Raw genomic sequence first — 448,821 nt, forward strand, 5'->3', positions numbered from 1 at the left:
AAGGATTCACCCGGTGGCCGCGCCTACGTTGGAGGCACGCGCTCACTCAGGACGTCGTACACCACTCTGCTGGACTCCACTGCTCGGCGTCCCCGGTGGAATGCTGTGGCGGAGAAAGCGCGCGACGTCCTTGAAAGCGTCCACGGTCTGCTTGACCAGGGACGTGCCAGGCGCGGCAGTTGCCACGGATGCCGCGAAGCCGCCCCAGCCTGCTCGCGGGACATAGGAGGGGCTACGGCACCAGGGCGCCAGCCTGGACGGGAAGTTCTCATAGGTCAGCCCGTCGCGCGGGATGGGGAAGATGGTGGTGTTCAGGACCACGAGCCGCGTGACACGGTCCAGGCAGTCCAGGAATGCGCCGACGCCGATCGGACCGCCCCAGTCGTGGATGACCAGGGTCACGTCCCGCAGGTCCAACGCCTCGATCAGCTGGGCGAGGTTGGCCGCATGGTGCATGTCGACCATCTCGAACGTGGCCTGGTCGGACAGCCCGAAGCCGATGTTGTCCGCTGCCACGAGCCGAACGGGAATGCCTGCGTCGACGAGTGCGTCGCGGACGTGGCGGTACGCGTAGGAGCACTCAGGATTCCCGTGGACGAAGAGAACAGTCGCCTCGGCGGGACCCGTGCCGACTCGCGTGTCGAAGCAGAACATCTTCTTGCCGGCGTCGAGCCCTGAGGTGAGGGTGAACCAGCGCTCACTGCCTGCCGGGGCGTAGTCATCAGGTGGCCGACGAAGCGGGCTGTTCGACTCGACATCGATCGTCATGTCTCGAAGGTAGTGGGCGTCACGCCGAGCCGGGCCGGATCGGGCTCGCAACAGGTCAGGGCAACCGCCGGGCGGCGCTGCGCGTCGTACGGGCATGACCAGGATCCCTGCCCTCGTGATCGCCGTCCTCGCGGCATCCGGCGCGGCCTTCGTGCCCGTCGTCACCTCTTCCGCCGGCGCGACCACCGTGCCCGCCTGCCACAACGCCGACGTCGCCGTCCGTTACCGCGCGACCGACTCCGGAGCGGGTCACCGCTACGGCCGGATCGTGATGATCAACGTCTCCACGCACGCCTGCCACTCAGGAGGCTTCGGTGGCCTGTCGTACGTCGGGGACGGCAACGGCACGCAGATCGGCGCCGCGGCCGACCGCGTCGGCACGTGGTCCGGCTTCACGCTGCGGCCCGGCCAGCGGGCGTTCAGCCCGGTCGACGAGGTCGTCGCCGGCAACTACCCGGCGGCGACGTGCCGGCCCGCGCACGTCGACGGCTTCCGGGTCTACATCCCCAACGCCACGCGCTCGAAGTACGTCCCGCACCCGACGACGGGCTGCCGCAACACCGCGGTGCACCTGCTCTCGCACAGGGCGTTCCGGCTGGCCTGAGCCGCGCGGGGGAGCCTCGCCGACGGCGAACCTCAGGAGGCGTGCAGCGCCGCCCGGAGGTCCGTCGGCTGGCCGGCGGCGGCGTAGGCGCGCTCGAGGCGCTGGACCTGGCGGTCGTTGGGAAGGACGTGCCAGAGCATCAGCACGACGGCGCCCACCGCGCCGAGCGCGACGACGGCGAAGCCGCCCTGCGCGAGGACGAACGAGAGTGCCAGCGTGACGATGAACGGTGCCTCGGCGAAGACGAAGCGCAGCATCATCAGCGCCTGGAAGCGTGCCGCCGGGTCGCCGGCGGTCTCGCTGGTGACCTGGTAGCCGATCGTGTTGATGACCGCGGCGCCGCCGGCGAGCAGCACCAGCGGGACGGCCAGGGCCCACAGCGGAGGCGCGAACGCGTCTTCCTGGCCGCCGAGGACGAACCACAGCGCGAGCAGGATGACGACGGGTGCGCTGACGAGCGTCGTGCCGAGGAGGCGCAGCGACTGCCACGTGGGGGTGGCCGGAGCAGGAGTGGTCATGGTGGACAGTCTCGCCGGTGACCCCCGGTGGCGGCGTACGACGGGCCGGGTAGCGGGGGTGTCGGGCCGGCTGCCGGCAGGTCTCGCTGCAGCATGGGTCGGATACGGTCGATCGCGTGACTCGGGATCCATGGCTCGACAACCTGAAGATGACCCTGGTGACCCTCGTGGTCGTCGGGCACTCCTTGACGCTGCTGCCGGAGGAGGCGATCACCCAGCGCGTCTACGACTTCGTCTACTACTGGCACATGCCGGCGTTCGTGCTGGTCTCGGGCTACCTGTCGCGCAGCTTCACGTGGTCGCGCAAGAACCTCAGCAACCTGGTCACCGGCATCGCGCTGCCCTACGTCATCTTCGAGGGGCTGCTGGCGTGGTTCCGCATCGACGTCGGCCACGAGGACAACATCACCAACATCTGGCTCAACCCGCACTGGCCGATGTGGTACCTCGCGGCGCTCTTCCAGTGGCGCCTGATCACGCCGATCCTCAAGCTGCACTGGATCGCGCTGCCGCTCAGCGTCGTGGCCTCGCTGTGGTGGGGGACCGAGGGGTCGGTCTTCTTCGACCTCAACCGGACGATCGGCATGCTGCCGTTCTTCACCATCGGCCTCTACCTCCACGACGCCAACCCGAAGTTCCTCACCTTCCTGCGCCGCAGTCACGGCCGTGAGGTCGGCGCGGGCCTGCTCGTCGGCATCTTCGTGCTCGCCGCCTGGACCGACGACTGGACCTCCACCACGTGGCTCTACTACTCCGACGCATACGCCGACTTCGGTGTCTCCACGACCGAGGGCCTCTGGATCCGGGCCGCGCTGCTGCTGATCGCGACGGCCGGTGCCTTCGGCATCCTGATGATCGTCCCGCGCCAGGACTCCTGGTACGCCCGGCTGGGCTCCGCCTCCCTCGTCGTCTACCTCTTCCACGGCTTCTTCGTCCGCGGCGCGATGTACGCCGGCTACGACACCTGGGCCTCGAAGGCGGGGGGCTGGGCGATCTGGCCGACCGTCCTCGGCTCGATCGCGCTCGCCTTCCTCCTGGCCTGGCGTCCGGTCTCGAGCCGGCTGCTGTGGCTGGCCGACCCGGTCGGGTCCTGGCGGCGGCACCGGAAACTGCGGCTCGCCGCGACGGACACCGCGGCGGCCGCCTAGGTGGCGCACGGCTAGGCTCGGGACATGGGACGACTGCCGCAGCGCCAGCGCGTCGCGGCGTACGCCGTGATCATCCGCGACGGCGAGATCCTGCTGTCGCGGCTGGCCGCGCGCGTGACGAGCGGTGAGCTCTGGACGCTGCCGGGAGGCGGCATTGAGCACGGCGAGGACCCGCGTGACGCGGTGGTCCGCGAGGTCGCCGAGGAGACCGGGCTCGACGTGACGGTGTCGCGCGAGGCGAGGGTCTACTCGATGCACAACCGCAGGGCCCGCTTCGGCAAGGGCAAAGCCGACTACCACGCGGTCCGCATCGTCTTCGAGGGCTGGGTGGCGCCCGACGCTCCGCAGCCGCACGTCGTCGAGGTCGACGGCTCGACCGCCGACGCCGCCTGGCAGCCGCTCGCCGACGTCCTCGACGGCACGCTTCCCGTGTCGCCCCTCGTCATCGAGGCGCTGCGCGACCACGAGCACCACCGTCACCAGCGCGTGGCGGCGTACGCCGTCGTACGCCGGGGCGACGAGGTCCTGCTGACCCGCCTGTCGAACCGGGCCCACCTGCCCGGCGTGTGGACCTTGCCCGGTGGCGGGGTCGAGCACGGCGAGCGGCCCGCGGCCGGGCTGGCGCGCGAGGTCGCCGAGGAGTGCGGGGTGGCCTGCGAGGTGGGCGCGCTGCTCGACGTGCACGACGTCCACCTGGTCGGCACCGCGCCCGACGGGCGCACGCAGGACTACCACGGCGTCCACCTGCTCTACGAGGCCTCGGTGCCCGCGGGGGCGACGCCGCGGGTGGTCGAGGTCGACGGCACGACCGACGCGGTCGAGTGGGTCCGGGTCGCCGACGTGCTCGAGGGCCGGCGCGAGGTCCTCGAGGTCGTGCGCCACGCCCTCCAGCTGACCGCGGATGTCTGAGGCGCCCGACCTCCGCGAGGCCCTGCAGCGGGCCGGGGTGCCCGTGTCGGCTTCGACGCTTGACCGGGCGCTCTACTCCTCCGACGCGTCGCTCTACCGGGTCGTGCCTGCGGCCGTCGCTCATCCGCGTTCACGTGAGTCGCTGGTCGCGGCGGTGTCGGTCGCGCGCTCGCTGGGCGTGCCGGTCACGGTGCGCGGGGCCGGCACGTCGATCGCCGGCAACGCGGTCGGGCCGGGGCTGGTGGTCGACGTGTCGCGCCTGTCGCGCGTGCTGTCGGTCTCGCCCGAGGAGCGCCTGGCGGTCGTGGAGCCCGGGGTCGTGCAGGCCTCGCTGCAGGCGGCTGCGGCCCCGCACGGGCTCCGCTTCGGGCCCGACCCGTCGACCCACACCCGCTGCACCCTCGGCGGCATGATCGGCAACAACGCGTGCGGCTCGCGCGCCCTCGGCTTCGGCCGCACGTCGGACAACGTGCTGGGCATGGAGGTGCTCTGGGGCAACGGGTCGGTGGAGACACTGGGTGGCCCGCTCGCGGGTGAGCCCGGTCCCACGACCGCGGCGCTGGCCGCCCTCGGGGAGGCGCACCTGGCGCCGATCCGCGAGGGCTTCGGGCACTTCGCGCGCCAGGGCAGCGGCTACGCGCTCGAGTACCTGCTGCCCGAGCGGTTCGCGCCGCACCGGCTGGTCGTCGGGTCGGAGGGCACGCTCGGCGTGGCGCTCTCGGCCACCGTGGCGCTCGTGGAGGAGCCGGCCGCGCGGGTGATGCTGCTGCTCGGCTACCCGTCGATGGCGGAGGCGGCTGACGCGGTGCCCGGGGTGGTGGCCGCGGTGCCGGCGGCCGCCTCGGGCCGTGCCGGGCTGCTCGCACTCGAGGGGCTCGACGCGCGGATCGTCGACGTCGTCCGGGCGCGCGGGGGAGCGGTGCCGGAGCTGCCGCGCGGCGGTGGCTGGCTCTTCGCCGAGCTGGCGGCGGGCTCCGTCGGCGAGGCGTCCGCGCTGGCGGCGCAGGTCGCGGGTGCTGCCGGGGCGCTCGGTGACCGGCTGGTCACCGACCACGCCGAGCAGGCGGTGCTCTGGCGGATCCGGGAGGACGGGGCCGGCCTGGCGGGGCGCTCGCTCGGCCGCCCGGCGTACTCGGGCTGGGAGGACGCCGCCGTACCGCCCGCCCGGCTGGGGACCTGGCTGCGGCGCTTCGACGAGCTCCTGCGTGAGCACGGGCTCGACGGCGTGCCCTACGGGCACTTCGGCGACGGCTGCGTGCATGCGCGCATCGACTTCACCTTCGACGACGGCGGCGCGCGGTTCCGGGCGTTCCTGACCGATGCGGCGCGCGCGGTCACGGCGCTGGGCGGGTCGCTCTCCGGCGAGCACGGCGACGGGCGGGCGCGGTCCGAGCTCCTCCCGCTGATGTACGACGAGCGGTCGCTCGCGCTCTTCGCCGCGGTCAAGCAGGTCTGCGACCCCGACAACCTGCTCAACCCCGGTGTGCTCGTCGACCCGGCTCCGCTCGACGCGGACCTGCGCCCGGCACGGCCGGTGGCGCGCCTGCCGCTCGTGCTCGGCGGCGACGCGTCGCTGGGCGAGGCGGTCCACCGCTGCACGGGTGTGGGGAAGTGCGTGGCGCCCGCGGGTGGCGGCGTGATGTGCCCGTCGTGGAAGGCGACCCGCGACGAGAAGGACTCGACCCGCGGCCGCGCGCGGGTGCTGCAGGAGGCGCTCGACGGGTCGCTGGTGCGGGGACTCGGCGACCCGGCCGTGCACGAGGCGCTCGACCTCTGCCTGGCCTGCAAGGGCTGTGCGCGCGACTGCCCCGCCGGCGTCGACATGGCGGCGTACAAGGCGGAGGTGCTGGCCCAGAAGTGGAAGGGGCGCCTGCGGCCGCGGGAGCACTACACGCTCGGGCGGCTGCCGACCTGGCTGCGGCTGATGCCGGCGGGTCCTGCCTCGCGGGCACTCGCCCGGCCCTGGCTGGCGCGCGTGGCGGGCCGGATCGCGGGTGTCGACCTGCGGCGCTCGCTGCCGGAGCTGCCCGCCCGCTCGCTGCGTGACGAGCTGCGTCATCGCACACCGCGGGCTGCGCCGTCGCGCAGGTGGCAGGTGGTCGCCCCGCGGCCCGACGTGTGGATCTGGGCCGACTCGTTCACCGACCACCTGGCGCCGCCGGCCGGTCTCGCGGCCATCAGCCTGCTCGAGGCAGCCGGGCTCAGCGTCGCGGTGATCCCGGCGGACGCCTGTTGCGGCCTGACCCGGATCAGCACCGGCCAGCTCGACGCCGCGCGCCGGATCGCCGGCCGGGCCGTCGAGCGTCTCCACCCCTACGTGGCGTCGGGCGTGCCCGTGGTCGGCCTCGAGCCGTCCTGCCTGGCGACGCTCCGAGATGACGTGCCGCGGCTGGTGGCGGGGGAGCAGGCGCGCGAGGTCGCGGTCGGCGTGCGCACCCTGGCCGAGCTGCTGCTCAGCCTGGACTGGGAGCCGCCCGACCTGACGGGCGTGAGGATCGTCGCCCAGCCGCACTGCCACCACGCCTCGGTCCTCGGGTGGGAGGCCGACGAGGCGCTGCTGCGCCGCGCGGGCGCGACGGTCACCCGCGTGGACGGGTGCTGCGGCCTCGCCGGCGACTTCGGCATGACGCCGGAGCACTACGACGTCAGCGTGGCGATCGCGGAGACGGCGCTGCTGCCCACTGTGCGCGAGGCCGCGCGCGCGGCCGCGGGTGGCGGCGCCGGCGTCGTCGTGCTGGCCGACGGCTTCTCGTGCCGCTACCAGCTGGCCGACCTGGCCGGCGTACGGGCGGTGCACCTGGCAGAGCTGCTCGCCGACGCGGGCAATGCCCCCTCCGCACCCTAGAATTCGCGCCATGCATCCCCGTTACCGCCGTCTGGTCATCCCCTCGCTCCTCGTCGGGCTGATCCTGATCGCGGTCGTCGCCAAGTTCGTCAACTGATGGCCGAGCCACTCCTCCGTGCGCTGATGCGGGTGCGGGCGCTGCTCCTCGACGAGCAGCAGCTGGTCCGCGCCGTCGCGTCGGGCCGTCAGCGCGGCACCGAGCCTCCGTGGCGCCGGGCCGAGCTGCGCTACGTCGACCTCAAGGCGGGCCGCCACCTCCAGGTCGTGACGTACGACGCCACGCAGGCGCACACCGCCAACCACGCGGTCGGTGAGGCGGCCCGCGAGGCGGTCGACGCCCTGCTCGACCTGCCCTTCGGCAACTGGCACGTCGAGACCCTGACCGAGCAGCACCAGCTCCGGGTGACGAAGAAGAACGAGGCGCTGCTCCACACGACCGCGCGCGCGACGCCGGTCGACGCGAGCACGCTGGTGCGGGGGCACGACAAGCCCAAGGAGCGGCTGCTCGCCGAGGACCACCCGGTCCTCAAGGAACTCGGCATCTCCGACGCGCAGGGCCGGATCAAGCCGAGCCGCCAGGCGAAGTACCGCCAGGTCGAGGAGTTCCTCCGCCTGCTCGACTCCTCCGTCGAGGACGCGATCAAGGCCTGCCACCTCCGCCGGCCCACCGCCGAGGACCCGCTGCGCATCGTCGACCTCGGCTGCGGCAACGCCTACCTGACCTTCGCGGCACAGGCCCACCTCGGCGCGAAGCTGCCGGTCCACCTCACCGGTGTCGACGTGAAGCAGCAGTCGCGCGACCACAACACGGCGGTCGCGCAGCGGCTCGGCCTCGACATGGACTTCGTCGTCGGCACGATCGCCGATGCGCAGCTCGACCAGGCGCCCGACGTCGTCCTCGCGCTCCACGCCTGCGACACCGCCACCGACGAGGCGCTCGCCCGGGCCCACGAGTGGCAGGCGGCCCTCGTCCTGGCGGCGCCCTGCTGCCACCACGACATCGCGGCGCAGCTGCGCAAGGCGCCAACCCCGTCGCCGTACGCCATGCTCACGCGGCACGGCATCCTGCGCGAGCGGTTCGCCGACACCCTGACCGACGCCGTACGCGCGGCGATCCTGCGGCTGCTGGGCTACCGCGTCGACGTCGTGGAGTTCGTCGAGTCGGAGCACACCCCGCGCAACACCCTGCTCCGCGCCGTCCGGACCGGCGGTGTGGTCAAGGGCGGCTCCGTCCGCAAGGAGTACGACGACCTCGTCGCGACCTGGGCGATCAACCCGCACCTCGCCGTCCTGACCGGCATCGCGCCGACCGCCGCACGCGAGGACGCTGCCGCCGATGCGTAGCCTCCTCGTCGGCGTCGTCGTGGCCGCGCCGTTCGTCGTGGGAGCCGCCTCGGCTGCCCCCTTCGACGACATCGCGCGCGGCCACGAGGTCACACGCTTCGCCGACCCCGAGATCGTGGAGTCGTCGGGCCTGGTCGTCGGCGGTGGCCTCGCGGTCACCATGAACGACTCCGGTGACACCGCCCGGGTCTTCACCGTCGACCTCAAGACCGGACAGACCGTCGGCGTCACCCACTTCGACGGCAAGGCCTCCGACCTCGAGTCGCTCGCGCCCGCCGGCAACGGCCAGATCTGGGTCGGCGACACCGGCGACAACAACCACGATCGCTCCGACATCGAGGTGACCCGGGTGCCGGTCGGGCGCGGCGAGCGCCACGTCACGGGCGAGACGTTCCACCTGCAGTACCCCGGCGACCCCGAGGACGCCGAGGCGCTGCTCGCCGACCCCCGCACCGGCCGGCTGTACGTCGTCACCAAGGGCCCGTTCCGCGGCCACGTGTACGCCGCCCCCGAGCGTCTCGACCCGGCCGGTGAGAACCAGCTGCAGCAGGTCGCCGAGGCGCCCGCGATGGTCACCGACGGAGCCTTCTACCCCGACGGCAAGCACGTGCTGCTGCGCAACTACCGCCGGGCGTTCCTCTTCTCGTTCCCCGGCTTCCGCCCGCTCGCGGACTTCACGCTCCCCTCGCAGAAGCAGGGGGAGGGGCTGGCGATCGACGGCTCGGACACCGTCTACCTCTCGTCGGAGGGCGCCGGCCAGCCGGTCCTCCGGGTCGACCTGCCCGCGGCTGCGGAGGCTGCGCTGCGCGGGCTGCCCGCGCCCCGGCCGACCCCGGCGCAGGGCTCCGCGAGCGGCCAGGACGGTGGCGGTCGTGGCGGCCGGTGGGTGCCGGTGCTCTTCGGCGCGCTCGGCGTGGTCATGCTCGGCGGCATCGTGAAGGTCATGCGCGGGTAAACAGAGGTGTGCCCCGCCTGCGTCGCAGCTCACCCTCGGAGGCCGGCTGGACACGCCGGCGGGCCGGGCGCGGCTTCGTCTACCTCGATGCCGACGGCCAGCGGCTCAGCGACGAGGAGGTCGCGCGCTGCAAGGCGCTGGTCATCCCGCCCGCCTGGACCGACGTGTGGATCTGCGTCCACGCCCACGGCCACCTGCAGGCGGTGGGCACCGACGACGCCGGACGCCGGCAGTACCTCTACCACCCCGACTGGCGGGTCCGGCGCGACGCGGAGAAGTTCGACCGGGTGCGTGGCCTCGGCCAGCGGCTGATCCGGGTCCGCCCGCGCGTGGCGGAGCACCTCGCGCTCGACGGCCTGCCCCTCGAGCGGGCCTGCGCCTGCGCCTTCCGCCTCATCGACCTGGGCTACTTCCGCATCGGCAACGACGTCTACGCCGACGAGCACGGCAGCTTCGGCCTCACCACGCTGGAGGTCGACCACGTACGCCGCCGCAACGGCGGCCTGCTCTTCGAGTTCACCGGCAAGTCCGGCGTCGAGCACGCCATCTCGATCGAGGACGAGGCGGTCGTGGAGGCGGTCGTCGCGATGCGTCGCCGGCGCGGTGCCCGCCAGCTGCTCGCCTGGCGCGACGGCAGCCGGTGGCGCACCCTCGACCCCGCCACCGTCAACGCCTACGTCCGCGAGGTCACCGGCCTCGACGTGACCGCGAAGGACCTCCGCACGTGGCACGCGACGGTGCTCGCGGCCGTGGCGCTCGCCGAGGCCGGGCCCGCGGAGACGGCCTCGGCCCGCCGGCGTACGGCTGCGGCGGCGATGCGCGAGGTCGCCGACTACCTCGGCAACACCCCGGCGGTCGCCCGCTCGTCGTACGTCGACCCGCGCGTCGTCGACGCCTGGGAGGAGGGCCGCACGATCGCCGCCACCACCCGCCGGTCGTACGCCGATCCCGACGCCCGGCAGGCGGCCGTGGAGCGCGCGGTGGTCCGGCTCCTCACGTGAGTCCGGGGTGATCGTCCGGACCGCGCGCCCGCGCTGCGGGAACGGGTACCACGGGTGCCCTGTCGGGGGTAGGTTGCGGGCGTGAGCACGCCCGCCCTCTTCGACCCCAAGCGCCCCTTCGCCCAGCGGCGCCAGGCCGTCGTCAACCTCTGGGACTTCCTGGTCCGCCGCGGCATCGCCGACCTGACCCGGACCCCGAGCGAGATCATCGACACGGGCCGGGCGCGCCGCCTGTCGCGCTACACGCCGAAGCCGGGCATCCCGCCGGTCGACGGGCCGATCCTCTTCGTGCCGCCGCTCGGCGCGCAGTCGCTCTGCTTCGACCTGCGGCAGGGCTGCTCGCTCGCCGAGCACTTCCTGCTCGGCGGCCGCTCGACGTACCTCGTCGACTACGACGAGGTGAAGACGGCCGACAAGGACCTCGGCATCGAGTTCTGGATCAACGACGTCATCCCCGCCGCGATCAGGCGCGTCTCCGAGGAGCACGGCGGCGCGAAGGTGCACCTGGTCAGCTGGTCGCTCGGCGGGCTGATGTCCGTCGGCGTCGCCGCCGTCCACCCCGAGCTCCCGATCGCCAGCGTCACCGCGGTGGGCAGCCCGTTCGACATGTCGAAGGTGCCGCTCATGCGGCCGCTGCGCTTCATCGGCAAGGCCACGGGTGGTCGGGTCCTCGGCACGGGCATCCGGGCGATCGGCTCGATCCCGTCGCCGGTGGTCAGCCTGGGCTTCAAGGCGACCGCGATCCCGACGTACCTCCGCAAGCCGATGAAGATCTGGAGCAAGCGCGACGACCGCGACTTCCTCGCCCAGATCCAGGCCGTCGACGCCCTGATGAACAACATGCTCGCCTACCCGGGCCGCGCGACCCTGCAGGTCTACCTGCAGATGGCGATGCGCAACGAGGTGGCGACCGGCAAGGTCCAGGGCCCCAACCGGCTCGTCGACTTCGCCGACGTGCGGGTGCCGGTCATGGTCATCGGCGGCTCCGCCGACGTGCTGGCGCCCGTGCCCGCGGTGCACCACGCCGCCGACATCCTGCCCAACAGCGCGGAGGTGCGGCTCGAGGTCGCGCCCGGCGGCCACCTCGGGGTCCTCACCGGCGCGATGGCCCACGCGACGAGCTGGAAGCACATGGACCAGTTCCTCGCCGACCACGACGAGGCCTGATCGCTCGCGCCCTCCTTCGGGGCCCGGCGTAGCGTCGGGCGCATGAGGGTCACGGTCGTCCGGGGAGACATCACCGCCGAGCAGGTCGACGCGGTCGTCAACGCCGCCAACAACGCCATGCGCGGCGGTGGGGGAGTCGACGGCGCGATCCACCGGGTGGGCGGTCCGGCCGTCCTCGCCGACTGCAGGGCGCGCTTCCCGCGCGGGCTGGCCACCGGCGACGCCGGCTGGACGACCGGCGGTGACCTCCCGGCGCGCTGGATCATCCACACCGTCGGCCCCAACCGCCACGCCGGCGAGACCGACCGCGCGCTGCTGGTCTCCTGCTACCGCCGCTGCCTCGAGGTCGCCGACGAGCTCGGCGCCCGCACGGTTGCGTTCCCCCTGGTGGGTGCCGGCGTCTACGGCTGGTCGGTCGAGGAGTCTGCCGGGGCAGCACGCGAGGCCTTCGACGCGGCCTCGACCGCCGTGGAGGAGGCGCGGTTCGTGGCCTTCAGCGACGCGGCGTACGAGGCCGCTTCTGCTGCCCTGGAGTGAGCCGGTCCGGCGCGGTGCAACGACAAAGGGGCCCCGCCGCAGCGGAGCCCCTTCGTCAGATGCAGCAGGTCAGAGCGCGTCGACGACGAAGTCGATCGACTTCGTCAGCAGCTCGATGTCGCTCGGGTCGATCGCGGGGTACATCGCGATGCGGAGCTGGTTGCGGCCGAGCTTGCGGTACGGCTCGGTGTCGACGATGCCGTTGGCGCGCAGCGTCTTCGCCACGAGCGCGGCGTCGATGTCGTCGTTGAAGTCGATCGTGCCGATGACGAGCGAGCGCTCGTCGGCGTTGGCGACGTACGGCGTGGTGTAGGCAGTGCGCTCGGCCCAGCCGTAGAGGGCGTTGGAGGAGGCGGTGGTGCGCTCGACCATGCCGTTGAGGCCGCCGTTGGCGTTCATCCAGTCGAGCTGCTCGGCCATCAGGAAGAAGGTCGCGACCGACGGGGTGTTGTAGGTCTGGTTGAGGCGCGACTGCTCGACGCAGGTGCCGAGGTCGAAGAACGCCGGGATGAAGCGGCCCGACGCCTTGATCTCCTCGACGCGGGCCAGGGCGCGCGGCGACATGATCGCGAACCAGGTGCCGCCGTCGGAGGCGAAGCACTTCTGGGGAGCGAAGTAGTAGACGTCGACCTGGTTGAGGTCGACCGGCAGGCCGCCGGCGCCGGAGGTGGCGTCGATCGCGACGAGCGCGTCGTCGGCGGCACCGGCCGGGCGGATGACCGGCGCCATGACGGCGGTCGAGGTCTCGTTGTGGGCCCAGCCGTAGAGGTCGATGCCCTCCTCGGCGACCGCGACGGGGCGGGTGCCCGGCTCGGACTTGATGACCGACGGGTCGGCGATCCACGGAGCAGCCTTGGCCGCGGCCGCGAACTTCGAGGAGAACTCACCGAACGAGAGGTGCTGCGACTTCTCGCGGATCAGGCCGAACGTCGCGATGTCCCAGAACGCCGTGGCGCCGCCGTTGCCGAAGACGACCTCGTAGCCCTCGGGCAGGTCGAAGAAGCTGCCCAGGCCCTCACGGACGCGACCGACGGTGTTCTTCACCGCGGCCTGGCGGTGGGAGGTGCCCATCAGGGAGGTGCCGGTCGCGGCCAGCGCGTCGAGCGCACCGGGGGCGATCTTCGAGGGGCCGGCGCCGAAGCGGCCGTCCTTGGGGAGCAGGTCAGCGGGGATCTGGATCTCGGTCACGGGGTCACCTTTTCACGGCAGCATGGATCGTGGAACCTGACCCCGTTGTCAGGGTCCTATTGTGACAGCGTGCTGGAGATCGCGCGGGTGCCGTATGACCATCCGGACGCCCTCACCCTCATGGAGCGCGTGCAGGCGATCTATGTCGACCGCTACGGCGGCCCCGACTCCTCGCCGATGGACGCCGAGGAGTTCACCCCGCCCACGGGTGCGTTCTTCGTCGGCTACCTCGAGGGCGTGCCGGTCGCCTCCGGTGCGTGGCGCCACGTCGGCCTCGAGGCCCTCGGCTCGACCGCGACCGCCGAGCTCAAGCGCATGTACGTCGTGGAGGAGGCGCAGCGCCGCGGCTTCGCGCGCCGGATGCTGGCGCACCTCGAGGGCGCGGCACGGGCGGCGGGCCACGACGTACTCGTGCTGACCACGGGCGACCGCCAGCCGGAGGCGATCACCCTCTACGGCTCGTCGGGCTACGAGCGGTTGAACCTGGGGTGGGGGCCGTACGCCTGCCACCCGGGCGCCCTCTTCTTCGCCAAGCGGCTCACGCCGTGAGCGGGGCCGTCGGCAGTCTGGCGGACTGGCTCCTGCACCTCGACCCGGCCCTGATCCTGCTCGTGGTCGCCCTGCTGGTCTTTGCGGAGGATGCCTTCTTCCTGGGCTTCGCGATCCCGGGGGAGACGGCCGCCGTCATCGCCGGCGTCGCCACCGCGCTCGACCACGTGAGCCTGCCGGTCGCGATCGTCGTCGTGGTGGTGGCTGCGATCGTGGGCGACTCGGTCGGCTACGAGGTGGGCCGCCACTTCCTCGGGCCGAAGGTGCTCGCCCGGCCCCTCCTCGACCGGCACCGCCACCACATCGAGCGGGCGCAGCGCCTGATCCGCCGCCGCGGGGGCCTCGCCGTCTTCATCGGCCGGTGGACGGCGCTGCTCCGCGCGCTGATGCCGGCGCTGGCGGGCGCCTCGCACATGCGCTACCGGACCTTCCTGCTCTGGAACGGGGTCGGCGGCATCGCATGGGGCGTGACCTTCGTGCTGCTCGGCCACGTCGCGGGGGCGTCGTACCACCAGCTGGAGAAGCGTGCGGGCCACTGGGCCGCGCTCGGCTTCGGCGTCATCGTCGTCGTGGGCGCGCTCGTCTGGCACGTACGCCGCCGGGCGGCCGAGCGGGCCGAGGAGCGTGCTGCCGCGGCCGCCGAGGCCGCGGGCTGGACCGAGCTGTAGGACGCCGGTGCATGCAGCGAGGGCCGGTCCCGCAGTGCGGAACCGGCCCTCGTCAGGCAGTGCAGGGGCTCACTTGGCCCAGTCGGCGTTCCAGCCCTTGATGTCGGAGGCGGGGCGCGTCGACGGACCGGTGTAGACGGCCGAGGGACGGATCAGGCGACCGGTCTTCTTCTGCTCGAGGATGTGCGCGGACCAGCCACCGGTGCGGGCACAGGTGAACATCGAGGTGAACATGTTGGCCGGCACCTCGGCGAAGTCGAGGACGATCGCGGCCCAGAACTCCACGTTGGTCTCGAGCACACGGTCGGGACGACGCTCGCGGAGCTCCTGCAGGGCGGCCTGCTCCAGCGCCTCGGCGACCTCGTAGCGCTCGGCACCGAGCTCCTTCGCCGTACGACGCAGCACGCGGGCGCGCGGGTCCTCGGCACGGTAGACGCGGTGGCCGAAGCCCATCAGGCGCTCGCCGGAGTCGAGGAGGCCCTTGACGTACTTGCGGGCGTCGCCCTGCTTCTCGACCTCCTCGATCATGCCGAGGACGCGGGAGGGGGCGCCGCCGTGGAGCGGGCCGGACATCGCGCCGATGGCGCCCGAGAGGGCGGCCGCGACGTCGGCGCCGGTGGAGGTGATCACGCGGGCGGTGAACGTCGAGGCGTTCATGCCGTGCTCGGCCGCCGACGACCAGTAGGCGTCGATCGCCTTGGCGTGGCGCGGGTCGGCCTCGCCGCGCCAGCGGATCAGGAACTTCTCCGCGAGGGTCTTGCCCTCGTCGACGAGGCGCTGCGAGACGACCGGGTGGCCGATGCCGCGGGCGGACTGGCCGGCCCAGGCAAGCACCATCACGGCCGCGCGGCCGAGGTCCTCGCGGACCTTCTCCGGCGACGAGTCGTAGGTGTAGGTGATGCCGAACGCCGGCGCGAGCTGCGCGATGGCGGACTGCAGGTCGACGCGGACATCGCCGGTGTGGACCGGCAGCGAGTACGCCTCGGCCGGGTGCAGGCCCGGGTCGAACTCGCCGTCGACGAGGAGGCCCCAGACCTTCTCGAACGGGATCCGGCCCGCGATCTCCTCGATGTCGACGCCGCGGTAACGCAGCGCGGAGCCTTCCTTGTCGGGCTCGGCGATCTCGGTAGAGAACGCGACGACGCCCTCGAGGCCCTCGTGGACGACGGGGCCAGTGCTCTCCGCGGCAGTCATGGGTGCTCCTTGCTCAACGCGGTCTGGATTGTGTGGCCGATGCTCTCTCCAGCTGACGGCCTCTCGCATTCAAGCACCCTGACCTGCGCAGGAGACAACTGACCACCCTCCGGTCCGTCGTACAGCGGCCCCGGCGGGGAGCCGGGGCCGCTGCGGGCGGTGGGTGGGGGAGTGCCGACGCGTGACGTGGATCTCAGGCCGCGCGGGCGACGGTCCGGCCGACGCAGCGCCAGGCGCCGCGCGATGATGGGGGCATGGACGAGCACCTGCCCACCCTCCGCTCCGAGTACGGCGTGGGCCCCGCCGCGCGTCCGCTGCGCGAGGAGGGCCTGCCTGCCGACCCGCTCGACCTCTTCCGTGACTGGTTCGCCGATGCGCGCGAGCTCGCCGAGCCCAACGCGATGGTGGTGGCGACCGTCTCGCCCGAGGGGCAGCCGTCGTCCCGCATCGTGCTGCTCAAGGGGCTGGACCAGCAGGGCTTCCACTTCTTCACCAACCTGCGCTCGCGCAAGGGGGAGGAGCTGGCGGCCAACGCGCGCTGCGCCCTCCTCTTCCCCTGGCACGGCATGCAGCGCCAGGTCCGGGTCGAGGGGGTCGCGACGCCGCTGTCGCGCGCGGAGGTCGAGGCCTACTTCCACGCGCGGCCCCGGGGCGCGCAGCTCGGGGCGATCGCCTCGCCGCAGTCGCGGCCGATCTCGCGCGAGGAGCTCGAGGAGCGGTTCGAGGCGGCCGGCCGCGATTACCCGGACGACGTGCCGGTGCCGGAGGGGTGGGGCGGCTATGCCGTTGCGCCGCACGCGTTCGAGTTCTGGCAGGGCGGCACCAACCGGCTCCACGACCGGATCCGCTACGAGCTGACCGGCGCCGGCACGTGGGCCGTGGAGCGCCTCGCTCCCTGATGAATGCCGACTTTGGTCGGGGCTCTATCCACTTGTGAGTGAGCGCTCACTCACTTAATCTGGTGGCATGTCCAGACGAGCCGCACGCATGACCACCGATGATCGGCGCAGCCAGCTGATCGAGGTGACGCTCCCGCTGCTCCGCGAGCACGGCCGCGCCACGACGACGAAGCAGATCGCCGAGGCCGCGGGCATCGCGGAGGGCACGATCTTCCGCGCGTTCGAGACCAAGGACGAGCTCTTCCTCTGCGCGCTGGAGAAGGCGTTCGACCCGAGCGACCTGATCGAGCGCACGGAGGCGATCGACCTGTCACTGCCGCTGCGCGAGCGCATGGTGACCGCGGTGACGATGCTCTCCGAGCGGTTCACCAGCATGTTCACGCTGATGGCGCGGATGGGCATGCTCCAGCCGCCGCGCGCCCGCAAGCACACCGAGGAGCTGCGCGCCCGCGGCGCCGCGGCCATCGAGGCGCTGCTCGCACCCGACGCGGAGAGCTTCCGCGTCGACGTGCCCCAGGTGGCGCACACGCTCCGCCTGCTCACCTTCTCGGGCAGCCACCCACACATCACCGAGGGCCGGCTGCTCACGCCCGACCAGATCGTCGACATCGTGCTCCACGGCACGCTCAAGGGGGACCACTGATGCTTCTCACCCTGCTGCGCACGCAGCTCCGTCCATACCGACCGTGGCTGGCCCTGGTGGTCCTGCTGCAGTTCCTGAGCACGCTCGCGATGCTCTTCCTGCCCCACATCAACGCCAACATCATCGACCAGGGCGTGGCCAAGGGCGACGTCGGCTACATCTGGCGCTCCGGCGGCCTGATGCTGGCCGTCAGCCTCGGCCAGATCGTCTGCTCGATCATCGCCGTCTGGTTCTCCTCGCGCACCGCGATGGGCTTCGGTCGCGACGTACGCCGGCAGGTCTTCCACCGCGTCGGCTCCTTCTCGAGCCGTGAGGTCGCGCAGTTCGGCGCGCCGTCGCTGATCACCCGCGGCACCAACGACGTCCAGCAGGTCCAGATGCTCGTGCTGATGGGCCTGACCATGCTGGTGAGCGCGCCGATCATGATGGCCGGCGGCATCATCATGGCGATGCGCGAGGAGCTCGGCCTCTCGTGGCTGCTCGCGGTCACCGTGCCCGCGCTGCTGGTCACGGTCGGCTTCATCATCAGCCGGATGGTCCCGGGCTTCAAGGTCATGCAGGGCCGCATCGACGTGGTCAACCGGATCCTGCGCGAGCAGATCACCGGCATCCGGGTCGTCCGCGCGTTCGTCCGTGAGCCCGAGGAGAAGGCCCGGTTCGCCGTGGCCAACAAGGACCTGACCGACGTCGCCCGCAGCACCGGCCGCTGGATGGGCACGATGTTCCCGACGGTCATGCTGATCATGAACGTCTCGATCGTCGGCGTGTACTGGTTCGGCGCCCACCGCATCGACGACGGCCAGATGTACATCGGCTCGCTGACGGCGTTCATGAGCTACCTGATGCAGATCCTGATGAGCGTCATGATGGCGACGTTCATGCTGGTCCAGGTGCCGCGTGCGGCGGTGTGCGCCGAGCGCATCGCCGAGGTCCTCGACACCGACGCCTCCGTGCGTCCGCCGGTCGCCCCGATCGCGCTGGAGGCACCGCGCGGCGAGGTCTCCTTCGAGCGGGTCGGCTTCGCCTACCCGGGCGCCGGCGACCCGGTGCTCACCGACATCACCTTCACCGCGCGTCCCGGCCAGACCACGGCCATCGTCGGCTCGACGGGTGCGGGCAAGTCGACGCTCGTCGACCTCGTCCCTCGCCTGTACGACGCCACGGCCGGCGTGGTCCGCGTCGACGGCATCGACGTCCGCGACCTCGAGCTCGAGACGCTGTGGGCGTTGACCGGCATCGTCCCGCAGAAGGCGTTCCTCTTCGGCGGCACGATCCGCAGCAACCTGCAGGTCGGCAAGGCGGACGCGACCGACGAGGAGATGTGGGCGGCGCTCCGCGTCGCACAGGGCGAGGACTTCGTCCGCGCGCTCGCCGAGGGGCTCGACGCCCCGGTCGCCCAGGGCGGCACCAACTTCTCGGGCGGCCAGCGCCAGCGGCTCGCGATCGCGCGGGCCCTGGTGCGGCGTCCGAAGATCCTGATCCTCGACGACTCGTTCTCGGCGCTCGACGTCGCGACCGACGCGCGGCTGCGCCGGGCGCTGCCCGAGGTGACGGCGCAGTCGACGGTGATCGTCGTCGCCCAGCGGGTCAGCTCGATCCGCGACGCCGACCAGATCGTCGTCCTCGACGACGGCCGCGTCGTCGGCCTCGGCACCCACGAGTCGCTGCTCGTGGACTGCCCGACCTACCAGGAGATCGTCCGGTCCCAGCTGACCGAGGAGGAGGTGGCCTGATGAGCACCACTGCCAAGCCCGGCCAGATGAAGCAGACCGAGCGCATCGTGATGGGCGGCGGCCCCGGCCGCGGCGGCCCGTTCGGTGGCGGCCAGGTCGGCCAGAAGGCGAGCGACTTCAAGCCGTCGCTCAAGAGGCTGCTCCGGCGCATGGCGCCCGATCGCGCCCGCATCGCCGGCGTCGTACTGCTGGGCGTGCTGTCGGTCGCCTTCTCGGTCGTCGCGCCCAAGATCCTCGGCCACGCGACCGACCTGATCTTCAACGGCCTCTTCGGCCGCATGCTCGGCGCCGAGCACGCCACCAAGGCGCAGGCCGTCGAGGCGGCCCGCGCGCACGGCGACTCGACGTTCGCGGACATGCTCTCGCGCCTCGACGTCGTCCCGGGCGTGGGCGTCGACTTCGGCGCCGTCGGCACCGTGCTGCTGATCGTCCTCGGCGTGTACGTCGTGTCGACGCTCGCCGGCTGGCTCCAGGGCTGGTTCGTGACCGACGTCGTGCAGCGCACGGTGTCGGAGCTCCGCTCGGACGTGGAGCAGAAGATCCACCGCCTGCCGCTGGGCTACTTCGACCGTCAGCCGCGGGGCGAGCTGCTCAGCCGCGTCACCAACGACATCGACAACCTCGCGCAGTCGCTCCAGCAGACGCTCGCGCAGCTGCTGACGTCGATCCTGACGGTGGTCGGCGTGCTCGGGATGATGTTCTGGATCTCGCCGCTGCTGGCGGTGATCTCGCTGGTCGCGGTGCCGCTGACGCTGATCATCAGCAAGCAGGTGATGGGGCGCTCGCAGGGACTCTTCGTCGAGCAGTGGCGCCGCACCGGCGTGCTCAACGGCCAGATCGAGGAGACCTTCGCCGGCCATGCGCTGGTGCGCGTCTACGGCAAGCTCCCCGAGTCGGAGGCGCGGTTCGCCGAGCAGAACGAAGCGCTCTACAAGGCGTCGTTCGGCGCGCAGTTCGCGAGTGGCCTGATCATGCCGCTGATGATGTTCGTCGGAAACCTCAACTACGTCATCGTGGCCGTCGTCGGCGGCCTCAAGGTGGCCAACGGGTCGATGAGCCTCGGTGACGTGCAGGCGTTCATCCAGTACTCCCGCCAGTTCAGCCAGCCGCTGACCCAGGTCGCGTCGATGGCGAACCTGCTGCAGTCCGGTGTCGCCTCCGCCGAGCGGGTCTTCGAGCTGCTCGACGCCGAGGAGGAGTCGGTGGAGCCGGCAGCCACGGGCGCCTCCGGCGTGACGCGCGGTGCGGTGGCGTTCGAGGACGTCGCGTTCTCCTACGAGCCCGACATCCCGCTCATCGAGGGCCTCTCGCTCGACGTCGCGCCGGGCCAGACGGTCGCGATCGTCGGCCCCACGGGTGCCGGCAAGACCACGCTGGTCAACCTGATCCTGCGGTTCTACGAGCTCGACGGGGGCCGGATCACGCTCGACGGCGTGGACATCGCCGGCATGCAGCGCCGCGAGCTCCGGGACCGGATCGGCATGGTCCTGCAGGACACCTGGCTCTTCGAGGGGACGATCCGCGACAACATCGCCTACGGCCGCCCCGACGCCACCGAGGAGCAGATCCTCGAGGCGGCGAAGGCGACGTTCGTGGACCGCTTCGTGCACTCGCTGCCCGAGGGCTACGACACGGTGATCTCCGGCGAGGGTGGCTCGGTCTCGGCGGGGGAGCGGCAGCTGATCACGATCGCGCGGGCCTTCCTGAGCGACCCGGCGCTGCTGATCCTCGACGAGGCCACCTCGTCGGTCGACACACGCACCGAGCTGCTTCTGCAGCACGCCATGGCGGCACTGCGCTCGGACCGCACGTCGTTCGTGATCGCGCACCGGCTCTCCACGATCCGCGACGCCGACCTGATCCTCGTGATGGAGGCGGGCCGGATCGTCGAGCAGGGCTCGCACGAGCAGCTGCTCGAGGCCGACGGTGCCTACGCCGCGCTCTACCGCTCGCAGTTCGAGGCGCCGGTCGACGCCGCCTGAGCCCGCGAAAAAAGCCCTCGACGGTACGCCGGCCCCGGCGTACCGTCGAAGGCCACGGGAAAGGAGGTGGTCCGACAGATGATTTCTTCGAGGACGCGTGAGGTGACTGCGCGCTAGCGCACCCACACGGTGGCGTCGCTGCTGGCGAATCCACCGCGGTCACCGCGACCCGCAGGCCCCGCCCCGTCCTGGGCGGCTGGACATGGCCTGCGGGTCGTTCCATTTCCCGGGGCCTGCCGTGCTGTCTGGCGGATCACGTTGCATTCGACAACGAAATACCGGATAGTTGTTTTCGACAACGACCATCCGGGAGAACCATGTCCGACAGCACGACCCAGCAGACCGCCCCCGTGGCGCCGATGACCCACCGTGAGGTGCTCGAAGCACTCTCCGGCCTGATCCTCGCGATGTTCGTCGCGATGCTCGCCTCGACGGTGGTCTCCAACGCCCTTCCCGTCATCGTCCACGACCTCAAGGGCACCGAGTCCGGCTACACGTGGGTCATGGTCTCGACGCTCCTGGCGCTCACGGCCACCACGCCGATCTGGGGCAAGCTGGCCGACCTCTTCGACAAGAAGGTCCTCGTCCAGTCCGCCCTCGTCGTGTACGTCGCCGGCTCGCTGCTCGCCGCGTGCGCCCAGAGCATGGAGATGCTGATCGGCGCCCGGGTCATCCAGGGCCTCGGCGTCGGCGGCCTGACCGCCCTCGTGCAGATCGTGATCGCCAGCATCGTGGCCCCGATCGACCGCGGTCGCTACAGCGGCTACATCGGTGCGGCGTTCGCGGTGGCGACCGTCTCCGGCCCGCTCATCGGTGGCGTCGTGGTCGACACGCTCGGCTGGCGCTGGTGCTTCCTCGTGGCGCTGCCCTTCGCGGTGCTCGCCTTCGTCGTCCTGCAGCGCACCCTGCACCTGCCCGACGTCGTCCGCCGCAAGGTCAAGATCGACTACGCCGGCGCGACGCTGATCGCCGGTGGCCTCTCGCTCCTGCTCGCCTGGGTCTCGCTGGCCGGCTCGAGCTTCGCCTGGGCCTCGACCCAGACCGCGCTGCTGGTCACCGGGGGTGTGCTCGCCCTCGTCCTCGCCGTGGTCGTCGAGTCGAAGGTCGCCGAGCCGATGATCCCGCTCCACCTCTTCCGCAACCGCACGATCACGCTCGCGGTCATCGCCAGCCTCGCGGTCGGCGTCGCGATGTTCGGCTCCACGGTCTTCCTCGCGCAGTACTTCCAGCTCTCCCACGGCCTCACCCCGACCGAGGCCGGCCTGATGTCGCTGCCGCTCGTGCTCGGCCTGCTCGTCGCCAGCATCGCCAGTGGCCGCCGGATCAGCCGCACCGGCCTGTGGAAGAACGTCCTCGTCCTCGGCGCCTCGGTCATGGCGCTCGGCGTCGCGCTGCTCTCCACGATCGACGGCAGCACCCACCTCTGGGTCGTCGGCGCGTGGATGGCGGTCATGGGCCTCGGCATCGGCGCCCTCCAGCAGAACCTCGTGCTGGCCGTGCAGAACTCCGTCCGGCACAGCGACGTCGGTGCGGCCTCGTCGCTGGTGGCGACCTTCCGGACCATGGGTGGCGCCGTCGGCGTCGCGCTCCTGGGCACCGCGCTGAGCCACCGCGTGGCCGACAACGTCGCGGCCGGGATGGCCCGCCTCGGCGTGCACACGTCCGCCAAGGGCCACACCGAGATCCCCGACCTCAGCACGCTCCCGGGCCCGGCCCGCCAGGTCGTGATGGGCGCCTTCGGCGAGGCGACCGGCCACCTCTTCCTGCTCGTCGTCCCGGCGGCGCTGCTGACGGTCCTCGTGGTCGCGCTGGTCCGCGAGGTCCGCCTGCGCACCACGGTCCAGCACGCCGACGAGCTGGCGCCCGACCTCGCGGCGGTCGTCGAGTGACCGCCCTGGAGTCGGTGCTCGCGCTCGAGTCGCAGCTCCGCGTCCTCTCCCGGCGCGTACGCCGGGTGGTCGCGGAGCGCGCCACCTCCCTCGACCCGGCCCTCGGTGAGGTCGGGTTCGCCGTGGCGGACCTCCTCTACCGCTCCGGCGAGCAGCGGCAGCGCGACATCGTGGCCTGCCTCGCCATCGAGAAGGCCGCCGTCAGCCGGGCGATCACCCAGCTCGTCGAGCTCGGCCTCGCGACCCGCGAGGGCGATCCGACCGACGGTCGCGGCCACGTCGTGGCGCTGACCGACGTCGCCCGGGAGCGGCTCGCTGCCCTCCTGGCGGCGCGGCGCTCGGAGCTGATGGAGAAGATCGCCGGCTGGTCGACCGAGGACCTCGACGCGTTCGTCGCCCTCCTGGAGCGTTACAACACCGCCATCGAGGGCTGAGCCGGCGGGTAACCGCCCGCGAACCGAGCAGTACGAACGCTTTCGGGCGCAGATGACGTTCGTACTGCTCGGTTCACGACGGGGTCAGCGGGCGAGGAGCCAGGTGGCGGTGTCGGCGCCGCCGGGCTCGTCGCCGCTGCAGAGGAGGACCTCGTGGCCCGCGAGCAGCTCCTCGCGGCGCTCGCCCGGGACCGGTGACGAGTCCGTGTTGAGGTGGCAGACCAGCGGACCGCGCCGGATCACCAGCTCGGTCGCGGTGCCCTCGACGTGGAGCCCGGGCTCCCCGTCGCGGTCGTCGTCGAAGCCGGCCAGCAGGTCGCGGCGGAGGGCGAGCGCGCGGCGTACGAACTCGAGGGTGGAGCCCTCCACGCCGCTCTGGGCCTCGACCGAGAGGTCGGCCCACTCATCGGGCTGGGGAAGCCAGGGCTGGCCGTCGCCCGGACCGAAGCCGTAGGGCGGCTTGCTGCCCGACCACGGCAGCGGCACCCGGCAGCCGTCGCGCCCGCCGCGGCCCGCGACCCCGGCGCGCGGGTCCTGCTGGAGGTGCTCGGGCACCTCGGCCTGCGGCAGGCCGAGCTCCTCGCCCTGGTGGATGTACGCCGACCCGGGCAGCGCGAGCATCGCCAGCAGCGCGGCCTTCCAGCGGCGCAGGCCGAGCTCGCCGCCGCCGTACCTCGTGACCGGACGGACGACGTCGTGGTTGCCGAGCACCCAGGTCGGCGCGGGCACGACCGCGAGCGTCTGCTCGATGACCCCGCGGAACGCCTCGGCCGACCACGGCGCGTTGAGCCAGTGGAAGTTGAACGCCTGCTGCAGCTCGTCGGGGCGGACGAAGTCGGCGAGGTTCTCCGGGTCCTTCACCCACGCCTCGGCGATCGCCATCCGGTCACCGTCGTACGACGCGAGGAGGTCGTGCCAGCGGCGGTAGAGCTCGTGGGCCTCCGGCTGGTTCCACATGGGGCTGTGGCTGGGGCGCTGGTTGATCAGCGACTCACCGGGGTCGTTGGACTCGCCGGGAGCGAGGCGCTGGTCGGGCAGGCCCTCCTCCTTGAAGAGGCCGTGCGCGACGTCGATCCGGATGCCGTCGGCGCCGCGGTCGAGCCAGTACCGCAGGATCCGGTCGAACTCCTCCGGGACGTTGGGGTGGCGCCAGTTCAGGTCGGGCTGGCTGCTGTCGAAGAGGTGGAGGTACCACTCGCCGGGACCGTCGGCCTGCGCCGGGTCGTCGGGCACGCGCGTCCACGCCGGGCCCTGGAAGCGCGACATCCAGTTGTTCGGCGGGTGCTCGACGCCGTCGGCGTCGACGCGCCCCTTGCGGAAGAGGTAGCGCTCCCGCTCCGGCGAGCCCGGACCGGCGGCGAGCGCCGCCTGGAACCACGGGTGCTCGCTCGAGGTGTGGTTGGGCACCAGGTCGATGATCACCCGGAGCCCGTGCTCGTGGGCCCGGGCCAGCAGCTCGTCGGCGTCCGCGAGCGTGCCGAAGAGCGGGTCGACGTCGTAGTAGTTGCTGACGTCGTAGCCGTGGTCGCGCTGCGGCGAGGTGTAGAACGGCGTGATCCACAGCGCGTCGGCGCCGAGGTCGCGCAGGTAGGGCAGGCGTGAGGTGATGCCGGCCAGGTCGCCGACACCGTCACCGTCGGAGTCGGCGAACGAGCGCACGTAGACCTGGTAGCAGACGGCGTGCAGCCACCACGGGGACGAGCTCATGGGGTCATCCTCTCCCGGCGGGCCAGTGCCTCCCGACGCGCCTCCGCATGATCGACGACCGGCTCCGGGTAGTCGGCGGTGCCGAGCTCGGGGATCCAGCGGCGGACGTAGCGGTCGTCGGGGTCGAACCGGCGCTGCTGGGCGGTCGGGTTGAAGATCCGGAACCACGGTGCCGCATCGGCGCCGCAGCCCGCGACCCACTGCCAGTTGAGCTGGTTCTGCGCGACGTCGGCGTCGAGGAGGTGCTCCAGGAAGAACCGCGCGCCGTGGCTCCAGTGGACGTGGAGGTCCTTGACCAGGAACGACGCGGTCACCATCCGCACCCGGTTGTGCATCCAGCCGGTTGCGACCAGCTGCCGCATGCCCGCGTCGACCAGCGGGAAGCCGGTGCGGCCCGCGCACCAGGCGTCGAACGCCGCCCCCGGCTCGTCGTGCTCCATCCGGGCGTACTCCTCCCGGAGCGGCTCGGTGAGCGCCTCCGGCCGGTGCCAGAGCACGTCGGCGTGGAACTCGCGCCAGGCCAGCTCGGCGCGGAACCGGGCGGCGGCCTCGTCGGGGACGTCGGCGTCGGCGAGGCCGGCCAGGAGCGTGCGCGGGTGGATCTCGCCGCAGGCCAGGGCGATCGACAGGTACGACGTGCCGGCACGGTCCGGGCGGTCGCGGTCGACGGGGTAGTCGGCAAGCGCGCCCTCCCGGAACTCCTCCCAGCGCGCGAGCGCGGCCTGCTCGCCCGCCTCGGGCAGCTCGATCGTGGCGGCGGCCTCGGGGAGGCCCTCGCCCGGCAGCTGCGCCCACCGCGGCTCGACGGAGGGTGCCGGCGGAGCCCAGCCGTGTGCCGCCCAGGCCCGCAGGAACGGCGTGAACACCTGGTACGGCGTGCCCTGGCCGGTCAGCACCCGCCCCGGCCCCACGGCGTACGGGCTGCCGGTGGGGACGAGCGGCACGGGCAGGGCGGCGGCCACCCGCTCGTCGCGGGCGCGGCCGGCGGGCGTGGTGTCGGCGCTGACGTGGACCGACCCGGCGCCGGCCTCGCGGACGACCGCGGGCACGACCTCCTCCGGTGGGCCCGACCGGACGACGAGGCGCCCGCCGAGCTGCTCGTCGAGGGCCCGCAGGCTCGCGGCCAGGTAGGCGCGCCGGTTGGCGCCGTACGACGCGAGCTCGGCGGGGTCGAGGACGTGGAGCGCGACGACCTCCGGGGCCGCATCGGCCGCTGCGACGAGGGCCGGATGATCCTGCAGGCGGAGGTCCCGGCGCAGCCACAGGACCGAACGGGGCTGCTCACTCACGCCGCCCACTCTGCCAGCCCGCGGGTGATGCGCGATGATGGACCGGTGAGCGACCTCATCGACACCACCGAGATGTACCTCCGCACGATCTACGAGCTGATCGAGGAGGGGATCGTGCCGCTGCGCGCCCGCATCGCCGAGCGCCTGCACCAGAGCGGCCCGACCGTGTCGCAGACCGTCGCCCGCCTCGAGCGTGACGGCCTGCTGACCGTCGAGGGCGACCGCCACCTCGAGCTCACCGACCACGGCCGCACCCTGGCCACCCGCGTCATGCGCAAGCACCGCCTCGCCGAGCGGCTGCTCACCGACATCATCGGGCTCGACTGGGAGCTGGTGCACGCCGAGGCCTGTCGCTGGGAGCACGTCATCTCCGAGCAGGTCGAGCGCCGCCTCCTGGAGCTGCTCGGCAACCCCACCGAGTCGCCGTACGGCAACCCGATCCCGGGCCTCGACGAGCTCGGGCAGCCCGGAGACGTCGACGAGTTCATGGAGGGCGTCGAGGCGCTCGCCGCGATCACCGGCCCCGGCGAGGTGCGGGTCCTCGTGCGCCGCATCTCCGAGGAGACGCAGAAGGACGAGTCGCTGATGTCGGCGCTGCGCCGCGTCGGTGCGCTGCCGGGCCAGACCGTGACCGCGGCGCCGACGCGCGAGGGCGTCCTCGTGGGCTCCGGCGGCGAGACCGCCGAGGTCATGCTGGACTCGGCCGACCACATCTTCGTCACGCGCCTCTGATCCGTACGCCGGCGCCGTGGTGCGCCGGGTGCCGACGCCGGGCCTGCGCGAGGGACCTGCCCGGCTTCGGGCTCGCTCGCTGCGCTCGCTAGCACCCTCAAGTGGCGGCCCGGCACCGGCCTGCGCCCGGAAGCCGGCCGGGCGTGCGCCGATGGGCGGCGCTCAGCTGCCGTAGCGGAGCTGTGCGCGGGCGCGGGCCTTGGCGGCCTCGGCCTCGCGGTCCTTCGGCGGCGCGGTGGTGACGAGGCGGTCGAGCAGGTGCTGGGTGATGTGCGCGATCTCGTGCACGGCCTCGTCGAAGGCGGCCTGGTTGGCCTGCGACGGCTTCACCGTGCCCGACACCTTGCGGACGAACTGCAGCGCCGCCGCGGTCACCTCGTCGGAGGTCGCCGGCGGCTCGAAGTTGTTGAGGGGGCGGATGTTGCGGCACATGCCTCCACGGTAGCCGGACGTCTGGCTGGCGTGGAGGCTCAGAGGAAGCGCGCAGACTCCTCCGTCACCAGCACCACGCGGCCGTCGGGGAGGGGGACGGTGCGCAGCGCGGCGACGTCGTCGTACCCGTCGGCGCCGCGGACGTTGTGACGGGTGAGGGAGCCGCCGGCACCGACCTTCAGCTCGGAGACCCAGGCACTCACGCCACCCGACATCCCGTAGCGGGCGACCACGGCGTACGCCGTCTGGCGGGACGGGACCCACGTGAACTGGCGGGGGTCCTGGCCGGCCATGACCTGCAGGTTCCGGGCGTACTTCACGACGCCCTGGCGCACGGGGTGGCGCGGGTCGCGCAGGTCGAAGACGGCGACCTGGCCACCGCGGGTCCTGCCCTTGTCGTCGGCGTCGACACCGAGGCCGAGGATCCGGCCCTTGCCGATCGGGTGGAGGTAGTCGGAGTAGCCCGGCACCTTCAGCGAGCCCAGTGTCCTCGGGTGGGCGGGGTCGGAGAGGTCGACGGCGTAGAGCGGGTCGACCTGGCGGAAGGTCACCAGGACCGCGAGGTCGTCGAACCAGCGCACCGACTGCAGCTGCTCGCCGACGCCCAGGCGGTCCACGCGCCCCAGCGGCTCGAGCGCGCCGTCCTTCTCCTGCAGCGTCACGACGGAGTTCCAGTCGCCGGTCTGCTCCGACGGACCGACGGCGACGCGCAGCGTGTCGTCGACCGCGTCCATCGCCCAGCGGTCCGCGACGAAGCCGTCGACCTCCCCGCTCCCGACGTACGCCGCGTGGTCGCCGTCCAGGGCGAAGGCGTGGAGCTGCGTCGTGCCGGAGCCGCGACCGGGCCAGGGGCCGACGCCCTTGGTGAGCGGCATGGGGCCGCCGCAGACCATCGCCCGGCACTCGCCGCCCCACCCGCCGGGCGTGGCCAGGTAGAGCCGGTCGGCGGAGGAGTAGACGGTCTGGCCGTCGGTCGCCACCCCCGTGGACGACCGATGGTCGGGCGCATCCGCCGACCAGCCCACGACCGAGACGGTGCCCGCGCCGCCGAAGTCCTCGGGGCGGGCCATGTCACCGCAGGCGACGACCTGCTGCGTCCGGCCGTGCGACGTGAGCGAAGGAAGCCAGTCGGAGATCGTCGAGTGCGCGGCGATCTCGCGGTTCTTCCGCAGTGCCTCCCGCTCGGTCAGCGAGCCGTGCGGCATCACGAAGTCGAGCATGGGAAGGCCGCTGGCCAGGACCAGTCGCACCGTGTCCCCGTACTGGCGGGCGGCGAGCAGGTTCGCGGCGTACGTCGTGGTGTCGACGACCTCGGGCGCGGCCGGGTCCGCGAGCGAGACCGTCGTGACGCGCGTGGACGGGCCGTCGGCGCTCCAGCTCTGACCGAGCACGATGACCCGGTCGTCGGCGAGGAGGAGCTCGGGCTGCTGCTGCTCCTTCGCGCCCTCGAGGAGGTCGAGGCGGCCCACCCGCCGGGGCGTCTTGCCGGTCACGTCGTAGACGACGAGGTCGTCGCCGACGGCCCGGACCAGCACGCCGTCGTCGGCCTTGACCACGTCGGGCTCGTCGACCCCGGCCTCCTGGACGTTGGTGCCGGTGGCGCTGCTGGACGCCTCGGCGACGGACTTCGTCGCCAGCGGGGCCCGCGCCTCCACCGCGACGGGCGTGTCGTCGAGGACGCCGCGCGCGCCGCCGTACAGGACGCCGCCGCCCCAGCCCCAGGCGGTGACCAGGTCGCGGGTGTTGTCGACGTACCAGTCGAGGAGGGACTCGCAGTCGCCGGCCGAGACGAGTGAGAGGTCGCCGGCGGTGAGCGGTGTGCCGGCGGCGAGCCGCTGCCCTGCCGAGGGCCGTCCGTCGTCACCGCGGGGGAGCGTGGTGTGGTCGCCGACCTGGACGCCGGCCACGAAGGCGCCGCCGAGGGCGAGGGCCGCGACGCCGGCGGTGACGGGGAGCGAGATCTTCATGCCGGTGGGACGCGCCGGCCGACGAGGTGGTTCCCGCCCGGGTCACGGGGGATGGTTCCGCGCTGTCGGTGACCTGCGGCAGAGTGTCCGGCATGACCGACCGCGATCTCGACATCGTCCTCTTCGGCGCCACCGGCTTCACCGGTGGCCTCACGGCGGAGTACCTCGCCCGCCACGCTCCGGCCAACCTGCGCTGGGCCCTGGCCGGGCGCAACAAGGCGAAGCTCGAGCAGGTGCGCGACCGCCTCGCCGGCATCGACCCGCGGCTCGAGGTCATGGAGCTGGTCGTCGTCGACGCCGGTGACCAGGCCGCCCTCGAGCTGGTCGTGGCCCGGGCGCATGCCGTGATCACCACCGTCGGCCCCTACCTCCAGCTGGGTGAGCCGCTCGTCGCCGCGTGCGCCGCGCAGGGCACCGACTACGTCGACCTGACCGGCGAGCCCGAGTTCGTCGACACGATGTACGTGAAGCACCACGCGACCGCCGAGGCGACCGGTGCGCGCATCGTCCACTCCTGCGGCTTCGACTCCATCCCGCACGACCTCGGCGCGCTCTACACGGTGAAGCAGCTCGACGCCTCGAAGCCGATCACCGTGCGCGGCGTCGTCCGCTCCAACGGCACCTTCTCCGGTGGCACCTTCCACTCCGCGCTCGGCGCCTTCGCGCGCGCCAGGCAGATGCGCGACGCGATGGTCGCGCGCCGCAAGGCCGAGCCGAAGCCCGAGGGCCGCCGGAGCCGCGCCGTCGCCGGCAAGCCCGGGCGCGACCGGCTCCTCGGCTACTGGCTGGTGCCGCTGCCGACGATCGACCCGTTCGTCGTCGCCCGCAGCGGCGCGGCCCTGCCGGCGTACGGCCCGGACTTCCGCTACTCCCACTTCGCCGGCACCAAGACCCTGCGGTACGCCGCGGGCGGCTCGCTCGGCGCTGCCGGCCTCGCGGTCGCCGCACAGGTCAAGCCGGTGCGCGAGCTCCTGGGCCGGAAGGTCCCGCAGGGCGAGGGGCCGAGCGAGCAGCGCCGGCGGAAGTCGTGGTTCACCGTCGACTTCGTGGGCGAGTCGGGCAGCCGCACGGTCCACACGCGGGTGTCGGGCGGCGACCCGGGCTACACCGAGACGTCGAAGATGCTCGCCGAGTCGGCGCTCTGCCTGGTCTTCGACGACAACCCCTCGACGGCCGGCATGGTCACCCCCGCGCAGGCGATGGGTGACCGGCTGATCCACCGCCTCGAGGCCGCGGGCATCCGGTTCCAGACGATCAGCTGACCGCTTCGACGACGCGCACGATCCGGGCCCCCGCGCGCAGCTCCGGGGAGAGCCCGAAGCGCGCGTCGTCGGGGCGGTGCAGCGCCGCCGCGGAGAAGCCGGCGGCCCGCAGTGCCTCGGTCGCGGCGGCGGCGTCGGCGAAGTGGAAGTGGATCCTGCCGCGCACGAAGACACCGAGCAGCGTCGAGAAGCTGCTGAGCAGCGGGCTGTGGTTCTCGCCGGCGAGGTGCAGGTCGGAGAGGTAGACGCCCGCCGGGAAGCGGCGCAGTCCCGTCGCGATCCGCGCCCACAGGCCGGTGACCGCGTCGGCGGGGAGGTAGTTGAGCAGGCCCTCGGTGATCACGGCCGTGCCGACGGTCGGGTCGAGCTGGGCGAAGAGCGCCTCCAGCGAGAGCGGGCCGTCGGTGGCGAGCGCGTCGATGTCGACGACCCGGTGGCCGGCCGGCAGGGGAGTGCCCAGGCGCGCGAGCGCGTCACGCTTCTGCCGGGCCATCGCCGGCAGGTCGGCCTCGACGTAGGTCAGCCGCCCGGCGTACGTCGAGGCGTAGCTCAGGCCGCGGGGCGAGAGGCCGGCCGCGATCTCGACGACCTGGCCGACCCGGCCGCTCTCGATCGCCTCGGTGAGCAGGGTGTCCATCGCGCGGTGCCGGCCGAGGAGGAGCCCCTCGAGGGTGGGCCCGCCACCTCGTGCGGAGGCGCCCATCACGGGCCGCAGCGCGTTGTAGAGGACCGCGCCGGTGCGCGTGGCGAGGGCAGCAGGACCGAGCCGTGACGCGCCCAGACGTAGCCGGTGTAGTGGGCGGTGGGGCTGATCGCCGCGGAGCTGCGTCGCAGGAGCATCGGGCTTCCCTTCCCGCGCGCCGGCTGGGGCGGAGGTCGCCGTGGCTCCGTCGTGCGTGGCGCCCCAGGCAGGATTCGAACCTGCGACACCCGCTTTAGGAGAGCGGTGCTCTATCCCCTGAGCTACTAGGGCGGGGTTGTCGCGACGCGCGACCGCGACACGACGGCGTACATCCTCGCACGGGGTCCGCTCAGGGTGCTGGGGGGATGCTTTTGTCCGATCGCGCCGCGCACGTCACAATGCAGGGACGTGTCGTCCTTCACTCGGGGAGGGCAGCGCGCCTGCCCGCGTCCAGAAGGAAGTCTGTTGAGCCAGCACAGCGCCGCTGCCCGGCACCGCGCCGCGGCGCCGCGTCACCACCACGTGCTGCGGTCCTTCGGCTACTGCCTGCTGGCGCTGACGGTCGGGGCGATGCTCTTCGTCTCCTACTCCGTGCGCACCCTGACGGCCAACGTCGACGTCGTCGGCACCGGCTACCTGACCCACCGTGCCGTCAAGGAGCTGGTGGCGGGTCCGCGCCAGCCGCTCAACGTGCTGGTCATGGGGTCCGACGCCCGCGACGGCAAGGGCAACAACATCGACGGCCTGACCGGCGACGGCCAGCGCTCCGACACCACGATCCTGCTCCACCTCTCGGCCGACCGGAAGCACGCGTACGGCGTGAGCCTGCCGCGCGACGGCATGGTCCAGCGCCCCGACTGCCAGATGCCCAACGGCAAGACGATCCCCGGCGGCTTCGCGATGTGGAACGTCGCCTTCTCGCTCGGCGGCCCGCTCTGCACGATGCAGCAGGTCGAGAAGCTGACCGGCATCCACGTCGACCACTTCGTCGTCGTCGACTTCGGTGGCTTCAAGGGCATGGTCGACGCCGTCAAGGGCGTCGAGATCTGTGTGCCGAAGGAGGTCAACGACACCCACGGCCACATCCACCTCGACGCCGGCCGTCGTGTCGTCAGGGGCAAGGAGGCGCTCGACTACGTGCGCGTCCGCAGCGACATCTCCGCCAACGGCGACATCGGCCGGATGAAGCGCCAGCAGGTCTTCATCGCCTCGCTGATCGACCGGGTGATGAGCAAGGGCGTGGTGCTCTCGCCGACGAAGCTGCTCAGCTTCCTCAAGGCCGCGACCAAGTCGCTGACCGTCGACTCCGGGCTGAAGGACATCCGCAAGATGGCCGGCCTCGCCCTGGAGTTCAAGGACATCGACATGGCGAACATCAAGTTCATCACCGTGCCGTTCCAGTCCTACGCGCCCGACCCCAACCGCCTCGAGTGGAAGACCGACGAGGCCAACGTGCTGTGGCGCAAGATCCGCAAGGACCTTCCGCTGACCAAGAAGCTCAGCTCCGAGGCGGTCACCGCCGGCGAGAGTGACAACAGCAAGCCCTCGTCCTCGTCCTCGTCCTCGCCCAGCTCCTCCCCGTCCTCGTCGCCCTCGGCCGACGAGAAGACCCGCGAGGAGATCGCGCAGGAGAACGGCCTCTGCGCGTGACCGGCGCGCCTGACGAGTCCACCTCCGCGCACACGCCGAAGGAGGTCGAGCCGGTGGACGTCGAGCCGGTGGAGGTCGAGCCGGCCTGGAAGCGCAAGGCGCGCCTCGCCGCGATCTTCGGCGACGTGGTACCCGAGAGCACCTCCGACGACCGCGATGAGCAGGGCTCCGGTGGCACGTCGGAGGAGTGGCTCAAGCGGCAGGTCCCGCCGCACCACGGCTGACGCACCGACCACGGCGAGGGCGGCGGACGGTGCCTGTGGAGAGCGCCGGCACGGGTCGGCGTACGCGCTCTAGCGTCGGGCCATGGACGTCTCGGGTGTACGCCGTCGGCTGGCCGCCGCGGCAGGTGAGGTGCGGCGGGCGCTGCTGGTGCGGCGCCGGCTGCTGAGCGCGGTGTGTGCCGCGGTGGCGGTGCTGGCGACCCTGCGGGCGCTCGCGCCGCCGCCGGAGCCGACGGCGCAGACCCTCGTCGCCGTGCGCCACCTGGCGGCCGGCAGCGTGGTCGCGCCCGGTGACGTCGCCAGTGAGGCCCTGCCTGCCGCGGCGGTGCCCGACGACGCGGCCGAGGCTCCCGTGGGGCGCACGCTGGCGGCGGCGGTGGGCGCGGGGGAGGTGCTCACCGATGCCCGGCTGGTCGGGCCGTCACTCCTCGAGGGGCGTCCGGGTGCGGTCGCGCTGCCGGTCCGGATCCCCGACGCCGACGTCGTGGCGCTGCTCCGGGTCGGCGACCGGGTCGACCTCTACGCCGCCGACCCGGCAGCGGCCGATCCGCTGGGCACGCGCTTGCTTGATGCAGCGCTCGTCCTCGCGCTGCCCGCGCCGGTCAGCCGTGACGGGCGGCAGGGCCGGCTGGTCGTGCTCCAGGTGACGCCAGAACAGGGAGCAGAGATCTCCGGCCACGCGGCGCGCTGTCTCCTGACGGTCGCGTTGGCCCGCTAGTCTGCGGGCAAGATCGCCATGCTCGGCGCATGGCGCACCGGTAACTTGAAGGAGAGATCAGATGTCCGGTTTCAAGAACTTCCTGCTCCGTGGCAACCTCATCGAGCTCGCTGTCGCGTTCATCATGGCGACGGCCTTCGCCAAGGTCGTCACCGAGTTCACCAACGTCGTGATGGGCTTCATCGGCAAGGCCGGCGGCCAGCCGGACTTCGGCAAGGTCAAGGTCGCTGAGGTCAACGTCGGCCTCTTCCTCAACGCGCTCGTCGCGTTCGTGATCATCGCTGCGGTCGTCTACTTCTTCATCGTGGTGCCCTACACCCACGCGAAGGAGAAGTTCTTCCCGGCCGAGGCTGCGGGCCCGTCCGAGGTCGAGCTCCTGACCGACATCCGCAACGCCCTGGTCGAGCGCGCCTGAGTCGCCACCGCTCCACCGCGAGGCCCGTCTCCCCAGGGAGGCGGGCCTCGCGCCATTTCCCCGTCGAGTGGTGGGGTTGCGTACACTGGCAGTCGGCTGGCGCGAGTGCCAGCCACCTCCCTGCCGCAGGGCTGATGAGGAGATGAGAGGAGCACCCGATGCCGACCTACCAGTACGCCTGCACCGCGTGTGGCCACGCCTTCGAGCAGTACCAGAGCTTCAGCGAGGATGCGCTGACGGTCTGCCCCGAGTGCGACGGCAAGCTCCGCAAGGTCTTCTCCGCCGCGGCCGTGACCTTCAACGGCTCGGGCTTCTACCGCACCGACTCGCGCTCGTCCTCCAGTAGCAGCTCCTCCGGTGGGAGCTCGAAGCCGTCGAGCACCGCCAGCGCCAGCTGACGCTCAGAAGCGGGTGACGCCCGACGGCGTCGCCGCCGCGTGGACCGGCACGTCGTGCGGCTCGGCCGGCACGGCGTCGAGCAGCTCGCCGTCGTGCAGGAGCACGCAGACGAAGGCGTCGGGAGCGGCGCGGTTGAGCGCCCGGTCGTAGGAGCCGCCGCCCTTGCCCATGCGCACGCCGTCGGCACCGGCGGCCATGCCCGGCACGAGCAGCACCTCGGCGGTCGCTATGCCCTCCGGGCCGACGCGGGGCCCGGCGGGCTCCAGCAGGCCCCGTCGCGCGGGCACGAGGTCGTCCTCGGTGCGCAGGACGGCCCAGTCGAGGTCGTTGTCGGGGAGCAGCACCGGCAGCAGGACCCGCTTGCCGGCGGCGAGCAGCCCGGAGAGCAGCGCACCCGTGCCGGGCTCCGAGCCGACCGCGACGTACGCCGCCACGGTGGCCGCCCGGCGTACCTCGGGGAGGGCGAGCACGACGTCGGCCAGGGCCTGTGCGCTGGCCCCCAGGGTGGCGACGTCGAGCGAGCGTCGGGCAGCGAGAAGTTGGTCACGCAGGCCGGTCTTCGCGAGCGTGACGTCGGGCTCGGGCATGCCGGTCAGCCTACGGTCGATTGGAAACCTGCGGCATGCACCGGCCTACGATGCCCCGCATGGCAACCGACGCGCTCGCCGCTGCCCGCGACAAGATGGCTGAGGCCGGGGTGGACCCGGTCGCCATCGAGGTCTTCACCCACTACTTCCACCAGCTGGAGGAGGGGGCGACGGGGATGATCCCCGAGGACACGATCGAGCCGCACGACATGGACGCGCTGGCCGACGTGACCGTCGCCGACGAGGTCGCGGCCGAGGCGATCCGCCACACCGCCGTCATCAAGCTCAACGGCGGCCTCGGCACCTCGATGGGCATGGAGCGCGCGAAGTCGCTGCTCTGTGTGCGCAAGGGGCTCAGCTTCCTCGACGTCATCGCGCGCCAGGTGCTCCACCTCCGCAAGGAGTACGACGCGCCCCTGCCGCTGCTCTTCATGAACAGCTTCCGCACCAGCGCCGACACCATGGACGCCCTGGCGCGCTACGCCGACCTTCCGGTTGCCGGCCTGCCGCTGGAGTTCCTGCAGAACAAGGAGCCCAAGCTCCTCGTCGACTCGCTGCAGCCGGTCACGTGGGAGAGGGACCCGTCGCTCGAGTGGTGCCCTCCCGGCCACGGCGACATCTACACGGCCCTCCTCGGCACCGGCATCCTCGACGCGCTGATCGCCGCCGGCTACCGCCACGTCTTCGTCTCCAACTCCGACAACCTCGGTGCCGTGCCCGACGCCCGCGTCGCCGGCTGGTTCGCACAGTCGGGCGCGCCGTTCGCCATCGAGGCCGTACGCCGCACCCCCAGCGACCGCAAGGGTGGCCACTTCGCACGCCGCAAGGCCGATGGCCGGATCGTGCTCCGGGAGTCCGCGCAGACCCTCGACTCCGACCGGGGCGCGCTCGCCGACCTCGACCGGCACCGCTACACGTCGACCAACAACCTCTGGTTCGACCTGGTCGCGATGAAGGCGACGCTGACCGAGCGCGACGGCGTGCTCGGGCTGCCGCTGATCCGCAACGAGAAGACCGTCGACCCGGGCGACCCGCGCTCGCCGCGCGTGATCCAGGCCGAGAGCGCGATGGGCGCCGCGATCGAGGTCTTCGAGGGTGCGACCACGATCGAGGTCGGCCGCGACCGCTTCGTCCCGGTGAAGACCACCGACGACCTGCTCGTCCTGCGCTCCGACGTCTACGACCTGCGCGAGGACTACGTGCTCGACCAGGCTGCCGAGGAGGTGCCCTTCGTGGCGCTCGACGGCGACGTCTACAAGCTGGTGGGCGACTTCGACCAGCGGTTCCCCGACGGAGCTCCCTCGCTCCGCGCGGCGCAGAGCTTCACCGTCGAGGGTGACTGGACCTTCGAGCGGGGTGTCGAGGTCAAGGGCACGGTGGTGCTCGAGAAGAAGTCTGCGGCCCAGCGGGTCCCTGCCGGCACGGTCCTCGCGGAGGACTGAGCGATGGCGGACCACGGCAGGCCGACCACGCCGGTCGACGACCACCTCGCCCGCATCCTCGCGGCGGTCGAGCCGCTGCCGCCTGCGACCGTCCCGCTGAGCGACGCCCTCGGCCTCGTCGTCGCGTCCGACGTCGTGGCTGCCCTGCCGCTGCCCGCCTTCGACAACTCCGCGATGGACGGCTACGCCGTGCACCAGCGCGATGTCGTCGGCGCGACTCCGGAGTCGCCGGTGCACCTGCCGGTCGTCGGCGGGATCGGCGCGGGTGCGGCGACGATCGACGATCTCGCGCCAGGCACCGCCGTCAAGATCATGACCGGGGCACCCGTCCCGCCCGGCGCCACCGCGGTGGTGCCCTACGAGTGGACCGACCGCGGCTCGCACGAGGTGCTGATCGAGCACCCCGCCGTCGTCGGGCAGAACATCCGTCGCAGTGGCGAGGACGTCGATGCCGGCGACCTGCTGGTCAGTGCCGGCACCGTGCTCGGACCGCGCCACCTCGGCCTGCTGGCCGGTGCGGGGGAGGGCCGGGTCGAGGTCCGCCCGCGGCCGCGCGTCGTCATCGTCTCCACCGGCAGCGAGCTCCGCGAGCCCGGACAGCCCCTCGGCCCGGGCCAGATCCACGACGCCAACTCCACGCTGCTCGCCTCCGCCGCCCGCGCGGCGGGCGCGTCCGCCTACCGCGTGGGGTCGGTGGCCGACGAGCCCGGCGCCTTCCTGGAGACCCTCCAGGACCAGATCTCGCGCGCCGACCTGATCGTCACCAGCGGTGGCGTCAGCCAGGGCGACTTCGACGTGGTGAAGGCGGCGCTGCGCGACCGGCTCTGGTTCGGCGACGTCGCCATGCAGCCCGGCAAGCCCCAGGGTTTCGGCACGGTCGACGGCGTCCCGGTCTTCACGCTGCCGGGCAACCCGGTCTCGGCGTACATCTCCTTCCAGCTCTTCGTGCTCCCTGCCCTGCGCACGCTGCAGGGCCGCCACCGCGTCGTCCACCCGCTGCGGGCCGCGCGCTGCAGCAAGGGCTTCGGGTCGGCGTACGGCAAGCGGCAGATGGTCCGTGCGGCGTACGACGCGGGGCTGGTCGCGCCGGTGGGCGGGCACGGCTCGCACCTGCTCGGCGACCTCGCCGCCGCCAACGCCCTCATCGTGGTGCCCGAGGAGACGACGGAGGTGCGCGCGGGCGATACGGTGCAGGTCCTGCTGCTGGACGAGGAGTTCTGATGCCTGCCGAGGTGCCTGGCCGCCTGACCCACGTCGACGCCTCCGGGGCTGCCCGGATGGTCGACGTCTCGGAGAAGGACGTCACGACGCGCGTCGCGACCGCCTCCGGCCGGGTCCTCGTCTCCGCCGAGGTCGTCGCGCTGCTGCGCGGTGAGGGCGTGCCGAAGGGCGACGCGCTCGCCGTCGCCCGGATCGCCGGGATCATGGGCGCGAAGAAGACGCCCGACCTGATCCCGCTCTGCCACCCGCTCGCGGTCTCCGGAGTGAAGGTCGACCTCGAGGTCGCCGACGACGCCGTCGAGATCACGGCGCGGGTGAAGACCACCGACCGCACCGGCGTCGAGATGGAGGCGCTCACGGCCGTCTCGGTCGCCGCGCTCACCGTCGTCGACATGGTCAAGGCCGTCGACAAGGCCGCGGTGATCACCGACGTCCGCGTGGAGACCAAGACCGGCGGCAAGTCCGGCGACTGGGCACGGCCCGGGGTCGACGCATGAGCCTCCTGCCCGCGGGGGTGGTCATCGCCTCCAACCGTGCGTCCGCCGGCGTCTACGAGGACGAGACCGGCCCCCTCATCGCTGACTGGCTCCGCGACCACGGCTTCGAGCCCACGGTCGCGGTCGTCCCCGACGGCGAGCCGGTCGGCGAGGCGATCCGCGCCGCCGTCGACGCCGGCGCGCGCGTCGTGCTGACCTCCGGAGGCACCGGTCTCACCCCGACCGACCGCACGCCCGAGGTGACCCGCCCGCTGCTCGACCGCGAGGTGCCCGGCCTGGCCGAGGCGATCCGGCTGCGCGGCCTGCAGGCAGGCATCCCGACGGCCGCGCTCTCGCGCGGGCTGGCCGGGGTCATCGGCTCGTGCCTCGTCGTCAACCTGCCCGGCAGCAAGGGCGGCGTGAAGGATGGCCTGGCCACCCTCGACGGTGTCGTCGTCCACGCGGTCGAGCAGATCGTGGGCAGCGACCACGTGCGGGCGGACTGATGGCCTGGCCGGTCACCCTCCGCCACGGGCCCGTCACGCTGCGGCCGCTCGAGACGGGTGACCACGACGCGTGGCAGGAGCTCCGCGCGCGCAACAACGACTGGCTGCGCCCGTGGGAGGCGACGATGCCGCCCGGCGGCTCGGCCCGGCCCACGTCGTTCCGGGCACTGGCGCGCCGGCTCGCGCGCATGGCCCGCAACGGCCAGGCGATGCCGTTCGCCATCGAGGTCGGCGGCCGCTTCGCCGGCCAGGTCACGGTCAACAACATCGTGCGCGGCTCGGCGAACTTCGCCTCCATCGGCTACTGGATCGGCCAGGAGTACGCCGGTCGCGGGATCATCCCGCTCGCCGTCGCCCTCGCGATCGACCACTGCTTCGACGTCGAGGGGCTGCACCGCATCGAGGTGGCGATCCGCCCGGAGAACACCAACTCGCTGCGCGTGGTCGAGAAGCTCGGCATCCAGCGGTGCGGCTACGCGCCGCGCTACCTCCACATCAACGGCGCGTGGCGTGACCACGTGCTCTTCGGGATTACGGTCGAGGAGTGCCCCGGGGGCCTCGTGGCCCGTCTCGAGGCGGGCAAGACCCAATCGTCACAGGAGTGATTTCCCGACACACCTATGGACTTGCGTCTCATCCTGCGCTATCGCTCCTAACCTCAGAGCGTGGACATCACTTCCCTGATCTTCGTGGCCCTGGCTGTGGCCTGGGCCGTCTATCTCGTGCCCAAGGCGCTCCAGTCGGCCGACGAGGGCGCGGTGAGCCACTCCGTGGAGCGCTTCTCCTCCGCGCTGCGCGTCCTCTCCCGCAACGAGCCTGCCGGGGCGAGCGCCTCCGCTGACGCCGCGACGTCCACCGGCACCCCCGCCGACGCGCCCGTCGGGGCGTCCGTCGCTCCGGCCGCGCGCGTGCGCCGCCCGTCGGCCGCCCAGATCCGCGCTCGTCGCGAGGCCGCCCGCCGCGCGGCGCAGCGCCGTCGCCGCGTGCTCGTCACGCTCCTCGTCCTCAACGTCGCGGTCGCGGTCACCGCGGCGTTCGGTGTGGTCGGCTGGGCCTGGCAGGCCGCGCCCGCCACGCTGCTGGTCGCCTGGCTGGTCACCTGCCGCCTGATGGTCCGCTCCGAGCAGGCCGCCCACACGCAGGCGCCGGTCCGTGTCCGCATCCCGCGCGTGCTCGACGACGCCCCGGTCGCTGCTTCCCCGGCCGACCAGGACGCGTCCGGCGAGGCGCCGGAGTCGGTCACGGTGGACCGCAACGAGCAGGGCTTCGACGAGGTCGGGTCCGACGCCGACACCAGCACGATCGAGGCGGTCCGCGAGGACCTCTGGAGCCCCGTCCCGATCACGCTCCCGACGTACGTCACGAAGGATGCTGCGACCCGTCGCACGGTCCGCACCATCGACCTGTCGGCGCCCGGCGTGACCACCTCGGGCCGCACCGCCGAGGACTCCGCGATCGCCCGTGAGGCCGACGAGGCCGAGCGCCAGTCGAAGCTGGCGGCCCTCGCACGCAGCATCCGCAAGAGCTCCTGAAGCACCCCGTTTCGTGCGCCACCCCGATTTTTGGCGCTCGCCAGCCGGGTGATATCTTTTCGCACGCAGCACGCGCAAGCGTGAAGCGGCTGGGGGTATGGCGCAGCTGGTAGCGCGCCTCGTTCGCATCGAGGAGGCCAGGGGTTCGAGTCCCCTTACCTCCACCAGCAGCTGAAGGGCCCGGTCCACACGGACCGGGCCCTTCTGCCATGTGTCGCCGGTTCGGCACAGCGCCGCTGATCGGTCAGGATGTCCCCGATGCTGCGCCTCTCGTTCCTCGGGTGCCTGGTCGTGACGGTCCTCTCCGTCGTGGCCGGGGTCGCAGTCACGTCCCCGTCCTGGCTCGCCCGGCCGACAGCAGCCGTCGCCCCGCGTACGCCGGTGACGACGGTCGCCACCGGCGTGCGCTTCGCCCCGGTGCGCGTCGTCGCTCCCCGGCCGGGTCGCCCGGGCGCGATCCCGGCGGCTGCCGGCGCGGCGTACCGCACGGCGGCGGGTCTGCTGAGCACCGCCGACGCCGGCTGTCACCTGCGCTGGCCGCTGCTGGCTGCGGCAGGGTGGGTCGGGAGCAGGCACGGCTCCGTCGGGCACGGGCGCGGTCCGTTCGACCTCTCACGCTCCCGCTGGCGGTTCTCCCGCGTGGACGCCGACGGCGACGGCCGGCAGCGGCGGCGCGACCTCGACGACGCCGCGCTGGCGTACGCCGTGCTGCTCTGCGCCGGCGTCGGCGACCTCCGTCGACCCCGCCTGGCCCGCGTCGCGCTGCGGCGGATCGACCCGCGCCCCGGCTACACCGGGGAGATCCTGGCGGTGGCGCGGTACTACCGGACGCACGCCTGAGGGCCGGCGCCGGCCGACAGCGGCTCGCTAGTTGCTGCCGGGCACGTCGGTCAGCTCGTCGAGCGGCTCACCCTCGTAGGTGTCAGGCTGGCCGTTGCGGCCCGTGCGTGACGACGGGACGTCGAAGCGGGTCGCGGTGAGGTCGCGCGGCACCAGGCGGAAGCCCTGCCAGTGGAGCTCCATCGGCGACTGGTCCTCGTCGCGCGGCACGTGGTGGAAGCCGACCGCGATCCAGGAGACCACGTCGGTGAGGGGCGCCGTGTCGCCGGCGACGTAGTCCGGTACGCCGTCGCCGCAGGTCTCGTCGTTGCCGGTCGCGAAGACCTCGCACGCGTCGTAGTTGGTGAACGCGACGTCGTAGCCGTGGTGCGCGCCGTGGAGGCGGTCCTCGGTGAGCTCGAAGGAGTCGGTCGCGCCGAGGTCGATCTCGTAGGAGACCGGATGGCCGTCGGCGTTGTGGTTGCCGGGGTTCACCACGCGCCACCAGCGCCGGCTGGCGCGGTCGGCGGTCGTCGCGTGGCCGAGGCGCTGGAGCCCGCCGTCGACGAGCGGCGACTCCTTGCCGATCTTGCCCGTGGGGGAGGCGTCGTACTGCTCGACGGCCAGGGGGCCCTTGCCGAGCGCCCAGTGGACCCGCCAGACGGCATTGTGGGAGTGGGAGGCGGCGTGCTCGTCGTCGCCGTTGCCGACGGAGGCGCCCTTCGCGGCCGACGCGGTCCAGTCGACGGGGGAGAGGTCGCCCGTCGCGCCGAGGTCGGGGCTGATGGTGCCGTCCGCGCCGAAGGTGTAGCGCGTGACGTACTCGTACCAGCCGACCTTGGAGACCGTCGAGAGCGTCCACTGGTCCTTGCGCGCCGCGAGGACCTTGCCGCTCTCGGAGGAGCGGTAGGAGAGGCCCGCGTCGGTGACCTCGCTGCAGACCACCTTGCGGTGCTGGATCTCGCCGAATTGGGAGCCGTCGCCGATGGTCGGCACCGGCAGGGTGACGAGCTCTCCCGCGCACTCCTTCGTGCCGAGGTCCTGCATCTTGAGGCCGCCGAAGCCGGCGCTGGTGATGTCCTCGGTGAGGCGTGCACCGGTGTCGTAGGGGACCTCGAGCTGGGCCAGCGAGAGGTCGTGGGCGATCGTCGTCACCGCGCCCCCGGGCGGCGTCAGCGCGACCTCGCGCAGCACCATGCCGCGCTTGGCGTCGATCTGGAGGCACATGCGCCAGGTGGCGCCGCTGGAGAGCCGGCGGGCCAGGCCGACCTCGCGCTTGCCGCAGTGGGCACCCGTGGCGACCGCCGAGCCGTTGCCGCGGAGCGAGCCCGCTTCCGCCGTCGCCCCGCTCGTGCTCGTCGTGGTGGCCGCGCCGACCGTCCCGTTGCCGCACGCAGCAGTCACGCCGGCGAGGGCGAGGAGGACGACGGTGGCCGGGAGGAGGCGACGCATGGGCTGACCTTAAGGGGCTGAGGACGTGGGCCGGGGCATGTGCCGGGGGCCGTATCCACCTCGTGGATACGGCCCCCGGGGTCAGGCGCGGGTCAGCCGACCCAGGTGCCGTCGCACTTCGCGCTCGCCTCGGCGTTGCCGAAGTCGAGGCGCGGACCCGCAGCGGCCCGGCGGAAGGCCAGGCTGAGGGCGGAGAGCTGCAGGCCGGAGGTGCGGCGCGTCCCGTCGGGCGCGGTGCAGGTCTGCGGCCGCTGCGCGTTCAGCTGCAGCGAGACGTTCTGCGCGAGCGTCTGGAGGAACGGGTCGATCGCCGCGCGCAGCGGAGCGGTCATCATGCCGGTCTTCAGGTCCTGGATGGCCAGGCCGTAGAGGTTGGCGCCCGCGTCGCTGAGCAGGAAGTCACGCACGGGGACGAGCAGCTTGGTGGCCAGCGGCACGACGGCGGTGTTGACCACGGCGGTCAGCACCGTGCACAGGGCCGGACCGGCGAGGCCGGACGACGTGCAGGTGGCCGGCTTGACCTGGCTGCCCATGAGGTTGACGCTCCACGTCGACACCGCGGTGCTGTTGAGGATGCCCTTGAGGGTGGCGGTGAAGTCGACCGTCACCGAGCCGAGAGCGCCCGCGACGGAGCCGACCGCGATGGTGACGACCTCGTCGATCAGGTCGTGGATGGTCTCGGCGATCATCGGGTAGATCTCGTCATCGATGATCTCGGTGTTCGGCGCCTGGCTGTTGAGGCCGGTCGGGTCGCCGGGGCGCACCGTCTGGCCGGGCAGCAGGGGACCGTCGACGACCTCCTCGCCGTGCAGCAACTGGTCGAGGTGCAGGGTCGCGCGGCCGGTGGAGAAGTCGACCGTCAGCACCTTGTTCTTCGTGGTGATCGGCTGCGCCAGCAGCCGCTTGAAGACCTGGTCCTGCATGTCGGAGTGCACGCGCGCGGTGACCGAGCCTCCCGTCGGCAGGGCCGAGGTGAGCTTGGTGAGGTCGAGGAGGCTGTTGACCTGGGTCTCGGTGACGTCGTCGAGGCGGCCGACGGCGTCGTACATCTGCGCCGCGGCCTCCTTGACCTTCGGCGAGCCGAGCTCGAGGTCGGTCTGGCCCAGCCGGTAGCGACCGAGCCCGCCGACGCCGTCCTGGTCGATGACCTGACCGTTGCGGGTGATCACCTCGGAGCCACCGAGGCCGAGGCGGAGCGTCGCCTCGTCGACGAGCGCGTCGGAGAGGTCCGTGCCGCCCTTCTTCAGGTAGGCCAGCAGGTCGACGCTGGCCGGGGCGAAGCCGCCGTCGGCGCGGTCGAAGGTCACCTGGCCGTCGGAGCCGATGAAGCCGGAGAGGGCGCTCGCGTCGTACGGGCTGGTGGTCGTGGAGACGGACTGCATGCCGCCGCCCTGGCCGAAGTCGACCGTGTCGCTGAGCGGGACGGTCGTGACCGGGCCGCTGGTGTTCGGTCCGGCGTTGTCGGGCCAGGTGGCCTCGGAGTGCCCGGCGCCGTCGGTGCCCTGGCCGATGACGCTCGCGGACGCGTGCGCGGTGAGCCCGTCGCTGTCCGCGGAGGCCGGAAGGCTCGTCGCGGCGACGGCGGTGATGGTGAGCGCGCCGATGGCGAACAATCGGCGCGTGGTCGTGCTGCCCTTCGAACTGCCCCACTCAGTTGGACGGAACATGGCCTTTACCTTCTCTCGACGAATGAATGAGAAAAGGACGCATTCCGGCCTTTGGGTGCCCGAATTCCCCCGACGTCCGGGGAAACTCAAGCGGTGGTCTGGACCACGTGTCAACGGAAAACTGAAGCGACTTTTCCTGCGCTTTTTCGCCCGTCAATCCCGTTCTTCTGCTAGCCGCGAAAAGGTCGGCCCATGCAGGAATTCGAGAAAAGGAAATAGCGTCCTGCTTGTCGGAAATATCCTCAGTCGGAGGGTGGGAACTCGCCGGTGAGCTCGGAGATCAGGTCACTCTGCTGGATCTCCTCCTCGAGCGCGCCGCTGAGGTCGGAGGCGATCAGGCCGGGCTCGGAGCTCGGCGTCGGGGCGAACGCCGTCCACGACGACTCCACCGCGGCAAGCACGTCGATGGTGCGCGAGGCGAGCACCTCGGGCTTGGAGAGCTCGCGCTTGACGTACTTCGCGACGAAGCGCTGCAGCTCCGTGTCGACGCTGACCACGCGGTTGAGCAGCGAGGCGCGCAGTCCCTCAGCGCGCAGCTTGACCCGCACCTGGTTGGGCAGCGGGGGAGCGACGTCGATGAAGATCTTCAGCTCCTCCATCGCCAGCGCAGTGAGGATGAGCGGAACCTCGAGCTCGGCGTGGAAGCGGTGCCGGTCGAGCTGCAGGTGGACCTCGAAGGTGAGCTCCACCGGCAGCGTCACGCGGTAGGCGATCGCGTCGCCCGCGATCGGACGCGCGGTGGCGGCGCCGATGTGGCCCTTGGCCGTCACCTTCGCGAGCTTGCCCGGACCGACGCCCAGCGGGCCGACGTCGATGGGTTGCCCCGCGAGCGTGTTGACCCCCGCGAGGATGCGGTCCTCGGTCACCGCGAGCGCGAAGAACCGGCGGCCGAACTCCTCGTAGGGAAACTGCTCCGCGTGCTCCATGGGCCGACCTTAGGCCAAACGGATCAGATCCAGCGGCTGAACCACATGCGCGCCTGCCACTCCCGGATGGTCAGCAGGTCGCCGGTCCACACCGGCCAGAACCACGCGGCCGCGGCGATCGTCAGCACCACGAAGGTGCCCGCCACCACCGTCCCCGTCGTACGCCGGGTGGACGGGCCGCGGTCGGGCCCCAGGAGGTGGCCCATCACCAGCACGATCGACAGCACCAGGAACGGGGCGAAGGCGGAGGCGTAGAAGCTGAAGATCGGGCGCTTGTCGTTGAGCTCCCACGGCAGCCAGGTGGCGGCGACTCCGACGACGGCGATGCCGTGGCGCCAGTCGCGGCGGGCCACCCAGAGCACCACCGAGGCGATGAGGGCGAGCGCGCCGCCCCACCAGACCACGGGGTTGCCGAGGATCAGCACCTCGCGGATGCAGTGGCTGCCGGCGGCCGCGTCACAGCCGTCGGTGCCCGGCTTGATGTCGTTGGTGACCGAGGCCGAGACCGGACGGCTGAGCAGGATCCACCCGCCCGGGTCGGAGGCATAGGTGTGGGTGCTGCAGTTGAGGAACGTGGTGTGGAAGCGGTACACGTCCTGGTGGTAGAGCCACAGCGAGTGCAACGACTGGGTGATCTCGCCCAGGCCGCTCGCGTCCTTCTCCCCGGCGGTCGACCACACCCGGCTGTCGTCGTACTTCACGTCCTTGAGCTCGGACTTGGTGCCACCCGTGCAGGTGCCGTCCCAGCTGACGTAGCGGTGGTACTGCGTCGCGGAGAGGTTCTCCTCGTAGGCGTGCGCATGGGCCAGCCAGCCGCCCCAGCTCGCGACGTAGACGACGAGGGCGACGCCGACGAGGTGCACGAACGCCGGCAGGCCGTCGAGCACGACCGACTTGAGGAACGCCAGGCGGGTGCCCGCGGCCCGGCGGGCGCCGGCGGACCAGAGCCAGACGACGACGCCGAATGCGGCGAGCGGGTAGATCGCGGTCCACTTCGTGCCGCAGGCCAGGCCGAAGCTGACACCGGCAGCGAGCAGCCACGGCCGGAAGAGGATCCGCTGACGCCCCTGCGTCATCACGCGCAGGCGCATCCACTGCCGGTCGGCGACGATGCAGTGCACGCCGAGCAGGATGAAGAACGCGAGGAAGATGTCGAGCAGCGCGAGGCGGGAGAGCACCAGCTGCATGCCGTCGAAGCAGAGCAGCAGGCCCGCGACGACGCCGAGCATCGTCGAGCCGGTCACGCGGCGGGCCAGGCGGACCATGACGAGGACCATCAGCGCGCCGGTGACCGCGGAGGCCACGCGCCAGCCGAACGGGTCCATGCCGAACGCCTTCTCGCCCAGCGCGATCAGCCACTTGCCGACGTCGGGGTGCACGACCATCTCGGGGCCGCTGGTCCACTGCCCGGTCGTGTGGCCGGCGAGGATGTGCTTGTCGGCGTCCTCCACGTAGTTGCGCGCGTAGCCGAAGTGGAGCATCGACCAGGCGTCCTTGGCGTAGTACGTCTCGTCGAAGGCGAACTCGTGCGGCCGGCCGAGGTGCCACAGCCGCAGGAAGAGCGCGAGGCCGAAGACCGCGAGGCTGGCCAGCCAGCCGACGAGCCGGCCCTCGAAGTACGCCGGGGGGCGGCCGCGCTCGGCGGCGGAGGGCGAGGTCTCGGGCACGGCGCCACCTTACGGACCTGCGCCGACACGCGTCTCGCGGTGCGCCGAACTGCGCCCCGTGGTGCGCCGGACTGCGCGCGGAGGCGCACCCGGCGAGCCGACCTGGCGCGGCTGCGATGATCTCCGCATGACCTCCGGCACCCTCGTCCTCGCCGCCACTCCCATCGGCCGGGTCGAGGACGCGCCGCCGCGACTCGCGACCGAGCTCGTCGCGGCCGACGTGATCGCGGCCGAGGACACCCGCCGGCTGCGCCGCCTCGTCACCGACCTCGGCATCGAGACGACCGCCCGTGTGCTCTCCTACTTCGAGGGCAACGAGTCCGGCCGCACCCCGCAGCTGCTCGAGCTGCTGCTCTCCGGCTCGCGGGTCGTGCTGGTCACCGACGCCGGCATGCCGTCGGTCTCGGACCCCGGCTACCGGCTGGTGGCTGCGGCCGTGGAGCACGGCGTACACGTGACGGCGGTGCCGGGGCCGTCGGCCGTGCTGACGGCGCTGGCGGTGAGCGGGCTGCCGGTCGACCGGTTCTGCTTCGAGGGGTTCCTGCCGCGCAAGGCGGGGGAGCGCTCGCGCCGGCTCGCGTCCCTGGCGAAGGAGGAGCGCACGATGGTCTTCTTCGAGGCGCCGCACCGCACCGGCGCCGCGCTGGCCGCGCTCGCGGAGGCGTTCGGGCCGGACCGGCCGGGTGCCGTCTGCCGCGAGCTCACCAAGACCTACGAAGAGGTGATCCGGGGTCCTCTCGGCGAGCTCGTCACCTGGGCCGAGGGCGAGGTGCGCGGCGAGATCACGCTGGTCGTCCAGGGCATCGCGCCCGGCTCCGAGGTGCCCCACGACCCCGACGCCTGGCGCGCGCTGGTCGCGGAGATCGAGGCGGAGGGGGCGACCCGCAAGGACGCCATCCTCGAGGTCGCCCGCCGGGCCGGTGTGCCCAAACGTGAGGTGTACGACGTCGTGCACCGCAGCTGACCTCGGGCGGCTAGCGTTCCCGGCATGACCCAGCGGCTCCCCCAGTTCACCAACGACGGCCTGACCTTCGACGTCATCGACTCCGGGCCGCTGGACGGCGAGCCGATCGTGCTCCTGCACGGCTTCCCGGAGCGCGGCAACTCCTGGACCGCGGTCGCCCGGATCCTCAACGACGCCGGCTACCGCACCTACGCCCCCGACCAGCGCGGCCTCTCGCGCGGAGCGCGACCTGGGCGCCGCCGCGACTACACGCTGCGCAAGGTCGCCGGCGACGCCCGCGCGCTGATCGACGCGGTCGGCGGCACTGCCCACGTGGTCGGCCACGACTGGGGAGCGGCGGCGGCGTGGGCCACCGCGCAGCGCCATCCGGAGGCCGTCCGCACGCTCACCGCGGTCTCGGTGCCCCACGTCGGCGCGTTCACCCGCGCGGCGTACACGAGCAGCCAGGGGCTCAAGTCCTGGTACATGGGCTTCTTCCAGCTGCCCCGCATCCCCGAGCTGCTGGTCGACTCCGCTCCGTTCGTGCGGTGGATCCGTGGCGGCGGGATGAGCGACGAGCAGTACGCCCGCTTCCGCAGCGAGATCGTCGAGGACGGCGCCCTCCCGACGGCGCTCAACTGGTACCGGCAGCTGCCGTTCAACGACCCGCGGGAGATCGATGTCCCGGTCGGTGCGCCGACGACGTTCGTGTGGTCCGACGGAGACGCGTACGTCGGACGCCGGGCCGCCGAGCTCTGCGAGCGCTACGTGACCGGGTCGTACCACTTCGTCGAGCTGCCGGGTGTCTCCCACTGGATCCCGACCGAGGCGCCGGAAGCGCTGGCCGGCGCGATCCTGGAACGCGTCGCCGGATAACTTGGGTCGCATGAGCGACCAGCCCCTCCGCCAGCGCGCCGCGACCGAGGAGAAGTCGGGCGCGAAGCGCAACCGTGAGCGCCCGCCGGCCCCCGAGCCGCTGCCGCACCCGGTCGTCGACAACCACTGCCACCTCGACATCGGCGACGGCGACGACTGGCTCTCGCCCGACGACGCGCTCGCGAGGGGTGACGAGGTCGGTGTCGGGCGGATCGTGCAGGTCGGCGTCGACCTGGCCAGCTCCCGCTGGTCGGCCGAGCTGGCCGCCACGACCGGCCGGGTCCTGGCTGCGGTTGCCCTCCACCCCAACGAGGCGCCCCGCCTGGCCGAGGCCGGCACGCTCGAGGAGCACCTGGCCGGCATCGAGGCGCTCGCCCGTGACAACGAGCGGGTCCGCTGCATCGGCGAGACCGGCCTCGACTTCTTCCGTACGTCGGAGGACGGCCTCGCCGCCCAGGAGGAGTCGTTCCGCCGGCACATCGACATCGCCAAGCGCCACGGCAAGGCGCTGATGATCCACGACCGCGAGGCGCACGACGCGGTGCTGCGGGTGCTCGACAGCGAGGGCGCGCCGGAGCGCTGGGTCATGCACTGCTTCTCCGGTGACGCCGACTTCGCGAAGGCCTGCCTCGACCGCGGCGCGCACCTCTCCTTCTCCGGCACCGTCACCTTCAAGAACGCCGAGGGCCTGCGCGACGCGCTCCGCGTGACGCCGCGCGACCGGGTCCTGGTCGAGACCGACGCCCCGTTCCTGACCCCGACCCCGTACCGCGGGCGTCCCAACGCGTCGTACCTCGTGCCGCTGACCATGCGGGTGATGGCCGAGGCCCGTGGTGACGACCTGGGCGAGCTCTGCGCGGCCGTCGCGGGCAACACCGAGGCGGTCTACGGCGCCTGGTGAGAGCGGCGGCGAATCTTTTTTCCGGCGTACGACGGGGCTGGTGTGACGTCTGGGACGGATGTCCCCGTATGTCCGTGACCCGTCCCACACCTCCCGTGTGACCCTGCTTGCAAGAGTTAGCAATCGCCGTGGAGAGCGCTTAGGGTCTTTCCAACAGCCGGTATCGGGTCGGGTCCACCAGGCCCACCACCGCGCTCCACGACTCTGACTCGGGTCAGGTGGAGGGCTCCCGAGGACCGGAATCTGCAAAGTCTGGAGACCCGTGCGCCCCCTCGCGCTGATCAGCAACAGCAAGCACCTCCTCATCGCCCTCGTGGCGGCCGCCGTGATCGCCGTTGTCGGCACCACCGTCGGCTACGCCTCCCTCTCGCGTCAGATGACGCTCTCCCTGGACGGCCAGACCGAGTCGATCCACACCATGAGCGGCACCGTGGGCCAGGTCCTCGACGGCGAGGGCATCAAGATCGGTGAGCACGACATCGTCGCTCCCGGCCTCGACGAGAAGGTCGACGACGGCGCCCGCATCACCGTCCGCTTCGGCCGCCCGCTCCAGCTGACCGTCGACGGTCAGAAGCAGACCCGTTGGGTCCACTCCACCAACGTCGCCGACGCGCTCGCCGAGATCGGCAGCCGCTACCTCGGCGCCGACCTGTCCGCCAGCCGTGGTGCCGACATCGCGCGTACCGGCATGGCGCTGACCGTGGTCACCCCCAAGAACCTCACGATCAAGATCGGCAACGACGACAAGGTCAAGAAGGAGGTCGCCGGCGAGACCGTCGCCGACGTCCTCGCCGCGATCGACGCCGGCGCCGACAAGAACGACATCGTCAAGCCCAAGCGCAGCACCCCCGTCAAGGAGGGCATGACGATCACCGTCACGAAGGTGCGCTTCAACGAGAAGAGCATCAAGGGCGAGGTCATGCCGTTCCGCACGGTGAAGCAGCCGGACTCGTCGATGTACACCGACGAGACCAAGACGATCAAGGCCGGCAAGAACGGTCTGCGTGACGTCACCTACCGCCTGGTCTTCCACAACGGCGAGCTCGCCGCGAAGAAGGTCCTGACGCAGAAGGTCATCACCGAGCCCGTGGACGCCGTCGTCAAGGTCGGCACCAAGGAGCGCCCGGTCGCCGCTGTCCCCGCGAACTCGAGCGGCGTCAACTGGGACGCCATCGCGCAGTGCGAGTCGGGCGGCAACTGGCACATCAACACCGGCAACGGCTACTACGGCGGCCTGCAGTTCTCGTCGAGCTCGTGGCTGGCCTGGGGTGGCGGCAAGTACGCCCCCCGCGCCGACCTCGCCAGCCGTGAGCAGCAGATCGCGGTCGCGACGAACTACTACAACTCTGCCGGCCTCGCGCCGTGGGGTTGTGGCTACGCCGGCTGATCGCCGCGCTTCGCCGTGGGTCCCGCAGGCCCACTAGGCTTCACGCATGACTGACACCTCCGCTGGCCCGCGTCTCCTCGGGCCGGCGGAGGTTCGTGCGTTGGCGGCCGAGCTCGACGTACGGCCCACGAAGCAGAAGGGTCAGAACTTCGTCATCGACCCCAACACCGTGCGCCGCATCGTGCGCGAGTCGGGCATCACCGCCGACGACGTGGTGGTCGAGATCGGCCCCGGCCTCGGCTCGCTGACGCTGGCCCTCCTCGAGGTCGCCGGCCACGTCACCGCGATCGAGATCGACGAGCTGCTCGCCTCGCGCCTCGCGCAGACGATCACCGAGTACGCCCCCAACCAGGCGGGCAACTTCGAGCTCGTCGTGCAGGACGCCCTGCGGGTGCGCTCGGTGCCGGGGCCCGCTCCGACCGCGCTCGTGGCGAACCTGCCCTACAACGTCTCCGTGCCGGTCCTCCTGCACATGCTCGCGCTGTTGCCGTCGCTCGAGCGCGGCCTGGTGATGGTGCAGTCGGAGGTCGCGGACCGGCTCGCAGCCCGCCCCGGCTCCAAGACCTACGGCGTCCCCTCCCTCAAGGCCGCCTGGTACGCCGACGTACGCCGCGCGGGCGCGATCGGCCGCAACGTCTTCTGGCCCGCGCCCAACGTCGACTCCGGCCTGGTCGCGTGGACCCGCCGCGAGCCGCCGGCGACCACCGCGAGCCGCGAGCAGGTCTTCGCGGTCATCGACGCGGCGTTCGCCCAGCGCCGCAAGGCGCTCCGCGGTGCCCTCCGCGGCGTCGTCGGCACGGCCGAGGAGATCGATGCCGCGCTCGCCGCTGCCGGCATCGACCCGCTCGCGCGCGGTGAGTCGCTGCTGATCGAGGACTTCATCCGCATCGCCGAGGGCCTGCCCGGCATCGTCGCGACCCGCAACAGCGGTGGCGCCGATGAGTGACCGGATCACCGTCCGGGCGCCGGCCAAGATCAACCTCCACCTCGGCGTCGGCGGGCCGCGTGACGACGGCTTCCACCCGCTCGAGACGGTCTACACCTCCATCGGCCTGTACGACGACGTGGTGGCCACGGCCGCTCCCGCGTGGTCGCTGGGCCTCGACGCGGCGTCGTACGTCGATGCGTCCGCGGTGCCGCTCGACGACTCCAACATCGTGGCGGCTGCCGCGCGGGCGCTGTCGGCGCTCCACGGGGTGCCGGTGGTGGCCGACGTGACGATCACCAAGGGCATCCCCGTCGCGGGCGGCCTGGCGGGCGGCTCGGCCGACGCCGCGGCTGCTCTGGTCGCGCTCGACCGCCTGCTCGCGCTCGAGACCTCCGACGACGACCTGCTCCGGATCGCGGCGGAGCTCGGCAGCGACGTGCCGTTCGCGCTCGTCGGCGGCCACGCCCTCGGCACCGGCCGTGGCGAGGTCGTGACGCCCCTGCCGGTCACCGACACGGTGCTGTGGTGGGTCGTCGTGCCGTCGACCTCGGGCGGCCTCTCGACCCCCGCCGTCTACCGCCACTTCGACGCGCTCAACCCCGGTGCCTCGCCGGAGCCCTCGCCCGCGACCGCGGTCGTCGAGGCGCTCGCCAGCGGTGACGCCCGGGCGCTCGCCGCCGCGCTCCACAACGACCTGCAGGCGGCGGCTGTCGACCTGCGCCCCGACCTCGGGTCGCTGATCTCCCTCGGTGAGGCACACGGTGCACTCCGCGGCATCGTCAGCGGCTCCGGTCCCACCGTTGTCTTCCTCTGTGCCGACGCCGACGCGGCGCGCGGCCTTGCCGGCGTACTCCAGGAGGACGGGCGCACGGCGCTCGTCGCCAACGGGCCCGTCGCCGGCGCCCACCTCGTGAACGGACTCTGAGCACCCCCATGGCCAACCTGATCAGCCTCGAGAAGGTCTCCAAGTCCTACGGCATCCGCCCGCTGCTGACCGAGGTCTCCCTCGGCATCGCGGTGGGGGAGCGCGTGGGCATCGTCGGTCGCAACGGCGGCGGCAAGACCACGCTGCTCGAGGTGATGACCGGGCTCGAGGAGCCCGACACCGGCCGCGTCGCGATGAACCGCGGCCTCCTCATCGGCTACCTCCACCAGGGCGACGCGCTCCACGACGACCACACGGTCCGCGAGGCCGTGCTGCGCGGCAAGGCCGACCACGAGTGGGCCGCTGACTACCGCACGCGCGAGGTCGTCGAGGTGCTGCTGGCCGGGCTCGACCTCGACCGCATCGTCGACGGCCTCTCCGGTGGCGAGCGCCGCCGCTGCTCGCTCGCCGCGCTGCTGCTCGACGAGTGGGACCTGATGGTCCTCGACGAGCCGACCAACCACCTCGACGTCGAGGCGGTCGCCTGGCTCGCGCGCCACATGCGCGAGCGCTCGTCGGCGCTCATCGTCGTCACCCACGACCGCTGGTTCCTCGACGAGGTCGTCGAGACCACGTGGGAGGTCCACGACGGCGTCGTCGACTCCTTCGAGGGCGGCTACGCGGCGTACGTGCTGGCGAAGGCGGAGCGCTCGCGCCAGGCCTCCGCGACTGAGGCGCGCCGGCAGAACCTGATGAAGAAGGAGCTCGCCTGGCTCCGCCGCGGCGCTCCGGCGCGTACGTCGAAGCCGAAGTTCCGCATCGACGCCGCCAACCAGCTGATCGAGGACGTGCCGCCGCCGCGCGACCGCTTCGAGCTGCAGAAGTTCGCCACCCAGCGCCTCGGCAAGGACGTCGTCGACCTCGAGGACGTCTCGCTCGTCCGCGGCACGAAGGAGCTGCTGTCGCACGCGACCTGGCGACTCGGCCCGGGTGACCGCGTCGGCATCGTCGGCGTCAACGGCGCCGGCAAGTCGTCGGTGCTGAAGCTGATCTCCGGCGACCTGGAGCCGTCGACGGGGCGGGTCAAGCGCGGCAAGACGATCGCGCTGCGCGAGCTGCGGCAGTCGGCGCTCGACGACCTGCCGGCCGACGCCCGCGTGCTCGGCACCGTCGAGCGCGTACGCCGTGTGGCCAAGACCGCCGACGGCGAGATCTCCGCGACCTCGATGCTGGAGCGCTTCGGCTTCACCGGTGACCGCCTGACCGCCCGCGTCGCTGACCTGTCGGGTGGCGAGCGCCGCCGCTTCGAGCTGCTCCGCGCGCTGCTCGACGAGCCCAACGTCCTGCTGCTCGACGAGCCGACCAACGACCTCGACATCGAGACCCTCAACGTCCTCGAGGACTACCTCGACGGCTGGCCCGGCACCCTGATCGTGGTCTCGCACGACCGCTACTTCCTCGAGCGGGTCACCGACACCGTCTGGGGCCTGATGGGCGACGGCCAGATCCGTCACCTGCCCCGCGGCGTCGACGAGTACCTCGAACGCCGTGCCGCCGGTGCCGGTGCTGCTCCCTACACCGCGACGTCCGCCGCCAACACCTCGTCCGACCGCGCTGGTGCCGGCAGCGCCCGCGGGGCGGGTGCTGCTGCACCGGTGGCCGCCCAGGCCGCCAAGGCGCGCGCCGGTGGTGCCGAGGAGCGGGAGGCCCGCAAGGCGATCGCCCGCATCGAGCGCCAGCTGGTCAAGCTCGACGCCCAGAAGGCCGACCTCGAGAAGCAGATGGCGGGCGCAGCCGAGGACTACGCGAAGCTCGGATCGCTGGCCGAGCAGGTCGCCGCGCTGCAGGCCGAGGCCGATGGCCTCGAGCTGGAGTGGCTCGAGCTCTCCGACCTCCTCGACTGACCCGCCGAGGCGCGTCGGCGGTCAGGCCAGGCGCTGCATGAGGGCGCGCAGGAGAGCGGCGAGCTGCTTGTGGTCCTTCGGCGGGAGGTCGGACAGGAGCTCCCGCTCGGCCGACAGCAGGGCCTCGAACGCCCCGTCGACAGCCTCGCGCCCCTCAGGGGTGAGCCGGACGAGGACCCCGCGACGGTCGTTGGGGTCGGGCAGCCGCTCGACGAAGCCGCGCGCGGCCAGCCGGTCGACCCGATTGGTCATGGTTCCGCTGGTCACCAGCGTCTCCTTGATCAGCCGGCCGGGGGAGAGCTCGTAGTCGCCGCCCGCACGGCGCAGCGCCGCCAGCACGTCGAACTCCCAGGACTCGATGCCGTGGTCCGCGAACGCCGTACGCCGGGCCAGGTCGAGCCGGCGGGCGAGGCGGCCGATGCGGCTGAAGACCTCGACCGGGGTCAGGTCGAGGTCGGCGCGCTCGCGCCGCCACGCCTCGACCAGCTCGTCGACCTCGTCCTGCATGGTCAGCAGTGTGCCAGACGGCGCGCGTGCTCGAGATTCTTGACGTCGAGACAGATCGTCAGGCGGCGGCGTCGACCGGCTGGTTCCTGACCAGCTTCGACTCGATGCGCGCCTGGACGGGCCAGCGGACGTCCGTGACCCAGCCGAGCTTCTCGAGCACCCAGATGGTGCGGGCGGAGGAGTCGAGCTGCCCGCGGAGCACGCCGTGGCGCGCGCACGTCGGGTCGGCGTGGTGCAGGTTGTGCCACGACTCGCCACCGGACGGGATCGCCAGCCACCAGACGTTGGCCGACTTGTCGCGGGAGACGAACGGGCGGTCGCCGACCGCGTGGCAGATCGAGTTGATCGACCAGGTCAGGTGGTGCAGCACGCCGACGCGCACGACCGTGCCCCAGAAGAACGCCGTCGCGGCGCCCTGCCACGACCACGTGATCAGGCCGCCGAGCACGGGCGGGATCGCGAGCGAGATCGCGGTGAAGACCCAGAAGTTGCGCGAGATCCAGACGATGTCGCGGTCCTTCATCAGGTCGGGGGCGTACTGCCGCTGCGGGGTCTGCTCGGCGTCGAAGAGCCAGCCGATGTGCGCGTGCCACAGGCCCTTGAGCAGGCCGCCGAGGGACTCGCCGTACTTCCAGGGGGAGTGGGGGTCGCCGTCGCGGTCGGAGAACTTGTGGTGCTTGCGGTGGTCGGCGACCCAGCGGACGACCGGGCCCTCGATCGCCATCGAGCCGAGGACGGCGAAGGCGATCTTGACCGCGCGGTTGGGCTTGAACGACTTGTGCGTGAAGAGCCGGTGGTAGCCGACGGTGATGCCGTGGAGCGTCAGGAAGTACATCGGCAGCGCGATGGCGACGTCGAGCCAGCTCAGCCAGCCGCCCCAGGCGACGGGCACGGCGACCGCGATCGCGACCAGGGGAAGCGCGATGAAGAGGGCGAGCGCGATCCGTTCGGCCCAGCCCTGGGTCTCGCCGCCTCGTGTCGCAGAGGCGGGCAGGTCGTCGGTCTCGGTCGCTACGGACACACGTACTCCAGGCGGTGATCGGTGACGTCGTACGACGCCTCGGCTTCCAACGGTAACCCGATCAGGTGTGTCACAGACAACGCGTCCCGCTTGTTACGCCAAAGGTTACTGACGGGTAATACTGAGGACATGAGCGCACTTGTCACCCTTCGGGAGAAGACCCACGGCCTGCCGATGGGCAAGAAGATCTTCTCGACGATCTACAGCCAGAAGGCGCCGTACTTCGCCACGATCCACGCGACCGTGGCCGAGATGCGTCCCAACTACGCCGAGGTCCACCTGCCGAAGCGTCGCTCGGTGCAGAACCACATCGGCACCGTCCACGCGATCGCGCTGTGCAACGGCGCCGAGATGGCGATGGGCGCTCTCGCCGAGGCCACCGTGCCGCGCGACAAGCGCTGGATCCCCAAGGGCATGGACATCCGCTACACTGCGAAGGCCGACAGCGACATCACCGTCGTCGCGGAGACCGAGCCGGAGCAGTGGGAGAAGGACGGCGACCTCGACGTCCGGGTGCAGGCGCTCACCGTCGACGGCGTCGTCTGCTTCGAGGGCGTCATCAAGCTGTGGATCAGCAGCAAGCAGAAGTAATCCGCCTGTCACACGACGGTGCTTCACTGCCGTCGTACGCAGTCCGTCCCCCAGGAGGAACGATGAGCGAGAACACGAACGCCGACAAGGCGAAGGCCGCCGCCGACGAGGCGCTGGCGAAGGCCAAGGCCGCCGCTGACGAGGCGCTGGCGCAGGCGAAGACCCAGGCCGACGCCGCGCTCGCCAAGGCGAAGGTGGCCGCCGAGCAGGCCAAGGCGCAGGCCGAGGAGAGCTTCGCCAAGGCGAAGGTCCAGGCCGAGGAGTCCTTCGCCAAGGCGAAGGCGCTCGCCGAGGAGGCCGCCGGCACCGCCAAGGGTGTCGTCGAGGGCCTGATCGAGAAGGCCAAGGGCTTCACGTCCTGACCTGACGTCGTACGCCGAGGGCCGGCTCCGCATCATGCGGAGCCGGCCCTCGGTGCGTTGCAGCGTGTGGTGGTGCGGTCAGACGCCGCGGCCGGTGTCCATCGTGCCGACCATGGCGACCTGCAGCTTCTTCTCGCCGACGTACTTCTTCTGCGCCCAGGTGGCCAGCCAGAGCAGCAGCAGGTTGACGACGATGTAGAGGAGCGCGACCACGGCCATCGTCGGGACCTGGTTGTGCAGCTCGGTGTAGATCGCCTTGCCGACGCGCATCAGGCCGGGCGCGAGGACGGCGGCGCCGAGCGCGGTGTCCTTCAGGGCGACGATGCACTGGGCGATCATGGCCGGGAACATGATCTTCACCGCCTGCGGGACGAGCACGATCGACATCACTTGCGACTTCCGCATGCCGATCGCGTACGCCGCCTCCGACTGCCCCTTGGGTACCGCGTTGATGCCGGCACGGAGCACCTCCGCGAGTACCGAGCCGTTGTAGAGGGTCAGCGCGAAGACGACGGCCAGGAAGCCAGAGCTGTCCTCCTTGATGCCCAGCGCGTACCAGATGAAGATCATCAGCAGCAGGACCGGCGTCGCGCGGAAGAACTCGACGATCGCCGCAGCGGGCCAGCGGACCCAGCGGTGGTCGGAGAGCTTGCCCAGGCCGAGGACCGTGCCCATCACGAGTGCGCCGGCGATGGCGAGCACAGCCATCAGCAGCGTCTGGAGGAGACCGTCGACCAGGAGGGCCTGGACGTAGGAGGGCGTCGTGAACGCCTCCCACTTGTCGTAGGCGAACTGGCCGTGGTCGTAGAAGCCCTTCACTGCCCACGCCACCGCGACGACGATGAGAACTGCTGCGACCACCGAGTAGGCGCGGTGGCGGGCGACGGTCCGGGGGCCGGGGGAGTCGAAGAGGACGCTGGCGCTCATGCCACCCTCCAGTGCCGCTCGAGGCGGTTGGCCAGGAACGAGAAGACGAAGACGATCAGGATGTAGCCGGCGGCGTACGCGAGGAAGATCGTGGTCCGCTCGGAGGAATGGTTGTTGGTCATGATGCGCATCTGGGCGACTGCCTCGCCGACGCCGAAGATGAAGGCCACCGAGGTGTTCTTGATCAGCGCGATCAACACGCTGGCCAGGGGCGGCACCGAGGCACGGAACGCCTGGGGCAGGATCACCTGGCTCATCGTTCCGCCGAAGGTGAGGCCGATCGCCCGCGCCGCCTCGGCCTGCCCGAGCGGAACGGCGTTGACGCCGGAGCGGAGCGCCTCGCAGACGAAGCAGGACGTGTAGAGGGTCAGCGCGACCACCGCGATCGCGAAGAACGACGTGAAGTCGAAGGCCCCGATGTGCACGTCGACCCACCCGAAGCGGATGCCCAGCATGGGCGCCGCGAACTGGAAGAAGGCGAAGACGACCACGAGCGGTGTGCTCCGCACGAGCGTGACGTACCACCCGCCGGCCCACCGCAGGACCGCCACCGGCCCGACCCGGCAGGCCACGAGGAGAGTGCCGAGGACCAGGGAGAGCAGTCCCGAGATGAGGAAGAGGAACAGCGTGTAGCCGAAACCCTTCAGGAACAGGTCGAAGTTGCTTGTCACGGCGTCCATCGATCACCTCCACGCAAAGACGGTGCCGGGGCGGCTTGACTCGGGTCGCCGCCCCGGCACCGGGTCATCAGGACTGGCAGGGGTCGAGCGTCGGCGGCGTCGGCGTGTCCACGCCCGACGGGCCGAGCGTCTTCTCGAAGGCCTTCGCCCACGTGCCGTCGTCGAACGCCGCCGTCAGCGACTTGTTGATGAAGTCGCACATGCCAGTGGCCTTCTTGCTGTAGCCGACACCGATCCGCTCCTCCGAGAACGGGTCGCCGACGACCTTGAGCTGGCCTTCGTTCTGGGCGGCGAAGCCGGCGAGGATCGTGCCGTCGGTCGACATCGCGGAGACCGTGCCGTCGAGCACCTTCTGGACGCACTCGGAGTAGCTCTCGAAGCCGACGCCCTTGGCGCCCTTCTCGTTGATCTTGTCGATCGAGGTCGAGCCGGTGACGGAGCAGACCTCCTTGCCCTTGAGGTCGGAGATGTCCTTGACCTTGCTGTCCGCGGGGACGAGCAGCTGCTGGCCGGTCACCATGTACGGGCCTGCCTGGCCGACGACCTTCCGCCGGTCCGGCGTGATGGAGTACGACGCCAGGACGAGGTCGACCTTGCCCTGCTGGAGGAACGGCTCACGGTTGTCCGAGATCGTCTCCTCCCACTTGATGTCCTTGCTGTCGATGCCGAGGTCGGAGGCGAGGATCTTCGCCACCTCGACGTCGAAGCCCGTGGGGGTGTCGGACGTGGCGCTCTTGAAGCCGAGGCCGGGCTGGTCGAACTTGACGCCGATCGTGATCTTGCCGGCCTTGCAGATCTCGGCTGCCCGGCCGGTGAAGTCGCTGCACTTGACGTCCTTGCCGGCGACCTCCTTGCCCTTGTCGCCGCTGCCCGCGTTGCCGCACGCTGCCATGGCGAGCGTCAGCCCGCACGCGGCGATGACGGCCTTGGTCTTCCTGAGTCGCATCGTCGTTCTCCTTCGGTGGGGAATCGGTGGGGATCAGTGCTTGAGGATGTGGCCGAGGAAGTCCCTGGCCCGCGCCGACTGCGCGTTGGTGAAGAACTCCTCGGGGGTGCCCTCCTCGAGGACCTGGCCGTCGGCCATGAAGACGATCCGGTTGGCCGCGGTGCGCGCGAAGCCCATCTCGTGGGTGACCACGACCATCGTCATGCCCTGCTTGGCGAGGTCGACCATGACGTCGAGGACCTCCTTGATCATCTCGGGGTCCAGCGCGGAGGTCGGCTCGTCGAAGAGCATCACCTTGGGCTGCATCGCCAGCGCGCGGGCGATCGCGACACGCTGCTGCTGGCCGCCGGAGAGCTGGGCAGGGTACTTCGGCGCCTGGTTGGCCAGGCCGACCCGCTCGAGCAGCTGCATCCCGAGCTTCTCGGCCTCGGCCTTCGCGATCTTGCGGACCTTGATCGGCCCGAGCGTGACGTTCTCGAGGATCGTCTTGTGGGCGAAGAGGTTGAAGCTCTGGAAGACCATGCCGACCTCGGCCCGCAGGTCGGCCAGCTGCTTGCCCTCCTGGGGGAGAGCCTTGCCGTCGAGCGTGATCGACCCCTTGTCGATCGTCTCGAGGCGGTTGATCGTGCGGCACAGCGTCGACTTGCCCGACCCGGAGGGGCCGATCACGACGACGACCTCACCCCGTTTGATCGACAGGTTGATGTCCTGCAGCACGTGCAGGTCGCCGTACCACTTCTCCACATGGTCGAGTACGACGAGCGGCTCGCCAACAGCAGCCGCCGACGCCTCCGAGCTGAGCGCGGTCATGCTTGGAACCTAGACCCCTCGCTGTGCTCCGGGCCACAGTCGCGGCGGTGTTTGTGGAGGACCGCTACCGAAACGTGACCTGTCGGACGCTGCCTGCCGGGCTGCTGTCCGGTGATGTCCGGAACGACGGATTCGGGGCGGCCGCGCGCTGCGCCGTACGCTTGGACGGCTATGACTGAGGCTCCGCGCACGTATGAGGTCCGCACCTACGGGTGCCAGATGAACGTCCACGACTCCGAGCGGCTCGGTGGCCTGCTCGTGGACGCCGGCTACGTGCCCGCGGCGGAGGGGGAGCAGGCCGACGTCGTCGTCTTCAACACCTGCGCCGTGCGCGAGAACGCCGACAACAAGCTCTACGGCAACCTCGGTCACCTCGCGCCGATCAAGGCGAAGAAGCCGGGCATGCAGATCGCCGTCGGCGGCTGCATGGCGCAGAAGGACCGCGACACCGTCGTCAAGAAGGCGCCCTGGGTCGACGTCGTCTTCGGCACCCACAACATCGGCTCGCTGCCGGCGCTGCTCGAGCGCGCGCGGGTGCAGGAGGAGGCGCAGGTCGAGATCCTCGAGAGCCTCGAGGTCTTCCCGTCGACGCTGCCGACCAAGCGCGAGTCGGCCTATGCGGCCTGGGTGTCGATCAGCGTCGGCTGCAACAACACCTGCACGTTCTGCATCGTCCCGTCGCTGCGTGGCAAGGAGAAGGACCGCCGGCCGGGCGAGATCCTGGCCGAGATCGAGGCCCTGGTCGCCGAGGGCGTCTCCGAGGTCACCCTCCTCGGCCAGAACGTCAACGCGTACGGCGTGGAGTTCGGCGACCGCCAGGCCTTCTCGAAGCTGCTCCGTGCGTGCGGCGAGATCTCCGGCCTGGAGCGGGTTCGCTTCACCTCCCCGCACCCGGCGGAGTTCACCGACGACGTCATCTCGGCCATGGCCGAGACGCCGAACGTGATGCCGTCGCTGCACATGCCGCTGCAGTCGGGCTCGTCGCGGCTGCTCAAGGAGATGCGCCGGTCGTACCGCCAGCAGAAGTTCCTCGACATCATCGCGAAGGTGAAGGCGGCGATCCCCGACGCAGCGATCACCACCGACATCATCGTCGGCTTCCCGGGCGAGACCGAGGAGGACTTCCTCGACACGCTCCACGTCGTGCGCGAGTCGCGCTTCTCGGGCGCCTTCACGTTCCAGTACTCCAAGCGCCCCGGCACTCCCGCGGCCGACCTGCCGTCGGTGGACCCCGCGGTGATCGCGGATCGCTACCAGCGCCTGACCGCGCTCCAGACGCAGATCGGGCTCGAGGAGAACGAGAAGCAGGTCGGTCGGGTCGTCGAGGTGCTCGTGGCGCAGGGCGAGGGCCGGCGTGACGGCGACACCGGGCGGCTGTCCGGGCGTGCGCCTGACAACCGGCTCGTGCACTTCAACGGCGTCGTGCCCTCGTCGCTGGAGGACGGGCGCGGCCCGATCCGGCCCGGCGACATGGTCACCGTCGCGATCACGCGTGGTGCCCCGCACTACCTCGAGGCGGACGGGTCGATCCTGGCGCTCCGTCGCACGCGCTCGGGCGACGCCTGGGAGCGGCGTACGTCGGCCCCGGCCGCGCCCGCTGGTGTCGGGCTCGGCATGCCGGCGATCGGCGTCCCCGCGCCGCTTCCGCCGGTGACCGGCTGCAGCTGATCGATCAGGCGGTGGACTTCTCGTCAGCATGTGGCGAGGAATCCACCGCTTGTTCCGGGCAGTCGGGACACCGCTGCAGCTGGCCAGGCGTAGAGCACAGCGCCCCAGGACCGCTGCCGCCACGTCCGTGGGCCGTTGTGGTTGATGTAGACGCCCGGGTGCATCGTGACCCACTCGCCCCTCCGGAGTCGTCGCCGCAGGGTGGCGTCCGACTCGCCGGCGATCTCGAGCACCTGACGACGCGCGATCACGCCGTCCTGCAGGTCGAGCAGGTCCGCGAGTGGGGAGAGCAGCAACATGCCTCGACGATGCGCCGTGAGGCGTGGGCACGCCAGCGCCGCCGCTCGAGGCTGTGGAGAACCGTCACGGCTCGAAGAACCGGTGGGCTTCTCGTCAGCATGTGACGCGAAGTCCACCCGTTGTCGGGCGAGGTCGAGGTGGGGCTACTCGAGGTCCATCATCGGCGCGAGGCCGGGGCCGTGGTCGGCCTGGACGCCGGGCTGGCTCTCCTCGGCCCACTCGAGCTCCGCGTCGTGGTGGACGTCGGGCAGGTGGTCGGAGCCTCCGGGCGTGAGTGCAGTCATGACTGCCTCCTCTCGCCTCCAGTGTCGCGCGCAGGCGTCGTCACGGAAAGGCCCGCGGCCGTGTGACGGGAGGACGTCTCGGCGGGACAGGGGAGCGCCGCCGCGACGTCCCGGCGTACGGGCCCGGCCGCGAAGCGCCGTGTCGGCGGTTACCCGCCGCGCTGGGCCTCGGCCAGGCGCTGGTGGAGGCGGGAGCGCACCTCGTCAGGCGTGTACGCGCGGCGTACGCGCTCCTGGCGGGCGATGACGACGCCGCCGCTCGCGATGCCGAAGATGCCGGCCAGACCGATCCACTTCCAGACCTTCACGCCGTCAGCGTAGGCGCCTCGCGGCGCAGACCGGCGCAGACCGGCGCGCCACCACGCGCATCCGGCACGCGGCGAGGCGCAGGCGGGCAGACTGGCCGCATGCTCGAGATCCACGAGGCCGCAAGCCTCGTCCGCACCGGTGACCTGCTGCTCTTCCGCGGCAGCACACTGGCCGACCGCACGATCCGCACGATCTCGAACGCACCGGTCAACCACGTCGCCGTGGCCCTCGTCGTCGACGACCTGCCCCCGTTGCTGTTCCACGCGGAGATGAGTCGCAAGCAGCTGGACCTGTGGACGGGCGGCTTCCACCGCGGCGTACAGCTCCACGACCTGGCGGAGGCGGTGACGCGCTGGCACGACGGCTACGGCCAGGAGGTCTGGCTGCGGCAGCTCGCGCCCGAGGTCGGGCGCGAGCAGGAGGACGCCGCGCTGCGGTCGGTGGCGCGGCTCGACGGCGTTCCGTACCCGGCGGCGGCCCGCGCGCTCGGGCGCTGGTTCAAGGGGCGCGACGGCTACCTGCCGCAGAAGCGACGAGGGCTGCAGGTGCGGCCCGAGGATGCGTTCTGCTCCGAGGTGGTGGCGATGGTGCTGCAGGACATGGGCGTCCTGCACACCGACCGCAAGGCGCACTGGTACGACCCGGGCACCTTCTGGAGCGGCGCCTACCTGCCGCTGAAGGACGGGTGGAGCTACGGCACCGAGATCGCCGTCGGCGCCCCGCAGGACCCGGACCGCGAGGTGCCGTCGGCGCGCGACCGCTGGCGCTGACTCAGAAGCCGAAGGTCAGGTACTTCTCGGCAGTGCCGAGGTTCGCCAGCGCGTGGGCCTCGTGCGGCACCATCGGCGAGGGCAGCGCATCGAGCGCGAACCAGCCGATCTCCGCGCACTTCTCCGCCTCGACGATCACCGGCTCGCCCTGCCACGCACGCGCGCTGAAGAAGAAGTCGATCCGCTCGTCGATCGCCTCACCACTCGCGGTGCGCTGCATCGCGAACTCGAAGTGCAGGTCGACGTCGGTGATGCCGAGCTCCTCGAGTGCCTCGCGCCGGGCCGCGGCGTACGCCGTCTCGCCCTTCTCGACGTGGCCGGCCGCGGCCGCGGCCCAGTGGCCGGCCATGTAGGGGACGTCGCCGCGCAGCTGCAGCAGCACCTCGGGCCCGGTCGCCCCCTCGCGCAGGAGGTAGACGTAGGAGGCGGGCACGACCACGAATCGCTCGGTCATGCCCGCCACCCTAGAGCGCGTCAGCGACGCGTCAGTACTGCTGGCCGTCCGCCTGCTGCGGGACCCCGGCCTCCTGGCCCTGGTCGTACGTCGAGCCCTGCTCGCCGGCCTGGATCTCCGGGGCCTCCTCGCCGTAGCCGGCCTGCTGCTCCTCGCCGAACGACGACTCGCCGCCCGCCTGCTGCTGGCCGTACTGGGCCTCGCCGGCAGACTGCTGCTCGCCGAAGCTCTCCTGCCCGGACTGCCCGGACTGCCCGGACTGCTCCGACTGCTGGCCGTAGCTGGTCTCGTGGGTCTGCGGGTCGTGACCGAACTCGCCGGGGGTCTGGGCCGGGCTGTCGTCGGCGAGGCCCTGCTCCCCGTAGCCGCCCTGGTCGCTGGTCTGCTCGGCCTGCTCGCCGAAGCTCGACTCCTGCTCGTACTCGTTGCTCTGGATGTCGGACATGTCTGAACCACTCCCGAGATGGAGGTGCGCGACCGGGTGGGTCCCGGCCCGTCCCTGCCATTCAAACAACCGACCAAGCGGGAATGTCAACCACTGGTTCCCAATTTCGCGGCGCGTGCTGTCCTCAGTCGAGGCGGGGAGGGCCGCTGTCGACCAGGGCGTCGAAGAGCGAGTTGTCACGCAAGTGCGCCACCATCTCGGCCCGGCTGGACACGGCGAGCTTCGCGAAGATCCGGCGGAGGTGCGTCGACACCGTCCAGACGCTGATCTCCAGCGCTCCGGCGATCGCCTGGTTCGTGCGGCCGTTGGCGACCATGAGGGCGATCTGCTGCTCGCGGGGGCTGAGGTCGACTGTCACCGACTTCGTCTGCTGCAGCAGCAGGCACCGCACGGAGCCGAGGCAGGCATCGAGGAGCAGGCCGGACGAGGGATCGCTGGTGAAGGCGCCGGAGCGGATGCATGCGGCGAGCTCCTCCACCAGCAGGAGCAGGTCGGTCGGACCCTCCAGCGGCGCGCGCGGCTCGGGCACGACAGGGCGCGCGACCACACCGACTCGGCGGGTCTGTCCTCCGCGGCCGTCAGTCATGCCCGTTCCTCAGTCCTCTGAGATAAGCCCGATCTCGCTCAGCGTCCCCCAGCAACAGATGCCGCGCATCGTGTCTAGTGCCTCCCGTGCCACGCGCACATGACCCATGTGGGCCAGGTGCACACGCGATATTGCCGTAGATCGACACCGCAGTACGTACAGATCGGACGAAATCCTCAAGATCGAGGTATTCGTCGGGGCCGTGTGCGCGGTCGTCGGCGGGGCCGAGGCCCAGCAGGACGGGGGCGTGCCCGAAGGCTTGCTGCAGCATGCCGACCGCCGGGATCGACCCGCCACTCGACACCAGGATCGCCGGCTGCCCGAACCCGGCGAGGCACGCCCGGTGCACGGCGGAGAGCGTGCGCGCGCCGTGTTGCGCCACGAAGCCGCGCGCGAGGTGGCCGCGGCTGACCGAGACGCGCGCGGTCGGTTCCACGCCGGCGCGCAGCGCGCGCACCAGCGCGGGCAGCACGGTCTCCGGTCGCATCGAGGGCGGCAGGCGGACATCGAGGACGGCGGTTGCGGCCCGCGGCACCGCCCCCGGCGCACCGCCCGCGCGCAGCGTCGTCACCGCCAGCGAGGCCCGGGTCGTGGTGAGTGCGTCGAGGTCGCCCTCCCGTACCGCCCGGCTCGCGGCACGGCGGATCGCGGCGCCCTGCCCCGCGGCGTACGCCGGGTCGGCCGGGAGCCGGGCCACGACGCGCTCGGCGCGGGCGAGCGCCCCGGCCAGCAGCAGCGACGGATCGAGCACCGCCCCGCCGAACCGCCCGGCGTGCACGGCCGGCCCGGCGGTGTCGACCGTGACCGACAGGGTGATCACGCCCCGCTGCGAGACGGTCAGGCTGGGTGTGCGGGGCCGCGCCTGGCGGGTGTCGGAGAGGACCACTGCCCCGATCGGCTGGCGGATCCGGCTCAGCGCGCCTGCCAGGCCCGGACTGCCGATCTCCTCGGCGCCATCGATCACCAGGACGACGTCGGTCGGGGGACCGCCGACGGCTGCCCACCCCTCGACGGCGACCAGATGGGCAAGGAGCTGACCCTTGTCATCGCTCGCGCCGCGACCAAAGAGCAGCCGGCCGCGGCGTACGGGATTGAACGGGGGAGTGTGCCAGCCGGTGCCCGCGGGCCGGACGTCGAGGTGGCCGTAGCCGACGACGGCAGGGCGGGAGGGGTCGCGACCGGCCACGCGCGCGAGGACGATCGGCCCCGACGACGTGGGGACCACCTCGACCGCGGCGGCGAACCGACGCAGCCGTGCGACGACGAACCGCGCAGCGCTCTCGACCGCGGCCGCGTGCTGCGGCGACCCGCTGACCGAGGGGATGGCGATCCACCGAGCGAGCCACTCCTCAGCCTCGGGCACCAGGTCCGCCGCGGCACGGGCCGCGGCGGCAGTGCCGGTGGCCACGGCAGCCACGGGTCACCGGAGAGTGACCCGGCGGCCGGGCGCTCCACCCCGGTAGGTCCCCATCCCGTTGCGACGGGGGTACGCCGGCGGGCGGGCGCCCGCGCGCGGCGGCACCGTCAGCGGGCTGCGCTCGGCGACCGGCGAGGCGACGCCGGACTGTCCGAGCTGCTCCCACGGGAGCACGCGGTCCGAGCCGGACCGACGAGCCAGGCTCATCGCCTGCGCGGAGGTCAGCCACTCCTCGGCGGGTTCGGCGATGTTCATCAGCATCGCCTCGAACTCGCCCCGGCCGGTCTCGAGGATGTGCGGCCCGGCCAGCCACCGGAGGACCTCCCGGCCGGTGACCGCCATCCGCTGCCGCGGCGAGCTCTGCAGCCGCTCGTCGAAGTAACGGATCAGCACCTCGTCGACGACGTCCCATGCGTTGTCCGCACCGAAGAGGTCGATCACGTCCTCGGAGCCGAGGATCTTGAAGCACTCGTCGAGCACCTGCATCAGCTCCACGCGCATCACGTTGAGGTGGCCGAACGAGGTGAACTTCAGGTTGTTGCGCAGGTCCAGGCCGGCCCGGCGTACGACGGCGATGGAGCCGAAGCTCGGGTCGATGGCCCGCTCGCGGATGACGTCCGAGATCCGCTTGTCGCGCCAGAAGAGCGTGACCTGGTTGACGAAGTGGCCGAACAGCATGTGGAAGTCGGTGTTCGGGCGGCTCTGCGCCGATCCGAGACCGCGGCCGTAGCCGAGCACGCGCCGGTAGGCCTCGATGCGGTCCTTGCGGGTGTAGCGCAGCACGTCACGGCGGTCGAACTGGTAGAGCGCGTAGGCGCCCGGTCCCGACGAGAGCCGGACCGCGCCGGACTCGAAGAGCTCCTTCAGCTTCTGCACGACGCGGAAGACGCCGATCTGGTCGTGCTGGTACAGGTAGTAGAGGTCGCCGACGGCCACGATCCGCTCGGAGTTGACCTGGTCGTCGTACGGCGCGACTCCGTTGGAGGTGAGGGTCTCGCCAAGGCTCCGGGCGGCATCCGGCCCGAGGCCGACGAGGGCCGCCAGGCCGCGGTCGGGAGGCACGGGCCGGGCCTCGTCGCCGGCGACGGCGGCGGAGACCAGGTCGTCGATCTGGCTGTTCAGCTCCTCGGCCAGCGCGGGGTTCGAGACCAGGCTGCCCGACAGGTTGTCAGCCAGCTTCTCGCGCAGCGCAGCGACCCGGTCGAGACGCTCCTGGTATTCCTTCTCGGTCAGCATTGGATTCTCCGATCACCGTGTGCGCGGGCTCAGTCGTCGTTCTTGGGGTCGTTCTTGGTGGAGGGCTTCTGGTGCACCACGAACTTGTGCGGCGCCAGCAGCGAGTTGAGATGCATCCGGGCGACGAGCGGGTCGCGCTGGAAGGACTCGTCGACGAGCTCCTTGAGCCGGTCACCTCCGCCGTCCGCGGCAGCTCGGGCGTCGCGCACGTCGTCGACGTCCACGAGGGGCCCGGCCGGCGTGGTCTGGAACGCCCGGGTCTGCTTCAGCCACGGCCAGGTGCCACCCGCGTCCTCGTCGGGGACCCCGGCCGCATCGAGCAGCGGGAAGGTCACCACTTCCGGAGCGACCTCCACGACGCCCCGCTCGCCGTCGACGAGGGCCATCGGCAGGGCATCGGCCGCCATGACGACCGCCTGTTCGCCGTCCCAGCGCGCCGGCACGTCGTAGCGGTTGAAGACCGCGAGCAGCTTGCTGGTCCGGAACAGGGCCGACACGCTCTCGTCGTCGGCGGTCGAGCTCCCCTCGAGCGGGAGGAGCAGGCCCTTGGTGCCGGCCGACGCGACCTGGCAGTCGTCGTCCTCCCACGCCTTCCGCACGAACGCCGGGATGTGGGTGAGCCGCAGGTTGAATCCGCGGACCCGGACCTCGGTCACGTCGTCGCGGCCGGCCACCGGCAGGAAGGTCGCGTTGACCAGCACCGGCTGCGCCCAGCGACCGATCCGCTGCGCGGACTTCGCGAGATCGGTGAGCAACCGGGACAGGCTCGCGACCGCGATCTTGGTGCGCGCGGCGAACATGCCGGCCGGCAGGTCGCAGCAGGTCGCCGGGAGGTAGACGACCGGGAGCTCGATGCGGTTGATCTCCTTGAGGCCGCGCGCAGCGACCGGGTCGGCGAGGAACTTGCGGTAGGCCTTCACCAGCGCCACGGCCATCGGGGCGAGGCCCGAGACGATGCCGTCGCGACCGGCGTCCTGGGCGATCCGGCGTCCCTCCTGACTGAGGAAGTCGTGCAGCCAGGTGAGCAGGCCGTCGACGGTGAGGCCGGTGCGGTCATCGAGCACCAGCGTGCGCCGCTCGGACTGGGTGATCAGGACCGAGTCGAGCACGTCCTCGAGCTCCTCGACCTGGTCGGCAGCCGCCTCCATCAGACGCGAGAGGAGGATCAGCTCGGTGCCGAGGAAGCCCTGACCGGTGCCGCCGGAGAACTTCTTCACCTGGCGCCGCCACGATCCCTGCAGGTCGAGGAGCAGGTCGACCAGCGTCCAGTACGCCGTGCGGATCCCTTCCTCCTCGACGGTGTTGACGTTGCCGTCGGTGAGGCCGAACCGGTCGCGCAGGGCGCCGAGCTGGCCGGCCACCGTGTCGGCGGTGACACCCGGGATCGGGTTCTCCTTGCCGGTGAGCCCCGCGAAGTACATGTTCACCATCTGCACCCGCGGTCCGCCCGCGGCGCCGATCTCGTCGACCAGCCGCTCGACGGCATTGCGCACCAGCAGCCGGTAGGAGGCCATGTCATCGTCGTCCGCGTCGGGTCGCAGCGGCACCAGGCCGTCGAGGATCCTCAACGCCTCGGAGCGCACGAGGGTGGCGCGCCGGTAGAGCGACGCCTGGCCGCCGGTCACCGCGCCGAGGTCGGCCTGCACGGCGTACCCGCGCGGCACGAAGTCGGCCTCGGTGTGGCCCTGCACCCGGCGCAGCCGGAACGCCGCGTTGAGGGCGTTGGTGAAGGCCGCGGGGTCGTCGGGCCTCGGCCGCCAGCCGAGGACGTCACGCAGTGCCGTCTCCACCTGGGGGCCCAGGTCGCCGGGGGCCACGGTGCTGCGGCGGCCGGTGGGTCGTTCCACCATCGCCGGGAAGGCGCTGTCCACGTCGACGACGGGAATGGAGTTCTGCTGTCCGTTCACGATGACCTCCTGGTGCTCATCTGCGGCTTCTCGACGGTTGCGGGACGGGGGTGGGGGACGGTCTCGGCCCGTCCGGTGTCCGGTTCGGTGACCGGGACCGGGGGCGGTGCCGCGATCGGCGGCCGCAGGTAGTGGGCGAGCAGCTCGCCGAGCTCCTGCCAGGCCGAGCGGACGGCGGCCTGGGCGCGCAGTACCGGTGCCTCGCACCGCAGCAGGGAGAGCTCGATGCTGCGCTGCCAGGTCCGCCACTCGACACCCCGCGAGGCGGCGGTGCGGCGGAGCTCGTTGATCCGTGCGAAGGAGCGCAGCTCGCACCAGTACGTGCCGGCGCACGCGGCGAGCGCCTGGTCGACGTACGGGAGGCGATCGGCGAGCTGGCGCGGGTCGGTCAGCTGGTGCAGCCGCTGGCCGGCGAGCACGGCGTCGGCCTGCAGCTCCGAGACGACCTCCGCCAGGTGGTCGACGATCGCGACCTGGCTCGCTGCCGGGCGGTCCTCGTGCACGATCATCACCAGCTCGGTGATGGCGTCCTCCAGCGCCGAGACGGTGGTCTCCAGCTCGGCCTGGGCAGAGGTCAGCGACATCTGGCTCACCTCCTGGAGAGCTCGAGGTAGAAGTTGCGCATCAGGCGCTCGGGGTCGGCGAGCTTGCGGTCGACCGCGATCCGCACGGCGCCGATGAGGAACCGCTCGGGGACGACGCCCGGGTCGGTCCCGCGGGCGAGCCGCTGGGCAGCCTCCTCGATCATCAGCTGGTGCCGGGGGCCGAAGGTGATCACCTGACGCAGCGACCGGTCACCGAGGGAGGGGAACCGGGTGAAGGCAACGGCCTCGACGACGGCGGGGATCGCATCCTTCGCCGTGCGGACGAGCGCCGGCGGCAGGTTGCTCCCGGCCGTCGACGGATAGAGGCGACGCCACGCCTTGTCGTACGTCGCCGCCGCCTCGGGGAAGCCCATGCGCCGCAGCAGCTCGGTGGAGATGAAGGTCCGCAGGTACGGCGTGGGGTGGACGCCGTGCGGGTTGAAGCCCATCGCCTGCTCGGGCGAGCGGCCGATGACGTCGAGCAGCGAGGCGACGAAGGCCTCGCCGCCGAGCAGGCATCCCATCACGTCGCCGAAGATCTCGCGGTTCCACTGACCGTAGATCGCAGCGACCCGCTGGTCGATGCCGGCAGCGCGGAAGGTGCGGAGGATCGAGCGTGGCACGGCCTCCTCGAGCCCGAGCTCGTTCTGGAGGTTGTGCGAGACCTCGTGCATGATCGCGCCCATCGTCCAGGGGTTGACCAGGCGGTGGTACGGCAGCTGGACGAGGGGGAACGGGTTGAGCTGGCGGCCCAGCTTCCGCAGCGGGATGTTCCGGCGGTACGTCGCCGGCGAGAAGCCGGTGCGCATGTAGGTGAACGGCGGCGGCGCCGGGATCGACCGGTTCGACCCGAGGTGCATGTAGACGTGCTGGTAGCAGTCGAGGGCGATCCGGTCGCAGGACAGCAGCCACTGGTTGTACGGCTCCTGGGTTCGCTGTCCGAAGACATCGAAGTAGAAGTCCCACACCCGCTCGGTCGCGCGAACCCAGTCGTGTGCCCGGCTCTTGCGTCGCAGCAGCTCGTGGAGCTGCCCGGTCGAGGCGGGGCCGTGCTCGACCTCCCGGGCGACCCGCTCGAGGTCGGAGACCGCGCCCTCGAGCGGTCGGCGCAGCTTGGCGAGGAGGGCGTTGACGGCCTGGATGTGGCCCTCCGAGGGGCGCGCGGCCGACGTACCGAACTCGTCGCGGGTGAAGTCCCGCAGTGCCACCAGGTGCCGGCGGACGTTGACGGCCTGGCCGCCGGCGAAGGCGGGGATGAGCGGGGCCGTCCGGCCCCCTGTCCCCGTCGTGGTGGGGGCAGGGGGGATGACGGCTCGCCGCTCAGTAGCGGCGCGCACCGCGCCCACCCCGCCGAGCGGCGGCGTTCATCCGGCGCGGGCGCGGCACCTGGCGGTAGCCGGCGGGGGCGCGGCGAGTCCGGCGCGGGCCGTACGCCGCGCGGCCGGCCTGCCAGCGACGACGACGGTGGTAGCGACGGTTGAAGACGTCGACGGCCTGGACCGCGCGTCGACGACCGCCACCGCGCAGCACCCGTCCGGTCATGTCGCCGAGGGTGCCGATGACGGTGGTGGCGTCGATCGGGCGGCCGTTCGCCGCCTGGTCGGCAAGGCTCTGCGCGGTGCGCTGGAGGACCACGGGGAGCGCCTTCACCAGCTGGCGCCCCTGCGGACTCCGCCGCATCCGGCGGGCGATCTGGCTCGCGCCGCGGACGAGGGCGGGCCCGTTGGCCTGGATCAGCTTCGCCGCCCGGGGGATCAGCTTCGCGGCGAGCGGGACCAGCGCCCCGATGAACGCCTCTGCCTCCGCCTCGCTCTCGGACTGCGCGGCCTTGGTCGCGAAGTGGGCCATCAGCTCGGCGTCGCGGTAGACGCGCCGTACCGGGTTGACGAAGCCCTCGGCCTCCTCCTCCATCTCGGCCTCGAACTCCGCCTCGAGCTCACCTTCGGCCTCGAGCTCCGCCTCGGCCTCCGCCTCGAACTCGAACTCGTACTCCGACTCGTCCTCGTACTCGCCCTCTCCGAGCAGCGACCCGGCGATCTTCGCGATGCCGCCGAGGAAGGCCTCGTCCTCGTACTCCTCCTCGTACTCGTCCTCGTACTCCTCCTCGCCCTCGCCGAGGAGCGAGCCGGCGATCTTGGCGAGGCCTCCGAAGAAGGCTTCGTCCTCGGCCTCGAACTCGTCTTCGTACTCGCCCTGGATGGCGGGGTAGCGCCCGTTGAGAGTGGTCATCTGCGTCTCCTTCGAAGTGGGAACCGGTGCGGTGCTGGGTGGCCGGTCAGCGCCGGCGGGCGGCGGAGCCGGAAGTGGTGCGGGCGGCGGGACGTCCGGTGGGCACGGAGCCGCGCGGCACCTTCACGTCGGTCACGACCTTGACCACGCGGGCCGGCTTGCCGCCGCGGGGCGGCACCCGAACGGGGGTGACCACCCGGACGAAGCCGGGACGCGGGCGCCCGACGGGGCCGCGCGGACCCACGACACGGGTGTGCTGGGGACGGCGGTGGACCGTCGGCGGGATGCGGCGCGGTCGCAGCGCACCCGTGCCGCTGTACCGGCGGCCGGGGCCGAAGCCACCGCGGTGGTGGTGGCGCACCCGGTGGCGACGCACGTGCGCCAGGCCGCGGGCGTGCCGACGGGAGACGGCGTTGGTCCACTGCGGGTTGGTGAGCACGCGGCGGGTGCTGCCGCCGAGGGCCGCGCCGATCTCGGTCGGCCCGACGGGCTGACCGGTGGCGATCCGGTGGGCGAGGTGGCGCGAGGTGGCGTTGACGATGCCGGGCACGAACCGCACGGCCTGACGCGTGCCGGGGTTGCGACGCAGGATCCGCGTGAGCACGCTGGCGCCCCGGAGCAGCTGCGGCAGGAGCTCCTCGAGCTCGCGCATCTGGCGCTGCGACAGCGTGACGGTGACAGCGGAGCCGATGAACGCCTCGGCCTCGGCCTCGGACTGGGCCGTCGCGGCGCGCGCGGCGAGGTACTCGCCCATCGCCACGGCCGGGCTCACCGGCGCCGTGGCCATCTCCTCGAGCTCGGCCTCCAGCTCTGCCTCGAGCTCGCCCTCTCCCTCGAGCTGGGAGGTGACCGCCTTGGCGAGCATGCCGGCAGCGGGACCGCCGACGGCGGTGGCGACGAGCGGTGCGGCGACCTTGGCGATCTTCTTGAGGAGACCGGAGTTGCGGCGTACGAAGCGGCCGATCTTGCCGAAGAAGTACTCCGCCTCGTCCTCGAGCTCGTACTCCTCCTCGCCCTCGCCGAGCAGGGATCCGGCGATCTTCGCCAGGCCGCCCAGGAAGGCCTCGTCCTCGTCCTCGTACTCGCCTTCGTATTCGTCCTCGTACTCGTCCTCGGCCTCGAACTCCGACTGGAGCCGGCCGCCGAGCTCGTCCTCGAACTCGCCCTCGAGCTCGTCCTCGGCCTCGTACTCCTCCTCGTACTCGTCCTCCGACTCGTATTCGTCCTCGTACTCGAGCTCGTACTCCTCCTCGCCCTCGCCGAGCAGGGATCCGGCGATCTTCGCCAGGCCGCCCAGGAAGGCCTCGTCCTCGAACTCGTCCTCGAGCTCGTACTCGAACTCGGATCGCGCCTGCGTCATGAGCGTTCCCTTTCAGCGACGGAATGTGCGCCTTCAGGAAACGCCCGCGGGACCGGGCCGAACAGTCGCAGGACACGGGTGACGCGGAGAGGGTCGACCGACCGCGGTGGCCCGGATGCAGGCCCCGGCCGGAGGTCGTCGGTTGGTGCTCACGCAGCCGTGCTGGCGCGACCGGGGTAGCTCATCCGTGCGACGCCGCCAGCGCGGGGAAATGCACCGTGGCCGCCGGGTTCCTCGTGATGAGGAACGGCGGCGGCCACGTGAGCCGGCCCCGGAGGCCGGCTTGAGCGCAGGAGGTCAGGCCTGGTCGTCGATGCCGAGGGCGTCCTTGGCCTTGTCAGCGATCATCTCGCCCTTGTCGCCGAGCTTGCCGCCGGTCTTCTCGTCGGCGAACTCGACCGCCTTGTCGATCGCCTCGCCGACCTGGTCACCGTGCTCGGAGAGCGCGTTCTCGGCCTGGCCCTTGATGTCGTCCATGAACCCCATGACTACCTGTCCTTGCAGTTCGCGGCGCCGCCCGAATGCGACGCCTCGGCGTTTGGAACACTAACCGCATGCCGGTCCACGCAACACCCGTCGTCGCGGTCGTCGGCCCCACGGCCGCCGGGAAGACCGCGCTCTCGCTCGACCTCGCCGAGCGGCTCGACGGCGAGGTCGTCAACACCGACGCGATGCAGGTCTACCGCGGCATGGACATCGGCACGGCCAAGCTCCCGCTCGCCGAACGACGCGGGATCCCGCACCACCTGATCGACCTGATGGAGATCGACGAGGTGGCCAGCGTGGCCGACTTCCAGCGGCTCGCACGACACGCCATCGACGACATCAGGAGCCGCGGTCGCGTGCCGATCCTGGTCGGGGGATCGGCGCTGTACACGCGCGCGGTGCTCGACCACTTCGAGTTCCCCGGCACCGACGCGGCGATCCGCGCGCGCCTGGAGGCCGAGCTCGAGGCCGTCGGGTCCGGCGTACTGCACGAGCGGCTGGCGGCCCTCGACCCGGCCGCGGCCGCCGGCATCCTCGCCTCGAACGGGCGCCGGATCGTCCGCGCGCTGGAGGTGATCGAGCTGACCGGCCAGCCGTTCAGCGCCACCCTCCCCACCCTCGAGTACGCCGTGCCCGGCGCGCTGCAGGTCGGCCTGCGGATCGACCGCCCCACCCTCCACGAGCGGATCGCGCTGCGTGTCGAGCTGATGTGGGAGCAGGGGCTGGTCGCCGAGGTGGAGGCGCTGATGGCGCGCGGCCTGGAGGCGACGAGGACGGCGATCAAGGCGATCGGCTACCCGGAGGCCGTCGCGTTCATCAAGGGTGAGCTCACCGAGGCGGAGTCGAAGGAGCGGATCGTCATCGCGACCCGCCGCTTCGCGCGGCGGCAGGAGCAGTGGACCTCGCGTGACCCACGCATCCACTGGTTCGACTGGGACGCCCCCGACCTCTGTGGGCGGGTGGTTGCCGCGCTCGAAGGATCCCCTCCGCCCGGCTGAGATCTTTCCGCTCGTCCCTCGCTCCAAGACTCACGTGCCGGGGGAGGCGACCTCCGATCCCGGCAACCACCCGCGCGGCAGGCGGGCCCCGGTCAGCCGGAGGGCAGCCCGGCCTTCCAGCCGGCGAAGCGCTCGTGGGCGCGGGGCCAGTCGAAGGCGAAGAGCGGGTCGGGGGTCTGCCAGGTCTCGCCGTAGTTGACGGCGAGGAGGGCGGGCGGGTCGGCGGGCAGGGGGACCTTCACGCCGCCGACCTCGCGGGTCGCGAGGGGGAGCAGTGCGTCGCCGGGCACCTCGCCGCGGCACCACGGCCAGACGTGGAGACGGTCGTCGGCGGAGATCCACGCCGGGAAGAGGTCGATCGTGGGGCCGTCGAGGTCGAACTCGGCACCGCGCTGGTGCTCCTGCTTGCGCAGCAGGTCGCCCAGCAGGGCGCGTACGCCGAGCCAGGCGGCCGCGGCCGCGGTGTCGGAGGACGCGTCGAGCAGGACGGCGATGTCGAGGTCGTCGTCGGTGGGCACGAAGCCGTCGTGGCGGACGATGCCCAGCAGCGTGCCGGAGACGACGAACCAGGTCAGGCCGCGGCGTTCGAGCTCTGCTCCGAGCTCGGCGAGGCGCTGCCACTGGTCGACCTCGAGGGTGTCGAGGCGCGGGTTGTAGCCGTGGATCGTGACGGTCTCGCCGGCCAGCAGCGCGTCGAGCCGCTCCTGGACGAGCGCGAAGGACGCCGGGTCGAGGAGCTCACGCACCTGCCGGAGTCGGGCCAGGACAGCGCGGTGCTCGCGGCGTGCGGCGACATCGGCCAGAAGCGCCTCCACCTCGTCGGCGACGAGCTCCTCCACGAGGGCGGGCTCAGCGGCCGGCGGGTCGATCTCCACGGGCAGAAGGCTAGACCGCCTGAGGGTTGGATCGCCTGTCGGTGTTGCGTGGCAGGTTGGAGGCATGGCGACGATCTACTACACCGGCTCCAGCCTCGACGGCTTTCTCGCGACCCCCGACCACGACCTGTCGTGGCTGACGTCGCGGGACATCGACCCCGAGGGGCCGATGCACTACGACGGGTTCGTGCGCGACGTGGGCGCGCTGGTCATGGGCGCCACGACCTACCAGTGGGTGCTCGATCACCTCGACGAGGAGCTGGGCGGGCAGTGGCCCTACGAGCAGCCGACGTGGGTGCTCACGCACCGCGACTTCGGCCGGCCGCCGGGCGACGTCACCTTCACGGACGCCCCCGTCGCCGATGTGCACCGGGCGGCCCGCGAGGCGGCGGGGGAGCGCAACGTCTGGCTGGTCGGTGGCGGCGATCTCGTGGGCCAGTTCTTCGACGCGCAGCTGCTCGACGAGGTCTGGGTCCAGTTCGCGCCCGTGACGCTCGGTGCCGGCGCCCCGCTGCTTCCCCGCAGGGTCGAGCTCGAGCTGCTCGAGGTGGCGCGCAACCGCGACTTCGTCTGCGCTCGCTATGCGGTCGCCACCGATGGCGGCGGCTGAGACCCGCTGGTGCGTGCATGGGACGATGAGGGGGTGAGCGGATACCGGTTCCTCAAGGGCCACGGCACGGAGAACGACTTCGTCCTGCTGCCCGACCATGACGGCACGATCCACGGTGCGCTCGCGCCCGAGCGCGTCGCCGCGCTGTGCGACCGCCGTGCCGGCATCGGTGCCGACGGGGTCGTCCGGGTGATCCGCACGGCCGCGCTGGCGGAGCACGACCCGAGCGTCGCCGGTCCGATCACGGGTGACGAGCCGCCCGAGTGGTTCATGGACTACCGCAACGGCGATGGGTCGGTCGCGGAGATGTGCGGCAACGCCACCCGCGTCTTCGCGCGTCACCTCCTCGACGAGGGCCTCGTCCCGGCCGACCAGCCGGTCCGCATCGCCACGCGCGCGGGGGTCAAGACCGTGACGCGCGACGGCGACACGTTCACCACCGACATGGGCACGCCGACCCTCGGTCCCAGCTCGACCGTCACCGTCGGCCACCAGGGCTGGCCCGCGACCAACGTCGACATGGGCAATCCCCACGCCGTGGCCTTCCTCGACGACCTCGCCGAAGCAGGCCGCCTCCTCGAGGAGCCGGGCTACGACCCTGCCGTCTACCCGCAGGGCGTCAACATCGAGTTCGTGACGCGGGTGGCCGAGCGCCACGTCGCGATGCGGGTCCACGAGCGGGGCGCGGGGGAGACCCGCTCCTGCGGCACGGGTGCCTGCGCGGTGCTCGTCGCGACCGCGATCGCCGACGGTGCTCGGTCGGGGGCACGACCCGCCAGCGAGCCGGTGACCTACCGCGTCGACGTGCCCGGTGGGGAGCTGACGCTGACCTGGACGCCGGACGACCACGTGCTCCTGGCCGGCCCCGCCGCGATCGTCGCCGAGGGCACCACCGACCTCTGATCCCGCGGCGCCGAGCGCCGCGCCCCGGGTGCACCCCCAGTTCGTCCCCGGCATCTGTCGGGAGGGCTGCGTGCGCTCCGGGCCAGCGGTCTCATGGGAGCGGTGCCGCCCGCCGGACGGCTCGATCCCAGGAGGGGTCATGCGTCGTTCCCTGCTCCGCATCCCGCTCGCCCTCACGGCCGCAGCAGGTCTGGTCAGCACCGCGCTGGTCGGCGGTACCGCCGACGCGGGTGCGCCGGACGGCGTCGCCGCGATCCGGGCGGCAACCGCACGGTTCCACGACCCGCAGGTCGCCATCGACGCCGGCTACATCCCGACCGATGTCTGCGTCGAGGCCCCCGGGCTCGGGGTCATGGGCCAGCACTGGATCAACCCGTCGCTCGTCGGCTCCATCGACCTCCGCCACCCGGCGATCCTCCTGTATCAGCCGGGCACGGACGGGCCGGAGCTCGTCGCCGTGGAGTACTTCCAGCCCGACGCCGACCAGGACCTCAGCACCGACGGTGACCGGCCGTCGCTGCTCGGCCACCCGTTCGACGGTCCGATGCTCGGCCACGAGCCGGGGATGCCGATCCACTACGACCTGCACGCGTGGGTCTGGCAGCACAATCCGGCCGGAACCTTCGCCCAGTTCAACCCGAGGGGGAGCTGCTGAGCCGATAAGGGTTCGTGCCCCGAGCCACCAGCGGCCTACGCTGGACGGCGTATGAGCAACGCACACGCCACCGGACCCGAGCCCGTCGACCTCAGCGGAGCCCTCGCTGCCACCGAAGGGTGGGGCGACGACTACGAGTCGGGGTACGCCGACGACGACGCCCCGGCGTACGACCCGGAGACCGACGGGTGGCTGCGCGAGGGTGACCCGGAGGAGACCGTCGGCGAGGTCGACCTCGCCGCGCGTCACGCGCTGCGCCGCGTGGCCGGGCTGCGCACCGAGCTCGAGGACATCACCGAGGTCGAGTACCGCCAGCTCCGGCTCGAGCGGGTCATGCTCGTCGGGGTCTGGACCGAGGGCACCGAGCAGGACGCCGAGAACGCGATGGCCGAGCTCGCGCTGCTCGCCGAGACCGCCGGCGCCGAGGTGCTCGACGCGATCTACCAGCGGCGGCAGAAGCCCGACCCGGCGACGTACATCGGCCGCGGCAAGGTCGACGCGGTGCGCGAGATGGTCGAGGCCAACGGCGCCGACACCGTGATCATGGACGGTGAGCTCGCCCCGTCGCAGCTGCGCAACCTCGAGGACAAGATCAAGGTCAAGGTCGTCGACCGCACCGCGCTGATCCTCGACATCTTCGCCCAGCACGCGAAGTCGAAGGAGGGCCAGGCGCAGGTCGAGCTGGCCCAGCTGCAGTACATGAAGCAGCGCCTCCGTGGCTGGGGTGGCAACCTCTCGCGCCAGGCCGGTGGCCGGGTCGCGGGCGGTGAGGGCATCGGTGGCCGCGGCCCCGGTGAGACCAAGATCGAGTCCGACCGCCGCCGGATCAACGACAAGATCGCCAAGCTCCGCCGCGAGCTCAAGGAGATGAAGGGGACCCGCGAGACCAAGCGGGCCAACCGCAAGCGCCACGCGGTGCCCTCGGTCGTCATCGCGGGCTACACCAACGCCGGCAAGTCCTCGCTGCTCAACAAGCTCACCGACGCGGGCGTCCTCGTCGAGAACGCACTGTTCGCGACGCTCGACCCCACCACCCGGCGTACGACGACGGCCGACGGCCGCGAGTACACGATGTCCGACACCGTCGGCTTCGTCCGCCACCTGCCGCACCAGCTGGTCGAGGCGTTCCGCTCGACGCTGGAGGAGGTCGCCGACGCGGACCTGATCCTGCACGTCGTCGACGGCTCGCACCCCGACCCCGAGGGCCAGATCGCCTCCGTGCGGGAGGTCTTCGCCGAGATCGAGGCGACGGGCGTGCCCGAGCTGATCGTCATCAACAAGGCCGACGCTGCAGACCCGCTGGTGATCGACCGGCTGCTGCGCCGCGAGCCGCACTCCGTTGTCGTCTCCGCGAAGACCGGCCAGGGCATCAGGGAGGCGCTGGCGCAGGTCGAGTCCGAGCTGCCGCGGCCCGGCGTGGAGTTCTCTGTGCTGCTGCCGTACTCCCGCGGTGACCTGGTCGACCGGATCCACCGTGCCGGTGAGATCGCCACGCTCGAGCACACCGCCGACGGCACGCTCGTCACCGGGCGCGCCAACGAGGACCTCGCCGGCGAGCTCGCGGCCTACGCCGTCTGACTTTTCCCGTTCTCCTGCGGGGAAGTGCCCGCTGACCCCACCATGTGCGCGTGGGACTCGTGGGGGCGCTGGGCGTTGGCCGGCAGCGACGTGTGATCGTCGCGCTCGGCGTGCTCCTCCTCGTGGTGGTCGGCGTCCTCGTCGTGACCGGTGCGGCCTGGTCGAGCGGCCGTCTGGAACGCCGCTGCGACCTCCTCGCCGAGGCCCGCATCGCGCGCGCGGACATCGTCACCGGCAGCGGCGACCGCGTGCTCGTCATCGGCGACTCCTGGTCGGCCGGGCGCGGGCTCGCGCACCCCGGCGACTCCTGGCCCTCGCAGCTGGCCGGGCGCGTGCACGTCGACGGCTTCACCGGCTCGGGCTTCTCCGAGCACGCCTCGCCCTGCGCCGGACGGTCGTACGCCGACCGGGTCGACCAGGCCCTCCAGCGCACCGGTGCCCGCCCCGACCTGGTCGTCCTCGAGGGCGGCCTCAACGAGACCGACCGGTCCGCCGACGCGATCCGCTCCGGTGTACGCCGGGTGCTGGAGCGCCTCGAGGACCGCGGCATCCCGGCCCGCGACATCGTGATCGTCGGCCCCGTCGCGGCACCGCGCCGCGCCGCCGGCGTACCGCGGGTGGACGGGATCCTCGCGGACGAGGCGGCGCGCGCCGACGTGCTCTACCTGTCGATGGTCAACCTGCGGCTGCCCTACCTCGACGACCGGCTCCACCCGACCGTCGAGGGACACAGGGAGTTCGGCCAGGCGGTCGCCGCCCTGCTCTAGGCGGTTCGCGGCCTGTGCAGGAAGCCGTTTCCCTGGCGGTCGGCGTGGCTATGCTCGCGGGCATGCGGGGGAAGCAGTGGGGCGATGGCGGAGTCTTCGGACTGACGGTGGCGGCACTCCTCGTGGCGCTCGGCCTCTTGGTCTGGCCTCTCCTCGGTGCCCTGTCCGCCGACGAGGACAGCGGCAATGATCCGGCGAAGGTCACCGACTACCGGGCCGAGACCACGGTGAGTAGCTCCGGGAAGCTGCACACCACCGAGATGATCACGGCCGAGCTGCCTGCGGGACGCCACGGCATCTTCCGCTACTGGGACGTGGCGGATGGCGTCGACCCGCACGGGCGCGCGATGCCGCGCAACGTCAAGATCGAGCAGGACGGCAAGCCTGCTGAGGTCGCATGGCTGTGGAAGCAGGCGCGCCAGTTCCGCGTGGCGCGGATCGGGGACGCGGGGACGATCCTTGATCCGGGCACGCACGTATGGAAGATCGACTACGACGTCGATGGCGTCCTCGCCAAGCCGGGCTCGCGTTACCGCGGTGGCTCCTGGGCGAGCGATGAGGGCAGCGAGTTCGTCTGGGATGTCGTGCCCTGGTCGGAAATGCAAGTGGACCGCGCCCAGGTGACGGTGCACCTCCCGTCCGACCCCACGTCCGAGCCCCAGTGCGCCCGCAGCAGCGGCCACTGCGCCGTCGCGGTCGACGGATCCACCGTGACGGTGACCGCCAGTGACATCGCCGTCCATGAACCCGTGAGCCTGGCGGCCCGACTCGATGGCGATCCCCACCCTGGGGTCCTGCTGCCATGGCCTGCCTGGCTCGATGCCGCTCTCGGACGCAGCGTCCCGGTTGCGCTCGGCCTGGCACTCCTCGCCGTGCTTGCCTTCGCGGTGGGCCGGTTGCTGGAGCGTCGCACACGAGAGCGCGCGCCCGGTTTCCCGGTGCTCTTCGAGCCGCCGGCCGGCATCGGGCCGGTGCAGGCGGCGTACATCGTGCGTGAGCAGCTCCCCAAGAACGCCGTGTCCTCGACGGTGCTCTACCTGGCCGAGCGGGGTTTCGTGAAGCTGGACCACCAGGGCCAGAACCGGTGGTCCGTGACCGGCCTCAAGACCGCCGCGGACTGGCAGGAGCTCGACGAGCTCTCGCAGCACGTTGGGCGCTCGCTCGGGGTCAACACCGAGAGCGGATCCTTCATCGTCGACGGCTCCGTCCATGCCGGCGAGAGGCTCTCCAAGCTGTCGACCTCGCTGCCCGAGCACGCGCGCGACTGGGCGATCGGCCAGGGGCTGCTCGTGAAGAGCCCGATGGTCCCCGGCGGCCGCGTCGCCCTCGTCGTCGCCGCTGCCCTGGCTCTCCTCTGCGCGTGGCAGCAGCCGTTCGGCGTCGGCCTGATCGCACTCGTTCCCGGCCTCTTCGTCGTAGGTGGCATCGGCCTGGTCCAGGTCGCCGCCACCACCCATCGCACGGCCACAGGTCGTGACCTCTGGTCCCGCGCAGGTGGCTTCCGGCGGATGCTGGCCACCGACAGCGCCGAGGCCCGGTTCGACTTCGCCGCACGCAAGGACCTCTACACCGCCTACATCCCGTACGCCGTCGCGTTCGGATGCGCCGACGCGTGGGCGCGCAAGTACACCGCCACCGTGGGGGAGCCGGCCCCGGTCCCGCTCTGGTACGCCGGAGGGATGGTCAACTCGGGCTACGGCGGTGGCTACGGCACCTTGTCGTTCGACAGTTTCGACGCAGCGCTCGGCTCCTCGATCAGCGCGTACTCCGCGACGCAGCGCTCCTCCTCGTCGGGAGCCGGCGGAGGCGGTGGCTTCTCGTTCTCCGGTGGCGGCGGAGGCGGTGGAGGCGGGATGGGCTCCTGGTGAGCCGCCTGCCGACGCAGCTGGCTCACTGGTAGAACAGACGCACATCCATCTCAGGGGGACCTCATGATCTTCGCCATCATCGCGATCGTCGTCGTGCTGGCGCTCGTCGCCTTCTTCGTCGTCGGCTTCAACAAGCTCCGCACGCAGAACGTCGCGGTCGACGAGGCGCTCGGCGGCATCGACGTCCAGCTCACCCGACGGGCCGACCTGATCCCCAACCTGGTCAACACGGTGAAGGGCTACGCCCAGCACGAGGCCGGGGTGCTCGAGGCCGTGACGGCTGCGCGTGCCGGGCTGCAGCAGGCCGCGCAGGGCGGCTCGGTCGCTGACAAGGCGGCCGCCGAGGGCGTGCTCAACCAGGCGCTCGGCCGGCTCTTCGCCGTCGCCGAGGCGTACCCCGACCTCAAGGCGTCGGCCAACTTCCAGCAGCTGCAGGCCGAGCTGAGCGACACCGAGAACAAGCTGGCCTTCTCCCGGCAGTACTACAACGACGCCGCGGCCACGCTCAACAAGTCGGTGCAGACGATCCCGTGGATGTTCTTCGCCGGCGTCGCGGGCGTCTCCAAGCGCGACTTCTACGAGGCGCCGCAGGGCCAGGAGGCACCGCCGACCGTCAGCTTCTGAGGCGGTCTGCGCTGTCCCTCGAACAGCATTCCGGGGCGCGCCGGACACCCGCGTCCACCCCTCCAGACGGGCTATTGCGCGACGACGCCCCGTGCGTTTCAGTCGGACACGTCGAGCGGGGCTTGGGAGATCCCCGTGAGGCGTGAGGCGGGCCGGAGGGGCCTGCCCCGAGGGAGGGAAACCCATGTCTGTTCTCAGGCGACATGTCTCTGCCGTCAGCGTCGTCACGCTGGCTGCGGCAAGCACCGCGCTCCAGATCGTCTCGGCCACCGGCGCATCCGCTGCGCCGGCGTCAGCCGGGTGCCAGGACCGGCTCATCGAGCACGCCCAGCGCGCCTCGGTGGTCGCTGAGCGCAACCCGTCGGCGTTCCGGAAGGCCGCGGCAGCCAACCGCGTGAGCGCGGCAGGGCTGCGCCGCCAGGCGGACGACCGGGCCCTGTGGCTCGACCCCTGTGGCCTCCGCTTCTACGTCGAGGAGAAGGCGCCGACCGCGGCCCAGGCGAGCCTGGCTTCGTCGACGGCCGTGCGGCCGTTGTCGGAGACGTTCCTGCTCGAGTCACGCCCGGGCTCGAACCGCACGATCTACCTCGACTTCACCGGCGACACCGTCAACGGCACGGCCTGGAACCAGTCATACGGCGCTGACATCGTCGCGCAGCCCTACTCGATCGACACGACCGTCGACACGAACTTCTCCGACGCCGAGCTGACCGAGATCCAGCGGACCTGGCAGACGGTCGCGGAGGACTACGCGCCGTTCGACGTCAACGTCACCACGAAGGACCCCGGCGCGGCGGCGATCGACCGCACCGACTCCACCGACCAGGTCTTCGGCACCCGTGCGCTGATCACCAACGGCGGCACCGTCTACGACAAGTGCGGCTGCGGTGGCGTGGCCTACGTCAACGTCTTCACCAGCAGCGGCTCCAACCACGGCTACTACCAGCCGGCCTGGGTCTTCTCGAACGGCACCGGCAAGAACGGCAAGAGCGTCGGCGAGGCGACCGCGCACGAGGTCGGCCACAACTTCGGCCTGAGCCACGACGGCACCTCGACGCAGGGCTACTACTCCGGGGTGGCTCCCTGGGCACCGATCATGGGCGCGTCGTACTACCAGCCGGTGACGCAGTGGTCGCTCGGTGAGTACCCCGACGCGAACCAGCACCAGGACGACCTGGCGATCATCGCGACCGGCGCGCCGCTGCGGGCCGACGACCACGGCAACTCCGCCGCCACGGCGACCGTGCTCGGCGCGGACGCCCCGGCCAACGGCGTCATCTCGACCCGCCAGGACGTCGACGCCTTCGGGTTCACCGGGTCGGGGAGCACCACGGTCAGCGTGACGCCGGCTGACGGCGTACCTGATCTCGACGTGCAGCTGAGCATCCTCGACGCGTCGGGCGCGACCGTCGCGACGGTCAACCCCGCGGTCACGCGGGTCTCGTCCGGGCAGTCCACCGGCCTGGACGCGACGTGGACCGGCACGCTGCCGGCCGGCGGCGCGACGTACACCGCCGTCGTCGACGGTGTCGGCTCGGGCGACCCGGCCGTCGCCGGGCAGTACAGCGACTACGCCTCGCTCGGCAACTACCAGATCCGGATGACCACGACGACGGCGCCGCAGCCGAACACGGTGACGGTCACCAATCCGGGCGCGCAGAGCGCGACCGTCGGTGCACCCGCATCGTTGCAGGTCCAGGGCGCCGACTCCGCGTCGGGAGAGACGCTGACCTGGAGCGCGACGGGCCTGCCGGCCGGACTCACCATCAACGCCGGCACCGGCCTGATCTCCGGTACGCCGACGGCGTCGGGCAGCTTCTCGTCGACGGTCACCGCGAAGGACAGCACCGGGGCCACCGGCGCCGCGACGTTCTCCTGGGCCGTCGCCCCTGCCCCGACCGCGTGCACCGGCCAGAAGCTCGGCAACCCCGGCTTCGAAACCGGAACGGCGGCCCCGTGGACGGTCAGCGACGCCTCGATCATCAACAACAACACCGCCAAGCCGGCCCGCACGGGCACGTGGGACGCATGGTTGGGCGGCTACGGCAGCGCCGTGACGGACACGCTGAAGCAGACGGTCAGCGTCCCGGCCGGATGCAAGGCGACGTTCACGTTCTGGCTGGCGATCGACAGTGCAGAGGGAACCCGCCGCGCCTACGACACCCTGACGGTCAAGGCGGGTTCGACCACCCTCGCGACCTACTCGAACCGCAACAAGGGCGGGGGCTACCAGCAGCGCACGGTCGACCTCTCCGGCTTCGCCGGGCAGACGGTGACGCTGTCGTTCACCTCGATCGAGGACAGCTCGCGGCAGACGTCGTTCGTCGTCGACGACACCGCGGTGACGCTCTCCTGAGCCGAGCCTGATCCACCCTCGACGTGTGCCGGCCCGGGCCTCCGGGCCGGCACACGTCGCGCCACGTTCGCCTGCTCCCGCCTGTGGACCCCGGACGGCGCCGCTGTCAGAGGAGGGCCGTAGAGTTCTGCGGTGACCCAGACCTCCGAGACCACGCGTGTCCGCGAGGTGCTTGCCGAGGCGGTGAGCGCGCTCGGCGGTGTCGAGCGCCCCGGGCAGGTCGCGATGGCGGAGGCCGTCGCGCAGGCGCTGGAGGAGCAGGAGCACCTCCTCGTCCAGGCCGGCACCGGCACCGGCAAGTCGCTCGGCTACCTCGTGCCGTCGCTGCTCCACCGCGACCGGGTGGTCGTGGCGACCGCGACGCTCGCGCTGCAGCACCAGCTCGTCGAGCGCGACATCCCGCGGCTGATGGACGCGATCGGTCACCACCGTGACATCGACACGTCGTTCGCGGTGCTGAAGGGGCGCTCCAACTACGCCTGCCTCCACCGCATCCGCGAGGGCGTGCCCGACGAGCAGGGCGTGCTGGTCGAGGCGCCGCTCGGTGAGCTCGGCAAGCAGGTCCTCGAGCTGCGTGAGTGGGCTGAGGACGAGGCGAAGAACGGTCTGAGCGGCGAGCGCGACAACGCCCCGCGCCACACCGAGCGGGTCTGGCGGCAGGTCAGCGTCAGCGCGCGCGAGTGCCTCGGCAAGGCGAAGTGTGCCTTCGGCGAGGAGTGCTTCGCCGAGCAGGCGAAGGAGAAGGCTGCCCAGTCGCAGCTCGTCATCACCAACCACAGCCTCCTCGCGATCGACGCGATCGAGGGCATCCCGATGATCCCGGAGTACGACGCGGTCGTCATCGACGAGGCCCACGAGCTCGTGGCCCGGGTGACCCAGGCGGCGTCCTCCGAGCTGGCGCCCGGCGACGTCGAGCGGGCCGGCCGGCGCGCTGCGCGCCAGGTCGACGGGCGCGAGGCCGACGAGCTGCTCGACGCGGCCGAGGCGCTCTCCGACGCGATCGCCGGCGTCCACCCGGGCCGCATCGAGCGGATGCCGGTCGACCTGGCCGACGCCCTCGCGCTGGTGCGTGACGCGGCGCGCGCGTGCGTCTCGGCGTTCCCGAAGGAGAAGGGGGGCGACGACGCTGACGCGGCCAAGACGCAGGCCAAGGCGATGGTCGGCGACGTGCTGGCGGTCGCCGAGCGCATGGCCGCGGACCTGGAGTCCGACGTCCTGTGGCGCAACGACCGGCTCCCGCAGCACGGCGGTCCGCAGCTCTGCCTGGCGCCGCTGCAGGTCTGGGGACAGATCCGCGACAAGCTGCTCGCCGACAAGACCGTGGTCTTCACCTCCGCGACGCTCATGCTGGGCGGCGACTTCGGCGTCGTCGCCTCCTCACTGGGCCTGAAGCCGACCGAGCGCGTTGCCGACGGTGACTCCGCGCCGGCGCGCGGTGACGGCGTACAGCCGTGGCGGGGGTTCGACGTCGGCTCGCCGTTCGACTACGCCCGGCAGGGCATCCTGTACGTCGCGCGCCACCTGCCGCAGCCCGGTCGCGACGGCCTGGTGAAGGCGACCCTCGACGAGATCGTCGAGCTGATCGACGCTGCCGACGGCCGCACGCTCGGCCTCTTCTCCTCCAAGCGCGCCGCGGAGGCCGCTGCGGAGGAGGTCCGCACGCGACTGCCGCACCTGACGACGCTCGCCCAGGGCGATGCGCAGCTGCCGGAGCTCGCGAAGCAGTTCGTGGAGGACCCCCACACGGTCCTCTTCGGCACGCTCTCGCTGTGGCAGGGGCTCGACGTCCCGGGCGACACCTGCACGCTCGTGCTCATCGACCGGATCCCGTTCCCGCGTCCCGACGACCCGCTCATGTCCGCGCGCCAGAAGGCCGCTGATCGCGCGGGTGCGAACGGCTTCATGTCCGTCGCCGCCACCCATGCCGCGCTGCTGATGGCGCAGGGTGCCGGCCGCCTGATCCGCACCTCGTCGGACCGCGGCGTCGTCGCCGTCCTCGACCCCCGCCTGGCCACCGCCCGCTATGGCGGCTTCCTGCGCGCCTCCCTGCCTCCGATGTGGCCCACGGTCGACCCGCAGATGGTGAGGGGAGCGCTGAAGCGCCTCGCCGGCAACTAGCGGCCGAGATGTGACTGGTCGTGCGCCGGTCGCCGCCTCATGCCTTGATGCCACGCCTGCCTGTGGACGACGGACTTCCCCGAACTGGCTGGCGCGTCCTACGGTTCTGCTGCGCGCTCGTCCTTGTGGGCGCGGCTTCTCGGGAACCAAGGACGGCCCTCATGGCTCTGCATCGACTGACCGCACTCGCACTGACGGGCGTCCTCGCCCTCGGCGCCTCCGGCTGCGGCGGTGACTCGCCTTCGCCCACGCCCGGTACGTCGTCGGCGGCTGCCTCGCCGACTCCGACTTCGTCCGGGCCTGCTGCGCCGGTGCTGCCGAAGGCGGCGATCACGAAGACCGCAAACGGAGCCGAGGCCTTCACCAAGTATTGGTTCGCCTTGGTCACGTATGCAATGCGCTCAGGAGATACGAAGGACCTCAGGCGCAGCGCGGCGCCCGAGTGCCGTGGTTGCAACGCCCTCATAGGGAGCGTCAGCCGCGTTTACGCCGACGGCCATCACATCAGCGGGGGCGGATGGCTTGTTGAGGAGATCGCGCGAGATACCCGCGTCGTGATGCCCTACGAGCGCTTTGCGGTGTCGGTCCAGCAGCCTAGGTCAGAGTTTGTGGACGAGCACGGAAAGGTTCTTTCGCGAGGCCATCGGGAGCGTTTTGTCCTAGCGTTCAGCGTTCTCTGGCGTAACGGACGCTGGCTCGCCTACGAGTCGGTGCTAACCAAGTGAGCCGGCAGTTGGGGGCACGCCTGGCCTCGACGGCCTTGGCGCTCATTGTCTGCGTCGTTGGAGGTGGGGCGGCCTCTGCCACTCACGACGGCACCGACGTTTCCCCGGCGCCGAATGGATTCGCGGTCCTCCAAGAGGTAAATCATGGCGGCCAGAAGACGCCGGGCGCCCCGCCGCACCGTGGGGGCTCAAAGTCTGAAGTTGCGTCTGCGCCGTGGACGCTCACGTGCGAGACGGGACATCTGCTGGACTGCATCGACGCACCGATGTGTAAGCAGGCCAATGGTGAGGTGCTGATCTTCTGGGACGGAAGCGTCCACCCCGGCCTCGGAGCGGTGCAGGCATGCCCGCAGTCGGCGAAGAACGGCGTCGACATCGGTGCCCTGGTGCTCCGGGCGTTTCGACGCGTCCCGCTGCCCGCGCCGGCGCTGAGTATCCAGCCGCCCAACGGCAAGACCCTGGTCGGTCTCGAGACGATCTTCTCGACGCAGGCGGAGCCGTTCACGAAGACACTGACGCTGCTGGGCCGCAAGGTGACGTTGAAGATCGAGCCGAGCAGCTTCGTCTGGCACCACGGTGATGGCACGAGTCAGACGACGGACTGGGCGGGGAAGGCGTGGGACCACGACTCTCCGGATATCGACGGCTACCTGACGCACGTCTACGAGCACACCGGTGCGGTGCGTCCGAGTGTGGAGGTGACCTGGTCGGCGCAGTTCCGGGTGGGTGGGGGAGCGTGGCGTCCGGTCAACGGCACAGTGACCCGCACCGGCGCTCCGGTGCCGCTGCAGATCCTGGAGGGCCAGCCGGTGCTCAATTCGTATTGAGCCGGGCAGCCGACTCAATCGAGATTGAGCTCGCCTGCCGCACTCCGCGTCCACTCCACCGCGCGCCCGCCGTACGCCGCAAAGCGCGCGCCGTCAGGTCAGCGGTTGTCGCGCGAGAAGTGGTGGCGGTCCTGGAGTGAGTGCCAGTTGCCGCCCCACTCCCAACCGACCTTGGCGAAGGCTCCGATCGCGGCCGGCGTGAGCATCCCGGGCCGGACCCAGCTGCGGTCCAGGTAGGAGCCGGCAAGCTCCGGCAGGAGCAGGTCGCCCTTCGTGTACGGGTTCTGGAACTCGTTGACGTCGACCGCGAGGCCGTAGGCGTGCTGGCTGAACGTCGAGGACCCGACCGTCGGACGGCAGACGAAGGCGGAGGTGTTGTTGCCGTCGCCCGTCGGCGGAGCGTCGAGCTCGTCGCGCCGCGTCACCCGCATCTCCTCGATGGGGAAGCGCTGGTCCCACAGGTCGTGGAAGGCGCTGACCATGTCGTCGACGACGGTCCGGTTCACGAGCAGCTCACCCGTGTGGCGGGCCCCGTCGAAGCCGCGGAAGGTCAGCCGGATCCACGACAGGTCGGTTGCCTTCACCGGGCAGCCGGGCCGCCAGGTCGAGCGCGCGATCACCCTCGCCGGCGCGGGCGTCACAACCGCCGAGGCGAAGCCCGTGCCCGGCAGCATCGCCACCGTGTCCGGCAGCGTGAACCGCCGCACCCGCAGCTCCGGCGGCGTCGGCTTCCGTACGCCGAACCCGTCGCTCGTCTCCGGCAGCGGCCGCTTGCCGAGCCAGGTCGGAGGCACCGTGCCCAGCGGAGCCCGGGAGACGGAGGGCGTCGGCGACGCAGCCATCGAACTCGCTGCAGCCGCAGCGGACGAGGCCAGCCCGCCCGGACCGTCGGTGCCCGACCCCGGCCCTCCCGAAGCGGTCGGCGACGCAGTCCGCGATGGCGACACGGACGCCCCGCTCGCCCCGCCACCGGTGTCGCATGCGCCCAGCGCCAGCACCGAGAGCGCGAGAGCGGCAAGGCAGCCGGCGCTGCGGCGTACGGGGGAGGAGGTCATGAACGCAATCGTGCCCCGCCGCAGAGCACGGCGGGGCACGACGGTGGAGATTTCAGACGCGGCGCAGGACGGCGGTGACGATGCCGAGGATGGAGGCGTGGGTGCCGTCGATCGGGTCGTAGGCGTCGTTGTGCGGCATCAGCCAGACCTGGCCGTCCTTCTTCTTGAAGGTCTTGACCGTGGCCTCGCCGTCGAGGAGCGCCGCGACCATGTCGCCGTTGTTGGCGGTCGGCTGCTGGCGGATCACGACGTAGTCGCCCGAGCAGATCGCGGCGTCGATCATCGAGTCGCCGGAGACCTCGAGCAGGAAGAGGGTGCCGTCGCCGACCAGGCTCTTCGGCAGCGGGAACACGTCCTCCACGCGCTCCTCGGCCAGGATCGGGCCACCGGCGGCGATGCGGCCCACGAGCGGGATGTACGTCGCGGCGGGCATCGAGTCGCCGATGCCGGTCTCGTCGTACGTCGTCTCCTCGGCGGCGCCGATCGACCGGCGGGCGGCGAGCACCTCGGGCAGGAAGACCTCGATCGCGCGCGGACGGTTGGGGTCGCGCTTGATGAACCCCTTCTGCTCCAGCACCTTCAGCTGGTGGGAGACCGAGCTCGAGGAGGTGAGGCCGACGGCGTCGCCGATCTCGCGCATCGAGGGCGGGTAGCCCCGGGTCTCGAGGGCGTCGCGGATGACGTTGAGGATCCGCTGCTGGCGCGGGGTCAGGCCGGTCGCGTCCGGAGGGCCGTCGGGGAGCTCGGAGACCTTGCGGGGAGGAGTCGCCATCGTCTGCGCCTTTGCGTCGGTGGATCAGGTGAGTTCAACGTAGTGCGATCGCAGACGTTGTTCAAACACCTGTTCGAACGTGTCGCGAAGATTTTCAGTGCCGCACTGGCCGGGAAATGGAAGGCGGGGCGGGAGGCTGCCTTCCCTTGCAGCTCCCGCCCCGCGTCTTCCCCATCCCGCGCGCCGGGGTCGAGGCGACGCGCGGGAATCTGGGCCGGCCACCCACCAGTGGTGGCCGGCAGTCTGTGTCAGCCAGCCGGGACGAAGAGCTCCTGGCCGGCGTAGAGCATCGCGCTGTCGAGCGCGTTGAGCTTCTCGATCGCGTCGACCGTGGCGCGCACGTCGCCGCCGTCGGAGTGGGCCGAGGCGATCTGCCACAGCGTCTGGCCGGGCGCCACGACGATGCGCTCGGTCGCGCCCGGGGTGCCGCCGGTCTCGGTGGAGGCGCTGGAGCCGCCCATGACCACGAAGGCGATGACGAAGACGGCCAGGAGTGCACCCAGGAAGAGGACGAGGCGGCCGCGACGGGTCAGCCGGAGCTGGCCGGCGGGGGCGGCGACGCGCGCCGGGCGAACCGGGCGGATGTCGAACGTGGGGGCGAAGCTGATCGTGCTCATCTGGACCTCCGGGGAAGAGTCGGTCGGGGTGACGAGCGAATGTCTAGTCGCGGCCCCCGACAGAACCGGGGGAACGGTGCTGGCGGGAGATCGATCAGACGTTCGATCGAACACATGCTCGAAGTTAGATCATGTGTTCGAACGACGCAAGGCCTTGTTCGAAAAACTTTTCGAGGCCTGCGTCACGCAGCGTCAGCGAGCTGCGCGGCGTCCACCGGCGGGCCGGGCGGACTCCTCGGGGGAGCCGGCCGGTGGGTTGACGATGCCGACGACGGTCAGCAGGCGCACGCCGAGCATGAGGCCGGCGAAGAGGCACGAGGCAGCGCCGACGCAGGCGAGAACAAGGAACAGCCAGGCGGCGTTGTTGCCCGAGCGGGCGGTTGCGCCGAAGTCGATCGCGGCCCAGACGAGGTATCCCCAGGCGACGACGGCGAAGGTGACGCCGACGGCGTAGATGGCCACGTGGCGGTCGGCTGAACGCGGGGGACGGGCGCTGCGGGGAGCCTTGCGGCTGCCAGCGTGCTTTGCCCCGGATGTCACGCACGGATTCTGTCACGGCGCGACACGCGCGACACGCGGACCCGGATTTTTCCGACCGGAAACCGGCTCTTCCGTGCTGACCTGCGGTTTTGCGACAGGGGCCACATCCGATGCGTCAGATGCCGATCTTGCGCGGAAATGCAAGGTTGCGGCCCTGGGGGTCGCGACGTACGGTTACCACTACATCTAGTAGTTACACCGTTGTGGTTTTCCACATGTAGTCAACAGATGTGAGCCGCGCCTCAACAGAACGCGGCGAGTTATCCACAGGCCAGACCCGCGAAAGGAGCCGAGTCGTGCACTGTCCTCACTGCCGCAACACCGACACCCGCGTGCTCGACTCCCGCGTGGCCGACGACGGCAGCGCCATCCGCCGGCGCCGGGTCTGCCCGGCTTGCGACCGTCGCTTCTCCACGGTCGAGCAGATGCAGCTCATGGTCTCCAAGCGCTCCGGCGCGACGGAGCCGTTCAACCGCGACAAGGCGATCAGCGGCGTGCGCAAGGCGTGCAAGGGCCGCCCCGTCACCGAGGACCAGCTCGCCCGCCTCGGCCAGGACGTCGAGGACGCCCTGCGCTGCAGCGGCCAGGCGGAGCTCCCGGCCCACGAGGTCGGCCTGGCCATCCTCGGCCCGCTCCGCGCGCTCGACGAGGTGGCCTACCTCCGCTTCGCCAGCGTCTACCGCGCCTTCGAGTCCGCCGACGACTTCGCCAAGGAGATCGACGCGCTGCGCCTCGAGCGCGAGGCCGCCGCCGCGGCGTACGACGAGAAGAAGGACCTCACCCACACCGGGTGACCACAGACCGGCCCGGCACCGAGTGGGGAAGCTTCGTGTCGGGCCTCCATGCAACAACAGCACCATCAGCAACACACGGCACCAGAGCACAGCAGCACCAGCAGCACCCAGCAGGGCATCAGGCCGCACATCAGGGGAAATGGAGAGACGATGACCGAGACGGTTTCCGCCGCACAGCAGGCGACGGGGAAGGGACTGAAGATGGAGCGCGTCTTCAGCACCGAGGGCGTCCACCCGTACGACGCGATCACGTGGGAGCGTCGCGACGTCGTCCAGACCAACTGGAAGACCGGCGAGACCGTCTTCGAGCAGCGCGGCGTGGAGTTCCCGGACTTCTGGTCCGTCAACGCCTCGACGATCGTCACCACGAAGTACTTCCGTGGTGCCGTCGGCGCCCCGGACCGCGAGCAGAGCCTCAAGCAGCTCATCGACCGTGTCGTCGGCAAGTACGTCGCGGGCGGCCGTGACAACGGCTACTTCGCCACCGAGGCCGACGTGAAGGTCTTCGAGGACGAGCTGACCTGGCTGCTGGTCAACCAGTACTTCTCCTTCAACTCCCCGGTCTGGTTCAACGTCGGCACGACCGCTCCCCAGCAGGTCTCCGCGTGCTTCATCCTCGCCGTTGACGACTCGATGGACTCGATCCTCAACTGGTACAAGGAGGAGGGCTTCATCTTCAAGGGCGGCTCCGGCGCCGGCCTCAACCTCTCCCGCATCCGCTCCTCCAAGGAGCTGCTGAAGTCCGGCGGCACCGCCTCGGGCCCGGTCTCCTTCATGCGCGGCGCCGACGCGTCCGCCGGCACCATCAAGTCGGGCGGCGCCACGCGTCGTGCGGCCAAGATGGTCGTCCTCGACGTCGACCACCCGGACATCGAGGAGTTCGTCGAGACGAAGTGGCGCGAGGAGGACAAGATCCGCGCCCTCCGCGACGCCGGCTTCGACATGGACCTCGGCGGCAAGGACATCACCTCCGTCCAGTACCAGAACGCCAACAACTCGGTCCGCGTCTCCGATGAGTTCATGAAGGCCGTCGAGGCGGGCACCGACTTCGGCCTGAAGTCGCGCACCACCGGCGAGGTCATCGAGCGCGTCGATGCCCGCGGCCTCTTCCGCAAGATCTCCGAGGCCGCCTGGGCCTGTGCCGACCCCGGCCTGCAGTACGACGACACGATCAACGACTGGCACACCAACCCCGAGACCGGCCGCATCACCGCGTCCAACCCCTGCTCGGAGTACATGTCGCTCGACAACTCGTCCTGCAACCTGGCGTCGCTCAACCTGCTCAAGTTCCTCAAGGACGACGACACCTTCGACGCCCCGCTCTTCGCGAAGGCCGTCGAGGTCATCATCACCGCGATGGACATCTCCATCTGCTTCGCCGACTTCCCGACCGAGGCGATCGGCAAGACCACCGTCGACTACCGCCAGCTCGGCATCGGCTACGCCAACCTCGGCGCGCTGCTGATGGCGATGGGCCTCGGCTACGACTCCGACGGTGGCCGCGCGATGGCCGCGACCATCACGTCGCTCATGACCGGCACGTCGTACAAGCGCTCGGCTGAGCTCGCCGCGATCGTCGGCCCGTACGCCGGCTACGCCCGCAACGCCGACGCCCACAAGCGCGTCATGCGCAAGCACCAGGCCGCCAACGACCAGGTGCGCACGCTGCACATCGCCGACGCCGAGGTGCACAAGCTCGCGACGCAGGCGTGGGCCGACGTCCAGAAGCTCGGCGAGGCCAACGGCTTCCGCAACGCGCAGGCCTCCGTGCTCGCGCCGACCGGCACCATCGGCTTCATGATGGACTGCGACACGACCGGCATCGAGCCGGACTTCTCGCTGGTCAAGTTCAAGAAGCTCGTCGGCGGCGGCTCGATGCAGATCGTCAACCAGACGATCCCGCGCGCGCTGAAGAAGCTCGGCTACCAGCCGGAGCAGGTCGAGGCGATCGTCGCCTACATCGCCGAGCACGGCCACGTCATCGACGCGCCGGGCCTGAAGACCGAGCACTACGAGGTCTTCGACACCGCGATGGGTGCCCGCTCGCTGAAGCCGATGGGCCACGTCAACATGATGGCCGCCTGCCAGCCGTTCCTCTCGGGCGCGATCTCGAAGACCGTCAACCTGCCGGAGACGGCGACGGTCGAGGAGATCGAGGACATCTACCTCCAGTCCTGGAAGCTCGGCCTCAAGGCGACCGCGGTCTACCGCGACAACTGCAAGGTCGGCCAGCCGCTGGCCGACGGTGGCGGCAAGGCCAAGAAGGACGCCGCCGACAAGGCTGCGGCCGAGGCCGAGGTCGTCGAGAAGATCGTGGAGAAGGTCGTCTACGCCCCGACCCGCAAGCGCCTCCCGAAGTCCCGCGTCTCGCGCACCACGTCGTTCACCGTCGGCGGTGCCGAGGGCTACATGACGTCGGGTGCCCACGAGGACGGCTCGCTCGGCGAGGTCTTCCTCAAGCTCGGCAAGCAGGGCTCGACCCTGGCCGGCGTGATGGACGCCTTCTCGATCGCCACCTCGATCGGCCTCCAGTACGGCGTGCCGCTCGAGACCTACGTCGCGAAGTTCACCAACCTCCGCTTCGAGCCGGCCGGTCTGACCGACGACGCCGACGTCCGCATGGCGCAGTCGATCATGGACTACATCTTCCGCCGCCTGGCCCTGGACTACCTCGACTTCGACGCCCGCTCCGCGCTGGGCATCTACTCGGCCGAGGAGCGCCAGCGCCACCTCGAGACCGGCTCCTACGAGCCCCTCGAGCTCTCCGAGGCGGAGTCGCTGAAGACCGTCCACGAGCCCGAGGCGGCCCCGGTCGCCAAGACCGAGCCGGTCGAGGCCGAGGTCGTCGAGGAGGCCGCTCCCGAGCGCGCCGCCAAGACCTCCGCCGAGCTGCTGGAGATCATCACCGGTACGGCGGTCGACAGCCCGCTCTGCTTCACCTGCGGCACCAAGATGCGCCCCGCCGGCTCGTGCTACGTGTGCGAGGGCTGCGGCAGCACCTCCGGCTGCAGCTGATTTAGCTGGGCAACTTAGAGGTACGACGAGGGGCCGGTCACCGCAAGGTGGCCGGCCCCTCGTCTGCGTGCAGGGATATTGCAAGCAATCCCTGCGCAACACGAAGCAGATCGCGGAGACCTTCGGCCCGCTCGCGCCGTCCCGCATGTACGCCCGTGGCGGAGATGGTGTCGCGGTCCGCTTCGTTCCGTGCTCCGCCGACGACGCGCTGTCTCGCGCTGACGACGTCGTCGACGAGTTCATCGACGAGGGCTGGGTGCCCGGCAACATCGCGCTCGTAACCACCGGCAAGAGGCATCCGATCCAGGAGGACCTCGCCGAGCGCCACGGCCAGTCGGGCTACTGGGCGACGTACTGGGATCCCGACGAGCCGTTCTACGGCCACGTCCTCGGGTGCAAGGGCCTCGAGCGCAAGGCCGTCGTGCTCTGCGTCAACGAGGACCCGCCGCGCGACCGCGCGATGGAGCGGCTGTACGTCGGCATGTCCCGCGCGACCGACGAGCTGGTGGTCGTGGGTGACCCTGCAGTGATCCGTCAGATGGGCGGTCCTGACGTGGCGAAGCGGCTCGGCATCTAGCCGAGGTTGCGGAAGCCGAGGATCCGACGCATCTCGGCAAGTTCCTCCTCGACCTCGCGGTCAGACCGGCGCTCCGCCCGGCGCGAGAGCAGCAGCCAGGCCACGGTTGCAAGCGTGAGCAGCACGATCGTGGCGGCCATGAACTCGAAGGCGTGCATGCTGCTGCTCGTCGCGCGCTGGCCCGGAAGCCACGTGTTCGCGCCGAAGAACCCGACGATGAGGGTCGGGATCAGGAACACGGCGGCGAGCACCTCGACGGTCTGCTGGTTGCGCTCGTGGGTCTTGCGGGCCGCTTGCTCGATCTCGCCGTGCAGCATGTGGAACGAGGAGCGAAGCGTGTCCGACAGCTTGCCGCCGGCTTCGAGTGCCCGGTCGATCCGGTTGTCGATGCTGTGACAGAGGGCGACGTCGGAGGCGGGGACGAGCCATGCCTTGTTGATGTCCTGACGCAGGCCGGGCGGGTTGAGCGGCGTCAGCCAACGACGCAGGAGCGCGATGGATCCCCAGAGCTGCGCCACCGGCTGCCGCTCCGTGCGGCGACCGACGAACAGGCTGATCTCCCAGGCCTCGAGCCACTCGCGCAGCTTGCGCATGGTCGGCACGTACGTGAGCGCGAGCTCCTCGACCACGAGTAGTCCAAGGTCGGCGGCGTTGCGGCGGGCCGTCCCGGCATCGGTCGACCACCTCTCGCGCACGGCGCGCAGCGACGCCTCGGCCCCAGTCGACGGCTCGCGTCCGACGAGGTCGATCCCGCTGTAGACGGACCGCCCGTGCCAGCAGGTCAGCAGCCAGCCGGGGCCGGCGACCATCTCGACGGGCTGCATCACGATCAGGCCGGGCCGTTCGAAGTCATCGCGATCCTCGGCAGGCTGGAGGCTGCGCGTCTCGAGCGCGAACGTCGAGACCTTTCGCAGCGTGAAGCCGGTGGAGGACACGTAGTCATGGGTGCCCGGGATCGAATCGGGCGCAAGCAGGTCGGCAAGGACCTCGAGCGTGAGACCAGGACAAAGGCCCTCAACCTGGGGGAGCATCGCTTCTGCCCGTTCCGGCGTGCCCGAAGCGGCGCTGACGTCGATCCAGGCCAACGACCGACCGGACGAGGCATCCACTCCGTTGCACGTGACCGAGCCGTCGGAGTGCCACCACGTGACAGTGAACTCGTCCCCGCTCGGGTCGCCGTCGGTCACTGCAGGACTGCCCACGCGATCAGCTTGTCGAGGCGGCGGATGTCGATCTTCTTGTTCAGCTTGATCTTGATGTGGCCGGCCTTGGTCCACATCTCCATCTCCGCGTCACGGTCGAGCATGCCGCCGGCGTTCTCCGACGACCACATGTCGATCGACTTGTAGGGCAGCGAGTAGATCTCGACCTTCTTGCCCGTCAGGCCCTGGGCATCGCGCACGATGAGGCGCTTGGTCGTGAAGATCGCGCTGTCGCGGAACGTCTTGTAGGCGGTCACGGCCTGCTCGCCCTCGATGAGCAGGTCCTGTACGTCGCCGGGGATCGGGATCTCCTGCACCAGCGTCCAGGCAGTGATGGCTGCGGTCTCCATGGCCATGGGCTCTTCCTTCGCTCGGGACTCCCACTCTGGTGTCTCCCAGCAGCGGATGTCGGCGAATGGCGCGGTCCGTCGTAGCGGTCTGGACCGCGCGCCGTCAGGGACGGCGACTCCACGTCACACGGACGCAGCCCTCAGGACAGGTCGCCCGGGTCATCCGGTACGTCGACGGAGCACTGCTTCAACGCCTCCAGCGGGAGCACCTCGAGCGCCCGCTCCGAGGTGGCGGCGAGGACGACCGGAGCGGCGACGCCGGCGGCGTACGACTGGAGCCAGCGGACGGCGACGACGCACCAGCGGTCGCCGGGGACGAGGCCGGGGAAGTGCCACTCCGGGCGCGGGGTGATGAGGTCGTTGCCGACCGCGCGCTGGTGCTCGAGGAAGTCGGCGGTCATGACGGCGCACACCGCGTGCAGGCCGGGGTCGTGCGGGCCGCACGCGCAGGAGCCGTCGCGGTGGAAGCCGGTCATCGGGTCGGTGCCGCACTCCTCGAGCACGCCGCCCAGGACGTTGCGTTCCACCGGCAGCTCGAAGCTCATGGGACGAGCCTGCCAGAGGCTGGCCGCGGGCGGCTGCCGGCGCCTACGCGAAGTCGGACTGGATCCGGTGCGCGGCAGGGATGTCAGCGGGCGCCCACTCGAGCAGGTGCAGGCGGCTCGGCGGCTCCCACCGTACGGCGGCGTGCTCGGTCAGCACCGGCTCCCCGTCGAGCACCGTGCAGTAGAAGGTCGTCAGCGTGATGACGCCGAAGTCGTAGGCGTGGGTGGTCGTCGCGACCTCGGGGCCGACCTGCACGCGGCAGTGGAGCTCCTCTTCGATCTCGCGCACGAGCGCCTCGCGGGGCGCCTCGCCGGGCTCGATCTTGCCGCCGGGGAACTCCCACAGGCCCGCCATCGGGCCGGGGCCGCGCTGGGCGCAGAGGACCAGGCCGTCGCGGATGACGACGGCGCCGACGACGTCGATCTGCTTCGTCGTCGGGCTGGCCTCCATGGGCGCAGAGCCTACGGGCACTGGGCCCACGGGCAGGCGCGGCACAGGATCGCCGTCAGTGGCACGGGATGTTGCCGAGCCGGGCGAGGCCCTCGCGGTCGCCGGGGCCCCAGGTGGTCAGGCCGGTGTTCTCCTTGAACATCAGCTCGCTGCGCGACTTCACGTGCGCGAGGCCGACGACGTGGCCGAACTCGTGGTCCACGACGGCCTGGGCGTCCTCGTCCCGGTGGGCGTCGAGGATGTCCCGGAACGCTTCGGCGTCGAGGACGACCACGCCGGTCACGTACTGCCCGTGCCCGTTGAAGCGGACCATCGTGCTGCCGCCGACGCCGGCGACGTGGCCCTCGAGGTCGTGGTCCTCCGCGGCGGTGCTCCAGCCGACGATCACGGGCTGGCGGCCGGTGGTCGTCGTACGGCTGAGGAAGCGGCGCGAGGTGGTGGGGTCGGTGAGCTCGAAGTCCAGGCCGGACGCCTCGTGGATGTGCTGGATCGCGGTCCTGACGAGCTGCTCGGTGTCCAGCGGCTCACCGGCCGGGTTGATCTCGACGCGGATCGGCGTGCACGGGTTGTAGCCGACGGGGTCTCCGTTGGCCTGCACCTGTTCGAACCTGAAACTGCCGCCCGTCGAGGTGATCGCCGGGGCGTGGTCGTTGCGCCGGTTGCGCAGGCCGGCGTTGATCAGGAGCCCGCACACGACGACGAGCGACAGCAGGAAGACCGTGCCCGCGCGCCAGTCCCGTCGTCGTCTGGTCCGCGCCCGCGGTGAGGGCGGCAGGGCGCCGAGTCCGTACTGCGCGTCGAGCCGGTCGAGCTCCTCGAGGCGCCGCATCATCTGTCGTGCGCGCCGGCGGCGGCCGAGGGCGCCGGGACGCAGGGGCATGGGTCGAGTGTCCCACCGCCGAGGCTGCGCGGGCGTCGCCCGTGTGGGTGCCTGGCCTAGCCCGGGGCGGGTCAGACAGGAGCAGCCTCAGTCGTTCGCGCGCTCGGCTTCCACCTGCGAGATGAACCAGGCAGCGACAGCGGCCGTGATCGACCCGATCAGCGCAATGCCGACGAGCATGAGCGCGACGGCGACGAACCGGCCCTCGGTGGTGACGGGGTAGCGGTCGCCGTAGCCCACGGTGGCGACCGTGGTCGCAGCCCACCAGAGGGCATCGCCGATCGTGCGGATGTTGGCGCCCGGGGCGTCGTGCTCGGCATCGAGCATGGCGAGCGCGCCGAGGCCGACGGCGGCGATCGCGGTGCCGACTACGTACAGGGTGGTCCGTCCGACGAGGGTGCGCGTCGCCGAGCGGGACAGGATCCGGGCGAGAGCGAGGAGACGCAGGAGGCGGAGCGGCCGGAGCAGCGGTACGGCGATGAGCGCGACGTCGTACCAGCGGCTGATGGCGTACTGGCGACGGTCCTCCGCCAGCCACAGCCGAGCGGCGAAGTCGAGGGCGAAGACCGCCCACACGGTCCACGAGACGGCAGTGAGAAAGCTGGTCACGTCCGGGTCGAGGCGAGGGTCGAGGATCGGCCAGGCGTAGGCGACGAGGAAGGCGAGGGCGAGGCCGATGAGGGGGATCTCCCAGATGCGTTCCCAGCGTTCGAGGGTCATGGTCCGGAGGCTAGGACCGTGGCTGGGCAAAGGAAGACGTTACACCGTGGAGGGTCGTCATTTCGCGGTAGCGTCAGCGCGCTCTGCGGCTTGTGCCGCACATACAACTCATTGGGGGACCCATGGCTGAGCTCACCGCTCCTGTCACCTACGCCGCTCCGGTCGGCAAGATCCGCAGCACCGGCACCGCGATCCTGCTGACCATCGTCACGATCGGCATCTACCCGCTGTTCTGGTACTTCGGCGTCCACTCGGACATGAAGCGCGCCACCAAGACCGGCCTCGGCGGCGGCGTCGCGCTGCTGCTCGCGTTCTTCGTCGGCTTCGTCATGCCGTTCGTGACCGCGTCCGAGGTCGGCAACCTCTACAAGGCCCGCGGCCAGGCTGCTCCGGTCAGCGGCCTCACCGGCTTCTGGATCCTGCTCCCGCTGGCGGGTCCGATCGTCTGGTTCGTCAAGGTCAACGGCGCGCTCAACGCCTACTGGCGCTCGGCCGCCTGACGTACGCCGCGACGCCCCGGACCACCGCTGGTCCGGGGCGTCCGTGCATTTCTCGCCTTGCTAGTCCTTCCGGGCCATCTCACGCGATAGTGCGGACGCGGCCCACGCCGCGCGACAGGATCAGCGCATGCACGGAGATCCGCTGAGTCGATGAAGGACTCCACCTTCGTCGCCGGGGGAGTGCTGGTGGCGGCGCTGATCGGCTACTCCGCGCTGCATCAGCCGGCGAGCACGGTCGCCGCGCCCGAGCGACCTGCGGCCAGCGCTTCCACGCAGCCCTCAATCTGGATTGAGCCGACGCCCACTCCCAGCACCACGCCGACTCACCCCACCTCGCCGTACGCCGCGAAGCTGGCCGGGCTCACCGTGGCGCCGCGGGTCCACCGCACCGACTACGACCGCGACGCGTTCGGGTCCTCGTGGCGCGACACCGACCACAACGGCTGCAACCAGCGCGACGACGTGCTCGTGCGCGACGCGATCCCGGGCTCGGTGACGGTCGGCCGGCAGGGGAGCTGTGACCACGACGTGCTGGCGGGGTCCTGGCTCGATCCCTACACCGGGCGCCGGATCGACCTGACGGATGCGAAGGCTCCCGACCAGGCGCAGGCGGTGCAGATCGACCACGTCGTACCGCTGTCGGAGGCATGGTCCTCGGGCGCGTGGCGCTGGCCGGCGGAGCGGCGCGCGGAGTTCGCCAACGACCTCGGCGAGCTGCTCGCGGTCGACGGGCCGACCAACGCGAGCAAGGGCGACGACGACCCGGCGGCCTGGCGTCCGCGGAAGGCCTACCAGTGCACGTACGCGCGGCGCTGGATCACCGTGAAGGCCGCGTGGCATCTCGACGTCGACGCCAGCGAGCGACGAGCGCTCGAGGAGATGCTCGGCTTCTGCTGACGCACGACCCAGCCGCCCGACACGGAGGTAGTCCCTTCGGGTCATTCAGCTGGAAAGGCCGCGTCGCCAGAGGTGCATGGGGGTTGTCTGGAGCGAGTTGATTGCCATCCCCAAGGAGCCCCCATGATCAAGCGCACGGCGCTCGCCGCTGCTGTCCTCTCGCTTGCCGCCCCGGCCGCGCTGCTCAGCACCGCGGGCTCGGCGGAGGCGACTACTTACTACCGCTCGTGCACGGTGCTCGCGCACGACTTCCACCACGGCGTCGCCAAGTCGGCCGCCGCGGCACAGCGCCAGGTCAACCAGGGCTACGGTCGCCCGGCGTACGGCACCCACGCGCGGGCGGTCTACTGGGAGAACTACAAGCGCCTCGACCGCGACCGGGATGGCACGGCGTGCGAGCGCTGACCGGGCGGGCGTTGTGAACGGCGCCTTCTGGACCCGCGCCAAGGTCGGTACGGCGAGTGGCGTGCTGGGCCTCGCGCTCGGCGCCGGTCTCGGGGCAGCCGGGCAGCCGACGGTGGATGCGAAGAACCCGGACGTGAAGGCGCTGGTCAGCGCAGGCGTGGACAAGAAGACCGCGACCCTCGACGACCAGGTCGCCGAGCTGCGCGACCAGCTCGACAAGGCCAACGCCGACGCCGAAGTGGCGGCCGCCGAGGCCGACCATCAGCTCGCCGCCGTGAAGGCCCACGCGAAGGCCGCGGCGCGCAAGGCGGCCGCTGCCGCGGCGAAGGCGAAGGCCGAGGCCGTGCGCAAGGCGGCCGCCGCGGAGCGCGCCAAGGCGAAGCCGGCACCGGCGTACGGGCTGACGGGGTCGGGGAGCAGCGGTTCGTCCGGGGGCGGCTCCGATCCGCTCTTCGACACCTGCGCCGAGGCCAACGCCCACGGCTACGGCAGCTATCGCGAGGGCTCGGACCCGGAGTACAGCCACTACCAGGACCGCGACCACGACGGCGTCGTCTGCGAGTGACGCCGGCCCCGACGTACGCCGAGCTGGCTACGAGGGCGGCGGCGAGAGCTCGTCGAGGAGAGCACTGATCCGCTCGCCCGAGCGACGGGCGCCGGTGATCAGCTCCTCCAGCGATGCGTCCTCGGCAACCGCGGGCTCGGTCTCGAGCAGCTCGACGCTGGCGAGCAGCGCGGTGAGCGGGTTGCGGATGTCGTGGTTCACCTGGTTGACGAACGCCGTGAGCCGCGCCCGCGTGCGCGCCAGCTCGCGGGCCTGGGCGCGCAGCTCGAGGATGTCGACGACGCGTTCGGCGAACAGCGCGAGGGTCTCCGGCGACGCGAGGCCGTCGGCGTGCGGGACGTCGTCGAAGACGCAGAGCCTGCCGATGGGCACACCGCGCAGGGTCACGAGCGGGGCGGAGGCGTAGAACCGCACCTCGCCGATCTCGCCGGTCACGAACGGGTTGGTCGCGAAGCGGGCGTCGCTGCTGGCATCGGCCACCACGACGGGGTCCGGCTCCGCGAGCACGGCGGCGCACATCGAGTCGCCGCGCGAGCAGATCCCCGGGTCGAAGCCGTACGCCGCCACCTGGTGCTGGCGGTCGGCGCTGATCAGGTTGATCGCGACCTTGGGTACGCCGAGCACCCGGGCCGCGAGCGCGACGAGCTCCTGCAGGTCAGCGCCGCTCGGAGCGAGGGCGTTGAGGCGGTCGAGCTCGGCCTCGCGGTCAGCGCCGGCGGAGCCGCTCATCACGGCATACCGTCGAACCGGAAGCCCACGCCACGGACAGTCGTGATCAGGCCACCCAGTCCGGCGGACTCGAGCTTCTGGCGCAGTCGCGCCATGGTCACGTCGAGGGTCTTGGTGGAGCCGAACCAGTTCTCGTCCCACACCGCGTCCATCAGCGCCTCGCGGGTCAGGACGGTGCCGCGGGAGCCCCAGAGCTGCGCGAGCAGGTCGAACTCCTTCTCGGTCAGCGCCAGCTCGCCCTCACGCGCCCAGGCACGGCGCGCGTCGCGGTCGACGCGGAGCCCGTGCACCGAGGGCGCCGAGGCCACGGAGGCCGAAGGTGCCGCACCCCGCGACGTACGCCGGAGGAGGGCGCGGGTGCGCGCCTGCAGCTCCGCCAGGCCGAACGGCTTGGCGAGGTAGTCGTCGGCCCCGACGTCGAGGCCGTCGACGCGATCGAGCTCGGAGGAACGCGCAGTCAGCATCAGCACGCCCCCGTCGTACCCGTTCTCGCGCAGTTGACGACACACCTCGAGGCCGTCGATGTCCGGGAGCCCGAGGTCGAGCAGGACCAGGTCGATGCCGCCCTCAGCGACGCGCGCGAGCCCGTCGGCGCCGAGCGCGACGCGCGAGACCTCGTGGCCTTCCCTGGAGAGCGCACGCAGCAGCGGGGCGGCGACGTCGTCGTCCTCCATCACGAGCAGGCGGGCAGGCACGTCCAGAAGCATAGGGAAACCGGTCAGAAGTCACGGTCGATTGCTCCGGTCTCGGTGACCGGCGTGATCGCACAGGCGTGGCCGGTGGTCGAGGTGGCGGTGGCGGAGGGCGTCCAGACCATCGACGACGGGTTGCCGCCGCGGGCACCGGTGCCGCTCGCGACCGTGCCCACCGTGACGGTCACGACGGTCGCAGGAGCCCCGTTGACGGTCGTCGCGGTCGCCGTCAGCGTCGCGTTGAACGTCTCGGTCTTGCTGGTCTTCACGTACTCCTGCTTCATGTTCACCGACCCCAGGGGCAGCACGGTGCCGCTGCGCAGCACGTCGAGCGTGTCGCCGGTGTTGCCCAGGCCGAGCAGGTTGCCGTCACGGGCGCGGAGCTGCACGGCGAGCGAGCCGCCGGTCCAGCCGGCGCTGATGCTGGTCGTCTGGAGGGTGCCGCCGTAGGTCAGCAGCAGCTGGTCGCCGGCGTCGATCTTGCCGGCCGTGGCGCCGCCGTTGACGGACTGCACGTCGAGCGCCCGGAACGGGCTGTTGTCGACGCGGCGTCCGGTCACCAGCGCGGAGATCGTGGTGGCGGCGCGGCCGTCGAGTGCCACGGCGCGCAGGTCGTAGAGCCCGTCGGCGACGGCCGTGGTGTCCCACGAGCAGGAGTACGGCGCGGTCGTGTCGGTGCAGAGGTCGGTCCAGGTGCCGGTGCCGGCGGGGGAGCGCTGGATCCGCACGTTGACGATGCCGCCGGTCGAGGAGGCGGTCGCGGCGACCGTCACCGTGCCGGTCAGGTACGAGCCGGGGTCCTCGACCGAGACCGAGGTGACGGTGTTGTCGACGACCCGGCTCGAGATCGCCGCGGAGGTCGCGGTGTTGCCGGCGAGGTCGGCGGCGACGGCACGGAACGAGTAGGTGCCGTCGGCGACCGCGGTGCTCGTCCAGCGGCACGTCGCGGTGTCGCCCGCCACGCACGCGGTGGTCCAGGTCGAGCTGCCGGACACGGCGTACTGGAAGGTGACGGAGGTGAGGCCCGAGCCGGAGTCGGAGGCGGTGGCGGCGAGCGTCACGGTGCCGCGCAGCGGCGTGCCCGGGTCGGTCATGGTGACCGTGGGGGCGACGTTGTCGACGGTGACGTCGGTCCACACCGCGGAGGTGTAGGTGGTCACGCCGACGACGGCGACGGCGCGCAGGTCGTAGTCCTGGCTGGTGACGGCGGTCGTCGCCCAGCTGCAGGACAGCGCGGTGCCGACCCCGCTGCAGGCGGTGCGCCAGTTGTCGGCGCCGGCGGCGGAGTAGTCGATGCGCAGGGTCAGCGAGAGCAGGCCGGCGTTGTAGACGTGGGCGCTCAGGGGGACCGTGCCGCGCAGGGTGTCGCCCGGGTTGTCGAGGACGACGAGCAGGTTGTTCGCGACGACGACGCTGACGGTGGACCACGTCGAGACCAGGCCGGAGCCGTCGGTCGCGCGGGAGCGGAGCGCCCAGCTGCCGTCGGCGACAGCGGTGGTGTTCCAGCTGCAGCTGTACGGCGCGGTGGTGTCGGTGCAGAGCGTGGACCACGAGCCGCCCGCGGGGAGGCCCTCGAAGGTGACCGAGGCGATGCCGGACTCGCCGTCGGAGGCTGAGGCGGTGAGAGTGACGGTGCCCTTCAGGGGCGAGCCGGGGTCGGCAAGCGTGGCGGTCGGGGCGGTCCAGTCGGCCGCCGCGCGCACCGCGGCGGTCGCGCTCGAGGCCGCGACGTACGTCGCCCCGGAGGTCGCCGGCATCGCGAACGTGCCCAGCAGGCCTGCGACGAGCAGGGCCAGCAGCAGCACGATGCGGTTCACGACAGGGCCTCCGGGATGGTGCGACGGGTGGGTGTGATCGGGTCAGGTGAGAGGTGCGGAGGGGGTGCCCTGCGGTGCGGCGGTCCCCACACTTCCGAGGGACCGCCGCACCGNACGCCGAGGAGGAGGCGGCGTGCCTGCGGATCGGCCAGGGCGATGAGCGGCCACCCGACGTACGGGACGTGGAAGGTCATCCGGTTGACCGTCGGTTGCACGAGCTCGAAGCGCCACGGGTCCGGATCGGGGTTCGCGTCGCCCTGCGTGTGCAGGACGCGACGGCCATCGGGCGAGGTGCCGATGGAGATGATCCGGTGGGTCACCAGGGAGTGGGTGGGCGCGTCGGCGGGCGGCTGGTAGGTGATCACGTCACCCACGGCCAGGGTGTCGACGGGGACCTCCCGCTCGAAGACGACGGAGTACTTGTCCACCGTGCCGGTCATCGAGCCGCCGGTGATGACGTAGCGGTCGAAGCCGAGGAGGGCCGGCACGACCAGCACGAGGCCGAGGGCGAGGCCGAGGAGGAGGGCGGCCTTGCCCAGCCAGCCCAGCGGGCGGGCGACGGCGTCGCGGAGGATGCGGTACTGCGTCATCGAGGGCTCCTGGTGAGGGCCCGGAGGGGCGGGTCGAAGCTCTCGCCGCCCCTCCGGGAGGAGGGCTTACTGGTTGGTGGTGGTGCCGTCGAGCTGCGTGGCGTCCCAGCGGTAGACCGCGGAGGCGGTCTTGCCCTGGTCCGCGTTCGGGGCGTTCTGGTCGAGCTTCACCGTGAACTTGTACTGGTGGGCCTCGGCCTTGGCGAAGGTGCCGAGCTGCGTCGCGGTGCCGTCGACGAGACCGCCGAACGTGCCGTCGTACACGGGGGTCGCGGAGGCACCGGCGGTGACGTCGGTGATGGTGAGCGTCAGGTCGGCGGCGGCGAAGCCGTTGGCCGAGCTGACCTCGGTGAGGCTGAACTTCGCGGGAAGGGAGCCCGTGTTGGTCAGCGTCAGCGTGCCGTTGAGGACGTCGCCCGGCTTCATGTCGACGAGGTTGAAGATCGCCGCGCCGTCCTTGCTGTTGGTCTGCGTCAGCGTGCCGGAGGTGACGGCGCTGATGGTGTTGCCGGTCTGCGACGTGAACGTCGCGCCGGAGCCGACCGCGATCGCGCCGGCTGCGGCGAGCGTCGCGAGGGGGACGAGGATCTTGGTGCGGTTGCTGGTCATGTGGGGGTCTTCCTCCCGGTCTGGAGCGCTCCCTGCGCTTGTTCCCCCACGCTAGGAAGTGGCGCTCCACGGGGTTCCCACCCGTTTTCCACGCCCGGGAAACAGTTCGGCAACAAGGGGTTCCGGGTCGAAAGCAGGGCACCCCAGCACCTGCGACCAGTTCCGGCGTCGAAGTGACAGCGCTCACAGCCACCCGTCACAATCGCACTCATGGAATTACTGGCCCCGTGGCTCTGGGCTCGCTATCGCGCCCACTACGCGGGGTTGTTGATCTTCCAGCTGCTCTTCTGGCCGATCGGCGTCATCGGCATCGGCATGCTCGCGTGGGCGATCGCGCTCCACCGCTCGTTCGGCGACTTCCTCCTGGTCAGCGGCGTCTTCGTGGTGGTCACCGAGACCTGCGGCGCGATCGCGCTGCTGGCCTCCACGCGCCAGGCGCGACCGCTGCTCAACCGCTGGGGACGCGGCGACCAGAGTGACCCGCGCGGCACCCGGGCGGCGCTGGCCCACCTCGACCAGGTGCCCCTCATCTGGGGACTGGCCGGCGGCCTGCCGATGGCCCTCGTCGCGCCGTACCTCGGCAACGCGGTGGGCCTGTCCTGGCCGGTCAACGTGGCGATGGGCGTCTCGGCACCCGCGCTCGTCGTCGGCAGCGGGGTGCTCGGCTCGGTGATCACCGAGGCGGTGCTGTGGCCGGTCCAGGCCGAGCTCGACGCCGTGCTGCGTGACGACCCGCCACGCGAGCCGCGGCGTGCCGTGGCCGGGCGCCTGCTCACGATCATCCTGCTCGGCAGCATCATCGGGTGCTGGGTCACCGCTCTGGTCGTCTCCTATGCCCGCACCGACGCACAGCAGTACGTCCTCGCGCCCGTCGTCGCCCTGCCGTTCGCGATCGGCACCGCGATCGTGCTCGCGCCGTTCGGCGTCGGGCCGGTGATGCGCCCCATCCGCGACCTGCGCGAGGCGACCGAGCGGATCGGTCGCGGCATCCTCGACGTCCGCGTCCCCGTCACCTCCGACGACGAGTTCGGCCAGCTCGCCCGCTCGTTCAACCGCATGCAGTTCGGCCTCCTCGAGCGCGAGCGCCTGCAGAACGCCTTCGGTGCGTACGTCGACCCGATGCTCGCCCAGCGCATGCTCGAGCGTGGGTCCGAGCTCTTCGAGGGCGAGGAGGTCGACGCGACCGTCATGTTCGTCGACGTCGTCGGCTTCACGGCGTTCTCGCAGTCGAACTCCGCCGCCGAGACGGTCGCCCGGCTCAACGAGCTCTTCGGCATCGCGGTGCCGGTGCTGCGCGGCCACGGAGGCCATGCCAACAAGTTCCTCGGCGACGGGCTGCTCGCGGTCTTCGGCGTCCCCGAGGCGCAGGCCGACCACGCCGACCGGGCGGTCGCCGCCGCCACCGAGATCCAGGACGCCGTCCACGCCCGCTTCGGCGACGAGCTCCAGGTCGGCATCGGCATCGCCAGCGGCGCAGTCATCGCCGGCACCGTCGGAGGCGGCGGCAAGCTCGAGTTCACCCTCGTGGGCGACACCGTCAACGTCGCCGCCCGCATCGAGGAGCTGACCCGCCTGACCGGCGACCCGATCCTGATGGCTGACTCGACGGCCCGCGAGCTGACCACCGCCTGGCCGCTCGAGGACCGTGGCGAGCGTGAGCTCCGCGGCCGCGCCGGTGGGGTGGCCCTCCACGCGCTGACCGCGTGGGACCGCGCGGTCACCGAGCTCTGAGCGTCGTCAGTCGCAGAAGTCGCACTGCCCCGACGCGGGCAGCTGGGTGTAGCAGGACGGGCAGAGCTTGATCTCCGGCTCCGGCTTGACCGGCGCCTTGGGAGCAGCGGCGCGCGAGGGGCGCGGGGTCGTCGTACGCGGCGTGGTTGCGCGGGGCGAGCCGGGGACGCGGGTGGCCGCGCGGGAGCCGGCCGGCCGGTCGAGCTCGTACGCCGACGCCACCGTGAAGCCGAGGTCGGTCAGCACCTTGATCCGGTCCTCGCCGATGCCGGTGGCCTCGGGGGTGGTGCCGGTCGCCTTGCCGTGCGCGAACGCGAGCAGCGCGCGGTAGTCGTAGCGCTTGCCGCGCTCGACCAGCACCAGGTCGCCGCGCTCCTCGATGCCGTGCTCGGCGAGGAACTCCTCGGCGCCGCGCTGGTCGTGGATCTTGATCGCGGTGAGGACGTGGATCCGGGTGACCAGGGCGTAGTTCTGCACACGCCAAGGCTAGGGGGCCGGTGGTGGTGCTGACGACCTGGCAGCAGCCCCCGGCCGGTGACAAACCCCACCCGAGGCGGATCAGCCGCGGTGGTGCTCCAGCAGCTCGGCAGCGAGGGCGGGGCCGGCGGCGATCAGGCCGGCCGGCGAGAGCACCTGGGCGTCCTCGCCGGCGACGAGGAGCAGCAGCCCGACGCGGCGTTCGACAGGCGGCAGGAGCTCGAGGTCGAGCGTGGCGGTGAGCTCGTCGTCGGCGACGACCTCGACCCGCTCGGCGTGGAAGTCGGCGGCCCACCGGGCCCGGTGCGGGACCCGCACGCGGACGGTGGTCGTGGCCCGCTGGCGCTCGATCAGGGCGTCGGCCCCGGCCGGCACCTCGAACGTCTCGTCCAGCAGGTCGAGCGAGCGGACGTGTGCGAGCAGGTAGGTGCGGATGCTGCCGTCCGCGCCGACCGGACCAGCGTCGACCTCCCAGCCACGGCGGGTCTGGACGAGGCGCCAGGGCTCGATCACCCGGTCGCGGACGCCGGAGGACCAGGCGTTGGAGTAGGTGATCCGGACCCGCCGGCGCTCGTCGACCGCGGTGCGCAACGGCGCGAGGGCGCCGTGCCACGAGCGTGGGCCGAGCGTGCCCGCCGCGGAGGCACCGACGGTGTCGTCGGAGAGCATCGTCTGCGTGAGGACGTCGACGGCCCCGCGCAGCTCCTCGTTGGAGGGCTCGATCTCCAGCAGCGCCTGCGCGGCGGTGTAGATCAGCGCGAGCTCGGAGGCGTCGAGGTACTCCACGCCCAGCTCGTCACCGGGACGCGCGCTGATCAGCTTCACGATCTCGGCGTCCTCGGGGGAGGCGTCGGAGCCGTCGGCCGCGCAGAAGTCGATGACGTCAGGACGACCCAGGCCGAAGAGCAGCTCCTCGGGCTCGGTGCCGTAGAAGGCGAGCAGGTCGTCGCGGAGCTCGTCGGGGGTCGCGCCGACCGCCTCGGCGAGCGAGCGCAACGGCAGCCCGCCCGGCCGCCCGGCGAGCAGCTCGAAGACCTGGGGGAGCCGGGCGATCCGGCGGACGTAGTGCGGAGGCGCGGCCATCACTCACCTGCCATCGTCGCGAGCTCGGCGAGGAGCTCGTCGCGGAAGTCGGAGGGTCGGTCGACGCGCACGCGCGTGCCGAGCTGGTGGATCCGGGCGCGCATCGCGGCCCGGTGCGTGACGCGGTAGGTCAGGACGGTCTCGCCGCCGTCCTCCGCCACGGACTGCGGCGCGCCGAGCCAGCGGCGTACGTCGTCGGCGTACTCGGTGGGGGAGCGCAGGACGACCTCGGCGGGCTCGTCGACCTCCCACGCGAGCGGGTGGAGGCTCTCCGGCTCGGTGTCGTCGACGGCCACCGCCGTGCCGGGGGCGTCGGCGTCGACCTCGCTCATCCGGCTGACCACGAACCGCTTCACGACCTCGGCGCCGTCCTCGACCGCCCGGAGGTACCACGTGCCCTGCTGGGTGCGGAGCGACACCGGGTGCACGAGCCGGTCGCTGCCGTTGTAGCGGAACCGCAGCCGCGACTTCGTGCGTACGGCGGCGACGACGCGGGTCAGCGTCGGGTCGTCGTCGAGCGACAGCGTCGCCGCGAGCGGCTGGGGCGTCGCGTCGGCAGGCAGGTCCAGCTGGTCGGCGAGGTCGGCCCGGTCGGCGAGCAGCACGGCCCGCCGCAGCGCGGACTGCTGCGCGGGGGTCAGTGCGAGCTTGAGCCGGTTGTCGACCGAGCGCATCGTGAAGACGGCGGGCAGCCCCTTGGCGGAGATGTTCTCGATCCGCCAGCCGAGCCCGCGCAGGTAGTTGAGGTCGCGGTTGACCGCGGTGATCGGGTCCTTCGCGTCCTGCCAGCCCGCCGACCGGGCCAGCACCTCCGCCGGCACGCCGGGCGCCCCGCGGCGCCGGGCGTCGTGCAGCAACGCCATGAAGCCGATGATCCGCTCCATCGCCGGACGCGCGTCGCGCCCACCCTTCGCCCCGCTCGCGTTCGCCCCGGTCACGGCGCCATCCTGTCAGCCGCGCCCCACTCCGACGGTAGTTCTGGCAGTCTCGGCACATGCCGGACCGCACCCCGCCGCTCACGACCGGCCCGACGCCCGTCGCCCACGCCGTGCGCGAGTACGCCGCGCGGCAGCCGGGGCTGGTCCCCGTCACGGAGGCGTACGTCGAGCTGGTGACGACGCTCCTCGACGACGCCGGCATCAACTACCTCAGCGTCACGGGCCGCACGAAGACCGTCGCGAGCTTCGCCGGCAAGGCCGCGCGCACCGGCCCTGATGGCCACGAGCTCTACGACGACCCGCTCACGCAGATCACCGACGCGATCGGCGTCCGCGTGATCACCTACGTCCACCGTGACGTCGACGCGGTCGCCCACGTCCTCGCGGAGGAGCTGGCGATCCTCGACGACCGCGACCTCGGCGCGGAGACCGCGCAGGGCGGCGGCTTCGGCTACGCGAGCCGGCACCTCCTGGTCGCCCCGTCGCCCGACCACCCCCTCCCCACGGCGTACGCCGCGCTGGGGACGGGCGACGAGGGCCTCCACGCGTCGGTCCAGGTGCGCACGGTGCTGCAGCACGCGTGGGCGGAGTTCGAGCACGACATCCGCTACAAGGGCACGATCCCCGAGGAGCACTCGGCCGACTTCGACCGCCGCTTCACGCTGGCGGCGGGGCTCCTGGAGCTCGCCGACCGGGAGTTCTCCGCGATCCGCGAGCAGCTCGAGCGCAGCGCCCCGAAGCACCGCTCCGACGACGACTCCGACGACCCGCGCATCGCGGCGAAGGAGCTGTCCAGCTTCCTGTCGACGCACTACACCGACGTCGGCTGGTCGCGCTCGGACCACTACGGGTGGATCAGCGGGCTGCTGCTCGAGCTCGGCGTGACCTCGCTCGACGAGCTCGCCGCGCTGCTGGCCTCGGTCGACAGCGCCGCCATCCACGAGCGCATGGGCTACAAGCACCCGGCCGGCGCCGTCCGGAAGCTCGACGACGCACTCCTCGCCATCTTCGGCGAGCGGTACGTCGCGCTGCGCGGCAATGCGCACCGTGCCGAGCTCCTGCGCACCCGCCTGGCCAAGCTCAGCGGCTGAGGTCGAGACCCGCTCGGCGAGGGGTCAGGACCGGGAGCGCAGCGCGTCGGTGAGCAGCGAGACCAGGGTCTCGACCTGGATGTCGACCGCGGTGGTCGCCTCCTCGTCCGCGCCGTCGAGCGCGCGGGCGGCGAGGCCGGCCTTGGAGTCGATCAGCTCGGCGATCCGCGTGTCGATCGTCTGCGCGGCGAGGATCCGCCATGCGGTGACCGGCTCGGTCTGGCCGATGCGGTGGACCCGGTCGATCGCCTGGGTCTGCTCGGCGTCGGTCCACGAGAGCTCGGCGAGGACGACGTTGGAGGCGACCTGCAGGTTGATGCCGACGCCGGCCGCGGTGAGCGAGCAGACGATCACCTGGACCTCGGGGTCCTCGACGAACGCGTCGATCGCCGCGGTGCGGGCCGTCGACGACTGGTCGCCGCGGATCGTCGTCCACTTAATCTCGCGCTTGTCGAAGACCGCGCCGGCGGCGTCCATGACGTCGAGGTGCTTGGCGAAGAAGACGACCTTGCCGGTCGAGCGGGCCAGCTGCGCGGTGTAGTCGGCGGCCAGCTCGGCCTTGGCCCGGCCGATGCGGCGGACCATCGCGAAGACGTTCTCGCCGGTGGTGTTGTCGGAGCCCTCGGCGACCTCGCGCTCGGCGACGCGGCGGACCAGCTCGTGGTCGATGCCGTCGGCGCTCTCGGCCGAGTTGATCGCCACCGGGGACGTACGCCGGTGCTCGATCGCCGCGTCGTAGCGGCCGATCAGCCGCTCGGCGAGCTCGCGCTCGGCCTTCTGGATCGAGCGGCCCTCGGCGCCCTCGAGCTCGACCGGGAGGTCGGCCACACGGCGCGCGGGGATGTCGGCGGCGACGTCGACCTTGCGGCGCCGGACGATGCCCATGTCGATGACCGCCTGGCGCGCGGCCGGGTAGAACGGGTGGTCGGCCGGCGTCAGGCCGGTGGCCTCGAGCGCCGCCATCAGCTGCTGGCCGGGCTTGCGCTCCTCGATCCAGCCGAGGAAGTGCCAGATCGCGCGGAAGTCCTCGATGTCGTTGATCAGCGGCGTGCCGGTCAGCGCCATCAGCAGCGGCCGGGCGACCCGGCGGCGGATCCGCTCGGAGATCTCCACGACGAACTGCGAGCGCTGCGACTTGCGGTTCTTGATGTAGTGGGCCTCGTCGACGACCATGCCCCGGAAGCCGTGCTCGCCGATCCAGTCGACGTGGCGGTCCAGCACCTCGTAGTTGACGATGATGATGTCGGCGAAGCCGTCGACGTCGTTGCCGTCACCGTGCACGACGGAGACCGAGCGCTTCGGCACCCAGCGGGCGGCCTCGCGGGCCCAGTTGGTCTTGACGACGTTGGGCACGACGCAGAGCAGCGGGTACGCCTCCGCGACCTCAGCCGCGAGCAGCGACTGCGCGGTCTTGCCGAGGCCGGGCTCGTCGGCGAGCAGCACGGTGCGGTGGCCGCCGGCGATCGCGGAGAGCAGGCGCGCCTGGTGGTCCATGAGCTCGACACCCGGCGGCAGCAGGATCGGGCGCGGCTCGGGCAGCTCCATGCACGCCGGCGCGCCGGGCACCGGCTGCTCGAACGAGTTGAGCAGCGGGCCGATCAGCTCCCAGCCGACGAGCGTGCCCTGCACGCGGCGTACGGTCTGGCTGAAGTCGGGGACGAGGAACGGGTTGGCCAGCCGCGCGGCGACCACCGACGGGGGAGTCGCCTTGCGCTCGGTGCGCGGTGCGGTGCCGTCGCCGGAGCCCTCCGGCGCGGCCTCCTCGACCGCGACCGCCTCGGCGGCCTGGCCCGCGGCCTCGAGCATCTCGGCCATCCGGTGGCGCGTGGCCTCGCCGATCTCGGCGTTCTCGTCGAGGAGGGAGAAGAGGCCCGGCTCGCGGGCGGCGCACTGGGCGAGGATCGTGGCGACGCCGTCGAGCCGCTTCAGCTCGATGTCGCGCTGCTGCTCGGAGACCTGGTCGTCCGCGCGGACCCGCGTGCGCTCCTTGCGGGCGAGCAGGGCGATCGCCTGGTAGCGGGAGCGGTGCGAGAGGCCCTGGCCCTTCTGCACCGCCTGCTCCACCTCGCGCACGGCCTTCGCCAGCACGGGGATGATGCCCTCGTTGTCACGCCGGCGCCGCGTGCCGCCGCGACTCCCGTTGGCGGAGTTGCCGCCGTTGCGGTTGCCGTTGCGGCGGTTGCCCTGACCGCCGCGCGTGCGGCGGGTCTGCTGGGTGGGCTGCGTGGACAAGCAGTGCTCCTGACATCAGGTCCAGACACGCGCGTGGAGACAAGCCGGTGGAGAAGTCCAGCGCGTTGGCGGGGCGACGGCCGGTCCCTGCGGGGACGGGTGCGGGCGCCCTGACGTCCGGACTCCTGCATCCGGACAGGGCCAGCATACGCGCGTGCCACCCGCTTCGCCGGGTTACCCTCTCCGTCCGATGAACACCTCCACCTGCCGCTACTACCGCTCCGGCCAGGAGGACGACCTCACGATCGCCCTCCACCGCGAGTCCGTACGCCGCGGCGCGGGCGCCCCGCCGTACCCCGTGCTCGAGCGGCTCGACCTCACCGGCCTGTGGCAGCCGGTGGAGGCGCTGTCTCCGGGGCGCGACGGGTTCGTCGCCCTCGACGGCCTCGAGCCGATCGGCCCCGACCAGGCGGCAGCGCTCCACCGGTGGCTGGGCGACATGCGACTGATCCCGCCGACCACGCCGCTGCCCGCGGACCTCGCCGAGGCGGCCGCGCAGGACGAGGCGCTCATCGAGCCGCAGGTCGGCCCATGGGTGCTGCTCCCGCTCCTTCTTTCCGGCACGCTGCTGGTCTGCCTGACGGTGCTGGTGCTCGTCGCGCTCGCCTGGACGCTGCTGCGCTGACGCCGCTCCTGCGCCGACGCGTCGCGACGCCGCTCAGAGCGGGCTGGGGGACTCGGCGTTGTCGAGCACGAGCTCGGGGCGGCGCGCGCCGAGGCGGGTGGACCAGATCGTCGGGTGCCCGGCGGCGTCGCGGACGACGTAGCCGACCGTCTGCGCGTCGAACCACACCGGCTGGTCGGTGACCCCGCGCTCGTCGTCGAGGTCGCGGACGGCATGCGTGGCGAGATCCATCACCTCGAGGCGGCCGCCGTGGCCGCCCGCACCGGCGCGGATGAAGGCGATCCGCTTGCCGTCGGGCGACAGGGCCGGGCTCGTGACGTCGGGCGCGATGGTGGTCAGTGACGTGGTGCTGAGCCGGCCGCGCGCCAGGTAGCGCTTGCCGCCGACGGCCACGGTGGCGAGGAACCGGTCGTCGTCGATGAAGGTGACGCCCCAGACCTGGTAGTCCTTCACCTTGGTGTGGTCGGGGCCGACGCGGGCGGTGAACGTGGAGAGGTCCTTGGTCTCCTCGCCCGCAACGGTGTCCACGACGGAGGTCACCGCGGAGAACGTGCCGCTGAGCGCGTGGCCCCTCGTCAGCGCGGTCCAGGCGACCATCCGCCCGCTCGGGGAGACCCGTGCGAGGGCGGGCTGGCCGGCCATCGGCCAGGTGCTGGTCGCCTTGAGGTTCTGGTCGAGGACCGTCGCCGACCACGAGACGGCGGTGTTCTTGCGGAGGCAGAGGCCGGTGCCGTGCGCGGCGTACACGCGCGCGCAGAGCAGCTCGGAGACCACGGGCGTGCCCTGCGCCGCCCCTGAGGCGTCGGCGAGGGAGACCGAGGCGACGTGCTCCTGGACGACGTAGACCATGCGATGGCCGGGCGTGAGCGTGACGTCGCCGGTCGCCGAGACCGCCTCGGGCTCCTCCTTGCCGAAGACGCGCAGCCCGATCACCGGCAGCAGGACCACGACGAGGATGCCCAGCAGCAGGAGCGCGCGCCTGACCCCCTTGCGGCGGTTCGCGTGGTTGCGGCTCACGAGGGAAGAGTAAGGCCGCCGGGGCACCTCGCCCCACGTGTCGGGGAGAATGTGTCCGTGCGCACTCCCACGTTCTCCGACGACGCCCTCGCGGCCGGTCTCCGCGCCGCCGCGGCCGCGGTCGGCGAGCCCCTCGCCGTCGGTGCGTACGACGCGTGGCGCTCGCGTACGCCGGCCCACGAGGCCGGCTCCAGCACGCTGGTGATCCGCCGCTTCGGCTCGTGGACGGCCGCCTGCGCCGCGGCCGGGGTGGCCACGAACAAGACCCGCTCCACCTCCCGCCGCTGGAACGACGACGACGTGCTGGCGATCGTCGCGCGCTTCCTCGAGGAATGCGCAGCAGGCGGGGCGCGGAGCGACCGGCGCCAGGTCGCCGGCTCCGGCAGCTACGCCGCCTACGTCGAGTGGGCGCGGGCCCAGGAGCCCGGCACCGTCCCCAGCGGCCCGACCCTGCGCCAGCGCGGCGCGTGGGCCGACCTCAAGGCCGGCGCGCTCGCGCGCGGCTCGGCGGCCGGGTCAACGGGTGGCTCCGCGTGACCCTGACCTGCCACCACTTCGACGCCGGCCGGTGCGGCTCCTGCGCGCTGCTTCGCACTCCGTACGCCGACCAGCTGGCCGCCAAGCAGGCCGACGTCGAGCGGCTGCTGCTCGACGTCGCGCCGGGCGTGGAGTGGCTGCCGCCCGTCGCGAGCGCCGAGGCCGGCTTCCGCAACAAGGCCAAGATGGTCGTCACCGGCACGAGCGCGGCTCCGACGCTGGGCATCCTCGCGCCACCCGGCTCCGCCGCGGCTCAGGCGGGCGAGGTCGGCATCGACCTGCGCGACTGCGCCCTCCACACGCCGGGGCTCGTGGCGGCGATGGACACGATCGCCGCGTTCGTCGACCGCGCCGGCCTGGCGCCGTACGACCTGGGCACGCGGCGCGGCGAGCTCAAGCACGTCATCGCCACCGAGTCGCCCGACGGCGAGCTGATGGTCCGCTTCGTGCTGCGGTCGCAGGAGCCGGTGGCCCGGATCCGCAAGCACCTGCCGTGGCTGCTCGAGTCCCTGCCGGCGGCGACGGTCGTGAGCGTCAACCTGCAGCCCGAGCACAAGGCGGTCCTCGAGGGGGAGCGCGAGATCGTGCTCGTGGGGGAGACCCTCACGATGCGGATCAACGGCCTGCCGCTCCACCTGCGCCCCCAGGGCTTCTTCCAGACCAACACCGCGATGGCCGCGGCCCTCTACGCCCAGGCCGCGGCCTGGATCGACGAGGCCGCGCCCGCACGCGTGCTCGACCTCTACTGCGGCGTCGGGGGCTTCGCGCTGCACGCGGCACGCGTCGGGTCCTCGCCGGCCGTCACCGGCGTGGAGATCAGCGCGGACGCGGTCGCCGCGGCCCGGCGTACGGCGGGGGAGCTGGGGCTCGACGACGCCCGCTTCCTCACAGGCGACGCGACCGCGATGGCCGACCTGCTCCCCGAGGCCGACCTGGTCGTGGTCAACCCGCCCCGGCGTGGCATCGGCGACCTGGCGGCGCTGCTCGACGGCTCCACCGTGCGCGACGTCGTCTACTCGAGCTGCAACGCGGTCAGCCTGGCGCGCGACCTGGCGGCGATGCCATCGCTGCGGCCGGTGCGCGCGCGGCTGCTCGACATGTTTCCCCACACGGGTCACTACGAGGTCGTCGTCCACCTCACACGGGCGTGAAGGCGGCGCTCCGGCGCGCGCGATGGCACACTGTTGGCCATGTTCGGGATCCCTGGGAAGACTGCGTGGCGGCTGCTGGCCGCTGTGCCGTTCGTGCTGCTCCTCGGCATCGTCGGCATCAAGGTCACCGCGGGCGACCCGAGCTCGCCGTTCAACAAGATCCCGGGCGCCGAGACGATCCAGCAGCTCGGTGACGACGCTCCGTCGACCGACGTCACGGTGAAGCTCCCGAAGACGAAGAAGCCGTCCCCCTCGAGCTCGGCCAGCGACAGCGCCTCGGCGAGCGCCTCCGCCTCGGCGAGCGCGTCGGCGAGCGACGCGGCCACCGCGCCTGCGCCCGTCAAGACGACGCAGAAGAGCGCGCCCCAGCCGACCCACACCGCGACCAGCGGTGGCGGGGGCGGCGGCAGCACGCCCACGTCGAGCCCGACCTCGTCGTCGCCCACCCCGCTCACCGAGCAGCAGAAGTGCGAGGCCAACGGCGGCCACTGGCGGCAGAACCTCCTCAGCGGCAGCTGGTACTGCTCCTTCATCTGATGCGCGCGGGCCTCGCGGTCGCGACCGCAGCCCTCCTGCTCGCGGGCTGCTCGGCGCCCACCCTCACGCCGGTCACCGCCCCGTCGGCGCGACCCCCGGCTGCGGCGCCGACGCCCCTGCGCCTGCCCGTGCCCGCCGACGCCCAGCGCGTCCGGGTCCGGTGGGTGACCGACGGCGACACCGTCGAGCTCCGCGCCGTACGCCGAGGTGTGCTGCCGCGTGGCCGCGACGTCTCCGTCCGCCTCCTGGAGATCGACACGCCTGAGTCGAAGCGGCCCGGCGTACCCGTGCAGTGCTTCGCGCTGAAGGCGTCCGCCGCGACGGAGCGGCTGCTGCCGCGGGGGAGCATGGCGTGGGTGCAGACCGACCGCGAGCTCCACGACCGCTACGGCCGCACGCTCGGCTACGTCTGGAGCGCCCGCGGCGTCTTCGTCAACGAGGCGCTCGTCCGCCGGGGCCTGGCCAGGGTGCTCTTCTTCCGGCCCAACGACCGCCACCTCGACCGGATCCGCGCCGCCGAGCGGTCCGCCCGCGCTGCCGGCCGCGGCCTCTGGACCCGCTGCTGATCCACTTCTGGCACTCATTCAGGTCGAGTGCTAACGTCGTCGCTGGCACTCTCGCCTTGAGTGTGCCAACGCTTGCGACACGGTGCGACCCCCGCGACGGCGCTTCGGATCGCAGGCGAAGACTTCGCCGCGGACGACCGTCCCCGGCATCCGGCACAACGTGGAAAGTGGAGGTCGACCGTGTCGATCAACATCAAGCCCCTCGAGGACCGCATCATCGTCAAGCAGGTCGAGGCCGAGCAGACCACCGCCTCCGGCCTGGTCATCCCGGACACCGCCAAGGAGAAGCCCCAGGAGGGCGAGGTCCTGGCGATCGGCCCGGGTCGCGTCGACGACAACGGCAACCGCGTCCCGCTCGACGTCGCCGTGGGCGACAAGGTCATCTACTCGAAGTACGGCGGCACCGAGGTCAAGTACGCCGGCGAGGAGTACCTCATCCTCTCCGCGCGTGACATCCTCGCGGTGATCGGCTGATGCCGAAGATCCTCGCGTTCGACGAGAACGCCCGCCGCTCGCTCGAGCGCGGCGTCGACGCCCTCGCCAACACCGTCAAGGTGACGCTCGGCCCGAAGGGCCGCTACGTCGTCCTCGACAAGAAGTGGGGCGCCCCGACCATCACCAACGACGGTGTGACCGTCGCGCGTGAGGTCGAGCTCGACGACCCGTTCGAGAACCTCGGCGCGCAGCTGTGCAAGGAGGTCGCGACCAAGACCAACGACGTGGCCGGTGACGGCACCACGACGGCCACGGTCCTGGCGCAGGCGATGGTCCACGAGGGTCTCCGGGCCGTCGCGGCCGGCGTCAACCCGATGGGTCTCAAGCGCGGCATGGACGCTGCGGCCGCCAAGGTCTCCGAGGCGCTGCTCGCGGCTGCCCGTGAGGTCGACTCCAAGGAGGACATGGCCAACGTCGCGACGATCTCGTCGCGCGACAGCCACATCGGCGAGCTCCTCGCCGACGCCTTCGACAAGGTCGGCAAGGACGGCGTCATCACCGTCGACGAGTCCAACACGATGGGCACCGAGCTCGAGTTCACCGAGGGCATGCAGTGGGACAAGGGCTTCACGTCCCCCTACTTCGTGACCGACGCCGAGCGCATGGAGGCCGTCCTCGACGACCCCTACATCCTCATCAACCAGGGCAAGATCTCCTCGATCCAGGAGCTCCTGCCGGTCCTCGAGAAGGTCATGCAGACCGGCAAGCCGCTGGTCATCATCGCCGAGGACGTCGAGGGCGAGGCGCTGTCGACGCTGGTCGTCAACAAGATCCGCGGCACGTTCAACGCGCTCGTGGTGAAGCCGGCCGGCTTCGGTGACCGCCGCAAGGCGATCCTCCAGGACATCGCGATCCTGACGGGCGGGACGGTGATCTCCCCGGAGGTCGGGCTCAAGCTCGACCAGGTCGGCCTGGACTCGCTCGGGCGCGCCCGCCGCGTCGTGGCGACCAAGGACGACACCACGATCGTCGAGGGCGCCGGTGACACCACTGCCGTCGAGGGTCGCGTCAACCAGATCAAGAAGGAGATCGAGAACTCCGACTCCGACTGGGACACCGAGAAGCTGCAGGAGCGGCTGGCCAAGCTGGCCGGCGGCGTCTGCGTCATCAAGGTGGGCGCTGCGACCGAGGTCGAGCTCAAGGAGAAGAAGCACCGGATCGAGGACGCCGTCTCCGCGACGCGTGCCGCGATCGAGGAGGGCATCGTCTCCGGTGGTGGCTCGGCGCTCATCCACGCCGTCTCCGTCCTGGACGACGACCTCGGCCTCGAGGGCGACGAGGCGGTCGGCGTGCGCATCGTGCGCAAGGCCGCCGACGAGCCGCTCCGCTGGATCGCCGAGAACGGTGGCGACAACGGCTACGTCGTGACCACCAAGGTCCGCGAGGGCGGCGTCGCCAACGGCCCGTCCTACGGCTTCAACGCCGCCACGGGCGAGTACGGCGACCTGGTCGCCCAGGGCGTCCTGGACCCGGTCAAGGTCACGCGCTCCGCGCTGGTCAACGCCACCTCCATCGCGGCCATGCTGCTCACGACCGAGACGCTGGTCGTCGAGAAGCCGGTCGACGAGGACGAGGCTGCTGCTGCCGGTGGCCACGGCCACGGGCACGGCCACGGTCACTGATCCACGGATCCGGCCGACCTGTCGCATCACGAGGCGTCGCTCCCGCACGGGGGCGGCGCCTCGTCGCGTCTTCCGCCAGGGGCGACTTTAGGGACCAAGGTCCTAGACGAAAGGAGGACGCGCGCTCGCGCCGGCTTGCCTACGCTGGTCCTCGTGAAGGACCTCGCCGCGAGCGGCCTGCTGATGACCTCCGTGGTGGAGCGCCTCTCCACGGCGGACTCCGTCGAGCGCGTGACCTCGATCGTCGCGGCCGCCGTCCGCGAGCTCATGGACGCTGACGGGGCGTCGTTCGTCCTCCGCGAGGACAACCAGTGCTTCTACGCCGACGAGGACGCCGTCGGCCCGCTCTGGAAGGGGCAGCGCTTCCCCCTGAGCGCCTGCGTCAGTGGCTGGGTGATCGGGCACCGCGAGAACGCCGTGATCCCCGACATCTACGCCGACGACCGGGTGCCGGTCGATGCCTACCGGCCGACGTTCGTGAAGAGCATGGCGATGGTCCCGATCCGGCGCGAGGCCCCCGTCGGCGCCCTGGGCGCCTACTGGAGCGAGCCGCACGAGCCGACCGCCGAGCAGGTCCGCCTGGTCGAGGTCCTCGCCAACAGCGCCTCGGTCGCGCTGGAGAACCTCGAGCTCCGCGGCGCCGTCGTACGCCGGGTGGCCGAGCGCGACCACCTCGAGTCGGCCATGCACACGCTCGTGCACGACCTGCGCAACCCGCTCTTCGCGATGCTCGGGTGTGCCGAGATGCTCATCGAGGAGACCGACCCGGCGGTGGTCCGCGAGTTCGCCGGGACGATCCTGCGGTCCGGCCACCGTCTCGACACCCAGATCGACCGCATGCTCGCGGTCTACCGGATCACCCACGCCGAGCTCCAGCCCGAGGCGGTCGACCTGAGCGCGCTGGCCGACGACATCGCCCGCCCCCTGGTCAGCGTCGCCGGGCGCGACATCGACCTGGAGATCGAGGACGGCCTTCGCGCCCACCTCGACCCGGTGATGGCCGACCTCATGCTGCGCAACCTGCTCGACAACGCCTTCAAGTACACCGGCCGGCAGGAGGCGCCGCGGATCCGCCTCGCCCGCACGTCGTCCGGCCCACGCCAGGACACCTTCGTCGTGGCCGACAACGGCGCCGGGTTCGACCCGGCCCGCACCAACGACCTCTTCCGGCCGCTGACCAGGCTCCACGACAGCCGCGAGTTCCCGGGCACGGGCCTCGGGCTGGCATCGGTCGCCCGGATCGTCGAGCTCCACGGCGGCGCGATCCGCGCCGAGGGTCGCCTCGGCGGGGGAGCGTCGTTCTACCTGAGCCTGCCCAACGCCGCCTGACGCGCCCGTCGGCGTACTCCGAGCCGGTACGCCGAGCCCGTACGCCGAGCCCGTACGCCGGGTCGGCCCGGTCAGGTCAGGGCGGTGCCGCTGAGGTCGAGCTCGCCGAAGACCGTGCGGAAGAGCCGCAGGCAGCGGTGCGTCATCTCCTCGGGGGACTCGCCCGGGTGGTCGAGCCACCAGTTGACGAGGGCGCGGAAGATCGACTCCCAGGCGGCGCGCATCGCGTCGATGTCGAGCGGGTCGTCGTTGCCGGCGAGGTGCATGAGCTCGGCGACGCCCTCGCGGCCGAAGTCCATGATCCGGCGCTCGTGCTCGGCCAGCCAGGTCTGCGCCTCGCCCTCACGGGGAGCGGTGGCGTCGAAGACGACGCGCCACAGCCACGGCCGTGGTTCGAGCAACCGGAACATGCCGTCGAGGGTGACCACGGCGCGTGCGAAGCCGACCGCGCCGAGGGCGGCGGTCCGCTCGATCTCGCTGACGAGCACCGCGGAGGCGTGCTTGACGCAGGCGACGTGCAGGCCGTCCTTGGAGCCGAAGTAGTTGTAGATCAGGGGCTTGGAGATGCCCGCCGCGTCGGCGACGTCGGCGACCGACGTGGCGAGGTAACCGTGCTCGCCGAAGAGGCGGCAGCCGGCCTCGATGATCTGCGCCTCGCGCTCGGGGCGCGCGACGCCCTTGGTCCCGGCGTTGGGCCGGGGCGGGCGGGTGGTGGCGCTGGTCACGGGCGGAGTCTATGAGGAATGCTGGACATGGCATATGACCAAGAGTTAACTTACTCAGGAGTCATATCGAGTCCGGCCGGGCTCGACCATCGAAACGGAGCTCCGATGTACGACCTCGACCAGGTGCTGTCGTTGCAGCACAACCCGGTGGCGTTCGCCATCCCGTTCTTCGTCCTGACGATCGTCCTCGAGATCGCGGCGCTGACCTGGCTCGACGACGACGGCGTCGCCCGGGGCGAGAAGCCGCGCACCGGCTACCTCTCCCGGGACTTCTGGACGAGCCTCTCGATGGGCCTCGGCTCGATCTTCTGGCTGACCGTCTTCAAGGTGGCCACGTTCTTCCTCTACCAGTGGGTCTACCTCAACGTGGCGCCGTTCCGGTGGGGGACCGACTCGGTCGGCTACTGGGTCGCCGCGATGCTCGCGCTGGACCTCGCCTTCTACTGCACGCACCGCTTCGTCCACGAGCACAACATCGGCTGGGCCGCGCACCAGAGCCACCACTCCAGCGAGTACATGAACTTCGGCACCGCGCTGCGCCAGAAGTGGAACCCCTGGTTCGACCTCTTCTTCTTCCTGCCGCTGCCGCTGATGGGCTTCGCGCCCTGGACCCTCTACGTCTGCTTCTCGATCAGCCTGGTCTGGCAGTTCTTCACCCACACCGAGCTGATCGGCAAGCTGCCGCGCTGGTTCGAGTTCGTCTTCAACACCCCGAGCCACCACCGGGTCCACCACGGCTCCGACGAGATCTACCTCGACCGCAACTACGCCGGCATCCTCATCATCTGGGACCGCATGTTCGGCTCCTTCCAGGAGGAGATCCAGCGCCCGACGTACGGCCTGACCTACAAGGTCGAGACCTACAACACCCTCAAGCTCGAGTACGCCGCGTTCGGCTCCATCGCGCGCCAGCTCAAGGCGGCCACGAGCTGGCGCGAGCGCTGGGGCTACCTGTGGGGCCCTCCCGGCTGGGCGCCCGAGCCCGCCCGCGAGCAGGAGCAGCAGCCCGCGGCCTGACCTGGCCGGCGTGCCCGAGACCAGTCGGTCCGACAAGTTGCACAGGCGAAACATGACCGACCCGGCACGGCAATCCTGACCTGTCACGGTGTCTGTGTCCCTTCCGAGGCGAAAGCCCCTCGAGGGACGGAGCACCAGTCGACCTGAGGGAGATCGTCATGCTGTGGAGAGTTCGCGCCACCCTTCCGGACCAGCCGGGAGCGCTCGCAGTCCTTGCGCAGAACTGTGGAGACGCCGGCGTCAACATCCTGGGCCTGCAGATCTTCCCCGGGGTCGACTCGGTGACCGACGAGCTCATCCTGCGTACGCCGTCAGGATGGGGCGAGGCTGACCTCGCCGCGCTCGTCGAGCGGTCCGGGGGCAACGGCGCCTCCGCAGTCCGCTGCACCGAGAACGCACTTGTCGACCAGCCGACCCGCTTCGTGCGGGCGGCCCGGGCGATCGCGGGCCATCCCGCGTCGTTCCCCGAGGTGGTGGCCAAGCTCTTCGACGCCGAGCCCGAACGCCGTGACGGCGTCGTGGGCCAGGACGTCATGGAGCTCGCGGTCGGCGACGTGCTCGTCCAGATCCGGCGTACGGCGCCGTTCACGCCCACCGAGATCGCCCGGGGCACCGCCCTGGCCGACCTCGTCGGTGACGTGCTCGCCCGGATGAAGGGCAGTCCGGTTGTCAACAACGCACTGCGTGTCCCGCAGGATCCGCAGGTCGAGGAGCGCGCCGATGGAGTCGCGGCTGTCCTCGACGGCGCGACGCTCGCCGTCGCGCGGCTGATCCCGAGCGAGGAGGAGGGCGTCTTCGAGCTCTCCCTGCGCGTCGACCCGGCGTGGCAGCGCCAGGGGCTGGGGCGCAAGCTGCTCCGCGCCGCTGCCCGCCGGGCGGCCGAGGAGGGCGCCACCGAGCTCGTCATGACGACCGGCGTCGGCAACCAGGCAGTGCTGCCGATGGTGCTCGCCGCCGGCCTGCGCGGCCGGATCCGGATGGCGTCGGAGACCCTCACCGTCCGCGTCCCGCTGCGTGACCTGAAGCCTGTCCCCGCCTGAGCTTCCCGCGGGGCCCGTCAACGGCGACGGGCCCCGTCCGGGAGCGCCCACCCGCGTCGTACGGACTCGTCTGCGCCCCATAGAATGGCCCAATGGAGCTCCCCGAGAAGTTCGCTGCGCTTGGCCTCACGTACGACGACGTCCTGCTGCTGCCGGGGGAGTCGGACCTCAACCCTGCCGACATCGACACCACGTCGAAGCTGACGCGGGAGATCTCGCTGAAGGTCCCGCTCATCTCCGCCGCGATGGACACCGTCACCGAGTCGCGCATGGCGATCGCCATGGCGCGCCAGGGCGGCATCGGCATCCTGCACCGCAACCTCTCGACCGAGGAGCAGGCCTACCAGGTCGACCTCGTCAAGCGGACCCAGACCGGCATCATCTCCAACCCGGTCACGATCACCGCCGACAAGACCCTCGAGCAGCTCGACGCCATCTGTGGTGAGTACCGCGTGTCCGGCCTGCCGGTCGTCGACACCGACAACACCCTCGTCGGCATCGTGACCAACCGCGACCTCCGGTTCACCCCGGTCGCCGAGTGGGCGACCACCAAGGTGGACGAGGTGATGACGCGCATGCCGCTGATCACCGGTCCGGCCGGCATCGACCGCGACGACGCGACGCTCCTGCTGCGCAAGCACAAGCTCGAGCGCCTCCCGCTGATCGACGGCAACGGCAAGCTCGCCGGCCTGATCACCGTCAAGGACTTCGTCAAGGGCGAGCAGTTCCCCGACGCCTCGCGCGACGGCGACGGCCGCCTCCTCGTGGGTGCCGCGGTCGGTTACTTCGGTGACGCGTGGGAGCGCGCCACCACCCTGGTCGAGGCGGGGGTCGACGTCCTCGTCGCCGACACCGCCCACGGTCACGTGCACCTCCTGCTCGACATGGTCCGCAAGCTGAAGAACGACCCCGCCACCAAGCACGTCCAGGTGATCGGCGGCAACGTCGCCACCCGCAGCGGTGCGCAGGCGTTCGTCGACGCCGGCGCCGACGCGGTCAAGGTCGGCTTCGGTCCGGGCTCGATCTGCACCACCCGCGTCGTCACCGGCTGTGGCGTCCCGCAGGTCACCGCGGTCTACGAGGCGTCGCTCGCCGCGACCCCGGCCGGCGTGCCCGTGATCGCCGACGGCGGCCTCCAGCAGTCCGGTGACATCGCCAAGGCCCTCGTCGCGGGCGCGTCCACGGTGATGATCGGGTCGATGCTGGCCGGCACCGAGGAGTCGCCGGGCGAGATCGTCTTCCACCAGGGCAAGCAGTTCAAGGCCTACCGCGGCATGGGCTCGCTCGGCGCGATGTCCTCGCGTGGCAAGAAGTCCTACTCCAAGGACCGCTACTTCCAGGCCGAGGTCACCAGCGACGACAAGATCGTCCCCGAGGGCGTCGAGGGCCGCGTGGCCTACCGCGGCCCGCTCGCCGCGGTGACGCACCAGCTCGTCGGCGGCCTGCAGCAGTCGATGTTCTACGTCGGCGCGCGCACCGTCCCGGACCTGCAGGAGCGCGGCAAGTTCATCCGCATCACCTCGGCCTCGCTCAAGGAGAGCCACCCGCACCACATCGAGATGACGGTCGAGGCGCCCAACTACTCCGCGCGCTGATCCAGCTCGTCCCGAAGGCCCGGCGTCCCCGTGACGCCGGGCCTTCGTCGTACGCCGGCACGGGTCACGGCCACGGGGCATCCCGGCTAGCCTCGGTCGGGTGAGCGAGGCCAGCGATGGGTGACAGCGTCCGCGTCGATGCGTGGTGCTGGGCGGTGCGGCTCTACAAGTCGCGCTCGCAGGCGACCGCGGGGGCCAAGGCCGGCCACATCCGGGTCAACGGCGTGCGCGTGAGGGCGTCGCAGCCGGTCAGGATCGGCGACGAGGTGCGCGTCTACACGGATCGCGAGCACCTCGTGGTCGTGAAGCAGCTGCTGGTCAAGCGCGTCGGCGCGCCGCTGGCCGCCCTCGCCTACGAGGACAGGACGCCGCCGCTGCCGCCGAAGGAGGAGCGCGCGGCCCCGGTCTTCGCGCGTCCCCGCGGCGCCGGCCGGCCCACCAAGCGTGAGCGCCGCGAGCTCGACCAGCTGCGCGGCCGCGAGGGCTGACACGGCGACTGCCTCTTGCCATCCGGGCCACGATCCCCGAGAGTGACCACACCTGTTGTCACTCGTCGCACCTCCCGAGGATCTCCATGCAGCCGTTGAGCCGTCGTTCAGTCCTGGCCGGAACGGGCGTCGCCGCAGCGACGGCCGCGACCATCGGGCCGGTCGCGCCCGCCCTCGCCGTCACCCGCAAGCGCGTGGCGATCCTGGGTGGCGGGATGGCCGGCCTGTCGGCGGCCTTCGAGCTGGTCGAGCGCGGGTACGAGGTGACCGTCTACGAGCGCAACGCGCTGGGTGGCAAGGCGCGCAGCATCCCGGTCGCGGGCACGGCCACGGACGGGCGCCTGCCGCTGCCGGGTGAGCACGGCTTCCGCTTCTTCCCCGGCTTCTACCACCACATCCCGGACACGATGGCGCGGATCCCCTTCGGCACGAACCGGCGTGGGGTGAAGGACAACCTCGTCGCCGCGCCGGTGCCGTACTTCCCGCGCTCGGGCGGGCGCAACGACCAGAACCTCTTCGGCTTCATCCCCGACCCCCGCGACCTCGGTACGCCGGACGCGCTGACCCGACTGGTCCGTGACGAGTGGCTCGGCCAGCAGGGCGTCATGCCGGACGACGCGGCGTACTTCTCCTCGCGGCTCATCGTCTACCTGAGCAGCTGCGACGCGCGCCGCATGGGGCAGTGGGAGAAGACCTCGTGGTGGGAGTTCGTGGATGCCGCGAACCGCTCCAGCGAGTACCAGACGGTGGCCGCGCGCGGCATGACGCGGGCGCTCGTGGCCGCCAAGGAGGAGGTCGCCAGCACGCGCACGATCGGCAACATGGCCGAGGCGTTCCTCTACGCCCTGGTCGGCCTCGGCACGACCGGCCACGCCGACCAGGTGCTCAACGGGCCGACCAACGAGGTCTGGATCGACCCGTGGGTGGCTCTGCTGCGGCAGAAGGGCGTCCGCTTCGTCACGGGCGCGACCGTCACCGGCCTGACCGTCGGCAGTGGCCGGGTCACCGGGGCGAAGGCGCGCCTCGCCGACGGGTCGACGTACTCGATCGTGGCGGACTGGTTCGTCAGCGCGATGCCCGTGGAGCGGATCGCGAAGCTGCTGACCGCACCGGTGCTCGCGCTCGACCCGTCGCTGGCCCGGCTGCACAACCTCTACACCGACTGGATGAACGGGATGCAGATCTACCTGCGCCGGCCGGTCAACATCACCCAGGGCCACATCGCCTTCCTCGACTCGCCGTGGTCGATCACCGGCCTGACCCAGGGCCAGTTCTGGGCGGAGGACTTCGCCACGACGTACGGCGACGGCACGGCGGTCGACTGCCTCTCCGTGGACATCTCCGACTGGACGACGCCCGGCATCCTCTACGGCAAGCCCGCGAAGGAGTGCACGCGGCAGGAGGTGTTCAACGAGGTCTGGGCACAGATGAAGGCGGCCCTCGAGGACACCGGCAAGAGCGTCCTGCCCGACGACATCGTCCATTCCTGGCACCTCGACCCGGGCATCCGCTGGCACCCGTCGACCGGCTCGAACAGCAACGACGAGCCGCTGCTGGTCAACACCGTGGACTCGTGGAAGAACCGGCCGACCGCGACCACCCGCATCCCCAACTTCTTCCTGGCCGGCGACTACGTGCGGACCAACATCGACCTCGCCACGATGGAGGGCGCCAACGAGGCGGGACGGCAGGCGGCCAACGCGATCCTGGCGGCGTCCGGCTCCTCCGCGACCCGGGCCCGGATCTACAAGATGTACCGCCCGATCGAGTGGGAGGCGCTGAAGCTCGTCGATGCGGCCCGCTACCAGCTGGGGCAGAAGAACCTCTTCGACCTCAGCCGGTGAGCCCCGCGGACGACGTGGGGGCGCGGTGCGCGACCCCCTAGACTTCCCCCGTGACTGAGATCGAGATCGGCCGCGCCAAGCGTGCTCGCCGCGCGTACTCCTTCGACGACATCGCGATCGTGCCCTCGCGGCGCACGCGCGACCCCGAGGAGGTCAGCGTCGCCTGGCAGATCGACGCCTACCGCTTCGAGCTGCCGGTCATCGCCGCGCCGATGGACTCGGTCATGTCGCCCTCCAGCGCGATCGCGCTGGGCAAGCTCGGCGGCCTCGGCGTGCTCAACCTCGAGGGCCTGTGGACCCGCTACGAGGACCCGACCGACCTGCTCGCCGAGGTCTCGGAGCTCCGTGGCTTCGACGCCACGCGCCGCATGCAGGAGATCTACGCCGAGCCGATCAAGCCCGAGCTGATCACCGCCCGCCTGCACGAGATGCGCGACGCCGGCGTGACCGTCGCCGGCTCGCTGTCGCCGCAGCGCACCAAGGAGTACGCCAAGTGCGTCGTCGACGCGGGCGTCGACATGTTCGTCATCCGGGGCACGACGGTCTCCGCCGAGCACGTGAGCAGCCAGGCCGAGCCGCTCAACCTCAAGGAGTTCATCTACGAGCTCGACGTCCCGGTCATCGTCGGCGGCTGCGCGACGTACCAGGCGGCCCTGCACCTGATGCGCACCGGCGCGGCCGGTGTCCTCGTCGGCTTCGGCGGCGGTGCCGCCCACACGACCCGCTCGGTGCTCGGCGTCGCGGTCCCGATGGCCTCGGCCGTCTCCGACGTCGCCGCTGCCCGCCGTGACTACCTCGACGAGTCCGGTGGCCGCTACGTCCACGTCATCGCCGACGGCTCGATCGGCCGCTCGGGCGACGTCGCCAAGGCGATCGCCTGCGGTGCCGACGCGGTCATGGTCGGCTCGCCGTTCGCCCGTGCGACCGACGCTCCGGGCGCGGGCTTCCACTGGGGCACCGAGGCGCACCACGCGGAGCTGCCGCGGGGCGAGCGCGTCGAGTTCGGCACCGTCGGCACGATCGAGGAGATCCTCCTCGGCCCGTCCCGCGTCGCCGACGGCACGATGAACCTCATCGGCGCCCTCAAGCGCTCCATGGCCACGACCGGCTACACCGAGCTCAAGGAGTTCCAGCGCGTCGAGGTCGTCGTCGAGTCCTGACCCCACGGGGTGCCCCGGCGGGGTAGACATGGGGCATGGCACCTCTGGCGAGTGACCTGAGTCCGCAGGCGCGGGAGTCCGCGCTCGACCAGCTGGGTGCGCCCGGCAACGAGGTCGACGTCCTCGTCGTCGGTGGCGGCATCACCGGCGTCGGTGCCGCGCTCGACGCGGTGACGCGTGGCCTGACGGTCGGCCTGATCGAGCAGCGCGACCTCGCCTCGGGCACGAGCAGCCGCAGCTCCAAGCTGGTCCACGGGGGCCTGCGCTACCTCGAGATGATGGACTTCGCGCTGGTCCGGGAGGCGCTCCACGAGCGCGGCCTGCTGCTCACCCGCCTCGCTCCGCACCTGGTCAAGCCGGTGCCGTTCCTCTACCCGCTCACCCGTCGCGGCTGGGAGCGGCCGTACGTCGGGGCCGGGCTGGCGCTCTACGACGCGATGGCGAAGCTCGGCGCCCTGGCCGACAACGGCGGCAACATGGGCCTGCCGCGCCACCGCCACCTCAGTCGCAAGGCGGTCGCCCGGATCGCCCCGGACTTCAAGGCCTCGAAGCTCGCCGGCGCGATCCAGTACTGGGACGCGCAGGTCGACGACGCCCGCCTCGTGATGACCGTGGCCCGCACGGCGGCCGCCCACGGTGCGCTGATCGCGACCCGCACCGCCTGCATCGGCTTCATCCGTGAGGGGGAGCGGGTCGTCGGCGTGCAGGCCTTCGACCTCGAGCAGGAGAAGGTCATCGAGATCCGCGCCCGGGTCATCGTCAACGCCGCCGGCGTGTGGACCGACGAGATCCAGGAGCTGGTCGGTGGCCGCGGCTCGCTCCACGTCAAGGCGAGCAAGGGCATCCACATCGTCGTGCCGCGCGACCGGATCCGCTCGGAGTCGGGCTTCATCGTGCGCACCGAGACCAGCGTCCTCTTCGTGATCCCGTGGGGGCGCCACTGGATCATCGGCACCACCGACACCGCGTGGGACCTCGACCGCGCGCACCCGGCCGCCAGTCGCACCGACATCGACTACATCCTCGAGCACGTCAACCGGATCCTGCGGGAGCCGCTCGACCACGACGACGTCGAGGGCGTGTACGCCGGGCTGCGGCCGCTGCTCTCGGGCGAGTCCGAGCCGACCAGCCGGATCAGCCGCGAGCACACGGTGGTCACGCCCGTGCCGGGCCTGGTGATGATCGCCGGCGGCAAGCTCACGACGTACCGGGTGATGGCGCGGGACGCGATCGACGCCGCGAGCCACTCCCTGCGCACGGGCGGCTCGACGGCGGTGCGCGACTCGATCACCGACCGGGTCCCGCTCGTCGGGGCCGACGGCTACGAGACGCGGGCCAACCAGCGGGTGATGCTGGCCCGGCGCTCGGGCCTCCACCTGGCCCGGATCGACCACCTGCTCGGCCGCTACGGCGGTCGCATCGACGACGTGCTCGCGCTGATCGCCGACCGGCCGGAGCTCTCCGCCCCGCTCACCGGAGCCGACGACTACCTGGCGGCGGAGGTCGTCCACGCGGTCACCCACGAGGGCGCCCGCCACCTCGACGACGTGCTCGTGCGGCGTACCCGGATCTCGATCGAGACCTTCGACCGGGGCGTCGGCGCCGCACCGGAGGTGGCCCGGCTGATGGGGGACGAGCTGGGCTGGGACGACGAGCGCCGCGAGGCCGAGGTGGAGCACTACCTGCGCCGTGTGGCAGCCGAGCGGAAGAGCCAGAAGATGCTCACCGACGAGGAGGCGGACGAGGCGCGGATCAGCCTCCACGACCTGATCTGACCTCTGGGTCATATGCCACGGCGGCGGTTGACACCGCAAGGAGATGTGTAAACGATCTCACTCCTGCGGAACGCTGGTATGTGCGACGCGGTGTCGCCTACTCTCGAGTACATGAGCGCACGCAACCCCGAGCCCCCGAAGGACCGCACGGTCGAGGGCCCGCACGACCCCGAGCACAACATCGCCGGCTCCTACGCCCTCGAGCCGGAGTACGTCGCGGCCCTGACGTCGCACCTCCTCGCCACGTCGGGTGAGGTCGCCCAGTCGGTCTCGCCGGTCAACGGCCAGCCGCTCGGCGTCATCCCGCAGTCCTCGATCGACGACGTCGACACCGCCTTCGCGCGGGCGCGTGCCGCCCAGGCGACCTGGGCCCGCACCTCGATCGACGAGCGCGCGCGGATCATGATGCGCTTCCACGACCTCGTGCTGAAGCACGCCGAGGAGATCATGGAGATGGCCGTCTGGGAGTCGGCGAAGGCGCGTCGTGACGCCTACAACGAGGTCTACCACGTCGCGCTCACCGCTCGTTACTACGCGCGCACGGCCCACCGTCACCTCGACACGACCCGCCGCGCGGGCGTGCTGCCGGGCCTGACCCGCATCGACCTCAACCGCGTGCCGAAGGGTGTCGTCGGCATCATCTCGCCGTGGAACTACCCGTTCACCATGGCGATGTCCGACGGCCTGCCTGCGCTCATGGCCGGCAACGCGGTCGTCACCAAGGCCGACAGCCAGACCATGCTGACCTCGCTCGTCGGCGTGCGTCTGCTCCGTGAGGCGGGCTTCCCCGAGGACCTGTGGATCGCCGTCGCCGGCCCGGGCTCCAAGATCGGCACCGCGATCATCGGCCGCGCCGACTACATCTGCTTCACCGGCTCGACCGCGACCGGCAAGCGCGTCGCCGCGGGCTGCGCCGAGCGCCTGATCAACTGCTCGCTCGAGCTCGGCGGCAAGAACCCCCTCCTGGTCCTCGAGGACGCCAACATCGAGCGTGCCTCCGAGGGCGCCGTGCGTGCGTCGTACGGCAACGCCGGTCAGCTCTGCGTCTCGACCGAGCGGCTCTTCGTCGCCGACGCGATCTACGACCGCTTCGTCGCGCGCTTCGTGGCGCGCACCGAGGCGATGACGCTCGGCGCCGGCCAGGACTGGTCGATCGACATGGGCTCGCTCATCTCCCAGGACCAGCTCGACACCGGGCTCGCGCACATCGAGGACGCCGTCGCCAAGGGCGCCACGGTCCTCACCGGTGGCAAGCACCGCCCCGACATCGCGCCGTACTTCCTCGAGCCGACGATCCTCGAGGGCGTCACGCCCGAGATGGACATCTACGCCAACGAGACCTTCGGCCCGGTCGTCTCGCTCTACCGCTTCCACGAGGAGACCGAGGCGATCGCGCTCGCCAACGAGGGCTGCTACGGCCTCAACGCCTCGGTGTGGACCAAGGACGCCAAGCGCGGCCGCGCCATCGCCCGCGAGATCAAGGCCGGCACGGTCAACGTCAACGAGGGCTACGCCGCGACGTTCGGCTCGCTCGAGGCCCCGATGGGCGGCATGCGCGAGTCCGGCCTGGGCCGTCGCCAGGGTGCCGAGGGCATCCACCGCTACACCGAGGTCCAGTCGGTCGGCACCCAGCGGCTCCACCCGCTGACCCAGCCCTGGCTGCTCAGCAACAAGCAGTGGGCCGGCATCACCTCGCTCAACGAGAAGCTCATGACGAAGGCGGGGCGCCGCGCGTGAGCCACCAGCACTACGACGTCCTCATCATCGGCTCGGGCTTCGGTGGCTCCGTCTCCGCGCTGCGGCTGACCGAGAAGGGCTACAAGGTCGGCGTGCTCGAGGCGGGCGCGCGCTTCCGCGACGAGGACTTCGCGAAGAACTCCTGGGACCTGAAGAAGTTCCTCTTCAACCCCGCCATCGGCGCCTACGGCATCCAGCGCATCGACATGGTCAAGGACTGCCTGATCCTCGCCGGCGCTGGTGTCGGCGGCGGCTCGCTGGTCTACGCCAACACGCTCTACGAGCCGCTCGACGCCTTCTACAAGGACCGCTCGTGGGCGCACATCACCGACTGGAAGTCGGAGCTCGCGCCCTACTACGACCAGGCCAAGCGCATGCTCGGCGTCGTCATCAACCCGGTCGAGACCGCCTCCGACCGCGAGGTCGCGAAGGTCGCGCAGCAGTTCGGCAGCGCCGACTCGCTCCACATGACGCCGGTCGGCGTCCTGTTCGGTGGCGAGGACGGTCGTGACGGCGGCAAGGACGTCGAGGACCCGTACTTCGGCGGCGCCGGCCCCCGGCGTACGACGTGCACGAACTGCGGCGAGTGCATGACCGGCTGCCGTCACGGTGCGAAGAACACCCTCGTGAAGAACTACCTCTACCTGGCCGAGCAGGCCGGCGCCGAGGTGCACCCGCTGACGACCGTCACCGACGTCCGGCCGAAGGTCGGCGGTGGCTACACCGTCACCGCCCGCTGGACCAAGGCGAAGCTGTCGCGCAAGACCGCGGTCAAGACCTTCACGGCCGACCACGTCATCTTCGCCGCGGCCGCGCTCGGCACCCAGAAGCTCCTGCACAAGCTGAAGGACGAGGGCTCGCTGCCGCGCGTCTCGGACCGCCTCGGCGTGCTCACGCGCACCAACTCGGAGTCGATCCTCGGCGTCATCTCGGAGCGGGGCGCCGACGTCGACTTCACCGACGGCGTCGCGATCACCTCCTCGTGGCACCCCGACGAGGTCACCCACATCGAGCCGGTCCGCTACGGCAAGGGCTCCAACGCGATGGCGCTGATGCAGACGGTCCTCAGCGACGGCGGCGCCGGCCGCTTCGGTCGCTGGGCGAAGGACTACGCCAAGCTCTGGATGAAGCCGACCAACCTCACCAACCTGTACGACGTGAAGCACTGGTCCGAGCGGGTCGTGATCCTGCTGGTCATGCAGACGCTCGACAACTCGATCACCACCTCGCTCAAGAAGCTCCCGGGCGGCAAGAAGGTGATGACCTCGAAGCAGGGCCACGGTGGCGAGAACCCCACCTGGATCCCGGTCGCCAACGAGGCCGCCCGCCAGATGGCCGACAACATGAACGGCGTCGCCGGCGGCACCGTGGGCGAGCCGTTCAACATCCCGCTGACGGCGCACTTCATCGGCGGCTGCACGATCGGTGACTCGGCGGACACCGGCGTGGTCGACCCGTTCCACCGGATGTACGGCTACGAGGGCCTGCACATCATGGACGGCTCGACGATCTCGGCGAACCTCGGTGTGAACCCGTCGCTGACGATCACCGCCCAGGCCGAGCGTGCCCTGTCGTTCTGGCCGAACAAGGGCGAGGTGGACACCCGCCCCGCGCAGGGCGAGGCCTACCGCCGCATCGAGCCGGTCCAGCCGAAGAACCCGGTCGTGCCCGAGGCGGCTCCGGCAGCGCTGCGGCTGCCCATCGTGGGCATCTCCTGACCCACCTCGACACATCCGTCACACGTCGCGGCCCCGTCCCAAATCTTTTGGGACGGGGCCGTAACGCGTCTCGGAAGGGGTCGTTGCACGAAGAGGACCCGGAGAGTCTTGCTCCCTCCCATGCCGGGTCCCGTGTCCGCGCGGTTCCACCATGCGTGGACGGCCAGGACCCCGCCACCCTCCCTCCCCGGCGGGGTTCTGGTGCGTCACGGCGTCTCCGGCGCTCTCGTCGGCGCTCTCGTCGGGGTCGCGGACGATGGCCGGGAGGGCGGCGTACGGACGATAGAATCCGCGCGTGACTGACACTTCTCACGACCTCGTCCTCGTCGTCGACTTCGGCGCGCAGTACGCCCAGCTGATCGCGCGCCGCGTCCGCGAGGCGAAGGTGTACTCCGAGATCGTGCCGCACACGCTGCCCGTCGCCGAGATGCTGGCGAAGAAGCCGAAGGCGATCATCCTCTCCGGCGGCCCGTCGTCGGTCTACGAGGACGGCGCCCCGTCGCTCAACGGCAACCTCTTCGACGGCCAGGTGCCGGTCTTCGGCATGTGCTACGGCTTCCAGACGATGGCCCAGGCGCTCGGTGGCGAGGTCTCCGCGACCGGCCTGCGGGAGTACGGCCGCACCCCGGTCAACGTCGTCGAGCACGGTGTGCTGATGGCGGGCATGCCGTCGGCCCACAACGTGTGGATGTCGCACGGCGACCAGGTCGTCAAGGCGCCGGAGGGCTTCAAGGTCCTCGCCTCGACGGAGCTGACCCCGGTCGCGGCCTTCGAGGACGTCGACCGTGGCTACGCGGGTGTGCAGTGGCACCCCGAGGTGCTCCACTCCGAGCACGGCCAGCAGGTGCTCGAGCACTTCCTGTGGAACATCGCCGGCTGCCGCCAGACGTGGACCATCGGCAACATCGCGGAGGAGCAGATCGCCCGGATCCAGGAGCAGATCGGCCCCGACGGGCGCGCGATCTGCGGCCTCTCCGGTGGTGTCGACTCGGCCGTCGCCGCGGCGATCGTGCAGAAGGCGATCGGCGACCGACTCACCTGCGTCTACGTCGACCACGGCCTGATGCGCAAGGACGAGACCGCGCAGGTCGAGCGCGACTTCGTCGCCGCCACCGGCGCCAAACTGATCGTCGTCGACGCCGAGAAGCAGTTCCTCGACGCGCTCGCCGGCGTCTCCGAGCCGGAGGCCAAGCGCAAGATCATCGGCCGCGAGTTCATCCGCGCCTTCGAGGGTGCTGAGCTCGAGGTCATCAAGAGCGCACCCGAGGGCTCCAAGGTGGGCTTCCTCGTGCAGGGCACGCTCTACCCGGACGTCGTCGAGTCGGGCCACGGCGCCGGCGCTGCGACGATCAAGTCCCACCACAACGTCGGCGGCCTCCCCGAGGACCTCGAGTTCGAGCTCGTCGAGCCGCTGCGTGAGCTCTTCAAGGACGAGGTCCGCGCCGTCGGTGCCCAGCTCGGGCTGCCGGACGTCATCGTCCAGCGCCAGCCGTTCCCGGGCCCGGGCCTCGGCATCCGGATCATCGGCGAGGTGACCCGGGAGCGCCTCGACATCCTGCGCGAGGCCGACGCGATCGCCCGCGAGGAGATGACCAAGGCCGGCCTCGACGGCACGATCTGGCAGATGCCGGTCGTGCTCCTCGCCGACGTCCGCTCGGTCGGCGTCCAGGGCGACGGCCGCACCTACGGCCACCCGGTCGTCCTGCGCCCGGTCACCTCCGAGGACGCGATGACCGCCGACTGGGCGCGCCTGCCCTACGAGGTCCTGGAGCGGATCTCGACCCGGATCACCAACGAGGTCGCGGAGATCAACCGCGTCACCGTCGACATCACCTCGAAGCCCCCGGGCACCATCGAGTGGGAGTGACACGCTCCTGTTGAACGCCGAAGGGGCCGACGGACGACCGTCGGCCCCTTCGGTGCTCTCCGGGGGCGTCACCTCTGCGGGAACGCGCACCCTCCCGGCAGCCCGAGCCTGCGGAAGACGATGGCGGCCGGGCAGAAGCCGGTGAACGCCGACTGGAGCAGGTTGGCGCCCACGAAGCCGGTGAGCAGCAGGAACCACGGCGAGACCAGTGCGACCAGGATCGCGCTGGTCAGGGTCATGGTGCCCGCCAGGATCAGGACGGCCCGGTCGACGGTCATCGGCGGCCTCCGAAGAGCCGGGCCAGGACCCCCTGGCCGTGTGCGTCGGCGTGGCCGTCGCACCAGTTGGCCGGCGGCACCATGGCCTTCACGGCAGCGACGTGCTGGCCGCAGCCCGCCCACGTGGTCTTCTTGCAGGTCTTGCAGGCAACGGGTCGACACATGGTCGATCTCCTTCCGTTCGTGGTGAGGGGTCAGGCCGGGTTCTCGCCGGCCTCGAGGGCGTCCGCGAACTCGCAGAAGGCCTCGTAGGCGCGGGCCCCGTGGATCGTGGCGGGGCCGCCGTGCATGAGGAAGGTGACGCCGATCGCCTCGGCGGCTTCCTGCCGCGTCGCCCCGGCACGGACGGCGGCCTGGCTGTGTGAGGCGATGCAGCCGTCGCAGCCCTCCACGACACCGATCGCCAGGGCGATGAGCTCCTTGGTCTTCACCTCGAGCGCTCCCGGGGCGAAGACGCCCTTGTGCAGCTCGCTCCATCCGGCGTACACGTCGGGGATCGCCCGGCGCAGCGCGCGGTGCTGCGGGGAGAGCTCGCGGAGGACGGCCTTGCCGTGTGCGGAGTGGTTCTCGGTCATGGTGATGCCTTTCAGTGCGAGAAGCGGATGGTGGGGAGGATCCGGCGGAGCCAGGCGGGCGAGGCCCAGGCCGCGCGGCCGGCGAGCCGGAGCATCACCGGGAGCAGGACCAGCCGGACCAGGAAGGCGTCGAGCAGGACCGCGACGCCGAGGATGACGCCCATCTCCTTGGGCGGGAGCGGGCCGGAGAGGGCGAAGGTGAAGAAGACCGCGACCATGACGCCGCCGGCCGCGAAGATCACCCGGCCGGAGTGGGCCACCGCGCCGACCATCGCCTCGTGCGGGTCGCCCGACTTCTCCCAGTGCTCCTTGGCCGAGGCCAGCAGGAACACGGTGTAGTCCATCGCGATGGCGAAGATCATCGCGAAGAAGAAGACCGGCGCCCAGGCGTCGAGGAAGCCCTGGTGCTCGAAGCCGAGGAGGCCGGAGCCGTGTCCGTCCTGGAAGACCAGGCGGGCGACGCCGAACGCCGCAGCGGTGGAGAGCAGGCTCGCCAGCGTGCCGAGCAGGGAGATCAGCGGCGCCTGCAGGGCGACCAGCAGGAGCAGGAAGCCGAGCAGCATGACGACGCCGATCACGAGCGGTGCCGAGCGGTCGAGCTGGTCCTTGAGGTCCAGGTTCTCGATCGCGGCCCCGCCCACCTTCGCCGTCGACGGCAGGTCGGCGCGCAGCCGGTCGACCGTCGTCGCGAGCGCAGGGTCGGAGGGGTCGACCGTCGGCACGGCCTGGATCAGGACCAGACCGCTCCTGTCGCCCGCCGCGACCGGGGGCATGGCGGCGGCGATGCCGCGGTCGCGCGTCAGGACGTCGTACGCCGCGTCCGCCTGGTCGGCGTCGGCGATCACCTGCAGCGCACCCGGTGCGCCCGTGCCGAACGCCGTCTGGACCGTGTCGTAGCCGACGCGGGCACTCGCGTCGTCCGGAAGGACCTTGATCGACGGCATCGCGGTACGCAGCCCGAGGATCGGGGCGGCCAGCGCGACGAGGACCACGAGCGAGGCGGTGCCCCACAGCACCGGCCGCCGCCACAGCCGCTCGCCCCACGCAGCGAAAGCGGCAGAGCGGTGCTCGCCGGCCTTGACCCACGGCAGCGAGAACTTGTTGATCCGGTGGTCGAGCTTGATCAGCACGAGCGGCAGCAGCGTCAGCGTGGCCGCGAGGATGAAGACCACCGAGAGCATGATGCCGCCTGCCATCGAGCGGAACGACGGTGACGGGACGAGCATGACTGCGGAGAGCGAGACCAGCACGGTCGCCCCCGAGAGCAGGACGGCCTTGCCCGCGGTGTCCATCGTCTCGGCCACCGCGTCGCGTGCGGTCCGGTGCCGGCCCTCGCGGGCGGCGCGGTAGCGGACGACGAGGAACAGGGCGTAGTCGATACCCAGGGCGAGCGAGAACATCATCGCGAAGTTCATCGCCCAGATGGAGACGGGGACGAGCTCGTTGATGAGGACGAGGGAGCCCGCGGAGGCGACGAGGCCCGCGAGGGTGAGCAGCAGGGGCAGTCCGGCGGCGACGAGCGCGCCGAAGGCGAGCACGAGGATGCCGAGCGTGACCGGCCAGGAGCGCAGCTCCGAGCCGAGCATTGCCTTGAGGTTCGCCTCGTTGAAGTCGGACCACAGCACCGATGCGCCGGTCGGGTCGACGCTGATCGTGGAGGTGCCCGCGTCGGCGAGCTTCTCCTTCAGGTCCGTGGCGACCCTCACCATCTCGTTGGTGTCGACCCCCGCGCCGGCCAGCACGACAGCGGTCGTTCCGTCGCGCGACAGGGTCGCGCCCGGCTGCGGCGGGACGACGGTGGCGATGCGGTCGTCGCCCTCCAGGATCCGGGTCACGTCGGCGAGGACCGCCGCGCCGTCGGCTGAGGTGAGTGGCGCGCCGTCACTGTGGACGACGACCTGGAGCGCGTGGCTGGCGTTGCCGCCGAAGTGCTCCTGGGCGAGTGTGCGGGCCGCCACCGACTCCGATCCGTTCGCCTGCCAGCCCGCCCCCGAGAGGTTCTTCTCGACGAACGGCGCGAACACGCCGAGGCCGATCACGACCACCATCCAGGCGAGCGCGACCAGTCGGGTGTGGTCGGCGACCCAGAGGCCGAGGGAGCCGAGCCAGCCGGTGTTCGTGAGGGGAGCGGCGGTGTCGTCCGCCGCCTGGTCCATGTGCTGCGCCATCTGCGCCTCCTTTCGTGGAACCCCCCAGGGGGTTATGATGAGAACCGTAGCAGATAACCCCCCGGGGGGTTACGTCGAACGGGTCACAGGAGGCCGACATGCAGGAGTTCACGCTCGAACGCACGATTGCTGCGCCGTACGACGAGGCGGTGGCGCAGGTCCGCGCCGCTCTCGCGGAGGCCGGCTTCGGCGTGCTGACGGAGATCGACATGAAGGCGACGCTCAAGGCGAAGATCGGCGTCGACATCGCGCCGCGCGTGATCCTCGGCGCCTGCCGGCCCGCGCTCGCGCACCAGGCGCTTGAGGCGGATCCCCGCATCGCGACCATGCTTCCGTGCAATGTCGTGGTGTCGGCGGAACGTGAGGGCAGCCGGGTCGAGGTCTTCGATCCCGCGGCCATGACATCCTTCAGCACGTCGTCGGCGATCGCGGAGGTCGCCGCTGAGGCGCGCGACCGGCTCACGCAGATGCTGGCACGCCTCACAGGGCAGGAGGACTGACATGAAGCTCGACCAGGACGAGGTCAAGCCCGTCATCACGCGCATGAAGCGCGCCCACGGCCACCTGGCCACCGTGATCCGGATGCTCGAGGAGGGCGCGGAGTGCGAGGACGCGCTGACCCAGCTCGCGGCCGTCAACAAGGCGTTGAGCCGCAGCGGCTTCGCGCTCGTCGCCACGGGCATGCAGGCCTGCATGCGCGAGGAGGGGCCGGACGGTGTCGACACCGCCCGGATGGAGAAGCTCTTCCTCGCGCTTGCGTGAGGAACGACGGCAGAGCCTCGCGCTTGCGTGAGGAACGACGGCAGAGCCTCGCGCTTGCGTGAGGCAGCCCACGGGCCTCGGCGTGGTCCGATCCGTGCGCGGCGGGGGAGACTGGGCGCATGACTCTCGCCGAGCAGCTCCTCGACGCCCACGTCGCCCATGAGCTCGACGCCCTGCGCGGCGAGCGCTTCGCCGCACAGGTGGAGGTCGAGCTCGACCATCTCCTCGCCGCGGTCGGGGGACTCGAGCTGGAGAAGGTGGTCCAGCGCGAGCTGGTCACCGCCGTCGCCCTGAAGTACGTCGCGACGTTCCTGCTCCCGGGGGCCATCCCGGAGATCGCCGGCGAGATCGCGTCGCGGGTCCGCAGCCACCCGGCCAACGTCGTGCCCCTCGGGGAGCTCGTCGACCGCGCGCGGGTGGCGGAGCTGGTCTCCGTGCTGGCCGAGATGCGGGGCGTGCGTGAGCGCGTGCTCCGGGGCCTGGCCGACAACGCCAGCCTGCAGTCCGGTGTCGGCGAGGTGATGCGGGGCATCGCGATCAGCCCGCTCGCCACCGGCCGCCGCTTCGCCCGGATGGTCCCGCTCGTGGGCAGTGGCATCGACGCGGCCGAGAAGATCGGCGCCGGCCTGATCGACGGCGCCGACCAGCGCAGCCGCGAGGTCGCCGAGCGCGCCGCGGGCGCCCTGCTCGGCTACATCAGCACCAACGCCGCCGAGACCGTCTCCGACGACGAGCTGCGCGAGGCGGTCCTCGAGGTCTGGGACGCCCTCTCCGTCCGCCCTGTGGGCGAGCTCCTCGGCGCGGTCAGCGAGGGCCAGTTCGTCGAGCTCTTCGTGGCGGTCTACGAGCTCTGGCTCGACCTGCGGACCACCGACTACATCGCCTCCGCGGTCTCCTCGGGCGTCGAGGTCTTCTTCGACACCTACGGCACCTTCACGCTCACCGACCTGCTCGCCGAGTTCGGGCTCGGCCGCGAGGACCTCCTCGAGGAGGCGCTCCGGTTCGGCCCGCCCGTCATCGAGGCGCTGGCGGAGACCGGCGTCCTCGAAGTGCTCGTACGCCGCCGCCTCGCCGCCTTCTACACCTCGCCCGCCGCGCAGGCGCTGCTCGCCGAGGTGCCGACCGACCGCTGAGGGTCGTCGGCGGCCGCGTCAGGCGGTCGTGATCTCGGTGCGGTCGGCGGCGAGCATGAGTGCGCCGAGGAGCGAGGCCCGCTCGCCCAGCGCGCCGGTGACGATCGGGGTGCCTGCAGCCGCGTCGAGCGCGTGACGGCGCAGGCCGATGCGCACCGAGCCGAGCAGGAGCTCGCCGGCGTGGGCGATCTCGCCACCGACCACGACCAGCTCGGGGTTGACCAGGTTGACCACCGCTGCGAGGCCCCAGCCGAGGTGCAGGCCGGCGTCCTCGAGGACGCGCAGGGCCGGCACGCTGCCCTCCTTTGCGGCCGCGACGATCTCGGCGATGCCGGCGTCGGGGAGCTGGGCGGTCAGCAGCTCCTGCACGGTCTCGACCGAGGAGTAGGCCTCGAGGCAGCCGCGGCTGCCGCACCGGCAGACGGGGCCCTGCTCGTCGAGCGTGAGGTGGCCGATCTCGCCCGCGGTGCCGGAGCTGCCGCGGAAGATCTCGCCCTCGATGACCAGGCCGGCGCCGATGCCCGAGGAGACCTTGACGAAGACGGCGGTGCGGCAGCCGTTGGCGGCCCCGACCCGCTGCTCGGCGACGGCACCCAGGTTGGCGTCGTTGTCGACGTACGCCGGGAGGGCGAAGCGCTCGCTGACCGCCGCGAGCGCGTCGACGCCGACCCAGCCGGGCAGGATCGCCGAGGAGCGGACGAGCCCGTCGCTGACGGGGGCGGGGAGTCCCATGCCGACGGCGCGGATGACGGCGCCGGGCAGGTCAGCGAGCAGCTGCTCGAGCAGGCGGTGGGCGACGTCGAGGCCCTCGTCGCTGGTGTGGGTGGCACGCAGGGGAGTGCGGGTCTCGGCGAGGACCCGGCCGGCCAGGTCGCCGATCGCGACCGCGACGTGGCTGTGGCCGAAGTCGATGCCGGCGACGAGGCCCGCGGAGGCCGAGAGCTGCAGCGTCGTGCCGCGTCGGCCGGCCCCGGGCTCGACCTCGAGCAGGCCGGCGGTGGTCAGCTCGCGGACGATGTTGGAGACCGTCGCCGGCGCCAGTCCGGTCAGGCGGGCGAGCTCGGCCTGGGTGTGCGGACCGTCGGGCTTCGCCTCCGGATCACGCCCGCGGAGGACGTCGAGCACCCGGCGCTGGTTGGCGCTGCGGAGCGCTGCGGGGGAGCCGGGGGAGGGTCCGCGCGCAGCCTTGCCCCGGGTGGACGGGGCGGAGGGGGCGGTCATGCGCACACTCTGACCTGCCGTCGCGTTGTGGTCAAGCATTGACGGATAGAGCCTTCAGATTTCCGTTGCCAACGTTTTTACGTTCAACTCTTGACGACAAGCGATGTGACGGTCGACACTCCAAGGGTCACCAGTCCGCACGAGCGGGCCCGTCCCAGAGGAGCCATCCGTGTCCCGAGTCATCCGCATCGCCGCCCCCGGCGTTGCCATCTTGCTGTCCGCCGGCTTCATGACCGCCTGCTCGGCCAACGACGCCCAGAAGGGCTCGTCCGGCAAGACGATCGCGCTGCTCCTGCCCGAGTCCAAGACCACCCGCTACGAGGCCTTCGACAAGCCGCTCTTCGAGAAGAAGGTCGCCGAGCTCTGCTCCGACTGCAAGGTCGACTACTACAACGCCGACCAGGACGAGTCGAAGCAGGCCCAGCAGGTCGACACCGCCGTGTCGAAGGGCGCCGACGTCATCGTGCTCGACCCGGTCAACGGCGCCGGCGCCGGCGGCATGGTCGAGAGCGCGCAGAAGTCGGGCGCGAAGGTCGTCGCCTACGACCGCTTCATCGGCAAGGCCGACTACTACCTCTCCTTCGACAACGCGAGCGTCGGCAAGCTGCAGGGCGAGGCCCTGGCGAAGGCGATGGGCGACAAGGGCGGCATCCTCATGCTCAACGGCGCCCCGAGCGACCCCAACGCTGCGCAGTTCAAGAAGGGTGCCCATGAGGCGCTCGACGGCTCCGGCGTGAAGATCCTCGCCGAGTACGACAACCCGGACTGGAGCCCGGACAACGCGCAGAAGTGGACCAGCGACCAGCTCGCGAAGTTCGACACCAGCAAGATCAAGGGCGTGTACGCCGCCAACGACGGCCAGGCGGGCGGCGTCGTCGCAGCGCTGACCGGCGCCGGCATGAAGCCCGACGCGCTTCCCCCGATCACCGGCCAGGACGCCGAGCTCGCCGCGATCCAGCGGATCGTCGCCGGCCAGCAGGCCATGACGATCTACAAGCCGATCAAGATCGAGGCCGAGAAGGCCGCCGAGCTCGCCGTGTCGCTGGCCAAGGGTGAGAAGCCCAGCGACACCGAGGACTTCGAGGGCGTCGCGTCGTACATCTTCGACCCGGTCGTCGTCCAGAAGGACAACGTCAAGGACACCGTGGTCAAGGACGGCTTCTACTCGGTCTCCGACATCTGCACCGCCCAGTACGCCGACGCCTGCAGCGCCGCCGGCCTGAAGTAAGGACACCTCATCCCGATGACCATGGTCACCGAAAGCCCGGTCAGGGAGAGCGTGCTCTCCCTGACCGGGGTGAACAAGCGGTTCGGAGCCGTGCAGGTGCTCACCGACATCCATCTCGAGGTGGGTGCGGGAGAGGTCGTCGCCCTCGTCGGTGACAACGGCGCCGGCAAGTCGACGCTCGTCAAGATCATGTCGGGCGTCTACCAGCCCGACGGCGGCGACATCCGGTTCGACGGCAGGTCCGTCTCCGTCCCGGGGCCGGCGCAGGCGCAGGCGATGGGCATCGCCACCGTCTTCCAGGACCTGGCGCTGTGCGACAACCTCGACGTCGTCGCCAACCTCTTCCTGGGCCGCGAGAAGCTCGTCGGTGGCGTGGCACTCGACGAGGTGGCCATGGAGAACGAGGCGTGGCGGCTGCTCCGCTCCCTCTCCGCGAAGATCCCGTCGGTCCGGCTCCCGATCGCGTCGCTCTCGGGCGGCCAGCGGCAGACCGTCGCCATCGCCCGTGCGCTCGTCGGCGACCCCAAGGTCGTGATGCTCGACGAGCCGACCGCAGCGCTGGGCGTCGCCCAGACCGCCGAGGTGCTCAACCTCGTCGAGCGGCTCAAGGAGCAGGGCCGCGGCGTGGTCCTGATCAGCCACAACATGGCCGACGTGCAGGCGGTGGCCGACCGGGTCGTCGTCCTGCGGCTCGGACGCAACGCCGCCGAGTTCAAGGTCGCCGAGGCGAGCACCGAAGCACTGGTCGCCGCGATCACCGGCGCATCCGACAACGTGGTGGCGGCCCGTGCGGCGCGCCACGAGGGAGAGAAGAACGATGGCTGACGTCCAGGATGCCACCCCCGGTGTGCCCGCCGACCTGCTCGACGAGCGGCTGATCCAGAACGAGGGCCTGGCCGGCTACGCGAAGGTCTTCTGGAACCGCCTGCGCGGCGGTGAGCTCGGCAGCCTCCCGGTGGTCGTGGGCCTGATCGCGATCTGCGTCGTCTTCTACGCCCAGGACCCCCGGTTCCTCTCGTCGTACACGCTGGTCTCGATGACGCAGTTCGCTGCGCCCGTCGGGATCATCTCGCTCGGCATCGTGCTCGTGCTGCTGCTCGGCGAGATCGACCTGTCGGTGGGCTCCGTGTCGGGCTTCTCGGCTGCCTGCATGGCGGTCTTCGTCGTCGACCACGGGCACTCGATGTTCCTCGGCATGCTCGTGGGCGTGGCCGTCGGAGCGACGATCGGCCTGGTCTACTCGCTGCTCTACCTCAAGCTGGGCGTGCCGAGCTTCGTCTTCTCGCTCGCGGGCCTGCTCGCCTTCCAGGGCGGGCTGCTCTACGTCCTGGGTGACCACGGCACCATCAACCTGCCGAGCGACTCCGGGCTGGTCCAGTTCGCGAAGTTCGGGTTCGTGCCCGACCTGCTGGCCTACGTCATCGTGGCTGCGCTGGTGCTCGCCTCGCTCGGTCTCCAGCTTGTCGGCCGGGCGCGCCGCGCCAAGGCCGGGCTCTCCACCGGCTCCCTGGGCCTGCTGCTCGTGCGCTCTGCACTGCTCGCTGTCGGCCTGCTCTGGCTCACGTCGTACCTCAACGTCGATCGGGGCTGGAGCTACCTGTGGGTGCTCTTCGCGGCGCTCGTGGTGGTGCTCGACCTGCTGCTGCGCAAGACCCGGTGGGGGCGTCACCTCTTCGCGGTCGGTGGCAACGAGGAGGCGGCCCGCCGTTCCGGCATCCGGGTCGGGCGGATCTACCTGACGGTCTTCGTGGGCTGCTCGACGCTGGCGGCCTTCGGCGGCCTGATGAGCGCCGGCCTGCTGACGTCGGTCTCGCAGTCCAGCGGCACGACGGACACCAACCTCACCGCGATCGCAGCCGCGGTCATCGGCGGCACCAGCCTCTTCGGCGGCCGCGGGTCGGCGTACGCCGCGATGCTGGGCATCATCGTCCTGCAGGCGATCCAGACCGGTCTCAACATCGTCAACGTCGACTCGTCGGTCCGGTTCATCGTGACCGGTGGCGTGCTCCTGCTCGCCGTCGCGATCGACTCGGTGAGCCGTCGCGCCCGCACCTCGAGCGGCCGCGGCTGACGCCACGGCTGGTCAGCACCGCACAGCAACGACTCAGGGCCGCCCGTCATCGGGCGGCCCTGAGTCGTTGTGTCGTGGGGGTGTCGTGCGTCAGCGACTGAAGATGCTGTAGCCACCGGGGCCCACGGCGAGGCCCACGATGATGAGGACGATTCCCCAGAGCAGCTGTCCGCGGACGAGGCTGACGATTCCGGCCACCACCAGGATGACGGCGATGATCCACAACAGGAGAGCCATGGTGAGCCCCTTTCGTGTCATGGGTCCGCTCGGTGGCGAACCTCGCTGACGTCGTACCCGTGCATTCGGGACGACATGCCTGCGCTTGTATGCCGGGCACGTCGTGCGCCGACCTCGCCGCGATGTGGACAGCCGTCCCACATCGCGGTCATCGGATTTGCCGAGAGGGATACCGCTGCGATTAAAGTCTAGTAATCCACTAGGAAAACATCGAAAGGGCGCACCGTGTCACGACAGCTCAGCCTCAACGCCTTCCTGCACGACACCGGTCACCACGAGGCCTCCTGGCGCCACCCCGACAGCGGCGCCGAGCGGGTCGGTGACATCAGCTGGTACCAGGACATCGCCCGGCGGGCAGAGGCGGCGAAGCTGGACGCGGTCTTCCTCGCCGACGGGCCGGTGCTGTGGGGGAGCGGGCACCGCCCGGGCAACCAGTTCGAGCCGATCACCCTGCTCACCGCGCTCGCGACCGTCACCGAGAAGATCGGCCTGATCGCGACGGCGTCCACGAGCTACTACGAGCCCTACAACCTGGCCCGCCTCTTCGCCAGCCTCGACCGGATCTCCGGTGGCCGGGCCGGCTGGAACATCGTCACGACCCAGGGCGACGAGGCGGCCGCCAACTTCGGGCGGCCGCAGGCCGCCGACCCGGCGACCCGCTACGAGCGGGCGCAGGAGTTCATCGACGTCGTCACGAAGCTCTGGGACAGCTGGGAGGACGACGCCGAGGTCGTCGACCGCGAGAGCGGGGTCTTCTTCGACACCGCGAAGGTGCACGCCCTCGACCACGTGGGCAAGCACCTGGCGGTCAAGGGCCCCTTCAACGCCCCGCGTACGCCGCAGGGTCGCCCGGTCTACGTCCAGGCCGGCTCCTCCAACGACGGTCGCGCCTTCGCCGGCCGCAACGCCGAGGCGATCTTCACCGCCCACCAGACGCTCGCCGACGCCCAGGCCTTCTACGCCGACGTCAAGGCGAAGGCGGTCGGGTTCGGCCGTGACCCCGAGTCGGTGAAGATCCTCCCCGGCATCAGCCCCTTCATCGGCGACACCGCTGCCGAGGCGAAGGAGCTGTACGACGAGTTCAACCGGCTCACCGTCCCGGCCGCGGGCCTGCGCCAGCTCCAGGGCTTCGCCGGGATCGACCTGTCGCACCTCGAGCTGGACGAGCCGGTCCCGGCGGAGACCTTCGGCAACGCGGGCAACGTGCTCGACAACAACCGCAGCCGCCTGCAGGTCGTCGCCAACATCGTCGAGCGCGACCGGCCGACGCTGCGTGAGCTGCTCCACCGCCTCGCCGGCGGGCGTGGCCACAACGTCGTGCACGGCACGCCGGTGCAGATCGCCGACACGATCCAGGAGTGGTTCGAGGGCCGCGCGGCCGACGGCTTCAACGTCCTGCCGCCGCTCTACCCCCAGCACCTCGACGCCTTCACGTCGAAGGTCGTGCCGATCCTCCAGGACCGCGGGCTCTTCCGCACGGAGTACACCGGCTCGACCCTCCGCGAGCACTACGGCCTCGCCCGCCCCGCCAGCCAGTACGCCGCCACCCCGGCCGCCGCTGACGCCTCCTGACCCGCACCACCCACCCGAGAAAAGAAACCGAGAGGACACCATGAGCACCACCTCTACCGCCCCCGTCCGACGCCTCCTTGCGGGCACCGCGGCCACCGCCGCCCTGCTGGGCGGGCTGACGGCCTGCGGTAGCGCAGGTGCGGAGCCCGCCAAGGCCGCGGACGGCACCGTCACCGTCCGCTACCAGAGCTCCCCCGGAGGGGTCGATCCACTGCAGCTGGCCGATGCGCTCGGCAAGCTCCCCGGCATCACGCTCAAGAAGGTCGGCGACGTCCAGGGCGGCCCCGAGTCGCTCCGGGCGCTGGCCAGCAACCAGGTCGACATCTCCGCCTCGGCGTTCTACGGCGCGATCGCGCAGACCGTGGCCACCGGCGTGCCGATCAAGGCCGTCGTGTCGACGTACGGCACCAACGCGAAGACGGGCGCCGCGGTCGTCGCGAAGAAGGGCTCGGGCCTGACGAAGGACCCGCACTCGTTCATCGGCAAGAAGGTCGCGGTCAACACGCTCGGTGCCAACGCCGAGGCCGTGCTCGACACGTGGTTCGCCAAGGGCGGCCTGAGCAAGGACCAGATCAAGCAGGTCACGCTCGTCCCGCTGCCGCCGCTCAACACGGCGCAGGCGCTCTCCCAGGGCCAGGTCGACGCGGCGTACGTCGGGGTCGGGCAGCTCAAGGCGATCGGCGAGGCGGTGAAGATCGACACGATCGTCAAGGACAGCGACGTCGTCGGGTTCTACAACGGCGGCGGGTTCGCGCTGCGCGACGACTGGATCGAGCACCAGAAGAAGACCGACCGCGTGCTCGTGTCCGGCATCGCGGCGGCGGTGGACTACATCGAGTCGCACGACCGGGCCCAGGTGCTGAAGGTCTACACGAAGTGGCTGCGCGACAACGGCTACGGCGACGGGGTCGAGGCCGTCGAGAAGAACTGGAACGGCAGCAACGGCGTCTCGAGCAAGGGCGGGGTCATCGCCGACAAGGACATCGCGGTCTGGCTCGACTGGCTGGGCAGCCGCGGCGACGTGGACCCGACGAAGATCAAGCCGTCGGACGTCTACACCAACGAGTTCAACCCGGGCGCGTGAGGAGGACGTCATGAGTTCCCGCATCCAGCTCCGTGACGTGGGCCAGAGCTTCCTGGTCCGCGGCAACGACGACCGGCAGCTCCGCGAGTTCGTCGCCCTCGAGGGCCTCGACCTCGACATCGCGCCGGGCGAGTTCCTCACTGTCGTCGGCCCCTCGGGCTGCGGCAAGTCCACGGTCCTCGACCTCATCGCCGGCCTGGCAGTGCCCACCTCGGGCAGCCTGACCATCGACGGCGTGCCGATCACTGGGCCAGGGCTCGACCGCAGCGTGGTCTTCCAGCAGTACACGCTGCTCCCGTGGCGGACCGCCCAGGCCAACGTCGAGTTCGCGCTCGAGGCGAAGGGCGGGCTGTCGAAGGCCGAGCGCAAGGAGAGGGCGCAGACCTACCTCGAGCTCGTCGGGCTGTCGGAGTTCGCCGGGCGCTACCCGCACGAGCTCTCCGGCGGCATGAAGCAGCGCGTGGCGATCGCGCGCAGCCTCAGCTACCAGCCCGAGGTGCTCCTGATGGACGAGCCGTACGGCGCGCTCGACGCCCAGACCCGCGAGCGGCTCCAGGAGGAGCTGGTCTCCATCTGGCAGCGCACCGGCACCACGGTCGTCTTCATCACCCACGACATCGACGAGGCCGTCTTCCTCGGCCAGCGCGTCGCGGTGATGAGCAGCCGGCCGGGCCGGATCAAGGCGATCGTCGACGTCGACCTCGACCGTTCCGGCGCAGGGGACCGGGACGTGCGGGCGACGGCCGAGTTCGCGGCGTACCGGCACGAGGTCTGGACGCTGCTCCGCGAGGAGCACGCGCCCGCACGCCCGAAGGAGGACGCTCGTGTCGCCTAGCCTGCTCGAGGAGCGCACCGAGGCCCGGCCCAACCCGCGCCAGGAGGCCTCCGTCCGCGCCCGCGGCGTCTCCCGGGGCCGCCGCCGCGCGGTCACGGTCGCCCGCGGGGTCGGCGGACTCGTCACGCTGGCCGTCATCTGGGAGGTCCTGCCCCGCGTGGGGCTGGTCGACTCCTACTTCATCCCTCCGCTCAGCACGGTGCTCGAGGCGTGGTGGCAGCTGATCGTCAGCGGCGAGCTCTGGCGCCATCTCCAGGCCAGCCTGGTCCGGTCGGGTGCCGGCTTCCTGCTGGCGACGGTGCTGGCGATCCCGCTCGGGGCCGCGGTGGCGTGGTACCGCCCGGTGCGCGAGTTCTTCCAGCCCGTGCTGGAGGTCTTCCGGAACACGGCCGCGTTGGCCCTGCTGCCGGTCTTCACGCTCATCCTGGGCATCGGGGAGGCGTCGAAGATCGCGATCATCACCTTCGCCTGCTTCTTCCCGATCCTGCTGTCGACCATCGCCGGCGTCGCCACCGTCGACGCGCAGCTGCTGCGGTCGGCGAAGGTGCTCGGGCTCTCTCCGGTGGCGACCTTCCGCAAGGTGGTCTTCCCGGCGGCGGTGCCGACGATCTTCACCGGCATCCGGATCTCGGGAGCGACGGCGATCCTGGTGCTCATCGCGGCCGAGCTGGTCGGTGCGAACGCCGGCCTGGGCTTCCTGATCAGCTACTCCAACAACAACATGCTGATCCCGAAGATGTACGCCGCGATCCTCACGACGTCCCTCCTCGGGCTGGGGGTGAACTACGGGCTGGTCGCGCTCGAGCGGCGCTTCTCCCGCTGGCGCTCCTGACGTACGCCGTACGGCTGGCCGCCGCGGCTGCACGGACGAGGCCGCCCTCCCTGCTCAGGCAGGGAGGGCGGCTTTCTCGTTCTCCAGCAGCTCGAGGCGGCGCCGGTCGAGCGGGGAGTGGCGGCGCGTGACGCGGTCCTCGAGGAGCTCGCGGGCCTGCGGGACCCGGCCGCTGCGGTGGAGCGCGAGGAGCAGCGTCTCCTCGACGATCTCGCGCTGCGCGGCCGAGCCACCGACCGTGGCGAGGTCGGGCAGGGCGGCGGCGAGGTGCTCGATGGCGGGGTCCCACTCCTCGCGGAGCACGTCGGCGAGCCCCTGGCAGACGGGGGAGACGACGCTGCGGGTCGCCGCGTCGCGGGAGCGGCGGCAGCGGGCGCCGAGGGCGTCGAGCGCCGCGGGGTCCTGGTTGGCCGCGTGGGCGACCGCCGCGTGGAGCGCGATGAACGGCGTCGACGGGCTGCCGAGCAGGTCGTGGTCGACGGCGGCGAGCACGGACCCGGCCGCCGGGGGAGCGCCGCGCTCGGGCTCCCACTCCGTCGTGGCGACCCGCCACCGCCAGAGCAGCGACGCGGTGTCGACGAGCCCGCGCACACCGGTCACGTCGGCGAGCTGTCGCGCGAAGCGTGCCTCGACCGCGGCCAGGTCGCCGAGCGCGAGGTCGTGGAGCGCGGCGTGCCAGGCGAAGTGCGCGCGGTGGCTCGCGCTGCGTCCGCTCGCATCGATCCAGTGGTCGAGCCAGGCCCGTCCGGTCTCGTGCTGCCCCGTCTCGTAGTGCACGTGGGTGAGCGCGTGCACCGCGTGGCCCGACGCGGGCTCGCACGACAGGGCGGACTCGGCGAGCAGCGCGGCCTCGTCGTACCGGGCCTGGTCCTGGCGGACGAAGGCGAGCAGGGAGATGAACCACCAGTGGTCCCCGTACGCCGGGGCGAGGTTCTCGACGAGCGCCCAGACGTCCTGCTGCACGTCGATCACGCCGGAGAAGGCGATCGTCGGGACGGCGGCGGAGACCGCCAGCACGTCCCGCGGGTACGCCGCGACGTGGCGCCGCAGGGCGTCCGCGCCGGCCCGGCGGGGCTCACGGACGCGGAGACCGACGACGCTGACGAGCGAGCGCTCGCGGTCGTCGGCGTTCTGCTTCGCGGCGCGGCGGGCGGCGGCCAGGGCGGCGGTGACGTCGGTCGCGGCACCGGCCTCGTGGCCGAGGAGGGCGAGCGCGGCATGGGCGAGGGCGAAGTCGGGGTCGAGCCGGGCGGCCTCGGCGAACAGGTCCTCGGCGCCGGACTGCAGCCGCATCAGCCGCTCGAGCCCGGCGTTGAAGGTGGCCGCGGCCTCGGCGGTGGTGGACAGCGGGAGGCCGAGCGGGTCCCGTGGACGGGCGACGGGGTGGTGGCCCGGCACCCAGGTGCCGTCGGCCAGGCGACGCGGGAGGGGAGCGACGTCCTCGAGCACCGAGACCGCGAGGGCGAGTGCCTGCTGGCGGATCTCGGGGACGGCGGTCGACTCCCACAGCTCGCCGCGGCGCAGCGCGCCGAGGGCCCAGAGCGGGGCGTCGCTGCGCCCGCGGCCGTCGACGAGGCGGCCGTCGCGGGTGCGCAGGCCCATGCCAGCGGTGGAGGTCACGGCGAGCGCGCCGTCGAGGCGGGGGCGGAGCAGGTCGTCGAGCAGGGGGTTGCCCAGCTCGCCGACGTCGGAGCGTGGCCCGGTGCAGTTGACCACCCAGCCGACCTCGCGCGCGGTGCCGTCGGAGGTCGTGACCTCGAGCCCGCCGCAGGGCAGCGGGGTCACGGCCTGCACAGTGGCGGCGATGAGCGTGACCTCGCCGGAGCCGACGAGCGCGTCGAGCCGGTCGTGGCTCCCGCGGGGCAGGCGGTGGCGCAGCCGGTTCCAGGCGGCGACGTCCTGGGTGAGGAAGGTGTGTCGGTCCTCCTCGGGCAGGCGCTGCCACAGCTCGGCGACGCGGAACCGCAGGCCGTCGATCCCCGGGCGCCAGTCGCCGCTCGCCGAGCGGGCGTCGTCGAGGTGGCGCCTGACCCGGTTGCGGAGCTCCGTGAGCGTCGCGCCCCAGTCGCTGATGTCCGGGATGACCGCGGGCTTGAGGCGGTCGGCATGGCAGGCGGGCAGCGCGCCGGAGCGTGAGATCGCCTGCAGGTGCCGGCCGTCGCGGGTTCCCGCGAGGGAGAGCAGGACGTCGACCGCGGTCAGGCCGGTGCCCACCAGCAGCACGTCGGCAGGGCCGGTGCGGTCACGGCGGACCGGGTCGAGGGCGCCCGGCGCCCACGGGTCCGCCACGAAGAACGGCGAGTCCCGCAGTGCCTCGGGCGCCCAGGCATCGCCCGTCGCGGGGAGGCCCGCTGCGACCACGACCGCGTCGGCGAGCAAGGTCTCCGCGGCGCCTGCCTGCGCGCCGCCGGGAGGGCCGGCCAGGGAGAGGCGCGCCCGCGCCCCGTCCCGGCGTACGGCGGTGACGGTGGTGCGGGCGTGCTCCACGGTGGTCTCGACGAGGACGTCGCGGAGCGCGCCGGTGAGCTGCTCGTCGAGGTAGCGCCCCCACGTACGCCGGCTGGCGAAGGTGAACGCGTGGGCGTCGGGCTGCTGGCCCTGGAGCCAGTGGAGGAAGTGCGAGGGGTCCTCGGGCAGGGCGCTCATGCCCGCCGCCGGCACGTTGAGCAGGTGCTGCTCGTCGGGGGTGCCGAAGGCGACGCCGCGGGCCCAGCGGTCGGCCGGGTCGAGGAGGACGATCTCGACCGGGGTGGAGCGGCGCCCCGACTCGCGCACGAGGTGGAGCGCCGTCAGCGTGCCGGCTGCTCCGGCGCCGACGACCGCGACGAGCGGACGGCGGCTCATCGCCGGCACCGCGGGGACAGGGGACTCGCCATGCGACACGCGCTCATGACAAGTAAGCATAGTCAATAACTAGGAATAAATCCGGATATGCGCTCGCGACGCGGCCCCCGTGCGCTGGGGCGGCCCGCACCGGAGCCGGGACGTCGCGCGATCACGCGACGTCCCGGCGGAGGGCCGAGGGTCAGTCGTCTTCCCAGTCGCGGCGGGGGCCGGTGAGGGCGTCGCGCTCGGGGGCGCTCATCCGTGCGCTCGCCAGGAGCGAGACGACGGTGGTGACCGCGAGCGTGCCGATGATGACGACGAGCGAGAGCCAGATCGGGATGTCCGGGGCCCATGCGACGTGGTGGCCGCCGTTGATGAACGGCAGCTCGTTGGTGTGCAGCGCGTGCAGCACGAGCTTCACGCCGATGAAGCCGAGCAGGAAGGCCAGGCCGTAGGAGAGGTAGATCAGCCGCTCGAGCAGGCCGCCGATGAGGAAGTAGAGCTGGCGCAGGCCCATCAGCGCGAAGATGTTGGCGGTGAAGACGAGGTAGGGGTCCTTCGTCAGGCCGTAGATCGCGGGGATCGAGTCGAGCGCGAAGAGCAGGTCGGTCGTGCCGAGCGTGAGGATGACCAGGAACATCGGGGTGATGACGCGCTTGCCGTCGATGCGCGCGAAGGCCTTCGTGCCGTTCCACTCCTTGGTGGCCGGCAGGCGCTTCTCGGCGAAGGCGACGAGCTTGTTCTCCTCGAACTCGTCCTCGTCCTCGCCGCCCTCCCTGGCGAGCTTCGCCGCGGTGTAGATGAGGAAGGCGCCGAACAGGTAGAAGACCCAGCTCCAGCGGTCGATGGCCGCAGCGCCGATCACGATGAAGACGCCGCGGAAGACGAGCGCCAGCACGATGCCGATCAGCAGCGCCTTCTGCTGGAACTGCCGGGGCACGCCGAAGCTGGCCATGATGATGATGAAGATGAAGAGGTTGTCGACCGACAGCGAGTACTCCGTCAGCCAGCCGGCGAAGAACTCCGGGCCGGGGCTGGGAGAGAGCGCGTGGGGCTCGGCGAAGACCCACAGGCCGACGCCGAAGGCGACGGCCAGGCCGACGTAGAAGGCGAGGTGGCGCGAGGCCTCACGCAGCGAGGGCTCGTGGGGACGACGGCCGATCACGAGGATGTCGACCACGATGATGCCGAGCGTCACCAGCAGGGTGACGAGCCAGACGGTGGGGGAGGCGACCGAGTCGCCGAGAAGTGCGTCCATGGGAGATATCCCTTCCTCCGGAGTGTGTGCAGGACTGACTCCGGAGGTCTCTTCCGCCCGGCGCTGAGCGCGGACCGATGGCACCGGGGCCACACCGGGCCCGTACTGACGACACCACCGCGAAGGAATACTCCCCTCCAAGGTGGCGCCAGTCTACGGTGCGGAGGTGAGCCTTGCCCAACGCGCGATGCAGCACCCGCTCCTGGCCCCCGTCTACCAGCACGTCTGGCGGCCTGCCTGGTGGCTCGGCGCGAACGCCTTCGACCTCCCGCACCTGCTCCGCGAGAAGGCGAAGGCCGTCGAGGCTCTGCGACTCGGCCCGGGTGACCTCGTGCTCGACGTCGCCTGCGGTCCCGGCAACTTCACGACCGCGTACGCCGCTGCGGTCGCGCCCGCGGGCCTCGCCCTCGGCATCGACCTCTCGCGGCCGATGCTGCGGCAGGCCGCGCGCGACCACGACGCTCCCGGCACGGCGTACGTCGAGGGCAGTGCGCTGCGGCTGCCGTTCGGCGACGACGCCTTCGACGGGGTCGCCTGCTACGGCGCGCTCTACCTGATCCCGGACCCGTTCGTGGCGCTGGACGAGATCGTGCGGGTGGTCCGGCCGGGCGGCCGGGTGGCGATCATGACGACGACCGCCCCGGACGTGGTGCGCGGCCTGGCCGGCCAGGTGGCGCGCCTGTCGGGGCTGAGGGTCTTCGGCCCGGCCGAGGTGACCGGCCGGCTCGAGGCTGCCGGCTTCACCGAGGTCAGCCGCGAGATCCACGGCTTCTTCCAGTACGTCGCGGCCACCGCGCCTGGCGAGGTGTGAGCGGTGGGCGCGCCGCGCCCGACCGTTCCTTGCGAAATTCACCCTTTCCTCAGTCGCAAACGGCAGCATGTGGCCATGGGAATCGCCGCTCCGCTGGTCCGGCTCGCCGCACGTGTCGGCAGCCGCAGGCTCGACCTGTCGCGCCTCGACAGCCTGCCGGACTCGCTCGCGTGGCCGCTGCAGCGTGACGGCGTCGACATCGACCCCCGGCTCACCGACGGGCAGTCGATCCGCCTGCTCGCCTCCGTGCTCGGCCTGAAGGTCTGGCTGGTGACCGACGCCGAGGCCGGGCGTGCCGTCCTCGCCGAGCCCACGGCGTACTCCACCGACATCCGCCCGTACGTCGGGGCGCGCGGTGCCGCGGGCGGCGACATCGGCGGCCTGGGGTTCACCGATCCGCCGGAGCACACGGCGCTGCGCAAGCTGGTGGCGCCCGAGTTCACGAAGCGGAAGCTGGAGGCCCTGCGTCCGCGGATCGCCTCGATCGTCGACGAGCAGCTCGACCTGCTCGACCGCCGTGGCAAGGCTGGCGACGCCGTCGACCTGGCCGCGACGTTCGCGTTCGACGTGCCCTTCCTCGTGATCTGCGAGCTGCTCGGCCTGCCGCTCGACGACCGGGCCGTCTTCCGGCAGCTGGGCGGCGCCCGCTTCGACGTGTCGCAGGGCGGCATGGGGGCGTTCGGTGCGATCTCCGGCTCGCGGACCTTCCTCATCGGCGCCACCGAGCGCCAGCGCATCGAGCCGGGGCCGGGGCTGATCGGCCGTCTGGTGGCCGAGCACCCCGAGATCTCCGACCACGAGCTCGGCGGCGTGGCCGACGGCGTCTTCACCGGCGGCATGGAGACGAGCGCCGCGATGCTCGCGCTCGGCACCGGCCTCCTGCTCGAGCATGCGGAGTGGTGGGACGCCCTCGCCTCCGGCGCGGACCCGGTGCCGGTCGTCGAGGAGCTGCTGCGCCACCTCGCGGTCGTGCAGGTGGCGTTCCCGCGGTTCGCGAAGCAGGACGTCGTCGTCGCCGGCCAGCGGATCCGCAAGGGCGACGTCGTGATGGTCTCCATCCCCGGCTCCAACCATGACGGCCGCGAGGGCTTCGACCCCTCGCGCGAGCCGGCGTCGCACCTCGCCTTCGGCCACGGCATCCACCGCTGCGTCGGCGCCGAGCTGGCCCGGCTCGAGCTGCAGGTCGCCCTGCCCGCCCTTGCGCGGCGCTTCCCGCGCCTCGCCCTGGCCGGGGACCCGGCGTACCGGCAGACGTCGATCGTCTTCGGTGTCGACGCGATGCCCGTGCGCACCTGCCCCGTCGCGCACTGACCCGTCCTGCGCGTCCGCCGGAGGCGGTCGTCACACGCGCCACCCCTGTTACACGGCCGATGCATGGCTGTTGCACGTTCCCGCTGGTCTAGCGGGCCTGGCTGCCGGGCCGGTGTCGTCAGCGTTGCTTTCGGCGCACGTCGGCCGGTCGATGTGTGCGCGAAAGGTTGCCCCGGGGATGCGCCGACGTAACCGCGGCGGAGCGAGCGCTGGACAGGATTCCTTCTGAAGCAGGGGCCTCGGGTGGGAGTCCGAGGTGGGAGGGCTGACCAACAACAAGAGCATCCGGTGACTTCTCGGGATCCGGGTGCCCTGACGAAGGGACAGCTCGGTGACCGGGTTCAGAACAGGTGCGATCGACCTCCGCGAGGCAGCGGTCGCGAGTGCACTCGCAGGTGCCGTCGTGGTGGCGCTGGGCTACGCGTCGGGGCTGGGGCTGCCCGTGCGCAACGACGCCCAGGCGACCCTCGAGCAGCCTGCCCCCGCACCGCAGGTCGCTGCGCCGGCCACGACGGCCCCGCCCGCCGCCAACGCGCCGGCGATGGCGATGCCGGCCTCCCCGTCGTACGCCGGAGCGAGCGGTGGCATGGCGGGGATGGACATGGGCGGTGCCGGCAGCGCGCCGACGCCCGCACCGGTCCATCCTGCCCCGACGCCGGAGGCGCACGACCCCGCGCCCGCGCCGGAGCAGGACGACCCCACGTGCGCCGACCTCCTCGCGGCGCTGCCGGCCTCCGACCTGCCCCTGGTCGGCCCGCTCACCGGCCCGCTCACCGGCCCGCTCACCGGGTCCGTCACCGGCACGGTCGACGGCCTCGTCGGCGGCCTGCTCGGCAGCGGCTCCACCGGCTCGCTGACGGGTACCCTGAGCGGCTCGCTGGCTCCCGTGACCGACCTGCTCACGACGCCCCTCACCGGCGGCGAGAAGAGCGCACCGCCCTGCCTGCCCGGCCAGACGACCACCTCGACGGTCGCGACCCGTGAGGCCACGCGATGACCCGGTCCAGCAGGCGCGGCACCCTCCGCCGCGGCGCGCTGCTCGCGGCGCTGCTGCTCGCGGCCTGGTTCGTCCTCGGCTCGACCGGCTCCGCCTCCGCACACACCGAGCTCGTGCACACCGACCCGGCGCAGGGCACCCGGCTCAAGGGCGTTCCGCTGCAGGTCGTCCTGACCTACGGCGAGCCGGTCTCGCTGCACGACGTCACCGTCACGACCGCGGGCCATGAGCTTCCGCTGACCGCGGTCCCCGGCAAGGAGGACGCTGTCGCGGTCGATCTGCGCGGCGTGACCAGGGCCGAGAAGCTGGTGCTCGCCTGGCGCGTGGTCGACGAGGCCGACGGCCACGAGACCCACGGCCGCCTGGCCTGGCCGGTCCGTGCCGCCGCCGGCACCGCGGACAGCACCCCCGCTGCGAGCCCGAGCTCGACCCAGCAGCAGGCAGCCGCCTCCGGGCCGCGCGACCTCGGCGTGGTCGACGGGCTGGCGCGCACCTCCCGCCTCGTCGGCTACGTCGCCCTCGCTCTGCTCGCCGGTGGCCTCTTCTTCATCGCCGCCCTGTGGCCCGCGGGCGCCGGCGTACGGCGTACGCGGTTGCTGCTCGGCGGTGCCGTCACGGTCGGGCTGCTGTCGTCGTTCGCCTCGGCCTGCCTCGTGCTCTGGCGCATCGACGGCCACATCTCCCTCGACGGCGCCCTGCACGGACCGCTCGGCGAGGACTACGGCCGGCCCGTCGCGGTGCTGGTCCTGCTCTGGCTGCTCGCGTCGGTCGTCGTCGTGGCCCTGGCACAGGGCGGTGCCGCGACGGCGCGCAGCCTGCCGTGGCGCGTCGGTGCCCTCGTCGTCGCCGGCGGCATGCTCCGCGCGACCGGCATGAGCGGCCACGCGGCCGAGGCGTCGAGCGGCTGGGCCACGCTGGCCGACCTGCTCCACCTGGTCGCGATCAGCGCCTGGTTCGGCGGGCTCGTCGTCGTGCTCAGCTGCCTGATCCCGTCCTCCGGGCCCGCAGAGGTACGCCGCATCGTCGGCCGCTTCTCGGTGGTCGCCCAGGTCTCCGTCGCGCTCATCGTCGGCTCCGGCGTGATCCTGCTGTGGCAGGTCGCCGGTGGCCCGGGCGTGCTCTTCACGACCCACTACGGCCGCGTGCTCGCGCTCAAGCTCGGCCTCTTCGGCCTGGTGCTGACCGCCGCGCTCTTCAGCAAGCGATGGCTCGACCGCAGCGTCGGGTCGTCCGGCAGGCGTACCGGGAACGTCCGCCCTCTCACGGCCTCCGTGGCCGCCGAGAGCGCGCTCGTCCTGGCAGTTCTCGGGGCGGCCAGCGTGCTGGTCACGTCCAGCCCCGGTGTGTGAATCCCCTCTGAAAGGAAATCAAGATGAGTTCACTGTCCATGATCGGGACCTCGGGTCGCCGGGGTGCCCTGGTGACCGCGGCGGCGCTGGCAGGGGCAGGAGCCTCGTTGTCGTTCTTCGCGCTCACCCACGGCGCCCCGGCGTCCCCGGCCAGCCTGGTCAACCAGTCCGCGTCGGTCCCCGTCGCCGGCCTGCTCCCTGCGCTCGCCCCCGCTCCGGCTGCGGCGCCCGCTGCAGCGGCACCGGCCGCGGTGCCGGTGGCGCCCAAGGCCGCTCCGAAGGCCATGGCGATGCCGATGGCCGCCCCCGCTGCCACGTCGGAGTGCGCCGGGGCGAAGCCCGCGGCCGACGCGTTCATGCAGCACCTCCAGGCTGCCCACCTGGCGACGTCGCCGGGCCAGCAGGTCGCCGACGCGACCGACGTCGACGCCTACACGAAGGCCCACACGGTCCTTCTCGGCAACATGCTGGCGCCGCTCGTCGGTGGCCTCGAGGGCAGCAGCGACTCCTTCCTCCAGCACGTGTACGCCGCCCACCTGGGCGAGTCGCCCACCGAGCAGGTCGCCGACCTCGCCGACCCCGACCAGTACGTCAAGACCCACACCGTCATGGCCCAGAACATGATCACGCCGCTCGTCGGCTGTTGATCGCCAACCCACCCCGGGCCCTCCGGGTGCTGGCCGAAGTCGCAGTCGGCGGAGCACCCACCTGGCCCTCAGCTGAGGAGAACCAACGATGAATCCAGGCACCCTGATCTCTGGCTCCACCCTCGCCGGTGGCCGTCGCGGCGTGTGGCTCCTGCTGCTCGCGGCGCTCGTCGCGGCGGCGCTCTCGTTCGCCGGTCTCCAGGCCCGCGGCGTCGCCTCGACCGACGTGCTCCGGCAGTCCGCGGCGACGACCACCCACACCGTGATGATCAAGGGCTACGCGTTCTCGCCCGCGTCGCTCACGATCAAGGCCGGTGACACCGTCACCTGGACCAACATGGACACGGCGCCGCACACGGTGACCGTCACGTCCGGTCCGGAGAAGGTCAACTCCGGCAACCTCTCCAAGGGCGAGAGCTTCACCTACACCTTCACCAAGCCGGGCACCTACTCCTACTACTGCGCCGTCCACCCGGACATGAAGGCGACGCTGGTCGTCACGGGCACCGCGCCTACGCCGGCGCCGACCCCGGCGCCGACCACGCACCCGACGCCCACGCCCACCCCGACCGGCCACCCGACGCCGACCCCGACGGCGCACCCCACGCCGACGCCGACGTCCACGCCGACCACCCCGATGCCCATGCCGACCCCGTCGTCGGAGTGCACCGGCGCCAAGGTCGCAGCGGACGCCTTCCTGCAGCACTTCTACGCGGCGCACCTCCAGGTGTCCCCGCTCGACCAGGTGATGCAGGCGCTCGACATCGACCCGTACACGAAGACCCACACGGTGCTGATCGGCAACATGATCGCCCCGCTGGTCGGTGGCGGCGAGGACGCGCTCGACGTCTTCCTGCAGCACGTGTACGCCGGCCACCTGGGCGAGTCGCCGACCGAGCAGGTGGCGGACATCGCGAAGCTCGACCAGTACGTCAAGACGCACACCGTCCTGATCGGCAACATGCTCGCCCCGCTGAGCGGCTCGGGCTGCTGAGCCCCGCGCAGCCCAGCGCGCAGCACTGAGAGCAGGCGGTGGTCCGGCCGTATCGCAGACGGCCGGACCACCGCCGACCAGTATCACCCGCCCGACCCCTCCCGGGAGCTGACTCCATGCGAAACACCCGCCGCCCCACCGCCACCGCCCTCCTTGCCGCCCTCGCCGTGGCGCTGCTGTCGCTCGGCCTCGGCGCCGCGCCGGCCCACGCCGCGGCGTACACGGTGACGATCAAGCAGTACCAGTTCGGCAGCGGCGCGCTGACCGTCCAGCAGGGCGACACCGTCACCTGGGTCAACCAGGACGAGGCGCCCCACGACGTCGTCGTGACGTCCGGACCGGCGACGTTCCGGTCGCCCATGCTGCAGAAGGGCCAGCGGTGGTCGTACACGCTCGGCACGCCGGGCACCTACTCCTACGTCTGCAGCGTCCACCCCGACATGCACGGCACGCTCACCGTGAAGGCGAAGCCCGCGCCGACGCCGCAGCCGACGCAGGGAGCGCCGACCCACGCGATGGCGGCGATGCCGACGACCGCACCCACCACCCCCGCCGGTACGCCGACGACCGCGGCACCGCAGAAGGCCGGGAAGGCCGGCACGGCACACGGCACTGTCGCGGCAGCCCCGTCGGCCACGACGGCACCCGCACCGACCACGGCCGGCGTCACGCCGGAGAGCACATCGGGCCTGGACCCGCTGCTGCTGGTCGCGGGCGTCGCCGTCGCGGTGGTCGTCTTCTGCCTCCTGCTGCTCGCCTCACGCCCCGCCGGCAAGCAGAACTGACACCTCGCGCCCCCACACCCGACACCCGGACGTCACCCGGGGTTGGTGTGGGGGTGCGACCAAGGTGGGGTGAACACGCAGCTGGGACGCAGCCTCGTCCCCACCCCTGCTGTCGCCGGCCACCGCGGAGCGAGCGGCCAGCGCCCGGAGCACACGCTCGAGGCCTACCGCCTCGCGATCCGGATGGGCGCCGACGACATCGAGCTCGACGTGGTCCCGACGAAGGACGGTGTCCTCGTCGCCCGCCACGACGCCACGCTCTTCGCCACGACCGACGTCGCCGACCACCCCGGGTTCGCCGACCGGCGGACGGTCCGCACCGTCGACGGCCACGAGCACGACGACTGGTTCGTCGAGGACTTCACCTTCGCCGAGCTCCGCACCCTCCGGGCGCGCGAGCGGTTCCGCAAGGTCCGTCGCGCCAACACCGAGTTCCACGGCCGCCTCGCGATCCCGAGCCTCGACGAGGTGCTCACGCTCGTCGAGCTGGAGTCGCGCCTGCTCGGCCGCACCGTCGGCGTGCTCGTCGAGGTCAAGCACGCCGCCCACTACGCAGCCCGCGGGCTCGACGTGGTGCCGCCGCTGCTCGCCACCCTGCGGGACCACGGCGTCGACCACGCGCGCTCCCGCGTCACGGTGATGAGCTTCGAGACGACCGTGCTGCGCCAGGTCGCCGCACAGTCGCCGGTCGCGGTCATCCAGCTGCTCGACCGCAAGGGCCGCCCCGCCGACCTCGTCGCGGCGGGCGACCCCACGACGTACGCGGAGATGGCGAAGCCCGCGGGCCTCGCCGAGATCGCGACGTACGCCGGGGGTGTGGGCGTGCACAAGGAGATGGTGCTGCCCCGCGACGACGCGGGCCGGACCCGCAAGGTGTCGAAGCTGGTCACGAAGGCGCACAGCCGCTGGCTGACGGTCCACGTCTGGACGCTGCGCGTGGAGAACCGCTTCCTGCCCGTCGAGCTCCGCTCCGACGACACCCCGGGCCACCACGGAGACCTCGCCGGGGAGGCACGGCTGCTGCTCGAGGCCGGCGCCGACGGCCTGATCACCGACAACCCCGACCTCGTTCTCGCTGCCCGCGAGGAGTACCTCGCTGCGCTCGCCACCCGCGCTCGCCGCCGCCTCCCCGTGCGTCGCTGACCCGCGGTGGGGAGTCGCGCGTGGCTCAGAGGCGCTTGCGCTGCGTGAGCACCGCGGCCACGAGGCCTGCGCCGCCACCGAGCAGCCACGGCACCGGCAGCAGCCAGCGCAGGTCGTCCTGCGGCACGGTGTCGCTCACGTAGAGCGCCCACACGGTCAGCAGGCCGGCGAAGGCAAGGCCCATCACGAGGTGGCCGATGTTGACGGGGTGCCGTCCGCCGCGGGGCGTCGTCTCCGGTGCCTCGTCGGGGAGCGGCGGGATCACGGTCGTCTGGTCGTTCATCACTTGCTCCTGACGATGATGTGGCCGATGTCGGCGGTCGCGACGATGTGCCAGGTGGGTGCGTCGGGGCCGGCGGCCTGGGTGACGCTGTTGCTGATGTCGATGCCACCGCCGGCGTGGCCGAGGAGGTCGATGCCGCCGGGGCCGTCGACCTGCGCCTCGGCCTCGACGGTCACGTCGTCGGGCACGATCACCTCGAGCTCACCGACGTTGATGTGGCTGACGACGACCTTCTCGTCGAGCGCCTGCGGGTCCTCCAGACGGGTCAGGTCGACGACCAGCTTGCCGACGTCCGAGGTGTAGCCGTCCGCCGGGATCTGGGAGGTGCTCAGCGGCGCGAAGCGCACGTCCTTGCCGTCGATGTGGTCTGCGACGGTCGTCACCGTCGTGATCGGCACCAGCAGCACGCCGAGCAGGATCAGCCCGCCCGCCCTGCCCCAGAAGGCACCGAGCACGAGCAGGGCGGCGACGATGGTCAGCGCAAGGGCGGGGTAGGCCGCGGGGATGACGTGGGCGCCGCCGAGGTCGACGACGCCGAGGACGCCCAGCGCGACGGCGATCAGCGGGAGCGCGATCCAGAACAGGAGCGGGCCCTTCTTGCGTGGGTCGCGGACCCAGCGATAGCCGGAGCTCCCGTCGCCCTGCATCTTCCAGGCGTTGATGTCCTTGTACTTCTCCGGGTTGGCGTGCACGTCGGCCTCGAAGGCGGCCTTCGGCCCGGCGGCGTACGTCGCCTCCCAGGGCTGTCGCGCCGGCTGGCCGCCGGCGAGGCGCTGGGCCCGGCGCCACTCGCGCTTGCGAAGCACGACGAACGCGATGGCCCCCACGACCAGCAGCGGGATCGCCGGGAAGAAGAAGCCGTCGTGGTCGCCGCGGAAGCCGAGCACGTCGCCGAGGAAGCCGACCGCGGCGAGTGCGCCGACCACGAGCACCGCGAGCGAGCGGTTGCGCGGGTCGAGGTCGATCATCGCCCGGTCGCCCTCGTTGTCGTCGGGCAGCAGGATCCACAGCGCGCCGTAGAGGAAGAGGCCGGTGCCGCCGAAGATCGTCAGCACGACGAAGCCGACCCGGATCAGGATGGGGTCGACGTCGAGGTGGCGGGCCAGGCCACCTGCGACACCGGCCACGTGGCGGTCGGTGGTGCTGCGGCGCAGTCGCGCGACGTCGCGGACGTCGGAGGCGGAGACCCGTGGGCCGTCGTCACCGCGAGGGGCGGCGGGTCCGGGCGGGGGCGGCGGGGTGTCGCCGGCCGGGGGAGGGGTGTTCTCGTCCATGGGCCCCAGCCTTCCGTGGCGGCGGGCTCCCGACCATCGGGGACGACCCTGAACCTGCGCCGGGGGTGCCCGGGCCACCTCGGGGTCGGGTCGGGGGCGATCCCGATCCCGCGGCGCCCCCGCGCGTGCCACGATGGCCGCACCATGATCACGTACGAGCCGCGCCGCGCCTACCGCGACCCCGAGGCGGGCTTCCTCGGCGGTGTCGCGGCCGGCGTCGCGCAGCACCTCGGCTGGCCGGTCAGCCGGGTCCGCATCGGCTTCGCGCTGCTGGCGGCCGCCAACGGCGCCGGCATCCTGCTGTACGCCGCCCTCTGGCTCCGGCTGCCCACCGCTCCCTCCGCCGAGCCGGCCCCCGGCCTGGCCGCGGCCGAGCGCGGTGGCCGGCGTACGACGCGACGCGGCCTCGCCGACGTCGGCCCTGCGGTCGCGCTGGCCGCGCTGGGCATCGGCGCGCTCTTCGTGGCGCAGCTCGTGCTCGGCACGGGCCTCGTGCTGTGGATCCTCGTGCTCGGCCTCGGCGGCGTGGCGCTGATCTGGCGGCAGGCCGACGAGTCGAGCCGCGAGCGGTGGAGGGACAGCACCGGCCGCATCGACCCGGTGCGCGCGCTGGTCGGCGACGGCGGATGGGCGGCGTGGTCGCGGATCGTCCTCGGCGTGCTGATGCTGGTCACGGCCCTGGTCCTCTTCGCGCTCCGCTCGGGCCGGCTCTCGGTCGCCGTCGACGTGTTGCTCGCCACCGGCCTCGGCCTCGTCGGCGTGCTGCTGGTCCTCGGACCGTGGCTGGTCCGGCTCCTCAACGACCTCGGCGAGGAGCGCGCCCAGCGAGTCCGCTCGCAGGAGCGCGCGGACGTCGCAGCCCACCTGCACGACTCGGTGCTGCAGACCCTCGCGCTGATCCAGAAGAACAGCGCCGACCCGGCCCAGGTGGCCCGGCTCGCCCGCGCCCAGGAGCGTGACCTGCGCTCCTGGCTCTTCGAGGAGACCGCTCCGTCGGGGTCGCTGTCGGCGGCGCTCGCCGCGCTCGCGGCCGAGGTGGAGGCCGATCACAACGTGACCGTCGAGGTCGTGACCGTCGGCGACCTGGTGCTCGACGAGCGCACCCAGCCGGTGCTCCTGGCCACGCGCGAGGCGGTCGTCAACGCCGCGAAGCACGCCGGATCGGGCCGTGTCGACGTGTACGCCGAGGTGTCGCCGTCGCAGCTCGAGGTCTTCGTGAAGGACCGTGGCCGGGGCTTCGACCCCGACGCGGTCGCCGCTGACCGCCACGGCGTACGCGGATCGATCGTGGACCGGATGGAGCGTCACGGGGGCACGGCCCGCGTGACGTCGCGTCCGGGGGAGGGCACCGAGGTGGTGCTGAAGATGACACGGGAGGACAAGTCATGAGCACCCGAGTGCTGATCGTCGACGACCACGCGATGTTCCGCGCCGGCGTCCGCTCCGAGCTGGCGGCGGCCCCGTCGGTCGACGTCGTGGCCGAGGCCGAGGACGTCGACACGGCGGTCGCGGCGGTCCTCGCACAGGCACCCGACGTGGTGCTGCTGGACGTGCACCTGCCCGGCGGCGGTGGCGCCGAGGTGATGCGCCGGGTCGGCCCGTCGGCCACGCGCTTCCTGGCGCTGTCGGTGAGCGACGCCGCCGAGGACGTGATCGGCACGATCCGTGCCGGCGCCCGCGGCTACGTCACCAAGACGATCACCGGGCCCGAGCTGGTCAGCGCGATCGGCCGGGTGGCCGGGGGCGACGCGGTCTTCTCGCCGCGCCTGGCCGGCTTCGTCCTCGACGCCTTCGCCGGCACCATCGAGGTCGCCGCGGTCGACGAGGACCTCGACCGGCTCACCGAGCGCGAGCGCGAGGTGATGCGGCTGATCGCCCGCGGCTACTCCTACAAGGAGGTCGCCTCCGAGCTCTTCATCTCGGTCAAGACCGTCGAGACCCACATGTCGGCGGTGCTGCGGAAGCTCCAGCTGTCCAGCCGCCACGAGCTCACGCGCTGGGCGTCGGACCGCCGGTTGCTCTGACCTTGCTGCGCCTACTCGGTCTCGAGCTCGACGATCGTCCACGGCAGGAAGAGCTGCACGAGGGGGCCGATGCCCACGGCGTACAGCACGGTGCCGAGGCCGACCTGGCCGCCGAGCAGGAAGCCGGCGACGAGCACGGTCACCTCGAGGCTGGTGCGGACCAGCCGGATCGAGCGACCCGTACGCCGCGCGAGGCCGGTCATCAGCCCGTCGCGCGGGCCGGGGCCGAGCTGGGCGCCGATGTAGAGGGCGCCGGCGAGGCCGTTGAGGACGATGCCGCCGACGAGGAGGGCGCCGCGGGCGGCGAGCCCCTCGGGGGCGGCGAGCATCGCCAGCGTCGCGTCGGTGGCCACGCCGATCAGGACCACGTTGGCGAGCGTGCCCAGGCCGGGCATCTGCCTCAGCGGGATCCAGAGCAGCAGCACCAGGAAGCCGACCACGATGACGACCTCGCCGAAGCTCAGCCCGACGTGGGCCATCACGCCGGCGTGGAAGACGTCCCACGGGTCCAGGCCCAGCGCGCCGCGGATCACCATGGCCATCGAGGCGCCGTAGATCCACAGCCCGACGACGAGCTGGACCAGGCGCCGGGGCAGCCGGCCAGCACGGAGCTGCTCGCGCGGGGTGAGGGTGGCGAGCGCACGCCGCGGCGCGGGGGTGGGCGCGACGACGGTGGCTTCGGTGAGGGTGGTGGGCGGGACGATCGCGGTCATGACTCCACGATGACCGGAATCGGCCTTGTAGGAAATAGCCAATCGGTGGATAGTGGCCTGCATGAGTGCAGTGATGTCGGCCGGACGCGTAGCCACCTTGGTGGGTGACTTCGACCGCAGCCCCGCCTACGCGGGCCTCTCGGACTGCCTGCGCATGCTCATCGGCGAGGGCCGGATCCCGCTCGGGGCACGGCTGCCCAGCGAGCGCGACCTCACCGTCGCCCTCGACGTCAGCCGCACCACCGTCACCCGCGCGTACGCCGACCTGCGCGAGCGCGGCTTCGCCGAGGCGCGCACCGGAGCGGGCACCTTCACGCGGCTGCCGGGCGGACGCCGGGCCACCCTCGACCGCGGCCTCGCCCCGCTGCCCGGCACCACCGAGCTGATCGACCTCAACTGCGCCGCGGGCAGCGCCCCGACGGGCCTCGCCGCGCACTACGAGGCGGCGGTGGCCGAGCTGCCGGCGTACCTCGGTGGGCACGGATACTTCCCCGCGGGCCTGCCCGCGCTGCAGGAGCAGATCGCCAGCGCGTACGCCGCGCGCGGCCTGCCCACCGACCCCGACCAGATCCTGGTGACGCCGGGCGCGCTCTCGGCCACCGCGATCGCTGCCCAGGCGGTCACCTCGCCGGGCGATCGCGTCGTGGTCGACAGCCCGGTCTACCCCAACGCGACCAGCGCCCTCGCCAGCCGCGGCGCCCGGCTGGTCACCTCGCCGGTCGACGCGGCGGGCTTCGACATCCCCGGCATGGTCGCGACCGTGCGGCAGACGGCGCCGCGCGCGGCCTTCGTCCTCGCGGACTTCCAGAACCCCACCGGTCACGTCATGACCACCGACGAGCGGGCGACGTACGCCGCGGCGCTGCGCCGCAACCGGGTGGTCGCCATCGTCGACGAGGCGCACCAGGCGCTCTCCCTCGACGCCGTCGAGATGCCCCCGCCCTTCGCGTCGTTCCTGCCCGACGCAATCACGGTCGGCTCGGCGAGCAAGCAGTTCTGGGGCGGCCTCCGGCTGGGCTGGATCCGCGCCCCGCGGGAGCGGATCGAGCAGCTCACCTCGGCCCGCCTCGGCCTCGACCTCGGCGCTCCGCTGCTGGAGCAGCTGGTGCTGGCGCGGGTGCTGGCCGACCCCGAGCCGATCGCGTCGGTCCAGCGCGACCGGCTGCGCGATCAGCGGGACGCACTGGTGGCGGCGCTGCACGAGCGGGTCCCGGACTGGCGCTTCCGCGTGCCCGCCGGCGGGCTCTGCCTGTGGGTCGAGCTCCCGGCCCCGGTCTCGAGCACGCTCGCGGCCGAGGCCGAACGCCGCGGCGCGTCGATCGCCCCCGGGCCGGCGTTCGCCGTCGAGGGCGGACTGGAGCGCTTCGTCCGGTTGCCGTGGACCCGGCCCGCCGAGGAGCTACGGGCCGCGGTCGACGTACTGGCTGCGTCGTGGGACGCGGTCGTCGGCGGAGCCAACGCCCCGCACACCGGTCGGGTGAGGGTCGTCTAGGCTCCGGTCATGGACTTCGTGCGTCACCTCATCCTGGTCGTTCACCTCTGCGCCTTCGCGGCACTCCTCGGCGGCCTGCTCGGCCAGGCGAAGGCGACCCGGAAGGCGATCCACACCTCCACGATCTGGGGCGCCCGCATCGTCTTCCTCGCGGGCCTCGCCCTGGCCGGTCTCGTGTCGGCCGACGACTCCGCCGACGTCAACAACGCCAAGCTCGGCGTGAAGCTCCTCGTGGCGCTCGTCGTCGTCGGCCTCCTCGAGGCGCGCCGCCGCAAGGGCCTGAGCGACGCCCTCTACTGGCTGGTCACGGGCCTCGTGGTGGCCAACGTGTGCGTCGCCGTCCTCTGGCGCTGACACCCACACGGGCGGGCGCCGGGCCTGTCGGTGCGCGCCCGTAGGCTGGGCGCAGCATGAGCAGCTTTCCCATCCCCGGCCAGTCGTCGTTCCCGATCCCGGGACTCGAGTCCGTCGCGCCTGCTCCCACGCCGGGTCGCGACGCCCTCCTCGCGGGGCTCAACGAGCCCCAGCGGGCCGCGGTCATCCACGCCGGCCGGCCGCTGCTCGTCGTCGCCGGTGCCGGCTCCGGCAAGACGCGCGTCCTGACCCGGCGCATCGCCTGGCTGGTCCAGGAGCGCAAGGCGCACCCGGGCTCGATCCTCGCGATCACCTTCACCAACAAGGCAGCGGCCGAGATGAAGGAGCGGGTCGAGGAACTGATCGGCAAGCGCGCCCGCGTCATGTGGGTGTCGACCTTCCACTCCGCCTGCGTGCGGATCCTGCGCAAGGAGTCCGACAAGCTCGGCTTCAAGTCCAACTTCTCGATCTACGACGCCGCCGACCAGAAGCGGTTGATGCAGCTGGTCCTCAACGACCTCGAGCTCGACCCGAAGAAGTACCAGCCGCGCGCCGTCCTCAACTGGGTCTCCACCCAGAAGAACGAGCTGAAGGACCCCGACGAGGCCGCGAAGGACGCCAGCAACGACTTCGAGCGCGCCTACGCCTCGGCGTACGTCAACTACCAGCGGCGGCTGCGCGAGGCCAACGCCCTCGACTTCGACGACCTGCTGATGACGACGGTCCACCTCTTCCAGGCGTTCCCCGACGTGCGCGAGGTCTACCGGAGGCGTTTTCGCCACGTGCTGGTCGATGAGTACCAGGACACCAACCACGCGCAGTACGCCCTGATCCACCAGCTCTGCGCGGACCCGATGGATGAAGGCACGAGCGGCGGCGAGCGGATCGAGCCGGCCGAGCTGATGGTCGTCGGCGATGCCGACCAGTCGATCTACGCGTTCCGCGGCGCCAACATCCGCAATATCCTCGACTTCGAGCAGGACTTCCCCGACGCCACGACGATCCTGCTCGAGCAGAACTACCGCTCGACCCAGACGATCCTCGAGGCGGCCAACGCCGTCATCAGCAACAACAAGGGCCGCAAGGTGAAGCGGCTCTGGTCCGACGCGGGCATGGGGGAGAAGATCGTCGGCTACGTCGCCGACGACGAGCACGACGAGGCCCGCTTCGTCTCCCGCGAGATCGACAGCCTCGTCGACACCGGCGACTTCAAGCCCGGCGACGTCGCGGTCTTCTACCGGACCAACGCGCAGAGCCGTGTGTTCGAGGAGATCTTCATCCGCCACGGCATGCCCTACAAGGTCGTCGGCGGCGTCCGGTTCTACGAGCGCAAGGAGGTCCGCGATGCGCTGGCCTACCTGCGGCTGCTGGCCAACCCGGCCGACGAGATCTCCCTGCGCCGCGTCCTCAACACCCCCAAGCGGGGCATCGGCGACCGCGCGGAGGCCTGCGTCGCGGCGTACGCCGAGCGGGAGCGGGTGACCTTCTGGGAGGCGCTGGTCAGGGCGGACCAGGCCGCGGGCATCGCGACGCGCTCGCTCAACGCGATCCGCGGCTTCACCGACATGGTCCAGGAGCTCCAGTCGATGGTGGCGGCGGGGGAGCGGGCCGACGTCATCCTCGAGACGGTGCTGACCCGCTCCGGCCTGCTCGCCGAGCTCGAGGCGTCCGACGACCCGCAGGACGAGACCCGCGTGGAGAACCTCGCCGAGCTCGTCGCTGTCGCCCGCGAGTTCAGCGACGACCCGCAGGCCGGTCCGTCCGCGGACCCTGCCGACGTCGACGCCGGCACCGTCTCGCCCGGTCTCAGCGACTTCCTCGAGCGGGTCGCGCTCGTCGCCGACTCCGACCAGATCCCCGAGTCGCCCGAGGCGGAGGACAAGGGCGTCGTCACCCTGATGACCCTCCATACGGCCAAGGGCCTGGAGTTCCCGATCGTCTTCCTGACCGGCATGGAGGACGGCGTCTTCCCCCACATGCGCGCGCTGGGCGACCTGCCCGAGCTCGAGGAGGAGCGCCGCCTGGCGTACGTCGGCCTGACCCGCGCGCGCCAGCGGCTCCACATCTCCCGCGCCATCCAGCGTTCGGCGTGGGGCGCACCCGCGCACAATCCGGCCTCCCGCTTCCTCGACGAGCTGCCGGCGACCCTCGTCGACTGGAAGCGCACCGAGTCCGAGATGACCTCCTGGCGCCGTCGTTCCTACGAGGACGCCGGCACGACGTGGGGCTCGGGCACCGGCAGCAGCGGCTCCTTCGGCTCCGCCGCGACGGACCGCGGGCGCCGCGCGTTCGGGTCGGCCGCGCTGCGCCTCGACGCGGCTGCCAAGCAGAAGCAGGCGCGCGCGATCCCGTCGCTCGCACCGGGCGACCGGGTCACCCACGACTCCTTCGGTCTCGGCACCGTCGTGTCGGTCGACGGAGCCGCCGAGAAGGCCGTCGCCTCGATCGACTTCGGCAGCGAGGGCGTCAAGCGGCTGCTGCTCCGCTACGCGCCCGTCGAGAAGCTGTAGCGGCTCTCAGGTTTCTGCGGGAGAACTCAGGTCGCCTCCCTAGACTCGCGGCATGGGAGCAGGACACGACCACGGGGGTGGCCACCAGCACGGCGTCGCGGCTGACGCAGACCGGCGCCTGCTCTGGTCCGCGCTCGGGCTCCTCGCGGCCTTCATGGTCGGCGAGGTCGTCGTCGCCCTCGTCTCCGGCTCCCTCGCCCTGCTGTCCGACGCCGCGCACATGCTCTCCGATGTCGGCGCCATCGGCGCCGCGCTCTGGGCGATGCGCCTGGCCGCCCGGCCCGCGTCCCTGGTGTGGACCTACGGCTTCAAGCGCGCCGAGATCCTCGCCGCTGCGGTCAACGGCATCACCCTGCTCGTCGTGGCCGGCATGCTCACCGTCGAGGCCGTACGCCGCCTGGCCGACCCGCCCGACGTCGCCGGTGGGGCGGTGGTGGTGGTCGCGATCGTGGGATGCGTCGTCAACGTCGCCGCGGTCGCGCTGCTCGCCCGCGCCAACCGCTCGAGCCTCAACGTCGAGGGCGCCTACCAGCACGTGCTGACCGACCTCTACGGCTTCATCGGCACCGCGATCGCCGGCGTCGTCATCCTCACCACCGGCTGGATGCCGGCCGACACGATCGCCACCCTGCTCGTCGTCGTGCTGATGCTCCATGCCGCCTGGGGACTGCTGCGCCAGTCCGGTCGGGTGCTGCTCGAGGGCGCCCCCGAGCACGTCGAGCTGGCCGAGGTCCGCGCGGACCTGCTCGCCGTCGACCACGTACTCGACGTCCACGACCTGCACGCCTGGACGATCACCTCGGGGCTGCCCGCGCTGACGGCCCACCTGGTCGTCGAGGACGGGTGCTTCCAGGACGGGCACACGGCCGCCCTGCTCGCCGAGGTGCAGCAGGCGCTGCACGCGAAGTTCGACGTCGAGCACTCGACGTTCCAGTTCGAGCCCGTCGCACACGCGTCGTCGGAGACCGGCCGCCACTAGCGCCGGGACGGCGCGTCCTCGCACGCTCCGGGCGCCGACACGTCAGTTCGCACGCGCGGGCCCACGACGAGCGTCACCGCCGCGGCTCATGACGCAGCACGGGCGGCTGGTCGCCTAGGCGTCCAGCCTGCCTCGCTGGCGCTCGTTACGGCTGGGCGCCGTGGGCGACCAGCGCGGCGAACGGGTCAACCGCGTCGCCACCGCCGGGGTGCACCTCGAGGTGCACGTGGGGGCCGGTCGAGTGGCCCGTGGAGCCGGAGTAGGCGATGACGTCGCCGACCCGGACCTTCGCGCCGACCGAGGTGGCCAGCGAGGAGTTGTGGCAGTACTTGATCTCGGTGCCGTCGTCGAGGCGGATCTCGACCATGTAGCCGCAGCCGCCGGCGTACTGCGCGGCGAAGACGGTGCCGTTGGAGACGGCGAAGACGGGGCTGCCGGTCGGCGTCGCGAAGTCGAGGCCGGTGTGGCCGTAGCCGCGCCACGAGTAGCCCTCGCCGAAGCCCTCGCTGATCCGGTAGCTGCCGGGCTTGAGCGGGAGGATCCAGCGGTCGGCCTCGAGCTCGCTGGCGTGCGAGTGCGCCGCCTTGGCGAGCTGGCCGAGCGCGGTGTCGCGCTCCTGTGCCTGCTCCTCGGCGGCCTTCTCGAGCTTCGTCGAGGAGGCCGTCGCGAGCGCGTCGCGGGCGGAGTCGCGGGAGACGAGCTCGGCGCGCTCCTGCTCGAGGGAGGAGGAGGAGACGACGCTCTCGCCGCCGAGGGCGTTGGCCGGCGCGGAGTAACGCGCGGGGGCGGCGTCGTTGGTGACGTGGTTGCCGTCGGCTGCGGCGGCGCTCACCGCGCCGGTCGCGGAGACCGAGAGGGCTGCGACGCCGAGGAGGACGGGAGCGGACGGAAGACCGCCCACGAGTGAGCTGCGCGGCGCGGCGTGCGTGGCAGCCCTGCGCTTGCCGGCACCCGCGTAGGTCGACGAGGTCGTGACGTCACCGCGCTGTGCAACGCGTGCACCACGGGGTGCTCGGTGGTCGCCCATCAGTGAAATCCTCTGGTCGGGAACGAGACAGCGGGCACGACTCTAGGCGAAACCCTCGCGGCCTACCCAATCTGCGGGGGCAGCATGTGGAGATAAATCGGAGAGCGGCGCTCCCTGGTTGTGCATTCGTGAACGCCCGTCAGGCGCAGGATCAAGCCGTACGACGTGAGGTCGTGAGGTCGCGTGTGGGATCCAGCACGTTTCGCGTCCATGATGGGGTCCACATGGCCGTTCGGCGTACGGCGGGTCTACTGTGCCTCGAAGGAATCCCCGGACTCATACGCAACGACAAGGACTGGGTGGATCGTGGACCTGATGGAGTACCAGGCGAAGGAACTCTTCGCCACGCACGGCGTGACCACCACCCTCGGTGTGGTCGTCGAGACCGCCGAGGACGCGCGCAAGGCGGCCGAGCAGCTGGGTGGCGTGACCGTCATCAAGGCTCAGGTCAAGGCCGGCGGCCGCGGCAAGGCGGGCGGCGTCAAGATCGCCAAGACCCCGGATGAGGCGTTCGAGCACGCCACCAACATCCTCAACCTGACCATCAAGGACCTGCCGGTCAACCGCGTCCTGGTCACCCCGGCGACGCCGCCGCAGGAGGAGTACTACTTCTCGTTCCTGCTGGACCGGTCGAACCGCCAGTACCTCTGCATCGCGTCCGTCGAGGGTGGTGTCGAGATCGAGGAGGTCGCGAAGACCAACCCCGACGCCGTCAAGAAGATCGCGATCGACCCCGGCAAGGGCGTCGATGCTGCCAAGGCGCGCGAGATCGCGACGGAGGCCGGCTTCCCCGAGGCCGTCTTCGAGCAGGCCGTCACCATGATCGAGAACCTGTACAAGGTCTTCGTCGAGGAGGACGCCACGCTGGTCGAGGTCAACCCGCTGGCCCGCCTCGAGGGCGACAAGCTCGAGGCGCTCGACGGCAAGGTCTCGCTCGACGACAACGCCTCCGAGGTCCGCCACCCGGAGCACGAGGCCTTCGAGATCAAGGAAGAGGCCGACCCGCTCGAGGCGAAGGCCAAGGAGCTCGGCCTCAACTACGTCAAGCTCGACGGCCAGGTCGGCATCATCGGCAACGGCGCGGGTCTCGTCATGAGCACCCTCGACGTCGTCGCGTACGCCGGCGAGAACCACGGCGGCGTGAAGCCGGCCAACTTCCTGGACATCGGCGGTGGCGCCAACGCCCAGGTGATGGCCAACGGCCTCGACGTGATCCTCAACGACGAGCAGGTCAAGTCCGTCTTCGTCAACGTCTTCGGTGGCATCACCGCGTGTGACGAGGTCGCCAACGGCATCAAGGGCGCCCTCGAGCTCCTCGGTGACAAGGCCACCAAGCCGCTCGTCGTCCGCCTCGACGGCAACAACGTCGAGAAGGGTCGTCAGATCCTCAACGAGCTGAACCACCCGCTCGTGACGCTGGTGGACACCATGGACGGCGCGGCCGACAAGGCCGCCGAGCTGGCGAACGCCTGAGATAGGGATTCAGAAGAACAATGAGCATCTACCTCAACGCTGACAGCAAGATCATCGTCCAGGGCATCACGGGCGGCATGGGCGCGAAGCACACCGCCCTCATGCTCGACTCCGGCGCCGAGATCGTCGGTGGCGTCAACGCCCGCAAGGCCGGCACGACCGTGTCCCACAAGGACAAGGACGGCAACGACGTCGAGCTCCCCGTGTTCGGCACCGTCGCCGAGGCCATGAAGGAGACGGGCGCCAACGTGTCCGTCCTCTTCGTCCCGCCGGCGTTCACGAAGGCCGCGGCCATCGAGGCGATCGACGCCGAGATGCCGCTGATCGTCGTGATCACCGAGGGCGTCCCGGTCCAGGACACGGCCGAGGTCTGGTCGTACCTGCAGGGCAAGTCCACCCGCATGATCGGCCCGAACTGCCCCGGCATCATCACGCCCGAGGTCTCCCTGGCCGGCATCACCCCGCACACCATCACCGGCTCCGGCCCGGTCGGTCTCGTCTCCAAGTCGGGCACGCTGACCTACCAGATGATGTACGAGCTGAAGGACTTCGGCTTCACGACCGCCATCGGCATCGGCGGCGACCCGATCGTCGGCACCACCCACATCGACGCCCTCCAGGCGTTCGAGGAGGACCCCGACACCAAGCTGATCGTCATGATCGGTGAGATCGGTGGCGACGCCGAGGAGCGGGCGGCCGACTACATCAAGGCCAACATCACGAAGCCGGTCGTCGGCTACGTCGCTGGCTTCACCGCCCCGGAGGGCAAGACCATGGGCCACGCCGGCGCCATCGTCTCGGGCTCCGCGGGCACCGCTGCCGCCAAGCAGGAGGCCCTCGAGGCCGTCGGCGTGAAGGTCGGCAAGACGCCGTCCGCCACCGCTGCCCTGGCGCGCGAGATCCTGGTCGGCATGGGCATCGAGCCCAAGGCCTGATCCAGCCTCACCCAGCACCACGACGAAGGCCCCCGGGTTCACCCGGGGGCCTTCGCCTTTCCCGCCGTACGCCGTGTGGTCGAGGTGCCCGTGGCAGGCGTCAGATCGCGCAGTCCTGACGAGGAAGCTCGAGCGTGATGCGGGAGACCCTGCCGTCGGTGAGCGTGATCTCATAGGCCCACGAGCCGTCTCCGGCGGGTGAGGACAGGACGTCGCCGGCACCGACGAGGTGGGCGAAGCCGGCCTCGACCTCGGACCGTGTCGACCCGATGCCGACGCCGTTCGGCGTCCGCATGTCCCGGGTGGCGACGAGCTGCTCGAGGCCCTGCTCGGGCGAGATGCGTCCGTTGACGTCACCGGGCTCGTCGTCGCCGGTGAACGTGTAGTCCACCGCGAGGCAGCCCTCCTTCCAGCCGTCGTGCGCCGAGCCCTGGACCGCGGACGCGGCCCCCGTCTCGCGGACCTCCGCGGCGCTCATGCCGAGCGTGAGGCCGTTCACGCCGTACGGGCCGAAGACGAGGTCCGGGCTGGTGCTCCCGCCCGTCGCGCCATCGGACGGCCTCTCCGCGCAGCCTGCGTCGGACCAGATGCACATCTCCGGTGCGATCGCCGTGGTGATCCGGGAGAGCTCGCCGATGTCGCGCCGCGCCCCCTCGGGTGTGGTGCCCTCGCCGGACCAGACGACCGTCAGGATCGCGCGGCCCACCCGGGTGTACTGGTAGATCGACCCGCCCATCGGCTGCACGGTGCGACTGAAGGAGTACGTCGCGAGGCCGGTCTCCGCGCGAAGCGGCGTCCAGGCCTGTTCCCTCCCCGAACCGGAGCGTTCGAGCGGGCAGGCGTGGACGGACTTCTCGATCTCGGCCATGACGGCGCTCGCCGTTGCCTGGTTGTCGAAGGTCCGCAGCTCACGACGGTCGACGAACTCCTCGCCCTGCATCTCGAACCGAAGCTGGTCAGCAGCCGGGCGGCTCTCGATTCCCGTGCGGCCGCAGGGAAGGGGGTACTCCATGCCGGCTTCGCGGCTGGGACCGATCTTCGTCGCGCCCTCGAGGTAGCCCGACGCGCGGTCGAGCGGGAAGTCATCGGGAATCGTGGTCGGCCGTGCGGAGGTCGAGGCGCTCGGCGGGACCGGCGGGATGCCGCTGTCGTGGGCGGCGTACAGGCCGGCGGGAACGGCGACGGCGAGGACGGCGACGACGCCGGCCACCGCCGACACCGCCGTGCGCCGGACCCGGCGGCGGTCGCCGCGGCGGCGTACCTCGGCAGGAGGAAGTGGCGTGACGGGCCCGCCCGTGCCGAAGCGGGCGAGCTGCTCGAGGGGGTCACGGTCAGACATGGGTGGCTCCGGAGTCGGGGGAGAGCAGGACGGCCAGCGCGGCACGGCCGCGGGAGAGGCGGGCCTTGACGGTGCCCTCGGGGACTCCCGTCTCGCGGGCGACCGCCTGGACCGGAAGGTCGCAGAGGTGGTGGAGGACGAGGGCCTGGCGCTGGGCCTCGGGGAGCTGGCGCAGCGCGCAGATGAGGGCGACGCGGGACTCGTCCGCGGCCTCGGCCCACAGGGGAGCGGAGACGGATCGGTCCGTCGGCCGCCGACCGAGCTTCACCCGGCGCCACCGGCTGACCGCGAGGCGGTAGGCGGTGGTGCGGACCCACGCCTCGGGGTGCTCGGCCCCGTCGAGCGCGCGGCGGTGCTGCCACGCCCGGACGAACGCCTCCTGCACGCACTCCTGCGCCTCGTCGCGGTCGCCGATCAGGGCGTGGAGCTGCCCCGTGAGCCGCGCGAAGGAGGCGGTGTAGAACGCGTCGAACTCCGACTCGTCCATCGGCTGCCCCCGTTCCTGTGACGTCAGCGGTGCCGCTGTCGAGGGGGATACGCGCGGAGGAGCGGTCCGGTTGCATCCGGCTCCATCCTGCTGCAGGAATCAGGCGGGCGGGAGGTTCTCCAGGCGCAGGAGTGCGCGCTCGGCGAGCGCCCGGAACGTCGGCTGGTCGATCTTCGCCTTCGGCACCGGGACGAAGCCGACCTCGGCGACGACCGCGCCGCGGCGTACAAGGGAGACCCAGAAGTCGACCGACCGGTGCTCGGAGACCTGGATCGTGACCCGCCATGCGTGGACCGCGCCGACGGGACCCTTGGGCTCGTGGCGGAACTCGTCGACGGTGGCGGAGAGGTCGCGGTCCTCGCAGGTCCGCATGCGCTTCTCGACGCCGTCGAGGAACGACTTCGCCCGGGTGACGCTGCTGAACCGGCCGATGGTCTCGCTGAGGCCGAACTGGGCCGGCAGCTTGGCCTGCGGCATGAGGAACGTGCGCGTGGACGACGAGGCGATGCCGCCGCCGGTGAACGACGCACCGTCGCAGGTCGTCGCGGCGGGGTTGGTCGTCGCAGCGCGCGGTGTCGTGCCGACCCAGGCGTGCGGGACGCCCTTGATCGGGGGCAGGTCGACCGCCTGGAGCATGCCGCGCGCCGACGGGCCCGGCGGAGGCGGGCCGGCGACGCGACGCGGGGTCGTGGCGCAGGTGTCGCCGCCGTCGGCGCTGCAGAGCCGGTCGACGGCGGTGCCGACCGCGGCCTGGAACGGCTTCAGCTCGGGACGGCGGTCGTCGGCAGCGGTGCGAGCCAGCGTGGTCACGATCGAGCCGGTGCGCGCGACGCCGATGGTCCACGTCTTCACCGGCTTCGCCCAGTCGCGGACGACGAGCAGCGCGCCCTGGTCACCCGCGCCGGTGAGCGCGTAGGAGTCGAGGAGCTGCATGCGCTTGCCGGCGCAGTCCGAGAACCACACCAGCGTCGCGGCGTACGCCGTGGTGGCGGCGTGGGCGTCGGCGGAGCGCTCCACGACCTGGACCAGCCCGGTCGCGACCTGCTTCTTCGCGGCGACCGGTGTCTGGAAGTGGCGGACGAGGGCGGCCAGCGCCTTCGGGTCGGCGTAGCGCCGGGTCTGGCAGGGCAGGTTGAGGCCGGTGCCGTCGGTGTTGTTGCCGGTGCCGGTCTCGTCGAGGGCCCGGGCGGCCAGGCGGGTGACGTCGGAGCCCGAGAGGAGGTCGGCGGGGTCGAGGTGCACGACCGCGTCGGGAGCACCGGGGCCGTCCAGCCCCGGTGCGCTGGCGCCGCGCGGCCCGGCGATCGACGAGCTCGCGGTCGCGTCGTGGCTGACCGCGAAGCCGGCGCCGACCGTGACCACGCCGGCCATGGCCACGCCCAGGGAGGTGTGGGCACGGCGACGGGCCGTGCCGCTGCGGCGGATGATGGAAGCGCGGGGGAGGCGCAGCACCTCGAGCGGCGTGCCGAGGTCGCGCAGCGTGGCGTCGACCTGGGCCGGATCGACGTCGCGGTGGATCGCGAACTGCGCCGCAGCCAGCCGCTGCTGCCGCGCCGCGCTGGCCTCGGTCAGCCCGATCTCGTGGCAGAAGACGTCGCTGTCGAGGCCCGCGAGCACCCGGAGCAGCAGTGCCCGGCGCTGGATGGCGGTGAGCTCGTCGAGCGCGTCCAGCGTGGCGCGGTGCTCGGCGGCGAGGGAGCCCTCGCGACGCCAGAAGTGCGCGGTGTGCCGGCGCTGCGCGTGCTGCCAGACGACCGGGCGGACCCAGGCCTCCGGGTCGTCCTGGCGCGAGACCTTGTGCCAGTGGTGCCACGCGGCGACGAACCCGTCGCGGACCGCCCGCTTCGCGGCGCCGAGGTCGCCGGTCAGCGCGAACGCCTGCAGGAGCAGGCGCTGGCGCGCGTCGGCGTAGAACGCGTCGAACTGTCCGGGGTCTCGCATGGCGCCGCCCAACCTACCCCGGCCGGTGCCCGTCAACTGCCCCGGCGCGTCCTCGCGGCCGTGGTCGCCACGACCGGGGAGGATGGGCCCCGTCATGTCGAGCCGCAGCACGTTCTTCGCCTCCCGTCCCTCAGCGACCACGCCGGACGGTGATGCCCAGCGATCGCTGGCGCTGGTCGCCGTCCGCGGTGGCGTGCTCGCCGCCGCGGTGCCGCTGATCATCCTCATGGTGGCGGCACTGGTCGGCTGGTTCCTGACCGACGGCGGCGTCCACGGCGCTCCCCGCGACGCGCTCCGCGTGGGGGCGCTCGGGTGGCTGATGGCCCACGGCTCCGGCATCCACGTCCAGGGCTCCGCGATCACCGCGGTCCCGCTCGGCCTCACCGCCCTCGTCGCGTACGCCGTGTGGCGCGCCGGCCAGCGCACGGGGGAGCGGCTCTCGGGTCACGGTCCCGACGCGTATGCCCTGGCCGACGGCGAGCGTGACCTGACCGTGCCCGCGGGCGTCACCGTCTTCACGGTCTCCTACGTCCTCGCCGCGATCGTGGTGGCCGTCGTCGCCGGCACGATCGAGACCCAGCCGTCGCTCGGCGCCGTGCTGCTGTGGAGCCTGGTCCTCGCCGGCGGCGTCGGCGGCGCGGGCATCGCGACCGGCTCCGGCCGCGCGTCCGTCTGGCTGGGCTACGTGCCCGAGCCGGTGCGCGACACCCTCGCGGTCGCCGTGCGGATGCTGGGCTGGCTGCTCACCCTGTCGACCCTGGTCTTCCTGGTCGCGCTCGTCGTCGACGGCGGCGCTGCGCTGAGCGTGCTCTCGGAGCTCGGCACCAACCTGACCGGCGCGACGGCGTACGTCCTGGCGAGCCTGCTCGTCGTGCCCAACGCGGCGGTCTTCGCCGGCTCCTACCTCCTCGGCCCCGGCTTCCGGCTCGGCACGACGACGCTCGTCTCGCCGACGCTGGTCGCGCTCGGCCCGGTGCCGATGTTCCCGCTGCTCGCCGCGCTGCCCGACAGCGGCTCGACGCCGGTGTGGACGCCGTTCCTGATCGCGCTGCCGCCGGTGGTGGCCGCCATCGCGGTTGTCCGCTCGCGCCACCGCCGCCCGACCACGGACTGGGACGTCGGCGCGGTGCGGGGGCTCTCCGCCGGCGTGGTCGCCGCCGTCTTCTTCGCGGTGCTCGCGGCGCTCGCGGGGGGCGCGGTCGGCCCGGGCCGCATGCAGGACGTCGGTCCGCTGGTCGGCTCCACGCTGGTCCACGGCATCACCGCCCTCGGCATCGGCGGCCTCGTCGGCGGTGTCATCGGCACCTGGCTGACCCGGCGCAACCCGCCGCCGGTCGTCGTCGTGCCCGGCCCCGTCGACCAGGACGCCGAGCCGACCGTGGTGGTCGAGCGCGCGCAGGAGGCCGGCGAGCCCACGGCCGACGGCAACGAGCCCACCGTCCCGATCCTCGGCCGGCTGCTCCGCCGCAGGGGGACCGACGAGACGGAGGCGGGGGAGGAGCCCGAGCGCGGATAAACTCCGCACTCGTGTCCACTCCTTCCGTCGAGCCCACTCCGTCTGGCGCTGCCGCCCCCGCGCGCGTCGTCGTCCTGGTCTCCGGCTCGGGCACCAACCTCCAGGCCCTCCTCGACGCCTCCGCGGACCCGGCGTACGGCGCGCGCATCGTCGCCGTGGGCGCCGACCGTGACGAGATCGAGGGGCTGGCCCGCGCCGACCGGCACAACGTGCCGACCTTCGTCGCGCGGCTCAAGGATTTCTCCTCCCGCGACGCGTGGGATCACGCGCTGGCCGACCGGGTCGCGGCGTTCGAGCCCGACCTCGTCGTGCTCGCCGGCTTCATGAAGCTCGTCGGCCCCGAGTTCCTCGAGCGCTTCGAGGGCAAGGTCGTCAACACGCACCCCGCGCTGTGCCCGTCGTTCCCGGGCGTCAACGGCCCCGGCGACGCCCTCGCGTACGGCGTGAAGGTCACCGGCGCGACGCTCTTCGTCGTCGACGCGGGGGTCGACACCGGCCCGATCGTGGCCCAGACCGTCGTGCCGGTCGAGGACGACGACGACGCCTCCGCGCTGCACGAGCGCATCAAGGTCGCCGAGCGCCGGATGCTCGTCGACAACGTGGGCCGGATGGCCCGTGAAGGTTTCCGCATCACCGACAGGAAGGTCCGGTTCGGACTGTGAGCTCCTCCATCGACTTCAGCAAGATCGAGACCCAGGACAAGATCGCGATCAAGCGCGCCCTGGTCTCCGTCTTCGACAAGACGGGCCTCGAGGAGCTCGTCCGTGGCCTGGCTGAGGCGGGTGTCGAGCTGGTCTCCACCGGTGGCTCGGCCGCGCTCATCGAGTCGCTCGGCCTTCCGGTCACCAAGGTCGAGGACCTCACCGGCTTCCAGGAGTGCCTCGACGGCCGCGTGAAGACGCTGCACCCGCGCGTCCACGCCGGCATCCTCGCCGACCGCCGCCTCGACGACCATGTCGCCCAGCTCGCCGAGATGGGCATCGAGGCGTTCGACATGGTGGTCGTCAACCTCTACCCGTTCGCCGACACGGTCGCCTCGGGCGCCGGTGTCCAGGACTGCATCGAGAAGATCGACATCGGCGGCCCGACGATGGTCCGCGCCGCGGCGAAGAACCACGCCAACATCGCGATCGTCACCGACGGCGCCGACTACGCCCGCGCCCTCGAGGCCGCGCAGGGCGAGGGCTTCTCCTACGAGGAGCGCAAGCAGCTCGCGACGAAGGCGTTCGTCCACACCGCGACGTACGACGTGGCCGTGGCGTCCTGGATGGGCTCGGTCGTGACCGACACCTCCGAGGGCACCGGCTTCCCGGCGTGGGTCGGCGGCACCTACGACAAGGCCACCGTCCTCCGCTACGGCGAGAACCCGCACCAGAAGGCCGCGCTCTACCTCAACGGCTTCGGTGCCCCCGGCCTCGCGCAGGCCGAGCAGCTGCACGGCAAGGAGATGTCGTACAACAACTACGTCGACACCGACGCCGCGCGCCGGGCCGCCAACGACTTCGCCGAGCCGGCCGTCGCGATCATCAAGCACGCCAACCCGTGCGGCATCGCCGTCGGCGGCTCGATCGCCGAGGCCCATGCCGCCGCCCACGCGTGCGACCCGGTCTCCGCGTTCGGTGGCGTGATCGCCGCCAACCGCCCGGTCACCGTCGAGATGGCCAAGCAGGTCGCCGAGGTCTTCACCGAGGTCATCGTCGCCCCGGGCTACGAGGACGGCGCCGTGGAGATCCTCCAGGGCAAGAAGAACATCCGCATCCTCGTCGCGCCCGCCGACGGCGGCTCCCCGGTCGAGACCCGCCCGATCTCGGGTGGCCTGCTCATGCAGACCGTCGACCACGTCGACGCCGAGGGCGACGATGTCGCCACCTGGACCCTCGCCACGGGTGAGGCCGCCGACGAGCAGACGCTCGCCGACCTCGCCTTCGCCTGGAAGGCCTGCCGCTCGGCCAAGTCCAACGCGATCCTGCTCGCCAAGGACGGCGGCTCGGTCGGCATCGGCATGGGCCAGGTCAACCGCGTCGACTCCTGCAAGCTCGCCGTCGAGCGCGCCAACACCCTCGTCGAGGGCCAGGAGCGCGCGCGTGGCTCCGTTGCCGCGTCCGACGCGTTCTTCCCGTTCGAGGACGGCCCGCAGATCCTCATCGAGGCCGGCGTGAAGGCGATCGTCCAGCCGGGCGGCTCCGTGCGTGACGAGCTCACCATCGAGCTCTGCAAGCAGCACGGCGTGACGATGTACTTCACCGGCACCCGCCACTTTTTCCACTGAGGCGCGAAGCGTCATATGTTGTGGGCTGCCCGGGCAGCCATCCCCATGACGCCCTACAGGAGTCCCATGTCTGCACAGAAGCTTGACGGCACGGCCACCGCCGCCGCCATCAAGGACGAGCTCAAGTCCCGCATCGCCGCCCTCCGTGACCAGGGCGTCGTGCCCGGTCTGGGCACGATCCTCGTCGGCGACGACCCGGGCTCACGGTGGTACGTCGGCGGCAAGCACAAGGACTGTGCCGAGGTCGGCATCGAGTCGATCCGCATCGACCTGCCCGAGACCGCCTCCCAGGAGGAGATCGAGGACGCCGTCCGCCAGCTCAACGACGACCCGGCCTGCACCGGCTACATCGTGCAGCTCCCGCTCCCGCGCGGCCGCGACGAGAACCGCGTGCTCGGCCTGATCGACCCGGCCAAGGACGCCGACGGCCTGCACCCGACCAACCTCGGCTGGCTCGTCCTCGGCAAGGAGGCGCCGCTGCCGTGCACGCCGTACGGCATCGTCGAGATCCTGCGCCGCCACGGCGTCGAGATCGCCGGCAAGGAGGTCGTGGTCGTCGGTCGCGGCGTCACCGTCGGCCGGCCGCTCGGCCTCCTGATGACCCGCCGCAGCGAGAACGCCACCGTCACCCTCTGCCACACCGGCACCGTCGACCTGGCCGCCCACGTGCGCAAGGCCGACATCGTCGTGGCCGCCGCCGGCGTGCCCGGCATCATCACCGCCGACATGGTCAAGCCGGGCGCCGCGGTCCTCGACGTGGGCGTCTCGCGCGTCGACGGCAAGGTCACCGGCGACGTCGCCGACGACGTCTGGGACGTTGCCGGCTGGGTCTCCCCGAACCCCGGCGGTGTCGGCCCGATGACGCGCGCCATGCTCCTGGCCAACGTCGTGAGCATCGCCGAGAGCAAGCTGGCCTGAGGTGACCGACGAGCCGGCGCCGGTCGACGCCACGGAGCCCGTGCTCCCGGAGGACGCCGACCTGCCCGAGGACGTCGTCGCGGGCGTCGACGCGGTCCGCGGCCCGCTGCCGCCGCTGCGTGACGTCGCCCGGATCAAGCAGCCCGACACCATCGGCGGCGCGGTCTACCTCGTCGTGCTCGTGCTCGCGCTGGTCGGCGTCGGCATCGCGGCAACCGGCCCGTGGCGCCTCGGCGTCTCGTGGCTCGGCGGCTCGCTGCTCGTGGCCACGGTCGGCCGCCTGCTCCTGCCCGGTGACGACGCCGGCATGCTCGGCGTACGCCGGCGACGGTTCGACACGATCCTGCTGGCCACGGTCGGCATCGTGCTGATCGTGCTGGCGATCACCATCCCCGACCAGCCCGCCTGACCCCCCGGCGTACGACGAAGGCCCGGCCCCCGCAGGGGGACCGGGCCTTCGTGCGTGGAGGGATCAGATCAGGCCGAGCTCCGTGACGGCGGCCTTCTCGTCGGCCAGCTCGGCGACGGAGGCGTCGATGCGACCGCGGGAGAACTCCGAGATCTCGAGCCCCTGGACGATCTTCCAGTCGCCGTCCTTGGTGGTGACCGGGAAGGACGAGATCAGGCCCTCCGGGACGCCGTAGGAGCCGTCGGAGACGACCGCCATGGAGACCCAGTCGTCGGCGGGGGTGCCGTTGAGCCAGTCGCGCGCGGCGTTGCAGGTCGCCGACGCGGCGGAGGCGGCCGAGGAGGCGCCACGGGCGTCGATGATCGCGGCGCCGCGCTTGGCGACCGTCGGGATGAAGAACTCCTCGACCCAGGCCTGGTCGTTGACGACCTCGGCGGCGTTCTTGCCGGCGATCTCGGCGTGGAAGAGGTCGGGGTACTGCGTCGCCGAGTGGTTGCCCCAGATCGTCATCTTCCGGATGTCGTTGACCGAGGCACCGGTCTTGGTCGCGAGCTGTGAGATCGCGCGGTTGTGGTCGAGGCGCGTGAGCGCGGAGAAGCGCTCGTTGGGGATGTCGACCGCGTTGGTCATCGCGATGAGCGCGTTGGTGTTGGCCGGGTTGCCGGTGACGCCGATGCGGACGTCGTCGGCGGCGACCTCGTTGAGCGCCTTGCCCTGGGCGGTGAAGATCGCGCCGTTGGCCGACAGCAGGTCACCGCGCTCCATGCCCGGGCCACGCGGGCGCGCGCCGACGAGCAGGGCGAGGTTGACGCCGTCGAAGATCTTCGTCGGGTCGGCGCCGATCTCGACGCCGGAGAGCAGCGGGAAGGCGCAGTCGTCGAGCTCCATGACGACGCCCTCGAGGGCCTTGAGCGCGGGCTCGATCTCGAGCAGGCGCAGCTCGATCGGGCGGTCGCCGAGGGCGCCACTGGCGAGGCGGAAGAGGAGGCTGTAGCCGATCTGGCCGGCGGCGCCGGTGACGGCCACCTTCAGCGGGGTGGTGCTCACGACAACTCCTGAACAGGGGAGGGGACTGCGGATGCGCTCGACGCTAGCAGCGGCACCGACCGTGAGGGAGTGCGTCCGATTTCCATCTCCTGCAACAGACACCTCCGCGACACGCGAAGTTATCTTGAATGATTCCAGAAAAGGTGCCATGGTGAACCCATGACCCCGCGCCCCGACTACTCGGTCCTCCTCCGAGGCGCCGACCTCCGCGTCACCCGCCCCCGGGTGGCGACGATGGAGGCTGTCTGCGGCCACCCCCACGCCGACACCGAGACCGTCATCTCCGTCGTACGCCGGGGGCTTCCGGAGGTCTCCCACCAGGCGGTCTACGACTCGCTCGCGGCGCTGACCGCTGCGGGACTGGTCCGCCGGATCCAGCCCCACGGCCACGTGGCCCGCTACGAGTCGCGCGTGGGCGACAACCACCACCACGCGGTCTGCCGCTCCTGCGGCGCGATCGCCGACGTGGACTGCGCCGTCGGCGCGGCTCCCTGCCTCGACCCGTCCGCCGACCACGGCTTCGTGATCGACGAGGCCGAAGTCATCTACTGGGGCACCTGCCCCACCTGCTCTGCATCCGACCGTTCCTGAAATCCGACCTCGAAAGGTTCACCCCATGACCGACCCGACCGCGAGCAACCAGGGCGGCTGCCCGATCGACCACAGCGGAGTGACCGGGCAGGGGAGCGAGAGCGAGAACCCCGCGCTCGACTCGCCGCAGCCGAAGACGTCGCGCCCGCACTCCAACCGCGACTGGTGGCCCAACCAGCTCAACCTGGCCCCGCTGCGCCAGCACGGCGAGAAGTCCAACCCGCTGGGCGACTTCGACTACGCCGCCGCGCTCGAGGGTCTCGACGTCGAGGGCCTCAAGGCCGACATCAGGGCCATCCTCACCGACTCGCAGGACTGGTGGCCGGCTGACTTCGGTCACTACGGCGGTCTGATGATCCGCCTCTCGTGGCACGCCGCGGGCACCTACCGCATCTACGACGGTCGCGGTGGCGCCGGCGACGGCGGCCAGCGCTTTGCCCCGCTCAACTCGTGGCCCGACAACGGCAACCTCGACAAGGCCCGCCGCCTGCTGTGGCCGGTCAAGAAGAAGTACGGCCAGGCGATCTCCTGGGCCGACCTGCTGGTCCTCGCCGGCAACGTCGCGCTCGAGGACATGGGCTTCGAGACCTTCGGCTTCGCCTTCGGTCGTCCCGACGTGTGGGAGGCCGAGGAGGTCTTCTGGGGCCCCGAGGACACGTGGCTCGGTGACGAGCGCTACGCCGGTGAGCGCGAGCTCTCCGAGCCGCTCGGTGCGGTCCAGATGGGTCTCATCTACGTCAACCCCGAGGGCCCCAACGGCAACCCCGACCCGCTGGCTGCCGCCCGCGACATCCGCGAGACCTTCCGCCGCATGGCGATGAACGACGAGGAGACCGTCGCGCTGATCGCCGGTGGCCACTCGTTCGGCAAGGGCCACGGCGCCGGCGACCCCGACCTGGTCGGCCCGGAGCCCGAGGCTGCCCCGCTCGAGGCCCAGGGCTTCGGCTGGAAGAACGAGTTCAACTCCGGCAAGGGCGTCGACACGACGACCTCCGGCCTCGAGGTCACCTGGACCCCCACCCCGACGTCGTGGGGCAAGGGCACCGGCTTCTTCGACATGCTCTTCGGCTTCGAGTACGAGCTCGACAAGACCCCGTCGGGCGCCCACATCTGGACCGCCAAGGACGCCGACCCGATCATCCCCGGCGCCCACGGTGAGCCCAGCAAGAAGCCGCAGATGCTGACGACGGACCTCTCGCTGCGCGTCGACCCGACGTACGAGGAGATCTCGCGCCGGTTCCACCAGAACCCCGACGAGTTCCGCCTGGCCTTCGCCAAGGCCTGGTACAAGCTGCTCCACCGCGACATGGGTCCGATCTCGCGCTACCGCGGTCCGTGGGTCGCCGAGCCGCAGATCTGGCAGGACCCGGTCCCGGCCCACGAGGGTGCGCTCATCGACGACGCGGACGCCGCGGCGCTGAAGGCGAAGATCCTCGAGTCGGGTCTCTCGACCGCGCAGCTGGTGTCGGCCGCCTGGGCCGCCGCCTCGTCGTTCCGCAACTCCGACAAGCGTGGTGGCGTCAACGGTGGTCGCATCCGCCTCGAGCCGCAGCGCAGCTGGGACGTCAACAACCCGGCCGAGCTGGCAAAGGTCCTCGAGGTGCTCGAGCAGGTCAAGGCCGGCTTCGACACCGACGCGAAGAAGGTCTCCCTGGCCGACCTCGTCGTCCTCGCGGGCAACGCCGGTGTCGAGAAGGCGGCCAAGGACGCCGGTCACGACGTGACCGTGCCGTTCCGCGCCGGCCGCACCGACGCCACCGAGGAGCAGACCGACGTCGAGTCGTTCCGCGTCCTCGAGCCGCGTGCCGACGGCTTCCGCAACTACCTCCGCAAGGGCGACAAGACCCCCGCCGAGGTGCTGCTGGTCGACCGCGCCAACATGCTCTGCCTGACCCCGGCGGAGATGACCGTCCTCGTCGGCGGCCTGCGTGGCCTGGGCATCAACCACGGCGGCACCCAGCACGGCGTCTTCACCGACCGCGTCGGCGCGCTGACGACCGACTTCTTCACGAACCTGCTCGACATGGGCACCGAGTGGAAGCCGTCGCAGTCCGAGGCGGGTGTCTACGAGGGTCGCGACCGCGTCACCGGCGAGGTCGTCAAGACCGCCACGGCCGTCGACCTGGTCTTCGGCTCCAACTCGGAGCTCCGGGCCCTGGCCGAGGTCTACGCCCAGGACGACGCGCAGGCGAAGTTCGTCAACGACTTCGTCGCCGCGTGGACCAAGGTCATGGAGCTGGACCGCTTCGACCTGGTCTGATCCAGCACCAAGCACGAAGGGCCCGGTCACCTCACGGTGGCCGGGCCCTTCGGCGTACGACGGGTGGATCAGATGCGGTCGTCGACCTCGTCCGCGAGGTCCCCGATCGCGTCGGCGATGTCGTCCTCGCCGCGGTAGAGCAGGGCGCCGAGCACGCCGCCGACGAGCGGGGCGACGATGAAGAGCCAGACCTGCGCGAGCCCGTCGGTGTTGAACCAGGCGACGGCGAGGGAACGGGCCGGGTTGACCGAGGTGTTGCTGACCGGGATCGAGACCAGGTGGATCAGCGTCAGCGTGAGGCCGATGGCCAGACCGGCGAAGCCGGGCGTGGCGGCACGCGCGCTGGCGCCGAGGATCACGCGGATAAAGATCGCGGTCATGACGACCTCGACGACCGCCACGGCGAGCAGGCTGTAGCCGCCGGGGGAGTGGTCGCCGTAGCCGTTGGTGGCGAAGCCGTCAGCGGTCGTGAAGCCCGGCTTGCCGTTGGCGACGACCCACAGGATCGCGGCGCCGAGGGAGCCACCCAGGACCTGTGACACGACGTAGCCGGGGACGTCCGTCCACGGCAGCCGGCCGGCGGTGGCCATGCCGAAGGTGACGGCCGGGTTGAAGTGGCCGCCCGACACGTGGCCGAAGGCGTAGGCGCCGGCGACGACCGTCAGGCCGAAGGCGAGCGCGACGCCGAGGTAGCCGACCTCCTTGCCCGCGAGCACGGCCGTGCCGCAGCCGCCGAGCACGAGGACGAGGGTGCCGAGGAACTCGGCGGTCCAGCGTGAGGCCGGACCGTAGGTGGGTGCAGACATCAGTACCTCCCGGAGAAAAGTGGTGTTCTGTGGTGCCGACGCTAGGGCCAGCAGCACCGCCCGGCCTGCGTGCCGGCGTACGTCGATGTCCGTGTCGTCCGGGTCGTGCCGAGTTCGTCGGCCGAGCGGGTTCCCGAGGGAGAGCCGAGGGGGCAGGATGGGCCACGGTGCGAGCCCCGGTCGCCACGGGTTGCCCGCCTGAGATATCTTGACGTCAAGACATTGTTCAGCTCGCGAAAGAGGATGCCTCCGGTGACGGACCAGAAGATCATCTACACGCACACCGACGAGGCGCCGCTCCTGGCGACGTACTCGTTCCTCCCGATCGTCGAGGCGTACGCCGCCAAGGCGGGCGTGGAGATCGAGACCCGCGACATCTCCGTCGCGGCCCGCATCCTGGCGCAGTTCGGCCTCGCCGACGACGCGCTGACCGAGCTCGGTGAGCTGGCGAAGACCCCGGCCGCCAACATCGTCAAGCTGCCGAACATCTCTGCTTCCGTGCCGCAGCTCAAGGCCGCGATCGCCGAGCTGCAGGCCAAGGGCTTCGCCGTCCCGGACTACCCCGAGGCGCCCTCCACCCCCGAGGAGGAGGAGATCCGCGCGAAGTTCGACAAGGTCAAGGGCTCCGCGGTCAACCCGGTCCTGCGTGAGGGCAACTCCGACCGCCGCGCGCCGCTCTCGGTGAAGAACTACGCGAAGTCGCACCCCCACACGAACAAGCCCTTCACCGACGGCTCGAAGACCAACGTCGCCACCATGGGCGACCACGACTTCAAGGCCAACGAGAAGTCCGTGACGCTGGCCCAGGACGACACGCTGTCGATCGTCCTCGAGACCGCCTCGGGCGCCAGCAAGGCGCTGCTCGAGGGGCTCAAGGTCCTCGAGGGCGAGATCATCGACGCCACCAAGATGTCGGCCGCCAACCTCGATGCCTTCCTCGCCAACGCCATCGCGCGCGCCAAGGCCGAGGACGTCCTCTTCTCGGTCCACCTCAAGGCGACGATGATGAAGGTCTCCGACCCGATCATCTTCGGCCACGTCGTGAAGGCCTACTTCAAGGACGTCTTCGCGCAGTACGGCGACGACCTCGCCGCTGCCGGCCTCTCCGCCAACGACGGCCTCGGCACGATCCTCCCGGGCCTCGACGCGCTGGCCAACGGTGCGGAGATCAAGGCGGCGTTCGAGAAGGCCCTGGCCGACGGCCCGCGCCTCTCCTACGTCAACTCCGACCGTGGCATCACCAACCTGCACGTCCCGTCCGACGTCATCGTCGACGCGTCGATGCCGGCCATGATCCGCAACGGCGGCCGCCTCTGGGGCGTCGACGGCGGCGAGGACGACACGCTTGCGGTCATCCCCGACTCGTCGTACGCCGGTGTGTTCCAGGCCGTCATCGAGGACTGCAAGGCCAACGGCCCGCTCGACCCGGCCACGATCGGCAGCGTCTCCAACGTCGGCCTCATGGCGCAGGCGGCCGAGGAGTACGGCTCGCACAACAAGACCTTCGAGATCGCCGAGGCCGGCACCGTCCGCGTCCTCAACGCCGCCGGCGACGTGCTCCTCGAGCACGACGTCGAGGCCGGCGACATCTGGCGCGCCTGCCAGACCAAGGACATCCCGGTGCAGGACTGGGTCAAGCTGGCCGTCAACCGCGCCCGCGCCTCGCAGCAGCCGGCGATCTTCTGGCTCGACGAGTCGCGCGCCCACGACGCCGAGCTGATCAAGAAGGTCAACACCTACCTCGCCGACCACGACACCGAGGGCCTCGAGATCCGGATCCTGTCGCCGGAGCTCGCCTGCTCCTACTCCCTCGAGCGCATGCGCAAGGGCGAGGACACGATCTCCGTGACCGGCAACGTGCTCCGTGACTACAACACGGACCTCTTCCCGATCCTCGAGCTCGGCACCTCGGCGAAGATGCTCTCCGTCGTCCCGCTGATCAACGGTGGCGGCCTCTTCGAGACCGGCGCCGGCGGCTCGGCCCCGAAGCACGTCGAGCAGCTCGTCAACGAGAACTACCTCCGCTGGGACTCCCTCGGTGAGTTCTTCGCGCTCGTCCCCTCCTTCGAGAAGTACGCCGAGCAGGCCGGCGTCGCCGGTGCGCAGGTGCTCGCCGACACCCTCGACGCCGCGACCGGCACGTTCCTCAACGAGGACCGCTCGCCGGGCCGCAAGCTGGGCACGATCGACAACCGTGGCTCGCACTTCTACGTGGCGCTCTACTGGGCCGAGGAGCTGGCGAAGCAGACGGCCGACGCCGATCTCGCTGCTGCCTTCGCTCCGCTGGCCAAGTCGCTGCGCGAGAACGAGTCGAAGATCGTCGACGAGCTCCTCGCGGTCCAGGGCCAGCCCGCTGACATCGGTGGCTACTACTACCCGGACGCCGAGAAGACCTCCGCGGTCATGCGCCCGTCCACCACGCTCAACGAGGCGCTCGCCGCCCTCTGATCCGCTGGTCGAGCCGCCGACGCCCGGTCACCCCGCAAGGGGCGGCCGGGCGTCGTCGTACGTCCGCTAGCGTGCCGCCCATGAGTACCGCGACCGCGACGTCACCGACGTTCATCCGCAGCGACTACGTCGTCCTCGGGGGAGGTGCGCTGGCCGTCGTCCTGGCCGGCATCGCGCACTACGCCGGGTGGGGCGAGGTCATGCCGTTCGTCCTCTCCGCGCTCGCGGTCACGCTGCTGGCCAGCCTCGTGGGCCGGTCGGTCGAGCAGCTCGGTGACCGCTTCGGGCCCGGGGCCACCGGCGTGCTCCAGTCGGCGCTGGGCAACCTCCCCGAGCTCTTCATCGCGCTCTTCGCGCTCAAGGCCGGGCTGATCGAGGTGGTCCAGGCGGCGCTGATCGGCTCGATCCTGGCCAACCTGCTGCTCGTGATGGGCCTGGCCTTCGTCGTCGGCGGCCTCAAGCACGGGCACCAGAAGCTCGACTCCCAGCGGGCGCGCACCATCGCCACCCTCATGCTCGTCTCGGTCGTCGCGCTGGTGCTCCCGTCGCTCGCGTCCTACGTGCACACGCCGGCCGCTGCGCACGAGAAGGCGCTGTCGATGATCGTGTCGGTCGCGCTGCTCGTGCTCTTCGTCCTCTCCCTGCCGGCGAGCCTGCGCAAGGGCTCGACCGGCCTCTCCGACGAGATGGTGCACGAGGCGCCGCGCTGGCCGATCGCCCTGGCCGTCGGGCTCCTGTCGGTCGCCGCGATCGCCGCGGCGTTCGTCTCGGACTGGTTCGTCAGCGCGCTGGAGCCGGCGATGGCCTCGTTCGGCATCAGCGACGCCTTCGCGGGTCTCGTCATCGTCGCGATCGCGGGCAACGCGATCGAGAACGTCGTCGGCGTGCAGCTGGCCGCGCGCAACCAGTCGGAGTACGCGTTCAGCGTCGTCATCAACTCGCCGCTGCAGATCGCGCTGGTGCTCGCGCCGCTGCTGGTGATCCTCTCCCAGGTCTTCGGCTTCGCCGCCCTCACGCTCGTCTTCCCGCCGATGCTCGTGGTCGCGGTCTTCCTGGCGGTGCTGATCGCGGTCGTCATCACCGTCGACGGCGAGTCCAACTGGCTCGAGGGCGCCGCCCTCATCGGGGTGTACGTCGTCGTGGCCGCGTCCTTCTGGTGGGGCTGACCACGCCGGCGTGACGCGATCGTGACCGGGGTGCCGGAATGGCGCCGTGCGTCGCCGGGTTGGGCCCCACGTGACCTCTGCCAGCGCTGACGCCCCGCCCGCCCGCCACGTCGGTCTGGCGATCCTCGCGCTGGCGGTCGGTGGCTTCACCATCGGCACCACCGAGTTCCTCACGATGGGCGTGCTGCCCGAGATCGCCCGCGGCGTCGACGTCAGCGTCCCCGCCGCCGGGCGCGTCATCTCGGCGTACGCGCTGGGGGTCGTGGTCGGCGTGCCGATCCTGGCGTTCTTCGGCGCCCGGGTCCCGCGCCGCGGCATGCTCGTCGCCCTGATGGCGGCGTACGCCGCGGCCAACGTCGCCTCCGCGCTCGCGCCCGGCTACCTCGTGCTCGCGGCGGCCCGGTTCGTCGGCGGCCTCCCGCACGGCGCGTTCTTCGGCGTCGCCTCGCTCGTCGCCGCCGGCCTCGTCGCTCCCGAACGCCGGGGCCGCGCGGTCGCCAGCGTCATGCTCGGGCTCAGTGTCGCCAACGTCGTCGGGGTGCCCGCCGCCACGTGGCTGGGGCAGCACGCCGGCTGGCGCGCGTCGTACCTCCTGGCGGGTGTGCTCGCGCTGGTGACCGTGGCGATGGTGCTCGCCTTCGTGCCGCACCAGCAGGCGGGGGAGGCGAGCGGGCGCGAGGAGGCGAAGGCGTTCTTCGGCAACCTGCAGGTCTGGCTGACGATGGCGGTGGGCGCGGTCGGCTTCGGCGGCCTCTTCGCCGTCTACTCCTACATCGCCAAGACCGTGACCGTCGTGGGCGGCCTCGGTGCGGCGACCGTGCCGCTCTTCGTGCTCGCGATGGGCCTCGGCATGGTGCTCGGCACTCCGCTCGCCGGTGAGCTGGCCGGCTGGTCGGTCTTCCGCTCGATGATCCTGGCCTCGATCGCGACGGCGGTCGTCATGGTCGGCTACTGGTACGCCGCGCCCCACGGCTGGCTGCTGTGGCCGGTCGCGCTGCTGGTCACCGCCACCGGCTCCGTGCTCGTGGTCAACCTGCAGCTGCGGTTGATGGATGTCGCCGAGGGTGCCGTGACGCTCGGTGCCGCGATGAACCACGCCGCGCTCAACATCGCCAACGCCCTCGGCGCGTGGCTCGGTGGCGTCGTCATCTCCGCCGGCTGGGGCTACCGCTCGCCGGCGCTGGTGGGCCTGGTGCTCGCCGTCGTCGGCCTCGTCATCCTGCTGGTCTCGGCGCGCGTGCACGTGCGCGGCCGCGACCGGGTCCATGCCGACGGCCAGGCGGTCGCGGCCTGATCCCGGCCTGACACAATGGAGGGCATGTCCTCCGCTGCCACGCCGGGCTCGACGGCCCGCCCGCGGGTCCTCTCGGGGATCCAGCCGACGTCCGACACCATCCACCTCGGCAACTACCTGGGTGCGGTGCGGCAGTGGGCGCAGCTCCAGGACGAGTTCGAGGCGTTCTTCTTCGTCGCCGACCAGCACGCGATCACGGTCGAGCAGGAGCCGAAGAAGCTCCGCGAGCGCACCTACCGCGCCGTCGCGCAGCTCCTCGCCGCCGGCGTCGACCCCGAGCGCTCCGCCGTCTTCGTGCAGAGCCACGTGCCGGCGTCCGCGCAGCTGGGCTGGGTGCTCGAGTGCCTGACCGGCTTCGGCGAGGCGCGCCGGATGACGCAGTTCAAGGACAAGGCGGCCAAGGGCGGCGAGGGTGCGGCGTCCGTGGGCCTGTTCACCTACCCGATGCTGATGGCGGCCGACATCCTGCTCTACCGCCCGCACTTCGTGCCGGTCGGCGAGGACCAGCGCCAGCACCTCGAGCTCACGCGCGACCTCGCGCAGCGCTTCAACTCGCGCTACAAGAAGACCTTCCGCGTTCCGGAGCCGCACATTCCCGCGGCCACGGCGAAGATCATGGACCTGCAGGACCCGACGAAGAAGATGTCGAAGTCGTCGTCCTCGCCGGCCGGCCTGATCGACGTCCTCGACGAGCCCGGCGTCACCGCGAAGAAGATCCGCTCCGCGGTCACCGACTCCGGCGCCGAGGTCCGCTTCGACGAGGAGGAGAAGCCCGGCGTCAGCAACCTGCTGACCATCTACTCCGCCCTCTCCGGCACGTCGATCCCCGACCTCGAGGCGCAGTACGCCGGCCGCGGCTACGGCGACTTCAAGAAGGACCTGGCCGAGGTCGCCGTCGAGTTCGTGACGCCGTTCCGCAGCCGCACGCTCGAGCTCCTCGACGACCGCGACCAGCTCGACAAGGTCCTCGCGCTGGGCGCCGAGCGGGCCAACGCCGTCGCCAACGCGACGCTCCGCGACGTCTACGAGCGTGTCGGCTTCGTCGCACCGTCCGCTCGGTAGGGTCTGCGCATGCCCACCATCGGTGTCTCGATCGCGCTCCCGGAGCCCTGGGCCAGCCAGCTCCAGGAGTACCGCACGTCGATCGGCGACCTGACCGCGGCCAAGATCCCGACCCACATCACGCTGGTGCCGCCGACCGAGGTCGACGACGTCGCCGCGATCGAGGACCACCTCGCCGACCAGTCGGCCGGCTTCGCGGCGTTCCGCATCCACCTGCGGGGGACGGGTACCTTCCGTCCCGTGTCGCCCGTCGTCTTCGTCAATGTCGTGGAGGGCATCGCCGAGTGCGAGCAGCTCGCCGCCGCCGTACGCCGTGGCCCGCTCGCGGGCGACGCCGAGTTCCCGTACCACCCGCACGTGACGATCGGGCACCACCTCGAGGACGCAGCGCTCGACCGGGCCTTCCTCGAGCTCGAGTCCTTCGACGGCAGCTTCATCGTCAACGACTTCCACCTCTACGTGCACGACGACGACCTGGGCTGGCGCATCGACCGCTCGTTCCCCCTCGAGCCGGTGCCGCTCGCCCCCGGACCGGTCCGCGCCGGAGCCTGACGTGGCCTCGCTCAAGGACCGCGTCCTCGCCCCCGTCCGCGAGGCGCGCGAGCGCGTTCCCGTGCTCGACCACGCCTTCCGCACGATCGAGCACTACGGCAAGCACGACGGCAGCCTGTACGCCGCCGGCGTCACGCTCGCGGCGTTCCTCGCGGTCTTTCCGCTGATGGGCCTGGCCTTCGCGGTGGTCGGCTTCATCGCGCGCTGGATGCCACCCGGCCTCGACGCGGAGCAGACCCTGGTCAAGGCGATCGACGGTGTGCTCCCCGGCATCGTGCAGGTGCCCGGCCAGGCCGCCGTGCAGGGCGCGCTCAAGCTCTCGACGTTCCAGGACGCCGCACCCGCGATCCTGTCCATCGGCCTTCCCCTGGCGCTCTGGTCGGGCCTCGGCTGGCTCTCCAGCCTGCGTACGGCCCTGCTGACGGCGTTCGAGGAGACCCAGGCCGAGCGGCCCAACTGGGTCGTCGGCAAGGTCCGCGACGTCTCCGCCCTGGCGGTGCTCGGCCTGGTCCTGATGCTCTCGGTCGCGATCTCCGGCGTCGTCGGCGCGCTCGCGCCCCGGCTGCTCGACCTCGTCGGCCTCGACACGCACTTCAGCTGGGTCCTGCGGCTGCTCACGCCGCTGCTCGGCATCGCGGCCAACGCCGTCCTCTTCGCCGCCATGTTCGTGCTGCTCGCGCGCCCACGGCTCGGGCGGACGGCGCTCTGGTCGGGCGCGCTGCTGGGTGCCCTCGGCTTCGAGGTGCTCAAGCTCGCCTCGGTCTACCTGCTGAAGTCCACGGCGCACCAGCCCGCCTTCCAGGCGTTCGGCATCGCGCTCATCCTGCTGGTCTGGATCAACTACTTCAGCCGCCTCGTCCTGTACGCCGCGGCGTGGGCGCAGACCTCGCCCCGCGCCGCCCACACCGCCATGCGCGTGGCGTCGGGGCCTGATCGCACGGGGGAGGGGCCCGTCGTGGCGCCCGCCGCCGCCGGCGTGGGCGTGCCCCAGGCGTGGCAGCGCGCCTCCTCGGAGCCCCTCAAGCCCGCCGCAGCGGCCGGAGCCGGTGCCCTCGGTGCCGCGGCCCTCGGTGCCCTCGCCTGGCGCCTGCTCGGCCGCCCGCGCGACTGAACCCCTCACCCAAGGAGCACGATGAAGTTCGAGAAGAAGCACGCCGCCCTGCTGATGGGCGTCGCGCTGTGGAACGTCTGGACCTGGGGCACCTTCATCAAGAACCTGTCCGCGGCGTACGAGCGCGGCGAGCAGCACCCGACCGGCTACTGGGTCGCCCACACGATCCTGATCATCGTGAACTTCATCATCGCCGGCGTGCTCGGCACCCTCGGCTGGAAGGCCTGGCGCTCGGCCGACCGCGAGACCAGTCAGCGCTGAACGCGGGTCCAGCTCTTCCCGAGGTCGTCGCTGACATAGAGCTCGGCCTGCGACCACGAGGTGGCGTAGAGCCGGTCTGCGACCGACTGGACCGGAGCAGGTTCCGTGGTGCCCGGCACCTCGAGGGGGCGCAGGGAGCCGTCCGCCTGCTCGAGCAGTGTCGGTGTGCTCTCGCCGCTGACCAGCAGTCGGCCTGTGCTGGTGCGGTCGAGCCCCACCGTGACGGTGTGGGTCAGCTGGTCGCGAGCGATCGGGGTGCTGCGCCAGGCGTGGTCGACGGCGCCGGGCTGCGTGGAGCGACTCCAGATCGCCTGGAACTCGTCGTACTCGGCCACGGTGCTGCTGCGCTGCGGGAACATCAGCCGGCCTCCGGCGTACGCCATGTCGACGGTGGGGGAGGAGCCGGCCGGGAGGTCGACCGTCTCCGTCGTCCACGGCGCCACCCCGCCTTGCGCGGAGGCGATCCGTGCGTCGCCGTCCCGGGACCACAGGCGCATGACCCAGACCCTGCCGGTCTCGTCGAGCTGGACGGCCTGCGGGTTGGCGGGCGTCCTGGGCAGTCGGTACGCCGCGTGGTCGGCCGGCCGGTAGAAGGACCGGTCTCCGGTCCAGGCACGCACCAGCACGTCGCCGGCGCGCGTGGCGCGGCGTTCGGCGTGGAGCGGGATCGTGGTCAGCGCGCCGGTGGGCGCGACGTGGATCAGGGGCGTCTTCGAGTAGTTGTCGATCACGAAGCCGTCCGGTGCCGGGACCACCTCGGTCGTGGCACCCTGCTCGAAGACGATGCCCAGCTTGCCGTCGGCGATCCTCGCGCCCTCGAGGTCGTACAGGCGCCACGCTGCCTGCGAGGGACCTTCGTCGTCCTCGGGCTGGACCTGCCAGGTGGTCAGGGTCCGGTCGCCCGAGGTCGCCACCGATCCCGGGCGTCCAGCGTCGATGATCTGGTCGGCAGTCGCCTCCTTGTCGCCGGCCACGCGCCACTCGCGCTGCGCGTCGTGCGGGTGGCCCGCTGCAGGGGAGGGGCTGGGCTGGGTGCCGCACGCGCTCAGTGCGGCGCCACCCGCCAGGAGGGCCGCGGCGGCGAGCGCGCGCATCCGGATCATGGCCGGATCCTACGGGGGCGGAAATGCCGCACGGCGCCGTACCCGCGAGGGGAACGGCGCCGTGCGTCGGTACTGCTGGTGTGGCTCAGTAGCCCTTGGCCATCGCGGTGCGAAGGTCCTTGTTGAGCCGGGAGATCACGTCGAGCGGGATCTCCTTCGGGCACGCCGCGGCGCACTCACCGATGTTGGTGCAGCCACCGAAGCCCTCGGCGTCGTGCTGGCCGACCATGGAGACGACACGGGTGTCGCGCTCCGGCTGGCCCTGCGGCAGCGAGCCGAGGTGGGTGATCTTGGCGCCGAGGAAGAGCGAGGCCGAGCCGTTGGGGCAGGCCGCGACACAGGCACCACAGCCGATGCAGGTGGCGACGTCGAAGGCCAAGTCGGCGAGCTTCTTCTCGACCGGCGCGGCGTGGGCGTCGGGCGCCGAGCCGGTGTTGGCCGAGATGAAGCCACCGTTCTGGATCATCCGGTCGAACGCCGAGCGGTCGACCACGAGGTCCTTGACGACCGGGAACGGGTCCGCGCGCCACGGCTCGACCGTGATCTCGTCGCCGTCCTTGAAGGAGCGCATGTGGAGCTGGCAGGTGGTGGTGACCTCCGGGCCGTGGGCCTGGCCGTTGATCATCAGGCCACACATGCCGCAGATGCCCTCGCGACAGTCGCTGTCGAAGGCGACCGGCTCCTCGCCGTTGGCGTTGAGCTGCTCGTTGAGCACGTCGAGCATCTCGAGGAACGACATGTCCTCGGAGACACCGGCGAGCTCGTAGCGGTGCATCGCGCCGGCAGCCGTCGCGTTGGCCTGCCGCCAGATGTTCAGGGTCAGGTTCATGGTGCCGCTCACTTGTAGCTCCGCTGCTTCATCTCGATGGCCGTGTAGATGAGGTCCTCCTTGTGGAGGATCGGGTTGGCGTCCTCGCCACCGAACTCCCACGCGGCGACGTAGGCGAACTCGTCGTCGTGACGCAGCGCCTCGCCGTCCTCGGTCTGCGACTCGCCACGGAAGTGGCCGCCGCAGGACTCGCGCCGGTTGAGGGCGTCGATGCACATGAGCTCGCCGAGCTCGATGAAGTCGATCGTGCGACCGGCCTTCTCGAGGCTCTGGTTGAGGCTGTCCGCGGTGCCCAGGACCTTGAGGTTGGTCCAGAACTCCTTCTTGAGGTCACGGATCAGGCCGATGGCGGTCTTGAGACCCTCCTCGGTGCGCTCCATGCCGCAGTACTCCCACATGATCTGGCCGAGCTGCTTGTGGAACGAGTCCGCGGAGCGCTCACCCTGGATCGACAGGAACTTGGCGATGCGCTCCTCGACCTCGGCCTTGGCCTCGACGACGGCCGGGTGCGACTCGTCGATCTTCTCGAACGGGCCGTCGGCGAGGTACTCGCGGATGGTGTTCGGGAGAACGAAGTAGCCGTCGGCCAGGCCCTGCATCAGCGCCGAGGCACCGAGGCGGTTGGCGCCGTGGTCGGAGAAGTTGGCCTCGCCCGAGCAGAAGAGACCGGTGATGTTGGTCTGCAGGTGGTAGTCCACCCAGAGGCCACCCATGACGTAGTGGACGGCCGGGTAGATGCGCATCGGCGTCTCGTACGGGTTCTCACCCGTGATCCGGGCGTACATGTCGAAGAGGTTGCCGTACTTCGTCTCGACGGCCTTCTGACCCATGCGGGCGATGGCGTCGGCGAAGTCGAGGTAGACACCGCGGCGGACCATCTGCTCGGTGCCGTCGGGCTGGATCTCCTTGACGGCGGGACCGACGCCGCGGCCCTCGTCGCACATGTTCTTCGCCTGGCGGGAGGCGATGTCACGGGGGACCAGGTTGCCGAACGACGGGTAGATCCGCTCCAGGTAGTAGTCGCGGTCCTCCTCGGGGATGTCGCGCGGGTCCTTGGCGCAGTCCTCGGCGTTCTTCGGGACCCAGATGCGACCGTCGTTGCGGAGGGACTCCGACATGAGGGTCAGCTTCGACTGGTGGTCGCCGGTGACCGGGATGCAGGTCGGGTGGATCTGCGTGTAGCAGGGGTTGGCCATGTAGGCGCCCTTGCGGTGCGCACGCCACGCGGCGGTGACGTTGGAGCCCATCGCGTTGGTGGAGAGGAAGAAGACGTTGCCGTAGCCACCGGAGGCGATGACGACGACGTCCGCGAGGTGGGTCTCGACCGCGCCGGTGACCATGTCACGGGTGACGATGCCGCGGGCACGACCGTCGGCGACGATCACCTCGAGCATCTCGTGGCGGGTGTACTGCGTGACCGTGCCGGCCGCGACCTGGCGCTCCATGGCCTGGTAGGCGCCGATCAGCAGCTGCTGACCGGTCTGGCCACGGGCGTAGAAGGTGCGGGAGACCTGGACGCCACCGAACGAGCGGTTGTCGAGGAGGCCGCCGTACTCGCGGGCGAAGGGGACACCCTGCGCGACGCACTGGTCGATGATGTTCGCCGAGACCTCGGCGAGGCGGTAGACGTTCGACTCACGGGAGCGGTAGTCGCCGCCCTTGACGGTGTCGTAGAAGAGGCGCTCGACCGAGTCGCCGTCCTCCTTGTAGTTCTTCGCGGCGTTGATGCCGCCCTGCGCGGCGATGGAGTGCGCACGACGCGGGGAGTCCTGGTAGCAGAACGACTTCACGTTGTAGCCGGCCTCGCCGAGCGTGGCGGCGGCGGCGCCGCCGGCCAGGCCGGTGCCGACGATGATGATGTCGAGCTTGCGGCGGTTGGCCGGGTTGACCAGGCGGTTCTCGAACTTGCGGCGCTGCCAGCGGGTGTTGATCGGGCCGGTGGGGGCCTTCTCGTCGATGAGCGGCGCACCGAGCGTGTAGAAGCCGGCGGCGTCGTCGGACTTCTGGACGGACGGCTGGTTGGTCGGGATCGTGCCCGACGGGTCAGGGGTACCCATGAGTCAGTGAATCCCTTACTTGGTGACGATGCCGAAGAGCACGGACAGCGGAATCAGCGCGAAGCCACCCGCGATGACGATGGCGACAACCAGGCCGGCGTCCTTGGCCCGGGCACGCGAGCTCGCGGCGTTGGTGAAACCGAGCGTCTGGCAGGCGCTCCACACACCGTGGTGCAGGTGGAAGCCGAGCGCGACGAGCGCGAGCAGGTAGATGACGCTGATGTACCAGACCGAGGGGTCGAAGGTGTCGACAAGCAGGTTGTACGGGTCGTGGGTGGCGCCACCGGTCGGGTTGATCTTGCCGATCGTGAAGTTCAGCAGGTGCCAGATGATGAAGAGGAAGAGCGCGAGGCCACCCCAGCGCATCGTGCGCGAGGAGAGCGAGCTGCCCTTGTTCTTCTTCACGACATACTTCGTCGACCGCGCGCTGTGGGCGCGTCGGGTCAGCGCGATCGCCGAGGCCACGTGGACGACCAGCGCGGCGATGAGGCCGACGCGGATGATCCACAGCAGTCCGGCGTGCGGAAGCATGGGCTCACCGATGGTCCGCAGGTGCTCCGCGTACGTGTTGAACGCGTCGTGGCCTGCGAAGACCTTCAGGTTGCCGTACATGTGGGCGAGGAGGAAGCCGATGAAGATCAGGCCACTCACTGCCATGAGCATCTTGAGCGCAATCGTCGACCGGGTCGACTTGCTGCCAGTTACGAGGGTTGCCACGGGGGTCACCGTACCGTCCCTCGCCGGTGGGCGTTACACGTGACGGGTGTGACATTTCCGGGTCCGGGAACTTAGGCAAGCCTTCGTTCGTCTGACCCTGTCTGGGGACTCACGGACGCACAGCCGCTGTCGGCGCTGACGTGCTGTCCGAGGAGCTCGGTGAGCGCGGTGGGCCAGTCCCGGCGCTCGGCCTCGGCACGGGCCGCCCGACCGATCCGGTCGCGCAGATCGGCGTCGGCGAGGAGAGCCGCAACGGTCCGTCGCAGGTCGGCCGGCGACCGCGGGTCGTGCAGCATCCCCGTGTCGCCGTCACGCAGGATCGCCTCCGCTCCGCCGGTCGCGGGTGCGACGACGGGAACTCCGCTGGCCATCGCTGCGCGGACCAGGTGGCCGCAGGTCTCGAGGCTGCTCGGCTGGACGAGGAGGTCGAGGCTGGCCAGGGCGGTGGCCAGCTCGGCGTCGGGCAGACGACCGGTCAGCCGGACGTCGGGCACCTGGGCCGCGAGCCAGGCCTGCTGCTTGCCCTCGCCGATCACCACCAGCCGGACACCGGGCACGCGCGCGACGTCCGCCAGCCGGCGTACGCCGTGGGAGCGCTTGAGCGGTCCGGCGTGGCCGACGACGACGCGGGGACCGGCCTTGGCCCGGGCGCGGGCCCAGGAGTCGTGGAGGCGCTCGTCGCGGAGCGCGGGGGAGAAGGCGCGGCTGTCGACGCCGGGCAGCCAGAGGCGGGCGCCGGGGGCACCGAGATCGCGGCACCGCGCGACCATCCACTCCGCCGTTGCCACGACGTGGTCCGCGCGCGGCGCGACGCTGCGGCTCCACACCTCCGCATCGAGCGGCCCGACGGGCGCGGCCTGCACCACCAGCGGCGGTACGCCGAGCGCCCGCGCGTGCTTGAGCACCTTGCGACCGACCTTCGTGGGCGAGAGGGCGACGACGCGGTCGGGCGCGAACGCGGTGAGCGCAGCACGCACCTGGGCGCCACGACCCTCGCGCACGTTGATCCGCGCCACCCGTTGGCGGCGGTAGTCGGCGAGGCCGGGCCCTGGCGCGAGCACGAGCACCTCATGGCCCGTGTCGACGAGATGGTCGACGAGCGCCTTGGCGGTCCGGGTGTCCGCGTCGGTGGCTGGGTAGAATGCCTCCGCGGAGACAGCGATCCTCATGCGCTCCACGGTCGCGGGCGCGGGTGTCCGGTCCGTCGCGCGACGGTGGACTCCGCGTGAACGTCGCTCGGGCAGTCACGCGCCGTCGACGAGGCGGCCCCAGCGCACCGCCGGGATCGTGCGGGGCGGAAGTGATCCGCGCCGGATCGCCTCGGCTGCGTCGATGATCGCCCTCCGGGACGCGCTCCAGTTGCCGGTGTCCCGTTCGCTCCACGGTGTGAAGCCGCGCCGGACCTCGACGGTCCAGCTCATCCCGAAGAAGACGCGGAGGAGCAGGACGACCGGCAGGAGAGCGAACAGGAAGGCGAATTCGAAAGCCGCGAAGAAGACGACCAGGACGATCGGCAGGAAGGCAGCCACCAGGACCAGCGCGACCAGGAAGAGCAGGCCGATGACGAGGTCGTCGATGCTGTCGGCCCCGGACGTCGGGTCCAGGAAGTCGAGGGGCGCGTCATCGAGCGAGCGGATCCGCCGCCGCCACGGCACCCAGCGCCGGCTGACGCGCCACACCTGGCCGTCGGGGTCGGTCACCTTCACGGGGTGAACCTACGGCGCGGGGCGACCACTGGGCAGGAATACGTCACACGTGGTGGCAGGTGAGGTGACTTGCTGCCTATTGTTCGCAGCATGACTGGCCCCACTGAGGACCGTCTTGCGCTTGCGTCCGAGCAGGACCGGCATTCAGCAGCTGATTGGGAGAAGATCACTGCTGCTGTGCTGCGCAAGTCGGGTCGACTGACCGACGAAGACCCCGACGCCACTGTCTGGACGAAGCTGGCGCGCACCACGCTCGACGGCATCTCCGTCGCCCCGATCGGCACTCCTGCCGATCTGGAGGGCCTCGCGACCGCCGGCCGGCCCACCCGTGAGGGCGCGTGGGACATCCGTGCGCAGTACGACGGACCCGATGCCAAGGCGGTCAACCAGGCGATCCTGGCCGACCTCAACGGCGGCGTGACCTCGCTCTGGATCCAGCTCGGTGCGGGCCTGACCGCCGCCGACGTGGCGCCCGCGCTCGAGGGCGTCGACCTCTCCATCGCCCCGGTCGTCGTCGACGGCGGCATCGAGGGTGCCGAGGCGCTCGCCGCCCTCGACGGCCTGCACGCCGACTCCAACCTCGGCGCCGACCCGCTCGCCGTACAGCTCCGGGGTGGTGCTGGCGCCGACCTGGGCCAGGTCGCCACGGTCGCGAAGCTCGCGCAGCAGAAGGGTGTCCGCGGTGTCGTCGTCGACGCGACCGCTGCCCACGACCTCGGCGCCTCCGATGCGCAGGAGCTCGGCTACGCGCTGTACGCCGGCGTCTCCTACCTCCGCGCGCTCGTCGATGCCGGTCTGTCCGTCGAGGAGGCCGCCGCGCAGGTGGAGCTCCGGATCGCCGCGACCGACGAGCAGTTCCCGACGATCGCCAAGTTCCGCGCCGCGCGCCGGCTCTGGGCCCGTGTGCTCGAGCTCTCCGGTGCTGCCGAGGAGGCCCGCGTCACCCGCATCCACGGCGTGACGTCGCGGCCGATGCTGGCGAAGTACGACTCCTACGTGAACATGCTGCGCACCACGGTCGCGTCGTTCGCCGCCGGTGTCGGCGGCGCGGAGGCGGTCACGGTCCTGCCGTTCGACTCCGCCCTGGGCGTCCCGGACGCCTTCGGTCGCCGCATCGCGCGCAACACCAGCCACCTGCTCATCGACGAGTCGCACGTCGCCAAGGTCGCCGACCCGGCGGGTGGCTCCTACGCGGTCGAGAAGCTCACCGACGACCTCGCCCGCGTGGCCTGGGACGTCCTGGGTGAGATCGAGACCAGCGGCCTCGACGCGCTGACCACGAAGATCGCCGCCACCGTGGAGACCCGCGAGAAGCAGATCGCCCAGCGCAAGCGTCCGCTCACCGGCGTCACCGAGTTCCCGAACCTCGGCGAGACGCTGCCCGAGCGCACCCCGTCGCCGATCGCCGACGCGGTCCGCCGCTACGGCGCCTCCTTCGAGGCGCTGCGTGACGAGCCCGCGGCTGCGCCGGTCTTCCTGGCCACGCTCGGTCCGGTCGCCCACCACACCGCGCGCGCCACCTTCATCACCAACCTGCTCGCGGCCGGCGGCATCGCGGTCGAGGCCGCAGGTCCGACCACGGACGCTGCCGACCTCACGAGCAAGTACGCCGGCCAGAAGGTCGCCGTCCTCGCCGGCACCGACAAGGCGTACGCCGAGTGGGGCGCCGACGCGATCTCCGCGCTGCGTGACGCCGGCGCGGCGTACGTGATCCTGGCGGGCAAGCCCGGCGACCTCGCCGTGGATGATTCCGCAGCGATGGGCGTCGACGCCCTCGCGTTCCTCAACCGCACGCGGGAGGCACTCGCATGAGCATTCCCAGCAGCTTCGCCGGACTCCCGCTCGAGGGCGGCCAGCCGGCTCCCGGCCCCGACTTCGGCGCCGAGGCGTGGCAGTCGCCCGAGGGCATCCCGGTCCTCCCGGTCTACGGCCCGGAGCACCTCGAGGGCCTCGACGCGCTCGACACCTGGCCCGGCCTCTCGCCGTTCCTGCGTGGTCCCTACCCGACCATGTACACGACGCAGCCGTGGACCATCCGCCAGTACGCCGGCTTCTCCACCGCCGAGGAGTCCAACGCGTTCTACCGTCGCAACCTGGCCGCCGGCCAGAAGGGCCTCTCGGTCGCCTTCGACCTGGCGACCCACCGCGGCTACGACTCCGACCACCCGCGCGTGCGCGGTGACGTCGGCATGGCCGGTGTCGCGATCGACTCGATCTACGACACCCGCACGCTCTTCGACGGCATCCCGCTCGACACCATGTCGGTCTCGATGACGATGAACGGCGCGGTGCTCCCGGTCCTGGCGCTCTACATCGCGGCCGCGGAGGAGCAGGGCGTCAAGCCCGAGCAGCTCGCGGGCACGATCCAGAACGACATCCTCAAGGAGTTCATGGTCCGCAACACCTACATCTACCCGCCCGCCGGGTCGATGCGGATCATCTCCGACATCTTCGCGTTCACCGCGCAGAAGATGCCGCGCTTCAACTCGATCTCGATCTCCGGCTACCACATGCAGGAGGCCGGGGCGACGAACGACCTCGAGCTCGCCTACACGCTGGCCGACGGCGTCGAGTACATCCGCGCAGGCCTCGCGGCCGGCATGGACATCGACGCCTTCGCCCCCCGCCTGTCGTTCTTCTGGGCGATCGGCATGAACTTCTACATGGAGATCGCCAAGATGCGCGCCGCCCGCGCGCTCTGGAGCCGTCTCGTGCGCGAGTTCAACCCGCAGAACCCGAAGTCGCTCTCGCTGCGCACCCACTCGCAGACGTCCGGCTGGTCGCTCACCGCGCAGGACGTCTTCAACAACGTCGGCCGCACCGCGATCGAGGCGATGGCGTCGACCCAGGGCCACACGCAGTCGCTGCACACCAACGCGCTCGACGAGGCCATCGCGCTGCCGACGGACTTCTCCGCGCGCATCGCCCGCAACACCCAGCTGCTGCTCCAGCAGGAGTCCGGCACCACCGAGATCATCGACCCGTGGGCCGGCTCCTACTACGTCGAGAAGCTCACGCACGACCTCGCCGAGCGCGCCTGGAAGCACATCCAGGAGGCCGAGGCGGCCGGTGGCATGGCGAAGGCGATCGAGCAGGGCATCCCGAAGATGCGCATCGAGGAGGCCGCTGCCCGCACCCAGGCGCGCATCGACTCGGGCCAGCAGAAGGTCATCGGCGTCAACACGTTCCGCCTCCCGCAGGAGGACAAGCTCGACGTCCTCAAGGTCGACAACGCCGCGGTGTACGCCGCCCAGGTCGCCAAGCTCGAGCGCCTGCGCGCCGAGCGCAACGACGACGACGTACGCCGCTCGCTGGAGGCGCTCACCAACGCCGCTGCCGCCGGGTCCACCACGGACCTCGACGGCAACCTGCTCAAGCTGGCCGTCGACGCGGCCCGGGCGAAGGCGACCGTCGGCGAGATCTCGGACGCGGTGGAGAAGGTCTACGGCCGCCACCAGGCCGTGATCCGTACGATCTCCGGCGTGTACAAGAACGAGGTCGGCAACGACGACGCCGCAGCCAAGGTGCTGGAGGCGACCGCGAAGTTCGAGGAGGACGAGGGCCGCCGCCCCCGCATCCTCGTCGCCAAGATGGGCCAGGACGGTCACGACCGCGGCCAGAAGGTCGTCGTCTCGGCCTTCGCGGACCTCGGCTTCAACGTCGACGTCGGCCCGCTCTTCTCCACCCCGGAGGAGGTCGCCCAGCAGGCGGTCGACGCCGACGTCCACATCGTCGGTGTCTCCTCGCTGGCCGCGGGTCACCTCACCCTGCTGCCCGCCCTCAAGCAGGCGCTCAAGGACCAGGGTCGCGACGACATCATGGTCGTCATCGGCGGCGTCATCCCGCCCGACGACGTCCCCACGCTGAAGGAGATGGGCGCTGCCGCGGTCTTCCTCCCCGGCACGGTCATCGCGGAGTCGGCCCTCGACATCCTCAAGCAGCTCTCCGAGCAGCTCGGCCACTGATCCATCCCGTACGACGGGCGGTCACCCTGGTGGGTGGCCGCCCGTCGTCGCATTTCCGGTTGCGCCTGCTGGTTCGATGGCGTCATGGGCAGCGAGGGGGCCATGCACGCGGACCGTGACCGTGCCGAGTCGTTCGGAGCGGTGGCCGAGCAGTACGAGCGCTACCGACCGGCGTACCCGGCAGAGCTGGTCGCGGACCTGCTGAGGGGCGATCCTGCGCGGGTGCTCGACGTCGGCGCCGGCACCGGGAAGGCGAGCCGACAGCTCGCCGGGCCCGGCCGGTCGCTGCTCTGCGTGGAGCCGGACCCGGCGATGGCGGCGGTGGCCCGCTCGTTCGGTCTCGACGTCGAGGTCTCCGCGTTCGAGACCTGGGAGCCGGCGGGGCGCGCGTTCGACCTCGTCGTGTGCGCGCAGGCGTGGCACTGGGTGGACCCGCAGGTCGGAGCCCCGAAGGTGGCGTCGGTCCTGTCGCCCGAGGGGCTCTTCGCCTGCTTCTGGAACGAAGCCCTCCCGCACCCGCTGCACGACGCCGTCGCGGAGGTCCAGCGGCGCATCGCGCCCGACCACGAGTTCGGCGTCGTCGATGTCGGCTCGAGCGAGGACCCGTACGCCGACGACCTCCGGCGCGCGGGCGTCTTCTCCGAGGTGGTGCTGAAGCGCTACGCCTGGGAGGACACGGTCACCGCCGCCGACTGGCTCGGGCGGCTGGCGACGAGGAGCGACTACCTCCGGCTGCCCGCCGGGACGCGGGCGGCGCTCCTCTCGGAGGTCGAGGCGGTCGTGGCGTCGTCCGCGCCGCTCCGCCTGCCGTTCGGGACCTATGCGATCTTCGCCCGGCGCCGCTCAGAGCAGGCGTTCGAACCAGACCTGATCACGTAGCGGAACACCGTCGATCTCGAGTCCGGACGGGTAGCCGTTGGCCGGGGTGAACACGTCTTGGACAACCCTGGTCATCCGGAAGCCACAGCGTTGGTAGAAGCGCAGGTTGCCGACGTCTGCGGTGGCCGTCGCCAGGATCAGCCGGCGTACCCCGACTGTGCGTGCCTCGGCGATGGCCCGCTCCAGCAGTGCCCGGCCAGCGCCCCGACCGCGCTGGGACTCGACCACGGCCGTGTTGGTGACCTCCCAGACCTCGCCTTCGCGCGGCACCGCGTGGAGATGGCCGATGATCACACCGCCAGCCGCGCGGGCAACCCACAACCTTCCGGAGTCGATGTAGGCGTCGATGAGGGCTTCTGAGTCATCAGCCTCGCGGAACGACCAGTCCAGGTCGCGGTGCGGGCCTGTGTACTCCTCGACGTTGAGGTCCATGAGTCTCCTCTCGCCCGCTCATCGGACGGGACGATGCGACATGCGACGCCGAGGTTGGAATCTACCCACACGTTCCATTCATGCCCCGGCCGAGCAGGCCAACGGCCCGGGTCAGACGATCCGCGTGCCGTTGGGCGTGACGAGGAAACGGTGACCGGCGGGGGAGCGCCAGAGGTAGTAGCCCGGATCGAGCATCAGGTAGCTCCAGCCGGCGTGGGTCTTGTGCCGGTGGTGGGTGCGGCAGCAGGCGGCGAGGTTGTCGGAGGACGTCTGGCCGGGCGGCCCATCGTCGTCGTACGGCGTAATGTGGTCGATGTCGGCGGAGTGCGCCGGCCGGTCGCAGAAGGGGAAGCGACAGGTGCCGTCGCGCGCCTCGACCTGGCGTCGGAGTCGGTCCGGGATCTCCCACTGGTCGACGCGGATGGTGGCGGTGGTGTCGATGACGGTGCGCAGCGAGATCTTGGCGCCGGGCCGCTGGAGCCACTCGCGGAGCCGGTCGAGCGTCATGAAGGAGCCGTTGCCGCCGGTGCCCTCCACGCGGGCGAGGCCGCCCGTGGGGGCGTCGGAAGCGGGGGAGGTGGTGAGGTCGTCGGCGTTGACGTGGACCTTCAGCTCGATGCCACCGCCGGTGCGTGCCGGGCGCTCGCCGGTCGCGAGGTCGAGGCGGAGGTCGTCGCGGGCCATCTCGCCGAGGGCGAGGGCGCGACGGGCGTCGAGGTCGAGCCCTTCGCCGACGCTGCCTTCGGTGCCGAGAGCGGCAGCACGCCGGGCGATCGCCCGCTCGAGATCGGCGGCATCGGCGTAGTCGAGCTCGCCCCAGATGTCGGTGGTGCCGTTGGTCGACATCTTCCCGAGGGCGACCTTCAGCGTGCGACCGTCCGGCCGCACGGGACCGTCCTCGGGCTGGTGGCCGGCGACGAACCGGACCCGGGCCTCCTCGAGCAGGCGCTGCAGCGACGCGTAGCCGATCCGGTGCGCGCGGTCGGCGACCCGCTCATCGACGTACGCCGCGCCCTCGGGTGGCAGCCCGCAGGTGAGGTGGGCGACCTGGCGGGCCCGCCAGACCTGGAGCGTGCCGGCCTCGACGCGTCGCCAGACCCGGGGGAGCCGGTGGCGGGTCTCGAGGGCGTCGCCGATCAGCGCGCGGCCGGCGTGGGTCGTCATGCCGAGGACCGCAGCGAACTCCGCGATGCAGAACTCCGCCACCTCGGGCGTGCCCTCGCCCGCGAGGGGGAGCGCCTTCTCGTCCCAGTCGCCGAGCGCGGGAGCGACGGAGTCGGCCGCGTGCTGGTCGGCCCAGGCGGCCGCAGCGGCGAAGAGATCGGCCTCGGCTCGGTCCGCCACGCGACGCTGCTCGCGCGCGAACGCAAGCAGGTCGGGAGCGGTGGCGGAAGCCGAGGTCATGCCTCGATTCTATCGAACATGCGTTCGATCAACAACCCGCGCGATTGATCTGTGGAGAACTGTTTGCGCAGGTCAGGGGCAGTTTGGCGCCCGCGGCAATGGGGGAGTGAGTGATGCGCAGACCGGCTTCGTGGCCCTCTACCGCTGGCGCGTCGACCCTGCGCGCGAGGCGGAGTGGCACCTCCCGGCCGGGGCCGATCCCCTCGAGGAGATCATGCAGGGCGCGGTGGACGAGACGTTCGAGCCGATCCTCCTGACTCCGGTCGGTGCCTTCTTCTCGCCGACTGACACCGACTGACACCGACTGACGCCGGCTACACCCGCGCCCTAGGCTGGCGTCATGGCCCCCACCTCGAGCACCCAGGTCGTGGAGTCGCTCTTCGCGGCCCTCGTCGCCAACGACGTCACGGGCGCCAACGCGCTGCTGGCCGACGACGTCGCGTGGCTCAACACCGGGCTGCCGACGGTTCGCGGCCGCGGCGTACGCCGGATCCTGGCGGCGCTGCCGAAGCTGCGGGTCAGGTTCGACGCCGTGGACCACGTCATCACCCACCAGATCGACGGCTCGGTCCGCTTCGACCGCCGCGACACCCTCAGCTGGGGCCCGTTCAGCACGACGTTCTTCGTGTCGGGCACCTTCGAGGTCCGTGACGGCAAGGTCCGCCGCTGGGACGACCGCTACCGGATGGGCGAGGTCCTCGGCGGCCTCTTCCGCCGCCGCTGACGCGCGGGCGACCGGAGCTGACCCCGCCCACCGGCAACCACTAGCTGCGGTAGCGGAAGACGATCCGCCCCCGGTCGAGGTCGTAGGGGCTCAGCTCGACCAGGACGCGGTCCTCGAGCACGATCTTGATGTAGTTCTTGCGGATCTTGCCGCTGATGTGGGCGAGCACGGTGTGGCCGTTGTCGAGCTCGACGCGGAACGTCGCGGCGCGCAGGCAGTCGACGACGCGGCCCTCGGCCTCGATGGTGCCGTGCTTCGTGGAGTGGAGATCCATGGCAGTGCCTCTCGGGAGTGCGTGGCACTCCGGGCGACACTGCGTCAGCCGGCCTCCCGTGACCTGAAGGGGAGTGCCCACGTGGGAATCGGGTTCACCGGGCTCACCTCCTCAGCTGCTGTCACGAACGCGCCGACGCTACGCCGTGGCGGTCGCGGCGTACAACGGGTTTTCTGTCGCTGCCGATCGCTAGGCTCGGGCCATGAGCCATGTCATCGACTTCGTGAACGTCTCCACCGCCGGCCTCGAGTCGTCGCCCGTGGCCGAGGCCCTGGCCGGCCTGCGCGCCAACGAGGCGCGCTACTTCACGAACAAGTACAAGATCGAGTACGCCACGGTGCCGGCGAGCGAGAAGCCCGACCTGGTGGCCTGGCTCGAGCGGATCCTCAAGGAGGAGCGCGGGCTGGAGTTCGCCTCGCCGATCCTCGAGGTGGCCGACGTGGTCGTCGAGGACGAGAAGGCCGGCACGATCACGTGGCCGGAGTTCTACTTCGAGTCGGGCCTGGTCATCAACGTGCTCTGGACGCAGGCCGAGGGCGGCAAGCGCGCGGTCGGCTTCAAGCTGTCGCAGGGCATGGACGTGCCGGCCGAGCTCGAGGCGGCGGGCTTCAAGTTCGCGCGTCAGAAGTCGAAGCTCGCCGGCGAGATCCGCGGCTCCTTCTTCGTGATCAAGGGCGACTACTGACCACGCGCACACGCTGCGAAATGTCGAAAGCCCCCGACCGCCGAAGCGGTCGGGGGCTTTCTACGCAATCAGATGGCGCGAACGTTCTCGGCCTGCGGACCCTTGGGGCCGGCGGCGAGGTCGAACTCGACCTTCTGGTTCTCGTCGAGCGACTTGAAGCCGTTGGACTGGATCGCGGAGAAGTGAACGAACACGTCCTCGCCGCCGCCGTCCTGAGCGATGAAGCCGAAGCCCTTGTCAGCGTTGAACCACTTGACGGTGCCCTGAGCCATGATCTGTTTCCTTTGTTTTTCGTGCCGGGGCGACGTGCCCCGGACCGCTGAAGACATCCACCTGTGCTGATGTCCAGCGAACCGAAAACCAGGAGTACGAGATACAAGCCGCACATCGTGAGCGGCCAGGACGGCTTTGCAGGGCCATCCCTTCAACAACCACCACGGTAGGGCATAGCGCAAGAAAATGCTGCTTCGGGGCGCGTCGCGGGCAAAAGTCAGTGCGGAGCGCGCTCCCGCGCCGTACGCACCGCGAGGACCAGCCAGCACAGGATCGCCACGGAGGAGAACGTCGCGGGCAGCAGGTGGCCGAGCATGACCGAGGCCGCTGTCGCGCAGCCGAAGGCGATCAGGTTGAGCACGACGTCGTAGACCGGGGCGACGAAGCGCTTGTTGACGACGTGCGCGAAGGCGATCACGACACCGCAGGCGAACGTCACCGACAGGAGGAGGCTGACCACGGCGAGAAGTCTGCCGGGTCGGTGGTCGACTAGCCTTGCCGCCGTGGATGACGCGGAGAAGGTGCAGCAGCTCGTCGACGGCGTACTCGCAGGTCAGCGGGCGTTGGTGAGCCGTGCGATCACGCTGGTCGAGTCGCGCAAGCCGGCCCACCGCGTGATGGCCCGTGAGCTGCTCGCCCAGCTCACGCCGCACGCCGGCAAGGCGATCCGCGTCGGCATCTCCGGCGTCCCCGGCGTGGGCAAGTCCACGACGATCGAGGCGCTGGGCACGCACCTGACCGCCGCGGGCCACAAGGTCGCGGTGCTCGCAGTCGACCCGAGCTCGGTCCGTACCGGCGGCTCCGTGCTCGGCGACAAGACCCGCATGATGCGGCTCGCCGTCGACCCCGACGCCTACATCCGCCCGTCGCCGTCCGAGGGCACGCTCGGCGGCGTCGCCCGCACCACCGCCCAGGCGATGACCATCGTCGAGGCCGCCGGGTACGACGTGGTGCTGGTCGAGACCGTCGGCGTCGGGCAGTCGGAGGTGACGGTCGCCGGCATGGTCGACACGTTCCTCTTCCTGACGATCGCGCGCACGGGCGACCAGCTCCAGGGCATCAAGAAGGGCATTCTCGAGATCGCCGACGTGATCGGCGTCAACAAGGCCGACGACGGCGAGCAGGAGATCGCGGCCAAGGCTGCTGCGCGCGAGCTCGGCGGCGCCCTGCGGCTCGTGCGCGGCAGTGCCGGCGCTCCGCCGGTGGTCACCTACTCGGGCCTCCACGACAAGGGTCTCGACCTGCTCTGGGCCGAGGTCGAGAAGCACCAGGAGAAGCTCGGCGCCGAGGGCCTCGCGGCCAAGCGGGCCGACCAGCAGCTCGAGTTCACCTGGGCGCTCGTGCGCGACGAGCTCGAGCAGCGGCTGCGCAACAGCGCGCGGGTGAAGACGGAGCGCGAGGAGATCAGCCGGCTGGTGCGGGAGGGCGCGATCAACGCCCCGGAGGCCGCCGACCGGATCCTCGCCGCCTACGACGGGGAAGCGTCCGGACAGGGCTGAGACAGGGCGGCGACAGGGCGGCGACAGCGCGGCGACGGCGCTGTGACAGGGCGCGGCCCAGCGCTGATGCGTCCGGTTTGCTGCGACTTGGTAACGACTTGGTGCGCGGTCGGCTCGCTGCGCTGACGCGTCGGTAGCGTGCGCTGCATGCGCCGATCCGCGGCGCCAAAAACAGGAGGAGCAGTCTTGCGAAACGTCAGCAAGATCGCTGCGGTGGGACTCGTCGCGTCCCTCGCGCTGACCGGTTGTGGCAAGAAGCACGAGGACACCGCGTCCTCGGGTTCCAAGGACGTCTGCAGCGGCTTCAAGGACAGCAGCCCGGTCAAGCTCGCCATCGCGTTCGACGTCGGCGGCCGGGGTGACCACTCCTTCAACGACGCTGCCTACGCGGGTGCCGAGAAGGCCGTCAGCGACCTCGGTGCCAGCTGCATCGACGCGCAGGCGACCGTCGGCGAGACCGACGCGCAGCGCGCCGACCGGCTCAAGCAGCTCGCGGACAAGGGCGCCACCGCCATCGTCGGTGTCGGCTACCTCTACTCCACGGCGGTCAACCAGGTCGCCCAGCAGTACCCCAAGGTCAACTTCCTCGTGGTCGACGGCTACGACCCCGACAAGAACGCCAACGCCAACGTCGCGTACGACGCGTTCGCGCCGCAGGAGTCGTCGTACCTCGCGGGTGTGGCTGCTGCCCTCAAGACCAAGACCAAGAACGTCGGCGTCATCGGCGCGGTACCGGGCGCGGTCATCGACCCGTTCATGGCGGGCTACAAGGCGGGCGTCCACGCGGTCGACCCGAAGATCGAGGTCCAGTCGAAGTACATCGTCCAGAGCGGTGACAAGGGCTTCAACGACCCGACGGACGCCAAGCAGATCGCGCAGCAGATGCTCGACAACGGCGCCGACGTGATCTTCCACGCCGCGGGCCTCTCCGGTGCGGGTCTCTTCGAGGCCGTGGCCGCTGCCGGCGACGGCAAGTGGGCCATCGGTGTCGACGGTGACCAGTACGGCTCGGCGACCAAGGAGGAGCAGCCGCACATCCTGACCTCCGCCCTGAAGCGGGTCGACACGGGTGTCTACGACTTCGCCGCCTCCGTCAAGGACGGCAAGCCGCAGTCGAGCTACGTCACCTACAACCTCAAGAACGACGGCGTCGCGCTCTCCTACAGCGGTGGCTTCCTCGACGACGTCAAGTCGAAGATCGACGCCTACGCGACCAAGATCGAGAACGGCCAGATCAAGGTCCCGACGGATCCCAAGACCGTCAAGTGACCCAGTAGCAGTTGACGCAGTAGCGAGGGCGGGGCTCGGGAGTAGGTTGCTCCCGGGCCCCGTCACCGCGTCAGTGGAGGAGAGAGACCTTGGTCGCCACGCAGACCGCGGCTGCACCCCTGATCGAGCTTCGCGGGATCGGCAAGCGGTTCCCCGGCGTCGTCGCCAACCACGACGTCGACGTCACCATCCGCCCCGGCACGGTCCACGCGCTGGTCGGTGAGAACGGCGCCGGCAAGTCGACCCTCATGAAGATCCTGTACGGCGTGCAGCGGCCCGACGACGGCGCGATCGTCGTCGACGGCACCGACAAGGTCTTCCGCTCGCCGAGCGACGCCATCGCGGTCGGCATCGGCATGGTCTTCCAGCACTTCATGCTCGCCGACAACCTCACCGTCCTCGAGAACTGCGTGCTCGGGGCGGAGAAGCTGCACGGCATCGGCGGCAGGGCGCGGCGTACGTTCGTCGACCTGTGCGCGCGCTTCGGCTTCGACCTCGACCCCGACGTGCTGGTCGAGGAGCTCGGCGTCGCGGCCCGGCAGCGCCTCGAGATCGTCAAGGTCCTCTACCGCGGCGCGAAGGTGATCATCCTCGACGAGCCGACCGCCGTGCTGGTGCCGCAGGAGGTCGACGCGCTCTTCGACAACCTCCGCGACCTGCGCGCGAGCGGCCACTCGCTCCTCTTCATCTCCCACAAGCTCGACGAGGTCCTCGCGATCTCCGACGACATCACCGTGATGCGCCGCGGCACGACCGTCGGCCACGCCGACCCCGCGACGGCGACCAAGCGCCAGCTCGCCGAGCTGATGGTCGGCAGCGAGCTGCCGTCGCCCGAGACCGCGGAGTCCACCGTCCAGGAGACCGTGATGCTCCGCCTCGACGACGTGAGCCTGGTCGAGGGGGAGCGGGCTGTGCTCGACGCGATCTCCTTCGCCATCCACAAGGGCGAGGTCCTCGGCATCGCCGGGGTCGAGGGCAACGGGCAGACCGAGCTCGTCGAGGTGATCATGGGCCTGGCGCACGCCACCTCCGGCACGATCACGCTCGACGGCGAGGACATCACGGCGTACACCACGAGGGCGCGGCGCGAGGCCGGCATCGGCTACGTCCCCGAGGACCGCCATCGCCACGGCCTGCTGCTCGACGCGCCCCTGTGGGAGAACCGCATCCTCGGCCACCAGACCCGCCGCCCCAGCGCCCGCGGGCCGTGGATCGACCGCGCCGGCGCCCGTCAGGACACCGAGCGCATCGTCGAGCAGTACGACGTGCGCACACCGTCGATCGACACCAACGCGCGTGCGCTCTCCGGCGGCAACCAGCAGAAGCTGATCGTCGGCCGCGAGATGTCCGGCGACCCCGTGCTGCTGATCGCCTCGCACCCCACCCGCGGCGTCGACGTGGGCGCCCAGGCAGCCATCTGGGACCACATCCGCGAGGCCCGCCGTGCCGGGCTCGCGGTCCTCGTCATCTCGGCCGACCTCGACGAGCTGATCGGCCTCTCCGACACGATCGAGGTGATCCTCCGCGGACGCCTCGTCGGCACCTTCGACCCCGCCACGGTGACGCCCGCCGAGCTCGGCGCCGCCATGACCGGAGGTCACGACTGATGGAGCATCCCGTGCGGGTCCTGAAGCAGGCCGGTGTCGCGCTGCTGGCGCCTGCGGTCGCCGTCGCGGTGGCCGTCGTCGCCACCTCGCTCGTCATCCTCGTCTCCGGCAGCCAGTCCGGCATCGGCGACTTCTGGAGCGTCATGCTCGGCGCTCCCGAGCACCAGACGATCGTCAACATCGTCAACCTCGGCGTGGAGCTCTACATCGCGGCGGTCGCCGCCGCGATCGGCTTCCGCATGGGGCTCTTCAACATCGGCGTCGAGGGGCAGTACGGCCTGGCGGCGTACGTCGCGGCGGTCTTCGCGGGCGGGATGTTCCTGCCCGGCCCGCTCAACATCATCGTGGCGACGGTGCTCGCGATGGTCGTGGGCGCCGCGTGGGCCGGCATCGCGGCGCTGCTCAAGGTCTACCGCGGCGTCAGCGAGGTGATCACGACGCTGATGCTCAACGCGATCGCGCCGATCATCGTCACCCACTTCCACAACAAGTACGGCGAGCAGACCGGCTACGACATCCGGACGACGCCGCTGACCGGGTCGAGCACGGTGGCGGGCTGGGCGCCGTACGGTGCCAACGGGGGCGAGATCTGGACCCTCGGGCTGCTCGCGGTCGTCGTGGGCGTCGGGTTCTGGCTGCTGCTCAACCGCACCCGCCTCGGCTTCGACCTGCGCGCCACCGGCCTCTCGCCGAGCGCCGCCTCGGCGAGCGGCGTGAGCGCGAAGAAGATGGTGATCGTCGCGATGCTGCTCTCCGGTGCGGTCGCCGGCCTGGTCTGGATCCCCGACCTCTTCGGCCACGCGCACACCTACTCCGACGCGAGCTTCGCGGGCGGCCTCGGCTTCACCGGCCTCGCCGTCGCGCTGCTCGGCCGCAACCGTGCGGGCGGCATGGCCTTCGGCGCGCTCCTCTTCGCCTGGCTGACGTCGCAGTCCGACGCGCTCCAGATCGACACCGACATCGCCCCGCAGATCGTCGAGATCACCCAGGGCATCTGCGTGCTGGCGGTGGTGGTGGCCTACGAGCTGGTCCACCGCTACCGGGCCCGCTCCGAGCAGAAGGCGGTCGCTGAGGCCGTCCCCGAGGCGGTGGCGGCATGACCACGATGACTCCTTCGACCGTGCTGGCGAAGGCGGCCGGCGGCCGTCGCGTCCTCGGCCTCTCGCCGCTCACGTGGCTCTTCGTCCTCTCCGGCCTCGTCGTCGTGCCCTTCGTGCGCCTGGCCACCGACTCGTCGCCCCTGACCGCCACGACGACCTTCACCGCCGCGATCCTGTCGACGTGCCCGATCGCGCTGGCCGCGCTCGGCGGTGTCTGGTCCGAGCGTGCGGGTGTGGTCAACATCGGCCTCGAGGGCCAGATGCTGCTCGGCACGTGGGGTGCGGCGTACTTCAACTGGTACTACGGCGCGTGGGCGGGCCTCATCGGCGGCATCGCGCTCGGCGTCATCGGCGGCCTGCTCCACGCGGTCGCGACGATCACGTTCGGTGTCGACCAGATCGTCTCCGGTGTCGCGGTCAACATCATCGCGGCGGGTGCGGTGGAGTTCCTCTCCAAGACCTACTTCAGCGACATCACGCCCAACGGCGGTCCCCGCAACCTCTCGGGGCTCTACGCGCTACCGACGCTCAACGTCGGAGGGCTCGACGGCTGGCTGGCCGACCTCAACGCGAAGCACTGGTTCCTCGTCTCCGACCTGGCCGGCCTGCTCGGTGCACTGGTCAGCCACATCTCCGTCGTCTCGCTGCTCGTCATCGGCGTGGCCGTGCTGAGCTGGTGGCTGCTGCGGCGTACGACGTTCGGGCTGCGGCTCCGCTCGTGCGGCGAGAACCCGGCGGCGGCCGAGTCGCTCGGCGTGAGCGTCTACCGCTACAAGTACGTCGCGGTGCTGGTCTCCGGCGGCCTGGCCGGCCTCGGCGGTGCCTACCTGTCGACGGTCGCGTCCTCGACCTTCACGGTCGGGCAGACGCAGGGCCGCGGCTACATCGGCCTCGCCGCGATGATCTTCGGCAACTGGAACCCCTTCGGCGCGCTCGGCGCCAGCGCCCTCTTCGGCTACGCCGACGCGCTCCGCCTGCGCAGCGCCTCGTCGCTCCACTCCCTGCTGCTCCTGCTCGCCATCGGGCTGGTGCTGCTGACGCTGTGGCGGCTCTGGCAGCGGCGGATCCGCTCGGCGGTCACCAACGGCGTGATCGGCGTGGGCTTCCTGCTGTGGTTCCTGCTCACCGACACGATCCCCGACGACCTGGGCGGCATGACGCCGTACCTCGTGACGCTGCTGGTCCTGTCGCTGGCGTCGCAGAGCCTGCGGATGCCGGCGGCCGACGGTCAGCCCTACCGCAAGGGATCGGCGGGCTGATGGCCGACTGGGACGCCCTCAGGGCTGCCGCGGTCGACGTCATGGCACGCGCCTACGCGCCGTACTCCGGCTACCGGGTGGGCGCTGCCGCGCTCGTCGACGACGGCCGCACGGTCGTGGGCTGCAACGTCGAGAACGCGTCGTACGGCGTGACGCTCTGCGCCGAGTGCGGGCTCGTGTCGGCGCTCCACGCCAGCGGTGGCGGGCGGCTCACCCACTTCGTCTGCGTCAACGGCGACGGCGACCTGATCACCCCCTGCGGCCGCTGCCGCCAGCTGCTCATGGAGAACGGCGGACCGCAGCTGCAGGTGCTGCTCGGCCGCGGCCCGGTGCCGCTCGACGCCCTCCTGCCCGACGCGTTCGGGCCCCACGACCTGGACGACCTGGAGAACCGATGACCCCCGCACAGCACGACGCGATCGAGGTGATCATCGCCAAGCGCGGTGGCGCCGCCCTCACCGACAGCCAGATCGACTGGGTGATCGACGCCTACACGCGCGGCGTCGTCGCCGACGAGCAGATGTCCGCGCTGGCCATGGCGATCCTGCTCAACGGCATGACCCGTCCCGAGATCGCCCGCTGGACCGCCGCGATGATCGCGTCGGGGGAGCGGATGGCGTTCGACGGCCTGCCGCTGCCGACCGCCGACAAGCACTCCACCGGCGGTGTCGGCGACAAGATCACCCTCCCGCTCGCGCCGCTCGTCGCGGCCTGCGGCGTCGCGGTGCCGCAGCTCTCGGGCCGCGGCCTGGGCCACACCGGGGGCACGCTCGACAAGCTCGAGTCGATCCCCGGCTGGCGGGCGACGTTGTCCAACGACGAGATGTTCGCGCAGCTGCGCGACGTCGGCGCCGTCATCTGCGCCGCGGGCGACGGCCTCGCGCCGGCGGACAAGAAGCTCTACGCCCTGCGCGACGTGACCGGCACGGTCGAGGCGATCCCGCTGATCGCCTCGTCGATCATGAGCAAGAAGATCGCCGAGGGCACCGGCTCGCTGGTGCTCGACGTCAAGGTCGGCACCGGCGCCTTCATGAAGACCCTCGCCGACGCGCAGGAGCTGGCCCGGACGATGGTCGACCTCGGCACCGACGCCGGCGTCACCACCGTCGCGCTGCTCACCGACATGTCCACCCCGCTCGGGCTCACCGCCGGCAACGCGATCGAGGTCGCCGAGTCGGTCGAGGTCCTCGCCGGCGGCGGTCCCGCGGACGTCGTGGAGCTGACCCTGGCGCTCGCCCGGGAGATGCTGCGTGGCGCCGGCCGTGAGCACGTCGACCCCGCCGACGTGCTCGCCAGTGGCAAGGCGATGGACGTCTGGAACGCCATGATCCGTGCCCAGGGCGGTGACCCGGTCGCGGCGCTGCCGGTCGCGCGGGAGTCGCACGTCGTGGCCGCTCCGTCCTCCGGCGTGCTGACCGGTCTCGATGCGATGGCGGTCGGCCTCGCGGCCTGGCGCCTCGGCGCCGGCCGGGCCCGCAAGGAGGACCCGGTGCAGGCCGGGGCCGGTGTCGTCTGGCACGCCCGCCCCGGCGACACCGTGACGGCGGGGCAGCCGCTGCTCACGCTGCTCACCGACGACGAGTCGCGGTTCGAGCGCGCGCTGGCCTCCCTCGACGGCGGCTACGACATCGCACCCACCGGCACGGCCTTCGAGCCGACGCCGCTGCTTCTCGACCGGATCGGATGACCGCCGTGCTCACCTTCGACGAGATCCGGGCGCTGCCCAAGGTGGTCCTCCACGACCACCTCGACGGCGGCCTGCGTCCCGCGACGATCATCGACATCGCCACCGAGATCGGGCACCCCCTGCCGACGGCCGACCCGGTCGCGCTGGGGGAGTGGTTCCGCGACAACGCCACCTCGGGCTCCCTCGTCCGCTACCTCGAGGGCTTCGAGCACACGATCGCGGTCATGCAGACCCCGGACCACCTGCGCCGGATCGCGCGCGAGGCCGTCGAGGACCTCGTCGACGACGGCGTGGTCTACGCCGAGCTGCGCTACGCACCCGAGCTCTTCGTGCAGCAGGGCATGACGATGGACGAGGTCGTCGGGGCGGTGCAGGAGGGCCTCGACGCAGGCGTCGCGGACGCGGCCGCAGCTGGTCGCCCGATCGTGGTGCGCCAGCTGCTGACGGCGATGCGGCAGGCAGCGCGGGGCATCGAGGTCGCGAGGCTGGCGGTCGCGTGGCGCGACCGCGGGGTCGCCGGCTTCGACATCGCGGGGCCGGAGGACGGCTTCCCGCCGACGCGCTTCCTCGACGCCTTCGAGTACCTCGCCCAGGAGAACATGCGGATCTCCATCCACGCGGGTGAGGCGTTCGGGCTGCCCTCGATCTGGGAGGCCGTGCACCCTTGTGGCGCGGACCGGCTGGGCCACGGCGTACGCATCATCGAGGACGTCTCGTTCTCGGACGACGGCGCCGCGCTCGGCACCCTTGCGGCGTACGTCCGTGACCGGCGGATCCCGCTGGAGATCTGCCCGACCTCCAACGTGCAGACCGGCGCCGCGGCGTCGATCGCGGAGCACCCGTTCGGCCGGCTCGCGGAGCTCGGCTTCCGGGTCACGATCAACACCGACAACCGGCTGATGTCGGCCACCTCGATGACGCAGGAGATGGCGCTGCTCGTCGAGGCGTTCGGCTACACGCGCGCGGACCTGGCGAAGTTCACCGTCAACGCAATGAAGTCGGCGTTCCTGCCGTTCGACGAGCGGATCACGCTGATCGACGACGTGATCAAGCCCGGCTACCGCTGAGGCGCGAGCCTCAGCGCATCAGGAGGACGACGGTCTCGGCGACGCAGGCGGGCTTGTCGCCGCCCTCGATCTCGATCGTGTGCTGGAACGTCGCGCGCAGGCCCGTGCTGGTCTCGTCGACGGCACCGAGCTTCACGCTCAGCCGGATGTCGGAGCCGACCGGCACGGGTGCCGCGAAGCGGACCTTGTTGAGGCCGTAGTTGAGCTTGGCGCCCGGGGTGGCGAGCTTGAAGATCTGCGAGCCGAGCCACGGGATCAGCGAGAGCGTGAGGTAGCCGTGGGCGATGGTGCCGCCGAAGGGACCCGTCTTGGCGCGGTCGACGTCGACGTGGATCCACTGGTGGTCCCCGGTCGCGTCGGCGAACTGGTCGACACGCTTCTGGTCGATCGTGACCCAGTCGCTGGAGCCGAGCTCGGTGTTGGCGGCCGCGGCCACCTCTTCCAGGGTGCTGAAGACGCGCATGGAACCTCTCCTCGTCGCTGAGAACTCTCGACCGAACCTAGCGCCTGAGGCGGCGCGCGTCAGTAGGAACCGGTCGGCGTGGTGCCGTCGAGCAGGGCGCGGCTGCCGGACACGCCGAGGCGGGTGGCGCCGGCGGCGATCATCGCCTCCGCCTGCTCGAACGTGCGGACGCCGCCGGAGGCCTTGACCTCGGCGCGGTCGCCGACGGTCTCCTTCATCAGGCGTACGGCGTCGACGGTCGCGCCGCCCGCCGGGTGGAAGCCCGTGGAGGTCTTCACGAAGTCCGCGCCCGCGTCGACCGCCGCCACGCAGCACGCCACGATCTCGTCGTCGTTCAACGCGGCTGACTCGATGATCACCTTGAGCACGGTCGGCGAGGGGGCAGCCGCACGCACGGCAGCGATGTCGCGCTGCACGTGGTCGTAGCGCCCCTCCTTCGCCGCGCCGATGTCGATGACCATGTCGATCTCGTCGGCACCGTCACGCACGGCCTGGGCCGCCTCGACTGCCTTGACCGTGGCGTCGTGCTTGCCGCTGGGGAAGCCGCAGACCGCGGCGACCTTGAGGTCGGCGTTCTCCGGGACCGGGATCGGGAGCATGCTCGGGGACACGCAGACCGCGTAGGTGCCGAGGTCGAGGGCCTCGGTGATGAGCGCCTCGACGTCGGCCCGGGTCGCCTCCGGCTTCAGCAGGGTGTGGTCGATCATCCGGGCAACGGCTACGCGGTCGAGGCTGGTCACCGGGTCAGCATAGGCTGCGCTCCGGTCGCCCCCGGTCCTGGAGGGGCAGTGCTCCGGAGGTCCACATGTGGCAGACCCTGCGCCAGCCCCGGTGGGTGGCCCGGGTGGTCTGGGTGATCGGCGTCGTCTCGCTCGTGAGCGCCCTGCTGCCGTCGATGCGCGAGCGCCTCGTCCTCGTCGACGACGTCGTGCCCGCGGTCTTCCCGGCCGCCGCGACGACCGGCGCAGCAGCCATCGGCACGCTCCTCATCCTGCTCGCCGGCGCCCTGCGCCGGGGCAAGTACCGCGCCTGGCTCGTCGCGCTCGTCGCCTCCCTGCTCGCCGTGGTCGCCCACGTCGTGAAGGGCCTCGACGTCGAGGAGGCCACGCTCTGCCTCCTGCTCGCCGGCTACCTCGTCGCCGTGCGCGGTGAGTTCACCGCGCGGCCCGACCCGCGGTCGGGCCGCCGCCTCGCGCGGGTCCTCCTCGTCGGTCCCGTGCTGGCCACGGTGCTCGGCTTCCTGTGGCTGACGGTCGACACCGACGGCCACCAGGCGGGCAGCACGTGGCTCGACCGCCTCGCGCATGCAGCGCTCGGCCTGGTCGGCATCCCCGGGCCGATGGACTTCACCAGCCAGGAGTACGCCGGCCACGCCGCCGTCGGTCTCGTCGTCCTGGGGGCGTCGGTGCTGATCGTGGCCCTGCTCGTCGCGCTCGAGCCCGCCGGTGGCCCGCACCCCGCCGACCCGGAGGAGTGCGCGCGGCTCCGGGCGATGCTCGACCGGTGGGGTGGCGAGGACTCGCTCGGCTACTTCGCCACCCGCGACGACCGCTGCGTGCTCTTCTCCGCGAGCGGCAAGGCGGCGCTGACCTACCGCGTCATCGGCGCGGTCTCGCTCGCTGCCGGCGACCCGATCGGCGACCCCGAGGCCTGGCCGGCGGCGATCGAGGCGTGGCTCGCGGAGGCGAAGGCCTACGGCTGGACGCCGGCCGTGCTCGGGGCCTCCGAGCCCGGCGCCCGCGCCTTCCACCGCAGTGGCCTGGACGTGCTCGAGCTGGGCGACGAGGCGATCGTCGACGCGACGACCTTCACGCTCGAGGGGCGCTCGATGCGCGGCGTACGCCAGGCGGTCTCCCGCTGCACCCGCGGCGGCATCTCGGTCAGCGCGCACCGCGTCGCCGACCTCTCCCCGGAGGAGGTCGCGGACATCCGCCACCGCGCCGACGCGTGGCGCGACGGCGAGGTCGAGCGGGGCTTCTCGATGGCGCTGGGCCGCTTCGGCGAGGAGCGTGACCCCGCGACGGTGGTCGTGCTGGCGCGCGACGCCAGCGGTGAGCTCGTCGGCCTGCTCCACTTCGTGCCGTGGGGCCGCGACGGCGTCTCGCTCGACCTGATGCGCCGCGACCGCGCCAGCGAGAACGGCGTCATCGAGGCCATGGTCGCCGGCCTGATGGCGGCCGCCCCCACCCTCGGCGTACGCCGGGTCTCGCTCAACTTCGCCGTCTTCCGCTCGGTCTTTGCCCGGGGCGAGCGGCTCGGCGCCGGTCCCGTGCTGCGGCTGTGGCGGTCGGTGCTGCTGGCCGCCTCGAAGTTCTGGCAGATCGAGTCGCTCTACCGGGCCAACGCGAAGTACCACCCCGACTGGGAGCCGCGGTACCTCTGCTTCCGGTCCTCCTCGGACCTGCCGCGTGTGGGTGTCGCGGCGCTGCGTGCGGAGGCGTTCCTGGTGGAGCCGGCCTGGCTGCAGCGTCTGCGCGGTCACTGAGGCCGCGGGGAAGAGTCAGAGGCCGAGGGCCACGGCCAGGTCGTCGCGCACGGCGTCGAGCCGTCCCACGGCACCGATGCGCGCTGCCGCGACGGCCTCGGTAACCGGCTGGGCGGCGTCGACCGGCACGACCACCTCGAGGTACGCCTTGAGCTTGGGCTCGGTGCCGCTGGGCCGCACGATCACGCGACCGCCGTCAGCGAGCCGGTAGCGCAGGCCGTCGGTCGGCGGCAGCCCGTCGACGCCCTCGCTGAGGTCCTCGGCGCTCTCGACGGCGAAGCCACCGAGGCTCGTCGGGGGAGCCGCTCGCAGCCGCCCCATCGCCGCGCCGATCAGCGAGAGGTCGCTGACCCGGACCGAGAGCTGGTCGGTGGCGTGCAGGCCGTGGGCGGCGGCGATCTCGTCGAGGCGGTCGAGCAGCGTGCGGCCGGCGGCCTTCTCCAGGGCCGCGAGCTCGACGATGCGCAGGAGCGCGGAGACGCCGTCCTTGTCCTTCACGCGCGCGGGGTCGACGCAGTAGCCGAGCGCCTCCTCGTAGCCGAAGGCGAGGTCCTCGGCACGGGCGATCCACTTGAAGCCGGTCAGCGTCTCCTCGAAGCGCTGGCCGTGGGCCGCCGCCAGCCTCCCGAGCAGCGACGAGCTGACGATCGAGCAGGCGTAGGTGCCCGGCACGCCGCGGCGCAGCAGGAAGTCCGCGAGCAGCGCGCCCACCTCGTCGCCCCGCAGCATCCGCCAGCCGAGGGCGTGCTGGTCCGACGGCGGGCAGGGCACGGCCACTGCGCAGCGGTCGGCGTCGGGGTCGTTGGCGACGACCAGGTCGGCGCCCTTCTCCACCGCGAGGGCCATCGCGGCGTCCATGGCCCCCGGCTCCTCGGGGTTGGGAAAGGCCACGGTCGGGAAGGTCGCATCGGGCTCGAACTGCGACGCCACCACGTGCGGCTCGGGGAAGCCCGCGAGCCGCATGACCCGGCGTACGGGCTCGCCACCGACGCCGTGCAGCGGGGTGTAGACGGTGGTGATGTCGCGCGGTCCACAGGTGTCGACGAGGGCGCTGGTGGCCGCGAGCCAGGCGGTGTAGACGCTGTCGTCGAGTGTCTCGCCGGCCTCCCCGCGCGGGACGTCGGAGAGCGGGCCCACCGCCGCGATGTGGGCGGCGATCTCCGCATCGGCGGGCGGCACGATCTGGCTGCCGTCGCCGAGGTAGACCTTGTAGCCGTTGTCCTGCGGCGGGTTGTGGCTGGCGGTGACCATCACGCCCGCGACCGCGCCGAGCTTGCGGACGGCGAAGGCGAGCACGGGCGTGGGGAGCGGACGGGGGAGCACGAGCGCCCGCAGGCCGGCACCGGTCATCACCTCGGCGGTGTCGCGGGCGAAGACGTCGGAGTTGCGGCGGGCGTCGTAGCCGATGACGACGGCGTCGTCGCCGGTCGCCCCCTTCTCCTTCAGGTACGCCGCGAGGCCGGCCGCCGCGCGGGTGACGACGACGCGGTTCATCCGGTTGGGGCCGGCACCGAGGGCCCCGCGCAGGCCCGCCGTGCCGAACTCGAGCGTGCCGCGGAAGGCGTCCGCGAGGTCGGTGTGGTCGCCCCCGCCGGTGACCGCGGCGATGGCGGCGTCGAGCTCCGCGCGCGTCTCCTCGTCGGGGTCCTCCGCCACCCAGGCGCGGGCCTGGTCGAGGAGGTCGGAGAGCTCGGGGGAGAGGTCGGCAGCCATGTCCCGACGCTAGCGCGCCAGGTGCCGCTCGAGGCCCGCCCTGGCGCCCTCCAGCATCACGTGATGGTTCCAGTTGAGCAGCGGCCGGGCGACGTACGACCCCAGGCTGAGAAGGCGCCCCCGGACCACGACCTCCTGCTCGAAGTGGACGCGGCAGCCGTCCTCCTCCGGGACCACCCGCCAGCGCACCCAGCCGTCGAGGTCGCCGGTGACACGCGACTCCAGCACCTCCGGCGTACGACGGAGCAGGCCGATGCGGAGCTCGAGCGTGTAGGGGAGGGCGGACCGGCAGAGCACGACGCCCTCGTCCTCGCCGAGCTTGAGGCAGGCGACGACCTGCGGCCACCACGAGGGGTAGTGCTCGACGTCCTCGAGCACGCCGTGGACCACCGCCGGGGCGTGCGGCAGCCGCCAGTCGGCGGCGAACTCGTAACGGCGCATGGCGTGGGTCGGCTCAGCAGCGCCGCGCGACGCGGAACGCGAGGTCGACGGTGTCGGCGCCGCCCAGGTGGCCGTCCTTGAAGGTGACGTCGAGGCCGTCGGCCTGCCAGGGCGCGGCGAGGTCGACGTCGCCGACCCAGGCGTAGGTGTGGCCCTTCTCGACGGCCGCGCCGGTGACCGCGGCCCGGTCGGACCAGTGCGCGCGGCCGATCGGCTCGTGGCGACTGGTGAGGGCGACGAACGGGCGGCCGGGGTCGACCGGGACGATCCACGAACGGCGTACGGAGGCGTCCCCACCGAGCGTCGCGGCGGTGATCTCGACGTCCTGCGTCGGCACGAAGCTGCGCCACAGCAGGCCGCCCTCGGCGTCGGGCCGGGTGCACAGGCCCTCGCCGCCGCCGCGCAGGATCGGCGTGCCTTCCGGGCCGGCGGCGCAGCCCGGGCCGATGGTCGTGCGGACGGTCAGGTCGGAGGTGCCGCTCGTGCCGTCGGCGGCCTTCCAGCGCAGCGTCAGCGCGTCGTACGCCGAGCCGGCGGGGAGGTCGAGCTGGGCGATGACGACGACGTCGTCGCGTCCCGCGGGTACCGCGGTGCCGGCCAGTGCGCGTCGCTGCGCCCAGTGCATCTGGCGCGCGGGCACGACGTCGGGGGTCGTGGCGGCGATCAGGCCGGTGTGGGGGACCTTCTCGCCGGAGACGTCACTCGACCAGGCCCGGAGCAGCCGCGCGCCGCCGCTGGCTCCGGCGAGGTCGACGCCGGTCAGGGTGACCGGGGAGTCGGTGGAGACCGTCTCGTAGGCGAGGTAGCGGCCACCTCGCCCGACGCACTGCTTGCCGGTGGCGTCACCGAAGGTGACCTCGGCCGCGTGGGCGGTCGGCGCCGCGCTGGGCTCCGTCGACCTGGAGCAGCCGGTCAGGAGCGTCGTCGCGGCGAGCGTGGCGACTGCCACGCCGTGGACGGTGCGGTTCATGTCTTCCCCCGAGAGGCGATGGACGTGTCCTGCGGACCGTAGTGCACCCGCTCAGAGGCGCGGCACGATCCGGGCCAGCAGCTCACCCATGCGCGTGGCGGCCGTGCGACCGGCCTCGAGCACCTCGTCGTGGTTGAGCGGCTCGCCGGACATGCCCGCGGCCTGGTTGGTGACGAGCGAGAGGCCGAGGACCTCGAGGCCTGCGTGACGCGCGGCGACGGCCTCGATGGTGGTGCTCATGCCGACGAGGTCGCCACCGATCGCGGCGACCATGCGGATCTCGGCGGGTGTTTCGTACTGGGGGCCGGCGAACTGCACGTAGACACCCTCGTCGAGCGTCGGGTCGAGCTCGCGGCAGAGTGCGCGCAGGCGTGGGGAGTAGAGGTCGGTGACGTCGACGAACGTCGCGCCCGTGAGCGCCGACTGCCCGGTCAGGTTGATGTGGTCGCTGATCAGCACCGGCGTGCCTGGCGTCCACTCGGGGCGGAGACCGCCGCAGCCGTTGGTGAGGACGACGGTCGTGCAGCCGGCGGCGGCCGCGGTCCGCACGGGGTGGGCGACCGCGTCGGCGCCATGGCCCTCGTAGAGGTGCGTGCGACCGCGGAAGAGGAGCATGTTGCGCCCACCGACCTCGACGCTCGCCACCGAGCCCGCGTGACCCGCGACCGCCGCGGCGTGGAAGCCGGGGATCTCGGTCGTCGGGATCTCGAGGCGGGGCGTGCCGAGCGCCTCCGCGGCGGGGCCCCAGCCCGAGCCGAGGACGAGCGCCACGTCGTGCTTGTCGACCCCCGTCAGGGCCGCGATCTCGTCGGCAGCGGCCTGGGCCAGCGTCAGCGCGTCATCCACGTTCCGAGCCTAGTGAGCGCGGGGCCCGTCGGCGGCCGCGGTGACCACACCGTGACCCAGTCGTTAGAGGCCGGGTCGTCAGAGGCCGGTGGAGCGGCAGGCCCGGCGGCGCAGCGCACCGACGTAGTCGTCGGGGGCGCCGGCTGCCTCCGCCGCATTCGCGAGTACGCCGAGGTAGTGGGCCGAGGGCAGCCCGCCCTCGTGGGCGTCGAGCACGTAGACCCACACCACCTCGTCGCCGTTCAGGGTGTTGACCCGCACCTTCAGCTTGCGGTGCAGGCCGGTGCCGGCCGACTCCCAGTCGTCGAGGCAGCGCTCGTCCTCGGGGGTCACGTCGTAGAGCGCGACGAAGACCTGCTCGAAGGGGTCCTGGACGATCGTGGCGAGCGCGCCGTCCCAGCCGTGCTCCTCGCCGCCGAAGGTGAGGCGCCAGCCCTGGAGCCACCCCGTCGTGCGCAGGGGAGAGTGGGGACACCGCTCGGCCATGCGGAGCGGATCGAGGTTCGTCCCGTAGGCGGCGTACAGGGTCACGGGGTGAGACTAGTCGCCTACTTGCCGGTATCCGGGGACCCCTCACTAGGCTGGGCCCGTGACCCACTTCGATGTCCTCGTCCTCGGCGCCGGCCCCGGTGGCTACGTCGCCGCCATCCGCGCCGCCCAGCTCGGCAAGACCGTTGCCGTGGTGGAAGAGAAGTACTGGGGCGGTGTGTGCCTCAACGTCGGCTGCATCCCGTCCAAGGCCCTGCTGAAGAACGCCGAGCTCGCGCACACCCTGACGCACGAGAAGGCGAAGTACGGCATCGAGGGCGACGCCACGATGTCCTACGGCCCGACGCACGCCCGCTCGCGCGCGGTGTCCGCCGGCATCGTCAAGGGCGTCCACTTCCTCATGAAGAAGAACAAGATCACCGAGATCGACGGCTGGGGCACCCTCACCGGTCCGAAGGCGATCTCGGTGAAGGGCGCTGACGGCGCCACCACCAACTACACGTGCGACAACCTGATCATCGCCACCGGTGCGACGGTCCGCTCCGTGCCCGGTGTCGAGCCCAACGGGCAGAACATCGTCACCTACGAGGAGCAGATCCTCGACGCGGACCTCCCGAAGTCGATGATCATCGGTGGCTCCGGCGCGATCGGCGTCGAGTTCGCCTACGTGATGAAGAACTTCGGTGTCGACGTCACGATTGTCGAGTACCTCGACCGCATCGTGCCGACCGAGGACGCCGACGTCTCCAAGGAGCTCCTCAAGCACTACAAGAAGCTCGGCATCAACATCCTGACCAGCACGGCGGTCAAGAAGGCCGTCGACACCGGTGACGGCGTCGAGGTCACCATCGCCCCCGCCGCAGGCGGCGAGGAGCAGGTGCTCAAGGCCGACAAGATGCTGGCCGCCTTCGGCTTCGCCCCGCGCCTGGCCGGCTACGGCCTCGAGGCGACCGGTGTCGCGACCACCGAGCGCGGCGCGATCGCGATCGACGACTTCGGCCGCACCAACGTCGACGGCGTCTACGCCATCGGCGACGTCACCGGCAAGATGATGCTCGCGCACGTCGCCGAGGCCATGGGCGTCGTCGCCGCCGAGACCATCGCCGGCGCCGAGACCATGGCGATCAACTTCGACATGATCCCGCGCGCGACGTACTGCCAGCCGCAGATCGGCTCCTTCGGCTACTCCGAGGCGCAGGCCAAGGAGAAGGGCTACAACGTCAAGACCTCGACGTTCCCCTTCGCCGCCAACGGCAAGGCCCAGGGCCTCGGCGAGGGTGTCGGCTTCGTCAAGGTGATCGCCGACGCCGAGCACAACGAGATCCTCGGCGCCGCGATGATCGGCCCCGACGTGACCGAGCTGCTCCCGGTCCTCACGCTGGCGCAGCAGTGGGACCTCACCGCCGACGAGGTGGGCCGCAACGTCTTCGCCCACCCGACGCTGGCGGAGGCCGTCAAGGAGGCCATCCACGGCATCGCGGGGCACATGATCAACTTCTGATCCAGCCGTACGCCGACGGCCGGCCACCCTTCGCGGGTGGCCGGCCGTTCGTCATTGCGCGGCGTCCACGAGGGCGACGAGCTGGTCGGCGACCAGCTCCATGGGGGTGCTCGACTTCTGCGCGAGGCCGAGGATCACGGCGCCCTCGACCGCGGCGATCGCGAGGGTGCCGAGCGCCCGGGCGCGGTCGGCGGGGATCCCCTCGTTCACGAGCATCCGGGCGAAGGCGTCGATCCATCCGGCGAAGGCCTCGCCGGCGAGCCGCGACGGAACCGGGTCGCTCGCGCCCCCCAGTGCGGCCGCGGCGATCGGGCAGCCGGCGGCGTAGTCGCTGGCCTCGGCCTCGGCCCGCCAGAACTCCACCATCAGCGGGATCGCCTGGGCGGCAGGGAGGGTGGCGAGGTACTCGATGCCGGCGGTGTACTCGTCGATCGCGCTCCGCACGGCGTCCTCGACCATCTCCGCCCGGCCTCCCGGGAAGTAGTGGTAGAGCGAGCCCCGGGAGCCGCCGGACGCCTTGACGACCTCGAGCATCGTCGTCCCCTGGATGCCGTTGCGCCGGATCAGGTCGCGGGTCGTGCGGACGATCCGGTCGCGGTTCTCGGGGTTCGCCGTGCGTGCCATCGGGCTCAGAGCCCCCGTCGTCCGACCCGCACGCTGTCGATCCCGTTGCGCACGAGGTACTGCGCGACGTTGATCGCGGGGTGGCGGCGAGGCGCGGGCTCGCGACCGTCCGCCATGCGCCACATCTGCACGGTGTACGCCGTGAGCTCGGTCAGGTTGTCGATCAGCTTGATGCCGCTGCGCTTGGGCGTCACGGTGCTCTTCGTGACGCTGCCGTCGAGCAGCCGGCCCGGTACGTCGGGCTCGACCGCGAGCGGGCGGCCGAGGCCGACCAGGTCGACGGCACCCGAGGCGACGGCGTCCTCCATCGACTCGACGGAGCGGAAGCCGCCGGTGAGCATGAGCGGCAGGTCGGGGAGCTCGGCCCGGACCCGCTCGGCGTAGTCGAGGAAGTAGGCCTCGCGTCGGCGCGTGCTCTCCTTCAGCGACGGATCGACGCCGAGCATCGCGGCGGAGGAGTACGTGCCGCCGGAGATCTCCAGCAGGTCGATGCCTTCCGCGGCCAGCGCCCGGACGACCTCGAGCGACTCGTCCTCGCTGAAGCCGCCGCGCTGGAAGTCAGCCGAGTTCAGCTTGATCGCGAGGACGGCGTCGGAGCCGATCTCGGCGCGGATGGCGCGCGCGATCTCGAGGACGAAGCGGCGGCGCTTCTCCGGCGTACCGCCCCACTCGTCGGTGCGGAGGTTCGCCAGCGGCGAGAGGAACTGGCTGACGAGGTAGCCGTGGGCGCCGTGGATCTGGACGCCGTCGAACCCGGCCCGGACCAGGACCCCTGCCGTCAGGGCGAAGCGCCGGATGATGTCGAGGATCTCCTCGTGCGTCAGCTCGCGCGGCTCGGCGAACATGCGCGCCATGCCGGGCAGGGCCACGGCGGACGGGGCCACCGGCTGCGGCGTGAGCGTCCGCGGTGCCTGACGACCGGGGTGGTTGATCTGCGCGAGTGCGGTCGCGCCGTCGGCCTTGATGATCTGGGCCCACTCGACGAGGTCGTCGAAGGCCCGGTCGTCCTCGACGACGACGTTGCCCGGCTCGCCGATCGCGCGGCGGTCGACCATCACGTTGCCGGTGATCACGAGGCCGAGGTCGTTGCCGGACCAGCGGCGGTAGAGGGTCTTGATCCGGGTGCCGGGAGTGTGGTCGCGGCGGGCGAGGCTCTCGCTCAGGGCGCCCTTGGCCAGGCGGTTCTTGATCACGATGCCGTCGCGCAGGGTGAACGGCTGGTTGAGCGCCCCGGTCTCGGTCGGTGCGGCGGGGCTGCTGGTCTGGGTCATGGGAGCTCTCCATCAGGGGTCGGTCCCATAAATATGCAGGCATGCATAGATATCGCGCAAGGCGTCGACGGGCGACGTGCGTCACGATCCCCGTGGTGGCCGGCCACCCGTTGCGGGTGGCCGGCCGTCGGCGTTCAGGCGAGGACGACGGCGACGCCGGCGGCGCCGAGCAGCAGGCCGACCAGCAGCCAGGGACTGACGACGGACAGTCCGTGGATCGCCCGGGCGCCCGCGACACCGGCCAGCCACAGGATCGCGGCGATCGCCGCCAGCACCAGGCGACCGCCCGTCGCGCCGACCGGCAGGGCGAGCGCGGCCAGCAGCAGCCCGGCGGCGAAGTGCGCGATGGTGACGACGACGAGCGACGACATCACCCAGCGCTGGACCCGCGTCAGGCTGGCGTCGTCGACGCTCCGGACCGGTGCGCCCGGGTCCATCAGGTGCCGCCGGCGGCGCTGCGTGGTGTCCATGATCAGACCTCGACGGGCGCGCCGATGAGGCTGCCGTACTCGACCCAGGAGCCGTCGTAGTTGCGAACGTCGTCGAAGCCGAGCAGCTCGCGCAGCACGAACCACGTGTGGGCGCTCCGCTCGCCCACGCGGCAGTAGACGGTCACCTCGTCGCCCGACAGGTCGAGTCCGGCGTCGGCGTAGAGCGCGCGCAGCTCGTCGTCGCTGCGGAACGTGCCGTCGTCGGCCGCGGCCTTCGACCACGGCACGTTGACGGCCGTGGGCACGTGGCCGGGCACCTGTGGCTGCTCCTGCGGGAAGTGTGCCGGCGCGAGGATCTCGCCGGAGAACTCGGCGGGGGAGCGCACGTCGACGATCTGCCGCGTGCCGATCGCCGCGATCACGTCGTCACGGAAGGCGCGGAGATCCGGATCGGCCGGCTGCGCGGCGTACGTCGTGGCGGGGCGCTCGACGGGGAGGGCGTCGACGGGGCGGCCCTCGAGCTCCCACTTCTTGCGGCCGCCGTCGAGGAGGCGGACGTCGCGGTGGCCGTAGAGCTTGAAGACCCAGTAGGCGTAGGCGGCGAACCAGTTGTTGTCGCCGCCGTAGAGCACGACGGTGTCGTCGACGGAGACCCCGTGGCGGCCGAGGAGGGCCTCGAAGCCCTCCTGGCCGACGACGTCGCGCCGGGGGACGGCGCGCAGGTCGTGCGCCCAGTCGAGGCTGGTCGAGCCGGGGATGTGGCTGATGCCGTGGGCGGCGACGTTCTCGTCCACCTCGATCACGATCACGCCGGGCGTGCCGAGGTTCTTCTCGAGCCAGTCGCCGTCGACGAGGACGTCCGTGCGGGCCATGGTGACTCCTAAGTAGTTGGTGTACTAACTATTTGTACCCCAACATTTGGTAGGCTCACAACATGAGCAGCAGCACACCGGGCCTCGACGGCATCGAGAACCCGCTCGCCCTCGAGCAGCAGGTCTGCTTCGCCCTCGCGATCGCCTCGCGCAGCGTCATCGGCGTCTACCGCCCGCTGCTGGAGCCCCTGGGCCTGACCCATCCGCAGTACCTCGTGATGCTCGCGCTCTGGGAGCACGAGCCGCTCCGGGTCAACGAGCTCGCGCGCCTGCTGCAGCTCGACCCGGGCACGCTGTCGCCGCTGCTCAAGCGGCTCGAGGCGAGCGGCTACGTGCGTCGCGAGAAGGACCCGCACGACGACCGCGCGCTCGCCGTCGTGCTGACCGACGCCGGCCGGGCGCTGCGGGACGACGCGCTGAAGATCCCGCCGGCGATCGTCGAGCGGCTCGGGCTGCCGCTCGACGAGCTCCTGGAGCTGCACCGGCGCCTGACCCAGGTCATCGCGGCGGCGACGGTCTGAGAGGGCTGCCCGGGTCGCTCAGGGAAGCGGGCCGCCGCGGGCCGTCGTCCAGAGCTCGTACCACTCGTCGTGGGTCAGCGTGACCGAGCCGGCGGCGGCGTCACGGCAGGCGCGGATCCGGTCGGGGCTGGTGGTGCCGATGACCGGCACGACCTGCGCCGGGTGCCGCTGCAGCCAGGCCAGCAGGATCGTCTCCGGCGTGGTGCCGTGGGCCTGTGCCAGCGAGGCGACGAGCGCGGTCACCAGCTCGTCCTGGGGCTCGCGCGGCAGGCCGGTGAAGCGGCCGCCGGCCAGGGAGCCCCAGGCCTGCAGGGCGATGCCGTGGGCCCGGCAGTGCTCGATCGTGCCGTGCGGGAAGCCGACCTCGGCGTACGACGAGGTGTTGACCAGCACGCCGCCCTCGAGCCAGGCGCGGGCGAGCAGGCTCATCTCCAGCTGGTTGACGGTGATCGGCAGCTCGGTGTGGCGCTGCAGCGCCTCGATCTGGGCGGCACTCATGTTGGAGACGCCGACGGCGAGGACGAGCCCCTCCTCGTAGAGCCCGTCGAGCGCCGCGGCCACCTCGGCCGGGTCGGCGAGCGGGTCGGGCCGGTGCAGCAGCAGAGTGTCGAGGTAGTCGGTCTGGAGTCGCTCGAGGCTCTGGTGGACCCGCTCGCGGATCGTCGCCGGGCGGAGGTCGTAGAGGCCCGGGCGATCGCCGTCGGCGAGCCGGATGCCGCACTTGGACTGCACCTTGATCCGGGGCCGCAGCCCGGGGGAGCGACGCAGCAGCTCGCCGAAGACCGCCTCGGCTGACCCGTGGCCGTAGATGTCGGCGTGGTCGAAGGTGTCGATGCCGACCTCGAGGGCGGCGGCGACGGCGGCCTCGGTCCGCCGGTGCTCCTCGGGGCCGACCGGCTGGTGGTCCCAGCGGCCGAGCTGCATGCAGCCGTAGACGATGCGACCGCTCACGTCGTTCCTCGCGCGGGCGGGGGAGCCGTCGAGGTGCGTACGACGAGCTCGTGCGACATCACGACGTCCTCGACGCGGCGGTGGTCGAGGCGGAGCAGGGCCATCTCGGCCGCCATCTCGCCCTGGGCGGCGACGTCCTGGCGCACCGTGGTGAGCCCGAGGGTGGCGGCGAGGGGGTGGTCGTCGATGCCGATCACCGAGACGTCCTCGGGCACGCGCAGGCCACGGCGGCGGATCGCCTCGAGGGCCCCGAAGGCGATCTCGTCAGAGAAGCAGAGGAGGGCGGTCGGGGGATCCGGCAGTGACATCAGCTGGTCGGCACCCTCGGCGCCACCTTCGGGCGTGAAGGGCACCGAGGCGACGTACTCCGGGCGCTGGGGGAGGTCGGCGGCCGCGAGCTCGAGCTGGTAGCCCTCGAGGCGCAGGCGGTCGGGGTCCCAGTGGACGTCGCCGTAGCTGGTCGCGCGGATCATGCCGATGCGCTCGTGGCCGAGCCCGGTCAGGTGGGCGACGGCGGTGCGGGCGATGGCGCGGTCGTCGACCTCGACGTGGGGGAAGTCGCGCACGCTGCCGCCGGCGACGACCACCTCGACGCCGAGGTGGTCCAGGCGGCTGGCCTCCTCGGGCGGGAGCGGGAGGGCGATCAGGATGACCACGTCGACCTTGCGACGCGTGGGCAGCTGCCGGAAGAACCGCTGCCGCACGTCGACGTCCTTGACCTGGTAGATCAGGACGTCGAGGTCGGCGGCGCGGAGCCGGCGTTCGATGGCTGCCAGCATCTGGCCGTAGAACCACATGTCCGCCGCGGGTACGACGACACCGACGCGCCGCGTCGGCCCGCCGGAGAGCCGCGAGGCCTCGGGGGAGATGACGTAGGCGAGCTCCTCGGCGATCTCGAGGATGCGCTCGCGGGTCGCCTCGCCGACGCCGGGCAGGCCCCGGAGTGCGCGCGAGACCGTGGCGACGGAGACGCCGGCGCGCTGCGCCACGTCGGCCATGTTGATCTCGTTGCGACTCACCACGCGGCTCAATGTAGGCCCTTTCCGCCGTCTGCGGTCTCAGTTGCGGCGCAGTTCCGAGCAGGGTGTTGACAGCCGGGTGTGACTGTCGCCACGATGTTAACGCAAACGTTTACGTGACCGCACTCACGGTCTTCCCACCCCGAAGGGCGATCCCCTTGCTGCACCCCGACACCGCTGTCGCCGACACGCTCACCACGTTCCCGGCCTCTGCGGACTCCGACACGCCTGACTCGTCCGGGCACCCCTGGTGGACCGACGCGGTCGTCTACCAGGTCTACATCCGCTCCTTCGCCGATGGCTCGGGCGACGGCATCGGCGACATCGCCGGTCTCCGCGCCCGCCTGCCCTACCTCGCCGAGCTCGGCGTCGACGCGATCTGGATCAACCCGTGGTACCCCTCGCCGCAGGCCGATGCCGGCTACGACGTCGCCGACTACCGCGACATCGAGCCCGACTACGGCACGCTCGAGGAGGCCGACCTGCTGATCGCCGAGGCCCACGCCGCCGGCATCCGGGTGATCCTCGACATCGTTCCCAACCACACCTCCGACCAGCACGCGTGGTTCCAGGCGGCGCTGGCCGGTGACGAGGCTGCCCGCGCCCGCTACATCTTCCGGCCCGGCAAGGGCGAGCACGGCGAGCTGCCGCCCAACAACTGGGGGAGCATCTTCGGCGGCCCGGCCTGGACGCGCGTGCCGGACGCCGACGGCAACCCGGGGGAGTGGTACCTCCACCTCTTCGCCCCCGCCCAGCCGGACCTCGACTGGGACAACCCCGAGGTGCGCCAGGAGTTCGAGGACGTCCTCCGCTTCTGGTTCGACCGGGGCATCGACGGCTTCCGCATCGACGTGGCCCACGGCCTGGTCAAGCAGGAGGGCCTCCCCGACGCCGGCGAGCACGACCCCGCCGTCCCGCACAACGTGCCGCACCCGGCGTGGGACAACGAGGGCGTCCACGAGATCTACCGCGGCTGGCGCGCCGTCGCCAACGCCTACGCCCCCGACCGCGTCTTCGTGGCCGAGGCCTGGGTCCGCGCCAACGAGCGGCTCGCGGCGTACCTCCGCCACGACGAGCTGCACACGGCGTTCCAGTTCGACTTCCTGCGCGCGCCCTTCCGGGCCGACTACATGAAGGAGGTCGTCGACGACGCGCTCGCCGCGACCGCCTCCACGGGTGGTGCCAGCACCTGGGTGCTCTCCAACCACGACGTGCCGCGCCACGTGACGCGCTACGCCCGCTCCCAGCCGGAGCACATGGTCGAGTCCACCTGGGACCGCCTGCGCTGGCCGTCGGAGCCGGCGGACGTCGCGCTCGGCCGCAGCCGGGCCCGCGCGGCCGCCATGTTCATCCTCGGCCTGCCCGGCACGGTGTACCTCTACCAGGGCGAGGAGCTCGGCCTTCCCGAGGTCGAGGACCTGCCCGACGAGGCCCGTCAGGACCCCACCTGGTTCCAGAACACCAATGGTGACCCGGGTCGTGACGGCTGCCGTGTCCCTCTTCCGTGGGGTGGTGACGGCGCAGCTGCCGGCTTCAGCCCGGCCGGTTCACCGGGGGAGCCCTGGCTTCCCCAGCCGGCCGACTGGTCGACGTACAACGCCGCTGACCAGGAGTCCGACCCGGACTCCGTGCTCAACCTGTACCGCCGGGCGCTCCGCCTCCGTCGGGCCCACTTCGTCGGAGCCAGCGGCTTCGCGTGGGTGCACACGTCCGAGACGACCGTTGCCTTCCGGCACGGTGCCGTCGAGGTCTGGCTCAACACCGGGTCCGACCCGGTTGTGCTGCCCGAGGGCGAGGTCCTCCTCGCCTCCACTCCCGGTTCCCGGCCGGGGCTCCTGGCCGCCGACAGCGCCGTCTGGCTCCGTCGTTCCTGACCCTGCTCCGCCTCCGCACCCGAAGTCGCACAGAAGGAAGTCATCATGCGTCATCTCCGCACCGCCACCTCGCTCGTCGCGCTCAGCCTCGTCACCGTTCCCCTCGCCGCCTGCGGCGGTGGCGGAGGTGGGGGCGGCACCTCCAACGACGCGTTCAAGCAGCACCTCACGGACCGCGGCCCGATCACCTACGTGCAGGGCAAGGTCAACGACAACGCGACCCACGCGATCATCGCCCAGTGGAACAAGCTCCACCCCGACGAGAAGGTCACGCTCAAGGAGCAGACCGACGAGGCCGACCAGCAGCACGACGACCTGGTCCGCAACTTCGACGCGAAGAACGCCGACTACGACGTCGTCTCCGTCGACCTCGTCTGGACGGCCGAGTTCGCCGCGAAGGGCTACCTCCAGCCGCTGACCGGTGACCTGGCGATCGACACCGACGGCCTCCTCGACTCGGCCGTGAAGGGCGCGCAGTACAACGGCACGCAGTACGCCGCGCCGACCACCAGCGACGGCGGCATGCTCTACTACCGCAAGGACCTGGTGAAGACGCCTCCCACGACGTGGAAGGAGCTCTTCGACGACTGCAAGATCGCCAAGCAGGCGCACATCGACTGCTACGCGGGCCAGTTCAACAAGTACGAGGGCCTCACCGTCAACGCCTCCGAGGCGATCAACGGCGCCGGCGGCTCCATCGTCGACAAGGACGGCAAGACGCCGACCGTCGACAGCCCCGAGGCGGCCGCGGGCCTGCAGGTCCTCGTCGACGGCTTCAAGAACGGCGACATCCCGAAGTCCGCGATCACCTACACCGAGGAGGAGGGCCGCTCGGCCTTCGAGTCCGGCAAGCTCCTCTTCCTCCGCAACTGGCCCTACGTCTACGGCCTGGCGGCCAGCGAGGCCAGCTCCAAGGTCAAGGGCAAGTTCGACGTCGCCCCGCTCCCGGGCCTCGACGGCGTGGGTGCCTCCACCCTCGGTGGCCACAACACCGCCATCAGCGCGTACTCCGACAACAAGGCCACGGCCATCGACTTCGTGAAGTTCCTCCAGTCGGCCGACATCCAGAAGGAGTACATGGAGAAGGGCTCGCTCGCCCCGATCCGCGCCGAGGTCTACAAGGACCCGGCCCTGGTCAAGAAGTACCCCTACCTCCCGACCCTGCTGACCTCCATCGAGAACGCCGTGGCGCGCCCGATCACGCCGTACTACCAGGCGGTCACGAAGGCGATCCAGGACAACGCGTACGCCGCGCTGAAGGGCAGCAAGACGTCGAAGGAGGCCGTCAAGGACATGGCGGCCGCCATCCAGGCCGCGTCGTCGGGTCAGTGACCCGGGCCGGATCCGGAGCTCTCCGATGAACGACAACGCACCCGGGTCCGTGGCCACGGCCCCCGCCCGGCGGCGCCTTCCGCGCCGCCGGGCCGGTGGGTCGTCCCTCGACCCGCACGAGAAGAGGCGCGCCCTCCTGCTGGTGTCGCCCGCCATGATCGCCCTGGCGATCGTGATCGGCTACCCGGTCGTCCGGGCCATCTGGATGTCCTTCCAGGCCGACCAGCACGTCGAGAACGGCTTCTTCGTCCAGGGCGGGTTCGCCGGCCTCGACAACTACAAGCACTGGCTGCTGCAGCGCTGCGGCGACGTGGCCTGCCCTCCGGGGTCGACGGGCTCGTCGTTCTGGGAGGTCGTCGGGATCACGCTCTTCTTCACGGTGGTCACCGTGTCGATCGAGCTGGTCCTCGGCTTCTGGTTCGCGATGATCATGAACGGCAAGTTCCGCGGCCGTGGCCTGGTCCGCGCGGCGGTGCTGATTCCGTGGGCGATCCCGACCGCGGTGACCGCCAAGCTCTGGTACTTCATCTTCAGCTACGACGGCATCGTCAACCACCTCTTCGGCGCCCACGTCATCTGGTTCGGCGACAAGTGGGCGGCCCGGAGCGCGATCATCGTCTCGGACGTCTGGAAGACGACGCCGTTCATGGCGCTGCTGATCCTCGCCGGCCTGCAGCTGATCTCGGACGACGTCTACGAGGCGGCCAAGGTCGACGGCGCCTCCGCCGTCCAGCGGTTCTGGTCGATCACGGTGCCGCTGGTCAAGCCGGCCGTCGTCGTCGCGCTCCTCTTCCGCACGCTCGACGTGCTGCGCATGTACGACCTGCCGCAGATCATGACCGGCGGTGGCGCGGGCGACGGCAACGACACCACGACGCTCTCGATCCTCGTGATCAACGAGACCCGCAACGGCTTCAACAGTGCCGCGGCCCTCTCGACGATCACCTTCCTGATCGTCTTCGGGGTGGCGTTCCTCTTCATCAAGTTCCTCGGGGCCAGCGCCACCGGGGCCGAGCCGAAGGCGAAGCGATGACCACCTCCTCCCGCTGGCGCAGTGCCCGCACCTACCTCGGTGTCGTCATCATCGTCCTGTGGGGCCTGCTGCCCTTCTACTGGATGATCGTCACCGCCTTCCGCGACCTCCAGTTCACCTTCGACACCACGCCCTGGCCGACCCACGTCACCCTGGACAACTTCCGGACGGTGTTCGCCACCAACCGCGGCAACCACTTCGGCCGCGCGCTCCTCAACAGCGTCTTCATCGGCGGGGTGACCACGGTGATCGGCCTCACGATCGGCGTCTTCACGGCGTACGCCATGGCGCGGCTCCGCTTCCCCGGCAAGAACGCGATCCTCGCCATCATCCTCGCGGCGTCGATGTTCCCCGGTGTCGCGCTGGTGACCCCGCTCTTCCAGCTCTTCCGCAACATCGGGTGGTACGGCAGCTACCAGGCGATGATCCTCCCGGACATCTCCTTCGTCCTGCCGCTGACCATCTACACGCTGACGGCGTTCTTCCGTGAGATGCCGTGGGAGCTCGAGGAGGCCGCGCGCATCGACGGCGCGACCAAGCGGCAGGCGTTCACCAAGATCATGCTGCCGCTCGCCGCCCCGGGCGTCGTGACGACCGCGATCCTCGCCTTCATCGCCGCGTGGAACGAGTTCCTCATCGCCAGCCAGCTGAGCAGCGACAAGACGGCGCCGGTGACGGTGGCGATCGCCAACTTCACCGGCAGCAAGCCGCACGTCGAGCCGTACACCGCGGTCATGGCGGCAGGCACGGTCGTCACCATCCCCCTCATCCTCATGGTCCTCGCCTTCCAGCGGCGCATCGTCGACGGCCTCACCGCCGGCGGCGTCAAGGGCTGACCCGAGCAAGACAGTCAAGGAGAAACCCTCATGGCACGAGTGACCTTCAATGGCACCCAGCGGTGGTACCCGGGCACGGACAAGCCGGCGGTGCCCGGCATCGACCTGGACATCGAGGACGGCGAGTTCATGGTGCTCGTCGGTCCGTCCGGGTGCGGCAAGTCGACGACCCTGCGGATGCTCGCGGGCCTGGAGGAGGTGAACGCCGGCACGATCCACATCGGTGACCGTGACGTCACCTCCATGCCGCCCAAGGACCGCGACATCGCGATGGTCTTCCAGTCGTACGCGCTCTACCCGCACATGAGCGTCGCGGACAACATGGGCTTCGCCCTCAAGATGGCGAAGGTCCCGAAGGAGGAGCGCGACCGCCGCGTCCGCGAGGCCGCGGAGATGCTGTCGCTGACGGAGTACCTCGACCGCAAGCCGAAGGCGCTGTCGGGTGGCCAGCGGCAGCGCGTCGCGATGGGCCGCGCGATCGTCCGCAAGCCGCAGGTGTTCTGCATGGACGAGCCGCTGTCCAACCTGGACGCGAAGATGCGCGTGCAGACCCGCACCGACATCGCCAAGCTCCAGCGCGAGCTGGGCGTCACGACCGTCTACGTCACCCACGACCAGGTCGAGGCGATGACGATGGGTGACCGGGTCGCGGTGATGAAGGACGGCCTCATCCAGCAGGTCGACACCCCGCTCAACCTCTACGACAAGCCGGCGAATCTCTTCGTCGCGGGCTTCATCGGCTCCCCGCAGATGAACCTGCTCACCGGCGTCGCCGCCGACGGCGGCGTCAAGGTCGGCGGCTTCACGATGCCGGTCGACCCCGCCGCAGTGAAGGCCACGTCGGGCGACGTCGTCGTCGGCGTCCGCCCGGAGAGCTGGCGGATCGTCGGTGCCGGCGAGGGACTGCCGGTCACCGTCAACGTCATCGAGGAGCTCGGCGCCGACGCCTTCGTCTACGGCACCTGCGAGGCCGAGGGCACGCCCCACGACATCATCGTGCGCGTCCACGGGCGTGACGCGACGCAGAAGGGCGACGTCCTGCACGTCACGACCGACCCCTCCAGCGTCCACGTCTTCGACAAGGAAACCGGTGCCCGCCTCTCCGACTGAGCCGACTGAGCCGACCGGGCCGACCGCGTCGACCGGGGCGGCTGCTCTCGTCATCGGCGAGGCGCTCATCGACCTGATCCGCCGACCGGGGCAGCCCGACGACGCACGCGTGGGCGGCAGCCCGCTCAACGTCGCCGTCGGCCTCAGCCGGCTCGGCGTCCCGGTGGAGCTGCTGACGCACCTCGGCTCGGACGCGTACGCCGACCTCGTCACCGGCCACCTCGACGCCAATGGCGTCCGGGTGGCCGAGGGGTCGGTCGGTCCCGGGGCGACCTCGACGGCGGCCGCCACGATCGGCCCCGACGGCGCCGCGACGTACGACTTCGCCATCGACTGGGCGCTGCCCGGCGTCCCGCGGCGTACGCCGGAGCTGGTGCACACCGGCTCGATCGGCGCCGTGCTCGCGCCGGGAGCCGAGGTCGTCGAGGAGACGCTGCAGGCGGTCCGCGGGACGGCGACGGTCAGCTACGACCCCAACGTGCGTCCGCAGCTGATGGGCGACCTCCACCTCGCCCGGAAGCAGGTCGAGGGGCTCGTCGGGCTCGCCGACGTCGTCAAGGCCAGCGACGAGGACGCCGCCTGGCTCTACCCCGACCTCACCGTCGCGGACGTCGTGCGGCACTGGCTCGGCCTGGGACCGGCGCTGGTCGTCGTCACCCGCGGCGGCGAGGGCGCGTACGCCGGCACCGTGGCCGAGGTCGCCGAGGTCACCGCCCCGCGCACCACGGTCGCCGACACCATCGGCGCCGGTGACTCCTTCATGGCCGGGCTGCTCGCCGCGCTCTCCGACGCGGGCCTGCTGGGTCGTGCGCAGGAGGGCGCGCTGCGCTCCCTGGCCGGCGAAGACCTGCGCCGCGTGCTCACCTTCGCTGCTGCGTGCGCCGCCGTCACGGTCTCGCGACCGGGTGCAGACCCGCCGCGCCGCGCGGAGATGCCGGACTGAGGGAGGGGCCGTGAGGTTCGTCTTCAACCCGCCCGCCGACGGGGCCGCCGAGCTGCTGGACCTGCCCTGGGAGACCCCGCTCGCCGACTGGCAGGTCGACTCGCTCGTCGAGGTCCCGACGGCGGGCATCCACCGCCACGTCGTGCAGTTCGTCGAGACGGTGGCGGGCATCTTCGTGCTCAAGGAGCTCCCCGACGACCTGGTCCGCCGTGAGTACAACCTGCTGCGCGACCTCGCCCACGACTCCATCCCGGCGGTCGAGGTCGTCGGCGCCTGCCTCGAGCGCGAGGGCCAGGACGCGATCCTGGTGACCAGGTTCCTGGCCTACTCCGCGACGTACCGGCGGCTGCTGAGCACGATCCAGGCGGGGCCGCAGTTCGACGCGCTGATCGGCGCGATGGTCGAGCTGCTGGTGCGGCTGCACGTCGGCGGCTACCTGTGGGGCGACTGCTCGCTCTCCAACACGCTCTTCAAGCTCGACGCCGGCGACCTCGAGGCCTACCTGGTCGACGCCGAGACGATGGAGCACCACCACGGGCTCAGCGACGGCCAGCGGCAGATGGACCTCGACTCGGCGTACGAGCGGATCGGGGGTGAGCTGCTCGACCTGGAGGCGGGCGGCCTGCTCGACCCGCAGATCGACCCCGTCGAGACCGCCGATCGCGTGATGGAGCGCTACCGCGCGCTGTGGTGCGAGGTGACGCGCGACGAGGTGATCCCGCGCGACGAGCAGCGCTACCTGATCGGCGAGCGGATGCGGCGGATCGAGGAGCTCGGCTTCGACGTCGACGAGGTCGAGCTGCTGCCCGCCGAGGACGGCTCGAAGGTCCGGCTGCGCACACGCGTCGCGGATCCGGGGCGGTGGCAGCGGCTGCTGCGCAGCCGCACTGGCCTCGAGGTCCAGGACCGCCAGGCACGCCGGCTGCTGGCCGACATCGCCAGCTTCCGGGCATGGCTGGAGCAGTCCACGGGGCGCCAGGTCTCCGAGGCGGCAGCCGCGACCCGCTGGCTGGTCGAGTGCTTCGACCCGGTCGTCTCCGAGATCCCTGCGGAGCTGCGCGGCAAGCGCGACGAGGCCGAGGTCTTCCACGAGGTGCTCGAGCACCGCTGGCTGCTCTCCGAGCGGGCCGGCCACGACGTGAGCACGTCGGTGGCCGCCCGCGACTACTTCGACACGGTGCTGCCGGACCTGCCGACCGGCACGATCCCGGTGATCACCGACGAGATCCGGTGATCACCGACGCGACCAGGGGCACGCCCGGCCGGTAGGCCAGGTGCACGTGGCTCGGGGCATCGAGGACGACCAGGTCGGCCCGGCTGCCGGGCACGAGGCGCCCGACGTCGGTGCGGTCGAGCGCTGCCGCGCCTCCCGCGGTCGCGGCGTGGACGGCCTGTGCGGGGGAGAGGTGCATGTCACGCACGGCCACCGCGATGCAGAACGGCAGCGAGCTGGTGAAGCACGAGCCCGGGTTGCAGTCGGAGGCCAGCGCGACCTGCACGCCCGCGTCGAGCAGTCGCCGCGCGTCGGGGTAGGGCTGCCGCGTCGAGAACTCCACGCCCGGCAGCAGGGTCGCGACCGTGCCGGCCTCACGGAGGGCGTGGACGTCGTCGTCGGTGAGGTAGGTGCAGTGGTCCACGGCGACGAGGCCCAGCTCCGCCGCCAGCCGTACGCCGGGCCCCGGCCCGAGCTGGTTGGCGTGCAGGCGCCCGCGCAGTCCGGCCCGCATGCCCGCGGTCAGGACCTCGCGCGCCTGGTCGGCGTCGAAGGCTCCCGTCTCGCAGAAGGCGTCGATCCACCGGGCGTGCGGTGCCGCCGCGTCGAGCATCGGGCCCGTGGCGAGGGCGACGTAGCCCGCCGGGTCGTCGGCGTACTCGGGCGGGACGACGTGGGCGCCGAGGAAGGTGGTCTCGTCGGTGAGCTCGCGGGCCAGGCGGAGCGAGCGGGCCTCGTCGTCGACGGTGAGTCCGTAGCCGGACTTGATCTCGACGGTGGTCGTGCCCTGCGCGCGCATCTCGGCGACCAGGCGCGCCATCCGGGCGCGGAGGTCGGCGTCGCTCGCTGCGCGGGTGGCCGCGACGGTCGTCCGGATCCCGCCGGCGGTGTAGGGCTCGCCGGTCATCCGGGCCCGGAACTCCTCGGCGCGGTCGCCCGCGAAGGCGAGGTGGCTGTGGCTGTCGACGAAGCCGGGCAGCACCGCGCGGCCCTCGAGGTCGCGACGCTCGTCGGCTGCGGGGGCGTCAGCGGCGTCACCGACCCAGGCGACGTGGTCGCCCTCGATGACCAGGGCCGCCTCGTGACGGAGCCCGAGCAGGTCGTCGGCAGCGGGGTCGTTGGTGACCAGCTCGCCGATGTTGGTGAGGAGGAGGCTCATGACCAGACCCTTTCGATCGCCGTGGCCAGCGCGCGCCCGACGGCTCCATGATCGCCCTCGAAGACGACCTGGCCGTCGGACACGACGTGCCGCACGTCGGCGGAGGTGGCGGCGAAGACCGCCGTGTGGGCGCCGGCGCCGGTGCCCGCCGTACGGGAGGAGGTGGTGTCGAGGGTGACCAGGTCGGCGCGCTGCCCGACCGCGATCGCTCCCGCGTCGGGGAAGCCGAGGCTGGCCTGGCCCGTGGAGCTCGCGGCGTCCAGCAGCTCGCTGGCGGTCCACTGGCCGCGGGCTTGCCTGGCGAGGCGCTCGTCCATCTCGAGGGCGCGCATCTCCTCGAAGCCGTCGATCACCGCGTGGCTGTCGGAGCCGAGGGTCAGCCGCGCGCCGGCGGCCGCCAGCGCCTGGCTCGGGCCGATGCCGTCGCCGAGGTCGCGCTCGGTGGTGGGGCAGAAGGAGGCGTAGGTGTGGCTCTCGCCCAGCAGCCGGATGTCGTCGTGCGTCAGGTGGGTGGCGTGGACGGCGCTGGTGGTGGGGCCGAGCAGGCCGTGGTCGGCGATCAGGCGCGTGGGCGTGACGCCGTGGGCGGCGAGGCAGTCGTCGTTCTCCTGCACCTGCTCGGAGAGGTGGACGTGCACGGGTCGGCCGGCCTCCACGTGGGGTCGGAACGCGCCGAGGTCGTCGGCCGGCACAGCACGCACGGAGTGGGCGGCGACACCGATGACGGACTGGTCGTCCCCGGCGAGCGCGGCCACCCGCTCCTGCCAGGCGCCGGCCGTGCCGTCGGAGAACCGTCGCTGCACGCCCTCGGGAGCGGCGCCGAACCCGCTGGAGAGGTAGAGCGTGTCGAGCAGGGTGATCCTGATGCCGGCGTCGCGCGCGGCGGCGAGGAGGGCGCGGCCCATCGCGTTCGGGTCGGCGTAGGGCACCCCGTCGGGCTGGTGGTGCAGGTAGTGGAACTCGCCCACGGACGTGTAGCCGGCGGCCACCATCTCGGCGTACGTCGCCCGGGCCAGCGCGTAGTAGCTGTCGGGGTCGAGGCGGCCGGCGACGGCGTACATCTGCTCGCGCCAGGTCCAGAAGGTGCCGCGGCCGGCCTGCGTGCGGCCGCGGAGCGCGCGGTGGAAGGCGTGGCTGTGGGTGTTGGCCAGGCCCGGCAGGGTGAGGCCGGCGAGCCGGCGTGCGGTGGCGCTGGAGACGGCGGTGGAGCCGGCCTCGACGCGGGTGAAGCGGCCGTCGGCGATCTCGACGAGCACGTCGTCGCGGACCTGGCCGTCGACCCATGCGCGCTCGAGGAGGTAGCGGATCATCGGACCAGCTCCGTCAGGGCGTCGGCCAGCGCCTCCACGCCGGCGAGGCAGTCGGCGGTCTCCGCGCTCTCGAAGGGGGAGTGGGAGACGCCCGACGGGTTCCGGACGAAGAGCATCGCGGTGGCGATGCCGGCCTCCTGCAGGATCCCGGCGTCGTGCCCGGCCTGCGTCGGGAGCACCGGTACGCCGCCGAGCCGCGCCGCGAGCCGATCACGCAGGGGTACGTCGAAGCGGACCTCGCCGCTGACCGACTCGGGGGTCACCGCGACCGCGGTGCCGTCGTGGTCGGCGTGCGTGGCGGCCTCGGCCCGGATCGCCTCGACGAGGTCGGCGAGCGCAGCGTCCGAGTCGGCGCGGGCGTCGAGCCAGGCGGTCACCTGTGACGGCACCGCGTTGGTGCCGTTGGGACGGACGTCGAGCCGGCCGAAGGTGGCGCGCTGGTGGGTCGCTCGGGCGTGGGTTGCCGCGGCCAGGGCTGTCGCCGCGTAGGTCAGCATCGGGTCGGCGCGGTCCTCCATGCGGGTGCTGCCCGCGTGGTCGGCACGACCGGTGAGGTCGAAGCGGTAGCGCCCATGGGGCCAGATCGTGCTGCACACCCCCACGGCTGCGTCGTGGTCGATGAGCGCACGGCCCTGCTCGACGTGGAGCTCGACGTAGGTGTCGACGCCCTCCAGCAGGGTGCTGCGCGCGCCGTCCGCCGGGCCCTCGACCACGTCGCCCAGGCGGACGCCCTCACGGTCGGCCAGCTCGCGCGCGTCGGCCCAGTCCGTGGCGCCGACGGCGAGGCGGGAGCCGAGGCAGGCCCGGCCGAAGCGCGAGCCCTCCTCCTCCACGAACGCCGCGACACCGAGTGCGCGCGTGGGCGTGATGCCGCGCTCACGCAGCAGGTCCACCGCCGCGAACGACGAGACCACACCCAGCGGGCCGTCGTACGCGCCGCCGTCGAGGACCGAGTCGAGGTGGGAGCCGGTCAGCACCTTGCCGTCGGCGGCGGTGGATCCCCACCAGGCGACCAGGTTGCCGAAGGGGTCCTCCTCGACGACGAGCCCCCGCGCCGACGCCTGCTCGCGGAACCACGCACGCAGCTCGAGCTCGGCGGAGTGCCAGGGCTGGCGGAAGTAGCCGCCGCTCTGCGGGCTGCGGCCGACGGGGGCGAGGTCGCCCCACATCTCCTCGAAGCCGGCCACCACCTGGATCAGCCCTCCTGCATGGGGATGCGTACGCCGCGCTCGGCGGCGACCTCGGAAGCCCGGTCGTAGCCCGCGTCGACGTGGCGGATGACGCCCATGCCGGGGTCGTTGGTGAGCACGCGCTCGATCTTCTGCGCGGCGAGGTCGGTGCCGTCGGCGACGCAGACCTGGCCGGCGTGGATCGAGCGGCCCATGCCGACGCCGCCGCCGTGGTGGATCGAGACCCAGGTGGCGCCCGACGCGGTGTTGACCAGCGCGTTGAGCAGCGCCCAGTCGGCGATCGCGTCGGAGCCGTCGAGCATCGCCTCGGTCTCGCGATACGGCGAGGCGACCGAGCCGCAGTCGAGGTGGTCGCGGCCGATCACGATCGGAGCGCTCAGCTCGCCGGAGGCGACCATCTCGTTGAACTTCAGGCCGGCCAGGTGGCGCTCGCCGTAGCCGAGCCAGCAGATGCGCGCCGGGAGGCCCTGGAAGTGCACGCGCTCCTGCGCCATGCGGATCCACTTGTGCAGCCGGGCGTTGTCGGGGAAGAGCTCGAGGATCGCCTCGTCGGTCTTGCGGATGTCCTCCGGGTCGCCCGAAAGAGCCGCCCAGCGGAACGGGCCCTTGCCCTCGCAGAAGAGCGGGCGGATGTACGCCGGCACGAAGCCGGGGAACGCGAAGGCGCGGTCGTAGCCGCCCTTGCGGGCCTCGTCGCGGATCGAGTTGCCGTAGTCGAAGACCTCGGCGCCGGCGTCCTGGAACTCCACCATCGCGCGGACGTGGGCGGCCATCGAGGCCTGCGCCTCCTTGGTGAACCCGGCCGGGTCGGCGGTGGCGCGCTCGTGCCACTCCTCGAACGGGACGCCGAGGGGCAGGTAGGAGAGCGGGTCGTGGGCCGAGGTCTGGTCGGTCACGATGTCGATCGGCGCCTTGCGCGCGAGCAGCTCGGGGAAGACCTCGGCGGCGTTGCCGAGGAGGCCGATCGAGAGTGGCTTGCGGGCATCGCGGGCCTCCACCGCCAGCGAGAGCGCGTGGTCCAGCGACTCCGCCTGGACGTCGAGGTAGCGGTGCTCGATGCGGCGCTTGATCCGGGTGTCGTCGACGTCGACGCAGATCGCGACGCCGTCGTTCATCGTGACCGCGAGGGGCTGGGCGCCGCCCATGCCACCCAGACCGGCGGTCAGCGTGATGGTTCCGGCCAGTGTGCCGTCGAAGCGCTTGTCCGCCACGGCCGCGAAGGTCTCGAAGGTGCCCTGCAGGATGCCCTGGGTGCCGATGTAGATCCACGAGCCGGCGGTCATCTGGCCGTACATCGTCAGGCCGAGCTCCTCCAGCCGGCGGAACTCCTCCCAGTTGGCCCAGTCGCCCACGAGGTTGGAGTTGGCGATGAGCACGCGCGGGGCCCACTCGTGGGTGCGCATGACACCGACCGGCTTGCCGCTCTGCACGAGCATCGTCTCGTCGGGCTCGAGGTCACGCAGCGTGCGCACGAGCGCGTCGTACGCCTCCCAGCTGCGCGCGGCCTTGCCGGTGCCGCCGTAGACGACGAGGTCCTCGGGGCGCTCGGCGTTCTCGGGGTCGAGGTTGTTCATCAGCATCCGCAGCGGCGCCTCGGTCTGCCACGACTTCGCGGACAGCTCGGTGCCGGTGGCGGCGTGGATGGGAAGACGCGGATTGGTGGTCATGCGAGCTCTCCGATCACGGACTCGGCGGCGGCCAGGACCGCGCCGGAGGCGACGAGCGAGACGGCGGTCTCGATCTCGGGGGACAGGTAGCGGTCCGGGCCGGGGCCCTGGACGCCGGCCTCACGCAGGAGGCGTACGACGGCAGCGGTGGCGGGCGACGGCGTGAGGGGTGCCCGCAGGTCGAGCGCGCGGGCGGCGGTGAGCACCTCGACGGCGAGGACGCGGGTCAGCCCGTCGACGGACTTCCGCAGCTTGCGGGCCGCGGACCAGCCCATCGAGACGTGGTCCTCCTGCATGGCGCTGGACGGGATCGAGTCGACCGAGGCCGGGTTGGCCAGCCGCTTCATCTCCGAGACGATCGCGGCCTGCGTGTACTGCGCGATCATGTGGCCGCTGTCGACGCCCGGGTCGTCGGCGAGGAACGGCGGCAGCCCGTGGTTGCGGGCCTTGTCGAGGAAGCGGTCGGTGCGGCGCTCGGAGATCGAGGCGACGTCCGCGGCGATGATCGCCAGGAAGTCGAGGACGTAGGCGACCGGGGCGCCGTGGAAGTTGCCGTTGGACTCGACGCGCCCCTCCTCGGCGAGGACGACGGGGTTGTCGACGGCGGAGGCGAGCTCGCGGCCGGCGACCGATGCGGCGTACTCGACGGTGTCGCGGGCGGCGCCCTGGACCTGCGGGGTGCAGCGGAGCGAGTAGGCGTCCTGGACGCGGTTGCAGTCGGGGCCGCGGTGCGACGCCACGATCCCGGAGTCGGCCATCAGCCGCATCAGGTTGGCGGCCGACGAGGCCTGGCCGGGGTGCGGGCGGATCGCCTGCAGCTCGGGGGCGAAGACCCGGTCGGTGCCGAGCTGGCCCTCGACGGACATGGCGGCGGCGATGTCGGCGACCTTGAGGAGCCCGCGCAGGTCGGTGAGCGCGAGGACGAGCTGGCCGAGCATGCCGTCGGTGCCGTTGATGAGGGCGAGGCCCTCCTTCGCGCCGAGCTCGACAGGGGAGAGGCCGGCGGCGGCGAGCGCCTCGGCGGCCGGCATGAGCGTGCCGGACGCGTCGCGGACCTCGCCCTCGCCCATCAGCGCGAGCGCGCAGTGGGAGAGCGGGGCCAGGTCGCCCGAGCAGCCGAGCGAGCCGTACTCACGCACCACCGGGGTGATGCCGTGGGTCAGGAAGGACGCGAGCAGCTGCGCCGTCTCGCGGCGTACGCCGGTGTGGCCGGTGCAGAGCGTCGAGAGGCGGAGCAGCATCAGGCCGCGGACCACCTCGCGCTCGACCTCCGGGCCGGAGCCCGCGGCGTGCGAGCGGACCAGCGACTTCTGCAGCTGCGTGCGCATCTCGGTGGGGATGTGCCGGGTCGCCAGCGCCCCGAACCCCGTCGAGATCCCGTACGCCGGGACCGGGGCCGCCGCGAGCTCCTCGACGACCGCGCGGGCACGGTCGATGGCGGTCAGTGCCTCGTCGCCGATCGTGACCGCGGAGCCGTCGCGGGCGACCGCGACGACCTCCGCCATCGAGACCGGGCCGACTCCGATGGTGACGTGTTCCATGCCTCCATTGCAGCCCTCCGAAGGGTCGCTGCGCCATGGTTGGCAACTGCTGGCTATCTCGTATCCGAGACAATCGTGCGTCTCGAATCCGAGACGGGCCGGAAACCCCGTGACACGATCACGCCATGAGCAACGTGCCTGCGGCCACCCGGACCCTGCGGGTGCTGCGCTACCTCGCCTCGCAGGCCGACCCGGTGCCGATCGAGTCGATCATGCGGGCCTGCGAGCTGCCGCGGAGCACGACGTACCACCTGGTCAACGCGATGATCGACGAGGGCTTCGTGGTCCACCTGCCCGAGGAGCGGCGCTACGGGCTGGGCGTGAGCGCCTTCGAGGTGGGCAGCGGGTTCTCGCGGCAGGCACCCCTCCAGAGGATCGCCCGACGACCCCTCGCGCAGCTCGTCGACCGGGCCGGGCAGAGCGCCCACCTGGCGGTGCTGCACGGGCGCGACGTGCTCTACGTCCTCGAGGAGCGCGCGCCCGGACGGCCCCACCTGGTCACCGACGTCGGCGTCCGGCTGCCGGCGCACCTGACCGCGAGCGGCCGGGCGATCATGGCCAGCCTGCCGCCCAGCCAGGTGCGCGCGCTCTACCCCGACCGGGCGGCGTTCACCGACCGCACGGGAAGCGGCCCGCAGTCGCCCACCGCCCTCCGTGCGGTGCTGACGGAGACGCGCCGCCGTGGCTTCGCGGTCGAGGACGGCGAGGTCACCCCCGGGCTGCGCAGCGTGGCCGTGCCCGTCGTGGACCACAACGGCCACCCGGTGGCGGGCATCGCGGTCACCTACCCGGCCGCCGACCCGGCTCCGCCGGCCGACCTGGTTGCGTGGTGCGCCCGCCAGGTCAGCCAGCGGCTCGGCGCCCGGCGTACGGACTAGCGGGTCAGGCCCGCAGCCAGGCCGTCGTCTCGCCGGGAAGCCGTCCGTCGACGAGCGGGCTGCTCGACAGCAGCACCTCGCCGGCAGGCAGGTCCACGGGCTCCGTGCCGAAGTTGCTGACCACGGTCCAGCCGCCCGGGCGCTCGAAGCGCAGGACATCGGCCCGGCCGGAGTCGAGCCAGGTGAGCTCCTCGGCGGTCTGCAGCTCGTGGCGCAGGGCCAGTGCCTGCCGGTAGAACGCCAGCGTCGAGCCCGCATCGGCCTCCTGCACGCTCACGGCGTACGTCGAGAACCAGGCGGGCTGGGGGAGGTGGGCGCCACCAGGACCGAAGCCGAACGAGGGACCCTCGGGGGTCCACGGCAGCGGCACGCGGCAGCCGTCGCGGCCGACCTCCTCGCCCTGCGTCCGGAGGAACGCCGGGTCCTGCCGGTCGGCGGCGGGGATCTGCCCCGCCTCCTGGAGGCCGAGCTCCTCGCCCTGGTAGAGGTACGCCGAGCCGGGCAGGGCGAGCATCAGCAGCGTCGCCGCCTTCGCGCGCCGGAGCCCGCGGGGGATGTCGAGCGCTGCCGGGTCACCGCCCTCGCGCAGCCACTGCTTGCCGTCCTTGCCGCCGGACATGATCCCGCCGGCCGAAGCGGCGGAGTCGTCGGGCAGGGCGTAGCGGGTCGCGTGGCGCACGACGTCGTGGTTGGAGAAGACCCAGGTCGTCGAGGAGCCGGAGGCGTCGGCGAAGGCGAGGTTGTCGACGATGATCCGCCGGAACTCTGCGGCGTCGTAGTCGGCCATCAGCAGGTCGAAGTTGAACGCCTGGCCGAGCCCCTCGGGGGAGGCGTAGCGGGCCCGGCGGTGCGCGGGCACCCAGGCTTCCGCGACGGCGATGCGCGGCGGGTCGTACTCGTCGAAGATCCGGCGCCAGTCGGCGTAGATCTCGTGCACCTCGTCGCGGTCCCAGATCGGGTGCTGGCCGTCGACGAAGAGGTGCTCGTGCCCCTGCCGTACGTCGAGGAGCGCGTCGAACGCCGGGTCGAGGTTCTTGGTCAGCGCGTGTGCGACGTCGATGCGGTAGCCGTCGACACCGCGGTCGGACCAGAAGCGCAGCGTCGTACGGAAGTCCTCGCGGACCTCCTCGTTGGACCAGTTGAAGTCGGGCTGCTCGGAGGCGAAGAGGTGGAGGTACCACTGCCCCGGGGTGCCGTCGGGCTCGGTGATCCGGTCCCACGCCGGGCCGCCGAAGAGCGAGACCCAGTTGTTGGGCGGGAGCTCGCCGTTGTCGCCCTTGCCGTCGCGGAAGATGTAGCGGTTGCGCGCCGCCGAGCCGCGCGGCGAGGCGAGTGCCTCCTGGAACCACACGTGCCGGTCGGAGGAGTGGTTGGGGACGACGTCGACGATCACCTTGATGCCGGCCGCGTGGAGCGCGGCGGTCATCGCGTCGAACTCCTCGAGCGTGCCGATCCTCGGGTCGACGTCGCGGTAGTCGTCGACGTCGTAGCCGCCGTCGGCGAGCGCCGAGGGGTAGAACGGGCTGAGCCAGACCGCGTCGATGCCGAGCGCGGCGAGGTAGGGGACCCGTGACGTGATGCCGGCGAGGTCGCCGATGCCGTCGCCGTTGGCGTCGGCGAAGCTGCGCGGGTAGATCTGGTAGACCGCTGCCTGGCGCCACCAGTCGGCGTCGGTGGAGGGAAGGGCCGCGGGGTGCGAGGCTGCGTCGGGAGTCACCCCACCATTGTGCACAGAGATGGCGGGACTTTCGTATTGCCAAAGGCAAAAGTCGCGCACTACGGTGAAGTATCCGTCCGACGAGAGGTTTCCACCCCGATGACCGAGCCCGGCACCCGCGCCACCGAGAGCGACCTCGTCGACGTGGCGCGTCTCGTCACCGCCTACTTCACGGTGGACCCGGACCCGGAGGACCCCGACCAGCGCGTCGTCTTCGGCACCAGCGGCCACCGGGGCTCCTCGCTCACCGCCTCCTTCAACGAGGCCCACATCGCCGCCACCACGCAGGCGATCTGCGAGTACCGCGCCCAGTGCGGCTACACCGGCCCGCTCTTCCTCGGCCGTGACACCCACGCGCTCTCCGACCCGGCCTGGGTGACCGCGCTCGAGGTGCTCGCCGCCAACGACGTCACGGTTCTGGTCGACTCCCGCGACGGCTACACCCCGACGCCTGCCCTCTCGCACGCGATCATCACCGCCAACGGCGGCCGTGTCTCCGGGCCGGGCCTCGCCGACGGCATCGTCGTCACCCCCTCGCACAACCCGCCGGCCGACGGCGGCTTCAAGTACAACCCGCCCCACGGTGGCCCGGCCGACACCGACGCCACGAGCGTCATCGCCGCGCGCGCCAACGAGCTGATCGCGGGCAACCTCGCCGGCGTACGCCGGGTGCCGGTGACCGTCGCGCTCGCCCGCGCCGGGCGCTACGACTTCCTCGGCGCGTACGTCGACGACCTGCCCTCCGTGGTCGACCTCGACCGGATCCGCGAGGCCGGCATCCGCATCGGGGCCGATCCGCTGGGTGGTGCGAGCGTCGACTACTGGGCCACGATCGCCGAGCGCCACCGCCTCGACCTGACGGTGCTCAACCCGCTCGTCGACCCGACCTGGCGCTTCATGACGGTCGACTGGGACGGCAAGATCCGCATGGACTGCTCCTCGCCGTACGCGATGGCGAGCGTGCTGGAGCGGCGTGACGGCTTCGACCTCCTCACCGGCAACGACGCCGACGCCGACCGCCACGGCATCGTCACGCCCGACGGGCTGATGAACCCCAACCACTACCTCGCCGTCGCCATCGGCTACCTCTTCGGCGGCGCCCGTCCCGGCTGGGCGCCGGAGACGAGGATCGGCAAGACGCTCGTCTCGTCCTCGATGATCGACCGGGTCGCCGCCGAGGTGGGCCGGCCGCTCGAGGAGGTGCCGGTCGGCTTCAAGTGGTTCGTGCCCGGCCTGATCGACGGCTCGATGGGCTTCGGTGGCGAGGAGTCCGCCGGGGCCTCGCTGCTCCGCCGGGACGGCACCACCTGGACCACCGACAAGGACGGCATCGTCCTCGCGCTGCTGGCCAGCGAGATCCAGGCCGCCACCGGCCAGTCGCCGAGCGACCTCTACCGCGGACTGACCGAGCGCCACGGTGCGCCCGCCTATGCCCGCATCGACGCCCCGGCCGACCGCGAGCAGAAGGCGCGCCTGGCCCGCCTCGCGCCTGCGGATGTGGCTGCGGTCGAGCTCGCCGGCGAGCCGATCACCGCGCGCCTCACCACCGCTCCCGGCAACGGCGCCGCGATCGGCGGCCTCAAGGTCACCACCGAGTCGGCGTGGTTCGCCGCCCGGCCGTCGGGCACCGAGGACGTCTACAAGATCTACGCCGAGTCGTTCCGCGGCGCCGACCACCTCGCGCAGGTGCAGGCCGAGGCCAGGGAGATCGTCAGCGCCGCGCTCGGCTGACCCGCGCGCGGGGCCCGGGACGGGCGCGCGCGGGTCCCCTCAGAGCAGCGAGCGGTAGAGCTCCACGGTGCGCTCGGCGATCGGGCGCCAGTTGAAGTGCTCGCGCACGCGCTCCAGCCCGGCTTGCCCGAGGGACGCAGCCAGGGCCGGGTCCTCCACGAGCCGGTTGGCCGCGGCCGCGAGGGCAGCCTCGAACGCCGCCGGGTCGGCCGCCTCGTACGGCGCGAGGAGGCCGGTGCGACCGTCCTCGACGACCTCGGGGATGCCGCCGACGTTGCTCGCGACGACCGCGGTGCCGCAGGCCATCGCCTCCAGGTTCACGATGCCGAGCGGCTCGTAGACCGACGGGCAGCAGAAGAAGAGCGCGTGGCTGAGCACCTCGCGCACCTGCTCCGGCGGGAGCATCTCGGAGACCACGAAGACGCCGGTGCGCTGCGCGTGCAGCTCCGCGATCGCCGCGTCGGTCTCCGCCTTCAGCTCCGGGGTGTCCGCAGCGCCGGCGAGCAGCACGAGCTGCAGGTCGGGGTGGAAGTCGAGGGCCGCCCGCAGCAGGTGCGGGACGCCCTTCTGCCGGGTGATCCGGCCGACGAACGCGGCGTACGGCCGGTCGGGGTCGACGCCGATCTTGTCGAGCGTCGCGCGGCCGGGATCCGGGAAGTAGAGCGAGGTGTCGATGCCGTTGTGGATGACATGGACGCGTGAGGGCGACACCGCCGGGTAGGCGCGCAGGATGTCGTCACGGGTCGCCGACGAGACCGCGATGACCGCGTCGGCCGCCTCGTACGCCGTCTTCTCCGCCCAGCTCGAGACGCGGTAGCCACCGCCGAGCTGCTCGGCCTTCCACGGCCGGTCCGGCTCGAGGGAGTGGGCGGTGATCACGTGGGGCACGCCGTACAGGAGCTTGGCCCAGTGGCCGGCCATGTTGGCGTACCAGGTGTGCGAGTGGACGACCTCCGCCGAGGCGCAGTCCGCCGTCATCGCCAGGTCGGCGGAGAGCACCCGCAGCGCGGCGTTGGAGTCGGCCAGGCGCGGGTCGTCCTCGGAGTGCGCGGTGGCGCCGGGACGGTCGGGACCCATGCAGACCACCGAGGTGTCGACGAGCGACGCCAGCTCGCGGACCAGGAAGTCCACGTGCACGCCGGCTCCGCCGTAGATGTACGGCGGGTACTCGCGCGTCAGCACGCTCACCCGCAGCGACGAGCCGCTCATACGAGCTGCCCCTTGCCGATCACGACGATGCCGCCCTCGCTGACGTGGAAGCCGCGGCGGCGGTCCTCCTCGTGGTCGATGCCGATGAGGGTGCGCGGCGGGATGACGACGTTCTTGTCGACGATCGCGTCGCGCAGGATTGCACCGCGGCCCACGTGCACGCCGTCCATGAGAACGGTGCGCTGGATCGCGGCGCCGTCGTCGACACGCACCCCCGTGCCGATCACGGAGGCGTCGGTGTTGGCGCCGGAGACGATCGAGCCGGCGCAGACGATCGAGTCGCGCACCGACGCGCCGTGCACGAACTTCGCGCCCGGGAGCTGCGCGGGCAGGGAGTAGATCGGCCACTCCTGGTTGTAGAGGTTGAACTCCGGTGACGCGGAGACCAGGTCGAGGTGGGCGTCGTGGTAGCTGTCGATCGTGCCGACGTCGCGCCAGTAGAAGCGGTCGTCGCCGATCGAGCCCGGGATCTCGTTCTCCTTGAAGTCGTAGACCGCGGCCAGCTGCTTCGCGACCATCGCGGGCACGATGTCGCCGCCCATGTCGTGGAGCGAGGCGGGGTCCTTGGCGTCGGCCTCGAGCGCCTCGATCAGGACGTCGGCGGTGAAGACGTAGTTGCCCATCGAGGCGAGCACCTCGTCGGGGGAGTCGGGCAGGCCCGGCGGGTCGGCCGGCTTCTCGAGGAACTCGTCGATCGTGGTGCCGTCGTCCTTGACCGTCATCACGCCGAACTGGTTCGCCTGGCTCCGCGGCACGCGGATGCCCGCGACCGTGACGCCCGCGCCGGAGGCGATGTGTGCGTCGACCATCTGGCGCGCGTTCATCCGGTACACGTGGTCGGCGCCGAAGACGACGATGATGTCGGGGCGCTCGTCGATGATCAGGTTCATCGACTGGTAGATCGCGTCGGCGCTGCCCTGGTACCACTGCTTGCCGCGGCGCTGCTGCGCCGGCACCGGGGTGACGTAGTTGCCGAGCATGCTCGACATCCGCCAGGTCAGCGAGATGTGGCGGTCGAGTGAGTGCGACTTGTACTGCGTCAGCACCGCGCACTTGAGGAAGCCCGAGTTGATCAGGTTCGACAGGGCGAAGTCGATCAGCCGGTAGCTCCCCGCGAACGGGACGGCGGGCTTGGCCCGGTCCTCGGTCAGCGGCATCAGTCGCTTCCCCTCGCCGCCGGCGAGGATCAGGCTCAGCACCTTCATGCGGTGTCTCCATCGTTCTGCGGCACTGCTGTGCCGTGGTCGGGGGCGGGCGCCAGCCACAGGACGCCGGCAGGGGGAAGGACGAGCACGGTGGAGGCCGGGTGGTCCTGCCACGGGTCGTTGGTCGCCTCGACGGAGCCGAGGTTGCCCACCCCGCTCCCGCCGTACGCCGCGGCGTCGGTGTTGAGCACCTCGTCCCACCGCCCGGCGCAGGGCAGCCCGAGGCGGTAGTCGTGGACGGGGCGACCGGACACGTTCGCGACGACGACGACCGGCGTGCCGTCGGCCGAGCGGCGGACGAAGGCGAGCACGTCGTAGCCGGCGCCGCCCATGTCGAGCCAGCGGAAGCGCGAGGGGTCGCCGTCGGAGTCCCACAGGGCGGGGAGGCGGCGGTAGGTCGCGTTGAGGTCGGTGACCAGCCGGCGTACGCCGTCGTGCTCGGGCTCGCCGAGCAGCCACCAGTCGAGCTCGCGCTGCTCGGCCCACTCGGAGGCCTGGCCGAACTCGCCGCCCATGAAGAGCAGCTTCTTGCCCGGGTGGCCGTACTGCAGCGCGTAGAGCGAGCGCAGGTGCGCGAAGCGGTTCCAGCGGTCGCCGGGCATCTTGTCGAGCAGCGAGCCCTTGCCGTGCACGACCTCGTCGTGGCTCAGCGGCAGGAGGTAGTTCTCGGAGAACGCGTAGACCAGCGTGAAGGTGACGTCGCCGTGGTGGTGGCCGCGGTAGAGCGGGTCGCGCTGCAGGTAGTGCAGCGTGTCGTGCATCCACCCCATGTTCCACTTGAATCCGAAGCCGAGCCCGTCCTGGTCGGTGGGGCGCGTGACGCCCGGCCACGACGTGGACTCCTCGGCGAGCGTGAAGGCGCCGGGCACCTCGCGGTAGACCGTGGCGTTGAGCTCCTGGAGGAACTGCACCGCCTCGAGGTTCTCGCGGCCGCCGTGGACGTTGGGCTCCCAGCCGCCGTCCTCGCGGGAGTAGTCGAGGTAGAGCATCGAGGCGACCGCGTCGACGCGGAGGCCGTCGACGTGGAACTCCTCGAGCCAGTAGAGCGCGTTGGCGACGAGGAAGTTGCGGACCTCCGGGCGGCCGAAGTCGAAGACGTAGGTGCCCCAGTCGGGGTGCTCGCCGCGGCGCGGGTCGGGGTGCTCGTAGAGCGGGGTGCCGTCGAAGCGGGCCAGCGCGAACTCGTCCTTGGGGAAGTGCGCCGGCACCCAGTCGAGGATGACGCCGATGCCGGCGTTGTGCAGCGCGTCGATCAGCCGACGCAGGCCGTCGGGGTCGCCGAAGCGCGCGGTCGGCGCGTAGTAGGAGCTCACCTGGTAGCCCCACGAGCCGCCGAAGGGGTGCTCCATCACCGGGAGCAGCTCGACGTGGGTGTAGCCCAGCTCCACGACGTACGCCGTGAGGTGCTCGGCCATCTCGTCCCACGACCAGCTGGCGCCGTCGGGGTGGCGGCGCCACGAGCCGACGTGGACCTCGTAGACCGACATCGGGGCGAGGTCGGGCCGGTCGGTGCGCGAGGCCATCCAGGCGTCGTCGGACCACGTGTGGGCGCTGTCGAAGGCGACCGACGCGGTGCGCGGCGGCTCCTCCGTACGCCGGGCCATCGGGTCCGCCTTCTCGCGCCACGTGCCGTCGGCGCCGAGCACCGCGAACTTGTAGGCGAAGCCGGGGGAGAGGTCCGGGACGAAGAGCTCCCACACACCGGAGCCGCCGAGCCGGCGCATCTCGTGCGCGTGGCCGTCCCAGTGGTTGAAGTCGCCGATCACGTGCACCGTGCGGGCGTTGGGCGCCCAGACGGTGAAGGACGTGCCGGTGGTGCCGTCGACCGTGCGGGTGTGGGCACCGAGCACCTCCCAGAGGCGCTCGTGGCGGCCTTCGCCGATCAGGTGCAGGTCGAGCTCGCCGAGAACGGGCGGGAACTGCGTCATCGCTCCTCCTTCGCCGAGCGCCGGGCGCTCAGCACGTGGGCCGGCCGGGTGGCCGGGTCGAGGTGGACGTAGGTGTGCTCCGACCAGCGCCAGGTGCCCGGCGAGAGGAGGTCCTCGACCTCGATCTCGTCGTGCCAGTCCAGGCCGAGCGCGGGCATGTCGAGGTGGACGGTCGTCTCGCGCGCCGCCGTCGGGTCGAGGTTGACGACCACGATCACCAGGTCGCCGGTCACGACGTCGCGCTTGCTGAAGCAGAGCACGGCGTCGTCGTCGGTGCGGTGGATGGCGACGTTGCGCAGCTGGCGCAGGGCCGGGTGGCTGCGGCGGATCTCGTTGAGCCGCGTGAGGTACGGCGCGAGCGACTCGCCGCGCTCCTCCGCGGCCGCCCAGTCGCGGACCTTCAGCTCGAACTTCTCCGAGTGGAGGTACTCCTCGGCGCCCGGCCGCAGCGGGGTGTGCTCGAGCAGCTCGAACCCGGCGTACACGCCCCAGCTGGAGGAGCCGGTCGCGGCGAGCACGGCGCGGATCTGGAACGCCGCGCGCCGCCCGCTCTGCAGGAACGTCGGCAGGATGTCCGGGGTGTTGACCCAGAAGCTGGGCCGGATCCGGTGGCTGGTCTCGTGCGACACCTCGCGCAGGTAGTCCTCGATCTCGCGGCGCTCGTTGCGCCACGTGAAGTAGCAGTAGGACTGCTGGAAGCCGACGGCCCCCAGCGCCTGCAGCATCGCCGGCTGCGTGAAGGCCTCCGCCAGGAAGACCACGTCCGGGTCCGTACGCCGGATGGCGGCGAGCAGGTCGGCCCAGAAGTGGACCGGCTTGGTGTGGGGGTTGTCGACGCGGAAGGTGCGGACGCCGAGCTTCATCCAGTGGCGGAGGATCCGCTCGGACTCCGCCAGGATGCCGGCGTAGTCGTTGTCGAAGTTGACCGGGTAGATGTCCTGGTACTTCTTCGGCGGGTTCTCCGCGTACGCGATCGAGCCGTCGACGCGGGTGGTGAACCACTCCGGGTGCTCGGTGACCCACGGGTGGTCGGGCGCCGCCTGGAGGGCGAAGTCGAGCGCCACCTCGAGCCCGAGCTCGTTCGCCCGGGCGACGAAGGCCCGGAAGTCCGCCTCGGAGCCCAGGTCGGGATGGATCGCGTCGTGTCCGCCGTCCTTCGAGCCGACCGCCCACGGCGAGCCGACCCAGTCGGCGGGGTGCTCGCCCGGCGGGTCGAGGACGACGTTGTTGGGCCCCTTGCGGTTGACCTCGCCGATGGGGTGGATCGGCGGCAGGTAGATGATGTCGAAGCCCATCGCGGCAACGGCCGGCAGGCGCTCGGCGGCCGTGCGGAACGTCCCGGAGACCAGCCGGCCGTCGGCGTCGGCGTACGCGCCCTCGGAGCGGGGGAAGAACTCGTACCAGCTCGAGGCGAGCGCGCGCTCGGGGTCGACGAAGAACGGGTACGCGCCACTGACCGTGAGCAGGTCGCGCAGCGGGTAGCGCGCGAAGAGCTCCAGGAGCTCGGGTGACTCGACCATCGCCAGCCGGGTCTCGACGGCGACCCGGTCGTCGGCGAGGACCTTGCGGATCCGGTTGGCCGCCGGGCGGTCGGCCCGCGTCATCTTCGTGCCGGCGAGCCAGCGCGTCAGCAGCGCGACGCCCTCGGCGAACATCAGGTCGACGTCGACGCCGGCGCGGATCTTCACCGTCGCGGCGTGGTGCCAGGTCTCGAGGGGGTCGCTCCAGGCCTGGATCCGGAAGGTCCACGCACCGACCTCGTCGGCAGCCACGGTGGCGCTCAGCCGCGCCCGCTCGTGCTCGAGCGGCTGCATGCGCACGGGCGCGCGCTCCTTGCCGCGGGGATCGGTGAGCACGACCTCGGCGCCGAGCGCGTCGTGCCCTTCGCGGAAGACGAGCGCGGTGACGTCGAAGGGCTCGCCGACCGCCGCCTTCGTGGGCAGTGCGCCGCCCTCGATGACGGGCGCGACCTCCATGACCGGGATCCGGCCGATCACGCCCCGGGTCGCGCCCCGGGTCGCGCGCTGGGTCACGGGCTCAGTGCTGCTCATGGTGGTCATCCGTTCGGGTCTGCAGGAGGACGAGGGAGTGCGGCGAGAGGGGCATGGTCTGGCCGGCGTCGACCGGGGTGCCGACCGGCAGGTGATCGTCGGTGGAGAGGACGACGACGCCGGAGGTCACCCACGGGTTGTCGGCGAGCAGGCAGTCACACGGGTTGCCGGAACCGTTGAGCCAGAGCAGGAACGACGCGTCGTTGAGGACCTCGCCGCGCGGCCCCACCTCCCGCAGCGGCGAGCCGGAGACGAACATGCCGACCACCCGGAGCTCGTCGTCGTGCCAGTCGCCGTCGGTCATCTCGCGACCGGTCGGGTGGATCCAGGCGAGGTCCTTCGGGCCGCCGCGGACGGTCGGCCGTCCCTCGAAGAAGTGGCGCTGGCGCAGGGCCGGGTGCTCACGGCGGATCCGCAGCGCGGTGCGGGTGATCTCGTGGAGGTCGAGCCAGGTCTCGTCGGCCCAGTCGACCCAGGACGTCTCGTTGTCCTGGCAGAAGGCGTTGTTGTTGCCGCCCTGGGTCCGCCCGCGCTCGTCGCCCGCGGTGAGCATCGGCACGCCGCTGGAGAGGCACAGCGTCGCGAGCAGGTTGGCCGCGATCCGGTGTCGCATGGCGACGACCGCGGGGTCGTCGGTCTCGCCCTCGATGCCCCAGTTGTGCGAGCGGTTGTTGTCGGTGCCGTCGCGGTTCTCCTCGCCGTTGGCCTCGTTGTGCTTGGCGTCGTAGGAGACCAGGTCGCGCAGCGTGAACCCGTCGTGGGCGGTCACGAAGTTCACCGACGCGTACGGCGAGCGGCCGTCGTCGGCGTACAGGTCGGCGGAGCCGGAGACCCGGGTCGCGACCGTGCGGATGCCGTCGGAGTGGCAGCGCCAGAAGTCGCGGATCGTGTCGCGGTACTGGTCGTTCCACTCGACCCACGGCGGCGGGAACTCGCCGACCTTGTAGCCGTCCATGGAGGCGTCCCACGGCTCGGCGATCAGCTTCGCGTGGCGCAGGACCGGGTCCTGGTTGATGGTGGTGAGGAGGGCTGCGTGCATGTCGACGGCGTACCCAGTCCGCGTCAGTGCTGACATCAGGTCGAAGCGGAACCCGTCGACGTGCATCTCCGTGACCCAGTAGCGCAGCGAGTCGAGGATCAGCCGGAGGGTGCTGGGGGTGGAGCTGTCGACGGTGTTGCCGCAGCCCGTGACGTCCCAGTAGGTGTCCTCCCAGGGGGCGTCGTCCTCGGTCTCCTCCGGCTTCTGCACGCGGCGGTAGGACCCGAGGTCGTCGAGGCCGCGGAAGCTGAGCGTGGGGCCGAGCGCACCGCCCTCGGCGGTGTGGTTGTAGACCACGTCGAGGATCACCTCGATGCCGGCGGCGTGGAGGTCCTTGACCATCTGCTTGAACTCGGTGACCTGCTCGCCGCGGTCGCCCGAGGAGGAGTACGTGTTGTGGGGCGCCAGGAAGCCGAGGGAGTTGTATCCCCAGTAGTTGGCGAGCCCGCGGTCGAGGAGCGCGGGCTCGGAGAAGAACTGGTGCACGGGCAGCAGCTCGACCGCGGTCACGCCGAGGTCGGTGAGGTACGCGATCGTCGCGGGGTGGGCCAGGCCGGCGTACGTGCCGCGCAGCTGCTCGGGGACCTCGGGGTGGAGCTTCGTGAAGCCGCGGACGTGGAGCTCGTAGATGACCGTGTCGCGCCAGCGGCGGCGCAGCGGGGCGTCGTCGCCCCAGTCGAAGTCATCGCGCACGACGACGCTGCGCGGGGTGACCGCGGCCGAGTCGAGCTCGCTGCGCTTGGCCGGCTCCTCGAGGTCGTGGCCGTAGAGGGCCGGGTCCTGCGTGATGTCGCCGGAGACGGCGTGGGCGTAGGGGTCGAGCAGCAGCTTCGCGGGGTTGAAGCGCAGGCCGGCCGCCGGCTCCCACGGGCCGTCGGCGCGGTAGCCGTAGCGGGTGCCGGGCGTGACGCCGGGGATCCGCGCGTGCCAGACCCCGAGGCTCCGCTCGGTCAGCTCGTACGCCGTCTCGTGGTCGTCATCGTCGAAGAGGCAGAGCCAGACCCGGGTCGCGCCCGGCGCGTGGACCGCGAAGTTCGTGGACTCGGCGGACCAGGTGGCTCCCAGCGGCCAGTTCTGGCCGGGCCACTGCGGGGCGGTCGCGGGGGAACTCATGGCTCAGACCACCGTCACTCGGGGCGGCGTAGTGTGGGTCACAAGGAACAGCGTAGCGGCTTTTGCGTTTTCAAGATACCTAAGTCGGTACGCAAAAAACCTTGCCCGCACGACCTGCGCGCTGTCCTGCACGCGGGCCTCCCGAGCGGGTCCGGCGGCGTCAGGTGGGCTCCTGGCGGGGCCGGAGGCCGAGCGCGAGCAGCACGCCGAGCACGGTCAGCCCGCTCGCGGCGTAGCCCGCCGCGCCCACCGCCTCGTGGTCGATGAGCGCCTCGATCAGCTGTGCGCCGACCACCTGGCCGGCGATCATCGACAGGCCGAGGACGAGGACGCCGTGCACCCGCACGAGCACCGCGGAGAGCCAGATGAACGAGATGCCGATCGCGCCGCCGAGGTAGAGCCACCACGTGCCGGGCAGGCCGTCCAGCCGCCCGTGGAGGAGCAGGCTCAGGCCGAACGCGACGACCAGCGCCACCCAGCCGACGACGAAGTTGTTGAGCGTCGTCACCCACGGGCCGACGTGGCGCGAGACCCGTCCGTTGAGGGCCTGCTGCACCGCCGAGCCCGCGCCGGCGAGGAAGGCGAGCAGGGCGAAGACGACCAGCTGCACCGACACCTCGTCGGCCAGGCGCGAGCCGGTGCCGACCAGCACCGCAGCCACCGCGAACGCCGCCGCCACCGCCCGCGGCGCCGACAGTGCCTGGTGGCCTGCCGGCCCGAAGCCCAGGTGGTCGACGACGAGGGAGCTCGCGGACTGGCCGGCGGTCAGGGCGACGCTGAAGAGCGCCACGCCGATGGTGCCGACGGTGATGCCCTGTGTCGACACCAGGAAGGCGCCCATCAAGCCGCCGGCCAGCTCCGCCGGCCGGATGCTCCCGCTGCGCAGGCTGGTGAGCAGCACGGCCGCGCGGCGGCGCTGACCGGCGGAGGACGCGGTGAGCACGACGAGCACGACCAGCCCGGTGCCGAAGCTGATGACGGCTGCGCCGATGCCCGCCCGCGGGCCCTCGCCGAGCGCCGCGGCCAGCCGGCCGTTGATCTGCGACTGCACCGCCACCGCGCCACCCGCCACGAGCATGAGCGGCACCGCGATGACGCGGAGGAACGTCGAGGGCGCGTGGACCGGGGGAGCGGCGGCATCTGTGGTCACCAAGCGATCCTAGGGGCGGCGCACGAGGGCGGGCAGACCTGAGAGGATGCACGCATGACGCGCGTGGTGATCATCGGTGGCGGTCCTGGTGGCTACGAGTCGGCGCTGGTCGCCGCCCAGCTGGGTGCGGAGGTGACGGTCGTCGACACCGACGGTCTGGGCGGCTCTGCCGTCCTCACCGACTGCGTGCCGTCGAAGACCCTGATCGCGACGGCCGAGGTCATGGCCGAGCTTCCGCGCGCCGCCGAGCTCGGCATCATGCCGCAGGACCACGAGGGCGACGCCGCCGACGCCGTCGCCATCGACCTGGTCCGGATCAACGCGCGCGTGAAGCAGCTCGCTGCCGACCAGTCCGCCGACATCGCCCACCGGCTCCGCTCCGAGGGCGTCACCGTCGTCCACGGCCGTGGCCGGCTCGACGGGCCCGGCCGGGTCGTCGCGACGGCGCCCGACGGCACCGAGACGTCGTACGACGCCGACGCGGTGCTGGTCTCGACGGGCGCGAGCCCGCGCACGCTGCCGACTGCCCAGCCCGACGGCGAGCGGATCCTGACCTGGGAGCAGGTCTACGACCTGCGCGAGACCCCGACGAAGATGATCGTCGTCGGCTCCGGCGTCACGGGTGCCGAGTTCGCCAGCGCCTACAACGCGCTCGGCATCGACGTCACGCTCGTCTCCAGCCGTGACCGGGTCCTGCCCGGGGAGGACGCCGACGCCGCGGAGGTCCTCGAGGAGGTCTTCAAGCGCCGGGGCATGGAGGTGCTCGGCAAGTCGCGCATGCAGTCGGTGCGCCGCGACGGCGACACCGTGACGGTCGAGCTCGAGGACGGCCGCACCGTCACGGGTTCGCACTGCCTCCTGGCGCTCGGGTCGATCCCCAACACGCAGGACCTCGGTCTCGAGGAGGCCGGCGTCGCGGTCGACAAGGGCGGCTTCATCACCGTTGACCGTGTCTCGCGGACCACCGCCCGGGGCGTGTACGCCGCCGGCGACTGCACCGGTGTCTTCATGCTCGCCAGCGTCGCCGCCATGCAGGGCCGGATCGCGATGTGGCACGTGCTCGGCGACGCGGTGGCCCCGCTCGACCTCAGCATCGTGGCCTCCAACGTGTTCACCTCCCCGGAGATCGCGACGGTCGGCGTCAGCCAGAACGCCGTCGACGCCGGTGACGTCAAGGCCGACGGCGTGATGCTCCCGCTCGCCACCAACGCGCGCGCCAAGATGCAGGGCATCCACGACGGCTTCGTGAAGCTCTTCGTCAGCCCCCACTCGCGTCGCGTGCTCGGGGGAGTGGTGGTGGGTCCGCGCGCGAGCGAGCTGATCCACCCGATCGCCCTCGCCGTGACCATGAAGATCACCGCCGACCAGCTGGCCCAGACGTTCACCGTCTACCCGTCGCTCTCCGGCTCGATCGCCGAGGCCGCGCGCCGCCTGCACCAGTCCTGACGGGCCAGTCCTGACGGGCCAGTCCGGACCGGCCCGGACGGGCCACTAATTCCAGCCCTGTAGTTCGCCGAAGGCGGTTTACAGGGACGGCTGCGCCCCCGCATGCTGGATTCTCATGCTTCCCAACAGTCACACCAGTCACGGAGATCCTCGATGCGCCGCGGTGCCCTCGGTCTGACCACGGCCGTCCTGTCCAGCCTCCTCGTGGGCGCGCTCCCGCTCGCCTCCCCGGCGTCGGCGGCCACCACCACGACGTACACCATGCCCGCGACGGGGATGGTGACCCTCGCGGGCCACGGCTGGGGCCACGGCCACGGCATGTCGCAGTACGGCGCGCAGGGCGCCGCGCTGCAGGGCCAGACCTGGCAGCAGATCACCGCGTTCTACTACCCGGGCACCGCGCAGGCGAAGCTCTTCCGTGCCGTGCGGGTCAAGATCACGGCCGACACGAGCGACGACGTGCTGGTCGCGCCGCGGCCCGGCCTCACGGTGACCGACACCGGCACCAACGAGACCCGCACGCTCCCCGAGAACGGCGCCGACCGCTGGCGCCTGGTGGTGACCTCGACCAACGGCACCGGGGTCGACTACCGCCTCGACGGCGTCTGGAAGCGGTGGTGGACCTTCGCGGCCGACGGCTCCTTCTTCGCCGGCGGCCAGCCGATCCGCCTCTACTACGCGGGCACCAGCCACCAGTTCCGCGGCCGGCTCATGGGCGCACGCCCGAGCCCCACCTCGACCACGCGCGACACCGTCAACCGGCTCCGCCTGGAGAACTACCTCCGTGGCGTCGTCCCCTCCGAGATGCCGTCGTCGTGGGATCCCGACGCCGTGGCGGCGCAGGCCGTCGCCGCCCGCACGTACGCCGCGTGGGACCTCGCCACCCCGTCCGGCGCGACCAGCTACGACATCTGCGACACGACCCAGTGCCAGGTCTACGGCGGCTATGACCGCGAGGCCGCGGCCAGCAACGCCGCGATCGACGCGACCGCGGGCGTGATCCTGACCTACAACGGGCAGCCCGCGTTCACGCAGTTCTCCTCGAGCAGCGGCGGCAGGACGGCCGCTGACTACTACGGCAAGCCCTATCTGCCGGCCAAGGCCGACGCGTACGACGGCTGGAAGCGGGCCGACGGCACCTACGGCAACCCCAACCACGACTGGTCGGCCCAGTTCGACGTGGCCTCCGTCGAGAAGCGGACCGGCATCGTCTACCTGGCCAAGGCGAGCGTCATCACGACGGACGGCTACCACGTCTCGAAGATCGTCTTCATCGGCACGGGCGGCAAGCAGGTCACCGTCTATGGCGACACGTTCCGCAGCTGGTTCGGCCTCAAGTCGACGTACTTCGCGATCACGGGGCGACCCACCACGACCGCCTGACGGCTCCCGACAACGGCGAAGGGCGCCCCCCTCGTCGAGGTGGGCNCCCTGGGTGACGGTGACGCCGACCTCGGCGTCGAGTCCGGTCACGGTGCCGGCCTTGTGGGCCTTGAGCGGCTGCTCCATCTTCATCGCCTCGAGGACCACGATGACGTCGCCCTCGGCGACATCCTGGCCCTCCTCGACGGCGATCTTGACGATGGTGCCCTGCATCGGGGAGGCGACGGCGTCACCGGAGACGGCGGCGCCGGCCTTCTTGCGCGCGGCCTTCGGCTTCTTCGCACCGGCGGCACCGCCACCGGTCGAGAGGCCACCGAGACCGGCGGGGATGACGACCTCGACGCGCTTGCCGCCGACCTCGACGACGACCTTCTGCCGCTCGCCCTGCTCCTCGGCCTCGCCCGCCTCGCCGGCGTACGGCGTGATGGTGTTGTTGAACTCGGTCTCGATCCACGTGGTGTAGACGTCGAAGGAGCCCTCGCCGCTCGGGTTGGACGCACCGACCCAGGCCGGGTCGTTGACGATGACCTCGTCGAAGGTGAGCGCGGTCGGCATCCCGTCGACCTCGAACTCCGCGATGGCACGACGCGAGCGCTCGATGGCCTGGGTGCGGTCCTTGCCGGTGACGATCAGCTTGGCGACCAGGGAGTCGAACGCGCCCGGGATCGTCTCGCCGACCTCGTAGCCACCGTCGATGCGGATGCCCGGGCCCTGCGGCGGGTTCCACTTGGTGAGGGTGCCCGGCGCCGGCATGAAGTTGTTGCCGCCGTCCTCGGCGTTGATGCGGAACTCGATGGAGTGGCCGCGGACCTCGGGGTCGTCGTAGCCGAGCTCCTCGCCCGCGGCGATGCGGAACATCTCGCGGACCAGGTCGATGCCGGTGACCTCCTCGGAGACACAGTGCTCGACCTGGAGGCGGGTGTTGACCTCGAGGAAGGAGATCGTGCCGTCGGCGGCGACCAGGAACTCACACGTGCCCGCGCCGACGTAGCCGGCCTCGCGCAGGATCGCCTTGGACGACTCGTAGAGGCGCTGGTTCTGCTCGTCGGTGAGGAACGGCGCGGGCGCCTCCTCGACCAGCTTCTGGTGGCGACGCTGCAGCGAGCAGTCGCGGGTGGACACGACCACGACGTTGCCGTGCTTGTCGGCCAGGCACTGGGTCTCGACGTGGCGCGGCTTGTCGAGGAACTTCTCGACCAGGCACTCGCCGCGGCCGAAGGCGGAGATCGCCTCGCGGGTCGCGGACTCGAACAGCTCGGGGATCTCCTCCAGGGTGCGGGCGACCTTGAGGCCGCGACCGCCACCACCGAAGACCGCCTTGATGGCGACCGGCAGGCCGTGCTCCTTGGCGAACGCGACGATCTCGTCAGCGTCCTTGACCGCGTCCTTGAGGCCGGGCGCCAGCGGGGCACCGGCCGCCAGCGCGATCTGCTTGGCCTTGGCCTTGTCGCCCAGGCCCTCGATCGCGTCCGGCGACGGACCGATCCAGATCAGCCCGGCGTCGATGACGGCCTGGGCGAAGTTGGCGTTCTCGGCGAGGAAGCCATAGCCGGGGTGGACCGAGTCGGCGCCCGACTCCTTCGCCACGGCGATGATCTTCTCGATCACAAGGTACGAGTCCGCGGGCGTCGAACCGTTGAGCGAGTAGGCCTCGTCGGCCAGGCGCACGAACAGCGCATCCCGGTCCGGCTCGGCGTACACGGCCACGGAGCCGATGCCGGCGTCCTTGCAGGCGCGGATGACGCGGACGGCGATCTCACCACGGTTGGCGATGAGGACCTTCTGCAGAGGCTTGATCTCGGGCACGGCACACTCCTGTTTCCATGTCGGGCTCGTCGGGAGTCTAGGGGTACATCAGGTCCCCGCGCGCCCCTCGTCGGTGTGTGGACTGCCACTCGACGAAGTGGAACTCAGTACCGCGAAGGCTCAGCCGGGTGTGATGTCCCGTCGACGGTAGAGGGCGGCGCCCAGCGCCACCAGTGCCGCGACCAGGACCAGCAGGACGGCCAGCGGCGCGACCTCGAGGTCACCCCCGGGCAGCGGCGGCACGTGCCGGTACGGCGAGAGCTCCTGCATCCAGTCGGGCAGCCGCATCAGGGGCCCGAACTCGCCGAGGACGACCACGCCGACCAGGGCGGCCCAGGCCCAGGTGGCGGCGCGCGCCGACGCGGCGTACAGCAGGAGGGCGAGGGCGGCCATCGTCCAGGCCGCGGGGATCCGCACGAGCGAGGCCCCGGCGACGCTGACGAGCTGGCCGGGATCGTCGGTGGCGAGAGCGCGGGCGAGCCCGGCCGCGGCGCCGAGCATCACGATGAGGAGTGCGGAGCCGAGGAGGGCGACGCCGAGGTGGGCGAGGGCCCACGGCACCCGCCCGGTGGGCGTCGCGAGCACCTCCTCGGCACGACCGTGTGCCTCCTCGCCCGCCAGCCTCACGATGAGGCTGATGGCGAAGGCGGCAGCGATCACGGCCGTGAAGTCGAGCTCGGTGGCCAGGAACGCGTCGATGAGCCGGTCCGTGCCGCCGAGGGCACGGATCATCTCCGCGGCGGCGGAGGACCCCTTGAGGAACTGCGGCACGCTCGAGGCGATCGAGCCGAGCAGGAAGCCGAGGACGACGAAGCCGACCGCCCAGCCGGCCAGCGCCATGCGGTGCAGCCGCCACGCGAGGGACAACGGACCGGTCGGGCCGCCGTGTGCGGGGCCGGGCCGGTCGGCGAGCAGGCCGGCGCCCAGGTCGCGTCGCTGCTCCACGAGGACGGCGGCGCCGGTCACCACGGCTGCTGCGAGCAGGGCGAAGGCCGCGGGCCACCACCGGTCGCCGGCGTACGCGCGCATCTGCTGGGACCAGCCGACGGGGGAGGCCCAGGTCAGCCACGATGGCCCGCTCGTGTCACCCGTCGCCCGCAGGACGTACGCCGCGAGGAGCGCGGTCACCGCGATCCCGCGGCTGGCGCGGGCCGCGGTCGCCAGCTGCGCCGCGAACGCTCCGACGGCGACGAAGACGAGCCCGCACGCCGCCCAGGCGGCCCCGAGGGTGAGCGACCCGGCGAGGGGCAGGCCCGCGGCTGCGAGCGCGACCGCGCTCAACCCGCTGACCGCGAGCACGCCGATCGCCGCCGTGCCCACGCCGGCGGCGAGCGCCGCGTGGCGTCCGACCGCGCCGGCGGCGGCGAGCTCGGTCCGGCCGACCTCCTCGTCCGCGCGGGTGTGGCGGATGACCAGGAGCAGCCCGAGCAGCCCGACGAGCGCTGCGCCCATGGCGTTCATCTTCATCATCCCGATCGCGCCGAGCGAGGTGACGTCGTACACCGGGCCGTAGAGGGCGACGAGGGCCGGTGTCGCGTTGACCGCGTGGCCGGCCGCCGCGAGCTGGACCGGGTCCGCGTAGAGCGTCGCGGTGGCGGCCGCGCTGCCGAAGGAGACGACGACGAAGACGGCGACCCACGCCGGGATCAGGACCCGGTCGCGGCGCAGTGCCATCCGCAGCAGGAGCACCCAGCCGTTCACTTCTGGTCCCCGTAGTGCCGCAGGAAGAGCTGCTCCAGCGTCGGCGGCTGGCTGACGAGTGAGGCGATGCCCACCGTGCCGAGCCGGGCCAGGAGAGCGCCCAGGGCAGGAGTCGGCACGAGGCAGCGCACGCGGAACCCTTCGACGTCGAGGTCGCGCAGGTCGAGGCCGGCGAGGTCCGGGACCGGGCCGGTGAGGGTGGCGTCGACGGAGGTCTCGGTCAGGTGCCGCAGCTCGGCGAGGCTTCCCGTCTCGACCGTGCGGCCCTTGCCGATGATGCTCACCCGGTCGCACAGCGCCTCGACCTCGCTGAGGATGTGGCTGCTCAGCAGCACGGTCCGCCCGCGGCTGCGCTCCTCCTGGACGCATTCGCGGAAGAGCTCCTCCATGAGCGGGTCCAGCCCGCTCGTGGGCTCGTCGAGGATGAGCAGCTCGGCATCGCTGGCCAGCGCGGCGACGAGGGCGACCTTCTGGCGGTTGCCCTTGGAGTAGGCGCGCGCCCGCTTGGTCGGATCGAGCTCGAACTTGTGGATGAGCTTGTCGCGGCGGCTCGGGTCCACGCCGCCCCGCAGGCGGCCGAGCAGGTCGATGACCTCGCCGCCGGTGAGCTGCGGCCACAGGTTCACGTCGCCGGGGACGTAGGCCAGCCGGCGGTGCAGCTCCGTCGCGTCACGCCACGGGTCCCCGCCCAGCAGCCGCACCCGGCCGGAGTTGGCGCGGAGCAGCCCGAGCAGGACCCGGATGGTGGTCGACTTCCCGGAGCCGTTGGGGCCCAGGAAGCCGTGCACCTCACCGGTGCGCACGGTGAGGTCGAGCTCGTCGAGAGCCCGGAACGCCCCGAACTGCTTGACCAGCCCGTCGATCTCGATCGCGTTCGTCATGCCTCCACTATGTGCGCCGTCCGGCCGCGTGGGGCAGGGACTTTGGTCGGGTCAGCCCCGGGCCCAGAAGTCCGTCCACGAGCGGCCGAGGTCGCCGAGCAGCGTGCGCACGAGCGGCAGCGAGACGCCGACCACGTTGTGGTGGCAGCCCTCGATGCCGGTCACGAAGGCGCCGCCCAGGCCGTCGACGGTGAAGGCGCCCGCGACGTGGAGCGGCTCGCCCGTCGCGACGTACGCCGCGATCTCGGCGTCGCTGACGTCGGCGAAGTGGACGGTGGTGGCAGCAGTGGCCGAGACGGTGCGGCCGGTGGCGGTGTCGTGCAGCGCGTGGCCCGTGACCAGCACGCCGCTGCGGCCGCGCATCGCCTGCCAGCGCCGGGTCGCCTCCTCGGGCGTGCCCGGCTTGCCGAGCGCCTCGCCGTCGAGCTCGAGGACGGAGTCGCAGCCCAGGACGACGGCGTCGGACGGCAGGTCCTCGCGCTCGACGACCGCCGCGCACTTGAGCTCCGCGAGGCGCAGCGCGAGCTCGACCGGCGGCAGGCCGTCGAGCTGGTCCTCGTCGACGCCGCTGACGATCACCTGCGGGTCGAGACCGGCCTTGCGGAGGGTGGCGAGGCGGGCGGGGGACTGGGAGGCGAGCACGAAGGTCACGCGCCAGACCTTAAGCGTCAGCCCTCTGTGTCGAGCGAGCGGAGGTGGCGCAGCAGCGCGCGGCCCCGGGGCGAGAGCCGGTAGCCGGGCCGGAGGCTCTCGGTGAGCCCGAGCTCCTTGAGCCGGCGGATGTCGGCCTTGAACGGCAGCTTCTCTCGGCCGATGCTCGCCGCGATCTCCTCGGCCAGGGTCGACGGTCGCGCCTCGATCAGCTCCAGGTGCTGGCGGGTCCAGGGGCCACGCCTGCTCCGTGTGTCCATCGCGGCCAGCGCCGCCACGAGCTCGTCGCGCTGCTTCGGCGTGAGCCTCGCCCTCTCGCGCAGGGCCACCCGGGCGTCCTCGCCCGCGTAGGAGAGGCGGATCCGGTAGACGTCGCCCTCCTTGCGGCTGAGCACGTCGCGGATCCGCTCCAGCGGCTGGCCCGCGCGGCGCGCCTCGTCCTCGGTGATCGCGTCGAGCGCGACGACGTCGACGGCCTCGAAGCGGACGACGCCGCCCGGCGTACGTTGCGTACCGCCGGGGACGTGCATGCGGCGGGTCCAGCGCCGGAAGGCGAGGTCGAGCTCGCCGGAGACCAGGCCGTCCATCAGCGCCCGCGGGATCATCACGCGCACCAGTCTCGCCCAGACGGCAGGTGTTGCGCGGAAATGCGCCGAGACGGCAGATGTGGGGCACAGGTGTGCACCCAGATCTGCCGTCTCGTCACGCAACGTGTGCCGTCTCGGCACAAAGGGGTGGATCAGCGGGGGAGGGCCGAGGCCTTCCAGCCGCCGAAACCGTGCGGGAGCGTACGACGCGCGCGTCGCGCGGGCGAGGCCCACTCGGAGGGACGCTTCTTCACCGGAGCGTCGCCACCGGAGCCCATGGCCGCGAAGACCGCGGTGATGACCGCGATCTCCTCGGGCGTGGCGTGGGGGGAGATGACGCGGAGGAGCGGCTTCTGCTCCTCCGCGACCTCCACGGTCTCGGTCTCGGTCGACTCGGCCATCAGAGCGGGATGTTCCCGTGCTTCTTCGGCAGCTGCTCGACGCGCTTGCCCTTGAGCAGACGCAGCGCCTTGACGATCTCGGCGCGGGTCTCGTGGGGGCGGATGACGCCGTCGATGTAGCCACGCTCGGCCGCGATGTACGGGTTGGCCAGCGTGGTCTCGTACTCGTCGATGAGCTCGGCGCGCTTGGTCTCCACGTCGCCACCGGCGGCAGCCAGGTCGGAGAGCGTGCGGCGGTGGATGATGTTCGCCGCGCCCTGGGCACCCATGACCGCGATCTGGCCGGTGGGCCACGACAGGTTGATGTCGCCGCCGAGGTGCTTCGAGCCCATGACGTCGTACGCGCCGCCGTACGCCTTGCGGGTGATGATCGTGACGAGCGGGACCGTCGCCTCGCAGTAGGCGTAGAGGAGCTTCGCGCCACGGCGGATGATGCCGGTGTGCTCCTGGTCGGTGCCGGGGAGGAAGCCCGGGACGTCGACGAGGGTGATGACCGGGACGTTGAAGGCGTCGCAGGTGCGGACGAAGCGCGCGGCCTTCTCGGAGGCGTCGATGTCCAGGCAGCCGGCGAACTGCATCGGCTGGTTGGCGACGATGCCGACCGGCGACCCCTCGACGCGGCCGAAGCCGACGATCAGGTTGGGAGCGAAGAGCTCCTGGACCTCGAGGAAGTCCTGGTCGTCGAGGATCGTCTCGATGACCTCGTGCATGTCGTACGGCTGGTTCGCGCCGTCGGGGATGATCGTGTCGAGCTTGAGGTCGAGCTCGTTGGGCTCGAGGTCGGCCGGCGCGTCGTAGACCGGGAGCTCGTCGAGGTTGTTCTGCGGGAGGTGGTCCAGCAGCGACTTGACGTACTCGATCGCGTCCTCCTCGTCGGCGGCCATGTGGTGGGCCGAGCCGGACTTGGAGTTGTGCGCGCGGGCACCGCCGAGGTCCTCCATCGAGATGTCCTCGCCGGTGACCGTCTTGATGACGTCGGGACCGGTGATGAACATCGCGGAGGTCTGGTCGACCATCACGACGAAGTCGGTGAGGGCCGGCGAGTAGACGTGGCCGCCGGCGCAGTTGCCCATGATCAGCGAGATCTGCGGGATGACGCCCGAGGCGCGGGTGTTGCGCTTGAAGATCTCGCCGTAGAGGCCGAGGGAGACGACACCCTCCTGGATGCGGGCACCCGCACCCTCGTTGATGCCGACGATCGGGGAGCCGGTCTTGATCGCGAGGTCCATGACCTTGACGATCTTCTCGCCGTAGACCTCGCCCAGCGAGCCACCGAAGACGGTGAAGTCCTGCGAGAAGGCGCAGACCTGGCGCCCGTTGACGGTGCCGTAGCCGGTGACGACGCCGTCGCCGTAGGGCCGGGTCTTCTCGAGGCCGAACGCCGTCGAGCGGTGACGGGCGAACTCGTCGAGCTCGACGAAGGAGCCCTCGTCGAAGAGGAGCTCGAGACGCTCGCGGGCGGTCTTGCGGCCCTTGGCGTGCTGCTTCTCCTGCGCCTTGGCGGCGGGAGCGTGCACGGCCTCGTCGGTACGACGCTCGAGGTCGGCGAGCTTGCCGGCGGTGGTGTGAAGGTCGATCTCGGGAGTCGACTCGAGTGCGCTCATGGGGGTCTGGCCTCCTGTTGGTGTGCTGCGCCAATGTAGTGCCCATGAACTCCACCGACGAGTCCCGCCCGCCACTTGACCCCCGTCGACTTCCTCACACTGTCGAGGTCGTCGAGGAGGCGGGATCGACCAACGCGCTCGTCGCGGCCCGCGCCCGTGAGGGGGCGGAGGCCGGCCTCGTGATCGTCGCCGAGCACCAGACGTCCGGTCGCGGCCGCCTCGATCGCTCGTGGGAGGTGCCGCCACGGGCCGCCCTCACCTTCTCGATGCTGGTCCGCCCGTCGGTCGAGCCCGCCTCGTGGCCGTGGCTGCCGCTGCTGACCGGCTACGCCGTGCACGCCGCCCTCGACGACCGCGCCGACGGGATCGGCCTGAAGTGGCCCAACGACATCGTGGTCGACGACCCGCGCGGGCCCCGCAAGCTCGCCGGCATCCTCGTGGAGCGCGTCGACACCCCGACCGGTCCGGCTGCCGTCCTGGGCATCGGCATCAACGTCCACCAGAGCTCCTCCGAGCTCCCGATCGAGGCGGCCACCTCGCTCGAGCAGCTGGTCGAGGGAGTGCCCGACCGCACCGAGGTGCTCGCCACCGTCCTCGCCTCGCTCGAGACGTTGCTCCCGCTGATCGACGACACCGACGCGCTGCGCCGCGCGTACGCCGGGGAGTGCGTGACGCTGGGCAGGGAGGTACGCGTCGACGTGCCGGCCGGCGACCCGCTGACCGGCACCGCGGTCGACATCGACGCCGGCGGGCGGCTCGTCGTCGACACCGGTTCGGGCGAGGTGCCCGTCGGCGCCGGCGACGTCATCCACGTCCGGGCCCAGGCGTGAGCACCTTCCCGGCTCGCCTGCTGAACGACGGCGAGCGGGTCGTCGTCACCACCCGCACGCACGTGAAGGCGCTGTTCTGGCCGGCGGTCCTCGTCGGCCTGGCGCTGGTCCTGGTCGTCTGGTCGCTCGTGTTCGACGGCGAGGGGGACACCGGGGCCGGCGGCTCGGTCCTGGGGTGGGTCGCGCGGGCTCTCGCCGTGCTCGCCGTCATCGCGGCGCTCCCGCCGTTCCTGAGGTGGTGGACGACGACGTACACGTTCACGAACCGGCGCTTCATCAAGCGCTCGGGCCTGATCGCGAAGGAGGGCCGCACGATCCCGCTCAACCGGATCAGCGGCGTGGACTTCGAGATCGGCGTCCTCGACCGGCTCTTCCGCTGCGGCACGCTGATCGTCAGCGACGCCAGCACCGGCGGTCGCGTGGAGCTGAGCGACATCCCGAGGGTCGAGGAGGTCCAGCTCCAGGTCGCCGCCGAGCTGCACCGGCTGAGCCAGCACGGTGAGGGCGCCGATGACGGCACCTGAGCAGCGGTCGGTGGGGGTGGCCACACCCCGATAAGGTTGCCCGCGTGTCCGACGCGCCTCCCACCCTCGCGATCATCGGCGGCGGCCAGCTCGCCCGGATGATGGCGGCCCCCGCTCTCAACATGGGCCTCCCGCTCCGCCTCCTTGCCGAGGCGGAGGGCGTCAGTGCCGCGCAGGTGATCCCCGACCACACCGTCGGGGACTACCGCGACCTCGACACGCTGCTCGCGGTGACCGAGGGCTGCTCCGTCGTCACCTTCGACCACGAGCACGTCCCGACCGAGCACCTCCACGCGCTCGAGGCCGCGGGCCACTCGCCGCGGCCCGGCCCCGACGCACTCCTCTACGCCCAGGACAAGGGCGAGATGCGGGCGAAGCTCACCGAGCTCGGCGTCCCGTGCCCGCGCCACGCGATCGTGGAGTCGGTCGCCGACGTCGAGGCGTTCGGCTTCCCCTGCGTCCTCAAGACCACCCGGGGCGGCTACGACGGCAAGGGCGTCTGGGTGGTCCGCTCTGCCGACGACTGCACCGAGCCGTTCGCCACGGCGGAGAAGGCCGGCGTGCGGATCCTCGCCGAGGAGCTCGTCGACTTCCGCCGCGAGCTCTCCGCCCTCATCGCGCGGTCGCCGAGCGGCCAGGCCGCGGCGTACCCGGTGGTGCAGACGACGCAGCGCGACGGCATCTGCCACGAGGTGATCGCGCCCGCGCCCGACCTCAGCGCGGAGCTCGCGACCCAGGCCCAGCAGGCCGCACTGCGCGTCGCGAAGGAGCTCGAGGTCACCGGCGTGATGGCGATGGAGCTCTTCGAGACCACCGACGGCCGGATCCTCGTCAACGAGCTCGCGATGCGCCCGCACAACACCGGCCACTGGAGCCAGGACGGCGCCGTGACCAGCCAGTTCGAGCAGCACCTGCGCGCGGTCATGGACCTGCCCCTCGGCTCGCCCGAGCCGCGCCAGCCGTGGACCGTGATGGTCAACATCCTCGGCGGCGACCCCGAGGCCGGCCACCTGTACGACGGCTACCCGCACGCCTTCGCGCGCGACCCGAAGCTCCGCGTCCACCTCTACGGCAAGGAGATCCGTCCGGGCCGCAAGGTGGGCCACGTCAACACCTACGGCGATGACCTCGAGGACTGCCTGGAGCGGGCGCGGCACGCCGCCGCCTGGTTCGACGGCAGCCTCGGCAACGAGAGCGAGTGAGCATGAGCAACCCCCTGGTCGGCATCGTCATGGGCTCCGACAGCGACTGGCCCACGATGCAGGCGGCCGCCGACGTCCTCACCGAGTTCGGCGTCCCGTGGGAGGCCGACGTCGTCTCCGCCCACCGCATGCCGGTCGAGATGGTCGACTACGGCAAGGGCGCTGCGGGGCGTGGCCTCAAGGCGATCATCGCCGGCGCCGGGGGAGCGGCCCACCTGCCCGGCATGCTCGCGTCGCTGACGCCGCTGCCCGTGATCGGTGTGCCGGTCCCGCTGAAGTACCTCGACGGCATGGACTCCCTGCTCTCGATCGTCCAGATGCCCGCCGGCATCCCGGTCGCCACGGTCGCCATCGGCAACGCCAAGAACGCCGGCATCCTCGCCGCGCGCATCCTCGGCACCTCCGACGCCGCGCTGCAGGAGAAGCTCGAGGCGTACGCCGCGGAGCTGTCCGAGCAGGCGCACGCCAAGGGCAAGGTCGTGCGCGACCACGCCGCCGGAAAGCCGCGGCTCGGCTTCTGACCCGGTCCTGACCCGCGCCTCGCCTCAGGTGAGGCGGGTGAAGTTGCCGTGCTCGTCGACGGCGATGCCGTGCTCGGCGAGCAGGTTCTGCACGACCAGGCCGACCTGGCGCGCGAGCCGGTCCACGAGGGCGTCGCGCTCCTCGTCCTGGTGGCGCACCCACCAGACGATGCTGGTGTCGACCATGCCCTTGAGGCCGGCGAAGAGCGCGTCGAGCGGCACGCCCTCGTAGCCCGACTTCTTCAGGTGCGCCTCGGCGGACTCGACGATCTGGCCGAGGAAGTGGCTGCGCCCTGCGCGGCCGCGCTGCAGGTCACGGGCCTGGCTGCGGCCCATCAGGAAGAGGAAGAGCCCGGGGTTCTCCTCGGCCCACAGCACGGCCTGGGCGATCGGCTCGCGCGCCCAGTCGACCGCGTCGCGGGCCTCGAGGGCCGGGAGGACGCGGGCCTTGAGCGACCCCGCGGCGTACCGGGCGACCTCGTGGAGGAGCTCCTCCTTGCTGGAGAAGTGCCGGTAGACGTGCGGACGCGCCACGCCGGCGATCTCGGCGATCTGGCTCGTGGCAGCGTCGGGGCCGCTCTGCTCGATCGCCACGGCCGCGGCCTGGACGATCCGGTCGCGCACCGGTGCGCGGTGGCCCTGGCGGCTGCTCGCACGCCGGGCCGCCGTGGTGTCTTCCCACTTCTGCGCCGTCATGGAACGAGAACCTACACCGGGGACACGGTGTACCACTTACCTCGGTTTCATGCGATGATCGTGCCGTCGGGGTACACGGTGTACCCACTCCCTAGCTCTAAAGGACGGACCCATGGCTCGCCCCGTGTCCCGCTGGATGGACGAGGACCTCAAGGACTTCCGCGACCTCGCGCGCACCTTCTGCGAGAAGGAGATCAAGCCGAACGTCGAGAACTACATCGCCAACAAGCAGGTCGACCGCGACCTGTGGAACAAGGCCGGCGCGCTCGGCCTGCTGTGCACCTCCATCAAGGAGGAGAACGGCGGCGGTGGCGGCACGTTCGCGCACGAGGCGATCCTCATCGAGGAGCAGGCGTACGCCGGCGACTCGTCGTGGGGTGCGTCGCTGCACTCCGGCATCGTGGCCCACTACATCGAGGCCTACGGCTCGGACGCCATCAAGGCCGAGTGGCTGCCGAAGCTCGCCTCCGGCGAGGCCGTGGCCGCGATCGCGATGACCGAGCCCGGCACCGGCTCGGACCTCCAGAACGTGAAGACGAAGGCGCTGAAGGACGGCGACGACTACGTCATCAACGGCTCCAAGACCTTCATCACCAACGGCGCCCAGGCGGACGTCGTCGTGGTGGTCGCGAAGACGAACCCGGAGGAGGCCGCGTCCGGCATCTCCCTGATCGTCGTCCCGACCTCGACCCCCGGCTTCGGCCGAGGTCGCGTGCTCGACAAGATCGGCATGAAGGGCCAGGACACCTCCGAGCTCTTCTTCGAGGACTGCCGCGTGCCGCAGGCCAACCTGCTGGGCGCCGAAGAGGGCCAGGGCTTCATCCAGCTGATGATGCAGCTCCCGCAGGAGCGCCTGATCGTCGCGACGTCCAACGTCGCCGCGATGGAGGCCCTGCTCGACCTGACGCTCGAGTACACCGAGAACCGCCAGGCCTTCGGCAAGGCGATCGGCAAGTTCCAGAACACCAAGTTCAAGCTGGCCGAGATCGCCACTGAGGCCCGCGTCGCGCGCGCCTTCCTCGACGAGTGCATCGAGCGCCACATCAAGGGCGAGCTCGACATCGAGTCGGCCGCGATGGTCAAGCTCTGGTGCTCCGAGCGGGCCCAGAAGGTCGCCGACATGTGCCTCCAGCTGCACGGCGGCTACGGCTACATGAACGAGTACCCCGTCGCCCGCGCCTGGGCCGACCTGCGCATCTCGCAGATCTACGCGGGCACCTCGGAGATCATGAAGGAGATCATCTCCCGCTTCCTGAAGTCGGGTGACGTGATCCCGCGCTGATCATGCGCGAGCCTGGGGGCCGGTCACCGTCGAAGGTGGCCGGCCCTCAGCTGTTCGCGAACGTTCCGGCCTCACGGGGCCGAGGCGCCCTGGGGAACGACGGCGACCGGGACGTTGGCGTGGTGCAGCACCGCACGCCGTACCGACCCCAGGCCCCGGTGTCGCCGCCCCACCACGAGGAGCCGCGCCTGCGCGCCGCGGTAGAGCAGCACGTCAGCCGGGTGACCGGCCTCCTCGACCACGCGGACCTTCAGGTCCGGACGGTGCTCCTGTTCGGCCGCCACCGCGTCGCGGACCCGGGAGTCCAGGCCCGGCGCGGGTGGCACCTGGCGTATGCCGAGGCCCTCGCGGTCCCAGGCGAGGACCGGAGAGGTGTCCACGGCGTGCACGACCTCGAGCGGCGAGCGGGTGCGGGTCGCCTCTGCGAAGGCCCAGTGCAGTACGGCGTGATCGCCTGCCTGGTCCGCCGCAAGACCGACGACGACGGGGTCGTTGTCCGGGTGGGCCTCCGCCGTCCAGCGTGCCGGGACCACCACCACCGGTCGGGGGGCGTGGCCGGTGAGCGCACTCGAGACCGAGCCCAGGAGGGCCCGTCCGAAGCCACCGAGCCCGCGCGAGCCGACCACCGTGCCGACCGCATCCACCGATGCGGCGGTCAGGCACTCGACAGCGTTGCCGAAGGCGACGTTCGCGCTCACCTCGAGCGAGGGGTGGGCGTTCCGGACCGACCGGGCGAGCTCGCCGAGCAGGCTCTCCTCGGGATCGTCCGGCGCGGCGACGTACGGCGGCAGGGTGCCGGCTCCCTGGACGACGGCCAGCAGCTCGAGACGAGCGCCGAGACCGGCTGCCCACCGCGACGCGTAGTCGACGGCTGGTGCGTTCTCGCGCGAGCCGTCGACCCCGACCACGACGCAGCGGCGTCCCGAGGTCGGCATCTCAGGCCGTCGCTGTCGCCGCGGTCCCCGCCGTCGGGGCCTCCGCCGTCGGGGCCTCGGCACCGGCACGTTGCACGGGGACGACGATGCTCGTCGGCGCCTGGAGCATCGGCAGGGTCACCTCGAGCACGCCGGCGTCGTACGTCGCGGTGATGTCGTGCTCCTCGCAGTTGAGCGGGAGCCGGAGGCTGCGTGCGAAGGAGCCGTAACGGAACTCGCTGCGGCCGTGCTCGTGCCGGGTCTCCTGACGCCGGCCGCGGATGGTCAGGAGGTCCCCGTCGATCCGGACGTCGATGTCACTGTCCGGGTCGACTCCGGGCAGCTCGGCGCGGACGACGTAGTGGCCGTCGTGGACGAACTCCTCCACCCGGATCGGGGCGGTCTCGTCGGCGTGCCCGGATTCCTCGAAGCGGGACAGGAGGTCCCCGAAGGTCGTCGCTCGGGTGGGTGTGGTCATCGCTCTGCTCCTCTCGGCGACCGGTGACGTGCGTCGCCGGTTCCTCCACCCTGCGTCCGGCAGACGCCCGCAGTGGAGGGCCGAAGGTCGGAGGACCGCGGGCCCAGGGGCGCTAGCGGGCGAGGCCGGACTCCGTGCAGAGCCCCCTGCCGACGTCGCCGGTGCGGTCCTGGCGGATCAGCCGGAACATCCGCCGCGAGCGGTCGGTGTCCCAGTGGACGGCGAGGTCGGAGATGGGGACGCCGCAGCTCAGGTCCGGGCTGGTCATCGCGAGCGCGAAGCGGCCCAGCGCCCAGGCCGAGGTGCCGTCGGAGACGGTCAGCGTCGAGGCACCCGCGTGGGTGAGCTGCCAGTAGCGGACCGGGTTGATGACCGACCAGGGCGAGACGGCCTTCTTGCCGACCGCGTTGACGACCTCGCGCTGGTGCCGGGCGCGGTCGAGGTCGCCGAGCCGCTGGGCGTGGCGCGAGCGGGAGTAGGCGAGGGCGGTGAGGCCGTCGACCTCCTGGCAGCCCTTCTTGATGTGCAGCCGCGCGTCGCGGTCGTCCATCCGCTTGTCGGGACAGATCTCGATGCCCCCGACGGCGTCCACCACGTCGACGAAGCCGCCGAAGCCGATCTGGATGACGTCGTCGATGCGGATCCCGGTGTCCTGCTCGATCGTCTGCACGAGGAGCTTCGGGCCGCCGTACGCGTAGGCGGCGTTGATCTTGGTGGTGCCGTGGCCCGGCACCGCGACGAGGGAGTCGCGCGGGATCGACATCAGCAGGTCGGGCCCGGAGCCGATGTGGAGCAGCATGATGCTGTCGGTGCGCGCGCTGGAGCGGTCGCCGGCGCGGATCGCGCGCTTCTGCGCCTCGGTCAGCCCATCGGCCTTGTCCGACCCGAGCACGAGGTACGTCGTGCCCGGCTGCGCGGCGGGCCGGTCACCCGCGGGGAACGCGGCCACGTGCTCGATCTTCTGCATCGCGAGCAGCGGTGTCACCACGAGGAAGGCGATCCACAGGACCAGCAGTGCCAGGATCCGGCGCTTCCACGAGCCGCCCGAGCGCGGCGGCCGCGAGGGCCGCGCGGGAGGAGCGGTGGGGCGGCGCGGCGGGGCCGGGGGAGCAGGGGGCTCGTAGGCGGTGGGCCGTGAAGGGGCGGTGCGGGGGCGCTGGCGCCCGGTGCCCTCCGGCGGCAGGACGACCGGCATCACGCGGGTCTCGTCGGACTGCGGGAGGGGGCGCTTCTGTCCTCCGCCCACGTCGGTGGCACGGGTATCGTCGGGGTCGCCGTAGAGCCAGCGGTACTCCGGCGTGCCCGGCTGGGGAGGATCGCGCCGCTCTGCCATGGCCCCAGACGCTACCGTGCGGTCCCATGAACGAGCTTCACCTGGGGACCCTGCCCGCGTCGTACTCCCGCGTCGAGCTGGCGATGGTCATGGAGCGCACGCGCGCCAACCTCCACGGCAACGTCCACGGCGGCGAGATCATGAAGCTGGTCGACTCCACGGCGGGTGCGGTCGCGCAGCGGCACAGCGGCGGCCTGGCCGTGACCGCCGCGATGGACGAGATGGCCTTCCTCCGCCCCGTGCACGTCGGCGACATCCTGCGGACGTTCGCCCAGGTCAACTGGGCCGGCTCGTCGTCGATGGAGATCGGCGTCCGGGTCGAGGCCGAGCCGTGGGACGACCCGAGCACCCCGCTGCACGTCGCCTCGGCGTACCTCGTCTTCGTGGCGGTCGACGGCAACGGGCGCGCCCGCAAGATCCCCGGTCTCGGGCCCGAGACCCCCGACGAGGTACGCCGCCAGCGCGAGGCCGAGATCCGGCGCGCACACCGGCTCTCCGCGAAGGCCGAGATCCTGAAGTCGCGCGACGGCTCGTGAGCACCACGGCGCGGCGCGCCGTCTGTGACAGGTGTGACTGGTGATACTTGGCGGCAACTTCCCCTGCCGATGAGAAAGGCCGTCCGATGCCGCCCGTCCTTCCCCCCGGGTCGCACCTGAGCAGCCGCGAGCACGAGCGCGCGGCGCGGATCCGCTTCCGCCGCGCGATCACGCTCATGCTGATGACGCTGGTCCTGCCCGGCTCGGCCCAGCTCGTCGCGGGCAACCGCAAGGTCGGCCGGATCGCGCTGCGGATCGTGCTGCTCCTGGCCGGCTTCGGCCTCCTCCTCGGGCTCGTCGGCCTCCTCTGGCACGGCCTCCTCTTCTGGCTTGCCACGAGGACGTGGGCGCTGGCCCTCCTGCGCCTCGGCCTGATCGTCGGCGCCGTCTCCTGGTTCCTCCTGCTCGTCGACGCCTGGCGCCTCGGCCAGCCGCTCACCCTGGTGAAGAACCACCGCCTCGCGATGACCGGCCTCAACGCGGTGCTCACCTTCGCGGTCGCGGGCACCCTGCTCTTCAGCGCCCACCTCGTCGGCGCCAGCCGCATCGCGCTGCTCAACGCCTCCGGCCACGGTGGCGACGGCACCGCCAACGACGGCCGCTACAACGTGCTGCTGCTCGGCGGCGACTCCGGTGCCAGCCGCTGGGGCATGCGCCCCGACTCCCTGCAGGTCGCCAGCGTCGACGCCGAGACCGGTCGCACCGTCCTGATCGGCCTGCCGCGCAACATGGAGAACTTCCACTTCGCGCCCGGCTCCGTCATGGACAAGGCCTTCCCCGACGGCTTCGACTGCGACGGCTGCTACCTCAACGGCGTCTCGACCTGGGCGGGCGACCACACCAGCCTCTTCCCGGGTTCCAAGGACCCCGGCATCGACGCGACCGTCCAGGCGGTCGAGGGCATCACCGGCCTCAAGATCAACTACTGGGCGATGGTCAACCTCCAGGGCTTCCGCGACGTGGTCAACGCCGTCGGCGGTGTGAAGCTCCACGTGCGCGAGCCGATCCCGGTCGGCCTCCCCGGTGACAGCTTCTACACGCACCTCAAGACCGGCTACTACAAGCTCAACGGCTTCGAGGCGCTCTGGTACGCCCGGGCCCGCCACGACTCCGACGACTACTCCCGCATGGCGCGCCAGAAGTGCATGATCAACGCCCTCGCGCAGCAGGTCAGCCCCACGACGGTGGTCCGCAAGCTCGGCGCGATCAGCGAGGCGACGAGCGGCCTGATCAAGTCCAACATCCCGTCGGGCGACTTCGGCAAGCTCGTGCCGCTGGCGATGAAGGCGCGCTCGCAGAAGATCTCGACGCTCTCGCTCGTCCCGCCGCTGGTCAAGGACACCGCCCACCCGGACATGGCCTTCATCCAGTCGAAGGTGAAGCACGCGATCGACAAGGCCGAGGGCAAGGCCGGCAAGCCGTCGGGCAAGACCGTCGTCCCGTCGACCACGGCGGCGCCCAACGGCGAGACCCAGCGCGGCGGCTCGATCGGCACCCGCGAGACGGGCTACGCCGCCAACGAGAGCACCGACCTCTCGTCGGCGTGCTGACGCCCTAGGGTGTACGCCGTGACGCCGACGCCCGCCGCCCCCCGCATCGTGGCGGTCGTCGTCACCTACAACCGTGTGGCGCTCCTGCAGCGGCTCGTGCCGCGCCTGCGGAGCATCGCCGGGCTCGACCAGATCATCGTGGTCGACAACGCCTCCACGGACGGCACGCCGGAGTGGCTCGCGTCCGCCGCGCAGGAGCCCGGCACCCTCCTCCATGCGCACCTGATGACGAGCAACACCGGGGGAGCGGGCGGCTTCCACGACGGGCTGCAGGCCGCGATCGAGGGCACCGACGCCGACCTGGTCTGGCTGATGGACGATGACGGCCTGCCCGACCCCGACTGCCTGGCGACCCTCCTGGAGCACCGCGACCTCGACTTCTGGGGCCCCGTCGTGGTCGACGAGGACGACCCGCAGCGGCTGGTCTTCCCGATCCGCCTGCCCGGCGGCACCTCGGTGGCGCACGACCGGGCGGCCGTCTCCCGCGCCGCGCGCGACGGCCTGCTCGACGACATCGTCATCCCCTTCAACGGCATCCTCGTCACCCGCGCCCTCGTCGAGAAGATCGGCTACCCGCGCGCCGAGTTCTTCATCTGGGGCGACGACCACGAGTACCGCCTGCGTGCGGAGAAAGCCGGGGCCCGCATCGCCACCGTCACCGACGCCGTCGTCCGCCACCCGTCGGTGGGAGAGCTGGGCACGCCCATGGCGTTCGGCCGCACGACGTACAACCACACGCCCAGCGACCTCAAGCACTACTGCATGGCCCGCAACAACGTGGTCAACCTCCGCGACTACCGCGGCTGGCTGTTCGTGCTCGCCTTCGTGCTCAAGACGGTGTGGTTCTACGCGTTCACCCGGCCGAGCCTGCAGCGTCTCCGGCTCAGCGCCGAGGGCATCGCCGCCGGCGTGCGCGACGACTTCACGGGCCACCTGAGGTTCCTCGCGTGAGCGGCCAGCGCGAGAGCGTCGCGGTCGTCGTCGTCACCTTCAACCGCTCGGCGATGCTGCCCGGCATGCTCGACGGGCTCGCGGCGCAGACCCGGCCGGCCGACGCGATCATCGTCATCGACAACGCCAGCACCGACGACACCCGCGCCGTCCTCGACGCGCGCACGGACCTCCCGCTGCAGGTCACCACGACCGGCGCCAACCTCGGCGGCGCGGGCGGCTTCCACCTCGGCATGCTGCAGGCGTACGACGCGGGCCACGACCGCATCCTGCTCATGGACGACGACGTGGTGCCGGCTCCCGACTTCCTCGAGGTCATGGTCGCCCACGAGGGCCCGTGCCAGATGGCGGTCCGCGAGGACCTGCAGGGGCGGCTCGTCGAGAAGGCGGCGGTCCGCTTCGATCTCGACAACCCGCTCGCGATCAAGCCGAAGACGGCGAGCGTCGACTCGACGTACGCCTCGCGCGCGGAGATGCCGGCAGAGGTGCTGGTGGAGAACGTCGCCTTCGAGGGGTTCATGGTCCGCCGCGACGTGATCGCGGCGATCGGCCTGCCGGACCCGTCGTTCTTCATCTTCTACGACGACGTCGACTTCGCGATCCGGGCCCGCAACGCGGGCTACCCGATCGTCTGCCTCCGCGACGCCGTGCTGGTGCGCCAGCTCGACTTCAACCAGCAGCACGACCTCAGCAGCTGGAAGGGGTTCTACATGTACCGGAACCTCTTCGTCGTCCACTTCCGTTACGGCACGAACGTGCTGGTCCGGCTCAAGCCGTGGCTGATCGTGCTCATGGTCGTGCTGCTCAGCCCGCTGCGCGGAGGCCGCGGCGAAGCAGCCAACGTGATCAAGGCCATCCGGTCGGCGCGGGAGATGCGTCACCTCGACCCCGCGTCGTCCCCGTCCGCCCTGCCTTCGCCTCGCTAGACTCACGCCCGATCGGCGTGCGCCTGCGCCGACGAACCCCAGGAGAATCGTGACCCAGCCTGATCTCGTCGTTGTCGGCTCCGGCTTCTTCGGACTGACGCTCGCGGAGCGGTGCGCCGCCGAGCTCGACCTCAAGGTGCTCATCCTCGAGCGGCGCTCCCACCTGGGTGGCAACGCCTACTCGGAGTTCGACGAGGAGACCGGCATCGAGGTGCACAAGTACGGCACGCACCTCTTCCACACCTCCAACGAGAAGGTCTGGGAGTACGTCAACCGGTTCACGACGTTCACCAACTACCAGCACCGGGTCTTCGGCAAGTACAAGGGGCAGGTCTACTCCCTGCCGATGAACCTCGCGCTGATCAACCAGTTCTTCGGCAAGAGCCACACCCCCGACGAGGCGCGTGCGCTGATCGCGGAGCAGTCCTCCGAGATCGACACCAAGGACGCGAAGAACCTCGAGGAGAAGGCGATCTCCCTGATCGGCCGCCCGCTCTACGAGGCGTTCATCAAGGGCTACACCGCGAAGCAGTGGCAGACGGACCCGACGGAGCTGAGCGCCGACATCATCACGCGCCTCCCGGTCCGCTACACCTTCGACAACCGCTACTTCAACGACAAGTACGAAGGCCTCCCGACCGACGGCTACACGGCCTGGCTGGCGCGGATGGCCGACCACCCCAACATCGAGGTCCGCCTCGACACCGACTTCCTGGCCGACGGCGTCGCCGAGGAGTTCAAGGGCAAGGTCCCGGTCGTCTACACCGGTCCCGTCGACGAGTACTTCGACAACTGCGAGGGCCGCCTCTCCTGGCGCACGGTCGACCTGAAGCAGGAGACGCTCGACGTCGACGACTACCAGGGCACCGGCGTGGTCAACGCCAACGACCCCGAGGTGCCGTTCACGCGTGAGCTCGAGTTCAAGCACCTCCACCCCGAGCGCGCTGCGTCGTACAAGAAGGGGCGGACGATCGTCGTCCGGGAGTTCTCGCGCTTCGCGGAGGAGGGCGACGAGCCCTACTACCCGATCAACACCGCCGAGGACCGCGAGAAGCTGCTGAAGTACCGCGACCTCGCGGAGAAGGAGCCGATGGTCCTCTTCGGCGGCCGCCTCGGCACCTACAAGTACCTCGACATGCACATGGCGATCGCCTCGGCGCTGTCGATGTACGAGAACAAGATCAAGCCGCACTTCGCCGACGGCGCCGAGCTCAAGAGTGGCGGTGTCGACGCATGAGCCGCCGGCTGCTGATGCGGCAGGTCATGCCGCTGGACCGTGACCTCGAGGTCATGTCGCTCTACGTCGACCTCGAGGACGCCCGCCTCGACGAGGACAAGTATGTCGTCGGCGGCAACTCCGGCGCGAAGGCGCTCAACGCCGCACAGATCCGCCAGGCGACCGGCACCGGCCGCCGCGTCGCGGTCGAGCAGCTCGTCGACCGCACGACGTTCAAGGTGCTGCCGGGGCAGAGCGTGTCGTTCGGCTCGATGTTCAACGGCTTCCCCGCGTCGTACTGGCGCCGCTACACGATCGTCGAGCAGGTCCGCCTCGAGGTCACGCTCGAGGGTCGCGACGGACACGTCGTCGTCTACAAGTCGCTCGCCAACGGCAACAGCCAGCGCGTCGACAGCGCGGTCGTCGAGGGCGACGGCGCGGAGTCCTTCACGTTCGACCTGCCGCTCAACTCGTTCGTCGACGGTGGCTGGCTCTGGTACGACGTGATCGCCGCCGACGCGCCCGTCACCGTCTCGGCGCAGTGGACCGCGGAGGTGCCCGAGGACCGTGCCGCGCACGGCACCGTCGACATGGCGATCACGACGATGAACCGCCCGGACTGGTGCGCCAAGCTCCTCCAGCAGCTCGGCGACCCCGACCTGACCGGCTACCTCGACACCGTCTTCGTGATGGAGCAGGGGACGAAGCTGGTCGTCGACGACGCGGAGTACCCGGCTGCGGAGAAGGCGCTCGGCGACAAGCTCCGGATCATCCAGCAGGGCAACCTGGGTGGCTCGGGCGGTTATGCCCGCGGCCAGCTGGAGTCGGTGCGCAAGGGCACCGCGACGTACGCCCTGATGATGGACGACGACGTCATCTGCGAGCCCGAGGGCATCATCCGCCAGGTGACGTTCGGCGACCTCGCCCGGCGCCCCACGATCGTCGGCGGCATGATGTTCAACATCTACTCGCGCTCGCGGCTGCACAGCTTCGGCGAGATCGTCCAGCCGTGGCGCTTCCTCTGGATGACGCCGCCGGACGCCTACATGCAGTGGGACTTCTCGACGCGCAACATCCGCTCCGCCCGGTGGCTGCACAAGCGCTGGGACGTCGACTTCACGGGCTGGTTCTCCTGCCTGATCCCGCGTGTGGTCATCGAGGAGATCGGCCTCTCCCTGCCGGTCTTCATCAAGTGGGACGACTCCGAGTACGGCCTGCGCGCCCGCGCTGCCGGCTACCCGACGGTGACCCTGCCGGGTGCGGCGGTCTGGCACGTGCCGTGGACGGACAAGAACGACGCGCTCGACTGGCAGTCGTACTTCCACCACCGCAACCGCCTCATCGCGGCGCTGCTCCACTCCCCGTTCAAGCGGGGTGGGCGGCTGCTGCGCGAGAGCCTCAACAACCAGATCGCGCACATCGTCGCGATGCAGTACTCCACCGCGGAGCTGCGGCTCCAGGCGATGGAGGACATCCTGCAGGGCCCCCAGCACCTCCACGAGATGCTGCCCACGCGCCTGGCGGAGGTCAACGCGCTGCGCAAGCAGTTCTCCGACGCCGTCCTCGTGCCCGACCGCGACGAGCTCCCGCCGGTGAAGCGCGCGAAGCTCTCCAAGGGCAAGAGCATCTCCGAGGTGCCCAGCCGCAAGTCGCAGCTGCTCTCGGCGGCGAAGGCGCCGCTGCGCCAGCTCCGTCCGCCGCGCGACCTGTCGCGTGAGTACCCGGAGGCGGAGATCCCCGCGCTCGACGCGAAGTGGTACCAGCTGGCGAAGTACGACTCCGCGATCGTGTCGATGAACGACGGCACCTCGGCGGCCCTCTACCGCCGTGACCCCGAGCTCTTCCGCGACCAGATGAAGCGCACGATCGCGCTGCACGAGCGGTTCCGTCGCGAGTGGCCCGAGCTGGCCCAGGCCTACCGGGCGCAGCTCCACGAGATCACCTCGCAGGAAGCATGGGCGCGCACCTTCGGCATCGAGGAGAGCTCGTGAACCCCGACTACGCGAGCCTGCCGCTCGTCGACCCGGCGGGGGAGTCCGGCCTGCTCGCGGTCGGCAAGAAGCAGTACCTCCTGCGCCTGCTCGTGCTGCGCGAGCTCACCGCGCGCTACTCCGGCTCCTTCCTCGGCCTGCTCTGGAGCTACTTCAACCCGCTGACCCAGCTCTTCATCTACTGGTTCATCATGGGCCGGGTCATGGGCATGGCCGGGCGCACCGAGAACTTCGCGATCTACGTCTTCTGCGGCCTGATCGCCGTGCACTTCTTCACCGAGACCTTCAACGCCGGCACGCGCTCGATCATGCGCAACAAGGCGTTCGTGAAGAAGATGGCGCTGCCGCTGGAGATGTTCCCGGTCTCCTCGGTGCTCGTCTCGCTCTTCAACGCCGGGCCGGGCCTGCTGATCCTGATCGCTGTCTGCCTGATGAAGGGCTGGCGCCCGGACCTCGTCGGTGTGGGCTGCTTCCTCCTCGCGACGCTGATCATGGTCACGGTCGGCACCGGCTTCGCGCTGATGTTCAGCGTCGCCAACGTGCTGTGGCGCGACACCGGTCAGGTGGTCGGCATCCTCACCAACCTCGTCCGCTTCGCCGTGCCGATGATGTACCCCTACACCCGGATCACGCGGTCGATCCCGGAGTACGTCGAGTACTACCTGCTCAACCCGATCGCCGACGTGGTGCTCCTCTTCCACCGTGCCTTCTGGCTCGACACCACGGCGGACGAGTCGGTGATCGCCCGCGAGCACTTCCCGGACCACCTGGCGCTCCACGGCCTGGTCGCCCTCGGCATCGGCATCGTCATCCTGGTGATCGGCCAGTTCGTCTTCAGTGGGCTCTCCCGCCGTGTCCCGGAGCGTGTGTGATGCGCACCCCAACGAACTGCTCGCTTCGCTCCTACTTCGCCGGGGACCCCGCATGACGACCGCCATCCAGATCGACCACGTGTCGAAGCAGTTCACGCTCAACTACCACCGCACCATGAAGCAGATGGCGGTGGCGGCGGCGAAGGGCAACAAGGTCCGCGACAAGTTCCTGGCGCTCGACGACGTCAGCTTCGAGGTGAAGCAGGGCGAGGCCATCGGCCTGATGGGCCTCAACGGCTCGGGCAAGAGCACGCTGCTCAAGCTCGTGCAGGGCGTCATGCGGCCCGACGGCGGCACGATCCGCACCCGTGGCCGCATCGCCGGCCTGATCGCGACCGGAGCGGGCTTCCACCCGCAGCTCTCCGGCCGCGAGAACATCTTCCTCAACGCTGCGGTCTTCGGCATGAGCGAGGCGGAGACGAAGCGGAAGCTCGACTCCATCATCGACTTCGCCGACATCGGCAAGCAGATCGACACAGAGGTCGGCTTCTACAGCTCCGGCATGAACGCCCGCCTCGGCTTCGCGATCGCGATCCACGTCGACTCCGACATCTTCCTGGCCGACGAGGTCCTGGCCGTGGGCGACAAGCCCTTCCGCAAGAAGTGCATGGACAAGATCCAGGAGATCCGCGACGAGGGCCGCACGCTCTTCTACGTCAGCCACTCGGTGGGCTCGGTGCGCCGGGCCTGCAACCGCGTCGTGGTCCTCGAGAAGGGCCGCCTCGGCTTCGACGGCGAGGTCGAGGACGGCATCCGCTACGTCCAGTACGACAGCGACGACTCCGACGAGCTCGGCGACAGCGACGGTGACGACGACCTCGGCGCCGACATCTGACACGCCCTGCCTGCTGCTCCCCATCGTCCGTGACGGTGGGGAGCTGCTGCATTTCCCGGCGGGGGAGCAGGGCGGAAGATTTGACATTTCCGTGATCGACCGGCGTGTCGACTGGAAATTACAGGTTTGTAGTTACTCACGAACTCTTCCGTAACCCCTGTGACTGTTGTGAAACTGGGGGCTCCTGTGACACTTCCCCGCACTGGAGAGTCCCCCACATGCGCCTCACCAAGACCCGTTTCGTCACCGTCTGCCAGCAGGCGCTGATCGTCGGCACCGCGTTCGCGGTGCTCGGCCCCGCCGCCGACGTCATCTCCCTCGACGTCGTCGGGCAGCCCGGTGACGTCGCGCAGTACGGCGGGTCCGCGCCCCGGCCGACGAAGGCCCCGGCGCCCACACCCTCGACGGCGCCGACGGCGGCGGTGGAGAAGGCTCCGGTGGACCCGACGATCAGGTCCACGCCGGTCGACGAGAAGGCCACGGCGCCGGCCGACGTCGACGTACCTCGTGGGGGCAAGGTCGTGGAGACCGCCCCGCAGAAGGTCGACGGGTTCGGCACGGTGGGCGTCACCTGGAAGCCGGGGACGCAGATCGACGAGTCCGACATCGCCGTCCAGGCGCGCACGTTCGACAACGGCTCCTGGTCGGGCTGGAGCACGGTGCACTACGAGGACGCGGAGGGCCCCGACGCGGGCAGCCCGGACGCGCTCCACGCACGCCCCGGCACGGACCCGCTCATCGTCGGTGCGGTCGACAAGGTGCAGACCCGGGTGGTGACGGCTCCGGGCGTGGACCCCGCTGACCTGCAGATGGCCGTCGTGGCCCCCGGTGAGAGCTCCGGCACGAAGCAGGACGCGCCCGCGATCGCCGGGTCGCCGTCCGGCTCGCCGTCGGAGGGCAGCTCCTCCGCGACCCTCTCGACGGACCAGGGCGCCGTCGCGCTGCAGGCAGCGACGACGACCACGGTCGCGCGCCCGACGATCTACTCCCGCGCCCAGTGGGGTGCTGATGAGTCGTGGCGCCGTGCGGCCCCGCTCTACGGCCACATCGCGGCGGGCTTCATCCACCACACGGTCAACGCCAACAACTACACGGCCGACCAGGTCCCGGGCATCATCCGGAGCATCTACGCGTACCACGTGAAGACCAAGGGCTGGAACGACATCGGCTACAACTTCCTGGTCGACCGGTTCGGCCGGATCTGGGAGGGCCGCTACGGCGGCGTGGACAAGGACGTCGTCCCGGCGGCCACCCAGGGCTACAACTCCTACTCGTTCGCCGCCTCGGCGATCGGCAACTACGAGGAGGTCCAGCCGTCGGCCGCGACCGTCGACGCCTACGCCCGGCTGTACGCGTGGAAGCTGTCGCTCAAGGGCATCGCTGCCGACGACACCAGCCAGTACGTCGGCTCCAAGTACTTCCAGGCGATCAACGGCCACCGCGACGCCGGCCAGACGGCCTGCCCGGGCAAGTACCTCTACGCGAAGATCCCGAGCATCCGCACCGCTGCGCGCAACTACCAGCTCACCGGTACGACGCCGACCCCCGTGGCCGGCACCCCGCGCGTGCCGAACCTCGTGGGTGCGGCGTACCCGGACCTGGTCGCGCGTCGCGCCTCCGACGGCGCCGCAGTGGTCCTGCCCACCGGCGGCCTGCTCGGCTTCTCCGCGCCCGTCACCAAGGGCACCGGCTGGTCGAAGTACGACGTCAAGGTGATCTCGCCCGACCTCAACGGTGACGGCATCTCGGACATGCTGGTCCGCTACGCCAGCACCGGTCTCGCCGGTGTGCGCCCGGGTCGCGGTGACGGCACCTTCGCGCGCGGCATCAAGGGCCTGCAGTCCTTCGTCGGCTACGACCTGGTCACGCCCGTGGGCCGTTTCGACGGTGACCGCAAGGGCGACATCGTCGGCCGCAAGCGAGCGACCGGCAACCTCGTCCTCTTCCGCGGCAACGGCGCGGGCGAGTTCACCAAGTCGCTGCTCGCCACCGGCTTCGGTGCCGCCACCAAGGTGGTCGCCACCGGCGACATCACCGGCGACGGCAAGGCGGACCTGCTGGTCCGCGACGCGAGCGGCCGCCTCACGCGCTACAACGGCGACGGCGCCGGCCACGTCGGTGCGGGCACCGTGATCCCGGGAGGCTGGAGCTTCCCGGTCGTCACCGGCTACGGCGACCTCACGGGCGACGGGATCGGCGACCTGCTGGTCCGCGACAGCGCAGGTGCGGTGCTGGTCGCGCCGGGCAACGGCGTGGGCTCGTTCACCAAGCTGATCCCGGCAGACGGCAGTCTCGCCGGCCTCGCTGCGGTCTCGGTCGCGCCGGTCCTCGGCTCCGCGCAGCCGGACGCGGTCGGCTTCTCCGGCGACTCGCTCGTCGTGGTGCCGCACAACGGGCGGTTCAACGTCGCCCCTCCGGTCCCGGCCGGCGTGAGCTTCAAGAACGCCAACAAGGTCCTCAACGTCGGCGACTGGGACGGCGACGGCAAGGGCGACGTGATCACTCGCCAGACCAACGGCTATCTCGTCCTCTACCGCGGCACGGGCACCGGCACGCTGCAGCCCGGCGTCGTCATCGACACGCGCGACTTCAACACCGTCAGCATGCTGACGGCGGCCGGCGACGTGAACGGCGATGGCAAGCCCGACCTCACGGGCAACAAGACCGGCCGCCTGGTCATCTTCCCCGGACACGGCAACGCGGCCCTGGGTACGTACACCGTCCTCAACCCGACGCTGACCGGCACGGGCCTGGTCGACCTCGGCCGCTGGGACACCGGCGGGACGCTCGACACCGGCGTCCTCACCAGTACCGCGCTGGGCTGGCTCCCGAGCAACACCGGCACGCCGAAGGCGCTCTCCGCAGACCTGAGCGGGCTGACTGGCATCTTCGGCGCCGGCGACGTCACCGGCGACGGGCGCCGCGACATCGTGGGCCGTACGTCGAACGGCCGGCTCTGGCTGCTCGCGGGCACGTCGACGGGCTTCGCGCCGCGTCGTTACCTCGCCACGGGCTACGAGGGCTACGACCTGCTGGGCTGACCCACGAAGGAGCCCGACCCACGAAGGAGCCCGTCACGGCTCCTTCGTCACGAGGTGCTCCGCCGTCACGCGCTCCTGGTGGCGGAGGACCTCGAGGCGCGCCGGGTCGGCGTTGCGCCACAGCACGACCGATCCACCGCTGGTGACCGGCTGCAGGAGGACGGCAGGGTCGGTGAGCGGGTTGACCGTGGTGAGCAGGCGCTGGCCCGACCACGGCCCGGGCGCGGCGAGCTCGGCCCAGGTGCGGCCCTCGTGCAGCACGTCGCCTGCCTGGGCCGGGTCCCACGGCACGAACGCGTCGGGCTGCGACCAGACCTCGACGCCGAAGTCGTGGACGCCCTCCGGCAGCGGCTCCTTGAAGCGGACGCCCATCGGCAGCAGCGCCGAGGCGAGCACCGGCGCCGTCCCCTCGGCGTACGTGCGCAGGCGGGAGGGGTCCGGGCCACAGACGACGAGGTCGGCGTCGGTGCGCTCGTTGGTGACCTCCGCCCCGACGTTCCAGACCGCGCCCATGACGACGGGCGTCAGCCAGTGGATCGGCAGGTCGACGAGAACGGTGCTGCCGCGCTCGATGTCGAGCTCCTCCACCAGGAGCGAGGACGTCTTCGCCACCCAGTTGGCATACGTCGTGCCGCTGAGCTCCACGCGCTCGCCGGTCGCGTCGTCGTAGAAGGTGACGAGCGGGCGCCCGGGCTCGGTGCGCAGGATCTGGCCGAGGAGGCCGGCGAACGTGGTCGGTGCGGAGGCGGTCATGCGGCCAGCCTAGGGAAAGGACGTTGGCAAGCGACGCTCCCGGTGCGTGGCCCCAGGGCATGGCCTAGCCTTCAGCGCATGAGTTCGGTTGACCACTTCTGGGCCGTCATCCCCGCGGGTGGCGCGGGCACCCGTCTCTGGCCGCTGTCGCGCGCCGGCGCGCCGAAGTTCCTCCACGACCTGACCGGCTCGGGGCGCTCGCTGCTCCAGGCCACCGTCGACCGGCTCGGCCCGCTCGTCGACGACCGCACCGTCGTCGTCACAGGCACCGCCCACCTGCCCGCGGTCGCGCGGCAGCTGCCGGGCGTCGCGGAGGAGTACCTCCTCGCCGAGCCCACGCCGCGCGACTCGATGGCGGCGATCGGCCTGGCTGCCGCCCTCCTCGAGCGCAAGGACCCCGACGCCGTCATGGGCTCCTTCGCTGCCGACCACGTCATCCCGGATGGCGACGCCTTCGCCACGTGTGTCCGCAACGCCATCACGGCCGCCGAGGCCGGCTGGCTGGTCACGCTCGGCATCGAGCCGACGTACGCCGCGACGGGCTTCGGCTACATCCACGTGGGCGACGCGATGGCCGACCTGCCGGCGTTCCACGTCAAGGAGTTCGTCGAGAAGCCCTCGGCCCCGGTCGCGGCGCAGTACGTCGCGTCCGGCGACTACCGGTGGAACGCCGGGATGTTCGTCGTCCGCCCGACGGTCCTGCTCGACCTGCTCGCCGAGAACGACCCCGGCTTCGCCGCCGACCTCCGCGCCATCGCGGCCGGGGGAGCGGAGGCGATGGCCCGGCTCTGGCCGACGCTGCCGAAGATCGCCCTCGACCACGCCGTCGCCGAGCCGGCCGCGTCGGCCGGGCGGATCGCGGTCGTGCCCGGCGCCTTCGACTGGGAGGACGTCGGCGACTTCGCCTCGCTCGGCGACCTGCTCGACCCCGACGCGTCGGGCGCGCTGACCGTGCTCGGCGACGCGGGCCTCGTGCAGAGCCGCAGCTCCTCGGGCCTCGTCGTCACCGCCACGGGCCGCTTCGTCGCCGTCCTGGGCCTCGACGACATCATCATCGTCGACACCCCGGACGCGCTCCTGGTCGCTGCGCGTGACCACGCCCAGGACGTGAAGGCGATCGTCAACGGGCTCAAGGACGAAGGGCGCACCGACCTCGTCTGAGGTCAGCGCGCCCTTCCGTGGGTGCCGCGCGTCCGGGCCGGGGCGTCAGCCCGCAGTCGGCTCCGGGCTGTTGAGGTACGGGTACGCCGTCATGAACTCCTGCAGCGCCTGGCCGGACACCTCGCTGCAGTACTGCCAGACGCCGGCGTCGGCGGTGACCTTGGCCTTCTTCGCAGCGGCGGCGTCGGCCTTGGCGGCCTCCTTCGCCCAGTGCGTGATGGCGACGTGCTGGCCCTTCGGGAACGGCTTGCCGTCGGTCTTGAGCCACGGGACGATCTTGAGCTTCTTGCGGAAGTCGTCCTCGCCCTGGAACTTGTCGGCGATGCCCTTGAGGTCGGTCATCGCGGCCGAGTCGTCGGCGATGGTGGAGTCGTACCAGACGATCGTGTAGCCGTGCTCGAGGTTGTGGACCAGCTGGGCCACGCGGGGGCGGTCGATCTCGGTGTACATCTTCCGCTTGATCGGGTCGGGGTAGACCTCGTGCTGGCCGAACGCCGGCGGCGACGCCTCGGCGGAGTAGTCCACCGGGGTGCCCGGGTCGACGTGCTGCTGGGTGCCGGTGCCCGGCGAGAGGATCCGCGAGCCGCACACCGAGGCCTTGGCGCCGATCGCCGAGAGGTTCAGCTTGGCGACGCTGTTGGTGTCGAGCATGCCCTTGATGATCGGCACCGCGGGGATGCCGATGATGACCAGCGCGGCGAGCACGGACAGCAGGATGATGATCCGACCCTGGCGCTGGTCAGCCCTCTGAGCGTCGCGGCGGATCTTGTCGACGGCGGCGCGTCGGTCGGAGGAGGAGGTGGCCACGGCTGTTCGGGACCTTTCGTCGGTGACGGTGTCAGGGGTCGGACGTGCGGAGTCTACGGAGTGGTCGGTCGCGTGGCTGCGAGGGTGATGCCCCGCGCCTCGATGGCTGCCAGCTCGTCCGGTGTGCCGACCCCGACGACGCGTACGCCGGCGAGGGCCGCGGTCACGCCCGGCACGTCGAGCAGTCCGGCCACGCCGAAGGCGTCACCGGGCACGACGACGACCTCGTCGGCTCCGGTGATCGCGTCGAGGACACCGGGTGCGGGGCTGGCCGAATCGATGCCGACGACGGCGACCGCCTCGACCGGCTCGCCCTCGTGCCGCGCGCGGTACTCCTGCAGGTGCAGCGCGCGCTGGCCCGACGGGCTCGCGGCGTCGGCCACCGCGACATGGGTCTCGACGCGGTCGTCGGTGACGGGCAGCAGCCGCACCCGGTCGGCGTACAGGGGAGTGAGCCAGCGGCGGCAGAGCGCCTCGGTGACCTGCGAGAGGGGGTAGCCCGCCTCGAGCATCTGGGTGCGCACCAGCTGGGTCGCGACCTCGTGGTCGGCGGGCGCGAACCACGCCGGCTCCACGCCGTACGCCGCGAGGCCGGCCGCCACGGTGCTCGTGGCGGCGGGGCTGCCGCCGAGGGTGTGCATGAGCAGGTCGAGGTCGGGGGAGACCTTGAGGCCGTGGAGCCAGGCGTCCGCGGCGGTGTTCGCGACGAGCGTCACAGATCCGGGGGCGTCCGCGGCCCCGGTGCGGAGGCCGGCGACGAGGTCGTTGGAGAATCGGGCTCCGCGTGCACCGGCCGCCAGTACGGTGATCTTCTGCATGGGGACAGCCTGCCCGATAGTCGCGCACTCCAACTGGTTGTGCCTATAGCAGAGACGGGCTTGACTTCCCGTGCATGACAGGCATGTAATTCCCGTAGTGTCGTTCACAGCGGGGAAGTTGGGCGCGACATCGGCCAAGATCACACCCGGCCAGCAGTTTCAGGGTCGACACAAAGGGGAGTCCCATGCGTGAGCTGTACTTGCTCGACTCCGACGTCGAGGAGATCGGTTGGCAGGAGCGTGCCCTGTGTGCGCAGACCGATCCGGAGGCGTTCTTCCCGGAGAAGGGCGGATCCACCCGCGAGGCGAAGAAGGTGTGCCACACCTGCGAGGTCCAGTCCGACTGCCTCGAGTACGCCCTCGGCAACGACGAGCGCTTCGGCATCTGGGGTGGTCTCTCCGAGCGGGAGCGCCGCAAGCTGAAGAAGCGCGCAGTCTGAGGCATCTGCTTCAGCAAGCCGAAGTCGACGGGGGCCCATCGGGCCCCCGTCTTCGCGTTCTCCCACGTCTGCCACTCCGTTAGGGTCCGTTTCGTGACAGTCACCGCACTCCTGGTCAGCCACGACGGTGCCCGCTGGCTCCCCGCCGTGCTCGAGGGGCTCGCCGGTCAGACCCTGCGTCCCGACCGCGTGCTCGCCCTCGACACCGGCAGCGGCGACCAGTCGGCCGACCTGCTGCGCGAGGCGCTCGGCGCCGACGCGGTGCGCGAGGCGGAGGGCTCCTTCCCGGAGGCGATCGACCGCCTTCTCCCCGAGGTGACGACCGACTGGGTCTGGATCCTGCACGACGACGCGAACCCCGCGCCCGACGCGCTCGCCCGCCTCGTCGCGACCGCGACCACGCACGACGCCTCCATCGCCGGCCCGAAGCTGCGCGAGTGGCCCTCGCTGCGCCGCCTTCTCGAGCTGGGCGTGTCCCTGTCCGCCACGGGGCGGCGCGAGACCGGTCTCGAGCGCGGTGAGTACGACCAGGGCCAGCACGACTCCGTCCGTGAGGTCCTCGCGGTCAACACCGCCGGCATGCTGGTCCGCCGCGAGACGCTCGAGGCGCTCGGCGGCTTCGACCGCAACCTGCCGCTCTACGGCAACGACATCGACTTCGGCTGGCGGGCGGCCCGCGCCGGCCTGCGCACCGTGATCGTCCCGTCCGCGGTGGTCTTCCACGCGGAGGCCGCACACCGCGGCGTACGCCGGAGCTCGCTGTCGGGGCGCCGCACCCGCACGCACCGCTACGAGCGGGAGGCGGCGCTCTACACGCTGCTGGTCAACCGCGAGCGGTGGTTCCTCCTGGGGCTGCTCCGGCTGATGGCCGGCACGGTCCTGCGCGCGCTGGGCTACCTGCTGGCCCGCCAGCCCGGTCACGCCGGCGACGAGTTCGCCGCGCTGCTCAACACCGTGGGCCGGCTGCCGGTCATCCTGCGCCGCCGCCGCGAGCTGCCTCCGGCCACCGGTGACACGGTCGGCCTGCGCCCGCCGTGGTGGGTGCCCTACCGTCACGGCCTCGACGCCGTCACCGACTTCGCCTCGGCCGTGGCGCTCCACGGCCGTGACGCGGCCGACCGGCGGCGCACGGCCCGGGCCGAGCGCCTCGGCATCGCGCTGCCCGTGGAGGACGACGAGGACGACCTGCTCGAGGACACCGGCCTCGTCGCGCGCTTCTTCACCAGCCCGCTGGCCCTGGCGGTCACCGCCGCCGCGATCCTCGGTCTCTGGGCCGCCCGCATCGCCTTCGGGCCGATCGCAGGAGGTGCGCTGAGCCCCGCGCCGTCCGCGGCGGCTGACTGGTGGCGCCTCGCCCTCGAGGGCTGGCACGAGCTCGGCCAGGGCACCGACGCCCCTGCCCCCGGCTACGTCCTGCCGTTCGCCGTCGCGGCCTCGACCATCGGCCTCGGCTCGCCGACCGTGGTCGTCTCGCTCCTCTTCCTCGTCGCGGTGCCGTTCGCCGGCTGGGGCGCCTGGCGCTTCCTGCGTGCGGTCTGCGAGCTGACGACCGGTCGGTTCGACACCCGCGTCGCCCTCTGGGGCGCCATCGCGTACGCCGCGGTGCCGGTCGCCTCGGGCGCCTGGGGCCAGGGCCGCTTCGGCACCGTCGCCTCCGCCGCGCTGCTGCCGTGGACCGCCCACGTCGTGACCGGCCTCTTCGAGACCTCCGCCGACCGCCGGTGGCGTGCCGCCTGGCGCGGTGGAGCGATGCTCGCGCTCCTCACCGCGTTCACGCCGTCGGCCTGGCTGGTCGCGCTCCTCGGTGTCGCGGTGCTGCTCGGCCTCGGCTTCGTCCTGGCCCGCGACGTCGTCGCCTCCCGCGACATCTGGCTCCCGCTGGTCGTGCTGCTCCTGGTGCCCGCCGCGCTCATGCTCCCCGGCGCCGTCGGCATGATCGGCCACGACCCCGCCGCCCTCTTCCTCGAGGCCGGGCGCCTCTCGCCGACGCCCGACGCCCTCGCGCTGATCGCCGGCCGCGTCGGCGGGCTCGGCGCCCCCACGTGGGCCGGCCTGCTGCTGCTCGTGCCCGGCGTGGTCGCGCTGCTGCGTACGCGCACCCGTGTGCCCGTGCTCGCGTGCTGGATCCTCATCGCGGTGGCCGCGGTCGTCGCCGCGGTCCTCAGCCACGTCACCGTCGAGCTGCCCGCCGGTCCGGTCCGCCCGGGCCTCGGCTTCCTCGTGGTCGTGATCCAGGGCGGCCTGCTGACCGCTGCGGTCGTCGCGGCCCAGGGTTTGCACATCCCGCGCCCGACACTGCGCGAGTGGCGGGTGCCCGTCGGGGTGCTCGTGGCGCTGGCAGCCGTCCTCGGGCCGGTCGTCGGCCTCGCCTGGTGGGTCGTCGACGGCGACAACGAGCTGCACCGGCCCACCCAGACCGACGTCCCGGCGTACATGGTGCAGGCGGCCGACCACGGGCTCGGCCACGGCGTGCTCGTGATCCGTGGCGACGTCCACAACGGCATCACCTGGGAGGTGCACCGCGGCGACGGCACGACGCTGGGTGAGGACGAGGTCCTCGCGCTCACGGGCCCGGACGAGCACCTCGACAAGGCGGTGACCTCGCTCGTCTCCCGGCCGACGCCCGCGGTCCTCGACCAGCTCACCGCCGCCGGCATCGACTACGTGCTGCTCCCGGCTCCCGCCTCCGCGCAGGTCGCCTCCGGGCTCGATGCGGCCGACGGCCTGACCCAGGCCAGCGCGCCCGACCCCCGCACGCGTGCGTGGCAGCTGGCCACGTCTGCTCGCGGTGACGCGGTCGCGGGTGAGGATCCCTGGTGGCACCGCGTTCTCGTCACGCTCCAGCTGCTCGCGATCCTCGTGGTCGCCGTCCTGTGTGGCCCGACCCGACGTGAGGAGGACGCATGAGCCAGCTCCCCGGCCGCCGCGCCGCGCTGACCCAGGCCCGCAAGGTCCGCCCGGCCACCGCCATCGGCGTGGGCGCGCCCCTGCTCACGCTCGTCGCGCTGCTGGTGCAGGCTCCGGCCGACACCCAGCACGACACCGCCCGCCGTGCCCCGCAGGCCCAGGCCCTCACCAGCGCCGACCTCTTCTGCCCGGCATCGGGCAAGGGGCCGGTCCGGCTCGCATCCGTCGCCGAGCAGGGCGCCGGCGCCGTCACCCGCCGGCTCCCCGGCACCTCCCGCCGTACGCCGGTCCCGCTGCGAGCCGGGGGCACCGCCACCGTCGACGACAGCTCGGCCATGCTGGTCCGGGCGAGCGACGCGCTGGCGCCCGGGCTCATGGGCGCCCGGCTCGGTGCCCCGCAGCCCTCGGCGCGCGAGTGCGCGGCGCCGGGCGGAGTCCGCTGGTTCGTCGGCGCAGGCGCGGGCGCCGCGCACCTCTCGACGCTCACGCTCGCCAACCCCGACGGCGGCCCGGCCGTGGCCGACGTGCGGGTCTGGTCGACCGACGGCGAGCTCCAGGAGATCGAGTCGCGTGGCCTGACCATCGGCGGGGGACAGGTCTCCACCCTCGCGCTCGAGTCACTGGCGCCCAACGCCCACGAGCTCGCGGTCCGGGTGGTGGTGACCCGCGGACGGCTGGCGTCCTCGATGAGCGACCAGTTCGGCAAGGTCGGTGAGGCGCTCCACACCGACGGCCTCGCCGCAGGTTCCGTGCCCGCGCGCCACCAGGTCCTGCCCGGGCTGACCCGCACGGCCAACTCCCGGGTGCTCACGCTCGTCAACCCCGGCGCCAGCGAGGCGCGGGTGACGGTCCGCGTCGCCGGCGCCCACAGCACCTTCGCCCCCGCGGGCGTCGCCGAGATCCATGTCCCCGCCGGTCGCGTCGTCGTCACCGACCTCGGCGCCGCCCTCAGGAAGCTGACCGCCGGCGAGGACCTCTCGCTCGTGGTCGACGCCACCGAGCCCGTCGCGGCAGGCCTGCGCGCGACGGTCGCAGGCGACCTGCTCCAGCACCCGGCGCTGCAGCTCCGCACGGGCCGCACCGGCTCGGTGGTCCCGCGCACGGGCACGTCGTCACTCGTCCTCGCGGCCGGCGACCACGCGGGCACCGTCCGGGTCCGGTGGGACGACCGGCACGAGAGCGTGGTCAGGATCGCGGCGGGCACCACCCGCGCGATCGCCGCTCCGAAGGGCGCACGGTGGGTGCTCGTCGACGCCACCGTCCCCGTCGCGGGCGTCATCAGGACCCAGGCGAAGAAGGGCGCCGCGCTCCTGCCGCTCCGGCCGCTGGTCACCCACCTGCTGGTGCCGTCGGTGCGACCGGCCTGGCCGCCGAGCTAGTCCGGGCTGGTCCGGGGCTTAGTCGTCGCCCGGCTGGTAGCGGGGGTCGATGTCCTCGGCCGGCAGGCCGAGCAGCTCCGCCACGTTCTCGACGACGAGGGTGAAGACCAGCGCCTCGAGGTCCTCGCGCTCGGGCGCCCGGTGCTCGATCGGCCGGCGGAAGAGCACGAGCCGGTGCGGGCGTCCACCCGTCGCGCGGATCATCGACGCGAGCGGGATCGAGTCGTGCGCCCACCCCTCGGGGAGCAGCGGCGTGTCCTCGACGGCGTACTCCAGCGAGCCGACGCTGCGCAGCTCGCGCTCCCAGCGGCAGTCGATCGCGTCGGCGATGGCGAGCACGATGTCGTCGAACCGCTCGCGCCGCGTGGGCCGGGCCGGCATCGACCGGACGCCGCCGGCCCAGGCCGGCATGACGCCCGGTCCGCGCATCCCGCGCCCACGTCGGTCTCGAACACTCACGCGGGCGAGCCTAAACCGGACAGCCGCCGCCGGGCGGTAGCGTCTCTCCCGTGAGCTCAGCCCGTCGTTGTTCGAAGACTGCATGCGGCCGTCCGGCCGTCATGACGCTGACCTACGTGTACGCCGACCAGACGGCCGTCGTGGGCCCGCTCGCGATCCATGCCGAGCCGCACGCCTACGACCTGTGTGAGTTCCACAGCGAGCGGCTCTCGGCCCCGCGTGGCTGGGAGGTCCTGCGTCTCGCGGCCGACCCGTCGCTCGCCGGTCCGTCCAGCGACGACCTGCTGGCGCTGGCCGACGCCGTCCGCGAGGCAGCCCGCCCTGCGCCGGTCCAGGAGCCCCCGATGCACCGCCCCGCCGAGCACGGCATGCGCGAGACCGCACGTCGCGGCCACCTCCGTGCGCTCAGCTCCGACTGATCCCCGCTAGGCTCGGCGGCATGTCCGAGACGCTCTCCGCGGAGAACCTCCACGCCATCTTCAAGGCCTATGACATCCGGGGCCTGGTCGGCAGCCAGCTCGACGAGGAGCTCGCGCACCGCATCGGTGCCGCCTTCGTCCGGGTGCTCGGTGCCGACACGGTGGTGGTGGGCCACGACATGCGGCCCTCGTCGCCGGGCATGGCGGGTGCGTTCGCCGATGGCGCGGCGCAGGCCGGTGCCGACGTCGTCCTGATCGGGCTCGCCTCCACCGACCAGCTCTACTTCGCCTCGGGCCACCTCGGCCACGCGGGCGCGATGTTCACCGCGAGTCACAACCCCGCGGCGTACAACGGGATCAAGCTCTGCAAGCCGGGCGCCGCCCCGGTCGGCATGGAGACCGGCCTGGCCGAGATCCGTGACCTCGTGCTCAAGGGCGAGCAGCCCAGCGCCGGCCGCGTCGGCGACATCAGCAGCCACGACGTCCTCGAGGCGTACGCCGCGCACCTGCTCGCGCTCGCGCCCGTCAAGGGCCGCCGGCTCAAGGTCGTGGCCGACGCCGGCAACGGCATGGCCGGCCTGACCGCGCCCGCCGTCTTCGAGCGCCTCGGCGACGAGCAGGCCGAGCTCGTGCCGATGTACTTCGAGCTCGACGGCACCTTCCCGAACCACGAGGCCAACCCGATCGAGCCGGAGAACCTCGTCGACCTGCAGCACCGCGTGCTCGCCGAGGGTGCCGACATCGGCCTCGCCTTCGACGGCGACGCCGACCGCTGCTTCCTCGTCGACGAGAAGGGCGGGCTGGTCGCCCCGTCCACACTGACCGCGCTGATCGCCGACCGCGAGCTCGCCAAGGAGCCCGGCGGCACGATCATCCACAACCTGATCACGAGCCGCTCGGTCCCCGAGATCGTCACCGAGCAGGGCGGCACCCCGGTCCGCACCCGCGTCGGCCACTCCTACATCAAGGCGACGATGGCCGAGACCGGTGCCATCTTCGGCGGCGAGCACTCCGGCCACTTCTACTTCCGCGACTTCTGGCGCGCCGACTCCGGCATGCTCGCCGCGCTCCACGCGATGGCGGCGCTGGCCGAGACCGACAAGTCGCTGTCGGAGCTGCTCGCCGACTACGCGCGCTACCCGATGTCGGGCGAGATCAACTCGACCGTCGCCGACCAGGGCGCCGTGATCGACGAGATCAGGCAGACGTACGCCGCCCGCGACGGCGTCACGCTCGACGAGCTCGACGGCCTGACCGTCGCGCACGCCGACTGGTGGTTCAACGTCCGGGCCTCCAACACCGAGCCCCTGCTGCGACTCAACGCCGAGGGCAAGGACGAGGCCACGATGGCCCGCGTCCGCGACGAGGCACTCACCCTGATCAGGAGCGACCGATGAAGATCGACCCCCGCCTGCTGGACATCATCCGCTGCCCCGAGTGCAAGGGCCTGCTGGCCCCGGTCGGCGAGGAGCTGGTCTGCCAGGGCTGTGGCCTGGCCTACCCGGTCCGCGACGACATCCCCGTCCTGCTGGTCGACGAGGCCCGCAAGCCCGCCTGAGCCCCCGAGCGGAGCGAGAGATGGTCTACTTCGACGAGGCCCGGCTCGACGACGCGGAGGCGCTCGTGTCGGCCGACCTCCGCCTGCGTGAGCTGGCCGAGTCCGGCGCCCGCGTACGCCGCGAGGCCGGCGAGGCTGCCGAGGCGATCCAGCGTGCTGCCGCCGAGCGGGGCAGCGAGCGCCCGCGTGCGGTGATCGCCGCCGGTCCCGACTCCCGTCTGCTCCGCGCGGTGCTCGAGCCGTGGTGCCCCGTGCCGTTCGTCGCCTGGCCGGCCCCCGGCCTGCCCGGCTGGGCCGGCAGCCTCGACCTGGTCGTGATGCTGGCGCCGCAGGGCTCCGACCCCGCCGCCGCATCTGCCGTCGCCGAGGCCGTCCGCCGCGGGTGCCAGGTGGTCGTCGCGTGCCGGCCCGGCTCGATGGTCGCCGAGCACGCCGAGGGCCGCTGGACCACCCTGCTGCCGGCCACCACGGGCGATCAGCTGGCCACCGCGGTCGTCATGCTCGACCTCCTCCACCGCGTCGGGCTCGGCCCGTCCTGCGACGCCGACGAGGTGGCCTCGGCCCTCGACCGCGTCGCGGTGGAGTCCTCGCCCCACCAGGACCTCGCCGAGAACCCCTCCAAGGAGCTCGCGATCGCGCTCGCCGAGGCGCTCCCGCTCGTCTGGGGCGGCTCGACCCTCGCGGCCCGCGCCGCCCGCCGGGTCGCCGAGCAGATCCGCCGCGCGTCTGGTCGCAGTGCGCTGGCCGGCGACGCCGAGCACCTGCTCCCGGTGATCGAGGCGACCCGTCCGCGCAACCTCTTCGACGACCCGGTCTCCCTCGACGGCGGGGCTGACCTGCGCCCTCTCCTGCTCGTCCTCGACGACGGCTCCGACGACCCGGTCGTCCGCGAGCAGCGCGGCCGGCTGCAGGCGGCGGCCGCGCGCGCCGGCGTACGCGTGGAGGCGCTGGCGAGCGATGCCGGCAGCGAGGTGGCGCGCTACGCCTCGCTCCTCCTCTCCGGCACGTACGCCGCGGAGTACCTCGGCGTGGGCCTGGCAGGGGAGTAGCACCCCGGGCCGCCACCCGGAAGGCGGCGACCGGGCGGCCGATAGCCTTCGCGCCATGAGCGCTGGACTGTTCGGACTCCTCGACGACATCGCGGCCCTGGCCCGCCTGGCCGCGGCGTCCATCGACGACGTCGGCGCTGCCGCCGGCAAGGCGACCCTGAAGGCGACCGGTGTGGTGGTCGACGACACGGCGGTCACGCCGCAGTACGTCCACGGCATCGCCGCGGAGCGCGAGCTGCCGATCATCAAGAAGATCGCGATCGGCTCGCTGCGCAACAAGCTCCTCTTCATCCTGCCGGCCGCCCTGCTGCTCAGCCAGTTCCTCCCGCAGGCACTGCCGGTGCTGCTGATCATCGGTGGCACCTACCTCGCCTTCGAGGGCGCGGAGAAGGTCTGGGAGTTCCTCCACCACCACGACGACCACGTCGGCGACCTCGAGACCGTCGAGCACACGCCCCACGAGGAGAAGCAGCTCGTCGCGGGCGCGGTCCGCACCGACTTCATCCTGTCGACCGAGATCATGGTGATCGCGCTCGACTCGGTGAAGGACGAGACGTTCCTGGCGCGGCTGGCGATCCTCGTGGTCGTCGCGATCGCGATCACGATCGGCGTCTACGGCGTCGTCGCCGCGATCGTGAAGATGGACGACGTCGGCCTGTTGCTCGCCCAGCGCCGCACGAGCGGGGTGCGCGCGCTCGGCCGCGGCCTCGTCGCCGCGATGCCCAAGGTGCTCTCGTTCCTCTCGACCGTGGGCATCGTCGCGATGCTCTGGGTCGGCGGCCACATCCTGGTGGTCCAGCTGCACGAGCTCGGCTGGCACGCGCCGTACGACGCGGTCCACCACCTCGAGCACGGTGCTGGCGGCGGCCTCCTCGGCTGGCTGGTCAACACCGCGTGCTCGGCCGTGGTCGGCCTGGTCGTGGGCGCTGTCGTGGCGGTGGCGCTCCACCTGCTCCCGCACCGTGGGGACGACCCGGCCCACTGAGCCACGGCAGCTCGCGGCGAGGTTTCCCCGTGCGGGCGGCCTCGCTTGTACGCTGGGTCACTGTCGTGCGCGGGAGATCCCGGACGAGTGCAGATGCACCGCAAGACACCGTTCTTCACTGTTTGAGGAAATTCATGGACTTCAAGGTTGCTGACCTCTCCCTGGCCGAGTTCGGCCGCAAGGAGCTCACCCTCGCCGAGCACGAGATGCCCGGCCTGATGGAGATGCGCCGTCGGTACGCCGACTCGCAGCCGCTCAAGGGCGCCCGCATCGCCGGCTCGCTCCACATGACCATCCAGACCGGCGTCCTCATCGAGACGCTCACCGCGCTCGGTGCCGACGTCCGCTGGGCGACCTGCAACATCTTCTCGACCCAGGACCACGCCGCTGCCGCGGTCGTCGTCGGTGTCGACGGCACCCCGGAGGACCCCCAGGGCACGCCCGTCTTCGCCTGGAAGGGCGAGACCCTGGCGGAGTACTGGGACGAGGCCGAGAAGGTCTTCGACTTCACCGACGCCGACGGCAACCGGGTCGGTCCCAACATGCTGCTCGACGACGGTGGCGACATCACGATGCTCGTCCACCTGGGCGTGGAGTACGAGAAGGCCGGCGCCGTCCCCGCGCAGGACAGCACGGACAACGAGGAGTTCAAGGAGGTCCTCCGGGTCCTCGCGCGCTCCCTCGACAACGACCCGCAGCGCTGGACCAGCATCGCCAACGGCATCATGGGCGTCACCGAGGAGACCACCACCGGTGTCCTCCGCCTGTACGACCGCTTCAAGGAGGGCTCGCTCCTCTTCCCGGCGATCAACGTCAACGACTCGGTCACCAAGTCGAAGTTCGACAACAAGTACGGCTGCCGCCACTCGCTCATCGACGGCCTCAACCGGGGCACCGACGTGATGATCGCCGGCAAGACCGCGGTCGTCTGCGGCTACGGCGACGTCGGCAAGGGCTCGGCCGAGTCGCTGCGTGGCCAGGGCGCCCGCGTGATCATCACCGAGATCGACCCGATCTGCGCCCTGCAGGCCGCGATGGACGGCTACGAGGTCAAGCGCCTCGAGTCGGTCGTCGACTTCGCCGACATCTTCATCACCACGACGGGCAACTTCGACATCATCCGCGTCGAGCACTTCGAGCGGATGAAGAACCAGGCCATCGTCGGCAACATCGGTCACTTCGACAACGAGATCGACATGGCCGGCCTCGCGAAGATCCCGGGCATCGTCAAGGACGAGATCAAGCCGCAGGTCCACCAGTGGATCTTCCCCGACGGCAAGAAGGTCATCGTTCTCTCCGAGGGCCGCCTGCTGAACCTCGGCAACGCGACCGGCCACCCGTCGTTCGTCATGTCGAACTCCTTCACCAACCAGGTGCTCGCGCAGATCGAGATCTTCACCAAGCTCGAGGAGTACCCCATCGGCGTCTACGTGCTGCCGAAGCACCTCGACGAGGAGGTCGCGCGCCTGCACCTCGAGGCGATCGGCGTCGAGCTGACCGAGCTCAACCAGGCGCAGGCGGACTACCTCGGCGTTCCGATCGAGGGTCCGTACAAGTCCGAGCACTACCGCTACTGAGCCACCAAGACGTCGGGAGTCGTACGTGAGCGGAACCGTCGTGCCCTCCGAGGGGTACGCCACCAAGGGCAAGGTGCTCGTCGTCGATGACGACGCGTCGCTCGCCGAGATGCTCACGATCGTGCTGCGCCAGGAGGGGTTCGAGAGCCGCGTCTGCACGCGCGGTGACCAGGCCCTCGCGGCGTTCCGCGAGTACCGCCCCGACGTCCTGCTGCTCGACCTGATGCTGCCCGGCAAGGACGGCATCGACGTGTGCAGGGAGATCCGCGCCGAGTCCGGCGTGCCGATCGTCATGCTCACCGCCAAGGGCGACACGGTGGACGTGGTCGTCGGTCTCGAGTCCGGGGCCGACGACTACGTCACCAAGCCGTTCAAGCCCAAGGAGCTCGTCGCGCGCATCCGCGCCCGCGTACGCCGCCTCGATGCGCCGACGCCGGAGAACCTCGCCATCGGGCCGGTCTCCATCGACGTCGCCGGCCACGTCGTCACCCGTGACGGCATGCCGGTCAACCTCACGCCGCTCGAGTTCGACCTCCTGGTCTGCCTCGCGCGCAAGCCGTGGCAGGTCTTCACCCGCGAGGTCCTGCTCGAGCAGGTGTGGGGCTACCGCCACGCCGCCGACACGCGCCTGGTCAACGTCCACGTGCAGCGCCTGCGCTCCAAGATCGAGAACGACCCGGAGAACCCCGAGATCGTCGTCACCGTGCGCGGCGTCGGCTACAAGGCCGGACGCAGCTAGGGCATGCCGCGAGGTCTGATGTCGGCCGCGGTACGACGAGGGCCCGCGATCTGGCGCCGTTCGCTGCAGGTCCGCATCGTCCTCAGCGCGATCCTCCTCGGTGCCATCGTCATCTCGGCGACGGGCTGGTTCCTGACCAGCCAGATCCGCTCCGGCCTCGTCGACGACAAGGTGCGTGCGTCCGTGGCGGAGGCGGCCCGCGAGACCCGCGAGGTCGAGACGCGCCTGGCCGCCCTTCCTGGCACCGACTACGACACCCCCGAGCAGGTGGCGCTCCTCTTCGAGCCGCTCGCCGAGCTCGGCCAGGTCCGCGGCTTCGGCGTGGTCCTGGTCGGGCCGGTGACCGCCGACTCCGCCACCGCACCCGGTGTGCGGTCCTCCCCGGGGCTCGACATCGCCTCGGTGCCGGCCGGGCTGACGCGCCACTTCGCCACCAGCGACCGCTCGTCGTGGGCCTTCACGCATGTGCGGATCACCGATCCCGGCACGCGCGACGTCGACGTCGCGGGCGTGGCGGTGGGCCACGTCGTGCGCCTGCCGGCAGACCGGGGCCGCTACGTCATCGAGTACCTCTTCCCGATGGAGCAGGAGGAGCAGACGATCGACCTGGTCAGCCAGGCGCTGCTCACCACCGGAGCCCTCCTGCTCGTGCTCGTCGGCCTGCTCACCTGGCTGGTGACCCACCAGGTCCTGTCGCCGATCCGGCTCGCCCGCCGGGTCGCCGAGCGGCTCGCGGCCGGCCAGCTCGAGGAGCGGCTGCCGGTCCGTGGTGAGGACGACCTCGCCCGCCTGGCCCAGTCGTTCAACCAGATGGCCGCCAACCTCCAGCGCCAGATCCGCCAGCTGGAGGAGCTCTCGCGCGTCCAGCGCCGGTTCACCTCCGACGTCTCCCACGAGCTCCGTACGCCGCTGACGACTGTGCGCATGGCCAGCGAGGTCCTGCACGACGCCCGCGGTGACTTCGACCCCGTGACCGCGCGGGCCGCGGAGCTGCTGCAGACCGAGGTCGACCGGTTCGAGGGGCTGCTCGCCGACCTCCTCGAGATCAGCCGCTTCGACGCCGGCGCCGCGGCCCTCGACCTCGAGGACGTCGACCTCGGTGAGCTCGCCCGCCGGGTCGTCGACATGACCCGGCCCCTCGCGGAGCAGCGCGGCGTCACCGTCACCGTCGACATCGCCAACTGGCCGGTGCGCGCCGAGCTCGACCACCGTCGCGTCGAGCGGATCCTGCGGAACCTGATCACCAACGCGATCGACCACGCCGACGCCGCGACCGGTGTGCTCGTCCGGGTGGCCGGCGACGACCACTCCGCCGCGGTCACCGTGCGCGACTACGGTGTCGGCCTGGCGGTGGGGGAGTCGGCGCTCGTCTTCAACCGCTTCTGGCGCGCGGACCCGGCCCGCACCCGCACCTCCGGTGGCACCGGCCTCGGCCTGGCGATCGCCCTCGAGGACACCCACCTCCACGGTGGCTGGCTGCAGGCGTGGGGCCAGCCGCGGAAGGGGGCACAGTTCCGGCTCACCGTGCCCCGCCGGGCCGGGGCGCTGTTGCGCCACTCGCCGCTGCCCTTGGTGCCGCGCGACGCGGGCGACCGCGCGTGACCGGCGTACGTCGCGGGGCGCTGGCTGCGGCCCTCCTCGGGGTGCTCGCGACCGCGGGCTGCGTGACGCTGCCCGACGGCGGCGACGTCCGCGACCAGCCCGGCGACGTCCTGCCGAGCGCCACGGGCATCCGCTACACGCCGCCGGGTCCCGCCCGGGGCGCGTCGCCACACGCGATCGTCACCGGCTTCCTCGACGCGATGGGCGCCAGCCCCGTGCAGACGTCCACGGCGCGCGAGTTCCTGACCCGATCTGCGGCGGAGGCCTGGCAGCCGCAGCGCCGTACCGTCGTCTACGACGCGGTGAAGCCGTCGACGAGCGGCTCGTCGGGCGACCTGGTCCTGACGGGCGCAGCCTGGCTCGACGAGGCCGGGCGCTGGCGGGGTGAGCTGCCCGCCGCTGAGGCCCACGTCCACCTCCGCCTGCAGCGGGAGCGCGGCGAGTGGCGCATCGGCGGTGTCCCGGACGCGCTCCTGGCCCGCCGCACCTGGTTCAGCGGCGCCTACGCCCAGTTCCAGGTGCACTTCCTCGCCCCGGACTACAGGTCCCTCGTGCCCGAGCCGGTCTTCGCGCCGCGCGGCGAGCCGTTGGCCACGTCGCTCGTGCGGGCCCTGCTCATGGGGCCTCCCGACCCCGATGCGCCATGGCTGGCCAACCGGCTCGGCGGCCTGCACCTCGCCGAGGGTGCGGTCACCGTCAAGGAGGGCACGGCCCGCGTCGGCCTCAGCGGCGTGGCGACGCTGCCCACCCCGGCTGCGCGGACCCAGCTGGCCGCCCAGCTCGCGTGGACGCTGCGCCAGGTCCCCGGTGTCCGCACCTTCCAGGTGCGCATCGGCGACACGCCGCTGACGCTCGAGGGCGGCCTCACCGACATCCCGGTCGGCCAGGGTGCGTCGCTCGACCCGGCCGATGCGGAGGCGAGCACCGCGCTCTTCGGCCTGCGCGGCGGGCGGCCCGTGCGCGTGGAGGGCCACGACGTGCAGGCGCTCGACGGTGCCCACGCCCCGGCGTACGCGCTGCGGGAGGTGAGCGTCGACCTCGATGCGACGCGGCGGGCCGAGGTCAGCGCCGACGGCCGGCAGGTCAGGGTCGCTGCGCTCGACGGCGCCGGCCCCGCCACCGTCGTGACGGGAGAGGACTTCGCCCACCCTGCGTGGGACCGCGCCGGCCACACCTGGCTCCTCGACCGCCGTACGTCGGGCGCCGGCGTCACCGTGCTCTCCTCGGGGAGGCAGCTGGTGGTCCGCGTGCCCGGAGTGAGCGGCGCGCGGGTGACCGACCTCCTCGTCTCGCGCGACGGCACCCGCCTGTTCGCGGCCGTCCGCGATGACGGGCGCGACGAGGTGCTGGAGAGCCGGCTGTGGTGGAACGGCGACGACGTGTCGGCGTCGCCGGCACGCCGGGTCGCGACCGTGTCGGGCCTGCAGGACCTCGGTTGGGACGGCCCCACACGGGTCGTCGCGCTGACGACGGCGCACGGGCTGTCGCAGGTCACCTGGATGACACTCGACGGCGCGCCGGGCGACCTGGGCGACATCCCCGCGGCGGCAGCGGTCTTCGACCCGGTCACCAGCCTGGTCACCTCAGCGACTCCGGGCCAGCCGCTCTGGGCGGTCGGCGCGAAGGGGGCGCTGGTGGCCGTCGGCGCCGCCTCGTCCGCCGACGAGCCGCCGCACGGCATCACCCACCTGACCGCCGTCGGCTGACGGCGTCCTCCACAGCAGCCGGCCGGGCCGGTTGCCCGTACCGCGGAGGTGCGCTGGCATGTCCGCGTGCACGACACGACGGACCCGACGCGCGACGCTGGTCCCGAGCCGACCGGCCGGGCCTGGACGGACCCGGTCCTCGACCTGCTCGCCGGCAGCACCTGCGTGTGCTGCAGCAGGCCGGGGCGGGCGCTCTGCCCGGCCTGCCGCGCTGGACTTCCGGTCGAGCCCGTCAGGGTGTGGCCCCACCCCTGTCCGCCCGGCCTCGCCCCGGCGTACGCCGCGGGGGAGTACGCCGGGCTGCTGCGCGGCCTCGTGCTCGGCCTCAAGGAGCAGCACAGGCTGGCGCTGGTCCGCCCGCTCGGGCTGCTCCTGGCGACCGCGGTCACCGGGCTCCTCCCGCCCGCGGCCGTCCCGGGTGCGCCGGTGCCGGTGGTGCTCGTCCCGGTGCCGTCCCGGCCGGGGGCGGCTCGCCGGCGGGGCCACGAGCCGACCCGCGACCTGTGCCGGCGTGCGGTCGCGGTGCTGCGGCGACAGGGCCTGCCGGCGACGACGACCGGCCTGCTGCGCGTGGCACGCGTCGCCGACCAGCGCGAGCTGACCGCCACCGCTCGTGCGGCCAACCTCGACCGGGCGATGAGGATCGACGGGCCGGCCCTGGGCCGCCTCGCGCGGCGTCATCCCCACGCCGTCGTGGTGCTCTGCGACGACGTGCTCACGACCGGATCCACGGCGCGGGAGGCCCAGCGCGCGCTCGCCGCGTGCGGGGTGGAGATCGCCGGGATCGCCGTCGTCGCGGCCACCCGGCGCCGCTCCGTGAGACCCACAGCGAAAGTTCAGCAAGAGTCCTTTCATCGTTCGGCGTTCGGGTCTAGCGTCGGTGCATGGAGTCAGTCCGGTTCCGTGGATGCCACGGCGGGACGCCCCCTCCGGGGCCCCGCTCCCACGTCGATGCCGTAGACCACGCCGACTCCATTGCCCGGTCTCTCCGCCGTCGGATGACGGTGGAGCGCTGATAACCAGCAACGACACCGAGGAAATCACGGAGGTCTCCATGGAAATTGTGGTCAACGCCCGGCACTGCGATGTGTCCGACCGGTTCCGCAGCCACGTCGAGGAGAAGCTCGCCCGCCTGGAGAAGCACGATCACCGGATCATCCGCATGCAGGTTGAAGTGGAGAAGGAGCGCAACCCCCGTCAGCAGGACCGCAGCGTGCGCGTCGAGCTGACCGCTTTCAGCAAGGGCCCGGTCGTGCGGGCCGAAGCCTGCGCCGTCGACAAGATGGCGGCGCTCGATCTCGCGCTGGACAAGATGGCGTCGCAGATGCGGCGTGCGGCCGACCGCCGGCGCGTCCACCACGGCCGCCACACGCCCGTCTCCGTGGGCCAGGCGCTCGCCGGGAGCGCGAGCGTGCCCACGCAGGCATCCCCGAGCGAGGACCACGTCATGGAGCACCAGGTGGGTCCGATCGCCGTCCTCGGCGACGGCCCGCTCGTCGTTCGCGAGAAGTCGCACCCCGCCACGCCGATGACACTCGACCAGGCGCTCTACGAGATGGAGCTGGTCGGCCATGACTTCTACCTGTACGTCGACAAGGAGAGTGAGCGCCCCGCGGTCGTCTACCGACGCAAGGGATACGACTACGGAGTGATCTCGCTGGACCTGGCCTGAGCGTCGCCCGAGGGGGTCTGTCGGTGGGGTCTGCCATGATGCAGGGGTGACAGCGATGCAGGGCTCGACCGAACGCGAACCGATCAGGGTGCTGGTCGTCGACGACCAGGAGCTGTTCCGCAGGGGACTGACGATGATCCTGGGCACCGACCCGGCGATCGAGGTCGTGGGCCAGGCAGGCGACGGAGTCGAGGGCACGTCCCTCGCCGCCAGCCTGGCCCCCGACGTCGTGCTCCTCGACGTGCGGATGCCGAAGCGCTCCGGCATCGAGGCGTGCGTGGCCATCAAGGAGATGGTGCCGTCGGCGAAGATCATCATGCTCACCGTCAGTGACGAGGAGGCCGACCTCTACGAGGCGGTCAAGTCCGGTGCGTCGGGCTACCTCCTGAAGGACTCCTCGATCGACGAGGTCACCCAGGCGGTCCGCGTCGTCGCTGACGGCCAGTCGCTGATCAGCCCGTCGATGGCGGTCAAGCTCATCGACGAGTTCAAGCAGATGTCGCGCCCCGACCGCGACCAGGTCTCCCCGCTGCGGCTCACCGAGCGCGAGCTCGAGGTGCTGCGCCTGGTGGCCACCGGCATGAACAACCGCGAGATCGCGCGCCAGCTCTTCATCAGCGAGAACACCGTGAAGAGCCACGTGCGCAACATCCTGGAGAAGCTCCAGCTCCACTCGCGGATGGAGGCGGTCATGTACGCCGTCCGCGAGAAGCTCCTCGACATCCCGTAGTCCGCGTGGAGTCGCTGAGCCGGGCCCAGGCGCGCCGCGTCGCGCTCGCCGCCCAGGGGTTCCTCGACCCGCCGCACGCGCAGCCCACGCTGCGCACCCTCGAGCGCACCGTACGCCGCACCGGCGTGCTGCAGATCGACTCGGTCAACGTGCTGCAGCGGGCGCACTTCATGCCGCTCTACGCCCGGATGGGCCCCTACGACACCGACCTGCTGCGGCGCGCCTCGGCCGAGCGCCCGCGGCGTCTGGTCGAGTACTGGGCACACGAGGCCGCCTACATGCCCGTCGACCTCTGGCCGCTGATGCAGCACCGGATGGCCCAGGCGCACGAGCGTGCGTGGGGCGGGCCGAAGTCCGTCGCGCGGGAGAACCCCCAGCTGCTCCGTGACGTCCTGGCCGACGTGCAGGGGCGGGGAGCGCGCACCGCGCGCGAGATCGAGGCCGACCTGACCAGTGGTGCCGACCGCACCAAGGGCCACTGGGGCTGGAACTGGTCGGAGGTCAAGAAGGCCCTCGAGTTCCTCTTCTACGCCGGCGACATCACCGTCGCCGGGCGCAACGGCTCCTTCGAGCGCCTCTACGACGTGCCCGAGCGGGTGCTGCCCGCGGCCGTGCTGGCGGCTCCCACGCCTGCGCCGGCCGACGCCCACCGCGAGCTGGTCCGGCGCGCGGCGGTCAGCCATGGCGTCGCCACGGAGCAGTGCCTGCGCGACTACTACCGCATGGGCGTCGCCGAGACGCGCGCGGCGGTCGCCGACCTCGTCGACGCGGGGGACCTGCTGCCGGTGACGGTCGAGGGGTGGCGCCGGCCGGCGTACCTCCACCGGGAGGCGCGGCTGCCGCGCAGGGTGCAGGCCCGCACGCTCCTGAGCCCCTTCGACCCGGTCGTCTGGGAGCGGGCACGCACCGAGGCGCTCTTCGACTTCCGCTACCGCATCGAGATCTACGTGCCCGAGCCCAAGCGGGTCCACGGCTACTACGTGCTGCCGTTTCTGCTCGGCGACGACCTGGTCGCCCGGGTCGACCTCAAGGCCGATCGCGCGCGCGGCACGCTGCTGGTCCCCGGGGCCTTCGCGGAGCCCGGCGCACCCGCGGACGTGGCTGTCCACCTCGCCGCCGAGCTGCGCCGGCTGGCGGACTGGCTCGGCCTCGCGGAGATCGCCATCGGCAGCCGCGGCGACCTCGCGCCCGCGCTGGCGGCGACGCAGCGCGCTGCCTGTTTGTGACGCGGGTAGCATGACCCGCGTTTCCCGACGACTTCACCAGGAGCGACCTCAGTGGCCGTGCTCGACAAGATCCTCCGCATCGGCGAGGGCAAGATCCTCCGAGAGCTGGAGGCCGTGGCCAAGGCCGTCAACGCCATCGAGGACGACTTCTCCGCGATGTCCGATGACGAGCTTCGTGGCCAGACCACGGAGTTCCGCGAGCGCCTGGACAAGGGCGAGAGCCTCGACGACCTGATGCCGGAGGCGTTCGCGGTCACCCGCGAGGCCGCCCGCCGCGTCCTCGGCCAGCGCCACTTCGACGTCCAGCTCATGGGTGGTGCCGCGCTCCACCTCGGCAACATCGCCGAGATGAAGACCGGTGAGGGCAAGACGCTCACCGCGTCGCTGCCGGCGTACCTCAACGCGCTGGCCGACGAGGGCGTCCACGTCGTCACGGTCAACGACTACCTCGCGAAGTACCAGTCCGAGATGATGGGCCGCGTCTTCCACTTCCTCGGGATGAGCGTCGGCGTGATCCTGCCGTCGATGTCGCCGGCGGAGCGCCGCGAGGCCTACAACTGCGACATCACCTACGGCACCAACAACGAGCTCGGCTTCGACTACCTGCGCGACAACATGGCGACCGACATCGCCGACTGCGTGCAGCGTGGCCACGCCTTCGCGATCGTCGACGAGGTCGACTCGATCCTCATCGACGAGGCCCGCACGCCGCTCATCATCTCCGGCCCGACGCAGGACGAGCCGCGGTGGTACGGCGAGTTCGCCAAGATCGCGGCCAGCATGCGCAAGGACGTCGACTACGAGGTCGACGAGAAGAAGCGCACGATCTCCGTCCTCGAGCCCGGCATCACGAAGGTCGAGGACCACCTCGGCATCGACAACCTCTACGACACGGTCAACACCCCGCTGATCTCGTTCATGAACAACGCGATCAAGGCGAAGGAGCTCTTCCGCAACGACAAGGAGTACGTCGTCATCAACGGCGAGGTGCTCATCGTCGACGAGCACACCGGCCGCATGCTGCCGGGCCGCCGCTACAACGAGGGCCTCCACCAGGCGATCGAGGCCAAGGAGGGCGTGCAGGTCCGCGAGGAGTACCAGACGCTCGCGACCGTCACCCTGCAGAACTACTTCCGCCTCTACAAGAAGCTCTCCGGCATGACCGGTACGGCGATGACCGAGGCCGGCGAGTTCAACAAGATCTACAACCTCGGTGTCGTGCCGATCCGCACGAACATGCCGATGGCGCGCATCGACCAGCCCGACCTCGTCTACCGCACCGAGGAGGCGAAGTTCACGGCCGTCGTCGAGGACATCGCCGAGCGCAACAAGAAGGGCCAGCCGGTCCTGGTGGGCACCGTCTCGGTCGAGAAGTCCGAGCACATCTCGCAGCTGCTGAAGAAGAAGGGCGTCCCGCACTCGGTGCTGAACGCCAAGTTCCACGCCGACGAGGCCAAGATCGTCGCGATGGCCGGCCACAAGGGCGCCGTCACGGTCGCGACCAACATGGCCGGTCGAGGCACCGACATCATGCTCGGTGGCTCCGTCGAGTTCCTCGCCGACGCCGAGCTGCGCAAGAAGGGCCTCGAGCCTCTCGGCGAGACCGCTGACGCCTATGACGCGGCCTGGCCCGAGACCGTCGAGCGGATCAAGGCGCAGGTCCGTGCCGAGCACGACGAGGTCAAGGAGCTCGGCGGCCTCTACGTCGTCGGCACCGAGCGCCACGAGTCGCGCCGCATCGACAACCAGCTCCGTGGTCGTTCCGGCCGCCAGGGTGACCCGGGTGAGTCGCGCTTCTACCTCTCGCTCCAGGACGAGCTCATGCGGCTCTTCAAGTCGGACTGGGTGGACCGCGTGCTGACGATGCTCAAGGTCCCCGACGACATGCCCATCGAGAACAAGCGCGTCACCGGTGCCATCGCCAACGCGCAGGGCCAGATCGAGGGCCAGAACTTCGAGTCCCGCAAGAACGTCCTCAAGTACGACGACGTCATGGACCGCCAGCGCAAGGTCATCTACGCCGAGCGCCGCGAGGTGCTCGAGGGCGCCGACCTCGAGTCGCTGATCCGCACCTTCATCGACGACGTCGTGGCCGCCTACGTCACCGGCGCGACCGAGGGCTACGCCGAGCAGTGGGACCTCGACGCCCTGTGGACCGCCCTCGGCCAGCTCTACCCGATCTCGCTGCGCCACGCCGACCTCGCCGCCAGGACGGGCGGCGTCACCGGCCTCGAGGTGCAGACGCTCATCGACGCGATCCGCGCCGACGCCCACGCGGCGTACGACGCGCGTGAGGAGCAGATCGGCGAGGAGACGATGCGGGAGCTCGAGCGCCGCGTGCTGCTCTCCGTGCTCGACCGGAAGTGGCGCGAGCACCTCTACGAGATGGACTACCTGCGCGAGGGCATCTACCTCCGTGCCTACTCGCAGCGCGACCCGCTGGTGGAGTACCAGCGCGAGGGCTTCGAGATGTTCACCGCGATGATGGAGGGCATGAAGGAGGAGGCCGTCGGCTACCTCTTCAACGTCGAGGTCCAGGTCGAGGAGGAGCCCTCCGGGGAGTTCCACTTCCACGCCGACGGCTCGCGCCACGACGGCCCGATGCACGAGGGCGCCTTCGCGGAGCCTCCTGCCCAGGCTCCACAGCGGCCGGTCGTCAAGGCGAAGGGCCTGGAGACTCCCGAGCCGCCGCGCAACCTCTCCTACGCGGGACCGACCGAGGACGGCGAGGTCGCGGTGACCCGCGAGGCCGGCCCGGCCGACCCCTACGAGAACACCGGGCGCAACGACAAGTGCCCCTGTGGCTCGGGCAAGAAGTTCAAGCAGTGCCACGGTGCCCCCGGCGGGCCGACCGGCCAGACGGCTCGCGTCTCCGGCTGACAGCCGGCACCGCGTGACAGCGCCGCCCCACGGACTCCGTGGGGCGGCGCTGCTGCTCTTCTCAGGCGAACTCGAGGGCCGTGCAGAGCCACCGGCCGCCGTCGTGCTCGAGCCGGGCGGCGACGGCCCGGACGCGCGGCCCGTACTGCACCGTGATCGCGGCCTCGGCGACCCCCGCGTCGACGAAGCAGAGGCGCACCTGACGGACCTGGGGCCGCACGGCGGGACGCCGCGGGCCGTGGCCGCCGGACTGGCGCAGGGTGGCCTGGGCGATCACACGGGAGCGGTAGGCGAGCTCGCGGTAGACCGCGGGCGTCGCCCAGCGCAGGAGCTGGTTGACCGGACGGTCGCCGAGGACGGCCTCGACGCTGGCCTGGCCGAAGGCGAGGGCCCACCGGTGCGCCTCGCGCCGGACTGCGGGTGGCACGACGACCGCGTCGGCACCCCGCAGCACCGAGGTCTCGGGGACCACCGGGGCAGCCAGCCGCGAGGAGGTCCGGTCGAGCGGCCCGCCCTCGAGGTCGAGCGTCTCCTGGACGACGCGCAGGGGAGCGGGCGCCCACGTCCGCTGCGTGGCGACGGCGCTCATCGCTGCGCCTCCGGCAGCTCGAGGCGCTGACCGGGCTCGATCACGTCGGGGTCACCGCCGACGACCTCGTGGTTGGCCCGCCAGAGCGTGTGCCACGCCTGGTCGATCTCGGCGTCGCTCGCGCCAGCGCCGAGCCGTGAGGCGGAGATCGACCAGAGGGAGTCACCAGGCTCGACGATCCGTGACCGGTGCGCGGCACGCGGCTGTGTGGGGGAGACCGGGGTGGGTGGCGCCTGCGCCTGCGCCTGCGCCGTCAGCGGTTGCGGGGGCTGGCCGGCGACGCCGCTCACGGGGTCGGCATGGGCGGCAGGGACCACGCCCGTCGCGAGGGCGACGCCACAGCCCGCCAGGACGAGGCGGCGGACCGCGCCGCGCACGCCGGGCAGGTCGACGCGGTGCACGCCGTGGAGCGCCTCGAGGGTCGCCGCGGTCATCACGCACCACAGCCACGTGACCGAGGCCGCGAGGGCGACGGTGGCGCCGAAGGCGAGCACGGGCGCGAAGGCCGTGCCGCCCGGCGCGGTGATCTCCTGCCGCGCCGCGACGAGCTCGGCCCGCGCGAGGAGCAGGGCGCTGGCGGCACCTGCGCTGAGCACTGACCAGAGGAGGAGGCACCTGGAGGCGGGTGCGCGCCGAGAATCCCGAGACATGATGAACGACCCCGACCTATGCGTTTGCGTGCGTTTGCATCACTACACGTTGGTTATCGCGCATTGTCAAGGTTGGTGTGCACAGGCTTGGATGTCAGGCATGACGGTGGTGGCCTCGTCGCAACTCGGGAGGTGGCAGATGGCGTACGACGACGACCGCGGGCTCGCGGCGTTCCTCGACGACCTGGAGCAGGAGGCCCAGGGGGCCTGGGCTGCGGAGCGCGGGCTGGAGGTCGCCGAGCGCGCGCGGGCGGAGTACGCCCGCGTCGGGCTGCCCGGGCGTTTGATGGCCGGCCTCGGCGGCCGGGTGGCCCTCCAGGTGGCCGGTGTGGGCACGGTCGAGGGCGAGCTCGTGCGCGTCGCGGATGGCTGGCTCCTGCTCGCAGACGGCGCGGTCGAGTGGATCGTGCTCCTCGACGCCGTGGAGACGGTGCGGGGCCTGCCACCGCGGGCTGTCCCGCCCGAGGCGTGGCCGGTGACGGCACGGCTGGGAGTGGGCTCGGCGTTGCGCGCGATGGTGGGGGAGCGGTGCCTGGTGCGCCTGCGGAGCGGCGGTCAGCTCGACGGCCGGGTGGGCCGGATCGGCGCCGACTTCGTCGAGCTCCAGCCCGACGGTGGGGCGACGGCCCTCGTGGCGTTCACCGCCGTTGCGGCTGTGCGCCGCTGAGGCTGCGCCTCAGGTGGCGTCGGCGTCGAAGGGCGGCCGCTCGCCGGCAGCGAGGGGGCGCAGGCCGGCGCGGGTCGCCTCCTCGTCGTCAGCGTCGCGCAACGCCTCGTCGATGTGCTTGCGCACCATCCGCCGTGGGTCGAGGTCGCGCAGCTCGAGGTCGGCGTACTCCGGGCCGAGCTCGCGGCGGAGGTCGTCGCGCGCGGCGTCCGCGTAGCCCTTCAGGCGACGGATGAACCGCCCAGCCTGCGCCGCGAACTCGGGCAGGCGGTCGGGCCCCATGACCAGGACGACCACGAGCCCGATGACGAAGAGCTCGCCCCAGCCGACATCCAACACGCGCAGAGCCTAGCCGGGCGCCCGGTCAGAACTTGCTGGAAGGCGTGAGACCGAGCTGCATGCCGGCGAGGCCACGCCCACGGCCGGAGAGCGCGTCGGCGACCTGCGTGATCGCCTGGGCGCCCGCGGAGGTCGGGTCGGCCTCGACCACCGGCTTGCCCGCGTCACCGCCCTCGCGGAGGGACGGGTCGAGGGGGATCTGGCCGAGGAGCTTCACCTCGTAGCCGAAGCGCTGCGAGAGCGTGTCGGCCACGCGCTGGCCACCGCCCGAGCCGAAGGGCTCGATGCGGGAGCCGTCGGGCAGCTCCATCCAGGACATGTTCTCGACGACGCCGACGACGCGCTGGTGCATCATCGAGGCCATCGTGCCGGCACGCTCGGCGACCTCGGCGGCGGCTTCCTGCGGCGTCGTGATGACGACGACCTCGGCGTTGGGCAGGTGCTGGCCCAGCGAGATCGCGATGTCGCCGGTGCCCGGCGGAAGGTCGAGGAGGAGGACGTCGAGGTCGCCCCAGTAGACGTCGGCGAGCATCTGCACGAGCGCCCGGTCGAGCATCGGGCCACGCCAGGCGATGACCTGGTCACGGCGCGGCTTGAGCATGCCCACGGAGATCACCGAGACGCCCGACGGGGTCGGGACCGGCATGATCAGGTCCTCGACCTGGGTCGGGCGGGAGTCCGCCACACCGAGCATGGCGGGGATCGAGTGGCCGTAGATGTCGGCGTCGACGACACCGACCTTGAGGCCCTGCTTGGCGAGCGCGATGGCCAGGTTGGCGGTCATCGAGGACTTGCCGACACCACCCTTGCCCGACGCGATCGCGTAGACCTTGGTGAGCGATCCCGGCTTGGCGAAGGGGATCTCGCGCTGGGCGTGGCCGCCGCGGAGCGTCTCCTGCAGCTTCGCCCGCTGGTCGGCGTCCATCACGCCCATGTCGACCGTGACGCCGGTGACGCCGGCGACCTTCGAGACGGCGGCGGTCACGTCGCGCGTGAGGGTGTCCTTCATCGGACAGCCCGCCACCGTGAGCAGGAGCCGGACCGTCACCGCGCCGCCGTCGGTGATGTCGACGGTGTCGACCATGCCGATCTCGGTGATGGGGCGCTTGATCTCGGGGTCGTTGACCGTCGCCAGCGCGGCGTTGACCTGCTCGAGGGAGGGGGTGCTCATGGTGCCCAAGGGTACGCGGTGACCCCGCGCCCCCGGACAGCAGGATCAGCGGCTGGAGGGGTGATCCTCGTCGCCCGCCGGCTCGGGGTCGGGCGTGAGGTCCTCGCGGAGTGAGCGGAGCTCGGAGCGGAGGAAGTCGCGGGTCGCGACCTCGCCCACCGACATGCGCAGCGAGGCGACCTCGCGGGCGAGGAACTCCATGTCTGCGTGGGCGCGCGCGTTGGCCTGGCGGTCCTGCTCGGCGATCACCTTGTCGCGCTGCTCCTGGCGGTTCTGCGCGAGCAGGATCAGCGGCGCGGCGTACGACGCCTGGAGGCTGAGGATGAGGGTGAGGAAGGTGAAGGAGTACGGGTCGAACCGCATGTCCTTCGGCGCGAGGGTGTTCCAGCCGAGCCAGAGGATGACGAAGATCGTCATCCAGATCAGGAACTTCGCGGTGCCCATGAAGCGCGCGAACTTCTCGGCGAAGACGCCGAACTCCTCGGTGCTCAGCTTCGGGGCGCGCAGCGGCTTCCGCTTGTCACGGGGTACGTCGAGGCGCTTCTGCGTGGTGCTGCTCATCGGCGCCCGCCCAGGTCGCGCTGGTCACGCCAGCCGGTGGGGAGCATGTGGTCGAGGAGGTCGTCGACCGTGACCGCGCCGAGCAGGCGTCCCTCGTCGTCGACGACCGGCGCCGCGACCAGGTTGTACGTCGCGAGGTGGGCCGCGACGTCCTCGATCGTGGAGTCGACGCGCAGGGGGTCGAGGGAGTCGTCGAGCGCAGCCGCCACGAGCGTGGAGGGAGGCTCGCGCAGCAGGCGCTGGATGTGGGCGACGCCGAGCAGCTTGCCCGTCGGCGGCTCGAGCGGCGCGCGGCAGATGTAGACCAGCGACGCCAGCGACGGGGTGAGGTCGGGGTTGCGCACGTGGGCGAGCGCATCGGCGATGGTGGCGTCGGGGCCGAGGATCACCGGCTCGACGGTCATCATGCCGCCGGCGGTCTCCTCGCCGTACGACAGCAGGCGCTTGACGTCCTCGGCGCCCTCGGGCTCCATCAGCTCGAGCAGGGTCGCGGCGGTCTCGGGGGAGAGGTCGGCGATCAGGTCGGCGGCGTCGTCGGGCGACATCTCCTCGAGGACGTCGGCGGCGCGCTCGGAGTCGAGGTGCTCGAGGATCTCGACCTGGTCCTCCTCGGGGAGCTCCTCGAGGACGTCGGCCAGGCGCTCGTCGTCCATGCCCGCGACCACAGCCGTACGCCGCTCGGGCGGGAGGTCGTGGATGACGTTGGCCGCATCGGCCGGGCGCATCTCGTTGAGCGAGGCGATCAGGTGGGTCGCGCCCTGCGTGGCCTGGGCGTGGGCGAGGCCGACGACGTCGGTCCACTCGAGCACGTGGGTCTGGCCGCGGCGGCGCAGCCCCTTGCCGGGCTCCTGGATCGCGACGCGGGAGAGCACCCAGTCGCGGGTCCTGCCCTGCTCCATGGCGACGTCGTAGACGGTGCCGGTGGTGTCGCTGCCACGGACGCTCACGTGGCGGTCGAGCATCTCGCCGACGACCAGCGTCTCGGTGCTGCGCTGCTCGAAGCGGCGCATGTTGACCAGGCCGGTCGTGTGCACCTGACCGCTGTCGACGCTGGTCACGCGGGTCATCGGGACGAAGACGCGCTTGCGCCCGAGGACCTCGACGACGAGGCCGAGGACGCGCGGCTGCCGGCCGTCGGTGCGCAGGGTCACCACGACGTCGCGGACCTTGCCCACCTGGTCACCCAGGGGGTCGAAGATCGGCAGCCCGACGAGGCGGGCGACGAAGACGCGAGAGGGCGAGGTGCTCACGGGGCCACCGTATCGGGGTAGGGGAGGGTGCGGCTCAGGGTCCGAAGACGCCGAGCCGCAGGTGGGCGTCGAACCTGCTGCGCGGGATGGCGGGCAGGGTCAGGGCGGAGGCTGCGAGGTTCCCGATGACGCCGGTGTTGATCGGCGTACCGGTGGCCGGCAGGCGCTGCGACCCGGCGGGCCGGGTGTACTGCGGGTTCATCGCGTAGAGGTCGGCGTGCGGGACCGAAGGCCCCCACACCACCAGCGGTACGCCGTACCCGTAGGTGGACACCGGGGCGCCGGGCACGCTCGCGGTGACCACGACGAGCGTCGATCCGGCCGTGCTCGCGGTGCCCTGGAGGCCGCCGACGAGGCGGCGCAGGCGGGTGTCGGCGACGCTGACCGCCCGGATGTACTCGGTGCTGTGCCAGCCGTAGCGCTCTCCGGCACGCAGCACGCCGCCCAGCTGCAGCACGGTGATCCGGGCCGGCCGGTCGGTGAGCGCCTGGCGGGCGGCCTTGTACGGGTCGGCGTCGGACGTGGAGATCAGGCGGCCGTCGATCTTGCCGCGGCCGTTGTCGACGCCGTACTTGTCGCTGCCGGCGAGGCTGGAGTCCCACGTGCGGGTGACCAGCTTGGAGCGCGCGTCGCCGGAGTAGAAGGCCGTGCGCATGCCGAGGTTGTGCGCCATGTCGTAGATGCTCGAGACGTACTGTCCGGCGGCCGCGTGGACGGACGGCCCGCTGTAGCGGTTGCTGGTGACGCCGTGGCCGCCGATGCTGGTGGCCACCGGGCGGCTGCTCAGCAGGCTGATCGTGTTGGGCAGCGCGAGGCGGTTGTCGTTGTCGGCGCGCGCCTGGAAGGTCGCGGCACCCTGCGCCACGAGCGAGGAGAGGAACGGGGCGCGGCCGGCCTTCACCGTGTTGGAGCGGAGCCCCTGGATGTCGACCACGACGACGCGCTTCACGCCGGCGGCGCGGGCCGGCTGCGGCGCGATGCTCGCGTTCGCGAAGACGAAGGCGTGGTCGGAGGTCTTGTCGACGAAGTCGCTGTCGTCCTCGGTGTAGCCGCTGAAGCCGATGTTCGACGTGCCCATGATCCAGTCGTAGATCATCGGCAGGTGCGGCTGGCAGAGGTACGGGTCGCCGTCGGCGGGCTCGCCGTGGACGCCGCCCGAGGCCGACTCGAGGTCGGTCAGGTAGGTCATCGGGCAGTAGAACTTCTCGCGGTCGTTCATGTCGCCGGTGAAGAGGACCGGGATGTCCGGGTCGGCGGCCTGGAGCTTGTTGACCAGCTTGGCCTGGACCCGCTCGGCGGCGTCGCGCCACTGCTGCGCGTCACCACGGGTGTCCGCGGGGTTGTGGGTGTTCATCAGCCACACGAGCTGGCCGGTGTGGTTGTTGCGGAGCTTCACGAGCGGGTGGATGCGCAGGTGCCCGTAGAAGTACGGCGACTTGTAGGTCAGCCGCTGGATCGCGGTCCAGTCCTTCGTCCGCCACGCGACGGACTCGGAGGTCGAGTCGGTGAACGCCCGGCCGGGCCACACGTCCCAGCTGGAGCCCATCAGCTCCTTGAACTTGTCGTACTGCGGCGGCTCGAACTCCTGGAAGCCGATCATCTGGACGTCGTGCTTCGCCATCAGCTGCGTGGTCCAGAGCATGCGGGTGTTGCCGCCGGCGTACTTGGGATAGCGGTCGCCGCCGGGCTTGGTGTGGCTGTAGCCCAGGACGTTGAAGTTCGCGACCCGGAACTGCGTGGGCGCAGCGGCGGTGGAGCTGGCCTGGCGCGCGGTGCCGGAGTGGTGCTGCCAGCCGGCGCCGGGCGCGAGCAGGGCAGCCGTCGCGACCACCGGGACGGTCACCGCGGCGAGCCAGCGGCCGAGGGTGCGGGCGGGTCGGGCGGGCGTGCTGGGGGACATGGCGACACTCCGGTCGAGCGGGCAGCAGGAACACGGTGGCTGTGACCACCGCTTGCCAGTGTGACTGAAGTGATCGGTGTGGTCCACCACGTGACGGACCCGTCACCGCCGTGACGGCGTCGACGCCCTAGACTCCCTCTGTTTTGCGCCCGCGCTCAGGAAGGTAGTGCCCCCATGGCCAAGCTGTGCCAGACCGAGGACCTCACGGATATCCAGCAGGAGATCCTGTCCACCGTCCGCCAGTTCGTGAACAGCAAGATCATCCCGGTCGCGCAGGAGCTCGAGCACTCCGACACGTACCCGCAGGAGATCATCGACGGCCTCAAGGAGCTCGGTGTCTTCGGCCTCACCATCCCCGAGGAGTTCGGTGGCCTGGGTGAGTCGATCCTGACCTACGCGCTCGTCGTCGAGGAGATCGCCCGCGGCTGGATGAGCGTCTCCGGCGTCATCAACACGCACTTCATCGTCGCCTACCTGCTCATGCAGCACGGCACCGAGGAGCAGAAGGCGAAGTACCTCCCGCGCATGGCGACCGGCGAGGTCCGTGGCGCGTTCTCGATGTCCGAGCCGGGCCTCGGCTCCGACGTCTCCGCCATCGCGACCAAGGGCACCAAGCTCGACGACGGCTCGTACTCCATCACCGGCCAGAAGATGTGGCTCACGAACGGCGCCTCGTCGACGCTCGTCGCCCTGCTGACCAAGACCGATGAGGGTGCCGACTCGGTCTACAAGAACATGACCACCTTCCTCGTCGAGAAGGAGGCCGGCTTCGGTGAGACCGCCCAGGGCGTCACCGTCCCCGGCAAGATCGACAAGATGGGCTACAAGGGCGTCGAGACGACCGAGCTCATCCTCGAGGACCACAAGATCGCCGCGGACCAGATCCTCGGCGGCACGCCCGGCAAGGGCTTCTTCCAGATGATGGACGGTGTCGAGGTCGGCCGCGTCAACGTCGCCGCCCGTGCCTGCGGCCTGGCCTGGCGCGGCTTCGAGCTCGGTGTCGCCTACGCCCAGCAGCGCAAGACCTTCGGCAAGGCCATCGCCGAGCACCAGGCGATCCTCTTCCGCCTCGCCGAGATGGCGACCAAGGTCGAGGTCAGCCACTCGATGATGGTCCGCGCCGCCCGCCTCAAGGACACCGGCAAGCGCATGGACGTCGAGGCCGGCATGGCCAAGATGGTCGCCGCGGAGTACGCCAACGAGGTCGTCGAGGACTCCTTCCGGATCCACGGTGGCTACGGCTACTCCAAGGAGTACGAGATCGAGCGCCTCATGCGCGAGGTCAAGTTCATGCTGATCGGTGAGGGCACGTCCGACATCCAGAAGATGATCATCGGTCGCCAGCTCCTCAAGGAGTACGCGCTCTGACAGGCACCCGCTGGTCCCGGCTCGAGGAGTGAGTGATGGCGCGAAGGGTCTTCTGGCACATCGGCCTGCCGAAGACAGGCACGACGTACCTGCAGGGTGTCCTGTGGGACAACCGTGAGGCCCTTCGCGCCGACGGGCTCCTCCTGCCGGGACGCGGGCACCGCGAGCACCTCTGGGCTGCCCTCGAGGTGCAGGGTCGCGACCTGACCCAGCGCGCTCCGCGTGCACCGGGCGCCTGGGAGCGCCTCGCCACCGCGATCGAGGAGCACGAGGGCGACGCCCTCCTCTCGCACGAGTTCTTCTGCGGCGCGTCGCAGGAGCAGGCCGAGCGCGCGATCGCCCGCCTGGCGCCGGCCGAGGTCCACGTCATCGTGACCGCGCGCCACACCGCCGCGATGCTGACCGCCGGGTGGCAGGAGCAGGTGAAGAACGGCGGCCTCGTCGACCTCCGCACGCTCGCCGCCACGGACGACAACTCCGAGTTCGGGTGGCGCACGTGGGACCTCCGCGGGGTCCTCGAGCGGTGGACCTCGACCCTCCCCGCCGACCACGTCCACCTCCTGCCGATGCCCGGGCGCTCCGAGCCCGCGGACCGCCACTGGCAGAACTTCCGCGAGGTCCTCGGCCTCCCCGACACGTACGCCGCGCCCCCGGCGCCGGCGAACCCGTCGCTCGGCGTGGTCCAGGTCGAGCTCCTGCGCCGGGTCAACGCGCACCTCAGCGAGTTCCGCAAGGCGATCGACCGCGGCGTGTGGATCCGTGGCTACCTCGCCGAGCAGCACCTCGCCGTACAGAAGAGGGAGCGGTTCGGCCTGCCCGAGGACCTGCTCCAGGAGTGCCGCAGCCGCGCGGAGGCTGCGGTCCGGCTCATCACCGAGCGGGGCTTCCACGTGGCCGGCGACCCCGCGGCGCTGCTCGTGCCCGAGGAGCTCCCCGCGTCGCGGCAGCTCGAGTCGGTGACCGAGGCGGAGATGCTCGAGGCTGCCGGGGCACTGATCGCGACGATGCTCGAGGACCGCCGTGAGCAGGCGAAGACGATCCGGGCGCTGCGGAATCCTCCGCCGGCCGCGGCCGCCGAACCCGAGCCGGAGCCCGTGCGCGGCTGGTTCCGTCGTGCGCAGCGTCACGCCGGCAAGTAGTCGATAGATTAGGAAGCGTCACGCGACGCTACGTATATTGCTCGGCATGTTTGCCCTCGCCACCCCTGACGTCGCGCGCCGCCGCGCGCGGCCCAGCCGGGCCCTGGTCGCCACGCCCGTCGTGGCCCTGGTCCTGTTCCTGAGCCTCATGGCGCCGGCCGGCCCCGGCACGATCCCCGGTGCCTCGGCGGCGACGTGGATGCCCACGCCGGGCGTGAAGTTCAACGTCCCGCGTGAGGGCGCGAAGCAGTACATCCTGGAGCAGCAGGTCATCGGCGCGATCAACCACGCCGTCAAGGGCTCCTACATCAAGATGTCGATGTTCTCCTTCGACCGCTGGCCTGTCGCCGACGCACTGGTCAACGCGCGGGGCCGCGGGGTCCACGTCCAGGTGATCACCAACAACCACGAGCTGCCGCCGGCGCAGGTGCGGCTGAAGAACCGGTTCGGCACGGACCGCACGAAGGCGACGTTCTTCTACCAGTGCACGGCGAGCTGCCGTGGCCAGGGCGACGTCAACCACAGCAAGTTCATCCTGTTCTCGCAGACCGGAGCCGCGACCAACGTCGTGATGCTCGGCTCGCTGAACATGAAGCGCAACGGCACCGACAACCAGTTCAACGACCTCTTCACGGTCAACAAGGCGTACTCGCTCCACAAGACGCTCGACATGGTCTTCCAGCAGATGGCGGCCGACCGCTGGGCCAAGCCCATGCGGCTCGTGCAGTCCTTCGGCACGTCGTACAACCTCGAGGTCATGCCGTTCCCGAAGGACCCGGTCGCCACCCCCGAGACGGAGTGGACGCCGTACCGCGACCCGATCATCCGGCTCCTGCGCCCCGTCAGCTGCAAGGGTGCCAGCACCTCGGACGGGCGGACCAAGATCCGCGTCGACATGCACGCCTGGGACGGCGAGCGTGGCGGCATCATCGCCCGGCGCCTGAAGTACCTCTACGACCACGGCTGCGACGTCAAGATCATGGTCGGCTTCATGTCCAAGTCGATGCGGTCGATCCTCTTCGCGCCCACGGGCCGTGGCCGAGTGCCCACGCGCAGCACCGGGTACGACACCGACGGCGACGGCATCATCGACCTGTACAGCCACAAGAAGCTCACGCTGATCCACGGCCACTACGGCACGGCCACCGGCAAGCGGATCGTGATGACCGGCTCGAGCAACTTCCAGAACGGCGGCCAGTACGGCGACGAGATCCTGTTCCAGATCTACCGTCGCTCCATCTACGACCGCTACCTGGACAACTGGAAGTGGGTGTGGGACTACCACACCCACGGCATGGCCTGAGCCGACCCGCAGTCGACCAGCACTGACAGCACCGCCCCGCAGCCGACCGGCTGCGGGGCGGTGCTGCTGTCAGCGCGTGCGCCGGCGCAGCCGTCCGCGCAGGCCGGCGTCGGCCTGGGCCTGCTTGCTGGGCGCGACCCAGCCGGTGCTGGCGTGCAGGCGCGGGGTGCTGCCCGGCACGATCTGGGTCAGGGTGCGGGTCACCTCGGGGATGCTCGCCCGCTCGTGGAGGTAGTGGCGCTTCGGCAGGTCGCGCATCGCGCCCAGCACGGTGTCGAGCTGCTCGCGCGCCCCGGTCGGGAGCGGGGCGGGACGGTGCGTGCCCTGGAGCGGGTCGACGTCGACGAGGAAGCCGAGGTCGCCGAGGACCTCGATCGGGTCCTCCATGTGCTCGCGGTAGATCTGGGTGAGGTACTTCTCCTTGACCGGCGCCGGCAGGTCGCTGGTGACCAGCACCTTGAGCGCGGTGGCGATCTTCATGCGGTGGGCACCGAAGTGGATCGACGGGCCCGAGGTGACCATGTTGGTCCACTTGCGGACGAACTCGTCGCCGGAGTACGACTCGTAGTGCAGCAGGGTGAACGCCGGGTCGTTGACGGTCGGGATGTTGACGCCGGTGTCGTCGGTGGCGCTGTGGAACTTCAGGGCCAGGTCGAGGCAGGGCCGGACCCCGACCTTGCCCGCGATGTGGCTGCGGAAGAAGAGCGAGTTGGTCGGCTCGGCCAGCAGGCCCAGCGTGACGAGGAGCTGGAGCTCGTCGTCCTCGAGGAGCCGCTTGAACCGCATCGGCACGCCGGCCGGCTCGAGCTCGCTGACCACCTCCCGCGGCTGCAGGCGTACGGCGGGCCGGTCGGCCGGCACGGCGGCCAGGGCGGCGCGGTCGATCTGGGCGACCTCGTCGGCGTCGATGTGGAAGATCCACTCGGCCCAGTCGGCGATCGAGAGCGCGGCGCGGGCCAGGTTGGCGTTGACCCGCTGGCGGCGGTTGAGCAGCGGCGGGCGCTCGCCCTGCCACCAGGACTTGTCGGTCACGATGCAGGTGACGTGCTCGACGGTGGCGAGCCAGGCCTCGACGTCCCGCGCCGGGGCGTCCAGGAAGACGATCATGTGGTCGACGCCGCCGGCCAGGTTGCCGCGGACGAACCGCTGGACGTTGTCGAGGTTGTCCTTGACGGTGCTCACGGTGACGATCACTCGCGGAAGTATAGGGGCGGCCCGCGAACGCTTCCCTATACTGCGCGGGTGGCAGCGAGCGACGGGCATCAGGGGCGGATTCGCCGGTTGCGGGTGGACGACCAGGGGCTCTTCGTGAGCGGCTCCTCCGGGGACTTCCCGGTCAACGTGGCCTTCGGTGGCCAGCGCGTCTTCTCGTTCTGGACCGGGCGCGACACCACCTCGCGCGGCGGCGAGCGCTTCTTCGCCTGGCCCCACCAGCTGAGGCGGTTCCTCAACGGCGCGGTCGAGGTCTCGCTGGTCTCGCCGGTCGACGGCACGGTCTTCGCGGAGACGAGCGCCGTGCTCGGCGACGGCGAGGGCGTCGTGTCCGTCGTCGACAAGGCGGGCAACCCGGTCGGCCTCGACAAGAGCATGCGTCTCTCGCACCTCTTCGGGCAGCGCGACGGCGCCGAGATGGAGCCGCTCCTCGACGCGCTCGAGGAGGTCCTCGAGGCCCTCGAGAAGGCGGGCGTGCGGCCCTTCGTCGCCTACGGCACCCTCCTCGGGGCCGTCCGCGACCAGGACTTCATCGGCCACGACTCCGACGCCGACATCGGCTACGTCAGCCCCTACAGCGAGCCCGCCGACGTCATCCGTGAGTCCTTCGACCTCCAGCGCAGCCTCCAGGACATGGGCTACACCGTGCAGCGCTACAGCGGCATGGGCCTCAAGGTCCTCGTCAAGGAGAACGACGGCGCCACCCGCGGCCTCGACGTCTTCGGTGGCTTCCAGCGCGAGGGGAAGCTGTACCTCATGGGCGAGGTCGGCCACCCCTTCCGTGACGAGTGGCTCTACCCGCGCACCACCGCGCAGCTCGCGGGCCGCTCCGTCCCCGTCCCGGCCGAGCCCGAGCACCTCCTCGAGGCGATGTACGGCGAGAGCTGGCGCGTGCCCGACCCGGCGTACAAGTTCACGACGCCGGTGAGCACGCAGCGCCGCCTCAACGGCTGGTTCCGTGGCACCCGCGTCGGCCTGGACACGCGCTGGGAGCGCCGCGCGGCCCGCGCCGAGGTCGTGGCGGAGCGCCGGAGCACCTTCGTCGAGTGGGCACGCGAGCAGACCCCCGACGCCCCGACGTACGTCGACGTCGGCTGTGGCGGCGGCCGCGACGCCGCGTGGCTCTCGCGTGAGGGAGCGCCGTCGGTGTGGGCGCTCGACTACTTCCAGCCGGACCTCCGCAAGGCGATGCGGATCTCCGCACGCACGGGCGCGAGCGTCAACGTGCTCTGGTGCAACCTGCTCGAGCTCCGCTCGCTGATGGAGACCACTGCGCGCATCGCACGGGTGCCGGGCCCGCGGGTCGTGCTGGCGCACCACCTGCTCGACGCCACGGACTCCTACGGCCGCCGCAACTTCCTGCGCCTCGCGCGCATGCTCACCCGTGACACGGGCAAGGCCGTCGTGCAGGCGTACGTCGCGCCGACGGAGCACAGCCGCGCGCTCGGCGTCCGGCCCCTGCGCGAGGCCGCCTTCGCGGACCTGGTCGCGGCGAGCAAGGGCGTGGTGGAGCACGTCGAGCACCTGTCAGAGGCCGAGGCGGGCGTCGCCGGCGGCAGCAACGAGAAGTCGATCGTCAGGATGGTGATGTCATGGAGTCGGTGAAGCAGCGCGCGATCAGCCGCCGCACGCTCCGCAACCGCGTCAAGGTGCTCGAGCAGGAGGTGCAGGAGTGCCGCCGGGTGAACCTGCGCGTCGCCGAGCTCTGTGACGTGATGATGGAGCTGCTGCTCCCTGTCCAGGACCGTGACGAGAAGGCCGTGGCCGAGATCCTGGACCGGTACCGCGAGGGTGTCGGCGACCCGCTGAAGGGCTGACGCCCCGGGGTTCAGTGCCGCGGGCTCAGTGCGCCGGGCTCAGTGCCGCGTGCGCGGGCAGAACCACAGGTAGCCCTTCGTCGAGGCGCCGAAGCGGCACTCGGCCGCGTTGCTGACGGCCGGCAGGGTCGCCACCGCCGTGATGAGCGGGTGGTCGGTGAGCCGGCGGTGCTGGGCGGCGAAGTCGGCGAGGAACTGCGAGAACCTGACCTTGCGGTTGCCGAGGATCCAGTCGACGTTGAGCCGCGGCGGGAGGTGGCAGCCGGCCGCGTCGGTGCGCGCCCCGTCGGCGGAGTGCATCCCGCTTTCGGCGGTGAAGGGGCAGGCGAAGGCCTGCCGGTCGTTCATGTCGCCGGTGAAGATCACCGGGGTGCCGTTGGCGCCGAGCCGCTTCGCGAGCTGCGCCTCGATGCTGAGGGCGGCGGCGCGGAAGCGCGCGAAGTTGCCGCCGATGTTGGCCGGGTTGTGGAAGTTGGCGACCCACACCCGATGGCCGGTCGTGCGGTTCTGCAGCAGGACGTAGGGCATGCCGCGCGGGTTGCCGCCGAAGTACGGGATCTCGACGATCCGGCGCTCGACCGCCTCCCAGGTGTCCTTGCGCCAGGCGAGCGAGTTGTCGGCGAGGAGCGGGCCCATGCTCACGCCGGGATAGACCTCCCACTGCCCGCGCGTCCGCGCGAGGAAGCCGTGGACCTGTGGGGTCTGGAACTCCTGCAGGCCCGCGATCGTGACCGACCGCTGGTCGAGCATGGCCACCTGGCCGGGGACGCGCGCGAGGGCACCGGCGAAGCGCTTGCGGCGCTCCGGCCCGCGGGTGTGGCTGGCGCCGAGAACGTTGAACGACGCCACGCTGACGTCGAGCGAGACCGTCGGGGGCGGCCCGCCGACGGGGACCAGCCCCTTGCGCTTCATGGTGCGCCGGAGCGCAGCCGGGGAGGGTGCGTCCTTGAAGATCTTGTCGAACTCGTCGGTGCCGGGGGAGGGCAGGGCGGTGCCGGGAGCACCGGTCGTGGGCGTGGGCGCGGGAGCCCCGGCCGCCGGCGGGGTCTTGTCGCCCGCGAGCCGCGGGGCGATGAGCAGTGCCCCGCCCACCAGCACGAGCACGAGGACGAGGCCGACGGTGGCCAGTGTCTGGCGGAGTTGGGCGCGCACGACGCTGATTCTAGGTGCGGGGAGCAGCTCGCTGAGGCCGATGTCACGACGGACAGCGGGCCTGCGCGCAAGGGTCGTGCGGCAGGATGCTGCCCATGAGCGCCAGCAAGACGAACCCGGGCAACTTCTTCGAGGACTTCACCATCGGGCAGGTGATCGAGCACGCCGTGCCGCGCACCGTCACCGAGGGCGACCGCGCCGTCTACGGCTCGCTCTACCCGACCCGTTTCGCGATCCCGTCGTCGGCCGTCTTCGCCGCGCAGTGCGGCCTCGAGGTGCACCCGGTCGAGGAGCTCATCGCCTTCCACATCGCCTTCGGCAAGACCGTCCCGGACGTCTCGCTCAACGCCGTCGCCAACCTCGGCTACGCCGAGCTCCGCTTCCACCAGCCGGTGGTGCCCGGCGACACCCTGGCGACGAAGTCCGAGGTCATCGGCCTCAAGCAGAACTCCAACGGCAAGTCGGGCGTCGTCTACGTCCGCTCGACCGCCACCAACCAGCGTGGCGAGGTCGCACTCGACTGGGTCCGCTGGGTGATGGTCCACAAGCGCGACGTCGACGCGCCGGCCCCCGAGGTCGTGCTGCCCGAGCTCGCGAAGGTCGTCGCCCCGGCGGACCTGCAGGTGCCCGCCGGGCTGGACTTCGCGGCGTACGACTTCGGGCTGGCGGGTGAGCCGTTCCGCTACGACGACTACGCGGTCGGCGAGAAGATCGACCACGTCGACGGCGTGACGCTGACCGAGTCGGAGCACCAGCAGGCGACCCGCCTGTGGCAGAACACCGCCAAGGTGCACTTCAACAAGGAGGCGCGCCCCGACGGCCGCAACCTGATCTACGGCGGCCACGTGATCTCGATGGCCCGCGCGCTCTCCTTCAACGGCCTGGCCAACGCCCAGATGATCTCCGCGATCAACGGCGGCTCGCACGTCGCCCCGGCGTTCGCCGGCACGACGGTCTACGCGTGGTCGGAGGTGCTCGACAAGGCCGAGGTCAGCGAGACGGTCGGCGCCCTGCGCCTGCGCCTGGTCGCGACCAGCGGCCGCGACGAGTCGATGACGCTGCGCAACGACGAGGGCAAGTACGCCGACGGCGTGCTGCTCGACCTGGACTACTGGGTCTTCATCCCGCGCTGAGCCTGAGGTCGTCCGCTGAGGGAGTGCTCGTGCACGCCTTCAGGCGGAGACTGCATTTCAGGAGCGCGGCGTGACCCGGGTCCGCACCGGGTCGAGCGGGAAGAGCGTGATCGCCGAGGCGACCCGCACGTCGCCGCCGGTGAGGTCCTCGAGCTCGAAGGCGCGCACCAGCATGGCCAGCGCGGCGACCGACTCGAGCATCGAGAAGTGCTGGCCGATGCAGGCCCGCGGGCCGGCGCCGAACGGCATCCACGCGTAGCGGTGGCGGCCCTTCTCCGCGTCCCCGAGGAAGCGCGTCGGGTCGAAGCGCTCGGGGTCCGGCCACAGGTCGGCGCGGCGGTGGATCGACCACGTGGAGACGACGACGTCCGACCCCGCCGGCACCCGTACGCCGCACAGGTCGGTGTCCTCGACCGCACGGCGTCCGGTGAAGGGCGCCGCCGGGTAGAGCCGCATCGCCTCCTTGAGGACTGCGGTCGTGTAGGGCAGGCCGCTGTGCGCCTGGGCGGGCGTCGGGCTGGCGTCACCGAGCACCGACCGCACCTCGTCGAGCACCTGCGCCTGCACGTCGGGGTGCTTCGCCAGCAGGTGCAGCGCGAAGGTCAGGCTGGTCGAGGTGGTCTCGTGACCGGCGAGCAGGAAGACCAGCATCTGGTCGCGGATCTCGTCGTCGCTCAGCGCGTCGGCCCCGTCGCGGACCTCGATCAGCAGGCTGGCCAGGTCGTCGCCGACGTCGATGCCGGCCCGGCGGCGACGGATGATCTCGTCGCAGACGGCGTACAGGTGCTGCTGGGCGTCGCGGATGGTGCGGTTGACCGGCAGCGGCCAGGAGAGCGGTACGCGGGCCGGCAGGGCGACGCGGCCGAGGATCGCGGCGTTGGCGACGGGCGACCAGTCGCTGACCTCCTCGGCGAGCTCGCGGAGGTCGTCGCCGAAGAGCGTGCGCGCGACGATCGCCAGCGTCAGCTCGGTCATCTCGACGTGGAGGTCGACCTCGGTCTCGTCGCGCTGCTCCCACTCCTCGATGGTCTTCGCGATCTCGTCGACCATCGCCTCGAGGTAGCCGTCGACCCGCGCACGGGTGAAGACCGGCTGGATGAAGCGCTTCTGGCGCAGCCAGTCGTCGTCCTGGGCGGTGAGGATGCCGTTGCCGAGCGCCAACCGGATCTCGTCGTAGAAGACGTTGTCCTTGCGCCAGCCCGCGAAGGTCTTCGCGCTCAGCATCTGCTCGGCCGCCTCGGGACTGTGGGCGGCGTGCAGCTCGCGGCGCAGCGGTCCGGGTGGGCCGATCCGGAACCGGACCACGTCGTGCTCGCCGTCGTACGTCGAGGCGAGGAAGTCGACCTGGTTGGCCAGGAGCTCGCGCGTGGAGCCGAGCAGGAACGAGCCGGGGTGGAGCCGCGCAGTCGTCGTCACGGCCGCAGCCTAGGTGCGTGCACGCCGGCCGGGCTTCCCGGCCCTAGGGTGGATTCATGACCTCTGAGCTCTGGCTGGTGCGACACGGTGAGACCGCCTGGTCCAGGACCGGCAAGCACACCTCGACGACCGACCTGCCGCTCACGGCCGAGGGCGAGGCCGTCGCCAAGGGCCTGGCTGACCGCCTCGCGCGCCAGGAGTTCGACCTCGTGCTCACGTCGCCGCGCCTGCGCGCCCGGCGTACGGCGGAGCTGGCCGGCTTCCCGGATGCCGAGGTGACCGACGACCTGGTCGAGTGGGACTACGGCGCGTACGAGGGCATCACCACGCCCCAGATCCGCGAGACCGTGCCGGGCTGGACGGTGTGGACGCACCCGTCGCCGGGTGGTGAGACGGCCGCCGAGGTGGGGGAGCGGCTCGACCGCGTCGTGGCCCGCGCCCGCTCCGGTGGCCGGACGCTGGTCTTCGGCCACGGCCACGCGCTCCGCGTGCTCACCGCGCGCTGGCTCGGGCTGCCGGTGAGCGCGGGCTCGCACTTCCGGCTCGACACCTCGACGGTCTCCGTCCTCGGCTGGGAGCGCGAGACCCCGGTCATGCTGCGCTGGAACGCATGAGCCGTCGCTCCCGCGTCGAGGACCATGTGCCCGCGCTGGGCTTCGCCGGCCTGACGCGGTTCTACGACACCGCCATCGCGCTCTCGATGCGTGAGCCGCACTGGCGCCCGCGGATCGTGGAGCTGGTCGCCGAGCGGCGCCCGCGGTCCGTGCTGGATGTCGGCTGCGGCACGGGCACGCTCGCGATCGCGCTCGCGTCGCGGCTCGGTCACGGGGTCGTCTCCGGGGTCGACCTCGACCCCGCGATCCTCGACCTGGCCCGCGCGAAGCCCGGCGCCGCGGACGTGGGCTGGCAGGTCGGCTCCGCCGCGACCCTCCCGTACGCCGACGGCTCGCTCGACGTCGTCGTCTGCACGCTCGTCCTGCACCACCTCCCGCTGGAGGCCAAGGCCGATGCGCTGCGCGAGATGCGCCGCGTGCTGCGGCCCGGTGGCCTGCTGGTGATCGGCGACTGGGGCAGGCCGCACGACCCGCTGATGCGGGCGGCGTTCGTGCCGGTGCAGCTGCTCGACGGCGTCTCCAACACGCAGGGCAACGTCGAGGGCCGGGTGCCGGGGCTGATGGAGTCGGCGGGGTTCACCGACGTCATGCGGGTCCACCGCCTGCGCACGGTCTTCGGCACGTTCGAGGTGCTCACCGCGGGCTGATGCCCTGTCGGCGGTGGTCCCCGCGGGTCTACCGTGGGGTCATGGCGCCGGAACCTCGCCGGCGGCCCGAGCCTCCGTCGTACGCCGCCTTCGCGGAGCACCTGGCCCGGACCTCCGGATTCCCCACCTACCTGCCTTGGCCGCTCCCGCCGGGATGGCGGGTCGCAGACTTCACCGCGCGCGGCACCGGGGAGCGCGTGCACGGCACGGCCGTGAAGCTGGAGGGGATCAACCCCGACGACGGCGGCGTCTCGATGCACGTCGTGGCGGAGGAGCCCGGCTGCGGACTCGGCGCGGAGGTCGCCGGCACCGTCTGGTCCGACCCCGGCGCCGACATCGGCAACCGGCCCGCTGACGCCCGCGTGCGGGTCGGTCAGTCGACGGTGCCGCTCTGGACGATCTCGACGCACCAGGGCCGTGGCGACCTGGACCGCTCCGTGCTCGCGGGCGAGGCCGACGGACGCTGGCTCTGGGTGGTGCTCCGGCCCGCCTCCGCGGTGCTCATGCTCCAGCAGCCATGGGCGCTCTCCCCGGCCGACGCGATCGGCCCGCCACTCCTCGCCGTGCCCTTCGGAGGCGTCGCGCCGGAGTGGTGAGGGCCCGCGTCCCCTAGGCTGCTCGGGTGCGCATCGACCTCCACACCCACTCGCGGGTGAGCGACGGGACCCAGTCCCCGACGGAGCTCGTGGAGGCGGCGAAGGCCGCCGGGCTCGACGTCCTCGCGATCACCGACCACGACACCTCGGGTGGCTGGGACGAAGCCGTCGCCGCCGCGGAGCAGGTCGGCCTCGAGCTCGTGCGCGGCATGGAGATCAGCTGCCGCCACCGCGGGCGCGACGTGCACCTGCTCGCCTACCTGCCCGACCCGGCGTACGAGCCGCTGGTCAACGCGCTCCAGAAGATCCTCGACGGCCGCAACTCCCGCGTGCCGGGCATCCTCGCGAAGCTCCACGAGCTCGGCATCGAGCTCACCGACGCCGACGTACGCCGGGTGTCCGGCGACGCGGCGGCGGTCGGCCGTCCGCACGTGGCCGACGCCCTCGTGGCAGCCGGCGTCGTGCGCGACCGCGAGCAGGCGTTCGACGAGCTGCTGCGGCCCGGCCGCCCGGCGTACGTCGACCGCTACGCCGCGCCGCTGGAGCCGATGATCCGCACGGTGATGGACGCGGGCGGCGTCAGCGTCGTCGCCCACGCGTGGGGGAGGGCCAACGACCCCGGGCCGCTCGACGCCGCCGGCTTCGCCGAGCTGGCCGCCGTCGGCCTGACCGGCGTCGAGGTCGACCACGAGGACCACGAGCCCGCGGCGCGCGACCAGCTCCGCGCGATCGCGCATGACCTCGACCTCGTGGTCACCGGCTCCAGCGACCACCACGGCCTCGGCAAGGTCGGTCACGACCTGGGCTGCAACACGACCGCTCCCGACGAGTACTCCCGCCTGCTCGAGCGTGCAGCAGCCGCTGCCACCGCCTCGGGCCGCCCGACCCCCGAGGTGGTCCGCCCGTGAGCTCGGTCCTCGACGTCGTGCTGCTCACGGAGGTCTTCGTGACCCTCTTCGTGATCATGGACCCGCCGGGCACGATCCCGGTCTTCCTGGCGCTCACCTCGGGCCGGAGCCCGCAGGCCGTCCGTCGCGCAGCGTGGCAGGCGCCCTCCGTGGCCCTGCTGGTGATCACCGTCTTCGCGGTCTTCGGCCAGCAGATCCTCGAGTACATGCACATCACGCTGCCCGCGCTGCAGTGCTCCGGTGGCCTGCTGCTCCTGCTCGTCGCCCTCGAGCTGCTGATGGGCGGGGAGGACTCCGCCCTCACCGGCAACAAGGAGCAGAACGTCGCCCTGGTCCCGCTGGGCACCCCGCTGCTCGCCGGGCCCGGCGCCATCGTCGCGACGATGCTCTTCGTCAAGGAGATCGACTCGGTGCCGAGCTTCGCCGCCGTCGCGCTCGGCATCATCGGCGTGCATCTGTGCATCTACGCGGCGATGCGCTTCTCGGTGCCGATCATGCGCGTGCTGCGCCCGAGCGGCGTCCTGCTGGTCACGCGCATCTCGGGCCTGTTGCTCGCCGCGATCGCGGTGCAGATGGTGGCCGACGCGGTGCGGGCGTTCGTGCGCGCCTGAGCGTCACTTCCGGCCGAGCGACTGCAGCTTCTGCTTCACGCCACCGGGCACGACGCGCGACACGGTGACCATCGCCTTGTAGCGCTTCGACGGGATGGAGAAGATCCTGCCCTTCTCGAAGTCCTTGATCGCGTCGGCGACCAGGCGCTCGACGTCGAGCCACATCCACTTCGGGGCGGAGGCGTCGCGGTCGATGCCGAGCCGGCCGTGGAACTCCGTCTTCGTGAAGCCGGGGCAGAGCGCCATGACGGCCACGCCCTGCGGGCCGTACTCGTTGTGCGCCCACTCGCTGAACTTGTTGACGTAGGCCTTTGCTGCCGAGTACGTGCCGCGCGGGATGAACGCCGCGACGCTGGACACGTTGATGATGCCGCCGTGCCCGCGCTCGGCCATCACGCCGAGCGCCGCGTGGGACAGCTCGAGGACCGCGGTGACCAGCACGTCGTGCATGCGCTGCTCCTCGGCGATCGGGTTGTCGAGGAACTTCTCCTTCAGCCCGAAGCCCGCGTTGTTGACCAGCAGGTCGACGGCGTTGTCCCGGTCGGCCAGGCGCCCGGCGACAGCGGCCCGGCGCTCGGGGTCGGCGAGGTCGGCTGCCAGCACCTCGACGTTGACGTCGTACGCCGAGTGGAGCTCCTCGGCGACCTCGGTGAGCCGCTTCTCGTCGCGCGCGACGAGCACCAGGTTCCAGCCGTACGACGCGAGCTGGCGCGCGAACTCGTGGCCGATGCCGGCCGTCGCGCCGGTGACGAGCGCGGTCTGCGGCTGGCCACAGGCGCAGCCGTCACCGCAGCCGCCGGACTCCTCGCCCGCCATCGGGAGGAGGTCGTGCTGGTGGGCGTCGTCGTGCGCGTGGTCGTGGTCAGCCATGCGCGCCAGCGTAGTCATCTGCCGTGCACGCAGGACACAGGGCGGTCACCGCGTGATCTGGCCCACCCTTCGGGCACAATGGCCGCGATGACCACCACGCTCGCGATCGCCAACCAGAAGGGTGGCGTCGCCAAGACGACCACCGTCGCCTCGCTCGGCGCTGCCCTGGCCGAGGCCGGCCACAAGGTCCTGCTCGTCGACCTCGACCCGCAGGCCTGCCTGACGTTCTCGCTGGGCATCGACCCGGAGGACCTCGACGCGTCGGTGCACCACGTGCTGACCAAGGGGCTCGACGCCCGCGAGGTGATCATCGCGACCGACGACGGCGTCGACCTCCTGCCCGCGACGATCGAGCTCGCCCGCGCCGAGGCCGACCTGCTCACCCGCACGGGCCGCGAGCAGGTGCTCAAGGGTGTCCTCGAGGACCTCAAGGAGGCCGGGGTCGACTACGACTGGGTGCTGCTCGACTGCCCGCCGTCGCTCGGCGTGCTCACGGTCGCGGCCCTGACGGCCGCCCGCGGCGTGCTCGTGCCGCTCCAGTGCGAGACGCTCTCGCACCGTGGTGTCGGCCAGCTGCTCGACACCGTCCACGACGTACGCCGGTTCACCAACCGCCGCCTCGAGGTCTGGGGCGTGCTGCCCACGCTCTACGACGGCCGCACCAACCACGCGCGCAAGGTGCTCGACACGATCTCCGAGGTCTACGAGCTCGACGTCTTCGAGCCGCCGATCCCCAAGACGATCAAGTTCGCCGAGGCCCCGGCGGCCGGGCGCTCGATCCTCGCCACCAGCAAGACGAGCAAGGGCGCCGCGGCGTACCGCGAGGTGGCCAAGGCGCTCGTCGCCCGCGCCGCCCGCTGACCCACCGACGACGAACGCCGCGCTCCCCGAGGGGAACGCGGCGTTCGCTGCGTGAGGGGGGAGAGCCTCAGCCCTCGGCGCCCGCGGCGGCAGGAGCCTGGCCGGCACCGGCACCACCCGAGCCGCCCGAACGACGGCGGCGACGGTTGCGGTTGCGGTTGGCGGACGGGGCGCCACCCTCGGTGCCCTCGGCCTTGGCGCCGTCGGCCTGCTTCGGCTCGGCGGACGCCGGAGCGCCCGACTCGCCGGCGACGGTCTGGCCACTGCGCGTGCGGGTCCGGTTGCGGTCGCGGTTGCCCGACGGACGGTCGCCCTCGCGACGCTCGCCGGCGCCCGAGCCGCCACGGCCGGAGCCGCCACGGTCCTCGCGCGGCTTGCGCTCGACCGGGGCAGCAGCCTTGATGCGGCCCTTGGTGCCCTCCGGGATGCCCTGGTCCTTGAAGAGGTGCGGGGAGGTGGAGTAGGTCTCGACCGGCTCGTCGAACGGCAGGTCGAGCGCCTTGTTGTGGAGCTTCCACTTCTGCAGGTCGGCCCAGTCGATGAACGTGATCGCCGTGCCCGTGGCGCCCGCGCGACCGGTGCGGCCGATGCGGTGCACGTAGGTCTTGTGGTCCTCGGGGCAGTTGTAGTTGATGACGTGCGAGACGCCGCGGACGTCGATGCCGCGGGCGGCGACGTCGGTCGCAACGAGGATGCGGACCTTGTCCTCGCGGAACTTCTGCATGACCTTCTCGCGCGCGACCTGGGCCATGTCGCCGTGCAGCGGGCCGGCGTCGAAGCCGCGGTCGGTCAGGTCGTCGGCGACGCGCTGGGCCTGGCGCTTCGTGCGGGTGAAGATGACGACCTTGTCGACGTCGTCGGCCTGCAGGACGCGGCCGATGATCTCCGGCTTGTCGAGGTCGTGGACCTGGTAGACGTACTGCGCGGTCGCCGGCACGGTCTGCTCGTCAGCGGCGGACTCGGCGCGGATGTTCATCGGGTGGCGCATGTGCATGCGCGCCAGGGTGATGATCGCCGCCGGCATCGTGGCCGAGAAGAGCATCGTCTGGCGGGTCTCGGGGGTGTCGCGCAGGAGGCGCTCCACGTCGGGGAGGAAGCCGAGGTCGAGCATCTCGTCGGCCTCGTCGAGGACGAGCGACTTCACGTGGGAGATGTCGAGGGCGCGCTTGTTCATCAGGTCGATGAGGCGGCCGGGGGTGCCGACGACGACGTCGACACCGGCGGTGAGGGCGTCGAGCTGGCCCTCGTAGGGGACACCGCCGTAGACGGTGAGGACGCGGACGCCGAGGTCCGAGCCGGCGAGCTCGAGGTCGTTGGAGACCTGGAGCGCGAGCTCGCGGGTGGGGGCGACGACGAGCGCCTGCGGCTTGCCCTGCGCCAGGCCGGCGTACGCCGGGTCGTCCTTGGTGATGACGCGCTGGATGATCGGGATGCCGAAGGCGAGGGTCTTGCCGGTGCCCGTGCGGGCCTGGCCGATGAGGTCGGTGCCCATGAGGGCGACGGAGAGGGTCATCTCCTGGATCGGGAAGGGCTCGGTGATGCCCTTGCGCTCGAGGGCGTCACAGATCTGGGGCAGCACGCCCAGGTCGCGGAAAGTGGTCACGGTCTTCAGTTCTTCCATTGAGGGGGCTCAGCGGCCGACCACTCACATGGGGGTCAACCGCGCACATACATCTGCGATGCTACCGAAAAGACCAGCAGCCCCCGATTCGCCGTACGGCGGGACCGGGGGCTGCTGCAGTCGTGGAGGGGTCAGGCGCGCTTGCGGCCGGTGATCCCCGCGGCGATCACGACGAGGATCGCGGCAACGACGATCTGCCACAGGTGGCGCCACCAGTCGACGCCGTTGGTGCAGTTGTTCATGTTGGTGCAGTCGAAGATCGCGGCGTAGACGTAGCTGCCGATGAAGACGCCGCCGACGCCGCACAGGACGGTCAGCCAGAGCGGGATGTTGTCACGGCCGCCCGGCGCGAGGAACTTGCCCAGGATGCCGATCACCGTGCCGGCGATCAGTGCGGTCAGGATGGTTCCGATCATGGAACAGGCCTTTCGCCACGGGCTCGCCCCCGTTGGCGAGCCCTGCTGTCCGCCACATTGCCGTCAACAGGTGCCGTTGGCAACGGTTGGCGCCCGCGTGGCGCCGCTGGCGGTGGGATCAGGAGCGGAAGCCGACGTGGCCCTGGACGCCGCCACCGAAGTCGACGTACGCGAGGGTGGAGACGGGGATGACCACGCGGCGGCCGCGACCGTCGGTGAGGTTGAGGACGCCGCCGTTGTTGATGGCGTCGCTGACCTGCTTCTCGACCGCATCGGGCGTCTCGTTGGTCTCGATGACGACCTCGCGGACGACGTTCTGGATGCCGATCTTGATTTCCATGGTTCTCCTGTTCGTACTGCGTCGTTCAGTGAAGGGGGTAGCCGCGGATGCCGCGCCAGGCGAGCCCGGAGATCAGGGCGGTGGCGTCCTCGAGGCTGAGCGAGCCGGGGTCGTTGAGCCAGTAGCGGGCGCTGACCTGGCCCATGCCGACCAGGCCCACGGCGAGCAGGTGGGCGGCCTCGGTGGGCAGGCCGGTGTCCTCGGCGATCACCTCGGTGATCGCCTCGGCGCACTCGGTGGTCACGCGCTCGACCTGCGCACGCACCAGCGGCTCGCTGGTCACGTCCGACTCGAAGACGAGGCGGAAGGCGTTGTTGTCGGCGGTGACGTAGTCGTAGAACGCCGCCATGGTGCCGGCCACGCGGAGCTTGTTGTCCTGGGTGGAGCGCAGGGCTGCCCGGGTGTTCTCGATGATCGCGTCGCAGGCCGCCTCGAGGAGCGCCAGGTAGAGCTCGAACTTGCCCGGGAAGTGCTGGTAGAGCACGGGCTTGGAGACACCCGCCTTGGCGGCGATGTCATCCATCGCCGCGGCGTGGTAGCCCTGCGCCGCGAAGACGTCGAGGGCCGACTCCAGCAGCTGCGCGCGGCGCGCGTGGCGGGGCAGTCGCGCACCCCGCGCAGGCACGCTGTCGATCTCGCCAGCTGTCATGGCGACCCTCCCGTCTGGTTGTTGCTCCAGAGCCTAGACGGTCGGGTCGCCACGACAGTGCGGCGGATCACGCCGCGGGGTTGCTCACCTCCACGGTGAGCGCGTTGCCCGTCTGGCCGGTGACGGTGGCACGGACGCCGTGGCCCGCGACCTGCACCGAGTTCTGCGGGTTCTCCGCCGACCAGTAGGCGTCCGGGTTGCTGTCGTCGAACGTCGCCTTCGCGGCCAGGTCCGTCGCGCACGCCTCGTACGTCGTGTAGCCCGCCGTCGACGCGTCCGGCACCTGCTTGTGCAGGCAGACCGGGTCGACGGGGTCGAGGCCGAACGTCGCGTCGAAGGGCTGTCGGCGGTTGCTGGGGCGGGTGCCGTCGGAGTAGGCCATCGGCGTCGGGTGGGCGTCGACGACCATCGACGCGCCCGCGCCCGGGTGGGCGCTGACGTTGTTGTCGGGGTAGCGCCCGTCGACGTACCAGACCAGCATCCCGTCCTGGAACGGGAAGTGCTCGACCCAGTCGGGGCGGCTGACCGCCTCGCTGAACTGGTACGGCCCGGTCTCGAGCGTGGCGTCGTAGCCGACGTACTGACGGTTCTCGATGAGGTAGTAGCGCGTCGAGGACTTCGTCTCCGTGCCCGTGCTGATCGTCCAGCCGCGGGCCGTCCAGTCGCCCGGGCCGGCCTCGGCACCGTCGGTGAAGACGGTGCCCTTCGCGGGGGCGACCGAGATGTCGTCGAGGAAGGCGCCGGCCTCGTTGACGCCGCCGTCGGTCTGGTAGCGGAAGCGGAACAGCGAGGCCTTGCCCTTCGGGTCGTAGGCCCAGCGCTTGCTGGTCCAGCCCTTCGACGCACCCGTCAGCGCGTTGCCGGCCTTCGTCCAGGTGGCGCCGTCGTCGAGGGAGTACTCCGCGTAGAGGTGGTCGAAGCCGTCCTCGATCTGGAACCACGCGTCGGCCGACACGACGACCCTGCTGGTGGCGGGGACGGCCCGGGTCAGGGTGTTGTTGAGGTCGTCACCCCGGCCGGACCACCAGGCATGGGCGCCCTCCGGTGGCGTGGTGTACGTCGTGGTCGTCTGTGCGTCGGGCAGGTCCACCTTGACCGCCTGGTCCTGGCCGTCGACGGTGTTCTGGCTGGGGGAGAGCGTGTAGGTGCCGGACTCACCGAGGCCGACGGTGCTGTGGTCGAGCCAGCCGAGGAAGAGCTTCTCCTCGGGGCCCATCAGACCGGGGACGGAGCCGATGTCCTCGGTGCCGTGGTTGAGCCATGAGCCCGACGACATCAGGGTCCAGAACGCCGTGCCGTTCTCGCCGCCATCGGTGTCGTAGTAGTCGGGCAGCCCGAGGTCGTGGCCGAACTCGTGGGCGAAGACGCCGAGGCCACCGTTCTCCGGCTCGACGGTGTAGTCGCCGACGAAGTACTTCGAGCCACCGATCTGCGTGCCGCCCAGCAGGTTGGGGGAGCCGCCGACCGTCGGGCCGGCCTGGCCGTAGAGGTCGCCGTCGACGTACCACCGGTGCGACCAGATCGCGTCGGGGTCGGCGCCGGCCTCCTCGCCCTCGCCGGCGTGGACGGCCTGGAAGTGGTCGATGTAGCCGTCGGGCTCGTTGAAGTCACCGTCGTTGTCGAAGTCGTTGCGGTCCCACTTGTCGAACTGCGACAGGTACGCGTCGATCTCGGCGGAGGTCTTGCCCGTTGCGAGCTGGTCGGCGTACCAGGTGTTGACGGAGTCCTCGATGAAGCTCCAGGAGCCACCCGTGTCCTCGACGGCGTTGTCGCCGTAGTAGGAGCCGTTGTGGGGGACGGTCACCCAGTCCTCGACGGTGTCGTGGGCAGTGAACTTCCCGCCCGAGAGCTTCGCGTAGTAGTCGGCGAAGGACTCCCCGGGCCCGTTGAACATCTTCTCGTAGTGGGCCTTGTCGAAGTCGGGGACCCAGAGGGTGGAGTTGTTCTTCGTGCGGTCGGGCTGGGGGATCTGGTTGTGGACCGGGCCGGGGGTGCGCCCGAAGCGCCCCGACGAGTCGGTGCCGAAGTCGGCGAGGATCGTCCAGACCTCGTCGGTCTTGTCGGCGGTCGGGAACTCGACGTACTGGCCGGCGCCGAGGCTGACCGTGGCGCCGCCGTCGGGCTGGGCCTTGAGCCGGGCCTTGCCGTTGTCGAGCAGGGCGAGCGCCTTCTTCTTCAGGCGGTCCTGCTTCGCGGTGAGCGGCCGGGGTGGTTGTCGGTCCGCTGGACCTGCTTCTGCTCCGCCTGGAGCGGTGTGGGCTCCTGGGCCGACGCGGGCAGCGTGGTGGCTGCGAGTGCCAGCGTGGCGGTCCCGGCCATGAGGCCGGTGGCAAATCTCTTCACGTGTGTCGCCTTCCGAGAGTGCTGTCCGCGCCGGTCAGGCAGGCCGGGGCGGGTCGGCGTGGGCCAGGTCCGACTCAAGCGCGCGATGTGTGCACTGTCCAGCCATCTGCTGGTTGCGATTCGGTCACGGCACGGTGGGCGGGAGGCGGTGGGGAACAATGGCGCCGTACGCCGCGTTGGCCGACCTGAACCGCCGTACGACCGAAGTTTTCCGACCCGAGGAGCCTTGCGTGTCCATCCCCGCACTCGTGGAGCCGGCAGCCGAGCTGACCGTCGACGAGGTCCGCCGCTACAGCCGTCACCTGATCATCCCCGACGTGGGCATGATCGGGCAGAAGCGCCTGAAGAACGCCAAGGTGCTCGTGATCGGCGCGGGTGGTCTCGGCTCCCCGGCGCTGATGTACCTCGCGGCAGCCGGTGTCGGCACGATCGGCATCGTCGAGTTCGACGAGGTCGACGAGTCCAACCTGCAGCGCCAGATCATCCACGGCCAGTCCGACGTCGGCCGCCCGAAGGCGATCTCCGCGAAGGAGTCCGTCGAGGAGATCAACCCGCTGGTCAAGGTCGTCGTCCACGGCGAGCGCCTCGACAACGACAACGTCTACGCGATCTTCGAGGGCTACGACCTCATCGTCGACGGCACCGACAACTTCGCGACGCGCTACATGGTCAACGACGCGGCGTACTTCCTGGGCATCCCGTACGTCTGGGGCTCGATCTACCGCTTCGACGGCCAGGCCTCGGTGTACGCCGCCGGCCTGCGCAACTCCGACGACCCGGTCATGCGTGAGGCCGCCGCCGAGGCGCCCTGCTACCGCTGCCTCTACCCCGAGCCGCCGCCGCCGGGCATGGTCCCGTCCTGCGCCGAGGGCGGCGTCCTGGGCGTGCTGTGCGCGAGCATCGGCTCGATCCAGGTCAACGAGGCCATCAAGATGCTCACCGGCATGGGCGACCCGCTCGTCGGCAAGCTGATGATCTACGACGCGCTCGAGATGGAGTACCGCAAGCTCAAGGTCCGTCGCGACCCGAACTGCGCGCTCTGCGGCGAGAACGCCACGGTCACCGAGCTCATCGACTACGAGTCGTTCTGTGGCGCGGTCTCCGAGGAGGCTGCCGACGCGGCTGCCGGCTCGACGATCTCGGTCCACCAGCTCAAGCAGTGGCTCGACGATCGTGACGACATCTTCCTCGTCGACGTGCGCGAGCAGGTCGAGTGGGACATCAACCGGATCCCCGGTGCGACGCTCATCCCCAAGGGCGACTTCCTCAACGGCTCGGCCCTCGAGAAGCTGCCGTCGGACAAGCAGGTCGTCCTGCACTGCAAGTCGGGCGTCCGCTCGGCCGAGGTGCTCGCGATCCTCAAGGGCGCCGGCTTCTCCGACGCCGTCCACGTCGGCGGTGGCGTCGTGGCCTGGGTCAACCAGATCGACCCGTCGCAGCCCTCGTACTGAGCCTGCGCTGATCCACAGCCCGAACGCCCCGGACCACTGCGGTCCGGGGCGTTCGTGCGTCCCGTGTCGGTGGTCTCTGTCAGGGTTGTCCGCGTGACGACGTACCGGCTCGAGACCCCGGCTGCGGCGGCCCCCGCGGCCGTCGTGCTCGACGCTGCGCAGCAGGCGGTCGTCGACCACGCCGCGGGTCCGCTGCTGGTCCTCGCCGGTCCGGGCACGGGCAAGACGACGACGCTGGTCGAGGCGATCGCGACCCGCATCGAGCGCGATGGCGTCGCCCCCGAGTCGATCCTCGCGCTGACCTTCTCGCGCAAGGCTGCCGAGCAGCTGCGCGACCGGGTCACCGCGCGCATCGGGCGCACGACGACGGCTACCATGTGCAGCACCTTCCACTCCTTCGCCTACGGCCTGATCCGGGCCTACGCCCCCAAGGAGCTCTACGACGCGCCGCTGCGCCTGCTGAGCGCGCCCGAGGCCGACGTCGTGCTCCGCGAGCTCCTCGGCGACCACCCCGAGTCGGTGTCGTGGCCGCCGTCGTTGCAGCGTGCCCTCGGCACGCGCGGCTTCGCTCGCGAGGTCCAGGCGGTCCTCGGCCGGGCCCGTGAGAAGGGGCTCGACCCCGTCGGCCTCGCGCAGCTCGGGCGCGACCACGACCTGCCGGCGTTCGCCGCTGCCGGTGCCTTCCTCGACCAGTACCTCGCGGTCCTCGACGCCCAGGGGGCGACCGACTACGCCGACCTGATCCGCCGTGCCGCGATCGAGGCGCACACCCACCGCGCCGAGCTGCGCGCACGGTTCAGCCACGTCTTCGTCGACGAGTACCAGGACACCGACCCCGGTCAGGTCGACCTGCTCCGTGCGCTCGCGGGCGACGGCCGTTCGCTGACCGTGGTCGGTGACCCCCACCAGTCGATCTACGGCTTCCGCGGGGCCGAGGTGCGCGGCATCCTCGAGTTCCCGACGGCGTTCCCGCAGGCCGACGGCTCCCCGGCCGACGTGGTGGCCCTGCGCACCACCCGGCGCTTCGGCCCCCGGCTGCTGCGTGCGGGTCAGGCGGTCGCGAGCCGGCTCTCGCTGCAGGGCACCATCCCGCCTTCGGCGCGGGAGGCGTTCCTCGACCCCGTCGCGCTCCCGGGCACCTACGGCGACGGCTCGGTGGAGGTCCGCACCTTCGACACCGAGCGGGCCGAGGCCGAGCACCTCGCCGACCTGCTCCGCCGCGCACATCTCGAGGACGGTGTCGGGTGGGACGAGATGGCCGTGCTCGTCCGCTCGGGGCGCACCTCGATCCCCGCGCTGCGGCGTTCGCTGGCAGCCGCCGGCGTGCCGGTGGAGGTCGCCTCCGACGACCTTCCGCTCGTGCGGGACCCGGCGGTCCTGCCACTCCTCGACGCGCTCCGGGCGGCGGTCCACCTCGATGACGACGACCCCGAGTCGGTCGAGCACGTCGGCGCCGCGCGCGCCGAGGCGCTCCTCACCGGTCCGCTCGGCGGGCTCGACGCTGGCGACGCCCGGCGCCTGGCCCGCGCGCTGCGGGCCCGCGAGAAGACGCTCGCCGGCGAGTCCGGAGCGACCGCCCGACCCTCGCGCGAGCTGCTGCGGCTCGCGGTGGTCGAGCCCGGCTTCCTCGACGGGCTCACCGGGCCGGAGGTCACCCGGGCCCGCGCCTTCGCCGACCTGCTCGTCCGGGTGCGGGCCCAGGTCGTCGCTGGCGCGACCGCCGAGGAGGTGCTCTGGACCCTCTGGGACGGCACCCCCTGGCCGGCTCGCCTGCGCCGCGGCGTCGAGGCCGGTGGCGCCGCGGCACGCCGGGCCCACCGCGACCTCGACGCGATCTGCGCCCTCTTCGAGGCGGCGGCCCGGGTCGAGGAGCAGCGCGACCACACCGGAGTCGCGACGTTCCTGGCCACGCTCGTGGCCCAGGAGCTCCCCGGCGACACGCTCGCCGACCGCGGCGTCCGCGGTGCCGCCGTCCGTCTCCTCACGGCCCACCGCTCCAAGGGGCTCGAGTGGCGTCTCGTCGTGGTGGCCCACGTCCAGGAGGACGGCTGGCCCGACCTGCGGCGTCGTTCGTCGCTCCTCGGCGCCGACCTGATCGGGGCGGATCCGTCGGGAGCGCCGGTCCTGCAGCCGCCGCTCACGACCCGCGAGCTGCTGATGGAGGAGCGCCGCCTCTTCTACGTCGCGTGCACGCGTGCCCGGGAGCGACTCGTCGTGACCGCGGTGAAGTCCTCGGACGACGAGGGGGAGCAGCCCTCGCGCTTCCTCACCGACCTGTTCCCGACCGAGGTGGTGCGCGACCGACCCGAGAGTCTCCCGATCCGCCATCACGCCGGGCGTCCGCGTCGTCCGCTGTCCCTCGGGGGCATGGTCGCCGAGCTGCGGCGCACGCTGGCCGACCCGGAGGCGCCCGATGAGTTGCGCGACGCAGCTGCCCGGCGGCTGGCCCGGCTCGCGGCCGAAGGTGTCGCGCTGGCCGACCCCGGCTCCTGGTGGGGCACCCGCGCAGCGAGCCGCAGCCAGCAGCCCGTGCGTGAGGCCGACCAGCCGGTTCCGGTCTCGGCGAGCATGCTCGAGAGCGTGCTGACCTGCCCGATGGCGTGGTTCCTCGAGCGGGAGGCCGGGGGAGCAGGCGCGGCCCACCAGTCGGCCAACCTCGGCCAGCTCGTCCACGCCCTCGCGGAGCGCGTTGCGACCGGCGAGCTGACCCCCGACCTCGACGTACTCATGGAGCAGGTCGACCACGTGTGGGGGCGGCTCGCCTTCCGCACGCCGTGGTCCTCGGCCCGTGAGCACGAGCGGGTCCGGCAGGGGCTGCTCAAGTTCCTCGTCTGGCACGCCGCCAACCAGCGCCAGCTGCTCGGCACCGAGGTCCGCTTCTCGGTCGAGGTCGAGCTGCCCGCCGACGGGTCCGGTGTGGTGGAGCGGGTCCGTCTCACCGGCTTCGCCGACCGTCTCGAGCTCGACCGGGACGGCCGCGTGGTGATCGTCGACCTCAAGACGGGCCGTAGCAAGCCGACCGGCCCCGCCGTCGAGCGCCACACCCAGCTCGCCCTGTACCAGTACGCCGTCGACGCCGGCGCCGTGGAGGGCGTCAGCGCGGGCTCGGGCGGCGCCGAGCTGCTCCAGCTCGGCCTGGAGGACGGGCTCGCCGATGCCACCGTGCAGCGCCAGGCCCAGCACGCTGCCGAGGGCGCCGAGCGGCGGCTGCTGCAGGAGCAGCTCGCGCTGACCGCGCGGCTGGTCAGGTCCGAGCAGTTCCCGGCCGTCTCGGGCGCCCACTGCGAGCGCTGCGCCTTCACCGCGATCTGCCCTGCACGCTCCGCCGGATCGGTGGTGTCCCAGTGATGACTCCGATCGAGATCAGCTCCCCCGAGGACCTCCAGCGGGTCATGCGCACCGACTACGCGCCGAGCACCCAGCAGTGGCAGGCGATCTCGGCACCCCTCGAGCCGGCCGTCGTGATCGCCGGTGCGGGATCGGGCAAGACCACGCTGATGGCCGCGCGGGTGGTCTACCTCGTCGCCACCGGGCAGGTGCGGCCGGAGGAGGTGCTCGGCCTGACCTTCACGACCAAGGCCGCCGCCGAGCTCCGGGTCCGGATCCGCGAGGCGCTGCAGCGCGCCGGCGTCATGGAGCCCGTCATCGGCGACGACGGCGAGCCCGAGGACGTCCTCGAGCCGACGGTCGCGACCTACAACGCCTATGCCTCGACGCTCCTGGCCGACCATGGCCTGCGCATCGGCCACGAGCCCGACACCCGTGTCATCACCGACGCCGCGCGCTACCAGCTCGGCGCGCGTGTGGTCGACCGCTACACCGGCGACGTGAGGCTCCTGTCCGACCACCCGCCGGCGGTGATCCAGGGCCTGCTCGCCCTCGACGGCGCGATGTCGGAGCACCTCGTCGGTCCCGACGACGTCCGCCGTGTCGATGCCGAGGCGCGCGAGCGGTTCGGTGAGGCGCTGTCCCGGGCGCGTGCGGAGCTCGATGCCGGCAAGCGGGTCAAGACCCACGTCGACGCGCTGGCGGGCGTGCTCAACGTGATCGAGCGGCGAGCCGAGCTCCTCGGCCTCGTCGCGTCGTACCGCCGGCTCAAGGGTGACCTCGGCCTGATGGACTTCGCCGACCAGATCGAGCTCGGCGCCCGGCTCGCGGTCGAGCAGCCCGAGGTCGGCGAGATCGAGCGTCGCCGGTTCAGGGTCGTCCTCCTCGACGAGTACCAGGACACCTCCGTCGCCCAGGCGATCATGCTGAGCCGGCTCTTCGGCGAGGGCCACCCGGTCACGGCGGTCGGCGACCCCAACCAGGCGATCTACGGATGGCGCGGTGCGTCGGTCTCCAACATCCTCAACTTCGCTGACGCCTTCCCGGCGGTGAGCGGGCCTGCGGGCGTGCGGACCCACCCGCTGACCGTCAACCGCCGCTCCGAGCGGCGCATCCTCGAGGTTGCCAACCGGCTCGCGCAGCCGCTGCTGGAGAAGTTTCCGCAGGTCGCGCCCCTGGAGGCGCCCGAGAGCGCCGGCGAGGGCGTCGTCGAGGCCCGCACCTTCCCGACGTACGCCGAGGAGCTGGCGTGGCTGGCCACTGAGGTCGCTGCGGCCCACACGGGGGAGAAGGGCGGCCTCTGGTCCGACATCGGCGTGCTGACACGCGACAACGCGCACGCCGCGGAGGTCTTCGACGCGCTGACCAGCCAGGGCATCCCCGTCGAGATCGTCGGCCTCTCCGGCCTGCTCCGCCTGCCGGAGGTCGCCGAGATCGTGGCGACCCTCCACCTGCTCCACGACGTGACCGCCAACGCCGCGCTGCTGACGCTGCTGACCGGCCCGCGGTGGGCGATCGGCGCGCGCGACCTCAAGCTGCTCGGCCAGCGCGCGCAGGAGATCGCCGGCCGCGGCGGGCGCCAGGAGGCGGCCGGCATCGGCGAGCAGCTGGCCCAGATCGCCGACGGCGTCGACCCGGCTGAGGTGCCCTCGCTCGGTGACGCGCTCGACGATCCCGGTGAGCTGCCCTACAGCGTGGAGGCGCGCGAGCGCTTCGCGCTCCTGGCGGGCGAGCTCCGCATGCTCCGCCAGCACGCCTCCGACCCGCTCCTCGACGTCGTCCGCCGGATCATCGACGCGTCCGGCGTCGACGTCGAGCTCGCCGCCGCGGTGAGCCCTGCGGCAACGGCCCGGCGCGACAACCTCGACCTCTTCGTGAAGGCGGTCGCCGACTTCCAGGCGGTCGACGGCGACGTCTCGCTCGCCGCACTGCTGGCGTACCTCACCGCCGAGGACGACCAGGGCAACGGCCTCGACGTCGCCACCCCGACCGAGGCCGACTCCGTCAAGCTGCTCACCGTCCACCGCTCGAAGGGGCTCGAGTGGGCGACGGTCTTCTGCGTGGGCGTGTGTGAGACCCGGTTCCCGTCCAACCGCTCGCGCACCCTGTGGACCTCCTCGCCCTCGGTGCTGCCCGCTCCGCTCCGCGGCGACGCGATCGACCAGCCGCAGCTCGGCGGCTGGGACAAGAAGGCCCTCGATGCCTACCGCGACGCCACGCGGGCGCACGGCCAGGAGGAGGAGCTCCGCCTCGGCTACGTCGCGTTCACCCGCGCGGCGAGGCGACTGGTGGTCAGCTCCTACCAGTGGGGCGCGCGCAAGTCGCCGTTCGGCCCGTCGGCCTACCAGCTGGCGGTGCGTGAGGCGCTCGTCGGGTGGGGCGAGGAGCCCACGCCGTGGCTCGGCGTCCCGGCCAAGGGCGAGGTCAACCCGCTGGCCGAGGCCGATCCGAGTGTGCCGTGGCCGCTGACCGGCGTGGGTCGCGAGATGCAGCTCCGTCGCGACGCCGCCGCGCGCGTCCGCGCGGTCGACCTCGCGCAGCCGGAGCCCGAGCTCGACCTGGTGCACGCCTCGGTCGTCCAGGAGTGGGACGCCGAGCTCGAGCGCCTTCTCGCCGAGGCGCGGGCCGAGCGTTCCACGGAGATCGTCGTGCCGATGCCGTCGTCCCTCTCCGCGACGTCGCTGGCGCGGCTGCGCGATGACGCGGAGGCGTTCACCCGCGACCTGGCCCGCCCGATGCCGCGCAAGCCGTCGCCGGCCGCGCGCTTCGGCACGCGGTTCCACGCCTGGGTCGAGGCGCGCTTCGGCCAGCAGCAGCTGATCGGGCTCGACGAGCTGCCGGGTGCGGGCGACGCCGAGATCGATGAGGCGGAGCTGCGCGAGCTGGTCGAGGCGTTCGAGGCGGGCGCCTTCGCTGAGCGCGTGCCGGTCGCCGTCGAGCCACCGTTCGCCCTGGTGCTCGGCGGGCAGGTGATCCGTGGCCGGATCGACGCTGTCTACGCCGAGCGGATGCCCGACGGTTCCGACGGCTTCCTCGTCGTCGACTGGAAGACCAGCAAGACCGAGAGCGCTGACCCGCTCCAGCTCGCCGTCTACCGCCAGGCCTGGGCCGAGCTCAAGGGGGTGCCCGTCGAGCGTGTGCGGGCGGCGTTCCACTACGTGCGCACCGGCCGCACGGTCGAGCCCACCGACCTGCCGGACCGCTCCGAGCTCGAAGCCCTGCTCCGGCCCTGACCCGCCGCGCTCTCGCCGTGCCGCACTGCCATGATCGGACCATGAGAGAGCTCAGCGCCCACGACCGCCTCGGCCACCTGCGCGGCGACGGTGCCGGGCTCGACGAGCGCTGGCAGGACCCGGCGGCCCGTGTGCTTCCCGTGTCCGGCGGCCGGATCCGCGCACGTGACGGCAGGCCCGACTGGGTTCCGGGCGTGGAGGTCGACACGACCACCGAAGGCGGCGTCCGCATCCTGCTCGGCGAGCGCGACGGCGCGACGTACTTCGCGTGGCACGTGCCGGGGCAGGAGGGCGAGGAGTGGGTCGGGCTGCGCGAGGTGGGCCGGCACATGATGCAGGACGGCTGGGACCGGGCGCTCGTCTTCCACGCGGTCGGCATGGCGGAGTGGCTCGACCGCACGCGCTTCTGCCCGCGTTGTGGCGGTGCCCTCACCGCACAGCAGGCGGGTCACGTGCTGGTCTGCGACGCCTGCAGCCGCGAGCACTTCCCGCGGATCGAGCCGGCGGTGATCATGCTCATCACCGACGGCGAGCCGGGCTCGCCGGAGGAGCGCTGCCTGCTCGGCAGCGGCCTGCAGTGGGGGCCGACGCGCTTCTCGACGCTCGCCGGCTTCGCGGAGCCGGGGGAGTCGCTCGAGGACTCCGTACGCCGCGAGGTGCTCGAGGAGGCCGGCGTCGTGGTCGGCGAGGTGCAGTGGTTCGGCAGCCAGGCGTGGCCGTTCCCGAGCTCGCTGATGCTCGGCTTCTTCGGCCGTGCCACGTCGACGGAGATCACCGTCGACCCGGTCGAGCTCGCCGACGCACGGTGGTTCACCCGCGCGGAGCTGCGGGCGCAGGCGGAGTCGGGCGAGATCTCCCTGCCCGGTCGCGGCATCTCGATCTCACGCGAGCTGATCGAGGCTTGGTACGGCGGGGAGCTCCCCGGTCACTGGTGACCCGGGGAGAGGCGGCTCAGAGCGAGGCGAGCTTCGCCTTCACCTGCGCGAGCGAGGGGTTCGTCTGCGCCGAGCCGTCGGCGTACACGAGGGTGGGGACGGTCTGGTTGCGACCGTTGACCTGCATGACGGTGACGGCGGCGTCCTCGTTCCGCTCGATGTCGATGACCTCGTAGGCGATGCCCTCGCGGTCGAGCTGGCTCTTCAGGCGGTGGCAGTAGCCGCACCACTGGGTGCTGTACATCGTGACGGCGCTCATGGCCTGCACAACCGGGGCCCGCCCCCGTGCATTCCCGCCTGTGTACGCCGCTCGGCCGGTGTCGGTGGGGGCCTCTAGTCTTGCCGCCATGCTTCGATCCGACCTGGGTGGCGACCTGCTCGCAGGACTCGACCCCGAGCAGAGGCGCGTCGCCGAGGCGCTGCGGGGCCCGGTGCAGGTGCTGGCCGGTGCCGGCACGGGCAAGACCCGCGCGATCACGCACCGCATCGCCCACGGCGTCGCCGAGGGGGTCTACCAGCCGACCGAGGTCCTGGCCGTCACGTTCACGACCCGCGCCGCGGGGGAGATGCGCACCCGTCTGCGCGACCTCGGCGCGCCCGGGGTCCAGGCGCGCACGTTCCACGCCGCTGCGCTGCGCCAGCTGCGCTACTTCTGGCCCGCGATCCACGGCACCGACCTGCCGCAGCTCACCGAGTCGAAGCTCGGCCTGATGGCCCAGGCGGTCCGCCGGCTCCGGATCAACACCGACCAGGGCCTGCTGCGCGACCTCGCCAGCGAGATCGAGTGGGCCAAGGTCAGCAACGTGAGCCCCGACGACTACGTCTCGGTCGCGCCTGCGCGGGGCCGCGAGGTCAACGGCGCCGACGCCTCGACGGTCGCCCACGCCTACGCCTCCTACGAGGACGTGAAGCGCTCGTCGGGCCGCATGGACATGGAGGACGTCCTCCTGCTCACCGCCGGGCTCCTGGCCGACGACGAGCGGGTGGCCGCACAGGTGCGGCGGCAGTACAAGTTCTTCGTCGTCGACGAGTTCCAGGACGTCTCGCCGCTCCAGTCGACGCTGCTCGACCTCTGGCTCGGTGGCCGCGACGAGCTCTGCGTCGTCGGCGACCCGGCGCAGACCATCTACAGCTTCGCCGGTGCCGACGCCGACTTCCTGCGCAACTTCCCCCAGCGCTTCCCGGGCACGACGAAGGTCGAGCTGGTCCGCAACTACCGCTCCACCCCCGAGGTCGTCGCGGCGGCCAACGGCCTGCTGGCCGGCACCAGTTCGCGCGGCGTCGACCTCCGCGCGCAGCGCCCGTCCGGCGCGAGCGTCCGCTACCTCGAGTACGACGACGAGGTCGCCGAGGCCGAGGCCGTCGCCGCCGAGATCGCGAAGCTCGTCGCCGACGGCACCCCGGTCAGCGAGATCGCCGTGCTCTTCCGCATCAACGCCCAGTCCGAGGCGTTCGAGGACGCCCTCGCGGCGCGCAACGTGCCCTACGTGATCCGCGGTGCGGCGCGCTTCTTCGACCGCCAGGAGGTCCGCCAGGCGATCACCCTGCTGCGCGGCACCGCCCGGTCCCAGGGCGACCCCGACGACCTGGTCGACGCGGTGAAGGGCACGCTCTCGGGCCTCGGCTGGGCCCCGGAGCCGCCCTCCGCCCGCGGCAGTGCCCGCGACCGATGGGAGTCGCTGCAGGCGCTCGTCTCGCAGGCCGAGGCCTACGCCGTCGAGCACCCGGGCCGCCTGGGCGACTTCGTCGACGACCTCGACCGCCGCGCCTCCGAGCAGCACGCCCCGGTCGCCGGCGGTGTCACCCTGGCGACGATGCACGCGGCCAAGGGCCTCGAGTGGGACGCCGTCTTCGTCTGCGGCGTCCAGGAGGGCTCGCTGCCGATCACGTTCGCGAAGACGCCGCGCGAGATCGAGGAGGAGCGCCGGCTGCTCTATGTCGGCCTCACCCGCGCCCGGCTCCACCTGCGGGTCAGCTGGGCGGCTGCGCGCAATCCCGGCCAGCGGCGCAGCCGCAAGCCGTCGCGCTTCCTCGACGGCCTCCGGCCCGAGGGCTCCTCGACCAGCAACCGCTCCAGCGTCACCGGCGCCCGCCGGGCGCAGCACTGCCGCACCTGCGGCAAGCCGCTCTCCAGCGCGGGGGAGCGCAAGACCGGCCGCTGCGAGGGCTGCCCGGCGGCCTACGACGAGGCGCTGTTCGAGCGCCTCAAGGTGTGGCGCCTCGAGCGGGCGGCGGAGGCCAAGGTGCCGGCGTACGTCGTCTTCACGGACAAGACCCTCGAGCTGATCGCCGAGCACCGGCCCGACGGCCCCGGCGCGCTGCTGCGCATCGCCGGCATCGGCGCCAAGAAGGCCGAGCAGTACGGCGAGGACGTCCTCGCCATCGTCGCCGCGGAGTGACGCAGACGACCTCGGCGTGAGGCCGAGCCGGCGTCCAGAGGCGTTTGGCAGCATTTCGACGACATTCGTCAATAAATGGTTTGCCCCTTACAAGTGGGGCACGTTACGGTCGTCTGCAAGGCGACCGAAACGTCGCCGTCCGCATCAGACCCGAGACACCCGAAGGAGGTGGACCCCCATGGAGATCACGACCACGTTCGCCACGTGCGCCGTACAGCTGCGTCGTCTCGCCATGCCGTCCGCCGCTGCCTTCGGTGGCACGCGTGGCTGGCTCGACGCCCCGCGCAACGCCAAGCACAACGTCCCGGGTGTTCCGGTCTGGAGTCCACCGCACTGCTGAGTCAGTGCCGGCGCTCTCCAGGCCGCGGAACCCGAAACCCGGGTTCCGCGGCCTTCTTCATTTCTCAGACCACCCAGGACCCACCGGTCCACACCCAGGAGGTGAACACAGATGACCACCAGCGTTCTCGAGCGCAGCACCGCACAGCTGGTCGACGACGAGTTCCCGTGTCACGTCAATGACCCGGAGCTCTTCTTCGCCGAGCAGCCGGGCGATGTCGAGTACGCCAAGGCCCTCTGTCAGTCGTGCCCGATCCAGGCCGCCTGCCTGGCCGGCGCACTCGAGCGGCGCGAGCCGTGGGGCGTGTGGGGCGGTGAGCTCTTCCTCCAGGGAGTGGTCATCCCGCGCAAGCGCCCTCGCGGACGTCCGCGCAAGGACGCGGTGGCGGCATGACCCCGCCCACCGCGGCCGTCCTCCCACCCGAAGTCGAACGGAGCACCGAGATGTACGTCCAGTCCCACCTTTCGGCGCGCGAGATCGCCATGGTGCGTCGCGCCGAGGCCGAGCGAGAACGCCGTGGCCAGCTGCTCAGCCGGGCCGTCCGCCTGGGCCTCAGGGCCGAGCGCGCAGCGTACGACGCACGCCGCGTCCTCGCCCGCCTGTGAGATCCGGAGCCGTCACGCGGTCCTGAGGTTGCTGCTGCAACCGCAGGCCGCGTGGCGGCTCCACGTCATTCGGGGGAGCGAGAGGGCGGGGTCGACCTCGATGGTCGTCGACCAGGTCGCCGGCTGGCGCACGTCGGCCCAGCGGGTCAGGTCGCGGGCGAGGAGCCCGGTGGCCAGGGTGACGAGGTCCGCGGGCACCGGCGGCGGCAGGCCCCAGAGTGGGCGGGAGGCCCCGGCGTACTGCTCCAGCACGAGGGCGTGGCGCGGGTCGCGCTCGGCTGCGAAGGCGTCGAGGCAGCGCTGGCAGGCGGTCAGCCCCGGATGGACGAACGGTCCGATCCGGACGTGGCCTTCGCAGACCACGAGCACCACGTGCGGCCGCTCGGCGGCCACGAGGTCGTCGAGCAGGCTCCGGTCGGGCTCGCCCTCGGTGAGGACAGCGACCACGTCGGCGCGGCCGGCGCGGTCGTTGCGCACCGTGGCGAGGCCGGCCATCTGCAGGAGCCCCTCCAGCTGTGCGGCTGCGTCGGACAGCCCGGCGGTCGACAGGCCGATCCGCACGGAGCGCCGCCGGTCCAGGAGGGGGAGCGCCTCGTCGCCGTCCTCGGCGACGAGCGCGGAGCGGGCCGCTGCGGCGGGGCCGTCGAGCCGGTGGAGCGCCGAGCACCAGGCGCCGGCGTCGACGACGAGCCCGCGCGCGAGGAGCAGGTCGCACGCGTGGCGCGCTGCGGGCGTCAGGTGGGCGGGCGGTGGCGGTGGCTGGCCGTCGTCAAGCCCGCGCAGGACCAGGCGCACCGACGGGTCGTCGGGCAGCACGACGGCGCGATCGGCGCCGAGGCCGACCTGCAGCTCCGTGGCCGACCTCCGCACCACCCGTACGCCGGGGCGAAGCGCGACGCGCGCGGGGAAGCCCGGGTGGGGTGTGGCCTCGGGCTCCGCCAGGTGCGGGCTCTGCGGGTCGGGATCGTGCGGCATGCCCGCAGGCTGCCACGGCGCCCAGCCACCCGGCGTACGTCCTCCACAGGCTCGTCGCGGCCGCCGGAGAATGACACGACCCCCGGTCCGTGAGGACCGGGGGTCGAAGTCAGAGTGCGGCAGTGCCGCGCGCCGGACTCAGGCCTTGCCGAGGATCCGGTTCAGGTTGGTCGAGCAGACCGGGCAGACGGCCTTGGCCATCTTGGTGCCCTTCTCGTTGACACGGATCTCGCCCGTGGCCTCGCGCTTCTCCTTGCACTTCACGCAGTAGAACTCGCCGCTCCAGGACTCAGCCATGACGGCCTCCTCATTCTTTTCGTTCAGTCGTCACGGCGGGGAGGGTGGGGAAGCCCGCCGGGGATGCGCGCGAAACACCGCGCAGCCACCGCGACCCTAGACCACGCCTGAGCGTGAATGTGGGAGGCGCCACGCCGTAGGGTGCCGCCATGTCTTCCGCGCCTGAGAGCCTCGCCCACCTCCGGATCGAGCGACCCGTCGACGGAGTCGTCGTGCTGACCCTCGACAACCCCGACCAGATGAACGCCATGTCGGACGAGATGACCGCCTCCTGGCGCGACGCGATCGCGTCGCTCAAGGGCGACGGGTCCGTGCGCTGCGTCGTGGTGACCGGAGCCGGGCGTGCGTTCTCGGCGGGCGGCAACACCACCTGGCTGGCCGAGAGCGGCGCGCTGCCCACGCCCGCGCTGCGCGACCAGATGCTCACCTTCTACCGGACCTGGCTGGCGATCCGTGAGCTCGAGGTGCCGACGATCGCGGCGGTCAACGGCGCCGCGGTGGGCGCCGGGCTCGGCATCGCTCTCGCCTGCGACATCCGGTACGCCGCCGCCGGCGCCAAGCTGGGTGCCTCCTTCGTGAGGCTCGGACTCCACCCGGGCATGGGCATCTCGTACCTCCTGCCGGAGGTCGTCGGCGACGCGGCTGCCCGCGACCTGCTGCTCACGGGCCGTCTCGTCGAGGCAGACGAGGCACTCCGGCTCGGCCTCGTCTCGCGGGTGGTCGAGCGCGAGGGCTTCCTCGACGAGGTGCTCGCGACGGCTGCGCAGGTGGCCGCCAATGCGCCCCTCGCCACGCGCTACACGAAGGCCACGCTGCGTCGCCAGCGCACGTCGCTCGACGAGACCCTGCAGGTGGAGGCGCTCGCGCAGCCGATCACCTTCGGCACCGAGGACCTGCAGGAGGGCATCGCCGCCGTCCAGGCGCGTCGGGCGCCCTCCTTCACGGGGAAGTAGGCCGGACGTAGCGGAGGCCCCCGGGCCTCGCACCGCAGCGCCTGCCTTCCCCTTGCCTGCGCGGCGGCGGAGCCCGGAGGCCTCGCATGGGTACGACGCTAGGAGCCGTGTGCGCGAGGGTCAATGCCGCGAGAGCGATCGCTACGCACAGCCTGTGGACAAAGGTGTGGAGAAGCTGTTGAACCCGTGCGGTTGACTGTGGAACGACTCGGGACGAGCCTGTGGGCGACACGCCCGGGACACGGCGTACGCGCCGAGGTGACCAGCGGGAACCCGGTTCCCCAGCCTGTGGAGGAGAAGAAGTGAGCGCACCCGAGCCCTGGACGGGCGGTCCGGTCGCCGCGCTCCGCCGGATCGGGTTCCTCCTCGAGCGTGGGCGCGAGGACACCTTCAAGGTGAAGGCGTTCCGGTCGGCCGCCGCCACGCTGCTCCCGCTGCCCGCCGACGAGGTGGCCGCGATGGCCGCCGCGGGCACGCTGACGACGCTCTCCGGCGTGGGCCCGGCCTCGGCCAAGGTGATCGAGCAGGCGGTCCGGGGCGAGAAGCCCGACCGCCTCGTCGACCTCGAGGAACGCCACGGGGGACCGCTGGTCGACGGGGGAGACGCGCTGATGGCGCAGATCCGCGGCGACCTGCACAGCCACTCCGACTGGTCCGACGGAGGATCGCCGATCGAGGAGATGGCGATCACCGCGATGGAGCTCGGCCGGGAGTACCAGGTGCTCACCGACCACTCGCCGCGCCTGCGCATCGCCAACGGGCTCTCCGCGGAGCGCCTCGCGCGCCAGCTCGACGTCGTCGACGCGGTCAACGCGCACCTCGCCGGCTCGTTCACCCTGCTCAAGGGGATCGAGGTCGACATCCTCGACAACGGCGCGCTCGACCAGACCGACGAGATGCTCGCGCGCCTCGACGTACGTGTCGCGAGCGTGCACTCCAAGCTCGCGATGGACCGCGACGCGATGACCCGGCGCATGGTCAACGCGGTACGCAACCCGTTCACGAACGTCCTGGGCCACTGCACGGGACGGCTCGTCACCGGCGGGCGCGGCACGCGCCCGCAGTCGGAGTTCGACGCCCGCGCGGTCTTCGAGGCCTGCGTGGAGAACGGCGTCGCGGTCGAGATCAACGCCCGACCGGAGCGCCGCGACCCGCCGACGAAGCTCCTCGAGCTGGCCCGCGACATCGGCTGCGTCTTCTCCATCGACTCCGACGCCCACGCTCCCGGGCAGCTCGACTTCCTCGCGTACGGCGCGGCCCGCGCCGAGGCCGCCGGCGTCGACCCCGATCGCATCGTGACCACCTGGCCCGTCGAGCGGCTGCTGGAGTGGGCTGCGCCACGTTCGGGCGCCTGAACGCTACGGTGCCTGTCCATGGGGACTCCTGAGGTCGAGGTACGCCGCTCCAAGCAGCGACGCCGCACGATCCAGGCGCGCCTCGAGGGCGACCGCATCATCGTGATGATCCCTGCGGCCTACACCAAGGCCCAGGAACGCAACGCGGTCGAGCAGATGGTCGCCAAGCTCCTCGCCCGCGCACCCCGTCGCCGTCCCTCTGACGACGAGCTCGTGAAGCGTGCGAAGCAGCTCTCCGACACCTACCTCGGCGGCCTGGCGCGACCGGAGTCGGTCCGCTGGGTCACCAACCAGCGCTCCCGGTGGGGCTCCTGCACGCCGGGTGAGCGCACGATCCGCCTCTCCGAGCGCCTCCAGGGCATGCCCGGCTGGGTCGTCGACTACGTGCTGATCCACGAGCTGGCGCACCTCATCGAGCCCAGCCACAGCGACGAGTTCTGGGCCTGGGTCCACAACTTCCCCCAGGCGGAGAAGGCCAAGGGCTACCTCGAGGGCTACTCCGCGGGTGCCCGGCTCGAGCCCACCCACGACGCGGACTGACGCGTCTGGCTGTGGAGGACCGGTCGCCTCCGGCCGTACGCCGCGGCACCGTGGGCGCATGCGCCCACCCGAGGATCCGTTCCTGCGCCCCGACTCCGTCCGCTACGAGGACATCGTGGCCGACGGCTTCGTCGAGCTCCTGCGGACGCGTGGCGTCGACGGGCTGACGATGAAGGGCCTCGCGTCGTGGATGCGGGTGACCCCGTCGGCTGTGACGCACCGGGGCAGGTGGCCGGCGACCGTCGAGCTCTTCGTGGCTGCTCTCCTACGACGGTGGGTGCAGTGGAGCATTGCCGGTCTGCGGCGGGTGCCGGCTGTTCCGTCGGTGCCGTTGACGGCGGTTGAACGTCACGGTGTGCGCTGCTGGCACGTCGCCCACGAGCTCGCGCGGACGGAGGCGGCCGCCGGGCGTCCGGCTGCGCTCGTGGCGTGGCAGGAGGCCATGGAGGTCGAGGAGGAACACCTGCTGGAGTGGTGGCTCTCGACCCCGCGCGCGGGCGGCTCCTTCGACCGGTTCCGGCTCGTGCTCGGTGGCACTCGCCTGGCGCTGGCGATGGACCCGACGCTCCCGGCCTCGGCGGGCGCAGAGGCGGTCCGGATCGCGGCCTCAATCGAAATTGAGTCGGATGGCAGCCTCAATTCGAATTGAGGACACCGCGGGCCGCCTCCCGGCGGGCAGGACGGCTCAGAGACCGAGGCGGGCCTTCGCAAGGGCCACGAGCTCGACCATGTCCTCGTCCTGCGTCGGCAGCGCGTCGGCCGGCCACCAGCGGACGTCGAGCGACTCCTCGCTGACCGCGTGAGCAGCGCCCTCCGGCGCCACCGCCACGAAGCGGACGTCGAGGTGGTGCACCTGCCGGCCAGGGTCTCCGCCGGACTCGGCGTCCGTCAGGGGACCGCCGCAGAACGGGACGGCGTGCTCGGAGAGCTGGACCGGCACCGGGTCGAGGACGAGTCCAGCCAGACCGGACTCCTCGCGCGCCTCCCGGAGAGCCGCGTCGGCCAGCGTGGCGTCCCCCGGCTCGCAGTGCCCGCCGAACTGGAACCACGCCTGTGCCTTCGCATGGAGCGTCAGGAGCACGGAGGAGCCGTCGGCGGAGAGGACGAGCGTCGAGGCGGTGAGGTGGTCGGGCCGGCAGGCACGGGTCATCGCGTCAGGGCGCGCGGCGAGGACAGACACATAGCGCTCCTGGAGCTCCCTCTGCGCCGCGCCGGGCGCGTTCCAGTCCGCGAGCACACGGCTCGCGTCGGCGTGCAGGCTCACACGCCCGGCTCGCCCGAACCGTCCGGCTCGCCGGAGCCGCCGGTGTCAGGTCCGTCGAGCAGCTGCTGCAGTGCGGCGTCGAACTCCTCGGCGGACATCTCGCCGCGGGGCATGTCGAGGCCCTCGCGGAAGCCGAGCGGGTCGTCGAGGTCGTCGGCGGTGGGGAGCAGGTCGGGGTGGAGCCAGACCGCGTCGCGGGCCTCGACACCCTGGCGGGCGCGGAGCGAGCCCCACAGGGTCGAGGCGTCGCGGAGGCGGCGCGGGCGGAGCTCGAGGCCGACGAGGGCGGCGAAGGTCTCCTCGGCAGGACCGCCGGCGGCGCGGCGGCGGCGTACGGCCTCGTGGAGGCGGGCGGCCGACGGCATGCGGTTGGCGGTGGCCTGGCCGACGACCTCGTCGACCCATCCCTCGACGAGGGCGAGCGTGGTCTCGAGCCGCTGCAGCGCAGCCTCCTGGGCAGGGCTCTTGGTCGGCGCGAAGAGGCCGCCCTCGAGCGCCGACTGGATCTCCTCCATGTTGGAGGGGTCGAGGCTCCGGAGCTGCTCCTCGATGCCGGCGGTGTCGATGCTGATGCCGCGGCCGTAGTCGGCGACGGCGGTGAGGAGGTGCTCGCGCAGCCACGGGACGTGGGCGAAGAGGCGCTGGTGGGCGGCCTCGCGGAGGGCGAGGTAGAGCGTCACGTCCTCCGCGGGCACGTCGAGGCCCTCGGCGAACGCCGCGATGTTGGCCGGCAGGAGAGCCGCGCGGCCGGTCGGGCCGAGCGGCAGGCCGATGTCGGAGGCGGTGAGCACCTCGGAGGCGAGGCCGCCGATCGCGGTGCCGATCTGGCTGCCGAAGAGCGCGCCACCCATCTGCGTGAGCATGCCGAGGAACGGGCCGGCCATCGCCTTGGCCTCACCCGGAAGCGCAGCTCCCATGGCACCGACGACGTGCTCGGCGACCGGCTCGACCAGGCGCTGCCAGACCTCGCGGGTCGACTCGATCCACTCGGCCCGGCTCCACGCGGCAGTGGAGGTCACGCCACTGGAGAAGTCGGTGGCCTCGTCGAGCCACAGGTCGGCCAGGCGTACGGCGTCGGCGACGGCGTTCGTCTGTGCGGAGTCCGGCGACGGGTCGGGCGAGGCCGCAACGGTCTTGCGGGCGAGGTCGGTCGCGAGCTGCCAGTTCACCGGGCCGTCGAACGGCTGCATCATCGCCTGGACCTGGCTGAACAGGGCGCCCAGGTCGGGCATGCCCTGCGCGCCCATCGAGCCGAATAGCTGCTCGAAGGGAGTGCCCTGGAAGGGGTTCTTCGGGTCGTCCTGATCGCCCTGGCCGGGGGTGTCGTTCATGCCGATCACGGTACCCTTCCGCGCATGACCGACAGGACCGAGGACCAGGGGGTCCTCCGGCTGGTGGCGATCCGCGAGACGCCCCTCGACGTCGCCGAGGTCCTCGCCGCGCTCGACGACGAGGCCGCCGGCGGGCTCAACCTCTTCATCGGCCGCGTGCGTGACCACGACCGCCGCGGCGGCTGCGGCGACGCGGCGTACGGCGAGAGCCAGGCGGTCACCGGGCTCGACTACTCGGCGCACCCGACCGCGATCGACCGGCTCCACCAGGTGTGCGAGCAGGTGGCCGCGCGACACGACGTGAAGGCGCTGGCCGCCGTCCACCGGGTCGGCGAGCTGGCCATCGGCGACACGGCGGTGATCGTGGCGGCGGCCGCTGCGCACCGGGGCGAGGCCTTCGCGGCGACCCGCGACCTGATCGACACGCTCAAGGCCGAGGTGCCGATCTGGAAACACCAGCGCTTCGCCGACGGCTCGGATGAGTGGGTCGGCACCCCCTGACCCCGTAGGCTGCCTGTCGTGGACCTGGGAATCCTGTGGTGGCTGGCTCCGCCCGTCGTCGTCACGCTCGCTGCCATCGCCTGGGTGATCTGGGCAGGGGAGGAGCGGGGCCCCGTCGACCCCGAGGTCGCCGCGGAGCGGATGGCGCGCGCCCTCCGCAAGGAGCACCCCGGCCAGAAGGTCCAGGGTCCGGCCGCCACGCGCCCGCGCGATCGCAGCACGGGCATCGCCGTGCGCCCCTCGCGCGGTGAGTGACCCGACCAGTGCGGGCGTCCACGACGCCCGCCTGAGCCGCCACACGATCGCCACGATCATCGCGGCCGTCCTGACGGTCGCGGGCATCGTCACGGTCGCCGTGCTCCCGACGTCGTACGTCCGCTTCCACCCCGGCACGACGGTCGACCTGCTGTCGGAGGACCAGGGCCGCGAGCGGATCCAGGTGCACGGCCACGCGACGTACCCCGATGACGGCGAGCTGCGGATGACGACCATCCAGCTCACGCCGCCCGGCGACGGCATCCCGCTCTCCTCCGCACTGCGCGGCTGGATGTCGGAGGACGACTCCGTCAAGCCGTACGCCGACGTCTACGGCAAGCGCGACACGGCGGGCTCGCAGGAGAAGCAGGCCGCCGTCCAGATGTCGACCTCGCAGGATGTCGCGGTGGCGGCTGCGCTGATCCACCTCGGGATCAAGGTGCCGATGGTCCCGGTGGTCGGCCCGATCGAGCGAGGGTTCCCCGCCGACGGGGCGCTGGTCGAGCGCGACCGCTACGTGAAGATCGGCGGCCAGCCGATCCGCCGCTGGAGCGACGTCGTCCGCGTCATCTCCCACGCCACCCCCGGCAAGGCGCTGGCCTTCGTCGTCGAGCGCGACGGCAAGCAGCTGACGGTGCCCGTCAAGCCGCGGCGCGTCGGCGGCCGCACCGTCATCGGCGTGCAGCGGGCCTTCGACTTCAAGATGCCGTTCGAGGTCGACATCCACCTGCCCGACGGCATCGGCGGGCCGAGCGCCGGCCTGATGTTCGCCCTCTCCGTCGCCGACACGCTCACCCCGGGGTCGCTCACGCACGGCAGCCGCGTCGCGGGCACGGGCGAGATGCTCGACCCGGAGGGCCACGTCGGTCCGATCGGCGGCATCCAGCAGAAGATCGCCGGCGCCCGCGAGGCCGGCGCCGAGCTCTTCCTCGTGCCCGCCACCAACTGCGACGAGGCCGTCCTGGCCCACCCGGGGGCGATGCGGCTCGCCGCCGTCAGCACCCTCGACGACGCCGAGAAGGTCGTCTCCACGTACGCCGCCGACCACCGCGCCAAGCTCCCGACCTGCGAAGAGGTGCTCCATGACGCAGCCCACTGATCAGCCGACGCCCCCCGTCCCCTTCGACCGGGCGCTCGCCGAGGCGGTCGTCGAGATCGAGGACCATGCCGCCGAGTCCGGCTGGGACGGCCAGGCGCGGCTCTTCGCACTGGTCGACACTGCCGAGCTCGCCGCCCGCGAGCCGGGCCTCGCCGCGGCCCTCGGCCTCGAAGGTGGTGCCGTCGGCCTGACGCCGGTCGAGCAGGACCTCGAGCCCGGCCAGCAGCTCGAGCAGGTGCTGGAGCAGATCGGCTGGCCCGAGGAGGTCGCCGGCTGTGCCGTGGTCGTGGAGCGGCTCGTGCTCCCGCCGGCCGTCGAGGGCGAGGTGCCCGAGGGGCTGGAGGAAGCCCGGGCGTTCGCCGCCGAGCACCCGGACCGGCAGGAGGTGCGCATCGTCGCCGGCGTGATCCGCGGGGGAGCGAGCTGGTGCACCCTCCGGCTCCGCGAGCACGACCGCACCGAGGACGTCATCGGTGGCGCCGACCTCGTCCCCGCGCTGCTGGCGCTGCTCCACGCCACGCTGGAGGATGAGGCATGAGCTCGATCTTCGACGACGGCCTGGGCGGCGCGACAGAGCCGGTCCGCCGGCCCGGCTGGGCTCGCGGCGTCCTGGTCACGGCCGTCGTGATGCTGGTGCTCTTCTTCGCGATGAGCGGGTTCACGGGCTTCTGGACCGAGCGCCTCTGGTTCTCCTCCACCGGCTACCGCTCCGTCTTCAGCCACCTCGTGGTCACCAAGATCGGGCTCTTCCTGGTCTTCGGCGGGATCATGGCAGCCACCGTCACGGCCAACGCCGTGGTGGCCTACCGCCTCCGCCCGCTCTTCCGTCCGGCGAGCCCCGAGCAGGTCGGCCTCGACCGCTACCGCCAGGCGATCGGCCCGGTGCGCCTGTGGGTGCTGCTCGGCCTGGCCGCCGTCACGGGTGCCTTCGCCGGTGGCGCCGGCGCCGACTCCTGGCGCGCGTACCTGCAGTGGCGCAACCAGGTGCCCTTCGGCAGCACCGACCCCTACTTCCACAAGGACAAGGGGTTCTACGTCTTCGAGCTGCCGTGGCTCCACCACGTCGTCGACTTCGCGATGGCGGTCTTCGTCGTGTCGCTGCTGGTCGCGATCGTCGTCCACTACCTCTACGGCGGCATTCGGCTGCAGGCGTCGCGCGACCGCCTCTCGGGCCCGGCGGCAGCCCAGATCTCCGTGCTGCTCGGCCTCTTCGTCCTCGGCAAGGCAGCGGACTACTGGCTCGACCGCTACGACCTGCTCAGCGGCAGTGGCGGCGTCGTCGACGGCATCACCTACACCGACGACCACGCGGTGATGCCGGCCAAGACGATCCTGATGTCGATCGCGATCATCTGCGCGCTGCTCTTCTTCGCCAACGTCATCCAGCGCACCTGGCTGCTGCCGTCGGTCGGGCTGGTGCTGCTGGTCCTCTCCGCGATCCTGCTCGGACTGATCTGGCCCGGTGCGGTCCAGCAGTTCCAGGTCGGCCCGTCCGAGGGTGACAAGGAGCCTCGGTACATCGCCAACAACATCAAGGCGACCCGAGAGGCCTACGGCATCGCCGGCGTCAAGGTCACGCCGTACACCGGGCAGAGCACGCTCACGCCGAAGGACCAGCGGGCCGAGCTCGACAACGTGCCCGGCATCCGGCTGGTCGACCCGCAGCTGATCCGCGCGGCCTTCGAGAACCAGCAGCAGCTGCGCAAGTACTTCTCGGTCGCGAAGGTGCTCGACGTCGACCACTACCCGGTCAACGGCCACGATCGTGACGTCGTGCTCGGCGTCCGTGAGGTCAACCAGTCCGGCATCCCCGACGACGCCAAGAACTGGTCGAACCTCCACACCGTCTACACCCACGGCTACGGAGTGATCGCGGCCTACGGCAACCAGCGCGACGCGGAGGGTCGCGAGAGTCCGCTGCCCGCCAACCCCCGCTACGCCGGCAAGGGTGGCTCCGACGCCGCGAGCGACCTCGCGCCGGAGGGCTACCGGCCGCAGATCTACTTCGGTGAGAAGTCGCCGGACTACTCCATCGTCGGCAAGGCGTCGGAGAAGAGCCGCGACGTCGAGCTCGACCAGCCGTCGCCGGGCGACGAGGACACCACCACGACGTACGACGGCAAGGCCGGCGTCGACGTCGGCAGCCTGTTCCGCAAGGTTCTGTACGCGTGGAAGTTCGGCGACCCGAAGATCGCGCTCTCCGAGCGTGTCGGCTCGCACTCGAAGGTCCTCTACGACCGCAAGCCCAGCGAGATGGTCGAGAAGGTGGCGCCCTGGCTGACCGTCGACCGTGACCCGTTCCCGGCGATCGTCAACGGCCGGGTGGTGTGGCTCCTCGACGGCTACACGACGACGGACCACTACCCCCTGGCGCAGCACGGCTCCTACAAGGAGATGACGTCGGACTCGCAGGCGAGCCCGACCGAGTTCCGCACGCTGCCGACCGACGAGATCAACTACATGCGCAACGCGGTCAAGGCCGTGGTCGACGCCTACGACGGCACCGTCACGCTCTATGCGTGGGACGAGTCCGACCCGATCCTGAAGACGTGGCGCAAGGTCTTCCCTGGCACGGTCAAGAGCAAGAAGGAGATCCCGGCGGAGCTCCTCGAGCACATGCGCTACCCGGAGGACCTCTTCAAGGTGCAGCGCTACCAGCTGCAGCGCTACCACGTGACCGACGCCGACACGTTCTACGTCGGCAAGGACCGGTGGGAGGTGCCGGGCGACCCGACGGTCGATCAGCGGCCCGGGGTGGCGAAGAAGCTGCAGCCGCCCTATCGGCTGTCGGTCCGCACCAGCGACGAGGGAACGCCTGTCTTCTCGCTCACCTCGACGTTCGTGCCAAAGGACAAGGCCAACCTCGCGGCGTTCGTCAGCGTGGACGGTGACGCCTCGCGCGATGGCTACGGGACGATCCGGATCCTGCAGCTTCCGTCGACGGGGCCCGTGCGCGGTCCGTCGCAGATCGCCAACGACTTCGCCACCGACTCGGCGATCCAGCAGAAGCTGACGCAGTTCAACGTGAGCCGCAACATCAGCAAGGTCTACGGCAACCTGTTGACGATCCCGGTCGGCGACAGCCTGCTCTACGTGCAGCCGCTCTACACCAAGAAGGCGGGAGCAGCGACGTCCGGAAACTTCCCGGTGCTCAACTTCGTGCTCGTCTCGTTCGGCGACCGGCTCGCGATCGCGACGACCATGACGGAGGCGATCGCGGATGCGCTACGCGTTCGCGGTGACACCGGGACGTCCCAGGGCGGCAACGGGTCCGGCAAGGGCTCGGGGCCGGTGCTCGACGACCACGTGGTCTCGCTGCTCGAGCGTGCCGACAACGCGTTCGCGCAGGCGAAGCAGGCGCTCTCCGACGGTGACCTCGCGGCGTACCAGGAGCACACCGACGAGGCCCAGCGCCTGGTCGCGCGGGCCCTCCAGGTGGCGCAGGCGACCCCGTCGCCCACGCCGTCCCCGAAGGCGAAGCCCTGATCAGGCCCTGATCAGGCCCTGATCAGGCGCTGAGCGTGTGCGGCAGGGCCGCGCGGTGGCTGAGCTGCTGCACGGCGCGACGCGCGTTGTCCGTGATCGTCGCCCAGTCGTGGGCCTTGATCAGGTCCGCGGGCGCGATCCAGGTGCCGCCGACGGCGTCGACGTTGGGCAGCGCGAGGTAGCGCGCGGCGTTCTCGAGGGTGATGCCGCCGGTCGCGCAGAAGCGCAGGCGGGGAAGCGGGCCCTCGAGGGCGCCGAGGTACGCCGGACCACCGGCCGCCTCGGCCGGGAAGAACCGGACCTCGGTGAGGCCGCGCTCCTGCAGCTCCATCGCCTCGCCGGCGGTGGAGCAGCCCGGGAGGTAGGGGATGCCGGTGGCGAGGATGCCGTCGAGCAGGGCCGGGGTGGGGCCCGCGGAGGCGACGAACGCAGCGCCGACGCTCGCGGCCAGCACGGCCTGCGCGGTGCGCGTGATGGTGCCGGCGCCGACGACGATGTCGGGGACCTCGGTGGCGATCCGCTCGATGCTGACGAGGGAGGCGCTGGTGCGCGCCGCGACCTCGACGACACCGATGCCTCCGTCGAGGAGGGCACGCGCGACGTCCACCGCGCGGCTCGGGTCTTCGAGAACGACTGCGGGGATGACAGGGCTGGTGAGGATGGTCATGTGACTACGGTCGCCTACTTTTGCGCGCGAAGCAAGCATAAGTAGGGATGAATCTGGCGTAATGCCGCGGAGGCGCGAGGCCCGATTTGGAGTCGCGGAGTCGATGCCCTAAGGTTGTGTTCACCGACGCGGGGTGGAGCAGCTCGGTAGCTCGCTGGGCTCATAACCCAGAGGTCGTTGGTTCAAATCCAGCCCCCGCTACGAAATTCAGGCCTGGAAACGCTCAGTTTCCGGGCCTGAAAGCGTTAGAGACTTGAACCTCCCTCCAAAAACCCTCCAAAAACTATGCGGTGGAGGCGCCTTCTCGGTCTCTGCTTCTGAGGTGTGCCGACTGGTTCCGGTTGACACCGGACGGTGCGGTTCCACGAGCACACCTGAGCAGCATGGAGACCACCACGCCAACGATGAGCGGCCTGGAGCCGCTCCTCAGCGTCGAGGAACTCTCGGAGTATCTCGGCGTCCCGATCAAGACGATCTACGACTGGCGACGCACCGGCCACGGCCCCTGCGCCATCAGGATGGGTCGCCATCTGAAGTACGCCAGCTCCGACGTCCGCGACTGGATCGCGCAGCAGCGCGAGCGACGGCCGGGCACTCCCGCCGACAGGCGGTGAGGTGAGATGGCACGCCCCCGCACGCCGATCGGCACGTTCGGCAACATCGAGTTCACCACGCTGCCCAATGGCGTCGTTCGTGCCCGGACTCGGGTGCGCGACTACGACGGCCGTGTCCGTCGTATCGAAGCCAGCGGCCCGACCAGGACGCTGGCGGAGCATCGTCTCAAGGAGCGCGTTCTCGATCGCACCAAGAGCGGACCCGGAAGCGATGAGCTGAGTGCCGATAGTTCCTTCCCGCATCTGGTGGCGGTCTGGCTGGAGGACCTCGACCTCGAAGGCCGGGTCGCGCAGACGACTCGCGACCTGTACGAACGCAACATGCGCCAGCTCGTGATGCCGGAGTTCACGAGCTACTCGCTGCGCGAGATCACGGTCGGCCGGGTCGACCGATTCCTCAAGCGACTCGCTACGGAGAAGAGCTACAGCACCTCCAAACAGGCCAAGACGGTGCTGAGTCTCGCGTTCGGCCTGGCCGTCCGGTACGAAGCGGTCCAGCGCAACCCTGTCCGCGAGACCTCCAAGCTCCGTAAGCCGGCTTCGACCACGAAGGCACTCACCTTGGCGGAGATCGACACGATCCGTAAGGCCGTCAAGACGTGGAGGCGCGGGACCGGATTGTCGGGGCCGAAGCCGGATGGGCAGTTGGAGGCGATCATTGAGGTCATGCTCGGCACGTCCGCACGTATCGGCGAGGTGCTGGCGATCCGCAAGTGCGACGTCGACGTGACCGCTTCGCCAGCGACGGTGCGCCTGTGCGGCACGATCATCACCCGTCGTGGCGTGCCGACCTATCGTCAGGACCACGGCAAGTCCTCGAAGTCCACGCGCACGGTCGCTGTCCCGGCATTCACGGCCGACGTGCTGCGACAGCGCTTCGTAAGCGTCGCCAAGGAGGATCCCGAGCACCTGCTGTTCTGCAGCCGCAATCACACGCCGCTGCTGACCAACAACGTCCGCCGCCGTCTGCGCTCGGCACTCTCCCAGGTCGAGGTCAAGGGAGTCACGCCGCATTCGTTCCGGCGCACGGTGGCCACGGTGCTCGACCGAGCCGGGGGCGCGGAACTCGCCGCCGAGATGTTGGGGCACACCTCGTCGGACATCACCAAGGAGCACTACATCGAGCACGACGACAAGGTGAACCCGGTGACCGCCGAGATTCTGGAGTCGCTCGCTCCGAAGGGAGAAGGCAGTGACTGATCCCCTATCGTGTGCGATTCCGTATCTGTTTGATACGCTAGAGCACATGAATGTCAGGGATCGAGTGTTGGAGCGGGCTGCCGAGCAGCACGGGTACATCACCACGCGGGATGCTCGCGACCTTGACATCGACCCTACTCAATTGCGCCTGATGGCTGCCCGCGGACGGCTGGAGCGTGTCGGGCGAGGCGTCTACCGCGTCCCGATGCTGCCTCGCACCGAGCATGACGAACTCGCCGAGGCCGTCGCTTGGACGCTGGGGCGCGGGGTGATCTCGCACGAGTCGGCGCTTGTCTTGTACGGGTTGTCGGACGTGAGCCCGTCGCGCGTCCACCTCACGGTGCCCCGCGACAACCACCCTCGCACTGCGGGCGGCGAACTGTATCGGCTGCACCGCCGCGACCTCGACCCAACTGAGATCACCGAGCGTGATGACATCGCGGTCACAACGGTAGCCCGCACCATTCGTGACTGCCTGGCCAACGGCACCGACCCCTACCAGTTGCGTCTCGCCGTCGACGAGGCGGAAACGCAGGGCCTCCTACGGCGCACCGAGGCCGACGACCTACGCACCCAGATCGACGCGCGTGGTCTCGCCAGGAGCAAGCGGCGAGCATGAGCGGCCGCTACGAGTCATCACCGGTGAACCTTCGGGCGCTCCGCGACCGGCTGACGGCCGCTGCGAAGCGGGAAGGTGTCGTCTTCGGCCGGCTTCAACAGCACGTCGGTGTCCTGGTCGTCACCCAGTTCATGGAGTCGCTGACCGACGAGCAGGGCGGCCCACTCCTGTTGGTCAAGGGCGGCGCCTCGCTGGAGTTGCGGCGCGGAATCCCCGGCTCACGTACCTCCAAAGATCTCGACACGGTCATCCGTGGTGACATGCTCGCGGTCCATGATCGTCTCGCTGACGCGGGTGCCGATGGGTGGGAAGGTTTCACGGCGGTGTTCACGCCGGCGGCGCCGTTCGAGGTGCCTGGATTGGTCTCCAACCCGCACCGGTTCACCGCCAAGCTCAGCTATCAGGGCAAGCCGTTCGTCTCGGTGCCGATCGAGGTCTCTCCCATCGAGGCAGGCAACGCCGACGGCTACGACAAGATCGCCTCGGAGGCACTGGCGCTCGTGGGGCTGCCGATCAGTGCGGCTGTGCCGCATGACCTTGCCGTGGCAGATCGCGCAGAAGATCCACGCCTGCACAGCAGCGTTGGAGCCGCCACGTACCAACGACCGGGCCCACGACCTCGTGGATCTCCAACTGCTGGAAGCGCTGGTGGTCGACGAACCGCTCGGCCAGGCGAGGCAAGCGTGCATCGCCGTGTTCGAAGCTCGTGCACAGCACGACTGGCCGCCCATGATCGAAGCGCAGCCGCACTGGGGACCGATCTACACCCGCGCCCTCGAAGGGTTGGACGAACTCGAACTGGCGCTTACCTTGGAGGAGGCCGTGGAGCGAGTTCAGGCATTCATCGACCAGATCGACGGCGCGTAGGTCTAGATCCCGATGTCGGGGCCGCCAGGGCGGTGGTCGATCGCGGCCTCGAAGTCGAGGCGGTTCTGCGCTGGACCCTTGGGTGGGTTGTGGTCCGCGGGCACCGGGCGCAGATCGGCGCGAACGAGGCGCAGCAATTCGGTCTGAACGGGGCCGGTGACGGGCTGCCACTCGCGCAGTGGCCCTTTGACCAGTTCGCCGTCGTCGTTCTCAACGGCGGGTATCAGGACGCGCTGGAAGTAGAGGCGTTCCATGATGCCGTATTCGACGGCGGTGCAGACCCGCTCGTCGATGCCGGCGCTGATGCGCATCAGCCGCCGCACCTGGGGAAAGTCGGCCAGGCCGTCGGCGGGGAGCTTCTGCATCCGCGCGGCTGCGACCGAGCCTTGGCCGGCGGCTGGTCCGCCTTTGCCGTAGAACCCGCCTACGTCGCGGGCCTGGTGAACGAGGCGTCCGTAGGTCTCGGCACGCCGTTGCCAGCGGGCCGCAAGGTCGGGGTCGCCGGCGTCGAGACGGCGCTTGGCTTCGAGTGAGACGATGCGTTGGGAGTCCATGATCACGCGCAGGCTCTGGGCGTCGGGGAACTTGATCAGGTGGAGTAGCAGGTTGTGTTGGGCTTGCAGGACGCCGCTGGCCCCGGGCAGGGCGGGGCCTTCGACAAGTCGTGAGGGTGATTTCCAGCCGCGTCCGTCGATGGAGTAGTCGGGGTCGCCGTAGCCGGAGTAAGCCGCGCAGACCTCCGCGGCGCGGCCGAGACGGCCTGGGTCCTTCAACTGCCGCCAGCCGGGAATCCTGGCGTAGCGCCGGTCGAGGCCGACCAACGCGCGGGTGACTTCGGCGGCATCGTGGATCACGGTCATGCACTGGGCCTCGGAGAGTCGTCCGTAGCCGACGCCTGCGTCGAAGTCGTGCTCGCCGAGTGCGCACGCGCGGGCGGCTTGACGCCACAGGTCGACCATCTCGAAGCGCTGCTCGGTGACCAGTTCTTCCGTCGTCGGCAACGCGGCGGGGTCAGCCTTGAGGGAGGCTTCGAGGCGATAGCGCAGTTCCTCGGCAGGGCCGCGGGTTCGGCCGGTGGTCCCGTCGAGGTTAATACGCGGGTTCGCGGCGCGCATGGCCTGGTGACACCACACCAGCACCGCGTGGCGGTAGCGGGCGATCTGCTCGCCGATCTCCTGGCGTTCGGCGACTGTGGTGGTTTCGGGCACGGTGTGGAGGCCAGCGCCGCCGATGCGTTGCTGGATGCGGTGCTGGGTCAGCAGCTCGCGCATCGAGTCGCGCAAGAGTCCGGAGTTCTCGCCATACATCAGGGCGCGTCCAGTTCGCGCGCGGCGTAGAGCATGTCAAGGACGAGCTCGACGGTCAGGCCGTCGATGCCGTGGTCGACGAAGTGCTCGATCGCCGACTCCGCAACGCCGAACAACACGTCGCCGTCGGTGACAAGGACCGGACTGATCGCAGGGATGAGGTCGGCGTAGATGAAGTCGATCTGGAGCAGGACGCGGTCGTACTCGATCGAGGCGTCGATGGAGACGGCGTTGTCGGCCAGGGCTGCGACGTACGAGCGCGCCTCGGCGAGGGTGATGGCGTGGGCGAGCAGCATGATGGGGTCCTATCGATAGGGGTGGCTGACCATCCACCGTGGCGCCGGAGCCGAGTGACCTCGGCGGCAACTTGTGCTGGGTGTGGAAAACCCGGTGGATAGGACGGCCGTGTGCGGCGGCGTTGGTCTCACGCGGCAGCGCGGACCTGTTCCTCGATGGCGCGTCGGGCTGCGACGTCGTCGCGGACGAAGAGGTAGAAGTCGGCTTTGCGGTCGACGACTTCGACCTCGGCGGCCGGTTCGATCGGGTCCTCGCCTGGCCAGACGGTCTGGCGGGTGCGCCGGTCGTGGTCCAGGCGCGTCCCGCACAGGGATACCCATTCGCGGAGTCGGTTCTTGGCCTCGTGGAAGTCGCGCAGCCACCCGATTGGTCCCGAGGGTGTGCCCTCGGAGTCGTAGGCGTTGAGCCAGTGGGTGTGCAGCGCGGACAGTTCCCACACCAGCTCGTCGTGGCGATGCCACAGCGGCGGTACGACGGTGGGCGGAAGGCCAAACGACTTGCGCAGCCAGTCGACCCACTCGTCGAGGTCCAACCACTCGACCAGCGCCTCGTCTGCCGTGAGCAGGTTCCAGTTGATCGGGCGTAGCGGCCGGTCGTCGTCGAAGTCGGCGGTCCCGAACACCTGGTCGGGACAGCCGTACTCCTCATCATCGACCGAGTCGCCGGCCTCGATGTCCAGCAGCGCGGGCTGGTCAATGTCGGTCCTCATGGCTCGGCCTCAGAGGCTGACGGCCTGGGGCGGCTCGTTGACCACCGTCATCTCGCCTGCCGGTGGGTCGGGCTGGGTCGCCGGAGTGCGGTCCACGACGTAGCGGGTGCGGGCGCAGTCGTGCCCAATACGCCGGGCGACGAACTGCTCACGGATCTGGCTCGGTACGCTGGGCCGCTCCTGCTCGTATTCGTGGATGTAGCCCGAGGCGACGATCTGGTCGCCGGGCTTGAACCGCGAGTACGCCCGCTCGGCCGTACGGTCGAAGAGGACCAGGTCGCAGAACACCGGGTCCAGCTTGGTGAACGACCCGTCGACCTCCTTGCGGTGCTGCTCGATGCCGACCCGGCAGTAGAACCGCGCGTGCCCCTTGTTGCCGAAGGTCAGCTCCGGCGCGGTGGCGACGAAGCCTTGGAGGCTCATCTGGGTGGGAATCGTCATCACTGACTCCTGACGTCGGGCGGTGCCCGGATGGCAGCCGCTCTCAGGAGTCAGGTGTGCGCGCTACTCCACAGAAGTAGGAACTCCCGGTGACGTGTCATCGCCGAACGCGCTCCGCATGCGCAGATCCTTGGCGGGATCGGCAGGGGCGCAGCAGCCGGAGCCAGAGGAGAACTTGATCCGACCTGTCAGCCCGCCATACGCAAGCAGAGCCAGGAACAACAGGACGGGAACCCCGACGACGACGGCCATGGAATCCACCCTAGGCGAGCGCGTAGCCGGCTTCTTCGACGGCGCCGCGGACAGCAGGGTCGAGGGGAACGTTGCTCGTCACCTCGACACAGCCGCTACCGGGGTCGACGACGACGCGCACCGCGACCGCGGCACCGCGCCGTAGGCTCGTGAGCTCGACTAGTTGACATTCGGCTACTCGCCGCTGGGGAAGTCATAGCTGTCCGGGACGCCCACGCGCTGGGTAGAGGGCCCGTACACGAGGGCGATTTCGTCGTGGGCGTGGAGAATGATGGCTGCCGGGTCTCCGGAGACCTCCTTGCCGTTCACGTACACGGTCAGGGTGTTCCCCTTGTTGGCGTCGAGACCCCCGAGGTGTGTCTGGGACACCGAGACCTGCCACTCAGTCAGGAACTGCCCCAGGCTGAAGTCCGCCTTCTTCGGCGACTCGATGTGGATGACCCCGCTGGTGTCGTGGGTGTGCAGCGGACTGATCTGATGTGCGCTCTCGTCGATGCCGATGAGCGCTGGCACGCTCACGGGCTGACCATCGACGAGCACGTCGAGGTGCGCGTGGATGTGCTCCTCCGCGCCCTCACCTCCCAGCATCGGAAGCCCTGCGGCCTTCACAGCGGCGGCGGCATCAGCGGGCGCTGGCCACGGCGGCGGCGTGGTGCGACCAGCCGCGGTCGTCAGTGGATGGGCGGGGATGGACACGTCCGAGTTGGAGCGCCCCAGCCAGCTTGAGATGCCGATCGCGATCACGGCGGCGACGGTGAGTGTGATCAGCACGATGCGTAGCAGCCTGTTGCGCTGCTCGCGCCGCTGCTGCACGGCGCGCATCTGCTCCACGACCTGTCTGCGCTGAGACTGGGACGCGCGCTGCTTGGCCAAGGGGTCTCCTCCTGTTTCCATCTACTAGTCAACATAGGACTTTAGTGGCAGGGCGGTCAGTGGACATGGGACTGGCCGAAGTTGAGCGCCGAGCCCCAGATCCCGATCAATCTGCGCCGGCCTCCGGGTAGACGAAGGTCCGTTCGACGAGGTGGTTGGGGCCGGTCAGGATCTCGTGGACGAGGCGCCCGGCGGCGTCGGCTGTGAGCAGCACGTAGGTCTGGTCTCCGGAGTAGCCGAGGGAAATCGTGGTCTGGTCGCCGCTCTGGTTGACCAGGCTCGTGGTGGTTGCTCGTCCGGAGCTGTAGGGGTCGGAGTTGATGAACTCCCGGCCGCTCAGGTGCAGCAGGGTCGGGGCGACGGGCTGGTTGTTGGCGTCGCTGGTGACTCGTTCGTGCACCTCGAGCTGCGAAACGTCGCGCATGGCGGCGACGATCTTCTGCAGGACAGCAGTGGCTGGACGGGGTGGCCACGCGATCGCGACGGCGGCGGTCCCGCCTGCAAGGTCGCCGGAGTGATCGGCGTGCAAGGTCACGGTGTCCATACCTCGTGCCCAGGTCGCGGGGGCGACGAAGCATCCGGTGCCGCAGCCACGGAATGTCACCTTGCGCGATTCGCCCGCTGTGGTGAGATTGCCGTTAAGACCGTAGTCGCTTGACGTATCGCCGTCACCCGCGAGCTCGGGCGCAGTAAGTCGCACGAGGAGTTGACCCTCGCTCGCCGACACGCCGATCCCCACCCAGCCGGCACGGGTGCCGGCGGAGAAGACCGGGCCGTTCGCCGGCGGGGCGAACGGCAACGGCGCATTTGGATCCGCGGGCGGCGCGCTCACAGTGAGAGCAGCCGAGACACCGAGCACTGCGACCAATGCCATGGCTTCAACTCGCGCCGCTTGGCTGGGCTGCCTCCCCGTCGGTCGCGCAAGCAGCCGCCATCGGGCGACAGCAGCGCAGCTGACTGCGGCCAGCACGAGTCCGAGCTTGACGTCGAGCCAATGGCCGTACGAGGTGTGGGTCAGCGTGTCGGCCAGCAACCGCAACGGCGCGACCGCGAGTCCGTTGAGGATGCCGGTGGCGACGACCGCGGCGAGCAGCCAAGCAGCCATCCGGGCATAGCGCCGAACGAGCCCGGCGGTTCCAACACCTTGGCGGTGGCGCGAGCGCGCCACACGAAGCACATGGACCAGCGCCCCGATCCACACCGCTGCGACGAGCAGGTGGATCGTCACCAAGGCCGCGCCCCAGAACGGCCACTCAGTGTGGGGATGCGCGCGCAAACCTTCCGCGATCGTGACGGCCACCAGGCCCGTGGCGCCGGCCAGCCGAAGGCGAAGCCGGAAGCAGATCAGGCTGAGCACGCCGGCCACCAGCTCCGCGACGGCGAGCAGCCCCGGACCGGTCGACATCGACGGAGACAAGTTGTCGAGGCCGCCCGTCAACGAACCGTTGCCGACGACGGCGAGGAGGATCCCCAGGGCGGCGATGCTTGACAGAGCGGCGCCCGCGGTCAATGCCGGCTCGGGGTCGCCGGCCGCGGCGGCACCGGTGTTGGGTCGCGTCTGCCGGGCCAGCCGTGCACCAACGAGCCCACCGAGGCTGAGTGCCAGGCCGGCGAAGAGGAGCCAGCGCAATAGACCGGTCGGAGCGGCACCGGCGGTCGCCTGAACGGAGGGTGCGCCCAGCCCCGCAGTTGTGCCGATGGCGAAGTGGTACTGGCCCTGCATGGTGTCGCCGTCTCCGGCGGTGACCACCCAGTCAACCGTGTACGCGCCGGGCCGCAGGTGCGAGGTGGTGGCGGCTCGAAGCGTGGTGGAACGCGATTCAAGCTGCGGGACTCCCAGCCGGATCTCTGCTCCGTTCGCGTCGACGAGGGTGATCGCGGAGTTTCCGGCAGTCACCGGGTTGTCGAACACCAGCAGGATCGCTGCGGGTGCGGTCGGAACTGCGCTGTCGATCCCGGGTGAGGCGAACAGCAGCGTTGCGTGCGCCGAGGCGGGTGACGCGGCTGCCAGCAGGGCCGCGATCGCAAGCACGGCGGCAGCGATCAAGGAGCGCATGCGCGCACGCCAGCGGACGGGCACGATTGATGTCACAGGTCAACTCCTACCGCGCGCTTGCCGCCTCGCTCATTTGCCTGCGTAGGAATGGAGGCCTCCGCCCCACAGGTTGATGCCGACGAAGTTGTAGAGCAGAGCGGCGAATCCGACGAGCGCCAGGATGGCTGCGCCCTTGCCACGCCAGCCCGCCGTAGCACGCGCGTGCAGATAGGCGGCGTAGGCAACCCAGGTGACGAAGGCCCACACCTCCTTCGGATCCCACCCCCAGTACCGGCCCCACGCGTAACGCGCCCAGATCGGGCCGGCGATGAGCGCGGCGAACGTCCAGACCGGGAACCCGAAGGCGTGGACGCGGTAGGCGAAGGTGTCGATCACATCCGCTTCTGGGAGGCGGGCGCTGATCCCAGTGCCCGCCGTACCGCGACGCTCGGCCCGGTTGCGCACCAGGAAGAGGACTGAAGCGAGGGCGCCGACCGTGAAGGAGCCGGTGGCGAGCATGGCGGCGGTGACGTGGATGTAGAGCCAGTAGGAGTGAAGTGCGGGCACCAGGGGCGCGGCCGGCACGTCCAGCAGCAGGACCGCGAGCATCAGCAGCACGACAACGAGAGCGGTGACGGGCAGCCCCAGCCATCGAATCGGCTGGAACCGGAGCATGATCAGGTAGGTGAGCACCGTGGCAACACAGCCCGTGATCGTGAACTCGTACATGTTGCCCCATGGCACCCGGTCCGCGGCCAAGCCCCGGGCGAGGACGCCGGCCGCGTTGAGCAGAAGCCCGACCATGGTGAGCGCGATGCCATAGCGACCCCACAGGTCGACCCGGTATGGGCGCTCGGCACCGCCAAGATCGCTGCCTGCTGACGGCAGCTCGGCACCGTCTGGTCCGACGAGGATTCGGCCGGGTGCGGTGGAGCGGGTTGCCGCCCACTCGACGATGTGGGCGAGCATCGCCAACGCATAGACAATCGCTGCGAACATGATCGCCTGGTTGCTGAACTGCGCGAGTTGGAGACGAGTCATCGGGTGGCCTTTGTCAGGGTGTCCAGGAACTTGGTGAGGTCGTGGTTGAGGTCGCGGCCCTCGCGACGATCCAGGCCCGCAAGCTCGACTTGGCTGCCGGTGCTGGTCCTGCGGATCCGCAGCCAGATGCGCCGGGGCCGGATGTAGAGGGAGCCGACGAGCCCGAGGAGGCCGAGGATCACGCTACCCAGGGCGAGCGGTTCGCCGGGCGTGGAGGAGATCTGGAGCCTCGCGTAGCGCTTGACGCTGTCGAAGGTGATCGACCCGGCACCGTTGGGGAGCTTCTTGGTCTGGCCGAGGCCGATGGTCAGGGTCACCGGCTTGCCCGATGCGTCGGTGAATGGGGTGAGCTTGGACTTGTTCAGGGAGTAGACCGACTGCGGGACGCCGGATCCGAGGCCGAGGTCTCCCGAGTATGCCGTCAGCGAAAGAGCGGGCGCGGCCAAGTCGGGGAACGCGGAGACCGGTTGGCCGTCCTGGCCTGTCGCGTATGTCGGCAGGAACTCGCCTTCGAAGCCGAGCTGGGTCGGCTTCGCGTCGGGGGCCTTGATGACCCCGACCGAGGCGTAACTGGCGTTCTCAGGCAGGAAGACAGTCGGTCCGGAGTAGACGACTTCGCCGTCCCCGCCACGGACCGTCACCACCGGCGCGTAGCCATTGCCGATCAGGAACACGTTGGTGTTGCCGATGGCGAGCGGATGGTTGACCTGAATCGTCGCGTCCCGCTCGGACGCCTTGGGGTCGGCCTTGTAGGCCAGGTTGCCTGTGAAGGAGCTGGCTTGGCCCATCGCCGGTCCTGACGTCAGGAACTTCACCGAGAAGTCCTTGAGAGTGAAGCTGAAGGGCTCGAGCTGGCTGTCGCGGAACAGCGTGCCGGGCGCGAAGTCGTCGTAGGACTGGACATCGTTCGTGAAGGTCTGCCCATCGACGACGATCGCTCCACCACGGAATCCGAACAGGTTGCCCACGGCGAATGCCACGAGTACGAGAGCGACGCTGATGTGGAAGATCAGGTTCCCGGCTTCGCGCAGGTATCCGCGCTGCGCTGAGACCACGATCGTGCCGTCCGAATCCTCCTCCACGCGGGTGCGGAACCGCTGCCGGATCAGCTGCGCACGGGCCCGCGAGGCCAGGTCCGCCGCCTCGACGTCCAACGTCGAAGTCAGGCTCGCGGGTAGCCGGGCGAGGTTCTTGGGGGCCTTGGGCGGCGCGGCCAGTGCCGCGCGCCAGTAGACCCGGGTGCGGGGCAGGATGCAGCCGATGAGCGAGACCATCAAGAGGATGTAGACCGCGCTGAACCACGGTGTCCCGTAGACCTGGAACAGGCCGATCCTCTTGAACAGCGGCGTGAGGTCCGGATGCAGTAGCTGCCAGTTGGCCACCGCGTTGGGATCAACGCGGGTCTGCGGCACCATCGACCCCGGGATGACCGCAAGGCCGAGCAGCATCAACAACATCAAGGCGGTCCGCATCGACGTCAGCTGGCGCCACGCCCAGCGGGCGAGCTCGACGGGTGACAACGCTCGCGGAGTCTGCTCCGGTTCCGGGGGACGCGAGTCCAGCGGGGCTTCGGCCAGATCGGTCATGCGGGGGTTCCTGCCGCGTCGGTTGGCGCTGGCTCCACGACACGCTCCTTCGCCCGCGTCGCTCCGAAGTAGGCAGCAGCGCCAGCGAACACGATCAAGCTCGTCCAATCGTTGAGGCGTAGCCCGAAGAAGTGGTTCACCGAGTCGATGCGCAGATACTCGATCCAGCCCCGACCCGCGGTGTAGGCCATCACGTAGACGGCGAAGAGACGGAATCCGGCGACCCGGTAGCGGGACCCCACCCAGAGCACCAAACCGGCCACGCCCAGGTCCCACAGGCTCTCGTAGAGAAACGTCGGGTGAAACGTCAGCTGGATCGTCTCCGCTGACGTCGGGTCGAGGGCGATGCCGCCGATGACCGCCAAGACGATGGCGGTGGGATACCCGATCAGGATGTCTTGCCAACCCATCGAGATCGGGATCGGACGCCACCCGGCATGCGCGAGGAGGTGCTGCACTGCCACCAGCCCAGCGAGACCGAACAGCGACCAAGAGAACACCCGGCGCTTGGTCCAGTTCGACAGCTGCCTGTCGATTTCGCTTCTCTTCGCGCGGCGACGAACGCTGGCCATCTGGCTCTCTCCTTGCCCGACTCGGATGTACTAGGTCGAATAGTAGCGACGCTCCGTCGTATGTACTATTCCGGTTAGTACGTTCGTTCCGACCTCCGGAGGCTTAGGTGCACGGCCTGCTGTTCTCGTCAATGGTGCTGGCTTCGTTCCTCGGGGGCGTGGTCGCACTGCTGGCACCCTGCTGCGTATCGGTCATGCTGCCGGCGTACTTCGCGTCGAGCTTCCGCAGCCGGACGCACATCGTGGCGATGACGCTGGTCTTCGCGCTCGGTGTCGGCACCGTCATCCTGCCGATCGGCCTGGGCGCCACCGCGCTGAGCAGGGTCATCTCGGGCAACCACACCCCGGTGTTCACCATCATGGGGGCGCTCATGACCTTGGGCGGGTTGGCCGTCCTCGGCGGTTGGTCCTTCATGCTGCCGATGCCGGCCATGCGCAACCCGTCGGGCCGACGCGCGGGCTCGGTGTACCTCCTGGGAGTCTTCTCCGGCGTGGCCAGCTCGTGCTGCGCCCCCGTCCTCGCCGGAGTGGTGGCTCTTTCCGGGGCGAGTGCAGCGTTCTTCCCGGCGCTGGTTGCCGGGTCGGCGTACGTATTCGGCATGGTCGCGCCCCTGGCGCTCCTCGCTCTTGTGTGGGACCTGCGTGACTGGGGTCAGAGCCGCGTCCTGGCGCAGCGTCGCCTGAGCATGCGGCTGGGTTCGCGGCGATGGTCGCTACCGCTGGCCAGCCTCGCATCGGGCCTCCTGATGGTCGCGATGGGTGTTCTCACCGTCGTCATCGCGTTCCGTGGGCCATCGATGCCGACTGACGGCTGGCAGGTCCGGCTGACCGCGTGGCTCAACCATGCCGCGTCGCGCATCGAGGCGGCTCTCGGTTGGCTTCCGCCGATGGTTCCGGCCCTCGCCATCGTGGCCGCCCTGGCCGCCCTCGTGTACTTCGCCGCTCACCGTGCCGCGGCGCGCACGGAGTCGCGTCATCCGGTCGCCCCAACAGGCGCCCCTGCTGCGGCCCTCGGCGCCGATCCACGTGATGAGTCCTCGGCAGGACCCTCCTGCTGCGACCCGCAACCGAAAGGAACCCGATGACATCCCAGACTAAGCGCCGAGGTTCGACGCCGCCGCCGGCCGCGAAGGCACCCCTGGGACGCATCCTGGCCATCGCCGCGGTCGTGGCCGTGGTAATCGCCGGACTCTACGCGATCTACCACAAGAGCAACGGCGGCTCTTCGCCGTCGGCGTCGGGCGGAGGCTCGGGCAAGTACGTCTACCAGACGGGCACCCCCGGGCCTGGCGACCAGGCGATCGACTTCACGCTGCCGTCGACCAAGGGCGGGTCGGTCAGTCTGGCCGACTTCAAGGGCAAAACGGTGCTCACCTATTGGCACGAGGGGCTGGGTTGTCAGCCCTGCTGGGACCAGATGAAGGCCATCGAGGCGGACCCCGCCGCGTTGAAAGCGGCAGGCATCGACGAGTTCGTGGCCATCACCTCCGGTCCCGTCGACGCGCTCGCGCAGCAGATGAGCGACGACGGCCTGCACTCCACCCTGCTGGCCGACACCAACCTGGCCGTCTCGCAGCAGTACGCGATGAACAAGTACGGCATGATGGGTGACTCCCGCGACGGCCACAGCTTCATGCTCATCGGCCCGACGGGCAAGATCCTGTGGCGCGCCGACTACGGCGGCGCGCCGAACTACACCATGTTCGTGCCCGTCTCGACCGTGCTTGACCAGTTGAAGTCCGGCCGCATCTCGTGAGGACAGCGCCACCCAGCGTCACCCTGCTCACGCAGGCGGATTGCCACTTCTGCGAACACGCCAAGGACGTGCTCGAACGAGTGGGTGCTGAGGTTCCGATCGAGGTGGAAGAGATCGATCTCACCTCGACCGAAGGCCGCGCGCTCGCAACCCAGCACGGCGTGCTCTTTGCGCCTGGCATCCTGCTGAACGGCGAGGCCTTTGGCTATGGTCGCCTCTCCGAGCGACGGCTCCTGAAATCGCTTCGCCGACTCGCCTCAGACTGAGCGATCGCAGAGGTTCGCGGCCCGCCGCCACAACCATCTACTATCATCGGTAGCAAATCGTCGGTTGTGCGTAGGGGTGGTGTCGTGGGTCAGTTGGGGCAGCTGGAAGCCGCCGTGATGGACCGCATGTGGGACGCCGATCGTCCGCTGTTCGTGCGCGACGTCCTCGAACACCTTCAGCGCGAACGAGAACTCGCCTACACCACCGTCATGACGGTCATGGACAACCTCTTCCGCAAGGGCTATCTCAGGCGCGAACGCGACGGGCGGGCCTATCGATACACCCCAGCACAGTCCCGCGAGGAGCACTCCGCCGGCATGATGGAAGCGGTGCTCTCTGGCGGTGGCGACCGGACCGCGACACTCATGCACTTCATCGACCAGATCGACCCCACCGAACTCGCTGCCCTCGAACAGGTCCTCGCCAATCGGCGCACCGGCGGCCGGCCGTGATCACCGCCCTCATTCTTCTCGCGTACGCGAGCCTGGTGGGCGTGTACGGCGCACGCCTGGTCAACAACGCTGCGTGGACACGGCGCGCCCCGCGACTCGCCATCCTCTTCTGGCAGGCACTCGCCGTCTCCGTGCTCGCCTCGGTGGCGCTGGCGGGTCTGGCCGTTGCTTTCCCGATGGCCCCAGGCGCGGGCCAGCTCGCTGATCTGCTGCATACGTGCGTGATGCTGCTGCGGTCGCGTTACGCCAGTCCGGGCGGGGCCATGGTGAGCTCGGCAGGACTTCTTCTCGCAGCTGGGGTGGCCCTCCGAATGGCCTGGTGTTTCACGGTCGCGGTTCGCGATGTGGCGATCCGGCGCACAGCGCAACGCGACTTCGTCGCCATCCTCGGCGAGCACGTCCAAGATTTGTCGGTCGATGTGGTCGCGCACGACCGGTGTGCGGTCTACTGCGTACCAGGCCGCCGCGCCAGAGTCGTGGTCACATCCGCGGCCCTCGAAGCTCTCGACGACGAGCAGTTGACCGCTGTGCTCGCCCACGAGCGCGCGCACCTGCGCGGCCGTCACGACCTCGTCGTGCTTAGCCTGGAGGTACTACGCCGCGCCTTCGCATTCGTCCCCCTCTTCAAGGTGGCCGCCGACGAGGTGGCCGGGCTGGTCGAGATGGTCGCTGATGACGCCGCCGCCGCACGCAACGATCGAGTGGTACTGGCGACGGCACTGGTGCGGCTGGCATCGGGCACCGCACCGGCCGGCGCCCTGGGTGCCGGCGGCGCCGGCGCACTCGCGCGCGTCAGGCGGCTCGTCGACGACGACGGGCACCGCTTGGGCCGCGGCCGAACCGCGCTGCTGCTGGCCTCAGTTCTCGCAGTCGCGGCCCTGCCGCTCATCATGGCAAGTGCTCCGGCGCTGGGCATCATCGCGGCGAACTACTGCCCGCTCTCATTCCACGCGTGACCGATCGAGGTCCCCACGCAGGCGAGCGACCTCGTCCCGCAACTGCTGCACCTCGGCATCGCTCTCCTCGGCGGAACGCCCTGCACGCGGGTTCGCCGACATCGCACAGTGCCCCCCGCGCATCGGCCGCATGCAGGTGAAGTACATGAGCACCAGCGCAGCGCCGGTGATCAGCAGCGGTGGCAGCCAGGAAGGCATCACAGTCCTCGGCTACCGGCGTCCGGGGTAACCCGGTTCTCCTGCGCTGCGCGAAGCTGGTCCACCTCCGCACGCAGCCGCGTGATTTCGTCCTGACTCGGCTGAGAAGGCGCAGAAGGCTGCTTTCCCGACCGCATCATGAAGAACATCATCAGGCCCATCCCCAGCGGGCATGCCAGGAGGGGAAGGCTGTAGAGCAACTGGGACATCAGGTGGCACCTTTCGCGGATGACTACTACCGACAATAGTAGACGGGATATTAGGCCCCCTCAAGAACCGCGAGCCACGTGGTCGCCTTCGGCGCGGACGACCATTCGTCATTTCGGCCCGATGCGAGGAGGCGGTCTGGCAACCCCTACTATCGACTATCGACGATAGTAGATAAGGATGGGCAACGTGAAGTGGATGCGCAGGCTGGCCGCGGCGATGCTCGTCGTGGCGGTCCTTGTCGGTGCCGTTTGGGAGTATCGACAGCTCCGCGGCAGCGACTCGCCGGTCGATAACACCGGCACCGGCCTGACGCTCTTCTACGGCGACAAGGGCATTCCACTACCCCCCATCGAGGGACGGACGCTCGACGGTGCACAGCTGAATCTCGACTCGCTGCGCGGGCACGTCCTGGTGCTCAACGTCTGGGGATCCTGGTGCGCCCCATGCCGGGCGGAGGCTCCAGACCTCGCCAAGCTCTCGAAGGAGACCGCCCCGCGGGGTGTGCGCTTCGTCGGCATCGACGTTCGCGACAACGTCGCGGCCGCGAAAGCCTTCGAGCGCAACTACGGCATCACCTACCCCAGCTTCGACGATCAACAGGGCTTAGTCCTGGCGCAGTTCACCGGGATCATCCCGGTCGGCGCGGTGCCCTCAACGATCGTGGTTGACAAGACGGGCACGATCCGCGCGCGCATCATCGGCCGACTGGACCCCTCGACGCTCCGCGGACTGATCACTGACGCCGAGGCGGACCGATGATCGCGCTGAGCGCGGATAGCGCCGTCGCCTACGGCCCCCTGCTGGCTGCCCTGCCGGTCGCGATCCTCGCGGGCGTGGTCTCGTTCGCCAGCCCATGCTGCCTGCCTCTCGTGCCGGGCTACCTGGCCTACGTCAGCGGGGCGGCCGGGGCCGACGCTGTCGCCATCCCGACCGGCAGGCGGGCACCTGCCCGCTCGACCGCAGTCATCGGAACCGGGCTGTTCGTCCTCGGATTCGCGGCTGTGTTCACCAGTTACGGGCTGCTCTTCGGGGCCTTGGGTTCCACCCTCATCCGTCATCAGGACGTGATCACGCGGGTGCTCGGTGTCGTCACGATCGTTCTCGGGCTCAGCTTCGCTGGTGCTCTCGGCCGGATATCGTTCCTCGCACGCACCTTTCGGCCGGCCTACAGGCCGCGCGTCGGGGTGCTTGGGGCGCCGTTGCTGGGTGTCATGTTCGGGATCGGGTGGACGCCGTGCATCGGTCCCACGCTTGCTGCCGTGCTGACTCTGGCCACCACTCAGGGCACGGCTGGCCGTGGCGCCGTTCTGGCGTTCGCCTACAGCCTGGGCATCGGCATTCCGTTCCTGCTCGCCGCCCTCGGTGTTGAGAGGGCGTTCCGGACCTTCGCCTTTGCCCGGCGCCACGCCCGGCTGGTGATGCAGGTGGGTGGCGCACTGCTGGTGGTCCTCGGTGCGCTAGAGGTCAGCGGGCTGTGGGGGGCATGGCTAGCGGCACTGAGAACGACCATCGGCACCTGGCAGACCCCGTTGTGATCGGGTGGTTGGCCCGGCGGCCTTTCCTGGCGCTGTGGTCCTTCGCGCTGTTGGCTGTCGGCGTAGCGATCCTGCTTCGGCACGCGCTTGAAACCAGTCCACCACGCCCGGCGGAAGACCCGCTGGCGGCGGTGGCGACATCCCGCCTCCCAGAGCCGACCCAGGTGGTGCCCGGTCTCCGGGTCGACGCCCTCAGCCGGGCCTTGGCAACGCTGTCGGCGGCCTGCGACGCCGCGGACCCCCGCTGGCCGGCCTCCCGGGTGCGCGACGCGCTTGGGGTGGTCACTCAACTCTCCACCGACTACCCGGGCGGGGGCTTCCGGGTTGGCGGCGTCGCGACATCGACCCCGGCTGTACTGGTCGCGGTGCGCGCGCAACTTCAAGACTGCGACCCGGCCGACGTGCCGGTTATCGACGCCGTCCTCCCAGCCCAGTTCAGGCCCTGAGCATCGGGGCGTCAGAAGGCGGGTTTGTCGACCAGGGTGAAGGTGCCCCGCATCAGCAAATCGGCCCGGCCCTGCTGGCGGACCTCAAGCAGCGCAACCAGGACAACTGCCGCGGTGATCGCGAACATGCGCGTACGTGGTGTCCACGAGATGTGGAGCGTCAACCATCGGCGGGTCGCCAATCCGACGGCCCCACGGAGCAGCAGCGCGCTGACCATGAGCACGACGACGATCCCGAGTGGGTTGTAGCGCCACGCCTGACCCCACTGGCCCATGGCCGTGTACCGGGCAGCACGGGTTCCACCGCACAGCGGGTCCATGATTCCGAACCAGTGATCCGGTCCGTGCAGATCGACCGGAGGAAGCCCGAAGATTGCCATGGCGCCAGCGATGGCCACCAGGCCGGCTGAGGCAATGGTGAGCCATCGGATCCGGTCAGCCGGCTCGACGGCCAGTTTCACGGGGACACCTCCAACCGGGAGAGCTCACAGGCAGGTCCGCACGCCGAGTGCCGACAACCCGAAACCGAGGACCATCAACGCGGCGAACGCGTAGACGGGCCACAAGCGCTTCGCCCTTTGCGGCGGTCTCGGACGAAGCATTACCGAACCGCCCTGCGGAACCACCCGCGGCGTGCAGCGTCAGCCGGCTCCCCGGGTTCCTCCGACGCCGGCGTGGCCTGGTATCCGGCCGCGCGGATCGCTTCGGCAACTTGGTCGGGATCGCAGCGCTGCGGGTCGAGGGTGACGGTCGTGAGCTTCTTCTTCAGGGACGTGGTCGACGATGCAACGCCGTCGAGCTCCTCGACGGCCTCGTCGATGAGAATGCTGCAGCTGGTGCAGTGCATCCCGGTCACGCGCCAGGCATGGGTGGTGGTCTCCACGAGGTTCTCCTGTGTCGTCAGCCGATGGTGATGGTGCCGGAGTACATGCCCATGGCGCATGAATAGTCGATGTGTCCGGGCCTGGGGACTCCGAGCTTGAGCGTGCTGTCACCGTTCTGCGGCAGCACGGTCTGGACTCCGAGCGAAGGGATAACGAGGGCCGAGACGCAGCCGAAGGCCTCCTTCGACCGGAAGACCACGGTGGTCGGTACGCCGGCCTTGAGCGCCAGGTTTGCCGGTGAGTAGTCGCTCGAAGTGACGGTAATGACGCCAGTCTGGGTGCCGTTCGCCATGGTCACCGTGGAGGAGTCCGGTAGCGCCGGTTGGCCGATCCCGAGTGTGCGGGAGAGGTTCCGCGCGGCCAGCGGCGAATCGACCAAGGTGAGGCCGCCGTTGAGCGTATACAGGCCCGCAGCCAGAACGACGAGTCCGGTACCCATGGCGAGGCGACCCTTCCACGCGGTCGCGGCAATGTTGGCGGTGTACCCGATCAGAGCGAAAAGGGGCGCGGTGCCGATCACGAACACGGCCATGGTCGCGGCTCCCCGCCACGCGGACCCGGTCGTGGTGGCGATGGCCATGACCGAGATCGTGACGCCGCACGGGATGAGGATGGCGGCGAACCCGAGCACGGCGGGCGCCAGTGCCGCGGTGGAGCGAGCCCGCCCCCGAACGACGCGGATCCACGAATCCGGCGGGGTCAGCGTGAACCCGCGGAAGCCGGGTACGCCGAGCTGTGCAAGCCCGAACGCGATGATCAGCAGGCCGGCGAGGATCTGAACCGTGGCCCGCAGATGCGCCGACAGCTCGAACGCCGAGCCCAGGGCGCCCAGGAGCGCGCCGACCAACGTGTAGGAGGCGAGCTTTCCGCCCAGGAACCCGGCCACCGGAGCGAGGTCGTCACCCAGTTGGCGGCGACGCGAGGCGGTGCGCTGCGATGTCGCGATCGCGGTAGATCCCGCCGGGTGGCCCTCACCGGGGTCGCTCGCGCGTGCGTCGGCCGCGGCCGCGCTCTGCTGCCGGGTCACCAGGCCGGCGAGAAGTCCACCCTGCACCGCCGCGCAGGAGACGCCGCCGGCCAGGAGGCCGGTCAAGAGCACCGCCCAGAGGCTCACCGGCACTTCTCCAGGTGCCAGGCAGAAGCGAGAAGGGACATGCGCACTCCGATCAGGGTTTAAGGGGCGCAGGACGGATCTCCCGAGCGGCCACTACTATGGCAGATAGGAGTCAAGTGGCCGTTAACGGCCTGACAGCAGCGCGCCGCACGAGAAGAGGAGACGAGCGTGACCGAGAAGACCTACACAGTGACTGGCATGACCTGCGGCCATTGCGTCGCATCTGTCACCGCGGAACTCTCGGCAATCGACCGCGTCACCGACGTTTCGGTCGACTTGGGCACCGGCGCTGTCCGCGTTGCGAGTGCTAGCCCGCTCGCCGACGAGTCGGTCCGCGACGCCCTCGCTGAGGCAGGCGACTACCGGCTTGTCACCAGCTGACGCCCAGCTGGCCCGGCTGCCATCCCCACGCTCGAAGGAATCTATGACCACCCAAGACACCCGCGCCACTGCGCAGGGCAGCTCGCTCGAAGCCAGCACCGTCGACCTCGCCATCACCGGGATGACCTGCGCCTCGTGTGCGACGCGCATCGAGCGGAAGCTGAACAAGCTCGCCGGGGTGGAGGCGTCGGTCAACTTCGCCACGGCGTCCGCCCGCGTGCACCACTCGGCCGACGTCACGGCCGACGAGCTCGTCGAGACGGTGAAGTCCGCTGGGTATGGCGCTGCACTGCCGACGCTTCCGGCGGCCGGTAGCGAGGGTGCCGAACGAGCCGCAGAGGATGCCGAGGCACGGCACGTCCGGGAGTTGCGCAACCGCCTGCTGGCCTCGGCGATGCTGGCAGTACCGGTGGTGGTGCTGTCGATGGTGCCACCGGTGCAGTTCCGGTTCTGGCAATGGCTGGCGTTCGCGCTGGCCTCGCCGGTGGCGCTGTGGGGCGCCTGGCCCTTCCACCGGGCGGCCGCCGTCAACGCGCGCCACCGCGCCGCCACGATGGACACGCTGGTCTCGCTCGGAGTGCTGGCAGCGTGGGTGTGGAGCGTCTACGCGTTGTTCTTCGGGGGCGCCGGCGAGCCGGGCATGCACATGGAGTTCACGTTGCTGCCGCGCTCGGCAGCACGTGGCTCCACGCCGGAGATCTATCTCGAGGTTGCCGCGGCCCTCACCGCGTTCATTCTCGCTGGCCGCTACTTCGAGGCCCGGGCCCGCCGACGGGCGGGCGATGCGATCCGCGCGCTGATGGACCTTGGCGCCAAGGACGTCGCGATCCTCCGCGACGGAATTGAGGTCCGGATCCCGGTCGACCAGCTCACGGTCGGCACTGAGTTCGTCGTACGCCCGGGAGAGAAGATCGCCACCGACGGCCAGGTCGTCGACGGCGCATCTGCCGTCGACGAGTCTCTGCTCACCGGTGAGGCTGTGCCAGCGGAGGTCGGGCCAGGCGATCAGGTCACCGGCGCGACCGTCAACGCCGGCGGACGACTGATCGTCCGCGCCACCCGCGTTGGCAGCGACACCAAGCTCGCTCAGATAGCCCGCCTCGTCGAGGATGCCCAGACCGGCAAGGCTCAGGCCCAGCGGCTCGCCGATCGGGTCTCCGCGGTCTTCGTCCCGACCGTGCTGCTGATCGCAGCGAGCACTTTCGGTGTCTGGCTCGGCTTGGGCAGCACGCCCGCGGCCGCGATCACGGCCGCCGTCGCGGTCCTAATCATCGCCTGCCCCTGCGCGCTCGGGCTGGCCACCCCGACCGCGCTGATGGTCGGCACCGGCCGCGGCGCCCAGCTTGGCCTGCTGATCCGGGGCCCGGAGGTCCTGGAATCGACACGCCGGGTGGACACGATCGTCCTTGATAAGACCGGCACCGTCACCGAAGGCAGGATGCGCCTGGTCGACGTCATCACCGCCGACACGGAACGGGCGGAGGCCCTGCGCCGCGCCGGCGCGGTCGAGCACGCCAGCGAGCACCCCATCGCGCGCGCCATCGCCGAAGCCGCGGCGACCGAGGTGGGCGAGCTGCCGCCCGTGGTGAGTTTCTCCAACCAGGCCGGCCGCGGCGTCATCGGCGTCGTCGACGGCACCACGATCCACGCCGGTCGTGCGAGCTGGCTCATGGGCCTCGACCTCACGCTGCCCGCGAAGCTTGCCGCGGCACAGCAGGATGCCGAAGGCGCCGGCCAGACGGTTGTCTTCGTTGCCTGGGACGGCCGCGTCCGTGCCGCGCTCGTCGTGGCCGACACGATCAAGCCGACCAGCGCCGAGGCCGTCGCCCAGCTCAAGAAGCTCGGCCTGACCCCGGTCCTGCTGACCGGCGACAACGAGGCCGCCGCCCGTCATGTCGCCGCGCAAGTCGGCATCGACCGGGTCATCGCCGAGGTTCACCCGGAGGACAAGGTCGACGTGATCAAGCAGCTCCAGGCCGGCGGCAAGGTGGTCGCGATGGCCGGTGATGGCGTCAACGACGCCGCCGCCCTGGCGCAGGCCGACCTCGGGCTCGCCATGGGAACCGGCACTGACGCCGCGATCGCCGCCGCGGACCTCACCTTGGTCAAGGGCGACCTGCGCGGTGCCGTCGACGCCATCCGGCTGGCCCGCAAGACCCTGGCAACCATCAAGGGCAACCTGTTCTGGGCCTTCGCCTACAACCTCGCGGCGTTGCCGCTGGCCGCCGTCGGCCTGCTCAACCCGCTCATCGCGGGAGCAGCCATGGCCTGCTCGTCGGTGTTCGTGGTCAGCAACAGCCTGCGGCTCCGCCGCTTCCAACCTCTGCACGCCCACTGACCCGCGCCCGCATCCACCGGGTGACGATCGGTGACGTCCGGTGGGCGAATCTGTTCGCCTTCCCCGGCACTGCGATCGTCGTACGGCGGCCCGCTGATGGCCGCAGGTCTGTGTAGGACAGTGGGCTCATGACGACCCAAGCCGAGCACCTCAACGAAGAACGCCGGCGATGCTGGTGCTGCGACGAGGAGTTCCCGCCAGCATTGCTCGTCAGCCTAGGAGCTCACCCCGAGGTCGCGCTCTGCTTCGATTGTGCCCGGTGGATAGGCCGCCGCGCGCGACAGCAAGCAGACCTTGTGCGCCCCGGGCTCCGAGCGCGGGTCCGTCGCTCGGTTGCTGGTCTGCGCGCCGCCGTCATCAGCCGCGGCTGGCACGACCTGCCCGTCGTCGGGCGGATCCTCCGAAGGATCGACCGGAGGCTGCCGTGAAGCCCCGGGGCGAACCCGCGAATCCAGTGCTCGACATCCGCATCCTCCAGGTGTCCGACTGCCCGTTCGCCGAGCAACTCCAGACCATGCTGGCGCAGGCGTGCGAGGAGCTTGGGATCAATTCCGAGGTCACCGTCGACGTAGGCAACTATCCCTCGCCCACCCTGCTTGTTGCAGGCTGCGACGTCATGACAGGCCAGCCCGTAGAAGGTGCTGCCCGGTGCCGCCTCGACCTCCCATCACGTCAGTCCATCGCGAGCGCCCTGCGTCAGGCCCTTCATATGTAACAATATTCGCATGAGCGAAGATATGGCTCTGCGCCTACCCGATGACGAACACATCGACCTAGCGGTCGAGGTGTTCCGAATGCTCGCCGACCCGACTCGGATTCGGGTGCTCTGGTTGCTGTCCGACGGCGAGCGCGCGGTCAACGAACTGGCGGAGGCCGTGGGCAAGCAGCAGGCCAGTGTTTCGCAGCATCTGGCCAAGTTGCGCCTTGCCCGACTGGTGCTGACCCGCAAGGAAGGCACGCAGGTGTTCTACCGGCTTGCCGACGATCACCTGCGACACGTGATCGCTGACGCGATCCACCACGCCGAGCACGCGGGGCCGGGCATCCCGGCGCACCATCGGGCCCAGGTGGCGAACACGATCGAGAAGGAGGCGTGATGGACCACCGTCACGATCGCGACGCCGCGCCCCACGTTGGTCACGGCCATGGCCATGGCCACTCGCACCCGCACACGCATGGGAACGAACGCCGGGACGCCGGGCTGTGGGCAACTGCTCGTCATAGGTTCGCTCATGTGCTGCGGCCGCACAGTCACGACGCGGCCGACAAGGTCGACTCGGCGATGGAAGCCTCGCGCGAAGGCATGCGCACCCTCTGGCTCTCACTGGCCATCCTGGGGGCAACCACGCTCATCCAGGCGCTGGTTGTCGCCCTCTCGGGATCCGTGGCGCTGCTGGGCGACACCATCCACAACGCGGCCGACGCGCTGACAGCACTGCCCCTGGGCGTGGCCTTCGTGGTCGGCCGCCGAGCGGCCACCCGGCGCTACACCTACGGCTACGGCCGAGCTGAGGACCTCGCCGGGATCGCGATCGTCCTGACCATCGCCGCATCCTCCGCCGTCGCGGCGTACGAGGCGATCAACCGTCTGCTCCACCCGCAGGATGTCAGCCACCTGTGGGCTGTCGCCATCGCGGCGGTGGTCGGCTTCGTGGGCAACGAGTGGGTCGCGCGCTACCGCATCCGGACCGGAAGGCGGATCGGCTCGGCAGCGTTGGTCGCCGACGGCCTCCACGCCCGTACCGACGGCTTCACCTCGCTGGCCGTGCTTCTTGGTGCCGGCGGCGTAGCGATCGGCTGGAGTTGGGCCGATCCGGTTGTCGGCCTGCTCATCACACTGGCCATCCTGCTGGTTCTCAAGGACGCGGCCCGGGAGGTCTATCGCCGGTTGATGGATTCGGTCGACCCGGCCCAGATCGTCACCGCAGAACGCGCCCTGCTGGATGTCGACGGTGTCCAAGGCGTCGGACAAGTCCGCATGCGCTGGATCGGACACTCCCTGCGTGCCGAGGCCGACATCGTCGTCGATCCGGACTGGACCGTCGCCCGAGCGCACAGTGTCGCGGTGGAGGCAGAGCACGCGCTGATCCATGCCGTGCCGCGCCTGACCGCTGCCACCATCCACGTCGACCATGCCGGCCAAGGGGCAGACCCTCACGCCGTGCTGGGCCATCATCACGACCACGCGCAGGAGGTGACACCATGAGCGATCACAGCCACGTGGACAGTAAGGGCGCTGCTACGGCGCACGCCGGACACGCTCACGGCGTCAGCGCTGACGCCGACAAGCGGTGGCTCGTCATCGCGCTCGCTCTCATCTGCGCCTACATGACCGGCGAGGTCATCGTGGGCGTCATCTCTGGGTCGCTGGCGCTGCTGTCCGACGCCGCCCACATGCTCACCGACGCCGGCGCAATCGCGCTCGCGCTCTTCGCGATGCGCCTTGCCGCGAGGCCGCCGCGCGGGGGCTACACCTACGGCCTCAAACGAGCCGAGATCCTCTCGGCCCAGGCCAACGGGGTCACACTGCTCGTCCTTGCGGGTTGGCTGGCCTACGAGGGGGTCCGACGCTTGATCTTCCCGCCCAACGTCGAGGCGAACCTGGTCCTGATCACCGCGCTCGTGGGCATCGTCGTGAACCTAGTGGCAGCCTGGTCGCTCGCGAAGGCGAACCGGGCGTCGCTCAACGTTGAGGGCGCCTTCCAGCACATACTCACCGACCTGTTCGCCTTCATCGCCACCGCGATCGCCGCCATCGTCATGCTCGTCAGCGGCTACCAGCGCGCCGACGCAATCGCGTCCCTCGTGGTCGTCGCACTCATGCTCAAGTCCGGCGTCGAGCTCGTTCGAGCGGCCACCAAGGTCCTCATGGAGGCGGCACCGGCGGGCACCGATCCGGATGCCATCGGTCGGCAACTCGCTGGCCTCGACGAGGTTGCGGAAGTCCACGACCTCCACGTTTGGCAAATCACGTCTGGCCAGACCGCGCTGTCTGCGCACGTCCTCGTCGCACCTGGGGGCGACTGCCACGCCGTCCAGCGAAGGATGCAGGCGCTGCTCGGAAGCGAGCACGACATCACCCACACGACACTGCAGGTCGACCATGCCACGGCTCACACCAGCCTCGCGATCGACGCGAGCTTGCCGGCCGAGCAGCACTGCGAGAACGCACACGGTCCGACGCACCGGGCTTGAGGCCGGCCCGGCCTTGGCAATGCGGCTCTTCGGATCTGAGGGTGGGTGGGGCCGTGGTCGTCGGTGGTGCCCGCGCGCCGCTCTCCTCCCGGGCAACCTGCCCAACCCCAGGGGCTGGGATGCCTCCGCGATTCGCCCGCTGCTTGACCACATCAGCGAGCAGGTGGGCGCCCTCCTCGACCGCGTGGCTCCGGCCTGATCCGCATCATCGACGCCGCAGCTCCGCCTCGACCGACGACCGGTCGGAGCGGAGTTGCTTCGCGTCTCGACGAGCCATCCAAGGACGCAGGTCAGTGACTAACGGAGGCGCGCTGCGAAGCAAGACGAGCGCGGTCCCGAACGGCAGGGTGCGGATGACCTCGGGCGGCATCACGGGGACTCGTCGTACAGAGCGCTGCAACGAACGGGAGCCGTAGTCGCCGACGGAGACGGTATCGGTCTTCTCGTCGCGTTCCCCGATCAGGGCGGAGAGGTCTTGCAGGTCTCGGGCCGCCGAGGTGCCTCCGAGGATGACCTTGACGATGGAAGCGTCCCAGATGGCGCCGGCCGCGTGGTCGCCCCACTTGTCCCGGGCCTGGGATAGCGACTGAAGCACGGGCATCGTGGTAATTCCGGTGCCACCGCCCTCCGCCATGAGTACAGGCAGCGACGGCAGTGGAGAGAGATTGCCGATCTCATCGAGTGCCAACAGCAGGGGCGGGTCGAGGCGTGCACCGGGCGAAGCGGCGGCGAGGTGTCGAGCGGTCTCGGCTAGATCTTCGACAAATGCGGCGACCAGCGACCAGGACGCGCCGGCCCCGGCGCCGGTGGCGAGCAGGTAGAGAGTGCCATCGTTGGTGAGGAAGTCGACCGGGTCGAAGTGCTCGCCGGGCTTCGGTGAGACAGCATCGAGTACCCGAGGGTCTGCTAGACACGTGAGGGCGAGGGAGACGCCCATCCAGATGGAATCACGGGTGCGTGGATCGGCGTGGATCATCGACTCAAGCGACTCGGCCCAGCCAACCGCTGCCCTCGGGTCACTGGACAGGATGGCAACCGCGTCGGCGGCGGCCGATGGTGAGAGGGTCCAGCCGAACAGCTCGCGGGGTGACCGGTTGTCGAGCGCGGCGGCGTGGAGCAGCGCTTGCAAGGCGGTGCGGGTCTTGCCTTCCCAGAAGCCGCCCGACTCGACCCCTCCGGTCGAAAGGCCGGTGGCGGAAGCGAGGCCGGTGGCTCGGATCATCGCGGTGAGCGGGTCCTCGCAACCGCGTACGGGTGACCACCGAAGCCCGGCAGGCAGCCCTTCGGCAAGGCGCTGCGGATCGAACACTGCAACTGGTCCGCGTTCTTGTCGGGCGGTGAGGGTGGCGGCGATGTTGTCGGGTCGGGTTGCTGTGGTGATGACGGCGCCGGGGGCGTCGAGGATCGCGTTGATGACGACGTGCAGGCCCTTGCCCGAGCGCGGTGGCCCGAGCACCAGGATGGAGTCCTCGACCGACGCCCACACTCCCTGCCCACGGGACCGGCCGAGCATGTAGCCGACGTCTGACGGCTCGGGCTTGTCGAGTGACGGCCGCAGGGTTCGGCCGCGGGCGAGCAGGGACTTCTGGGAGGCGACAGCGCGTACGTCGCGTCCGGTGGCGACTCCGGCAAGGTGGCGGGGATCGTGGGAGGTCTTGTGCTTCATGGTGCCGATGCGCCGCCACAGCACCAGCGCAGCGCCGATGACCGTTGCGACCACCAGGACCAGCACGAGCCAGTAGACCCACGCGGCCAGGCCGTCGGCACCGAGCGCAGTGGCGGGGTCAGCGGGATGGTTGAGGACACGGAAGCCTGCTTCCCAGCCGCCGGTCGGCCGACCAGCTCCTGACAGCCACGCCGCCATCGACCCGGCGAGCCGGAGGATCGCGGCGATGAGGCCGACGACAGCGATGAGGATCAGCCCGAGGTTGACCAAGTCGCCGTCGACTCTCTGCCCGCGAGGGTTCACGCCGCACCACCGCCGACCATGACGGTGCCGGAGCTCTTGCCCATGAACACGACCAGCCCGGGGTGCGCTTCGAGCAGTGCCGGAGGCAGACGCAGACGTGCGGTCCCGTCGGTGCTCGCGACCTGGTGTGCCACGACGACTGCAACGGCGACCTCCTCGTTCGGGATGAATCCTTCGCCGGCCACTTCGCCGATGGACGTTGTGGCCTTGCGCACTGGCTGGAGCGTCCGCACCTTGGGGCGCTCGGGGGTCACGATGTCGGTGAACGTGGATTTGTCCACCTCACGCACCTCGACCCGGACGGCCGTACCGAGGTCGGCAGCGATGCGGTCGAGCACTCGCTTCAGGTCATCGCGGGTCAGCGACCCGTCGGCGGAGTACGGCTCCCGGTCAAGGGTGACGGCGAGGAAGCCGTCCGTGTCGACCTCGACCTCGACCAAGGGCATCACCACTGGGACCCGCACGGCTTGGCGGTCGTCGCGCCGGTAGGGCGCGGCAGCGTTGATCATGCTCATAGTCCGATCGGCTCCACCTGTCGCTGCGCGACCGTCTGAACCGGAGCGGCACCTCGCCCAGCCGCGAGAGCTTCGCGGTCGAGTCCGGGCGGGTTGCCGTCACCGACCTGGGGCGTGTCGAGCTTGTCGAGGATCGTGACTGCTGCGCCGCGTACGCGCTCGGCGGTGGACTGCACGACCTCGACGGGCGTCTTGCCGGGCACGGTCGATGCCCAGGAGGCGACGTACGGGATCGTGTAGTCGTCGGTTGCCAGACCGTGTGCGGCCCCGACCATGAGGGCGACGGATTCGGCCTCAACTTCGGCGATGCCACGGTGCATCGCGGCGTCGGCGTTGTCTGGGCCGTGGAGCATGACGTGCCCGAGTTCGTGGGCGAGCGTCTTGACCTGGGCGGCGTCGTCCATGTTCATGCGCACCGACACCTCGTGGGTCATGTAGTCGGTCAGCCCATTGGCCCCACCGATCGCCCGAGCGTTGGATACCAGCCGCAGCTCGAAGCCGTGCGCGGTGATCTGGTCCGCCAGCCCGTCCCACAAGCCGTCCGGCGCCTGGCCCTGCAATAGCGTGGGCCGAGGTGTCTCGGGGATCGGCTCGCCGTCGGTCTGGGAGATGTCCCAGACGTGCGCGGGCTTCAGTCCGATCAACTTCGATCGAACAGCCTCACCGAAACCGGGCTTCTCACCACGGGCAAGACGCCGCCACGACTCGGGGTCGGCCGGGTTCGAGGAGGCGAACCTTGCCGTGACCGGTGCGAGGATCGCGTACCCCGACTGGCCCTTCATCACCGAGCGGTTCAGGCTGAGCCACTGCTTGAAGCCAGCGACGTACGTCGGCATCGGCTCGGGCACCCGGCCCTGCTGGAACGCGGCGTAGTGCTGGACGTAGATCAGCATCGTGTTGTTGAACGAGCGCGAGCGGAACTTCGCCGCGAACTCCAACGCACGCTTCCAGTCCTCGCCGGTCACCAGCGCGCCGACGGACTCGGTGAGCTTCTTCTGTAGCGCTTCGAGCTTCTCCTCGCGAGCCGCGAGGTCTCGGGCCTTGACTCTCATCCGATGCCTCCTGTCTCAGAAGACAGGTGTGCGCCCGGGTTCAAACCGCTTGCGCGGGCACCCGTCTCGAAGAGTTCGAGTTCAGCCGGGTGGAGCTGATGTTGTACGACGAACGAGCGGTGCTTGATCCGCCACAACCCCTGACCAGTGCCGAGTGTCGGCAGCAACGATTGCTCTGTCCCGGTCAGTCCGAGGGCAGCAGCCGTCGAGCCGAGCTGATCGGACTCCTGCCGGTAGACCACGCGGGTCTCAGCGTTCGCCAGCAGAGATGAGGCGAGTGCGCGCATCGCGGAGCCCGAGTCGCCGACGATGTCGAGGTCGGAGAGCTTGTGGAAGATCAGCATGTTCGCGATCCCGTAGTGCCGCGCCAACCGCCAGTGCGCATCCATTCGACGAAGCAGAGCCGGGTGCGACATCAGCCGCCACGCCTCGTCGTACACCACCCACCGCTGGCCCCCGGCCGGATCGAGAAGAGCCGACTCCATCCATGCAGACGCGCACGTCATCAGCACCGAGATGAGCATCGCGTTCTCGGTCACCCGCGAGAGGTCGAGGGAGATCATCGGCAGGCTCGGGTCGAAGCGCACGGTGCTCGGACCGTCGAAGAGGCCGGCCAGGTCGCCAGCCACCAGGCGACGCAGCGCGTGGCCGACGAGGCGCCCGTCCTCGGCCAGCCGGCCGTCCGAGTCCAACGTCCGGTCGGGCGCCAGCAGGCGATCGACCACCATCGGGAGAACTGGCACCTCGGCGGTGCGCACGGTGTCAGCGAGCGCAACGTCGATCGCGGTGTGCTCCAGCGGGGTGAGCCGCCGGTCGAGCACGGTCTCCGCCAGCGCGCCGACGAGGTCACGCCGCCGAGAGGTGACCTGCGCTGCCCACTGGATGTCGTCGAGCCCCCCGGGCCGAGGGCCTTTGTCGAGCGGGTTGAGCCGGTTCGGCATCCCGTGGCCGAGCGCGATCGCCTTCCCTCCTACGGCTTCGGCTACCGCGGTGTGTTCACCCTTCGGGTCGCCGGGGACGTAGACGCGGCGACCGAACGGAATCGAGCGTGTGTACAGGCTCTTCGCCAGTGCCGACTTGCCCGCCCCGACGATCCCGGCGAGCACGAGGTTCGGCGCGGTGATCAGCCCACGGGCGTAGAGCACCCACGGGTCGTAGACGAACGAGCTTCCCGAGTAGAGGTCCTGGCCGACGAAGACCCCGTCACTCCCGAGGCCGCCCTCGGCGAGGAACGGGTACGCACCTGCCAGCGTGGCCGACGTGTCCTGATGGCGTGGCAGGCGAAGTCGGCCGGGAGTGCGAAGGGCCGCGGGCCCCGGATCGCCTGCTTTGGGCAACGTGACGGTTGCACGCCGCTCGGCCGCGAGCGTGTCGGCCTTCGCCTTCTCGTTCGCCTTGCGGGTCTCGCGGTCCTCGGCCAGCAGAGACTTCGCGGCGGCCTTTCGCGCGCATCGGTCACGGCGACGCTCGCGCCGCGGAGCAACGAGAACCGCGCTGTGCAGGCGGCCCTCCTCCCAGCCCTTCACAGCGACAGCCCGCGGTCAGCCGCCGACCGGTGGGAGGCCGACGGCTCCGGGAACTCACGGTGGTAAGCCAGCATCGCTTCGGCCTCATGCGCGTTGGCGATCGCCTCGCCGACCTGTCGAAGCATTTCGCCCGTACGGTGAAGATCCCAGGACACGCGATACGCCGCGGACCTGGCCCTCGGCGTGGACTCCGGTGACCATCCGGACCGCGTGGAGCGGCCGTCGTGGAATGCCGCGAGCTGGTGCAGGGACTGACTGAGCGACGCGACAGACGACGTGAGCGACCCAAGCACTGAGTAGATCTGGCGCGGGTCGTCAATGGAGCGAGTCGCGTGCGCAAGGGCACGGAGCGCGTTTTGTACTTCGTCGGCGTGAGCCGCCGGGTTCTCGAATGTGGGCAACGGAGTCTCCTTCGCGATCTGGTTGAGAGGGAGGTGTGCCGGTCACACCGATCGGCACAGGGGCAGAGCAGCGGCGGAGAACGCCTGGGCCTGTTGACCCCAGAGGCGCCGCGTCTCGCAGGAGGCTTGGATCGCTGCCTGCTCAATGTCCGCGACTGCGCGCTCAAGGTCGTCGGGGTCCTGCGCGCTGATGGCGATGAGGCCGGTCGTTCGCAGGATGCCGTGGCCGGCGGTGAGGTCTGCTTCCTGCTGGAGGACGTCGTTGTACTCGGCGGACTGCTGGGCGTCCTCGATCTGGCCGATCCGCTGACGCTGGGCGGCGTCGGAGATGTACTCGGTCTTCTTCTTGCGGATGTCGCGTGCCGCTTGGTCGGTCCGCATCGGCGTGTAGAGCAGCGTGAAGGTGCGGCGAACGCCCGACGACAACAGCACTGGGGCGAGGAAGCCCGGGTAGACGAGGGATCGCGGCCATTCGCTGATCCAGAGCACGCAGTGGTGGGCAGAGTCGGAGCGGACGCTCGACCAGTTCTCCGTGACCGCGACCGGGCCGGCGGTCGCTAAGTCGCGCCCGAGATCGCCGTGGCGCTCCAAGGCACCCGCGACGACTGGGTCGTACGCCGAGCGCAGGATTACGGCCAAGTCTCCCGGCTCCAGCCAGCCGGACGGCGCGAGGTCCGCGGCCCGCAGCGCGGCGGTCATGGTCGACATCTCCTGACGCAGTACAGCGGCGGCTCCTCGGTTGCCGCCGCCAGCGGCGCGGATCGCGCGCCCTGCGGCCCTCATGTCGAGTGAGATCGAGACCGTGCTGGCGTGACGCTCGCCAGCGGGACCAGCGCGGTTGATCAGCTCGCCGTACGTCGTCGACGTCCATGAGTCGTCCTGGTGTCCGTGCTGCGACCACCACTCGGCCAGGCCCTTGCCGGAGTCGGGCAGGGTCCGCTCCATGACCTGCAACGAGGTGATGCGTCCGGAGCGGCAGGCGGTGGCCAGCACGCGACCCCAGCTCGTGACCCGGCGTTGCTGCTCGAGTGGATCGAGCAGGATGAACGCCGGGTGGGTGACGCCGACGATGGCGGTCAGCGTCGCGGCGTGAGGGTCGTGGACCATCACCGCGCCTGACTCGGGGTCGAGCCACTGGCGGAGCCGGGCGGCATCGCCGGGCAACGACAGCGTTCCCGCCGGTCGTGGTTTGACTATGTGGCGGCGGAACAGAAGTTGCCCACCGGTTGAGCGCCACATCCACTTGATGACCAGCGGGAGCCATTCGACGATCTTGCGGCCACCGATGCCCACGAAGGCCAGCGCGGCGCACAAGAACAGGATGGGTGCGACGTACATCAGTGACGCGCCGCCACCGAAGTAGAGCGCGAAGACCAGGACGATCGCGCCGAAGCCGACCACAGCGAGCTGTGACCCGGACAGGCCGAGTAGGACGCCGCGTCTGGTGAGGCGGGAGAACTTCACCGGCGCCAGCTCGTAGTCATGTGTAGGTGCTTGGTTGCTCATCGCTCAGCCCTTCTTGCCGTTGGCCTGGGCGGGGATCGAGTCCGCGAGGTGAGGCGGCAACGGTGCGCCCGACGGAGCAGTCGGCGTCTGGTGAGCAGCGTCGGCCTGCTGGGATGCCGCGCCACCGACGGCGTTGCCGGTGCGGACCCCGGCTGTGGCGGCTTCCTCCGCCACGACCACGCCAGCAGCGATACCACCCGCCGCCGCGCCACCAGCGGCAGAGCCGCCACCTCCCGACGATGCGCCAGCCGTGCCAGTCGACGGACCCGAACCTGTTGCGGGGGCGGGCGGTGTGGGCGAGCCGCCCGAGCCGCCGCCACTCGTCCCACCGTCTAGCACCTTGCTCGGCTGGGAACTCGGGGCACGGTTCATCGGGATTGGCATCGGCCGGTTGAGCGCCGCCTTGCCCTCCTGCTCGGCCGACATCGCGTGGTACATGTCGAAGCCCATGAAGTTGATCGCCTTGTAGGTCATGTACGGCGCGAACCCGGCCATGAGCATCAGCACGACGCCAGCGATGGGCTCAGAGACAGACTGGATGTCGCCGTCGATCGGCGCGGAGACCTGCGCGGTGGCGAGCAGGAAGATCACCACCAGGACGACCTTCGAGATGATCAGCGCCATCAAGAACGACGCCCACTTGCTCACCCAGCCGCGCGTGTGGTCCCAGCTCGACCCGGCCATCGCGACGGGCGCGAACACGATTGCGATGAGCAGTAGCGCTTTGCGTACGAGCAGGCTGATCCACACGATGCCCGCCGCGCCAATGGCGAGGCCTGCGATGAAGATCGTTAGGATCGCGCCAGCGCCAGGGGCGGCGAGGTTGAGCCCGACGAGTCCGGTGGTGAGCAGGGCGATGCGATCGCCCATCTCCTGCATGTTGGTCCCGGCCGCGTTGACTATGCGGATGCAGAGCTGGTCGGTGATCTCCAGCGCGGTGGCGAGCAGGGCGAGTGCCACGAAGGAGCCGAGGATCGACTTCGCCAACCCGAGCGCCGCCCGCGACAGTGCCGCGGGTTCTCTCCGGATCATCCCGCCGATGACTTGAAGCATGAAGAAGGCGAGCATCACGAAGACAGCGACGCCGAAGAGGATGTTGTAGACCTTTGTGTACTGGCTGCTGGTGACGTCGACCATCGTGGTCGAGTCGAAGACCTTCCAGACCGCCTCGAACATCCAGGCAGCCGCGTGTCCCATGCCCTGCGCGAGCCAGTCGAAGGGCGCCGAGACCAGTGCACCGGCCGCGTCGCCCGCGACGTCGCACACGGTGGAGATGACAGGTACTCCGCAGACGTCGACCATCGTCGTGTTCCTCTCGCTCGGGCCGGGTCAGACGGACTGGCCGACGTTCCAGAAGAAGTTGATGAGCGCGACCGAGGCACCGGTGACGATCGCGGCGCCCAGGCCGATGAGGACGCCGAACTTGCCGCGTCCGGCGAGGTGCGGGTTGGACGAGTTCGCGCCGAGTGCCCACACGATCGCCGAGACGATCAGCGCGAGTACGGCGAGGATCAGGCCGACCGTCATGGACGCGCCGACGAGGTTCTTGAGCTGGTTGATTCCCGGCAGACCGTTGGAGTTGGGGCCGATGTTGATGTCCTGCGGGAGCAGCGACACGATCGTGGTGGGTAGGCCGAGGTCGATCACGATTCCTCCTGAGTGAATGGGTTGTTCACTCGCTCAGGTGTTCGCACCGGTCCTCGGCGCGCTCGATAGCGTTGCCGTCGTGGCGCTACCCGAGACCGACCTGGCGCGCATCCGGAAGTGGTGCGACTCCATCTGGCCCCAGCACTTGTGGGACCAGGCGAAGGTCGAGCCCGACATCGCGCCGACCCACGTCACCATCGTCGAGGTGCGCCCCGACTGGATGGGCGGGCCAGAGCCGACCCGGTCCCCCATCGCCCGTCTCCGCTACACGAAGACCACCGGTCAATGGGCGATCTACTGGCGCGACCGGAACCTGAAGTTCCACGAGTACAAGCAGCCGTCGAAGAACGTCCAGTCACTGTTCGACTACATCCGCGAGAGCAAGGACCCGATCTTCTTCGGGTGACTCAGTCCCCGAGGCCGATGCCGGACGGCGCCATTGAGTGCGTTGGCTCCAGCGGGAACTCGCCCTTACGGCGCAGCGGCTTCGCGCCCTCGACGATGCGGTCGGGGTCGACGGCGGTGTGGGAGAGGTCGTAGCCGCCCCACGGGGAGCGCCCCGGGACGTGTCGGGTGCCGTACGCCGACGTTCGGTGATGATCGGCCCACCGGGCACCTGCATCGACTTCGGGTAGTGCTGCGAGATCCACTGGCGCGCCGGCTTTGAGAGCTTGTCCTTGTCCATGAGGCGAAGGCGGGACGGCACGATCTGGAGGTCGCGCCAGCCAGGGAGCGCGTGGTCGTGCCACATCTCGACGGCTTCGTTCTCGTTGTCGGTGATGCCGTTCCACTCGCAGGTTTCGCAGATCGCTTGGTACATCAGCTCGCCGACGCATGCGCAGCTCTCGTGCCTGTCGGCGTGCTTCCACGGCTCGCAGCGCAGGTCACTCGTGTAGAGCACGAATCCGTGGTCGGCCACCTGCGAGCTCTCGGGCACGGTGATCGAGTGGCGCCACATGCGGCTGTTGACGTGGGTCTTGTCGTGGGCGTGGAGGAACTGCCAGTGCTCCAACGCGGCGTCCAACTCATTTGGTGAGTAGTACGCCGTGGTGAAGTGCAGTCGAGCGCCAGTCCACTCCGGCGCGGCCTCAACGCGCGCCTCGTGGAGCATCCCCTCGATGTCGAAGGCGAGCTGCTCCTCGTTCACAAGGTTGCTCCCACATCGAGCAGCCAGTTGGCCCAGGCGAGTGCGCCGCCCGTGAGGACCGCGCCGCCGAGTGCCACGAAGAGCCCGGTCTTGCCCTTGCTTGCGATCTGCCAGCTTCCGTTCGATGAGCCGACCGCCCACGCCGCCGCGCTGATGATCACCATCAGCACGGACACGATCAGGCCGAACGTCAGCAGCGCGCCGACGATCGCGCGGAGCTGACTGGAGCCGCCGACCGCACCGAAGTCCGGGCCGACGGAGGCGAGGACGAGAGGACTCATGTTGCACAGGTGTCCTCACGCGCCAAGGCGCCGCACCGTCATGGTTTCGCCAGCGAACTCGGAAAGGCTCCCGAACCGAACGTTGTCGCCGGTATGGGGTGCCTGGAGGATCTTGCCGTCGCCGACGTAGATCGCGACATGGTGCGGCGCAGACGAACCGGGGTGGACGAAGAAGATCAGGTCTCCCGGCTGTTTGTCGTCCCAGCCAACCGCGCGGCCGAACGTCGTCTGCGCACCCGAGTAGTGCGGAAGGCGCAGCTTGCCCCCTGAGGCCTTGTAGGCGGCGTACATGACCAGCCCAGAGCAGTCGAAACCCGGTCCACGGCCATCAGACCCGACTCCCGACGGGCCTGCGTAGGTGCCTCCACCCCATACGTACGGCTTGCCGAGCTGACTTCTTGCCGCGGCGATGAGCGCTCCTGGAAAGCCGGTGGGTAGGGGGCCACCGGCTGCTTGGTCCTCGACACACGACCCGCTTGTGGAGCCGGTGGCCAGCGCGTCGACGATGGCCTCGGCTACCGGTTCGTAGGCGGCATACCTGTCAGGGAACGCCGACACCTCGACGGCCTGGGCCGCAGCACCCTTCGGCAGCAGCTTCCAGTCCGGGATGTCGAGCAGGCCGCGGGGAGAGCCGTGACTTGGTCCGCTCGGTCCGCCGTAGAACGCCTCCGCTTCGTACTCGGTGTCCATCAGGTTCTGGACGCTTCCCCAGCCGGTGCTCGGTCGCATCTGGAAGAGCCCGAGCGAGTCGTGGTCGCCGGCATTGCCATCGTTCGGATAGGTCGCTGACTCCGGATAGGCGTTCGTGTTGGAGAGCAGCCGGAGACTCGACTCGGTAAGCGCTGCCATGAGTGCGATGACGATTCCGTCGCGGCCGACATCCTTGGTTCCTGAACCGACGCTGACGATCGTCGCCGCTCGCGTGAGCTGTGCCTGGTCGAGGGTGACGGTCACGCCGTCAGTCCGAGTTGCAGCGAGCTGGTTGGGTGTCTGCTCGACAACCGGGCTCGACGGCAGGCACGACGCTTGGGCCGCGGGGTTCATCAATGCGCCAAGCGCGAGCACCAAGCTCGCGGGCCCCAGCATGACTGCGACGAGACCGGCGACAACCAGCTTGCGCATCGCTCAGTCCAAGGGCTTGTCGATGAGCGAGAGGCGGAGCAGGTGACACTCGGGGTACGACGGCCCGCACACGATGAAGACCGTGAACGCGACCGCATGCGCCGAAGCGACGGGCTCTCGCTCCCAGACGCCCGAGCGGTGGCGCGTACCGCTGATCGTCAGTGCGGTCGTGCCCGGCAGGAGCTTGCCACCTGCCTGCGCTTCGGCGTCGGCCCACTTGCTTGGCGTCGACACTGAGTCGATAGTCAGCCACTGGCGAGTCTCGTACGCCGCCAGCTCGACCCACGCATCTTGTGTCGGCAGGTAGTTGTCGAGGTCGGAGATAAGGCCAGGTGTCGACTCGCCGGTCGGGTCGGCCACCGTCACGAGCTGTTCGATGTGATCGGTGCGCGTCACGAGGGTGGCCGTGTCCCACCCAAAGATCGCCTCGGCGACCTGCCGGACGAACGTCTCGGGATCTGACGTCGGTCGCAGTGCCGAGAGCTCGGTAACCACCGGCTCGGTCCCGATCGGCGTCAGTTCGACGATGCGTGGTTTGGTGTCGGTCGGCCCGGTGTTTGACGAGTGCGAGCGGTGGACCAGGACCGCGTGCGTCACGAACGCGATCAGCAACAGAGCGGTTGCCATGCCGGCGACGATGAGACGGCGTCGGCGGAGGTCATAAGAACTGGTCGGGTAGAGCATCGGCTGGCCTTCGGGGAGTCGGGGTGGTCACGACCCAGGTGTGCCGGCTGACTCCTTGGCGAGGCTCACCGCTTCGGCGAACGCCCTGGTCTCGTCGATCACGCGGAGGAACAGCGCCCAGTCGTCCGGCGTGATCTCGCGGGCGATCTGCTCGGCGTCGTACTTCTTCGACCAGCCGTCCATCTCGGCCCACTTGAGCGCGAACGATCGGGTCGACCGCTTCAACGTGGCGGCTTCGGCTTCGCGCCTCTCGCGGTTCTGCTTGATGCGGCGACGGCGCTCGGCCTTGGCCTCCTCCAGTGCCTCGTCGAGTCCCTCGTCGACGTTGGTGTCGTCGTCAGGCTTCATCTGCTCGGCGAGACGCTGCGCGGCCTTCACCTTGTGGTAGCTCGGATCAACGGCGCCGCCGTTACGGATCGCTTCGAGTTCGGCCTCGGCGACCTGCCGCAGGTCTTTGGGGAGTTCCCGGTTGGCGGCGATGCGCTCGATCTCCAGGATCTGCTCCAGGCGGGTTTGAGCCGCCTTACCCGTGACCAGTTCGGCTGCTTGCCGATCGACTCGCCCGGGCTTCCCCTGCGGTGCGCTCGAATCGAGCGCACCGTCCTGACCTGGGGAATTGTCGTTTGCCCCAAAGAGAGAGGCCTTCTTGCGCCGGTCAGCGTCCTCTTGGAGAAGCACCTTCATCTCCTTGTAGAGCTCGGTGGCTTCCATCATCGACAGCGGCTTGTGGGTGACGTTCTCGTCACGTTCGGCGAGGAGGCGGGTCAACCCGTCGCTGATCCCTGACCGCACCCACACGCGCAAGGTGCTCCAGCCGAGTCGCTTGGCGGCTTCGAGGCGGCGGTAGCCACAGATCAGGTAGCCGTCCGGCGTGATCGTCACGGGCTGGAGCAGACCGACCCGCTTCATGGAGTCCATGAGCGGTGTCAGATCGCCGGCGTCGCGGCGGTGGCGCTCGCCGACGACGATGGTGTTGACCGCGCGGTCGAGTTCGACGTGGCCCCGATCAGACACGGCTCTCACCCGGCTCGGGGGCGAAGTCCGGCGACGCTTCTTCGACTTCGTCGGCGAGGAGGTGGTCGTCGAAGAGCTCGACGAGGTTCTCGCCGGTGGCCAGTCGTTGAAGCAGGCCGCGACTCCTCGCCGTCCCCTCGAAGTCGGGATGCGGGTCGCCCAGTACGGCGCGGAGCACGGAGAGCCAGGCGTCCTGCCTGATGTCGAGGAAGCCAGGACCGTCGCCCTCGCGGCGCAGCGATTGAAACGCGACTCGTGGATCGCCGCAGCGGCTGAGCCGGGCAGCGATGTACTCCATCCCGAGTCGCGCAGTCCTGGGCGCCCAGCCGAGGTCGACGAAGAACTTCACGGCATTGTCGAGCGCGAAGAACGCGTTGGTGGGCTCGCCGTCCGGATTCCTTGGCCTCGTTGCGTACGGATCAGCCATCATGGCGTGGAAGTGGAACGCCGGGTGGTAGTCGGCGATCTCGGAGTCTCGGTCGGCGAACCTCTCGGCATCGTGATAGTCGAGGCCAGCCGTCTTGCGGGCCTGCCCGGTCGAGCAGAGCAACCCCTCGGCCCGCGACTCGTAGATCAGCGTCAGTTCGACGGCGTGGGTGACGACGGCCCACGGGTCCTCGGCGACACGGGTGGAGCGCATCCGCATGACCTCGAAGGCGGCGGCGGCAGCGTCGGTTGGTTCCATGCCGTACTTGTGGGCCAGCCCGGCGTACTTGTCCATCGTGTAGGTCATCAGCTCGGCGGCTTCGGGGCTGGTATGCCACGCCCGCGGTCCGGCGTACGCGAGGTCGAGCAGGAGGAGCCGCAGCCCCTCGGCCGTGGCGAAGGCGGGTTGGTTCATAGCCCGAGTCCTTCCTGGCTCGTGATGCTCGGGCTTGCGGAGTCTGGTCGAGCGATCGAGGTGCGGGAGATGCGGCGCGACGCCTTGGAGACGGCAGTGCCAGGGGTGCGACGTGCGCGGCGGGTCAGCTCAGCCTGGAGGTCGATGCCGCGACGAACGAACTTGGAGCCGAGCAGGGTCGGTATCTCGCTGGGACGAACCCACGCCACGCCGGGCTGGGAGCGTTCGGTCTCCTGCGTGGCCTCGGCGGTCGGCACGGAGGGGTCGCGATGCACGGCGAGCGCGTCGACGGCCTTCTCGGCGTCGGGGGCCGGAGCCGGTTCGGGGAGGGTGCGGTCGCGGCGGCGTTCGTAGGGGTCTGGCGTGTTCACAGTCCCACCGCCTCAACCGCGTTCGTAGGGCGCGGCTCACTCGCCGGTCCCAGTCGTGTGGCGATCCGGTACGCCGACCGGATGGTCGCCATCGCCTCGCGCTCGGGCAGGCCTGCGGCGTACGCCGCCTCGCCGAGCAGGGAGGTCGTGGTGCTCAGGTCGTGGCCTTCCTCGGCCATCCGGCAAACCGCCCAGAACAGGCCGCCGTTGCGGCCACCCTCGGGTCGGGATGCCATCCACGCGGCGAGCTTGTCGGGACGAGCACCCACGGCGGGCAGGTCGGTTGGCGGGCGCATGGGCCGGGGCGGGTCGAGGAATCCGCGCAGCCCGGCCGCGTCGACCGGGCGGGGTTGGTGGTGTTCGGCGACCGCGATCGGTTGGTAGTTGCGGGTGACGCCGTCCTCGCCGGTGACTTGGGAGGGCGGGATGATGATGTAGCCGCCGTCGCCTCGGAAGTCGATGTGCTTGCCGGGCACCTGCCAGGAGTGCTGCTCGCGCTCGCCGGTGTGGAGGAAATAGGCGTGCAGGCCGCCGGAGGGTGTCCGGACGAGCCATGCCCAGCCCTCGACGAACCCAGCTCGCCGGGCGTGCTCGAAGGCGGTATACCCGGAGCCGGCCGTGTGGACATCGACGTCGACCACGTCGACGCCGCCGGCCGCTCCGGTCGGGACACCGATGTTCGCGTCAGGCTGGCGACGCCACCAGAAGTTGATGATCTCCGGGTCGGCGCTGGCGTCTTGGAATCCGTGGACGGTTAGCGGGCGCTTTCCGCCGGGGACGCACGGAAAGACCGGGATGCCACTGGCTCCCAGGTGCTCTGCGGCCGTTGCGAGATCCGGTGCGTTGACCAGGTCGTTGAGGAGCCGCCGACTCCACCGGACTGTCGCGGCTCCCTGTTGGTGCACGTTGTTCATGCACTCGACTGTTCTCACGCAAAGCACCAAAACTCGCCCGTCCCGGAGGCAGATTCATGGGACGGGCGGAGGGCGGGCGAAGCGATTCAGCCGACGTTTGTGCAGGTCACGGGGCACATTCGCATCGCCCGTCCGAAAGTCGAAGTAGTCCTCGGCGGCGGGGTTGCGCAGAGTCAGGTCAGGCGGACGGACGACGCCTGGAGTGGCCCCAGCCCTCCTTGCAAACCACATCGCTCGTCCTCTCGGGGAGGTCGATCGGCGGCAGATAGTCGTCCGTCCGGTTGAAGACGTCGTGGTTGAGCATGCGCTCGGCCAGTTCGAGGTGGCCTTGGGCGACTGCGACCTTCACCAAGTCGAGGCGGCAGATGTCGTCGTAAGGAGCTGCCGTGCACGCAGTCTCGGCGGCTTCCCTGGCCGTCTGGAGGTCGTCCCTCGCCAGCGCGTCGACCACGACGATGTGCGCTGTGTCGACGATCGCGTGGCCGATCGTCTCGTGGACTCGCTCTGTATCGAGCAACCACGTCCAGCCCTTGTCGCGGAGGTTGCTGAACGGAACGCCCGCGACGAGGCGGAGCGCCGTGCCCAGGTCCGCGATGCCGTCAGCGCCCCGTGCCTGCCCGCGGGTGCGCAGTCGTCGGAATAGGTCGACGTCGCAGAGCACGTCCTCGACCTGATAGGTCCGAACCCCGGTCTCCTTGAACGCCGGTGACTTGTACGCCTGTGGCAGGTGCTCCTGTCCCGAGCGCGGGTTCATGCCCAGCCAGTTGCGGAGCGTCCCAAGGTCGGTTCGCGCGCGCGAGGGCGCCACTGCGAAGGCATCCGCCATGGCGGCTCCAGCTGTGCCCTTCGGATGGAGGACGAGGTAGGCGAGCATTTCGACGAAGTACGGCTTTCGTTTCGTGATGGCGGTGCCGATGGGTCCGAAGGCTTTGGCGTTGACGGCTCCGAAGAGCGTCAGACGAGGCCGCTTGTTGTCGTCGTCGAACCAGTCGGCGACGTCTTCGTCGAGCGTCGGGTCGGCTTCCTCGACGGTGCGGCGTACCTGCTCGGGCACGACCGGCGCGAGGGTTTCCACGTCTTCGACGGTGGTTGCCGCCGCCTCGACGTAAGCCTCGGCCGGCTCGGGCAACATCGAGCCGTCTCCGGCGGGACCTTCCTCGCGGACGTCGGTCAACTCCTCGCGCAGTGCTCCGGCCTGGTCGGCGAACGCCTGCCATCCGTCCGCGGCCTGCGCGAACGGAGGAACCTTCACCGGCTGGCTCTCGCGGGTCAGGTCGACAATGGCGGCGCAGGCGGTTGCTTCCTCGCTGGTGAGCCCGGCCGCCTGAACGTCGAGCCCCAGGACGGGCGCACGGAGCCGTCCAGTGTGGTCGACCTCGAACACGGTCGATTCGGGCACGGGCGCAGCCAGTGAGACCAGTGCAGTCCCGAGCCGGGAGGAAGGCGAGGCGAGGAGGGGCGCGAGTTCGACCGTCCCGTCGCCGGTCGTGATGACCACGCGGTACGGGTCGGGGTCGCCCCAACCGTTCTCCAGCGACACCGAGACGTCCCGTGCTGTGGTGGCAACTATCCGCTCGCCGCCGGCGTAGTGGCGCAGTCGGAGCGCGTCGAGCGGGGTGAGTTCCTCGCCGAGCCCGATGACGTTGACCTCGACGATGGTCGCCCACGGGTTCAGTGCCAACTCGGCCGCGATGTGCCGGGCCAGCGCCTTGCCGCGCTCGGGATCGCCCGCGAGAGCTACGACGCCGAGGTGCTCCAGGTTGACGAGGTGGAGACCGTCGCCGTCCTGCCCGACGGTGACGAGCAGTGGGTACGGCGGGAGCACATCGCCGCGCTCGGGCAGCGTGCCGCCGAGTCGGAGGGACCACTCGGTCCCTGTGCCCGTCCACGGTTCCGGCGGAACAGCGTCTTCGGCGAGGCGAAGCGTCACGGTGCCTTTGGCCAGAGTCGCAGTGACGACGCGCGGAAGCGCTCGTCCCGAGTCGGAGCACTCACCGGCGAGGTGCATCAGCGCCCGGTCCAGATCCTCGATGGTGGTCGTCAGCGGTGCGCCGGAGACGAACGCCGTCTTCTCGACTGCGCGCAGCTCTTCGGGAGGAGGGGCAATGGTCTGTCCGGGACGGCGGTAGCGGAGTTGGGTGTTGCGATGGGCACGTACGGCCAGCAGGACCAGTGCGGCGAGGACCGCCCCGGCGCCGGTCAGGCCCGGCACCAACCAGCCCGGTGCCGACGAGTCGACCTCGTCGTCAGCTTGGCCCGCATTGGCGGCCACCGGCACGGGATCAGGCTGGGCGGTGACCGTCCGCTTGGGAGTCAGCTCAACGGGTGGTGTCTCGACAGGCGGTTCCACATCGACAGGTGGCACGACCTCGACCGGAGGTTCCTCGGGCACCTCGGCCTTGTGCGTGGCCTGCCCCGGAATGGTGATCTCCCAGCCCGGCAGGATGAGGTCCGGGTCGATCAGAGTCGCGCCGTCCGGCTGCACGGTGTCGCGGGATGCCTCGAAGAGCTCCGGGTAGCGCATCGGGTCACCGAGCTTCGCCTCGGCGATCTCCGACAGGCTGTCCCCGGGCTGCACGACGTACTCCTCGGACGGGCGATCCGCCTCGGGCTCGGGCGCCAGGTACGGAACCTTGAGCACCGTGCCGGAGACGATGAAGTCGGGTCGCCCATTGAGCACGTCCCTGTTGAGCGCGACGATCTCGGGGAACCGTGCACCGTCCCCGAGCAGGCGGTCGGCGATCCTCCACAGGCTGTCGCCGCGCTTAACCGTGTACTCGATAGTCGACTTCTCCGAGGTCGTGGCGTCGGCCGTGACGAGGACGGGCGCACCCGCGGGGAGGAGGGGCGCAGTCTCGACGGCCGCGAGACGAGGCGTTTCGAGGACGGGCGCAGCGGTCGCGGCGTGGGCGGGCGGAGTCGGGAACGCCGCGATCACGGTCGGGGCAGCGACGAACAACAACGCAGCGACCGTCACGAGTTGACCGACTGCCCGCTGTGGAGCACTGAGGCCGGGGAGGTTGGGAGTAGGCAGACCTCGCACCTGTGAGATGACTTCCAGCACTACCGAGATGGCGACGAACGCCCAGGCGAGCCAGGCGACGGTGGCGATGACGGCCATCGCGAGGGTTCCGTCGTCGGGGCTGGACAGGAGGGTTCGCAGTTCGTCGAGGTCGGCCTTCCATGGGGCGGCGCCGATGGCGATGAGCAGGAACGGAACCCCCGCGATGAGCAGCAGGATGAGCAGCGTCGCCGCGAGACCTTGGAGTCGCTGTCGAAGCGTGGGTTGGGTCATTGTTCGCTCCCTCCGAGGCTGCGGATCAGGCGTGCTGAGGCATGGCTGGTGACAGTGAGGTCGCCGATGCCGATGAAGCTCAAGAACTTGGGGGTGTAGGTGCCGGTCACGTCGACCGTGATGGTGTCGCCGCCGGTGATCGTCACCGTGCCGGTCACGCCGGAGGCGGTCAGGTAGTCCTCGGCCGCGTTCCGCGCGGCGACCGCGTCCACGGCGACGTACTGGCCCTTGATCGCGGGCGCGGCCTGCACCTGCTCGCCGCCCGTCCTGGCTGCCTCGGCGGCAATGTCGTGAGCGCGCTGCTTCGCGTGGACTTGCCCACCGAGGTCGACCGCGAGCCCGACCAGGATGATCATCACGAAGCTCGACACCGCCAGCCAGACGCTGATGGAGCCGCGGTCGTCACGAGTACGGTGCTTCATCCGCGCTCCCTAAAGGTGTCTAGCGGCGAGTTGCTGGTGGCCTTGATAACGCGGCTGCCAGGGACCCCTGGGACGGAGAGATCGCCCAGGTCGAGGCGGCACTCCACAGTCGCGGAGACCGAGCCGGCCTGGCCGACGGTCTTGCTGAAGTCGGAGACGTCGACCGACACAGTCACGCTCAGGCAGTGGACGTCTTGGTTGGCCAGACTCGCCTGCGCGGCGGACTCGGCGTCCTGCTTCGCTTGCGCCGCGGTCCGGGCGATTGAGGCGGTGCGTGCGGCGTCGGCGGCAGCGGATTCGATGGCGGAGTGGGTGGTGGCGGTGCGGCCGCCGAAGATGATGAGCCCGACGAACAGCACGAAGGCGGGCACGCCGACGACGGCCTCGACCGCAGCCGAGCCTCGCTCGTCCCTCGTGTGCAGCCAAGTCATCACGGAGCGGTCAGCCTCTCGACGGGCAGCGTGGCTGACTGGACGATCACCGGATTCCAGCCCGGAATCACGCTCAGGCTGTGTCCTCGAACCGTCACGGTGACCGTGGTCGCGGTGCGGTCGGCAGTCGCGCTCGCGCCGGTCAGGACGTCGTCGCCACCGGCGTCGACGACGAACGAGGAGGCAGCGGAGACCCCGTCGGACGCCTTGCCGTTCTCGCCGCCGGCGGTCTTTGCGCCCTCCTGCGCGGCAGCGATCGCCACGGTCCGGGCGTGGTAGACCAGCGCGGCCTGCATCCCCAGGAACATGACCGCGAACAGGGCCGGCAGCAAGATGACCAGCTCGATCGACACCGAGCCGCGTTCGTCCCGCTGCTTGCTACTTGATGTTGCCAGCTTGGCTTTCAACGTATGCCTTGATCGCCGCGACCACGATGCCGACGATGGCGATGACCGCCACAGCCCAGAGCACATGCTCGGTCGTGACGGAGCCTCGTTCGTCGCGGGCATTCAGGCGCGCATCGGCCCAGTCACCGGCATTGAGATGGAGTGTGAGTAGGAGTGCGAGCAATCGGTTCATCCGGTGTTTCCTTTCCTTGGTGGGATCCCTTTCGTGGGTTCGGGGTGGTCAGGTGCTGCTGAACATCCGCAGCAGGGATGGGGCAACGAGCAGCGCCATGAAGATGACGCCGAGCAGGGAGCCGGGGATGGTCATCCGCTCGCCCACAGCGTTGGCTTCGGCGATCTCGTCGTTGAGCATCGCCGTCCGCATGGCAGCCGAGCGGGCACGCAGGCTGGTGTAGACCGAGGCACCTTCCTCCCCGGAGAGCCGCATGATGTCGGCGAAGTCGTCGAGCTCGGGCAGGCCCAGTTCGTCGGCCAGGGCGTGCAGGGCATCCCAGGGCGGCTGGCCCGACCACCGGGAGCGGGTCAGCTCCTCGGACAGTCGGGTGAAGACCCAGGAGTCGCCGACCTCGGCCGCGGACTCCATCGCTTGCCGGACGCCGGAGCCGTTGTTGCGCTCCAAGGCGACGAGGTCGATGTACGCCCCCAGCGCGCGAGCGAACTCGAGCCGGGCTTTCCGGGCGTCGTCGACGGCGTTGTAGTTGGGCAGGAAGAACGTCACCACGGCCAGCCCGAGTGACGCGATGGCGGGGATCGCGATAGGGAAGCCCAGCCCGATCTGCTCGAAGAAGAACGCCAGGAGCGGCGGGATCACCAGGCCCATGAGCGCCATGACGATCTTGTCGCCGTAGAACCGGGCCACTGGGATGCGCAACAAGGCGAGCTCGCGGGTCGGGGTCCTGATCCAGATGGCCGGCGGCAGGGCCTTGATCGCCCACACGCCGATCCGTTCCTTGCCCTTCGCCGTGGTCACCGGGCCGACCGTGTTCGCGCGTCCCCTGGCAGGGGTGAGCCGCGAAAGTGCTTCGGCAAGGTCCGGTTCGACGGGCATGAGGCGGGCGACGAGCAGTACGACGCCGAGGCCGAGGAACGCCCCTCCTGCCAGTGCGATCTGGAGTCCGGTGGTCATGCCGCGCCCTCCCTCGCCGCGCCGGGGACGGGCGAGAGGAACCGGGGCATCGCCCGTCCGATCGCCATGCGCTTCATCCACACGAGCGTGGCGACGTACATCGACAGCAGCGCGACGAGGATGACCTGCCCGAGCGGGCTCTGGTACGGCTTCACGTACGTCCCCGACACCGCGAGGATCACCAGGACGCCGACGCTGATCAGCGTCACCCAGCGGGCGGTCGCACGCGGCTTGGCGCGGTCGGCCTCGACCTGCCGACGGGCGCGCACGTCTGCCGCGACCGACTCTGCCAGCCCTTCGAGCACGCTCGCCAGACCGGCGCCCCTCCTGCGGGCGCCGAGGATCAGGTTGGCCGCGACCAGGTCACCTGTCGCGTCGTCGAGCTCGTCGGCAAACGCCCGCAACGCGTCCTCGGTGACCCAGCGGGCGCGAAGACGTGCAACCAGCCGGGTGACCTCGGGACCGATCGCCGCCGGGGTGGAGCGGAGCGTGGCGACGAGGGCCTGCTCCAGGCCCACCCCAACGGTCAACACTCCGGAGAGCGACCGGGTCCATTCCTCCATCGCTTCGAGCCGTTCGATCCGCTGGGCCGCTGAGGACGAGGAGAGCAGGACGGGCAGGCCGACGAACGCGACAGGGACGACCACGAGGGCGAGCGCCCAGCCGGTGACGAGGAACGCCACGATGCCGATGCCGAACCCGCCGAGCAGGAGCATCCGAGTCTGCTTGGTTATCGTGCGGACCTTGCGTGGCCGGGACGGGCGCTCCACGACCGGGGAGGGACGCAGCCCGACGACGAGCGCGATCAGGCCGCCGACGGCGAGTGCGCCAGCGAGCGCCGGGACGAGGACGATCACGACCGCACCTCCTGCTGCGCCAGGTAGGCGCCGAGGTCGAAGCCGTACGTCGCAAGGTCTCGGTAGGCGTCGGGCAGGACCGCGGGGACTGCGGCACGGTCGAGGTCGGGGGCGAAGACGTGGGTGGTGGCGTAGCCGGTCTCACGTTCGCCGGGGTCGAGGGCGATGATCTCGGCCACCCGGCGTCGTCGGGTCGAGCGTCCTCCCTCGTTTGCTGTGCGCAGGTCGAGGTGGACGATCAGGTCGATGGTCGAGGCCAGCTTGCTCGCGGCGAGCGAGTGCGTGACGTGGGGGCCGGCCTCCATCGCACAGGTGACGAGCTTGCGGATCGCCGCTACCGCGTCGGAGGCGTGGGTGGTGGAGATGGAGCCGGTGCCAGACTCCATCGCCTTGATCATGGCCCAGACCTCCTTGCCCCGAACCTCGCCGACGATCTGGCGGGCGAGGTTGAAGCGGAAGGAGTCCACCAAGGCTTCGTCCAGTGTGAACTCGCCGGCCATGCGCCCGTCCGCCCCGCGCTCACCGGAACCGGGGCGTGCCTCCCATGGATGGACGACCCGGTGACGGCCGAGCTCGTGCAGGTGCAGCTCGTACTCGGTCTCGAAGGTGCCGATCGCTTCGAGCGGGTCGATCTCGGCGCACAACGCCCGTACGAGCGTTGTCTTACCCGCGCCCTGCATTCCAGAGACCACGATGGACTTGCGAGCCCGCACCGCAGCTCGCAGGAAGGACGCGGCGACGGGCGAAAGCATCTGGCGCTCGACGAGGTCGGCGAGGGTCACCTCCATCAGTCGGTGACGTCGGATTACGACCGAGGGGCGCGGTGTCACCCACGCGGCAGCGGCGAGCCGGGAGCCGCCGTCCAGGCGCAGGTGCAGTCTGGGTTGGGCTTCGGAGAACCCACGAGCGTTCACCTCAGACCGGGAGGCGAGGAAGACGAGGAAGTCGATCAGCTCCTCGTCCGAGTCGGCTACAGGAGGCCCGTCGACCAGCGAGCCGTCCGTCCGTTCGAGAACGACGTTGTCGTGGCCGGTGATGATGATGTTCTCCAGCCGGTCGTCGTCCACGAGGGGTTGGAGCCGGCCGAGCCGGAACAGCGAGTCGAAGACCGCCCGTGCTAACGCGTCCTGCTCGCCGCCCGGCAGGGTGGTCATCCCGGCGTTCACGCGGTCGGAGACCGTCGCTTCGATCAGGTCGAGCACGATTGTCCGTCCCAGCTCCTCCTGCGCCGTCTTGTCCAGCCGGCCACGGTCGGCCGCGACCGCCTGGCTGAGCTGCTCGGAGGCTTGGGCGCGCAGGGCAGAGACCAGCGACCAGTCGAGGGTCCGGCCGAGGGGTGGGCTGCTCACAGTCGACAGGTGTGCCACCGAGCCCAACGGACGGGCGGCTTCGACTTTCTCGGCCACTGGCGGGACCGATTGGCTGAACAGCGGCAGCCCGGCCAGCGACTCCTGGTAGTTCTCGGAGCGTTCCGTAGTCATGACCGGGCTCCTTCGAGCAGCTCGTTGCGACGAGCAGTGATAGTCGAGTGGATCGTCGCGATGGCCGCATGGAGCGCCCGAACCAGCGACCCAGTCTCGAATCGCTTGGGCGGTTGTGCCCCACGCGAGAACACGGCAGCAGATTCGGGATCATCGGGCAGGGAGGCGAGAACCGGCAGGGTCACCGCCCCGGCGACGTCGCGGGCGCTGTAGGGCTGGCCCTCGGCGACGAGAAGAACTCCTGACTGGTGCCAGTCGAGCGCAGGTCGCTGAAACGCCTCGGCCCACGACCGCAGCGCCGATAGGTTCGGCAGCGTCGTGCGGCTCACGAGCAACGCCAGGTCGGCCGCATCCAGCAGCGGATCTGGTGAGCCGTGGAGCCCGAGTCGGCCGGCATCGACGATGACGTCCTGTCCGGACGTCTCCAACCCGCCGAGGGTCTCGGCCAGTGGTGCCCAGAGATCCCGGAGTGCGCTGGCTTGAGTGTGTGATCGGGTCCCGGTAACGAACGACACTGTCGTCCCCTCGATGGGGCGGGCGGCGTCGGCGAGCGCGTCGCTGAGGTTGCTCGCGGTCAACGCCAGCTCGATAAGCCCCGCCTGATACTCGCGCATGCCCCGGAAGTAGCCCGCGAGAAGGTTCGAGCCGCCAGTTGGGTCAGCCTCGACGAGCAGGACCGGGCGCGGCCACAGCAGCGCGAGCCCGAGAGCCGTCGTGGTGACGCCCGGAGAGCCGGAAGCCGAAGTGAGTGCGACGATGGCCATCAGCGCTCCCGTGAGTCCAGGACGAGGGCGACGTCGCCGGTCGCGATCCGCGTGGCGAGCACGGCGGCGTCGGGGCTGGGTACGAGGAGGTCGACGACCGTCTCGCCGGTTGTGTCGGAGGCGTGGACCCCAACCACGGTGGCGTCGTTGATGAGCGGGGTCCCGGCTGGAAGTTCAGCGCCCTTGGCGGGGGTCACGACGACCCGGACTGCGTCGCCGTATCGGAGGTCGAGTCCTGGCGCTTGAGCCGGCGTCAGAGCTACACCGACAACCGACTGGCCTTGACCCGGGACGACCTCTGAAGTGAAGGTGCCGGGCGTCAACATCCCGCCCTCGGCGATGTCCATCGCTGCTCTCTGCCCGACGACTTGGTCGAACTGCGACGCCGCGACCGGCCTGAGCGCAGGATCGGCACTGAGCTGCACGCGGGCGAGGTCGTCGGCCGCGATGACGGAACCCCGCTCGATGTTGTGCCGAGCGACGAGAACCTCTTGGGTGCTCGTCGTCGCCGTCCACGCCCACCCCGCGAGCAGAGCCCCGACGCAGATGGCAGCAATCGCAGAGGCGATGAGCGCCGGCCGCCGACGCAGCTTCGGTGGAGGCACGAGCGCAATCGCGGCCGGACCCTCCTGGTTGAGAGTCCCGTCGAACCGGGTGGCTGCACTGCTCATACTCATTGCCTCTCCGCTGCCCGCTACTGCACGAGCACCTGCGCTTCCCCGACCGCGATCGCGACCGTTCGTGTGAGGCCGTTCAGCCGGATGGTCCCGGTCTGACCTGCCCCTGCCCATGTGATGACCCAGTCCGAGGTGGCGGTCACGGTGTACTTGCCGCCCGACTGCGTCGAGCTGGACTTCTGATAGGTGTGCCCGCAGTCCGGCGACTCGGCTTTGCCGTACGACGCGTTGTACGGCGTACCCGCGGTCGCGCAGTTGACCTTCGTGCCGTCGCCCATGTCCCAGGTGATCTTGTGCAGCCGGGCGGTTGCGGTAACCGTGATGCCTCCTGCTGTCGCCGACTCGCTGATCGGCCCGACGGTGTGACTGTTCGGGTTGGCCGCCCACATCCACACAGGCATCCCGACGATGCCGATGCTGTGGGGGCCCGGCTCCGGCGTGATACCGACGTCGATGGCCCGAAGGTCCATCTGCTGGATCGCGATCTGAGCGACCTCGCGTGGGGTCGGCCCTGCGCCTGAGTTCGGCGGAGTGTTCTGCGACCAGACCCAAATGAGAAGGTCGGTCGGCGGCTGGTAGCAGGAGTAGACCGCCCCGTCGCCGGGCTGGTGCCCCTGCCAGTTCGGGTCACCCGCTGGCGGCTGCGGGTTGAGCAAGGTGATGTAGCAGCGGTAGCCGTTCGACCAGTAGCCGTACTCGGTACTGCATGCGACCGGTCCTGGTGGCGGATCGCTGATGCCCTGCGAAGTGCCGTCCCAGTAACAGGCAGCACCCGAGCCGGTGTCCTTCGGTCCGTCGTTGCCGCCTCCACCAGGGTTGCCTGGAGTGCCGGGGACCTCGACGTAGATCAGGCAGACGCCGGTCTCGGGGTCTGTGACTTGGCACACCGTGTCGGCGTACGACGGTCCTTGGGCAAGTCCGAGTGGACCCGCCGCTGCGAGCGCGGTGACGACGACGCGCGCTACGAGGCTTTGCATGGCGCGCGCTTGATGTCCTGGCTGGAGGCAACCCGCCATCCGTCATCGGGATTGGTGTCCCACTGATAGTTCGATACCAGGAACTGAATCCATCCGGTGTCCGGTCGGTCAGGGCTGATGACCGACTTTCCGTTCGCATCGACCACGTCTACGCCGCTCACGTCGAAGCAAAGGTCGATCTCGACCGTCGGAACCTTGCCGGCCTTCGGATCGGAGTTGTCGAGGTTGACCGACTGGACGTCCAGCTTGGCCACCTTCGTCGTGCCGACTTGGTGGAGTCCCTGCTTGCGTTCCGTCTTGAAGAGGTGCTCCTGCGCGGCCAGTTCGGTGCTGATCGCCACGTCGTCAAGGATGGTCAGAGGCTGCGTCGAGTCCTGACGGAGCTGGTTGCGAACGTCGTAGTACCGCCACAGAACGGCAGACGCCGCCTCTGATGCTTTCTCGCTCTCAGAAGGCGGCGTGTTGGTTGTGGTCGGGGCAGGCGAGCTCGTCGTGGGCGTCGGGCTCGCCGCCGGATCATTGCCGTTGGAGGCGCAGCCTCCAACGGCGATCGTCAACATAGTGACGGTCGCTACGACGAAGGTGCGCGGTGCGTGGGTCAAGGCCGAGATCCTGTCCGCCTGCGCGAGCGGGGCTCGCGTAGGACGCGTACGGCGCCTTGACGGCGGGCCGACCAGGTCGTCGCTCTTGCATCGTACGTCACAAGTCGGACGTTGAACCGAGCTGATTTTCACCTTCCGCTCCTTCCTGCTGACGGCCGAGACGCCGCCTTCTCTCGACAGGTGACCCGCGCGCTCCATGCGCCTGCGCCCGTCCTCGACGGCGCCAACGCTCTTCTCGACATACACGTCATGCAGAACGAGGAGGGTTCTGTGGCCGGGACGCTGTGGACAACTCGGACCGGAGTGGGGGCTGTGGACCTGTATGGACACCTTCACGCCAAGGAGGTGTGCCGTGACCGTTTCAATGCGCAAGATCCACGCAGGCCGGGGCTACGACTACCTGCTCAAGAGCGTGGTGCGCGGGGACGCCGGCATGGCCGACCCCAACCCGGTCACCCGGTACTACACCGAGAAAGGCACCCCACCAGGGCGTTGGATGGGCTCCGCGCTGCACGCCTTCGGCGACGGTGAGATCAGGCGGGGCGACATCGTGACCTCGCAGCAGCTTCAGCGCCTGATCGGCGCGGGCCTCGACCCGGTCACCGGCGAGAAGCTGGGAAGGGCGTTTCCTGTCTACCCGTCAATGGAGGAGCGCGTGGCCGCACGGGTAGCCGAACTCCCGTCGGACCTCACCGACACACAGCGCACGGCGGCCCTCGCGCAGATCAAGACCGAGGAAGCCGGCAAGCCGTCGAGCGGGGTGGCCGGGTACGACTTCACGTTCAGCGTTCCCAAATCGGTGTCGGCGCTCTGGGGCGTCGCCGACGCCGGGACACAGGCGCTCATCGTCGAGGCACACCACCATGCCGTCGCCGAAGTCCTCGACTTCATGGAGCGAGAAGTTGTCGCGACCAGGAGGGGCGTAGCCGCCGGCGACGGTGCGGTGATGCAGGCGGACGTGATCGGGGTGGCCGCCACCGCCTACGACCATTGGGACTCCCGCCTCGGCGACCCCCAACTTCACACCCACGTCGTCATCTCCAACAAGGCGAAGACGACCGGGGACGGGCGCTGGCGCAGCCTTGATGGGAATCCGATGTACGAGGCGAACGTGCCGATCTCCGAGCACTACAACGCAGTTCTCGCGGACCGCATGACCCGGCTGTTCGGCATCGAGTGGGAGCAGCGCGATCGCGGAACGGAGCGCAACGGGGCCTGGGAGCTCGCGCCCGTCCCCGAGACCCTCGTTCGTGAGTTTTCCGGCAGGTCAAGCCACATCGATAGGGAGAAGGATCGGCTCATCGCCGAGCACATGGAGCGCACGGGGCGTCGCCCGTCCGCGGCGAAGATCATTCAGCTGCGCGCGCAGGCCACGTTGGCTACCCGCCCCGAGAAGGAGATCCACTCCTTGTTCGACCTGACGACCGAATGGCGAGGACGGGCGCAGAAGATCCTGGGGACGGGTGCAGTGGAATGGGCGAAGGACGTCACCGCCCGTCCCATCGCCCGTCCCACCCTCCGAGCCGATGACGTACCGCTCGACGTGATTGTCGAGGTCGCTGACTCCGTCCTCGGAGCGGTCGAGGAGAAGCGGTCGACCTGGCGGCATTGGAACCTCTGGGCCGAGGCATCCCGGCAGACGATGGGCTGGCGCTTCGCCAGCGCCGAGGACCGCGAGGCCGTCGTCGGCATGATCGTCGACGCAGCCAAGCAGGAGTCGCTCGCCCTGACCCCGCCCGATTTGGTGACCACCCCGGACATGTTCCGTCGTGCCGATGGCACTTCTCGTTTCCGACCCCGGCACTCCGTCGTGTTCACGTCCGAGACGCTGCTCGCCGCCGAGGACCGGCTCCTTGCCCGGTCGGAGGACCTGACGGCGCCCGAGGTCAGCCTCGGCGTGATCGAGCGGGTGACCCGTAGGGAGCACCTGTTGTCTGCCGAGCAGTCCGAGACGCTGGTGGGCATCGCCGTGTCCGGGCGTCAGGTCGACCTGCTCGTTGGTCCGGCCGGTGCTGGCAAGACCACCGCGATGCACGCGCTCAAGACCGCGTGGACGAAGGCCCACGGCAAGGGCACCGTCGTCGGGCTCGCCCCGAGCGCTGTCGCGGCGCAGGTGCTCGCCGAGGACTTGGGGATCGGGTGTGAGAACACGGCCAAGTGGCTCCACGAGCACGACCGAGGACGGGCGCAGTTCCGCAAGGGCCAGCTCGTCATCATCGACGAGGCCACGCTCGCCGGGACCCTCACCCTCGACCGAATCACCGCACTCGCAGCCGACGCGGGAGCGAAGGTGCTGCTGGTTGGTGACTGGGCGCAACTCCAGTCGGTCGACGCGGGAGGGGCGTTCACGCTGCTGGCCTCCGCCCGTCCCGACACTCCCGAGCTGACCGAGATCCACCGCTTCACCCACGAGTGGGAGAAGACCGCGTCACTCGACCTGCGGCACGGGCACGCAGAGGTCATCAGCACCTACATCGCAAAGGAGCGGGTCCACGAGGGCACCACCGACGAGATGATGGATGCCGCCTACCTCGCGTGGGCCGCCGACGTGAAGGAGGGCCGCTCCTCGATTCTCGTCGCCGAGGCATCCGACATGGTGATCCGCCTGAACCGGCGAGCCCGTGCCGACCGGATCGTCGCCCACCCGGTGGGCGACATCGAGGTCAACCTCGCCGACGGCACCCAGGCATCCGAGGGCGATCTCATCATCACCCGGCACAACGACCGTCGCCTGCGCACGGTGCGCGGTGGGTTCGTCCGCAACGGTGACCGCTGGATCGTCACCCGAGTCCACCAGGACGGCTCGATGCAGGTCCAGCGTGTCGACGTCGACTTCGGCGGGACGGTCATGCTGCCTGCGGCGTACGTCGCTGAGCACGTCGACCTCGGATACGCCGTCACCGCACACCGCGCCCAAGGCATGACCGTCGACACGTCACACGTCGTCGTCACCGGCTCGACGACCCGCGAGAACTTCTACGTCTCCATGACCCGCGGCCGCGACTCCAACATCGCCTACGTTGCCCTCGACAAGCCCGACGAGGGCCACGCCCCTCCCGAGCCCGACGAGGTGAACGCCCACACCGTCCTCTATGGCGTGCTCAAGCACATCGGTGGCGAGCTGTCGGCCCACCAGATGATCGTGGCCGAACAGGAGCGCTGGGAGTCCATCGCCCAACTCGGAGCCGAGTACGAAACCATCGGTGCCGTCGCCCAGCGCGAACGCTGGGTGAAGGCGATCAAGAACAGCGGGCTGACCGACGCCCAAGTCGAGCAGGTGCTGGCGTCGGAGTCGTTCGGCCCGCTCACCGCCGAGCTGCGCCGGGCCGATGCCAACCACCACGACGTCGACTGGCTCTTGCCGGCCCTCGTCACGCGTCGCTCCCTCGACGACGCCGAGGACATCGGCGCCGTGCTCATCAGCCGACTCCAGAAAGCAGCCCAGCCGAAGCTAGGCAAGCGCCGCCCGACCCCGAAGATGGTCGTCGGCCTCATCCCGGTAGCGGACGGCCCGATGAACGAGGTCATGGCCAAGGCACTGACTGAGCGCGCCGAATTGATGGAAGGACGGGCGCTGGCTCTCGCCGAGCAGGCGGTCGACGACAAGGCACTGTGGCTGAAGCGGCTGGGCGCTCCGCCTGCAGCCAAGCCCGCCCGCCGTCGGTGGCTTCACGAGGTTCGGACGGTTGCCGCCTACCGCGACCGCTACAGGGTGGACGGGCGGAGGGTTCTCGGCGAGCCGAAGAACGTGGCGCAGAAGCTCGATGCCGCCCGCGCGGAGCAGGCCGTCCGTTGTGCCCGGGCAATCTCCGAAGGAGCCGCCGTGAGCCAGGACGGGCGCAGCCGAACCGTCGAACGGGAGGGACGGGCGCTCGCGTAGGGGTACACAGCGGCAGTTCTGGCGGGGTTATCCCCACCAGGGGCGATGGTGCGCCCGCCCTGTCGGACCGCGGGAGTAGTGAGGAGCTGAGCCCCGACCGAAGGAGACGCTCATGCTCACCGCACTCTGGCACCTCAGCGCCGCGATCCGCGGCTACCTCCGCTTCTACATGCCCACCAACCGCGCAGTCGACTGGTTGCGCTCGACGGGCGGCGTCAAGTGGGCGATCCCGCTCGCGCTCGTCGCCGCCCCCGCCTACCTCGGCCTGACCGCGCTCGCCATCGAGTTCGCCGCCCGTCCCGGCTTCGGCTGGCTCAACGTCCTGGTGTTCTTGTTCTTCTGGAATGCGGCAAAGTTCGCGATCGCGGCCCTCTTGAGTCCCTTCTGGTGGCTGCGAAACACGTTCGTCCTGCCGCGCGCGACCTAGTTGCTGCGCGACATCGGGTACTTCCTCCTGACGGGTTCAACGGCGGCGCGTGTCACGCGTCCCACTAGCGTTGGCTCCACGAGCCCACTCCCGCGAGCGAGTCATTTCTGTCGGCGTCCGTCGATCGGGTCGATTCCGATCGAGCCATGTGGCTCAGAACGGACCGCGTACGAGGAGAGAGCCGCCGTGATCGACGACCCGAGTGTCCCCATGTCAGGGGAAGTCATCGACGTCACGCCTCATCCGGACGGCGAGGCGTCGTTGAGAGTGGGGGTGATGACGAACTCACTCATCCGCCTTGAGGAACTCCCGCTTTCAGACAGCGGAGTGTCCCTGACCGCCAGCGACGCCGAACGGATCGCGACCGTCATCGAAGCCGAACTCGCGGCGTCGACCCGCGCAACCTGCGACTGCGCCTGGCGCAAGTGGGGACCGCTGGCGCCAGGGCCGGGGCATCAACCCGCTCCCGCGCCACCGGAGGCGCTCGCCGCCTCCCTCGCCGAGCGGGCCGAAGCAGGCCTCACGTTCGGGACGCTCGACGGCTACTGCTCCGCATTGCCCACCGTCACCACCAGGAGGGACTCGCCGACCCGACGGCAGACGTCGTCGTCCGACGGGTACGTCGCGGGCTGCGGCGGATCAGGGGCGTCGCACCGCGCCAACAGACCCACCCGCTGACCGTCGCTGAGCTCGGCCAGATCGTCTCGTCGATTGACCGCGGCACGGCGATCGGCAAGCGCGACCGCGCGATCCTTCTCGTCGGCTACGCCTCGGCGAGGAGGCCCGGCGAAGTCGCCGCGCTGAACATCGAGGACATCCTCCGCAAGCCCAGCGGCATCCTGATCCACACCCGCCGGTCGAAGACGGACCAGGACGCCCGCGGCCAACTCGTCGGGGTCGCTCGCGGCGGCAAACCGCTGACCGACCCGATCCGGGCACTCGACGTCAGGCCGCCAGGCCCTGGGGCGCTCTTCACGCGCGTCTTCTATCGGAACCACCCGACCGTCGAGCGAATCGGCCCCGGGCGATCCGCCGAACGGTCCAAGAGCGTGCCAGCGCGGCCGGCTTCGCCGGCATCCCTGTGTCCGGCCGCTCCCTGCGCGCCGGACATGCGACGACTGCTGCCGTCAACGGCGCATCAATCGACCGCATCGCCGCCCAGACGCGCCACCGCGACCTCGGAACGCTGCTCAACCACTACATCCGTCCGGCGGAGGCGATGGTGACGACCACGAGCCGCGACCTCGGCCTGTAACGTCGCGACGGGCGCCAACCGGCCCCTTGCTGCGCTGCCGGCTGAGACGACGAGCCGGGCGTCACCCCGCCGCGGGTTCCCGTCATAGGTAGCGGCAGACCTGGTCGGCAGAGCAGGTCTCGGGCTCAAGGTCGTCGGCCCGGTCGCGCAGCGCGGTGATGGTGTCGCGGAGTTCGACCAGCTGCGTGATCTGATCCTCAAGGTCGGCGAGGCGTGCGTCGAGCAGGTCGCGAACGTGACCGCACGGCGCGTTGCCGCGATCGCGAATTTCGAGGATCTGACCGATCTGAGCGAGCGTGAGGCCCGCGGCTTGGCCGCGGTGGATGAAGTCCACCCGGCCCACGACGTCGGGGGTGTAGTCGCGGTAGCCACTGGGGGTCCGCTCAGCGGGCGGGAGGAGGCCTTGTTCCTCGTAGAACCGCAGCGTCTTGGTGGTGGTGCCGGCTGCCTCGGCGAGCTCTCCGATCCGCATGACTTCCTCCTGCGACCCAGGTCGCAGTTGACCTTCCCCCGTACTGGAAGGTCCAGTATGGCCGCATCGGACACCAATCCCAACCGACGGCGGAGGAACACATGGGACAGCGAACGGTCGACTTGGCAATCATCGGGTCGGGCGGTGCGGCGTACGCGGCCGCCATCCGCGCGACCGGTCTGGGCAAGCGGGTGGTGATGATCGAGCGCTCCACGATCGGCGGCACGTGCGTGAACACCGGCTGCGTCCCGTCGAAGGCCCTGATCGCGGCGGCCGAGGCGCGCCACGTCGCGGCCGATGCTGCCCGGTTCCCCGGCATCACAGCCGCCACCGGGCCTGTCGACATGCCCGATCTGATCGAGGGAAAGCAAGCGCTGGTCGAGTCGCTGCGGGCCGAGAAGTACGTCGCCGTCGCCGACGCCTACGGCTGGCCGATCGTCCACGGCGACGCCACCTTCGACGGCACCCCGGATGCGCCGGTGCTGAACATCGTCTCCGAGGACGGCGGCAGTGAGGTGATCGAGGCCCAGCACTACCTGGTCGCCACGGGCGCGACTGCCTGGATCCCCCCGATCGAAGGCCTCGGCACAGTCGAGTACCTGACCTCGACCACTGCGATGGAACTGACCGAGGTGCCCGAGTCGCTGCTGGTGCTGGGCGGCGGCTACGTCGCGCTTGAGCAGGCGCAGCTCTTCGCCCGCCTCGGTTCGAAGGTCACGATGGTGGTCCGGTCCCGGCTCGCCTCGAAGGAGGAGCCGGAGGCATCCCAGGCGCTGCAGCAGGTGTTGGCCGACGAGGGCATCCGCGTCGTACGACGCGCTGTCGTCGACCGCGTGGAGTACGACGCAGCGACCGGCGAGGTCGTGGCGTCGGCATCGGTGTCCGGTGGGCGGCAGGAGTTCCGTGCCGCCAAGTTCCTTGTCGCGATGGGTCGCCGGCCGGTCACCGAGGGTCTCAACCTCGGAGCAGTGGAGGTCAAGACCGGCGATGACGGGGAGATCGTGGTCACCGACCAGCTCGGCTCCTCCAACCCTCGGATCTGGGCCGCCGGCGACGTGACGGGACACCGCGAGTTCGTCTATGTCGCGGCCAACCACGGCGCCATGGTGGTCGACAACGCCTTCGGTGACGCGGATCGCTCGGTCGACTACGCCCACCTGCCCCGGGTGACGTTCACCAGCCCGGCGCTGGGGTCGGTCGGGATGACCGAGGAGGAGGTCCTGGCGGCCGGCATTCGGTGTGACTGCCGGGTGCTGCCACTGCAGTACGTGCCCCGGGCGCTGGTCAATCGCGATACCCGCGGGTTCATCAAGCTCGTCGCCGATGCGGACACCGGACGGATCCTCGGGTTGACCGCGGTCGCCAAGGATGCGGGCGAGCTTGCCGCCGCTGGGGTGTGGATCCTCAACGCCGGGATGACGATCGATCAGGTCGCGCACTCGTGGGCGCCGTATCTGACCATGGCCGAGGGCATCAAGATCGCCGCCCAGTCCTTCACCACCGACGTCTCCAAGCTGTCCTGCTGCGCCTCCTGACGCGCCCAACCTCCGAGAACCCAGGAATGAGAGACACGATGACCAACCACAGCAGCGACCTGATGGCGCGGCTCGCCACCCCCGATCAGTCCGGCCTCGACCTCGCCGTACTGGTGCCGCTGCTGCGGCTCCTCGCCGCCGGGGACCCGGTCGAGGTCACCGCCCTGGCTGCGGCCACCACCCTGACCGTCGAGGAGATCCGCGACCGCCTGGCCGCCGTACCGGACACGGAGTACGACGACCAGGGACGGATCATCGGGCAGGGCCTGACCCTGCGCCCGACGCCGCACCGGTTCACCGTCGACGGCCAGGAGCTCTACACCTGGTGCGCCCTGGACACCCTGATCTTCCCGACCCTGCTCGACCGGGCCGCACGGATCGAGTCCGCCTCACCCGTCAGCGGCGAGCCGATCCGGGTCACCGTCGGGCCGGAGGGTGTCACTGCCGTCGAACCCGCCGCCGCGGTGGTGTCCCTGGTCAACCCTGCCGACATGACGTCGATCCGCTCGTCGTTCTGCAACCAGGTGCACTACTTCACCTCCGCCGAGGACGCCCGGCCCTGGCTGGCGAAGCACCTTGGCGGCGAAGTCGTACCGGTCGCGGACGCGTACCGGCTCGGCGCGGCACTCACCTCGCAGACCCTCGGTCCGCGCGACACCCGACAGACCACCGGAGCAGCGGCGACCGCCGACTGCTGCTCCCACTGACCGCAACCATCGATTAAAGGACCCCGAGCACCGATGACCAACCAGCCACCGCGCCAGCAGAAGAACGGCGCCGACTCGACCCACGGAGTCCTCCTGGGAGGGGGCGCTGCCTTGCTGATGATCCTGTGCTGCGCCGGACCCGCCCTGATCGCCTCCGGCTCGCTCGCCGTGCTCGGCGGCTGGCTGGCTCGTTCCTGGGTGATCGGCCTGGCCGGCCTCGCCGTCGTGATCGTCGTCTTCCTTGCGCGCCGCACACGCTCGAACGCCACCCACGACTGCTGCGCACCCACTGCTCCCGCCGACCACTCCACCACACCGGGCCACGCCCGAGAACAGGACCGCTGACCGTTGCTCACCTCTCGCCGCACCTCAACCACGATCTCCAGCCGGTCCCGACTCCGGCGACGCTGCTACGCGGCACCGCTTGCGCTCGGCGCCCTCGCCCTCCTCCTCAGCGCTTGTGGCGGGCTCACCAAGGACACCTCGACCGCAGCGAACAGCAACCCTCCGACCGCCGGGACCACCGCATCGACCTTCATCGCCCAGAAGATCGGCGGCGGCTCGCTCCAACTGCCAGGCGCTCGGCCAGCCGTGCTGCTCTTCTTCGGCGTCGAGTGCGGCGGGTGCGGCCCCACCGCCACGGCCCTGGCCGAGGTCCAGGCCGACCGCTCAGCGGTGGCGGACTTCGCCGCCGTCGACATCGTCCCCGGAGAGTCCATCGAGGACATCAAGGGATTCCTGAGCACAAACAAAGCGACCTCGCTTGCCTTTGCCAGCGACTCCGACGGCAGCTTGTTCCAGCGCTACGGCGTCACGTCGCTCACCACGGTGGTCATCGTCGACGCCGGTGGCAAGGTCGTCTATCGGGCGGTAGAGCCGTCGGCCGACACGATCCGGTCCGAGCTGGCGAAGGTGACCGGCTGATGGGTGGGCTGCTCGCCCTCGCATTCGCGGCAGGCATGGTCGCCCCGGTCAACCCGTGCGGGTTCGCGCTGCTGCCGGCCTGGATCTCCCTGACCGCCGGGAATGCCGATACCGCTGCCCTGCCGACGCGGTTGAGCCGCGCACTGCTCGCGGGCCTGGCCTTGACCCTCGGCTTCGCCGGCACCCTGGTCGTCGTCGGCCTCATCGTCAGCGCCGGCGCCCACGCGATCATCGACGCCGCTCCTTGGCTGGGCCTGATCCTCGGAGTGGTCCTCCTGGTGCTCGGCCTGGTCATGCTCACCGGCCGCTCGCTGGGCCTTCGAGTTCCTGGCCGCAGCGTCCGCCCACGAGCCGGCAGGCACGGTGCCGGCCAGTCGATCCTCTACGGCATCGGGTTCGCCGCCGCTTCGCTGGCCTGCACCAGCGGACTGCTCCTCGCGGTGATCGCCCAATCCCAGGCGACCGCCACCTACACCGGCCTGCTCGTCGTCTTCGCCGCGTACGCCGCCGGTTCCGCCACGATCCTGCTGCTCCTCGCCATTGCCACCGCGCTCGCGGGCAGCGCACTTACCCGCTGGGCGGCAAGCATGGCGAGATTCGGGCCCAGGATCACCGCCATCGTGCTGGTACTGACCGGCGCCTACCTGGCCTGGTACTGGTACCCCGCCGCGGTCACCGGCGGCAGTTCCGCAACTGGCAACCCCATGGCCCGGTTCGCCGCGACCGTCGCTACGTGGGTCCAGTCCCACGGTCAGCCTGTCGCAGTCGCCGCAACCGTGGCCGTCCTCAGCGCACTCATCCTGGTCGTTGTTCACCGCAAGAACCGGCACCGCCCAGCATCCCCGGCTCCCGCAAGCAGCGAGACGTCGCCCGACCCCGAGGACTGCTGCGCCCCCGCACTCTCAAGTCCCGACGAGTCGCAGCAGGTCACGGCTCGCCGAGACCACGACCTCGGCTAGACGGACGCTCGGCAGTAGTGCCAGGTGGTCCCGAAGACTCACGGCGGGGTTGCCGGTGCCGAGCCGGATCATGGACGCTCCTTGTGTCCTTCCCGGATGAGGCGAATCATCTCAGCGATCCGGATCGGGCGCTGGTCAGGCCGGCGCTTGGTGGAGTCGATCCATCGCAGCCATTGCTTTCGATAGAACCGCGCGAGGGCGTCGAACGACGCCGCCGCAAGGGGGTTGGCATCGAGAGCCGCCGCGATGTCGGGAGCGAGGTCGGCCCGTTGGGGGCCTTCCAGCTGAAGCACGACGTCGACCTCGGCGCCGCCAGCCAGTGGTTCGCAGGTCCATGCGGGCCCGAGTGCGATGACCGGTCCGGTTTCGCGTTTCTCGATGACGCCGCGCATCGATCGACCATCCACCGACCCGGTCACCGGGTGGCGCGGTTTGGAACCCCACGCCTGGTCGGGGTCGAACGGAATCAAGATCAGCGTGCGCCCGCGGGGATCGACAGCGACTGAGGTCCGGAACCGCTCCTGCCTGCTCATGGACTCAGAGTGCCACCCTCCGCCACGAGCGCGGCGGGATGGACTTGACCCGGGTCCGGGAATGGCGAGTCCGACAACCACGGCGCCGATTCGAGCACCCTCCACAAACCCTCCACAAACCACCGGGACCTGTCGGTAGCGTCCGGTAGTCTCGATGCGAGCGCGCAACCCGCCCGCTCGTACGACAAGTTGTGAAGTTGTGTGTGACCAGGCCCTCCGGGGAGTGGACACCAGCGACAAACGCGCAGGTCAGAGGGCATCTGGCCGGTCAGGATCAGCCCATGACCCCGATTAGGGGTGGGGTTGGCGATCGGCTAGAGTGGTCTCACCGACGCGGGGTGGAGCAGCTCGGTAGCTCGCTGGGCTCATAACCCAGAGGTCGCAGGTTCAAATCCTGCCCCCGCTACAAAGCAAAAGTGCAGGTCAGAGGCGGTTTCCGAAGAGATCCGGGAGCCGCCTCTTGCTTTCCCAAGGGCCGCTTGTCCGCAACTTGTCCGCAAGCGCTGCCGTCTGAGTGCTCTTCGATTCGGTAGTGGATGAGGCTGGATAGCCGTGGATGGGCCTGGAATTTGCAGCACGATACGATGCGTTCCACCGACGTCCGCCCACGACGGGCTGGGGGTAGCGATGCCGCCCGATGGGTCATTGCAGAAGTCGCGGCCCACTCATTGGCAGGCAGGCAACGAGACTTGGGGACCGGCTACCCCGGCGCCATGGAACCCGGCATCCTGGGCCGCGCGAGTGGAAGTCGCGCGGCCTCGATGGTGGTCTGCTGGCGCCTGCCACCACGTCCGGCCACGACGTGGGAAAGCCACCGAACGGGGGTGTCCGTCCGAAGAACCCGGCGTGACGAATCCCCTCATCGACCCCTGTGCCGCTCAGGAGGCACATGCACGCGCGGCTGCCGCTCCGCTGCCCTTTGCTCAAGGACCCCAGCATCCTGCTGCACGAGGCTTGCCTTTGGGGTCCTGCAGTAAGCAGCGGAGGCCGATGCTGCGCTGTGGCAGGCATCGACCGTCCTCAGGTTGGCCTGACGCAAACCGTCCACGACGGGCCTGGGTGCGGGAACGATTCGGCGAGCAAGTATGTCGTGGGGGGAGACCCAGACGACGTCCCCGTCGGGAGCCTGAGTGGCCAGGCCGGCCTCGATGTCGTTGTGCGCCCGGATGGACAGCGCTCGAGCTGGTCCGGTCAGGTTGGGTGCCTCGGCCTTCTCCGCGACGACATACGCCAACTCCGAGCTTGACTCGAGTGTGTGGAGGGTCGCGTCGATGCCGGGCAGAAGGCCGGGCCCGGCGGCAATGACATCGAGGCTGGCCATTGTGGTGGAGGCGTGGGTCAGCTCGCGGTAGGCGGCACGAACTTCGGCGGCCGTGCGCATCAGGTCGGGGTCAAGACGATCATCTGGGGCAGTGAGGTCGCCCCAGCGGCTGGCGAGGTTGCTCCAGGCACGGCCGGCCTCGGCGATCGTCGGTGAGAGCCGGTCAGTGGGCTCGAGGTGGCCGGCGTGCTGGGCCGCGTCGACGAGCACCATGGCGGCGCCGGCGATGAGGCCCTGGGTGCGGGCGATGAGGACCATGTTGGTCGGCCATGCGTCGGAGGCGAGGGTGCGGTGGGCCTGGATGTCCCACCCGGCGAGGGCCCGGGAGATCCGGGTGTCGTCCTCGATCGGTCGGTTGGCTTCGCCCCGGAGCGCCTGGGTGAACCGTCCGTCGAGGTACCTGCCCGCGGCCGCCTCGGAGACGGCCATGCGGCGGATCCACTCGGTGGTCGGCGGGACGGCGTAGGGGGAGTGACGCCGGTTGAGCTCGATGGGCCGGTTAGTGCCGAGCGCGGCCTGGTACCGGCTGTGGCCGTGCTGGTGCAGGGAGACACCAACGGCGTGGGCGCTGACGTACAGGGCGTGCATGATCCGGGCGCGAGCGGCCTCGAGGTCGCGGAAGCTCTCGGCGCGCTGGACCGGGATGTCGGCGCCGTAGCGGTGCACCAAGTCGCTGGCGTGACCGAGGGTCCTGGTCATCTGAGTCATGCGCCGATCGGGCCGGCTCGCCTGTGGCCAGCTGCTGCTGCCCAAACTCCTGCCGATCGCGTCCCCGACCGAGACCAGGCGGGTGATGGGTTCATCGCGGGTGTGCGCGCCTGCCCCGAATCCCTGCCCGGGCAGGCTGCTCCACAGCGACGACGCGGCCGTGACCAGGTCGGGCCAGCCGTGGAGGAGCCGGCCGGCGTCGTCGCCGGCGACGTCCATCAGCAGGTGGCGCGCGGTGTGGTCGACGTCGTGCAGCAGCTCGCCGACGGTGCGGATGTCCCGAGAGGTGAGCGGGATCTGCGTGGTGTCGAAGAGCGCGTCGTCGACGTCGGCGAAGCCGCGTCGGCGGTCAGCATCCAAGGTCGCGTGCCTCCCGGATCAGGTCGCACAGGTCGACCACCAGCTGGGAGCTGTTGACCAGGTCGGGGCGGTGGGCTGGGAGCGGCCGGGTGAGCTCCTCCGCGGCCGTGAGCAGCTGCAGCGCGCTCTGCCCCTCTAGGTCCTCCTGGTCGACGTCGGGCAGCTGGTAGTTCTCGGGGAGGAGCGAGCTGGCCTGCGCCTGTAGCAGGTAGACGCCGAGACCCAGGGACTGCAGCGGTGAGTCGGGCTCGGCCCCTTCCCAGACGCGGGTGGCGGCCTGGTGGAGCAGCTGGGCTATGGAGCCGAGGCGGTCCCACGTGTCATCGGCGGTGAGGGTGTGCACGGGGTGGTTCCATTCGGTCGGAGTGGTCCGGGATCGGGTGTGGTCCATGCACCCATGGCGGGGCCGGTCCCTGCTCTGGCGTGGATTGGGGCTGTGGATAACTCCGTTGGTGTCGGCGGTTGGGCACAGACTGGTCACGTTCGCCTAGGTCGCGCGGAGGTCGTCGGACGATCACCCCGCGGCAAAGTCGAGAGATTCGCACTAGTGCTGACCGATGGAGGTGGTCGAGATGAAGGTCCCGATGACGGTGCTGAGGGTCGTGACCCTGGGGCCTGCGCTGCTGGTGAGCTTCCTCCTCGCCGTGGCGGTGTTCGCGCTGCTCCCGCCGGCCCTGGGCCTGGTGCTGTTCCTGGCCTCGGCGGCCGTGCTGGGCGCGTTGGCGCTGGGCCAGCTCGAGGTGGTGGCGATCGGGTTGCTGACTCGGTCGCGGCCGGCGACGGAGGCCGAGTTCCGGGTGATGGCGCCGGTCTTGGCTGAGCTGGGTGGTCGTGGCGTCGACGTCGGTTCCCTGTACGTGCGTCGTGTGCAGCGGCCGCAGACGCCGGTGGCGTTGGCGATCGGGCACCGGGAGGTGGTCATCACGTCGGGCCTGGTGGAGGGGACCTACCGGGGCGGCGTGACCGGCGCGGAGGCTGTGGCGGTGCTTGCGCATGCTGTCGGTCGGCGTCGGGCGATCCGGCCGCGGTTGGAGGCTGCGGTGCTGGCTGCCACGACGCCTTGGCGGATGGTGGTGGCCACGTTCCGCGGTGTGGGTCGGGCGTTTGCCTGGCTGCCGTTCATGCGGGTGGCCTGGACGCTGCGCGGCGTCGTGGGCGTGATCTGCGTGGTGCAGTCGGTCGCTGAGGGCCGGACCTGGCCGGGGCTGCTGGGTGGGGCGGTGATCGCGCTGACCTACCTGGTGCCGGCGGCTGGCCGCGTGATCGAGGCCCGCGGGGAGGTTGCTGCGGACCAGCTGGTGGTCGAGCTCGGGCTGGGCGGGGTGCTGGCGGGGCTGCTGCGCCGATACGGGCATCCGATGACGCTCGAGCGGCTGCAGCGCCTCGACGCGGCCGCGGAGCCGCCTCAGCGGCCGCGGCTGCACCTGGTCCCCGGCTGAGCCGCGCGTGGGCAGTCCACGCACCTAGTCGTCGTCCTGGAAGCCGGACGTCGAGTGGTGGACGCAGCTGCGGCCGTCCCCTACGTGCGGCTTGTGGTTCATGCACGTCAGCGGGCCGAGCTTGTGCGAGCAGGCGACTCATCGCACGGTCGACTGGCTGGGGGCGGCCGGGGTGATCGGGGCAGCCATCGCTGACACCTCCTGGCCTATCGGCGCGGGCCGCGGCGGCGGCCGAGCTGGGGGCGCTGGTAGGCGGCGGTGTCGGTGTGGTCGTGCTGCCGGCCCGATCGTTGGACCTGCGCGATCTCGGCGTCGGGGGAGGGGCCGGTATCGGGTGCCGCGGCCTGCGCGGCGGCTTCCTCCGTGGCCCGGATCTCCTCGGCGCGCTGGCGGGCCTCTTCCTCAAGTGCTGCTTCCTCGCGAGCGGTGTAGTCGCTCATGGTTACTCCCAGTGGATCCGCGGACCGGCACCGGCTGCGCCAGTCCTCCTGGTCTCCTAAGTCCGGCCCAGGCGTGGGGGCGATCACATGGTGCTCAGCAGTTGCCCCACAGGCCGGTCTCGGCGCTGTGGGCGTCCTGTGCGGCCGCGGCGTAGTCGGTCTCGCGGGCGAGCTGCTGGTCGGTGTCGTAGACCCGTGCTGCGCCGGCGGCCAGGAGCTCGCGGGCTGCGTCGGTGCCGGCGTGGTCGACGTAGCGCAGCATCCGGCCGTAGCGGTCTCGGTCGGGCTGGCCGGTGTCGGTGGTGAGGAAGACGGTGCTGCCGACCGGTGCCAGCTGCTCGAGCTGCTCGGTGGCTTCGGTGGAGTAGCACTCGGCCGGCGTCGGGGGATGGGCGACTTCGGGGGCTTCGATGCCGAGCAGGCGGACTCGGCCGAGATCGCCTCCGTCGAGGTCCTCGACGCGAAGCGTGTCGCCGTCGAGGACCGCCACGACCCGGACTCGGGTGGCGTTCGCCTCGCTGCCAGCGGGGTCGGCGGGCAGGGCAGCCTTGATCCCGCCGGCGGCGAGGACGGCGATCGCCGCGGTGGCGATGCCGCCGAGGGCTTTCACCTGACCACCCGCAGCTGGGGCCGCTCGTCGACGTCGAGCCCGCTGATAACGGCGCCGGCCGGTAAGGTGCCGGCCGCCAGGGTCGAGGTCCATGGCGTCCTCCTCCCCCTCAACGAGCCGGGGACCCGGCGGTCGGGGCGGCACTAGTAACCGGGTTCCGGCCGTGCTCGGACATCCGGTGGCGGGCGTTGTCGGAGATCTCGGCGGCGATGCCGGCCGACTGCCGGGCGCTGGTGGCAGCGTGGTCGACGACGTCCCCGAGGAGACGAACGTCCTCATCGGCGCGGGCGAGCTCCTTGCCGGCAGTGCGGATGCTGCGGTCCAGGGTGACCGGTTCGAGCAGCGCCGGCGGAGTGACGTCCTGGCTGACTCGGCGCGCGCTGTCGACGTGCTGGGCGGCGAGCTGCGCCACCGGCTTGGCAAGCGCGACCATCTCGCCGACGACCGCGATGCGTGGCTTCAGCTGCGCGACGTCGCCCGCGACGACGGGATCGGAGGTGTCTGCCAGATCGAGGACGCCACGGGCCTCGTTGAGCGACTCCGAAGCGTGGTTGAGGTGCCCGAACAGCTCGCGGGTCAGCTCCGGCATACCGTTGCAGCGGGTCTGGAGTCGACCCAGGTGCTCGCTGGCCGCCTCGAGGTAGAAGTCACCGCGGTCGGTGAGTCTCGCCTTGGCTGCGTCGAGCTCGGCGTCGTCGAGCACGCGGAGTGCAGAGGTGATCGAGGTCTGGATGTCCTCAACCACCCTTCGGGCGCGGCCCACGGCCCGCTCGGCGACGAAGACGGCGTCGGCGGCGCGCAGCGTCGTGTCGGTGGACGTCATGCCGATTCGTCTCCTCCGCTCTCGGGCGCCCGAGAACTGTTGGGCGGCGGCAGGACCTCGCGCATCCGGTCGAGCGAGGCCAGTGCCTGCTCGAGGTGATCGCGGACCTCCTGGACAGGGTCACGGTCGGGGGTATCAGTGGGCGTGCTCACGGGCAGCTCCTTGGTGGACCGGGTACATGTCTCAGTCACCAAAGGAAGCCCGGCCCGCCGGGGCGATCACCGAGCCGAGGAAATCTGGATCTGGCGCCGGCTCTCCGACGCCCGGTGCTTGTTCCTAGGGCTGGTCCCAGGGCATCGACTCCTGGCCGTCGTCGACGCCATGGCTGATGATGTGGGCGGTGGCGTTGCGCGCGGCGTCGAGGTGCTTGTGGAGGTCGAGCGCGAGGCCGCGCGCCTCCTCCAAATGGAGTCGTGCGACGCCGATCGCCATGGACGGATCGGATTCGTCGGTCATCGAGTCCATGCTGAGCTCCTGGCTGGCCAGGGCTTGCTCGAGGGCGCTGGACAGTTGCGAGCACGCCTGGGGGAGCGCGGCCGCGATGTCGGCGAACTCGGCGAGCTGGTCAGACGTCTCGGCCGGGATCCGGTCCCGCTGCCACATCGTGATCCGGTTGAAGCCGAAGACGTGTTCGCGGGCCGCATTCGCGTGCGCTGTTGCCTCGAGTCCGCCACCGTCGTCCACCCGCTGCTCCTTCGGTCCGCTGGGTCTATGGCTCTATGGGTCGAGTCTCGCTGATCGTGCGGGCCTTCGCCTGGCGCGAGCGCACGGCTGTGGATAAACCGGGAAGGGCCTTCCGCCGGGGGTCGTCGGGCGGGAGTCTGAGCGGCTCGTGGACGACCAGGCGGCCCTGATGCACGACGGGTGGCGATATCTGCCGCCGCGTGGTCAACGCGTTGGCCTGCGGGGACGGACGGCCTACCGAAGGCTCGCCGCGGCGGTGGGGGAGTGACGAACTGCATGCCCGCGGAACTCTGCTCAGCGAGTGATGCCGTTGCCGGGCGTGTCGGCTGCGCCGCCGCCGGCGAGCGGTGCGCGGGCCCTCAGTCGACGGCGGGCCGGGCTGTCGGCCTCCTGACCGACCTCTTCGACGTCGCGGCTAGGACGGCCGTCTCGCACTGGCGGATGGGCGGCCTCGCTGAGAGATCCGGCAAGGTCCTCGATGTCGGCCTCCAGTACACGCTCAAGGAGGTTGGCGATGCTCGTTGGGGAGCCGTCGCACTCGGCCGCCAAGGAGGCGGCCAGATGGTCGAGCGCGGCGTTGCCGCACGGGGTGAAGATGACGACTCCGGGACCCGGGTTCTCAGTTGGGGATGTGCTCGTGGTCCACCTCGCTTCCTAGCCACCTAAGTCAGGCACGAGGCTGGGAGCGATCAACAGCGGCCGAAGCTCCCTCGTGCAGGTTTGGCGTACAGCGCGAACAAGCCAACTCCGGAGCGTGGTGCCTTGGATGGTCGGGGTGCGTGCGAGCAACCGTCGTCAGCGGGTTCGAACTCGCCCTGCTCTGTGTGCGGACCTTGACGAAGATCGACGAGGGCATGCAGATAGTGTTCGGCGGCGATGGTTTCCGGAGTCGATCCCTCAGCATTGCGGGCTTCCCGAGAGAAGGCGGGTCTGACCCAGCACGAGCTGGCGCGACTCGTTGGCGCAGCTGGGGGAGAGCGCGTCTCACGCTGGGAACTCGGTACCTCGGTGCCGCGGCCCGACTTCCTGGTGAAGCTCGCTCGCGCCCTCGACATCCCGGCGCTCCGGCTGATCCACCTTGACGGCGAGGTCCCCGACCTAAGGGCGCTGCGCCTGCAGGCTGGCTTGACCGTGCCCGAGCTCGTCGCCCGGTCGAATCTGTCGGCACCGACGTACTACTCCTGGGAGCAAGGTCGATGGACCCGGCTGCCCGGGCCTTCCACGCTCGAGGCACTCGGGCGCGTTCTCCATGAACCGGCCGACGTCGTCGCGATGGCGTTCAATGAAGCGCAGCGCCTCCGCCGACAGCGGCAGGGCCGGACCAAGCCTCGGTAGCTGAGTACCTGCACGGATGATTGCCGCTGGACACGAGGGGCGGAATCGGCACGGGAGAAACCCGGACGAATGTGGTCTCATGGATCCGCGCGTTCGGTCGCGCTGACGCCCAGTTCCATCGGGGGACTTGGGCCGCGACCCCTCCTGCAGAGGACTCTGGCGATGATTTCTCGGATTCCGCCCCCTGTGGAGAAACCAGAACTCGATAAGAATGCACTAGTGTGTTCCTATGAAATTGGGTCATGGTGATCGCCCCGGCCTGTCTTGACACATAGGTGATCGAGAGACGAGAGGACTCGGACTGATGTCGCTGGACACCACCTCGCAGACCGCTTCTGGAGGCCCGCCGCCGAGCGGCCCGGCGCCGGCTGCCTCGAAGGAAACGGTCGGTCGCGAGCAGGCCACCGCCCGGGCGAAAAGACGCCGTCGGCCCTTGTTGTTCGCGATCTGCGTGGTGCTGGTCGCCGCCGGAGCGCTTGGCGCCGCGTTTGCCTACACCTCGGTCAGCGACACGCAGGAGGTCCTCGTCGTGAACCGGGACGTCGCGCGAGGAGAGACCATCGAGGCCGGTGACCTCGCCATCGTGCGCGTGAGCGTCGACCCGGCGCTGACGCCTGTTCCCGGCAGCCAGAAGGCCGAGCTCGAGGGCAGTCGCGCCGCCGTCGACCTGTGGGCCGGCACCTTGCTCACCGAGCAGGCAGTCGCCGACAACCTGGTGCCGGGTGAGGGGGAGTCCCTGGTGGGCATCAGCCTGACTCCCGCCCAGATGCCCTCGGAGCCGCTCTACGGCGGCGACGTCGTCCGGATCGTCACCACCCCCGGAGACCAGGGCGAGATCACCGACAAGGAGCCCGTCACCATCGAGGCCACGGTGGTTGGTGTGAGCCGGGTCGAGGAGACGGGGGAGACCGTCGTCGACGTCTCGGTGCCCGAAAGCGAGGCGGCCGACCTTGCGGCCCGCGCCGCCACCGGCCGGGTCGCGCTCGTCCTGGACGCCCGGGAGCGCTGAGGAATGGCGCTGATCGTCCTGGCCTCCGCGAGCGGTTCGCCCGGCGTGTCCACCACGGCGCTCGGGCTCACCCTCAACTGGCCGCGTCCCGTGCTCCTGGTCGACGCCGACCCAACCGGATCCTCCTCGGTCTTCGCCGGCTACTTCCACGGCACACAGGAGCCGACCGGTGGCCTGATCAACCTCGCCCTCTCCTTGCGCGATGGAGGACTGGCCGACGCCTTGCCCCGCGAGACGCTGCTGCTGGACCCCGAAGCGCCGGCCGAGCGATCGGCCTGGTTCCTGCCCGGTATCCGCGCCCACGAGCAGGCCCCCAGCCTGCTGCCCCTGTGGGATCCGCTCACCGAGCAGCTGCGCACCCTCGAGCGCAACGACCAGGACGTCATCGTCGACGCCGGCCGGCTCGGCCTCGCCGGCTCGGCACAGCCGCTCATCGCCGCCTCCGACCTGACCCTGCTCGTCACCCGCAGCTCGCTGCCGGCACTGGCCGGCGCGACAAGCTGGGCCAAGACCCTGCGGGGACAGTTCGCCGCGGTCGGTGGCCTATCTCGTCTCGGGGTCCTCCTCGTCGACGAGGAGCGCCGCTGGCCCACGGTTCCCACCGGCGCCCGAGTGAGGCCCTACACCGCACGCCACATCGCCAAGGCCCTGCAGATCCCCGTGGTCGCCTCTGTGGACTGGGAGCCCGAGGTAGCCGAGTTCTACTCCCATGGCGCTCGCAAGCCCCGCAAGTTCGAGTCCTCCGGACTGCTGCGCGGCTACCGCGCCAGCACCGCCATCATCCAGTCCATCCTCGGCGCCAACCAGGCAGCCCTCGCTCCCACGAACGGAGGCCACGCATGAGCGCCAACGGACACCACCCGGAGACCAACGGCCGTGACCCGCTGCGCGCCGACGAGTGGCTCGAGGCCCGCCACGCCGCGAACCGCGAGCAGACCTCCCCGTTCGCCCGCGGCAGCATCAACGGCACCCCGCCGCCCCAGCCGCCGGTCGTCGAGGACCACGACCCGACCTCGCTGCCGATCTTCGCCTCCGCTTGGACCAGCGACAGCGAGGGGCAGCCGCCCGGCCGCGCCCGCTCGGAGTTCAGCCTGCGCCCGCTCGTGGTGCCCGCAGAGGAGCACCACCACATCCACGGCGCCGATGGCGAAGTCGAGCTGGACTGGGAGCTGGTCGCGCAGTACCGCGCCGAGATCTCCTCGCGCCTGACCGCCCGACTCGACAAGGAAGGTGGCCGGGTCACCGAAGAGGACCGCGAGCAGATGGGCCTCGACGTCATCGAGGAGCTCATCAAGTCCGAGGCCGAGACGCTGGTCTCCACCGGCCGGCCCCCGTGGTCGAAGGACCAGGAGAAGGCACTCAAGTCCGCCCTCCACGCCGCCCTGTTCGGACTCGGCCGCCTGCAGCCGCTGGTCGAGCGCGAGGACGTCGAGAACATCATCGTCATCGCCCGCGGCCCGGCCTGCTCGGTGTGGCTGGAGCTCACCGACGGCACCCTGGTCGAGGCCGCCCCGATCGCCGACTCCGAGGACGAGCTGCGCGAGTTCCTCTCCGATCTCGGCGCACGGCAGAACCGGCCCTTCACCGAGGCCCGTCCGCACCTGGACCTCCGGCTGCCCGGGGGAGCGCGGCTCGCGGCCGGCTCCTGGGTGATGGCCTGCACCTCGGTGGTGATCCGGCGCCACGGCATGCGCGAGGTGTCGATGGACGAGATGGTCTACGACCGCAAGGCGTGTAGCCCGGTCCTGGCCGACTTCGTCGCCGCCTGCGTGCGCGCCGGCAAGAGCATCGTCGTGTCCGGGGTCCAAGGCTCTGGCAAGACCACGTGGGTCCGCGCCCTGGCTTCGTGCATCCCGCCTTGGGAGATGATCGGCACATTCGAGACCGAGTTCGAGCTGCACCTGCACGAGCTGGTCGACAGGCACAAGATCGTCCACGCCTGGGAGCACCGCCCCGGATCCGGCGAGGTCGG

At 71.1% G+C, this 448,821-nt stretch carries 441 protein-coding genes, 4 tRNA genes and 3 pseudogenes (1 of these 448 only partly in view); 249 read left to right on the top strand and 199 right to left on the bottom strand.

The genetic code is table 11. The features are described 5' to 3' along the window. Positions 1-42: 42 nt before the first annotated feature. Positions 43-768 (bottom strand): alpha/beta fold hydrolase, encoded by a 726-nt coding sequence (locus IEX47_RS00005; protein ID WP_188781685.1) that lies wholly within the window; start codon positions 766-768, stop codon positions 43-45. Positions 769-862: 94 nt separating this feature from the next. On the opposite strand from IEX47_RS00005, the gene IEX47_RS00010 reads away from it, so the two are divergent. Continuing rightward, entirely contained in the window at positions 863-1,372 is a 510-nt protein-coding gene (locus tag IEX47_RS00010) for a DUF4232 domain-containing protein (RefSeq protein ID WP_188781687.1), read from the top strand. A 32-nt stretch (positions 1,373-1,404) separates the two neighbouring features. On the opposite strand, the gene IEX47_RS00015 is transcribed toward IEX47_RS00010, so the two are convergent. Next, positions 1,405-1,890 carry a hypothetical protein gene (locus tag IEX47_RS00015; protein WP_188781689.1) on the bottom strand — a complete coding sequence of 162 codons (486 nt, stop codon included), beginning with the start codon at positions 1,888-1,890 and terminating at the stop codon, positions 1,405-1,407. A gap of 116 nt (positions 1,891-2,006) precedes the next feature. On the opposite strand from IEX47_RS00015, the gene IEX47_RS00020 reads away from it, so the two are divergent. The 8 genes from IEX47_RS00020 to IEX47_RS00055 all read left to right on the top strand — a co-directional run bounded on the left by IEX47_RS00020 (position 2,007) and on the right by IEX47_RS00055 (position 11,796). Continuing rightward, on the top strand, positions 2,007-3,038 hold the full coding sequence (locus IEX47_RS00020) for an acyltransferase family protein (protein WP_188781691.1): 1,032 nt from the start codon (positions 2,007-2,009) through the stop codon (positions 3,036-3,038). Positions 3,039-3,062: 24 nt separating this feature from the next. Next, positions 3,063-3,947, top strand: coding sequence for an NUDIX domain-containing protein (locus IEX47_RS00025; RefSeq protein WP_188781694.1), 885 nt, complete (start codon positions 3,063-3,065; stop codon positions 3,945-3,947). Continuing rightward, positions 3,940-6,792, top strand: a complete 2,853-nt coding sequence (locus tag IEX47_RS00030; RefSeq protein WP_188781696.1) for an FAD-binding and (Fe-S)-binding domain-containing protein — start codon at positions 3,940-3,942, stop codon at positions 6,790-6,792. The genes IEX47_RS00025 and IEX47_RS00030 overlap by 8 nt, the downstream gene beginning before the upstream one ends. A 96-nt stretch (positions 6,793-6,888) precedes the next feature. Continuing rightward, complete coding sequence (locus IEX47_RS00035; protein ID WP_188781698.1) at positions 6,889-8,136, top strand: class I SAM-dependent methyltransferase; 1,248 nt, start codon at positions 6,889-6,891, stop codon at positions 8,134-8,136. After that, on the top strand, positions 8,129-9,091 hold the full coding sequence (locus IEX47_RS00040) for an esterase-like activity of phytase family protein (protein WP_188781700.1): 963 nt from the start codon (positions 8,129-8,131) through the stop codon (positions 9,089-9,091). The genes IEX47_RS00035 and IEX47_RS00040 overlap by 8 nt, the downstream gene beginning before the upstream one ends. 8 nt (positions 9,092-9,099) lie before the next feature. Then, positions 9,100-10,092, top strand: a complete 993-nt coding sequence (locus IEX47_RS00045; protein WP_188781701.1) for a DNA topoisomerase IB — start codon at positions 9,100-9,102, stop codon at positions 10,090-10,092. 81 nt (positions 10,093-10,173) lie between these two features. Then, complete coding sequence (locus IEX47_RS00050; RefSeq protein ID WP_188781703.1) at positions 10,174-11,259, top strand: alpha/beta fold hydrolase; 1,086 nt, start codon at positions 10,174-10,176, stop codon at positions 11,257-11,259. Positions 11,260-11,301: 42 nt separating this feature from the next. Continuing rightward, complete coding sequence (locus IEX47_RS00055) at positions 11,302-11,796, top strand: macro domain-containing protein (protein WP_188781704.1); 495 nt, start codon at positions 11,302-11,304, stop codon at positions 11,794-11,796. 69 nt (positions 11,797-11,865) lie between these two features. Here IEX47_RS00055 and serC read toward each other — a convergent pair whose 3' ends face one another. Next, complete coding sequence (gene serC, locus IEX47_RS00060; RefSeq protein WP_188781706.1) at positions 11,866-12,984, bottom strand: phosphoserine transaminase; 1,119 nt, start codon at positions 12,982-12,984, stop codon at positions 11,866-11,868. 69 nt (positions 12,985-13,053) lie between these two features. On the opposite strand from serC, the gene IEX47_RS00065 reads away from it, so the two are divergent. Both IEX47_RS00065 and IEX47_RS00070 read left to right on the top strand, forming a co-directional pair. After that, on the top strand, positions 13,054-13,533 hold the full coding sequence (locus IEX47_RS00065; protein WP_229662506.1) for a GNAT family N-acetyltransferase: 480 nt from the start codon (positions 13,054-13,056) through the stop codon (positions 13,531-13,533). Then, entirely contained in the window at positions 13,530-14,201 is a 672-nt protein-coding gene (locus tag IEX47_RS00070; protein ID WP_229662507.1) for a DedA family protein, read from the top strand. The genes IEX47_RS00065 and IEX47_RS00070 overlap by 4 nt, the downstream gene beginning before the upstream one ends. 69 nt (positions 14,202-14,270) lie before the next feature. On the opposite strand, the gene IEX47_RS00075 is transcribed toward IEX47_RS00070, so the two are convergent. Further along, on the bottom strand, positions 14,271-15,395 hold the full coding sequence (locus IEX47_RS00075; RefSeq protein WP_188781708.1) for a citrate synthase 2: 1,125 nt from the start codon (positions 15,393-15,395) through the stop codon (positions 14,271-14,273). A 254-nt stretch (positions 15,396-15,649) separates the two neighbouring features. Between IEX47_RS00075 and pdxH the strand changes: the two genes are divergently transcribed. The 6 genes from pdxH (at position 15,650) to IEX47_RS00105 (ending at position 22,975) form a co-directional block, all read left to right on the top strand. Beyond that, positions 15,650-16,294: a pyridoxamine 5'-phosphate oxidase gene (gene pdxH / locus IEX47_RS00080; RefSeq protein WP_188781710.1), complete on the top strand. Its 645-nt coding sequence runs from the start codon at positions 15,650-15,652 to the stop codon at positions 16,292-16,294. 88 nt (positions 16,295-16,382) lie between these two features. After that, positions 16,383-16,937: a TetR/AcrR family transcriptional regulator gene (locus IEX47_RS00085; RefSeq protein WP_188781712.1), complete on the top strand. Its 555-nt coding sequence runs from the start codon at positions 16,383-16,385 to the stop codon at positions 16,935-16,937. Next, positions 16,937-18,670 carry an ABC transporter ATP-binding protein gene (locus tag IEX47_RS00090; RefSeq protein ID WP_188781713.1) on the top strand — a complete coding sequence of 578 codons (1,734 nt, stop codon included), beginning with the start codon at positions 16,937-16,939 and terminating at the stop codon, positions 18,668-18,670. Before IEX47_RS00085 ends, IEX47_RS00090 begins: the two co-directional genes overlap by 1 nt. After that, on the top strand, positions 18,670-20,652 hold the full coding sequence (locus tag IEX47_RS00095; RefSeq protein WP_188781715.1) for an ABC transporter ATP-binding protein: 1,983 nt from the start codon (positions 18,670-18,672) through the stop codon (positions 20,650-20,652). The genes IEX47_RS00090 and IEX47_RS00095 overlap by 1 nt, the downstream gene beginning before the upstream one ends. Positions 20,653-20,969: 317 nt before the next feature. Next, on the top strand, positions 20,970-22,541 hold the full coding sequence (locus tag IEX47_RS00100) for an MDR family MFS transporter (RefSeq protein ID WP_229662508.1): 1,572 nt from the start codon (positions 20,970-20,972) through the stop codon (positions 22,539-22,541). Continuing rightward, positions 22,538-22,975, top strand: a complete 438-nt coding sequence (locus tag IEX47_RS00105) for a MarR family winged helix-turn-helix transcriptional regulator (protein ID WP_188781718.1) — start codon at positions 22,538-22,540, stop codon at positions 22,973-22,975. Before IEX47_RS00100 ends, IEX47_RS00105 begins: the two co-directional genes overlap by 4 nt. Before the next feature lie 84 nt (positions 22,976-23,059). Here IEX47_RS00105 and IEX47_RS00110 read toward each other — a convergent pair whose 3' ends face one another. Further along, the gene (locus IEX47_RS00110; RefSeq protein WP_188781720.1) at positions 23,060-24,682 is read right to left on the bottom strand and encodes a glycoside hydrolase family 13 protein; all 1,623 of its coding nucleotides are present in this window, start codon (positions 24,680-24,682) and stop codon (positions 23,060-23,062) included. Beyond that, a complete protein-coding gene (locus tag IEX47_RS00115) occupies positions 24,679-25,971 on the bottom strand; it encodes a cryptochrome/photolyase family protein (protein WP_188781721.1) in 1,293 nt (430 codons plus the stop codon). Before IEX47_RS00115 ends, IEX47_RS00110 begins: the two co-directional genes overlap by 4 nt. A 45-nt stretch (positions 25,972-26,016) precedes the next feature. On the opposite strand from IEX47_RS00115, the gene IEX47_RS00120 reads away from it, so the two are divergent. After that, entirely contained in the window at positions 26,017-26,703 is a 687-nt protein-coding gene (locus IEX47_RS00120) for an iron-dependent transcriptional repressor DtxR (RefSeq protein ID WP_188781723.1), read from the top strand. Between the two features lie 162 nt (positions 26,704-26,865). On the opposite strand, the gene IEX47_RS00125 is transcribed toward IEX47_RS00120, so the two are convergent. Both IEX47_RS00125 and IEX47_RS00130 read right to left on the bottom strand, forming a co-directional pair. Next, positions 26,866-27,135: a DUF2277 domain-containing protein gene (locus IEX47_RS00125; RefSeq protein WP_188781725.1), complete on the bottom strand. Its 270-nt coding sequence runs from the start codon at positions 27,133-27,135 to the stop codon at positions 26,866-26,868. A 38-nt stretch (positions 27,136-27,173) separates the two neighbouring features. Then, entirely contained in the window at positions 27,174-29,102 is a 1,929-nt protein-coding gene (locus tag IEX47_RS00130; RefSeq protein ID WP_188781727.1) for a beta-propeller domain-containing protein, read from the bottom strand. Between the two features lie 92 nt (positions 29,103-29,194). Here IEX47_RS00130 and IEX47_RS00135 point away from each other — a divergent pair, with 92 nt between their 5' ends. Then, the gene (locus tag IEX47_RS00135) at positions 29,195-30,364 is read left to right on the top strand and encodes a saccharopine dehydrogenase family protein (RefSeq protein ID WP_188781729.1); all 1,170 of its coding nucleotides are present in this window, start codon (positions 29,195-29,197) and stop codon (positions 30,362-30,364) included. On the opposite strand, the gene IEX47_RS00140 is transcribed toward IEX47_RS00135, so the two are convergent. Both IEX47_RS00140 and IEX47_RS00145 read right to left on the bottom strand, forming a co-directional pair. Continuing rightward, complete coding sequence (locus IEX47_RS00140; RefSeq protein WP_188781731.1) at positions 30,357-31,067, bottom strand: class I SAM-dependent methyltransferase; 711 nt, start codon at positions 31,065-31,067, stop codon at positions 30,357-30,359. The genes IEX47_RS00135 and IEX47_RS00140 overlap by 8 nt on opposite strands. A 194-nt stretch (positions 31,068-31,261) precedes the next feature. Then, positions 31,262-31,337, bottom strand: a tRNA-Arg gene (locus IEX47_RS00145). Between the two features lie 174 nt (positions 31,338-31,511). Here IEX47_RS00145 and IEX47_RS00150 point away from each other — a divergent pair. The 5 genes from IEX47_RS00150 (at position 31,512) to IEX47_RS00170 (ending at position 34,451) form a co-directional block, all read left to right on the top strand. Continuing rightward, on the top strand, positions 31,512-32,696 hold the full coding sequence (locus tag IEX47_RS00150) for an LCP family protein (protein ID WP_188781733.1): 1,185 nt from the start codon (positions 31,512-31,514) through the stop codon (positions 32,694-32,696). Continuing rightward, complete coding sequence (locus IEX47_RS00155; protein WP_188782897.1) at positions 32,693-32,920, top strand: hypothetical protein; 228 nt, start codon at positions 32,693-32,695, stop codon at positions 32,918-32,920. Before IEX47_RS00150 ends, IEX47_RS00155 begins: the two co-directional genes overlap by 4 nt. 82 nt (positions 32,921-33,002) lie before the next feature. After that, a complete protein-coding gene (locus tag IEX47_RS00160) occupies positions 33,003-33,638 on the top strand; it encodes an SAF domain-containing protein (RefSeq protein ID WP_188781735.1) in 636 nt (211 codons plus the stop codon). Between the two features lie 61 nt (positions 33,639-33,699). Next, entirely contained in the window at positions 33,700-34,053 is a 354-nt protein-coding gene (locus IEX47_RS00165) for an MscL family protein (RefSeq protein ID WP_188781737.1), read from the top strand. A gap of 158 nt (positions 34,054-34,211) precedes the next feature. Beyond that, positions 34,212-34,451, top strand: a complete 240-nt coding sequence (locus IEX47_RS00170) for an FmdB family zinc ribbon protein (protein WP_188781739.1) — start codon at positions 34,212-34,214, stop codon at positions 34,449-34,451. A gap of 3 nt (positions 34,452-34,454) precedes the next feature. On the opposite strand, the gene IEX47_RS00175 is transcribed toward IEX47_RS00170, so the two are convergent. Next, the gene (locus IEX47_RS00175; RefSeq protein WP_188781741.1) at positions 34,455-35,039 is read right to left on the bottom strand and encodes a 5-formyltetrahydrofolate cyclo-ligase; all 585 of its coding nucleotides are present in this window, start codon (positions 35,037-35,039) and stop codon (positions 34,455-34,457) included. A gap of 59 nt (positions 35,040-35,098) precedes the next feature. Here IEX47_RS00175 and IEX47_RS00180 point away from each other — a divergent pair, with 59 nt between their 5' ends. The 8 genes from IEX47_RS00180 (at position 35,099) to IEX47_RS00215 (ending at position 41,056) form a co-directional block, all read left to right on the top strand. Continuing rightward, complete coding sequence (locus tag IEX47_RS00180) at positions 35,099-36,481, top strand: UTP--glucose-1-phosphate uridylyltransferase (RefSeq protein ID WP_188781743.1); 1,383 nt, start codon at positions 35,099-35,101, stop codon at positions 36,479-36,481. A 3-nt stretch (positions 36,482-36,484) separates the two neighbouring features. After that, positions 36,485-37,702 carry a molybdotransferase-like divisome protein Glp gene (gene glp, locus IEX47_RS00185; RefSeq protein WP_188781745.1) on the top strand — a complete coding sequence of 406 codons (1,218 nt, stop codon included), beginning with the start codon at positions 36,485-36,487 and terminating at the stop codon, positions 37,700-37,702. After that, complete coding sequence (gene moaC / locus IEX47_RS00190) at positions 37,702-38,199, top strand: cyclic pyranopterin monophosphate synthase MoaC (protein ID WP_188781746.1); 498 nt, start codon at positions 37,702-37,704, stop codon at positions 38,197-38,199. The genes glp and moaC overlap by 1 nt, the downstream gene beginning before the upstream one ends. Further along, complete coding sequence (locus IEX47_RS00195) at positions 38,196-38,684, top strand: MogA/MoaB family molybdenum cofactor biosynthesis protein (RefSeq protein WP_188781748.1); 489 nt, start codon at positions 38,196-38,198, stop codon at positions 38,682-38,684. The genes moaC and IEX47_RS00195 overlap by 4 nt, the downstream gene beginning before the upstream one ends. Continuing rightward, positions 38,684-39,289: a GNAT family N-acetyltransferase gene (locus tag IEX47_RS00200; RefSeq protein ID WP_188781750.1), complete on the top strand. Its 606-nt coding sequence runs from the start codon at positions 38,684-38,686 to the stop codon at positions 39,287-39,289. The genes IEX47_RS00195 and IEX47_RS00200 overlap by 1 nt, the downstream gene beginning before the upstream one ends. A gap of 60 nt (positions 39,290-39,349) precedes the next feature. Beyond that, the gene (sepX, locus tag IEX47_RS00205; protein ID WP_188781752.1) at positions 39,350-40,216 is read left to right on the top strand and encodes a divisome protein SepX/GlpR; all 867 of its coding nucleotides are present in this window, start codon (positions 39,350-39,352) and stop codon (positions 40,214-40,216) included. A gap of 91 nt (positions 40,217-40,307) precedes the next feature. Next, positions 40,308-40,383 (top strand) — tRNA-Ala (locus IEX47_RS00210). Between the two features lie 91 nt (positions 40,384-40,474). Continuing rightward, positions 40,475-41,056, top strand: coding sequence for a lysozyme family protein (locus IEX47_RS00215; protein ID WP_188781754.1), 582 nt, complete (start codon positions 40,475-40,477; stop codon positions 41,054-41,056). A gap of 27 nt (positions 41,057-41,083) precedes the next feature. Here the strand turns inward: IEX47_RS00215 and IEX47_RS00220 are convergent, their stop codons facing one another. The 4 genes from IEX47_RS00220 to IEX47_RS00235 form a co-directional block, all read right to left on the bottom strand. Beyond that, the gene (locus IEX47_RS00220) at positions 41,084-42,487 is read right to left on the bottom strand and encodes a copper amine oxidase (RefSeq protein ID WP_188781756.1); all 1,404 of its coding nucleotides are present in this window, start codon (positions 42,485-42,487) and stop codon (positions 41,084-41,086) included. Between the two features lie 92 nt (positions 42,488-42,579). Then, positions 42,580-44,154 (bottom strand): choice-of-anchor G family protein, encoded by a 1,575-nt coding sequence (locus tag IEX47_RS00225; RefSeq protein WP_188781758.1) that lies wholly within the window; start codon positions 44,152-44,154, stop codon positions 42,580-42,582. A gap of 242 nt (positions 44,155-44,396) precedes the next feature. Further along, positions 44,397-45,080, bottom strand: a complete 684-nt coding sequence (locus IEX47_RS00230) for a hypothetical protein (protein ID WP_188781760.1) — start codon at positions 45,078-45,080, stop codon at positions 44,397-44,399. Between the two features lie 23 nt (positions 45,081-45,103). Next, on the bottom strand, positions 45,104-46,747 hold the full coding sequence (locus tag IEX47_RS00235; RefSeq protein WP_188781768.1) for a dolichyl-phosphate-mannose--protein mannosyltransferase: 1,644 nt from the start codon (positions 46,745-46,747) through the stop codon (positions 45,104-45,106). Positions 46,748-46,874: 127 nt separating this feature from the next. On the opposite strand from IEX47_RS00235, the gene rsmI reads away from it, so the two are divergent. From rsmI to IEX47_RS00270, 7 genes are all read left to right on the top strand, one after another. Next, positions 46,875-47,711 (top strand): 16S rRNA (cytidine(1402)-2'-O)-methyltransferase, encoded by an 837-nt coding sequence (gene rsmI, locus IEX47_RS00240; RefSeq protein ID WP_188781770.1) that lies wholly within the window; start codon positions 46,875-46,877, stop codon positions 47,709-47,711. Positions 47,712-47,735: 24 nt separating this feature from the next. Further along, positions 47,736-48,566: an alpha/beta fold hydrolase gene (locus IEX47_RS00245; protein ID WP_188781772.1), complete on the top strand. Its 831-nt coding sequence runs from the start codon at positions 47,736-47,738 to the stop codon at positions 48,564-48,566. Between the two features lie 10 nt (positions 48,567-48,576). Then, complete coding sequence (locus tag IEX47_RS00250; RefSeq protein WP_188781774.1) at positions 48,577-49,467, top strand: TatD family hydrolase; 891 nt, start codon at positions 48,577-48,579, stop codon at positions 49,465-49,467. Positions 49,468-49,729: 262 nt separating this feature from the next. After that, complete coding sequence (locus tag IEX47_RS18135) at positions 49,730-50,854, top strand: resuscitation-promoting factor (protein ID WP_188781776.1); 1,125 nt, start codon at positions 49,730-49,732, stop codon at positions 50,852-50,854. Between the two features lie 46 nt (positions 50,855-50,900). After that, a complete protein-coding gene (gene rsmA, locus IEX47_RS00260; protein ID WP_188781778.1) occupies positions 50,901-51,800 on the top strand; it encodes a 16S rRNA (adenine(1518)-N(6)/adenine(1519)-N(6))-dimethyltransferase RsmA in 900 nt (299 codons plus the stop codon). Further along, complete coding sequence (locus IEX47_RS00265) at positions 51,793-52,707, top strand: 4-(cytidine 5'-diphospho)-2-C-methyl-D-erythritol kinase (protein ID WP_188781780.1); 915 nt, start codon at positions 51,793-51,795, stop codon at positions 52,705-52,707. The genes rsmA and IEX47_RS00265 overlap by 8 nt, the downstream gene beginning before the upstream one ends. 8 nt (positions 52,708-52,715) lie before the next feature. Then, complete coding sequence (locus IEX47_RS00270; RefSeq protein ID WP_188781782.1) at positions 52,716-54,551, top strand: ABC-F family ATP-binding cassette domain-containing protein; 1,836 nt, start codon at positions 52,716-52,718, stop codon at positions 54,549-54,551. A gap of 21 nt (positions 54,552-54,572) precedes the next feature. On the opposite strand, the gene IEX47_RS00275 is transcribed toward IEX47_RS00270, so the two are convergent. Continuing rightward, positions 54,573-55,058: a MarR family winged helix-turn-helix transcriptional regulator gene (locus IEX47_RS00275; protein ID WP_188781784.1), complete on the bottom strand. Its 486-nt coding sequence runs from the start codon at positions 55,056-55,058 to the stop codon at positions 54,573-54,575. 58 nt (positions 55,059-55,116) lie between these two features. Then, entirely contained in the window at positions 55,117-56,079 is a 963-nt protein-coding gene (locus tag IEX47_RS00280) for an acyl-CoA desaturase (protein ID WP_188781786.1), read from the bottom strand. 129 nt (positions 56,080-56,208) lie between these two features. On the opposite strand from IEX47_RS00280, the gene IEX47_RS00285 reads away from it, so the two are divergent. Both IEX47_RS00285 and IEX47_RS00290 read left to right on the top strand, forming a co-directional pair. Beyond that, the gene (locus IEX47_RS00285; protein WP_188781787.1) at positions 56,209-56,670 is read left to right on the top strand and encodes a hotdog fold domain-containing protein; all 462 of its coding nucleotides are present in this window, start codon (positions 56,209-56,211) and stop codon (positions 56,668-56,670) included. Positions 56,671-56,732: 62 nt separating this feature from the next. Further along, positions 56,733-57,032, top strand: a complete 300-nt coding sequence (locus IEX47_RS00290) for a hypothetical protein (RefSeq protein WP_188781788.1) — start codon at positions 56,733-56,735, stop codon at positions 57,030-57,032. A 78-nt stretch (positions 57,033-57,110) separates the two neighbouring features. Here the strand turns inward: IEX47_RS00290 and IEX47_RS00295 are convergent, their stop codons facing one another. The 4 genes from IEX47_RS00295 to IEX47_RS00310 all read right to left on the bottom strand — a co-directional run bounded on the left by IEX47_RS00295 (position 57,111) and on the right by IEX47_RS00310 (position 60,395). Further along, positions 57,111-57,959, bottom strand: coding sequence for an amino acid ABC transporter permease (locus tag IEX47_RS00295; protein WP_188781790.1), 849 nt, complete (start codon positions 57,957-57,959; stop codon positions 57,111-57,113). Further along, on the bottom strand, positions 57,956-58,639 hold the full coding sequence (locus IEX47_RS00300; protein ID WP_188781792.1) for an amino acid ABC transporter permease: 684 nt from the start codon (positions 58,637-58,639) through the stop codon (positions 57,956-57,958). The genes IEX47_RS00295 and IEX47_RS00300 overlap by 4 nt, the downstream gene beginning before the upstream one ends. A 67-nt stretch (positions 58,640-58,706) precedes the next feature. Next, positions 58,707-59,585: a glutamate ABC transporter substrate-binding protein gene (locus IEX47_RS00305; RefSeq protein WP_188781793.1), complete on the bottom strand. Its 879-nt coding sequence runs from the start codon at positions 59,583-59,585 to the stop codon at positions 58,707-58,709. Positions 59,586-59,618: 33 nt separating this feature from the next. Then, entirely contained in the window at positions 59,619-60,395 is a 777-nt protein-coding gene (locus IEX47_RS00310) for an amino acid ABC transporter ATP-binding protein (RefSeq protein ID WP_188781795.1), read from the bottom strand. Between the two features lie 171 nt (positions 60,396-60,566). Here IEX47_RS00310 and miaB point away from each other — a divergent pair, with 171 nt between their 5' ends. Continuing rightward, a complete protein-coding gene (gene miaB, locus IEX47_RS00315) occupies positions 60,567-62,063 on the top strand; it encodes a tRNA (N6-isopentenyl adenosine(37)-C2)-methylthiotransferase MiaB (protein WP_188781797.1) in 1,497 nt (498 codons plus the stop codon). A gap of 23 nt (positions 62,064-62,086) precedes the next feature. Here the strand turns inward: miaB and IEX47_RS00320 are convergent, their stop codons facing one another. The 3 genes from IEX47_RS00320 to IEX47_RS00330 form a co-directional block, all read right to left on the bottom strand. Then, on the bottom strand, positions 62,087-62,362 hold the full coding sequence (locus IEX47_RS00320; RefSeq protein ID WP_188781799.1) for a type IV toxin-antitoxin system AbiEi family antitoxin domain-containing protein: 276 nt from the start codon (positions 62,360-62,362) through the stop codon (positions 62,087-62,089). 144 nt (positions 62,363-62,506) lie between these two features. Next, complete coding sequence (locus IEX47_RS00325) at positions 62,507-62,647, bottom strand: hypothetical protein (RefSeq protein ID WP_188781801.1); 141 nt, start codon at positions 62,645-62,647, stop codon at positions 62,507-62,509. Positions 62,648-62,796: 149 nt separating this feature from the next. Beyond that, positions 62,797-62,955, bottom strand: coding sequence for a hypothetical protein (locus IEX47_RS00330; protein WP_188781803.1), 159 nt, complete (start codon positions 62,953-62,955; stop codon positions 62,797-62,799). 99 nt (positions 62,956-63,054) lie between these two features. On the opposite strand from IEX47_RS00330, the gene IEX47_RS00335 reads away from it, so the two are divergent. Beyond that, the gene (locus IEX47_RS00335; protein WP_188781804.1) at positions 63,055-63,726 is read left to right on the top strand and encodes a hypothetical protein; all 672 of its coding nucleotides are present in this window, start codon (positions 63,055-63,057) and stop codon (positions 63,724-63,726) included. 1 nt (position 63,727) lies between these two features. Here IEX47_RS00335 and IEX47_RS00340 read toward each other — a convergent pair whose 3' ends face one another. From IEX47_RS00340 to IEX47_RS00390, 11 genes are all read right to left on the bottom strand, one after another. Continuing rightward, entirely contained in the window at positions 63,728-64,180 is a 453-nt protein-coding gene (locus tag IEX47_RS00340; protein ID WP_188781806.1) for an NUDIX domain-containing protein, read from the bottom strand. 31 nt (positions 64,181-64,211) lie between these two features. Next, positions 64,212-64,625, bottom strand: coding sequence for a hypothetical protein (locus IEX47_RS00345; protein WP_188781807.1), 414 nt, complete (start codon positions 64,623-64,625; stop codon positions 64,212-64,214). Positions 64,626-64,749: 124 nt separating this feature from the next. Next, positions 64,750-65,211, bottom strand: a complete 462-nt coding sequence (locus IEX47_RS00350) for a helix-turn-helix domain-containing protein (RefSeq protein ID WP_188781809.1) — start codon at positions 65,209-65,211, stop codon at positions 64,750-64,752. Then, a complete protein-coding gene (locus IEX47_RS00355; protein WP_188781811.1) occupies positions 65,204-66,628 on the bottom strand; it encodes a M20/M25/M40 family metallo-hydrolase in 1,425 nt (474 codons plus the stop codon). The genes IEX47_RS00350 and IEX47_RS00355 overlap by 8 nt, the downstream gene beginning before the upstream one ends. A 3-nt stretch (positions 66,629-66,631) precedes the next feature. Continuing rightward, positions 66,632-67,864 (bottom strand): hypothetical protein, encoded by a 1,233-nt coding sequence (locus IEX47_RS00360; RefSeq protein WP_188781812.1) that lies wholly within the window; start codon positions 67,862-67,864, stop codon positions 66,632-66,634. Positions 67,865-67,893: 29 nt separating this feature from the next. Continuing rightward, entirely contained in the window at positions 67,894-69,771 is a 1,878-nt protein-coding gene (locus tag IEX47_RS00365; RefSeq protein WP_188781814.1) for a hypothetical protein, read from the bottom strand. Continuing rightward, the gene (locus IEX47_RS00370) at positions 69,768-70,355 is read right to left on the bottom strand and encodes a hypothetical protein (protein WP_188781816.1); all 588 of its coding nucleotides are present in this window, start codon (positions 70,353-70,355) and stop codon (positions 69,768-69,770) included. Before IEX47_RS00370 ends, IEX47_RS00365 begins: the two co-directional genes overlap by 4 nt. A 5-nt stretch (positions 70,356-70,360) precedes the next feature. Continuing rightward, on the bottom strand, positions 70,361-71,563 hold the full coding sequence (locus tag IEX47_RS00375; RefSeq protein ID WP_229662509.1) for a hypothetical protein: 1,203 nt from the start codon (positions 71,561-71,563) through the stop codon (positions 70,361-70,363). A gap of 112 nt (positions 71,564-71,675) precedes the next feature. Beyond that, the gene (locus IEX47_RS00380; protein ID WP_188781818.1) at positions 71,676-72,584 is read right to left on the bottom strand and encodes a hypothetical protein; all 909 of its coding nucleotides are present in this window, start codon (positions 72,582-72,584) and stop codon (positions 71,676-71,678) included. 46 nt (positions 72,585-72,630) lie between these two features. Further along, the gene (locus tag IEX47_RS00385) at positions 72,631-73,944 is read right to left on the bottom strand and encodes a hypothetical protein (protein ID WP_188781820.1); all 1,314 of its coding nucleotides are present in this window, start codon (positions 73,942-73,944) and stop codon (positions 72,631-72,633) included. A 297-nt stretch (positions 73,945-74,241) separates the two neighbouring features. Then, positions 74,242-74,430, bottom strand: coding sequence for an antitoxin (locus IEX47_RS00390; RefSeq protein WP_188781821.1), 189 nt, complete (start codon positions 74,428-74,430; stop codon positions 74,242-74,244). Between the two features lie 68 nt (positions 74,431-74,498). Here IEX47_RS00390 and miaA point away from each other — a divergent pair, with 68 nt between their 5' ends. Further along, positions 74,499-75,428: a tRNA (adenosine(37)-N6)-dimethylallyltransferase MiaA gene (gene miaA / locus IEX47_RS00395; protein ID WP_188781823.1), complete on the top strand. Its 930-nt coding sequence runs from the start codon at positions 74,499-74,501 to the stop codon at positions 75,426-75,428. A 92-nt stretch (positions 75,429-75,520) separates the two neighbouring features. Here miaA and IEX47_RS00400 read toward each other — a convergent pair whose 3' ends face one another. Next, a complete protein-coding gene (locus IEX47_RS00400) occupies positions 75,521-76,303 on the bottom strand; it encodes a LicD family protein (RefSeq protein WP_188781825.1) in 783 nt (260 codons plus the stop codon). Positions 76,304-76,367: 64 nt separating this feature from the next. On the opposite strand from IEX47_RS00400, the gene IEX47_RS00405 reads away from it, so the two are divergent. The 11 genes from IEX47_RS00405 (at position 76,368) to IEX47_RS00455 (ending at position 89,334) form a co-directional block, all read left to right on the top strand. After that, on the top strand, positions 76,368-76,913 hold the full coding sequence (locus IEX47_RS00405) for a dihydrofolate reductase family protein (protein WP_188781827.1): 546 nt from the start codon (positions 76,368-76,370) through the stop codon (positions 76,911-76,913). Between the two features lie 33 nt (positions 76,914-76,946). Next, entirely contained in the window at positions 76,947-77,816 is an 870-nt protein-coding gene (gene dapF / locus IEX47_RS00410; protein WP_188781829.1) for a diaminopimelate epimerase, read from the top strand. Between the two features lie 139 nt (positions 77,817-77,955). Beyond that, the gene (locus IEX47_RS00415) at positions 77,956-78,471 is read left to right on the top strand and encodes a hypothetical protein (protein ID WP_188781831.1); all 516 of its coding nucleotides are present in this window, start codon (positions 77,956-77,958) and stop codon (positions 78,469-78,471) included. Positions 78,472-78,522: 51 nt separating this feature from the next. After that, entirely contained in the window at positions 78,523-80,049 is a 1,527-nt protein-coding gene (gene hflX, locus IEX47_RS00420; RefSeq protein WP_188781833.1) for a GTPase HflX, read from the top strand. Between the two features lie 50 nt (positions 80,050-80,099). Continuing rightward, positions 80,100-80,816 carry an SGNH/GDSL hydrolase family protein gene (locus tag IEX47_RS00425; protein WP_188781834.1) on the top strand — a complete coding sequence of 239 codons (717 nt, stop codon included), beginning with the start codon at positions 80,100-80,102 and terminating at the stop codon, positions 80,814-80,816. Positions 80,817-80,878: 62 nt separating this feature from the next. Beyond that, the gene (locus IEX47_RS00430; protein WP_188781836.1) at positions 80,879-82,684 is read left to right on the top strand and encodes a DUF2207 family protein; all 1,806 of its coding nucleotides are present in this window, start codon (positions 80,879-80,881) and stop codon (positions 82,682-82,684) included. A gap of 63 nt (positions 82,685-82,747) precedes the next feature. Beyond that, on the top strand, positions 82,748-83,308 hold the full coding sequence (locus tag IEX47_RS00435; RefSeq protein WP_188781838.1) for a LemA family protein: 561 nt from the start codon (positions 82,748-82,750) through the stop codon (positions 83,306-83,308). 184 nt (positions 83,309-83,492) lie between these two features. Further along, positions 83,493-85,664, top strand: coding sequence for a putative Ig domain-containing protein (locus IEX47_RS00440; protein ID WP_188781841.1), 2,172 nt, complete (start codon positions 83,493-83,495; stop codon positions 85,662-85,664). 132 nt (positions 85,665-85,796) lie between these two features. Next, positions 85,797-87,782 (top strand): ATP-dependent DNA helicase, encoded by a 1,986-nt coding sequence (locus IEX47_RS00445; protein WP_373289198.1) that lies wholly within the window; start codon positions 85,797-85,799, stop codon positions 87,780-87,782. Positions 87,783-87,943: 161 nt separating this feature from the next. Further along, positions 87,944-88,507 (top strand): DUF6318 family protein, encoded by a 564-nt coding sequence (locus tag IEX47_RS00450; RefSeq protein ID WP_188781843.1) that lies wholly within the window; start codon positions 87,944-87,946, stop codon positions 88,505-88,507. Beyond that, positions 88,504-89,334, top strand: coding sequence for a hypothetical protein (locus IEX47_RS00455; protein ID WP_188781844.1), 831 nt, complete (start codon positions 88,504-88,506; stop codon positions 89,332-89,334). Before IEX47_RS00450 ends, IEX47_RS00455 begins: the two co-directional genes overlap by 4 nt. 98 nt (positions 89,335-89,432) lie before the next feature. Here the strand turns inward: IEX47_RS00455 and IEX47_RS00460 are convergent, their stop codons facing one another. The 4 genes from IEX47_RS00460 to IEX47_RS00475 all read right to left on the bottom strand — a co-directional run bounded on the left by IEX47_RS00460 (position 89,433) and on the right by IEX47_RS00475 (position 92,318). After that, the gene (locus IEX47_RS00460; protein ID WP_229662510.1) at positions 89,433-90,389 is read right to left on the bottom strand and encodes a M15 family metallopeptidase; all 957 of its coding nucleotides are present in this window, start codon (positions 90,387-90,389) and stop codon (positions 89,433-89,435) included. Between the two features lie 52 nt (positions 90,390-90,441). Continuing rightward, on the bottom strand, positions 90,442-91,161 hold the full coding sequence (gene lexA / locus IEX47_RS00465) for a transcriptional repressor LexA (protein WP_188781846.1): 720 nt from the start codon (positions 91,159-91,161) through the stop codon (positions 90,442-90,444). A gap of 248 nt (positions 91,162-91,409) precedes the next feature. Next, positions 91,410-91,778 carry a LysM peptidoglycan-binding domain-containing protein gene (locus IEX47_RS00470; RefSeq protein ID WP_188781848.1) on the bottom strand — a complete coding sequence of 123 codons (369 nt, stop codon included), beginning with the start codon at positions 91,776-91,778 and terminating at the stop codon, positions 91,410-91,412. A gap of 192 nt (positions 91,779-91,970) precedes the next feature. Next, positions 91,971-92,318, bottom strand: coding sequence for a hypothetical protein (locus IEX47_RS00475; protein WP_188781849.1), 348 nt, complete (start codon positions 92,316-92,318; stop codon positions 91,971-91,973). 296 nt (positions 92,319-92,614) lie between these two features. Between IEX47_RS00475 and nrdR the strand changes: the two genes are divergently transcribed. From nrdR to IEX47_RS00490, 3 genes are all read left to right on the top strand, one after another. Continuing rightward, entirely contained in the window at positions 92,615-93,112 is a 498-nt protein-coding gene (gene nrdR, locus IEX47_RS00480) for a transcriptional regulator NrdR (RefSeq protein WP_188781851.1), read from the top strand. Positions 93,113-93,262: 150 nt separating this feature from the next. Continuing rightward, positions 93,263-96,127: a vitamin B12-dependent ribonucleotide reductase gene (locus IEX47_RS00485; protein ID WP_188781853.1), complete on the top strand. Its 2,865-nt coding sequence runs from the start codon at positions 93,263-93,265 to the stop codon at positions 96,125-96,127. 67 nt (positions 96,128-96,194) lie between these two features. Further along, positions 96,195-96,704, top strand: coding sequence for an ATP-binding domain-containing protein (locus IEX47_RS00490; RefSeq protein ID WP_188781855.1), 510 nt, complete (start codon positions 96,195-96,197; stop codon positions 96,702-96,704). Here the strand turns inward: IEX47_RS00490 and IEX47_RS00495 are convergent. From IEX47_RS00495 to IEX47_RS00520, 6 genes are all read right to left on the bottom strand, one after another. Beyond that, positions 96,701-97,981, bottom strand: coding sequence for a CorA family divalent cation transporter (locus IEX47_RS00495; protein ID WP_188781857.1), 1,281 nt, complete (start codon positions 97,979-97,981; stop codon positions 96,701-96,703). The genes IEX47_RS00490 and IEX47_RS00495 overlap by 4 nt on opposite strands. Next, complete coding sequence (locus IEX47_RS00500) at positions 97,888-98,262, bottom strand: PH domain-containing protein (RefSeq protein WP_229662511.1); 375 nt, start codon at positions 98,260-98,262, stop codon at positions 97,888-97,890. Before IEX47_RS00500 ends, IEX47_RS00495 begins: the two co-directional genes overlap by 94 nt. A 134-nt stretch (positions 98,263-98,396) precedes the next feature. Further along, a complete protein-coding gene (locus IEX47_RS00505; protein WP_188781859.1) occupies positions 98,397-98,801 on the bottom strand; it encodes a DUF2237 family protein in 405 nt (134 codons plus the stop codon). A gap of 43 nt (positions 98,802-98,844) precedes the next feature. Next, positions 98,845-99,252 carry a (deoxy)nucleoside triphosphate pyrophosphohydrolase gene (locus IEX47_RS00510; RefSeq protein ID WP_188781860.1) on the bottom strand — a complete coding sequence of 136 codons (408 nt, stop codon included), beginning with the start codon at positions 99,250-99,252 and terminating at the stop codon, positions 98,845-98,847. A gap of 55 nt (positions 99,253-99,307) precedes the next feature. Further along, positions 99,308-100,132 carry a matrixin family metalloprotease gene (locus IEX47_RS00515; RefSeq protein WP_188781862.1) on the bottom strand — a complete coding sequence of 275 codons (825 nt, stop codon included), beginning with the start codon at positions 100,130-100,132 and terminating at the stop codon, positions 99,308-99,310. A gap of 87 nt (positions 100,133-100,219) precedes the next feature. Further along, positions 100,220-100,852, bottom strand: a complete 633-nt coding sequence (locus tag IEX47_RS00520) for a potassium channel family protein (RefSeq protein WP_188781864.1) — start codon at positions 100,850-100,852, stop codon at positions 100,220-100,222. 122 nt (positions 100,853-100,974) lie between these two features. Between IEX47_RS00520 and IEX47_RS00525 the strand changes: the two genes are divergently transcribed. The 4 genes from IEX47_RS00525 to IEX47_RS00540 all read left to right on the top strand — a co-directional run bounded on the left by IEX47_RS00525 (position 100,975) and on the right by IEX47_RS00540 (position 103,219). Then, positions 100,975-101,352 (top strand): DUF4234 domain-containing protein, encoded by a 378-nt coding sequence (locus IEX47_RS00525; RefSeq protein WP_229662512.1) that lies wholly within the window; start codon positions 100,975-100,977, stop codon positions 101,350-101,352. Between the two features lie 150 nt (positions 101,353-101,502). Continuing rightward, entirely contained in the window at positions 101,503-102,249 is a 747-nt protein-coding gene (locus IEX47_RS00530) for an HNH endonuclease family protein (RefSeq protein WP_188781866.1), read from the top strand. Between the two features lie 123 nt (positions 102,250-102,372). Continuing rightward, complete coding sequence (locus tag IEX47_RS00535; RefSeq protein WP_188781867.1) at positions 102,373-102,654, top strand: excalibur calcium-binding domain-containing protein; 282 nt, start codon at positions 102,373-102,375, stop codon at positions 102,652-102,654. Between the two features lie 13 nt (positions 102,655-102,667). Continuing rightward, the gene (locus IEX47_RS00540; protein ID WP_188781869.1) at positions 102,668-103,219 is read left to right on the top strand and encodes an excalibur calcium-binding domain-containing protein; all 552 of its coding nucleotides are present in this window, start codon (positions 102,668-102,670) and stop codon (positions 103,217-103,219) included. A 27-nt stretch (positions 103,220-103,246) separates the two neighbouring features. Here IEX47_RS00540 and IEX47_RS00545 read toward each other — a convergent pair whose 3' ends face one another. The 5 genes from IEX47_RS00545 to IEX47_RS00565 form a co-directional block, all read right to left on the bottom strand. Further along, positions 103,247-103,948, bottom strand: coding sequence for a sensor histidine kinase (locus IEX47_RS00545; RefSeq protein WP_188781871.1), 702 nt, complete (start codon positions 103,946-103,948; stop codon positions 103,247-103,249). Further along, positions 103,948-104,643, bottom strand: a complete 696-nt coding sequence (locus IEX47_RS00550) for a response regulator transcription factor (protein WP_188781873.1) — start codon at positions 104,641-104,643, stop codon at positions 103,948-103,950. The genes IEX47_RS00545 and IEX47_RS00550 overlap by 1 nt, the downstream gene beginning before the upstream one ends. 23 nt (positions 104,644-104,666) lie before the next feature. Next, positions 104,667-106,457: an Ig-like domain-containing protein gene (locus tag IEX47_RS00555; RefSeq protein WP_229662513.1), complete on the bottom strand. Its 1,791-nt coding sequence runs from the start codon at positions 106,455-106,457 to the stop codon at positions 104,667-104,669. After that, entirely contained in the window at positions 106,454-107,047 is a 594-nt protein-coding gene (locus IEX47_RS00560) for a signal peptidase I (protein ID WP_188781875.1), read from the bottom strand. The genes IEX47_RS00555 and IEX47_RS00560 overlap by 4 nt, the downstream gene beginning before the upstream one ends. A gap of 66 nt (positions 107,048-107,113) precedes the next feature. Continuing rightward, on the bottom strand, positions 107,114-107,656 hold the full coding sequence (locus tag IEX47_RS00565) for a hypothetical protein (protein WP_188781877.1): 543 nt from the start codon (positions 107,654-107,656) through the stop codon (positions 107,114-107,116). 210 nt (positions 107,657-107,866) lie between these two features. Here IEX47_RS00565 and IEX47_RS00570 point away from each other — a divergent pair, with 210 nt between their 5' ends. Next, on the top strand, positions 107,867-109,387 hold the full coding sequence (locus IEX47_RS00570; protein ID WP_229662514.1) for an adenylate/guanylate cyclase domain-containing protein: 1,521 nt from the start codon (positions 107,867-107,869) through the stop codon (positions 109,385-109,387). Between the two features lie 6 nt (positions 109,388-109,393). On the opposite strand, the gene IEX47_RS00575 is transcribed toward IEX47_RS00570, so the two are convergent. The 3 genes from IEX47_RS00575 to IEX47_RS00585 form a co-directional block, all read right to left on the bottom strand. Continuing rightward, positions 109,394-109,864, bottom strand: coding sequence for a ScoMcrA-related endonuclease (locus IEX47_RS00575; protein ID WP_188781879.1), 471 nt, complete (start codon positions 109,862-109,864; stop codon positions 109,394-109,396). A gap of 81 nt (positions 109,865-109,945) precedes the next feature. Further along, positions 109,946-110,947 carry a helix-turn-helix transcriptional regulator gene (locus IEX47_RS00580; protein WP_188781881.1) on the bottom strand — a complete coding sequence of 334 codons (1,002 nt, stop codon included), beginning with the start codon at positions 110,945-110,947 and terminating at the stop codon, positions 109,946-109,948. Beyond that, positions 110,947-111,885 carry a WYL domain-containing protein gene (locus tag IEX47_RS00585; RefSeq protein WP_188781883.1) on the bottom strand — a complete coding sequence of 313 codons (939 nt, stop codon included), beginning with the start codon at positions 111,883-111,885 and terminating at the stop codon, positions 110,947-110,949. The genes IEX47_RS00580 and IEX47_RS00585 overlap by 1 nt, the downstream gene beginning before the upstream one ends. 56 nt (positions 111,886-111,941) lie before the next feature. On the opposite strand from IEX47_RS00585, the gene IEX47_RS00590 reads away from it, so the two are divergent. Beyond that, positions 111,942-112,976: a GTP pyrophosphokinase gene (locus tag IEX47_RS00590; RefSeq protein ID WP_188781885.1), complete on the top strand. Its 1,035-nt coding sequence runs from the start codon at positions 111,942-111,944 to the stop codon at positions 112,974-112,976. A 24-nt stretch (positions 112,977-113,000) separates the two neighbouring features. Here IEX47_RS00590 and IEX47_RS00595 read toward each other — a convergent pair whose 3' ends face one another. Beyond that, the gene (locus IEX47_RS00595) at positions 113,001-115,208 is read right to left on the bottom strand and encodes a DEAD/DEAH box helicase (protein ID WP_308423232.1); all 2,208 of its coding nucleotides are present in this window, start codon (positions 115,206-115,208) and stop codon (positions 113,001-113,003) included. 190 nt (positions 115,209-115,398) lie between these two features. On the opposite strand from IEX47_RS00595, the gene IEX47_RS00600 reads away from it, so the two are divergent. Continuing rightward, positions 115,399-115,833, top strand: a complete 435-nt coding sequence (locus tag IEX47_RS00600; protein WP_188781887.1) for a hypothetical protein — start codon at positions 115,399-115,401, stop codon at positions 115,831-115,833. Positions 115,834-115,866: 33 nt separating this feature from the next. On the opposite strand, the gene IEX47_RS00605 is transcribed toward IEX47_RS00600, so the two are convergent. Next, positions 115,867-116,850 carry a TolB family protein gene (locus IEX47_RS00605; protein ID WP_188781888.1) on the bottom strand — a complete coding sequence of 328 codons (984 nt, stop codon included), beginning with the start codon at positions 116,848-116,850 and terminating at the stop codon, positions 115,867-115,869. A gap of 57 nt (positions 116,851-116,907) precedes the next feature. Here IEX47_RS00605 and IEX47_RS00610 point away from each other — a divergent pair, with 57 nt between their 5' ends. From IEX47_RS00610 to IEX47_RS00640, 7 genes are all read left to right on the top strand, one after another. After that, the gene (locus tag IEX47_RS00610; RefSeq protein ID WP_188781890.1) at positions 116,908-117,387 is read left to right on the top strand and encodes a homing endonuclease associated repeat-containing protein; all 480 of its coding nucleotides are present in this window, start codon (positions 116,908-116,910) and stop codon (positions 117,385-117,387) included. Next, positions 117,384-118,538, top strand: a complete 1,155-nt coding sequence (rlmC, locus tag IEX47_RS00615) for a 23S rRNA (uracil(747)-C(5))-methyltransferase RlmC (RefSeq protein WP_229662515.1) — start codon at positions 117,384-117,386, stop codon at positions 118,536-118,538. Before IEX47_RS00610 ends, rlmC begins: the two co-directional genes overlap by 4 nt. A gap of 39 nt (positions 118,539-118,577) precedes the next feature. Beyond that, the gene (locus tag IEX47_RS00620) at positions 118,578-119,075 is read left to right on the top strand and encodes a hypothetical protein (protein ID WP_188781892.1); all 498 of its coding nucleotides are present in this window, start codon (positions 118,578-118,580) and stop codon (positions 119,073-119,075) included. Next, positions 119,075-119,641, top strand: a complete 567-nt coding sequence (locus IEX47_RS00625; protein WP_188781894.1) for a thermonuclease family protein — start codon at positions 119,075-119,077, stop codon at positions 119,639-119,641. Before IEX47_RS00620 ends, IEX47_RS00625 begins: the two co-directional genes overlap by 1 nt. A 180-nt stretch (positions 119,642-119,821) precedes the next feature. Next, positions 119,822-120,115, top strand: coding sequence for a co-chaperone GroES (gene groES, locus IEX47_RS00630; RefSeq protein ID WP_107698857.1), 294 nt, complete (start codon positions 119,822-119,824; stop codon positions 120,113-120,115). Next, complete coding sequence (gene groL, locus IEX47_RS00635; protein WP_188781896.1) at positions 120,115-121,758, top strand: chaperonin GroEL; 1,644 nt, start codon at positions 120,115-120,117, stop codon at positions 121,756-121,758. The genes groES and groL overlap by 1 nt, the downstream gene beginning before the upstream one ends. 153 nt (positions 121,759-121,911) lie before the next feature. Next, positions 121,912-123,087: a sensor histidine kinase gene (locus IEX47_RS00640; protein WP_229662516.1), complete on the top strand. Its 1,176-nt coding sequence runs from the start codon at positions 121,912-121,914 to the stop codon at positions 123,085-123,087. A gap of 71 nt (positions 123,088-123,158) precedes the next feature. Here the strand turns inward: IEX47_RS00640 and IEX47_RS00645 are convergent, their stop codons facing one another. Then, positions 123,159-123,812 carry a TetR/AcrR family transcriptional regulator gene (locus IEX47_RS00645; RefSeq protein WP_188781898.1) on the bottom strand — a complete coding sequence of 218 codons (654 nt, stop codon included), beginning with the start codon at positions 123,810-123,812 and terminating at the stop codon, positions 123,159-123,161. Between the two features lie 105 nt (positions 123,813-123,917). Here IEX47_RS00645 and IEX47_RS00650 point away from each other — a divergent pair, with 105 nt between their 5' ends. The 10 genes from IEX47_RS00650 to guaA all read left to right on the top strand — a co-directional run bounded on the left by IEX47_RS00650 (position 123,918) and on the right by guaA (position 138,053). After that, positions 123,918-124,829, top strand: coding sequence for a sterol desaturase family protein (locus IEX47_RS00650; RefSeq protein ID WP_188781900.1), 912 nt, complete (start codon positions 123,918-123,920; stop codon positions 124,827-124,829). A 158-nt stretch (positions 124,830-124,987) separates the two neighbouring features. Then, positions 124,988-125,869: a GNAT family N-acetyltransferase gene (locus IEX47_RS00655; protein ID WP_229662517.1), complete on the top strand. Its 882-nt coding sequence runs from the start codon at positions 124,988-124,990 to the stop codon at positions 125,867-125,869. A 92-nt stretch (positions 125,870-125,961) separates the two neighbouring features. Further along, positions 125,962-127,464 carry an IMP dehydrogenase gene (gene guaB / locus IEX47_RS00660; protein ID WP_188781902.1) on the top strand — a complete coding sequence of 501 codons (1,503 nt, stop codon included), beginning with the start codon at positions 125,962-125,964 and terminating at the stop codon, positions 127,462-127,464. A gap of 116 nt (positions 127,465-127,580) precedes the next feature. Then, positions 127,581-127,952 carry an RNA-binding S4 domain-containing protein gene (locus tag IEX47_RS00665; RefSeq protein ID WP_188781905.1) on the top strand — a complete coding sequence of 124 codons (372 nt, stop codon included), beginning with the start codon at positions 127,581-127,583 and terminating at the stop codon, positions 127,950-127,952. An 86-nt stretch (positions 127,953-128,038) separates the two neighbouring features. Then, a complete protein-coding gene (locus IEX47_RS00670; RefSeq protein ID WP_188781907.1) occupies positions 128,039-129,796 on the top strand; it encodes a hydroxysqualene dehydroxylase in 1,758 nt (585 codons plus the stop codon). 50 nt (positions 129,797-129,846) lie between these two features. Then, a complete protein-coding gene (locus IEX47_RS00675) occupies positions 129,847-130,956 on the top strand; it encodes a GuaB3 family IMP dehydrogenase-related protein (RefSeq protein ID WP_188781909.1) in 1,110 nt (369 codons plus the stop codon). 35 nt (positions 130,957-130,991) lie between these two features. Next, entirely contained in the window at positions 130,992-132,731 is a 1,740-nt protein-coding gene (locus tag IEX47_RS00680) for a glycerol-3-phosphate dehydrogenase/oxidase (protein WP_188781910.1), read from the top strand. A gap of 111 nt (positions 132,732-132,842) precedes the next feature. Beyond that, the gene (locus IEX47_RS00685; RefSeq protein WP_188781912.1) at positions 132,843-134,468 is read left to right on the top strand and encodes a succinic semialdehyde dehydrogenase; all 1,626 of its coding nucleotides are present in this window, start codon (positions 132,843-132,845) and stop codon (positions 134,466-134,468) included. Next, positions 134,465-136,186, top strand: a complete 1,722-nt coding sequence (locus IEX47_RS00690) for a GMC oxidoreductase (RefSeq protein ID WP_188781914.1) — start codon at positions 134,465-134,467, stop codon at positions 136,184-136,186. The genes IEX47_RS00685 and IEX47_RS00690 overlap by 4 nt, the downstream gene beginning before the upstream one ends. A gap of 295 nt (positions 136,187-136,481) precedes the next feature. Further along, on the top strand, positions 136,482-138,053 hold the full coding sequence (guaA, locus tag IEX47_RS00695; protein WP_188781916.1) for a glutamine-hydrolyzing GMP synthase: 1,572 nt from the start codon (positions 136,482-136,484) through the stop codon (positions 138,051-138,053). Between the two features lie 68 nt (positions 138,054-138,121). Here the strand turns inward: guaA and IEX47_RS00700 are convergent, their stop codons facing one another. From IEX47_RS00700 to IEX47_RS00715, 4 genes are read right to left on the bottom strand one after another with little or no spacing between them, the layout of a single operon-like run. Next, the gene (locus IEX47_RS00700) at positions 138,122-138,331 is read right to left on the bottom strand and encodes a YgaP family membrane protein (protein WP_188781918.1); all 210 of its coding nucleotides are present in this window, start codon (positions 138,329-138,331) and stop codon (positions 138,122-138,124) included. Then, positions 138,328-138,495, bottom strand: a complete 168-nt coding sequence (locus tag IEX47_RS00705; RefSeq protein WP_188781920.1) for a DUF8730 family Cys-rich protein — start codon at positions 138,493-138,495, stop codon at positions 138,328-138,330. The genes IEX47_RS00700 and IEX47_RS00705 overlap by 4 nt, the downstream gene beginning before the upstream one ends. Before the next feature lie 30 nt (positions 138,496-138,525). Beyond that, a complete protein-coding gene (locus IEX47_RS00710) occupies positions 138,526-138,906 on the bottom strand; it encodes a carboxymuconolactone decarboxylase family protein (protein WP_188781922.1) in 381 nt (126 codons plus the stop codon). A gap of 11 nt (positions 138,907-138,917) precedes the next feature. Further along, positions 138,918-141,074: an MMPL family transporter gene (locus tag IEX47_RS00715; protein WP_229662518.1), complete on the bottom strand. Its 2,157-nt coding sequence runs from the start codon at positions 141,072-141,074 to the stop codon at positions 138,918-138,920. Positions 141,075-141,172: 98 nt separating this feature from the next. Here IEX47_RS00715 and IEX47_RS00720 point away from each other — a divergent pair, with 98 nt between their 5' ends. From IEX47_RS00720 to IEX47_RS00730, 3 genes are all read left to right on the top strand, one after another. Then, on the top strand, positions 141,173-141,574 hold the full coding sequence (locus IEX47_RS00720; protein ID WP_188781924.1) for a DUF302 domain-containing protein: 402 nt from the start codon (positions 141,173-141,175) through the stop codon (positions 141,572-141,574). Position 141,575: 1 nt separating this feature from the next. Then, the gene (locus IEX47_RS00725) at positions 141,576-141,836 is read left to right on the top strand and encodes a metal-sensitive transcriptional regulator (RefSeq protein ID WP_188781926.1); all 261 of its coding nucleotides are present in this window, start codon (positions 141,576-141,578) and stop codon (positions 141,834-141,836) included. A 119-nt stretch (positions 141,837-141,955) separates the two neighbouring features. Continuing rightward, positions 141,956-142,969: a hypothetical protein gene (locus tag IEX47_RS00730; RefSeq protein ID WP_188781928.1), complete on the top strand. Its 1,014-nt coding sequence runs from the start codon at positions 141,956-141,958 to the stop codon at positions 142,967-142,969. A gap of 18 nt (positions 142,970-142,987) precedes the next feature. On the opposite strand, the gene IEX47_RS00735 is transcribed toward IEX47_RS00730, so the two are convergent. Beyond that, complete coding sequence (locus tag IEX47_RS00735) at positions 142,988-144,190, bottom strand: ROK family transcriptional regulator (protein ID WP_188781930.1); 1,203 nt, start codon at positions 144,188-144,190, stop codon at positions 142,988-142,990. A gap of 169 nt (positions 144,191-144,359) precedes the next feature. On the opposite strand from IEX47_RS00735, the gene IEX47_RS00740 reads away from it, so the two are divergent. The 3 genes from IEX47_RS00740 to IEX47_RS00750 are packed head-to-tail and all read left to right on the top strand — an operon-like array spanning position 144,360 to position 147,489. Continuing rightward, positions 144,360-145,418, top strand: a complete 1,059-nt coding sequence (locus tag IEX47_RS00740) for an ABC transporter substrate-binding protein (RefSeq protein ID WP_229662519.1) — start codon at positions 144,360-144,362, stop codon at positions 145,416-145,418. 15 nt (positions 145,419-145,433) lie between these two features. Further along, the gene (locus IEX47_RS00745; RefSeq protein WP_188781932.1) at positions 145,434-146,243 is read left to right on the top strand and encodes an ATP-binding cassette domain-containing protein; all 810 of its coding nucleotides are present in this window, start codon (positions 145,434-145,436) and stop codon (positions 146,241-146,243) included. After that, a complete protein-coding gene (locus IEX47_RS00750) occupies positions 146,236-147,489 on the top strand; it encodes a sugar ABC transporter permease (protein WP_188781934.1) in 1,254 nt (417 codons plus the stop codon). The genes IEX47_RS00745 and IEX47_RS00750 overlap by 8 nt, the downstream gene beginning before the upstream one ends. A gap of 90 nt (positions 147,490-147,579) precedes the next feature. Here the strand turns inward: IEX47_RS00750 and IEX47_RS00755 are convergent, their stop codons facing one another. Continuing rightward, complete coding sequence (locus IEX47_RS00755) at positions 147,580-147,726, bottom strand: GPGG-motif small membrane protein (RefSeq protein ID WP_188781936.1); 147 nt, start codon at positions 147,724-147,726, stop codon at positions 147,580-147,582. A 225-nt stretch (positions 147,727-147,951) separates the two neighbouring features. Between IEX47_RS00755 and IEX47_RS00760 the strand changes: the two genes are divergently transcribed. From IEX47_RS00760 to IEX47_RS00775, 4 genes are read left to right on the top strand one after another with little or no spacing between them, the layout of a single operon-like run. Next, positions 147,952-149,298 (top strand): LLM class flavin-dependent oxidoreductase, encoded by a 1,347-nt coding sequence (locus tag IEX47_RS00760; RefSeq protein ID WP_188781938.1) that lies wholly within the window; start codon positions 147,952-147,954, stop codon positions 149,296-149,298. 40 nt (positions 149,299-149,338) lie between these two features. Next, complete coding sequence (locus IEX47_RS00765; RefSeq protein WP_188781940.1) at positions 149,339-150,382, top strand: ABC transporter substrate-binding protein; 1,044 nt, start codon at positions 149,339-149,341, stop codon at positions 150,380-150,382. Between the two features lie 10 nt (positions 150,383-150,392). Beyond that, a complete protein-coding gene (locus tag IEX47_RS00770) occupies positions 150,393-151,217 on the top strand; it encodes an ABC transporter ATP-binding protein (RefSeq protein WP_188781942.1) in 825 nt (274 codons plus the stop codon). Beyond that, positions 151,207-152,049 (top strand): ABC transporter permease, encoded by an 843-nt coding sequence (locus IEX47_RS00775; protein WP_188781943.1) that lies wholly within the window; start codon positions 151,207-151,209, stop codon positions 152,047-152,049. The genes IEX47_RS00770 and IEX47_RS00775 overlap by 11 nt, the downstream gene beginning before the upstream one ends. Before the next feature lie 54 nt (positions 152,050-152,103). Here IEX47_RS00775 and IEX47_RS00780 read toward each other — a convergent pair whose 3' ends face one another. After that, on the bottom strand, positions 152,104-154,893 hold the full coding sequence (locus tag IEX47_RS00780; protein WP_188781944.1) for an FAD/NAD(P)-binding protein: 2,790 nt from the start codon (positions 154,891-154,893) through the stop codon (positions 152,104-152,106). Positions 154,894-155,074: 181 nt separating this feature from the next. Further along, positions 155,075-156,133, bottom strand: a complete 1,059-nt coding sequence (locus IEX47_RS00785) for a TerC family protein (protein ID WP_188781945.1) — start codon at positions 156,131-156,133, stop codon at positions 155,075-155,077. A 166-nt stretch (positions 156,134-156,299) separates the two neighbouring features. Here IEX47_RS00785 and IEX47_RS00790 point away from each other — a divergent pair, with 166 nt between their 5' ends. The 8 genes from IEX47_RS00790 to IEX47_RS00825 all read left to right on the top strand — a co-directional run bounded on the left by IEX47_RS00790 (position 156,300) and on the right by IEX47_RS00825 (position 164,170). Beyond that, positions 156,300-156,944, top strand: coding sequence for a class I SAM-dependent methyltransferase (locus tag IEX47_RS00790; RefSeq protein ID WP_188781946.1), 645 nt, complete (start codon positions 156,300-156,302; stop codon positions 156,942-156,944). A gap of 75 nt (positions 156,945-157,019) precedes the next feature. Further along, positions 157,020-158,255, top strand: coding sequence for a cytochrome P450 (locus IEX47_RS00795; RefSeq protein WP_188781947.1), 1,236 nt, complete (start codon positions 157,020-157,022; stop codon positions 158,253-158,255). A 331-nt stretch (positions 158,256-158,586) separates the two neighbouring features. Then, entirely contained in the window at positions 158,587-159,252 is a 666-nt protein-coding gene (locus IEX47_RS00800) for a hypothetical protein (RefSeq protein WP_188781949.1), read from the top strand. Next, entirely contained in the window at positions 159,249-160,601 is a 1,353-nt protein-coding gene (locus tag IEX47_RS00805) for a copper resistance CopC/CopD family protein (protein WP_188781951.1), read from the top strand. The genes IEX47_RS00800 and IEX47_RS00805 overlap by 4 nt, the downstream gene beginning before the upstream one ends. 23 nt (positions 160,602-160,624) lie before the next feature. After that, positions 160,625-161,248 carry a hypothetical protein gene (locus IEX47_RS00810; RefSeq protein WP_188781953.1) on the top strand — a complete coding sequence of 208 codons (624 nt, stop codon included), beginning with the start codon at positions 160,625-160,627 and terminating at the stop codon, positions 161,246-161,248. Positions 161,249-161,336: 88 nt separating this feature from the next. Next, complete coding sequence (locus IEX47_RS00815) at positions 161,337-162,242, top strand: cupredoxin domain-containing protein (RefSeq protein ID WP_188781955.1); 906 nt, start codon at positions 161,337-161,339, stop codon at positions 162,240-162,242. 116 nt (positions 162,243-162,358) lie between these two features. Continuing rightward, a complete protein-coding gene (locus IEX47_RS00820; RefSeq protein WP_188781956.1) occupies positions 162,359-163,027 on the top strand; it encodes a plastocyanin/azurin family copper-binding protein in 669 nt (222 codons plus the stop codon). Between the two features lie 69 nt (positions 163,028-163,096). Next, entirely contained in the window at positions 163,097-164,170 is a 1,074-nt protein-coding gene (locus IEX47_RS00825; protein ID WP_188781959.1) for a glycerophosphodiester phosphodiesterase family protein, read from the top strand. Positions 164,171-164,195: 25 nt separating this feature from the next. Here IEX47_RS00825 and IEX47_RS00830 read toward each other — a convergent pair whose 3' ends face one another. Beyond that, positions 164,196-164,453 (bottom strand): hypothetical protein, encoded by a 258-nt coding sequence (locus tag IEX47_RS00830; RefSeq protein WP_188781960.1) that lies wholly within the window; start codon positions 164,451-164,453, stop codon positions 164,196-164,198. Then, a complete protein-coding gene (locus IEX47_RS00835) occupies positions 164,453-165,727 on the bottom strand; it encodes a PspC domain-containing protein (protein WP_188781962.1) in 1,275 nt (424 codons plus the stop codon). Before IEX47_RS00835 ends, IEX47_RS00830 begins: the two co-directional genes overlap by 1 nt. Before the next feature lie 144 nt (positions 165,728-165,871). On the opposite strand from IEX47_RS00835, the gene IEX47_RS00840 reads away from it, so the two are divergent. Together IEX47_RS00840 and IEX47_RS00845 are read left to right on the top strand one after the other, a co-directional pair. Next, positions 165,872-167,116 carry an ATP-binding protein gene (locus IEX47_RS00840; protein WP_188781965.1) on the top strand — a complete coding sequence of 415 codons (1,245 nt, stop codon included), beginning with the start codon at positions 165,872-165,874 and terminating at the stop codon, positions 167,114-167,116. Then, the gene (locus IEX47_RS00845) at positions 167,113-167,751 is read left to right on the top strand and encodes a LuxR C-terminal-related transcriptional regulator (RefSeq protein ID WP_188781967.1); all 639 of its coding nucleotides are present in this window, start codon (positions 167,113-167,115) and stop codon (positions 167,749-167,751) included. The genes IEX47_RS00840 and IEX47_RS00845 overlap by 4 nt, the downstream gene beginning before the upstream one ends. Positions 167,752-167,762: 11 nt before the next feature. Here the strand turns inward: IEX47_RS00845 and yczE are convergent, their stop codons facing one another. Further along, on the bottom strand, positions 167,763-168,464 hold the full coding sequence (gene yczE, locus IEX47_RS00850) for a membrane protein YczE (protein WP_188781968.1): 702 nt from the start codon (positions 168,462-168,464) through the stop codon (positions 167,763-167,765). Positions 168,465-168,525: 61 nt separating this feature from the next. Here yczE and yczR point away from each other — a divergent pair, with 61 nt between their 5' ends. The 4 genes from yczR to IEX47_RS00870 are packed head-to-tail and all read left to right on the top strand — an operon-like array spanning position 168,526 to position 173,799. Then, on the top strand, positions 168,526-169,956 hold the full coding sequence (yczR, locus tag IEX47_RS00855) for a MocR-like transcription factor YczR (protein ID WP_188781970.1): 1,431 nt from the start codon (positions 168,526-168,528) through the stop codon (positions 169,954-169,956). Positions 169,957-169,965: 9 nt separating this feature from the next. Further along, entirely contained in the window at positions 169,966-170,310 is a 345-nt protein-coding gene (locus IEX47_RS00860; RefSeq protein ID WP_188781972.1) for a hypothetical protein, read from the top strand. Positions 170,311-170,366: 56 nt separating this feature from the next. Beyond that, entirely contained in the window at positions 170,367-172,820 is a 2,454-nt protein-coding gene (gene pcrA / locus IEX47_RS00865; protein WP_188781974.1) for a DNA helicase PcrA, read from the top strand. Between the two features lie 52 nt (positions 172,821-172,872). Continuing rightward, on the top strand, positions 172,873-173,799 hold the full coding sequence (locus IEX47_RS00870; RefSeq protein ID WP_188781975.1) for a cation diffusion facilitator family transporter: 927 nt from the start codon (positions 172,873-172,875) through the stop codon (positions 173,797-173,799). Positions 173,800-173,944: 145 nt separating this feature from the next. On the opposite strand, the gene IEX47_RS00875 is transcribed toward IEX47_RS00870, so the two are convergent. Next, entirely contained in the window at positions 173,945-174,826 is an 882-nt protein-coding gene (locus tag IEX47_RS00875) for a M23 family metallopeptidase (RefSeq protein ID WP_188781977.1), read from the bottom strand. 306 nt (positions 174,827-175,132) lie between these two features. Here IEX47_RS00875 and sucC point away from each other — a divergent pair, with 306 nt between their 5' ends. Beyond that, positions 175,133-176,299 (top strand): ADP-forming succinate--CoA ligase subunit beta, encoded by a 1,167-nt coding sequence (gene sucC / locus IEX47_RS00880; RefSeq protein WP_188781979.1) that lies wholly within the window; start codon positions 175,133-175,135, stop codon positions 176,297-176,299. Positions 176,300-176,319: 20 nt separating this feature from the next. Then, entirely contained in the window at positions 176,320-177,234 is a 915-nt protein-coding gene (gene sucD, locus IEX47_RS00885; RefSeq protein WP_188781981.1) for a succinate--CoA ligase subunit alpha, read from the top strand. 100 nt (positions 177,235-177,334) lie between these two features. Here sucD and IEX47_RS00890 read toward each other — a convergent pair whose 3' ends face one another. From IEX47_RS00890 to IEX47_RS00900, 3 genes are all read right to left on the bottom strand, one after another. Next, complete coding sequence (locus IEX47_RS00890) at positions 177,335-178,573, bottom strand: hypothetical protein (RefSeq protein ID WP_188781982.1); 1,239 nt, start codon at positions 178,571-178,573, stop codon at positions 177,335-177,337. Then, complete coding sequence (locus IEX47_RS00895) at positions 178,566-179,060, bottom strand: SigE family RNA polymerase sigma factor (protein WP_188781984.1); 495 nt, start codon at positions 179,058-179,060, stop codon at positions 178,566-178,568. Before IEX47_RS00895 ends, IEX47_RS00890 begins: the two co-directional genes overlap by 8 nt. A gap of 99 nt (positions 179,061-179,159) precedes the next feature. Continuing rightward, positions 179,160-181,001: a SigE family RNA polymerase sigma factor gene (locus tag IEX47_RS00900; RefSeq protein ID WP_188781986.1), complete on the bottom strand. Its 1,842-nt coding sequence runs from the start codon at positions 180,999-181,001 to the stop codon at positions 179,160-179,162. A 94-nt stretch (positions 181,002-181,095) separates the two neighbouring features. Here IEX47_RS00900 and IEX47_RS00905 point away from each other — a divergent pair, with 94 nt between their 5' ends. From IEX47_RS00905 to IEX47_RS00925, 5 genes are all read left to right on the top strand, one after another. Beyond that, a complete protein-coding gene (locus IEX47_RS00905) occupies positions 181,096-182,517 on the top strand; it encodes a cell division protein PerM (RefSeq protein WP_188781988.1) in 1,422 nt (473 codons plus the stop codon). A gap of 11 nt (positions 182,518-182,528) precedes the next feature. Beyond that, a complete protein-coding gene (gene purN / locus IEX47_RS00910) occupies positions 182,529-183,179 on the top strand; it encodes a phosphoribosylglycinamide formyltransferase (RefSeq protein ID WP_229662520.1) in 651 nt (216 codons plus the stop codon). After that, entirely contained in the window at positions 183,176-184,786 is a 1,611-nt protein-coding gene (gene purH, locus IEX47_RS00915; protein WP_229662521.1) for a bifunctional phosphoribosylaminoimidazolecarboxamide formyltransferase/IMP cyclohydrolase, read from the top strand. The genes purN and purH overlap by 4 nt, the downstream gene beginning before the upstream one ends. 66 nt (positions 184,787-184,852) lie before the next feature. After that, positions 184,853-185,704 (top strand): bifunctional methylenetetrahydrofolate dehydrogenase/methenyltetrahydrofolate cyclohydrolase, encoded by an 852-nt coding sequence (locus IEX47_RS00920; protein WP_188781990.1) that lies wholly within the window; start codon positions 184,853-184,855, stop codon positions 185,702-185,704. Position 185,705: 1 nt separating this feature from the next. After that, a complete protein-coding gene (locus tag IEX47_RS00925) occupies positions 185,706-186,113 on the top strand; it encodes a DUF3017 domain-containing protein (protein WP_188781992.1) in 408 nt (135 codons plus the stop codon). 63 nt (positions 186,114-186,176) lie between these two features. On the opposite strand, the gene IEX47_RS00930 is transcribed toward IEX47_RS00925, so the two are convergent. After that, a complete protein-coding gene (locus IEX47_RS00930; RefSeq protein WP_188781994.1) occupies positions 186,177-187,160 on the bottom strand; it encodes a malate dehydrogenase in 984 nt (327 codons plus the stop codon). 159 nt (positions 187,161-187,319) lie between these two features. On the opposite strand from IEX47_RS00930, the gene IEX47_RS00935 reads away from it, so the two are divergent. Together IEX47_RS00935 and katG are read left to right on the top strand one after the other, a co-directional pair. Beyond that, positions 187,320-187,751 (top strand): Fur family transcriptional regulator, encoded by a 432-nt coding sequence (locus IEX47_RS00935; RefSeq protein WP_188781996.1) that lies wholly within the window; start codon positions 187,320-187,322, stop codon positions 187,749-187,751. Positions 187,752-187,776: 25 nt separating this feature from the next. Continuing rightward, a complete protein-coding gene (gene katG, locus IEX47_RS00940; RefSeq protein ID WP_188781998.1) occupies positions 187,777-190,011 on the top strand; it encodes a catalase/peroxidase HPI in 2,235 nt (744 codons plus the stop codon). 68 nt (positions 190,012-190,079) lie between these two features. Here the strand turns inward: katG and aqpZ are convergent, their stop codons facing one another. Further along, positions 190,080-190,817, bottom strand: coding sequence for an aquaporin Z (gene aqpZ / locus IEX47_RS00945; RefSeq protein ID WP_188782000.1), 738 nt, complete (start codon positions 190,815-190,817; stop codon positions 190,080-190,082). 243 nt (positions 190,818-191,060) lie between these two features. Between aqpZ and IEX47_RS00950 the strand changes: the two genes are divergently transcribed. The 7 genes from IEX47_RS00950 to IEX47_RS00980 all read left to right on the top strand — a co-directional run bounded on the left by IEX47_RS00950 (position 191,061) and on the right by IEX47_RS00980 (position 198,711). Beyond that, the gene (locus IEX47_RS00950) at positions 191,061-193,265 is read left to right on the top strand and encodes an NADP-dependent isocitrate dehydrogenase (protein ID WP_188782002.1); all 2,205 of its coding nucleotides are present in this window, start codon (positions 191,061-191,063) and stop codon (positions 193,263-193,265) included. A gap of 80 nt (positions 193,266-193,345) precedes the next feature. Further along, on the top strand, positions 193,346-194,431 hold the full coding sequence (cax, locus tag IEX47_RS00955; protein ID WP_188782005.1) for a calcium/proton exchanger: 1,086 nt from the start codon (positions 193,346-193,348) through the stop codon (positions 194,429-194,431). A gap of 70 nt (positions 194,432-194,501) precedes the next feature. After that, entirely contained in the window at positions 194,502-195,725 is a 1,224-nt protein-coding gene (locus tag IEX47_RS00960) for an MFS transporter (protein WP_229662522.1), read from the top strand. Positions 195,726-195,740: 15 nt separating this feature from the next. Next, positions 195,741-196,787, top strand: coding sequence for a tryptophan--tRNA ligase (trpS, locus tag IEX47_RS00965; RefSeq protein ID WP_373289199.1), 1,047 nt, complete (start codon positions 195,741-195,743; stop codon positions 196,785-196,787). 9 nt (positions 196,788-196,796) lie between these two features. Next, positions 196,797-197,339: a 2'-5' RNA ligase family protein gene (locus IEX47_RS00970; protein ID WP_188782008.1), complete on the top strand. Its 543-nt coding sequence runs from the start codon at positions 196,797-196,799 to the stop codon at positions 197,337-197,339. Between the two features lies 1 nt (position 197,340). Next, a complete protein-coding gene (locus IEX47_RS00975; protein WP_188782010.1) occupies positions 197,341-198,450 on the top strand; it encodes a YihY/virulence factor BrkB family protein in 1,110 nt (369 codons plus the stop codon). A gap of 21 nt (positions 198,451-198,471) precedes the next feature. Then, positions 198,472-198,711 (top strand): SCO4848 family membrane protein, encoded by a 240-nt coding sequence (locus IEX47_RS00980; protein WP_188782012.1) that lies wholly within the window; start codon positions 198,472-198,474, stop codon positions 198,709-198,711. Here IEX47_RS00980 and IEX47_RS00985 read toward each other — a convergent pair. The 6 genes from IEX47_RS00985 to IEX47_RS01010 all read right to left on the bottom strand — a co-directional run bounded on the left by IEX47_RS00985 (position 198,702) and on the right by IEX47_RS01010 (position 205,123). After that, a complete protein-coding gene (locus IEX47_RS00985; RefSeq protein ID WP_188782014.1) occupies positions 198,702-199,814 on the bottom strand; it encodes a hypothetical protein in 1,113 nt (370 codons plus the stop codon). The two genes, IEX47_RS00980 and IEX47_RS00985, sit on opposite strands and share 10 nt — an antisense overlap. 85 nt (positions 199,815-199,899) lie before the next feature. Continuing rightward, the gene (locus IEX47_RS00990) at positions 199,900-200,643 is read right to left on the bottom strand and encodes a succinate dehydrogenase/fumarate reductase iron-sulfur subunit (protein ID WP_188782831.1); all 744 of its coding nucleotides are present in this window, start codon (positions 200,641-200,643) and stop codon (positions 199,900-199,902) included. Between the two features lie 8 nt (positions 200,644-200,651). Next, complete coding sequence (locus tag IEX47_RS00995; RefSeq protein ID WP_188782016.1) at positions 200,652-202,700, bottom strand: fumarate reductase/succinate dehydrogenase flavoprotein subunit; 2,049 nt, start codon at positions 202,698-202,700, stop codon at positions 200,652-200,654. Between the two features lie 15 nt (positions 202,701-202,715). After that, on the bottom strand, positions 202,716-203,417 hold the full coding sequence (locus IEX47_RS01000) for a succinate dehydrogenase cytochrome b subunit (RefSeq protein ID WP_188782018.1): 702 nt from the start codon (positions 203,415-203,417) through the stop codon (positions 202,716-202,718). A gap of 71 nt (positions 203,418-203,488) precedes the next feature. Beyond that, positions 203,489-204,586 (bottom strand): glycosyltransferase, encoded by a 1,098-nt coding sequence (locus IEX47_RS01005; protein ID WP_188782019.1) that lies wholly within the window; start codon positions 204,584-204,586, stop codon positions 203,489-203,491. A 75-nt stretch (positions 204,587-204,661) separates the two neighbouring features. Next, positions 204,662-205,123, bottom strand: coding sequence for a hypothetical protein (locus IEX47_RS01010; protein ID WP_188782021.1), 462 nt, complete (start codon positions 205,121-205,123; stop codon positions 204,662-204,664). A 90-nt stretch (positions 205,124-205,213) separates the two neighbouring features. Here IEX47_RS01010 and IEX47_RS01015 point away from each other — a divergent pair, with 90 nt between their 5' ends. The 3 genes from IEX47_RS01015 to IEX47_RS01025 all read left to right on the top strand — a co-directional run bounded on the left by IEX47_RS01015 (position 205,214) and on the right by IEX47_RS01025 (position 209,967). Further along, positions 205,214-206,935 (top strand): methylmalonyl-CoA mutase subunit beta, encoded by a 1,722-nt coding sequence (locus tag IEX47_RS01015; protein ID WP_188782023.1) that lies wholly within the window; start codon positions 205,214-205,216, stop codon positions 206,933-206,935. Next, positions 206,932-209,088 carry a methylmalonyl-CoA mutase gene (scpA, locus tag IEX47_RS01020; protein WP_188782025.1) on the top strand — a complete coding sequence of 719 codons (2,157 nt, stop codon included), beginning with the start codon at positions 206,932-206,934 and terminating at the stop codon, positions 209,086-209,088. The genes IEX47_RS01015 and scpA overlap by 4 nt, the downstream gene beginning before the upstream one ends. A gap of 84 nt (positions 209,089-209,172) precedes the next feature. Further along, positions 209,173-209,967: a class I SAM-dependent methyltransferase gene (locus tag IEX47_RS01025; RefSeq protein WP_188782027.1), complete on the top strand. Its 795-nt coding sequence runs from the start codon at positions 209,173-209,175 to the stop codon at positions 209,965-209,967. Here IEX47_RS01025 and IEX47_RS01030 read toward each other — a convergent pair. Then, positions 209,932-210,399 (bottom strand): GNAT family N-acetyltransferase, encoded by a 468-nt coding sequence (locus IEX47_RS01030; RefSeq protein WP_188782029.1) that lies wholly within the window; start codon positions 210,397-210,399, stop codon positions 209,932-209,934. The genes IEX47_RS01025 and IEX47_RS01030 overlap by 36 nt on opposite strands. A 111-nt stretch (positions 210,400-210,510) precedes the next feature. After that, positions 210,511-211,803, bottom strand: a complete 1,293-nt coding sequence (locus IEX47_RS01035) for an HNH endonuclease signature motif containing protein (protein WP_188782031.1) — start codon at positions 211,801-211,803, stop codon at positions 210,511-210,513. A gap of 106 nt (positions 211,804-211,909) precedes the next feature. On the opposite strand from IEX47_RS01035, the gene IEX47_RS01040 reads away from it, so the two are divergent. Both IEX47_RS01040 and IEX47_RS01045 read left to right on the top strand, forming a co-directional pair. After that, complete coding sequence (locus IEX47_RS01040) at positions 211,910-212,101, top strand: hypothetical protein (protein WP_188782033.1); 192 nt, start codon at positions 211,910-211,912, stop codon at positions 212,099-212,101. A 42-nt stretch (positions 212,102-212,143) separates the two neighbouring features. Beyond that, positions 212,144-212,527, top strand: coding sequence for a limonene-1,2-epoxide hydrolase family protein (locus tag IEX47_RS01045; RefSeq protein ID WP_188782034.1), 384 nt, complete (start codon positions 212,144-212,146; stop codon positions 212,525-212,527). A gap of 40 nt (positions 212,528-212,567) precedes the next feature. On the opposite strand, the gene infA is transcribed toward IEX47_RS01045, so the two are convergent. After that, positions 212,568-212,801: a translation initiation factor IF-1 gene (gene infA / locus IEX47_RS01050; protein WP_188782037.1), complete on the bottom strand. Its 234-nt coding sequence runs from the start codon at positions 212,799-212,801 to the stop codon at positions 212,568-212,570. A 202-nt stretch (positions 212,802-213,003) separates the two neighbouring features. On the opposite strand from infA, the gene IEX47_RS01055 reads away from it, so the two are divergent. Further along, entirely contained in the window at positions 213,004-213,486 is a 483-nt protein-coding gene (locus IEX47_RS01055; protein WP_188782039.1) for a DUF8821 family protein, read from the top strand. Between the two features lie 68 nt (positions 213,487-213,554). On the opposite strand, the gene IEX47_RS01060 is transcribed toward IEX47_RS01055, so the two are convergent. Together IEX47_RS01060 and IEX47_RS01065 are read right to left on the bottom strand one after the other, a co-directional pair. Continuing rightward, positions 213,555-213,758 carry a cold-shock protein gene (locus tag IEX47_RS01060; protein WP_107698927.1) on the bottom strand — a complete coding sequence of 68 codons (204 nt, stop codon included), beginning with the start codon at positions 213,756-213,758 and terminating at the stop codon, positions 213,555-213,557. A gap of 218 nt (positions 213,759-213,976) precedes the next feature. After that, entirely contained in the window at positions 213,977-214,219 is a 243-nt protein-coding gene (locus IEX47_RS01065; protein WP_188782040.1) for a hypothetical protein, read from the bottom strand. Positions 214,220-214,262: 43 nt separating this feature from the next. Between IEX47_RS01065 and meaB the strand changes: the two genes are divergently transcribed. The 8 genes from meaB (at position 214,263) to IEX47_RS01105 (ending at position 223,247) form a co-directional block, all read left to right on the top strand. Then, on the top strand, positions 214,263-215,258 hold the full coding sequence (meaB, locus tag IEX47_RS01070) for a methylmalonyl Co-A mutase-associated GTPase MeaB (RefSeq protein ID WP_188782042.1): 996 nt from the start codon (positions 214,263-214,265) through the stop codon (positions 215,256-215,258). A gap of 186 nt (positions 215,259-215,444) precedes the next feature. After that, positions 215,445-216,527, top strand: a complete 1,083-nt coding sequence (locus IEX47_RS01075) for a BMP family lipoprotein (protein ID WP_188782044.1) — start codon at positions 215,445-215,447, stop codon at positions 216,525-216,527. Between the two features lie 89 nt (positions 216,528-216,616). After that, positions 216,617-218,134 (top strand): ABC transporter ATP-binding protein, encoded by a 1,518-nt coding sequence (locus IEX47_RS01080; protein WP_229662523.1) that lies wholly within the window; start codon positions 216,617-216,619, stop codon positions 218,132-218,134. Further along, positions 218,134-219,234, top strand: a complete 1,101-nt coding sequence (locus IEX47_RS01085) for an ABC transporter permease (protein ID WP_188782046.1) — start codon at positions 218,134-218,136, stop codon at positions 219,232-219,234. Before IEX47_RS01080 ends, IEX47_RS01085 begins: the two co-directional genes overlap by 1 nt. After that, positions 219,231-220,493: an ABC transporter permease gene (locus IEX47_RS01090; protein ID WP_188782048.1), complete on the top strand. Its 1,263-nt coding sequence runs from the start codon at positions 219,231-219,233 to the stop codon at positions 220,491-220,493. Before IEX47_RS01085 ends, IEX47_RS01090 begins: the two co-directional genes overlap by 4 nt. Further along, positions 220,493-220,891 (top strand): cytidine deaminase, encoded by a 399-nt coding sequence (locus IEX47_RS01095; protein WP_188782050.1) that lies wholly within the window; start codon positions 220,493-220,495, stop codon positions 220,889-220,891. The genes IEX47_RS01090 and IEX47_RS01095 overlap by 1 nt, the downstream gene beginning before the upstream one ends. Further along, positions 220,888-222,180, top strand: coding sequence for a thymidine phosphorylase (locus tag IEX47_RS01100; protein ID WP_188782051.1), 1,293 nt, complete (start codon positions 220,888-220,890; stop codon positions 222,178-222,180). Before IEX47_RS01095 ends, IEX47_RS01100 begins: the two co-directional genes overlap by 4 nt. After that, positions 222,177-223,247, top strand: a complete 1,071-nt coding sequence (locus tag IEX47_RS01105; protein ID WP_188782053.1) for an adenosine deaminase — start codon at positions 222,177-222,179, stop codon at positions 223,245-223,247. Before IEX47_RS01100 ends, IEX47_RS01105 begins: the two co-directional genes overlap by 4 nt. Positions 223,248-223,257: 10 nt before the next feature. Here the strand turns inward: IEX47_RS01105 and IEX47_RS01110 are convergent, their stop codons facing one another. Beyond that, complete coding sequence (locus IEX47_RS01110) at positions 223,258-223,710, bottom strand: MaoC family dehydratase (RefSeq protein WP_188782055.1); 453 nt, start codon at positions 223,708-223,710, stop codon at positions 223,258-223,260. A 59-nt stretch (positions 223,711-223,769) separates the two neighbouring features. Then, positions 223,770-224,417: a deoxyribose-phosphate aldolase gene (gene deoC / locus IEX47_RS01115; RefSeq protein ID WP_229662622.1), complete on the bottom strand. Its 648-nt coding sequence runs from the start codon at positions 224,415-224,417 to the stop codon at positions 223,770-223,772. Between the two features lie 98 nt (positions 224,418-224,515). Between deoC and IEX47_RS01120 the strand changes: the two genes are divergently transcribed. After that, on the top strand, positions 224,516-226,195 hold the full coding sequence (locus tag IEX47_RS01120) for a phosphatidylglycerol lysyltransferase domain-containing protein (protein ID WP_188782058.1): 1,680 nt from the start codon (positions 224,516-224,518) through the stop codon (positions 226,193-226,195). Positions 226,196-226,210: 15 nt separating this feature from the next. Here IEX47_RS01120 and IEX47_RS01125 read toward each other — a convergent pair whose 3' ends face one another. From IEX47_RS01125 to IEX47_RS01145, 5 genes are all read right to left on the bottom strand, one after another. Further along, positions 226,211-227,908, bottom strand: a complete 1,698-nt coding sequence (locus tag IEX47_RS01125; RefSeq protein ID WP_188782060.1) for a phospho-sugar mutase — start codon at positions 227,906-227,908, stop codon at positions 226,211-226,213. A 9-nt stretch (positions 227,909-227,917) separates the two neighbouring features. Further along, on the bottom strand, positions 227,918-228,349 hold the full coding sequence (locus IEX47_RS01130; RefSeq protein ID WP_188782062.1) for an SRPBCC family protein: 432 nt from the start codon (positions 228,347-228,349) through the stop codon (positions 227,918-227,920). Between the two features lie 13 nt (positions 228,350-228,362). Continuing rightward, a complete protein-coding gene (locus tag IEX47_RS01135) occupies positions 228,363-229,319 on the bottom strand; it encodes a hypothetical protein (protein WP_188782064.1) in 957 nt (318 codons plus the stop codon). A 51-nt stretch (positions 229,320-229,370) separates the two neighbouring features. Beyond that, positions 229,371-230,165 carry a purine-nucleoside phosphorylase gene (locus IEX47_RS01140; RefSeq protein ID WP_188782066.1) on the bottom strand — a complete coding sequence of 265 codons (795 nt, stop codon included), beginning with the start codon at positions 230,163-230,165 and terminating at the stop codon, positions 229,371-229,373. Positions 230,166-230,243: 78 nt separating this feature from the next. Then, a complete protein-coding gene (locus tag IEX47_RS01145) occupies positions 230,244-230,696 on the bottom strand; it encodes a gamma-glutamylcyclotransferase (protein ID WP_188782068.1) in 453 nt (150 codons plus the stop codon). A gap of 58 nt (positions 230,697-230,754) precedes the next feature. On the opposite strand from IEX47_RS01145, the gene lpdA reads away from it, so the two are divergent. Then, entirely contained in the window at positions 230,755-232,155 is a 1,401-nt protein-coding gene (gene lpdA / locus IEX47_RS01150; RefSeq protein WP_188782070.1) for a dihydrolipoyl dehydrogenase, read from the top strand. Between the two features lie 51 nt (positions 232,156-232,206). Here lpdA and IEX47_RS01155 read toward each other — a convergent pair whose 3' ends face one another. From IEX47_RS01155 to IEX47_RS01170, 4 genes are all read right to left on the bottom strand, one after another. Beyond that, positions 232,207-232,779, bottom strand: a complete 573-nt coding sequence (locus IEX47_RS01155) for a TetR/AcrR family transcriptional regulator (protein ID WP_188782072.1) — start codon at positions 232,777-232,779, stop codon at positions 232,207-232,209. 5 nt (positions 232,780-232,784) lie between these two features. Next, a complete protein-coding gene (locus IEX47_RS01160) occupies positions 232,785-234,050 on the bottom strand; it encodes an NADH:flavin oxidoreductase/NADH oxidase family protein (protein ID WP_188782074.1) in 1,266 nt (421 codons plus the stop codon). A gap of 134 nt (positions 234,051-234,184) precedes the next feature. After that, a complete protein-coding gene (locus IEX47_RS01165) occupies positions 234,185-234,520 on the bottom strand; it encodes a hypothetical protein (protein ID WP_188782076.1) in 336 nt (111 codons plus the stop codon). A gap of 2 nt (positions 234,521-234,522) precedes the next feature. Continuing rightward, positions 234,523-235,353: a sulfurtransferase gene (locus tag IEX47_RS01170; protein WP_188782077.1), complete on the bottom strand. Its 831-nt coding sequence runs from the start codon at positions 235,351-235,353 to the stop codon at positions 234,523-234,525. Positions 235,354-235,415: 62 nt separating this feature from the next. Between IEX47_RS01170 and IEX47_RS01175 the strand changes: the two genes are divergently transcribed. Then, entirely contained in the window at positions 235,416-235,874 is a 459-nt protein-coding gene (locus IEX47_RS01175) for a MarR family winged helix-turn-helix transcriptional regulator (protein WP_188782079.1), read from the top strand. A gap of 18 nt (positions 235,875-235,892) precedes the next feature. Here IEX47_RS01175 and IEX47_RS01180 read toward each other — a convergent pair whose 3' ends face one another. After that, positions 235,893-236,825 carry an aldo/keto reductase gene (locus IEX47_RS01180; protein WP_229662524.1) on the bottom strand — a complete coding sequence of 311 codons (933 nt, stop codon included), beginning with the start codon at positions 236,823-236,825 and terminating at the stop codon, positions 235,893-235,895. Then, entirely contained in the window at positions 236,822-237,847 is a 1,026-nt protein-coding gene (locus tag IEX47_RS01185) for a LacI family DNA-binding transcriptional regulator (protein WP_188782081.1), read from the bottom strand. The genes IEX47_RS01180 and IEX47_RS01185 overlap by 4 nt, the downstream gene beginning before the upstream one ends. A 155-nt stretch (positions 237,848-238,002) precedes the next feature. On the opposite strand from IEX47_RS01185, the gene IEX47_RS01190 reads away from it, so the two are divergent. Genes IEX47_RS01190 through IEX47_RS01220 form a run of 7 tightly spaced genes read left to right on the top strand, consistent with a single transcriptional unit; the run spans position 238,003 to position 246,206 of the window. Then, on the top strand, positions 238,003-239,718 hold the full coding sequence (locus IEX47_RS01190) for a glycoside hydrolase family 13 protein (protein ID WP_229662525.1): 1,716 nt from the start codon (positions 238,003-238,005) through the stop codon (positions 239,716-239,718). Positions 239,719-239,763: 45 nt separating this feature from the next. Next, positions 239,764-241,050, top strand: coding sequence for an ABC transporter substrate-binding protein (locus tag IEX47_RS01195; RefSeq protein WP_188782083.1), 1,287 nt, complete (start codon positions 239,764-239,766; stop codon positions 241,048-241,050). 25 nt (positions 241,051-241,075) lie between these two features. Further along, positions 241,076-242,083, top strand: coding sequence for a carbohydrate ABC transporter permease (locus tag IEX47_RS01200; protein WP_188782084.1), 1,008 nt, complete (start codon positions 241,076-241,078; stop codon positions 242,081-242,083). Continuing rightward, the gene (locus IEX47_RS01205; RefSeq protein ID WP_188782086.1) at positions 242,080-242,919 is read left to right on the top strand and encodes a carbohydrate ABC transporter permease; all 840 of its coding nucleotides are present in this window, start codon (positions 242,080-242,082) and stop codon (positions 242,917-242,919) included. Before IEX47_RS01200 ends, IEX47_RS01205 begins: the two co-directional genes overlap by 4 nt. A 30-nt stretch (positions 242,920-242,949) precedes the next feature. Then, the gene (locus IEX47_RS01210; protein WP_188782088.1) at positions 242,950-244,029 is read left to right on the top strand and encodes an ABC transporter ATP-binding protein; all 1,080 of its coding nucleotides are present in this window, start codon (positions 242,950-242,952) and stop codon (positions 244,027-244,029) included. Then, entirely contained in the window at positions 244,010-244,972 is a 963-nt protein-coding gene (locus IEX47_RS01215; RefSeq protein ID WP_188782090.1) for a carbohydrate kinase family protein, read from the top strand. The genes IEX47_RS01210 and IEX47_RS01215 overlap by 20 nt, the downstream gene beginning before the upstream one ends. A gap of 10 nt (positions 244,973-244,982) precedes the next feature. Then, positions 244,983-246,206: a DUF4032 domain-containing protein gene (locus tag IEX47_RS01220; protein WP_188782092.1), complete on the top strand. Its 1,224-nt coding sequence runs from the start codon at positions 244,983-244,985 to the stop codon at positions 246,204-246,206. Here the strand turns inward: IEX47_RS01220 and hutI are convergent. The 5 genes from hutI to hutH are packed head-to-tail and all read right to left on the bottom strand — an operon-like array spanning position 246,187 to position 253,052. Beyond that, positions 246,187-247,344, bottom strand: coding sequence for an imidazolonepropionase (gene hutI, locus IEX47_RS01225; RefSeq protein ID WP_188782093.1), 1,158 nt, complete (start codon positions 247,342-247,344; stop codon positions 246,187-246,189). The genes IEX47_RS01220 and hutI overlap by 20 nt on opposite strands. Next, a complete protein-coding gene (locus tag IEX47_RS01230) occupies positions 247,341-248,654 on the bottom strand; it encodes a formimidoylglutamate deiminase (RefSeq protein WP_188782095.1) in 1,314 nt (437 codons plus the stop codon). Before IEX47_RS01230 ends, hutI begins: the two co-directional genes overlap by 4 nt. After that, positions 248,651-249,841 (bottom strand): allantoate amidohydrolase, encoded by a 1,191-nt coding sequence (locus tag IEX47_RS01235; RefSeq protein ID WP_308423233.1) that lies wholly within the window; start codon positions 249,839-249,841, stop codon positions 248,651-248,653. The genes IEX47_RS01230 and IEX47_RS01235 overlap by 4 nt, the downstream gene beginning before the upstream one ends. Before the next feature lie 8 nt (positions 249,842-249,849). Next, entirely contained in the window at positions 249,850-251,511 is a 1,662-nt protein-coding gene (hutU, locus tag IEX47_RS01240; protein ID WP_188782097.1) for a urocanate hydratase, read from the bottom strand. Next, positions 251,508-253,052, bottom strand: a complete 1,545-nt coding sequence (hutH, locus tag IEX47_RS01245) for a histidine ammonia-lyase (RefSeq protein WP_188782099.1) — start codon at positions 253,050-253,052, stop codon at positions 251,508-251,510. The genes hutU and hutH overlap by 4 nt, the downstream gene beginning before the upstream one ends. A 125-nt stretch (positions 253,053-253,177) precedes the next feature. Here hutH and IEX47_RS01250 point away from each other — a divergent pair, with 125 nt between their 5' ends. After that, positions 253,178-253,930, top strand: coding sequence for an IclR family transcriptional regulator (locus tag IEX47_RS01250; RefSeq protein WP_188782101.1), 753 nt, complete (start codon positions 253,178-253,180; stop codon positions 253,928-253,930). Between the two features lie 4 nt (positions 253,931-253,934). Here the strand turns inward: IEX47_RS01250 and IEX47_RS01255 are convergent, their stop codons facing one another. Further along, positions 253,935-255,647, bottom strand: coding sequence for a glycoside hydrolase family 13 protein (locus tag IEX47_RS01255; protein ID WP_188782103.1), 1,713 nt, complete (start codon positions 255,645-255,647; stop codon positions 253,935-253,937). 99 nt (positions 255,648-255,746) lie between these two features. On the opposite strand from IEX47_RS01255, the gene pgm reads away from it, so the two are divergent. Further along, positions 255,747-257,378 (top strand): phosphoglucomutase (alpha-D-glucose-1,6-bisphosphate-dependent), encoded by a 1,632-nt coding sequence (gene pgm, locus IEX47_RS01260; protein ID WP_188782104.1) that lies wholly within the window; start codon positions 255,747-255,749, stop codon positions 257,376-257,378. 39 nt (positions 257,379-257,417) lie between these two features. On the opposite strand, the gene glgA is transcribed toward pgm, so the two are convergent. From glgA to IEX47_RS01290, 6 genes are all read right to left on the bottom strand, one after another. Continuing rightward, a complete protein-coding gene (gene glgA, locus IEX47_RS01265; RefSeq protein ID WP_188782836.1) occupies positions 257,418-258,572 on the bottom strand; it encodes a glycogen synthase in 1,155 nt (384 codons plus the stop codon). A gap of 11 nt (positions 258,573-258,583) precedes the next feature. After that, positions 258,584-259,792, bottom strand: coding sequence for a glucose-1-phosphate adenylyltransferase (glgC, locus tag IEX47_RS01270; protein WP_188782107.1), 1,209 nt, complete (start codon positions 259,790-259,792; stop codon positions 258,584-258,586). Beyond that, positions 259,789-261,720 (bottom strand): 1,4-alpha-glucan branching protein GlgB, encoded by a 1,932-nt coding sequence (gene glgB, locus IEX47_RS01275; RefSeq protein ID WP_188782108.1) that lies wholly within the window; start codon positions 261,718-261,720, stop codon positions 259,789-259,791. The genes glgC and glgB overlap by 4 nt, the downstream gene beginning before the upstream one ends. Then, positions 261,717-263,771 carry a maltotransferase domain-containing protein gene (locus IEX47_RS01280; protein ID WP_188782110.1) on the bottom strand — a complete coding sequence of 685 codons (2,055 nt, stop codon included), beginning with the start codon at positions 263,769-263,771 and terminating at the stop codon, positions 261,717-261,719. Before IEX47_RS01280 ends, glgB begins: the two co-directional genes overlap by 4 nt. Further along, positions 263,758-265,923: a glycogen debranching protein GlgX gene (gene glgX, locus IEX47_RS01285; RefSeq protein WP_188782112.1), complete on the bottom strand. Its 2,166-nt coding sequence runs from the start codon at positions 265,921-265,923 to the stop codon at positions 263,758-263,760. Before glgX ends, IEX47_RS01280 begins: the two co-directional genes overlap by 14 nt. Positions 265,924-266,083: 160 nt before the next feature. Further along, the gene (locus IEX47_RS01290) at positions 266,084-267,073 is read right to left on the bottom strand and encodes a DMT family transporter (RefSeq protein ID WP_229662527.1); all 990 of its coding nucleotides are present in this window, start codon (positions 267,071-267,073) and stop codon (positions 266,084-266,086) included. Between the two features lie 54 nt (positions 267,074-267,127). Between IEX47_RS01290 and IEX47_RS01295 the strand changes: the two genes are divergently transcribed. Beyond that, positions 267,128-268,519, top strand: coding sequence for an NAD(P)H-quinone dehydrogenase (locus tag IEX47_RS01295; RefSeq protein ID WP_188782114.1), 1,392 nt, complete (start codon positions 267,128-267,130; stop codon positions 268,517-268,519). Between the two features lie 711 nt (positions 268,520-269,230). After that, a complete protein-coding gene (locus IEX47_RS18160; protein ID WP_373289204.1) occupies positions 269,231-269,902 on the top strand; it encodes a SpoIID/LytB domain-containing protein in 672 nt (223 codons plus the stop codon). A 30-nt stretch (positions 269,903-269,932) separates the two neighbouring features. Here IEX47_RS18160 and IEX47_RS01305 read toward each other — a convergent pair. From IEX47_RS01305 to IEX47_RS01335, 7 genes and pseudogenes are all read right to left on the bottom strand, one after another. Continuing rightward, positions 269,933-271,708: pseudogene (locus IEX47_RS01305) on the bottom strand (acetyl/propionyl/methylcrotonyl-CoA carboxylase subunit alpha); the annotation flags it as partial. 120 nt (positions 271,709-271,828) lie between these two features. Next, on the bottom strand, positions 271,829-273,409 hold the full coding sequence (locus IEX47_RS01310; RefSeq protein ID WP_188782116.1) for an ABC transporter permease: 1,581 nt from the start codon (positions 273,407-273,409) through the stop codon (positions 271,829-271,831). After that, entirely contained in the window at positions 273,406-274,290 is an 885-nt protein-coding gene (locus tag IEX47_RS01315; protein ID WP_188782119.1) for an ABC transporter ATP-binding protein, read from the bottom strand. Before IEX47_RS01315 ends, IEX47_RS01310 begins: the two co-directional genes overlap by 4 nt. A gap of 51 nt (positions 274,291-274,341) precedes the next feature. After that, on the bottom strand, positions 274,342-274,941 hold the full coding sequence (locus IEX47_RS01320; protein WP_229662528.1) for a Maf family protein: 600 nt from the start codon (positions 274,939-274,941) through the stop codon (positions 274,342-274,344). Positions 274,942-274,958: 17 nt separating this feature from the next. Continuing rightward, entirely contained in the window at positions 274,959-275,546 is a 588-nt protein-coding gene (locus IEX47_RS01325; protein WP_229662623.1) for a hypothetical protein, read from the bottom strand. Positions 275,547-275,680: 134 nt separating this feature from the next. Beyond that, positions 275,681-275,929 (bottom strand): acyl-CoA carboxylase subunit epsilon, encoded by a 249-nt coding sequence (locus IEX47_RS01330; RefSeq protein ID WP_188782123.1) that lies wholly within the window; start codon positions 275,927-275,929, stop codon positions 275,681-275,683. Then, positions 275,929-277,533 carry an acyl-CoA carboxylase subunit beta gene (locus IEX47_RS01335; protein ID WP_188782124.1) on the bottom strand — a complete coding sequence of 535 codons (1,605 nt, stop codon included), beginning with the start codon at positions 277,531-277,533 and terminating at the stop codon, positions 275,929-275,931. Before IEX47_RS01335 ends, IEX47_RS01330 begins: the two co-directional genes overlap by 1 nt. A gap of 44 nt (positions 277,534-277,577) precedes the next feature. Between IEX47_RS01335 and IEX47_RS01340 the strand changes: the two genes are divergently transcribed. From IEX47_RS01340 to purE, 4 genes are all read left to right on the top strand, one after another. After that, positions 277,578-278,363: a biotin--[acetyl-CoA-carboxylase] ligase gene (locus IEX47_RS01340; RefSeq protein WP_188782126.1), complete on the top strand. Its 786-nt coding sequence runs from the start codon at positions 277,578-277,580 to the stop codon at positions 278,361-278,363. Further along, on the top strand, positions 278,360-278,887 hold the full coding sequence (locus IEX47_RS01345; protein WP_188782128.1) for a PH domain-containing protein: 528 nt from the start codon (positions 278,360-278,362) through the stop codon (positions 278,885-278,887). Before IEX47_RS01340 ends, IEX47_RS01345 begins: the two co-directional genes overlap by 4 nt. A gap of 98 nt (positions 278,888-278,985) precedes the next feature. Continuing rightward, the gene (locus tag IEX47_RS01350; protein WP_373289205.1) at positions 278,986-280,089 is read left to right on the top strand and encodes a 5-(carboxyamino)imidazole ribonucleotide synthase; all 1,104 of its coding nucleotides are present in this window, start codon (positions 278,986-278,988) and stop codon (positions 280,087-280,089) included. Positions 280,090-280,091: 2 nt separating this feature from the next. Then, positions 280,092-280,610 (top strand): 5-(carboxyamino)imidazole ribonucleotide mutase, encoded by a 519-nt coding sequence (purE, locus tag IEX47_RS01355; RefSeq protein WP_188782132.1) that lies wholly within the window; start codon positions 280,092-280,094, stop codon positions 280,608-280,610. Positions 280,611-280,634: 24 nt separating this feature from the next. Here purE and IEX47_RS01360 read toward each other — a convergent pair whose 3' ends face one another. Next, positions 280,635-281,306, bottom strand: coding sequence for a TetR/AcrR family transcriptional regulator (locus IEX47_RS01360; protein ID WP_188782134.1), 672 nt, complete (start codon positions 281,304-281,306; stop codon positions 280,635-280,637). 112 nt (positions 281,307-281,418) lie between these two features. Between IEX47_RS01360 and IEX47_RS01365 the strand changes: the two genes are divergently transcribed. Then, positions 281,419-282,588: an acyl-CoA dehydrogenase family protein gene (locus IEX47_RS01365; protein WP_229662529.1), complete on the top strand. Its 1,170-nt coding sequence runs from the start codon at positions 281,419-281,421 to the stop codon at positions 282,586-282,588. Positions 282,589-282,659: 71 nt separating this feature from the next. Here IEX47_RS01365 and IEX47_RS01370 read toward each other — a convergent pair whose 3' ends face one another. The 3 genes from IEX47_RS01370 to IEX47_RS18045 all read right to left on the bottom strand — a co-directional run bounded on the left by IEX47_RS01370 (position 282,660) and on the right by IEX47_RS18045 (position 285,313). After that, positions 282,660-283,523, bottom strand: a complete 864-nt coding sequence (locus tag IEX47_RS01370; RefSeq protein WP_188782136.1) for a universal stress protein — start codon at positions 283,521-283,523, stop codon at positions 282,660-282,662. Position 283,524: 1 nt separating this feature from the next. Next, on the bottom strand, positions 283,525-283,980 hold the full coding sequence (locus IEX47_RS01375; protein WP_188782138.1) for an Hsp20/alpha crystallin family protein: 456 nt from the start codon (positions 283,978-283,980) through the stop codon (positions 283,525-283,527). Between the two features lie 112 nt (positions 283,981-284,092). Next, positions 284,093-285,313: an LCP family protein gene (locus IEX47_RS18045; RefSeq protein WP_188782140.1), complete on the bottom strand. Its 1,221-nt coding sequence runs from the start codon at positions 285,311-285,313 to the stop codon at positions 284,093-284,095. A 26-nt stretch (positions 285,314-285,339) separates the two neighbouring features. Between IEX47_RS18045 and IEX47_RS01385 the strand changes: the two genes are divergently transcribed. The 9 genes from IEX47_RS01385 (at position 285,340) to IEX47_RS01425 (ending at position 297,231) form a co-directional block, all read left to right on the top strand. Further along, positions 285,340-285,849 (top strand): acyl-CoA thioesterase, encoded by a 510-nt coding sequence (locus tag IEX47_RS01385; RefSeq protein WP_188782142.1) that lies wholly within the window; start codon positions 285,340-285,342, stop codon positions 285,847-285,849. Between the two features lie 86 nt (positions 285,850-285,935). Then, positions 285,936-287,399, top strand: coding sequence for an LCP family protein (locus IEX47_RS01390; protein ID WP_188782144.1), 1,464 nt, complete (start codon positions 285,936-285,938; stop codon positions 287,397-287,399). 18 nt (positions 287,400-287,417) lie between these two features. Further along, positions 287,418-288,350, top strand: coding sequence for a glycosyltransferase family 2 protein (locus IEX47_RS01395; RefSeq protein ID WP_188782146.1), 933 nt, complete (start codon positions 287,418-287,420; stop codon positions 288,348-288,350). Continuing rightward, complete coding sequence (locus IEX47_RS01400; protein ID WP_188782148.1) at positions 288,347-289,276, top strand: glycosyltransferase family 2 protein; 930 nt, start codon at positions 288,347-288,349, stop codon at positions 289,274-289,276. Before IEX47_RS01395 ends, IEX47_RS01400 begins: the two co-directional genes overlap by 4 nt. A gap of 49 nt (positions 289,277-289,325) precedes the next feature. Next, entirely contained in the window at positions 289,326-290,513 is a 1,188-nt protein-coding gene (glf, locus tag IEX47_RS01405) for a UDP-galactopyranose mutase (RefSeq protein ID WP_229662530.1), read from the top strand. Continuing rightward, positions 290,510-292,483 carry a glycosyltransferase gene (locus tag IEX47_RS01410; protein WP_188782150.1) on the top strand — a complete coding sequence of 658 codons (1,974 nt, stop codon included), beginning with the start codon at positions 290,510-290,512 and terminating at the stop codon, positions 292,481-292,483. The genes glf and IEX47_RS01410 overlap by 4 nt, the downstream gene beginning before the upstream one ends. Further along, entirely contained in the window at positions 292,480-293,355 is an 876-nt protein-coding gene (locus IEX47_RS01415) for an ABC transporter permease (protein ID WP_229662531.1), read from the top strand. Before IEX47_RS01410 ends, IEX47_RS01415 begins: the two co-directional genes overlap by 4 nt. 52 nt (positions 293,356-293,407) lie before the next feature. Beyond that, positions 293,408-294,190 (top strand): ABC transporter ATP-binding protein, encoded by a 783-nt coding sequence (locus tag IEX47_RS01420; protein ID WP_188782153.1) that lies wholly within the window; start codon positions 293,408-293,410, stop codon positions 294,188-294,190. Between the two features lie 218 nt (positions 294,191-294,408). Beyond that, on the top strand, positions 294,409-297,231 hold the full coding sequence (locus tag IEX47_RS01425) for an FG-GAP-like repeat-containing protein (protein WP_188782156.1): 2,823 nt from the start codon (positions 294,409-294,411) through the stop codon (positions 297,229-297,231). 33 nt (positions 297,232-297,264) lie between these two features. Here IEX47_RS01425 and IEX47_RS01430 read toward each other — a convergent pair whose 3' ends face one another. Continuing rightward, complete coding sequence (locus IEX47_RS01430; protein ID WP_188782158.1) at positions 297,265-297,984, bottom strand: TIGR03089 family protein; 720 nt, start codon at positions 297,982-297,984, stop codon at positions 297,265-297,267. A gap of 78 nt (positions 297,985-298,062) precedes the next feature. On the opposite strand from IEX47_RS01430, the gene IEX47_RS01435 reads away from it, so the two are divergent. Further along, positions 298,063-299,145: a mannose-1-phosphate guanylyltransferase gene (locus IEX47_RS01435; RefSeq protein WP_188782160.1), complete on the top strand. Its 1,083-nt coding sequence runs from the start codon at positions 298,063-298,065 to the stop codon at positions 299,143-299,145. Positions 299,146-299,190: 45 nt separating this feature from the next. Here IEX47_RS01435 and IEX47_RS01440 read toward each other — a convergent pair whose 3' ends face one another. Next, complete coding sequence (locus tag IEX47_RS01440) at positions 299,191-299,952, bottom strand: DUF3105 domain-containing protein (protein ID WP_188782161.1); 762 nt, start codon at positions 299,950-299,952, stop codon at positions 299,191-299,193. 53 nt (positions 299,953-300,005) lie between these two features. Then, entirely contained in the window at positions 300,006-300,770 is a 765-nt protein-coding gene (locus IEX47_RS01445; protein WP_188782163.1) for a 2-phospho-L-lactate transferase CofD family protein, read from the bottom strand. A 185-nt stretch (positions 300,771-300,955) separates the two neighbouring features. Here IEX47_RS01445 and IEX47_RS01450 point away from each other — a divergent pair, with 185 nt between their 5' ends. From IEX47_RS01450 to IEX47_RS01460, 3 genes are all read left to right on the top strand, one after another. Continuing rightward, positions 300,956-301,210: a WhiB family transcriptional regulator gene (locus IEX47_RS01450; RefSeq protein WP_107698990.1), complete on the top strand. Its 255-nt coding sequence runs from the start codon at positions 300,956-300,958 to the stop codon at positions 301,208-301,210. 93 nt (positions 301,211-301,303) lie between these two features. Further along, positions 301,304-304,117 (top strand): glycosyltransferase family 2 protein, encoded by a 2,814-nt coding sequence (locus IEX47_RS01455; protein WP_188782165.1) that lies wholly within the window; start codon positions 301,304-301,306, stop codon positions 304,115-304,117. After that, complete coding sequence (locus IEX47_RS01460) at positions 304,114-305,496, top strand: DUF5719 family protein (RefSeq protein ID WP_188782167.1); 1,383 nt, start codon at positions 304,114-304,116, stop codon at positions 305,494-305,496. Before IEX47_RS01455 ends, IEX47_RS01460 begins: the two co-directional genes overlap by 4 nt. A gap of 18 nt (positions 305,497-305,514) precedes the next feature. On the opposite strand, the gene IEX47_RS01465 is transcribed toward IEX47_RS01460, so the two are convergent. Then, on the bottom strand, positions 305,515-305,955 hold the full coding sequence (locus IEX47_RS01465; RefSeq protein WP_229662532.1) for a metallopeptidase family protein: 441 nt from the start codon (positions 305,953-305,955) through the stop codon (positions 305,515-305,517). Between the two features lie 50 nt (positions 305,956-306,005). On the opposite strand from IEX47_RS01465, the gene IEX47_RS01470 reads away from it, so the two are divergent. From IEX47_RS01470 to secA, 14 genes are all read left to right on the top strand, one after another. After that, positions 306,006-306,374, top strand: coding sequence for a DUF3499 domain-containing protein (locus IEX47_RS01470; protein ID WP_188782169.1), 369 nt, complete (start codon positions 306,006-306,008; stop codon positions 306,372-306,374). Between the two features lie 20 nt (positions 306,375-306,394). Next, a complete protein-coding gene (locus IEX47_RS01475) occupies positions 306,395-307,771 on the top strand; it encodes a phosphomannomutase/phosphoglucomutase (protein ID WP_188782171.1) in 1,377 nt (458 codons plus the stop codon). After that, complete coding sequence (locus IEX47_RS01480) at positions 307,768-307,932, top strand: Trm112 family protein (RefSeq protein WP_188782173.1); 165 nt, start codon at positions 307,768-307,770, stop codon at positions 307,930-307,932. The genes IEX47_RS01475 and IEX47_RS01480 overlap by 4 nt, the downstream gene beginning before the upstream one ends. A 20-nt stretch (positions 307,933-307,952) precedes the next feature. Further along, complete coding sequence (locus IEX47_RS01485; RefSeq protein ID WP_188782175.1) at positions 307,953-308,981, top strand: SIS domain-containing protein; 1,029 nt, start codon at positions 307,953-307,955, stop codon at positions 308,979-308,981. 55 nt (positions 308,982-309,036) lie between these two features. Further along, positions 309,037-309,966, top strand: coding sequence for a DUF808 domain-containing protein (locus IEX47_RS01490; protein ID WP_188782177.1), 930 nt, complete (start codon positions 309,037-309,039; stop codon positions 309,964-309,966). Between the two features lie 134 nt (positions 309,967-310,100). Continuing rightward, positions 310,101-311,543 carry an adenosylhomocysteinase gene (gene ahcY, locus IEX47_RS01495; protein WP_188782179.1) on the top strand — a complete coding sequence of 481 codons (1,443 nt, stop codon included), beginning with the start codon at positions 310,101-310,103 and terminating at the stop codon, positions 311,541-311,543. A gap of 25 nt (positions 311,544-311,568) precedes the next feature. Further along, on the top strand, positions 311,569-312,282 hold the full coding sequence (gene mtrA / locus IEX47_RS01500; RefSeq protein ID WP_308423234.1) for an MtrAB system response regulator MtrA: 714 nt from the start codon (positions 311,569-311,571) through the stop codon (positions 312,280-312,282). A gap of 3 nt (positions 312,283-312,285) precedes the next feature. Beyond that, complete coding sequence (mtrB, locus tag IEX47_RS01505) at positions 312,286-313,884, top strand: MtrAB system histidine kinase MtrB (RefSeq protein ID WP_188782181.1); 1,599 nt, start codon at positions 312,286-312,288, stop codon at positions 313,882-313,884. Then, on the top strand, positions 313,881-315,590 hold the full coding sequence (locus IEX47_RS01510) for an LpqB family beta-propeller domain-containing protein (protein WP_188782183.1): 1,710 nt from the start codon (positions 313,881-313,883) through the stop codon (positions 315,588-315,590). The genes mtrB and IEX47_RS01510 overlap by 4 nt, the downstream gene beginning before the upstream one ends. A gap of 66 nt (positions 315,591-315,656) precedes the next feature. Continuing rightward, positions 315,657-316,550 (top strand): ComF family protein, encoded by an 894-nt coding sequence (locus IEX47_RS01515; RefSeq protein ID WP_188782185.1) that lies wholly within the window; start codon positions 315,657-315,659, stop codon positions 316,548-316,550. A 94-nt stretch (positions 316,551-316,644) separates the two neighbouring features. After that, a complete protein-coding gene (gene hpf, locus IEX47_RS01520) occupies positions 316,645-317,262 on the top strand; it encodes a ribosome hibernation-promoting factor, HPF/YfiA family (protein ID WP_188782187.1) in 618 nt (205 codons plus the stop codon). Positions 317,263-317,317: 55 nt separating this feature from the next. Then, positions 317,318-317,992 (top strand): response regulator, encoded by a 675-nt coding sequence (locus tag IEX47_RS01525; RefSeq protein ID WP_188782844.1) that lies wholly within the window; start codon positions 317,318-317,320, stop codon positions 317,990-317,992. Positions 317,993-317,997: 5 nt separating this feature from the next. Further along, a complete protein-coding gene (locus tag IEX47_RS01530) occupies positions 317,998-319,218 on the top strand; it encodes a winged helix-turn-helix domain-containing protein (RefSeq protein WP_188782189.1) in 1,221 nt (406 codons plus the stop codon). Between the two features lie 51 nt (positions 319,219-319,269). Continuing rightward, complete coding sequence (secA, locus tag IEX47_RS01535) at positions 319,270-322,098, top strand: preprotein translocase subunit SecA (protein WP_188782191.1); 2,829 nt, start codon at positions 319,270-319,272, stop codon at positions 322,096-322,098. Positions 322,099-322,159: 61 nt separating this feature from the next. On the opposite strand, the gene IEX47_RS01540 is transcribed toward secA, so the two are convergent. Both IEX47_RS01540 and IEX47_RS01545 read right to left on the bottom strand, forming a co-directional pair. Beyond that, a complete protein-coding gene (locus tag IEX47_RS01540) occupies positions 322,160-322,687 on the bottom strand; it encodes an Rv3235 family protein (RefSeq protein WP_188782193.1) in 528 nt (175 codons plus the stop codon). Further along, positions 322,684-323,283 carry a LysM peptidoglycan-binding domain-containing protein gene (locus IEX47_RS01545; protein ID WP_188782195.1) on the bottom strand — a complete coding sequence of 200 codons (600 nt, stop codon included), beginning with the start codon at positions 323,281-323,283 and terminating at the stop codon, positions 322,684-322,686. Before IEX47_RS01545 ends, IEX47_RS01540 begins: the two co-directional genes overlap by 4 nt. A 154-nt stretch (positions 323,284-323,437) precedes the next feature. On the opposite strand from IEX47_RS01545, the gene IEX47_RS01550 reads away from it, so the two are divergent. Then, positions 323,438-324,004, top strand: a complete 567-nt coding sequence (locus tag IEX47_RS01550) for a hypothetical protein (protein WP_229662534.1) — start codon at positions 323,438-323,440, stop codon at positions 324,002-324,004. Positions 324,005-324,013: 9 nt separating this feature from the next. Here the strand turns inward: IEX47_RS01550 and IEX47_RS01555 are convergent, their stop codons facing one another. The 5 genes from IEX47_RS01555 to IEX47_RS01575 are packed head-to-tail and all read right to left on the bottom strand — an operon-like array spanning position 324,014 to position 329,225. Then, positions 324,014-324,343: a sec-independent translocase gene (locus IEX47_RS01555; protein WP_188782197.1), complete on the bottom strand. Its 330-nt coding sequence runs from the start codon at positions 324,341-324,343 to the stop codon at positions 324,014-324,016. 25 nt (positions 324,344-324,368) lie between these two features. Continuing rightward, positions 324,369-325,514 (bottom strand): Mrp/NBP35 family ATP-binding protein, encoded by a 1,146-nt coding sequence (locus tag IEX47_RS01560; RefSeq protein ID WP_188782199.1) that lies wholly within the window; start codon positions 325,512-325,514, stop codon positions 324,369-324,371. 45 nt (positions 325,515-325,559) lie between these two features. Further along, positions 325,560-326,075, bottom strand: a complete 516-nt coding sequence (locus IEX47_RS01565) for a DUF1003 domain-containing protein (protein ID WP_188782200.1) — start codon at positions 326,073-326,075, stop codon at positions 325,560-325,562. Then, entirely contained in the window at positions 326,072-327,325 is a 1,254-nt protein-coding gene (locus IEX47_RS01570) for a magnesium transporter MgtE N-terminal domain-containing protein (RefSeq protein WP_188782202.1), read from the bottom strand. The genes IEX47_RS01565 and IEX47_RS01570 overlap by 4 nt, the downstream gene beginning before the upstream one ends. A gap of 34 nt (positions 327,326-327,359) precedes the next feature. After that, on the bottom strand, positions 327,360-329,225 hold the full coding sequence (locus tag IEX47_RS01575) for a hypothetical protein (RefSeq protein ID WP_188782204.1): 1,866 nt from the start codon (positions 329,223-329,225) through the stop codon (positions 327,360-327,362). 174 nt (positions 329,226-329,399) lie between these two features. Between IEX47_RS01575 and IEX47_RS01580 the strand changes: the two genes are divergently transcribed. Genes IEX47_RS01580 through IEX47_RS01590 form a run of 3 tightly spaced genes read left to right on the top strand, consistent with a single transcriptional unit; the run spans position 329,400 to position 333,035 of the window. After that, entirely contained in the window at positions 329,400-330,593 is a 1,194-nt protein-coding gene (locus IEX47_RS01580) for an acyl-CoA dehydrogenase family protein (protein WP_188782206.1), read from the top strand. A gap of 35 nt (positions 330,594-330,628) precedes the next feature. Continuing rightward, positions 330,629-331,732, top strand: a complete 1,104-nt coding sequence (locus IEX47_RS01585) for a hypothetical protein (RefSeq protein WP_188782208.1) — start codon at positions 330,629-330,631, stop codon at positions 331,730-331,732. A gap of 46 nt (positions 331,733-331,778) precedes the next feature. Continuing rightward, the gene (locus IEX47_RS01590; protein WP_188782211.1) at positions 331,779-333,035 is read left to right on the top strand and encodes a phospholipase D-like domain-containing protein; all 1,257 of its coding nucleotides are present in this window, start codon (positions 331,779-331,781) and stop codon (positions 333,033-333,035) included. Positions 333,036-333,104: 69 nt separating this feature from the next. On the opposite strand, the gene IEX47_RS01595 is transcribed toward IEX47_RS01590, so the two are convergent. Continuing rightward, positions 333,105-334,229 (bottom strand): glycosyltransferase family protein, encoded by a 1,125-nt coding sequence (locus IEX47_RS01595; protein WP_188782213.1) that lies wholly within the window; start codon positions 334,227-334,229, stop codon positions 333,105-333,107. A gap of 114 nt (positions 334,230-334,343) precedes the next feature. Here IEX47_RS01595 and IEX47_RS01600 point away from each other — a divergent pair, with 114 nt between their 5' ends. Both IEX47_RS01600 and IEX47_RS01605 read left to right on the top strand, forming a co-directional pair. Beyond that, positions 334,344-335,852: a class I SAM-dependent methyltransferase gene (locus tag IEX47_RS01600; RefSeq protein ID WP_188782215.1), complete on the top strand. Its 1,509-nt coding sequence runs from the start codon at positions 334,344-334,346 to the stop codon at positions 335,850-335,852. Beyond that, positions 335,840-336,064, top strand: a complete 225-nt coding sequence (locus tag IEX47_RS01605) for a DUF6752 domain-containing protein (RefSeq protein WP_188782217.1) — start codon at positions 335,840-335,842, stop codon at positions 336,062-336,064. The genes IEX47_RS01600 and IEX47_RS01605 overlap by 13 nt, the downstream gene beginning before the upstream one ends. Positions 336,065-336,103: 39 nt before the next feature. Here IEX47_RS01605 and IEX47_RS01610 read toward each other — a convergent pair whose 3' ends face one another. Continuing rightward, positions 336,104-337,216 (bottom strand): endonuclease/exonuclease/phosphatase family protein, encoded by a 1,113-nt coding sequence (locus IEX47_RS01610; protein ID WP_188782219.1) that lies wholly within the window; start codon positions 337,214-337,216, stop codon positions 336,104-336,106. A gap of 95 nt (positions 337,217-337,311) precedes the next feature. Here IEX47_RS01610 and IEX47_RS01615 point away from each other — a divergent pair, with 95 nt between their 5' ends. Continuing rightward, complete coding sequence (locus IEX47_RS01615; protein ID WP_188782221.1) at positions 337,312-338,349, top strand: MaoC family dehydratase; 1,038 nt, start codon at positions 337,312-337,314, stop codon at positions 338,347-338,349. 57 nt (positions 338,350-338,406) lie between these two features. Here IEX47_RS01615 and IEX47_RS01620 read toward each other — a convergent pair whose 3' ends face one another. Further along, entirely contained in the window at positions 338,407-339,765 is a 1,359-nt protein-coding gene (locus tag IEX47_RS01620) for a cytochrome P450 (RefSeq protein WP_188782223.1), read from the bottom strand. A gap of 56 nt (positions 339,766-339,821) precedes the next feature. Between IEX47_RS01620 and IEX47_RS01625 the strand changes: the two genes are divergently transcribed. From IEX47_RS01625 to IEX47_RS01645, 5 genes are read left to right on the top strand one after another with little or no spacing between them, the layout of a single operon-like run. Next, the gene (locus IEX47_RS01625; RefSeq protein WP_188782225.1) at positions 339,822-340,379 is read left to right on the top strand and encodes a histidine phosphatase family protein; all 558 of its coding nucleotides are present in this window, start codon (positions 339,822-339,824) and stop codon (positions 340,377-340,379) included. After that, entirely contained in the window at positions 340,376-341,026 is a 651-nt protein-coding gene (locus IEX47_RS01630) for a class I SAM-dependent methyltransferase (protein ID WP_188782227.1), read from the top strand. Before IEX47_RS01625 ends, IEX47_RS01630 begins: the two co-directional genes overlap by 4 nt. 41 nt (positions 341,027-341,067) lie before the next feature. Further along, positions 341,068-341,622 carry a DUF6758 family protein gene (locus IEX47_RS01635; RefSeq protein WP_188782229.1) on the top strand — a complete coding sequence of 185 codons (555 nt, stop codon included), beginning with the start codon at positions 341,068-341,070 and terminating at the stop codon, positions 341,620-341,622. A gap of 26 nt (positions 341,623-341,648) precedes the next feature. Continuing rightward, a complete protein-coding gene (locus tag IEX47_RS01640; RefSeq protein WP_188782231.1) occupies positions 341,649-342,530 on the top strand; it encodes a PHP domain-containing protein in 882 nt (293 codons plus the stop codon). Further along, positions 342,527-343,141: a MarC family protein gene (locus tag IEX47_RS01645; protein ID WP_188782232.1), complete on the top strand. Its 615-nt coding sequence runs from the start codon at positions 342,527-342,529 to the stop codon at positions 343,139-343,141. Before IEX47_RS01640 ends, IEX47_RS01645 begins: the two co-directional genes overlap by 4 nt. Before the next feature lie 3 nt (positions 343,142-343,144). Here IEX47_RS01645 and IEX47_RS01650 read toward each other — a convergent pair whose 3' ends face one another. Next, on the bottom strand, positions 343,145-344,011 hold the full coding sequence (locus IEX47_RS01650) for an SDR family NAD(P)-dependent oxidoreductase (protein WP_229662535.1): 867 nt from the start codon (positions 344,009-344,011) through the stop codon (positions 343,145-343,147). Between the two features lie 87 nt (positions 344,012-344,098). Between IEX47_RS01650 and IEX47_RS01655 the strand changes: the two genes are divergently transcribed. After that, a complete protein-coding gene (locus IEX47_RS01655; protein WP_188782234.1) occupies positions 344,099-344,872 on the top strand; it encodes a ParA family protein in 774 nt (257 codons plus the stop codon). Positions 344,873-344,939: 67 nt separating this feature from the next. Here IEX47_RS01655 and IEX47_RS01660 read toward each other — a convergent pair whose 3' ends face one another. The 6 genes from IEX47_RS01660 to IEX47_RS17860 form a co-directional block, all read right to left on the bottom strand. Further along, on the bottom strand, positions 344,940-346,493 hold the full coding sequence (locus IEX47_RS01660; RefSeq protein ID WP_308423235.1) for a DEAD/DEAH box helicase: 1,554 nt from the start codon (positions 346,491-346,493) through the stop codon (positions 344,940-344,942). A gap of 131 nt (positions 346,494-346,624) precedes the next feature. Beyond that, positions 346,625-346,909 carry a hypothetical protein gene (locus IEX47_RS01665; RefSeq protein WP_188782236.1) on the bottom strand — a complete coding sequence of 95 codons (285 nt, stop codon included), beginning with the start codon at positions 346,907-346,909 and terminating at the stop codon, positions 346,625-346,627. A 118-nt stretch (positions 346,910-347,027) separates the two neighbouring features. Next, positions 347,028-347,249 (bottom strand): DUF3107 domain-containing protein, encoded by a 222-nt coding sequence (locus tag IEX47_RS01670; RefSeq protein WP_188782238.1) that lies wholly within the window; start codon positions 347,247-347,249, stop codon positions 347,028-347,030. Positions 347,250-347,274: 25 nt separating this feature from the next. Then, on the bottom strand, positions 347,275-347,898 hold the full coding sequence (locus tag IEX47_RS01675; protein WP_188782239.1) for a TetR/AcrR family transcriptional regulator: 624 nt from the start codon (positions 347,896-347,898) through the stop codon (positions 347,275-347,277). Positions 347,899-347,965: 67 nt separating this feature from the next. Beyond that, positions 347,966-350,077 carry an immune inhibitor A domain-containing protein gene (locus tag IEX47_RS01680; RefSeq protein WP_308423246.1) on the bottom strand — a complete coding sequence of 704 codons (2,112 nt, stop codon included), beginning with the start codon at positions 350,075-350,077 and terminating at the stop codon, positions 347,966-347,968. Beyond that, the gene (locus tag IEX47_RS17860; RefSeq protein ID WP_229662537.1) at positions 350,074-350,241 is read right to left on the bottom strand and encodes a hypothetical protein; all 168 of its coding nucleotides are present in this window, start codon (positions 350,239-350,241) and stop codon (positions 350,074-350,076) included. The genes IEX47_RS01680 and IEX47_RS17860 overlap by 4 nt, the downstream gene beginning before the upstream one ends. A gap of 230 nt (positions 350,242-350,471) precedes the next feature. On the opposite strand from IEX47_RS17860, the gene moeZ reads away from it, so the two are divergent. The 4 genes from moeZ (at position 350,472) to nudC (ending at position 359,187) form a co-directional block, all read left to right on the top strand. Continuing rightward, on the top strand, positions 350,472-351,692 hold the full coding sequence (moeZ, locus tag IEX47_RS01685; RefSeq protein ID WP_188782241.1) for an adenylyltransferase/sulfurtransferase MoeZ: 1,221 nt from the start codon (positions 350,472-350,474) through the stop codon (positions 351,690-351,692). Positions 351,693-351,785: 93 nt separating this feature from the next. Beyond that, entirely contained in the window at positions 351,786-355,040 is a 3,255-nt protein-coding gene (locus tag IEX47_RS01690; RefSeq protein ID WP_188782243.1) for an ATP-dependent helicase, read from the top strand. After that, the gene (locus IEX47_RS01695) at positions 355,040-358,252 is read left to right on the top strand and encodes an ATP-dependent helicase (RefSeq protein WP_188782246.1); all 3,213 of its coding nucleotides are present in this window, start codon (positions 355,040-355,042) and stop codon (positions 358,250-358,252) included. Before IEX47_RS01690 ends, IEX47_RS01695 begins: the two co-directional genes overlap by 1 nt. 41 nt (positions 358,253-358,293) lie before the next feature. After that, on the top strand, positions 358,294-359,187 hold the full coding sequence (gene nudC, locus IEX47_RS01700; RefSeq protein WP_188782248.1) for an NAD(+) diphosphatase: 894 nt from the start codon (positions 358,294-358,296) through the stop codon (positions 359,185-359,187). A gap of 16 nt (positions 359,188-359,203) precedes the next feature. Here nudC and IEX47_RS01705 read toward each other — a convergent pair whose 3' ends face one another. Beyond that, a complete protein-coding gene (locus IEX47_RS01705) occupies positions 359,204-359,446 on the bottom strand; it encodes a mycoredoxin (protein WP_229662538.1) in 243 nt (80 codons plus the stop codon). 88 nt (positions 359,447-359,534) lie between these two features. Here IEX47_RS01705 and IEX47_RS01710 point away from each other — a divergent pair, with 88 nt between their 5' ends. The 4 genes from IEX47_RS01710 (at position 359,535) to IEX47_RS01725 (ending at position 362,531) form a co-directional block, all read left to right on the top strand. Further along, the gene (locus IEX47_RS01710; RefSeq protein WP_188782250.1) at positions 359,535-361,586 is read left to right on the top strand and encodes an ATP-dependent DNA helicase UvrD2; all 2,052 of its coding nucleotides are present in this window, start codon (positions 359,535-359,537) and stop codon (positions 361,584-361,586) included. 178 nt (positions 361,587-361,764) lie between these two features. After that, positions 361,765-361,926 carry a hypothetical protein gene (locus IEX47_RS01715; protein ID WP_188782251.1) on the top strand — a complete coding sequence of 54 codons (162 nt, stop codon included), beginning with the start codon at positions 361,765-361,767 and terminating at the stop codon, positions 361,924-361,926. A 111-nt stretch (positions 361,927-362,037) separates the two neighbouring features. After that, positions 362,038-362,319: a WhiB family transcriptional regulator gene (locus tag IEX47_RS01720; protein WP_107699031.1), complete on the top strand. Its 282-nt coding sequence runs from the start codon at positions 362,038-362,040 to the stop codon at positions 362,317-362,319. Then, positions 362,316-362,531 carry a hypothetical protein gene (locus tag IEX47_RS01725; protein ID WP_188782253.1) on the top strand — a complete coding sequence of 72 codons (216 nt, stop codon included), beginning with the start codon at positions 362,316-362,318 and terminating at the stop codon, positions 362,529-362,531. The genes IEX47_RS01720 and IEX47_RS01725 overlap by 4 nt, the downstream gene beginning before the upstream one ends. A gap of 12 nt (positions 362,532-362,543) precedes the next feature. On the opposite strand, the gene IEX47_RS01730 is transcribed toward IEX47_RS01725, so the two are convergent. Both IEX47_RS01730 and IEX47_RS01735 read right to left on the bottom strand, forming a co-directional pair. Beyond that, entirely contained in the window at positions 362,544-363,506 is a 963-nt protein-coding gene (locus IEX47_RS01730) for a hypothetical protein (RefSeq protein WP_188782255.1), read from the bottom strand. Between the two features lie 138 nt (positions 363,507-363,644). Further along, entirely contained in the window at positions 363,645-363,803 is a 159-nt protein-coding gene (locus IEX47_RS01735; protein WP_188782256.1) for a DUF5679 domain-containing protein, read from the bottom strand. Positions 363,804-363,952: 149 nt separating this feature from the next. Between IEX47_RS01735 and IEX47_RS01740 the strand changes: the two genes are divergently transcribed. The 4 genes from IEX47_RS01740 (at position 363,953) to IEX47_RS01755 (ending at position 367,300) form a co-directional block, all read left to right on the top strand. Continuing rightward, a complete protein-coding gene (locus IEX47_RS01740; RefSeq protein ID WP_188782257.1) occupies positions 363,953-364,756 on the top strand; it encodes an enoyl-CoA hydratase/isomerase family protein in 804 nt (267 codons plus the stop codon). A gap of 302 nt (positions 364,757-365,058) precedes the next feature. Then, positions 365,059-366,111, top strand: a complete 1,053-nt coding sequence (locus IEX47_RS01745) for a PHP domain-containing protein (protein ID WP_188782258.1) — start codon at positions 365,059-365,061, stop codon at positions 366,109-366,111. Between the two features lie 18 nt (positions 366,112-366,129). Further along, a complete protein-coding gene (locus IEX47_RS01750; RefSeq protein ID WP_188782259.1) occupies positions 366,130-366,651 on the top strand; it encodes a M48 metallopeptidase family protein in 522 nt (173 codons plus the stop codon). A gap of 58 nt (positions 366,652-366,709) precedes the next feature. Beyond that, positions 366,710-367,300 carry a hypothetical protein gene (locus IEX47_RS01755; protein WP_188782260.1) on the top strand — a complete coding sequence of 197 codons (591 nt, stop codon included), beginning with the start codon at positions 366,710-366,712 and terminating at the stop codon, positions 367,298-367,300. A gap of 36 nt (positions 367,301-367,336) precedes the next feature. Here IEX47_RS01755 and IEX47_RS01760 read toward each other — a convergent pair whose 3' ends face one another. Together IEX47_RS01760 and IEX47_RS01765 are read right to left on the bottom strand one after the other, a co-directional pair. Next, positions 367,337-367,915 carry an NUDIX hydrolase gene (locus tag IEX47_RS01760; RefSeq protein WP_188782261.1) on the bottom strand — a complete coding sequence of 193 codons (579 nt, stop codon included), beginning with the start codon at positions 367,913-367,915 and terminating at the stop codon, positions 367,337-367,339. Beyond that, the gene (locus tag IEX47_RS01765) at positions 367,912-369,246 is read right to left on the bottom strand and encodes a zinc-dependent metalloprotease (protein WP_188782262.1); all 1,335 of its coding nucleotides are present in this window, start codon (positions 369,244-369,246) and stop codon (positions 367,912-367,914) included. Before IEX47_RS01765 ends, IEX47_RS01760 begins: the two co-directional genes overlap by 4 nt. A gap of 24 nt (positions 369,247-369,270) precedes the next feature. Between IEX47_RS01765 and IEX47_RS01770 the strand changes: the two genes are divergently transcribed. Genes IEX47_RS01770 through IEX47_RS01790 form a run of 5 tightly spaced genes read left to right on the top strand, consistent with a single transcriptional unit; the run spans position 369,271 to position 374,587 of the window. Then, positions 369,271-369,747: a molybdenum cofactor biosynthesis protein MoaE gene (locus IEX47_RS01770; RefSeq protein ID WP_188782263.1), complete on the top strand. Its 477-nt coding sequence runs from the start codon at positions 369,271-369,273 to the stop codon at positions 369,745-369,747. 18 nt (positions 369,748-369,765) lie between these two features. Then, the gene (locus IEX47_RS01775) at positions 369,766-370,002 is read left to right on the top strand and encodes a hypothetical protein (protein WP_229662539.1); all 237 of its coding nucleotides are present in this window, start codon (positions 369,766-369,768) and stop codon (positions 370,000-370,002) included. After that, positions 369,995-371,101, top strand: a complete 1,107-nt coding sequence (locus tag IEX47_RS01780) for a YlbL family protein (protein ID WP_188782264.1) — start codon at positions 369,995-369,997, stop codon at positions 371,099-371,101. The genes IEX47_RS01775 and IEX47_RS01780 overlap by 8 nt, the downstream gene beginning before the upstream one ends. Continuing rightward, on the top strand, positions 371,085-371,639 hold the full coding sequence (locus IEX47_RS01785; RefSeq protein WP_188782265.1) for a PPA1309 family protein: 555 nt from the start codon (positions 371,085-371,087) through the stop codon (positions 371,637-371,639). Before IEX47_RS01780 ends, IEX47_RS01785 begins: the two co-directional genes overlap by 17 nt. Then, complete coding sequence (locus IEX47_RS01790; protein ID WP_188782266.1) at positions 371,636-374,587, top strand: UPF0182 family membrane protein; 2,952 nt, start codon at positions 371,636-371,638, stop codon at positions 374,585-374,587. Before IEX47_RS01785 ends, IEX47_RS01790 begins: the two co-directional genes overlap by 4 nt. A gap of 22 nt (positions 374,588-374,609) precedes the next feature. Here IEX47_RS01790 and eda read toward each other — a convergent pair whose 3' ends face one another. After that, entirely contained in the window at positions 374,610-375,254 is a 645-nt protein-coding gene (gene eda / locus IEX47_RS01795) for a bifunctional 4-hydroxy-2-oxoglutarate aldolase/2-dehydro-3-deoxy-phosphogluconate aldolase (protein WP_188782267.1), read from the bottom strand. Positions 375,255-375,381: 127 nt separating this feature from the next. Between eda and IEX47_RS01800 the strand changes: the two genes are divergently transcribed. From IEX47_RS01800 to IEX47_RS17865, 6 genes and pseudogenes are all read left to right on the top strand, one after another. Continuing rightward, positions 375,382-375,455: transfer RNA gene (locus tag IEX47_RS01800), tRNA-Met, on the top strand. Between the two features lie 203 nt (positions 375,456-375,658). Further along, entirely contained in the window at positions 375,659-375,868 is a 210-nt protein-coding gene (locus IEX47_RS01805) for a helix-turn-helix domain-containing protein (RefSeq protein WP_229662540.1), read from the top strand. A gap of 6 nt (positions 375,869-375,874) precedes the next feature. After that, positions 375,875-377,068 carry a tyrosine-type recombinase/integrase gene (locus IEX47_RS01810; RefSeq protein ID WP_188782269.1) on the top strand — a complete coding sequence of 398 codons (1,194 nt, stop codon included), beginning with the start codon at positions 375,875-375,877 and terminating at the stop codon, positions 377,066-377,068. A 46-nt stretch (positions 377,069-377,114) separates the two neighbouring features. Continuing rightward, complete coding sequence (locus tag IEX47_RS01815; RefSeq protein ID WP_188782270.1) at positions 377,115-377,687, top strand: type IV toxin-antitoxin system AbiEi family antitoxin domain-containing protein; 573 nt, start codon at positions 377,115-377,117, stop codon at positions 377,685-377,687. A gap of 131 nt (positions 377,688-377,818) precedes the next feature. Beyond that, positions 377,819-378,127, top strand: a pseudogene (locus IEX47_RS18165) (nucleotidyl transferase AbiEii/AbiGii toxin family protein); the annotation flags it as partial. 91 nt (positions 378,128-378,218) lie between these two features. Next, the gene (locus tag IEX47_RS17865) at positions 378,219-378,554 is read left to right on the top strand and encodes a nucleotidyl transferase AbiEii/AbiGii toxin family protein (RefSeq protein WP_229662541.1); all 336 of its coding nucleotides are present in this window, start codon (positions 378,219-378,221) and stop codon (positions 378,552-378,554) included. A gap of 2 nt (positions 378,555-378,556) precedes the next feature. Here IEX47_RS17865 and IEX47_RS01825 read toward each other — a convergent pair whose 3' ends face one another. From IEX47_RS01825 to IEX47_RS01840, 4 genes are all read right to left on the bottom strand, one after another. Next, positions 378,557-379,861: a hypothetical protein gene (locus IEX47_RS01825; RefSeq protein WP_188782271.1), complete on the bottom strand. Its 1,305-nt coding sequence runs from the start codon at positions 379,859-379,861 to the stop codon at positions 378,557-378,559. Then, complete coding sequence (locus tag IEX47_RS01830; protein WP_188782272.1) at positions 379,861-380,157, bottom strand: hypothetical protein; 297 nt, start codon at positions 380,155-380,157, stop codon at positions 379,861-379,863. The genes IEX47_RS01825 and IEX47_RS01830 overlap by 1 nt, the downstream gene beginning before the upstream one ends. Before the next feature lie 128 nt (positions 380,158-380,285). Then, positions 380,286-380,867 (bottom strand): hypothetical protein, encoded by a 582-nt coding sequence (locus IEX47_RS01835; protein ID WP_229662542.1) that lies wholly within the window; start codon positions 380,865-380,867, stop codon positions 380,286-380,288. A 9-nt stretch (positions 380,868-380,876) separates the two neighbouring features. After that, on the bottom strand, positions 380,877-381,308 hold the full coding sequence (locus IEX47_RS01840; RefSeq protein ID WP_188782273.1) for a single-stranded DNA-binding protein: 432 nt from the start codon (positions 381,306-381,308) through the stop codon (positions 380,877-380,879). A gap of 250 nt (positions 381,309-381,558) precedes the next feature. Here IEX47_RS01840 and IEX47_RS01845 point away from each other — a divergent pair, with 250 nt between their 5' ends. After that, positions 381,559-381,705, top strand: coding sequence for a hypothetical protein (locus tag IEX47_RS01845; RefSeq protein WP_188782274.1), 147 nt, complete (start codon positions 381,559-381,561; stop codon positions 381,703-381,705). A 29-nt stretch (positions 381,706-381,734) separates the two neighbouring features. On the opposite strand, the gene IEX47_RS01850 is transcribed toward IEX47_RS01845, so the two are convergent. From IEX47_RS01850 to IEX47_RS01870, 5 genes are all read right to left on the bottom strand, one after another. Beyond that, the gene (locus IEX47_RS01850; protein ID WP_188782275.1) at positions 381,735-382,433 is read right to left on the bottom strand and encodes a hypothetical protein; all 699 of its coding nucleotides are present in this window, start codon (positions 382,431-382,433) and stop codon (positions 381,735-381,737) included. Positions 382,434-382,539: 106 nt separating this feature from the next. Next, on the bottom strand, positions 382,540-384,489 hold the full coding sequence (locus tag IEX47_RS01855) for a copper resistance CopC/CopD family protein (RefSeq protein ID WP_188782276.1): 1,950 nt from the start codon (positions 384,487-384,489) through the stop codon (positions 382,540-382,542). A gap of 69 nt (positions 384,490-384,558) precedes the next feature. Beyond that, on the bottom strand, positions 384,559-385,509 hold the full coding sequence (ccsB, locus tag IEX47_RS01860) for a c-type cytochrome biogenesis protein CcsB (RefSeq protein WP_188782277.1): 951 nt from the start codon (positions 385,507-385,509) through the stop codon (positions 384,559-384,561). Next, positions 385,506-387,095 (bottom strand): cytochrome c biogenesis protein ResB, encoded by a 1,590-nt coding sequence (resB, locus tag IEX47_RS01865; protein WP_188782278.1) that lies wholly within the window; start codon positions 387,093-387,095, stop codon positions 385,506-385,508. The genes ccsB and resB overlap by 4 nt, the downstream gene beginning before the upstream one ends. Next, entirely contained in the window at positions 387,092-387,667 is a 576-nt protein-coding gene (locus IEX47_RS01870) for a prolipoprotein diacylglyceryl transferase family protein (RefSeq protein ID WP_229662543.1), read from the bottom strand. Before IEX47_RS01870 ends, resB begins: the two co-directional genes overlap by 4 nt. A 107-nt stretch (positions 387,668-387,774) precedes the next feature. Here IEX47_RS01870 and IEX47_RS01875 point away from each other — a divergent pair, with 107 nt between their 5' ends. The 5 genes from IEX47_RS01875 to IEX47_RS01895 all read left to right on the top strand — a co-directional run bounded on the left by IEX47_RS01875 (position 387,775) and on the right by IEX47_RS01895 (position 391,098). Further along, complete coding sequence (locus tag IEX47_RS01875) at positions 387,775-388,752, top strand: cytochrome c biogenesis CcdA family protein (protein ID WP_188782279.1); 978 nt, start codon at positions 387,775-387,777, stop codon at positions 388,750-388,752. Further along, the gene (locus tag IEX47_RS01880) at positions 388,749-389,423 is read left to right on the top strand and encodes a peroxiredoxin family protein (protein WP_188782280.1); all 675 of its coding nucleotides are present in this window, start codon (positions 388,749-388,751) and stop codon (positions 389,421-389,423) included. Before IEX47_RS01875 ends, IEX47_RS01880 begins: the two co-directional genes overlap by 4 nt. Beyond that, positions 389,420-389,689 (top strand): glutaredoxin family protein, encoded by a 270-nt coding sequence (locus IEX47_RS01885; RefSeq protein ID WP_188782281.1) that lies wholly within the window; start codon positions 389,420-389,422, stop codon positions 389,687-389,689. The genes IEX47_RS01880 and IEX47_RS01885 overlap by 4 nt, the downstream gene beginning before the upstream one ends. Positions 389,690-389,773: 84 nt before the next feature. Then, positions 389,774-390,142, top strand: coding sequence for a BlaI/MecI/CopY family transcriptional regulator (locus IEX47_RS01890; protein ID WP_188782282.1), 369 nt, complete (start codon positions 389,774-389,776; stop codon positions 390,140-390,142). After that, a complete protein-coding gene (locus IEX47_RS01895) occupies positions 390,139-391,098 on the top strand; it encodes a M56 family metallopeptidase (RefSeq protein WP_188782283.1) in 960 nt (319 codons plus the stop codon). Before IEX47_RS01890 ends, IEX47_RS01895 begins: the two co-directional genes overlap by 4 nt. Here the strand turns inward: IEX47_RS01895 and IEX47_RS01900 are convergent. Continuing rightward, positions 391,084-391,296, bottom strand: coding sequence for a hypothetical protein (locus IEX47_RS01900; protein WP_188782284.1), 213 nt, complete (start codon positions 391,294-391,296; stop codon positions 391,084-391,086). The two genes, IEX47_RS01895 and IEX47_RS01900, sit on opposite strands and share 15 nt — an antisense overlap. Beyond that, positions 391,296-391,505: a hypothetical protein gene (locus IEX47_RS01905; RefSeq protein WP_188782285.1), complete on the bottom strand. Its 210-nt coding sequence runs from the start codon at positions 391,503-391,505 to the stop codon at positions 391,296-391,298. The genes IEX47_RS01900 and IEX47_RS01905 overlap by 1 nt, the downstream gene beginning before the upstream one ends. 196 nt (positions 391,506-391,701) lie before the next feature. Here IEX47_RS01905 and IEX47_RS01910 point away from each other — a divergent pair, with 196 nt between their 5' ends. From IEX47_RS01910 to IEX47_RS01920, 3 genes are read left to right on the top strand one after another with little or no spacing between them, the layout of a single operon-like run. After that, complete coding sequence (locus tag IEX47_RS01910; RefSeq protein WP_188782852.1) at positions 391,702-392,265, top strand: TlpA family protein disulfide reductase; 564 nt, start codon at positions 391,702-391,704, stop codon at positions 392,263-392,265. Continuing rightward, complete coding sequence (locus IEX47_RS01915; RefSeq protein WP_188782286.1) at positions 392,262-393,041, top strand: cytochrome c biogenesis CcdA family protein; 780 nt, start codon at positions 392,262-392,264, stop codon at positions 393,039-393,041. Before IEX47_RS01910 ends, IEX47_RS01915 begins: the two co-directional genes overlap by 4 nt. An 8-nt stretch (positions 393,042-393,049) precedes the next feature. Beyond that, positions 393,050-393,487, top strand: coding sequence for a hypothetical protein (locus IEX47_RS01920; protein WP_188782287.1), 438 nt, complete (start codon positions 393,050-393,052; stop codon positions 393,485-393,487). Between the two features lie 11 nt (positions 393,488-393,498). Here the strand turns inward: IEX47_RS01920 and IEX47_RS01925 are convergent, their stop codons facing one another. The 3 genes from IEX47_RS01925 to IEX47_RS01935 all read right to left on the bottom strand — a co-directional run bounded on the left by IEX47_RS01925 (position 393,499) and on the right by IEX47_RS01935 (position 395,485). Then, positions 393,499-393,948: a DUF2752 domain-containing protein gene (locus IEX47_RS01925; RefSeq protein ID WP_188782288.1), complete on the bottom strand. Its 450-nt coding sequence runs from the start codon at positions 393,946-393,948 to the stop codon at positions 393,499-393,501. 140 nt (positions 393,949-394,088) lie between these two features. Continuing rightward, the gene (locus IEX47_RS01930; RefSeq protein WP_229662544.1) at positions 394,089-394,370 is read right to left on the bottom strand and encodes a heavy-metal-associated domain-containing protein; all 282 of its coding nucleotides are present in this window, start codon (positions 394,368-394,370) and stop codon (positions 394,089-394,091) included. 17 nt (positions 394,371-394,387) lie between these two features. After that, positions 394,388-395,485 carry a sulfite exporter TauE/SafE family protein gene (locus tag IEX47_RS01935; RefSeq protein ID WP_188782290.1) on the bottom strand — a complete coding sequence of 366 codons (1,098 nt, stop codon included), beginning with the start codon at positions 395,483-395,485 and terminating at the stop codon, positions 394,388-394,390. A gap of 168 nt (positions 395,486-395,653) precedes the next feature. Between IEX47_RS01935 and IEX47_RS01940 the strand changes: the two genes are divergently transcribed. From IEX47_RS01940 to IEX47_RS01965, 6 genes are all read left to right on the top strand, one after another. Then, positions 395,654-395,866: a heavy-metal-associated domain-containing protein gene (locus IEX47_RS01940; protein WP_188782291.1), complete on the top strand. Its 213-nt coding sequence runs from the start codon at positions 395,654-395,656 to the stop codon at positions 395,864-395,866. Between the two features lie 43 nt (positions 395,867-395,909). After that, positions 395,910-398,204, top strand: a complete 2,295-nt coding sequence (locus IEX47_RS01945) for a heavy metal translocating P-type ATPase (protein ID WP_188782292.1) — start codon at positions 395,910-395,912, stop codon at positions 398,202-398,204. Positions 398,205-398,628: 424 nt separating this feature from the next. Further along, on the top strand, positions 398,629-398,919 hold the full coding sequence (locus IEX47_RS01950; RefSeq protein ID WP_188782293.1) for an alkylmercury lyase: 291 nt from the start codon (positions 398,629-398,631) through the stop codon (positions 398,917-398,919). Positions 398,920-398,929: 10 nt separating this feature from the next. Further along, on the top strand, positions 398,930-399,301 hold the full coding sequence (locus IEX47_RS01955) for an ArsR/SmtB family transcription factor (RefSeq protein ID WP_188782294.1): 372 nt from the start codon (positions 398,930-398,932) through the stop codon (positions 399,299-399,301). Between the two features lie 137 nt (positions 399,302-399,438). After that, the gene (locus IEX47_RS01960; protein WP_229662545.1) at positions 399,439-400,410 is read left to right on the top strand and encodes a cation diffusion facilitator family transporter; all 972 of its coding nucleotides are present in this window, start codon (positions 399,439-399,441) and stop codon (positions 400,408-400,410) included. Then, positions 400,407-401,399, top strand: coding sequence for a cation diffusion facilitator family transporter (locus IEX47_RS01965; RefSeq protein WP_188782296.1), 993 nt, complete (start codon positions 400,407-400,409; stop codon positions 401,397-401,399). Before IEX47_RS01960 ends, IEX47_RS01965 begins: the two co-directional genes overlap by 4 nt. A 205-nt stretch (positions 401,400-401,604) precedes the next feature. Here the strand turns inward: IEX47_RS01965 and IEX47_RS01970 are convergent, their stop codons facing one another. The 8 genes from IEX47_RS01970 to IEX47_RS02005 form a co-directional block, all read right to left on the bottom strand. Continuing rightward, entirely contained in the window at positions 401,605-403,335 is a 1,731-nt protein-coding gene (locus IEX47_RS01970) for a type IV secretory system conjugative DNA transfer family protein (RefSeq protein WP_229662547.1), read from the bottom strand. 29 nt (positions 403,336-403,364) lie between these two features. Next, on the bottom strand, positions 403,365-403,877 hold the full coding sequence (locus IEX47_RS01975; RefSeq protein ID WP_229662548.1) for a hypothetical protein: 513 nt from the start codon (positions 403,875-403,877) through the stop codon (positions 403,365-403,367). A 2-nt stretch (positions 403,878-403,879) separates the two neighbouring features. Further along, positions 403,880-404,935: an ArdC-like ssDNA-binding domain-containing protein gene (locus tag IEX47_RS01980; RefSeq protein ID WP_188782298.1), complete on the bottom strand. Its 1,056-nt coding sequence runs from the start codon at positions 404,933-404,935 to the stop codon at positions 403,880-403,882. After that, on the bottom strand, positions 404,932-406,461 hold the full coding sequence (locus tag IEX47_RS01985; RefSeq protein ID WP_188782299.1) for a putative type IV secretion/conjugal transfer ATPase: 1,530 nt from the start codon (positions 406,459-406,461) through the stop codon (positions 404,932-404,934). Before IEX47_RS01985 ends, IEX47_RS01980 begins: the two co-directional genes overlap by 4 nt. Then, positions 406,458-406,586, bottom strand: coding sequence for a hypothetical protein (locus IEX47_RS18050; protein WP_268238925.1), 129 nt, complete (start codon positions 406,584-406,586; stop codon positions 406,458-406,460). The genes IEX47_RS01985 and IEX47_RS18050 overlap by 4 nt, the downstream gene beginning before the upstream one ends. Positions 406,587-406,904: 318 nt before the next feature. Then, positions 406,905-408,368 carry a PrgI family protein gene (locus IEX47_RS01995; protein WP_188782301.1) on the bottom strand — a complete coding sequence of 488 codons (1,464 nt, stop codon included), beginning with the start codon at positions 408,366-408,368 and terminating at the stop codon, positions 406,905-406,907. A gap of 3 nt (positions 408,369-408,371) precedes the next feature. Further along, the gene (locus tag IEX47_RS02000) at positions 408,372-409,670 is read right to left on the bottom strand and encodes a TrbL/VirB6 family protein (protein WP_188782302.1); all 1,299 of its coding nucleotides are present in this window, start codon (positions 409,668-409,670) and stop codon (positions 408,372-408,374) included. Positions 409,671-409,697: 27 nt separating this feature from the next. Continuing rightward, the gene (locus tag IEX47_RS02005) at positions 409,698-410,015 is read right to left on the bottom strand and encodes a DUF6112 family protein (RefSeq protein ID WP_229662549.1); all 318 of its coding nucleotides are present in this window, start codon (positions 410,013-410,015) and stop codon (positions 409,698-409,700) included. 79 nt (positions 410,016-410,094) lie between these two features. On the opposite strand from IEX47_RS02005, the gene IEX47_RS02010 reads away from it, so the two are divergent. Then, positions 410,095-410,421, top strand: a complete 327-nt coding sequence (locus IEX47_RS02010) for a DUF3024 domain-containing protein (protein ID WP_188782303.1) — start codon at positions 410,095-410,097, stop codon at positions 410,419-410,421. Position 410,422: 1 nt separating this feature from the next. Here the strand turns inward: IEX47_RS02010 and IEX47_RS02015 are convergent. From IEX47_RS02015 to IEX47_RS02110, 20 genes and pseudogenes are all read right to left on the bottom strand, one after another. Further along, positions 410,423-411,126 (bottom strand): annotated as a pseudogene (locus tag IEX47_RS02015) (DUF6349 family protein). 32 nt (positions 411,127-411,158) lie between these two features. After that, positions 411,159-411,443 carry a DUF6112 family protein gene (locus IEX47_RS02020; protein WP_188782305.1) on the bottom strand — a complete coding sequence of 95 codons (285 nt, stop codon included), beginning with the start codon at positions 411,441-411,443 and terminating at the stop codon, positions 411,159-411,161. A gap of 15 nt (positions 411,444-411,458) precedes the next feature. Continuing rightward, positions 411,459-412,565 carry a C40 family peptidase gene (locus tag IEX47_RS02025; RefSeq protein ID WP_188782306.1) on the bottom strand — a complete coding sequence of 369 codons (1,107 nt, stop codon included), beginning with the start codon at positions 412,563-412,565 and terminating at the stop codon, positions 411,459-411,461. Between the two features lie 3 nt (positions 412,566-412,568). Beyond that, on the bottom strand, positions 412,569-413,249 hold the full coding sequence (locus IEX47_RS02030) for a hypothetical protein (protein WP_188782307.1): 681 nt from the start codon (positions 413,247-413,249) through the stop codon (positions 412,569-412,571). A gap of 27 nt (positions 413,250-413,276) precedes the next feature. After that, complete coding sequence (locus IEX47_RS02035) at positions 413,277-414,263, bottom strand: ParB N-terminal domain-containing protein (RefSeq protein WP_188782308.1); 987 nt, start codon at positions 414,261-414,263, stop codon at positions 413,277-413,279. Continuing rightward, positions 414,256-415,104 (bottom strand): hypothetical protein, encoded by an 849-nt coding sequence (locus IEX47_RS02040; RefSeq protein ID WP_188782309.1) that lies wholly within the window; start codon positions 415,102-415,104, stop codon positions 414,256-414,258. The genes IEX47_RS02035 and IEX47_RS02040 overlap by 8 nt, the downstream gene beginning before the upstream one ends. After that, on the bottom strand, positions 415,101-415,475 hold the full coding sequence (locus IEX47_RS02045) for a hypothetical protein (protein WP_188782310.1): 375 nt from the start codon (positions 415,473-415,475) through the stop codon (positions 415,101-415,103). The genes IEX47_RS02040 and IEX47_RS02045 overlap by 4 nt, the downstream gene beginning before the upstream one ends. Continuing rightward, positions 415,472-416,389 carry a bifunctional DNA primase/polymerase gene (locus tag IEX47_RS02050; RefSeq protein WP_188782311.1) on the bottom strand — a complete coding sequence of 306 codons (918 nt, stop codon included), beginning with the start codon at positions 416,387-416,389 and terminating at the stop codon, positions 415,472-415,474. The genes IEX47_RS02045 and IEX47_RS02050 overlap by 4 nt, the downstream gene beginning before the upstream one ends. A gap of 178 nt (positions 416,390-416,567) precedes the next feature. After that, a complete protein-coding gene (locus tag IEX47_RS02055) occupies positions 416,568-419,684 on the bottom strand; it encodes a LysM peptidoglycan-binding domain-containing protein (RefSeq protein ID WP_188782312.1) in 3,117 nt (1,038 codons plus the stop codon). Continuing rightward, positions 419,681-420,106 (bottom strand): TadE/TadG family type IV pilus assembly protein, encoded by a 426-nt coding sequence (locus IEX47_RS02060; RefSeq protein WP_188782313.1) that lies wholly within the window; start codon positions 420,104-420,106, stop codon positions 419,681-419,683. The genes IEX47_RS02055 and IEX47_RS02060 overlap by 4 nt, the downstream gene beginning before the upstream one ends. Further along, a complete protein-coding gene (locus tag IEX47_RS02065; protein ID WP_188782314.1) occupies positions 420,103-420,537 on the bottom strand; it encodes a TadE/TadG family type IV pilus assembly protein in 435 nt (144 codons plus the stop codon). Before IEX47_RS02065 ends, IEX47_RS02060 begins: the two co-directional genes overlap by 4 nt. Beyond that, entirely contained in the window at positions 420,537-420,944 is a 408-nt protein-coding gene (locus IEX47_RS02070; RefSeq protein WP_229662550.1) for a TadE family protein, read from the bottom strand. Before IEX47_RS02070 ends, IEX47_RS02065 begins: the two co-directional genes overlap by 1 nt. Then, positions 420,916-421,116 carry a hypothetical protein gene (locus tag IEX47_RS02075; RefSeq protein WP_188782898.1) on the bottom strand — a complete coding sequence of 67 codons (201 nt, stop codon included), beginning with the start codon at positions 421,114-421,116 and terminating at the stop codon, positions 420,916-420,918. Before IEX47_RS02075 ends, IEX47_RS02070 begins: the two co-directional genes overlap by 29 nt. A 48-nt stretch (positions 421,117-421,164) precedes the next feature. Beyond that, complete coding sequence (locus IEX47_RS02080; RefSeq protein ID WP_188782316.1) at positions 421,165-422,070, bottom strand: type II secretion system F family protein; 906 nt, start codon at positions 422,068-422,070, stop codon at positions 421,165-421,167. Beyond that, the gene (locus IEX47_RS02085) at positions 422,067-422,927 is read right to left on the bottom strand and encodes a type II secretion system F family protein (protein ID WP_188782317.1); all 861 of its coding nucleotides are present in this window, start codon (positions 422,925-422,927) and stop codon (positions 422,067-422,069) included. Before IEX47_RS02085 ends, IEX47_RS02080 begins: the two co-directional genes overlap by 4 nt. Then, on the bottom strand, positions 422,924-424,408 hold the full coding sequence (locus IEX47_RS02090; RefSeq protein WP_188782318.1) for a TadA family conjugal transfer-associated ATPase: 1,485 nt from the start codon (positions 424,406-424,408) through the stop codon (positions 422,924-422,926). The genes IEX47_RS02085 and IEX47_RS02090 overlap by 4 nt, the downstream gene beginning before the upstream one ends. Beyond that, positions 424,405-425,172 (bottom strand): hypothetical protein, encoded by a 768-nt coding sequence (locus tag IEX47_RS02095; protein ID WP_188782319.1) that lies wholly within the window; start codon positions 425,170-425,172, stop codon positions 424,405-424,407. The genes IEX47_RS02090 and IEX47_RS02095 overlap by 4 nt, the downstream gene beginning before the upstream one ends. After that, the gene (locus IEX47_RS02100; RefSeq protein WP_229662551.1) at positions 425,172-425,843 is read right to left on the bottom strand and encodes an SAF domain-containing protein; all 672 of its coding nucleotides are present in this window, start codon (positions 425,841-425,843) and stop codon (positions 425,172-425,174) included. The genes IEX47_RS02095 and IEX47_RS02100 overlap by 1 nt, the downstream gene beginning before the upstream one ends. Positions 425,844-425,866: 23 nt before the next feature. Further along, entirely contained in the window at positions 425,867-426,865 is a 999-nt protein-coding gene (locus IEX47_RS02105) for a hypothetical protein (RefSeq protein WP_229662552.1), read from the bottom strand. Then, positions 426,811-427,428, bottom strand: coding sequence for a hypothetical protein (locus IEX47_RS02110; RefSeq protein ID WP_188782320.1), 618 nt, complete (start codon positions 427,426-427,428; stop codon positions 426,811-426,813). Before IEX47_RS02110 ends, IEX47_RS02105 begins: the two co-directional genes overlap by 55 nt. 352 nt (positions 427,429-427,780) lie before the next feature. Here IEX47_RS02110 and mobF point away from each other — a divergent pair, with 352 nt between their 5' ends. The 4 genes from mobF to IEX47_RS02130 all read left to right on the top strand — a co-directional run bounded on the left by mobF (position 427,781) and on the right by IEX47_RS02130 (position 432,990). After that, on the top strand, positions 427,781-431,308 hold the full coding sequence (gene mobF, locus IEX47_RS02115; protein WP_229662553.1) for a MobF family relaxase: 3,528 nt from the start codon (positions 427,781-427,783) through the stop codon (positions 431,306-431,308). A gap of 112 nt (positions 431,309-431,420) precedes the next feature. After that, positions 431,421-431,735 (top strand): sulfate permease, encoded by a 315-nt coding sequence (locus IEX47_RS02120; RefSeq protein WP_188782321.1) that lies wholly within the window; start codon positions 431,421-431,423, stop codon positions 431,733-431,735. A 186-nt stretch (positions 431,736-431,921) separates the two neighbouring features. After that, entirely contained in the window at positions 431,922-432,413 is a 492-nt protein-coding gene (locus tag IEX47_RS02125) for a hypothetical protein (RefSeq protein ID WP_188782322.1), read from the top strand. Between the two features lie 403 nt (positions 432,414-432,816). Beyond that, entirely contained in the window at positions 432,817-432,990 is a 174-nt protein-coding gene (locus IEX47_RS02130; RefSeq protein ID WP_188782323.1) for a site-specific integrase, read from the top strand. An 82-nt stretch (positions 432,991-433,072) separates the two neighbouring features. Here the strand turns inward: IEX47_RS02130 and IEX47_RS02135 are convergent, their stop codons facing one another. Beyond that, complete coding sequence (locus IEX47_RS02135) at positions 433,073-433,462, bottom strand: heavy metal-responsive transcriptional regulator (protein ID WP_188782324.1); 390 nt, start codon at positions 433,460-433,462, stop codon at positions 433,073-433,075. A 101-nt stretch (positions 433,463-433,563) separates the two neighbouring features. Between IEX47_RS02135 and merA the strand changes: the two genes are divergently transcribed. Genes merA through IEX47_RS02160 form a run of 5 tightly spaced genes read left to right on the top strand, consistent with a single transcriptional unit; the run spans position 433,564 to position 437,587 of the window. Further along, positions 433,564-434,997 carry a mercury(II) reductase gene (gene merA / locus IEX47_RS02140; protein WP_188782325.1) on the top strand — a complete coding sequence of 478 codons (1,434 nt, stop codon included), beginning with the start codon at positions 433,564-433,566 and terminating at the stop codon, positions 434,995-434,997. Positions 434,998-435,035: 38 nt separating this feature from the next. Next, positions 435,036-435,704 carry an organomercurial lyase MerB gene (gene merB / locus IEX47_RS02145; protein WP_188782326.1) on the top strand — a complete coding sequence of 223 codons (669 nt, stop codon included), beginning with the start codon at positions 435,036-435,038 and terminating at the stop codon, positions 435,702-435,704. Positions 435,705-435,737: 33 nt separating this feature from the next. After that, positions 435,738-436,049, top strand: a complete 312-nt coding sequence (gene merT, locus IEX47_RS02150; protein WP_188782327.1) for a mercuric ion transporter MerT — start codon at positions 435,738-435,740, stop codon at positions 436,047-436,049. 3 nt (positions 436,050-436,052) lie between these two features. Beyond that, positions 436,053-436,628 (top strand): TlpA family protein disulfide reductase, encoded by a 576-nt coding sequence (locus IEX47_RS02155; RefSeq protein ID WP_188782328.1) that lies wholly within the window; start codon positions 436,053-436,055, stop codon positions 436,626-436,628. Then, on the top strand, positions 436,628-437,587 hold the full coding sequence (locus tag IEX47_RS02160; RefSeq protein WP_188782329.1) for a cytochrome c biogenesis CcdA family protein: 960 nt from the start codon (positions 436,628-436,630) through the stop codon (positions 437,585-437,587). The genes IEX47_RS02155 and IEX47_RS02160 overlap by 1 nt, the downstream gene beginning before the upstream one ends. A gap of 68 nt (positions 437,588-437,655) precedes the next feature. Here IEX47_RS02160 and IEX47_RS02165 read toward each other — a convergent pair whose 3' ends face one another. Further along, positions 437,656-438,120: a YdeI/OmpD-associated family protein gene (locus tag IEX47_RS02165; RefSeq protein WP_188782330.1), complete on the bottom strand. Its 465-nt coding sequence runs from the start codon at positions 438,118-438,120 to the stop codon at positions 437,656-437,658. A 332-nt stretch (positions 438,121-438,452) separates the two neighbouring features. Between IEX47_RS02165 and IEX47_RS02170 the strand changes: the two genes are divergently transcribed. Beyond that, positions 438,453-438,526 (top strand) — tRNA-Met (locus tag IEX47_RS02170). 453 nt (positions 438,527-438,979) lie between these two features. On the opposite strand, the gene IEX47_RS02175 is transcribed toward IEX47_RS02170, so the two are convergent. Next, positions 438,980-440,509: a hypothetical protein gene (locus tag IEX47_RS02175; protein WP_188782331.1), complete on the bottom strand. Its 1,530-nt coding sequence runs from the start codon at positions 440,507-440,509 to the stop codon at positions 438,980-438,982. After that, positions 440,499-440,852, bottom strand: a complete 354-nt coding sequence (locus IEX47_RS02180; RefSeq protein WP_188782332.1) for a hypothetical protein — start codon at positions 440,850-440,852, stop codon at positions 440,499-440,501. Before IEX47_RS02180 ends, IEX47_RS02175 begins: the two co-directional genes overlap by 11 nt. 214 nt (positions 440,853-441,066) lie before the next feature. Between IEX47_RS02180 and IEX47_RS18055 the strand changes: the two genes are divergently transcribed. After that, entirely contained in the window at positions 441,067-441,948 is an 882-nt protein-coding gene (locus IEX47_RS18055) for a hypothetical protein (RefSeq protein WP_188782333.1), read from the top strand. Between the two features lie 206 nt (positions 441,949-442,154). On the opposite strand, the gene IEX47_RS02190 is transcribed toward IEX47_RS18055, so the two are convergent. The 5 genes from IEX47_RS02190 to IEX47_RS02210 form a co-directional block, all read right to left on the bottom strand. Continuing rightward, a complete protein-coding gene (locus IEX47_RS02190) occupies positions 442,155-442,388 on the bottom strand; it encodes a hypothetical protein (protein WP_188782334.1) in 234 nt (77 codons plus the stop codon). A gap of 94 nt (positions 442,389-442,482) precedes the next feature. Next, positions 442,483-442,998, bottom strand: coding sequence for a thermonuclease family protein (locus IEX47_RS02195; protein ID WP_188782335.1), 516 nt, complete (start codon positions 442,996-442,998; stop codon positions 442,483-442,485). 109 nt (positions 442,999-443,107) lie between these two features. After that, positions 443,108-443,821, bottom strand: coding sequence for a hypothetical protein (locus IEX47_RS02200; RefSeq protein WP_188782336.1), 714 nt, complete (start codon positions 443,819-443,821; stop codon positions 443,108-443,110). After that, positions 443,818-443,973 carry a hypothetical protein gene (locus IEX47_RS02205; RefSeq protein WP_188782337.1) on the bottom strand — a complete coding sequence of 52 codons (156 nt, stop codon included), beginning with the start codon at positions 443,971-443,973 and terminating at the stop codon, positions 443,818-443,820. Before IEX47_RS02205 ends, IEX47_RS02200 begins: the two co-directional genes overlap by 4 nt. Before the next feature lie 124 nt (positions 443,974-444,097). After that, positions 444,098-444,505, bottom strand: coding sequence for a hypothetical protein (locus IEX47_RS02210; protein WP_188782338.1), 408 nt, complete (start codon positions 444,503-444,505; stop codon positions 444,098-444,100). Positions 444,506-445,381: 876 nt separating this feature from the next. Here IEX47_RS02210 and IEX47_RS02215 point away from each other — a divergent pair. The 4 genes from IEX47_RS02215 to IEX47_RS02230 all read left to right on the top strand — a co-directional run. After that, the gene (locus tag IEX47_RS02215) at positions 445,382-445,840 is read left to right on the top strand and encodes a helix-turn-helix transcriptional regulator (RefSeq protein WP_188782339.1); all 459 of its coding nucleotides are present in this window, start codon (positions 445,382-445,384) and stop codon (positions 445,838-445,840) included. A gap of 304 nt (positions 445,841-446,144) precedes the next feature. Beyond that, on the top strand, positions 446,145-446,849 hold the full coding sequence (locus tag IEX47_RS02220; protein WP_188782340.1) for an SAF domain-containing protein: 705 nt from the start codon (positions 446,145-446,147) through the stop codon (positions 446,847-446,849). A 3-nt stretch (positions 446,850-446,852) separates the two neighbouring features. Next, positions 446,853-447,692: a MinD/ParA family ATP-binding protein gene (locus tag IEX47_RS02225; RefSeq protein ID WP_188782341.1), complete on the top strand. Its 840-nt coding sequence runs from the start codon at positions 446,853-446,855 to the stop codon at positions 447,690-447,692. Next, positions 447,689-448,821 carry the 5' portion of a TadA family conjugal transfer-associated ATPase gene (locus IEX47_RS02230; protein WP_188782342.1) on the top strand. 544 nt of this gene lie beyond the right edge of the window, so 1,133 of the gene's 1,677 nt are visible here — the first part of the coding sequence; the start codon lies at positions 447,689-447,691; its stop codon lies beyond the right edge, outside the window. The genes IEX47_RS02225 and IEX47_RS02230 overlap by 4 nt, the downstream gene beginning before the upstream one ends.

The organism is Nocardioides phosphati, from assembly GCF_014646375.1.
Lineage (GTDB): Bacteria > Actinomycetota > Actinomycetes > Propionibacteriales > Nocardioidaceae > Nocardioides > Nocardioides phosphati.

Excerpts from the sequence above, each read along its gene's own strand:
- IEX47_RS01125 (WP_188782060.1), bottom strand. The coding sequence starts at position 227,908 with ATGGCTGCCGACCTCTCCCCCGAGCTCTCCGACCTCCTCGACCAGGCC.
- IEX47_RS00715 (WP_229662518.1), bottom strand. The coding sequence starts at position 141,074 with ATGGCGCAGCACATGGACCAGGCGGCGGACGACACCGCCGCTCCCCTC.
- IEX47_RS00725 (WP_188781926.1), top strand. The coding sequence starts at position 141,576 with ATGAAGCTCGACCAGGACGAGGTCAAGCCCGTCATCACGCGCATGAAG.
- IEX47_RS00460 (WP_229662510.1), bottom strand. The coding sequence starts at position 90,389 with ATGACCTCCTCCCCCGTACGCCGCAGCGCCGGCTGCCTTGCCGCTCTC.
- IEX47_RS01005 (WP_188782019.1), bottom strand. The coding sequence starts at position 204,586 with ATGAGGATCGCTGTCTCCGCGGAGGCATTCTACCCAGCCACCGACGCG.
- IEX47_RS00285 (WP_188781787.1), top strand. The coding sequence starts at position 56,209 with ATGAGCGCACTTGTCACCCTTCGGGAGAAGACCCACGGCCTGCCGATG.
- IEX47_RS00135 (WP_188781729.1), top strand. The coding sequence starts at position 29,195 with ATGACCGACCGCGATCTCGACATCGTCCTCTTCGGCGCCACCGGCTTC.
- IEX47_RS00600 (WP_188781887.1), top strand. The coding sequence starts at position 115,399 with ATGAACACCTCCACCTGCCGCTACTACCGCTCCGGCCAGGAGGACGAC.
- hpf (WP_188782187.1), top strand. The coding sequence starts at position 316,645 with ATGGAAATTGTGGTCAACGCCCGGCACTGCGATGTGTCCGACCGGTTC.
- IEX47_RS01750 (WP_188782259.1), top strand. The coding sequence starts at position 366,130 with ATGGGGACTCCTGAGGTCGAGGTACGCCGCTCCAAGCAGCGACGCCGC.
- IEX47_RS01785 (WP_188782265.1), top strand. The coding sequence starts at position 371,085 with ATGACGCAGCCCACTGATCAGCCGACGCCCCCCGTCCCCTTCGACCGG.
- IEX47_RS02200 (WP_188782336.1), bottom strand. The coding sequence starts at position 443,821 with ATGACGTCCACCGACACGACGCTGCGCGCCGCCGACGCCGTCTTCGTC.
- IEX47_RS01765 (WP_188782262.1), bottom strand. The coding sequence starts at position 369,246 with ATGAACGACACCCCCGGCCAGGGCGATCAGGACGACCCGAAGAACCCC.
- IEX47_RS00685 (WP_188781912.1), top strand. The coding sequence starts at position 132,843 with ATGAGCGCACGCAACCCCGAGCCCCCGAAGGACCGCACGGTCGAGGGC.
- IEX47_RS01715 (WP_188782251.1), top strand. The coding sequence starts at position 361,765 with ATGGAGATCACGACCACGTTCGCCACGTGCGCCGTACAGCTGCGTCGT.
- IEX47_RS00470 (WP_188781848.1), bottom strand. The coding sequence starts at position 91,778 with ATGAGCACGATCAGCTTCGCCCCCACGTTCGACATCCGCCCGGTTCGC.
- IEX47_RS01480 (WP_188782173.1), top strand. The coding sequence starts at position 307,768 with ATGAAGATCGACCCCCGCCTGCTGGACATCATCCGCTGCCCCGAGTGC.
- IEX47_RS00200 (WP_188781750.1), top strand. The coding sequence starts at position 38,684 with ATGGCCTGGCCGGTCACCCTCCGCCACGGGCCCGTCACGCTGCGGCCG.
- IEX47_RS01955 (WP_188782294.1), top strand. The coding sequence starts at position 398,930 with ATGAGCGAAGATATGGCTCTGCGCCTACCCGATGACGAACACATCGAC.
- IEX47_RS01390 (WP_188782144.1), top strand. The coding sequence starts at position 285,936 with ATGCCGCCCGTCCTTCCCCCCGGGTCGCACCTGAGCAGCCGCGAGCAC.
- eda (WP_188782267.1), bottom strand. The coding sequence starts at position 375,254 with ATGACCATCCTCACCAGCCCTGTCATCCCCGCAGTCGTTCTCGAAGAC.
- IEX47_RS01280 (WP_188782110.1), bottom strand. The coding sequence starts at position 263,771 with ATGAGCAGCACTGAGCCCGTGACCCAGCGCGCGACCCGGGGCGCGACC.
- pgm (WP_188782104.1), top strand. The coding sequence starts at position 255,747 with ATGACCGAGCCCGGCACCCGCGCCACCGAGAGCGACCTCGTCGACGTG.
- IEX47_RS01830 (WP_188782272.1), bottom strand. The coding sequence starts at position 380,157 with ATGCTGCTCGCCCACGCCATCACCCTCGCCGAGGCGCGCTCGTACGTC.
- IEX47_RS00795 (WP_188781947.1), top strand. The coding sequence starts at position 157,020 with ATGGGAATCGCCGCTCCGCTGGTCCGGCTCGCCGCACGTGTCGGCAGC.
- IEX47_RS00415 (WP_188781831.1), top strand. The coding sequence starts at position 77,956 with ATGCGTCGTTCCCTGCTCCGCATCCCGCTCGCCCTCACGGCCGCAGCA.
- IEX47_RS02135 (WP_188782324.1), bottom strand. The coding sequence starts at position 433,462 with ATGCGGATCGGAGAGCTCGCCGAGGCAGCCGGCACCACCACCAAGACG.
- IEX47_RS02225 (WP_188782341.1), top strand. The coding sequence starts at position 446,853 with ATGGCGCTGATCGTCCTGGCCTCCGCGAGCGGTTCGCCCGGCGTGTCC.
- IEX47_RS01840 (WP_188782273.1), bottom strand. The coding sequence starts at position 381,308 with ATGACGATTCCCACCCAGATGAGCCTCCAAGGCTTCGTCGCCACCGCG.
- merB (WP_188782326.1), top strand. The coding sequence starts at position 435,036 with ATGACCAACCACAGCAGCGACCTGATGGCGCGGCTCGCCACCCCCGAT.
- IEX47_RS00385 (WP_188781820.1), bottom strand. The coding sequence starts at position 73,944 with ATGACGCAGGCGCGATCCGAGTTCGAGTACGAGCTCGAGGACGAGTTC.
- IEX47_RS01135 (WP_188782064.1), bottom strand. The coding sequence starts at position 229,319 with ATGAACCGCACCGTCCACGGCGTGGCAGTCGCCACGCTCGCCGCGACG.
- merA (WP_188782325.1), top strand. The coding sequence starts at position 433,564 with ATGGGACAGCGAACGGTCGACTTGGCAATCATCGGGTCGGGCGGTGCG.
- IEX47_RS01230 (WP_188782095.1), bottom strand. The coding sequence starts at position 248,654 with ATGATCCGCTACCTCCTCGAGCGCGCATGGGTCGACGGCCAGGTCCGC.
- IEX47_RS00500 (WP_229662511.1), bottom strand. The coding sequence starts at position 98,262 with ATGGCCATGGAGACCGCAGCCATCACTGCCTGGACGCTGGTGCAGGAG.
- IEX47_RS01490 (WP_188782177.1), top strand. The coding sequence starts at position 309,037 with ATGAGCGCTGGACTGTTCGGACTCCTCGACGACATCGCGGCCCTGGCC.
- IEX47_RS18050 (WP_268238925.1), bottom strand. The coding sequence starts at position 406,586 with ATGCTTCGACAGGTCGGCGAGGCGATCGCCAACGCGCATGAGGCCGAA.
- IEX47_RS00990 (WP_188782831.1), bottom strand. The coding sequence starts at position 200,643 with ATGAACCTGACCCTGAACATCTGGCGGCAGGCCAACGCGACGGCTGCC.
- IEX47_RS00140 (WP_188781731.1), bottom strand. The coding sequence starts at position 31,067 with ATGGGCGCCTCCGCACGAGGTGGCGGGCCCACCCTCGAGGGGCTCCTC.
- IEX47_RS00620 (WP_188781892.1), top strand. The coding sequence starts at position 118,578 with ATGTTCGGGATCCCTGGGAAGACTGCGTGGCGGCTGCTGGCCGCTGTG.
- yczR (WP_188781970.1), top strand. The coding sequence starts at position 168,526 with ATGAGTGCAGTGATGTCGGCCGGACGCGTAGCCACCTTGGTGGGTGAC.
- IEX47_RS00010 (WP_188781687.1), top strand. The coding sequence starts at position 863 with ATGACCAGGATCCCTGCCCTCGTGATCGCCGTCCTCGCGGCATCCGGC.
- IEX47_RS01845 (WP_188782274.1), top strand. The coding sequence starts at position 381,559 with ATGGAATCCACCCTAGGCGAGCGCGTAGCCGGCTTCTTCGACGGCGCC.
- IEX47_RS00165 (WP_188781737.1), top strand. The coding sequence starts at position 33,700 with ATGTCCGGTTTCAAGAACTTCCTGCTCCGTGGCAACCTCATCGAGCTC.
- IEX47_RS01095 (WP_188782050.1), top strand. The coding sequence starts at position 220,493 with ATGGCCGACTGGGACGCCCTCAGGGCTGCCGCGGTCGACGTCATGGCA.
- IEX47_RS01330 (WP_188782123.1), bottom strand. The coding sequence starts at position 275,929 with ATGGCCGAGTCGACCGAGACCGAGACCGTGGAGGTCGCGGAGGAGCAG.
- IEX47_RS00295 (WP_188781790.1), bottom strand. The coding sequence starts at position 57,959 with ATGAGCGCCAGCGTCCTCTTCGACTCCCCCGGCCCCCGGACCGTCGCC.
- IEX47_RS01155 (WP_188782072.1), bottom strand. The coding sequence starts at position 232,779 with ATGGCACGCACGGCGAACCCCGAGAACCGCGACCGGATCGTCCGCACG.
- katG (WP_188781998.1), top strand. The coding sequence starts at position 187,777 with ATGACCGACCCGACCGCGAGCAACCAGGGCGGCTGCCCGATCGACCAC.
- yczE (WP_188781968.1), bottom strand. The coding sequence starts at position 168,464 with ATGACCGCGATCGTCCCGCCCACCACCCTCACCGAAGCCACCGTCGTC.
- IEX47_RS01605 (WP_188782217.1), top strand. The coding sequence starts at position 335,840 with ATGGAGTCGGTGAAGCAGCGCGCGATCAGCCGCCGCACGCTCCGCAAC.
- IEX47_RS00405 (WP_188781827.1), top strand. The coding sequence starts at position 76,368 with ATGGCGACGATCTACTACACCGGCTCCAGCCTCGACGGCTTTCTCGCG.
- IEX47_RS01195 (WP_188782083.1), top strand. The coding sequence starts at position 239,764 with ATGCGTCATCTCCGCACCGCCACCTCGCTCGTCGCGCTCAGCCTCGTC.
- IEX47_RS00160 (WP_188781735.1), top strand. The coding sequence starts at position 33,003 with ATGGACGTCTCGGGTGTACGCCGTCGGCTGGCCGCCGCGGCAGGTGAG.
- IEX47_RS01385 (WP_188782142.1), top strand. The coding sequence starts at position 285,340 with ATGAACGAGCTTCACCTGGGGACCCTGCCCGCGTCGTACTCCCGCGTC.
- IEX47_RS01425 (WP_188782156.1), top strand. The coding sequence starts at position 294,409 with ATGCGCCTCACCAAGACCCGTTTCGTCACCGTCTGCCAGCAGGCGCTG.
- IEX47_RS01060 (WP_107698927.1), bottom strand. The coding sequence starts at position 213,758 with ATGGCTCAGGGCACCGTCAAGTGGTTCAACGCTGACAAGGGCTTCGGC.
- IEX47_RS00890 (WP_188781982.1), bottom strand. The coding sequence starts at position 178,573 with ATGTCTGACCGTGACCCCCTCGAGCAGCTCGCCCGCTTCGGCACGGGC.
- IEX47_RS02065 (WP_188782314.1), bottom strand. The coding sequence starts at position 420,537 with ATGACTTGGCTGCACACGAGGGACGAGCGAGGCTCGGCTGCGGTCGAG.
- mtrB (WP_188782181.1), top strand. The coding sequence starts at position 312,286 with ATGCCGCGAGGTCTGATGTCGGCCGCGGTACGACGAGGGCCCGCGATC.
- IEX47_RS00380 (WP_188781818.1), bottom strand. The coding sequence starts at position 72,584 with ATGACCACTCTCAACGGGCGCTACCCCGCCATCCAGGGCGAGTACGAA.
- hflX (WP_188781833.1), top strand. The coding sequence starts at position 78,523 with ATGAGCAACGCACACGCCACCGGACCCGAGCCCGTCGACCTCAGCGGA.
- IEX47_RS01580 (WP_188782206.1), top strand. The coding sequence starts at position 329,400 with ATGGCCAAGCTGTGCCAGACCGAGGACCTCACGGATATCCAGCAGGAG.
- IEX47_RS01025 (WP_188782027.1), top strand. The coding sequence starts at position 209,173 with ATGGGCAGCGAGGGGGCCATGCACGCGGACCGTGACCGTGCCGAGTCG.
- IEX47_RS01120 (WP_188782058.1), top strand. The coding sequence starts at position 224,516 with ATGTGGCAGACCCTGCGCCAGCCCCGGTGGGTGGCCCGGGTGGTCTGG.
- IEX47_RS00810 (WP_188781953.1), top strand. The coding sequence starts at position 160,625 with ATGAGTTCACTGTCCATGATCGGGACCTCGGGTCGCCGGGGTGCCCTG.
- hutH (WP_188782099.1), bottom strand. The coding sequence starts at position 253,052 with ATGGAACACGTCACCATCGGAGTCGGCCCGGTCTCGATGGCGGAGGTC.
- IEX47_RS00035 (WP_188781698.1), top strand. The coding sequence starts at position 6,889 with ATGGCCGAGCCACTCCTCCGTGCGCTGATGCGGGTGCGGGCGCTGCTC.
- IEX47_RS01770 (WP_188782263.1), top strand. The coding sequence starts at position 369,271 with ATGACCGACAGGACCGAGGACCAGGGGGTCCTCCGGCTGGTGGCGATC.
- IEX47_RS01695 (WP_188782246.1), top strand. The coding sequence starts at position 355,040 with ATGACTCCGATCGAGATCAGCTCCCCCGAGGACCTCCAGCGGGTCATG.
- IEX47_RS00040 (WP_188781700.1), top strand. The coding sequence starts at position 8,129 with ATGCGTAGCCTCCTCGTCGGCGTCGTCGTGGCCGCGCCGTTCGTCGTG.
- IEX47_RS00095 (WP_188781715.1), top strand. The coding sequence starts at position 18,670 with ATGAGCACCACTGCCAAGCCCGGCCAGATGAAGCAGACCGAGCGCATC.
- IEX47_RS01350 (WP_373289205.1), top strand. The coding sequence starts at position 278,986 with ATGATGGCGGCCCCCGCTCTCAACATGGGCCTCCCGCTCCGCCTCCTT.
- IEX47_RS01375 (WP_188782138.1), bottom strand. The coding sequence starts at position 283,980 with ATGACCACACCCACCCGAGCGACGACCTTCGGGGACCTCCTGTCCCGC.
- IEX47_RS00830 (WP_188781960.1), bottom strand. The coding sequence starts at position 164,453 with ATGAACGACCAGACGACCGTGATCCCGCCGCTCCCCGACGAGGCACCG.
- IEX47_RS00510 (WP_188781860.1), bottom strand. The coding sequence starts at position 99,252 with ATGGAGGCCAGCCCGACGACGAAGCAGATCGACGTCGTCGGCGCCGTC.
- hutI (WP_188782093.1), bottom strand. The coding sequence starts at position 247,344 with ATGAGCCTCCTCCTCACCAACATCGGCGAGCTGGTCACCAACGACCCC.
- IEX47_RS01590 (WP_188782211.1), top strand. The coding sequence starts at position 331,779 with ATGTTTGCCCTCGCCACCCCTGACGTCGCGCGCCGCCGCGCGCGGCCC.
- IEX47_RS00005 (WP_188781685.1), bottom strand. The coding sequence starts at position 768 with ATGACGATCGATGTCGAGTCGAACAGCCCGCTTCGTCGGCCACCTGAT.
- IEX47_RS01870 (WP_229662543.1), bottom strand. The coding sequence starts at position 387,667 with ATGGCCAGCGTTCGTCGCCGCGCGAAGAGAAGCGAAATCGACAGGCAG.
- IEX47_RS00545 (WP_188781871.1), bottom strand. The coding sequence starts at position 103,948 with ATGAGCGGCTCCGCCGGCGCTGACCGCGAGGCCGAGCTCGACCGCCTC.
- IEX47_RS02080 (WP_188782316.1), bottom strand. The coding sequence starts at position 422,070 with ATGACCACCGGACTCCAGATCGCACTGGCAGGAGGGGCGTTCCTCGGC.
- IEX47_RS01435 (WP_188782160.1), top strand. The coding sequence starts at position 298,063 with ATGAGTTCGGTTGACCACTTCTGGGCCGTCATCCCCGCGGGTGGCGCG.
- IEX47_RS01675 (WP_188782239.1), bottom strand. The coding sequence starts at position 347,898 with ATGACAGCTGGCGAGATCGACAGCGTGCCTGCGCGGGGTGCGCGACTG.
- IEX47_RS00875 (WP_188781977.1), bottom strand. The coding sequence starts at position 174,826 with ATGGGCGACCACCGAGCACCCCGTGGTGCACGCGTTGCACAGCGCGGT.
- IEX47_RS01575 (WP_188782204.1), bottom strand. The coding sequence starts at position 329,225 with ATGTCCCCCAGCACGCCCGCCCGACCCGCCCGCACCCTCGGCCGCTGG.
- IEX47_RS00325 (WP_188781801.1), bottom strand. The coding sequence starts at position 62,647 with ATGACTGCACTCACGCCCGGAGGCTCCGACCACCTGCCCGACGTCCAC.
- ccsB (WP_188782277.1), bottom strand. The coding sequence starts at position 385,509 with ATGACTCGTCTCCAACTCGCGCAGTTCAGCAACCAGGCGATCATGTTC.
- IEX47_RS01045 (WP_188782034.1), top strand. The coding sequence starts at position 212,144 with ATGGCCCCCACCTCGAGCACCCAGGTCGTGGAGTCGCTCTTCGCGGCC.
- IEX47_RS01705 (WP_229662538.1), bottom strand. The coding sequence starts at position 359,446 with ATGAGCGCCGTCACGATGTACAGCACCCAGTGGTGCGGCTACTGCCAC.
- nudC (WP_188782248.1), top strand. The coding sequence starts at position 358,294 with ATGAGAGAGCTCAGCGCCCACGACCGCCTCGGCCACCTGCGCGGCGAC.
- IEX47_RS01630 (WP_188782227.1), top strand. The coding sequence starts at position 340,376 with ATGAGCCGTCGCTCCCGCGTCGAGGACCATGTGCCCGCGCTGGGCTTC.
- IEX47_RS00130 (WP_188781727.1), bottom strand. The coding sequence starts at position 29,102 with ATGAAGATCTCGCTCCCCGTCACCGCCGGCGTCGCGGCCCTCGCCCTC.
- IEX47_RS00360 (WP_188781812.1), bottom strand. The coding sequence starts at position 67,864 with ATGCTGACCGAGAAGGAATACCAGGAGCGTCTCGACCGGGTCGCTGCG.
- IEX47_RS01540 (WP_188782193.1), bottom strand. The coding sequence starts at position 322,687 with ATGAGCGCCGTCGCCACGCAGCGGACGTGGGCGCCCGCTCCCCTGCGC.
- IEX47_RS01665 (WP_188782236.1), bottom strand. The coding sequence starts at position 346,909 with ATGATCGGAACCATCCTGACCGCACTGATCGCCGGCACGGTGATCGGC.
- IEX47_RS00345 (WP_188781807.1), bottom strand. The coding sequence starts at position 64,625 with ATGTCCGACATCCAGAGCAACGAGTACGAGCAGGAGTCGAGCTTCGGC.
- IEX47_RS01365 (WP_229662529.1), top strand. The coding sequence starts at position 281,419 with ATGGCTCGCCCCGTGTCCCGCTGGATGGACGAGGACCTCAAGGACTTC.
- IEX47_RS00780 (WP_188781944.1), bottom strand. The coding sequence starts at position 154,893 with ATGAGCCGCCGTCCGCTCGTCGCGGTCGTCGGCGCCGGAGCAGCCGGC.
- glgC (WP_188782107.1), bottom strand. The coding sequence starts at position 259,792 with ATGAAGGTGCTGAGCCTGATCCTCGCCGGCGGCGAGGGGAAGCGACTG.
- IEX47_RS01585 (WP_188782208.1), top strand. The coding sequence starts at position 330,629 with ATGGCGCGAAGGGTCTTCTGGCACATCGGCCTGCCGAAGACAGGCACG.
- IEX47_RS01710 (WP_188782250.1), top strand. The coding sequence starts at position 359,535 with ATGCTTCGATCCGACCTGGGTGGCGACCTGCTCGCAGGACTCGACCCC.
- IEX47_RS18160 (WP_373289204.1), top strand. The coding sequence starts at position 269,231 with ATGGGCGCACGCCCGAGCCCCACCTCGACCACGCGCGACACCGTCAAC.
- IEX47_RS00075 (WP_188781708.1), bottom strand. The coding sequence starts at position 15,395 with ATGACTGCCGCGGAGAGCACTGGCCCCGTCGTCCACGAGGGCCTCGAG.
- IEX47_RS01170 (WP_188782077.1), bottom strand. The coding sequence starts at position 235,353 with ATGGCCCGCACGGACGTCCTCGTCGACGGCGACTGGCTCGAGAAGAAC.
- IEX47_RS02060 (WP_188782313.1), bottom strand. The coding sequence starts at position 420,106 with ATGAAGCACCGTACTCGTGACGACCGCGGCTCCATCAGCGTCTGGCTG.
- glgB (WP_188782108.1), bottom strand. The coding sequence starts at position 261,720 with ATGACGCAGTTCCCGCCCGTTCTCGGCGAGCTCGACCTGCACCTGATC.
- IEX47_RS00980 (WP_188782012.1), top strand. The coding sequence starts at position 198,472 with ATGAAGTTCGAGAAGAAGCACGCCGCCCTGCTGATGGGCGTCGCGCTG.
- IEX47_RS00580 (WP_188781881.1), bottom strand. The coding sequence starts at position 110,947 with ATGGCCGCGCCTCCGCACTACGTCCGCCGGATCGCCCGGCTCCCCCAG.
- IEX47_RS00125 (WP_188781725.1), bottom strand. The coding sequence starts at position 27,135 with ATGTGCCGCAACATCCGCCCCCTCAACAACTTCGAGCCGCCGGCGACC.
- guaB (WP_188781902.1), top strand. The coding sequence starts at position 125,962 with ATGGAGCTCCCCGAGAAGTTCGCTGCGCTTGGCCTCACGTACGACGAC.
- IEX47_RS01725 (WP_188782253.1), top strand. The coding sequence starts at position 362,316 with ATGACCCCGCCCACCGCGGCCGTCCTCCCACCCGAAGTCGAACGGAGC.
- IEX47_RS01295 (WP_188782114.1), top strand. The coding sequence starts at position 267,128 with ATGACGCGCGTGGTGATCATCGGTGGCGGTCCTGGTGGCTACGAGTCG.
- IEX47_RS02100 (WP_229662551.1), bottom strand. The coding sequence starts at position 425,843 with ATGAGCAGTGCAGCCACCCGGTTCGACGGGACTCTCAACCAGGAGGGT.
- IEX47_RS00750 (WP_188781934.1), top strand. The coding sequence starts at position 146,236 with ATGGCTGACGTCCAGGATGCCACCCCCGGTGTGCCCGCCGACCTGCTC.
- IEX47_RS00705 (WP_188781920.1), bottom strand. The coding sequence starts at position 138,495 with ATGTGTCGACCCGTTGCCTGCAAGACCTGCAAGAAGACCACGTGGGCG.
- IEX47_RS01720 (WP_107699031.1), top strand. The coding sequence starts at position 362,038 with ATGACCACCAGCGTTCTCGAGCGCAGCACCGCACAGCTGGTCGACGAC.
- IEX47_RS00290 (WP_188781788.1), top strand. The coding sequence starts at position 56,733 with ATGAGCGAGAACACGAACGCCGACAAGGCGAAGGCCGCCGCCGACGAG.
- IEX47_RS01635 (WP_188782229.1), top strand. The coding sequence starts at position 341,068 with ATGGCGCCGGAACCTCGCCGGCGGCCCGAGCCTCCGTCGTACGCCGCC.
- groL (WP_188781896.1), top strand. The coding sequence starts at position 120,115 with ATGCCGAAGATCCTCGCGTTCGACGAGAACGCCCGCCGCTCGCTCGAG.
- IEX47_RS00845 (WP_188781967.1), top strand. The coding sequence starts at position 167,113 with ATGAGCACCCGAGTGCTGATCGTCGACGACCACGCGATGTTCCGCGCC.
- IEX47_RS01160 (WP_188782074.1), bottom strand. The coding sequence starts at position 234,050 with ATGACCCAGACCAGCAGCCCCGCCGCACCGACCGAGACCGGGGCGCTC.
- IEX47_RS01670 (WP_188782238.1), bottom strand. The coding sequence starts at position 347,249 with ATGGAAATCAAGATCGGCATCCAGAACGTCGTCCGCGAGGTCGTCATC.
- IEX47_RS01430 (WP_188782158.1), bottom strand. The coding sequence starts at position 297,984 with ATGACCGCCTCCGCACCGACCACGTTCGCCGGCCTCCTCGGCCAGATC.
- IEX47_RS02090 (WP_188782318.1), bottom strand. The coding sequence starts at position 424,408 with ATGACTACGGAACGCTCCGAGAACTACCAGGAGTCGCTGGCCGGGCTG.
- IEX47_RS00110 (WP_188781720.1), bottom strand. The coding sequence starts at position 24,682 with ATGAGCTCGTCCCCGTGGTGGCTGCACGCCGTCTGCTACCAGGTCTAC.
- IEX47_RS00720 (WP_188781924.1), top strand. The coding sequence starts at position 141,173 with ATGCAGGAGTTCACGCTCGAACGCACGATTGCTGCGCCGTACGACGAG.
- IEX47_RS02030 (WP_188782307.1), bottom strand. The coding sequence starts at position 413,249 with ATGCTCTACCCGACCAGTTCTTATGACCTCCGCCGACGCCGTCTCATC.
- IEX47_RS01165 (WP_188782076.1), bottom strand. The coding sequence starts at position 234,520 with ATGGACACCACGCAGCGCCGCCGGCGGCACCTGATGGACCCGGGCGCA.
- IEX47_RS02040 (WP_188782309.1), bottom strand. The coding sequence starts at position 415,104 with ATGAACCAACCCGCCTTCGCCACGGCCGAGGGGCTGCGGCTCCTCCTG.
- rsmA (WP_188781778.1), top strand. The coding sequence starts at position 50,901 with ATGACTGACACCTCCGCTGGCCCGCGTCTCCTCGGGCCGGCGGAGGTT.
- IEX47_RS01855 (WP_188782276.1), bottom strand. The coding sequence starts at position 384,489 with ATGCGCTCCTTGATCGCTGCCGCCGTGCTTGCGATCGCGGCCCTGCTG.
- IEX47_RS01995 (WP_188782301.1), bottom strand. The coding sequence starts at position 408,368 with ATGAGCAACCAAGCACCTACACATGACTACGAGCTGGCGCCGGTGAAG.
- IEX47_RS01945 (WP_188782292.1), top strand. The coding sequence starts at position 395,910 with ATGACCACCCAAGACACCCGCGCCACTGCGCAGGGCAGCTCGCTCGAA.
- IEX47_RS01805 (WP_229662540.1), top strand. The coding sequence starts at position 375,659 with ATGAGCGGCCTGGAGCCGCTCCTCAGCGTCGAGGAACTCTCGGAGTAT.
- IEX47_RS00505 (WP_188781859.1), bottom strand. The coding sequence starts at position 98,801 with ATGAGCTTCGAGCTGCCGGTGGAACGCAACGTCCTGGGCGGCGTGCTC.
- IEX47_RS01450 (WP_107698990.1), top strand. The coding sequence starts at position 300,956 with ATGCGTGAGCTGTACTTGCTCGACTCCGACGTCGAGGAGATCGGTTGG.
- IEX47_RS01105 (WP_188782053.1), top strand. The coding sequence starts at position 222,177 with ATGACCGCCGTGCTCACCTTCGACGAGATCCGGGCGCTGCCCAAGGTG.
- IEX47_RS00745 (WP_188781932.1), top strand. The coding sequence starts at position 145,434 with ATGACCATGGTCACCGAAAGCCCGGTCAGGGAGAGCGTGCTCTCCCTG.
- IEX47_RS00995 (WP_188782016.1), bottom strand. The coding sequence starts at position 202,700 with ATGGGTACCCCTGACCCGTCGGGCACGATCCCGACCAACCAGCCGTCC.
- IEX47_RS00215 (WP_188781754.1), top strand. The coding sequence starts at position 40,475 with ATGCTGCGCCTCTCGTTCCTCGGGTGCCTGGTCGTGACGGTCCTCTCC.
- miaA (WP_188781823.1), top strand. The coding sequence starts at position 74,499 with ATGCCGGTCCACGCAACACCCGTCGTCGCGGTCGTCGGCCCCACGGCC.
- IEX47_RS00755 (WP_188781936.1), bottom strand. The coding sequence starts at position 147,726 with ATGGCTCTCCTGTTGTGGATCATCGCCGTCATCCTGGTGGTGGCCGGA.
- IEX47_RS17865 (WP_229662541.1), top strand. The coding sequence starts at position 378,219 with ATGACCTTGCCGTGGCAGATCGCGCAGAAGATCCACGCCTGCACAGCA.
- IEX47_RS00985 (WP_188782014.1), bottom strand. The coding sequence starts at position 199,814 with ATGATCCGGATGCGCGCGCTCGCCGCCGCGGCCCTCCTGGCGGGTGGC.
- rsmI (WP_188781770.1), top strand. The coding sequence starts at position 46,875 with ATGACCTCCGGCACCCTCGTCCTCGCCGCCACTCCCATCGGCCGGGTC.
- IEX47_RS01880 (WP_188782280.1), top strand. The coding sequence starts at position 388,749 with ATGACATCCCAGACTAAGCGCCGAGGTTCGACGCCGCCGCCGGCCGCG.
- IEX47_RS00300 (WP_188781792.1), bottom strand. The coding sequence starts at position 58,639 with ATGGACGCCGTGACAAGCAACTTCGACCTGTTCCTGAAGGGTTTCGGC.
- IEX47_RS00900 (WP_188781986.1), bottom strand. The coding sequence starts at position 181,001 with ATGCGAGACCCCGGACAGTTCGACGCGTTCTACGCCGACGCGCGCCAG.
- IEX47_RS01200 (WP_188782084.1), top strand. The coding sequence starts at position 241,076 with ATGAACGACAACGCACCCGGGTCCGTGGCCACGGCCCCCGCCCGGCGG.
- IEX47_RS02120 (WP_188782321.1), top strand. The coding sequence starts at position 431,421 with ATGCTCACCGCACTCTGGCACCTCAGCGCCGCGATCCGCGGCTACCTC.
- IEX47_RS00250 (WP_188781774.1), top strand. The coding sequence starts at position 48,577 with ATGAGCGACCAGCCCCTCCGCCAGCGCGCCGCGACCGAGGAGAAGTCG.
- infA (WP_188782037.1), bottom strand. The coding sequence starts at position 212,801 with ATGGATCTCCACTCCACGAAGCACGGCACCATCGAGGCCGAGGGCCGC.
- IEX47_RS00835 (WP_188781962.1), bottom strand. The coding sequence starts at position 165,727 with ATGGACGAGAACACCCCTCCCCCGGCCGGCGACACCCCGCCGCCCCCG.
- IEX47_RS01410 (WP_188782150.1), top strand. The coding sequence starts at position 290,510 with ATGAGCCGCCGGCTGCTGATGCGGCAGGTCATGCCGCTGGACCGTGAC.
- IEX47_RS00485 (WP_188781853.1), top strand. The coding sequence starts at position 93,263 with ATGACCGAGACGGTTTCCGCCGCACAGCAGGCGACGGGGAAGGGACTG.
- IEX47_RS02105 (WP_229662552.1), bottom strand. The coding sequence starts at position 426,865 with ATGGCGGGTTGCCTCCAGCCAGGACATCAAGCGCGCGCCATGCAAAGC.
- IEX47_RS01015 (WP_188782023.1), top strand. The coding sequence starts at position 205,214 with ATGACTGGCCCCACTGAGGACCGTCTTGCGCTTGCGTCCGAGCAGGAC.
- resB (WP_188782278.1), bottom strand. The coding sequence starts at position 387,095 with ATGACCGATCTGGCCGAAGCCCCGCTGGACTCGCGTCCCCCGGAACCG.
- IEX47_RS00100 (WP_229662508.1), top strand. The coding sequence starts at position 20,970 with ATGTCCGACAGCACGACCCAGCAGACCGCCCCCGTGGCGCCGATGACC.
- IEX47_RS02160 (WP_188782329.1), top strand. The coding sequence starts at position 436,628 with ATGGGTGGGCTGCTCGCCCTCGCATTCGCGGCAGGCATGGTCGCCCCG.
- IEX47_RS00085 (WP_188781712.1), top strand. The coding sequence starts at position 16,383 with ATGACCACCGATGATCGGCGCAGCCAGCTGATCGAGGTGACGCTCCCG.
- IEX47_RS00730 (WP_188781928.1), top strand. The coding sequence starts at position 141,956 with ATGACTCTCGCCGAGCAGCTCCTCGACGCCCACGTCGCCCATGAGCTC.
- IEX47_RS01550 (WP_229662534.1), top strand. The coding sequence starts at position 323,438 with ATGACGGTGGTGGCCTCGTCGCAACTCGGGAGGTGGCAGATGGCGTAC.
- IEX47_RS00805 (WP_188781951.1), top strand. The coding sequence starts at position 159,249 with ATGACCCGGTCCAGCAGGCGCGGCACCCTCCGCCGCGGCGCGCTGCTC.
- IEX47_RS01370 (WP_188782136.1), bottom strand. The coding sequence starts at position 283,523 with ATGCCGACCTCGGGACGCCGCTGCGTCGTGGTCGGGGTCGACGGCTCG.
- IEX47_RS00860 (WP_188781972.1), top strand. The coding sequence starts at position 169,966 with ATGGACTTCGTGCGTCACCTCATCCTGGTCGTTCACCTCTGCGCCTTC.
- IEX47_RS00680 (WP_188781910.1), top strand. The coding sequence starts at position 130,992 with ATGGCACCTCTGGCGAGTGACCTGAGTCCGCAGGCGCGGGAGTCCGCG.
- IEX47_RS00335 (WP_188781804.1), top strand. The coding sequence starts at position 63,055 with ATGCTCGAGATCCACGAGGCCGCAAGCCTCGTCCGCACCGGTGACCTG.
- IEX47_RS01980 (WP_188782298.1), bottom strand. The coding sequence starts at position 404,935 with ATGAGAGTCAAGGCCCGAGACCTCGCGGCTCGCGAGGAGAAGCTCGAA.
- IEX47_RS00340 (WP_188781806.1), bottom strand. The coding sequence starts at position 64,180 with ATGACCGAGCGATTCGTGGTCGTGCCCGCCTCCTACGTCTACCTCCTG.
- IEX47_RS00515 (WP_188781862.1), bottom strand. The coding sequence starts at position 100,132 with ATGCCCCTGCGTCCCGGCGCCCTCGGCCGCCGCCGGCGCGCACGACAG.
- IEX47_RS01100 (WP_188782051.1), top strand. The coding sequence starts at position 220,888 with ATGACCCCCGCACAGCACGACGCGATCGAGGTGATCATCGCCAAGCGC.
- IEX47_RS00815 (WP_188781955.1), top strand. The coding sequence starts at position 161,337 with ATGAATCCAGGCACCCTGATCTCTGGCTCCACCCTCGCCGGTGGCCGT.
- IEX47_RS00840 (WP_188781965.1), top strand. The coding sequence starts at position 165,872 with ATGATCACGTACGAGCCGCGCCGCGCCTACCGCGACCCCGAGGCGGGC.
- IEX47_RS00670 (WP_188781907.1), top strand. The coding sequence starts at position 128,039 with ATGCAGCCGTTGAGCCGTCGTTCAGTCCTGGCCGGAACGGGCGTCGCC.
- IEX47_RS01085 (WP_188782046.1), top strand. The coding sequence starts at position 218,134 with ATGGAGCATCCCGTGCGGGTCCTGAAGCAGGCCGGTGTCGCGCTGCTG.
- IEX47_RS00530 (WP_188781866.1), top strand. The coding sequence starts at position 101,503 with ATGAAGGACTCCACCTTCGTCGCCGGGGGAGTGCTGGTGGCGGCGCTG.
- IEX47_RS01035 (WP_188782031.1), bottom strand. The coding sequence starts at position 211,803 with ATGACCTCGGCTTCCGCCACCGCTCCCGACCTGCTTGCGTTCGCGCGC.
- cax (WP_188782005.1), top strand. The coding sequence starts at position 193,346 with ATGAGTACCGCGACCGCGACGTCACCGACGTTCATCCGCAGCGACTAC.
- IEX47_RS01325 (WP_229662623.1), bottom strand. The coding sequence starts at position 275,546 with ATGATCCCGCGGGCGCTGATGGACGGCCTGGTCTCCGGCGAGCTCGAC.
- IEX47_RS00950 (WP_188782002.1), top strand. The coding sequence starts at position 191,061 with ATGCCTCCGGTGACGGACCAGAAGATCATCTACACGCACACCGACGAG.
- IEX47_RS00450 (WP_188781843.1), top strand. The coding sequence starts at position 87,944 with ATGGCTCTGCATCGACTGACCGCACTCGCACTGACGGGCGTCCTCGCC.
- sucD (WP_188781981.1), top strand. The coding sequence starts at position 176,320 with ATGAGCATCTACCTCAACGCTGACAGCAAGATCATCGTCCAGGGCATC.
- IEX47_RS02190 (WP_188782334.1), bottom strand. The coding sequence starts at position 442,388 with ATGAGCGACTACACCGCTCGCGAGGAAGCAGCACTTGAGGAAGAGGCC.
- IEX47_RS01175 (WP_188782079.1), top strand. The coding sequence starts at position 235,416 with ATGAGCAGCAGCACACCGGGCCTCGACGGCATCGAGAACCCGCTCGCC.
- IEX47_RS00520 (WP_188781864.1), bottom strand. The coding sequence starts at position 100,852 with ATGACCCTCGAACGCTGGGAACGCATCTGGGAGATCCCCCTCATCGGC.
- IEX47_RS00055 (WP_188781704.1), top strand. The coding sequence starts at position 11,302 with ATGAGGGTCACGGTCGTCCGGGGAGACATCACCGCCGAGCAGGTCGAC.
- IEX47_RS00370 (WP_188781816.1), bottom strand. The coding sequence starts at position 70,355 with ATGTCGCTGACCTCTGCCCAGGCCGAGCTGGAGACCACCGTCTCGGCG.
- IEX47_RS00765 (WP_188781940.1), top strand. The coding sequence starts at position 149,339 with ATGAGCACCACCTCTACCGCCCCCGTCCGACGCCTCCTTGCGGGCACC.
- IEX47_RS02095 (WP_188782319.1), bottom strand. The coding sequence starts at position 425,172 with ATGGCCATCGTCGCACTCACTTCGGCTTCCGGCTCTCCGGGCGTCACC.
- IEX47_RS01475 (WP_188782171.1), top strand. The coding sequence starts at position 306,395 with ATGTCCGAGACGCTCTCCGCGGAGAACCTCCACGCCATCTTCAAGGCC.
- IEX47_RS01485 (WP_188782175.1), top strand. The coding sequence starts at position 307,953 with ATGGTCTACTTCGACGAGGCCCGGCTCGACGACGCGGAGGCGCTCGTG.
- IEX47_RS02025 (WP_188782306.1), bottom strand. The coding sequence starts at position 412,565 with ATGCGCAAGCTGGTTGTCGCCGGTCTCGTCGCAGTCATGCTGGGGCCC.
- IEX47_RS01030 (WP_188782029.1), bottom strand. The coding sequence starts at position 210,399 with ATGGACCTCAACGTCGAGGAGTACACAGGCCCGCACCGCGACCTGGAC.
- IEX47_RS18045 (WP_188782140.1), bottom strand. The coding sequence starts at position 285,313 with ATGGCAGAGCGGCGCGATCCTCCCCAGCCGGGCACGCCGGAGTACCGC.
- IEX47_RS00735 (WP_188781930.1), bottom strand. The coding sequence starts at position 144,190 with ATGACCGCCCCCTCCGCCCCGTCCACCCGGGGCAAGGCTGCGCGCGGA.
- purE (WP_188782132.1), top strand. The coding sequence starts at position 280,092 with ATGAGCAACCCCCTGGTCGGCATCGTCATGGGCTCCGACAGCGACTGG.
- deoC (WP_229662622.1), bottom strand. The coding sequence starts at position 224,417 with ATGATCGACCACACCCTGCTGAAGCCGGAGGCGACCCGGGCCGACGTC.
- IEX47_RS01915 (WP_188782286.1), top strand. The coding sequence starts at position 392,262 with ATGATCGCGCTGAGCGCGGATAGCGCCGTCGCCTACGGCCCCCTGCTG.
- IEX47_RS00090 (WP_188781713.1), top strand. The coding sequence starts at position 16,937 with ATGCTTCTCACCCTGCTGCGCACGCAGCTCCGTCCATACCGACCGTGG.
- IEX47_RS00230 (WP_188781760.1), bottom strand. The coding sequence starts at position 45,080 with ATGGAGCACGCGGAGCAGTTTCCCTACGAGGAGTTCGGCCGCCGGTTC.
- glgX (WP_188782112.1), bottom strand. The coding sequence starts at position 265,923 with ATGAGTTCCCCCGCGACCGCCCCGCAGTGGCCCGGCCAGAACTGGCCG.
- IEX47_RS00625 (WP_188781894.1), top strand. The coding sequence starts at position 119,075 with ATGCGCGCGGGCCTCGCGGTCGCGACCGCAGCCCTCCTGCTCGCGGGC.
- IEX47_RS01615 (WP_188782221.1), top strand. The coding sequence starts at position 337,312 with ATGAGCGCCAGCAAGACGAACCCGGGCAACTTCTTCGAGGACTTCACC.
- IEX47_RS01335 (WP_188782124.1), bottom strand. The coding sequence starts at position 277,533 with ATGAGCGCACTCGAGTCGACTCCCGAGATCGACCTTCACACCACCGCC.
- IEX47_RS00870 (WP_188781975.1), top strand. The coding sequence starts at position 172,873 with ATGGGAGCAGGACACGACCACGGGGGTGGCCACCAGCACGGCGTCGCG.
- IEX47_RS01250 (WP_188782101.1), top strand. The coding sequence starts at position 253,178 with ATGAGCAACGTGCCTGCGGCCACCCGGACCCTGCGGGTGCTGCGCTAC.
- IEX47_RS01210 (WP_188782088.1), top strand. The coding sequence starts at position 242,950 with ATGGCACGAGTGACCTTCAATGGCACCCAGCGGTGGTACCCGGGCACG.
- IEX47_RS01910 (WP_188782852.1), top strand. The coding sequence starts at position 391,702 with ATGCGCAGGCTGGCCGCGGCGATGCTCGTCGTGGCGGTCCTTGTCGGT.
- IEX47_RS00220 (WP_188781756.1), bottom strand. The coding sequence starts at position 42,487 with ATGCGTCGCCTCCTCCCGGCCACCGTCGTCCTCCTCGCCCTCGCCGGC.
- IEX47_RS00275 (WP_188781784.1), bottom strand. The coding sequence starts at position 55,058 with ATGCAGGACGAGGTCGACGAGCTGGTCGAGGCGTGGCGGCGCGAGCGC.
- IEX47_RS00590 (WP_188781885.1), top strand. The coding sequence starts at position 111,942 with ATGCCGGACCGCACCCCGCCGCTCACGACCGGCCCGACGCCCGTCGCC.
- IEX47_RS00655 (WP_229662517.1), top strand. The coding sequence starts at position 124,988 with ATGCTGTGGAGAGTTCGCGCCACCCTTCCGGACCAGCCGGGAGCGCTC.
- pcrA (WP_188781974.1), top strand. The coding sequence starts at position 170,367 with ATGAGCAGCTTTCCCATCCCCGGCCAGTCGTCGTTCCCGATCCCGGGA.
- IEX47_RS00310 (WP_188781795.1), bottom strand. The coding sequence starts at position 60,395 with ATGACCGCGCTCAGCTCGGAGGCGTCGGCGGCTGCTGTTGGCGAGCCG.
- IEX47_RS00435 (WP_188781838.1), top strand. The coding sequence starts at position 82,748 with ATGATCTTCGCCATCATCGCGATCGTCGTCGTGCTGGCGCTCGTCGCC.
- IEX47_RS01090 (WP_188782048.1), top strand. The coding sequence starts at position 219,231 with ATGACCACGATGACTCCTTCGACCGTGCTGGCGAAGGCGGCCGGCGGC.
- miaB (WP_188781797.1), top strand. The coding sequence starts at position 60,567 with ATGACTGAGGCTCCGCGCACGTATGAGGTCCGCACCTACGGGTGCCAG.
- IEX47_RS00170 (WP_188781739.1), top strand. The coding sequence starts at position 34,212 with ATGCCGACCTACCAGTACGCCTGCACCGCGTGTGGCCACGCCTTCGAG.
- IEX47_RS01340 (WP_188782126.1), top strand. The coding sequence starts at position 277,578 with ATGAACTCCACCGACGAGTCCCGCCCGCCACTTGACCCCCGTCGACTT.
- IEX47_RS01460 (WP_188782167.1), top strand. The coding sequence starts at position 304,114 with ATGAGCCAGCTCCCCGGCCGCCGCGCCGCGCTGACCCAGGCCCGCAAG.
- IEX47_RS00175 (WP_188781741.1), bottom strand. The coding sequence starts at position 35,039 with ATGCCCGAGCCCGACGTCACGCTCGCGAAGACCGGCCTGCGTGACCAA.
- IEX47_RS01315 (WP_188782119.1), bottom strand. The coding sequence starts at position 274,290 with ATGACGAACGCGATCGAGATCGACGGGCTGGTCAAGCAGTTCGGGGCG.
- IEX47_RS01905 (WP_188782285.1), bottom strand. The coding sequence starts at position 391,505 with ATGTCCCAGTTGCTCTACAGCCTTCCCCTCCTGGCATGCCCGCTGGGG.
- IEX47_RS01525 (WP_188782844.1), top strand. The coding sequence starts at position 317,318 with ATGCAGGGCTCGACCGAACGCGAACCGATCAGGGTGCTGGTCGTCGAC.
- IEX47_RS00430 (WP_188781836.1), top strand. The coding sequence starts at position 80,879 with ATGCGGGGGAAGCAGTGGGGCGATGGCGGAGTCTTCGGACTGACGGTG.
- IEX47_RS00535 (WP_188781867.1), top strand. The coding sequence starts at position 102,373 with ATGATCAAGCGCACGGCGCTCGCCGCTGCTGTCCTCTCGCTTGCCGCC.
- moaC (WP_188781746.1), top strand. The coding sequence starts at position 37,702 with ATGCCTGCCGAGGTGCCTGGCCGCCTGACCCACGTCGACGCCTCCGGG.
- IEX47_RS01360 (WP_188782134.1), bottom strand. The coding sequence starts at position 281,306 with ATGACGGCGCAGAAGTGGGAAGACACCACGGCGGCCCGGCGTGCGAGC.
- IEX47_RS00700 (WP_188781918.1), bottom strand. The coding sequence starts at position 138,331 with ATGACCGTCGACCGGGCCGTCCTGATCCTGGCGGGCACCATGACCCTG.
- IEX47_RS00565 (WP_188781877.1), bottom strand. The coding sequence starts at position 107,656 with ATGACCAGCAACCGCACCAAGATCCTCGTCCCCCTCGCGACGCTCGCC.
- IEX47_RS00710 (WP_188781922.1), bottom strand. The coding sequence starts at position 138,906 with ATGACCGAGAACCACTCCGCACACGGCAAGGCCGTCCTCCGCGAGCTC.
- IEX47_RS02020 (WP_188782305.1), bottom strand. The coding sequence starts at position 411,443 with ATGAGTCCTCTCGTCCTCGCCTCCGTCGGCCCGGACTTCGGTGCGGTC.
- IEX47_RS00570 (WP_229662514.1), top strand. The coding sequence starts at position 107,867 with ATGGAATTACTGGCCCCGTGGCTCTGGGCTCGCTATCGCGCCCACTAC.
- IEX47_RS00525 (WP_229662512.1), top strand. The coding sequence starts at position 100,975 with ATGGCTGAGCTCACCGCTCCTGTCACCTACGCCGCTCCGGTCGGCAAG.
- IEX47_RS00195 (WP_188781748.1), top strand. The coding sequence starts at position 38,196 with ATGAGCCTCCTGCCCGCGGGGGTGGTCATCGCCTCCAACCGTGCGTCC.
- glp (WP_188781745.1), top strand. The coding sequence starts at position 36,485 with ATGGCGGACCACGGCAGGCCGACCACGCCGGTCGACGACCACCTCGCC.
- IEX47_RS00905 (WP_188781988.1), top strand. The coding sequence starts at position 181,096 with ATGTCGAGCCGCAGCACGTTCTTCGCCTCCCGTCCCTCAGCGACCACG.
- IEX47_RS18055 (WP_188782333.1), top strand. The coding sequence starts at position 441,067 with ATGGAGGTGGTCGAGATGAAGGTCCCGATGACGGTGCTGAGGGTCGTG.
- IEX47_RS01735 (WP_188782256.1), bottom strand. The coding sequence starts at position 363,803 with ATGGCTGAGTCCTGGAGCGGCGAGTTCTACTGCGTGAAGTGCAAGGAG.
- IEX47_RS01755 (WP_188782260.1), top strand. The coding sequence starts at position 366,710 with ATGCGCCCACCCGAGGATCCGTTCCTGCGCCCCGACTCCGTCCGCTAC.
- IEX47_RS00265 (WP_188781780.1), top strand. The coding sequence starts at position 51,793 with ATGAGTGACCGGATCACCGTCCGGGCGCCGGCCAAGATCAACCTCCAC.
- IEX47_RS00785 (WP_188781945.1), bottom strand. The coding sequence starts at position 156,133 with ATGGACGCACTTCTCGGCGACTCGGTCGCCTCCCCCACCGTCTGGCTC.
- IEX47_RS01975 (WP_229662548.1), bottom strand. The coding sequence starts at position 403,877 with ATGATCAACGCTGCCGCGCCCTACCGGCGCGACGACCGCCAAGCCGTG.
- IEX47_RS01965 (WP_188782296.1), top strand. The coding sequence starts at position 400,407 with ATGAGCGATCACAGCCACGTGGACAGTAAGGGCGCTGCTACGGCGCAC.
- IEX47_RS01565 (WP_188782200.1), bottom strand. The coding sequence starts at position 326,075 with ATGAGCAGCACCACGCAGAAGCGCCTCGACGTACCCCGTGACAAGCGG.
- IEX47_RS00015 (WP_188781689.1), bottom strand. The coding sequence starts at position 1,890 with ATGACCACTCCTGCTCCGGCCACCCCCACGTGGCAGTCGCTGCGCCTC.
- IEX47_RS01560 (WP_188782199.1), bottom strand. The coding sequence starts at position 325,514 with ATGAGCACCCCCTCCCTCGAGCAGGTCAACGCCGCGCTGGCGACGGTC.
- IEX47_RS00320 (WP_188781799.1), bottom strand. The coding sequence starts at position 62,362 with ATGTTGCTGCTCTCCCCACTCGCGGACCTGCTCGACCTGCAGGACGGC.
- trpS (WP_373289199.1), top strand. The coding sequence starts at position 195,741 with ATGGAGGGCATGTCCTCCGCTGCCACGCCGGGCTCGACGGCCCGCCCG.
- IEX47_RS01660 (WP_308423235.1), bottom strand. The coding sequence starts at position 346,493 with ATGGAAGAACTGAAGACCGTGACCACTTTCCGCGACCTGGGCGTGCTG.
- IEX47_RS00025 (WP_188781694.1), top strand. The coding sequence starts at position 3,063 with ATGGGACGACTGCCGCAGCGCCAGCGCGTCGCGGCGTACGCCGTGATC.
- IEX47_RS00390 (WP_188781821.1), bottom strand. The coding sequence starts at position 74,430 with ATGGGGTTCATGGACGACATCAAGGGCCAGGCCGAGAACGCGCTCTCC.
- IEX47_RS02000 (WP_188782302.1), bottom strand. The coding sequence starts at position 409,670 with ATGGTCGACGTCTGCGGAGTACCTGTCATCTCCACCGTGTGCGACGTC.
- IEX47_RS01055 (WP_188782039.1), top strand. The coding sequence starts at position 213,004 with ATGAGCCATGTCATCGACTTCGTGAACGTCTCCACCGCCGGCCTCGAG.
- ahcY (WP_188782179.1), top strand. The coding sequence starts at position 310,101 with ATGGACTTCAAGGTTGCTGACCTCTCCCTGGCCGAGTTCGGCCGCAAG.
- IEX47_RS02165 (WP_188782330.1), bottom strand. The coding sequence starts at position 438,120 with ATGAGCAGGCAGGAGCGGTTCCGGACCTCAGTCGCTGTCGATCCCCGC.
- IEX47_RS00270 (WP_188781782.1), top strand. The coding sequence starts at position 52,716 with ATGGCCAACCTGATCAGCCTCGAGAAGGTCTCCAAGTCCTACGGCATC.
- IEX47_RS00920 (WP_188781990.1), top strand. The coding sequence starts at position 184,853 with ATGTCTGCACAGAAGCTTGACGGCACGGCCACCGCCGCCGCCATCAAG.
- IEX47_RS00305 (WP_188781793.1), bottom strand. The coding sequence starts at position 59,585 with ATGCGACTCAGGAAGACCAAGGCCGTCATCGCCGCGTGCGGGCTGACG.
- IEX47_RS00820 (WP_188781956.1), top strand. The coding sequence starts at position 162,359 with ATGCGAAACACCCGCCGCCCCACCGCCACCGCCCTCCTTGCCGCCCTC.
- IEX47_RS02050 (WP_188782311.1), bottom strand. The coding sequence starts at position 416,389 with ATGAACAACGTGCACCAACAGGGAGCCGCGACAGTCCGGTGGAGTCGG.
- IEX47_RS00665 (WP_188781905.1), top strand. The coding sequence starts at position 127,581 with ATGGGTGACAGCGTCCGCGTCGATGCGTGGTGCTGGGCGGTGCGGCTC.
- IEX47_RS01625 (WP_188782225.1), top strand. The coding sequence starts at position 339,822 with ATGACCTCTGAGCTCTGGCTGGTGCGACACGGTGAGACCGCCTGGTCC.
- IEX47_RS02075 (WP_188782898.1), bottom strand. The coding sequence starts at position 421,116 with ATGAACCGATTGCTCGCACTCCTACTCACACTCCATCTCAATGCCGGT.
- IEX47_RS01130 (WP_188782062.1), bottom strand. The coding sequence starts at position 228,349 with ATGCGCCGTTACGAGTTCGCCGCCGACTGGCGGCTGCCGCACGCCCCG.
- IEX47_RS01825 (WP_188782271.1), bottom strand. The coding sequence starts at position 379,861 with ATGTATGGCGAGAACTCCGGACTCTTGCGCGACTCGATGCGCGAGCTG.
- IEX47_RS01790 (WP_188782266.1), top strand. The coding sequence starts at position 371,636 with ATGAGCTCGATCTTCGACGACGGCCTGGGCGGCGCGACAGAGCCGGTC.
- IEX47_RS01815 (WP_188782270.1), top strand. The coding sequence starts at position 377,115 with ATGAATGTCAGGGATCGAGTGTTGGAGCGGGCTGCCGAGCAGCACGGG.
- IEX47_RS00895 (WP_188781984.1), bottom strand. The coding sequence starts at position 179,060 with ATGGACGAGTCGGAGTTCGACGCGTTCTACACCGCCTCCTTCGCGCGG.
- IEX47_RS01110 (WP_188782055.1), bottom strand. The coding sequence starts at position 223,710 with ATGCGCGTCTTCAGCACCCTGGAAGAGGTGGCCGCGGCCGCCAACACC.
- lexA (WP_188781846.1), bottom strand. The coding sequence starts at position 91,161 with ATGGCGACTCCTCCCCGCAAGGTCTCCGAGCTCCCCGACGGCCCTCCG.
- IEX47_RS00245 (WP_188781772.1), top strand. The coding sequence starts at position 47,736 with ATGACCCAGCGGCTCCCCCAGTTCACCAACGACGGCCTGACCTTCGAC.
- aqpZ (WP_188782000.1), bottom strand. The coding sequence starts at position 190,817 with ATGTCTGCACCCACCTACGGTCCGGCCTCACGCTGGACCGCCGAGTTC.
- IEX47_RS00225 (WP_188781758.1), bottom strand. The coding sequence starts at position 44,154 with ATGTTCCGTCCAACTGAGTGGGGCAGTTCGAAGGGCAGCACGACCACG.
- IEX47_RS02220 (WP_188782340.1), top strand. The coding sequence starts at position 446,145 with ATGTCGCTGGACACCACCTCGCAGACCGCTTCTGGAGGCCCGCCGCCG.
- merT (WP_188782327.1), top strand. The coding sequence starts at position 435,738 with ATGACCAACCAGCCACCGCGCCAGCAGAAGAACGGCGCCGACTCGACC.
- IEX47_RS01655 (WP_188782234.1), top strand. The coding sequence starts at position 344,099 with ATGACCACCACGCTCGCGATCGCCAACCAGAAGGGTGGCGTCGCCAAG.
- IEX47_RS00970 (WP_188782008.1), top strand. The coding sequence starts at position 196,797 with ATGCCCACCATCGGTGTCTCGATCGCGCTCCCGGAGCCCTGGGCCAGC.
- IEX47_RS02055 (WP_188782312.1), bottom strand. The coding sequence starts at position 419,684 with ATGACCCAACCCACGCTTCGACAGCGACTCCAAGGTCTCGCGGCGACG.
- IEX47_RS00935 (WP_188781996.1), top strand. The coding sequence starts at position 187,320 with ATGACCCCGCGCCCCGACTACTCGGTCCTCCTCCGAGGCGCCGACCTC.
- IEX47_RS01835 (WP_229662542.1), bottom strand. The coding sequence starts at position 380,867 with ATGAGGACCGACATTGACCAGCCCGCGCTGCTGGACATCGAGGCCGGC.
- IEX47_RS01420 (WP_188782153.1), top strand. The coding sequence starts at position 293,408 with ATGACGACCGCCATCCAGATCGACCACGTGTCGAAGCAGTTCACGCTC.
- IEX47_RS02215 (WP_188782339.1), top strand. The coding sequence starts at position 445,382 with ATGGTTTCCGGAGTCGATCCCTCAGCATTGCGGGCTTCCCGAGAGAAG.
- IEX47_RS00350 (WP_188781809.1), bottom strand. The coding sequence starts at position 65,211 with ATGACTGACGGCCGCGGAGGACAGACCCGCCGAGTCGGTGTGGTCGCG.
- pdxH (WP_188781710.1), top strand. The coding sequence starts at position 15,650 with ATGGACGAGCACCTGCCCACCCTCCGCTCCGAGTACGGCGTGGGCCCC.
- scpA (WP_188782025.1), top strand. The coding sequence starts at position 206,932 with ATGAGCATTCCCAGCAGCTTCGCCGGACTCCCGCTCGAGGGCGGCCAG.
- IEX47_RS01445 (WP_188782163.1), bottom strand. The coding sequence starts at position 300,770 with ATGCAGAAGATCACCGTACTGGCGGCCGGTGCACGCGGAGCCCGATTC.
- IEX47_RS00650 (WP_188781900.1), top strand. The coding sequence starts at position 123,918 with ATGTACGACCTCGACCAGGTGCTGTCGTTGCAGCACAACCCGGTGGCG.
- IEX47_RS00180 (WP_188781743.1), top strand. The coding sequence starts at position 35,099 with ATGGCAACCGACGCGCTCGCCGCTGCCCGCGACAAGATGGCTGAGGCC.
- IEX47_RS01900 (WP_188782284.1), bottom strand. The coding sequence starts at position 391,296 with ATGCCTTCCTGGCTGCCACCGCTGCTGATCACCGGCGCTGCGCTGGTG.
- hutU (WP_188782097.1), bottom strand. The coding sequence starts at position 251,511 with ATGACCACCAATCCGCGTCTTCCCATCCACGCCGCCACCGGCACCGAG.
- IEX47_RS00030 (WP_188781696.1), top strand. The coding sequence starts at position 3,940 with ATGTCTGAGGCGCCCGACCTCCGCGAGGCCCTGCAGCGGGCCGGGGTG.
- IEX47_RS01810 (WP_188782269.1), top strand. The coding sequence starts at position 375,875 with ATGGCACGCCCCCGCACGCCGATCGGCACGTTCGGCAACATCGAGTTC.
- IEX47_RS01730 (WP_188782255.1), bottom strand. The coding sequence starts at position 363,506 with ATGCCGCACGATCCCGACCCGCAGAGCCCGCACCTGGCGGAGCCCGAG.
- IEX47_RS00440 (WP_188781841.1), top strand. The coding sequence starts at position 83,493 with ATGTCTGTTCTCAGGCGACATGTCTCTGCCGTCAGCGTCGTCACGCTG.
- IEX47_RS01650 (WP_229662535.1), bottom strand. The coding sequence starts at position 344,011 with ATGGCTGACCACGACCACGCGCACGACGACGCCCACCAGCACGACCTC.
- IEX47_RS01740 (WP_188782257.1), top strand. The coding sequence starts at position 363,953 with ATGTCTTCCGCGCCTGAGAGCCTCGCCCACCTCCGGATCGAGCGACCC.
- IEX47_RS01205 (WP_188782086.1), top strand. The coding sequence starts at position 242,080 with ATGACCACCTCCTCCCGCTGGCGCAGTGCCCGCACCTACCTCGGTGTC.
- IEX47_RS00770 (WP_188781942.1), top strand. The coding sequence starts at position 150,393 with ATGAGTTCCCGCATCCAGCTCCGTGACGTGGGCCAGAGCTTCCTGGTC.